The 457,155-nt window shown below is 67.5% G+C and carries 413 protein-coding genes, 1 tRNA gene, 2 other RNA genes, 6 pseudogenes and 1 riboswitch (1 of these 423 only partly in view); of the genes and pseudogenes, 258 read left to right on the top strand and 164 right to left on the bottom strand.

All coding sequences use genetic code 11. The annotated features are described in order from the left end of the window. The 14 genes from groL to rarD all read left to right on the top strand — a co-directional run. Positions 1–1,463 (top strand): chaperonin GroEL (groL, locus tag V7060_RS00005; RefSeq protein ID WP_334177222.1); only part of this gene is annotated, 1,463 nt, incomplete at its 5' end. Between the two features lie 154 nt (positions 1,464–1,617). Further along, positions 1,618–4,632 (top strand): type I restriction endonuclease subunit R, encoded by a 3,015-nt coding sequence (locus V7060_RS00010; protein WP_334177223.1) that lies wholly within the window; start codon positions 1,618–1,620, stop codon positions 4,630–4,632. After that, positions 4,622–5,929, top strand: a complete 1,308-nt coding sequence (locus V7060_RS00015; protein WP_334177224.1) for a restriction endonuclease subunit S — start codon at positions 4,622–4,624, stop codon at positions 5,927–5,929. The genes V7060_RS00010 and V7060_RS00015 overlap by 11 nt, the downstream gene beginning before the upstream one ends. Continuing rightward, complete coding sequence (locus V7060_RS00020) at positions 5,926–7,044, top strand: AAA family ATPase (RefSeq protein WP_334177225.1); 1,119 nt, start codon at positions 5,926–5,928, stop codon at positions 7,042–7,044. Before V7060_RS00015 ends, V7060_RS00020 begins: the two co-directional genes overlap by 4 nt. 1 nt (position 7,045) lies before the next feature. Beyond that, positions 7,046–8,041, top strand: a complete 996-nt coding sequence (locus V7060_RS00025) for a virulence RhuM family protein (protein WP_334177226.1) — start codon at positions 7,046–7,048, stop codon at positions 8,039–8,041. A 5-nt stretch (positions 8,042–8,046) separates the two neighbouring features. Further along, positions 8,047–9,660, top strand: a complete 1,614-nt coding sequence (locus V7060_RS00030) for a type I restriction-modification system subunit M (RefSeq protein ID WP_334177227.1) — start codon at positions 8,047–8,049, stop codon at positions 9,658–9,660. Between the two features lie 4 nt (positions 9,661–9,664). Next, positions 9,665–10,273, top strand: coding sequence for a DUF6445 family protein (locus tag V7060_RS00035; protein ID WP_334177228.1), 609 nt, complete (start codon positions 9,665–9,667; stop codon positions 10,271–10,273). Between the two features lie 222 nt (positions 10,274–10,495). Continuing rightward, the gene (locus V7060_RS00040) at positions 10,496–11,575 is read left to right on the top strand and encodes a 3-deoxy-7-phosphoheptulonate synthase (RefSeq protein WP_334177229.1); all 1,080 of its coding nucleotides are present in this window, start codon (positions 10,496–10,498) and stop codon (positions 11,573–11,575) included. Positions 11,576–11,714: 139 nt separating this feature from the next. Beyond that, positions 11,715–13,853, top strand: coding sequence for a hypothetical protein (locus V7060_RS00045; RefSeq protein WP_334177230.1), 2,139 nt, complete (start codon positions 11,715–11,717; stop codon positions 13,851–13,853). Positions 13,854–14,262: 409 nt separating this feature from the next. Then, positions 14,263–15,288: a lipoyl synthase gene (gene lipA, locus V7060_RS00050; RefSeq protein ID WP_334177231.1), complete on the top strand. Its 1,026-nt coding sequence runs from the start codon at positions 14,263–14,265 to the stop codon at positions 15,286–15,288. Between the two features lie 210 nt (positions 15,289–15,498). Further along, positions 15,499–17,679 (top strand): carboxy terminal-processing peptidase, encoded by a 2,181-nt coding sequence (locus V7060_RS00055; protein ID WP_334177232.1) that lies wholly within the window; start codon positions 15,499–15,501, stop codon positions 17,677–17,679. A gap of 157 nt (positions 17,680–17,836) precedes the next feature. Next, positions 17,837–18,682, top strand: coding sequence for a methylated-DNA--[protein]-cysteine S-methyltransferase (locus tag V7060_RS00060; protein ID WP_334177233.1), 846 nt, complete (start codon positions 17,837–17,839; stop codon positions 18,680–18,682). 295 nt (positions 18,683–18,977) lie between these two features. Next, complete coding sequence (yedA, locus tag V7060_RS00065; protein ID WP_334177234.1) at positions 18,978–19,883, top strand: drug/metabolite exporter YedA; 906 nt, start codon at positions 18,978–18,980, stop codon at positions 19,881–19,883. After that, positions 19,880–20,800, top strand: coding sequence for an EamA family transporter RarD (rarD, locus tag V7060_RS00070; protein WP_334177235.1), 921 nt, complete (start codon positions 19,880–19,882; stop codon positions 20,798–20,800). The genes yedA and rarD overlap by 4 nt, the downstream gene beginning before the upstream one ends. A 1-nt stretch (position 20,801) precedes the next feature. Here the strand turns inward: rarD and V7060_RS00075 are convergent, their stop codons facing one another. The 3 genes from V7060_RS00075 to V7060_RS00085 all read right to left on the bottom strand — a co-directional run bounded on the left by V7060_RS00075 (position 20,802) and on the right by V7060_RS00085 (position 24,110). Continuing rightward, entirely contained in the window at positions 20,802–21,389 is a 588-nt protein-coding gene (locus tag V7060_RS00075; RefSeq protein ID WP_334177236.1) for a hypothetical protein, read from the bottom strand. Positions 21,390–21,397: 8 nt separating this feature from the next. Beyond that, positions 21,398–23,590, bottom strand: a complete 2,193-nt coding sequence (locus V7060_RS00080; RefSeq protein WP_334177237.1) for a xanthine dehydrogenase family protein molybdopterin-binding subunit — start codon at positions 23,588–23,590, stop codon at positions 21,398–21,400. Positions 23,591–23,654: 64 nt separating this feature from the next. After that, entirely contained in the window at positions 23,655–24,110 is a 456-nt protein-coding gene (locus tag V7060_RS00085; RefSeq protein WP_334177238.1) for a (2Fe-2S)-binding protein, read from the bottom strand. Between the two features lie 171 nt (positions 24,111–24,281). On the opposite strand from V7060_RS00085, the gene V7060_RS00090 reads away from it, so the two are divergent. Beyond that, entirely contained in the window at positions 24,282–25,241 is a 960-nt protein-coding gene (locus V7060_RS00090; RefSeq protein ID WP_334177239.1) for an XdhC family protein, read from the top strand. Continuing rightward, positions 25,238–25,846 carry a nucleotidyltransferase family protein gene (locus V7060_RS00095; RefSeq protein WP_334177240.1) on the top strand — a complete coding sequence of 203 codons (609 nt, stop codon included), beginning with the start codon at positions 25,238–25,240 and terminating at the stop codon, positions 25,844–25,846. The genes V7060_RS00090 and V7060_RS00095 overlap by 4 nt, the downstream gene beginning before the upstream one ends. Before the next feature lie 42 nt (positions 25,847–25,888). Here V7060_RS00095 and V7060_RS00100 read toward each other — a convergent pair whose 3' ends face one another. The 4 genes from V7060_RS00100 to V7060_RS00115 form a co-directional block, all read right to left on the bottom strand. Beyond that, entirely contained in the window at positions 25,889–27,199 is a 1,311-nt protein-coding gene (locus V7060_RS00100; RefSeq protein ID WP_334177241.1) for an ABC transporter permease, read from the bottom strand. Positions 27,200–27,212: 13 nt separating this feature from the next. Further along, positions 27,213–28,373, bottom strand: coding sequence for an FtsX-like permease family protein (locus V7060_RS00105; RefSeq protein ID WP_334177242.1), 1,161 nt, complete (start codon positions 28,371–28,373; stop codon positions 27,213–27,215). 12 nt (positions 28,374–28,385) lie between these two features. After that, positions 28,386–29,078, bottom strand: coding sequence for an ABC transporter ATP-binding protein (locus V7060_RS00110; protein WP_334177243.1), 693 nt, complete (start codon positions 29,076–29,078; stop codon positions 28,386–28,388). 195 nt (positions 29,079–29,273) lie between these two features. Further along, positions 29,274–30,518, bottom strand: coding sequence for an efflux RND transporter periplasmic adaptor subunit (locus tag V7060_RS00115; RefSeq protein WP_334177244.1), 1,245 nt, complete (start codon positions 30,516–30,518; stop codon positions 29,274–29,276). A gap of 233 nt (positions 30,519–30,751) precedes the next feature. Here V7060_RS00115 and V7060_RS00120 point away from each other — a divergent pair, with 233 nt between their 5' ends. The 5 genes from V7060_RS00120 to V7060_RS00140 all read left to right on the top strand — a co-directional run bounded on the left by V7060_RS00120 (position 30,752) and on the right by V7060_RS00140 (position 36,278). Further along, positions 30,752–31,672: an ABC transporter ATP-binding protein gene (locus V7060_RS00120; protein WP_334177245.1), complete on the top strand. Its 921-nt coding sequence runs from the start codon at positions 30,752–30,754 to the stop codon at positions 31,670–31,672. Further along, positions 31,672–32,430, top strand: a complete 759-nt coding sequence (locus V7060_RS00125) for an ABC transporter permease (RefSeq protein WP_334177246.1) — start codon at positions 31,672–31,674, stop codon at positions 32,428–32,430. Before V7060_RS00120 ends, V7060_RS00125 begins: the two co-directional genes overlap by 1 nt. Before the next feature lie 24 nt (positions 32,431–32,454). Continuing rightward, on the top strand, positions 32,455–33,654 hold the full coding sequence (locus V7060_RS00130) for a sensor histidine kinase (protein WP_334177247.1): 1,200 nt from the start codon (positions 32,455–32,457) through the stop codon (positions 33,652–33,654). A 206-nt stretch (positions 33,655–33,860) separates the two neighbouring features. Next, complete coding sequence (locus tag V7060_RS00135; RefSeq protein ID WP_334177248.1) at positions 33,861–34,463, top strand: response regulator transcription factor; 603 nt, start codon at positions 33,861–33,863, stop codon at positions 34,461–34,463. A 102-nt stretch (positions 34,464–34,565) separates the two neighbouring features. Further along, positions 34,566–36,278, top strand: a complete 1,713-nt coding sequence (locus V7060_RS00140; RefSeq protein ID WP_334177249.1) for a diguanylate cyclase — start codon at positions 34,566–34,568, stop codon at positions 36,276–36,278. On the opposite strand, the gene V7060_RS00145 is transcribed toward V7060_RS00140, so the two are convergent. The 7 genes from V7060_RS00145 to V7060_RS00175 all read right to left on the bottom strand — a co-directional run bounded on the left by V7060_RS00145 (position 36,263) and on the right by V7060_RS00175 (position 43,419). Next, positions 36,263–37,636, bottom strand: coding sequence for a leucyl aminopeptidase family protein (locus V7060_RS00145; RefSeq protein ID WP_334177250.1), 1,374 nt, complete (start codon positions 37,634–37,636; stop codon positions 36,263–36,265). The genes V7060_RS00140 and V7060_RS00145 overlap by 16 nt on opposite strands. Then, entirely contained in the window at positions 37,633–38,373 is a 741-nt protein-coding gene (locus tag V7060_RS00150) for an HAD-IA family hydrolase (RefSeq protein WP_334177251.1), read from the bottom strand. Before V7060_RS00150 ends, V7060_RS00145 begins: the two co-directional genes overlap by 4 nt. A gap of 840 nt (positions 38,374–39,213) precedes the next feature. Then, complete coding sequence (locus V7060_RS00155; RefSeq protein ID WP_334177252.1) at positions 39,214–40,314, bottom strand: AI-2E family transporter; 1,101 nt, start codon at positions 40,312–40,314, stop codon at positions 39,214–39,216. 189 nt (positions 40,315–40,503) lie between these two features. Then, on the bottom strand, positions 40,504–40,935 hold the full coding sequence (locus V7060_RS00160) for a hypothetical protein (protein WP_334177253.1): 432 nt from the start codon (positions 40,933–40,935) through the stop codon (positions 40,504–40,506). Continuing rightward, complete coding sequence (locus V7060_RS00165; RefSeq protein WP_334177254.1) at positions 40,935–41,408, bottom strand: phage holin family protein; 474 nt, start codon at positions 41,406–41,408, stop codon at positions 40,935–40,937. The genes V7060_RS00160 and V7060_RS00165 overlap by 1 nt, the downstream gene beginning before the upstream one ends. A 9-nt stretch (positions 41,409–41,417) precedes the next feature. Further along, positions 41,418–41,780 (bottom strand): hypothetical protein, encoded by a 363-nt coding sequence (locus V7060_RS00170; RefSeq protein ID WP_334177645.1) that lies wholly within the window; start codon positions 41,778–41,780, stop codon positions 41,418–41,420. Between the two features lie 169 nt (positions 41,781–41,949). Beyond that, positions 41,950–43,419, bottom strand: coding sequence for a Do family serine endopeptidase (locus tag V7060_RS00175; RefSeq protein WP_334177646.1), 1,470 nt, complete (start codon positions 43,417–43,419; stop codon positions 41,950–41,952). Positions 43,420–43,968: 549 nt separating this feature from the next. Between V7060_RS00175 and V7060_RS00180 the strand changes: the two genes are divergently transcribed. The 12 genes from V7060_RS00180 to V7060_RS00235 all read left to right on the top strand — a co-directional run bounded on the left by V7060_RS00180 (position 43,969) and on the right by V7060_RS00235 (position 55,622). Next, positions 43,969–46,119: an adenosylcobalamin-dependent ribonucleoside-diphosphate reductase gene (locus tag V7060_RS00180; protein ID WP_334177255.1), complete on the top strand. Its 2,151-nt coding sequence runs from the start codon at positions 43,969–43,971 to the stop codon at positions 46,117–46,119. Positions 46,120–46,426: 307 nt separating this feature from the next. Further along, on the top strand, positions 46,427–47,020 hold the full coding sequence (locus V7060_RS00185) for a hypothetical protein (RefSeq protein WP_334177256.1): 594 nt from the start codon (positions 46,427–46,429) through the stop codon (positions 47,018–47,020). Between the two features lie 107 nt (positions 47,021–47,127). Continuing rightward, positions 47,128–47,964, top strand: coding sequence for an NrdJb (locus V7060_RS00190; protein WP_334177257.1), 837 nt, complete (start codon positions 47,128–47,130; stop codon positions 47,962–47,964). A gap of 4 nt (positions 47,965–47,968) precedes the next feature. Further along, complete coding sequence (locus tag V7060_RS00195) at positions 47,969–49,000, top strand: hypothetical protein (protein WP_334177258.1); 1,032 nt, start codon at positions 47,969–47,971, stop codon at positions 48,998–49,000. Positions 49,001–49,057: 57 nt separating this feature from the next. Then, the gene (locus tag V7060_RS00200; RefSeq protein WP_334177259.1) at positions 49,058–49,537 is read left to right on the top strand and encodes a hypothetical protein; all 480 of its coding nucleotides are present in this window, start codon (positions 49,058–49,060) and stop codon (positions 49,535–49,537) included. A 115-nt stretch (positions 49,538–49,652) separates the two neighbouring features. Further along, positions 49,653–50,789 (top strand): DUF4062 domain-containing protein, encoded by a 1,137-nt coding sequence (locus V7060_RS00205; protein ID WP_334177260.1) that lies wholly within the window; start codon positions 49,653–49,655, stop codon positions 50,787–50,789. Between the two features lie 120 nt (positions 50,790–50,909). Further along, positions 50,910–51,575, top strand: a complete 666-nt coding sequence (locus V7060_RS00210; RefSeq protein ID WP_334177261.1) for a hypothetical protein — start codon at positions 50,910–50,912, stop codon at positions 51,573–51,575. Further along, positions 51,568–52,014, top strand: a complete 447-nt coding sequence (locus V7060_RS00215) for a hypothetical protein (protein ID WP_334177262.1) — start codon at positions 51,568–51,570, stop codon at positions 52,012–52,014. The genes V7060_RS00210 and V7060_RS00215 overlap by 8 nt, the downstream gene beginning before the upstream one ends. A 206-nt stretch (positions 52,015–52,220) precedes the next feature. Next, positions 52,221–52,748 (top strand): hypothetical protein, encoded by a 528-nt coding sequence (locus V7060_RS00220; protein ID WP_334177263.1) that lies wholly within the window; start codon positions 52,221–52,223, stop codon positions 52,746–52,748. 2 nt (positions 52,749–52,750) lie between these two features. Then, on the top strand, positions 52,751–53,368 hold the full coding sequence (locus V7060_RS00225) for a lysozyme inhibitor LprI family protein (RefSeq protein WP_334177647.1): 618 nt from the start codon (positions 52,751–52,753) through the stop codon (positions 53,366–53,368). Positions 53,369–53,419: 51 nt separating this feature from the next. Continuing rightward, a complete protein-coding gene (locus V7060_RS00230) occupies positions 53,420–54,934 on the top strand; it encodes a hemolysin (RefSeq protein ID WP_334177264.1) in 1,515 nt (504 codons plus the stop codon). Between the two features lie 334 nt (positions 54,935–55,268). Beyond that, complete coding sequence (locus V7060_RS00235; RefSeq protein WP_334177265.1) at positions 55,269–55,622, top strand: FKBP-type peptidyl-prolyl cis-trans isomerase; 354 nt, start codon at positions 55,269–55,271, stop codon at positions 55,620–55,622. A gap of 70 nt (positions 55,623–55,692) precedes the next feature. On the opposite strand, the gene V7060_RS00240 is transcribed toward V7060_RS00235, so the two are convergent. Continuing rightward, the gene (locus tag V7060_RS00240) at positions 55,693–57,123 is read right to left on the bottom strand and encodes a M20/M25/M40 family metallo-hydrolase (protein WP_334177266.1); all 1,431 of its coding nucleotides are present in this window, start codon (positions 57,121–57,123) and stop codon (positions 55,693–55,695) included. Positions 57,124–57,368: 245 nt separating this feature from the next. On the opposite strand from V7060_RS00240, the gene V7060_RS00245 reads away from it, so the two are divergent. Together V7060_RS00245 and V7060_RS00250 are read left to right on the top strand one after the other, a co-directional pair. Next, a complete protein-coding gene (locus V7060_RS00245) occupies positions 57,369–57,842 on the top strand; it encodes a hypothetical protein (protein WP_334177267.1) in 474 nt (157 codons plus the stop codon). Between the two features lie 295 nt (positions 57,843–58,137). Further along, positions 58,138–58,380, top strand: coding sequence for a DUF2789 domain-containing protein (locus tag V7060_RS00250; protein WP_334177268.1), 243 nt, complete (start codon positions 58,138–58,140; stop codon positions 58,378–58,380). Positions 58,381–58,424: 44 nt separating this feature from the next. Here V7060_RS00250 and V7060_RS00255 read toward each other — a convergent pair whose 3' ends face one another. After that, a complete protein-coding gene (locus V7060_RS00255) occupies positions 58,425–58,652 on the bottom strand; it encodes a hypothetical protein (RefSeq protein ID WP_334177269.1) in 228 nt (75 codons plus the stop codon). Positions 58,653–58,857: 205 nt separating this feature from the next. Between V7060_RS00255 and V7060_RS00260 the strand changes: the two genes are divergently transcribed. The 3 genes from V7060_RS00260 (at position 58,858) to V7060_RS00270 (ending at position 62,143) form a co-directional block, all read left to right on the top strand. Beyond that, a complete protein-coding gene (locus V7060_RS00260) occupies positions 58,858–59,634 on the top strand; it encodes a hypothetical protein (protein WP_334177270.1) in 777 nt (258 codons plus the stop codon). A gap of 42 nt (positions 59,635–59,676) precedes the next feature. Further along, on the top strand, positions 59,677–60,954 hold the full coding sequence (locus V7060_RS00265) for a glutamate carboxypeptidase (protein WP_334177271.1): 1,278 nt from the start codon (positions 59,677–59,679) through the stop codon (positions 60,952–60,954). Between the two features lie 133 nt (positions 60,955–61,087). Then, positions 61,088–62,143, top strand: a complete 1,056-nt coding sequence (locus V7060_RS00270) for a DNA/RNA non-specific endonuclease (protein ID WP_334177272.1) — start codon at positions 61,088–61,090, stop codon at positions 62,141–62,143. A 28-nt stretch (positions 62,144–62,171) separates the two neighbouring features. Here V7060_RS00270 and V7060_RS00275 read toward each other — a convergent pair whose 3' ends face one another. Then, a complete protein-coding gene (locus V7060_RS00275) occupies positions 62,172–64,904 on the bottom strand; it encodes a LuxR C-terminal-related transcriptional regulator (protein ID WP_334177273.1) in 2,733 nt (910 codons plus the stop codon). A gap of 260 nt (positions 64,905–65,164) precedes the next feature. On the opposite strand from V7060_RS00275, the gene V7060_RS00280 reads away from it, so the two are divergent. Beyond that, entirely contained in the window at positions 65,165–66,622 is a 1,458-nt protein-coding gene (locus V7060_RS00280; protein ID WP_334177274.1) for a nucleotide sugar dehydrogenase, read from the top strand. Between the two features lie 24 nt (positions 66,623–66,646). Here V7060_RS00280 and V7060_RS00285 read toward each other — a convergent pair whose 3' ends face one another. Both V7060_RS00285 and V7060_RS00290 read right to left on the bottom strand, forming a co-directional pair. Beyond that, complete coding sequence (locus V7060_RS00285) at positions 66,647–67,456, bottom strand: hypothetical protein (RefSeq protein WP_334177275.1); 810 nt, start codon at positions 67,454–67,456, stop codon at positions 66,647–66,649. 106 nt (positions 67,457–67,562) lie between these two features. Continuing rightward, on the bottom strand, positions 67,563–70,382 hold the full coding sequence (locus V7060_RS00290) for a serine/threonine-protein kinase (RefSeq protein WP_334177276.1): 2,820 nt from the start codon (positions 70,380–70,382) through the stop codon (positions 67,563–67,565). 406 nt (positions 70,383–70,788) lie between these two features. Between V7060_RS00290 and V7060_RS00295 the strand changes: the two genes are divergently transcribed. Further along, on the top strand, positions 70,789–70,989 hold the full coding sequence (locus tag V7060_RS00295) for a hypothetical protein (RefSeq protein WP_334177277.1): 201 nt from the start codon (positions 70,789–70,791) through the stop codon (positions 70,987–70,989). A gap of 105 nt (positions 70,990–71,094) precedes the next feature. On the opposite strand, the gene V7060_RS00300 is transcribed toward V7060_RS00295, so the two are convergent. After that, a complete protein-coding gene (locus V7060_RS00300) occupies positions 71,095–71,481 on the bottom strand; it encodes a DUF6165 family protein (RefSeq protein ID WP_334177278.1) in 387 nt (128 codons plus the stop codon). Positions 71,482–71,561: 80 nt separating this feature from the next. On the opposite strand from V7060_RS00300, the gene V7060_RS00305 reads away from it, so the two are divergent. Next, on the top strand, positions 71,562–72,851 hold the full coding sequence (locus tag V7060_RS00305; protein ID WP_334177279.1) for a glycoside hydrolase family 2 TIM barrel-domain containing protein: 1,290 nt from the start codon (positions 71,562–71,564) through the stop codon (positions 72,849–72,851). Positions 72,852–72,912: 61 nt separating this feature from the next. After that, a complete protein-coding gene (locus V7060_RS00310) occupies positions 72,913–74,154 on the top strand; it encodes an MFS transporter (RefSeq protein WP_334177280.1) in 1,242 nt (413 codons plus the stop codon). A 16-nt stretch (positions 74,155–74,170) separates the two neighbouring features. Here V7060_RS00310 and V7060_RS00315 read toward each other — a convergent pair whose 3' ends face one another. The 4 genes from V7060_RS00315 to V7060_RS00330 form a co-directional block, all read right to left on the bottom strand. Continuing rightward, positions 74,171–74,749, bottom strand: a complete 579-nt coding sequence (locus tag V7060_RS00315; RefSeq protein WP_334177281.1) for a mechanosensitive ion channel family protein — start codon at positions 74,747–74,749, stop codon at positions 74,171–74,173. Positions 74,750–75,099: 350 nt separating this feature from the next. After that, positions 75,100–75,522, bottom strand: coding sequence for a hypothetical protein (locus tag V7060_RS00320; protein ID WP_334177282.1), 423 nt, complete (start codon positions 75,520–75,522; stop codon positions 75,100–75,102). A gap of 268 nt (positions 75,523–75,790) precedes the next feature. Further along, complete coding sequence (locus tag V7060_RS00325) at positions 75,791–76,048, bottom strand: hypothetical protein (protein ID WP_334177283.1); 258 nt, start codon at positions 76,046–76,048, stop codon at positions 75,791–75,793. Between the two features lie 170 nt (positions 76,049–76,218). Next, positions 76,219–76,881 carry an ECF-type sigma factor gene (locus V7060_RS00330; protein WP_334177284.1) on the bottom strand — a complete coding sequence of 221 codons (663 nt, stop codon included), beginning with the start codon at positions 76,879–76,881 and terminating at the stop codon, positions 76,219–76,221. 246 nt (positions 76,882–77,127) lie between these two features. Here V7060_RS00330 and V7060_RS00335 point away from each other — a divergent pair, with 246 nt between their 5' ends. Together V7060_RS00335 and V7060_RS00340 are read left to right on the top strand one after the other, a co-directional pair. Further along, a complete protein-coding gene (locus V7060_RS00335) occupies positions 77,128–77,613 on the top strand; it encodes a transposase (protein ID WP_334177285.1) in 486 nt (161 codons plus the stop codon). Between the two features lie 358 nt (positions 77,614–77,971). Beyond that, the gene (locus V7060_RS00340) at positions 77,972–78,178 is read left to right on the top strand and encodes a hypothetical protein (RefSeq protein ID WP_334177286.1); all 207 of its coding nucleotides are present in this window, start codon (positions 77,972–77,974) and stop codon (positions 78,176–78,178) included. 13 nt (positions 78,179–78,191) lie between these two features. Here V7060_RS00340 and V7060_RS00345 read toward each other — a convergent pair whose 3' ends face one another. Continuing rightward, complete coding sequence (locus V7060_RS00345) at positions 78,192–78,710, bottom strand: adenine phosphoribosyltransferase (protein WP_334177287.1); 519 nt, start codon at positions 78,708–78,710, stop codon at positions 78,192–78,194. A gap of 159 nt (positions 78,711–78,869) precedes the next feature. Here V7060_RS00345 and V7060_RS00350 point away from each other — a divergent pair, with 159 nt between their 5' ends. After that, a complete protein-coding gene (locus V7060_RS00350; protein WP_334177288.1) occupies positions 78,870–79,388 on the top strand; it encodes a DUF1993 domain-containing protein in 519 nt (172 codons plus the stop codon). A gap of 16 nt (positions 79,389–79,404) precedes the next feature. Here V7060_RS00350 and V7060_RS00355 read toward each other — a convergent pair whose 3' ends face one another. The 3 genes from V7060_RS00355 to V7060_RS00365 form a co-directional block, all read right to left on the bottom strand. Then, positions 79,405–80,670: an RNA polymerase sigma factor gene (locus V7060_RS00355; RefSeq protein WP_334177289.1), complete on the bottom strand. Its 1,266-nt coding sequence runs from the start codon at positions 80,668–80,670 to the stop codon at positions 79,405–79,407. 91 nt (positions 80,671–80,761) lie between these two features. Beyond that, positions 80,762–81,175 (bottom strand): VOC family protein, encoded by a 414-nt coding sequence (locus tag V7060_RS00360; protein ID WP_334177290.1) that lies wholly within the window; start codon positions 81,173–81,175, stop codon positions 80,762–80,764. A 116-nt stretch (positions 81,176–81,291) separates the two neighbouring features. Then, positions 81,292–81,663 carry an MmcQ/YjbR family DNA-binding protein gene (locus tag V7060_RS00365; protein WP_334177291.1) on the bottom strand — a complete coding sequence of 124 codons (372 nt, stop codon included), beginning with the start codon at positions 81,661–81,663 and terminating at the stop codon, positions 81,292–81,294. A 145-nt stretch (positions 81,664–81,808) separates the two neighbouring features. On the opposite strand from V7060_RS00365, the gene V7060_RS00370 reads away from it, so the two are divergent. After that, complete coding sequence (locus V7060_RS00370) at positions 81,809–82,201, top strand: low affinity iron permease family protein (protein WP_334177292.1); 393 nt, start codon at positions 81,809–81,811, stop codon at positions 82,199–82,201. Positions 82,202–82,236: 35 nt separating this feature from the next. Then, on the top strand, positions 82,237–83,136 hold the full coding sequence (locus V7060_RS00375; RefSeq protein WP_334177293.1) for an alpha/beta hydrolase: 900 nt from the start codon (positions 82,237–82,239) through the stop codon (positions 83,134–83,136). Between the two features lie 37 nt (positions 83,137–83,173). Here V7060_RS00375 and V7060_RS00380 read toward each other — a convergent pair whose 3' ends face one another. After that, positions 83,174–83,641: a GNAT family N-acetyltransferase gene (locus V7060_RS00380; protein ID WP_334177294.1), complete on the bottom strand. Its 468-nt coding sequence runs from the start codon at positions 83,639–83,641 to the stop codon at positions 83,174–83,176. Positions 83,642–83,735: 94 nt separating this feature from the next. Then, positions 83,736–84,626 carry a TIGR01777 family oxidoreductase gene (locus V7060_RS00385; protein ID WP_334177295.1) on the bottom strand — a complete coding sequence of 297 codons (891 nt, stop codon included), beginning with the start codon at positions 84,624–84,626 and terminating at the stop codon, positions 83,736–83,738. A 118-nt stretch (positions 84,627–84,744) separates the two neighbouring features. Here V7060_RS00385 and V7060_RS00390 point away from each other — a divergent pair, with 118 nt between their 5' ends. The 5 genes from V7060_RS00390 to V7060_RS00410 all read left to right on the top strand — a co-directional run bounded on the left by V7060_RS00390 (position 84,745) and on the right by V7060_RS00410 (position 87,733). After that, on the top strand, positions 84,745–85,443 hold the full coding sequence (locus V7060_RS00390; RefSeq protein ID WP_334177296.1) for an alpha/beta hydrolase: 699 nt from the start codon (positions 84,745–84,747) through the stop codon (positions 85,441–85,443). A gap of 100 nt (positions 85,444–85,543) precedes the next feature. Next, complete coding sequence (gene gnd / locus V7060_RS00395) at positions 85,544–86,452, top strand: phosphogluconate dehydrogenase (NAD(+)-dependent, decarboxylating) (protein WP_334177297.1); 909 nt, start codon at positions 85,544–85,546, stop codon at positions 86,450–86,452. A 57-nt stretch (positions 86,453–86,509) separates the two neighbouring features. Next, a complete protein-coding gene (locus tag V7060_RS00400) occupies positions 86,510–87,187 on the top strand; it encodes a type 1 glutamine amidotransferase domain-containing protein (RefSeq protein WP_334177298.1) in 678 nt (225 codons plus the stop codon). A 64-nt stretch (positions 87,188–87,251) separates the two neighbouring features. Further along, a complete protein-coding gene (locus V7060_RS00405; protein WP_334177299.1) occupies positions 87,252–87,539 on the top strand; it encodes a DUF3247 family protein in 288 nt (95 codons plus the stop codon). After that, complete coding sequence (locus V7060_RS00410) at positions 87,539–87,733, top strand: CPXCG motif-containing cysteine-rich protein (RefSeq protein WP_334177300.1); 195 nt, start codon at positions 87,539–87,541, stop codon at positions 87,731–87,733. The genes V7060_RS00405 and V7060_RS00410 overlap by 1 nt, the downstream gene beginning before the upstream one ends. A gap of 362 nt (positions 87,734–88,095) precedes the next feature. Here V7060_RS00410 and V7060_RS00415 read toward each other — a convergent pair whose 3' ends face one another. Both V7060_RS00415 and V7060_RS00420 read right to left on the bottom strand, forming a co-directional pair. Next, positions 88,096–89,943, bottom strand: coding sequence for an ABC transporter ATP-binding protein (locus V7060_RS00415; protein ID WP_334177301.1), 1,848 nt, complete (start codon positions 89,941–89,943; stop codon positions 88,096–88,098). Positions 89,944–89,995: 52 nt separating this feature from the next. After that, positions 89,996–90,568 (bottom strand): NAD(P)H-dependent oxidoreductase, encoded by a 573-nt coding sequence (locus V7060_RS00420; RefSeq protein ID WP_334177302.1) that lies wholly within the window; start codon positions 90,566–90,568, stop codon positions 89,996–89,998. A 66-nt stretch (positions 90,569–90,634) separates the two neighbouring features. Between V7060_RS00420 and soxR the strand changes: the two genes are divergently transcribed. Continuing rightward, positions 90,635–91,096 carry a redox-sensitive transcriptional activator SoxR gene (gene soxR, locus V7060_RS00425; RefSeq protein ID WP_334177303.1) on the top strand — a complete coding sequence of 154 codons (462 nt, stop codon included), beginning with the start codon at positions 90,635–90,637 and terminating at the stop codon, positions 91,094–91,096. Next, positions 91,093–91,689 (top strand): HAD-IB family hydrolase, encoded by a 597-nt coding sequence (locus V7060_RS00430; RefSeq protein WP_334177304.1) that lies wholly within the window; start codon positions 91,093–91,095, stop codon positions 91,687–91,689. Before soxR ends, V7060_RS00430 begins: the two co-directional genes overlap by 4 nt. 150 nt (positions 91,690–91,839) lie before the next feature. Here V7060_RS00430 and V7060_RS00435 read toward each other — a convergent pair whose 3' ends face one another. Continuing rightward, on the bottom strand, positions 91,840–92,880 hold the full coding sequence (locus tag V7060_RS00435; RefSeq protein ID WP_334177305.1) for an oxidoreductase: 1,041 nt from the start codon (positions 92,878–92,880) through the stop codon (positions 91,840–91,842). A 177-nt stretch (positions 92,881–93,057) separates the two neighbouring features. Here V7060_RS00435 and V7060_RS00440 point away from each other — a divergent pair, with 177 nt between their 5' ends. Next, the gene (locus tag V7060_RS00440) at positions 93,058–93,411 is read left to right on the top strand and encodes a BON domain-containing protein (protein WP_334177306.1); all 354 of its coding nucleotides are present in this window, start codon (positions 93,058–93,060) and stop codon (positions 93,409–93,411) included. 127 nt (positions 93,412–93,538) lie between these two features. Continuing rightward, positions 93,539–94,063 (top strand): lipocalin family protein, encoded by a 525-nt coding sequence (locus V7060_RS00445; protein WP_334177648.1) that lies wholly within the window; start codon positions 93,539–93,541, stop codon positions 94,061–94,063. A 153-nt stretch (positions 94,064–94,216) separates the two neighbouring features. Here V7060_RS00445 and V7060_RS00450 read toward each other — a convergent pair whose 3' ends face one another. From V7060_RS00450 to V7060_RS00485, 8 genes are all read right to left on the bottom strand, one after another. Continuing rightward, positions 94,217–94,798 carry an acyloxyacyl hydrolase gene (locus V7060_RS00450; RefSeq protein ID WP_334177307.1) on the bottom strand — a complete coding sequence of 194 codons (582 nt, stop codon included), beginning with the start codon at positions 94,796–94,798 and terminating at the stop codon, positions 94,217–94,219. An 83-nt stretch (positions 94,799–94,881) separates the two neighbouring features. After that, entirely contained in the window at positions 94,882–96,300 is a 1,419-nt protein-coding gene (locus V7060_RS00455) for an efflux transporter outer membrane subunit (protein ID WP_334177308.1), read from the bottom strand. Next, entirely contained in the window at positions 96,294–97,043 is a 750-nt protein-coding gene (locus tag V7060_RS00460; RefSeq protein ID WP_334177309.1) for an SDR family oxidoreductase, read from the bottom strand. The genes V7060_RS00455 and V7060_RS00460 overlap by 7 nt, the downstream gene beginning before the upstream one ends. A gap of 31 nt (positions 97,044–97,074) precedes the next feature. Beyond that, on the bottom strand, positions 97,075–100,245 hold the full coding sequence (locus V7060_RS00465) for a multidrug efflux RND transporter permease subunit (RefSeq protein ID WP_334177310.1): 3,171 nt from the start codon (positions 100,243–100,245) through the stop codon (positions 97,075–97,077). 124 nt (positions 100,246–100,369) lie between these two features. Continuing rightward, positions 100,370–101,575, bottom strand: a complete 1,206-nt coding sequence (locus V7060_RS00470) for an efflux RND transporter periplasmic adaptor subunit (RefSeq protein WP_334177311.1) — start codon at positions 101,573–101,575, stop codon at positions 100,370–100,372. Positions 101,576–101,700: 125 nt separating this feature from the next. Further along, positions 101,701–102,498: an SDR family NAD(P)-dependent oxidoreductase gene (locus V7060_RS00475; protein ID WP_334177649.1), complete on the bottom strand. Its 798-nt coding sequence runs from the start codon at positions 102,496–102,498 to the stop codon at positions 101,701–101,703. Between the two features lie 5 nt (positions 102,499–102,503). Beyond that, positions 102,504–102,935: a hypothetical protein gene (locus V7060_RS00480; protein WP_334177312.1), complete on the bottom strand. Its 432-nt coding sequence runs from the start codon at positions 102,933–102,935 to the stop codon at positions 102,504–102,506. Next, complete coding sequence (locus tag V7060_RS00485; RefSeq protein WP_334177313.1) at positions 102,932–103,159, bottom strand: hypothetical protein; 228 nt, start codon at positions 103,157–103,159, stop codon at positions 102,932–102,934. The genes V7060_RS00480 and V7060_RS00485 overlap by 4 nt, the downstream gene beginning before the upstream one ends. A 129-nt stretch (positions 103,160–103,288) precedes the next feature. On the opposite strand from V7060_RS00485, the gene V7060_RS00490 reads away from it, so the two are divergent. Further along, entirely contained in the window at positions 103,289–104,317 is a 1,029-nt protein-coding gene (locus V7060_RS00490; RefSeq protein WP_334177314.1) for a LysR substrate-binding domain-containing protein, read from the top strand. 469 nt (positions 104,318–104,786) lie between these two features. Next, the gene (locus V7060_RS00495; RefSeq protein WP_334177315.1) at positions 104,787–105,326 is read left to right on the top strand and encodes a hypothetical protein; all 540 of its coding nucleotides are present in this window, start codon (positions 104,787–104,789) and stop codon (positions 105,324–105,326) included. A 262-nt stretch (positions 105,327–105,588) separates the two neighbouring features. On the opposite strand, the gene V7060_RS00500 is transcribed toward V7060_RS00495, so the two are convergent. Both V7060_RS00500 and V7060_RS00505 read right to left on the bottom strand, forming a co-directional pair. After that, positions 105,589–105,924 carry an OmpA family protein gene (locus tag V7060_RS00500; protein WP_334177650.1) on the bottom strand — a complete coding sequence of 112 codons (336 nt, stop codon included), beginning with the start codon at positions 105,922–105,924 and terminating at the stop codon, positions 105,589–105,591. Positions 105,925–105,984: 60 nt separating this feature from the next. Continuing rightward, positions 105,985–108,012, bottom strand: a pseudogene (locus V7060_RS00505) (sodium-translocating pyrophosphatase); the annotation flags it as partial. 305 nt (positions 108,013–108,317) lie between these two features. Between V7060_RS00505 and V7060_RS00510 the strand changes: the two are divergent. Continuing rightward, entirely contained in the window at positions 108,318–108,794 is a 477-nt protein-coding gene (locus V7060_RS00510) for a hypothetical protein (RefSeq protein WP_334177651.1), read from the top strand. Here V7060_RS00510 and V7060_RS00515 read toward each other — a convergent pair. The 4 genes from V7060_RS00515 to V7060_RS00530 all read right to left on the bottom strand — a co-directional run bounded on the left by V7060_RS00515 (position 108,791) and on the right by V7060_RS00530 (position 111,058). Then, on the bottom strand, positions 108,791–109,159 hold the full coding sequence (locus V7060_RS00515) for a DUF4440 domain-containing protein (RefSeq protein ID WP_334177316.1): 369 nt from the start codon (positions 109,157–109,159) through the stop codon (positions 108,791–108,793). The two genes, V7060_RS00510 and V7060_RS00515, sit on opposite strands and share 4 nt — an antisense overlap. Before the next feature lie 38 nt (positions 109,160–109,197). Further along, a complete protein-coding gene (locus tag V7060_RS00520; RefSeq protein ID WP_334177317.1) occupies positions 109,198–109,332 on the bottom strand; it encodes a hypothetical protein in 135 nt (44 codons plus the stop codon). A 69-nt stretch (positions 109,333–109,401) separates the two neighbouring features. Then, positions 109,402–109,794, bottom strand: a complete 393-nt coding sequence (locus tag V7060_RS00525; RefSeq protein WP_334177318.1) for a DUF488 family protein — start codon at positions 109,792–109,794, stop codon at positions 109,402–109,404. Positions 109,795–109,801: 7 nt separating this feature from the next. Further along, positions 109,802–111,058 carry a 6-phosphofructokinase gene (locus tag V7060_RS00530; protein ID WP_334177319.1) on the bottom strand — a complete coding sequence of 419 codons (1,257 nt, stop codon included), beginning with the start codon at positions 111,056–111,058 and terminating at the stop codon, positions 109,802–109,804. A gap of 121 nt (positions 111,059–111,179) precedes the next feature. On the opposite strand from V7060_RS00530, the gene V7060_RS00535 reads away from it, so the two are divergent. From V7060_RS00535 to V7060_RS00550, 4 genes are all read left to right on the top strand, one after another. After that, positions 111,180–111,758: an adenylate kinase gene (locus V7060_RS00535; RefSeq protein WP_334177320.1), complete on the top strand. Its 579-nt coding sequence runs from the start codon at positions 111,180–111,182 to the stop codon at positions 111,756–111,758. Positions 111,759–111,902: 144 nt separating this feature from the next. Continuing rightward, positions 111,903–113,612, top strand: a complete 1,710-nt coding sequence (locus tag V7060_RS00540) for a cellulase family glycosylhydrolase (RefSeq protein WP_334177321.1) — start codon at positions 111,903–111,905, stop codon at positions 113,610–113,612. A gap of 48 nt (positions 113,613–113,660) precedes the next feature. Further along, positions 113,661–115,034, top strand: a complete 1,374-nt coding sequence (gene mpl / locus V7060_RS00545; protein WP_334177322.1) for a UDP-N-acetylmuramate:L-alanyl-gamma-D-glutamyl-meso-diaminopimelate ligase — start codon at positions 113,661–113,663, stop codon at positions 115,032–115,034. 10 nt (positions 115,035–115,044) lie between these two features. Then, positions 115,045–115,620, top strand: coding sequence for an LON peptidase substrate-binding domain-containing protein (locus V7060_RS00550; RefSeq protein WP_334177323.1), 576 nt, complete (start codon positions 115,045–115,047; stop codon positions 115,618–115,620). 19 nt (positions 115,621–115,639) lie between these two features. Here the strand turns inward: V7060_RS00550 and V7060_RS00555 are convergent, their stop codons facing one another. Beyond that, the gene (locus V7060_RS00555; protein WP_334177324.1) at positions 115,640–117,658 is read right to left on the bottom strand and encodes a VTT domain-containing protein; all 2,019 of its coding nucleotides are present in this window, start codon (positions 117,656–117,658) and stop codon (positions 115,640–115,642) included. A gap of 128 nt (positions 117,659–117,786) precedes the next feature. Between V7060_RS00555 and V7060_RS00560 the strand changes: the two genes are divergently transcribed. From V7060_RS00560 to V7060_RS00585, 6 genes are all read left to right on the top strand, one after another. Beyond that, positions 117,787–118,383 carry a serine/threonine protein kinase gene (locus V7060_RS00560; RefSeq protein WP_334177652.1) on the top strand — a complete coding sequence of 199 codons (597 nt, stop codon included), beginning with the start codon at positions 117,787–117,789 and terminating at the stop codon, positions 118,381–118,383. A 40-nt stretch (positions 118,384–118,423) separates the two neighbouring features. After that, positions 118,424–119,245 carry an NAD(P)-dependent oxidoreductase gene (locus V7060_RS00565; RefSeq protein WP_334177325.1) on the top strand — a complete coding sequence of 274 codons (822 nt, stop codon included), beginning with the start codon at positions 118,424–118,426 and terminating at the stop codon, positions 119,243–119,245. Continuing rightward, positions 119,242–119,700: an HIT family protein gene (locus V7060_RS00570; RefSeq protein WP_334177326.1), complete on the top strand. Its 459-nt coding sequence runs from the start codon at positions 119,242–119,244 to the stop codon at positions 119,698–119,700. Before V7060_RS00565 ends, V7060_RS00570 begins: the two co-directional genes overlap by 4 nt. Next, on the top strand, positions 119,697–120,134 hold the full coding sequence (locus V7060_RS00575; protein ID WP_334177327.1) for a VOC family protein: 438 nt from the start codon (positions 119,697–119,699) through the stop codon (positions 120,132–120,134). Before V7060_RS00570 ends, V7060_RS00575 begins: the two co-directional genes overlap by 4 nt. Before the next feature lie 25 nt (positions 120,135–120,159). Continuing rightward, positions 120,160–120,690 (top strand): cysteine hydrolase family protein, encoded by a 531-nt coding sequence (locus V7060_RS00580; RefSeq protein ID WP_334177328.1) that lies wholly within the window; start codon positions 120,160–120,162, stop codon positions 120,688–120,690. Between the two features lie 79 nt (positions 120,691–120,769). Continuing rightward, the gene (locus V7060_RS00585) at positions 120,770–121,993 is read left to right on the top strand and encodes an acetylornithine transaminase (protein ID WP_334177329.1); all 1,224 of its coding nucleotides are present in this window, start codon (positions 120,770–120,772) and stop codon (positions 121,991–121,993) included. Between the two features lie 18 nt (positions 121,994–122,011). On the opposite strand, the gene V7060_RS00590 is transcribed toward V7060_RS00585, so the two are convergent. The 6 genes from V7060_RS00590 to thiE all read right to left on the bottom strand — a co-directional run bounded on the left by V7060_RS00590 (position 122,012) and on the right by thiE (position 127,839). Further along, positions 122,012–123,304, bottom strand: coding sequence for a HAMP domain-containing sensor histidine kinase (locus V7060_RS00590; protein ID WP_334177330.1), 1,293 nt, complete (start codon positions 123,302–123,304; stop codon positions 122,012–122,014). Continuing rightward, positions 123,301–123,990, bottom strand: a complete 690-nt coding sequence (locus V7060_RS00595) for a response regulator transcription factor (RefSeq protein ID WP_334177331.1) — start codon at positions 123,988–123,990, stop codon at positions 123,301–123,303. Before V7060_RS00595 ends, V7060_RS00590 begins: the two co-directional genes overlap by 4 nt. Before the next feature lie 3 nt (positions 123,991–123,993). Beyond that, positions 123,994–125,109: a DJ-1/PfpI family protein gene (locus tag V7060_RS00600; protein ID WP_334177332.1), complete on the bottom strand. Its 1,116-nt coding sequence runs from the start codon at positions 125,107–125,109 to the stop codon at positions 123,994–123,996. A gap of 70 nt (positions 125,110–125,179) precedes the next feature. After that, positions 125,180–125,809, bottom strand: a complete 630-nt coding sequence (locus V7060_RS00605) for an HAD-IA family hydrolase (RefSeq protein WP_334177333.1) — start codon at positions 125,807–125,809, stop codon at positions 125,180–125,182. Further along, positions 125,806–127,098: a glutamate-1-semialdehyde 2,1-aminomutase gene (hemL, locus tag V7060_RS00610; protein WP_334177334.1), complete on the bottom strand. Its 1,293-nt coding sequence runs from the start codon at positions 127,096–127,098 to the stop codon at positions 125,806–125,808. Before hemL ends, V7060_RS00605 begins: the two co-directional genes overlap by 4 nt. Positions 127,099–127,200: 102 nt before the next feature. Further along, on the bottom strand, positions 127,201–127,839 hold the full coding sequence (thiE, locus tag V7060_RS00615; RefSeq protein WP_334177335.1) for a thiamine phosphate synthase: 639 nt from the start codon (positions 127,837–127,839) through the stop codon (positions 127,201–127,203). A 35-nt stretch (positions 127,840–127,874) separates the two neighbouring features. On the opposite strand from thiE, the gene V7060_RS00620 reads away from it, so the two are divergent. After that, positions 127,875–128,096: a rubredoxin gene (locus tag V7060_RS00620; RefSeq protein WP_334177336.1), complete on the top strand. Its 222-nt coding sequence runs from the start codon at positions 127,875–127,877 to the stop codon at positions 128,094–128,096. Positions 128,097–128,295: 199 nt separating this feature from the next. Here the strand turns inward: V7060_RS00620 and V7060_RS00625 are convergent, their stop codons facing one another. From V7060_RS00625 to V7060_RS00640, 4 genes are all read right to left on the bottom strand, one after another. Beyond that, positions 128,296–129,144 carry a SirB1 family protein gene (locus tag V7060_RS00625; protein WP_334177337.1) on the bottom strand — a complete coding sequence of 283 codons (849 nt, stop codon included), beginning with the start codon at positions 129,142–129,144 and terminating at the stop codon, positions 128,296–128,298. Between the two features lie 38 nt (positions 129,145–129,182). Beyond that, complete coding sequence (locus V7060_RS00630) at positions 129,183–129,629, bottom strand: DUF192 domain-containing protein (RefSeq protein ID WP_334177338.1); 447 nt, start codon at positions 129,627–129,629, stop codon at positions 129,183–129,185. A 70-nt stretch (positions 129,630–129,699) separates the two neighbouring features. Further along, on the bottom strand, positions 129,700–132,672 hold the full coding sequence (locus V7060_RS00635; RefSeq protein ID WP_334177339.1) for a DEAD/DEAH box helicase family protein: 2,973 nt from the start codon (positions 132,670–132,672) through the stop codon (positions 129,700–129,702). After that, entirely contained in the window at positions 132,669–134,570 is a 1,902-nt protein-coding gene (locus V7060_RS00640; protein ID WP_334177340.1) for a DNA methyltransferase, read from the bottom strand. The genes V7060_RS00635 and V7060_RS00640 overlap by 4 nt, the downstream gene beginning before the upstream one ends. A 96-nt stretch (positions 134,571–134,666) precedes the next feature. On the opposite strand from V7060_RS00640, the gene V7060_RS00645 reads away from it, so the two are divergent. The 3 genes from V7060_RS00645 to V7060_RS00655 all read left to right on the top strand — a co-directional run bounded on the left by V7060_RS00645 (position 134,667) and on the right by V7060_RS00655 (position 135,720). After that, positions 134,667–135,065 (top strand): hypothetical protein, encoded by a 399-nt coding sequence (locus V7060_RS00645; RefSeq protein WP_334177341.1) that lies wholly within the window; start codon positions 134,667–134,669, stop codon positions 135,063–135,065. A 74-nt stretch (positions 135,066–135,139) separates the two neighbouring features. Continuing rightward, positions 135,140–135,418, top strand: a complete 279-nt coding sequence (locus V7060_RS00650) for a YlcI/YnfO family protein (RefSeq protein WP_334177342.1) — start codon at positions 135,140–135,142, stop codon at positions 135,416–135,418. Further along, a complete protein-coding gene (locus V7060_RS00655) occupies positions 135,415–135,720 on the top strand; it encodes a type II toxin-antitoxin system RelE/ParE family toxin (RefSeq protein ID WP_334177343.1) in 306 nt (101 codons plus the stop codon). Before V7060_RS00650 ends, V7060_RS00655 begins: the two co-directional genes overlap by 4 nt. Positions 135,721–135,763: 43 nt before the next feature. Here the strand turns inward: V7060_RS00655 and V7060_RS00660 are convergent, their stop codons facing one another. Then, positions 135,764–136,192 carry a hypothetical protein gene (locus V7060_RS00660; RefSeq protein WP_334177344.1) on the bottom strand — a complete coding sequence of 143 codons (429 nt, stop codon included), beginning with the start codon at positions 136,190–136,192 and terminating at the stop codon, positions 135,764–135,766. Positions 136,193–136,352: 160 nt separating this feature from the next. On the opposite strand from V7060_RS00660, the gene V7060_RS00665 reads away from it, so the two are divergent. Then, positions 136,353–136,739, top strand: coding sequence for a hypothetical protein (locus tag V7060_RS00665; protein ID WP_334177345.1), 387 nt, complete (start codon positions 136,353–136,355; stop codon positions 136,737–136,739). Between the two features lie 24 nt (positions 136,740–136,763). On the opposite strand, the gene rpiA is transcribed toward V7060_RS00665, so the two are convergent. From rpiA to V7060_RS00700, 7 genes are all read right to left on the bottom strand, one after another. Continuing rightward, positions 136,764–137,414, bottom strand: coding sequence for a ribose-5-phosphate isomerase RpiA (rpiA, locus tag V7060_RS00670; protein WP_334177346.1), 651 nt, complete (start codon positions 137,412–137,414; stop codon positions 136,764–136,766). A 157-nt stretch (positions 137,415–137,571) separates the two neighbouring features. Continuing rightward, complete coding sequence (locus V7060_RS00675) at positions 137,572–138,039, bottom strand: EVE domain-containing protein (protein WP_334177347.1); 468 nt, start codon at positions 138,037–138,039, stop codon at positions 137,572–137,574. Then, complete coding sequence (locus tag V7060_RS00680; RefSeq protein ID WP_334177348.1) at positions 138,036–138,635, bottom strand: 5-formyltetrahydrofolate cyclo-ligase; 600 nt, start codon at positions 138,633–138,635, stop codon at positions 138,036–138,038. The genes V7060_RS00675 and V7060_RS00680 overlap by 4 nt, the downstream gene beginning before the upstream one ends. A 205-nt stretch (positions 138,636–138,840) precedes the next feature. After that, positions 138,841–139,027, bottom strand: a non-coding RNA gene (gene ssrS / locus V7060_RS00685) — 6S RNA. A gap of 84 nt (positions 139,028–139,111) precedes the next feature. Continuing rightward, on the bottom strand, positions 139,112–139,408 hold the full coding sequence (locus tag V7060_RS00690) for a cell division protein ZapA (RefSeq protein WP_334177349.1): 297 nt from the start codon (positions 139,406–139,408) through the stop codon (positions 139,112–139,114). Next, positions 139,405–139,626, bottom strand: coding sequence for a TIGR02449 family protein (locus V7060_RS00695; protein WP_162336742.1), 222 nt, complete (start codon positions 139,624–139,626; stop codon positions 139,405–139,407). The genes V7060_RS00690 and V7060_RS00695 overlap by 4 nt, the downstream gene beginning before the upstream one ends. 114 nt (positions 139,627–139,740) lie before the next feature. Further along, a complete protein-coding gene (locus V7060_RS00700; RefSeq protein WP_334177350.1) occupies positions 139,741–141,999 on the bottom strand; it encodes an EAL domain-containing protein in 2,259 nt (752 codons plus the stop codon). Positions 142,000–142,134: 135 nt separating this feature from the next. Here V7060_RS00700 and V7060_RS00705 point away from each other — a divergent pair, with 135 nt between their 5' ends. After that, positions 142,135–142,677, top strand: coding sequence for a UPF0149 family protein (locus V7060_RS00705; RefSeq protein WP_334177351.1), 543 nt, complete (start codon positions 142,135–142,137; stop codon positions 142,675–142,677). Continuing rightward, the gene (locus V7060_RS00710; protein ID WP_334177352.1) at positions 142,677–144,002 is read left to right on the top strand and encodes an aminopeptidase P N-terminal domain-containing protein; all 1,326 of its coding nucleotides are present in this window, start codon (positions 142,677–142,679) and stop codon (positions 144,000–144,002) included. The genes V7060_RS00705 and V7060_RS00710 overlap by 1 nt, the downstream gene beginning before the upstream one ends. A 16-nt stretch (positions 144,003–144,018) precedes the next feature. Here V7060_RS00710 and V7060_RS00715 read toward each other — a convergent pair whose 3' ends face one another. The 10 genes from V7060_RS00715 to rph form a co-directional block, all read right to left on the bottom strand. After that, positions 144,019–144,390: a GFA family protein gene (locus tag V7060_RS00715; protein WP_334177353.1), complete on the bottom strand. Its 372-nt coding sequence runs from the start codon at positions 144,388–144,390 to the stop codon at positions 144,019–144,021. Positions 144,391–144,463: 73 nt separating this feature from the next. Further along, positions 144,464–144,859, bottom strand: coding sequence for a YciI family protein (locus V7060_RS00720; RefSeq protein ID WP_334177354.1), 396 nt, complete (start codon positions 144,857–144,859; stop codon positions 144,464–144,466). Between the two features lie 26 nt (positions 144,860–144,885). Further along, the gene (locus tag V7060_RS00725; RefSeq protein WP_334177355.1) at positions 144,886–145,308 is read right to left on the bottom strand and encodes an MAPEG family protein; all 423 of its coding nucleotides are present in this window, start codon (positions 145,306–145,308) and stop codon (positions 144,886–144,888) included. Then, positions 145,305–145,637: a hypothetical protein gene (locus V7060_RS00730; RefSeq protein WP_334177356.1), complete on the bottom strand. Its 333-nt coding sequence runs from the start codon at positions 145,635–145,637 to the stop codon at positions 145,305–145,307. The genes V7060_RS00725 and V7060_RS00730 overlap by 4 nt, the downstream gene beginning before the upstream one ends. A gap of 877 nt (positions 145,638–146,514) precedes the next feature. After that, positions 146,515–147,870, bottom strand: a complete 1,356-nt coding sequence (gene pepQ, locus V7060_RS00735) for a Xaa-Pro dipeptidase (protein WP_334177357.1) — start codon at positions 147,868–147,870, stop codon at positions 146,515–146,517. Positions 147,871–147,949: 79 nt separating this feature from the next. Then, the gene (locus V7060_RS00740; protein WP_334177358.1) at positions 147,950–150,811 is read right to left on the bottom strand and encodes a DUF1631 family protein; all 2,862 of its coding nucleotides are present in this window, start codon (positions 150,809–150,811) and stop codon (positions 147,950–147,952) included. Between the two features lie 91 nt (positions 150,812–150,902). Then, positions 150,903–152,057: a radical SAM family heme chaperone HemW gene (gene hemW, locus V7060_RS00745; protein ID WP_334177359.1), complete on the bottom strand. Its 1,155-nt coding sequence runs from the start codon at positions 152,055–152,057 to the stop codon at positions 150,903–150,905. 3 nt (positions 152,058–152,060) lie between these two features. Next, positions 152,061–152,654, bottom strand: coding sequence for an RdgB/HAM1 family non-canonical purine NTP pyrophosphatase (gene rdgB, locus V7060_RS00750; protein WP_334177360.1), 594 nt, complete (start codon positions 152,652–152,654; stop codon positions 152,061–152,063). A gap of 5 nt (positions 152,655–152,659) precedes the next feature. Further along, the gene (locus tag V7060_RS00755) at positions 152,660–153,052 is read right to left on the bottom strand and encodes a VOC family protein (RefSeq protein ID WP_334177361.1); all 393 of its coding nucleotides are present in this window, start codon (positions 153,050–153,052) and stop codon (positions 152,660–152,662) included. A gap of 115 nt (positions 153,053–153,167) precedes the next feature. Continuing rightward, entirely contained in the window at positions 153,168–153,893 is a 726-nt protein-coding gene (gene rph / locus V7060_RS00760) for a ribonuclease PH (RefSeq protein ID WP_334177362.1), read from the bottom strand. A 110-nt stretch (positions 153,894–154,003) separates the two neighbouring features. On the opposite strand from rph, the gene V7060_RS00765 reads away from it, so the two are divergent. The 5 genes from V7060_RS00765 to V7060_RS00785 all read left to right on the top strand — a co-directional run bounded on the left by V7060_RS00765 (position 154,004) and on the right by V7060_RS00785 (position 159,042). Next, the gene (locus V7060_RS00765) at positions 154,004–154,864 is read left to right on the top strand and encodes a YicC/YloC family endoribonuclease (RefSeq protein WP_334177363.1); all 861 of its coding nucleotides are present in this window, start codon (positions 154,004–154,006) and stop codon (positions 154,862–154,864) included. An 89-nt stretch (positions 154,865–154,953) separates the two neighbouring features. Further along, on the top strand, positions 154,954–155,643 hold the full coding sequence (gene gmk, locus V7060_RS00770; RefSeq protein WP_334177364.1) for a guanylate kinase: 690 nt from the start codon (positions 154,954–154,956) through the stop codon (positions 155,641–155,643). Between the two features lie 259 nt (positions 155,644–155,902). Next, positions 155,903–156,202 (top strand): DNA-directed RNA polymerase subunit omega, encoded by a 300-nt coding sequence (gene rpoZ, locus V7060_RS00775; protein WP_296278197.1) that lies wholly within the window; start codon positions 155,903–155,905, stop codon positions 156,200–156,202. Positions 156,203–156,327: 125 nt separating this feature from the next. Then, entirely contained in the window at positions 156,328–158,499 is a 2,172-nt protein-coding gene (locus tag V7060_RS00780) for a bifunctional (p)ppGpp synthetase/guanosine-3',5'-bis(diphosphate) 3'-pyrophosphohydrolase (protein ID WP_334177365.1), read from the top strand. A 159-nt stretch (positions 158,500–158,658) separates the two neighbouring features. Beyond that, positions 158,659–159,042: a RidA family protein gene (locus V7060_RS00785; RefSeq protein ID WP_334177366.1), complete on the top strand. Its 384-nt coding sequence runs from the start codon at positions 158,659–158,661 to the stop codon at positions 159,040–159,042. 93 nt (positions 159,043–159,135) lie between these two features. On the opposite strand, the gene V7060_RS00790 is transcribed toward V7060_RS00785, so the two are convergent. Then, positions 159,136–160,173 carry an AraC family transcriptional regulator gene (locus V7060_RS00790; protein ID WP_334177367.1) on the bottom strand — a complete coding sequence of 346 codons (1,038 nt, stop codon included), beginning with the start codon at positions 160,171–160,173 and terminating at the stop codon, positions 159,136–159,138. Between the two features lie 117 nt (positions 160,174–160,290). Between V7060_RS00790 and V7060_RS00795 the strand changes: the two genes are divergently transcribed. The 7 genes from V7060_RS00795 (at position 160,291) to V7060_RS00825 (ending at position 170,363) form a co-directional block, all read left to right on the top strand. After that, positions 160,291–161,526, top strand: coding sequence for a parallel beta-helix domain-containing protein (locus V7060_RS00795; protein WP_334177368.1), 1,236 nt, complete (start codon positions 160,291–160,293; stop codon positions 161,524–161,526). 11 nt (positions 161,527–161,537) lie between these two features. Next, complete coding sequence (locus V7060_RS00800) at positions 161,538–162,710, top strand: SO2930 family diheme c-type cytochrome (RefSeq protein WP_334177369.1); 1,173 nt, start codon at positions 161,538–161,540, stop codon at positions 162,708–162,710. Positions 162,711–162,745: 35 nt separating this feature from the next. Continuing rightward, positions 162,746–165,205 carry a TonB-dependent receptor gene (locus V7060_RS00805; protein ID WP_334177370.1) on the top strand — a complete coding sequence of 820 codons (2,460 nt, stop codon included), beginning with the start codon at positions 162,746–162,748 and terminating at the stop codon, positions 165,203–165,205. Positions 165,206–165,291: 86 nt separating this feature from the next. After that, complete coding sequence (gene recG, locus V7060_RS00810; protein ID WP_334177371.1) at positions 165,292–167,397, top strand: ATP-dependent DNA helicase RecG; 2,106 nt, start codon at positions 165,292–165,294, stop codon at positions 167,395–167,397. 161 nt (positions 167,398–167,558) lie between these two features. Then, positions 167,559–168,497, top strand: a complete 939-nt coding sequence (locus tag V7060_RS00815) for a nucleoside hydrolase (protein ID WP_334177372.1) — start codon at positions 167,559–167,561, stop codon at positions 168,495–168,497. Positions 168,498–168,571: 74 nt separating this feature from the next. Continuing rightward, positions 168,572–168,814: a type B 50S ribosomal protein L31 gene (locus V7060_RS00820; RefSeq protein ID WP_055940095.1), complete on the top strand. Its 243-nt coding sequence runs from the start codon at positions 168,572–168,574 to the stop codon at positions 168,812–168,814. A 259-nt stretch (positions 168,815–169,073) separates the two neighbouring features. Next, positions 169,074–170,363, top strand: a complete 1,290-nt coding sequence (locus V7060_RS00825; protein ID WP_334177373.1) for a citrate synthase — start codon at positions 169,074–169,076, stop codon at positions 170,361–170,363. Positions 170,364–170,419: 56 nt separating this feature from the next. Here V7060_RS00825 and V7060_RS00830 read toward each other — a convergent pair whose 3' ends face one another. Then, on the bottom strand, positions 170,420–170,920 hold the full coding sequence (locus V7060_RS00830; RefSeq protein WP_334177374.1) for a cysteine hydrolase family protein: 501 nt from the start codon (positions 170,918–170,920) through the stop codon (positions 170,420–170,422). Between the two features lie 104 nt (positions 170,921–171,024). On the opposite strand from V7060_RS00830, the gene V7060_RS00835 reads away from it, so the two are divergent. Further along, positions 171,025–171,429, top strand: a complete 405-nt coding sequence (locus V7060_RS00835) for an Lrp/AsnC family transcriptional regulator (protein WP_334177375.1) — start codon at positions 171,025–171,027, stop codon at positions 171,427–171,429. Between the two features lie 9 nt (positions 171,430–171,438). Here V7060_RS00835 and V7060_RS00840 read toward each other — a convergent pair whose 3' ends face one another. Then, the gene (locus V7060_RS00840) at positions 171,439–172,095 is read right to left on the bottom strand and encodes a hypothetical protein (protein WP_334177376.1); all 657 of its coding nucleotides are present in this window, start codon (positions 172,093–172,095) and stop codon (positions 171,439–171,441) included. Between the two features lie 104 nt (positions 172,096–172,199). Beyond that, complete coding sequence (locus V7060_RS00845; protein ID WP_334177377.1) at positions 172,200–174,623, bottom strand: penicillin-binding protein 1A; 2,424 nt, start codon at positions 174,621–174,623, stop codon at positions 172,200–172,202. 216 nt (positions 174,624–174,839) lie between these two features. Between V7060_RS00845 and V7060_RS00850 the strand changes: the two genes are divergently transcribed. The 13 genes from V7060_RS00850 to tkt all read left to right on the top strand — a co-directional run bounded on the left by V7060_RS00850 (position 174,840) and on the right by tkt (position 190,334). After that, complete coding sequence (locus V7060_RS00850) at positions 174,840–175,898, top strand: pilus assembly protein PilM (RefSeq protein WP_345786314.1); 1,059 nt, start codon at positions 174,840–174,842, stop codon at positions 175,896–175,898. Further along, positions 175,898–176,641 carry a PilN domain-containing protein gene (locus V7060_RS00855; protein ID WP_334177378.1) on the top strand — a complete coding sequence of 248 codons (744 nt, stop codon included), beginning with the start codon at positions 175,898–175,900 and terminating at the stop codon, positions 176,639–176,641. Before V7060_RS00850 ends, V7060_RS00855 begins: the two co-directional genes overlap by 1 nt. Continuing rightward, positions 176,638–177,327, top strand: a complete 690-nt coding sequence (pilO, locus tag V7060_RS00860) for a type 4a pilus biogenesis protein PilO (RefSeq protein ID WP_334177379.1) — start codon at positions 176,638–176,640, stop codon at positions 177,325–177,327. The genes V7060_RS00855 and pilO overlap by 4 nt, the downstream gene beginning before the upstream one ends. After that, positions 177,324–177,848 carry a pilus assembly protein PilP gene (locus V7060_RS00865; protein ID WP_334177380.1) on the top strand — a complete coding sequence of 175 codons (525 nt, stop codon included), beginning with the start codon at positions 177,324–177,326 and terminating at the stop codon, positions 177,846–177,848. Before pilO ends, V7060_RS00865 begins: the two co-directional genes overlap by 4 nt. A 14-nt stretch (positions 177,849–177,862) precedes the next feature. Next, on the top strand, positions 177,863–179,794 hold the full coding sequence (locus V7060_RS00870; RefSeq protein WP_334177381.1) for a type IV pilus secretin PilQ family protein: 1,932 nt from the start codon (positions 177,863–177,865) through the stop codon (positions 179,792–179,794). 168 nt (positions 179,795–179,962) lie between these two features. Beyond that, the gene (locus V7060_RS00875; protein ID WP_334177654.1) at positions 179,963–180,952 is read left to right on the top strand and encodes a MoxR family ATPase; all 990 of its coding nucleotides are present in this window, start codon (positions 179,963–179,965) and stop codon (positions 180,950–180,952) included. Positions 180,953–180,971: 19 nt separating this feature from the next. Further along, positions 180,972–181,868, top strand: coding sequence for a DUF58 domain-containing protein (locus V7060_RS00880; RefSeq protein WP_334177382.1), 897 nt, complete (start codon positions 180,972–180,974; stop codon positions 181,866–181,868). Then, the gene (locus V7060_RS00885) at positions 181,865–182,329 is read left to right on the top strand and encodes a DUF4381 domain-containing protein (protein ID WP_334177383.1); all 465 of its coding nucleotides are present in this window, start codon (positions 181,865–181,867) and stop codon (positions 182,327–182,329) included. Before V7060_RS00880 ends, V7060_RS00885 begins: the two co-directional genes overlap by 4 nt. Continuing rightward, complete coding sequence (locus V7060_RS00890) at positions 182,326–183,348, top strand: VWA domain-containing protein (RefSeq protein ID WP_334177384.1); 1,023 nt, start codon at positions 182,326–182,328, stop codon at positions 183,346–183,348. Before V7060_RS00885 ends, V7060_RS00890 begins: the two co-directional genes overlap by 4 nt. Continuing rightward, positions 183,345–185,096: a tetratricopeptide repeat protein gene (locus tag V7060_RS00895; RefSeq protein WP_334177385.1), complete on the top strand. Its 1,752-nt coding sequence runs from the start codon at positions 183,345–183,347 to the stop codon at positions 185,094–185,096. The genes V7060_RS00890 and V7060_RS00895 overlap by 4 nt, the downstream gene beginning before the upstream one ends. Beyond that, positions 185,093–186,769, top strand: coding sequence for a BatD family protein (locus tag V7060_RS00900; protein ID WP_334177386.1), 1,677 nt, complete (start codon positions 185,093–185,095; stop codon positions 186,767–186,769). The genes V7060_RS00895 and V7060_RS00900 overlap by 4 nt, the downstream gene beginning before the upstream one ends. A gap of 138 nt (positions 186,770–186,907) precedes the next feature. Next, entirely contained in the window at positions 186,908–188,221 is a 1,314-nt protein-coding gene (locus V7060_RS00905; protein ID WP_334177387.1) for a dicarboxylate/amino acid:cation symporter, read from the top strand. Between the two features lie 100 nt (positions 188,222–188,321). Further along, positions 188,322–190,334 carry a transketolase gene (tkt, locus tag V7060_RS00910; RefSeq protein WP_334177388.1) on the top strand — a complete coding sequence of 671 codons (2,013 nt, stop codon included), beginning with the start codon at positions 188,322–188,324 and terminating at the stop codon, positions 190,332–190,334. A gap of 237 nt (positions 190,335–190,571) precedes the next feature. On the opposite strand, the gene V7060_RS00915 is transcribed toward tkt, so the two are convergent. Beyond that, positions 190,572–192,512, bottom strand: a complete 1,941-nt coding sequence (locus tag V7060_RS00915; protein WP_334177389.1) for an acetyl-CoA hydrolase/transferase C-terminal domain-containing protein — start codon at positions 192,510–192,512, stop codon at positions 190,572–190,574. Between the two features lie 72 nt (positions 192,513–192,584). Between V7060_RS00915 and V7060_RS00920 the strand changes: the two genes are divergently transcribed. Further along, positions 192,585–193,121 carry a hypothetical protein gene (locus V7060_RS00920; RefSeq protein ID WP_334177390.1) on the top strand — a complete coding sequence of 179 codons (537 nt, stop codon included), beginning with the start codon at positions 192,585–192,587 and terminating at the stop codon, positions 193,119–193,121. Between the two features lie 3 nt (positions 193,122–193,124). Here V7060_RS00920 and V7060_RS00925 read toward each other — a convergent pair whose 3' ends face one another. The 6 genes from V7060_RS00925 to V7060_RS00950 all read right to left on the bottom strand — a co-directional run bounded on the left by V7060_RS00925 (position 193,125) and on the right by V7060_RS00950 (position 197,280). Next, positions 193,125–193,742: an ATP-binding cassette domain-containing protein gene (locus V7060_RS00925; protein WP_334177391.1), complete on the bottom strand. Its 618-nt coding sequence runs from the start codon at positions 193,740–193,742 to the stop codon at positions 193,125–193,127. Further along, on the bottom strand, positions 193,742–194,440 hold the full coding sequence (gene modB, locus V7060_RS00930; protein ID WP_334177392.1) for a molybdate ABC transporter permease subunit: 699 nt from the start codon (positions 194,438–194,440) through the stop codon (positions 193,742–193,744). The genes V7060_RS00925 and modB overlap by 1 nt, the downstream gene beginning before the upstream one ends. Before the next feature lie 7 nt (positions 194,441–194,447). After that, entirely contained in the window at positions 194,448–195,236 is a 789-nt protein-coding gene (gene modA, locus V7060_RS00935) for a molybdate ABC transporter substrate-binding protein (protein WP_334177393.1), read from the bottom strand. 27 nt (positions 195,237–195,263) lie between these two features. After that, positions 195,264–195,758, bottom strand: coding sequence for a hypothetical protein (locus V7060_RS00940; protein ID WP_334177394.1), 495 nt, complete (start codon positions 195,756–195,758; stop codon positions 195,264–195,266). A 28-nt stretch (positions 195,759–195,786) separates the two neighbouring features. Next, positions 195,787–196,596: a S1/P1 nuclease gene (locus tag V7060_RS00945; protein ID WP_334177395.1), complete on the bottom strand. Its 810-nt coding sequence runs from the start codon at positions 196,594–196,596 to the stop codon at positions 195,787–195,789. 63 nt (positions 196,597–196,659) lie between these two features. After that, positions 196,660–197,280, bottom strand: coding sequence for an OmpW family outer membrane protein (locus tag V7060_RS00950; RefSeq protein WP_334177396.1), 621 nt, complete (start codon positions 197,278–197,280; stop codon positions 196,660–196,662). Positions 197,281–197,445: 165 nt separating this feature from the next. On the opposite strand from V7060_RS00950, the gene gap reads away from it, so the two are divergent. The 8 genes from gap (at position 197,446) to V7060_RS00990 (ending at position 208,873) form a co-directional block, all read left to right on the top strand. After that, a complete protein-coding gene (gene gap / locus V7060_RS00955) occupies positions 197,446–198,450 on the top strand; it encodes a type I glyceraldehyde-3-phosphate dehydrogenase (RefSeq protein WP_334177397.1) in 1,005 nt (334 codons plus the stop codon). A gap of 226 nt (positions 198,451–198,676) precedes the next feature. Next, positions 198,677–201,379, top strand: coding sequence for a DUF2339 domain-containing protein (locus V7060_RS00960; protein WP_334177655.1), 2,703 nt, complete (start codon positions 198,677–198,679; stop codon positions 201,377–201,379). Continuing rightward, positions 201,376–202,728, top strand: coding sequence for a DUF3999 family protein (locus tag V7060_RS00965; RefSeq protein WP_334177398.1), 1,353 nt, complete (start codon positions 201,376–201,378; stop codon positions 202,726–202,728). Before V7060_RS00960 ends, V7060_RS00965 begins: the two co-directional genes overlap by 4 nt. A 75-nt stretch (positions 202,729–202,803) precedes the next feature. Then, the gene (locus tag V7060_RS00970; RefSeq protein ID WP_334177399.1) at positions 202,804–203,979 is read left to right on the top strand and encodes a phosphoglycerate kinase; all 1,176 of its coding nucleotides are present in this window, start codon (positions 202,804–202,806) and stop codon (positions 203,977–203,979) included. Beyond that, the gene (locus V7060_RS00975) at positions 203,976–204,617 is read left to right on the top strand and encodes an HAD hydrolase-like protein (RefSeq protein ID WP_334177400.1); all 642 of its coding nucleotides are present in this window, start codon (positions 203,976–203,978) and stop codon (positions 204,615–204,617) included. The genes V7060_RS00970 and V7060_RS00975 overlap by 4 nt, the downstream gene beginning before the upstream one ends. 276 nt (positions 204,618–204,893) lie before the next feature. After that, entirely contained in the window at positions 204,894–206,363 is a 1,470-nt protein-coding gene (gene pyk / locus V7060_RS00980; RefSeq protein WP_334177401.1) for a pyruvate kinase, read from the top strand. An 80-nt stretch (positions 206,364–206,443) separates the two neighbouring features. Further along, entirely contained in the window at positions 206,444–207,769 is a 1,326-nt protein-coding gene (locus tag V7060_RS00985) for an HD domain-containing phosphohydrolase (RefSeq protein ID WP_334177402.1), read from the top strand. Positions 207,770–207,868: 99 nt separating this feature from the next. Further along, entirely contained in the window at positions 207,869–208,873 is a 1,005-nt protein-coding gene (locus tag V7060_RS00990) for a class I fructose-bisphosphate aldolase (RefSeq protein WP_334177403.1), read from the top strand. Positions 208,874–208,948: 75 nt separating this feature from the next. On the opposite strand, the gene V7060_RS00995 is transcribed toward V7060_RS00990, so the two are convergent. Beyond that, positions 208,949–209,560, bottom strand: a complete 612-nt coding sequence (locus V7060_RS00995; RefSeq protein WP_334177404.1) for a DUF6498-containing protein — start codon at positions 209,558–209,560, stop codon at positions 208,949–208,951. Positions 209,561–209,677: 117 nt separating this feature from the next. On the opposite strand from V7060_RS00995, the gene V7060_RS01000 reads away from it, so the two are divergent. The 4 genes from V7060_RS01000 (at position 209,678) to V7060_RS01015 (ending at position 213,335) form a co-directional block, all read left to right on the top strand. Further along, positions 209,678–210,151 carry a MarR family transcriptional regulator gene (locus tag V7060_RS01000; RefSeq protein ID WP_334177405.1) on the top strand — a complete coding sequence of 158 codons (474 nt, stop codon included), beginning with the start codon at positions 209,678–209,680 and terminating at the stop codon, positions 210,149–210,151. Positions 210,152–210,159: 8 nt separating this feature from the next. Then, positions 210,160–211,251 (top strand): HlyD family secretion protein, encoded by a 1,092-nt coding sequence (locus V7060_RS01005; protein WP_334177406.1) that lies wholly within the window; start codon positions 210,160–210,162, stop codon positions 211,249–211,251. A gap of 139 nt (positions 211,252–211,390) precedes the next feature. Then, positions 211,391–212,947 (top strand): DHA2 family efflux MFS transporter permease subunit, encoded by a 1,557-nt coding sequence (locus tag V7060_RS01010; RefSeq protein ID WP_334177407.1) that lies wholly within the window; start codon positions 211,391–211,393, stop codon positions 212,945–212,947. Position 212,948: 1 nt separating this feature from the next. Next, complete coding sequence (locus tag V7060_RS01015) at positions 212,949–213,335, top strand: VOC family protein (protein WP_334177408.1); 387 nt, start codon at positions 212,949–212,951, stop codon at positions 213,333–213,335. A gap of 40 nt (positions 213,336–213,375) precedes the next feature. On the opposite strand, the gene V7060_RS01020 is transcribed toward V7060_RS01015, so the two are convergent. After that, the gene (locus V7060_RS01020) at positions 213,376–214,161 is read right to left on the bottom strand and encodes an AraC family transcriptional regulator (protein ID WP_334177409.1); all 786 of its coding nucleotides are present in this window, start codon (positions 214,159–214,161) and stop codon (positions 213,376–213,378) included. 114 nt (positions 214,162–214,275) lie between these two features. Here V7060_RS01020 and V7060_RS01025 point away from each other — a divergent pair, with 114 nt between their 5' ends. Further along, positions 214,276–214,755, top strand: coding sequence for a DUF6265 family protein (locus V7060_RS01025; protein ID WP_334177410.1), 480 nt, complete (start codon positions 214,276–214,278; stop codon positions 214,753–214,755). 6 nt (positions 214,756–214,761) lie between these two features. Here the strand turns inward: V7060_RS01025 and cysK are convergent, their stop codons facing one another. Together cysK and cysG are read right to left on the bottom strand one after the other, a co-directional pair. After that, on the bottom strand, positions 214,762–215,736 hold the full coding sequence (gene cysK, locus V7060_RS01030) for a cysteine synthase A (protein ID WP_334177411.1): 975 nt from the start codon (positions 215,734–215,736) through the stop codon (positions 214,762–214,764). Between the two features lie 25 nt (positions 215,737–215,761). Next, entirely contained in the window at positions 215,762–217,213 is a 1,452-nt protein-coding gene (gene cysG, locus V7060_RS01035) for a siroheme synthase CysG (RefSeq protein ID WP_334177412.1), read from the bottom strand. Between the two features lie 175 nt (positions 217,214–217,388). On the opposite strand from cysG, the gene V7060_RS01040 reads away from it, so the two are divergent. The 5 genes from V7060_RS01040 (at position 217,389) to V7060_RS01060 (ending at position 219,854) form a co-directional block, all read left to right on the top strand. Then, entirely contained in the window at positions 217,389–218,372 is a 984-nt protein-coding gene (locus V7060_RS01040) for a LysR family transcriptional regulator (RefSeq protein WP_334177413.1), read from the top strand. A gap of 77 nt (positions 218,373–218,449) precedes the next feature. Next, positions 218,450–218,797: a hypothetical protein gene (locus tag V7060_RS01045; RefSeq protein ID WP_334177414.1), complete on the top strand. Its 348-nt coding sequence runs from the start codon at positions 218,450–218,452 to the stop codon at positions 218,795–218,797. Further along, the gene (locus V7060_RS01050) at positions 218,794–219,177 is read left to right on the top strand and encodes a DUF2809 domain-containing protein (RefSeq protein ID WP_334177415.1); all 384 of its coding nucleotides are present in this window, start codon (positions 218,794–218,796) and stop codon (positions 219,175–219,177) included. Before V7060_RS01045 ends, V7060_RS01050 begins: the two co-directional genes overlap by 4 nt. A 111-nt stretch (positions 219,178–219,288) precedes the next feature. Then, the gene (locus V7060_RS01055; protein WP_162336801.1) at positions 219,289–219,546 is read left to right on the top strand and encodes a type II toxin-antitoxin system Phd/YefM family antitoxin; all 258 of its coding nucleotides are present in this window, start codon (positions 219,289–219,291) and stop codon (positions 219,544–219,546) included. Further along, on the top strand, positions 219,534–219,854 hold the full coding sequence (locus V7060_RS01060; RefSeq protein ID WP_334177416.1) for a type II toxin-antitoxin system RelE/ParE family toxin: 321 nt from the start codon (positions 219,534–219,536) through the stop codon (positions 219,852–219,854). Before V7060_RS01055 ends, V7060_RS01060 begins: the two co-directional genes overlap by 13 nt. Positions 219,855–219,860: 6 nt before the next feature. Here V7060_RS01060 and V7060_RS01065 read toward each other — a convergent pair whose 3' ends face one another. From V7060_RS01065 to V7060_RS01090, 6 genes are all read right to left on the bottom strand, one after another. After that, a complete protein-coding gene (locus tag V7060_RS01065) occupies positions 219,861–220,229 on the bottom strand; it encodes a hypothetical protein (RefSeq protein WP_334177417.1) in 369 nt (122 codons plus the stop codon). A gap of 115 nt (positions 220,230–220,344) precedes the next feature. Beyond that, positions 220,345–221,115: a LytTR family DNA-binding domain-containing protein gene (locus V7060_RS01070; protein ID WP_334177418.1), complete on the bottom strand. Its 771-nt coding sequence runs from the start codon at positions 221,113–221,115 to the stop codon at positions 220,345–220,347. Next, complete coding sequence (locus tag V7060_RS01075; protein WP_334177656.1) at positions 221,112–222,374, bottom strand: histidine kinase; 1,263 nt, start codon at positions 222,372–222,374, stop codon at positions 221,112–221,114. Before V7060_RS01075 ends, V7060_RS01070 begins: the two co-directional genes overlap by 4 nt. Positions 222,375–222,519: 145 nt before the next feature. Then, positions 222,520–223,233, bottom strand: coding sequence for a phosphoadenylyl-sulfate reductase (locus V7060_RS01080; protein WP_334177419.1), 714 nt, complete (start codon positions 223,231–223,233; stop codon positions 222,520–222,522). Continuing rightward, positions 223,230–224,933 carry an assimilatory sulfite reductase (NADPH) hemoprotein subunit gene (gene cysI, locus V7060_RS01085; RefSeq protein WP_334177420.1) on the bottom strand — a complete coding sequence of 568 codons (1,704 nt, stop codon included), beginning with the start codon at positions 224,931–224,933 and terminating at the stop codon, positions 223,230–223,232. Before cysI ends, V7060_RS01080 begins: the two co-directional genes overlap by 4 nt. A 187-nt stretch (positions 224,934–225,120) precedes the next feature. After that, a complete protein-coding gene (locus tag V7060_RS01090) occupies positions 225,121–226,986 on the bottom strand; it encodes an assimilatory sulfite reductase (NADPH) flavoprotein subunit (protein ID WP_334177421.1) in 1,866 nt (621 codons plus the stop codon). 204 nt (positions 226,987–227,190) lie between these two features. Between V7060_RS01090 and cysD the strand changes: the two genes are divergently transcribed. The 7 genes from cysD to V7060_RS01125 all read left to right on the top strand — a co-directional run bounded on the left by cysD (position 227,191) and on the right by V7060_RS01125 (position 237,569). After that, the gene (gene cysD / locus V7060_RS01095; RefSeq protein ID WP_334177422.1) at positions 227,191–228,102 is read left to right on the top strand and encodes a sulfate adenylyltransferase subunit CysD; all 912 of its coding nucleotides are present in this window, start codon (positions 227,191–227,193) and stop codon (positions 228,100–228,102) included. A 172-nt stretch (positions 228,103–228,274) separates the two neighbouring features. Beyond that, positions 228,275–230,149: a sulfate adenylyltransferase subunit CysN gene (gene cysN / locus V7060_RS01100; RefSeq protein WP_334177423.1), complete on the top strand. Its 1,875-nt coding sequence runs from the start codon at positions 228,275–228,277 to the stop codon at positions 230,147–230,149. A 164-nt stretch (positions 230,150–230,313) separates the two neighbouring features. Next, a complete protein-coding gene (locus V7060_RS01105) occupies positions 230,314–231,414 on the top strand; it encodes an efflux RND transporter periplasmic adaptor subunit (RefSeq protein ID WP_334177424.1) in 1,101 nt (366 codons plus the stop codon). Between the two features lie 5 nt (positions 231,415–231,419). Continuing rightward, a complete protein-coding gene (locus V7060_RS01110) occupies positions 231,420–234,554 on the top strand; it encodes an efflux RND transporter permease subunit (RefSeq protein WP_334177425.1) in 3,135 nt (1,044 codons plus the stop codon). Beyond that, positions 234,547–235,098 carry a GNAT family protein gene (locus tag V7060_RS01115; protein ID WP_334177426.1) on the top strand — a complete coding sequence of 184 codons (552 nt, stop codon included), beginning with the start codon at positions 234,547–234,549 and terminating at the stop codon, positions 235,096–235,098. The genes V7060_RS01110 and V7060_RS01115 overlap by 8 nt, the downstream gene beginning before the upstream one ends. A gap of 106 nt (positions 235,099–235,204) precedes the next feature. Next, entirely contained in the window at positions 235,205–236,704 is a 1,500-nt protein-coding gene (locus tag V7060_RS01120) for an alanine/glycine:cation symporter family protein (RefSeq protein ID WP_334177657.1), read from the top strand. 1 nt (position 236,705) lies between these two features. Then, positions 236,706–237,569, top strand: coding sequence for a TrmH family RNA methyltransferase (locus V7060_RS01125; RefSeq protein ID WP_334177427.1), 864 nt, complete (start codon positions 236,706–236,708; stop codon positions 237,567–237,569). 86 nt (positions 237,570–237,655) lie between these two features. Here the strand turns inward: V7060_RS01125 and V7060_RS01130 are convergent, their stop codons facing one another. The 4 genes from V7060_RS01130 to V7060_RS01145 all read right to left on the bottom strand — a co-directional run bounded on the left by V7060_RS01130 (position 237,656) and on the right by V7060_RS01145 (position 240,670). After that, complete coding sequence (locus V7060_RS01130) at positions 237,656–239,044, bottom strand: M28 family peptidase (RefSeq protein ID WP_334177428.1); 1,389 nt, start codon at positions 239,042–239,044, stop codon at positions 237,656–237,658. Between the two features lie 93 nt (positions 239,045–239,137). Further along, positions 239,138–239,539: a large-conductance mechanosensitive channel protein MscL gene (mscL, locus tag V7060_RS01135; RefSeq protein ID WP_334177429.1), complete on the bottom strand. Its 402-nt coding sequence runs from the start codon at positions 239,537–239,539 to the stop codon at positions 239,138–239,140. A gap of 80 nt (positions 239,540–239,619) precedes the next feature. Continuing rightward, complete coding sequence (locus V7060_RS01140; RefSeq protein ID WP_334177430.1) at positions 239,620–240,327, bottom strand: fumarylacetoacetate hydrolase family protein; 708 nt, start codon at positions 240,325–240,327, stop codon at positions 239,620–239,622. Between the two features lie 64 nt (positions 240,328–240,391). Next, positions 240,392–240,670, bottom strand: a complete 279-nt coding sequence (locus V7060_RS01145; RefSeq protein ID WP_334177431.1) for a hypothetical protein — start codon at positions 240,668–240,670, stop codon at positions 240,392–240,394. Between the two features lie 90 nt (positions 240,671–240,760). On the opposite strand from V7060_RS01145, the gene V7060_RS01150 reads away from it, so the two are divergent. Beyond that, a complete protein-coding gene (locus V7060_RS01150; protein ID WP_334177432.1) occupies positions 240,761–241,084 on the top strand; it encodes a Rieske 2Fe-2S domain-containing protein in 324 nt (107 codons plus the stop codon). Between the two features lie 12 nt (positions 241,085–241,096). Here V7060_RS01150 and V7060_RS01155 read toward each other — a convergent pair whose 3' ends face one another. Next, positions 241,097–242,182 carry a cache domain-containing protein gene (locus V7060_RS01155; protein WP_334177433.1) on the bottom strand — a complete coding sequence of 362 codons (1,086 nt, stop codon included), beginning with the start codon at positions 242,180–242,182 and terminating at the stop codon, positions 241,097–241,099. A gap of 219 nt (positions 242,183–242,401) precedes the next feature. Between V7060_RS01155 and pncB the strand changes: the two genes are divergently transcribed. Together pncB and V7060_RS01165 are read left to right on the top strand one after the other, a co-directional pair. Then, entirely contained in the window at positions 242,402–243,571 is a 1,170-nt protein-coding gene (pncB, locus tag V7060_RS01160) for a nicotinate phosphoribosyltransferase (RefSeq protein ID WP_334177434.1), read from the top strand. A gap of 65 nt (positions 243,572–243,636) precedes the next feature. Next, complete coding sequence (locus tag V7060_RS01165; protein ID WP_334177435.1) at positions 243,637–244,476, top strand: DUF3667 domain-containing protein; 840 nt, start codon at positions 243,637–243,639, stop codon at positions 244,474–244,476. A gap of 116 nt (positions 244,477–244,592) precedes the next feature. Here V7060_RS01165 and ettA read toward each other — a convergent pair whose 3' ends face one another. Beyond that, on the bottom strand, positions 244,593–246,260 hold the full coding sequence (ettA, locus tag V7060_RS01170) for an energy-dependent translational throttle protein EttA (RefSeq protein WP_334177436.1): 1,668 nt from the start codon (positions 246,258–246,260) through the stop codon (positions 244,593–244,595). Positions 246,261–246,473: 213 nt separating this feature from the next. On the opposite strand from ettA, the gene V7060_RS01175 reads away from it, so the two are divergent. The 12 genes from V7060_RS01175 to thiL all read left to right on the top strand — a co-directional run bounded on the left by V7060_RS01175 (position 246,474) and on the right by thiL (position 255,918). Beyond that, on the top strand, positions 246,474–246,977 hold the full coding sequence (locus tag V7060_RS01175; RefSeq protein WP_334177437.1) for an RcnB family protein: 504 nt from the start codon (positions 246,474–246,476) through the stop codon (positions 246,975–246,977). 121 nt (positions 246,978–247,098) lie between these two features. Then, entirely contained in the window at positions 247,099–248,367 is a 1,269-nt protein-coding gene (gene glyA / locus V7060_RS01180; protein ID WP_334177438.1) for a serine hydroxymethyltransferase, read from the top strand. Positions 248,368–248,375: 8 nt separating this feature from the next. Further along, the gene (gene nrdR / locus V7060_RS01185) at positions 248,376–248,912 is read left to right on the top strand and encodes a transcriptional regulator NrdR (RefSeq protein WP_192202052.1); all 537 of its coding nucleotides are present in this window, start codon (positions 248,376–248,378) and stop codon (positions 248,910–248,912) included. 274 nt (positions 248,913–249,186) lie between these two features. Then, on the top strand, positions 249,187–249,432 hold the full coding sequence (locus V7060_RS01190) for a hypothetical protein (RefSeq protein WP_334177439.1): 246 nt from the start codon (positions 249,187–249,189) through the stop codon (positions 249,430–249,432). Continuing rightward, complete coding sequence (gene ribD / locus V7060_RS01195; RefSeq protein WP_334177440.1) at positions 249,425–250,522, top strand: bifunctional diaminohydroxyphosphoribosylaminopyrimidine deaminase/5-amino-6-(5-phosphoribosylamino)uracil reductase RibD; 1,098 nt, start codon at positions 249,425–249,427, stop codon at positions 250,520–250,522. Before V7060_RS01190 ends, ribD begins: the two co-directional genes overlap by 8 nt. A gap of 8 nt (positions 250,523–250,530) precedes the next feature. Continuing rightward, positions 250,531–251,292, top strand: a complete 762-nt coding sequence (locus V7060_RS01200; protein WP_334177441.1) for a class I SAM-dependent methyltransferase — start codon at positions 250,531–250,533, stop codon at positions 251,290–251,292. Positions 251,293–251,472: 180 nt separating this feature from the next. Then, positions 251,473–251,682: riboswitch (FMN riboswitch) on the top strand. Positions 251,683–251,821: 139 nt separating this feature from the next. After that, complete coding sequence (locus V7060_RS01205; protein ID WP_334177442.1) at positions 251,822–252,415, top strand: riboflavin synthase; 594 nt, start codon at positions 251,822–251,824, stop codon at positions 252,413–252,415. A gap of 173 nt (positions 252,416–252,588) precedes the next feature. Next, positions 252,589–253,683: a 3,4-dihydroxy-2-butanone-4-phosphate synthase gene (gene ribB / locus V7060_RS01210; RefSeq protein WP_334177443.1), complete on the top strand. Its 1,095-nt coding sequence runs from the start codon at positions 252,589–252,591 to the stop codon at positions 253,681–253,683. Between the two features lie 63 nt (positions 253,684–253,746). Then, on the top strand, positions 253,747–254,214 hold the full coding sequence (gene ribH / locus V7060_RS01215) for a 6,7-dimethyl-8-ribityllumazine synthase (protein ID WP_334177444.1): 468 nt from the start codon (positions 253,747–253,749) through the stop codon (positions 254,212–254,214). A gap of 22 nt (positions 254,215–254,236) precedes the next feature. After that, positions 254,237–254,704, top strand: a complete 468-nt coding sequence (nusB, locus tag V7060_RS01220) for a transcription antitermination factor NusB (RefSeq protein WP_334177445.1) — start codon at positions 254,237–254,239, stop codon at positions 254,702–254,704. A 1-nt stretch (position 254,705) separates the two neighbouring features. Beyond that, positions 254,706–254,957, top strand: coding sequence for a helix-hairpin-helix domain-containing protein (locus V7060_RS01225; protein ID WP_334177446.1), 252 nt, complete (start codon positions 254,706–254,708; stop codon positions 254,955–254,957). Positions 254,958–254,970: 13 nt separating this feature from the next. After that, entirely contained in the window at positions 254,971–255,918 is a 948-nt protein-coding gene (thiL, locus tag V7060_RS01230) for a thiamine-phosphate kinase (RefSeq protein WP_334177658.1), read from the top strand. Between the two features lie 155 nt (positions 255,919–256,073). Here the strand turns inward: thiL and V7060_RS01235 are convergent, their stop codons facing one another. Further along, entirely contained in the window at positions 256,074–257,453 is a 1,380-nt protein-coding gene (locus tag V7060_RS01235; protein ID WP_334177447.1) for an FAD-linked oxidase C-terminal domain-containing protein, read from the bottom strand. A gap of 233 nt (positions 257,454–257,686) precedes the next feature. Here V7060_RS01235 and V7060_RS01240 point away from each other — a divergent pair, with 233 nt between their 5' ends. Next, positions 257,687–259,093, top strand: coding sequence for an FAD/NAD(P)-binding protein (locus tag V7060_RS01240; protein ID WP_334177448.1), 1,407 nt, complete (start codon positions 257,687–257,689; stop codon positions 259,091–259,093). A gap of 3 nt (positions 259,094–259,096) precedes the next feature. Here the strand turns inward: V7060_RS01240 and V7060_RS01245 are convergent, their stop codons facing one another. Both V7060_RS01245 and V7060_RS01250 read right to left on the bottom strand, forming a co-directional pair. Further along, complete coding sequence (locus V7060_RS01245) at positions 259,097–259,486, bottom strand: YraN family protein (RefSeq protein WP_334177449.1); 390 nt, start codon at positions 259,484–259,486, stop codon at positions 259,097–259,099. Continuing rightward, positions 259,476–260,732 (bottom strand): annotated as a pseudogene (locus tag V7060_RS01250) (penicillin-binding protein activator); the annotation flags it as partial. The gene V7060_RS01245 and the pseudogene V7060_RS01250, both read right to left, overlap by 11 nt. A gap of 224 nt (positions 260,733–260,956) precedes the next feature. Here V7060_RS01250 and rsmI point away from each other — a divergent pair. Next, complete coding sequence (gene rsmI, locus V7060_RS01255; protein WP_334177450.1) at positions 260,957–261,787, top strand: 16S rRNA (cytidine(1402)-2'-O)-methyltransferase; 831 nt, start codon at positions 260,957–260,959, stop codon at positions 261,785–261,787. 97 nt (positions 261,788–261,884) lie between these two features. Further along, an RNA gene (rnpB, locus tag V7060_RS01260) (RNase P RNA component class A) lies at positions 261,885–262,234 on the top strand. 208 nt (positions 262,235–262,442) lie between these two features. On the opposite strand, the gene V7060_RS01265 is transcribed toward rnpB, so the two are convergent. After that, positions 262,443–263,213, bottom strand: coding sequence for an NRDE family protein (locus V7060_RS01265; protein ID WP_334177451.1), 771 nt, complete (start codon positions 263,211–263,213; stop codon positions 262,443–262,445). 320 nt (positions 263,214–263,533) lie between these two features. Between V7060_RS01265 and mraZ the strand changes: the two genes are divergently transcribed. The 15 genes and pseudogenes from mraZ (at position 263,534) to lpxC (ending at position 280,374) form a co-directional block, all read left to right on the top strand. Continuing rightward, positions 263,534–263,980, top strand: coding sequence for a division/cell wall cluster transcriptional repressor MraZ (mraZ, locus tag V7060_RS01270; RefSeq protein WP_162336843.1), 447 nt, complete (start codon positions 263,534–263,536; stop codon positions 263,978–263,980). After that, positions 263,977–264,945 carry a 16S rRNA (cytosine(1402)-N(4))-methyltransferase RsmH gene (gene rsmH, locus V7060_RS01275; RefSeq protein WP_334177452.1) on the top strand — a complete coding sequence of 323 codons (969 nt, stop codon included), beginning with the start codon at positions 263,977–263,979 and terminating at the stop codon, positions 264,943–264,945. The genes mraZ and rsmH overlap by 4 nt, the downstream gene beginning before the upstream one ends. Further along, positions 264,942–265,205, top strand: coding sequence for a cell division protein FtsL (gene ftsL / locus V7060_RS01280; protein WP_334177453.1), 264 nt, complete (start codon positions 264,942–264,944; stop codon positions 265,203–265,205). Before rsmH ends, ftsL begins: the two co-directional genes overlap by 4 nt. Next, a pseudogene (locus V7060_RS01285) lies at positions 265,202–266,911 on the top strand (penicillin-binding transpeptidase domain-containing protein); the annotation flags it as partial. The gene ftsL and the pseudogene V7060_RS01285, both read left to right, overlap by 4 nt. A gap of 134 nt (positions 266,912–267,045) precedes the next feature. After that, on the top strand, positions 267,046–268,530 hold the full coding sequence (locus V7060_RS01290) for a UDP-N-acetylmuramoyl-L-alanyl-D-glutamate--2,6-diaminopimelate ligase (RefSeq protein ID WP_334177454.1): 1,485 nt from the start codon (positions 267,046–267,048) through the stop codon (positions 268,528–268,530). Continuing rightward, positions 268,527–269,906 (top strand): UDP-N-acetylmuramoyl-tripeptide--D-alanyl-D-alanine ligase, encoded by a 1,380-nt coding sequence (gene murF / locus V7060_RS01295; protein ID WP_334177455.1) that lies wholly within the window; start codon positions 268,527–268,529, stop codon positions 269,904–269,906. Before V7060_RS01290 ends, murF begins: the two co-directional genes overlap by 4 nt. Further along, the gene (gene mraY / locus V7060_RS01300; RefSeq protein ID WP_334177456.1) at positions 269,896–270,981 is read left to right on the top strand and encodes a phospho-N-acetylmuramoyl-pentapeptide-transferase; all 1,086 of its coding nucleotides are present in this window, start codon (positions 269,896–269,898) and stop codon (positions 270,979–270,981) included. Before murF ends, mraY begins: the two co-directional genes overlap by 11 nt. Beyond that, positions 270,981–272,294, top strand: coding sequence for a putative lipid II flippase FtsW (gene ftsW, locus V7060_RS01305; RefSeq protein ID WP_334177457.1), 1,314 nt, complete (start codon positions 270,981–270,983; stop codon positions 272,292–272,294). The genes mraY and ftsW overlap by 1 nt, the downstream gene beginning before the upstream one ends. 23 nt (positions 272,295–272,317) lie before the next feature. Beyond that, the gene (gene murG / locus V7060_RS01310; protein ID WP_334177659.1) at positions 272,318–273,388 is read left to right on the top strand and encodes an undecaprenyldiphospho-muramoylpentapeptide beta-N-acetylglucosaminyltransferase; all 1,071 of its coding nucleotides are present in this window, start codon (positions 272,318–272,320) and stop codon (positions 273,386–273,388) included. Then, a complete protein-coding gene (gene murC / locus V7060_RS01315) occupies positions 273,388–274,839 on the top strand; it encodes a UDP-N-acetylmuramate--L-alanine ligase (RefSeq protein WP_334177660.1) in 1,452 nt (483 codons plus the stop codon). The genes murG and murC overlap by 1 nt, the downstream gene beginning before the upstream one ends. Beyond that, the gene (locus tag V7060_RS01320) at positions 274,836–275,798 is read left to right on the top strand and encodes a D-alanine--D-alanine ligase (protein ID WP_334177458.1); all 963 of its coding nucleotides are present in this window, start codon (positions 274,836–274,838) and stop codon (positions 275,796–275,798) included. Before murC ends, V7060_RS01320 begins: the two co-directional genes overlap by 4 nt. Beyond that, the gene (locus V7060_RS01325) at positions 275,795–276,577 is read left to right on the top strand and encodes a cell division protein FtsQ/DivIB (RefSeq protein ID WP_334177459.1); all 783 of its coding nucleotides are present in this window, start codon (positions 275,795–275,797) and stop codon (positions 276,575–276,577) included. Before V7060_RS01320 ends, V7060_RS01325 begins: the two co-directional genes overlap by 4 nt. After that, positions 276,574–277,809 carry a cell division protein FtsA gene (gene ftsA / locus V7060_RS01330; protein ID WP_055940270.1) on the top strand — a complete coding sequence of 412 codons (1,236 nt, stop codon included), beginning with the start codon at positions 276,574–276,576 and terminating at the stop codon, positions 277,807–277,809. The genes V7060_RS01325 and ftsA overlap by 4 nt, the downstream gene beginning before the upstream one ends. A gap of 86 nt (positions 277,810–277,895) precedes the next feature. Then, positions 277,896–279,122, top strand: coding sequence for a cell division protein FtsZ (gene ftsZ, locus V7060_RS01335; protein ID WP_334177460.1), 1,227 nt, complete (start codon positions 277,896–277,898; stop codon positions 279,120–279,122). 337 nt (positions 279,123–279,459) lie between these two features. Beyond that, the gene (lpxC, locus tag V7060_RS01340) at positions 279,460–280,374 is read left to right on the top strand and encodes a UDP-3-O-acyl-N-acetylglucosamine deacetylase (protein WP_334177461.1); all 915 of its coding nucleotides are present in this window, start codon (positions 279,460–279,462) and stop codon (positions 280,372–280,374) included. Between the two features lie 201 nt (positions 280,375–280,575). Here the strand turns inward: lpxC and V7060_RS01345 are convergent, their stop codons facing one another. After that, positions 280,576–281,043, bottom strand: a complete 468-nt coding sequence (locus V7060_RS01345; RefSeq protein ID WP_334177462.1) for a DUF721 domain-containing protein — start codon at positions 281,041–281,043, stop codon at positions 280,576–280,578. Positions 281,044–281,051: 8 nt separating this feature from the next. Here V7060_RS01345 and V7060_RS01350 point away from each other — a divergent pair, with 8 nt between their 5' ends. From V7060_RS01350 to V7060_RS01360, 3 genes are all read left to right on the top strand, one after another. Then, positions 281,052–282,002 carry a M23 family metallopeptidase gene (locus V7060_RS01350; protein ID WP_334177463.1) on the top strand — a complete coding sequence of 317 codons (951 nt, stop codon included), beginning with the start codon at positions 281,052–281,054 and terminating at the stop codon, positions 282,000–282,002. Between the two features lie 172 nt (positions 282,003–282,174). Continuing rightward, positions 282,175–284,928 (top strand): preprotein translocase subunit SecA, encoded by a 2,754-nt coding sequence (secA, locus tag V7060_RS01355; protein ID WP_334177464.1) that lies wholly within the window; start codon positions 282,175–282,177, stop codon positions 284,926–284,928. Between the two features lie 117 nt (positions 284,929–285,045). Next, positions 285,046–285,999: a Nudix family hydrolase gene (locus V7060_RS01360; RefSeq protein ID WP_334177465.1), complete on the top strand. Its 954-nt coding sequence runs from the start codon at positions 285,046–285,048 to the stop codon at positions 285,997–285,999. Positions 286,000–286,183: 184 nt separating this feature from the next. On the opposite strand, the gene coaE is transcribed toward V7060_RS01360, so the two are convergent. The 5 genes and pseudogenes from coaE to V7060_RS01385 form a co-directional block, all read right to left on the bottom strand. Then, entirely contained in the window at positions 286,184–286,804 is a 621-nt protein-coding gene (coaE, locus tag V7060_RS01365) for a dephospho-CoA kinase (RefSeq protein WP_334177466.1), read from the bottom strand. Positions 286,805–286,849: 45 nt separating this feature from the next. Further along, on the bottom strand, positions 286,850–287,713 hold the full coding sequence (locus V7060_RS01370) for an A24 family peptidase (protein WP_334177467.1): 864 nt from the start codon (positions 287,711–287,713) through the stop codon (positions 286,850–286,852). A 3-nt stretch (positions 287,714–287,716) separates the two neighbouring features. Next, on the bottom strand, positions 287,717–288,877 hold the full coding sequence (locus tag V7060_RS01375; protein WP_334177661.1) for a type II secretion system F family protein: 1,161 nt from the start codon (positions 288,875–288,877) through the stop codon (positions 287,717–287,719). Positions 288,878–289,155: 278 nt separating this feature from the next. Further along, positions 289,156–290,889, bottom strand: coding sequence for a type IV-A pilus assembly ATPase PilB (pilB, locus tag V7060_RS01380; protein WP_334177468.1), 1,734 nt, complete (start codon positions 290,887–290,889; stop codon positions 289,156–289,158). 309 nt (positions 290,890–291,198) lie between these two features. Next, positions 291,199–291,312: pseudogene (locus tag V7060_RS01385) on the bottom strand (prepilin-type N-terminal cleavage/methylation domain-containing protein); the annotation flags it as partial. Positions 291,313–291,526: 214 nt separating this feature from the next. On the opposite strand from V7060_RS01385, the gene V7060_RS01390 reads away from it, so the two are divergent. The 8 genes from V7060_RS01390 to V7060_RS01425 all read left to right on the top strand — a co-directional run bounded on the left by V7060_RS01390 (position 291,527) and on the right by V7060_RS01425 (position 299,772). After that, a complete protein-coding gene (locus V7060_RS01390) occupies positions 291,527–292,378 on the top strand; it encodes a glycosyltransferase family 2 protein (RefSeq protein WP_334177469.1) in 852 nt (283 codons plus the stop codon). A gap of 121 nt (positions 292,379–292,499) precedes the next feature. After that, positions 292,500–294,389 carry a glycosyltransferase gene (locus V7060_RS01395; RefSeq protein ID WP_334177470.1) on the top strand — a complete coding sequence of 630 codons (1,890 nt, stop codon included), beginning with the start codon at positions 292,500–292,502 and terminating at the stop codon, positions 294,387–294,389. A 17-nt stretch (positions 294,390–294,406) separates the two neighbouring features. Continuing rightward, a complete protein-coding gene (locus V7060_RS01400; RefSeq protein WP_334177471.1) occupies positions 294,407–295,690 on the top strand; it encodes a lipopolysaccharide biosynthesis protein in 1,284 nt (427 codons plus the stop codon). A gap of 167 nt (positions 295,691–295,857) precedes the next feature. Continuing rightward, positions 295,858–296,892: a glycosyltransferase gene (locus V7060_RS01405; RefSeq protein WP_334177472.1), complete on the top strand. Its 1,035-nt coding sequence runs from the start codon at positions 295,858–295,860 to the stop codon at positions 296,890–296,892. Continuing rightward, positions 296,885–297,625: a WbqC family protein gene (locus V7060_RS01410; protein WP_334177473.1), complete on the top strand. Its 741-nt coding sequence runs from the start codon at positions 296,885–296,887 to the stop codon at positions 297,623–297,625. The genes V7060_RS01405 and V7060_RS01410 overlap by 8 nt, the downstream gene beginning before the upstream one ends. Then, complete coding sequence (locus V7060_RS01415) at positions 297,622–298,350, top strand: methyltransferase domain-containing protein (protein ID WP_334177474.1); 729 nt, start codon at positions 297,622–297,624, stop codon at positions 298,348–298,350. The genes V7060_RS01410 and V7060_RS01415 overlap by 4 nt, the downstream gene beginning before the upstream one ends. Before the next feature lie 4 nt (positions 298,351–298,354). After that, the gene (locus V7060_RS01420; RefSeq protein WP_334177475.1) at positions 298,355–298,789 is read left to right on the top strand and encodes a hypothetical protein; all 435 of its coding nucleotides are present in this window, start codon (positions 298,355–298,357) and stop codon (positions 298,787–298,789) included. Continuing rightward, a complete protein-coding gene (locus tag V7060_RS01425) occupies positions 298,786–299,772 on the top strand; it encodes a leucine-rich repeat domain-containing protein (protein ID WP_334177476.1) in 987 nt (328 codons plus the stop codon). Before V7060_RS01420 ends, V7060_RS01425 begins: the two co-directional genes overlap by 4 nt. Positions 299,773–299,786: 14 nt before the next feature. Here the strand turns inward: V7060_RS01425 and V7060_RS01430 are convergent, their stop codons facing one another. The 6 genes from V7060_RS01430 to V7060_RS01455 form a co-directional block, all read right to left on the bottom strand. Next, on the bottom strand, positions 299,787–300,953 hold the full coding sequence (locus V7060_RS01430; protein WP_334177477.1) for a DegT/DnrJ/EryC1/StrS family aminotransferase: 1,167 nt from the start codon (positions 300,951–300,953) through the stop codon (positions 299,787–299,789). Between the two features lie 111 nt (positions 300,954–301,064). After that, positions 301,065–302,981 carry a hypothetical protein gene (locus tag V7060_RS01435; protein ID WP_334177478.1) on the bottom strand — a complete coding sequence of 639 codons (1,917 nt, stop codon included), beginning with the start codon at positions 302,979–302,981 and terminating at the stop codon, positions 301,065–301,067. Next, complete coding sequence (locus V7060_RS01440) at positions 302,982–304,802, bottom strand: hypothetical protein (RefSeq protein WP_334177479.1); 1,821 nt, start codon at positions 304,800–304,802, stop codon at positions 302,982–302,984. Positions 304,803–304,954: 152 nt separating this feature from the next. Continuing rightward, positions 304,955–305,317, bottom strand: a complete 363-nt coding sequence (locus V7060_RS01445) for a prepilin-type N-terminal cleavage/methylation domain-containing protein (protein ID WP_334177480.1) — start codon at positions 305,315–305,317, stop codon at positions 304,955–304,957. Positions 305,318–305,760: 443 nt separating this feature from the next. Further along, entirely contained in the window at positions 305,761–307,164 is a 1,404-nt protein-coding gene (locus V7060_RS01450) for a sigma-54 dependent transcriptional regulator (RefSeq protein WP_334177481.1), read from the bottom strand. 102 nt (positions 307,165–307,266) lie between these two features. After that, positions 307,267–308,889: a HAMP domain-containing sensor histidine kinase gene (locus tag V7060_RS01455; RefSeq protein ID WP_334177482.1), complete on the bottom strand. Its 1,623-nt coding sequence runs from the start codon at positions 308,887–308,889 to the stop codon at positions 307,267–307,269. 200 nt (positions 308,890–309,089) lie between these two features. On the opposite strand from V7060_RS01455, the gene sucC reads away from it, so the two are divergent. The 5 genes from sucC (at position 309,090) to V7060_RS01480 (ending at position 315,202) form a co-directional block, all read left to right on the top strand. Next, positions 309,090–310,259: an ADP-forming succinate--CoA ligase subunit beta gene (sucC, locus tag V7060_RS01460; protein WP_334177483.1), complete on the top strand. Its 1,170-nt coding sequence runs from the start codon at positions 309,090–309,092 to the stop codon at positions 310,257–310,259. Between the two features lie 124 nt (positions 310,260–310,383). Beyond that, positions 310,384–311,262, top strand: a complete 879-nt coding sequence (gene sucD / locus V7060_RS01465; protein ID WP_055940320.1) for a succinate--CoA ligase subunit alpha — start codon at positions 310,384–310,386, stop codon at positions 311,260–311,262. A 977-nt stretch (positions 311,263–312,239) separates the two neighbouring features. Continuing rightward, positions 312,240–312,635, top strand: a complete 396-nt coding sequence (locus tag V7060_RS01470) for an endonuclease domain-containing protein (RefSeq protein WP_334177484.1) — start codon at positions 312,240–312,242, stop codon at positions 312,633–312,635. A gap of 1 nt (position 312,636) precedes the next feature. Then, a complete protein-coding gene (locus V7060_RS01475) occupies positions 312,637–314,274 on the top strand; it encodes an NAD+ synthase (RefSeq protein ID WP_334177485.1) in 1,638 nt (545 codons plus the stop codon). Between the two features lie 40 nt (positions 314,275–314,314). Next, positions 314,315–315,202 (top strand): vitamin K epoxide reductase family protein, encoded by an 888-nt coding sequence (locus V7060_RS01480; RefSeq protein WP_334177486.1) that lies wholly within the window; start codon positions 314,315–314,317, stop codon positions 315,200–315,202. A gap of 69 nt (positions 315,203–315,271) precedes the next feature. On the opposite strand, the gene V7060_RS01485 is transcribed toward V7060_RS01480, so the two are convergent. After that, a complete protein-coding gene (locus V7060_RS01485) occupies positions 315,272–316,159 on the bottom strand; it encodes an outer membrane protein assembly factor BamD (RefSeq protein ID WP_334177487.1) in 888 nt (295 codons plus the stop codon). 118 nt (positions 316,160–316,277) lie between these two features. Between V7060_RS01485 and rluD the strand changes: the two genes are divergently transcribed. The 4 genes from rluD to V7060_RS01505 are packed head-to-tail and all read left to right on the top strand — an operon-like array spanning position 316,278 to position 318,940. Then, positions 316,278–317,252 carry a 23S rRNA pseudouridine(1911/1915/1917) synthase RluD gene (gene rluD, locus V7060_RS01490; protein WP_334177488.1) on the top strand — a complete coding sequence of 325 codons (975 nt, stop codon included), beginning with the start codon at positions 316,278–316,280 and terminating at the stop codon, positions 317,250–317,252. Further along, on the top strand, positions 317,249–318,019 hold the full coding sequence (gene pgeF, locus V7060_RS01495; RefSeq protein WP_334177489.1) for a peptidoglycan editing factor PgeF: 771 nt from the start codon (positions 317,249–317,251) through the stop codon (positions 318,017–318,019). Before rluD ends, pgeF begins: the two co-directional genes overlap by 4 nt. Further along, positions 318,004–318,537: a DUF4166 domain-containing protein gene (locus V7060_RS01500; protein WP_334177490.1), complete on the top strand. Its 534-nt coding sequence runs from the start codon at positions 318,004–318,006 to the stop codon at positions 318,535–318,537. The genes pgeF and V7060_RS01500 overlap by 16 nt, the downstream gene beginning before the upstream one ends. After that, positions 318,527–318,940 carry a thiol-disulfide oxidoreductase DCC family protein gene (locus V7060_RS01505; protein WP_334177491.1) on the top strand — a complete coding sequence of 138 codons (414 nt, stop codon included), beginning with the start codon at positions 318,527–318,529 and terminating at the stop codon, positions 318,938–318,940. Before V7060_RS01500 ends, V7060_RS01505 begins: the two co-directional genes overlap by 11 nt. 944 nt (positions 318,941–319,884) lie before the next feature. Here V7060_RS01505 and V7060_RS01510 read toward each other — a convergent pair. Next, complete coding sequence (locus V7060_RS01510; RefSeq protein ID WP_334177492.1) at positions 319,885–322,314, bottom strand: TonB-dependent receptor; 2,430 nt, start codon at positions 322,312–322,314, stop codon at positions 319,885–319,887. Between the two features lie 183 nt (positions 322,315–322,497). On the opposite strand from V7060_RS01510, the gene V7060_RS01515 reads away from it, so the two are divergent. The 4 genes from V7060_RS01515 (at position 322,498) to V7060_RS01530 (ending at position 329,930) form a co-directional block, all read left to right on the top strand. Further along, positions 322,498–322,971 carry a DUF3574 domain-containing protein gene (locus V7060_RS01515; protein ID WP_334177493.1) on the top strand — a complete coding sequence of 158 codons (474 nt, stop codon included), beginning with the start codon at positions 322,498–322,500 and terminating at the stop codon, positions 322,969–322,971. A gap of 198 nt (positions 322,972–323,169) precedes the next feature. Then, positions 323,170–324,753, top strand: coding sequence for a hypothetical protein (locus tag V7060_RS01520; protein WP_334177494.1), 1,584 nt, complete (start codon positions 323,170–323,172; stop codon positions 324,751–324,753). A gap of 162 nt (positions 324,754–324,915) precedes the next feature. After that, positions 324,916–327,516 carry an ATP-dependent chaperone ClpB gene (gene clpB / locus V7060_RS01525; RefSeq protein ID WP_334177495.1) on the top strand — a complete coding sequence of 867 codons (2,601 nt, stop codon included), beginning with the start codon at positions 324,916–324,918 and terminating at the stop codon, positions 327,514–327,516. 185 nt (positions 327,517–327,701) lie between these two features. Beyond that, complete coding sequence (locus V7060_RS01530) at positions 327,702–329,930, top strand: bifunctional diguanylate cyclase/phosphodiesterase (RefSeq protein WP_334177496.1); 2,229 nt, start codon at positions 327,702–327,704, stop codon at positions 329,928–329,930. A gap of 9 nt (positions 329,931–329,939) precedes the next feature. Here the strand turns inward: V7060_RS01530 and ybaL are convergent, their stop codons facing one another. Next, entirely contained in the window at positions 329,940–331,628 is a 1,689-nt protein-coding gene (ybaL, locus tag V7060_RS01535) for a YbaL family putative K(+) efflux transporter (RefSeq protein WP_334177497.1), read from the bottom strand. 170 nt (positions 331,629–331,798) lie between these two features. Then, on the bottom strand, positions 331,799–334,186 hold the full coding sequence (locus V7060_RS01540; protein WP_334177498.1) for a TonB-dependent receptor: 2,388 nt from the start codon (positions 334,184–334,186) through the stop codon (positions 331,799–331,801). 203 nt (positions 334,187–334,389) lie between these two features. Between V7060_RS01540 and V7060_RS01545 the strand changes: the two genes are divergently transcribed. From V7060_RS01545 to V7060_RS01560, 4 genes are read left to right on the top strand one after another with little or no spacing between them, the layout of a single operon-like run. After that, positions 334,390–336,318 (top strand): ABC-F family ATP-binding cassette domain-containing protein, encoded by a 1,929-nt coding sequence (locus tag V7060_RS01545; protein WP_334177499.1) that lies wholly within the window; start codon positions 334,390–334,392, stop codon positions 336,316–336,318. A gap of 24 nt (positions 336,319–336,342) precedes the next feature. After that, positions 336,343–337,578 (top strand): cation:proton antiporter, encoded by a 1,236-nt coding sequence (locus V7060_RS01550; protein WP_334177500.1) that lies wholly within the window; start codon positions 336,343–336,345, stop codon positions 337,576–337,578. A 4-nt stretch (positions 337,579–337,582) separates the two neighbouring features. Further along, a complete protein-coding gene (locus tag V7060_RS01555; protein ID WP_334177501.1) occupies positions 337,583–337,918 on the top strand; it encodes a zinc ribbon domain-containing protein in 336 nt (111 codons plus the stop codon). Positions 337,919–337,963: 45 nt separating this feature from the next. Continuing rightward, the gene (locus V7060_RS01560) at positions 337,964–338,578 is read left to right on the top strand and encodes a hypothetical protein (protein ID WP_334177502.1); all 615 of its coding nucleotides are present in this window, start codon (positions 337,964–337,966) and stop codon (positions 338,576–338,578) included. A gap of 549 nt (positions 338,579–339,127) precedes the next feature. Here V7060_RS01560 and V7060_RS01565 read toward each other — a convergent pair. Beyond that, on the bottom strand, positions 339,128–340,042 hold the full coding sequence (locus V7060_RS01565; protein ID WP_334177503.1) for a DUF3011 domain-containing protein: 915 nt from the start codon (positions 340,040–340,042) through the stop codon (positions 339,128–339,130). Positions 340,043–340,192: 150 nt separating this feature from the next. Between V7060_RS01565 and aspS the strand changes: the two genes are divergently transcribed. Genes aspS through V7060_RS01580 form a run of 3 tightly spaced genes read left to right on the top strand, consistent with a single transcriptional unit; the run spans position 340,193 to position 342,788 of the window. Further along, on the top strand, positions 340,193–341,944 hold the full coding sequence (gene aspS / locus V7060_RS01570) for an aspartate--tRNA ligase (RefSeq protein ID WP_334177504.1): 1,752 nt from the start codon (positions 340,193–340,195) through the stop codon (positions 341,942–341,944). 14 nt (positions 341,945–341,958) lie between these two features. Then, on the top strand, positions 341,959–342,264 hold the full coding sequence (locus V7060_RS01575; protein ID WP_334177505.1) for a DNA primase: 306 nt from the start codon (positions 341,959–341,961) through the stop codon (positions 342,262–342,264). Between the two features lie 2 nt (positions 342,265–342,266). After that, positions 342,267–342,788, top strand: coding sequence for a GNAT family N-acetyltransferase (locus tag V7060_RS01580; RefSeq protein ID WP_334177506.1), 522 nt, complete (start codon positions 342,267–342,269; stop codon positions 342,786–342,788). Between the two features lie 981 nt (positions 342,789–343,769). Here the strand turns inward: V7060_RS01580 and V7060_RS01585 are convergent. Continuing rightward, on the bottom strand, positions 343,770–344,705 hold the full coding sequence (locus V7060_RS01585) for an alpha/beta hydrolase (protein WP_334177507.1): 936 nt from the start codon (positions 344,703–344,705) through the stop codon (positions 343,770–343,772). A gap of 41 nt (positions 344,706–344,746) precedes the next feature. Then, a complete protein-coding gene (locus V7060_RS01590) occupies positions 344,747–345,175 on the bottom strand; it encodes an organic hydroperoxide resistance protein (RefSeq protein WP_334177508.1) in 429 nt (142 codons plus the stop codon). 122 nt (positions 345,176–345,297) lie between these two features. Between V7060_RS01590 and V7060_RS01595 the strand changes: the two genes are divergently transcribed. After that, positions 345,298–346,125, top strand: a complete 828-nt coding sequence (locus tag V7060_RS01595; protein WP_334177509.1) for an AraC family transcriptional regulator — start codon at positions 345,298–345,300, stop codon at positions 346,123–346,125. A 4-nt stretch (positions 346,126–346,129) separates the two neighbouring features. Here V7060_RS01595 and V7060_RS01600 read toward each other — a convergent pair whose 3' ends face one another. Genes V7060_RS01600 through V7060_RS01610 form a run of 3 tightly spaced genes read right to left on the bottom strand, consistent with a single transcriptional unit; the run spans position 346,130 to position 348,821 of the window. After that, a complete protein-coding gene (locus tag V7060_RS01600; RefSeq protein ID WP_334177510.1) occupies positions 346,130–347,251 on the bottom strand; it encodes a metallophosphoesterase in 1,122 nt (373 codons plus the stop codon). Further along, positions 347,248–348,276 carry a FecR family protein gene (locus V7060_RS01605; protein WP_334177511.1) on the bottom strand — a complete coding sequence of 343 codons (1,029 nt, stop codon included), beginning with the start codon at positions 348,274–348,276 and terminating at the stop codon, positions 347,248–347,250. The genes V7060_RS01600 and V7060_RS01605 overlap by 4 nt, the downstream gene beginning before the upstream one ends. Beyond that, complete coding sequence (locus tag V7060_RS01610; protein ID WP_334177512.1) at positions 348,273–348,821, bottom strand: RNA polymerase sigma factor; 549 nt, start codon at positions 348,819–348,821, stop codon at positions 348,273–348,275. Before V7060_RS01610 ends, V7060_RS01605 begins: the two co-directional genes overlap by 4 nt. Before the next feature lie 167 nt (positions 348,822–348,988). On the opposite strand from V7060_RS01610, the gene V7060_RS01615 reads away from it, so the two are divergent. The 22 genes from V7060_RS01615 to V7060_RS01720 all read left to right on the top strand — a co-directional run bounded on the left by V7060_RS01615 (position 348,989) and on the right by V7060_RS01720 (position 371,877). Then, on the top strand, positions 348,989–352,087 hold the full coding sequence (locus tag V7060_RS01615) for a TonB-dependent receptor (protein WP_334177513.1): 3,099 nt from the start codon (positions 348,989–348,991) through the stop codon (positions 352,085–352,087). Between the two features lie 98 nt (positions 352,088–352,185). Beyond that, a complete protein-coding gene (locus tag V7060_RS01620; protein WP_334177514.1) occupies positions 352,186–352,824 on the top strand; it encodes an alpha/beta hydrolase in 639 nt (212 codons plus the stop codon). Positions 352,825–352,881: 57 nt separating this feature from the next. Further along, positions 352,882–353,613, top strand: coding sequence for a YebC/PmpR family DNA-binding transcriptional regulator (locus V7060_RS01625; protein ID WP_334177515.1), 732 nt, complete (start codon positions 352,882–352,884; stop codon positions 353,611–353,613). Positions 353,614–353,721: 108 nt separating this feature from the next. After that, positions 353,722–354,243 carry a crossover junction endodeoxyribonuclease RuvC gene (gene ruvC, locus V7060_RS01630; RefSeq protein WP_334177516.1) on the top strand — a complete coding sequence of 174 codons (522 nt, stop codon included), beginning with the start codon at positions 353,722–353,724 and terminating at the stop codon, positions 354,241–354,243. After that, positions 354,240–354,827 (top strand): Holliday junction branch migration protein RuvA, encoded by a 588-nt coding sequence (gene ruvA / locus V7060_RS01635; RefSeq protein WP_334177517.1) that lies wholly within the window; start codon positions 354,240–354,242, stop codon positions 354,825–354,827. The genes ruvC and ruvA overlap by 4 nt, the downstream gene beginning before the upstream one ends. A gap of 52 nt (positions 354,828–354,879) precedes the next feature. Then, positions 354,880–356,802 carry a potassium transporter Kup gene (locus V7060_RS01640; protein WP_334177518.1) on the top strand — a complete coding sequence of 641 codons (1,923 nt, stop codon included), beginning with the start codon at positions 354,880–354,882 and terminating at the stop codon, positions 356,800–356,802. A gap of 36 nt (positions 356,803–356,838) precedes the next feature. Then, a complete protein-coding gene (gene ruvB, locus V7060_RS01645) occupies positions 356,839–357,879 on the top strand; it encodes a Holliday junction branch migration DNA helicase RuvB (RefSeq protein WP_334177519.1) in 1,041 nt (346 codons plus the stop codon). Positions 357,880–357,931: 52 nt separating this feature from the next. Then, positions 357,932–358,387, top strand: coding sequence for a tol-pal system-associated acyl-CoA thioesterase (ybgC, locus tag V7060_RS01650; RefSeq protein WP_334177520.1), 456 nt, complete (start codon positions 357,932–357,934; stop codon positions 358,385–358,387). A 39-nt stretch (positions 358,388–358,426) separates the two neighbouring features. Then, positions 358,427–359,200, top strand: a complete 774-nt coding sequence (gene tolQ / locus V7060_RS01655) for a protein TolQ (protein WP_334177521.1) — start codon at positions 358,427–358,429, stop codon at positions 359,198–359,200. Between the two features lie 12 nt (positions 359,201–359,212). Beyond that, on the top strand, positions 359,213–359,656 hold the full coding sequence (locus tag V7060_RS01660; RefSeq protein ID WP_334177522.1) for an ExbD/TolR family protein: 444 nt from the start codon (positions 359,213–359,215) through the stop codon (positions 359,654–359,656). Further along, positions 359,646–360,683, top strand: a complete 1,038-nt coding sequence (gene tolA / locus V7060_RS01665; RefSeq protein ID WP_334177523.1) for a cell envelope integrity protein TolA — start codon at positions 359,646–359,648, stop codon at positions 360,681–360,683. The genes V7060_RS01660 and tolA overlap by 11 nt, the downstream gene beginning before the upstream one ends. A 101-nt stretch (positions 360,684–360,784) precedes the next feature. Beyond that, positions 360,785–362,104 (top strand): Tol-Pal system beta propeller repeat protein TolB, encoded by a 1,320-nt coding sequence (gene tolB, locus V7060_RS01670; RefSeq protein ID WP_334177524.1) that lies wholly within the window; start codon positions 360,785–360,787, stop codon positions 362,102–362,104. A gap of 60 nt (positions 362,105–362,164) precedes the next feature. Then, complete coding sequence (gene pal, locus V7060_RS01675) at positions 362,165–362,683, top strand: peptidoglycan-associated lipoprotein Pal (RefSeq protein WP_334177525.1); 519 nt, start codon at positions 362,165–362,167, stop codon at positions 362,681–362,683. 15 nt (positions 362,684–362,698) lie between these two features. Next, positions 362,699–363,541, top strand: coding sequence for a tol-pal system protein YbgF (gene ybgF / locus V7060_RS01680; protein ID WP_334177526.1), 843 nt, complete (start codon positions 362,699–362,701; stop codon positions 363,539–363,541). 63 nt (positions 363,542–363,604) lie between these two features. Then, a complete protein-coding gene (gene queE, locus V7060_RS01685) occupies positions 363,605–364,288 on the top strand; it encodes a 7-carboxy-7-deazaguanine synthase QueE (RefSeq protein ID WP_334177527.1) in 684 nt (227 codons plus the stop codon). 106 nt (positions 364,289–364,394) lie between these two features. Then, a complete protein-coding gene (queC, locus tag V7060_RS01690) occupies positions 364,395–365,060 on the top strand; it encodes a 7-cyano-7-deazaguanine synthase QueC (protein ID WP_334177528.1) in 666 nt (221 codons plus the stop codon). A 74-nt stretch (positions 365,061–365,134) separates the two neighbouring features. Beyond that, positions 365,135–365,210: transfer RNA gene (locus V7060_RS01695), tRNA-Lys, on the top strand. 39 nt (positions 365,211–365,249) lie between these two features. Beyond that, positions 365,250–366,362, top strand: a complete 1,113-nt coding sequence (locus V7060_RS01700) for a PLP-dependent cysteine synthase family protein (RefSeq protein ID WP_334177529.1) — start codon at positions 365,250–365,252, stop codon at positions 366,360–366,362. 23 nt (positions 366,363–366,385) lie between these two features. Then, complete coding sequence (locus V7060_RS01705) at positions 366,386–368,428, top strand: M3 family metallopeptidase (RefSeq protein WP_334177530.1); 2,043 nt, start codon at positions 366,386–366,388, stop codon at positions 368,426–368,428. Positions 368,429–368,548: 120 nt separating this feature from the next. Beyond that, positions 368,549–370,729: a glycoside hydrolase family 3 N-terminal domain-containing protein gene (locus V7060_RS01710; RefSeq protein ID WP_334177531.1), complete on the top strand. Its 2,181-nt coding sequence runs from the start codon at positions 368,549–368,551 to the stop codon at positions 370,727–370,729. A 6-nt stretch (positions 370,730–370,735) separates the two neighbouring features. Beyond that, positions 370,736–370,990, top strand: a complete 255-nt coding sequence (locus V7060_RS01715) for a hypothetical protein (RefSeq protein ID WP_334177532.1) — start codon at positions 370,736–370,738, stop codon at positions 370,988–370,990. A gap of 11 nt (positions 370,991–371,001) precedes the next feature. After that, on the top strand, positions 371,002–371,877 hold the full coding sequence (locus V7060_RS01720) for an MFS transporter (RefSeq protein WP_334177533.1): 876 nt from the start codon (positions 371,002–371,004) through the stop codon (positions 371,875–371,877). A gap of 4 nt (positions 371,878–371,881) precedes the next feature. Here the strand turns inward: V7060_RS01720 and V7060_RS01725 are convergent, their stop codons facing one another. The 3 genes from V7060_RS01725 to V7060_RS01735 all read right to left on the bottom strand — a co-directional run bounded on the left by V7060_RS01725 (position 371,882) and on the right by V7060_RS01735 (position 375,750). Further along, positions 371,882–372,340, bottom strand: coding sequence for a hypothetical protein (locus tag V7060_RS01725; RefSeq protein ID WP_334177534.1), 459 nt, complete (start codon positions 372,338–372,340; stop codon positions 371,882–371,884). Between the two features lie 101 nt (positions 372,341–372,441). After that, the gene (gene recQ / locus V7060_RS01730) at positions 372,442–374,235 is read right to left on the bottom strand and encodes a DNA helicase RecQ (protein WP_334177535.1); all 1,794 of its coding nucleotides are present in this window, start codon (positions 374,233–374,235) and stop codon (positions 372,442–372,444) included. 957 nt (positions 374,236–375,192) lie between these two features. After that, entirely contained in the window at positions 375,193–375,750 is a 558-nt protein-coding gene (locus tag V7060_RS01735; protein WP_334177536.1) for a Dps family protein, read from the bottom strand. A gap of 89 nt (positions 375,751–375,839) precedes the next feature. On the opposite strand from V7060_RS01735, the gene hrpA reads away from it, so the two are divergent. Further along, the gene (gene hrpA, locus V7060_RS01740) at positions 375,840–379,952 is read left to right on the top strand and encodes an ATP-dependent RNA helicase HrpA (protein WP_334177537.1); all 4,113 of its coding nucleotides are present in this window, start codon (positions 375,840–375,842) and stop codon (positions 379,950–379,952) included. A gap of 13 nt (positions 379,953–379,965) precedes the next feature. On the opposite strand, the gene V7060_RS01745 is transcribed toward hrpA, so the two are convergent. Then, complete coding sequence (locus V7060_RS01745) at positions 379,966–380,451, bottom strand: hypothetical protein (RefSeq protein ID WP_334177538.1); 486 nt, start codon at positions 380,449–380,451, stop codon at positions 379,966–379,968. A gap of 25 nt (positions 380,452–380,476) precedes the next feature. Next, on the bottom strand, positions 380,477–380,986 hold the full coding sequence (locus tag V7060_RS01750; RefSeq protein WP_334177539.1) for a hypothetical protein: 510 nt from the start codon (positions 380,984–380,986) through the stop codon (positions 380,477–380,479). Positions 380,987–381,054: 68 nt separating this feature from the next. Here V7060_RS01750 and V7060_RS01755 point away from each other — a divergent pair, with 68 nt between their 5' ends. Both V7060_RS01755 and V7060_RS01760 read left to right on the top strand, forming a co-directional pair. Further along, positions 381,055–383,214, top strand: a complete 2,160-nt coding sequence (locus V7060_RS01755; RefSeq protein WP_334177540.1) for a bifunctional (p)ppGpp synthetase/guanosine-3',5'-bis(diphosphate) 3'-pyrophosphohydrolase — start codon at positions 381,055–381,057, stop codon at positions 383,212–383,214. A 17-nt stretch (positions 383,215–383,231) separates the two neighbouring features. Next, complete coding sequence (locus tag V7060_RS01760; RefSeq protein ID WP_334177541.1) at positions 383,232–384,824, top strand: hypothetical protein; 1,593 nt, start codon at positions 383,232–383,234, stop codon at positions 384,822–384,824. Here V7060_RS01760 and V7060_RS01765 read toward each other — a convergent pair. After that, positions 384,821–386,911, bottom strand: coding sequence for a glycosyltransferase (locus V7060_RS01765; protein WP_334177542.1), 2,091 nt, complete (start codon positions 386,909–386,911; stop codon positions 384,821–384,823). The two genes, V7060_RS01760 and V7060_RS01765, sit on opposite strands and share 4 nt — an antisense overlap. A 95-nt stretch (positions 386,912–387,006) precedes the next feature. On the opposite strand from V7060_RS01765, the gene mrcB reads away from it, so the two are divergent. The 4 genes and pseudogenes from mrcB (at position 387,007) to tsaB (ending at position 392,913) form a co-directional block, all read left to right on the top strand. Then, entirely contained in the window at positions 387,007–389,415 is a 2,409-nt protein-coding gene (gene mrcB / locus V7060_RS01770) for a penicillin-binding protein 1B (RefSeq protein WP_334177543.1), read from the top strand. A gap of 5 nt (positions 389,416–389,420) precedes the next feature. Continuing rightward, a pseudogene (locus tag V7060_RS01775) lies at positions 389,421–389,846 on the top strand (hypothetical protein); the annotation flags it as partial. A gap of 220 nt (positions 389,847–390,066) precedes the next feature. Beyond that, a complete protein-coding gene (locus tag V7060_RS01780; protein ID WP_334177544.1) occupies positions 390,067–392,115 on the top strand; it encodes an ATP-dependent DNA helicase in 2,049 nt (682 codons plus the stop codon). Between the two features lie 54 nt (positions 392,116–392,169). Next, positions 392,170–392,913 (top strand): tRNA (adenosine(37)-N6)-threonylcarbamoyltransferase complex dimerization subunit type 1 TsaB, encoded by a 744-nt coding sequence (tsaB, locus tag V7060_RS01785; RefSeq protein ID WP_334177545.1) that lies wholly within the window; start codon positions 392,170–392,172, stop codon positions 392,911–392,913. A 12-nt stretch (positions 392,914–392,925) separates the two neighbouring features. On the opposite strand, the gene V7060_RS01790 is transcribed toward tsaB, so the two are convergent. Further along, complete coding sequence (locus V7060_RS01790; protein ID WP_334177546.1) at positions 392,926–393,801, bottom strand: TonB family protein; 876 nt, start codon at positions 393,799–393,801, stop codon at positions 392,926–392,928. Between the two features lie 2 nt (positions 393,802–393,803). Continuing rightward, complete coding sequence (gene gshB, locus V7060_RS01795; RefSeq protein WP_334177547.1) at positions 393,804–394,751, bottom strand: glutathione synthase; 948 nt, start codon at positions 394,749–394,751, stop codon at positions 393,804–393,806. 245 nt (positions 394,752–394,996) lie between these two features. On the opposite strand from gshB, the gene V7060_RS01800 reads away from it, so the two are divergent. The 8 genes from V7060_RS01800 (at position 394,997) to V7060_RS01835 (ending at position 407,179) form a co-directional block, all read left to right on the top strand. After that, a complete protein-coding gene (locus V7060_RS01800) occupies positions 394,997–395,398 on the top strand; it encodes a response regulator (protein ID WP_055940451.1) in 402 nt (133 codons plus the stop codon). Between the two features lie 53 nt (positions 395,399–395,451). Continuing rightward, entirely contained in the window at positions 395,452–395,982 is a 531-nt protein-coding gene (locus V7060_RS01805; RefSeq protein WP_296282780.1) for a chemotaxis protein CheW, read from the top strand. 33 nt (positions 395,983–396,015) lie between these two features. Then, positions 396,016–398,052: a methyl-accepting chemotaxis protein gene (locus tag V7060_RS01810; protein ID WP_334177548.1), complete on the top strand. Its 2,037-nt coding sequence runs from the start codon at positions 396,016–396,018 to the stop codon at positions 398,050–398,052. A gap of 90 nt (positions 398,053–398,142) precedes the next feature. Then, positions 398,143–404,175, top strand: coding sequence for an Hpt domain-containing protein (locus tag V7060_RS01815; RefSeq protein ID WP_334177549.1), 6,033 nt, complete (start codon positions 398,143–398,145; stop codon positions 404,173–404,175). Further along, positions 404,168–405,400, top strand: coding sequence for a chemotaxis protein CheB (locus V7060_RS01820; protein ID WP_334177550.1), 1,233 nt, complete (start codon positions 404,168–404,170; stop codon positions 405,398–405,400). The genes V7060_RS01815 and V7060_RS01820 overlap by 8 nt, the downstream gene beginning before the upstream one ends. Positions 405,401–405,410: 10 nt before the next feature. Next, positions 405,411–405,881: a chemotaxis protein CheW gene (locus V7060_RS01825; RefSeq protein WP_334177551.1), complete on the top strand. Its 471-nt coding sequence runs from the start codon at positions 405,411–405,413 to the stop codon at positions 405,879–405,881. A 108-nt stretch (positions 405,882–405,989) separates the two neighbouring features. Then, complete coding sequence (locus V7060_RS01830; protein ID WP_334177552.1) at positions 405,990–406,730, top strand: AraC family transcriptional regulator; 741 nt, start codon at positions 405,990–405,992, stop codon at positions 406,728–406,730. 68 nt (positions 406,731–406,798) lie between these two features. Then, entirely contained in the window at positions 406,799–407,179 is a 381-nt protein-coding gene (locus V7060_RS01835; protein ID WP_334177553.1) for a VOC family protein, read from the top strand. Between the two features lie 83 nt (positions 407,180–407,262). Here the strand turns inward: V7060_RS01835 and V7060_RS01840 are convergent, their stop codons facing one another. Both V7060_RS01840 and bioA read right to left on the bottom strand, forming a co-directional pair. Beyond that, a complete protein-coding gene (locus V7060_RS01840; protein WP_334177554.1) occupies positions 407,263–407,994 on the bottom strand; it encodes a 16S rRNA (uracil(1498)-N(3))-methyltransferase in 732 nt (243 codons plus the stop codon). Continuing rightward, the gene (bioA, locus tag V7060_RS01845) at positions 407,985–409,385 is read right to left on the bottom strand and encodes an adenosylmethionine--8-amino-7-oxononanoate transaminase (protein ID WP_334177555.1); all 1,401 of its coding nucleotides are present in this window, start codon (positions 409,383–409,385) and stop codon (positions 407,985–407,987) included. Before bioA ends, V7060_RS01840 begins: the two co-directional genes overlap by 10 nt. Positions 409,386–409,459: 74 nt before the next feature. Between bioA and nudE the strand changes: the two genes are divergently transcribed. The 5 genes from nudE to V7060_RS01870 all read left to right on the top strand — a co-directional run bounded on the left by nudE (position 409,460) and on the right by V7060_RS01870 (position 412,451). Then, positions 409,460–410,008 (top strand): ADP compounds hydrolase NudE, encoded by a 549-nt coding sequence (nudE, locus tag V7060_RS01850; RefSeq protein ID WP_298130000.1) that lies wholly within the window; start codon positions 409,460–409,462, stop codon positions 410,006–410,008. Beyond that, positions 410,005–410,841 (top strand): 3'(2'),5'-bisphosphate nucleotidase CysQ, encoded by an 837-nt coding sequence (cysQ, locus tag V7060_RS01855; protein ID WP_334177556.1) that lies wholly within the window; start codon positions 410,005–410,007, stop codon positions 410,839–410,841. Before nudE ends, cysQ begins: the two co-directional genes overlap by 4 nt. Beyond that, entirely contained in the window at positions 410,825–411,646 is an 822-nt protein-coding gene (gene mazG, locus V7060_RS01860; protein ID WP_334177557.1) for a nucleoside triphosphate pyrophosphohydrolase, read from the top strand. The genes cysQ and mazG overlap by 17 nt, the downstream gene beginning before the upstream one ends. Positions 411,647–411,808: 162 nt before the next feature. Then, positions 411,809–412,132, top strand: coding sequence for a YnfA family protein (locus V7060_RS01865; RefSeq protein ID WP_334177558.1), 324 nt, complete (start codon positions 411,809–411,811; stop codon positions 412,130–412,132). A gap of 16 nt (positions 412,133–412,148) precedes the next feature. Then, positions 412,149–412,451: a DUF962 domain-containing protein gene (locus V7060_RS01870; protein WP_334177559.1), complete on the top strand. Its 303-nt coding sequence runs from the start codon at positions 412,149–412,151 to the stop codon at positions 412,449–412,451. Between the two features lie 188 nt (positions 412,452–412,639). Here the strand turns inward: V7060_RS01870 and V7060_RS01875 are convergent, their stop codons facing one another. Then, complete coding sequence (locus V7060_RS01875; RefSeq protein ID WP_334177560.1) at positions 412,640–412,981, bottom strand: DMT family protein; 342 nt, start codon at positions 412,979–412,981, stop codon at positions 412,640–412,642. Between the two features lie 128 nt (positions 412,982–413,109). Between V7060_RS01875 and V7060_RS01880 the strand changes: the two genes are divergently transcribed. The 8 genes from V7060_RS01880 (at position 413,110) to V7060_RS01915 (ending at position 420,966) form a co-directional block, all read left to right on the top strand. Next, positions 413,110–413,811 carry a response regulator transcription factor gene (locus V7060_RS01880; RefSeq protein WP_055940490.1) on the top strand — a complete coding sequence of 234 codons (702 nt, stop codon included), beginning with the start codon at positions 413,110–413,112 and terminating at the stop codon, positions 413,809–413,811. Between the two features lie 44 nt (positions 413,812–413,855). Continuing rightward, complete coding sequence (locus V7060_RS01885; RefSeq protein WP_334177662.1) at positions 413,856–415,136, top strand: HAMP domain-containing sensor histidine kinase; 1,281 nt, start codon at positions 413,856–413,858, stop codon at positions 415,134–415,136. Positions 415,137–415,243: 107 nt separating this feature from the next. Next, complete coding sequence (locus V7060_RS01890) at positions 415,244–416,776, top strand: efflux RND transporter periplasmic adaptor subunit (RefSeq protein WP_334177561.1); 1,533 nt, start codon at positions 415,244–415,246, stop codon at positions 416,774–416,776. Positions 416,777–416,778: 2 nt separating this feature from the next. Continuing rightward, the gene (locus tag V7060_RS01895; protein WP_334177562.1) at positions 416,779–417,498 is read left to right on the top strand and encodes an ABC transporter ATP-binding protein; all 720 of its coding nucleotides are present in this window, start codon (positions 416,779–416,781) and stop codon (positions 417,496–417,498) included. 123 nt (positions 417,499–417,621) lie between these two features. Then, positions 417,622–418,863: an ABC transporter permease gene (locus V7060_RS01900; RefSeq protein ID WP_334177563.1), complete on the top strand. Its 1,242-nt coding sequence runs from the start codon at positions 417,622–417,624 to the stop codon at positions 418,861–418,863. Between the two features lie 73 nt (positions 418,864–418,936). Then, the gene (locus tag V7060_RS01905; protein WP_334177564.1) at positions 418,937–419,893 is read left to right on the top strand and encodes an isoaspartyl peptidase/L-asparaginase; all 957 of its coding nucleotides are present in this window, start codon (positions 418,937–418,939) and stop codon (positions 419,891–419,893) included. Continuing rightward, positions 419,894–420,610, top strand: coding sequence for a hypothetical protein (locus tag V7060_RS01910; RefSeq protein WP_334177565.1), 717 nt, complete (start codon positions 419,894–419,896; stop codon positions 420,608–420,610). Further along, positions 420,589–420,966 carry a VOC family protein gene (locus V7060_RS01915; protein WP_334177566.1) on the top strand — a complete coding sequence of 126 codons (378 nt, stop codon included), beginning with the start codon at positions 420,589–420,591 and terminating at the stop codon, positions 420,964–420,966. The genes V7060_RS01910 and V7060_RS01915 overlap by 22 nt, the downstream gene beginning before the upstream one ends. A gap of 25 nt (positions 420,967–420,991) precedes the next feature. On the opposite strand, the gene V7060_RS01920 is transcribed toward V7060_RS01915, so the two are convergent. Continuing rightward, entirely contained in the window at positions 420,992–421,678 is a 687-nt protein-coding gene (locus V7060_RS01920) for an SGNH/GDSL hydrolase family protein (RefSeq protein WP_334177663.1), read from the bottom strand. A 257-nt stretch (positions 421,679–421,935) separates the two neighbouring features. On the opposite strand from V7060_RS01920, the gene V7060_RS01925 reads away from it, so the two are divergent. From V7060_RS01925 to V7060_RS01960, 8 genes are all read left to right on the top strand, one after another. Then, positions 421,936–422,316: a diacylglycerol kinase gene (locus tag V7060_RS01925; protein ID WP_334177567.1), complete on the top strand. Its 381-nt coding sequence runs from the start codon at positions 421,936–421,938 to the stop codon at positions 422,314–422,316. A 29-nt stretch (positions 422,317–422,345) separates the two neighbouring features. After that, positions 422,346–423,080, top strand: coding sequence for a TerC family protein (locus V7060_RS01930; RefSeq protein ID WP_334177568.1), 735 nt, complete (start codon positions 422,346–422,348; stop codon positions 423,078–423,080). Between the two features lie 162 nt (positions 423,081–423,242). Further along, entirely contained in the window at positions 423,243–423,884 is a 642-nt protein-coding gene (locus tag V7060_RS01935) for a LemA family protein (protein WP_334177569.1), read from the top strand. A gap of 19 nt (positions 423,885–423,903) precedes the next feature. Next, entirely contained in the window at positions 423,904–424,791 is an 888-nt protein-coding gene (locus V7060_RS01940) for a TPM domain-containing protein (protein WP_334177570.1), read from the top strand. Further along, a complete protein-coding gene (locus V7060_RS01945; RefSeq protein ID WP_334177571.1) occupies positions 424,791–425,282 on the top strand; it encodes a TPM domain-containing protein in 492 nt (163 codons plus the stop codon). The genes V7060_RS01940 and V7060_RS01945 overlap by 1 nt, the downstream gene beginning before the upstream one ends. 81 nt (positions 425,283–425,363) lie before the next feature. After that, a complete protein-coding gene (gene lgt / locus V7060_RS01950; protein WP_334177572.1) occupies positions 425,364–426,254 on the top strand; it encodes a prolipoprotein diacylglyceryl transferase in 891 nt (296 codons plus the stop codon). Positions 426,255–426,276: 22 nt separating this feature from the next. Continuing rightward, positions 426,277–427,071 (top strand): thymidylate synthase, encoded by a 795-nt coding sequence (locus tag V7060_RS01955; protein ID WP_334177573.1) that lies wholly within the window; start codon positions 426,277–426,279, stop codon positions 427,069–427,071. 3 nt (positions 427,072–427,074) lie between these two features. Next, on the top strand, positions 427,075–427,569 hold the full coding sequence (locus V7060_RS01960) for a dihydrofolate reductase (RefSeq protein WP_334177574.1): 495 nt from the start codon (positions 427,075–427,077) through the stop codon (positions 427,567–427,569). Positions 427,570–427,649: 80 nt separating this feature from the next. On the opposite strand, the gene V7060_RS01965 is transcribed toward V7060_RS01960, so the two are convergent. From V7060_RS01965 to V7060_RS02010, 10 genes and pseudogenes are all read right to left on the bottom strand, one after another. Further along, positions 427,650–428,294, bottom strand: a complete 645-nt coding sequence (locus tag V7060_RS01965; RefSeq protein ID WP_334177575.1) for a DUF1287 domain-containing protein — start codon at positions 428,292–428,294, stop codon at positions 427,650–427,652. A gap of 1 nt (position 428,295) precedes the next feature. Further along, positions 428,296–429,150, bottom strand: a complete 855-nt coding sequence (locus V7060_RS01970; RefSeq protein ID WP_334177576.1) for a symmetrical bis(5'-nucleosyl)-tetraphosphatase — start codon at positions 429,148–429,150, stop codon at positions 428,296–428,298. A 10-nt stretch (positions 429,151–429,160) separates the two neighbouring features. Beyond that, complete coding sequence (gene apaG, locus V7060_RS01975) at positions 429,161–429,541, bottom strand: Co2+/Mg2+ efflux protein ApaG (RefSeq protein ID WP_334177577.1); 381 nt, start codon at positions 429,539–429,541, stop codon at positions 429,161–429,163. Positions 429,542–429,599: 58 nt separating this feature from the next. After that, a complete protein-coding gene (gene rsmA, locus V7060_RS01980) occupies positions 429,600–430,388 on the bottom strand; it encodes a 16S rRNA (adenine(1518)-N(6)/adenine(1519)-N(6))-dimethyltransferase RsmA (RefSeq protein ID WP_334177578.1) in 789 nt (262 codons plus the stop codon). 47 nt (positions 430,389–430,435) lie between these two features. Next, positions 430,436–431,410: a 4-hydroxythreonine-4-phosphate dehydrogenase PdxA gene (gene pdxA, locus V7060_RS01985; protein ID WP_334177579.1), complete on the bottom strand. Its 975-nt coding sequence runs from the start codon at positions 431,408–431,410 to the stop codon at positions 430,436–430,438. Positions 431,411–431,429: 19 nt separating this feature from the next. Then, positions 431,430–432,740, bottom strand: a pseudogene (locus tag V7060_RS01990) (peptidylprolyl isomerase); the annotation flags it as partial. After that, positions 432,737–435,205, bottom strand: coding sequence for an LPS-assembly protein LptD (gene lptD / locus V7060_RS01995; RefSeq protein WP_334177580.1), 2,469 nt, complete (start codon positions 435,203–435,205; stop codon positions 432,737–432,739). The pseudogene V7060_RS01990 and the gene lptD, both read right to left, overlap by 4 nt. 126 nt (positions 435,206–435,331) lie before the next feature. Next, entirely contained in the window at positions 435,332–436,240 is a 909-nt protein-coding gene (locus V7060_RS02000) for a histone deacetylase family protein (RefSeq protein ID WP_334177664.1), read from the bottom strand. A 114-nt stretch (positions 436,241–436,354) separates the two neighbouring features. Further along, positions 436,355–436,912, bottom strand: a complete 558-nt coding sequence (locus V7060_RS02005; protein ID WP_334177581.1) for a cob(I)yrinic acid a,c-diamide adenosyltransferase — start codon at positions 436,910–436,912, stop codon at positions 436,355–436,357. A gap of 16 nt (positions 436,913–436,928) precedes the next feature. After that, positions 436,929–437,531 (bottom strand): hypothetical protein, encoded by a 603-nt coding sequence (locus V7060_RS02010; protein ID WP_334177582.1) that lies wholly within the window; start codon positions 437,529–437,531, stop codon positions 436,929–436,931. Positions 437,532–437,628: 97 nt separating this feature from the next. Between V7060_RS02010 and ubiH the strand changes: the two genes are divergently transcribed. Both ubiH and V7060_RS02020 read left to right on the top strand, forming a co-directional pair. Next, positions 437,629–438,837: a 2-octaprenyl-6-methoxyphenyl hydroxylase gene (gene ubiH, locus V7060_RS02015; RefSeq protein WP_334177583.1), complete on the top strand. Its 1,209-nt coding sequence runs from the start codon at positions 437,629–437,631 to the stop codon at positions 438,835–438,837. Positions 438,838–438,839: 2 nt separating this feature from the next. Next, positions 438,840–440,027 carry a UbiH/UbiF family hydroxylase gene (locus tag V7060_RS02020; RefSeq protein ID WP_334177665.1) on the top strand — a complete coding sequence of 396 codons (1,188 nt, stop codon included), beginning with the start codon at positions 438,840–438,842 and terminating at the stop codon, positions 440,025–440,027. Positions 440,028–440,042: 15 nt separating this feature from the next. Here V7060_RS02020 and V7060_RS02025 read toward each other — a convergent pair whose 3' ends face one another. Next, the gene (locus V7060_RS02025) at positions 440,043–440,765 is read right to left on the bottom strand and encodes a hypothetical protein (RefSeq protein ID WP_334177584.1); all 723 of its coding nucleotides are present in this window, start codon (positions 440,763–440,765) and stop codon (positions 440,043–440,045) included. A gap of 159 nt (positions 440,766–440,924) precedes the next feature. Here V7060_RS02025 and V7060_RS02030 point away from each other — a divergent pair, with 159 nt between their 5' ends. Then, positions 440,925–441,701 (top strand): SGNH/GDSL hydrolase family protein, encoded by a 777-nt coding sequence (locus V7060_RS02030; RefSeq protein WP_334177585.1) that lies wholly within the window; start codon positions 440,925–440,927, stop codon positions 441,699–441,701. A gap of 6 nt (positions 441,702–441,707) precedes the next feature. Here V7060_RS02030 and V7060_RS02035 read toward each other — a convergent pair whose 3' ends face one another. The 5 genes from V7060_RS02035 to V7060_RS02055 form a co-directional block, all read right to left on the bottom strand. Next, positions 441,708–442,622: an SMP-30/gluconolactonase/LRE family protein gene (locus V7060_RS02035; RefSeq protein WP_334177666.1), complete on the bottom strand. Its 915-nt coding sequence runs from the start codon at positions 442,620–442,622 to the stop codon at positions 441,708–441,710. Positions 442,623–442,679: 57 nt separating this feature from the next. Further along, a complete protein-coding gene (rlmM, locus tag V7060_RS02040) occupies positions 442,680–443,732 on the bottom strand; it encodes a 23S rRNA (cytidine(2498)-2'-O)-methyltransferase RlmM (protein WP_334177586.1) in 1,053 nt (350 codons plus the stop codon). Between the two features lie 91 nt (positions 443,733–443,823). Beyond that, complete coding sequence (locus V7060_RS02045; protein ID WP_334177587.1) at positions 443,824–444,384, bottom strand: nucleoside deaminase; 561 nt, start codon at positions 444,382–444,384, stop codon at positions 443,824–443,826. Then, complete coding sequence (locus tag V7060_RS02050; RefSeq protein ID WP_334177588.1) at positions 444,384–444,791, bottom strand: hypothetical protein; 408 nt, start codon at positions 444,789–444,791, stop codon at positions 444,384–444,386. The genes V7060_RS02045 and V7060_RS02050 overlap by 1 nt, the downstream gene beginning before the upstream one ends. A 76-nt stretch (positions 444,792–444,867) precedes the next feature. Then, a complete protein-coding gene (locus V7060_RS02055) occupies positions 444,868–446,625 on the bottom strand; it encodes a glutamine--tRNA ligase/YqeY domain fusion protein (RefSeq protein WP_334177589.1) in 1,758 nt (585 codons plus the stop codon). A gap of 110 nt (positions 446,626–446,735) precedes the next feature. Between V7060_RS02055 and V7060_RS02060 the strand changes: the two genes are divergently transcribed. Both V7060_RS02060 and msrA read left to right on the top strand, forming a co-directional pair. Then, the gene (locus V7060_RS02060; RefSeq protein WP_334177590.1) at positions 446,736–447,002 is read left to right on the top strand and encodes a DUF2007 domain-containing protein; all 267 of its coding nucleotides are present in this window, start codon (positions 446,736–446,738) and stop codon (positions 447,000–447,002) included. A 29-nt stretch (positions 447,003–447,031) separates the two neighbouring features. Next, entirely contained in the window at positions 447,032–447,682 is a 651-nt protein-coding gene (msrA, locus tag V7060_RS02065) for a peptide-methionine (S)-S-oxide reductase MsrA (protein ID WP_334177591.1), read from the top strand. Positions 447,683–447,700: 18 nt separating this feature from the next. Here the strand turns inward: msrA and V7060_RS02070 are convergent, their stop codons facing one another. From V7060_RS02070 to ahpC, 7 genes are all read right to left on the bottom strand, one after another. Next, positions 447,701–448,090 carry a hypothetical protein gene (locus tag V7060_RS02070; RefSeq protein ID WP_334177592.1) on the bottom strand — a complete coding sequence of 130 codons (390 nt, stop codon included), beginning with the start codon at positions 448,088–448,090 and terminating at the stop codon, positions 447,701–447,703. Between the two features lies 1 nt (position 448,091). Beyond that, complete coding sequence (locus tag V7060_RS02075) at positions 448,092–449,060, bottom strand: CapA family protein (RefSeq protein WP_334177593.1); 969 nt, start codon at positions 449,058–449,060, stop codon at positions 448,092–448,094. 74 nt (positions 449,061–449,134) lie between these two features. Next, a complete protein-coding gene (locus V7060_RS02080) occupies positions 449,135–450,100 on the bottom strand; it encodes a transaldolase (protein ID WP_334177594.1) in 966 nt (321 codons plus the stop codon). Between the two features lie 949 nt (positions 450,101–451,049). Next, positions 451,050–451,490 carry a nucleoside diphosphate kinase regulator gene (gene rnk / locus V7060_RS02085; RefSeq protein ID WP_334177595.1) on the bottom strand — a complete coding sequence of 147 codons (441 nt, stop codon included), beginning with the start codon at positions 451,488–451,490 and terminating at the stop codon, positions 451,050–451,052. 110 nt (positions 451,491–451,600) lie between these two features. Continuing rightward, positions 451,601–452,572: a DNA-binding transcriptional regulator OxyR gene (gene oxyR / locus V7060_RS02090; RefSeq protein WP_334177596.1), complete on the bottom strand. Its 972-nt coding sequence runs from the start codon at positions 452,570–452,572 to the stop codon at positions 451,601–451,603. Between the two features lie 70 nt (positions 452,573–452,642). After that, positions 452,643–454,229: an alkyl hydroperoxide reductase subunit F gene (ahpF, locus tag V7060_RS02095; RefSeq protein WP_334177597.1), complete on the bottom strand. Its 1,587-nt coding sequence runs from the start codon at positions 454,227–454,229 to the stop codon at positions 452,643–452,645. A gap of 250 nt (positions 454,230–454,479) precedes the next feature. After that, positions 454,480–455,043, bottom strand: a complete 564-nt coding sequence (gene ahpC / locus V7060_RS02100; RefSeq protein WP_142125842.1) for an alkyl hydroperoxide reductase subunit C — start codon at positions 455,041–455,043, stop codon at positions 454,480–454,482. Between the two features lie 345 nt (positions 455,044–455,388). Between ahpC and prmC the strand changes: the two genes are divergently transcribed. Together prmC and pip are read left to right on the top strand one after the other, a co-directional pair. After that, the gene (gene prmC, locus V7060_RS02105; RefSeq protein WP_334177598.1) at positions 455,389–456,258 is read left to right on the top strand and encodes a peptide chain release factor N(5)-glutamine methyltransferase; all 870 of its coding nucleotides are present in this window, start codon (positions 455,389–455,391) and stop codon (positions 456,256–456,258) included. Positions 456,259–456,288: 30 nt separating this feature from the next. Beyond that, positions 456,289–457,155, top strand: the 5' portion of a protein-coding gene (gene pip / locus V7060_RS02110; protein ID WP_334177599.1) for a prolyl aminopeptidase. Its footprint extends 75 nt past the window's final position; the window shows 867 of its 942 coding nt (coding positions 1–867); it begins with the start codon at positions 456,289–456,291; its stop codon lies beyond the right edge, outside the window.

Genomic DNA, 457,155 nt, shown 5'->3' on the forward strand with positions numbered 1-457,155 from the left:
TCGAACTGGCCGACAAGTTCGAGAACATGGGCGCGCAGATGGTGAAGGAAGTCGCGTCCAAGACCTCCGACAACGCCGGTGACGGCACCACCACCGCCACCGTGCTGGCGCAGGCGTTCATCCGCGAAGGCTCCAAGGCCGTCGCCGCCGGCATGAACCCGATGGACCTGAAGCGCGGCATCGACCAGGCCGTGAAGGCCGCCGTCGAAGAGCTGAAGAAGCTCTCCAAGCCGACCGCCGACGACAAGGCGATCGCCCAGGTCGGCACCATTTCCGCCAACTCCGACAGCAACATCGGCGACATCATCGCCGAGGCCATGAAGAAGGTCGGCAAGGAAGGCGTGATCACCGTCGAAGAAGGCTCGGGTCTGGAGAACGAACTCGACGTCGTCGAGGGCATGCAGTTCGACCGTGGCTACCTGTCGCCGTACTTCATCAACAACCAGCAGTCGCAGCAGGTCGAATTCGACGACCCCTTCATCCTGATCCACGACAAGAAGGTCTCCAACGTCCGCGAACTGCTGCCGGTGCTGGAAGGCGTCGCCAAGGCCGGCAAGCCGCTGCTGATCGTGGCCGAGGAAGTGGAAGGCGAAGCCCTCGCCACGCTGGTGGTCAACACCATCCGCGGCATCGTCAAGGTCGCCGCCGTCAAGGCGCCGGGCTTCGGTGACCGCCGCAAGGCCATCCTGGAAGACATCGCCACGCTGACCAACGGCACGGTGATCTCCGAGGAAGTCGGCCTGCAGCTCGAGAAGGCCACCATCAACGACCTGGGTCGTGCGAAGAAGGTCGTGATCTCGAAGGAGAACACCACCATCATCGACGGCGCCGGCGATGCCGAGCGCATCCAGTCGCGCATCAAGCAGATCAAGGCGCAGATCGAAGAGACTTCTTCGGACTACGACCGCGAGAAGCTGCAGGAACGCGTGGCCAAGCTGGCCGGCGGCGTGGCCGTGATCAAGGTCGGTGCCTCGACCGAAATCGAAATGAAGGAAAAGAAGGCCCGCGTCGAAGACGCCCTGCACGCCACGCGTGCGGCGGTGGAAGAAGGCGTGGTCCCGGGCGGTGGCGTGGCGCTGATCCGCGCGCTGCAGACCATCGGCAACCTGAAGGGCATCAACGAAGACCAGAACCACGGCATCCAGATCGCCCTGCGCGCGATGGAAGCCCCGCTGCGCGAGATCGTCACCAACGCCGGTGAAGAGCCGTCGGTGATCGTCAACCGCGTCAAGGACGGTTCGGGCAACTTCGGCTACAACGCCGCCAACGGCGAGTTCGGCGACATGATCGAATTCGGCATCCTGGACCCGACCAAGGTCACGCGCTCCGCGCTGCAGAACGCCGCCTCGATCGCGGGCCTGATGATCACCACCGAAGCAATGGTGGCCGAGGCGCCGAAGAAGGACGAACCGGCGATGCCGGCCGGCGGTGGCATGGGCGGCATGGGCGGCATGGACTTCTAAGACCGGCTTCCCGCGTCACCGTTCCACGAAAGCCCCGCAGCGATGCGGGGCTTTTCTTTTCCGAGGTTCGGGGGCAAGCGAGGACTCGCGCGGTCTTGGCCGTAGCTGACATACTTCCCGGTGAGGTGCAGTGGGCGCCTGAAACGGGGTTGGTATGCATATCAAGGAAAGCGCCATCGAGCAGGAGCTCATCGCCAAGCTGGGTGATCTGAACTACACCCTGTGCCCGGATATCCGGGATCGCGTGACGCTTGAGCGCAACTTCCTGGAAAAATTCGAGGCGCTGAACAAGGTCTACCTGACCCAGGGCGAAGCGCAGCGCTTCTTGGATGAAATCGTCACGGCGGATGTCTTCACCGCCGCCCAGCGCCTGCGCGAGACCTCGACGTTCATTCGCGACGACGGCACGCCTCTGCATTACACGCTGGTCAATACACGCGACTGGTGCAAGAACACCTTCGAGGTGGTCAGCCAGCTGCGCATGAATCACGACAGCAGCCACCACCGGTATGACGTGATCCTGTTGGTCAATGGCATGCCGGTGGTGCAGATCGAGCTGAAGACGCTCGGTATCAGTCCGCGCCGGGCCATGCAGCAGATCGTCGACTACAAGGCCGACCCCGGTAATGGTTACACCCGCACATTGTTGTGTTTCATGCAGGTGTTCATCGTCAGCAACAGCACCGATACGTACTATTTCGCCAACAACAATCCGAGGCACTTCAATTTCAGTGCGGACGAGCAGTTCCTGCCCGTCTACCAGTTCGCGGACGAGGCCAACCGCAAGATCGGCCATCTGGACGCTTTCGCCGACGCGTTCCTTGCCAAGTGCACGTTGGGGCAGATGCTTAGCCGTTACATGGTGCTGGTGGCCAACGAACAGAAACTGCTGATGATGCGGCCGTACCAGATCTACGCCGTCAAGGCGATCGTGGACTGCATCGAAAAGAACGGCGGCAACGGCTATGTCTGGCACACCACCGGCAGCGGCAAGACGCTAACCTCGTTCAAGGCGTCTACGCTTCTGAAGGACAATCCGGACATCGAAAAATGTCTGTTCGTGGTGGACCGCAAGGATCTGGATCGCCAGACCCGGGAGGAGTTCAACCGCTTCCAGGAAGGCTGTGTCGAGGAAAACACCAACACCGAAACGCTGGTGCGACGCCTGGTGTCCGACGACCGCGCGGACAAGGTCATCGTGACCACCATCCAGAAGCTCGGCCTGGCGCTGGACGGAGCCAACAAGCGCAACTATGCGCAGCGCCTTGAGGCGCTGCGGGACAAGCGTGTGGTGTTCATCTTCGACGAATGCCATCGCTCGCAGTTCGGCGACAACCATCAGGCCATCAAGGACTTCTTCCCGCGGGCGCAGCTGTTCGGGTTCACCGGTACGCCGATCTTCGACAAGAACGGCGCCAGCATTCAGCGGGAAGGAAAAAGCGCGACATACCGCACCACGGAAGATCTGTTTCAGCGGCAGCTCCACGCCTACACCATCACGCATGCCATCGATGATCGCAACGTGCTGAAGTTCCATGTGGACCACTTCAAGCCAGAAGGTACGAATCCGCCGAAGCCCAGCGAGGCGCCGCCCAAGGCCAAGGTGATCGAAACGATTCTGGACAAGCACAATGCCGCTACCCACCAGCGGCGCTTCAACGCGGTGTTCGCGACAGCCTCGATCAACGACGCCATCGAGTACTACCGCCTGTTCGGAGAGGTTCAGACTCAAATGCAGGCGACCGATCCGGACTTCTGCCCGCTCAGGGTCGCCTGCGTGTTCTCGCCACCGGCACTGGCGGTGGCGGCCGAGGGGGGCGATGCCGCCGCGCGGAACGCGGCTGACGTGCGTCAGCTGCAGGAAGAACTGCCGCAGGAGCAGGCGGACAACAGCCAGGAGCCGGACGTCAAGTACGCCGCGTTGAAGGCGATCATCGCGGACTACAACGCATGCTATGGAGGCAGCTTCCGGATCGGCGAGTTCGATGCGTACTACAAGGACGTGCAGCAGCGCATCAAGCTGCAGCAGATACCGGACGCGGACCTGCCCGGTAAGGGGTCAGAGAAGATCGACATCACCCTGGTGGTGGACATGCTGCTGACCGGCTTCGACTCCAAGTACCTCAACACGCTGTACGTGGACAAGAACCTCAAGTACCACGGCCTGATCCAGGCATTCTCCCGCACCAATCGCGTACTGAACGACACCAAGCCTTACGGCAACATCCTGGATTTCCGCCAGCAGCAGGGTCCAGTGGACGAAGCGATCACGTTGTTCTCGGGCGAGGGCAGCGACGCGCCTGCCCGCATCTGGCTGGTGGATCCGGCACCCAAGGTCATCAAGCAATTGGATGAGGCCATGCAGGCACTGCAGGGTTTCATGCAGTCGCAGGGGCTGGCCGGGCGTCCGGAGGACGTGGCGAATCTGCGCGGTGACCTGGCGCGCGCGCAGTTCGTCGAGCTGTTCAAGCAGGTGCAGCGGTGCAAGACGCAGTTGGACCAGTACACCGACCTCGAGCCGGCGCAGCGGGAGCAAGTGGATGCGCTGATGCCCGCCAATGATCTGCGTGCGTGGCGCGGCACTTATCTGGAAACGGCGCAGCGGCTCAAGTCGCAGCAGCAGGTACGGGGCGAGGGCGCGCCGCCGGAGGTGCAGCAGCTGGACTTCGAGTTCGTGCTGTTCGCGTCCAATCTGATCGACTACGACTACATCATGGCGCTGGTGGCGCGCGACAGTCGCAAGCCGCCGGCGGAACGCAGTATGAGTCGGGAGCAGTTGATCGCGCTGGTGCAGGGCGATGCGAAATTCATGGACGAGCGCGAGGTGATCGCGGACTACATCCGCCGCCTGCCGACGGACCGGGCGCTGGAGGAGGGCGAGATCCGCAAGGGTTACGAGGCCTTCAAGGCGCGTCGGCGTACCGATGAGCTCAATGCCATCGCGCAGGCGCATGGGGTGGAAGCCGAGGCGTTCAAGGCATTCGTGGACGAGATCCTGCGACGGCGGGTGTTCGACGGGGAGGCGTTGAGTGCGTTGATGGAGCCGCTGGGTTTGGGCTGGAAGGACCGGACGCGTCGGGAACTGGCGTTGATGGAGGATCTGACGCCGGTGCTGGAGCGGTTGGCGCAGGGGCGGGAGATTGCGGGGTTGAGTGCGTATGCGCAGTAAAGTCGAGAGCGTGGTGGAGTCAGAAGGCGGCGGAGCTGCGCCGGGCCTGCGATTTCCGGGATTCACGGAAGCGTGGCGCGCAAAAGAACTTGGCAAGGAAGGCTCTTTCCTATCTTCCTTGACAGGAAAGAAGGGAGCTGACTTCGGTGTGGGGAATGCAAAGTTCGTTCCTTATATGAATGTCTTCAGCAATGCATTTGTCGATGACACGGACTTGGGGTTAGTCCATGTCGAGCTTGATGAGTCGCAGACGCAGATTCGAGAAGGCGATGTGCTGTTCACTATTTCATCGGAAACGCCTGACGAAGCAGGTATGTCCAGTGTGGTGCTTTCGGATATTCCGAATTGCTACGTAAACTCTTTCTGTACTGTTTTCAGGTTTGATGAAGGAAAATCGCCGAACCCAATTTTCGTCGGGTATCTGCTTAGGCAGCCTTCAACGCGAGCCTACTTCTCAGCGAAAGCTCAGGGTTCAACTCGCTTTAACCTATCCAAAGATGCATTTCGAGGCTTGTCAATTGGCATTCCTTGTGAAGATGAGCAGCGTAAAGTGGCTGATTGTCTCTTATCCCTGGACTCCAGCATTGCTGCGGAGACCCGCAAGTTCGATGCCCTCAAGGCCCACAAACAGGGCTTAATGCAGCAGCTGTTCCCCGCCGAAGGCGAGCGCCAGCCTGATCTTCGCTTCCCTGAGTTTGACGGCGACTGGGATACTGTGGCCTTGGGTGACGTGTCAGCGGTAGTTCGTGGCGGTTCTCCGCGTCCGATCGACAGCTACATCACTCATGCGGCCGATGGCCTCAATTGGCTTAGGATTGGTGACGTCGACAAGGCGGCAAAGTACATCGAGAGGACGGAACAGAAAGTCATAGAGGTCGCACTTGGAAAGACAAGACAGGTTCGTCCTGGCGACCTCATTCTTTCCAATTCAATGAGCTTCGGTCGGCCCTACATCTCGAATATTACGTGCTGCATCCACGACGGTTGGCTGGCCATCACGCAAATTAGCAAGCAGATCACTTCGGATTTTTTGTACTACGCATTAGGTTCATCTGCCTGCCAAACCTACTTCTTGAACGCGGCGGCAGGCAGCGGAGTGAAGAATCTCAACTCAGACATCATCAAGCAACTTTCCATCGCTGTTCCGGCGCTTGAGGAACAAAAGAAGATTTCGGATTGCCTGTCAGAGATCGATGATGTCATTGCCATTCAGTCCCGCAAGATCGCCTTGTTCCAGCAACACAAGGCGGGATTGATGCAGGGCCTGTTCCCTATGATGGAAGCGCTCGCGCCATGAGTCCGCAGCCGACTTTTGCCGATCTGTCCGCACTCGCAACGTATGTCCGCATAACATTGGACGGTCCGGCAAACGCGCCGGAAAAGGCCAAGCGTTTCGTGCTGCTTTACGGCCACAACGGCGTCGGCAAGACCCAGCTGTCGATGGCGTTCAAGAACCTCGGCCGGCAGGGCGATGCGCGCGACACGTTGTATTTCAACGCCTACACCGAAGACCTGTTCGGCTGGGACAACGATCTGGCAGGCGACAGCGACCGCAAGCTGGTGCTCAACACCAGTTCGCGCTTCTTCGATGGTCTGACCGAGCTGGAGATGGACACCCGCATCCGGCCGCTGCTGCAGCGCTATGCCGGATTCGACTTCCAGATCGATGCGGCGGCGGGCGTCGTGCGCTTCTACGCCAAGGGAGACGCCCAACAGCCCATCAAGATCTCCCGGGGCGAAGAGACCATGTTCATCTGGTGCTTCTTCCTGGCCATCGTGCAACTGGCGATGGACGGTGCCGAGGCCTACCAGTGGGTGAAGTACATCGTCATCGACGACCCCATCTCCTCGTTGGACGAGCATAACGCGATCGTGGTGGCCAACCACCTGGCTTCATTCCTGGCGCGGAAGGATCACACCATCAAGACGGTGATCTCCACCCATCACGCCCTGTTCTTCAACGTGCTCTGGAACGAGATCAAGCAGATAGACCGCAGCAAGTTCCAGCCCTGGCTGCTGTCACGCTCGCGTGCGACAGGCGAGTACACGTTGGCCTGGAGCAACGACACCCCGTTCTTTCATCATCTCTCCTTGCTGGAGGACCTGTGCCGTGCCCGCGAATCCGGGCAGGTTTACACGCACCACTTCAACGCGCTGCGTAGCCTGCTGGAGAAAGCCCAGATCTTCCACGGTCACGAAAAGTTCTCGGTCTGCATCCAGCAGGATGCGCAGAACGACCCGGACGCTACCCTGTACGGCCGCGTCGTGAACATCATGAGCCACGGCAACTACTCGTTCTACGATCCCGTGGAACTCCTGGAAGAGAACCGACAGCACTTCGAGAAGGTGCTCGACGATTTCCTGAATTACTACCCTTTCAACAGGGCCTCGCTGCCCGGCATGGATGCCTGACATGCTGATCCTCTACACCACCGACGACGGCCGCAGCCAGATCCAGCTGCGGGCCGATCAGCAGACCGTCTGGCTCAGTCAGGCCGAGATGGCCGAGCTGTTTGAGACCACCAAGCAGAACATCTCGCTGCACCTGAAAAACATCATTGAAGACAAAGAGTTGCAGGACGGCTCAGTTGTCAAGGAATCCTTGACAACTGCCGCAGACGGCAAGCAGTACCTGACCAAGCTCTACAACCTGGACGCCATCCTGGCGGTCGGCTACCGCGTGCGCTCCCTGCGCGGCGTGCAGTTCCGTCGCTGGGCGACCGGCGTGCTGCGCGAGTATCTGGTCAAGGGCTTCGTCATGGATGACGAGCGTCTGAAGAACCCCGATGGCCGCCCCGACTACTTCGACGAGATGCTCGAACGCATCCGTGACATCCGGGCCTCGGAGAAGCGCTTCTATCAAAAGGTACGCGACCTGTTCGCCCTGAGTGTGGACTACGACAAGACCGACCGCGCCACCGGAGAGTTCTTCGCCACCGTGCAGAACCTGCTGCTGTATGCGGTGACTGGCAAGACCGCAGCGGAAATCGTCATCGCCCGTGCCAATCCCGAACATCCCCATTTCGGTCTCCTCACCTGGAAGGGCGCCAAAGTCCGCAGGCAGGACATCCTGGTCGCAAAGAACTATCTGACCGAAGACGAGATCGATACCCTCAACCGGCTGGTGGTGATCTTCCTGGAAACTGCCGAGTTGCGGACCAAGAGCCGCCAAGCCATTCCGATGGCGTTCTGGAGGCAAAACGTGGGCCAGATCATCGCTTCCAACGGGTTTCCGTTGCTGAGCGGCGCAGGCTCCATCAGCCAAGCGCAGATGGAGCAGACCACGTCTGCCCGCTACACCGAATTCCACCAGCGTCGCCGGCAACAGGAGGCGCTGGAGGCCGACCGCACCGACGACGCCGAGCTCGTTGCGTTGGAAGATCACCTAAAACGCCGACCGAAATCCTGATTCCCATGACCCAAGACGAACGAAACAAGCTCGGCGCCCTGCTCTGGAGCATCGCCGATACCCTGCGCGGCAGCATGGACGCAGATGACTTCCGCGACTACATGTTGGCCTTTCTGTTTCTGCGCTATTTGTCGGACAACTATGAGGCGGCGGCCAAGCGGGAGCTGGGGGCCGACTATCCGACGCCGGACAAGGACGATCGGCGCGCGCCGCTGGCCATCTGGTATGCGGACAACGCACGGGACGTCCCGGCGTTCGAGAAGCAGATGCGTCGCAAGGTGCACTATGTGGTGCGCCCCGAATTCCTGTGGACGGCCATCGCCGAGCTGGCGCGCGTGCAGAGCGACGACCTGCTGCGTACCTTGCAGGATGCTTTCAAGTACATCGAAGAGGAATCTTTCGAGAGCGCCTTCGGAGGCCTGTTCTCCGAGATAAACCTCAGTTCCGAAAAGCTTGGCAAGAGCTACCCTCAGCGGAACAAGCAACTGGTCAAGATCGTCGGAGAGATCGCAAAGGGACTGGCGCAATTCAAGGCCGACAACGACACCCTGGGCGATGCCTACGAGTATCTGATCGGCCAGTTCGCTGCCGGCAGCGGCAAGAAGGCTGGCGAGTTCTACACACCGCAGTTTATCTCGGACATCCTGTCCGCCATCGTCACTCTCGACAGCCAGAATCCGGCCTCTGGTCCGCGTGCCCACCTGGACCAGGTGCTGGATTTTGCCTGCGGCTCGGGCTCGCTGCTGCTCAATGTCCGCCGGCATGCCCAGAAGCGCAGCATCGGCAAGCTGGTGGGCCAGGAAAAGAACATCACTACCTACAACCTAGCGCGCATGAACATGCTGCTGCACGGGGTGAAGGATTCCGAGTTCGAGATCTACCACGGCGATACGCTCGAGAATCAATGGGATTGGCTGCGCGAGTCCAATCCGGCGCGCATGCCCCGTTTCGATGCGGTGGTCGCCAATCCGCCTTTCAGCTACCGCTGGGAGCCGGGTGACGCGCTGCGCGAGGACATGCGGTTCCGCAATTACGACCTGGCCCCCAAGTCGGCGGCGGATTTCGCGTTCCTGCTTCACGGCTTTCACTACCTGAAGGACGATGGCGTGATGGCCATCATCCTGCCGCACGGTGTGCTTTTCCGCGGCGGCGCCGAGGCCCGCATCCGCACCAAGCTGCTCAAGGACGGCCATATCGACACGGTCATCGGCCTTCCGGCCAACCTGTTCTACTCCACCGGCATTCCCGTGTGCATTCTCGTGCTGAAAAAATGCAAGCAGCCGGACGATGTGTTGTTCATCAATGCCAGTGGCGATGAACATTTCCAGAAAGGCAAGCGGCAGAACCGATTGTTGCCGGAGCACATCGACAAGATTGTCGCCACGTATCGCGAGCGTACGGAAGAGCCTCGATACGCGAGGCGTGTAGGGATGGCGGAGATCGAGAAGAACGACTTCAATCTCAATATCTCACGCTATGTCAGCACCGCAGTTGCTGAGGCCCAGGTTGATCTTTTGGCCGTCAACCAGCAATTGGTCGCGATTGAGCAGGACATAGCCGCCGCCAAGAAAAAGCACAATGCCTACCTGAAGGAGTTGGGACTGCCCCCCTTGCCCTGACGCCATGCATACCTCCCTCATTATCGTCGACGACTTCCTCGGCCAGCAGGACGCGCTGTCCCTTCGCGAGGCTGCGCTCAAGCTGACCTATCCCGACCTGCGTGGGCCGTTCCCCGGGCGCAACTCGCTGGAGCGCATCGAGATCGAAGGCTTGTCCGAGATTGCCTCGCACCTCACCGGTGAGCGCCTCAAGCCGATCAATCCGCTCCAGTCGCACGGCAAGTTCCGCATTACCCTGGCGAGCGACATCGGCAGCGCGAAGGTGCATATCGACCAGGCCTACTGGTCGGGCATCCTCTACCTCAGCAAGCCGGAGGATTGCCGCGGCGGCACCGAATTCTTCCGCCATCGCCCGTCGAATCGCGACCGTGCGCCGCTCAACGACGCGGAACTGGCGGAGATGGGATTCGCTTCGCATGCGCAGATGCATCAGGAGATCATCGAGAAGCACAGCAACGACGACAGCGTGTGGGAACCCACCATGCAGGTGCCGATGCGCTTCAACCGGCTGGTGCTGCTGCGTCCCTGGTTGTGGCACACCGCCGGCCCCGCGTTCGGCAGCACGATGGAAGACGGGCGTCTGGTCTATCTGATGTTCTTCACCGCCGCGTGATCCTGCGGCTTCCGTTGCCGATGAAACATTCGACAAGCGCAGGAAGCCATGGCCCAATGCATCGCATGAATCCGCTCCGCGCCCGCTATTGGTTCTGGTACGAAGGCTTTCCGATGCCGACGGCGGAAGCGAGGACGCGTTCATTCTAGGTAAGACCCCAGAAGAATCCCCTTGAAGCCGCCAGCGAAACTGGCGGCTTTTTTGTTGACCCGGAGAAACCCGATGGCCCCCCATACCGACGATCTGCGCATCCGTAAGCTCGATGAGCTGGTCACGCCCGCCGCCGTGATCGGCGAACTGCCCTGCGACGACGTGGTGTCGCAGACCGTATCGGAGTCGCGCGCCGTGCTGCACGACATCCTGCATGGCCGCGACGATCGCCTCGTCGTGGTGATCGGGCCGTGCTCGATCCACGATCCTGCATCGGCGATGGAGTACGCGCGCCGCCTGAAGCCGCTGCGCGATGCGCTGTCCGATGATCTGGAAATCGTGATGCGTGTGTACTTCGAGAAGCCGCGCACCACGGTCGGCTGGAAGGGTCTGATCAACGACCCGGCGCTGGATGGCAGCTTCGACATCAACCGCGGGCTGCGGCTGGCTCGCGGGCTGCTGCGCGACATCAATGCGCTCGGCCTGCCTGCGGGCTGCGAGTACCTCGACACCATCTCGCCGCAGTACGTAAGCGACCTGGTAGCATGGGGCGCGATCGGCGCGCGTACCACGGAAAGCCAGGTGCATCGCGAGATGGCCAGTGGCCTGTCGTGCCCGGTCGGCTTCAAGAACGGCACCGACGGCAACGTCAAGATCGCGGTGGACGCGGTCGGTGCGGCGTCGCATCCGCACCATTTCCTGGCGGTGACAAAGGAAGGCCGTTCGGCCATCGCGGCGACCGCGGGCAATCCCGATTGCCACGTGATCCTGCGTGGCGGCAAGACGCCCAACTACGATGCGGCCAGCATCGACGCCGCGAGCCAGGTGCTGGCGAAGTCGGGACTGCCGGCGCGTTTGATGGTCGATGCCAGCCACGCCAACAGCGGCAAGAATCCGGACAACCAGCCGGCCGTGATCGACGACATCGCTGCGCAGCTGGAAGGCGGCGAGCGGCGCATCGTCGGCGTGATGGTGGAAAGCCATCTGGTCGGTGGACGCCAGGATCTGGTGGACGGCCAGCCGCTGGCCTACGGTCAGAGCATCACCGATGGCTGCCTGGGCTGGGACGCATCGGTGCAGGTGCTCGAACGCCTTGCGGCCGCGGTAAAGGGCCGCCGGCGACGCGCGGAGGCGGCAGCCCGGGCCGCCTGAGCCTGAAGCACGCGCCGGGAAGGTCACGCGAGGCTGGTTCGAGGCGGGCCTCGCCGCACGCTGACCCCTTCGACGACACCGGATGCGGCATCCTGTGCGGATGGAACGGACATCCCTTCGCACGAGAAGCCTGCGATGGTTGCGATGGGGGCTGGCAGCCCTCGTCGCGATCTATGCGCTTTACCTGATCGCCGGCAACGTATTCCTCAATACCGCGCTGGGCGAAAAGACACTCAACCGCAAGCCGGAACGCTTCCAGATGCACTGGGCGTCCGGCCACACGTGGTGGCCGGGTCGCATCAGCCTGCGTGAGGTCGTGCTGCAGGGGCAGTCGCGGCGCATTGCCTGGGAAGCGCGGGCGCAGCACGTGGAAGGGCGCATCGCGCTGTGGCCGTTGCTGTCGCGGCGGCTCCACGTCCCGCAGGTCCGGGCAGACGAGGTGCGCGGTGGCGTCCGTCGTGTGGCGCGGGAACTGGCACCGCCGCCGCCACGCGAGGGCGGCTGGGAACTGCAGTTCGACCGCATCGCCAGCGAATCGATCCAGCGGGCCTCCTTCGATGGATTCGAACTGGCGGGCGCAGGGCGCGGCGAAGTCTCGTTCTACAAGCAGTTGCGTGGAGGGCCGATGGAGCTGATGCCCTCGACCGTCGGCTTTTCATCGGCGCGTCTGGTCCGCGACGGCGACGAAATGCTGCGCGACGCCACATTGGAGGCGCGCTTCGCCATCGACCGGCATCGGCGCGAAGACGCTGCCGGCCTCGACAAGCTGCTGAAGACCCGGCTGGACGTGAAGCTGGGCGGACGGACCGCCGGCTTGAACGTGGCCGTGGGGTCGCGCGGCGATGTGGCGGTGACGCTGGTGCCGGGTGAAGGCCGCGCCGACATCGCCCTGGGATTCGACCGCGGGCTGCTCACGCCCGGCGGACGGGCGCAATGGACGATGGCCGTCGCCGGCAGCGACATCGCCGGTGCGCAGCGCAACGACATCCTCGGCATCGACGTGGCCGTGGACGAGGACATCGTGGTCAAGGCGACCGTGCCGCCGCAGGCCGATGGCAGGCTGGCGCTGGAAGCCGACCTGCGCCTGAGGGGCAGGCAGGTGCCGCTGCGCGATGTCGCTGGCCTCCTGCCGCGCGCGTCCGGCCATGTCGTGGGTGCCTGGCACTTCGATTCGCTGCGTTGGCTGTCGGACCTGTTTCCGCAGGCGCCGTGGTTGAAACTCGATGGGGCCGGGGCCGTCAGCGCGGATGTGCAGGTGGTGGACGGAAGGCTTGCGGCCGGCAGCCGCATCGCCGTGCCCGGGGTGGATGCGGTGGCCGATGTGATGGGCAATCGCATCCGCGGCCGCGCGCGTGCCGATATCCGCCTGGATGCGGGCGCGCAGGGCGAACTGGTACCCCGGCTGCAGGCGGTGATGGAGACGTTCGACGTGGCCGCCATGAGTGCGCCCTCCCGGCCGTATGTGCGTGGTCGCAACCTGCGCCTGTCGGTGAACGCGGCGGGTCCGCTCGCGCAGGCACGGGATACGGCGAAGGCGCGTGTCGTCTTCGATCGCGCCAGCGTGCCCGACCTGCGCGTCTACAACCCGTTCCTGCCGCGACGCCACATGCGTTTCGATGGGGGCGCCGGTGTGCTGAGCGGCGACCTGTCGCTGGATGCCGCCGGCAACGTAGGGCATGGCACCTTGCGCATCGCCGGTCGCGGCACGCGGATGCACCTGGCAGAACTCGAATTGCGTGGCGACATCGATCTCGATCTCAGGCTGCGGCGTGCGGATCTCCGGCACCGGTGGTTCGTCGCCGATGGCAGCACGGTGCAGGTGCGCAACGTGGGGTTCACCGTGCCCGGAGGCGAGTCGCGGCGCGGCTGGTGGGCGCGCGTGAGGCTGGATCGTGCGCGGCTGGACCTGGACAAGCCGGTCAGTGCTGGCGGCGGTGCCGACGTCACCATGAAGGATGTGGGTTTCCTGCTGGCCCTGTTCTCACGCGAGAAAGACTACCCGGCGTGGGTATATCGGTTGGTCGATGCGGGACAGGCGCGGGTGCAGGGGCGCGTGCAGTGGCGCGACGATGTCCTGGTGCTGGATCGCATGCAGGCGCGCAACGACCGCTACGACATGATGGCGCGGCTGCGCCTGCAGGGCGCCCAGCGACAGGGTGATCTGTATGCCCGTTGGCGAGCGTTGAGCGTCGGCATGGAAGTCCAGGGAACGCAACACAAGCTGCATGTGGTGCGCGCCAAGGCCTGGTACGAAGGGCGACCCCATTACCTCGAGTGAGCTGGCGCATGGGTGGAATTTGCGCGCGGCGAACGGGCAAGCCCTGTTCAGGTAAATGCAGTGAAGAACGTAACCCCTGTTCTCGAGCGTGCCGCCGGAATTGGTCTGATATCGGTAACATCGCGCAATGGTGCGGGTTTGGCTGCGATTCATATATGTGACATCACGCCTTCTCGCGGTAAACCGCGCGGTTCTGTTTTGCAGTGCAGCGTGCAAGACCTGTAACCCTCCCTTCACGATGGCCCCGCATCCCGACGTGGGGGAGGGAGCAAGCCCGCAATGGCCCAGCCATTGCGGGCTTTTTTATTGCCCGTCCGTACCCGCGGGCACAGCGGGTGGAATGCAGGATTCCGGAAGAGGTGACGCCGTGCTGGCGGCGGTCCGGAAGGGTGGGGAGTAGAATCGGCACATGACCGATTCCGCCCGCCCGGCCAGCGCCCGGGAAATCCCGCTGCAGATCGTTTCCGCCCCTGCCCCGCTCGAGACGGGCGCCAAGCAGCTGGGCGGCGACAAGATCGCGCGCTCGCCCGTCCAGTTCGCCGACACCCCGGTGCTGCGCAAGCCGTCGTGGATCCGCGTGCGCATCCCGTCCGACGGTTCGGTGGCGAGGCTCAAGGCCAAGCTGCGCGAAAACCGCCTGGTCACGGTGTGTGAAGAAGCCAGCTGCCCGAACATCCATGAGTGCTTCGGCCACGGCACCGCCACCTTCATGATCCTGGGCGAGGTCTGCACACGGCGCTGCTCGTTCTGCGACGTCGCACACGGCCGCCCCAAGCCGCCGGACGCGTCCGAGCCGCTGAGCCTGGCGAACACCGTCGCCGACATGGGCCTGAAGTACGTCGTGGTGACCAGCGTCGACCGCGACGACCTGCGCGACGGTGGCGCCCAGCATTTCGTCGACTGCATCGCCGCCATCCGCGAGCATTCGCCCACCACGCGCATCGAGATCCTCACGCCCGATTTCCGTGGCAAGGGCCGCATGGATCGCGCGCTGGACATCCTCGCGGTGAATCCGCCGGACGTGTTCAACCACAACATCGAGACCGTGCCGGACCTGTACCCCAACGTGCGTCCGGGCGCCGACTACCAGTGGTCGCTGACCCTGCTGCAGCGCTTCAAGCAGCAGCATCCGCACCTGCCCACCAAGTCCGGGATCATGCTGGGCCTGGGCGAAACGATGGAGCAGGTGCAGGGCACGCTGCGCGACCTGCGCGCGCACGATGTCGACATGGTCACCATCGGCCAGTACCTGCAGCCGACCCCGCACCACCACCCGGTGCTGCGCTACTGGACACCGGACGAGTTCAAGGCGCTGGAGGAGTACGGCATGGCACTGGGTTTCAGCCATGTCGCCTCGGGGCCGCTGGTGCGTTCGTCCTACCACGCCGACCAGCAGGCCGCGCAGGCGGCATCCACCGCGCGCCAGGCGGGCTGAACCCACGTCTTCTGCATGGGCGCCGGCGACCGCCAGCGCGGTTGGCTGCGCGCGACTCCGGGCCGTGGCATTGCCAAGGTTCACCTTTTCCTACGCGCCCGCCTTTAGGCTGCCGAAAGGCAGATGACAAGGCGCGCAACTTTGTGCACTGTCATCGTGTCGAACCAGCAATCCGTTCCAGCCTGACGGCCCCAAGGCCATGAGTACGCAATGACACTGAAGAAAGCCCCCCTCCTGTTGCTGGTTCTGGCCCTGTCGGCGCCGTTGGCGCTGCTCGCGCGTGGCGACGGCGACGCGATCACGGTGGCGCCGACCGCCGACCAGGCCAACACGTCGAAGCTGGTGTACGGCCTGCTGTCGGACAGCCGCTATGCGTACCGTCCGCGCGCGCTCGACGACACGTTGTCGCAGGACATCTTCAAGCGCTATTTCGACGCGCTGGATGGCGGCAAGCAGTTCTTCACCGAGGCCGACGTGGCGCGGTTCGCGCCGTACAGGACCCGAATGGACGATGCCATCCGTTCGGGCGACCTCGCGCCGGCCTACGAGATCTTCACCGTCTACAAGCAGCGCGTCGGCCAGCGCGTCGCGTACGCGCGCGCACTGCTGAAGCAGGATTTCGACTTTGCCGGCGACGAGCGCTGGGAATACGACCGCAAGGACGCACCCTGGGCGGCGGATGGCAAGGCGCTGGATGCGATCTGGAAGAAGTCGGTGATGAACGACTGGCTGCGCCTGAAGCTGGCCGGCAAGAAGCCCGACGAGATCCGCAAGACGCTGGACAAGCGTTACGCCAACCTGCAGCGCACCGTCAATGAACTGAAGACCGAGGATGTCTTCCAGACCTTCCTCAATGCCTACACCAGCGCGATCGATCCGCACACGGACTACTTCACGCCGCGCACCGCCGAGAACTTCAACCAGTCGATGTCGCTGTCGCTGGAAGGCATCGGTGCGGTCCTGCAGCGGCAGGACGATCTGGTGGCGATCCGCGAGATCGTGCCCGGCGGCCCGGCCGACCTCAGCGGAAAGCTGAAGATCGGCGACCGCATCGTCGCCGTCGGCCAGGGCAAGTCCGGCCCGTTGACCGACGTGATCGGCTGGCGCATCGATGATGTCGTCGCACAGATCCGCGGCAAGAAGGACACGCAGGTCCGCATCGAATACATCCCGGTCGAGGCCGGCATCGACGGCAAGCACGCGCAGGTCACCATCACCCGGCAGAAGGTGAAGCTGGAAGAGCAGGCCGCCAAGGCCGAGACCATCACGTTGCCGGCCAGTGGCAACGAACCCGCCCGCCGCATCGGTGTGATCAAGCTGCCGGCGTTCTACCAGGATTTCGAAGGCCGTCGCCGCAACCCGAACGACTTCAATTCCGCGACCCGCGACATCGCCAAGCTGCTCGCGCAGTTCAAGACGCAGGGCGTTGATGGCGTGGTGATGGACCTGCGCAACAACGGCGGTGGCTCGCTGGATGAAGCGGTGGAGCTCACCGGCCTGTTCATCGACAAGGGGCCGGTGGTGCAGGTGCGCGAATCCGGTGGCCGGGTGACCGTCAACAGTGACCGCAAGCCTGGCGTGGCCTGGGACGGTCCGCTGGCGGTACTGATCAACCGCGCGTCGGCGTCGGCGTCGGAGATCTTCGCCGGCGCCATCCAGGACTACGGTCGTGGCCTGGTGATCGGCGAGACCAGCTTCGGCAAGGGCACCGTGCAGAACATGGTGGACCTGGACCGCTGGCCGGCCAACGAGGCGCCGCGCTTCGGCTCGGTCAAGCTGACCATCGCGCAGTTCTTCCGCGTGGCGGGCGGCAGCACCCAGCACAAGGGCGTGGTGCCGGACATCGCGTTCCCGGTCAGCGTCGACGCCAGCGAGTATGGCGAGAGCACCTACGACAATGCCTTGCCGTGGACGCGCATCGCCGCCGTTCCGCACATGCAGTACGGCAACTTCGCGCCGCTGCTGCCGAAGCTCGAAGCGCTGCATGCGGCGCGTTCGGCCAAGGACAAGGAATTCCAGTGGTGGTCCGAGGACGTGGCGCAGTTCCGCGCCGAGGCCGCGAAGAAGTACGTGTCGCTCAACGAGGCCGAACGCCGCGCCGAGCGCGATCGCCAGGACACCCAGCGCAAGCAGCGGCAGGCCGAGCGCAAGACGCTGGGACTGGCGCTTGATCCGTTGGCAGAGGATCTGGCCGACGACGGCCTGGGCGCTTCGGAGCGCGACATCGTCAAGGATGCGCAGCGCGAGAAGCTGGCCGACAAGCGTCCCGATCCGCTGTTGCGCGAATCCGCCGCCATCCTTTCCGACGCCATCGGCATCCTGGGACAGGACCGCAAGCTGTCGGCGCAGGTGCTGCCCGATTCGCCCGGTCCGGGCCGCTGGGCGCAGTGATTGCTCCTGTAGAAGGGGCTTCAGTCCCGATGCGCTTCGACCAGCCTCGCATGGTCTTGAAGGTGCGGTCGGGGCTGAAGCCCCTCCTGCAGAATCTGGGCGCAAGATCCGGATAGCCGGACCGCTGCACGCGCCCTAGTCTGGGCGCATGGACACCATGCCGCGCCCCTCGCCTCCCGTTTCTCCCTCCATCGCCAACGATCCCCTGGACGTGGCGCGTCGCCTGCTCGACGACGGCGAACCGTCGCTGTCGGAACTGGCGGCGCAGACCGGCCTCAGTGCCTCGCACCTGCAGCGCCGCTTCCGCGCACGCTTCGGATTGAGTCCCGCCGAGTACCTCGCGCGCAAGAAGCTGGGGACGCTGAAGAGCGCCCTGCGTGAAGGGCGCGATGTCACCACGGCGCTGTACGACGCCGGTTACGGCTCACCATCTCGGCTGTACGAGCAGGGCGCGACGAAGCTCGGGATGACGCCGGCCACGTACCGGACCGGCGGGCGTGGGGTGGAGATCCGCTGGACCCTGGTCGATACCGTGCTCGGCCGCGCACTGGTCGCCGCGACCGAGCGTGGCATCTGCGCCGTCGAACTCGGCGACGACGACGCGGTGCTGGAGCAGCGGCTGCGTGAGGAATTCCCGCTGGCGCAACTCGAGCGCGTCGAGGCGGGCCGCGACGATTTCCTCGCGCCACGCCTGCGTGCCGTCGCCGAACGCTTGGCGGGGCGTGATACGGACGTGCCGGTGGATCTGCTCGGTACCGGCTTCCAGCAGCGCGTCTGGGATGCGCTGATGAAGATCCCCGCAGGCGAGACCGTCAGCTACGCCGGGTTGGCGCAGTCGCTGGGTGCGCCCCGCGCCGCCCGGGCAGTGGCCAGCGCCTGCGCACACAACCGCATTGCGGTGGTCGTGCCTTGCCATCGCGTGATCCGCGGCGACGGGTCGCTCGGCGGCTATCGCTGGGGACTGCCCCGCAAGCAGCAGTTGCTGGCGCGCGAGCGCGGCTGATCCACGCATCCGCCGTGGGAGCGACGTGAGTCGCGACGTGCGCGCAGGATGTCGGCATCGCGTCGGTGGATACGCGTGTGGGAACAACTCCGTGATGTGCCGTCGCGGGCCTGCTGTGCATGGCGCTTCATCGCGACTTACGTCGCTCCCACCTCTGCTACTCGGCGTCCGACGCCGTCTTGAAGGCCATTCAAGCCTGCCCGGAAAGGTTTCAAGCAACCGAGGGCATCGTGGTCATGCCGCGGGTACGCGACTGGCCTAGAATTGCACCACACCGCACTCCCCACGGTTTCCCATGACTTCGTCCGTTTCCGCCGCGCCCGCGCGTGGCGGCCTTGCCGTCGCTGCCGCCCTGGCCATCGTCTACGTGGTCTGGGGCTCGACGTACCTCGGTATCCGCTTCGCACTCGAAGGCGGTTTCCCGCCCTTGCTGATGGTGTCGGGCAGCCGCTTCGTGGTGGCCGGGCTGGTGATGTTCCTGTTCCTGCTGTGGCGTGGGGTCGCGCCGCCGACGCGTGCGCAGTGGAAGAACCTGCTGGTGATGGGTGCGCTGCTGTTGCTGATGGGCAACGGCATGGTGGTGCTGGCGGAGCAGACGGTGTCGTCAGGCCTGGCTGCGGTGGCAGTGGCATCGATGCCGTTGTGGATGGGACTGTTCGGCGCGATGCGCGGCCAGCATCCGACGCGCGGTGAATGGCTCGGCGTCATCGTCGGCTTTGCCGGCGTGGTCTGGCTCAACGCGGGCAGTTCGCTGACCGGCTCGCCGGTGGGTCTGGTCCTGCTGCTGATCGCGCCGATCGCGTGGGCGTACGGTTCGGTGTGGTCGCGCGGACGCGACCTGCCGTCGCCGTTCATGACCGCCGCCGCGCAGATGCTGGCGGCCGGCGTGATGCTGGTGGTCGCCGGCCTGCTGCACGGCGAACGCTTCGATACGGCGGAGTGGACGCTCGACGGCGCGCTGGCCGTGGCGTACCTGGCGGTGTTCGGTTCGATCATCGCATTCACCGCCTACGTCTGGCTGCTGCACCATGCGCGCCCGGTGCTGGTGGGCAGCTATGCCTACGTCAATCCGGTGATCGCGGTCGCGCTCGGTGCCTTCATCGCCGGAGAGACGTTCACCCCGCACGATCTCGGCGCGATGGCGGTGATCCTGGCCGGTGTCGTGGTCATCACGCTGGCGCGCGCGCGGCAATCGAAATGACCACGCCCGCCATCGATCGCAAAGGCCTGGCGATCACCGCCGGCACGTTCCTGATCTGGGGCGTGGTGCCGTTGTACTGGCACCTGCTGAAGGCGGTGCCGTCGTTCCACATCATCGCGCACCGCATCGTCTGGAGTGCGGTGCTGGTGATCGGCTGGCTGCTGCTGAAGAACGGGCGCAGCTGGTGGCGACAGGTACGCGCGCAGCCGCGCGCGGTGCCGCTGCTCGGCGTCAGCAGCCTGCTGATCGCATTCAACTGGGGCCTGTACATCTGGGCGGTGAACGCCGGACACGTGGTGGAAACCAGCCTCGGCTACTTCATCAACCCGCTGATCAACGTCGTGCTCGGCGTGCTGGTGCTGCGCGAGCGCCTGTCGCCTGCGCAGTGGGTCGCGGTAGGTTTCGCACTCGTCGGTGTGGCCTGGCTGACGCTGCAGGCGGGTTCGCCGCCGTGGATCGCGCTGGGGCTGGCGTTCTCGTTCGGCCTGTACGGCCTGGTGCGCAAGCTGGTCGCGGTCGATCCGGTGGCCGGTCTCGGCGTCGAAAGCCTGTACCTGTTCCTGCCCGCGCTGGCTTACGTGGCCTGGGGTGAGTTCGGCCATGGCGGCGGTTTCGTCAGTGGCTACGGTTGGAAGAACGACCTGTTGCTCATCTTCGGCGGCGTGGTCACGGCGGTGCCACTGATCGGTTTCGCCTACGGCGTGCGGCGCATTCCGCTGTCGGTGGTCGGCCTGCTGCAGTACATCGCGCCGAGCATCCAACTGCTGATCGGCGTGCTGGTGTTCCGCGAAGCCTTCGGCATCGAACGCGCGATCGGTTTCGCCGCCATCTGGACCGGCCTGCTGATCTTCGCCAGCGATGGCCTGTGGCGTGCGCGCCGGCGCGATGCGGTCGTCGCGACCGCGCCGGGGCGCTGACTCAGCCGGACGTCTTCGCTGCCGGCGCGGGACAGGGGCCGCCTGCCGCGGTCCACGTCTTGAAGGCGGCGACGAACTGGTCATGCGGTACCGGCACCGGTGCGCGTTCGCCGCCCGGGTTCCAGCCCCACAGCACCAGCTTGTCCTCGGCCACGTGCTTGACCAGCGCGTCGAAGTCGCGGCCGCCGTTGCGTTTCTTGTCCTGGATCATCGCGCACAGCTGGTCGGCGGGCAGGCCGATCCACGCCATCTTGTGGTCGGGTGGCGGCAGCTGCCAGTGCGGTGCGCCGGGCGGCGCGTGCGGGCCATAGCTCGCCGGCGCGTTCTGTTCGGCATGGCAGGTGGAGCAGGGCAGGCCGGGCGCGCCCTTGCCATCGGGACCGCGCGCGACGTTCATCGCGTGCGGCGTCTGCGTATCGAACTGCAGCGGTGCGTCGCCGGGGATGTGGCAGTTGCTGCAACGGGGATGCTGGAACACCTTTTCCACCGTCGCGAACGCGGTCAGTGCCTGCGCCTTCTGTTCCTCGCTGATGCGGGGCTTGCAGGCGACGAGCAGGAGGACGGTCAACGACATCATCAGGATGCGCATGGCAGGCCTCAGGCAGTCGGTGTGGAGGAGGCGGGCGTCGGCAGGCGCAGCGGCAGTTCGCGCAACCGTTGTCCGGTCAGCTTGAACACCGCATTCGCCACGGCCGGGGCGATCGGCGGCGTACCGGGTTCGCCGACGCCGCCCATCTTCTCGGTGCTCGCCACGATATGGACCTCCACCCTGGGCATCTCGTGCAGGCGCAGCACGCGATAGTCGTGGTAGTTCGACTCCTGCACCTGGCCTTCTTTCAGCGTCAGCGCGCCGTGCAGCGCCGCGCCCAGGCCGAACACGATGCCGGACTCCATCTGCGCCTCGACGGCACCCGGGTTCACCGCCACGCCGCAGTCGATCGCGCAGACCACGCGATGCACGCGGATCTGTCCGTCCTCCACCGAGACCTCGGCCACCTGCGCGACGTAGCTGCCGAACGATTCGTGCACGGCGACGCCGCGCGCGCGACCCTGCGGCGCGGGCGTGGTCCAGCCGGACTTTTCTGCTGCGAGGTTCAAGGCCGCGAGGTGGCGCGGATGGTCCTTCAACAGAGTGCGGCGGTACTCCACCGGATCCTTGCCGGCGGCATGCGCCAGTTCGTCCACCAGGCTTTCCATCACGAAGCCATTGACGCTGTGTCCCACCGAGCGCCACCACAGCACCGGGATGCCGGTCTTCGGCGAATGCAGGTCGACGCGATGCGCTGGCGTGCCGAGCACGTAGGGTGAATCGGCGACGCCTTCGGTCGAGGTGGCGTCGATGCCGTTCTTCACCATCATCGCTTCCATGAAGGTACCGGCCATGATCGACTGGCCCACCATCACCTGGTGCCAGGCGACCGGCAGCCCGTCTTCGCCCAGGCCGACTTTCGCCTTTTCGACGAAGGCGGAACGGTAGTAGCCGCCCCGCGTATCGTCCTCGCGCGTCCACACGGTCTTGACCGACGCCTTGGCCGCCCTGGCGACTTCCACGGCTTCGGACACGACATCCGACGTGGGCGTGGCGCGGCGACCGAAGCCGCCGCCGAGGAACGGCGTGTGGATGCGGACCTTTTCCGGTGGAATGCCGAGGATCCCGGCGGTGCTGTTCTGGTCCAACGTGGGGAACTGCGTGCCGCACCAGATGTCGCACTCGCCGTCGCCGATCTTCACCGTGCAGTTCAGCGGTTCCATCGCCGCATGCGCGAGATAGGGGACGGCGTATTCGGCATCGACGGTCTTCGCAGCCTTGCTCAATGCAGCGATGACGTCGCCAGCGCTCGCAGCGGTCGGACCTTCCTCGGTCGCCAGCTGCGAGAACTGCTGCCGCAGCACGACGCTGTCCAGCTTGGCGCCTTCGCCAGCTTCCCAGACGACCTGCAGCGCGTCGCGGCCGAGCTTGGCGGCCCAGAAGTGCTCGGCCACCACGGCGACACCGCTCGGCACCTGCACCACGTCGCGCACGCCGCGCACGGCACGCGCCGCGGTGGCATCGAACGACTTGACCTTGCCGCCGAACACCGGCGAGCGCTGCACGACGGCGGTCAGCAGGCCATCGAACTGCACGTCCATGCCGAACTTCGCCTTGCCGGTGATCTTCTCCGGCGTGTCCAGCCGCTTGGTCGCCTTGCCGATCAGCTTCCAGTCCTTGGGGTCGCGCAGCTTCAACGTATCCAGCGCGGGCGGCGCCTGCTTGCCGGCGTCATCGGCGAGTTCGCCGTAGCGCAGGCGTTGCGTGCCCGACACCACCGCGCCGTTCTCGGTGCGCAACTGGTCCACCGGCACGTTGAGGCGCGCGGCCGCGGCCTGCAGCAGCATGGCGCGGGCGATCGCACCGGCCTGGCGATAGCGGTCGAACTCGGACCACGTGGTGGTCGAGCCGCCGGTGCCCTGCATGCCGAACACAGGGCTGGTATAGGCCTTGTCGGCCGGGCCATGTTCGACGCGGACCTTCGACCAATCGGCGTCGAGTTCTTCGGCGATCAGCATCGGCAGCGTGGTCCAGATACCCTGGCCCATCTCGGCATGCGCAAGCAGCACAGTGATCGAGTCGTCGGCGGCGATGCGCAGGAAGGCGTTCGGCGCGAACGCGGCGGCTGCGGCCGGTTGGGCTTCCTGCGCCCAGGCGAAGCGGCGTGCGCCGGGTACGGCGATCGCGACGACCAGGCCGCCGCCGACCAGGGCGGTGGAGCGCAGGAAGCCGCGGCGCGAGGATTTCAGTTCAAGGTTCACGGACACGACCTCCGTCGAACATCGGATCGGAGCCACGGCAACACGTGCCGCGGCGGCGTGGGATTCAGGCCTTCCCCAGCTCGGCCGCGCGATGCACGGCGGCGCGGATGCGCTGGTAGGTGCCGCACCGGCAGAGGTTGCCGGACAGTGCATGGTCGATGTCGTTGTCGGTCGGCGCAGGCACCACCGCCAACAGCGCGGCGGCCGACATGATCTGGCCGGACTGGCAGTAGCCGCATTGCACGACATCCAGTTCCGCCCATGCCTTCTGCACGGGATGCGAACCGTCGGCGGACAGGCCTTCGATGGTCGTAATCTTCTTGCCGGCGACGGCGGAGGCGGGCGTGACGCAGGCGCGCAACGGTGAACCGTCCACATGCACGGTGCAGGCGCCGCATTGCGCGATGCCGCAGCCGAACTTGGTTCCGGTGAGGCCCATCAGGTCGCGCAGGACCCAGAGCAGCGGCATGTCGTCGGTCGCGTCGACTTCGCGCTCCGACCCATTGACGTTCAACTTCATGGTGTCTCCCTGGCGGCGGCGTGGGACCGGTCGACGATACTCCGTGCTCCCATGGCCCGCCAGTGAAAACGGCGGCTGCCGCTTGCACGATCCTCCGGCATGTTTGCCCGATGTGCCGGACGGTCGGCGGGCCGTTGCCATCAGGCACGCGCTTGCGCCATCGTGATGCGCATGTCGGTCCATCGCCACCCACTGGAAGTCTCCGCGCGCGCCAGCGAGGCTGGCGACGGCAGAGTGCTGGTCGTGGTCGTCGCCACCGAGGGCTCGACGTATGTGCGGCAGGGCGCAATGGCGGTGTTCGCTTCCGACGATGCGCAAACCGGTTGGTTGAGCGGCGGATGCCTGGAGCCGGAGATCGCACGTCGTGCGCGGCACGCGGTGGCCGGCGGAGGCCTGGACGCCATGGACATCGACACGCGCGACGACGAAGACCTGTTGGCCGGCTCGGCAGTCGGTTGCCGCGGACGGCTGCATCTCGCGCTGCTGCCGCTGGACCGCCTGCCGGGCTGGTCGCAGGTGGTGCAGGCGTGGTGGCAGGGCGCGGGTCCGCTGTCGCTGCGGCTGACCGGCGAAGGCACCGTGTCCGCGAGCGCGGGCGACGCCGCACGGACATGGGCGCTGCCCGTCGCGACATCCGCTACGGCCGACATCGCAGGCGAGGTGACGGTGCCGCCACCGCCACGCGTCGCGATCTTCGGTGCCGGTCCCGAGACGCGCATGCTGGTGGCGTGGCTGCGCCAGCTCGGCTGGCACGTCACCGTGGTGGAACGGCGCGCGCGCTGGGTGCCCGCGGATGAGGTCGCGGATGACTGGCGGATGCAGTCGCCCGACGAGGCCCTGCGGACGCTGCATCCTGCGCCGGACGCGGCGCTAGTGATGCACCACCATTTCGAACACGACCGTGAAGCGCTGGTCGCGCTCGCCGATACCGCCATCCCCTTCATCGGCCTGCTCGGCCCGGTGCGCCGACGCGAAGACCTGTTGCGGGTGATCCCGCACGCGCTGCACGCATCGCTGCTGTCGCGACTGCATTCACCCATCGGCCTGAAACTGGGCGGGCAGGGGCCGGAAGCGATCGCGCTGAGCATCGCCGCGCAACTGCAGGCGTGGCATCACGGTGAATCCGCATGAACCTGGTGCATGCCGCCGTCGTGTTGGCCGCCGGTGACAGCACGCGGCTGGGGCGAGCGAAACAACTGCTGACGTGTGACGGTGAAACCCTGGTGCACCGTGCCGCACGACTGGCACTGGAGTCGGGCGCGGCGCGCGTACTGGTTGTCGTCGGCGCGCATGCGGACCAGATGCGAATTGCGCTGGACGATCTGCCGCTCGACTGCGTCGTCAATGTCGCATGGCAAACCGGCATGGCCGGCAGCCTGCGCCTGGCCGCCGACGCACTCGCCACGCACGAAGGCGCGACGCTGCTGCTGACCTGCGATCAGCCGGCATTGGCGTCGCCGCACTTGCTGGCATTGCGGGCTGCCGCGGAACGGTCTTCAACAGGTTCGGCAGGAACACGCTTCGGTGACAAGATCGGCGTGCCGGCATGGGTGTCGGCGAACGTTCTGCGTCGCGCCAGGACACTGCCCGATGGCGACCGTGGCCTACGCGATGTGCTCAATGGCGAAGGTCTGGATGTCGCCGCTTGCGATGCGCCAGAGCTGGCCTACGACATCGATACGCCGGACGACATGGACGCCGCCATCGCGAAGGGATGGCTGGATCTGGTGTCGTGACCCAACGAGGGCGCCGGCCGTGCCGGCACCCTCGCGGATCCGTCAGATCGCGCGCAGCGCCTGCGTGATCGGCAGGCGGGCCGCACGCAGCGCGGGGAACAGGCCGCCGACCAGGCCGATGCCGAGCGCCCACTTCAAGCCACTCCACAGCAGCTCCGGTGTGACCTTGAACTGGAACACCACCTGGCTGAAGTTGCTGCCCAGCGTGGCCACGCTGTAGCCGTTGAACACCACCCAGGCGATCAACCCGCCGAGCAGTCCGCCCAGCAGCGCCAGCAGCATCGTCTCCAGCATCACCGCCATCACCACCGGCAGGCCGCGGAAGCCGATCGCGCGCATCGTGGCGATCTCTCGCGCACGCCCGGCGACGGCCGCATACATGGTGTTGAGCGCACCGAATACCGCGCCGATCGCCATGATGGTGCCGATCACCGTACCGAGCACCTTGATCAGCGTGTTCAGGCCGGTCGATTGCTTGGTGTAGTAGTCGCGCGTGGTCAGCACGTCCAGCTTCAGACGCGGGTCGTTCTCCATCGCCTGCTTGAACTGGTCGAAGCCGGCCTTGCCTTCGGTGCGCACGGTGACCGACTGGTAGGCGCGGCGGTCGTAGGCCGACGACAGCGTGTCGATGTCGGTCCACAGCTCCGAGTCGTGCGCATCGCCGGAGGCGAACACACCGACGACCGTCCACTCCTGGTTGCCCAGCTTCAGCGTCTTGCCGACGTCCAGTCCGCGGTACTGGCCCTTCGCGCCCTGGCCGACGACGATCTCGCGCACGCCGACGTTGAACTTGCGACCCTCGGTCAGCTTCACCTGCGGGCGGATCGCCCACGCGGCATCGCTGACGCCGCGGAACTGCGCGTTGGCGTCCTCGCCGGTACTGGTCGTCGGCAGGTTGACGATCTGCGACAGTTCCGGCGACAGCAGTGCGCGCCCGTCCTTGCCCTTGGCGACGCCCGCCAGTGTCGAGATCAGCGGCACCTGGTCGCGGGTGATGACCGAGTTGGTCTCCGCCTGCGAGCCGCCACGCAGCACGATGGCGGTGTCTTCGCCGCCGGTCTGCTTGAGCGTCGCCGAAAAGCCTTCGCCCATCGCCAGCATCGCCACCAGCACGCCGACCACGCCGGCAATGCCGACCACGATCACCGACGAGGCGCCCCAGCGTTGCGGCAGGCTGGCGACGCCGATCTTCGCGGCCTCCAGCGACAGCCGCCCGCTGCGGGTGAGGAACAGCCACAGTGCCAGCGCCACGGCGATGCCGAGCACCGCGTACCACGGCAACACGATCCACACGCTCAGGCCGACGACCAGCGCCACGATGGAGATGAGGTTGCCCAACCATTGCTTCTTCATGTCATGTCTCCTGTCAGCGGCCGGCCAATGCATCGACGATCTTCAACCGCATCGCACGCGTGGCGGGCAATGCGCCAACGACCAACCCGATCGCGACCATCAATCCCAGGCCCACGCCCCAGGTCTGTGCCGGGATGGACGGCAACGCGATCATGCCGTTGCTGGCGCCGCTCAGCACCGGGATGATGGCCGAGGCGATCGCCATGCCCAGTACACCGCCCAGCACGATCAGCAGCACCGATTCGACCAGGACGAGCACCAGCACGGTGCCGTTGGTGAAGCCCAGCGTCTTCAGCACCGCGAGTTCCGGAACGCGCTCGCGCACCGCCTGCGCCATGGTGTTGCCGGTCAGCAGCAGCAGGGTGAAGAACACCGCCGCCATGATCGCGGTGACGATCAGGCCGATGTCGGCGAACTGCTTGGCGAACGATTGGTTGAAGGCCTGCTCGGTCTGCGTCTTGGTCTCATGCGAGGAGTTGGCCGAGATCGCATCGATGGCGTTGGCCACGCGGGTGGCGTGGTTCACGTTGTCCAGCTTCACCATGTACCAGCCGATCTGGCCGTTGACGTACTGGTTGGCCTCGTCGAAGTACTTCCAGTGGAACAGCAACTGGTTCTCTTCACCCTTGCGCTTGCTGTCGGCCAGCTTGAACGTGCCGCGCAGCGTCAGCGGCCATGCATTGCTGCCGTCCTTCTGCGGGAAGATCGTCGCCTGCAGCGGGATGGTGTCGCCGATCTTCCAGCCGAAGCGCCTGGCCAGGTTCTCGCCGACGATGGCGCCGGTGCGGTCGGCTTCCCAGGCCTTCAGCTGCGCGGGGTCGATGACGTATTCCGGGTACATGTCCATGTAGCCGGGGCCGACAGAGAAGTTCGGGAAGAAATTCTTCGGGTCCTTGTAGATGCCACCGAACCAGGCGGCGTAGGCGCTCTTCTTCACACCCGGCGTTGCGTCGATTCTGGCCGCCAGGCTGTATGGCAGCATCTGCGTGATGGACAACCGCGAGGCAACGACCAGGCGGTCCGCACCGGCCACGCTGCCGCCGGAATTGAACGCCACGCGCACCGAGTCGAGCAGGCCGAACAGCAGGAAGGCCGCGACCACGGACAGCAACGTCAACGACGTCCGCGTCTTGCTGCGGAACAGCGCCGACCATATCAGCGAGAAATATTTCATGTCCGCCTCCGGTCAGTGCGCGCCGACGGGGGCGTCGGCCAGTTCGCCCTTGTCCAGGTGGATGGTGTGGGTGGCGTACTCGGCTGCCTTGGGATCGTGCGTGACCATGATGATGGTCTTGCCGTGTTCCTTGTTGAGCATCTGCAGCAGGTTGAGGATCTCCTCGGCCGAATGACGGTCGAGGTCGCCGGTCGGTTCGTCGCAGATCAGGAACGTCGGGTCGGACACAATGGCGCGCGCGATCGCCACGCGCTGCTGCTGGCCGCCGGACAGTTCGTTGGGGCGGTGCGACTTGCGGTCGGCCAGGCCGACCAGCTGCAACGCGATCTCCGCGTTGCGCTTGCGCTGCGCGCCGCCGAGCTTGGTCAGCAGCAGCGGCAGTTCGACGTTGCGCTGCGCGGTCAGCGTGGGCATCAGGTTGTAGAACTGGAACACGAAGCCGACGTGCGAGCTGCGCCAATGCGCGAGCTGGCCGTCGTTCATGCGGTCGATGCGCTGGCCCTCGATCTCGATCTCGCCGCCGCTGGGCGTGTCGAGGCCGCCGATCAGGTTGAGCAGCGTGGTCTTGCCGGAGCCGGACGGACCCATCAGCGCGACGAAGTCGCCATGCGGGATGTCCAGGTCGATGCCGTGCAGCACCTGCACCTTTTCGGGGCCGCGCTGGTAGGTCTTGGTGAGGTTGCGGATGGAAACCAGGGAAGACATCGGCAAGGTCCTTGTTGGAGGCGGGAAGGCGAACGGCGATGCTGCGGTTCGTACAGGGCGGAACTCGTCCTCGATGGACACGGTCCGCCCGTCAGGACGACGGAGGGCGTCGCCCGGGATCGACACGCGCCGGTGGAGAGGCGCGGATAGTCCGGTGATTCGCCGTGCGAGGGAGATCCTCACGCGATGGACCCTTTACTCGGTGTCTTCGGCCAGCACGACCTTGGCACCGTCCTTCAGTTCGGCGGGTGGGTCCAGCACGACGGTCTCGCCGGCCTGCAGTCCCTCGGTGACGTGGACGTCGTCGCCCAGCTTGCCGGCGACCTTCAGGCCGTGCTGCTGCACGGTATCGTCGTCGCCGACCACGAAAGCCACCTGCGCGCCATTGCGCTCGACCACCGCGGCGCCGGGAACGCGCACGCCCTTGGGCTGATCGGCCTGCTGCGGCTTGGCGGCTTCCAGGAAGCTCACGCGCACGCCCATGTCGGGCACGATGCGCGGGTCCTTGACGTTCAGCGCCACGCGCACCTTGACGGTGGCCTTGCTGCGGTCGGCGGTCGGAATGATGGCGATCACCTCGCCGGGGATCTGCCACTCGGGATAGGCGTTCAGCGTGGCCTGGATCGGCATCTTCGGCTGCACGCGGCCGATGAAGGACTCGTTGACCTCCACTTCCACTTCCAGCGACTCCATGTCGACGATGGTGCCGATGCCGGTGCGGGTGAAGCCGCCGCCGGCCGACAGCGGCGAGACGATTTCGCCCGGTTGCGCGGCCTTGGCGATCACCACGCCGGCGAACGGGGCGCGCACGATGGTGTTGTCCAGGCCGATGTCGGCGATCTTCAGGCGGTCGGCGGCGGTGCGCTCGTTGCGCTGCGCGGTCAGCAACTGCGCGCGCAGCAGGTCGCGCTGGGCGATGGCCTGGTCGTACTGCGCCTTCGACACCAGTTGCTGTGCGACCAGCGACGACAGGCGGCGCGCGTTCGCCTCGGCTTCCACCAACTGCGCCTGCACACCGCCGGTCTGGCTGCGCGCGGCCTGCAGCTGGCTCTGCGACAGCGCGCGGTCGGCATCGGCGTCGATCGGTTCCAGCCGCGCCAGTACCTGGCCGGCCTCGACCCGCATGCCTTCCTCGATCAGCACTTCCTGCACCTTGCCGGTGACCTTGGCCGACACCGTCGCCATGCGGCGCGCGACCACATAGCCGGACGCATCCAGCACCGAGGCGGACGCGCCACCGCCGCCGAGTGCGACGGTCGGCGCGGTCCGCACTTCGATCGGCTTCTCGCGCCCCAGCAGCGCCCAGGCCGCAGCGGCCAGCGCCAGCAGCACGGCCACCACCGCCAGCGTGATCCACAGGCCACGACGCGACGGCGGGGCGGGCGGCGGCGCCTTGCGGTCGATACGGAGTTCCTTCAGCAGGTCGGCAGAGCTGTTCATGCGTATCCAGACGGTGAATGCGGGGAAGTGTGACCAGCAAGGGTAACGGAAGCCTAGTTGCCGGAAGTCACTTCGTGCGGCGATGGCCGGCCACCGCCTGCCACGGGACGCATCCTGGGCCAGCGGGGCGCCGCATCCCAGTGACACCTGTCACCTGATTCGCCTGAGGGCCTGCACTCATCACGCGGCACCTCGATCGGCAACATGGCGGCACCCTCCGACGAGACCGTCGCATGAACGTCGCAAGCCTGACCTCCGCACCGCTGGCCCGCCTGCGCGGCGTGCGCCACCACTATGGCAAGACCCTGGCACTGGATGGCCTGGACCTGGCGCTGCCGGCCGGCCAGGTGCTGGCCCTGCTCGGCCCGAACGGTGCCGGCAAGAGCACCGCGATCGGCCTGCTGCTGGGCCTGCAGCGCGCCGACGCCGGCACCGTCGAGCTGTTCGGCCTGCCGCCGCAGTCGCTGGACGCGCGTCGCCGTGCCGGCGTGATGCTGCAGTCGGCGGCCGTGCCCGACACGTTGAAAGTGCGCGAGCTGATCGACCTGACGCGCGCCTACTACCCGCAGCCGCGCAGCGTGGCGGACCTGGTCGCGCTGGCCGGCCTCGATGGCCTGATGGCGCGCGGCTACGGCCAACTGTCCGGCGGGCAACAGCGGCGCGTGCAGTTCGCGCTCGCCATCTGCGGCCGGCCCGAGCTGCTGTTCCTCGACGAACCCACCACCGGCCTCGACATCGATGCGCGACAGACCCTGTGGAAGGCGATCCGCGAACTGCGCGCACAGGGCTGCGCGGTGCTGCTGACCACTCACTATCTGGAAGAAGCCGAAGCACTCGCCGACCGCGTGGTGGTGGTGAACCATGGACGCGTGGTGGCGGAAGGGACCGTCGCGCAGATCCGCGCGCACGTGGCCCAGCGCCGCATCCGCTGCACCAGCGCGCTGCCGGCCGAACGGATACAGGGCTGGCCGGGCGTGCAACGCGCGCAGCGTGACGGGGCGCGGCTGGAGATCGTCGCCGACGCGGCCGAAACCGTCGTCCGTCGCCTGCTGGCCGAAGACGCCGCCCTGTCCGACCTGGAAGTACAGCGCGCCGGCCTGGCCGACGCCTTCCTTGCCCTCACCCGTGATGCCACCGACCAGGAGGCCGCCTGATGGACACGATCGCCGCTGTTCCGTTTTCCTCCCGCCGCGCCTACCTGCTGGAAGCGCGCTACGAATTCCTGCGCCTGCTGCGCACGCCGTCGTTCTCGCTACCCTGCCTGCTGTTCCCGCCGGTGTTCTACCTGCTGTTCGGCGTGCTGCTGGGCGGCAAGGGTGGACCTGCCGCCGCCACTTACATGCTGGCGGGCTACAGCGTGTTCGGCGTGATGGGTGTGGCACTGTTCGGTTTCGGCGTGACCGTGGCGATGGACCGCGAACAGGGCCTGCTGACCCTGAAGCGCGCGCAACCAATGCCGCCGGGCGCGTATCTCGTCGCCAAGATGGCGATGGCGGTGCTGTTCGCGGCGATCATCCTGCTGCTGCTCGGCACGCTGGCGGTCGGCGTGGCCGGCGTGCGGCTGTCCACGCTGCAGTGGCTGGCGCTGGTGGCGACCTGCCTGGTCGGCGTGCTGCCCTTCAGCGCGCTCGGCCTGTGGCTGGGGACACTGGTGAGCGGGCGCGGTGCGCCGGCGCTGATCAACCTGATCTACCTGCCGATGGCGTTCCTGTCCGGCCTGTGGGTGCCGCTGTCGATGCTGCCCGGCGTCCTGCAGTCCGTCGCACCCGCATGGCCGGCGTATCATCTGGCGCAGATCGCGCAGAAGGTGGTCGGCATGGATGCGGGACGGCCGCTGGCCCTGCATGTCGCCGTGCTGGTCGCGATCACCGTGGTGTTCTTCGTGCTGGCGCGCCGCCGCCTGGCGCGGTGAGCCGGCCGGCACAAGGAGTCGTCGATGAACCTGCTTGCCTCTCCCTTGCTGCGCACGGCCACCCGCGTGCGGGATCGCCTGATTCCCGAGGCGCTCGGCCTGGGCTGGATGCCGATCTTCCTGCTGGGCTACCTCGTATTCCTGTTCGTGCCGCTGCTGGTGCCTTCCAACGCCAACTGGGGCCAGAGCGTGCGCTGGTACCTGTGGCCCACGCTGCTGTCCATCGCCGTGTTCCTGCCGATGTACTTCCTGGCGTACCGCGGCAGCGCGATGACGCGCGTGCTGTGCACGGTGGGGATTGCCGCGCTGGGCTACGGCCTGATGTCGTTCAATGCGTTCTCCAACACGTACGTGATCTATGCGGCGGCCTTCGTGGCCCTGCTTCCCGGCAGGCTGTGGATGCGCGTGGGTGCGCTGCTGGTGCTGCTGGCAGGGTACTGCGGCATGGGGGTCTGGCTCGGTTTTCCCGTCTTCGTGCCGGTGGTGACGGCGATCATCTCGGTGGCGGTGTTCACCGGCAACTACTTCCAGTCGGAAACCGTGCGCAAGCGCGCGGAGCTGAAGCTGTCGCACGAGGAAGTCCGGCGGCTGGCCGCGCTGGCCGAGCGCGAGCGCATCGGCCGCGACCTGCACGACCTGCTCGGCCATACGCTGTCGCTGGTGGCGCTGAAGTCGGATCTCGCCGGTCGGCTGATCGAACGCGATCCGCAGGCGGCGCGCAACGAGATCGTCGAGGTCAGTCGCGTGGCTCGCGATGCGCTGGCGCAGGTGCGACGCGCGGTCACCGGCATCCGTGCCGCCGGCCTGGCGGCCGAACTGGCCTCGGCGAAACTGCTGCTGGAGTCGGACGGCATCACGCTGCGCTACGACGCGCAGGAGGTGGTGGTGCCGCCCGATCTTGAAACCGTGCTTGCACTGGCCCTGCGCGAAGCGGTCACCAACATCCAGCGCCATGCCCGCGCCACGCTCGCCGAGGTATCGCTCGCATCCACGGACGACCAGGTGCAGCTGCGCATCCGCGACAACGGCGTCGGCAGCGCGGCCGTGCCCGGCAACGGCCTGGGCGGCATGCGCGAGCGGGTCGAATCGCGTGGGGGTCGCCTGCGCATCGAGTCGACGCTGCGGCAGGGCACCTGCGTGGAGATCGTGCTGCCGTTGCCGTCGCGGGAGGACGAGCCATCGCGCACCGCGAAGCACAACGAAGGCACTGTAGGAGCGACGTAAGTCGCGACCGCATGGCCTCGGTTCCAATGAAGTCGGGCGAAGCTGTGCGGTCGGGTGTACGCAGACACCCCCCTCTTTTTGGCCGGCATATCAGAGAGTTCATGCGCTGCGATCGCGACTTACGTCGCTCCTACAGTAAAGCGCGCGCCCACTTTGCTAGCGTGATTTGCTAGCGTGTCCTCCGACCCCGTCGCCGTGATGTGCCGATGATCCGCGTACTGCTTGCCGAAGACCAGGCCATGGTGCGGGGTGCGCTCACCGCATTGCTCGGCATGGAAAGCGACATCGAGGTGGTCGGCAGCGCGGCCGACGGCGAGGCAGCGTGGCGCGAGTTGCAGCGGCTGAAGCCGGACCTGCTGGTCACCGACATCGAGATGCCGGGCCTGAGCGGCCTGGAGCTGGCACAGCGCATCCAGCGGCATGACCTGCCCTGCAAGGTCGTCATCGTCACCACGTTCGCGCGCGGCGGCTTCCTGCGGCGCGCGCTCGATGCTGGCGTGTCCGGCTACCTGCTGAAGGATGCGCCCGCCGAGGACCTGGCGGAGGCCTTGCGCAAGGTGCATCGCGGCGGGCGCGCCATCGATCCGCAACTCGCGCTTGAAGCGTGGTCGGAGGCGGATCCGCTCAACGACCGTGAACGCCAGGTGCTTCGGCTGGCCGGTGAAGGCCAGTCGGCCGGCGACATCGCGAAGCAGCTGAACCTCTCGCAGGGCACCGTGCGCAACTACCTGTCCGAGGCGATCGGCAAGCTCGGCGTCGCCAATCGCATCGAGGCGTACCGGCTCGCGCGCCAGCGCGGGTGGCTATAGCGCCGCCAGGATGTGCCGTGGTTGGCACTTCCGGTGTGCGCCGGGTTGTCTCCCGGGGCAGTGCGACCTAGTCTGGCCCGACCATTGCCGCGCCCCCACGGAATGCCACAACGCCGCCGTCTTGCCAATCGCCTCGGCCTGCTCGCCGCCGCGCTGATCTTCGTCGCGGTCGGCGTCGGCGTGGTGCTCGGCGCGCAGCGTTTCATCGTCGACGCCAACCGCGTCTCGCACACCAACGAAGTGATCGCGCTGGTGGTCGCCATCGAAGCGCAGCTGCGCGATGGCGAATCCGCGCAGCGCGGCTACCTGTTGACCGCCGACGTCGACTACCTGGCCGATTACCAGCGCAGTCGTGGCGACCTGCCCGAGATGATGGTGAAGCTGCAGGCTCTGGTGCGCGACAATCCCGACCAGAGCCGGCGGGTGCTGGCGTGGAAACTCGAGATCGAACGCCGGCTCGGGCAGATGGACGCCATCCTCGGCAATTACGCCACCGGTGGCCTCGCCTCGGCGCAACGCTCGATCGGCCAGGAAGCGCGCCGCAGCTCGGCCGCCCTGCGCGCACAGGCACGACAGCTCGTGGCCAGCGAACAGCAGTTGCTGGTGCAGCGCGCCGAGTCCAGCCGCACAAGCGCCAACCTGCTGCGTGCGCTGGCGATCCTCGGTATTCCGCTGGGCCTGGTCATCATCGCCGTGGTGTACGGCTGGCTGGTCGCCGAGATCCGCCACCGCGCCCGTGCCGAGGCCGATGGCGACGACGCGCGCGGCGACCTGGTGCGCAACATCCAGGCGCTGGAACAGCACGGTGCCGACCTCAACGAACTCAGCCGCTATGGCGGCATGCTGCAGAGCTGCGTGCGCGCCGAGGAGGCGATCGGCCTGGCCACCCAGTACTTCTCCCGCCTGCTGCCGGAGACCGGTGGCACGCTCTATCGCGTGCGCGCCTCGCAGGACTATGCCGAGGAAGTCGCGCACTGGGGTGAGCATGCGATCAACGGGCCGGCGATGTTCCCGCTGCCGGATTGCTGGGCGCTGCGCCGTGGCCAACCGCATATCCACCGCGCGCACCACGAACTGCTGCCGTGCAATCACGTGTCCACGCCGTCGCTCGGCGCCACGCCGACCTACGCCTGCGTGCCGCTGATCGCGCAGGGCAGCCAGCTGGGTTTGCTGTACCTGTCCAGCCATGACGACGCCTTCCTCGCGCGCCTGGACCTGGTGAAGACCGCCGCCGAACAGCTGTCGATGGCGCTCTCCAGCCTGGACCTGCAGGCGCGCCTGCGCGTGCAGTCGATCCGCGAGCCGCTGACCGGCCTGTTCAACCGCCGCTACCTGGAAGAATCGCTGGCGCGCGAACTGGCGCGCTGCGAGCGCCGCGGGATGCCGCTCGGCCTGATGATGCTGGACCTGGACCACTTCAAGCGCTTCAACGACCTGCATGGGCATGCCGGCGGCGACGCGCTGCTGTCCGAGTTCGGCCGCCTGCTGCAGGCGCTGTCGCGCGACGAGGACATCGCCTGTCGCTACGGTGGCGAGGAGTTCACCCTGATCCTGCCGGAAGCCGATCCGCTCACCGTGCAGGCGCGCGCGGAAGCGATCCGTGCCGGCGTGGAAGGTATGCGGGTGATGCACCTGGGGCAGGAACTGCCGCCGGTGACGGTGTCGATCGGCGTGGCGATGTTCCCGCAGCACGGCGGGCTGGGCGAAAGCCTGATGCGGCATGCGGACGCCGCGCTCTATCGCGCCAAGCACGCCGGCCGCAACCGCGTCGAAACCGCGACGCTGGACCTGGCCGGCGATCAGTCGGCGGCGTAACGCGCCTTCAGCATCGCGTACGCGCTGCGCAGCGCCAGCGCTTCGCCACCGGCCGGACGCCCGGCGCGGTCGCTGTCGTTCCAGGCGTAGACGTCCAGATGCGCCCACTTCATGCCATCGGGGACGAAGCGTTCGAGATACAGCGCGGCGGTGACCGCACCGGCCATGCGTGAGCCGGCATTGGCCAGGTCGGCGATGCCACTGGTGAGATAACGCAGGTATGGACGCCACAACGGCATGCGCCACACCGGGTCGCGCATGCGCTCGCCTGCCGTTATCCAGTCGTGGGCGAGCGCATCGTCGTTGGCGAACAGCGCCGGCAGGTCCGGCCCCAGCGCGATGCGCGCCGCGCCGGTCAGCGTGGCGAAGTCCAGCAGCAGCTCGGGCGCCTGTTCGCCGGCATAGGCCAGTGCATCGCACAGGATCACGCGGCCTTCGGCATCGGTGTTGTCGATCTCGACGCTGACGCCCTTGCGTGTGGCGATCACTTCGCCGGGGCGGAACGCATTCGGGCCGATGGCGTTCTCGACTGCCGGCACCAGCAGCGTCAGCCGCACCGGCAACGCACGCGCCATCACCAGTCGGGCCAGCGCGATCGCGTGCGCGGCGCCGCCCATGTCCTTCTTCATGTGGCGCATGCCGTCGGCCGGCTTGATGTCCAGGCCGCCGGTGTCGAAGCACACGCCCTTGCCGACCACCGCCACGTGCGGATGCGACGCGTCGCCCCAGCGCAGCGCGATCAGGCGCGGCGCGCGATGCGACGCGCGGCCGACCGCATGGATGGCGGGGAAGTTCTGTTCGAGCAGTGCCTCACCGGCAATGACGTCCACCTCCGCGCCATGCGTGGCGGCAAGCGCGCGCACGGTGGCTTCCAGGTCGTCCGGGCCCATGTGTTCGGTCGGTGTGTTGACCAGGTCACGCACCTGCAGGCTGGCATCAAGCAGGTCGAGCGCTTCGGCATCGGCCTGCGGCAGCACCAGTCGCGCCGGCTTGCGTGCGGGCTGCTTGTAGCGGTCGAACCGGTAGCTGCCGAGGCCCCAGCCCAGTTGCAGTGCGATGCGCGCGTCATCCGCAAGGTCGCCCGCGATCTCCCAGTCGCCGGCCGGCAGGCCGAACGGGGCGTGCGCATAACTGTAGGGATCGAGCGCATCGCCGATGCCGACCACCGCACCCGCAAGACCGTCTTCGCCGGGAAGCAGCAGCAGCGAGCCGGGCGAGGCGGTGAACGCCTGCGCGTCGATCCATGCGTTGATGGCCGGCGACTGCGACGCGCGCCACGTGGCCAGTTGCGTGCGTGCAAGCACGTGCAGCTGACGCGCGTTGGCGGAGGAGTCGATGTAGGCGAGGGCGGCGCTCATGCGGTGGTGTGTTCCGTGGCGAAGTCGGGGTGCGCGTCCAGCCAGTCGGCCAGCGCGGTGAGGGTGGTGAATTCCAGGTCGGGGCGCAGCGCGTCGTGCGGCCATGCACGCGGGTGGCCGCCATGGTCTTCCGGACGGTTGATCCAGCAACTGCGCAGGCCGGCCCGCAGCGCGCCGACCGCATCCATCTCGATGTGGTCGCCGACATGGAGCACTTCGCCTGGCGGTACGCCGAGCAGGTCGCAGGCGGCGTGGAAGATGCTGGCATCGGGTTTCGCCGCGCCGTGCTCACGCGAATGGACCTGGTGCACGAACAGGTGGCCCAGCCCGATCCGCTGCAGGTCGGCGTTGCCGTTGGTCACCGCGGCGACCGGCAGGCGCGCGGCGATGCGCTGCAGCGCTTCCAGCGCGTCCGGGTAGTACTCGACCTGGTTGCGGGCGGCGTAGAAGGTCTCGTACGCCGGTTCCAGCAGCGCCATGTCGGCGCCGCTCTCGCGCAGGGCGTGCTCCAGCGTCAGCCGTCGCAGGCGGCTGAGGTCGTGGAGGTACTGCGGATGGGCGTCGAAGACCTGTTCGCGCACGGCGCGCATGCGCTCGACGGGAAACATGGCGGCGGTGGCGGGGCTGTGTTCGCGCAGCCAGTCGTCGAGGACGCGCTCGATGCGTGCGCCGATGGGGGCGAACGGCCAGAGGGTGTCGTCGAGGTCGAGGGTGATGGCGCGGACGGGGAAGCTCATCGGGGCGATTTTACACCCGGGCGGGCAGGGGTTCTTTCACCGGCGCCATGATGAAGCCCCTCTCCCTGCGGGAGAGGGGTTGGGGTGAGGGGCAACGAAGTCCACCGCCTGTGCGGACATTGGACCTCTCCAGATGTACGCCACCGCTTCGGGTTGCTTGGCCCGGAGGGATGGGTTCTGTTGACCTGCAGGCATGGCGCCGCTCGCCGCGGAGGGCGTCCCTTTCTTTGCTCGTGCAAAGAAAGGAACCAAAGAAACACGCCCCAGGCGGCACGCCCTGCGCTTCGCTCCGGGTCCGCGAGCGGGCCGGGAATTTTCGTAAGGCACATCCATATGCCATACGAAAACGCCGCCATCCCTGGCGGCGCCCTACGGGTTTTACCCGGCCCGCTAGCCGTGCCTCATGGGGCCCGAAAGACGAGAGCAAAACGAAGCTCGCATCGGATGCATCTGGAGTGGCTTCTGGGCCCCCTGAGGTCCGGCAGTCACGGTGGGTAAAACCCGTAGGGCGGCGCACATGGATGTGCGCCGTTTTCGTACGGGGCAGGATGCCCCGCACGAAAATTCCCGCCGGGACTGCGCACCCGCCGCTTGCGGCGGGCGGACCGCCGGGGTGTGCTTTCTTTGCCTACTTTCTTTGCACAAGCAAAGAAAGTAGGGCCTCCGCGGCGAGCGGCGCCATGCATGGAAAACAAAATCTGTCCCGCAAGGCCATCGAACCAATCGGCCCATCGTGCATGTTGTGCCCGTCAAAGCAGATCAAAGGGCCGGACTTCGTTGGCCCTCACCCCAACCCCTCTCCCGGTGGGAGAGGGGCTCAATGCCTCGAAGGTGTCGTGCTCACTCCAGCAGCCGCGCCCACCCTTCCATGCCCTCGATCCGCCCCAGTACCAGCTTCACGCACACCAGCAGCGGCACCGCCAGCAACAAACCGATCATCCCCCACAGCCACCCGAACAGCATCAGCGCCAGGATCAGCACCAGTGGCGACAGCGCCATCCGCCGGCCCAGGATGATCGGCGTGACGATCTGGCCTTCGATCGTGTGCAGCACCAGGTAGGTGATCGCCGGCAGCATCGACTGCAACGGTTGCTCGAAACTGATGAACCCCACCAGCAGCATCGCCACCATCCCGATCAGCGGCCCCACGTAGGGCGCGAAATTCAGCAGCGCCGCCATCGTGCCCCACAGCAGCGCCTCGGCCAGCGGCAGGCCCAGCAGGTACAGCACGCCGGCGAACACGAAGCCCACCACCGTGTTGATGATGCTGATGGTCAGCACGTAGCGCGATACTTCACGTTCGATCGAGTGCAGGATGTCGACGGTGAATTTCTTCTGCTGCCGTCCGGGCAGCAGTGCGATCGCGTTGCGCTGCAGGTTCTCGCCGTACACCATGAAGAAGAACGTCAGCAGCACCACCGCCAGCAGCGACGCCAGCACGCGCGGTGTGGCCAGCAGCTTGCGGTAGGGGTCGTCGGCGGCGGCCTGCACGACCTGCGGCTGCCGGCCGGAGGTCTGGCCGCCGGCGGCGGCGCGGGCGAAGTTCTCGGCCGCCTTGTTGGCGTCCTGCACGGGCTTGGTCAGCTCGCGCAGCTTGGGTGCCAATTGGCGCATCTCGCGCGGCGCCTGCTGCGCCCATTCCATTGCCGACGGCAGCATCTTCTGCGCGAGCAGGCCGGTGAAGGCCATGCCGCCGACCAGCACGATCAGTGCGCCCATGAAGCGCGGCACGTAGATCCGCCGCAGCGCGCGGATGATCGGATTGCCGACCAGCGCGAAGAACATCGCCAGCAGCACCGGCAGCAGCACTTCCTGCGCGGCCCACAGGGTGTAGCCGACGGCCAGCGTCGCCAGGACGAGCAGGGGCGTGGAGGCGCGCGGACGCGATGGAGGAGGGACGATCGGGGCGGGAGCAGGGTCGGGTGGCGCAGGTGTGCTCATGGGCAGGATGCCGCCTGAAAGGATGCGCGATTGTGCAGTGATCCCTGTAGGAGCGACGTGAGTCGCGACCGCGAGCGGTGGCGGCCAGGAAGCTACGGGAAAGCCGCAGTGTTGCCGCACAGGCCGGGTGCAATGGGGCATTCCTTCGTGCGGTCGCGACTCACGTCGCTCCTACAGAAGCCCCGGAGTTCAGCGCTCCGACAGCTCGGTTGCCGCTTCGGCCGGACGCGGCGCGGTGACCACGATGTCGTCCTCATCGAAGGCCTCGTCCACCATCGGCTCTTCGTCGGCCTGCATGCCCTCGGCCTGTTCCTGCATGTCCTGTGCGGTGTCGGCCGCTTCTTCGGCCTGCTCGGCGGCGGCGGCCGCCTGCGCGGTGGCGACGAAACCGGAGACTGCGGTGAACATCTGCATCCAGCGCGCGCCGTTCATCGCGCGCAGCGGTTCTGCGCGGCCCGCCAGGAAGCCACTGACGAGGCCGGCGATGACGATGCGGCCCGGCGTCCAGCCCTCCTTCCAGGACTGCTTGAGGATCGTCCAATGCAGCGAGGCATGCGCGCTGCGCACTTCCACGCGCTTTTCGGCGCGCTCCACGTGCTGCTGCAATTGCTCGAAACGCATCAGGTTCCTCCGTCGGCGGTGGCGGAGGGCGCGGGCGGATCGTCGTCGCCGGTGCCGTCCTCGTCGAACAGGCCGAGTCTGGACAGCTGGCGACGCGTCGCGTGCATGCCGGTGTAATCGAAGTATCGACCGACCTTCCAGATCGCCAGGCCGGTGACCGCCAGGCTGAGCAGGGCGGCGAACGACAGCGACTGCAGCCACGAAAAGCCGAAGCGCTGCATCAAGGCGATCAGGGCGCCGGCGACCAGCAGCCAGGCCGAGGCGCCGAACACGATCGCCACGCCGGCCCACGCCAGCGCGCGGCCGAAGGCGCTGCGGGCCAGCGCGAAGTCTGCCGACACCAGCGCGCGCATTGCGCGGCCGGTGTCCTTGGCCGAGCCGAACGCGGCACGGCCGGCCTCACCGACCTCCTTCAGGCTGTCGATGAGGTCGGGCGGCGGGGGCGTTTCGGTGTCGCGGGGCGCGTCGCTCACGCGGCGGGCTTACTTGTTGCCGCCGCTGCGTGCCAGCTTGGCGATGATCCAGCCGGCGGCGAAGGCGACGCCGAACGAGGCGATCGGGCGTTCGCGGATCAGGTCCGCCGCGCTGTCGATCAGGTCGCGGCCCTTGTCCATCAGCGCATCGACCTGCTCGCGCGCCGCGCCGCCACCGGCTTCGGCGGCGGCCAGGCCCGACAGCGCACCGTCGGCCAGTTCGGATTTGACGTTCGCCTTGCCCAGGCGCAACTCGTCGCCGGCGGCGCTGGCGGCGCCCTTGATCGCTTCGCCCGCAGCCGCCGCGGCCGAGGCCAGGTGCGAGCCGGCTTCGCCGAGGTTGGACTTCAGGGCATCGGTATTGGTGGGCATGCTCATGGGTGTCTCCTGCGGGCGGGGGATGGGGCCACTCTAATGCACGGGAGTGAACGGGCTGTTAGGTAGGGAGGGGCGAGGAGTGAGTGGGGAGGAGTGAGGAGTGAGCGGAGGCAAGGTGCCACTCCTCACTTCTCACTCCTCTCCCCTCACTCCTGCTTCGTCATCACTGCATCAGCAGGCGGCCACTGCCGTTGCCGCGCCGGATGGTGAGGACCAGTTGCTCGGGCTTGCGCTCGAAGCTGGCGCGGAAGCCGGGCAGATCGCCAAACTCGCCGCTGCTGCTGCCCACGATGATGTCGCCGGGACGCAGGCCACTGTTCCAGGCGCGGCTGTCGCGTGCCACGTTGCCGACCTGCACGCCGCCTTGGGCATTGCGGTACATGCTGCGCAGCGCCTGTCGCGCCGATTCGTCCAGTTCCTTCAGCGTCGCACCGGTCAGACGGGGATCGATCGTCGCACCCTCGGCATTGCGCACGCCTTCCTTCAGCGCAGCGGTCAGCTGCAGCGGTTTGCCGTCGCGGCGCACGTCCAGCGCCACGCGCGTGCCGACCGGCTGCAGGCCCTCGAAGTTGTGCAGGGCGGCGCGGTTGTCGATGCGCTGGCCGTTGGCGGCGGTCACCACGTCGCCCGGCTGCAGACCGGCGGTGGCCGCGGCCGAACCCGGATACACGCGCGTGATCAGCGCGCCACGCGCCACGTCCAGCCCCAGTCCGCGCGCGGTGCGCTCGTCCACGTCCTGCGATTCCACGCCGAAGGTGCCGCGCCGGACCACGCCGTTGTTGGCGATCAGCTGGTCCATGATCCCGCGCGCCATGTTGATCGGAATGGCGAAGCCCAGGCCGATGTTGCCGGCCATGCTGCCGCGCGGGTTGAAGCTGGCGGTGTTGATGCCGACCAGCCGGCCCTGCAGGTCGACCAGCGCGCCGCCGGAGTTGCCCGGGTTGATCGACGCATCGGTCTGGATGAAGTTCTGGTAGCCGGCCACCGGAATGCCGCTGCGGCCCACCGCCGACACGATGCCCGACGTCACCGTCTGGCCCAGGCCGTAGGGGTTGCCCATCGCCACCACGAAGTCGCCGACCTGCAGCTGGTCGCTGTTGGCCATCGGCACCGCGGTCAGGCCCTGCGTCGGCAGCCGGATCAGCGCGATGTCGGTGTCGGGATCGGAGCCGATGAACTCGGCTTCCACCTGGCGCCCGTCGCTCAGCGTGACCGACACGCCATCGGCGTTCTCCACCACGTGATGGTTGGTCAGCACGTAACCGCGCGTGGCATCGACGATCACGCCCGAGCCCAGCGCGCGCTCTACCCGCTCGCGCGGCATGTCGGGGATGCCCAGGATGCGGCGGAACACCGGGTCGTCGCCGAACGGCCCCAGCGGGCTGGCCACGCGCACCGTCTGCCGGCTGTACACGCTGACCACCGCCGGGGTGACCCGCTTGAGCATCGGTGCCAGCGATGGCAGCGCCTGTCCGTCCACTGTGGTCGGCAGGGCGGCGGCGGCCGGCACGGCAGCAGCGGCGCTGGGCGCGGCCTGGGCGGGCGTCTGCAGCAGGTCGTTGAGGCCGGTGGCGGCGAATCCGCCGAAGGCGGCAGCGGCGGACAGGGCGAACAAGGTGGGGAGCGGGCGCAGCGCGTTCTTCATGGTCGGTCGGCAGCTCGTGGCGTCAAAGGGAACGGGCGACCAGAAGCGCCCGCGAACCTGAATGAGTCTGCTGACCGACCCCTAAACCTGCAATGAAGTTCACCTCGCGCGGTGGCGCGGACGCGCCTTTCGCGTGATGACGAACGGTGGGGTCCGTGCCATGCAAATGTCATGTCAATCCGGTTGACAGGGGGGACCCCCGGGCGTAGTTTGGCGACTTCGTGCTGACACAAGATGTTGCGGTCCAGCACGGGGCGGACCCAAGCACTGGTGTTTCTGTAGACAAAGCCTGCGGGCATTGCGCTTGGGAAATCGGGCGCCTTTGGGGATTGGCGCATGAGGGCGAGGGAAGCGGTGGGCAGCACGGCAACGGCAAGGCCCATGACCACAATCCGGCAACCGGCGCGGCGCATCCTGTGCGGCCGCTTGCGGTGCCGTCCCCGTCGTCCGCGGCCGCGATGAAACACCGGGGCGGGCCATGGCCCGTCCGCCACCACAGTCATTGAAGTTCCAGTCGTTCAGGAGAACAACACAACCATGAGTACGGTGCGCCTCGAGGCGATCAAGACGGAACAGCCCTCCCTGGTCCCCATGCAGCCCGCGTCCCAGGACATCTGGGACAAGAAGTACCGCCTGAAGACCAAGCAGGGCGAGGCCCTCGACGCCGACATCGACGGCACCTACCAGCGCGTGGCCCGCGCCCTGGCCGACGCGGAAGCGACCCCCGAGAAACGCGCCTACTGGTACGAGCGCTTCGTGTGGGCGCTGCGCCGCGGCGCCATCCCGGCCGGCCGCATCACCTCCAACGCCGGCGCCCAGCAGCACAAGCCGGCCACCAGCACCATCAACTGCACCGTGTCCGGCACCATCGAGGACTCGATGGACGGCATCCTGGACAAGGTCCACGAAGCCGGCCTCACCCTGAAGGCCGGCTGCGGCATCGGCTACGAGTTCAGCACGCTGCGCCCGAAGGGCGCCTTCGTCGCCGGCGCCGGCGCGTACACCTCCGGCCCGATGTCCTTCATGGATATCTACGACAAGATGTGCTTCACCGTGTCCTCCGCCGGCGGCCGCCGCGGCGCGCAGATGGGCACGTTCGAAATCTCCCACCCGGACGTCAAGGACTTCATCCGCGCCAAGCGCGAAGACGGCCGCCTGCGCCAGTTCAACCTGTCGCTGCTGATCACCGACGGCTTCATGGAGGCGGTCGACACCGACGCCGACTGGCCGCTGGTGTTCCCGGTGAACATCAAGGAGAAGGGAGACATCGACGTCGAGGACGCCGCGCAGGTCGTCTGGCGCGAGTGGCCCACCCACAAGAACTACATCGTCCGCGACGACGGCCTGGTGGCCTGCAAGATCTACGGCCACATCCGCGCCCGCCACCTGTGGGACATGATCATGGTCTCGACGTACGACTACGCCGAGCCGGGCTTCATCCTGATCGACCGCGTCAACGAGATGAACAACAACTGGTGGTGCGAGACCATCCGCGCCACCAACCCCTGCGGCGAGCAGCCGCTGCCGCCGTACGGCGCCTGCCTGCTGGGCTCGGTCAACCTGACCACCTTCGTGCGCGACCCCTTCACCGACCAGGCCCGCTTCGACTGGGAGGAATACAAGGAAGTCGTGCGCGTGTTCACCCGCATGCTCGACAACGTGGTCGAAGTGAACGGCCTGCCGCTGGAACAGCAGCGCCAGGAGATCCTGCGCAAGCGCCGCCACGGCATGGGCTTCCTGGGCCTGGGCAGCACGCTGACCATGCTCAAGCACAAGTACGGCAGCGCGGAGTCCTGCGAGTTCACCGAAGCCATCGCCCGCGAGATGGCCGTGGCCGGCTGGGAAATGGGCCTGGCGCTGGCGAAGGAAAAGGGCGCCGCCCCGATCATGGAAGAGCGCTTCGCCGTCACCGCCGCCATGCTGCGCCAGCGCCCCGAGATGGCGACCGACGGCTGGAAGGTCGGCCAGGAGATCCCCGGCAAGGTGCTGCACGCCAAGTACAGCCGCTACATGCAGCGCGTGGCCACCGTGGCGCCGGAACTGGTCGATGAACTGGCGGAAGTCGGCAGCCGCTTCACCCACCACAGCTCCATCGCCCCGACCGGCACCATCAGCCTGTCGCTGGCCAACAACGCCTCCAACGGCATCGAGCCCTCGTTCGCGCACCACTACAGCCGCAACGTGATCCGCGAAGGCAAGAAGTCCAAGGAAAAGGTCGACGTCTATTCCTACGAATTGCTGGCCTACCGCGAACTGGTCAACGCCAAGGCCATGCCGTTCTCCGACGAGCCCGACGCCAGGCTGCCGGAGTACTTCATCGCCGCCGACGACATCTCCCCCAAGGAGCACGTCGACGTCCAGGCCGCCGCGCAGAAGTGGGTGGACAGCTCCATCTCCAAGACCGCCAACGTACCGACGGACTACCCGTACGAGCAGTTCAAGGACATCTACCGCTACGCCCACCAGCAGGGCCTGAAGGGCTGCACCACGTTCCGCTTCAACCCCGCCGCCTTCCAGGGCGTGCTGGTGAAGGAAGCCGACCTGGAAAACACCACCTACCGCTTCGAGCTGGAAGACGGCAACGTCATCGAAGTGAAGGGTAACGAGCAGATCGAGTACGACGGCGAAATGCACACCGCCGCCAACCTGTTCGACGCGTTGAAGGAAGGGTATTACGGCAAGTTCTGAGGAACGGGCTGTGCTCCTCTCCCCGACTGCGGGGAAAGGTAAAGAAGAACGCCTCCCCCGCTTGCGGGGGAGGATGCCCGAAGAGCCTGCCCCGTACTTGATACGGTGGCAGGTGGGGGGAGCGAGCGCAGCGAGTTGCTCTTGCTCTCAGCGCGAACCGCGCCCCCATCCCAACCTTTCCCTGCACGCGTGGGAAGGGGCTGCTCCAGGAAGTTGAACCACCGATTCACCAGCTTCACCGTTCCACCCCGCGCCATCGGGTATAGCATCGGCAGCGTCAACCAACCTCGCCCACAAGGAGGGCAACATGAGCAACGGTAATGGTGTCACCGCGACGCTTTCCGGCGCCGCCGAAAGCGTGAAGGACAAGGCGGTCGAAATCGGCGAGGCCGTCGCGGCCACTGCCAGCGAGACCGTCGCCAAGGCCAAGAAAGCCGCCAAGAAAGCGCGCAAGACCGTGACTGCCGACATCGCCAAGGCGAAGAAGGCCGTGGCCAAGCGCACCGACAAGGCTGCCAAGGCGGTGAAGAAGACCGTCGCCAAGGCCAAGAAGAAGCTGGCCGCCGCCAGCACCGCCGCCAAGGCCGAAGCCGCCAGCCTGCAGAAGAAGGTGACCGGCAAGAAGGCCGCCAAGAAGACGGCGAAGAAGGCAGCGAAGAAGACCACCAAGAAGGCAGCGACCAAGAAGACCGCCGCCAAGAAAGCGGTGAAGAAGGCCGCCCGCAAGGCCGCCGCCAAGAAGGCGCCGGTCAAGAAGGCAGTGAAGAAGGTCGCCCGCAAGGCGCCCGTGAAGAAGGCGGCAAAGAAAGCCGCTCCGAAGAAAGCGGCCAAGAAGGCCGTCCGCAAGGCAGCCCCGAAGAAAGCCGCAAAGAAAGCCACCAAGAAAGCGGCCCGTAAGTAAGTGCTCCGCCCCCTCCCCCGCTCGCGGGGGAGGGTTGGGGTGGGGGCAGGCCATCAGCGCCTGCCCGCCCCGTCACCCATAACAAGACACGAACAGGATCCACCGTCATGGCCGTCAAGATCGACAAGAAAATCAAGGGCTACAGCGTGCTCACCCCCGAGGACAAGGCGCGCGAAGCCGCAGCCGCGATCCCGGTGGCGTCGGTGCCGCGCGAGACGGTGGAAAAGGAAGCCGCGCTGGACAACATCATCCAGATGCACGAGCGCATCGAGCGCCCGGAAGTGCTGATCGGCAGCACCTACAAGATCAAGTCGCCGCTGGTGGAACACGCCATGTACGTGACCCTCAACGACATCGTGTTGAACGCGGGTACGGAGCACGAGCTGCGCCGTCCGTTCGAGATCTTCGTCAACAGCAAGTCCATGGAGCATTTCCAGTGGATCGTGGCGCTGACGCGCATCATGTCGGCGGTGTTCCGCAAGGGCGGCGACGTGACGTTCCTGGTGGACGAGATGAAGGCCGTGTTCGATCCGCGCGGTGGCTACTTCAAGGCCGGCGGCGTGTACATGCCATCGCTGGTGGCCGAGCTGGGCGCCATCGTGGAAGAGCACATGAAGTCGATCGGCCTGATCCACGACCCGGAAATGAGCGCCCACCAGCGCGCCATCCTGGCCGAGAAGCGCAAGCAGTACGAAGACCGCGCAAAAAAAAACTCTGACGTAAGCGTTGTAGCTCCCTCTTCCCCCGCCATCGCGGGGGAAGATGCCCGAAGGGCAGATGGGGGCAGCGCGATGCCAGGCTCCTCCGAAGACATCGCCGTGACCGGCGATGGCGCCAGCTTCCCGCCTTCCGCGACCCTCTGCCACAAGTGCAGCACCAAGGCCCTCGTCATCATGGACGGGTGCGCTACGTGCTTGAACTGTGGGTATTCGAAGTGCGGGTGAGACTGTGAGTTTTTTCTCGTCTCGCGGAGCTCAAATCCAGGACTACGCGGACGTACTTTCTGGGGCATCTTTTGAGAAAGATTTAGACCGCCAGCGCGCTGAGTTGGTAAAAAGAGGCCTGCAGGCAGTTCTGTCCAACTTGGATGAATATGACGAGTTTGCGGTACTTACCGCCTCAAATGTCGGTGAGCGTTTTGACGCAATTGTCAAAGCAAAGAGTGTAACGCCGGAGTCCATAAAGAGGTTGCTTTCGATTATCGCTCGATTTGCGCGCGAGACAACTTTGAAGCGAAAAGGTTGGCTCTCTGAAGAGCGAGATGTTCTGGACTACTTCCTTTCGCCGACGAATGTGCTTGAAGGTGATGAGCTTCTTGAATCGGACTATCTGAAGACCTCTCTCCCCGGCTCACTTCTTGACCTGGCGTTGAATCGGATTGAGTTCGCTGAGAAGAAGGCCAAGACTGCATCAGAGTCGATTGAGCGTCAGGTGGGGGATGTTGAGCAGCGGATATCTGGTCACCGCGCCGAACTTAAGAAGATCGCCGAAAAGTACAATTTTGTTGGGCTGGCAGATGCTTTTCGAGGATTAATAGAATCCAAATCATTGGAGAAATGGGTTAATTTTTCCGGTCTCATTACTCTCGGGCTTCTCGCTCTGGCTCCTCTTTTGCTCTACTTCTTTTCCGCGGATAAGTCCCCTGTGCTGCTGGCCTTTTCTGGGGGGTGGAGTCCCGTAGTTGCGGTGAAGATGGTGGCGGGGCTGGGTTATGAGATTTTGATGCTTTATTTCTTTCGAATTTTTCTGAGGAACTTTGTAGTTACACGCCAGCAACTCACCAATCTCCAGATGAGACTCTCGTTATGCTCATTTATCGAAGGCTATATGGAGTTTGCTAAGAAGATCGGTCAGGTTCGTACATTGGAGTCCTTCGAATCCTTCGTGTTTTCGCCGCTATCGACAGACGCTAGTGGCATGCCGGCCACTATAGAAGGGCTGGAGCAAATCACTGCGCTGGTCAAGGCGGCTCGCGGTTAGCGCGTAGGAAGGGTTGAGCAAAGCGATCCAGAGGGGACGACAAGGCAAGGGGATGCCATGGAGCGTCAGGAGCCCAGGTTCGACAAGGACATGCAGGACGTGGAGTTCCGTCCGCGCACCTATCGTGGCCCATCTTTACCACCGCCCGCTCGTGAAAACGACGGCTTCGCCCGGAAGATCGGCGTGGCCGTCGGCATCGGGGTACTCGCCGCACTGCTGATCTTCAACGCCTACGAGCGCTACCAAGCCCGCCGGGACGCCGAGCAGGTGTTGCAAGCCCTCAAGCAGGAAACCGCCAAGCTGGAGCGCGAGATGCAATCCGCCGTCCGCACGGTGGACGTTTCTCCGCCTCGTCCCGCCGCCGTCATCCATCCTGTTCCGCCAGGTTACCGCTGCGCTGGCGGCGCGCTGCTGTATCGCGACGGCAACAGCTGGATCCAGATCACCGCACGGTCCAACCACATCTACTGTCCGTTGGATGGCAAGTCCGTGGACGACTGCTATCCGGTGACGCCGCGATCAGTTGGCTGTGGATGATTTTATTCACCACTTGGCTTCTAGAGCGTTTTGCAGTCCATGTCAGGATCGATAGAAAAATCGGATCTCCGTGATGCAATGCGCGGATTATTCGTCGAAGCGAGGAAAAGAACTTATGTCTAGGAAAGCCACAATAGTTCAAGTGTTTATAGCCTCTCCGTCAGATGTATGTGACGAGCGCGATCTACTGGCTGCTACGATCCTGGAGTTGAACAGGACGTGGTCAAAAGCACTTGGCATCATCTTTGAGCTAGTGAGATGGGAGGACAATGTACCGCCTGCGCTTGGCGATGATGCGCAGGCTGTCATAAATTCCCAAGTTGGTGACGAATATGACGTTTTTATAGGAATACTTTGGGGGAAATTCGGCACGCCTACGCAGCGGGCGGCTTCAGGAACTATGGAAGAGTTCGAGCGTGCTTACGATAGGTTTCTCGAAAATGGTTCTCTACCTGAGATCATGATCTACTTCAAGGATCAGCCTTTGCCGCCATCGAAGGTTGATCCTGCTCAGTTGGAGAAAGTCCAGCAGTTCAAGAAGAAGATCGAAGGTCTTGGCGTCTACTCTATCTTCGATGACGCAGCGAGCTTCGAGTCCTCTGTGCGTGCACATCTATCTGCCTTGGCCCAGAAATTTTCGATCAGGGCACCCGAAGAGGTGGAAGATGCGGCTAGGTCCGTTGCGCAAGAGGATGGGTTTAGCGAAGACGATCTTGGGTATCTTGATTACGTTGAGATCTATGACTCAAGGATGCACGAAATGTCAGCGATTGTTTCAACTATGACCGCTGCTACAGAGTTGATAGGAGAGCAAATGAATGCAAGATCTCTCGATCTTGAAGGAGTGACGAGTCCTTCCGTAGCGAAGAAGATAATCAAGAAGTCTGCCGATGATATGGAGTCCTACGCGGACATTCTGTCTGCGAATATCCCGCTTATGAGCGCTTCGCGGGAAACAGCGATGTCGGCTCTTAGTGGCGCTTTGGTGGTGCAAGCGGAGTTGGGGGAAAATAGAGATCAACTCATAGAGCTTCGCGATGGAGTCACAGCGTTCCGAGATGCAACGTTCAATACAAGAGGATCGCTTTCTGGCTTTCGAGATGTAATCAACGGAATGCCAAGAATGACGAGTGATCTCAATAGGGCGAAGCGGCGCGTGGTCGCCCAGCTTGATCTGATGGACATGGAGCATGAGAAAACCCTTCAGAACGTCAAGAACATCCTTGAGTCTGTAGACAAATTGCTGGAGTGATAGCGGCCCCTTCAAAGAGCAGCGGTCCAAAGGGCAAGGGGGCAGAGTAAATTTCCGTGCTCTTGAATCTCTGACCAAGTCCGCCGGAAAAGGACGCCAGGCATGACCACCGAGAACACGTTGAGCTTCACCGAACTCGACCGCCGCCTCCGCACAATGCCGGACGGTCCCGCCGCGATCCTCGACACGCCGAAGTCCTACCGGATCGCCAATCTCATCGGTGGCGTGGCCGCCGTCCTGACCTTCGTCCCGTTCGTCCTTATCCAGTTCATGCCGCCCGAACGCTGGATGGTGGTCTGGGCGCAAATAGGCTTCTCCGTGTTCCTGCTGGCGCTGCTGCCCGGCATCGTCCGCTCCTACGGCGTGTTGGGCTGGACGCTGTGGACGTGGCGCGCGGACCAGGTCAGTCAGCTCGACCACGACATGCCGCAGTTCCGGACCATCCTCGCGTGGCTCAGCGCACAACCGCAGCACGCCCTGACGGAGCATCACCGGGTGGCGCGGCTGACGCTGGCGCAGATGAGCGTGAGGATCGGGATGTTCGCCGGCGGGCTGGAACGTCTCGGTGTGTTGCCGGTCCTGGTCTCGGTCTGGCTGTTCATGCGCAACTGGAAAGACCTGTTGGACATGCCCGCATGGCAGCTGCTTCTCGGCTTTGGCCTGATGCTGTTCTATGTCGTCATGACGGTAGGCAACCTCAAACGCATCCGCCTGCAGCTCTATGAGTCGCTGCTAGGCGAAGCCCTTGCGATGAAGTCCGCACCGGCGTCGCGGCGCCATGAGTGAAACGCCGAATCCGTATGACGCGCCAAGCGCGATGCTGGCAGAAACGGATACCCGCCCGATGCGCATGCCATCGATCATGATGGCGACCCTGGCGATCTATCTGATCGTCTACCTGTTGGAGGTCGTCCCGTTGCTCGGCACGCCCATGTCCAGGTTCGAACTGTTCTTACCGACGATGGCGGCGCTCGGCGTCTACACGCTGGTCATGATGTTCGCGTTGTGGCGGCGCTGGCAGTGGGCCAGGGTATGGCTGGTGTTCACCAGCGTCCTCGCTGTCTTCTTCCTGGTGCGGATGCTCTGGCGCGGCATCTCGCCGGAGCAGTGGCATGCCTGCCTGGCCGCCGTACTGCGCATCGCCGTGGGGGTGATGCTGTTGCTGCCCGCCAGCCGTCGCTGGTTCGTGGTGAGGTCCGATAGCGCGCCGAAGTCGCCCGGATAAACGCAGCGCCCCGGGGCGAAGGACACCCATGGATCCGATCCTCGGGTGCGGACTTCGGTCCTGCCCGGGCAACGGGTCGTCCGTTGCCCGAATAGGACAGCGCTCTAGCGTGTAAAGAGTGACACGTAACCAGAATGTGAGACCCACCGTAGCCAGCCTTGATGTCTGGCAGACTGCCGATCGTCAGGAAGAGGTCAGGAGGACCCATGGCAGTCATACGATCCATCCTCGAAGCAGGTGCGATTTTTCTGATCGCTTCCTGCGTGGGATTGGCGGGTTGTGCATCCACCCAGTCAGCGCGAGCCGCTAAGGCCGACTTCACGGGTGGATGGTCGGTGAAGTGGTGCGACAGAACCAATCCGGTGCTCGAATGCGGCGGCTTCAACGTTTATCTCGTGCAGGCCGGCAACCGCATCTGCGGCGACTTCGGCGGTGCACTCGTCAACTTGCGGCAGATCGACGACGGAAGCATCGTCGGCACGGCGGTAGGCAACATCGCGGTCCTGGCGGTGGAAAGCTTCCGGAACGGATCCATTGCGCTGGTGCGCGCTACGCTGAAGGGAAGCGATCTGCATTGGAAGCAGGTGGACGACATTCTGCGTGGGGAAACGGACATCGCGATCATCGCCACGAACGACGTGCTGGTGAAATCCCATTCTGATCCGACGCAGGAGAAGAAGCGCAGGGAAGAAACATATGGGTGTAATGCCGTCTTCGTAGGGAAGGAGGATTGAAGATGGAGTATCGGGCGTCGAACGAGTCAGAGCACGGCCGCAAGCCATGCGCGGAAACTCCGCATGCGATGCCGCTCTTGTCGAGACGCATCGATGTGATGCTGAGGGTGCTGGCGCCGAGGATCCTGAAGGCGAGTGCAGTACTGCTTGGTGTTGCACTGACTGCGTGCCAACAGGCCGTCTCGACCAAGTCCGCGCGCGCTCCGGGGGAGGTGGCGATACAGCCTGCCTCCGCGTCCCGGACCTTCCAGCCTGATCATGCGCGTGTTCTTGAAGAACTTTCCGTCCGTAGCCGAATCCCGACCCCGGATCTGCGGGTTTATCTGGGCGACTGCGCAGCCACGCAGCTCAGCATGAATATCTGTGCATTGCGGAACCTTGTCGCAGCAGATCTCGAGCTGGAGGCCAGGCGGGAAGCGGCGCCAGCGGAATGTCGAGCCGAGCTTGATCGTGCACACGCCGTCTGGGAGGCGGAGCGCGACAAGGCATGCCGTGAAGAGACGGAAGTGGACAGAGGGGGCTCCATGTATCCGATGCTTCTCAGTTCATGCAAGGCAGAGGCCACCAAGGCAAGGATCCTGTCGATGAGAGAGATGGATTCATGTCACGGAGAACGCTAGAGCCGAATTTCTAGCAAGTCGAGAGCTCATATCAAGCCAAGGAGAAGGTGCATGCCGATCGATTACCAGGAGCGCACGGAAGAAGAGTATGGCCGCCGAGCGAGCGTGATGATTCAGAACTTCGAAGGCTATAGGGCCGAACCGTATGACGCGGACGATGGGAAGGCCACGATCGGGTTCGGCTATACATTCAACCGCAACGACAATCTGGAACTGTGGGATAGAGCCGGCGTACAGTTGTCCCAGACAGAGCGTCAGCAGTTGATCGCCATCGATAGGGCGCCGGGCGAACGGAAGACGGCACTCGGACTCGCCTTCGATGTTCATATCACGCGCGAGGAAGCCAGGAGCTTGCTCGAGAACGCCAGTCTTCCGGAATATGAACGCCCCGCTACGAACCTGCGCATGCCGTTCTCTGACGAACGTGCGGTGGTGGTGTCGCTTACCTACAATCGTGGCGATGGGCGCATGAGAACCCGCATGCAAGGCTTCAACGACGCCATCGCGGATGGCGATCGCGCGGAAGCGTGGTATCAACTCCGCTACAACAGCAAAGGAACGAACGACAATCCTGATGCGCAGCTCGGTTTGCGCGCCCGACGAAACATGGAGTCCGAGATCTTCGGCCTCTACAACGATCCGCTGAACGTATCCCCTGACGAGGCACGCAGCGTCTACCGGATGTTCCAGCTCCACCAAGACGACATTCTCAAGAGCGAGCGCGATTGGGGAGTCGATCTGGCGGGCAATCAGGCACGACGAAGCGCCATTGTGCAAGCGAACCACAATTATCCGGAACTGGTACGGGAATACGGGCCAGTTCAGACATTGGCCGCCGCTCTTGAACCCGCCAGGAACAGGCTTCTGGAGGATCTGAGGCACGAGAACCCTGATCTTGCGGATCGCCTGCAGAATGAAGACTTCGCAACGACTGCAATCCATCTCGATCCTGGAAGGGATCTTCGCACCGGCAACAACCTTCGCCAGGAACAGCGCAACAACACCGCTCAGGACGTCGACGACAATCATGCCGCCAGCCTCGACTCCCGCAGGATGCGAGGCAATGCTGAAATCGCAAGCAACGACCTGCTGATCGGCGACGGCGGCAACGACACGCTACGGTCCCATCGTGGCGATGACATCCTGATTGGTGGACGGGGCCGCGACCGGATGGAAGGCGGTGAAGGCCACGACACTTACGTGGTCGATGCCGGCGACACCGTAAGGGACAGCGACGGCTTAGGCGAGGTGCGCTGGGGCGGACAGCCGCTGACGGGCGGGGTCCGCACCGCGTCCGATCCTGCCAATACCTATCGCAGCGATGATGGTCGCTTCAGCTACGCGCTGCTTGTTGGTTGGATCGTACTGGGTCACTACCGTCGCGAGCTTTCCATCGTCAGGGAAGAGCTGCATCGCTACGAGAACGCGATCCCCGTCCTCGAAGCCTATTACGCATCCGATGCGGTCATCTGCGGCAACCGCGTGTGCGCCAACATCGATCCCCAGGGGCAGCGGGCCGGCGACAAGCGCCAGTATCTGCAAGCCAAGGCGCGATCCCCGCAGTAAGGAGCCAGAGGCCCGTGGGGTGCGCGTCAGTCCACCTTCGCGTCGGCAACTCGCGGTCTCGGACGGTGGGCCAAGGCCCACCCTGCGTAAGCGCACGTACAGTCCAAGTAACCGCAACGCACGTGGTGCGTTGCATGGCTTTTCCGATCCGCGGATGCGGCTTTTGCCCTCACCCGGGCTACGTAGCTGCATGGGCTGGGCTCCAGTCCACCAGGCACAGCATCCGTATGCATCGAGCGGTGGGCCGGGGACCGCCCTACGCCGCCTTTTCTCGCGGGCGCCTCGCGGACGATAAACTTCGCACCACGAATCCCCCCCACCCGAGGAACCCCCCATGCCCTTCACCACCACCGCCTCCGGCCTGCAGTTCGAAGACACCGTCGTCGGCAGCGGCATCGAGGCCAAGCCCGGCAGCAACGTCACCGTGCACTACACCGGCTGGCTGTACGAGAACGACGCGCAGGGCGCCAAGTTCGATTCCAGCAAAGACCGTGGCGAGCCCTTCATCTTTCCGCTCGGCGGCGGCATGGTCATCAAGGGCTGGGACGAAGGTGTGCAGGGCATGAAGGTGGGCGGCCAGCGCACCCTCATCATCCCCGCCACCCTCGGCTACGGCGCCCGCGGTGCCGGCGGCGTCATCCCGCCCAACGCCACGCTGAAGTTCGACGTCGAACTGCTGGGTACCTGAGCCTGGCGGTCACGCAGGGCGGGCCTGGGCCCGCCCTGCGTACCCATCGAGTGGCGGGCCAAGGCCCGCCCTACGGCATCACCAACACCTGTGCCGGCCCGCCGGTGACCTTGCCGCGCGTCTTCGCGGTTTCGCCCAGGTACGCCAGCGCGAACTGCGTGAACTTGACGCTGTGCTGCGCGGATTCGCCCATCGTCGCCAGGGTGTCGTAGGGCGTGTGGATGTACGGGAAGCTTCCGTTCGGGCTGCCGGCTTCGAACATCATCGCGGCGGGATAGCCGGCGTTGGTCCATGACGCATGGTCCGAACACGCGTATCCGCACGCCACGCTGCTGCGCGTGAGGCCCGTCGGCGCCAGGTAGGTGTCGAACAGGGTGATGAAGAAGTTCTTCAGGTCGGTGTTAGAGTAGTCGCTGATCAGCTTCATGTCGCTGGTCGCGCCCGCCTTGTAGTTGGTCATGTCCACCTGCAGCACGCTGACCACGTTGACGCCGCCGGCGCGGAACGACTGCGCGATGGCATTGGAGCCGCGCAGGCCGACTTCTTCCGCGGCATAGCCCATGAACTTCACCGTGCGCCGCGGCTGCCAGCCGTCGGCCAGCGCGATGCGCAGCGTCTCGGTGAGCGTGGCGATGCCGGAGGCGTCGTCGTCGGCACCCGGCGCGTGCTGGTTGGGATCGTTGGGCGTGCTGCCGTTGATCGAATCCAGGTGCGCGCCCAGCACCACCACCTCGTCCGGCAGGTCCCAGCCCTGGATGGTCAGGATGACCGAAGGCTGCGTGCTGCAGGTCGCGCACGCGGTGAACAACTCCGTGGTGACATCGCTGCGGCCGGCAGCCAGCGATTGCCAGTGCGCACGGATCCATTCGGCCGAACTCCTGCCGTGGCTGCTGGCGAAGTAGCGGTTGCGATAGCCGGAGAGGTGGTTGATGGTGTCGTAGAGGCGCCGCTCCTGCACCTGCGGCAGCCAGCGATTGACGGTGGCCTGGTTGTCGAGCGTGTAGGCGGCGAGCAGCGTCTTCGTCATCGCCTGCTTCGCCCGGTCCGTCTGCACGAAGGCCTCCGCCTGTGCGCGGCTGGGGAACGCGAAGTACCCGCCACAGCGGCGCTCGCTGACATGCACGTAGTCGCTGATCCCGCCCAGGCGATCGGCCCGCGTTTCAGCGATCACCAACGGCATGCCCGCACTGTCGCGCCGCGCCACCGCCTCGCGCGCCAGGCTGCGGATGCCCTGATACGTATCATGCGACGTCACGATGTACACCGGCGCGAACGGATCGGTCCGTGGTGCGGCAGCGACGGCGGCGGGCATCGCATCCGTCGGCACGCGGCGCGGGGAGGGCGTTGCGGGGGGCGACGCATTCGAGCGGACCACATGGAACGCGGCGGGCGCGCGCATGCCGGACATCTGCACCACCGGTATCGCGTCCGACCGCACCAGCAGCACGCCGGTCAGCACGAAGAACAACAGCGTCATCGAACCCAGCAAGAACCCTTTCATCGTGGCATCCCTCCGGATGACGGACTGCAGCGGTGCGGCGGCCACGCTACCACTTTCACGGCAGGCCGATGGTGGCGATGTACGCAGTCCTGCAGTCCGGGCAAGCGCAGCGCACCCGGGGCGCTTTACGTGGGAATGATCCGATTCCCGGGTGCGGCCGTTGGCCTTGTCCGGGCGACGCAACTGACCCGATGAAGGGGCATGGGTATCCGGTATCGTGGTCGTCCCGTGACACGGTGACGGCCATGAAGCGCATCCTCGCCCTGCTGCTTGTCGTTCTCTCGCCACCGGCAGCCCTTGCGTGTTCCTGCATGCCGCCCGGCACGCCCGCCGAGCAGAAAGCGGAGAGCGCGCGGGTGTTCCTGGGGCGCGTACAGCAAGTCGAGTTGATCGACGTGTCCGAACCTGGCGGTAAGCCGGTGGTCGTGTCGAACGCCGGGGAACGGTTCGGCAGGCTGCCGCCGATGGACGTACCGATCCTTCGCTACAAGCGCGTGCGTCTCCTGGTGCAGGAGACGTTCAAGGGAACGCCGGTGCCGCAGCTGACCGTGGAGACCGGCCTGTGGGACGGTGACTGCGGCGTTCCTTTCCAGCCGGGACAGGCGTACGTGGTCTACGCACGGGATGAAGCAGGTGCGCTGACCACGAACACCTGTTCGTCGACGGGATTGGCGTCGAATCCAGCAAGCGGGTTGGACGCCTTGCGTGCCGACAAGTAGATAACGAGGTGATGCCGTTGCCGCGGCTCGTCTTGAACAAACCCCTGCACCTGCACTCCGGACGGCCTGGTCGATGTCGACAAGGATGGCGGCGGACGGCTGCACGCCGACGAGACCGAGCGCCTGTGGCAGGCACTGACGCAAGCGGTCGAGGGGGTTCCCGTGCAGGCGCCGTAAGCCGCACGCAGGGTCCATGCGCGTCCATGCGCAGGGAACCGGGGAGGGCGGACAGCGGCTACCCGTCGGCTTAACGCATGCGCGGCTACGGTGGCGCTTTCCCCCACGAGGCAGCGCCATGGAATTGTCCGTGCATCCGTTTTCCGAGTTGTTCGCCCAGCTGGGCCTGGCCAACGACGACACCAGCATCCAGCAGTTCATCGCCACGCACTTCCCACTGCCCGATGGCGTGCGGCTGGAAGACGCGCCGTTCTGGTCGACCGCGCAGGCGCAGCTGTTGCGCGAAGAGCGCCGCGACGATGCGGACTGGGCGATGGTGGTGGACCGCTTGAACGTGGCGCTGCACGCCACGCCGGCGTAAGCGGCGGCGTCATCCGCGCGCCACCGTTCGCCGCGGCGGATGCATCAGGGGTCGCTGATCCAGCCGTTTTCCCGCGCCAGTGCGATGGCGGCGCTCTCTGCGGATTCGCGCGTGAGGTGGCGCGTGCGCGTCACCACGTCGGCGCGTGCGCGGCCATCGGCGATGCGGAACATCGCCCGGCCCTGCCAGTAGGTGGTTCCGGACGGGCCTGCCCGCTCCAGCGTCTGGACCGTCAGCTGGCGGCCGCCCTCGGTGATCGTCTTCACGCTCATGCATGGACTCTACCTGCAACCGCCGCGGCCGGCATGCCGGCCGGCGGCACGCGTGGACAGGGCCGCTGGTACGGTGGCGCGGGTCCGGCATTGGTGTTACACAAGGGCCGGCGGGGACGCGGCGCGGTCGCGGTTCCTTCCGCCCGCCGCGTGTCGAACGCCCCGTGCTGCGGAGGCGGGCGCGGTGCCGACAACGAGGGGACTTATGGCGTCGATCATGCGTGGCGTGGTGCTGCTGGGGCTGGCGTGCATGGCGCAGGTGGCGCAGGCACAGGCGCGCGATGCGGATGCCTGGACGTTCCGCCTTACGCCGTATGTCTGGGGTTCGTCGACCGACGGCAGCTTCGCGCACGCGCGGCTGCCGGTGGACCTGCACACCTCGAAGAGCTTCAGCGAATCGCTGGAGGATCTGGATGCCGGTGCCATGGGCGCGTTCGAAGCCCGCAAGGGTCGCCATGGCGTGCTGCTCGACGGCCAGTTCGCCAAGCTCTCCACCACCGTGCAGGTACCGGTCGCCGGTGCATCGCTGCCGGTACGGTTGAAGACGCGCAGCACCAGCGGCCTGCTGGCCTGGCGCTACGGCCTGCTGGAGCGCGAGGCCACCCAGCTGGACCTGGTGGCCGGCGTGCGGGTGTGGTCGGCGCGCGTGCGGCTGGCGTATGCGGTGCCCGTGCCGACGCCGCCACCCATCCCGCAGCAGTACGCCGGCGAGCAGTCGCATCGCTGGGTCGATGCGCAGGTCGGCGTGAAGGGACGGCATGGCTTCGGCAACGGGTTCTTCGTCGGCGGCTGGGTGCTGGCCGGGGCGGGCGAATCCGACCTGTCCACCGACCTGATGCTGCTGGCGGGCTACGACATCGACGAGCGCTTCTCGGTGATCGCCGGCTATCGCCGGCTGTCCACCGACTTCGAAACCTCGGCCGGGTTCCGCTACGACACCACGATGCAAGGCCCCGGCCTTGGCATCGAATACCGGTTCTGACCTTGCAACCGGCCGCCGCTGCGGCCACACAGGAGTGACGCCATGGGTATCGCACGAGCCGCGCTGTACACAGCCGTGGTGGTGATGGGAACCGTCGGTGCAGGCGCGCAGGCGCAGGCGGCCGCGGCCGATGCAGCGCTGCGGCAGGCGGCCACGGCGGAGCAGCCGGCGGTGATCGCCACGCTGCGCGACCTGGTGACGGTGGAATCGGGTTCGACCGACCACGAAGGCGTCGCGACGTTGATGGGCTACCTCGACACGCGGCTGCAGGCGCTCGGCGCCAAGGTGGAACGTGTCGCCTCGGCCACCGGCGGTCCGGACCTGGTGCGCGGCACGTTCACCGGCACCGGCGCGGCGAAGGTCATGCTGATCGCGCACGCCGACACGGTGTACGACCGCGGCATCCTCGCCACCGAGCCGTACAAGCAGGACGGCAACCTGCTGTACGGCCCCGGCATCGCCGACGACAAGGGCGGCATCGCGGTGATCCTGCATGCGCTGGCGCTGCTGAAGGCGCGCGGCTGGAACGACTACGCCACGGTCACCGTGCTGTTCAACCCGGACGAGGAGATCGGTTCGCCCGGCTCCGGCGAGACCATCGCCACGCTGGCCGCGCAGCACGACGTGGTGCTGTCGTTCGAACCGTCGCCGGCCAAGGCGGTGATCGAACACGAGGGCGTGCTGCTGAGTGCGGCGGGCACCTCGCAGGTGACGATGGTGGTCGATGGCGTGTCCTCGCACGCGGGCGCCGCGCCGGAGCAGGGCCGCAACGCGCTGGTGGAACTGGCCCATCGCATCGTCCAGACGAAGGACGTCGCGGCCGGCGTGCCGGGCGCGCAGCTCAACTGGACCACCGCCAGCGCGGGCAGCGTGCGCAACCAGATCCCTGCGCGTGCCGAGGCCGGCGGCGATGTGCGCGTGATGCAGGCCGACGCCAACGACAACCTGCGCGCGGCGCTGGAGGCGAAGGTGCAGGAAGCCGGGCTGGTTCCGGATACCACCACGCGGGTGACGCTGGAGCCGCTGCGCCCGATCTACGTGGCGGGCGAGCGCGGCCAGGCACTCGCCGACCTGGCGCGCGACATCTACGCCGAACTCGATGGCCGCCGGCTGTTGATGCATCCGACCACCAACGGCGGCACCGATGCCGGCTTCGCCGGACGGTCCGGCCATGCCGCGGTGCTGGAAGGGTTGGGCCTGGCCGGCTGGGGCTACCACGCACACCGCGAGTACATCGAAATCGACTCGATTCCGCCGCGTCTCTACCTGGCCTCGCGGATGCTGATCGAACTCGGCAAGCGCGCGCACGCGCCGCGCTGAGTCGTCGCCCGTCGGGGCTGAAGCGCGCGCCGGCGACGGTCGCGGCACGGGGTGAGCGGTGGCCGGCACGCGCGGGCGCCTGCGTGTCAGCAGATGACGGGCCGCATCCCGCGACCACACCCGGAGGTCCCTGATGACGTCCCGACCGTCCCTCGGTGCGCGCGTCGTGCTGCTGGTGCTGAGCGTGGCGGTGGCCGGGTGTGCGACGCGGGGCGCGGTGCGGTCGGTATCCAATGCCGACGCCGAGGTGCGGCAGGTGCAGAACCGGGTATCGCGCGATGCGCCGTCGCGCCCGCACTTCCCCGATGCCACCGCCCCCGGGATGGCCGGCGACGCGTCGGAGACGGCGGCGATGACGGGCGACGCATCGCCACCGCCCCCGCCCCCGGACAGCGCCCGCGTGGCGATGGCCGCGCCGGCCGGCGCGACCGCATCGCAGTGCCCGTTCGGCGAACCGGTGCCGCGTCGCGGCCTGGCGTTCGGCGCCACCGAGCGCGTGGTGCGCGCCGGCTACGCGTTGCTGCACAGCGCCGACCTGAAGACGCCGTACTGGGTGTGCGAGGCCTATACGACGGCATCGCTGCGCAACACCGTCGAGCGCGGGTCGCTGTCGTTCAAGGCCGATCCCGCGCTGCGGCTGGCGCGCGCGGTGCCGGCCGACTACGCCGGCTCATCGCAGCACCGCACGCGCGCTGGCCTGTTCCCCATCGACATCGGCCACATGGCGCCCGCCGAAGCGCATTCCAGCAGCGAGTCGCGCATGGTCGACACGTTCTATCTCTCCAATGCGGTGCCGCAACACCGTGCGATGAACCGTGGCCAGTGGGCGCGGCTGGAAGCATGCGCACGCACCACCGGTCCGGTGCGCGGCACGAAGTGGGTGATCAGCGGGCCGATGATCTATACCGAGCGCGATGTCGCCTACGTGACGGTCGATACCATCGGCAACGGCGTGGTGATCCCGACGCATACATGGAAGATCCTGGTCTACCGCACACCGGCCGACGAACTGCGTGCCTGGGCGGCGGTGATGCCGAACGGGGTGTTGCCGGAGAATGCGCAGCTCGACGATTTCGCCGCCAGCATCGATGCGATCGAGGACGCGACCGGCTTCGACTTCCTGCCGCAGCTGAGTGCGGCGGAACAGCGGCGGCTGGAAGCGCCGGTGCATCCGATCGCCTGCCAGTGAGCGTGCGCCGGATCGCCGCCGGCGCGCCTTACTTCACCAGCCGCAGCGCGCGTGCGGCAGCGGCCGCCTGGGTACGGTTCTCGACCTGCAGCTTGCTGAGGATGTTGGCCACGTGCCAGCGCACGGTGTTGACCGAAATGAAGAGCGTGGCGCCGATCTGCGTGTTGGGCGCGCCCCGCGCGAGCAGGCGCAGCACGTTGAGCTCGCGGTCGGTCAGGCTTTCCGCGATGCCGTTGACGACGATGGGCGTGGCCGCGCTGGCGCTGAAGGGCGTGGCGGCATCGACCGAATGCTGCGCCGCCACGGCGCCGCAGATGCGCGCCAGGTAGTCGGCTTCCAGCGCCGCCAGCGACGCGACGCGCGCGCGGTCGTGCGCGAATGCCACGAACGCTTCGCCGGCGGCGTCGCCCTGGTCGAGGATGCTGCGGAGGAAGCCTTCGTCGGCGCCGAGTTGCAGGATCCGCCGCACGGTGGCGGACACGGCCTCGTGCTGGTGGGTCCGCACGAACGCCACCAGCAGCAGCGAGAGGATCTGGATCTGGCGCGCGCGCCGGTCCGCGGCGTCGGCCAACCCCGCGAGGGCCTGCAGCGGCGCGATCGCCTGGTCGGCGCGGCCCTCCGCGATCAGCAGGCGGCACTGGCTGACCACGCGCAGACCGGCGGGGCGCGACCACGCGGCCGGCAACACGATGTCGTCGTCGATGCCCGTGTGCCGGGCGAACCGCCGCGCACCGGCCACGTCGCCCGCGGCCAGGCGCAGGCGGATGCTCTCGCTGTTCGCCAGCGCGCAGGTGCGCTCGAACGCGGCTTCGACGTTGATCGTGATGGCCTGGTCCAGGTAGGCGAGGGCAGTGCGCGTCTGTCCGCGGGCGCCGAGGATGCCGGCCATCGCCAGGAAGCCACCGGTGCGGATGTCCACGTAAGCGCATTCGTCCACCAGCGGCAGGTCGTCCTCCAGGATGGCGCAGGCCGTTTCCAGCGCATTGCGCTCGTAGTGCAGGACGGCCATCAGCACGCGCGGCATGGCGGCGTTGAAGGAGCGTTCGCCACTGGTGGCGACGGCATCGTCGATGGCGCGCGCCAGGCACTCGCCCGCCGCCGACAGCCTGCCCTGGGCCAGGTGGGTGAGGCCGCTGACGCAGCGGCTGTAGCAGACGCCGTAGGAAGAACCCGCCTTGCCGTGGATCCGCCTCGCCTCGGCGCCGAACGCCAGCGCCTGGGCGAATTCCCCGCGCGCCAGGGCCGCCAGTCCGGCCGCGTTGTTCATGCAGCCGGACATGAAGTGGTACTCCGGGGCATCGGGGAACTGCACCGTCGCCATCGCGTAGGCGCGATCGATGTCGTCGGCGAACAGCACGACGATGGTGCGCAGGGTGTGGATCTCGGCCTGTAGCAGGCGGCGTGCCTCGTGCGAGTCGCCGCACAGCGCCTCGGTGGCGTTCTCCACCTGCTGCAGCAGCAGGTCGGCGTGGTGTACCTGCGTCATGTGCGCCGCGGCCCAGCACTGGTACAGCGGCAGGCGCGGGCTGCGTTCGACCACGCGGGCGGGGAACCGCTGGATCCAGCGCGCGACCTGCGGCACATGGCCCTGCATGATCATGCCGATGGCGAACTGTTCGACCAGCGTGGCGGCGTAGTCGAAGTCGTCGGTATCCAGCGCCATGTTGACGGCCTCTTCCTGCAGGCCGGCCTGGGCGAACCAGGCACTCGCGCGGTGGTACAGGCCCGTGACCGCCCCGGGGTGCTCGTGCTTGAGCCGCATGCGCAGGAAATCGCGGAACAGGTGGTGGTAACGGTACCAGCGGCGCCTGGCGTCCAGCGGAAGCAGGAACAGGCCCAGCGCCTCGATCCGCTCGATCATCGCCTGCGTGTCGTCGCGACCCAGCATCGTGTTGCAGAGCTCCGCATTCAGGCGGTCCAGGATCGAGGAGTGCAGCAGGAACTGCTGGATCTCCGGTGGCTGTCGCCGCACGACTTCCGCGGCCAGGTAGTCCGCGATGCCGCACAGATCGCCGGACAGGCCGTGGATCGCATCCTTCGTGTTGTGGCTGTCCTTGAGGTACAGGCTGGCCAGCTGCAGGCCGGCGCCCCAGCCCTCGGTATGACGGAGCAGCAGGCCCAGTTCGCGCGGCGGGAGTTGCAGGCCATGGGTCTGTTCGAGGAACGTGCCGGCCTCGGTGCGATTGAAGGTCAGGTCGCGCATGCCCAGTTCGCGCAACGCGTTGCCGGCGCGGTAGCGGGCGACGGGCAGGCCGGGCATCACCCGGCTGGTGATCACCACGTGCAGGCGCGTGGACGTGCGTTCGATCAACTGGTGGAACAGGTCGTTGATGCCCGGGGTCTCGGCCAGGTAGTAGTCGTCGAGGAACAGCACGCGGTCGGCGTCCAGCTTGTCCAGGTCGTTGGCGATCCGGATGGTCACCTCGTCCACGTCGAGCGTGGCCACGCGCCCTTCGACGAACGCTTCGGTCGACTGCGAAATCACCGGCCGCTCGCGATTGAAGCCGGCGATCAAGTGGCGGACCAGCATGAACGGGTCCTGGTCGTTGCGATCGAGCGACAGCCACACGGCGTGCGTGTGCAGCCTGGCGTGGCACTGCGCAAGGAGGGTGGTCTTGCCGAAGCCGGCGGCGGCGACCACGAGCGTGACCTTCGGCAGGCGCTTCACCAGCGGAAGGACCAGGCGCGGGCGGTCGATGGCGTCCTCGAGCCGCGTGGGCGGACAGAGCTTGGTGGACAGGATGTGCGATGTGGGCGCCATGGAGTCCTCCCTTCGCAACGTGTGCCGGCGGTGCGCCGCCACGGAGGTCGTGCCGCGTCCCGGGCGGAAGACCGCGACGGCGACTGAGGAACTTTACGCCGGCTGCGTCTGCCGCTCGTCTGGTGTGAGTTCACATTCGCAGGGGGCAGGACGGGCGCGATGGCATGCATCACCGTCCATCCGGACGGTGATCTTTCGCCAACCTCGTCGCAGATTCGCGCTCACGCACCCATACCCGCCCAAGGCGGAAAGAGGACACCATGGAACGCCTCGAGACGACGACATACCGTGCCGGCGCAGAGCGCCCGGCCGTGATGCGGGACGACCACGCGTTCGCGCGCACACCATCCGATGCAAGTGAGGACGCACGCCTGCCGGCGGACGACGCGGTGCACGCGCACGCGGGCATCGATGTGCATCCGCAGCCCGCCGACCTGCTTGCCGACGTGGCCATCGCGGTGGTCGGCCTGGGCCATGTCGGCCTGCGTGTCGCGGTGGCGATGGCCGGCAAGTTCCCCACGGTGGGTTTCGACGTGGATGAAACGCGCGTCTCGACGCTGCGCAACGGCATCGACTGCATGGACGAAGTCGCCGTCCCCGTGCTGGCGAAGAGCCGGCTGGTGCTGCATGCCGATCCGGCCGCGCTGTCCGACAGCAACTTCTTCATCGTCGCGGTACCCACACCGCTGACGCCGGGCGGCAAGCCCGACGTCGGCATGCTGGAAAGCGCATGCGCGACGATCGGCGGGGTGATGTCGCCGGGCGCGACGGTGGTGTTCGAGTCCACCGTGTATCCGGGCGCGACGGAAGAGGTCTGCGGTCCGGCGCTGGAGCGCGCCAGCGGCATGCGCTGCGGCATCGACTTCCACCTGGGCTACAGCCCGGAACGGCTCAACCCCGGCGATGCGGCGCACGGCTTCGAATCCATCGTCAAGCTGGTGTCCGCGCAGGACGAGAGGACGCTGGACCGGATCGCCGCCGTGTACGGAACGGTCGTCCGTGCCGGTGTGTTCCGCGCCCGTTCCATCAAGGTGGCCGAGGCGGCGAAGGCGCTCGAGAACACGCAGCGCGACGTCAACATCGCCCTGGTCAACGAGATGGCGAAGATCTGCGGGCTGCTGGGGATCCGCACGCACGACGTCCTGCATGCAGCGGGCAGCAAGTGGAATTTCCTGCCATTCACGCCGGGCCTGGCCGGCGGGCATTGCATCGGCGTGGACCCGTGCTACCTGGCCGACAAGGCGCAGCACCTGGGTTACAGCCCGCAGCTGATCCTGGCCGCGCGCAGGATCAACGACAGCATGCCGGCCTACATCGCCAGCCAGATCGTGCTGAGGATGGCGGTGCAGGAGAAACGCATCCGCGGCGCGCGCGTCGGCATCCTCGGCATCACGTTCAAGGAGGGCGTGCCGGACGTCCGCGATTCCAGGACGGTCGAACTGGCGCAGGCGCTGGCGATCTACGGCATCACCGCGTGCATCGCCGATCCGCGCGCCGACGTGTACGAGAGCCGCAGCGAATACGGCATCGAACTGGAGGACGAGACCCGCTGGGAGGGCCTGGACGTGCTGGTGCTGGCGGTGCCGCATCCCGAGTTCATGGACCGGCTGCACGAGCAGATCGACGGGTCGCTGCGGCGCCGGGGCCTGCTGGTGGACCTGCGGTCGATGGTGGACCCGGCGACGTTGCGCGAAGACCTGTTCTACATGTCGTTGTAGCGGCGTCGCCGTCGCACGCGATGCTCACGCCTGGGAGAGGAGCGCCGCCAGGGCGGTGCGCAGGTCGCTGGCGCCTTCGGTGCCGTTGTCCGGCTGCGCGTGCACGGCGGCTTGCAGGGCACGCAGGCGGTCTTCATCCAGGTCGTTGCGCAGCACCAGGGCCAGCACGGCGCCGCTGCGGAGGTGGCCGAGCAGGCCGATGATGACGCCGATGCCATGGTGGCCGGCGAGGGCCTGCACGGCACGCCGCTGTAGCCACAGGTCGACCGCGCTGAAGGGCGAGGCGGCGCCGGGCGAGGACAGGGCCAGTGCGGTGATGCGTTCGTCGTCCGGCGCGGCGCGTATCACCAGGTCCAGCGCGGCCGATACGCGCGGCAGCCGTTCGTGCAGCATCGCGTCGTGCCACGCGGGACTGCTCGGCTCGCGCACGCCGAGCCAGCCGGCGAGATAGGCGTCCAGTTCCTCGCAGGCGGCCTGCAGCGGCAGGGGATCGGGCAGCGTGGGGGCGTCGTCGTCGGCGAGCCATGCCCAGGCATCGGGCATGGCCTGTGCCGCGCGCCACGCGTCGCGGTGCGCATCTAGCCCGGGCGGGAACGCATCGTGCCGCGACGCGCCGGGTGCGTCCGTCAGGTGGTCCGTCCACGCGCGGCACATCGCGACCAGGGCGGCGACCGGGTCGTGCCCGGCCGCCGTCAGCCAGTGCGGCTGGCGCCAGTCCGGCGCTTCCTGCAGGTGGATCGGCAGCAGCAGCGGATCGGGGGCGTGCGTCACGCGCGTCTTCAGCGACAGCACGCGGTCGGCAAGCGCGGCGCGCTCGGCGCAATGACCACACATGGAGGCAGGCTCGGAGATCGGATGCCTTCCTTTCGCGCTGGCGCGTGGAAGCCGGACGCTGGCGGCCGTTCATGTGAATTGACCTGCCGCGCTGTCGCCAGGCGGGTCAGTCGTCGGATGCGAGGGTGCCGGTGCGGTCGAGCGTCGCCAGCGTGGCACGCAACGCCCGGGTCTCCGGATGCGTGGGGCCGAGCGCGGCCCGTGCCTGCGCAAGCGCCCGTTCCAGGCCGGCGCGTGCCTGCGGGCGGTCGCCGCGCTGCAGGGTGAGCCGGGCGCGCATCACCGCGACCTGCCGCAGCCATGCCGGCCGCTGGTTCGATGCCGACTGTTGCGGCAACGTGGCTTCGAGGAGGGACAACTGCGCGTCCGCGCGGTCGAGGTCGCCGACGCGCAGGGCCAGGCGGGCATCGAGTATCTGGTTGGCGAACCGCCAGATGAAGTCCGGTGCGTAGGCGTGCAGCAACTGCGCGTTCTCGTCCAGCAGCCGGCGTGCACGCGCGATATCGCCAGGCTGGTCGCGTTCCGCCAGCGCCTCGGCCAGGGTTATCCGGTGCAGCGGCGACAACGGCAGCTGGTTGCGGCGGCTTTGCGAAAGGGTGGTGTCGAGCATGCGGATCGCTTCGTCCACGTGTTGCCGGCGCGTCCCGGGGTCCGGCGCCCGCACAATGAGCAGGCGACGCGCCAGCATCGATTCCACCCGCTGCACGTCGTCGTGGTCCGGTGGGTAGACCGCGCGCAGGATCGCATCGGCCTGGCGCAGCAGCGCCGTGCCATCGACGCGGCTGTCGGGATCGAACAGCGACGCCAGCGCCCGCACGCGCAGCAGGTCGGCGTACTCCGGGTGCCGCTCGCCGTAGTCGCGGCGCACGATGGCCTCGGCGTGGTCCAGGCTCTCCTGGCAGGCCTCCCGCGCACCGAGCGCGCAGTCGGCATGCGCCAGCAGGCGCCACGCGCGTCCGACCAGCGGATGCGCATCGCCCAGTTGGCGGCGGTAGTCGGCCAGCACCTGCGTGATCAGGGCGCGGCCCTCCTGCATGTGGCCGAGCGCCATCCGGTTCTGGGCGACGACGAAGCGCGCGCCGTCGGCCACCAGCGGTGCGCGATCGCGGGACAGCGCGATCGCCGCCTGCAGGTCGGCATCCGCCTCGGCGAAGTGCGCTTGCCGCATGGACCATTGCCCGCGCAGCGTCCGGAGTTCCGCTTGCGCGGTCGCGTCGCCGGCGCGCTCGGCCAGGGCAAGCGCCTGCCCCAGCGTGCGCTGCGCGTCCACGCGCTGCACCTGGTCCCACTCGCTGCGTGCCCGCTCGGTCAGCAGTTGCAGGTGTACGTGGATGGACATGTCATCGTCTGCGGCGGCCAGTGCCGCGCCCGCGACCTGTCCGGCGTCGGCCGGCCGGCCTTGCAGGTTCAGCAGTGCCGCCAGCGTGGCCGCCGTGCGGGCGGGATCGTTGCGTTGCAGCGAAGCGGCTTCGCGCGCCAGCGTCGTGGCCCGGGCGTAGTCGCCGATGGCCATGTAGTTGCGTGCCAGCACGGCCAGCCCGCGTCCGGCGACGTCGGGATGGTCCTTTTCCAGCGCCATCGCCCGCATGCGGCGCTCGGCGTCCTGCAGCAACTGGTGCGACGACGGTGGCATGGCGCCGAGTCCCGACAGCGTGGCGACACCCAGGGTCTGTTCGAACAGGGCCGACAGTGCCTGGGCTTCGTTGGCGTCGTGTGCGATGCGCTGGCCGTGCCAGGCCGCAAGACCGCCGGTTGCGACCAGGACCGCGAGGCAGACCGCCGCCACCACGACCAGCGGACGGTGCCGTGCCGCGGCACGGCGCAGGCGGTAGAGGACGCCGGCGCCGCGCGCCCGTACCGGCTCCGACTGCAGCCAGGCCTGCAGGTCGGCACGCAGGTCGGCCACCGAGGCATAGCGGTCCGCAGGCAGCGTGGCGGTTGCGCGCAATGCGATGGCATCGAGATCGCCGGACAACCGCCGCGCCAGTTGCGCCGGCGTGCGGACACCGCGCGCGCGCGCCGCGTCCATCGGCAGGGTCGAGGCCAGGCCCGACATCGGCATCGCCGGCGCATCGGGATCCGGATTGAAGGCGAGCAGCAGCGACGAAGGCGTCCGCGGCAGCATGCCGGCCAGCAGGCAGTACATCAGACGCCCGAGCGACCAGACATCGGCGGTCGCCTGGGGTCGTTCGCCCGACAGCGCCTCGGGTGCGGTGTAGCCGTGCGACATCGCCAACCGCGGCGCGCCGCCGGGCGAGGTGAGCGAGGCGGTCAGGCCGAAGTCGAGCAGTTTTGCCTGGCCGTCATCGGTGACCATCACGTTCGACGGCTTGATGTCCTGGTGCAGCACGTCATGGTCGTGCGCATACGCCAGCGCGTCGCAGACCTGCACGAGCAGCGCGACGCGCTGCCGCAGGTCCGCGCGGCGCTCGTCGCACCAGGTGTCGATCTGCGCCCCCTGCACGTAGCGCATCGCGAACCAGGGCGTGCCGTCGTTGTCCACGCCACCATCGAGCAGCGCGGCGATGCCGGGATGGTCGAGCGCGGCCAGCGCGTCGCGCTCGCGCAGGAACCCCTCCACCAGCCGCGGCGATGCCATTTCATGGCGGATGCATTTCAGGGCGATGCGCTGCAGATACTGGCCGTCGTCGCGTTGCGCTTCGTGCACGGTGCCCATGCGCCGGCCCAGCAACCGGTCTTCCGTGGCCGCATGGTTGCCGCCGAACAGCCGTGCATCCGGAAAGCGCGGCAGGTCCGGTGGTGCGCCACTCTCGAATGTCGCATCCGAGGCGAGCAGGCGGGACAGGGTGTCGTGCGTCCCCGGATCGTCCCGTGCGAGCACGGCCAATGCCGCCGTGCGCGCATCGGGCGTCAGCGTGACGAACTCGTCGAACAGGTGCAGCGCGCGCGCCGCCGGGGTGCTCATGTCGGCGTCCCGCTGCGCAGGGTCAGCGGAATGCACGTGCTGCCGCTTCCAGCCGAGGGTGGACAGGACGGGCAGGGATGGTTCACGGGGCGGCTCCTGGGACGAACCAGCAGCGCGGTGCTGGAATGTCATATGACGTCGGCCAATCGGGTTCGCGCAGGACACGCGCGCCTGTCGGGTGGGTCCGCCGCCCGTCGCAAGGGACGAGGGGACTCAGGGCAGGGTGCTTGCCGGGTGCCTGCCGGGATCAACGCCACGGGCGTGCCTGCCATTGCCGGTGGCACGGTGGCGGGACGGCAGGCGGCCACGCTCGCGCTGACCTGCGCGGCCATCGCATCCGGCCCACCGTGACGCGGCGATGACGCGCGGCAACCTAGGCTGCAGCTTTCTCATCGGGAGCATCACCATGGCCGACACGACCCGCGACGAGGTCATCCTGCAGCTGAATCGCGTGGACACCGCGATGGAAGCGCCTGAAGCCGACAAGGCGGCGTTGCTGCAGCAGGCACTGGACTGGCTGGCCGACAACCCGCCGAAGGTCGCCGCCGACGCGCTGTACTACCGCGAGCGGCTGCAGGTGATCCGCGAGCGCCACGGCGCCGCGTAAACGCGTTCGAGTCCGCCCCGTTCCGTACCGATCGCCGCGCGTGCGTGTTCGCCCATGTGCGCCGCAGCCCTGCACGGGCTGCCCGGATGACCGGGTGGCGTGGCCTCAGGCCTGGTACTGCTTTTCTTCGATGAAGCGCGAGCCGGCCAGGCGGTTGATGGTGTTCTTCACCGCGATGCGTTCGCCGTTGCGCTGTGCGACCGCGCGGGCGAGGGTGATGAATTCGGCATCGAACGCCTGCGCCGCTTCTTTCGCACGCAGCGCGTCCTGTACGTCCCACATGCGTTCGTTGATCGCACGCAACTCGTGCTTCAGCCTCGCCAGTTCGTCCTGCCCGGTGGCCAGCGGATCCCACAGCGTGCGCAGGCCATCCAGTTCGACCTGCACATGCGCGCGCTTGCCGGCATCGTCGATGCGCTCGGCCTTGATCTCGAGGATGGAGAGCTTGTCGGCCAGTTCGCCGATGGAAACGGGGATCAGGATGGTGTTCATGCGGGCATTCTAGCGCCGGGGCGGCGACCGGCGGTGCGCATGGCATGATGCGCCGTCCTTGATGACCGGAGAACGTCCGCATGCTGCAGCGCCTGTTCGTGCTGTTCCTCGTCTTCGCGATGCCGCTGTCGGCCGCGGCCGCGCCATCGCAGGTCCGCATCGTGCAACAGGATGGGGCGTACGTGATGCTGGTCGACGGCCAGCCCTTCCACGTGAAGGGCGCGGGCATGGGCGGCGATGGGCAGGAGGCACTGGCTGCCCGCGGCGGCAACTCCTTCCGCACGTGGAGCACGGGCACCGACCGCGCGGTGATCCGCACGATGCTGGATCGCGCGCAGCGCAACGGACTGAAGGTCGCGATGGGCATCGAGGTGGGCAACGAGCGCCACGGTTTCGACTACGACGATCGCGCCGCAGTGAAGCGGCAACGGGAGCGCATCCGCCGGGAAGTCGGTCTCTACAAGGATCATCCCGCCGTGCTGATGTGGGTGGTCGGCAACGAACTGAACCTGCACTACAGCAATCCGAAGGTATGGAATGCGGTCGGCGACATCGTCGACATGATCCACGCGGAAGATCCGGCCCACCCGGTGATGACCACGCTCGCCGGTTTCGACAAAAAACTGATCGACCTGTTGAATGCGCGCGCGCCGTCGCTCGACCTGATCGGCATCCAGCTGTACGGCGACATCGGTGCGTTGCCGGAGAAACTGGCGGCCAGCGGCTGGACCGGGCCGTATGTCGTCACCGAATGGGGTCCCACCGGCCACTGGGAAAGCCCGCTGACCTCCTGGAAGGCGCCGATCGAGGATGACGCCTCGCGCAAGGCGGCGTTGCTGCAGCAACGCTACGAACAGGTCATTGCCGCGGACACGAAGCAAGGACTGGGCTCGTACGTGTTCCTGTGGGGCAACAAGCAGGAGCGTACGCCGACCTGGTATGGCCTGTTCCTGCCCGGCGGCGAAAGCACGCCGGCCGTCGATGCGATGCAATACGTGTGGACGGGCGCGTGGCCCGCCAATCGCGCACCGTCGATCCAGCCGTTGCGGCTGGATGGCAGGCTGGCGATCGACAGCATCGCGTTGGCGGCGGGCAAGCCGTACACGGCGAACGTGGAGGCGCGCGATCCCGATGGCGATCCGCTTCGCTATCGCTGGACCGTCCTGCACGAGAGCACCGCCACCAGCATCGGCGGTGATCGCGAAGACGTGCCGCCCGACGTCGCGCTGGTCATGGAGGACGACGGCAAGGGAGGCCTGGCGTTCACCGCGCCGGTCGAGCCGGGCGCGTACCGGTTGTTCGTGGAAGTCCACGACGGCAAGGGCCATGCCGCATACGCGAACCTGCCGTTCCGGGTGGAGGCGCGCTGATCCACCCACTGCGTTCCGCCGGCAGCGTCGACGCTGCTGTTGCGCTGCAGCATAATGGCGCATGGATGTCGTGCCGCCCCCCGTTTCCTTTCCTTCCGTCGCCCGGCAGCTCAGCGGGCGCCAGGCCGGCCTGATCCTGTTCGCCCTGACGCTGGGTGGCTTCGCCATCGGTACCAGCGAATTCGCCAGCATGGGCCTGATGCCGAACATGGTCGCGTCGCTGGGCGTGACCGAGCCGCAGGTCGGGCACCTGATCAGTGCGTATGCGCTGGGCGTGGTGGTCGGCGCGCCGTTGCTGGCGATCCTCGGCGCCGGCTGGAAGCGCAAGACGCTGCTGCTGGCGCTGATGGGGTTCTACGCGCTCGGCAACCTGGCCAGCGCACTCGGCCCGACCTACGAGAGCCTGCTGGTGTTCCGCTTCATCGCCGGGCTGCCGCACGGCGCGTACTTCGGCGTGGCTGCGCTGACGGCGGTGGCGATCAGTCCGCCGAACAAACGTGGGCGCGCGATCAGCCTGGTGATGCTGGGCCTGACGCTGGCGATCCTGATCGGCAATCCGCTGGCGACCTGGCTGGGTCAGATGATCGACTGGCGCTGGGTGTTCGCGGTGGTCGCGCTGGTCGCGTTGAGCACCGCCGTGCTGCTGGCGATCTGGTTGCCCACCGGCATCGATGGTCCCAAGCCGAAGCCGCTGGACGAACTGCGCGCCTTCAACCGCCTGCCGGTGTGGCAGGCGTTGGGTATCGGCGCGATCGGCTTCGCCGGCATGTTCTCGGTCTTCAGCTACCTGGCACCGACCATGCTGGACGTGACGCGCGTGTCGCCGGCCTGGATTCCGCTGGGGCTGGCCGGCTTCGGCGTGGGCGGCGTGATCGGCAACTTCATCGGCGGCTGGCTGTCCGACCGTTTCCAGTTGCGCGGTGCATGGATGGTGCTGGCGTGGGCGACGGTGGCGCTGCTGCTGTTCCCGCTGCTGGCGGACGCCTTGCCGACGATCCTGCTCGCCACCGTGGCGATCGGCCTGATGGGCGCACTCGGCCCGATCCTGCAGTCGCACCTGATGGATGTGGCCGGCGATGCGCAGACGCTCGCCGCCGCCTCCCACCATGCGGCCTTCAATACCGCCAATGCGCTCGGCCCGTGGTTCGGCGGCATGGCGATCACGGCCGGCTACGGCTGGACGTCGACCGGCTATGTCGGTGCCGCGATGGCGGTGGCAGGCCTGCTGATCTACGCGTGGGCGCGACGGACGCTGCACGCCGCGGCGCCATCGGCTGCCGTTGCCTGCGATACCGCGGGCTGACCCGCACGGCTATGCCTCATTCCGGCGCGGATGCCGCCGGCGGCCAACCCGAGCGCCAGCGCCGCGTCGTGCGCTGGAAGAACTGGCTGTTGGGGATCTGCAGCACGGTGTCGCCACGCAGCGCATCGTCTTCCAGCAGCGTGGTGTAAAGCAGGTTGATGTCCACCACGCGACCACGCAGTCCCGGCTTGTCGCCGTTCTCCAGTACCTCGATGTGGTCGTGCACGCGGAACGGGCGCGTGGTCAGGATCAGCACGCTGCAGAAGATGTTGGACAGCACGCTCCATGCGGCGAAGAACGCGACGGCGGCCACCGCGGTGAAGCCCGTCAGCGCAGTCCACAGCACGCTGCCGGACACGCCCAGCCGGCCCAGCGCCAGCATGAAGGCCGACAGGTAGACCAGCACGCCCAGCAACCGGCGCGCGCTGACCGCCACCTGCGCCGGCAACCGGTAGTGATCGCAGATGCGCCGCACCACGATGCGCAGCAGCCGCAACACCAGCCACGCACCCAGCAGGATGGCAAGCGCCTGAGCCACCGGAATGGCCATGTCGGCCCACTCCTGCAGCCAGTGAGGAAGATGCGGCCAGGCCATCAGTGGCCTGGCCGCGCGACGTGGTGCGCGGCAGCGGAGGACAGGTTCATGCGGAAAGGGTGGCGATGTTGGCGCGGATGGTCAACCGCGGCAGCGGCGCATCTGGTGACCGGGCCACTGCCGTCCGCCTCCCTGATGCAGCTTCTGGCGGTCGCGTCGTCGCGACGTACGCATGCGCCGTCCTGCGGCGAGGACACGAGCGCCATGGCGGCGCAGGTGTTCCATGAAGAAGTCCAGCGGCGAACAAGCGCTTCGATGCGCGGCGCTCCTGCCTATTCGATCGCCAGGAATGCACGCAGCGCCTGCGCAACGGCTGACGCTGCGCGGGAATGCGCCGGCGGTCCGCGTTGTCAGCTGTCCCGTCGGCGGAACACGCCCACATTGGTGTAGCTGCGCCCGTCGCTGAGGTGGCCGCGCATGCGGATCACCAACGTATCGGCATCGACCAGTTCGCGCTCCGACCATTGCACTTCGCGCCCGTCTTGCCAGGTGGTCGAGTGCAGCAACGTGGGCGACACCGATTCAAAGCTCAATGCGTCCGCGTGAGGAGTGCTGTGGTACGGGTATGGCGTGCCGTCGGCCCGCCCGGCGAACGCAGCCTGGTGGCGCTTCCCGTTCTTGCCGAACCATTCGGACGCGATCGACAGTGCGCCATCCTCGGCGCAGTCGAGCCGGTAGTGTCCACTCCGCGGCGGACGCCCGAGCTGGTAGTCGCATTGCTCGGGCAGCAGGTGCCAGGTGCCCGCGAAGGCGGCGGCGTCATGGATCGTCATCTGCACTCCTTGTGCGGGGGAGGACCGAGGTTGGCATCGCGCCTCCATGCTAGCGAGCGACCCCCGTGTCGCGGTTGCCAACGCGGTCCCAAATCCGCACCTGCGCATCGCTTTGTGCGCGGGACAGTGACCGCGTGCCGTGATGAATGTGATACGGACTGCGACTGTGGCCACAGCAGCGGCGGCCAGGCGCCGACAGGGTGTTCAGCAGGTCAAGGTTGGGCTGTGGTGGTCGGAACACGGCCGGACCGGTCCCCGGCGCCGCGCTTCAGCGGAGTGCTCCGTCCGTCGGACCCGGGTCTTCACGGCCCAGTTCGTCCATGGACAAGGTCGGCGTTGCCAGCCCGTGCCAGGGCGGCGAATCGAGGACATGGGCGAGGGCATCGGTGACCAGCAACTGGACCAGCGCGTCATGGACGCTCGGGTCGACCGTCTTCAGGGATGCGAGGGCCACGGCCTGGTCCTCGTCCGCCATCTCGGAGTAGATATCGAACAGCGACATCGCGACGGCCCTGGCGTGCTGCATCACCCGACCGCCCTGACGGGAAGGGACCGGGCGAACCCGCCTCCCTGCGTGGCGACGCAGGCAGAGCGTGGGCGCGAGGAAGAGGAGGGGGCGGGGCGGCATTGCACAACAGGAGGATTCGCCAAGGGAAGGCGCATCCGGACGTTCCGCCGGCGTGCGGTGCCGGTAGCTCAGAGCGGATCGGGCAGTTCGCCTTCACCAAGGTGGCTGAACAGGAATGCGCGTGCCTTCCGCCAGTCGCGGCGCACGGTGCGTTCGGTCACCTTCAGCACCCCGGCGATCTCCAGTTCGCTGAGGCCGCCGAAGTAACGCATCTCCACGACCTGTGCCAACCGCGCATCCAGGTTGGCCAGGTCGTTCAGCGCCTGGTCGAGGATCAGCAACTGCTCCAGCCGCGAGCTTTGCCCGGGTTCGTTGGTCTCGTCCAGCGGCAGCAGGTCCATGCCGTCGCCGCGCTTTTCCGCAAGAGCGCGCCGGACCTCGTCCAGCAGCACGAACCGCATCGCCCGCGCGACCAGTGCCACCAGGTGGGCGCGGTTCTCGACACTGAAGTCGGCGCTGGCCAACTTCAGCCAGGTTTCGCTGATCAGCGACGTCGGCGAGCGGACGTGCCCGCGTCGCTGCTGGCGGATCTGCGAGCGGGCGATCTGGTGGAGATCCCGGTACAGCAGCGCGTAGATCCGGTTCCATGCGTCGGTATGCCCCTTCTCCACTTCCCCCAGCAACTGGGTGACGGAGTCCGGGTCCGGCGGCGCAATCGTGTCGATGTCGAGCGAACCCGGCAGGTCGGTCGCCGCGGGTCTCGTCTCATCGCTGTCTCGCTGACTTGTCATGTCCGGAGTGTGCCTTCCATCACGATCTCGTCCCTACATATATGAACCGCCGGGGACCGTTAGGCAAGCCGTAACTCGCGCTTCGCCCATCCGGTGCCCGCGAAAAGGGAGTCGCGGGCGCAGGGAATGCACGACGACGGTGTACCCAGGAAAGTGATCCACAAGAGGAAGTCATGCGTAGTTCGAGGAAAGTCGGTGTGGCGGGGACGTCGCTGCGGAACAACCGGGTGGCAGGAGGGGCAGCGCATGGCGCATGAGGATACGGCAGACGTTTCGCGGAAGGACGGCGAAGAGGCCACCGAAGGCCAGCCGCAGGCGGCCGTCGCTCTGCCGGCGCACTGGACCTTGCCAAAGGGCGTGGGACCGCGCGCGATCAGCCAGTGGCCGATCACGCAACGGCTCAGCGCCGAAGAATGGAAGCTGCTGATGCATGCGCTGCCTGGCCGTGTCGGTGCCCGTGCGCGTCACGGCGGCAACGCGCGACGCTTCATCGAGGCCGTGCTGTGGGTGGCGCAGACCGGTGCCTACTGGTCGGATCTCCCCCGCGATTTCGGTTCATGGCACGGCATCTACGTGCGTTTCATCCGCTGGGCGCAGGACGGCAACTGGAACCAGGTGCTCGCCCGTTTCGATCCGCAGGACCAGCGCGCCCAGGACCTGCATGCGCTGATCGAGCGCTACCTGCATCGCAACAACACCAAGCACCTCAGTCGGGCAATGCGCGCTTCGTGATCCGTGTCCTGTCGCATGCATGCCAGTGCGATAGGGGAGAAGCAGGTTTTCGAAGAACGTGCGACGACGATCCACACCGGCGTGCCACATCGGCCGACGGATATCGTTCGCCTTGTTCTATCCGCGGGCGTACCCCCGTCTGCGGCTAGGTGGGCCGCTCCTATCCCCATGGAGCGAACCCTTTGCCGTCCATGCCCGACACATGGGCGGCATCGCGCTCAGGCGCCCGAGGGGGAGGTGCAATGCCTCCCCCTCTTCTTTTCTCCTTCGATGCTCGCGGTTCTCCAGTGGACCACTGCCGGGGGCTTAACGCGCCCTGGTCTATCTTCGAACCCCGGTTCCTGATGCAGGAGTTCACATGTCCACGCATGTCTTCACTGCCGAGGATGCCTCCGGCCGCCGCTGCCGCATCCAGGTGAACCGCGATGCTGCGGATTCCACGCACGGCGAAGCCACATCCGCAACGGCCTATGTACTGGAAGACGGTAGTCGCGTGCGCCGCATCGACAACGACACGTTCCAGATCGTCGGTACGGGCGCCTACGTCACCCGCGTTGCCGAGTGACGCGGCGCGCGTATCAGTAACGTGCCGAGGCGTGCAGCGGTGCGGCGTGGCGCCACGCCGCACGCGCACCGAGGAAACCGAGTTCCACCAGTACGCCTGTACCGATGACAATGGCGCCCTGGCGTTCGACCAGTTCGATGGCGGCCTTCAAGGTGCCGCCGGTGGCCAGCACGTCGTCCACCACCAGGACGCGCGCGCCGGCCGGCACCGCATCGACATGGATCTCGAGCCGGTCGCGACCGTATTCCAGCCCGTAGTCGAGCGACAGCGTGTGCGCCGGCAGCTTGCCGGGCTTGCGCACCGGCACGAAGCCCACCTCCAGTTCGCGCGCCAGCGCCGCGCCGAGGATGAAGCCGCGCGCTTCCACGCCCACCACGGCGTCGATGGCCTCGTCGCGCCACGGCATCGCCATGGCCTCGACGGCAGCGGCGAACGCGGCAGCGTCGGCGAGCACCGGCGTGATGTCCTTGAACAGGATGCCGGGCTGCGGGAAATCGGGCACGTCGCGGATCAGGTCGGTCCAGGCGGGCATGACCGGCTCGGAAGCGGAAGGGGTGACGATGCTAGCGCATGTGGTCGAAGCCAGGCCGGGGTCGTGCGCGCGGGACGCAGTCTCCCGCGACGGGCAGCTAATCATCCCTGCCGCGCAGGACTATCCTCGCCATTCCATTTTCCCGGTCGAGTCCTGTCCATGTCCGCTGCCCTGTCGATGTACGAAGCATCCGTCCCCGTGTTCCTGCGCGCGCTGCGCAATCTCCGCCATGCGCTGGAGAAGGGCGAAGCGCATGCGCAGGCGCAGGGCTACGAACCCACCGTACTGCTGCAGTCGCGGCTGTACCCGGACATGCTGCCGCTGGTGCGGCAGGTGCAGATCGCCACCGATACCGCCAAGTTCGGCGCCGCGCGCCTGGCCGGCGTGGAGTCGCCGCGTTTCGAGGACGTGGAAACCAGTTTCGCCGAGCTGTACGCGAGGCTGCAGGCGGTGTCGGACTACCTGCGGACGTTCGACGAAGCGGCGCTGCAGGGGAGCGAATCGCGTGCGGTCACCCTGTCCACGCGCACGCGTGGCGACCTGGCGTTCGATGGCCGCGGTTACCTGCTCGGTTTCGCCTTGCCGAACCTCTTCTTCCACGTCACCACGGCGCACGCGATCCTGCGCCACAACGGCGTGCCGCTCGGCAAGCAGGACTATCTAGGCCCTGCGGCGTGAACGGATGCGCGCCGCGTCATTGCGGCGCGCAGTCGCGTGCGCGTGCCAGCAGCAGCGCCTGCTCGCGCGCGTTGCGGGTCAGCGTCGCCGCACGCTCGAACTCCGCGCGGGCTTCGTCGCGGCGGTCCAGCTTGAACAGCAGGTCGCCGCGCACGCTGGGTAGCAGGTGGTAGTGCTTCATCGCCGGCTCGTCGCGTAGGCGGTCCACCAATGGCAGCGCGCTGGCGGGACCGGAGGCCATCGAGACCGCGACGGCACGGTTGAGTTCGACCACCGGTGACGGCGCTACCTGCGCCAGCGCGGCGTACAGCGTCGCGATCCGCGTCCAGTCGGTGGCATCGGCCGTGACCGCGCGCGCATGGCAGGCCGCGATCGCCGCCTGCAGGGCGTAAGGCCCGAATGCGCCGCCCAGTTGTTCCGCACGTTCGAGCGCCGCCAGTCCGCGGCGGATCAGCAGAGGGTCCCAGCGCCCGCGATCCTGTTCCAGCAACAGCACCGGCGCGCCGTCCCGGCCGATGCGGGCCGGCAGTCGCGACGCCTGGATTTCCATCAGCGCGACCAGTCCATGCACCTCCGGTTCGCGCGGTGCCAGTGCCGCCAGCATGCGACCGAGCCGCAGTGCTTCCTCGCACAGGGCCGGACGCGCCCAGTGTTCGCCGCTGGTCGCGGCATAGCCTTCGTTGAAGACCAGGTAGACCACGCCCAGCACGGAGGCCAGGCGCTCCTGCAGTGCGGCGCCGCGCGGCACGTCGAACGCCACGCCCGCTTCGGCCAGCGTGCGCTTGGCGCGCACGATGCGCTGCGCCACCGTCGGCTCGGAGGTCAGGAATGCGCGGGCGATCTCGTCCGTCGTCAGGCCGCACAACAGGCGCAGCGTCAACGCGACGCGCGCGTCCATCGACAGCACCGGATGGCACGACACGAACACCAGCCGCAGCAGGTCGTCGTCGATGTCGTGGTCCAGCGCGTCCTCGTCGCGCGCGCGCCGCTCCTCGTGAGCATCGTCCAGTTCGCGCGCCAGTTCCTCGTGCTTACGGTCCAGCAGCTGCATCCGGCGCAAGCGGTCGATCGCGCGGCGCTTGGCGGTGGTCATCAGCCACGCCCCCGGGTTGTCCGGCACACCGTCACGGGGCCAGGTCTCCAGGGCGGCGACCAGGGCGTCCTGCGCCAGCTCTTCGGCCAGGTCCAGGTCGCGCAGCATCCGTGCCAGGCCGGCGATCACGCGCGCCGATTCGATGCGCCAGACGGCATCGATCGCGCGATGGGTGGAGGACTCCGACATGCCGCGCATCACACCATGGTGCCGCGGCCGGTGAAAGCCGCAGCGCAGCGAGCCCGCGCATCACGAGGCGCACGACACCCCCGTGCGGGCATCACGCATCCTTCTCGCAGTTGATCATCCACGGCACGCCGAACCTGTCGACCAGCATGCCGAAGCGCACCGCCCAGAAGGTCTGCCCCAGCGGCATGGTCACCTGGCCACCGGCCGACAGCGCACCGAAGATGCGCTCCGCTTCGGCGATGCTGTCCACCGACAGCGACACCGAGCAGCCCTTCACGCCTTCATGGGGATACGCCGGATGGTTGTCCGACCCCATCAGCACGGTCTGCCCGAAGCTGATGTTCGTATGCATGATCTTCTGCTTGTGCTCGGGCGGGAAATCCTCGCAGCCCTCGGCGCCGTCGAAGCGCATCATCGGTCCCAGTTCGCCGCCGGTGACCTGGGCATAGAAGGTGAAGGCGGCCTCGCAGTCGCCGTTGAGGATGAGGTAGGGATTGACGTTCATGGTGGACTCTCCTGGGTGATGGGCGGCCTGTCCGGGCCGTGTGCTTTGTTGCGACGAAGCGGCGGTGCCGGAATCGACAGGCAGGTCCGGAGAAATTTCATCGCGTCCGCCGGGCATCAGCAGGCGTCATCGCGGCCGGACAGCGCGGGCCGCCGCCGCTTGGGCGCGCGCTCCCACGCATACCGGTACGACCACGCCACCAGGGCCATCAGGTAGTCCGCCGGCATCGCCGATACGTCCACCACCGTGACCCAGCGTTGGTGTCCCAGCCAGCGCGCCGGCTTGATGCCGGGCTGGTCGGTCAGCTCGAGGAAGCGGTCCGGGGACACCTTGATGCTGAAGCGCCAGCGCTCCGGTTCACTGGTCTTGAAGTGGGCGAAGCGCCTGCCGCCCACGGCATACACCAGGATGTTGGCGGGTGCGGCATGCAACTGCTCCTCCGCGCCGGGCAGCGAACGGAGATGGCGTTTGAGGGCGGCGATATCCATGCGCGGATGCTAGCGCCGCCGCCCGACCGCGGGGGCGCACGGACGCGAGGCCGAGGGCAGCGTCTGTCCGCATGCCGCCCTGTTCACGCGTCCCTCCGCTCGCTGGCTTACCGTGCCTGCCATCGCCACGCACAGGAGCGCCCTTATGCCGTCCCATTCCCGGTTCACGCGCGTGGCGAAAGCCGCGTCCACGTTCACCGGCCGTCCCGCGTGCTTCATGCTCGCGCTTGCGGTCCTGCTGGTCTGGGCGATCAGCGGTCCGCTGTTCGACTTCAGCGATACCTGGCAGCTCATCATCAATACCGGTACCACCATCGTGACGTTCCTGATGGTGTTCCTGATCCAGAACACCCAGAACCGCGACACCGAGGCCATGCAGATCAAGCTGGACGAACTGATCCGTGCCTCGCGCAGCGCCGACGACGCGCTGCTGGACCTGGAGGAACTGGAAGAGAAGGAACTCGACGTCCTGCGTGCGCGTTACGAGGACATGGCGCGGCAGGCGCGGGAGGCAAGGGAAACGCGAAGAATGCGATGATCCGCCGACAGGACTCATGGATGACGGAGGCGGGAATGAGATTGGCTTTGGCATTGTTCGCGACAGTTCTGCTGCCTTGTGTGGCAAAGGCGCAATCAGGTCCGCAGGCAGGCGTGTTTAGTTTCCTGGATGGGGGATTGGCCGGCGTGCACGACGTCGTGGTGGGCGAGGCGGCGATGGTGGATACGCTGGTGTTCACCTACGGCGGTTCCGGCTGCACCGACCTGGGGCGGCATTGGCTCCCCCGACTGGCCGCGGGCATGGGCATCAACGCGCGCTATGTCGCGCTCAACAAGCGCCATGTGGCCGAGGGCACGGTCGGAGATGGGGGTGGCACAGCGTGCTCGCCCGCATTCAATGCGCAAAACACCCCACGGCAATGGATGGCGGACTACATGGAATTCATCTCGCGGACGTTGGAGGAGCATCCCGGGCGCTGGAAAAAGATCGTGCTCGTGGGAGGGTCCGAGGGTGGCGCACTGGCGGCGCGCATTGCGCGTTCACGGTCCGACGTCACGCACCTGGTGGTCGTGGGTGACGGGGGATGGAGCATGCGCGAGAACCTGTCCTCGCTGATGGGTGCCGAGGCTGTGGAAGCGGCGTGGAAGGACATCGCGCGACATCCTGGCAGCACGGACAGGATCTGGCTCGGGCATCCCTACCGCTACTGGTTTGATACTTTCGATCACGCGCCGCTTGCCGACTATCTGGCGCTCGACATCCCGGTATTGATCGGGTTCGGCGAGCGTGACCGAAGTGTCCCTGTCGCTTCTGCGCATGAGGTGCTTCGTGCTGCGCAGGTTGCCGGCAAGAAGAACATCGGCCTGGTCGTGTATCCGGGTGCAGACCACGGCCTGAATGCGGAAGGGCACGATTTTCTTGCCGATTTCCTGCGAGGTGCGGGTCAGGGTGTTGCCAGCGGCCAGTTGGACTGAGCGTTTCCGTCTCAGCCGGTGTGCTGACGCCACGCCGTCAGAGCCTCTTTTCCATCCGGTAGTTGTGGATGGCCACGCCCGCGAGGACGAGGTCGTTGCGGGCGATCAGGGTGAAGCCGCGGCGTTCGAACAGGGGGCGGGCGAGTTCGCTCGCTTCGACATGGAGGCGCGCGATCCCTTGCTGGTGCGCGTGCGCTTCGAGGGCGGCGTACAGCAGTGAGCCGATGCGCAGGCCTTCGGCTTCGGGGGCGACGTACAGGTAGTCGAGGTGGCCGTCGGCTTCCAGATCGCCGAAGCCCAGCACCCGCCCGGCGTCGTCCTGGGCTACCCGTACATGGCGTCCGTCGCTGCAGCGGGCGGCGGTGCGCTCCACACGCGCTGTCGCCGCCCACGCGGCGATCTGCGCCGGGGTATACGCGCGTGGGCCGTAGTGGCGGACCGAACGGGCGTAGAGGTCGCTCAGCGCAGCGGCATCATCGGGGCGATAGGGGCGGAGGGAAACCATGATCGACCGGCAGCGGGACCGGCGCCGAGCATACGCTGGCCGTGCCGTCGAAGGGTGCGCCCGTCACCGCGCGTGGCCCCGCGACATTGCGTCGTCAGCGATGCAGCAGGTCTTGCAGCGCGCTTTCCAGTGTCGGGCATCCGAACGTGAACCCTTCCGCCAGCGCATGCGCCGGCAGCACGCGCTGGCCGGTCAGCAGCACCTGCGCCATTTCGCCCAATCCCGCCTTCAGCGCGAAGGCCGGGGTCGGGAGCACTGCCGGCCGGTGCAGCGCCTTCCCCAGCGTGCGGGCGAAGTCCCGGTTGGTTACGGGCACCGGCGCGGTGCCGTTGTAGGCGCCGCCGGCGTGATCGTGGTCGAGCAGCCACGCGATCATCCGCACCAGGTCGTCGCGATGGATCCAGCTCATCCACTGGCGGCCGTCACCCATCGGGCCGCCCGCACCCAGCCGGAACGGCGGCAGCATCTTCGCGAGCGCACCGCCATCCGCCGCCAGCACGATGCCGGTGCGCAACCGGCAGGTGCGGACGTCCAGGCCTTCGGCCTGCATCGCCTCGGTTTCCCAGTCGCGGCACAACCGGGCGGCGAAGTCGTCGCCGGGCGCGGCGGACTCGTCCAGCGCTTCATCATCGCGCGGGCCGTAGTAGCCGATCGCCGACCCCGAGACCAGCACGCGCGGGCGCACCGACTGCCGCGCCATCCAGGCGATCAACGCCTGCGTGGTATCCAGCCGGGAGCGTCGGAACCCGTCCTTGCGCACCGCGTTCCAGCGCCCGGCCATCAGGGGTTCGCCGGCCAGATTCACCACCGCCTCCACGTCGCGCGCTTCGTCGAGCGACGCCAGCACGCGCACACCAGCGGGCACTTGCGTGCGTGCGCGCGCAGGATCGCGGCTCAGCACGCTCAGCGCGTGCCCGTGGTGCAGCAGGTGGAGGCAGAGGGCACGACCGATGAAGCCGGTGCCGCCGGTGAGCAGGACATGCATGCGCGGGGGTTGGCGGTGGCGGAATCGCAGCTTAGGGGCGCATGCGTGTTGCGGGCGTGGAACGGACCGTCGGAGCAGATCGGCGGTCAGCCGCCGTTGTGGCCACTACACTGGCGCCATGTCGTCGCTTCCCCTCCTGCTGTTGCCCGGCCTGCTGTGCGACGAACGCCTGTGGCGCGATCCCGCCGCCGCGCTCGCCGAGGTAACGGATGTCCACCACGCCGACCTGACCCGCGACGACAGCGTCGCCGGCATGGCCGCGCGCGTGCTGGCTGCGGCGCCACCGGTGTTCGCGCTGGCGGCGCTGTCGATGGGTGGCTACGTGGCGTTCGAAATCCTGCGCCAGGCGCCGCAGCGCGTGGCGAAGCTGGCGTTGCTGGATACCAGTGCGCGGCTCGATCCGCCCAAGCGGCTGGCCGTGCGACGGGCCGGCCTGGCGATGGCGGAGGCCGGCCGTTTCGCCGGTGTCACCCGCAAGCTGTTGCCGCAGTTGGTGCACGAAAGCCGCGTGGACGAAGCGGTCGGCGCGGACGTGATGGCGATGGCGCAACGCGTCGGCCTTGCCGCGTTCCTGCGGCAGCAGCGCGCGATCATCGATCGCCCGGATTCGGAACCGCTGCTGCCGGCCATCACCGTGCCGACCCTGCTCGGCGTGGGCGAAGACGACCGCATGACGCTGCCGGAGGAAACGCAGCTGATGCACGCGCGCATCCCCGGTGCGCGGTTGCACGTATTCGCGCGCTGCGGCCACCTGCCGCCGATGGAAGTGCCGCAGGAAACCGCCGCCGTGCTGCACGACTGGCTGGCGGTGGCATGAAGGGCCGGCCGCGCCCGCACCTGCATGCGGATGCGCGCGCAACCGCGGACAATCGCAGCCACGCATCCTTTTCATTTTCGTTGAACCCACAGGAGTACACATGGAACTGGCGATGATCGGACTCGGGCGCATGGGCGCCAACATGGCCGAACGCCTGGTGCGCGGCGGCCACGCGGTGCGCGGCTACGATCCGGGCGAGGCGGCGCGCCACCAGGCCGAAGCGCGCGGTATCGTGCCGCACGCCAGCCTGCAGAACGCCGTCTCGGCGCTGCCGGTGCCGCGCGTGGTGTGGCTGATGGTGCCGGCCGGGCAGGTGGTCGACGACACGCTGGCGCAGCTGCGTCCGCTGCTCGCCGCCGGCGACATCGTCATCGATGGCGGCAACTCCAACTACAAGGACAGCCAGCGGCGCGCCGGCGAGCTGGCCGACGCCGGCATCCGCTACGTGGACTGCGGCACCAGCGGCGGCGTGTGGGGCCTGGATGAGGGCTACAGCCTGATGATCGGCGGCGATGCGGATGCGGTGGACACGCTGCGGCCGGTGTTCGCCACGCTGGCGCCGTCGATCGACACCGGCTGGGGCCGCGTGGGTCCGAGCGGCGCGGGCCACTTCGCCAAGATGATCCACAACGGCATCGAATACGGAATGATGCAGGCCTACGCCGAAGGCTTCGCGATCCTGCAGAAGAAGACGGCGATGGACTTCGATCTCGGCGCACTGGCGGAGATCTGGCGGCACGGCAGCGTGGTGCGGTCGTGGTTGCTGGACCTGACCGCCGATGCGCTGAAGAAGAACCCGCAGATGGCCGGCATCGCGCCATTCGTATCCGATTCGGGCGAAGGGCGCTGGACCGTGGCCGAGGCGATCGACCTGGACGTATCCGCACCGGTGATCACCATGTCGCTGCTGGAACGCCTGCGCTCGCGCGAGCACGATTCCTACGCCGACAAGCTGCTGTCGGCCATGCGCAATGAATTCGGCGGCCACGCGGTCAAGAAGCAGGACTGATCACCCGGTCTTATCGCCCGCGCCGCTAGAGTGGCGGCTCCCCTGGAGGAGCCGCCGATGAAGATCCTGATGGTGCTGACCTCGCACGACCGCCTCGGCGACACCGGGCACAAGACCGGGTTCTGGCTGGAGGAACTGGCGGCGCCGTACTACGTGTTCAAGGATGCGGGCGCGGACCTCGTGCTGGCCTCGCCGAAAGGCGGGTCGCCGCCGCTGGACCCGAAGAGCGATGCGCCCGATGCGCAGACCGCGGCCACGGTGCGTTTCAACGAGGATGCCGATGCCCTGTCCGCCCTCGCCGCGACGCACCGGCTGAAGGACGTGGTGGAGGGCGACTTCGACGCGGTCTTCTATCCCGGCGGCCATGGCCCGATGTGGGACCTGGCCGAGGATGCCGATTCGATCCGCCTGGTCGAGCAGGCCTTCTCCGCCGGCAAGCCGGTGGCGGCCGTCTGCCACGGACCGGCGGTGTTCCGCCATGCGCGCGGCGCGCTCGGCGAACCGCTGGTGAAGGATAAGCGCGTGACCGGCTTTTCCAACGAGGAGGAAACGGCGGTCGGCCTGGCCGACGTGGTGCCGTTCTCGCTGGAAGACGAGCTGAAGAAGCATGGCGCGCGTTACGAGCGCGGCGTGGCATGGCAGTCGTACGTGGTGGCCGACGGCCGGCTGGTGACGGGACAGAATCCCGCGTCGTCCGCGGCCGCCGCCGAGGACGTGCTGCGGTTGCTGCGCTGATGCATTCACGGGGAATTACCGCCGCGCGGCTAGGGTGGGCCTCGAATCGCGCGGGGAGTGGACCATGACGCAGGCACCTGGGCATCTGTATACGCAGCAGGCCGACATCGCCCGCATGGAGGCACTGGTCCTGCAACTGCCCGACGAGGCGCGCGTGGAGGTGCGTCTTGTCGATGGCGGCAGCATCACCGGGACGGTACCGGTGCGGCCCAGCGTGCAGGTGTTCCGCGATGCGGCGGGCAACGAGGGATTCAATGCCGTGGTGCGGATCGACGACACCACCCGCCCGAACGTCGTGCATTACCTGTGGCTGGACCGCATCGCATCGGTGACGGTGCTGGGTTCGGCCTGATGGCGCACCTGCCGTCCGCGGACATCGCCTGCCCCTACTGCGGTGAAACCATCACGCTGGTCGTGGACGATTCGGCGGGCGACCAGCAGTACGTCGAAGACTGCCATGTCTGCTGCAAGCCGATCGAAGTGCGCGTGCGCGTGGACGATGACGGCACGCTCGACGTGGTCGCGTGGGGCCAGGACGAAGCCTGACATACGCATGCGCAGGCCGCGTCTGGCGTAGTGTCCGTGCCGGCCGTTGGACCGTAACGGTCGTATCGCGGCACACGGCTGGTTGTCCTGGGATTTGTTCGACCAGCAGAAAGCCGCCGGGAAACCGGCGGCTTTTTTGTTCCCTTCTCCCAGCGTGGCGGGGAGAAGGTGGCCGGAGGCCGGATGAGGGGCGAGCGTGATGACGACTTCATCGCGTGGCTTTGCATGGGTGGCGTCGGCGACACTTCGTCGACGTCGTGTGCGCCGGCTTCGTCGCCCCTCGCCCGCCTTCGGCACCCTCTCCCCGTTGCACGGGGAGAGGGGCTGTTGGCTCCTTCCCGTCGCGCGGGAAGAAGGGAACATCACGCCTCGGCGTCCTCCAGGTCCACGCCGATGAAGCCGCCGGACTGCCGACGCCACAGCGCGGCGTACAGGCCATCCTGTTGCAGCAGCTCCTCGTGGCTGCCGCTTTCGATCACCCGGCCGCCATCCATCACGATCAGGCGGTCGAGCACGGCGATGGTGGACAGGCGGTGCGCGATCGCGATGACCGTCTTGCCTTCCATCAGCGTGTACAGCTGTTCCTGGATGGCGGCCTCGACCTCCGAATCCAGCGCCGACGTCGCTTCGTCCAGCACCAGGATCGGCGCGTCCTTCAGCAGCACGCGGGCGATGGCCACGCGCTGCCGCTGCCCGCCGGACAGCTTGACGCCGCGCTCGCCCACCTGGGTGTCGTAGCCGCTGCGGCCCTTGGCGTCGGTCAGGCCCTGGATGAAGTCGTCCGCATGCGCGCGTCGAGAGGCTTCCAGCAGCTCCGCTTCGGTGGCATCGGGCCGACCATAGCGGATGTTGTCGCGGATCGACCGGTGCAGCAGCGAGGTGTCCTGGGTGACCATGCCGATGTTCCGGCGCAGCGATTCCTGGGTGACCTGCGAGACTTCCTGGCCGTCGATCAGGATGCGGCCGCCTTCCACGTCGTAGAAGCGCAGCAGCAGGTTGACCAGCGTCGACTTGCCCGCGCCGGAGCGACCGACGATGCCGACCTTCTCGCCCGGCTTGATGACCAGCGACAGGTCATCGATCACCTTGGCCTCGCGACCGTAGTGGAACATGACGTGGTCGAAGCGGATCTCGCCCCGGGTGACCTCCAGGTCCTTCGCCTCCTTCGCATCGGCGATGGCCAGCGGCTGCGCCAGCGTACCCATGCCGTCCTCGACGGTGCCGATGTTCTCGAACAGGCCGGCCACTTCCCACAGGATCCAGTCCGACATCGAGCGGATGCGCATCACCAGTGCGATCGCGACGGCGATCGCGCCCATCGAGATCGACGATTGCAGCCACGCCCAGATCGCCACGCCGGCCACGCTGGCCAGCAGGAAGGCGTTGAGCGTGTGCAGGGCGACGGTCAGCTGGGTGACCAGCCGCATCTGCGCGTGCACGGTCACCATGAACTCGTCCATGGCGTTGCGCGCGTAATCCTGCTCGCGCATGGTGTGGGCGAACAGCTTGATGGTCTGGATGTTGGTGTAGCTGTCGACGATGCGGCCGGTCATCTGCGCGCGCGCGTCCGACTGCGCCATCGATACCTTCTGCAGGCGCGGCACGAAGTGGAACACCAGCAACAGGTAGCTGACCAGCCAGATCACCAGTGGCAGCACCAGCCAGATGTCGGCCTGCGCCACCAGCACTACGGTGCCGACGAAGTAGACGACGACGTAGACGAACACGTCCATCAGCTTCATCACCGTCTCGCGGATCGACAGCGCGGTCTGCATGACCTTCTGCGAAATGCGGCCGGCGAATTCGTCCTGGAAGAAGCCCACGCTTTGCCGCAGCAGGTAACGGTGCGACAGCCAGCGGGCGATCATCGGGTAGTTGCCGAAGATGGTCTGGTGGATGACCAGCGACTGCACCAGCACCAGCAGCGGATACGCGACCACCACCAGCAGGCCCATCCACAGCAGCTTGTCGCCATGCACCTGCATGAAGCTGTCGCGGCCGGTGCTGCCCATCCAGTCGACCAGCTGGCCCATGTAGTCGAAGAAGGTGATCTCCAGCGCGGAGATCACGCCGGTCAGCACCGACATCACCACCAGCCAGGGCAGCAACGGGCGCGAGTAGTGCAGCAGGAACCGCAGCAGCGTCCGCGGCGGCGTGGTCGGCTCGCCCTTCGGATACGGGTTGATGCGGGTTTCGAAGAATCGGAACATCGGTCGGTCCATCGTGGGCGCGCACCTGGCGCGCCGGGGAAAACGTACCGGCTCAGCCGGCGGGATAGGGCCAGGCCGCGCGCGCCTGGCGGAGCGCATGGCCGTACCAGGCGAGCTGGTCCAGCATGCGGCGTGCGGCCCGTGCACTGGCGTCCGGATCGCGGGGCAGGCCGGTACCGTCGAATCGGTCCCAGGCCTGCGTGAAGTACACCCCGTCGCGCACCGGCGTGGCATGCAGCCCGCTGAAGACCTGCCGCAACTGCTCGACGGCGCGCGCGCCACCACTGAGCCCGCCATACGCGACGAAGCCGACCGGTTTCGCCTGCCAGTGCGAGGCCACCAGGTCGATCATGTGCTTGAGCGCGGCGGGGTAGCCGTGATTGTACTCCGGCACCACCACCACGAATGCGTCGGCGCGCCAGATGCGTTGCTGCAGATTCACCAGGTCCGCGCTCGGTGCGCCGCCGTGGCGATGCGGCAGATCGAGCAGGAGGGGGTCGACGACATCGACGGTGTAGTCGCGCCGTAACGCGAGCTGCGCACGCAGCCAGTCCGCGACGGTGCCGCAGAAGCGGCCTTCGCGCGTGCTGCCGTACAGCAGCGCCAGGTGCAGGGGATCGGACATCGGGAACGGCTTGCAGGAAGGGGGAGGGCAGGGTAGAACCTCAACCATTCTTGAGGTCAATGCGCCATGCCGGGAAAACAGCATCCCCCCATCGAAACGGAACTCACCGTCGGCCAGGTGGCAGCGCGCGCCGGCGTGGCCGTGTCCACGCTGCATTTCTACGAAGCCAAGGGCCTGATCCACAGCTGGCGCAATCATGGCAACCAGCGCCGCTATCCACGCGAGGTGCTGCGGCGCGTGGCGGTGATCAAGGTCGCGCAGCGCACCGGCATTCCGCTGGCGGAGATCCAGGCGGCGCTTTCGTCATTGCCCGAGAACCGGACACCGACGGCGGCCGACTGGAAGAAGCTGTCCGCCCGCTGGCGCGAAGCGCTCGATGCGCGCATCGCCAGCCTCTCCCGCCTGCGCGACCAGCTCGACGGCTGCATCGGCTGCGGTTGCCTGTCGCTGAAAGCCTGCCCGCTGCGCAATCCATGGGACGAGCTGGGCGAAGACGGGCCCGGTGCGAGGCTGCTCGAGGAGGCATGACGGTGGATCTCGCCCTGTTCGACTTCGACGGCACGCTGACCACGCGCGAGACGTTTCCGGATTTCATGCGCTATGCGGTGGCGCGGCCACGGTTGCTGGTGGGCGGAGCGCTGCTGGTGCCGGTGGTGTTCGGTTACCGGCGGGGCTGGATCGCGGGCAACCCGACGCGCGCCTGCATCGTGCAGGTGGGCCTGCGTGACGTGGATGCGGCGCGGTTGCGTTCGCAGGGTGAAGCCTTCGCACGCGACATGCTGCCTGGCGTCCTGCGGCCAGATGCGATGGCGCGGTTGGCCTGGCATCGCGAGCGAGGGGATCGCATCGTCGTCGTATCGGGTGGGCTGGACGTGTACCTGACGCCATGGTGTTCGGCCCAGGGCGTCGAACTTGCATGTTCGGTACTGGCCGAACGCAACGGACGCATCACCGGCTACGCAGGCGCGCAGTGCGTCGGCGAGGAAAAGGTGCGCCGCATCCGCGCGCTGTGCGATCCGCAGGCCTATGCCGCGATCCACGCCTACGGCGATACGCGCGAGGACGACGCCATGCTGGCGATGGCGCATCACCGGACGTATCGTGGACGGGCGGTGGCCTAGTGCAACGAGATAGTCGGTGTGGGAGCGATGTAAGTCGCGATGGAAGACCCGTCGGCCTGGATGCCTGCATGCTTCAGCGTCCTCTGCCAACCAACAAAGAGCATCGCGACTTACATCGCTCCCACATCGGGCGTTCCGGGCGAGCCTGCGTCAGTTCAGCGGAATCTCCCGCCGCTCCTGGCTGCTCTGCACGCCCAGTTCGATCAGGCGCATGACATCGATGGCCTGCTGTGGCGTCACCGGCACCGGGTGCCCGAGCAGGATCGCGTCGCGCATGCCGGCGTAGTAGCGGCGGTAGTCGCCGACCTCGGCGTGTGCGATGTCGGCGACCAGGCGTCCGTCGTATTCCTGTACGAGTTCGCCGGCGCGCGTATCCATTCCCCAGCCCGGCGCACCCGGCGCCACGCCGGCCCGCAGCTGGTCTTCCTGCACGTCCAGGCCATGCTTGAGGTAGCTGCCTCGCGTGCCATGCACGGCGAAGCGCAGACCGTTGCCGGCAACCAGCGTGCCGGCGTGGAGGAGGGCACGATGGTGCGGGTAGTGCAGCGTGGCATCGAAATAATCCGCCGCCCGCGCGCCGTCGCGCAGGTGGGCGATATCGCACGTGATCGCCCGTGGCAGACCGAACAGCTGCACGGCCTGGTCGAGCAGGTGCGGGCCGAGGTCGTACCAGAGGCCGCCGCCCGGTTCATCGCGCTCGCGCCAGCGGTCCTGCACGGTGGGGCGGAAGCGGTCGAAGTGCGAGTGGAACTCCGCCACGCGCCCTAGCGTTCCGTCGGCCATCAATCGCTGCAACGTCAGGAAATCCGCATCCCAGCGACGGTTCTGGAACACGCTGACCAGGCGGTCGGCGTGTCGTGCGGCTTCGACAACGGCACGCGCTTCCCGCAGTGTGACCGTGAAAGGCTTGTCCACCACCACATGCCTGCCTTCCGCCAGCGCGGCGATCGCCAGCGGCGCATGCGAGGCATTCGGCGAGGCGATGACGACGAGATCGAGGGCCGGATCGGCGAAGGCCTGCGACGCGTCCGCCACGACGCGTGCGTCGGGCCAGTCGGCATGGACCTTGCCGGCATCGCGCGAGACCACGGTGTGCAGCACGAGGCCAGGTGTCCCCTGGATCAGCGGTGCATGGAAGACTTTGCCGACGAAGCCGTAGCCGACCAGTGCGACGTTGAGTGGAGCAGGCATGGTGTTCGATTCCCGGTGTCCGCGGCCATCTTACGTGCCCGACGTGCGTTGATCACGCGTGCACATGCGTGAATGCCGCGCAACACCCACCTGAACGATGGCGCGGCCTTTCACGCGTGTTGTACGGCCACGCGCCGACACTCGGCCCCACTACATCGAAACGAAAGGAGAACTGCCATGCATCATGTACGCACCCGTTCGCTGCTGGCCGCCGCCATGACGACGGCCCTGCTCTTTTCCTCCGCCCACGTGATGGCCGCCAACCCGCCGAACGAGCCGGAAGAGAACGCACAGAACGATTCCAGCCAGCCGGTGACCGACACCTGGATCACCACCAAGGTGAAGGCCGACCTGCTGGCCACCGAGAACGTGTCGGGTCTGGACATCAAGGTGGAAACCGTCGATGGCGTGGTGACCCTGTCGGGCGCGGTCGCCAACACGTCGCAGAAGGACAAGGCGATCGCCGTGGCCAAGCAGATCAAGGGCGTGAAGTCCGTCGAGGCCAGTGGCCTGACGCTCGCCTCGAAGTAAACCCGTCCAGGGTGTGGCACGAAGCGGATGCACGCCGATGCAGGGTGCATCCGTTTCTCTGTCCGGGGCGTAAGCGCCCTCCCATTCCATCGCCAGGGAGCGACCGATGAGCCGATGCCTGATCCGGATGACCGTTGCCGCCGTGCTCGCCGTGGCCGCGTGGTCCACGCATGCCGCCACGCCGGTGACGTCGGTACCGCAGCTCGAGATATCCCGCTATGCGGGACAGTGGCACGAGATCGCGCACCTGCCGATGTTCTTCCAGCGCCAGTGCGTGGGCGACATCACGGCGCGCTACTCGCTGGACGCGCCCGGCAAGATCGGCGTGTTGAATGCGTGCCGCACGAAGGACGGCAGCATGGACCAGTCCCAGGGCGTGGCGCGTCCGGTCGAAGGTCATCCCGGCAGGCTGGAGGTGCGGTTCGCACCCGATTGGCTGTCCTGGCTGCCGATGGTGTGGGCCGACTACTGGGTGATCGCGCTGGATCCCGACTACCAGTGGGCGATGGTCGGTGAGCCGGATCGCGACTACCTGTGGATCCTGTCGCGCGAGCCGACCATGGATCGCGCGCTGTTCGACCAGTTGAAGGCGAAGGCCGAGACGATGGGCTACGACCTGAAGCCGCTGGTCATGGCGGCGCCGCTGCGATAGGAATCGAGGTAGCGTCGTTGTAGGAGCGACGTAAGTCGCGACCGCACGGCGTGAGTACCAAGGTGTTGTCGGAAGCCGCGCCCGGACAGGTGCCGGAGTGTTTTTGGTTTCCGGTCGCGACTTACGTCGCTCCTACAAAAGGCACTGCCCCGCTTACAGCCTGCGCGTATACCGAAACTGCAGGAAGTTCTCGCCCGGGTTCGGGTTCTCGATGCGCGCATTGGAGAAGTGCTGGAAGCGCAGCGACCATTCGTGCTGCCGGTCTGCACCGAACCGCTTGCCGATGGCGATGTGGTCGCCGAAGTTGAAGGTGGTGCTGAACTCCTTCACCCGGGTGTCGTACTTGGGGAAGATGACGTTGACGCCGATGCCGCCTTCGACGAACCAGCCTTCGCGCCAGCCGTTCGGGCGCCATCGCAGCGCGGGGGTGAAACCGACCTGCGTGCTGTTCTCGCTGTCGCTGTGCCAGCGGGCGACCTCGCCCTGCCACTGGCCGCTGACATGGCCATAGCGGTACTGCTTTTCCCAGCGCCAGTCGCGGCTCGCGCCGACGGTCAACGACTGCGCGTCTTCGGCTACGCCGCCCTGCACATACCAGGCGGTGCGGGGTTCGGTGGCGAACGCCTGCGTGCAGGCGACGGCCAGCACGGCGCCAAGGGCGAGCCGGGGCGCGATGCGCGGAAACAGGGAGGGAATGGACGGGATGAGCGGGGCAAGAGGATGTGCAGCGGACACGGATGACACTCGATCAGGGGTGGGCTGCGCCCGTGGGCGCAGCATGCGATGCAATAACGAAAAGACGGCGTGACGGCGACGGATCAGGGCAGCGCCGCGAGCGCGGGGGCCACGTCCTGCTCGCCCCAGCCGCCCAGCGACTTGTAGATCGTCACCACGCCGACGTTGACACCGGCCTCGGCCTGCGCCAGCGCATCGTCCGCCGCGAGTTGCGTGCGTTGTGCGTCCAGCAGGGTGAGGAAGTCCGACGAGCCGGCACGATACCGGACTTCGGCCAGTTCTGCTGCGCGGCGGGCGGCAACGGATTGTTCCAGCCTGAGTTTCAGCTGGGCCTGTTGCTTGGCATACGACAGCAGTGCGTTTTCCGTTTCCTCCAGAGCGCCGAGCACGGCTTTTTCATACTGCGCCGCGACGCCATCGGCCTGCGCCTCGCTCGCGCGCAGGCGGGCGCGGACGCTGCCCATGTCGAACGCCGCCCAGCTGATCGAGGGCGTCACCTGCCACGCGCGGTTGTCGCCATTGACCAGGTTGCCCCAACCGCCCGACAGGAAGCCGATGAAGCCGCGCAGGCTGACCCGCGGGAACAGGTCCGCCGTCGCCACGCCGACACGCGCCGTGGCCGCCGCCAGGCGACGCTCGGCGGCGCGCACGTCCGGGCGCTGGCGCAACAGTTCGGTGGTGTCGCCTATCGGCAACGCCTTGGCGAAGGCCGGTGCTTCGCGCGGCGCGAGAAGCAGCGTGTCCAGTTCGCCAGGACGCTGGCCGACCAGCACGGCGAGCCGATGGCGCGACTGGCCTTCGATCGCCTCCAGCATCGGCACCTCGGCTTCGACCGCGCGCACGCGGGCCAGGCTGCTCTGCACTTCCAACTGGCTGCCCGCGCCCAGGTCGAAGCGCGACTCGGTCAGGCGCTGCGTTTCACCCAGCGTCTGCAGGATGCGCCGCGATACGTCCAGCCGCTTCTGCGTGCCGCGCAACTCGAAGTAGTTGCGCGCCACTTCCGCCGCCACGGTGACCTGCATCGCCTGCAGGTCGTTACGCTGCGCCTGCAGGTCCGCATGCGCGGCCTCGGCATTGCGGCGCACGCGCCCGAACAGGTCCAGTTCCCATGCGGCATCGAAGCCGGCCGAGTAGCTGTCCGTTTCCACGCGTCCCCGGCCTTCGACCGGCTGCTTGCTGTGCGTGCCCTCCACGCCCATCGTGACGTGCGGCGCCAGGTCCAGGCGACGTTCGGAGAACACCGCGCGGGCTTCGTTGACGCGCGACACCGCGATGCGCACGTCCAGGTTGGCCAGCAGGGCTTCACGCACCAGTTGGTCGAGCACCGGATCGTCGAACTGGCTCCACCACGTGGCGACCGGATGGTCGGCCACGTAGTCGACGGCACCGGCCTGCTGCAACGTGGCCGGTGCGGTCTGCGGGGCCGCGTAGTCGGGGCCGACGGTCACGCAGCCGGCCAGCAGCGCGGCCGCGACGCCGATGACGAGCGGACGGATCACCATGGCAACACCTGGTCGAAGTAGTAGTAACCGCCGGTGGGGCCGTCGTCGGCGATCAGCGCCAGTTGCACGCTGGTGCGCGCGCCCTCCGGCACGGACAACTCGCCGTTCTGCTGGTCGCCCGACTTGTTCATGTCGGTCTGCACGTAGCCCGGGTGGATGGTGTTGACCTTGATGCCGGTGTCCTGGAGCTCGTGCGCCAGGTGGATGGTCCACGCGTTGACCGCGCTCTTGGACACGTTGTACGCCGGCACGCCCTTGAACCCGTAGATGAAGGACGCGGGATTCTGGTGCTCGGACAGCGAGCCGAGCAGGCTCGACACGTTGACGATGCGGCCGGCGTTCGACTTGCGCAGCAGCGGCAGGAAGGCCTGGGTGGTTTCGATCAGGCCGAACACGTTGGTGTCGAACGTGGTGCGCCAGGTGTCGAGCGACTGGCCGGACACGCCCTTCGTCGCATCGTCGACCATGATGCCGGCGTTGTTGACCAGGATATCGAGCCGGCCGTGGCGCTGTTCGACCTCTTTGACGGCGGCGGCGATGCTGGCGGAATCGGTGACGTCCAGCGCGATGGCTTCGACGGGCAGGCCCTGCGACTGCAGGTCGAGCGCGGCTTCGACCGCCTTGTCGCGGCTTCGGCCGGCCAGCAGGGTGTGCACGCCGGCGTCGGCCAGCTGGCGCACGGTTTCGCGGCCGATGCCGCGGGTGGCGCCGGTGACGAGTGCGATCTTGGAAGAAGTGTTCATGGCATGACCTCGGTTGGGTAAGGGGAGTGGATCAGGCGTGCGTCGTCGCTGTGCCGGCGACGGGGGCGTGGGACACCAGCGGACGGTTGGCCAGCTTGCGCAGGGCCACGTAGAACACCGGCGTCAGGAACAGGCCGAACAGGGTGACGCCCAGCATGCCGGCGAACACCGTGATGCCGGTGACCGAGCGCACCTCGGCGCCGGCACCGCTGGACAGCACCAGCGGCACGGTGCCGGCGATGAATGCCACCGACGTCATGATGATCGGGCGCAGGCGCAGGCGACAGGACTCGAGCGCCGATTCCACGATGCCCTTGCCCTGCAGTTCCAACTCGCGGGCGAACTCGACGATCAGGATGGCGTTCTTGCATGCCAGGCCCATCAGCACCACCAGGCCCACCTGCACGAACACGTTGTTGTCGCCGCCGACCAGCCACACGCCGGCCAGTGCCGACAGCAGCGTCATCGGCACGATCAGGATCACCGCCAGCGGCAGCGTCCAGCTTTCATAGAGCGCAGCCAGCACCAGGAACGCGAGCAGCACCGCCAGCGGGAACACCACCAGCGCCGCCTTGCCCTGGGTGGCCTGCTGGTAGCTCAGGTCGCTCCAGTCGATGCCCATGCCGGTCGGCAGCACCTGCTGCGCCAGCTCGGTGACCTTGGCCATCGCTTCACCCGAGGACAGCACGCGCGGGTCGGCTTCGCCCAGCAGGTCGGCGGCCGGGTAGCCATTGAAGCGGATCACCGGGTCCGGACCATAGGTCTGCTTGACGCTGACCATGCTGCCGATCGGCACCATCTCGCCGTTGGCGTTGCGGGTGCGCAGGTTGGCGATGTCCTCGACGTCGTCGCGGAACTGCCCGTCCGCCTGCGCGATGACCTGCCAGGTACGCCCGAACATATTGAAGTCGTTGACGTAGGCCGAACCCAGGTAGGTCTGCAGCGTGTCGAACAGTTCGGTCAGCGGCACGCCCTGCGCCTTCGCCTTCACGCGATCGACTTCGGCATCCAACTGCGGCACGTTGGCCTGGTAGCTGCTGATCGGGAAGCCCAGGCCCGGCGTCTGCGAGGCCGCCCCCTGGAACGCCTGCACCGCGCTCTGCAACTCGCCGTAGCCCAGGCGCGTGCGGTCCTCGACGAAGAGCGACCAGCCGGAACCGTTGCCCAGGCCCTGGATCGGCGGCGGCATGAAAGCGAAGGTGAAGCCTTCCTCGATGCCGGCGAACTTCTGGTTGAGTTCGGCGGTGATCTGCTCGGCGCTGTTCTTGCGCTCGCCGAACGGCTTGAGGTTGAAGAACACCACGCCGTTGTTGGGCGTGTTGGTGAACTGCAGCGGGTTCAGGCCGGGGAAGGCGATCTCGTCCTGCACGCCTTCCACTTCCATCGCCAGTGCGGTCATCTTCTTCAGCACGGCGTCGGTGCGTTCGATCGATGCGCCTTCCGGCATCTTCACGCCGGCGATCAGGTACAGCTTGTCCTGCACCGGGATGAAGCCGGCCGGCACCGCCTTGAACATGACGCCTGCGCCGATCAACAGCACGATGTAGACCGCGAACACGGCGCCGCGCTTGCCGAGCGCACGCGAGACCGCGCCTTCATAGCGCTGCGAGCTGCGGTTGAAGAAACGGTTGAACGGACGGAACAGCCAGCCGAACAGGCGGTCGATCAGGCGCGACGGGCCGTCCTTCGGCGCGTCGTGCGATTTCAGCAGCTTGGCGGCCAGCGCCGGCGACAGGGTCAGCGAGTTGATCGCCGAGATCACCGTGGAGATGGCGATGGTGACCGCGAACTGCTTGTAGAACTGGCCGGTGACGCCGGTCAGGAACGCCATCGGCACGAACACCGCGCACAGCACCAGCGCGATGGCGATGATCGGTCCGGAGACCTCCTTCATCGCTAGGTGCGCGGCTTCCAGCGGGGTGGCGCCATGTTCGATGTGGCGCTCTACGTTCTCCACCACCACGATGGCATCGTCCACCACGATGCCGATGGCCAGCACCAGGCCGAACAGCGTCAGCGTGTTGATCGAATAGCCCAGCAGGTACAGCACCGCGAAGGTGCCGACCACCGAAACGGGCACGGCCAGCAGCGGGATGATCGAGGCACGCCAGGTCTGCAGGAACAGGATCACCACCAGCACCACCAGCAGCGTGGCTTCCAGCAGCGTGGTCACCACCGAGGTGATCGAATCGCGCACGAACACCGTGGTGTCGTACACCGAGGTGATCTCCACGCCCGGCGGCAGCGTCTTGCGCACGTCGTCCATCTTGGCGACGACGGCGTCGCGGATCTGCAGCGCGTTCGCGCCCGGTGCCTGGAAGATGCCGACGGCCGCGGCGTTCTGGCCGTTGAGGCGCGCCCGCAGCGTGTAGTCGCCGGCGGCCAGCTCGATGCGGGCCACGTCGGCCAGGCGCACGATCTCGCCGTCGTTGCCGGCCTTCAGCACGATGTCGCCGAATTCCTCGACGGTCTCCAGGCGGCCCTTGGCGTTGATCGGCAGCAGGAAGTCGCTGCCGTTCGGCATCGGCTCGGCGCCCAGCTGGCCGGCCGAGACCTGCACGTTCTGCTCGCGCACGGCGCGCAGCACGTCGCTGGCGGTCATGCCGCGCGCGGCGACCTTGTCCGGGTCCAGCCACAGGCGCATGGCGTAGTCGCCGCCGCCGAACAGCTGCGCGTCGCCGACGCCGGCGATCTTCGCCAGTTCGTCCTTGACGTGCAGGCGCATGTAGTTGCGCAGGTACAGCGAGTCGTACTTGCCGTCCTTGGAGATCAGGTGCACCACCATCAGGAAGACCGGCGACTGCTTTTGCGTGGTCACGCCCTGCCGGCGCACGTCCTCGGGCAGGCGCGCCTGCGCCTGGGCCACGCGGTTCTGCACGCGTACCGCAGCCTCGTCGGCATCGGTGCCGGGCTTGAAGGTCACGGTCAGCTGCAGCACGCCGTCGGAGCCGGCGACGGACTTGACGTACATCATGTCCTCGACGCCGTTGATGGCTTCCTCCAGCGGCGTGGCGACGGTTTCCGCGATCACCTTCGGGTTGGCGCCGGGATACACGGTGCGGACGACCACCGACGGCGGCACCACTTCGGGGTATTCGCCGATCGGCAGCAGCGGGATCGAGATCAGGCCGGCGGCGAAGATCACGATCGACAACACGGCGGCGAAGATCGGCCGGTCGATGAAGAAACGGGAGAAGTCCATGGGTGGATTTCCTGGATGGGAGATGCAGAGGGCTGACCACCGTCCGGCTGGACCGTGGTGGGAATCGGGATTCGCGTCGTATGCCACTACCGTCACCCCCGCCTGCGCGGGAATGACGTACCGGTTACTTCATGGCGACTGCCGCGACGGGCGTGTCGGCCGCGCCCATCGCCACGGCCTTCGCCTGCACCGGCATGCCGGGGAAGAACACCTTCTGCACGCCGCTCACGATGACCTTGTCGCCGGCCGCCAGGCCCTGTTCGACGATGCGCAGTCCATCGGACATGCGGCCCACCTGCACGTCGCGGCGCTGCGCCTTGCCTTCGTTGTCGACCACATAGACGTACTTGCGGTCCTGGTCGGTCAATACGGCCTTGTCATCGACCAGCGCGGCCTTGAACTCGCCGCTGCCGAGCAGGCGCACGCGGGCGTACAGGCCGGGCGTGAACACACGGTCCGCGTTGTCCAGCACGGCGCGGGCGCGGATGGTGCCGGTGCTGCGGTCGACCTGGTTGTCGAGGAAATCGACGACGCCCGCATGCGGGAAGCCGCTTTCGTCGGCCAGTGCGATCTGCACCGGGACCTTGCCGCCGCGTTCGCTGGGGCGTTCGCCCTTGCGGGCCATCTGGGCGTAGCGCAGGAAGGCGCGCTCGTCGGCATCGAAGTGCACGTGCACCTTGTCCAGCGACACCACCGTGGTCAGTACGCTGGCGGCATCGCCGGCGCTGACCAGGTTGCCGGCGGTGACCAGCGCGCGACCGGCGCGGCCATCGATGGGCGCGCGTACCTGGGTCCATTCCAGGTTGAGGCGCGCGCTTTCGACGGCGGCCTGCGCGGCGGCGACATTCGCCTGCCCCTGGTCGGCGTTGGCGCGGCGCTGTTCGTACTCTTCGGTCGACAACGCCTGCAGGTCGGCCAGGCGCTTGGCGCGCGCGGCTTCGCTGCGGCCCAGTTCGGATTGGGTGCGCGCACGGGCCAGTTCGGCCTGCGCACGCGCCAGTTCGGCGCGGTAGCTGCGCGCGTCGATGGTGAAGAGCACGTCGCCCTTCCTGACTTCCTGGCCTTCGGTGAAGACGACGCGGTCGATGTAGCCGGACACGCGCGGACGCAGGTCGACGTGTTCGATGGCTTCGATGCGGCCACTGAACTCGTCCCACTGGCTGATCGACTTGACCGGCACCGCGGCGACGCTGACCTGCGGCGGCGGGGGCGCGCCGTGTTCGGCGGCCTGGCCGCTGCAGCCCGCCAGCACGGCGAGGGCGAGGACACTGAAGGCGCCCAGCGCCAGCAGGCGAGGCGCACGCGGGGGGACGAAGGACTGGATGTTCATGGGTGGTGGTCTCTTGGGGGAGAGGAAAAAGCGGGTGGACACGGTGCGGCCTGAAGCGTGGTTGAGGTCAAGCCGGGGTCGGAGCATTCGGGGCAAGGACGGGGCGATGGCCGGCGGCGTGACAGTCAGGCGGAAGCGCGGCCGTCGCGGCGCGCACCGGCAACCGCCCACAGCGCCCCTTCGAAATCGCAGGCCACGGTCTGTTGCGGCGGCTTCGCGTCGCGCGCGGACCAGGGGACGATCGATTGCGACGCGCGGTCGTTGCGCGACAGCAGCGACACCGCGCTGCGCCCGACCGCCAGCGCGTTCGGCCATTCGGCGCAGGCATTGATCGCGTTCTCCGGCGTGCAGACCGGCTTGTCGACCGACAGCAGCTGCACGCGCACGCCGAGTGTCTGCGCTTCTTCGTGCAGCACCTGGGTCAGCATGCGCACCGCCGCGCCGGTGACCGAGGCGTGGCCGTAACCGGACCAGCCGCGCTCGGCATACGGGCCACCGATCAGGACGTAGTTCGCTGCGGTCTGGCTTTCCGACAGCAGCGGCAGCAGGTGCCGCGCCGCGGCGAGGTGCGGGATCAGGTCCGCTTCCAGCTTCTCCAGCAGGAACGAGGCCGGACGGTCCAGCAGGCGACCCGCTTGCAGCGGCGTGCCGATGCTGGCGAACACCGCGCGCAGCGGGCGGCCGCGTTCGCGTACCTCGTCGGCCAGGCGCGCGGCGCCGCGGTCGTCGTGGATGCACGGCGAATACAACAGTTGCAGGCCGGGTTCGTCCTCGAAGTGCTCGGCCAGCGCGCTCATGCGCGGTCCTTCGCGACCGACGGCAAGCACGGGACTGCCGGCTTCAAGCAGCGCGCCGACCACGCCGAAGCCGACGTTGCCACTCGCGCCCAGGACCAGTGCGCCCGGCGTCAGCGTGTCCTTCATCGTGTTCACGGAGCGGTCCGCTCCGGCAGCGATGCGCGGCGCGTGTCGGCATGGGCCACGGAGCGCGGCAGCGTGAACTCGCGGAAGCTGGCGCGCGTGCCGGCGAAGGGCGCGCGCACCGCCGAACGACCCGTCGCGGGGGAGGACGACGACGGGTCGCTCGGCTTGCGGAAGCGTTCGGCCAGCGTGCTGGCAACGGCACGCAGCCAGCGCAGGACGGCAGTCGGAAGGGAAACGGGCATGGACGCCAGTCTGTCGACCGGCACGGTCACCGCGATATCCGGATCCTGTTGCGCGGTTGCCTGATCCTGCGTGCCATCCGGGACCGGGGCCACGAACGCCTGGCAGGTGCCGAGGCGCAGCGGCGGGGCACGATGGGCGTCTGCGGTGGCCGCCGCGCCGTTCGTCGGAAGGCAGCGGGCGAGTGTCCCGCTCATGGGATGAATCCTCCCGTGGTCGGGATAATCCCGAATGCCGGCATCAGCTTACCGAGACGGCGTCCGCCACCTACCACGCCGCCACGCTGCGAGCGCGGTGCGGCGACATGGCTTGAAATGTCATGTGCCAGCAGGCTTTTGCCGCGGCTGAAAGCCCGTGGATACGGGGATCCTGCAGTGTCTTCGGGATGCTCCAGCGACTGGAGGAAGCGGGCGAACAGCATGGTGGCGAGACCCGGTGGAGGACCATGGACGCCACGTTACGCCCCCAATGAGGACTTGATTAGTCCTGATTTAGGGGAATAATCATCCCGTCAGCGGGCCAATGTGTCCGTCGCCTACTGGAGACTCAGATGAGCCACGATCTCAACGACACCCTGATTTTCGTCAAGGTGGTGGAGCAGGGCAGCTTCATCGCCGCCGCCAATGTGCTGCGCCTGCCGAAGACCACGGTAAGCCGCAAGGTGCAGGAACTGGAGACGCGCCTGGGTGCGCAGTTGCTGCACCGGACCACCCGCAAGCTGGGCCTCACCGAAGCCGGCAACATCTATTACGAGCACTGCCAGCGCATCGCGCGCGAATTGAACGAAGCCGCGAGCGCGGTCAGCCAGTTGCATGCCGGTCCGCGCGGCTGGTTGCGCTTCACCGCGCCGTATTCCATCGGCATCGACAAGATCTCGCCGCTGCTGGGCGAATTCCACGCGCAGTACCCGGAGATTCGCGTGGAGATGCTGCTCGCCAACGACACGCTCGACCTGATCTCCGGCGAGATCGATGTCGCGCTGCGCATCGGCAACCTGCCCGATTCCAATCTGGTCGCGCGTCGCCTCAGCACGCTGCGCACGCAGGTGTACGCCAGCCCGAAATACCTGGCGCGCTACGGCGAACCGCTGCACCCGGACGACCTGCAGCACCATCGGGTGCTGGCCATGCCGAAGAACCGCCGCGGCAACGCGTGGGCCATGGAACTGCGCGATGCCAACGGCGAGCACGACTACCCGATCAACCCGATCCTGGTCGCCAACGATCCCGCCGCGCTCAAGGGCGCGCTGCTGTGCGGTGAAGGTTTGATGCTCGGCGCCGACGTGATGGTAAAGCCCTACCTGGAACAGGGGCACCTGCAGCGCGTGCTTGCCGGCTGGACCGGTCCGGAGTACGAGTTCAACGCCGTGTTCCCGCGCGGGCACGTGCAGTCGCCGAAGGTGCGCGCCTTCGTCGACTTCCTGGTCGAGCGGATGAAGTTCGACGTCGACTACATGATGGAACACTGCCCGGTGTACCTGCAGCAGCAGGCCGAGGCGCGTGCGGCGGCGGAAGCCACGCCGGAAGCGGAAGCCGCGGCGGCGGTGGGACGCAAGGTGTTGGCCGATGTGCTGAGTTGAGAGAAGCGCGTGTGGCTGTCCTTCGTCATCCCAGCGAACGCTGGGATCCATTGGCTTTTCGTCGTTCGAACACAGCGGAGCAAGATGGTCCCGGCGTTCGCGGGGACGACTGTGCTGCGATTGAATAGGGCACGCCGAGCGTCGGTGAGTGTTTGGAAATCTGGATCACACAGAGCGGCCTCCGGGATGTCATTCCGGCGCAAGCTGAGCTCCAGGGTCGCTTGCATGTGCTGCGGCTGCTTACGAGCATAGGTAAAGGCGAAATGGGTCCCAGCGTTCGCTGGGACGACGGCGCTGATGCTGCGTAGCGCAAGCCGCGCGGCGAGCGAAGTCCGGAAGCCTCGCGCTAACGATTCCCGAACGCAAGCCGACGCGGGGCTGGCTAGGATGGGTCCGCATCGCCCGGAGTTGGGTTGTCGCCATGGACGGACTGCCGCACCGCGTCTCCACCTGACCAGGAATCCGCACGATGAAGACACCGATGGCCGCCTTCGCGGCACTGTGGCTGGCCGCCTGCACGCCCGCCGATCCCGATCCCGCGTCGACGCCCGCACAGGCGACCATGCCGGTGGCAGAGACGCCGTCCGGCGCTGCAGCGCCGGCGCCGCCCGTGGCCGAGGTCGTCGATGATCCGCTGGCGGTGAACCAGACCATCGACGACGTACTGGGCGACCACGCCCGCTACGAAGCCGTGATCCGCCAGCTGCAGCAGGCTGTCGCAGCGAACGACGCTGCCGCCGTGGCCGCGCTGGTGAACTATCCGTTCGCCACCGTGCGCGATGGGCAGCCACTGAAGATCGCCGACGCGGACGCCTTCGTGCGCGAGTACGACCGGATCATGACGCCGGCCATCGCCGACGCGATCAAGCGGCAGAAGTATTCGCAGCTGATGGTCAACTACAAGGGCGTGATGTTCGGCAACGGCGAGGCATGGGTAAACGGCATCTGCAAGGACGATGCCTGCAAGGATGTGGACGTGCGCGTGGTGGCATTGCAGCCGACGTCCTGATCCGGGGCGTCTGTTGCGGGAGACCACTGTTGTGGGAGCGACGTAAGTCGCGAACGCACGGCCGGCGCGCTCGGAAGGGTTGCGCAGGCGGCGACAGATCGGATCAGGTCATTCGCCTTGCGTATCTGGAAATCCAGCTTGCGTGCACGGATGGCATCCGCTCGCGACTTACGTCGCTCCCACAGCGAACAATTACGTCGCTCCGATAAAGAAAAAAAGGGCGGCCAATGGCCGCCCTTCTTCGTACGTCACGCCGCTACGGCTATTCCACCACCACATCCACACGTCGCGCCTCGTCGGCATTCCCGCTGCCGGTGGTTTGCGCCGGTTTGTCCAGCGTGATGCGCTCGACCGACACGCCGTTCACCACCAGCCACTGCTGGATGGCTTCGGCGCGCTGCTTGGCCAGGGCCTCGTTGGCGGCGGCATCGCCGCTGGCATCGTGGAAGCCGGAGACGCGCACGTGCGTGCCAGGTTCGGCGCCCAGCGTGCCGAGTACGCCGGACATCCGTACGCTGGTGTCCGAGGGAACGACTGCCGAGCCACTGTCGAACAGGATGCGTGCGCTGCGGCCCTCCACGACGTCGCCGGTCGTCATCGGTGCCGTATGAGCGGCCACCTCCGACGACGTGACGCTGCCGAGCCAGCCGTTGACCGGCAGCACGGGTACCAGCAGCAGCGCGACGATGTTGATGATCTTGATCAGCGGGTTGATCGCCGGGCCGGCCGTGTCCTTGTAGGGATCGCCGACGGTGTCGCCGGTGACCGCGGCCTTGTGCGCTTCGCTGCCCTTGCCGCCGTGGTGGCCATCCTCGATGTACTTCTTGGCGTTGTCCCACGCGCCGCCGCCGGTGGTCATCGAGATGGCGACGAACAGACCCGTCACGATCGTGCCGATCAGCAGGCCGCCCAGCGCCTGCGGACCCAGCAGCAGGCCGACGATGATCGGTACGACCACGGGCAGCAGCGAGGGCACGATCATTTCCTTGATCGCCGACCTGGTCAGCATGTCGACCGCGCGGCTGTAGTCCGGCTTGGCGGTGCCCGCCATGATCCCGGGGATCTCGCGGAACTGCCGGCGCACTTCCTCCACCACGCTGCCCGCCGCACGACCCACGGCTTCCATCGCCATCGCGCCGAACAGGTAGGGGATCAGGCCACCGATCAGCAGGCCGACGATCACCAGGTGGTTGGACAGGTCGAAGGTGAACACCGTGCCCGGATGTGCGGTCTGCAGGTTATGCGTGTAGTCGGCGAACAGCACCAGCGCCGCGAGCGCAGCCGAACCGATCGCATAGCCCTTGGTCACCGCCTTGGTGGTGTTGCCGACCGCGTCCAGCGGGTCGGTGATGTTGCGGATCTCCGGCGGCAGTTCCGCCATTTCCGCGATACCGCCGGCGTTGTCGGTGATCGGTCCGTACGCATCCAGCGCCACGATCATGCCGGCCATCGACAGCATGGCCGTGGCGGCGATGGCGATGCCGTACAGGCCGCCCAGCGCGTAGGCGCCGAGGATCGCGATGCACACCGCCACGACGGGCCACGCGGTCGACCGCATCGATACGCCGAGGCCGGCGATGATGTTGGTGCCATGGCCGGTGGTCGATGCCGCGGCGACGTGCTTGACCGGCGCGTACTGCGTGCCGGTGTAGTACTCGGTGATCCACACGATCACGCCCGTCAGCACCAGGCCGACCAGGGCGCAGAAGTACAGGTTCAGCGCGCCGTACGATGAGTCGGCCATCAGTTGCGTGGTGATGGGATAGAACGCGATCGCCGCCAGCACCGCCGAGACGATCACGCCCTTGTACAGCGCGCCCATGATTGAGCCGCCGGCTTTTACTTTCACGAACATCGCACCGATGATCGAGGCGATGATCGATACGCCGCCGAGCACCAGCGGGTACAGCACCGCGTGCTCGCCCGCCTGCGCGATCATCAGGCTGCCGAGCAGCATGGTCGCGATGATGGTGACCGCGTAGGTTTCGAACAGGTCAGCCGCCATGCCGGCGCAGTCGCCGACGTTGTCGCCGACGTTGTCGGCGATCACCGCCGGGTTGCGCGGGTCGTCCTCGGGGATGCCGGCCTCGACCTTGCCCACCAGGTCCGCGCCGACGTCGGCGCCCTTGGTGAAGATGCCGCCGCCCAGCCGCGCGAAGATCGAGATCAGCGAGGAGCCGAAGGCCAGGCCGACCAGCGCGTGCAGCGCGTCCGCTTGGGTGTAGCCCATGTGGAGATGCAGCACCGCGTAGTAGCCGGCCACGCCCAGCAGGCCCAGGCCGACGACCAGCATGCCGGTGATGGCGCCGCCCTTGAAGGCGACGTCCATCGCCGCGCTCATGCCCTTGCTGGCGGCCTCGGCGGTGCGCACGTTGGCGCGGACCGACACGTTCATGCCGATGTAGCCGGCGGCGCCCGACAGCACCGCACCGATCAGGAAGCCGATGGCGCTGGCCCAGGACACGAAGAAGCCGATCAGCACGAGCAGCACGATGCCTGCGATGCCGATGGTGGTGTACTGGCGGTTGAGGTAGGCGCTGGCGCCTTCCTGCACGGCCGCCGCGATTTCCTGCATGCGGGCGTTGCCCGCGGGTTGTTTCAGGATCCAGCGCGCAGCCACCACGCCGTAGATGATCGCCACGCCGGCGCAGATCAGCGCCAGCGTCAAACCGTGTTGTTCCAGCATGACCCCTCCCAAGGTAGATGGATGTCGTCCAGCAGAAAGCATGAACACGCAACCCAATCCTGGTGGAGCCTGTTGAACGATTGAGCGCACTCGACCGCCGCGATGGACTGCAGCACGAAACCCTTGTTCAGACATCCCTGGAGCTGGCCCGAGTATGACCGGATGCGCTGCAGGCCGCCAGCGGTGACGGACCGGTTCAGGCATTTCGTGCCAGCCTTGCGACCCTGCTCGTGTTTCCGTATCCGTTTCAAGGAGTTGCCATGCGTCAGCCCGTCGCACGTTGTTTGTTCGCCGCATGCCTGGTGATGGCGTCGGCGGCCCATGCGGCCGATCCCGCACCGGAAATCCAGCGCCCGGCCGCCACGCCGCAGGCCGTCGGCGCGGTGCACAGCCTGCGGCAGATCCCGGAGGCGTGCGCGCGGCTGGAAGGCGCGTTCACCGGCGACGCCGCACAGCCGTATCGCTATGCACCCGTGCGCACCAGCCCGCAATGCCAGCCGCGCGCGCGCTTCGTCGATTTCGACAAGGCGAAGCCATCGATCGCGGCGGGCTGGAAACTCAACGACGTGATCCGCGTACCGAATGCCGCCTGCCCATCACAACAGGCGGTCGTGCGCGTCTGGCGCAAGCCGGGCAGTGCCGCGCCGCCGCCGCTCGACGGCCAGGGCCAGTCGCGCATCTACCTGCAGGACGCGAAGCAGCAGGCCGGCACCGCCGCGCAGGCGCCGTCGCTGACCCTGTTCGCGGCGAAGCTCGAGGTCGAAGGCAAGGCCTGCCGCTAACCGGCTGCTGGCGTGCCCTGGTGATACGACAGTTGCCAACCCATCGTGGTACGCCGCCACACAGAGACGCGCAGTGCACCGTTGACGGGAACGCCAGCGGGGCCTGTCTCGTGCGAGCGGAAGTGCAGCAGGGCGATATCCGGCGTCAGTGATTCGACGCGGTGGTCGCCAGCGATCACCTCTGGAAGCTGTGTTCGCGCGGCGAGGAAATCGATGACCGTCTGCCGCACGTAGCGATTGCCCGAGCGGCCGACTTCGTGGAAGTCGGGATGCAGCAGGCGTTCCAGCCTTTCACGCGTGCAACGCGCGCCGGGATGGTGGAGTTCGGTTTCCAGGGCCGTGAGTTCGGCGAGCAGGCTGTCCATCGTGCAAGCCTAGCCTGCCCCCGGTGCCGCTTGAAGCGTCAGGTGCTGGCCGGTGCGCGCGCCTGGCCTGCATGGTCCTTCTGGGCCAGGTATTGGCCGAAACGGTAGCCAGCGCCGGCGATGGCGAGGCCGATGGCGACGGCGAGCATGCCGATGAGCACCTTGCGGAACATGGAGGACTCCGGTGGCGGGGCGATGGCGTCACGCTAGCACCGGTGCGGAAGCCGCGACGGTGCCTGAAGTCATCCCGCCCGGATGGCGGCGCCGCGTTCCGCGAGCAACTCGCGCAGCGCCGAGCGATGGCAATGCGCTTCGTCTTCGCAGTAGCAGCCGACCGAGAAGTGGCTGGCATGCGACAGCGCCGCCAGCAGGTCCAGCGTGCGCGCGTTGTCGGGCGTGGCCATCTCGGCGCGGTACTTCTTCATGAAGGCAGTCCACGCCTTGGGCGTATCCGCGTCCTGCGCCTCCTTCACCAGTGCCGCGCTGGGTGCGAGGTTGGGGTACCAGACGTCGTACCAGTCCTGCGAGGCGAACTCGGCCTTCGGCACGCCACGTGGCGGCCTGCGCACCGTCCCGATGCGCAGGCCTTCGTCCTTCGTGCGTGGGCTGCCTAGGCGGACGATGCGGACGGTCACTGCCCGGTCAACCTTCCCAGGCGGGCAGCTTCTTCTTCACCGCCACGTTCTTCAGTGCGACGTACTTCGGCAGGCCGTCGGTGCCGTAGGGCGGATAGGCCTCGCCGCGGATCAGGGGCTGCAGGTAGGTGCGCGCCTTGTCGGTGATGCCGTAGCCGTCCTTGCGGATGAAGTTCGGCGGGAATTTCTTCTCGTGGTTGGCGACCTTCGACAGCGGCGCGGCCTCGATCTTCCAGCGGAACGGGGCGTCTGAGGTGCGCACGATCACCGGCATCACCGCGTTCTGTCCCTTCAGGGCGAACTGCACCGCCGCCTTGCCGACGGCCTGCGCCTGCTCCCAGTCGGTCTTCGAGGCGATGTGGCGCGCCGAGCGCTGCAGGTAATCGGGCAGGGTCCAGTGGACCTTCAGGCCCAGCTGGTCCTTCACGCGGCCGGCGAGATACGAGGCCACGCCACCAAGCTGCGTATGGCCGAACGAATCCTTGCCGCCGCCGGCATCGGCGACGAAGCGGCCGTCCGCGTACTGGATGCCTTCGCTGGCCACCACCACGCACCAGCCCACGCGCTCCGCCGTCTTCTTCACCTGGGCGAGGAAATCGACTTCGTCGTACGGCCGTTCGGGGAACAGGATCAGGTGCGGCGCCTCGTCGCGGGTCTGCCCGGCCAGGCCGGCGGCCGCAGCCAGCCAGCCCGCGTGGCGTCCCATGGCCTCGTAGACGAACACCTTGGTCGAGGTTTCCGCCATCGCGGCCACGTCGAGCGCAGCCTCGCGCAAGGAGACGGCCGTGTACTTGGCGGCCGAACCGAAGCCTGGGCAGGTATCGGTGACGGCCAGGTCGTTGTCGACGGTCTTCGGCACGCCGATGCAGGTGAGCGGGTAATCGAAGGCCTGCGCCAGCTGCGAGACCTTCCACGCCGTGTCGGCCGAATCGTTGCCGCCGTTGTAGAGGAAGTACCGCACGTCGTGCGCCTTCAACACGGCCAGCAGGCGCTCGTACCTGGCGCGGTCGGCCTCCAGCGACTTCAGCTTGACCCGGCAGCTGCCGAAGGCGCCGCCCGGGGTATGGGCCAGGGCGCGGATGGCGGCCGCCGACTCCTTGCTGGTGTCGATCAGTTCCTCGCGCAATGCGCCGAGAATGCCGTTGCGCGCGGCCAAAACCTTGATTTTCCGGGCGCGCGCCTCGGTGATGACCGCCGAAGCGGAGGCATTGATGACGGCGGTGACACCGCCGGACTGCGCATAAAGTAGGGTGCCAGACGCCATGTGGGGTTCGTTCCGGGGTGCGGGGATGCGGTAAGCTTCACATAGATGACGCGGTGCAGCGCGGCGCGAAGCGCATGGCGCGATCCACCGCTCGCAGGATTCCAGTTTCGGGAGTTACAGCATGCGATTGGTTCTACTGGGCCCACCCGGGTCGGGCAAGGGCACTCAGGCAGCGCGCCTGAAGGACTACCTGCAGGTACCGCATATCTCCACCGGCGACCTGCTGCGTGCCGAAGTCGCCGCCGGCAGCCCGCTCGGCCTGCAGGCCAAGGAAGTGATGGCGCGCGGCGAGCTGGTCAGCGACGACATCCTGCTCGGCATGCTGGAAGCCCGCTTCTCCCGTGACGACACGAAGGCGGGCTTCATCCTCGACGGCTACCCGCGCAACCTGGTGCAGGCTGCGGCGCTGGGTCAGTTGCTGGCCAAGCTGGGCCAGAAGTTCGACTTCGCCGTGCAGCTGGAGGTGCCTACCGAACTGCTGGTGGAGCGCATCGCCGGCCGCGCCCAGGCCGAAGGCCGTGCCGACGACAATCCGGAATCGGTACGCAAGCGCCTGCAGGTCTACACCGACCAGACCGCGCCGGTCATCGACTTCTATCGCCAGCAGGGTGAACTGACCGTCGTCGACGGCGTCGGCTCGCTGGACGAGGTATTCACCCGTGTCACCGAGGCGCTGACGCCGGCCAAGGAAGTGGGCTGACGTCCGTTCCGCACCTCGCATGATCCTCAGAAGCCCCGCCCACGCGGGGCTTCTGCTTTTTGCGGGAGCGGTGACCGCATGCATCGCGATGCCCGGGGCGGCGCTGCTATGGTCCGGTTGCCGAGGGACCATCCGGAGTCGTCGATGAAGCGCATCGCCTGCCTGCTGTTCGCCTGCCTGTTGCTGTCGCCGATGGCGCAGGCCAAGGACTTCCTGCGCACGCAGGGCGCGCGGATCGTCGATGCCGGCGGCAAGCCGGTGATCCTGCGCGGCATGGGCCTGGGCGGCTGGATGTTGCAGGAAGGCTACATGCTCGACATCGATGGCATAGGCACGCAGCGCAGCATCCATGCGCGCATCGCCGACCTGATCGGCCCGGAGAAGGCGGACGCGTTCTACCAGGCGTGGCGCGACAACCACACCACCAAGGCCGACATCGACGCCATGGGGCGCTGGGGCTTCAACGCCGTGCGCCTGCCCATGCACTACGCGCTGTACACGCTGCCGGTGGAACAGGAGCCGGTGGCCGGCCGGCAGACGTGGCTGGAGGAAGGTTTCCGCCGCACCGACGACCTGCTGGCCTGGGCCAAGGCCAACGACCTGTACCTGATCCTCGACCTGCACGCCGCGCCGGGCGGGCAGGGCAACGACCACAACATCGCCGACCGCGATCCCGCGACGCCCTCGCTGTGGGAGGACCGACGCCACCAGGACAAGATGGTCGCGCTGTGGAAGCGACTGGCGCAGCGCTACAAGGACGAGCCGTACATCGCCGCCTACGACCTCATCAACGAGCCGAACTGGGGCTTCGCCGACAAGGCCGACACGAACGGGTGCAAGGAGGACGGCAACGCGCCGCTGAAGGACCTGCTGGTGCGCACCACGCGAGCGATCCGCGAAGTCGACAAGCGCCACGTCATCGTCATCGAGGGCAACTGCTGGGGCAACAACTACCGCGGCGTGCTCGACGACGGGCCGTGGGACGACAACCTGGTGATCAGCTTTCACAAGTACTGGAACGTCACCACCCGCGAGAGCATCGCCGACTCGCTGGCGTTGCGCGACAAGCACGACATGCCCCTGTGGCTGGGCGAGACCGGCGAGAACTCCAACGACTGGTTCGCGCGCACCGTCGCGCTGGTGGAAGGCGAGGGCATCGGCTGGGCGTGGTGGCCGCTGAAGAAGATCCGCTACAACAACCCGTTGCAGGTAATGCCGAACGAGGGCTACCGGCAGGTGCTGGCCTACTGGAAGGGCGAGGGGCCGCGGCCGTCAGCGCAGGCCGCCGAAGCCGCGCTGATGCGCTTCGCCACCGAGGATGTGCGCTACGACAACAACGTGCAGCATCCGGACGTGATCGATGCGCTGTTCCGCGCACCGCATTCGGACCAGTCGGTGCCGTTCAAGGCGCACAGGATCGATGTGCAAGGGGGCACGATCGCTGCGGTGGACTTCGACATGGGCCGCAACGGTGTGGCCTACCACGACCTGACGCCGGCCAATCACCACATCTCCGATGGCGGCGAACGGGTGGTGTGGAATCCGGCGATGACGTACCGCAACGATGGCGTCGACCTCGGCAAGGGCGCCGATGGGCAGCTGTACGTCGCTGGCCTGCAGCGCGGTGAATGGTTGAAGTACACCTTCGACGCGGGCGCAGGCGGGTCCTACCGGCTGGCGTTGGACGGGCAGGGCAAGGGGCGCGTGTCGCTGGTGCTCAACGGCACGCTGGTGAACGCCGTGGACAGGGCGCGCGGGTTCCGTGGCCTGGTGCTGGCGCCGGGCCGCAACACGCTGGTGGTGAAGGGTGAGAGCGGCACCGTCGATCTGCGGACGCTGCGCTTCTCGCGCTGACCGGGCGCGCTCGGCTAAAGTCTGCGCAGTTTCCCCGGAAGTCCCGTCTTGAAGATCCACATCCTAGGCATCGCCGGCACCTTCATGGGCGGCGTGGCCGCCCTGGCCCGCGAACTTGGCCACACCGTCGAAGGCAGCGACCAGGCCATCTACCCGCCCATGTCGACCCAGCTGGAAACGCTCGGCATCGCGCTGGCGCAGGGCTATCAGCCACAGAACATCGCGCCCGACTGCGACGAGATCGTCATCGGCAACGCGCTGTCGCGCGGCAACCCGGCGGTGGAAGCGGTGCTGGACCAGGGCCGCCGCTATATCTCGGGCGCGCAGTGGTTGTCCGAACGCGTGCTGCCGGGCCGCGACACGCTGGCCGTCGCCGGTACGCACGGCAAGACCACCACCACCACCATCCTGACCTACCTGCTGGATGCGGCGGGCCGTTCGCCCGGCTTCCTGATCGGCGGCGTGGCCGAGGATTTCGGCGCATCGGCGCGCATCGGCGGCGGACGCGAGTTCGTGGTGGAAGCGGACGAATACGACACCGCGTTCTTCGACAAGCGCAGCAAGTTCGTCCACTACCGCCCGCTGGTCGCCATCCTCAACAACCTGGAGTACGACCACGCCGACATCTTCCCGGACGTGGCCGCGATCCAGCGCCAGTTCCACCACCTGGTCCGCACGGTGCCGCGTCGCGGCCGCCTGATCGTCAACGGCGAGGACGCGCGCCTAGCGGAGGTGCTGGCGATGGGCTGCTGGACGCCCGTGGAGCGCTTCGGGCTCTACGACTGCGCGTCCGATGCCTCCCTGGAATGGAGCGCGCGCCTGATCCGCGACGACGGCAGCGCCTTCGCCGTGCGCCACCACGGCATCGAGATCGGTGAGGTGCACTGGCCGATGCTGGGCCGGCATAACGTGCTCAACGGCCTGGCGGCGCTGGCCGCCTGCCACGCGGTCGGTGTCGACGTCAGTACCGTGCTGCCTGCGCTGGCGTCGTTCCGCAGCGTGAAACGGCGGCTGGAAGTGATCGGCCAGCACGACGGCATCACCATCTACGACGACTTCGCCCACCATCCCACCGCCATCCACACCACGCTGGAAGGCCTGCGTGCGCGTGTCGGTGATGCGCGCATCGTGGTGGCGATGGAACCGCGCAGCAATTCGATGCGCTCGGGTGCGCATGCCGACGCGCTGGCACCGTCGCTCGATATCGCCGATGCGGTCGTCTTCCTGCATCGCAAAGAGTTGGCATGGGATGCGGCGAAAGTCGTCGGCGCCATCCGTGGCGATGCCCGTAGCGTGCCCGATGCCGACGCGCTGATCGCAGCGCTGAAGGCGCAGGCGCGTCCCGGCGACCACGTGGTGTTCATGTCCAACGGTGGATTCGACGACGCACCGCGACGCTTCCTGGCGGCACTGCAGGGTTGATACGGTCGGCATGGCGCACGAATCGTTGCCGCTGTTCCCGTTGCACAAGGTGCTGCTGCCCGGCGCCGCGATGGACCTGCGCATCTTCGAGCGCCGCTACCTGGACCTGGTGCGCGACTGCGGCCGTGCGGAGCGCGGATTCGGCGTCTGCCTGATCCTGGACGGCAGCGAAGCCGGTGCGCCGGCCACGCCGGCCGCCTACGGCGTCGAAGCGCGGATCGAGAATTTCGACATGGGCGACGATGGCCTGCTGTCGTTGCGCGTGCGCGGCCATCGCCGCTTCCATGCGGTGCGCACGCGGGTGCGCGATAACGGCCTGGTGATGGCGGACGTGGAGTGGCTGCGCGCCGACCAGGACGGCGAGATCCGCCCCGAGCACGCCCTGCTCGGCACCCTGCTGCAGACCATGATGGAGAAGGCGGGCACCGACCTGGGCAAGCTGCCGCCGCGGGTCTTCGAGCGCGCGGCCTGGGTAGGGTGGCGGTTGGCCGACGTGCTGCCGATCACCCCCGAGCAGCGCGTGTCGATCCTGCAGGAAGACGACGTGCATGCCCGCCTGCAGCGCCTGCTGGAGTGGATCGACTGACGCCCCTCCTACAACCACGTCATTGACGCGCTTGTGGCAGGGTCGGCTCGCCATCGGTACGCAGGCGCAACACCGGCAATCCCGAATCCGGATGCGGCGCGATCGCGTGATCGAGGTCCGACGTCGCCTGCGTCACCGCATCCAGCGCCGTGCGTGCCTCGCGCAGCGGTCGCCACAGGCGCACCAGGTTGAACGCGCGCTGTTGCTGCAGCACCTGCGCGCTGCCGATCCACAACGGCACCTCGCCGGGTTGCAGGCGCGTATCGGCGGGCCACAGGCGCAGCACGTACACCTCGCCGGGCTGGTCGCCCTTGCGCAGCATCAACAGGCTTTCCGCGCGGGTGTCCAGCGTCGCCGGCAACACGGGCTGTTGGTCGTCGGGCAGATCGCTGTCGAGCAGGTTCAACGTTTCCTGCCAGCCCGCCTGCGGCTGCTCGCGCCAACCGGCGGCCGCCAGCGTCGTCTTGAGCGGCGCCAACGGACCGGCGACCTGCACGTCCAGCGGCCAGCGCTGTTCGTCATCGAACTCGTTGCGGCGCGCGGGCAGCGACTGCCAGCCCTCGCTCCACCAGTCCTGCAGGGCGACGGTGCGCTCGATCACCGGGGCCTGGAACTGCGCCAGCATGCGTTCGACGTTGCGCGGCGCATGCCACAGCCCGGCCAGCACGAAACTGCCGTAGAACAGCCAGGCGATCGGCTTGATCCAGAACGAACGCACCATGCGCCGGCGGTAGGCGATGCCAAGCACCAGCAGCCAGACCAGGCCGAAGAGCATGCCGCCGATGATGTCGCTGAGCCAGTGCGCGCCCAGGTAGATGCGCGCGAAGCCGATCAGCGCCACCACAACGCCCGAGACCAGGTAGGGCCAGACGCGCGTGCGCCCCGGCAACTCGCGCGCGATCAGCACCGCGAAGAAGCCGAAGGTGATCGTCGACATCGTCACCGCGATGGACGGGAAACCGAAGCCGCTGCTGACACTGGGGGGTTTGGGGATGTCGACCGATGCGCCGAGCCACGCCGTCAGCGCGAGACCGAACGCCAGCGCCGCCAGCCAGTGCCCGGCCGCCATCCAGCGCTTGCGCCAGCACAGGTAGCCCAGCACCAGCAGCGAGGCCGGCGCGAGCACCTGTTCGTCGCCGAGCGAGGCGATCGCCGCCAGCGGATAGTCCGCCAGTGGATTGCGCAGGGCGCGCATCAGTTCGTAGACCCACAGGTCCATCGCCAGCGGTTCGCCGTGGCCGATCACGATGATGAGGAACGCGAACCAGACCCAGACGATGCCCAGCAGCAGGATGGCGAGCAGCGCCAGCGGCACCGACTCGCGCCGCGCCGGCTCGAACACGGCCGCCGTGTAGCGGCCCAGCACCGGATGCGCGTGCGACCACGCCAGTGCGCGGGCCAGCAGCGCGTCCGCATGCGCGGCGAACCACCGATACGTGTACAGCACCACCGCCCAGGCCAGCGCGATCACCAGCACCAGCAGCCCCAGCACCAGCGCCAGCCGGCCGGCCACGGCAGCGACCGCGTCGTAGGCATGGCCCAGTACCCAGCCCGGCAGCAGGAAGGCCGCGGCCCACGCAATGCAGGCCGCGCCGCTCGCCACCAGGTAACGGCGCATGGGCATGCGCGAGATGCCGGCGACCGCGGGCACGAAGGGGCGGATGGGACCGACGAAGCGCGCGATGAAGATGCTTTTCCACGCATTGCGGCGGAACAGGATCTCGCCACGGTCCAGCAACTGCGGGTACTTGCGGAACGGCCACACCGTGCGCAGCTGCTGGCCCCAGCGGTGGCCGACCCAGTAACTGGTCGCATCGCCGATCAGCGCGCCCAGCGTGGCGCAGATGACCGCATAGGGGCCGGAAATCTCCCCCAGCCCGATCAGCACGCCCACCGCGAACAGCAGCGGCAGCGCCGGCACGATGGCGCCGAGGATGATCACCGCATCGCAGAACGCGATCGCGAAGATCACCAGCCCCGCGGCCACGGGATGTGCGCTGATCCAGGCCAGCAGGTTGTCGAACCAGGAGGCTTCCATCGCCGGATTATAGGCGGCGGTACATGACCCGCGTCTGCGACCTATGGACGTAGAATGACCGGGTGGACTTGCGCTCGCCTTCCGAAATTGCTGCACTCAAGGCCGACAGCTTCGGCCGTATCTCGTTGATGCAGGGACCGGAGGGTCCGTTCGTGCGGCGCGACCTTGCGCACGTTCCGTTGTGGCTGCGGCTGCCGGCCTGGTGGCTGGCGCGGCGCGAGGCACTGGCCCTGCGCCAGGTCGCCGGCATGGCCGACGTCCCGCAACTGCTCGACTGGACCGGTCGCCGCCTCGACCGCAGCTACATGGAAGGCGCGGCGATGTACCAGCGGCCGCCGCACGGCGACCTGGCCTACTTCCGTGCGGCCCGCCGCTTGCTGCAGCAACTGCATCGCCGCGGCATCGCCCACAACGACCTGGCCAAGGAAGCGAACTGGCTGGTGCTGGCTGATGGCCGCCCGGCCATCATCGATTTCCAGCTCGCCACCCGCGGCGATCCGCGCTCGCGCTGGATGCGGCTGCTGGCGCGGCAGGATCTGCGCCACCTGCTCAAGCACAAGCGCATGTATTGCGCCACGTCGATCACGCCCGTCGAAAGACGCGTGCTGAAACGCACCTCATGGCTGCGCGACCTCTGGTTCCGCACCGGCAAGCCGGTCTATCGCTTCATCACCCGTCGCCTGCTGAAGTGGGAAGACAACGAAGGGCAGGGGCCGAAACCGTGAACCCGTCATTCTCGCGCCAACCCTCCACGTGGAGCACCCCATGACATCGCTCGCCGGCAAGACCCTCTTCATCACCGGTGCCTCGCGCGGCATCGGCCTGGCCATCGCGCTGCGTGCGGCGCGCGACGGCGCCAACGTGGCGATCGCCGCCAAATCCTCGGTGCCGAATCCGAAACTGCCGGGCACCATCCATACCGCTGCGCAGGCGGTCAATGAGGCAGGTGGCCGCGGACTGGCGCTGAAGTGCGACATCCGCGAAGAGGACGAGGTGAAGGCCGCGATGGCGGCGACCGCCGACGCCTTCGGCGGCATCGACATCCTGGTCAACAACGCCAGCGCCATCTGGCTGGCCAGTGCGCTGGACACGCCGATGAAGCGTTTCGACCTGATGCAGCAGGTCAACGCGCGCGGCAGTTTCCTGTGCGCACAGGCCTGCCTGCCGTACCTGAAGCAGGCCGCGAACCCGCACATCCTGACGCTGGCGCCGCCGCCCTCGCTCGATCCGAAGTGGTGGGCGCCGCACACCGGCTATACGCTGGCGAAGATGGGCATGAGCTTCGTGACGCTGGGCCTGGCCGGCGAGTTCGGCCCACAGGGCATCGCCGTCAATGCGCTGTGGCCGCGCACCATCATCGCCACCGACGCGTTGAACATGATTCCCGGCGTGGAGATCCCGCGCTGTCGCACGCCGGAAATCGTCGCCGATGCCGCGCATGCGGTGCTGGTGCGCGATGCCCGCGGCTTCCACGGCCGGTTCCTGATCGACGAGGAGGTGCTGCGCGAGGCCGGTGTCACCGACTTTGCGCCGTATGCCGTCGACGCCTCGCAGACGTTGCTGCCGGATCTCTTCCTCGACCCATGAGCGACGATTGTCCCTTCTGCGCGATTGTCCGAGGCCAGGCATCCGCGAGTTGTGTGGCGGAAGGCACCCACGTGGTCGCCTTCATGGACCTGCGACAGGCGGTGCCCGGCCACGTCCTGGTCGTGCCGCGTGCCCATGTCGAGATGCTCTATGACCTACCGCCCGATACCGCTGCGGAGATGATGCAACTTGCGGTGCGCATCGCGCGGGCGCTGCGCGCAGTGGATGATCCGCCCGGATTGAACCTCTGGCAGTCCAATGGCGACGCTGGCGGGCAGGAGGTGCCGCACGTTCACCTGCATGTGCAGCCACGGCAACACGGGGATGGCCTGCTTGGGCTGTATCCGCACGGTCCGCCTGCACCGTCGCCGCGCGACCTGCTGGACAGGATGGCGGACAATGTGTGCCGTCAACTGGCCGAAGCCACTTCTTCCCTCACGACGAGCCTGCCATGAAATACCTGCACGCCATGATCCGCGTCCACGACCTGGAGGCCACGGGCCGTTTCCTCACCGAAGGCCTGGGCCTGACGGAAACACGGCGCATGGAAAGTCCGCAGGGCCGCTTCACGCTGGTGTATTTCGGTGCGCCGGCCAACCCCGAGGCCGAAGTCGAACTGACGTACAACTGGCCGTCGGAAGACGGCAGGGCCGCCGAGAACTACGGCAGTGCGCGCAACTTCGGGCACCTCGCCTTCGAAGTCGACGACATCTACGCGCTCTGCGCGCACCTGCAGTCGCAGGGCATCGCCATCAACCGTCCGCCACGCGATGGGCGCATGGCGTTCGTGCGCACGCCGGACCTGATTTCGATCGAACTGCTGCAGAAAGGCGCGGCGCTGCCGCCGCAGGAACCTTGGCTTTCGATGCCGAATACGGGAAGCTGGTAGGGCACAGGCACAAGGAGTCCGACAGATGAATCTCGCCTTGATCGTGATCGACGTGCAGCGCGGGCTGTTCGAGCCGCCGCCGGCCGATGCGGACGCGGTGATCGCGCGCATCAACGCCCTGTCGGCGAAGGCGCGCGACGCCGGCATGCCGGTGGTGCTGGTGCAGCACGAGCGCGCGGACGACCTGCAACCGCAGTCGGATGGCTGGGCGCTGCACCCGGCGCTGCAGGTCGCCGAGGGCGACCACCGCATCCGCAAGACCACGCCGGATTCCTTCCTGCGCACCGGACTGGATGAAGTGCTGTCGTTCTGCGGCGTGGAAGGCGTGGTGCTGTGCGGCTACGCCACCGAATTCTGCGTGGACACCACCACGCGCAGTGCCGCGGCGCACGGCTACCACGTGGTGCTTGCCGCCGACGCGCACACCACGCACGACAAGGCGCATGCCGACGCGCAGCAGATCCGCGCCCACCACAACGCCACCCTGCCGGCGATCCGCAGCTTCGGCGTGGGCATCCGCGCATTGCCTGCGGCCGAGATCGCGTTCACCGGCTGACGCATCGGCCGCGCCGCCTGCTGGCGCGGGCGGCGCGATCAGCGACAATGGCGGCCCTTCCCGTCGCCGAGCCGCCGCCATGAGCGCCACGACCACCGACCTGCTGGCCAACGGACAGCGCTATTACCTGCCGGTCTACCGTCCGCGCGAGGTGATCCTGGAGCGCGGCCAGGGCGCGCGCGTCTGGGACAGCGAAGGCCGCGAATACCTGGACCTGTCGGCCGGCATCGCCGTCTGCGGCCTGGGCCACAACGATCCGGACCTGGTCGCCGCGCTCACCGAGCAGGCGGGCAAGCTGTGGCACACCAGCAACGTCTTCTACAGCGAGCCGCCCTTGCGCCTGGCCGAGGAACTGGTCAACGCGTCGCGCTTCGCCGAGCGCGTGTTCCTGTGCAATTCCGGTGCCGAAGCCAACGAGGCGGCGATCAAGCTGGTGCGCAAGTGGGCGAGTTCGCAGGGCCGCACGCCCGACCAGCGCGTGATCGTGACGTTCCGCGGGAGTTTCCACGGACGCACCCTGGCGACCGTTACCGCGACCGCGCAGCCGAAGTACCAGGAAGGCTACGAGCCGCTGCCGGCCGGCTTCCGCTATGTCGATTTCAACGACCTGACCCAGCTGGAAATCGCCATGTCCTGCGGCGATGTGGCTGCGGTGATGGTGGAGCCGGTGCAGGGCGAAGGCGGCGTGATGCCGGCGGCGCCCGGATTCCTGAGTGCGGTGCGCGCGCTGTGCGACCACCACGGCGCCTTGCTGGTGCTGGACGAGATCCAGGCCGGCATGGGCCGTACCGGCACGCTGTTCGCGCACTGGCAGGATGGTGTGGTGCCGGACATCGTGACGCTGGCGAAGGCGCTGGGCGGCGGCTTCCCGATCGGCGCGATGCTGGCCGGCCCCAAGGTGGCCGAGGCGATGCAGTTCGGCGCGCATGGCACCACCTTCGGCGGCAATCCGCTGGCGGCCGCCGTCGCGCGCGTGGCACTGCGCAAGCTGGCGTCGTCGCAGATCGCCAACAATGTGGCGCGCCAGTCGGCCGCGCTGCGCAAGGGACTGGATGCGATCAATGCAGAACTCGGCGTGTTCTCGCAGCTGCGGGGCCGTGGCCTGATGCTGGGTGCGGTGCTCACCCCGAAGTACGCCGGGCGTGCAGGCGAGGTGCTGGATCTCGCGGCGGCGCAGGGCCTGTTGATGCTGCAGGCCGGTCCCGATGTGTTGCGCTTCGTGCCGTCGCTCACCATCACCGATGCCGAAGTGGCCGACGGTCTCGCCCGCCTGCACGCGGCATTGCGCGCGTTCGTCGCCTGAGCATCCCGCGTCCGTCGCTCACGACGGGCGTGGGGTGTTCGGCAGCCGCAGGCGGGCGACCGTCTGGCCAGGCGTGCCGTCGATCCGCAGGTCGATGCCATGCCGCTCGCACAGGCGGCGCACGATCGACAGGCCCAGGCCGGTGCCCTGGCTGGCCTCGCCCTTGGCGAACGCAGCGTAGTCCTCGTCGCGGACGCCGCTGCCCGGATTGGAAATACGCAGCGTGTCGCCGTCCATGCCGATGACAACGCGGCCTTCGCGGGTATGCGCGAACGCGTTGCCGACCAGGTTGGACAGCAGGACATTCAGTACCGCGGGCGGCAACGTGGTGAAAACACCGGGCGCGAGGTCGACCTGCACCTCGACCGACTTGCGGTCCAGCAGCGGCGACTGCTCGACGACGACCCGCTCCAGCATCGGCAGCACGGGCGTGGCCAGTTCCGATTCCAGCGATCCCTGTTCGCGCGCCAGCGACAGCAGCAGGACGACCGTCTGTTCCAGTTGGCGCGCCGACTGCGCGATGTGGTCGAGGCTGCGCCGCGCGGCGTCCGAGAGCCCGGTTTCAGCGCCCAGGCGTTCGGTGGCGGTGCGGATCACCGTCAGCGGCGTGCGCAGTTCGTGGCTGGCATCACGGGTGAATTCGCGCTCGCGCTCGACGAAGGCGCGGACACGGGCGATCAGGTCGTCCAGCCGGCGTGCGAGCAGTCCCACTTCGTCGTCGGGGAAGCTGGCGGCGAACTGCGGTGGCAACTGCTCCGGCGTTGCGCCGCCGACCGCATCCGCGAGCCGCGACAGTGGCGCAGTGGTGCGATGCGCCAGCCAGCCGCCGAGCGCCAGGGCGAGCGCGACCATGACGACGCCCGACCCTGCGAGCAACTGGAAGAGCTGTGTGCGCATCGGCCGCACGACGAGCAGGGTGCTGACTTCCGCCACCAGCCATGCGGCCGGTCTGCCTGCTTCGCCCGGCTGCAGCGCCCGCAGGTGGTAGTGGCGCCCGGCCGCTCCGGAGAATTCCCGTCGTGCGGGTTCTTCGGCAAGCACGTCGGCGATGCCGTCCGGGAGCGCCCGTGTCTGGTCGACGATGGACATGAAGCCGTCGCGCGGCGTGGTCCACGTGCCATGGTCGTGATGGTGGCGCTGCTGCACGGCGACTTCCCGGTCCAGCATCGTTTCGAACAACTGGTCCTCGACCGTGTAGACGAACAGCACGACGTACAGGGCGAACAGGGCGGCGACCAGCAGGGTGAAGGCGGAGAACGCCAGCATCAGGCGATTGCGCAGGCGTCGGTGTGGCACGGCGGTGCGGCTCATGCATCGGCCTCCAGCCGGAAGCCCACGCCGTGCACGGTCTTCAGCATCGGCGTGGCGGATGGTTTGTCCAGCACCTGCCGTAACAGGTACAGGTGGGTGCGCAGCGGATCGGAGTCGGGGGGCGCATCGCCCCATAGCAGCTGGATCAGTTCGCTGCGCGTCAGCGTACGGGGCCAGGCCTCGGCCAGCGCCAGCAGGATCTGGTAACTGGTGGCATGCAGATCCAGGTCGCGGCCGTCCCGCTGCGCGCGGCCATGGCGCCGGTCAATATGCAGCGTGCCGATCCGCAGCACGTGCGCCTGTCCGGCACGGTGTCGTTGCGACAGCGCCAGGCAACGCGCCAGCAGTTCGGCGCCGGCGAAAGGCTTGACCAGGTAGTCGTCCGCACCGGCACGGAAACCCTGCAGCTTGTCTTCCAGCGCATCGCGCGCGGTCAGCATCAGCACCGGGATGTGCCGGTCGGCTTCTGCGCGCAACCGCTCGCACAGGCGCAGTCCATCCAGGCCCGGCAAGCCCAGGTCGAGCACCAGCACGTCCGGCGGCGAGGACAACGCCATCTGCAGTCCGCTCAATCCATCGCCGGCGAAGTCGACCTCGATACCGTCGGCCGACAGCAACCCCTCCAGCTGCGTGCGCAACAGCGGGCTGTCTTCGACCACCAGGACGCGCAGCGGGGAAGCCCTCATCGTTCAGCCATCGATGCGTTGCAGGAGGGCCTTAGCTTCCGCCATGTCGGGCGTGGCGGCCAGCACGCGGTGCACCAGCGCCTTCGCCTCCGCGCGCTGGCCCAGGCGCAGGTGCGCCTCGGCGGCGCCGAGCTTCAGCTGCGGCTGCGCCATGTAGGGCATGGCCAGCTGCATCAGCTGCAGCGCGTGGCGCACGCCGCCCTCCTCGGTGGCTGCCTGTGCCTGGTAGTAGCCGAGCAGGCCAAGCAGGTCGACGTGGTAGCGGGATGCATCGGCCGCCAGCGCACCCGCTGCTCCCGTGAGATCGCCATCCCGCGCCTGCGCGGCCAGCGCCATCGTCAGCTCGTCACGCCACGGCGTGCGCGCGACGGGCGTCCGGCCGGTGGCACGCACGATGGCCTCGGCGACGCCGGCGGTGGAGTAGGGATTCTGCCCGGTGACGAGGCGACCATCGACGACAACCTTCGCCATCATCAGCGGCGCTTCCTGCCACTGCGCGCCTTGCGCGACCAGACGGTCTTCCAGTAGCCATGGGAATTCCTTCGCCCAGCGCTTGCCGAACAGCGCTTCTTCTTCATTGGTGAAGCCGGTGATCGTCTTGCCATGCACCAGCGGCGTACCGTCGCGCAGGCGTACATCGACCAGCGCGGCCGGACCGTGGCAGACCGCACCGACGACCGCGCCACGTTCGTAGGCATCGGCCAGCAATGACGTCAATGCGGTGTCGCGCGGCAGGTCGAACATCGCCCCCTTGCCGCCGACCACGTAGACGGCGGCGTAGTCCGCTGCCTTCACGTCGCGCGTCGTGCGCGTATCCGCCAGCGCGCGCATGGCGTCCGCATCGGCGAGCAGGGCCGCGTTGAACGGTTCCTGCGGGTTGTACTTGTCGGCCTCGACGGCGCCGCCCTGCGGGCTGGCGACATCGATGGCGAAGCCGTTGGCCTTGAAGATCAGCCACGCCTGCGAGAGTTCGTCGAACTCATAGCCGGGACGGGTCTTGCCCTGGTCGCGGCCCTCGCCGCTGACGACGATCAGGATCTTGCCGGCATCGCCGGCATGCAACGGTCCGGCGAACGCGGCGAGCAGCAGGCAGGCCATTGCACGGGAAAGGAAGGACATGGCGAGGGATCTCCGGTGGGTGGCCACCAGTGTCCCGCCAGGGCGTCAATCAAGTTTCAAATGGTGGGACTCACCAGCCGGTCTGCGGCCCGACGGCATAGCGCTTCAGCGCCTTGTTGAAGCTGCGCGCATCGATGACGGTTTCCGCATGCAGGCCGGCCTCGCGTGCGCCCTGCACGTTGGTGAACAGGTCGTCGACGAACAGCGTGGTGGCCGCATCCCAGCCGAGCAGGTCGAGTGCATGCGTGAACGTCGATGGCGCCGGCTTGCGTCGCTGCAGGCCACCACTGGTCAGCACGCGGCCTTCGATGCGTGCCGCCAGCGGCGCGACGATGCGCGGGATGGCCTGCGTCATCAGCGCGCCGTTGTTGGTCAGTACGCCTAGCGCCACGTCGGCATGCAGTGCGACGGCCCGTGCGAGTACGTCGTCGATGGCCGTGCTGCCGGCCATCCGCGACGCGATCCAGGCGGCTTCGTCGATTGTCGCGCCGATCCCTTCGCCGAGCCGGCGCAGATAGGTCGCGGTGTCGATGGCGCCGGTGTCGTACTCGGTTTCCAGCCCGGAGACGAACAGCGTCGTACGCACCTGCTCGTGTTCGCATTGCGCATGCGTCGCGAGATGCGCGATGCGCACCTCGTGCCGGTAGTGCGCCAGGACGCCGTCGAAATCGAACAGCACCTGGTGGATGCGGGGTTTCATCCCGCGGCGACCACCTTGAACGCCTCGCGTGCGGCGGCCAGCGTGGCCTCGATCACATCCGGCGTATGCGCGCTGGACATGAAGCCGGCTTCGAACGCCGACGGCGCCAGGTACACGCCGCGCTCCAGCATGGCGTGGAAGAAGCGGTTGAACGCCGCCGTATCGCAAGCGATCGCCTGTGCATAGGTATCGACCTGCTGGTCGGTGAAGAACAGGCCGAACATCGCGCCGACGCGCGTGGTGGTCAGCGGCACGCCGGCCTCGCGCGCGGCCGCTTCCATGCCGTCGCACAGCGTGGCCGTGGCGGCGACAAGGCCATCGTGGAAGCCGGGTGCCTGGATCAGGTCCAGCATCGCCAGGCCCGCGGCCATCGCCACCGGATTGCCGCTCAGCGTGCCGGCCTGGTAGATCGGGCCGGCCGGTGCGATCTGCTGCATCAGGTCGCGGCGGCCACCGTAGGCGCCCACCGGCATGCCGCCGCCGATGATCTTGCCGAACGTGGTGAGGTCCGGCGTGATGCCGTAGTACGCCTGCGCGCCGCCCAGGGCGACGCGGAAGCCGGTCATCACTTCGTCGAAGATCAGCAGCGCGCCGTGCTGCGTGCACAGTGCGCGCAGGTGCTGCAGGTAGCCTTCGCGCGGCGGCAGGCAGTTGGCGTTGCCGACCACGGGTTCGATGATCAGGCAGGCGATCTCGCCGCCGTACTGCTCGAACAGTTCCGTTGCACCATCGAAATCGTTGTAGCTCAGCGTCAGCGTCAGTTCGCTGAGGCCTGCCGGCACGCCCGGCGAGGTCGGCACGCCCAGCGTCAGCATGCCGCTGCCGGCCTTCACCAGGAACGAATCGCCATGACCGTGGTAGCAGCCCTCGAACTTGACGATGCGGTTGCGGCCGGTCGCACCGCGCGCCAGGCGGATCGCCGACAGCGTGGCTTCCGTGCCGGAGTTGACCATGCGCACCATGTCGCACGACGGCACCAGTCGCGTGATCGTTTCCGCCATCGTCACTTCGGCCGGGCAGGGCGCGCCATACGACAGGCCATCCTGGATGGCCGCCTGTACCGCCTCGCGCACCGCCGGGTGGTTGTGGCCGACGATCATCGGACCCCACGAGCCGACGTAGTCGATGTAGCGGTTCCCATCCACGTCATGCAGGTACGCGCCGTCGGCGCGCTGCACGAAGAACGGTTCGCCACCCACCGACTTGAACGCGCGCACCGGCGAATTGACGCCGCCGGGCAGCAGCTGCTGGGCGCGGGCGAAGAGGGCGTGGGACTGGTCGTGGTTCATGGGAATTCCAAAAAAGGGGGAGATTTGCACTGTGGGAGCGACGTAAGTCGCGATGAACCACCATCGGCCCGTCATCGCGACTTACGTCGCTCCCACAACGCTTCAGGCGCCCGCGAAGGCTTGCCGGTATGCCTTCGCAGCAGCCACCGGGTCAGGTACCTCGAATACGCCGCCGATCACGGCGACCAGGTCGGCGCCGGCGGCCACGAGCGGACCCATATTGTCGGGCGTTATGCCGCCTATCGCCACCCGCGGGACCCCCAATGCCGCTGCTGCGGCCAGCAGCGCCGGCGTCGCGCGTCGCGTGGTGACCTTGCTGGTGGTCGGGAAGAAGGCGCCGAAGGCCACGTAGCTGGCGCCCGCCGCCACCGCGCGTTCGGCCAGCGCGACGTCGTCGTAGCAGGAGGCACCGACAATGGCCTGAGGTCCCAGCAAGGCGCGCGCGACGGCGATGTCGCCATCGTCTTCCCCCAAGTGCACGCCCGCTGCCCCCACGGCGTCCGCCAGCGCGACATCGTCGTTGACGATCAGCGGTACGCCGGCGTCCGCGCAAAGCGCCTTCAGGGCCAGCGCCTGGACATGGCGAAGATCGGCATCCGCGCCCTTCTGCCGGTACTGCAGCCACGTCGCCTGCGGCAGCACGGCGGCCACGCGCGCCAACAGGCGCGCGGTATCCGGCTCTTCCGGGGTGATCAGGTACAGCCCGCGTGCGTGGCGGACGGACGGCGGCAGCGTGGTCATCGGCGAACTTCCGGTGCGTGGGCGGCGATGGGACAATGGCCGCTCCTTCCAGCCGGCATTATCCGATGACCGACGCCACCACCACCATCTACCGCACCTGGATGTGCGTGGTCTGCGGCTTCATCTACGACGAAGCCGAGGGGCTGCCGGAAGAAGGCATCGCCCCGGGCACGCGCTGGGAGGACGTCCCGGACGACTGGACCTGCCCCGATTGCGGCGTGGGCAAGGACGATTTCGAGATGGTGGAGCTGTACTGAGCGGCATCCGGTGGTCCCTGTAGGAGCGACGTGAGTCGCGACCGGGGCAGTCGGAAGTCCACTCCTCAACGCAGGTGCAGGATCGGCGTGTTTCTTCGGACGTCGGCGATGGAATGCGTCTGCGGCCGGATGGAAGGTTGCGACGCCTTGCGGTCGCGACTTACGTCGCTCCTACAACAGCGCCAGTGACTGCCCTGGATCAATGCATCCGCGACGTGCGCACCGCGCTGAGCTCCACCAGCTGCTCGCGCATCGCGGGCGCATCGTTCGCTTCCGGCGACAGGTGCAGGTAGCGCGCCAGGTCGCGTTGCGCGCCGGCCTTGTAGTCCATCTTCAGGTAGGCCAGTCCGCGGTCGCGCAGCGCGTCGGGCTGGTCGGGCGTGAGCTTCAGCACGCGATCGGCGCTGCGCGCTGCGCGGTCCCATTCCTCGCGCTCGGCGTACACGCCATGCAGGTTGCGCAGCGTGCGCACCAGGATGGCGCGCGGCGAGGCAGGGTTGAGGATGTGCAGCAGCGCGTTGTCGTCGGGCACGTCGCCGCCGAGGTGCGGCTTGGCACGTTCGCGCAGTTCGTCCACGCCCAGCGGCCGGCCGCCATTGAACGGATCCATCACCAGCAGGCCGTCGTCGACCGGCAGCCGCACCAGGAAGTGGCCGGGGAAGGACACCCCGTCCAGTGGCACGCCAAGCCGGCGCGCCACTTCGATCTGCACCATGGCCAGCGACACCGGGTTGCCGAGCCGGCGCTCGAAGACCTGGTTGAGGTAGCTGTTGCGCGGGTCGTAGTACTCGTCGTGGTTGCCGGTGTAGCCCAGTTCGTCGAACAGGTGGCGGTTGATCGCGGCCATCTTCAGCGGCCACGGCTCGATGGTGGCGATCTCGTGGCGCAGGTGTTCGGCGTGGCTCTGTGCCAGCGTGTCGTACAGGTCGGCATCGAGGTCGGGATACTCGTCGCGCGCGATCAGCAGCGCGGTTTCCAGCAGCGGCACGGAATCGTCGGCCTGGCCGGCCAACGCATTCCATTCCGGCAATGTCAGTCGATCCCCCATGGCCACAGACTGCGGCCATTCGCCGGCACAATCAAGCCTCAGCGGACAGGCGGAATGCCCTTGCCGAAGCCCATCTCCGCGCCGTCCTGCAGCTTCAGCCGCTCGGCCTCGCCGGCATTCAGTTCCAGCACGTAGCGGGCCGGCTTGTCGCTCGGATAGGACGGGCAACTGTTGCCGCCGGAGCATGGCGGCACGTTGCGCTGCTGCGTCACCAGCTTGCGGGTATTGTCGAAGTACAGGATGTCCAGCGGAATGCGCGTGTTCTTCATCCAGTACGCCTGCGGCTCCTCCGCGTCGTGGATGAAGAGCATGCCCGTGCCGGCCGCCAGCTCGTCGCGGAACATCAGGCCGCGCGCGCGCTCGGCATCGTTGTCGGCGATCTCGACCTTGAACCGCTCGCCGCCCACTTCGACCCAGGGGCCGCCGTTGGCGCAGGCGCTGAGGAGGAGGGCGGCAATCGCGCCGACAGTCTGCAGAGGACGCATGCGATGTTTCCGGAAGAGGGCTGCCGCGAAGTCTACCTGCACGACGGGTCGCCGGCAGCCCTCCGGACCACTACAACGCCAGCGTCCCCTGGGCCGAGGCTGCATTCACTGCTCTGACGCGGCAGAAGTCCAGCAACTCTGACATCCGCGCGTTCTTGCCGCGCCAGTCGTCGAACAGGCTCTCGCCCACCAGCGCGTAATGCCATTCCCGGCCTCCCCGATCGTACGGCGGCAGTTCGTTGATACGCGCGCACCAGGTCGCGGCGGCCTTGCGTTTGCGTTGTACGTTGGGATGGTTCGTCTGCTGCTGGGCCTTGGTTTCCACCAGATAGACTGCGCTGCCGGTACGCACCATGAAATCCGGGAAGTAGAAGGCCGGAAGCCCGTCATCGCGCACATAGCGCAGGCGTGCGAAGTCGTGCCGGTTTTCGCTGAGCTTGCAGAAGGCCTCCACGCCGCTGTCCGCTTGACACCATTCGATGAAGGCGCGTTCCAGCCCGCCGTTGCGCGACGGCCAGCCCTGCCGCGCGTAGATGCATTTGGTCACGTCCATTGACGTGCTTTCGCGCATCGTCAACCTGTCCACTTCGGAAAGCCTGCGGTGACGCACATCCGTCGGGCCACCGGTTTGCCGTTCCTCCGCCTTTACCAGGGCCAGGCCAAAGACCTTGACGACATGGTCGATCACTGGCTGCAGCAGCAACAGGCGCCAGTTCTCGTCCTCGAACGGTTCAAAAGGCTCACGGAACAGCTGGTCGCGGACGTAATCGTCCAGCGCCTGCGCCAGCACCCGGTTGTCGACCTGCATGTAGGGTGTAGCCAAGTGCTCGGCGACGCGATTGCCGCGGGGAAGCGGGCTGCTCAGGGCCTGGCCGATCCGCCGCGTGAGCCGCGATAGGTACTCGTTGTAGCCGCTGACGTTCATCACGCTACCCTCGACGCGGTAGTCGCCGAACAGCGTGCTGCTTTGCAGGTCCTGCGACACGAAGGTGTCGCCCTTGCCGAGAAGGCCGGACAGCGCGGTCCGGGACATCTGGGTGAAAGGCGACAGGGCGGCCACGTCGATGGGCAGGTGTTCGACGGTCTCGTCTTCTTCCCGCAGGATGAACGGAATGGCGAAATCGTAGGCCTCCCAGTCATCGCAAAGCGCCACTGTCACCAGATCGCCTACCGTGGACCCGCCATCGTCATCATCCCCTGTCGTGCCGACCAGTCCATCCCGCATCAGCTCGTCATAGAAGTCCTCGAAGCGCGGGTGCTCGACGATAGACAGGATGTCGATCAGGCTGCCGGGTTCCTCGCCGCGGTTGATGCGTTCGCGGTTCTCCCGCTTGATGTCGTCGAATTCGGTATCGCGCCACATCAGGCGCAGGCCGCGTCCGATGGTCTGCTCCAGCAGGATCTGGGCACCACTCGCACGCAGCGGCACGATCACGCAGATGTTGTTGACGTCGAAGCCTTCGCGCAGCATCAGTACGCTGACGATCACGCGGGGCTGCGCATGGCGATCCACATCGAACAGGCGCTGGCGCAACGGCGCCCAGTCCTTTTCGCCCAGCTCCGCCTTCTTGCCGGAGTCCACGGTCAGCACGTCTTCTTCATGCAGGCCCTCGTCCTGGAGGAGCTGCGCAACGAGCGGACTGACGGCGGTGTCCTCGCAGACCACCAGCATCTTCGGCCTGCGCGACGGGTCGATGGTGGCGAAATCCTGTTCCAGCCGTTTCAGTTTCTGCAGGCCCGCGCGCAGCATCACGCGTTGCCCTTCAGAGAGCCGCAACGTGCCGTCGTCCTCGCGTTCGGCCTTGAAGTCCAAGGCTTCCAGCGGCATCGCCCCGATCTCGCGGCGCTTGTCCAGCACCAGTGACTTGACCAGCCCTGCCCCCATCGCCTGCTTGAGGTCGAAATCCACCACGATATGCGGGAACCAGACCTTGGTGCTGGCCGCATTGCGTCCGCGACCGGCGCGCTCGTTGTACGGCGTGGCCGAGAAGTCGATCTGCACGAAGCGCCGGCCCTTGCCTTCGGCGATGCGGCTGAGGCTCTTCTGCCACTCCACCTCGTCGGCTTCGCCGTCCCGGCGCAGCTCGTGGATGTGGTGGGCTTCATCGTTGAACACGACCAGATCGGGTAACGCCTGCAGGAACGCGATCACGCGGCCGCGCGCCCATCGGTTGTCCAGTACGTCCAGGCTGTTGCCGGTGGCCCGGCCTGGCACTACCGGGAGGACGTGCCGAACGACGTCATGGGCTTCGGGCACGATGCCAGCCGCTTCCAGTTGCTCTTCTTCAGCCTCCGCATCGGTCAGTTCGTCGCCGGTCTCTTGCAGCAGGTGCCAGTTGGTCACTGCCACCATGCCGTTGCCCGTCGCCTTCAGGCCGATGTCCTGCTTGGCGCAGACGTTGCCCTGCACGAACTGGCGCACGCGGTCGCGGTACGCAGGCGGCACGAACAGATCCGCGTAGCGCTCGGTATCGGACGTGGAGAAATCGCGTCCGCCACCGCCTTCGCGCTCTTTTCCGACGAAGGCGTCCAACAGGCGTTCGTACACGATCAGGCCCGGTGCCACGATCAGGAAGCGGCGGCTGAAGCGCGGATCGTCTATGCCTTCGTCCAGTCCAGCGGTCTTGTTGAGCATCTGCCAGACCATCAGCGCTTGCAGCACCCAGGTCTTGCCGGTGCCGGTGGCCATCTTCAAGGCGTACTTCGGGTGCGCGTGCTTGGGTTGCGAGACCTCCGCCAGCCGATCCCCTGCAAGCAGCGCTTCGGCACAGACCTGTGCGTAGAGATTCTGAAGGCCGTGGCTGTCCAGTACCTCATGCGCCACGATTGTGTTGAGGATGGCCTGTCGCTGACCGGGATGGAAATTGAACCTGCGGGTCTGACGCGCTTCACTGCCGAACCACCAGCGCAGGAGTTCGGACGTGGTGGGGGTGACCAGGTCGTACAGGTCGGCCGTGCCGTCGTCGAGGCCAGCGCAGAGTTGCTCCGTGCGCCTGGTCAGCGATTTGGCAAGGATCAGCGGGTCGTCCGGCTTCACGCTCATGGCGAGGGCTCCGCCACCACCTTCACGGTTTCGGCCTCGAAGCCGAACACATCGACCACGCGCACGCAGATGCGGCGCTCTCCCTGCTTGCGGGGGACGGAGAAGCTGGCGCGATCCACGACCCGCAGGGCATCGCCGTCGTTGGCGGTGTTGCCCCGGTAGTCCTGCCAGACGGAACGGAACACCTCGCCGTCGAAGTCGGGGTCGATGGCCCAGTACTCGATCAGTGCCAAGGGTTCGGCATTCATGACCTTGAGCAGCTTCTTGCGGTTGTCTTCGTCCAGGTTGATGGCTTCGGGCGAAAGCAGGACGTAGTTGTCCAGCACCACATCGATGCGCTCGTCGCCATCGGCGATGGCTTGGCGCGCTGCCGATTTCAGCGTCACGTACTGGAGGCTGGCGAAACGCACCTGGCCCCGCAGCTTCTCCACGCCCCCCTTCTTGCGCAGGCGGTCCAGCAGATCAGGTGGAATCACCAGGACCTGCAGTCGGTCATCGTTGAGCGCGGCGATGCTCTGGCCGATGCTGGGTTCGAAATTCCATCCCAGCACCACGACCCGGTCCCAGCCACCCAGCAGGTTGTCGCGCTGGGCGATGGCCTTCTTCAGCGTGGCATCGCCGGTCAGCTTGCTCGGGGAATCCACCAGCACCAGCGTCTTGGTGCCGTTGAAGTGCGTACTGCCGAGATTCCGCAGGGGGTTGTCCTCGGCTTGCAGGGGCAGGGCGCCGTACAACGACAGGACGATGGCCGACAGGTCGCCGACACGGTAGTTGCGTCCAAAGTGCGTCTTGGCGGTCTCGACGTGGTAGTCGCCGATGGCCTGGTACAGGAACGGCTTCGCATTCTGATCGATCAGGCGCTTGCGCATGATCATGCAGGCGGGCTTGCCGATATCGCTGGTGATCCAGCGGCGCCCGAGCTTCTCGGCGACGGTGGCGGTAGTACCGGAGCCGCCGAAGACGTCCAGCACGATTGAGCCTTCGTCAGTGGATGCAGTAATGATTCTTGCCAGAAGATTCTCGTTCTTCTGCGTGTCGTATCCGACTTTCTCGCGGGAAAAGCTCATGATCTGTATGGAATCGAGACGATCCATATCAGAGCAGTTCCAAGTGTCCTCTATCGGATATCCGGCCCCTTCAGGCTTCTTTCCGTCCCGGCGAACATAGTCATCCGCATACGGGATGTACTGCTTGTTAAAAACGAATTTCGGGCTTTTCGAGTAGTAGAAGATGTTGTCGTGGTTTCTGATCCAGTTCGATGCAGCCGATTTGTAGCCGGATATCCAGCCGATTCGCCAAACGATCTCGCGCTCGAAGAATTCCTTTCCGAATATCTCATCGAGCACGATCTTGACGTAGTGTCCGACGGTCGGATCCACATGAACATAGATTGAGCCGGTCTCTGCTAGAAGTTCTCGCATCAGAATCAATCGCGGAACAATCATCCGCAGATACGATGCCGTGCCGTCCGACCAGGTATCCGAGTACGCGAACTGTTCGATGACCGTCGGGCGCTGCTCGATTTCCACGTCTGGCAACGTCACCTTGGTGCGATAGTCGGCCTTGGAATCAAATGGAGGGTCGATGTAGATCAGATCGACCTTGCCGCGCAGGCTGGCGTTATCTTCGTCGCCCGCTAGCAGGGCTGCCATCGCGTGCAGGTTGTCGCCGTAGATCAGGCGGTTGCGCCAGCGCTCGTCGCTGGCCTCACCCATGCGCGCCGCGCGCTCTGCCTGCGCGATCCAGTCGACGGCCGACACGTCCTTCGAGGGCAGCACCCATTCCCGCGTCTGCAGCCGCACTCGATGCCGGCTTTCGAGGCTCTCAAGAATGCGTTCGGCCTGCTGCCGACCCTCCCTTACGATCGCGGGCAGTTCTTCCAGCAGCGACTTGGCCATTGTAGCGCCGATTCCATGACTGATTGAATTGTCAATTCAATAGCAAAGTGAAGTGGACTTCAACAAACGAAACAAGTAGCGCTTCACCGTGGCTGCATGGACGAGAAGCAACTGTTTTCCACAAGGTTGAAGGCCGCTCTGGCTGCGGCCGGGGTGTCCGAGCGTCCCGGAGAGCTTGAGAAGCTTTTCAACCTGAAGTACGCAGGCAGACCCGTCACGTTCCAGGCGGTCCGGTATTGGCTGACCGGAAAGACGATCCCCACGCAGGACAAAGTCGATGTCCTGGCGGACCTCTTGGGTGTCGACCCCTACGAACTCCGGTTCGGCCGCAAGGGCGCTCGTCATCTCGCGGAGCCGAGGCTGGCTTGGTCCGCAAACCCGATAGATGCCCGTGACCGGATCGCCATGGAGCTTTATCAGAAGCTGTCGGACCCGCACCGCAAGGCCGTACGCGACCTCATCCGGGCGCTCGCCGCTGACTCCAGCCAAGCGTGATGGGGCCGCGACGGCTTGCCCGGCGCCACGCGAGCGCGCATGATGCATCGCAATTGCAATGCATCGAGCCGGCGATGAAGACATCCACCTTCCCCTCGCTTCGTGTGGATCCCGCCCTTCGTAAGGCGGCCGAAGATGTGCTGCGCGAGGGCGAATCCCTGTCCGGCTTCGTCGAGCAGTCGATCCGCGCCCAGATCGATCTTCGCCAGCAACAAGAGGCGTTCATTGCGCGCGGGATCGCATCGCGCGACAGCGCACGGCAATCGGGTACCTACCACGCGGCGAATGAGGTCCTGGATGAGCTGCGAGCCGCCTTGCATGAGGCGAAAGCGGACGGCAAAGGGAGGCGTTGATGTTCCATGTCCGCTTCACGGAAGAAGCGCGTTCGGATCTGGTGCGGCTGTACACCTTCGTCCTGCAGCGCGAGCACGATGGGCTTGACGCCGCCGAGGCTTCACTCCGGGCGATCGAACACGGACTCATGCTGCTGGAAACCTCGCCGTTCGCCTGCCGGCCGGCAGCTGGCAACCCTTTTCTGCGCGAGTTGGTGATCGGCTTCGGCGCGACAGGCTACGTGGCGTTGTTCGAAGTGGAAGACGCCGCGACGGTGACCGTACTGGCCGTGCGGCACCAACGTGAGCAGGACTACCGCTGACAGATGGCTTGCGGCCCGTCGTGTCAACCCTGAGGCATCGTGGTCAGTCGTGCAGCAGCCTGGCGGCGATGCGCTCCGCGACCTGCCGGTTGTCGCGATAGAACGCGGCGTTGTCCGCCAGGGACTGCCAGCGATGCTGGTCTTCCACGTGATGGCGCAGTTGGCGGACAACAGTGGGCATCAGCTGGCCTTGGTTGCCGGCGTCCGTGCGCTGGGCGACATGCAGCAGCTCGAGCAGCAGCAGGATGCCTTCATGGTTGCGATCCGCCTGCTGACGTGCGGCGACGGACAGGCGATCAAGCCCCGCGGGCGTCAATCGCGCGAGGCCGGGGTCCGCCAGGCTGTGGCCCGGGTCCGTCTGCAGCAGGTGCAGGGCATCGTCCAGGGGCGTGACGAAGGTCGCGATGGTGCCGTCGGCGACGGCACCGGTGGCAGGCAGCGCATCATGCGCGTGGTTCTCGGCGAGAGGCATCGACATCTCCTTGTGTCGGCGGGAGGGCATCGTGGTTGCTGGATCGCATGACCCGGGACGCGAGGCCCACGATACGGACCGACTTTATGAACTCAAAAAGTGCGCGTCAATTCACTTGGGTAGTGAATATGTGTGACTTCACGCCGCTAACGTGGCCGCCATGGGCAACGAGCGCGAAAAATTCTCGCAACGGCTGGCAAATGCCATGCAGCAGGCGGGGTACGACGTGCGGCCGAAGGTGTTGTTCAACCTGTTCAACAGCCACTATCGCGGGCGCTCGGTCACATTCCAGACGACATCGCGCTGGTTGGCGGGCAAGGCGATCCCCGCACAGGACAAGTTGCAGGTGATCGCGGACGTCCTGGGCGTTGAGCCACAGGTCTTGCGTTTCGGCACGCCGGCGCGATCGCGTGTCGCGGAAACGCGGCAGACATGGCCTGCCGGCGTCGGAAGCCGCGAGCGTCACGTGATCGACGCGTACCTGCAACTGCCTCAGAAGAAGCGCGAGCTGGTCGGCGACCTGGTCAAGGCGCTGGCGGACGGCTGAGGGCCGGACCGACAGCGCCCACGCTCAGCGCAGCACGACAGGCGGTTCACCGCCCACGATGACGATATCGGCAGGCCGCCGCGCGAACAGGCCCACGGCGACCACGCCGGGAATCTGGTTGATCTCACGCTCCATCGCCACCGGATCGGTGATCGACAGGTTGTGGATGTCCAGCACCACGTTGCCGTTGTCGGTGGTCACGCCGTCGCGCCACACCGGCTGGCCGCCGGTCAGCGCGAGGATCTCGCGCGCAACCAGGCTGCGTGCCATGGGGATGACTTCCACCGGCAGCGGGAACTTGCCCAGCACGGGCACCTGCTTGCTTGGATCGACGATGCAGACGAACTGCTTGCTGGCCTCGGCGATGATCTTCTCGCGCGTCAGCGCCGCGCCGCCGCCCTTGATCAGGCGCTTGTGCGGATCGCACTCGTCGGCGCCGTCCACGTACAGCGACAGCGTGCCGGTGTGGTTGAGGTCGAGTACCTCGATGCCATGCTGCTTCAGGCGTGCCGTGCTCTGCTCCGAACTGGAGACCGCGCCCTTGATGCGGTCCTTGATGCCGCCCAGTGCATCGATGAAGTACGCCACGGTGGAGCCGGTCCCGACGCCGACGATCATGCCGTCCTCGACGAACTCGATGGCCTTTTCGCCGGCCAGGCGCTTTGCTTCGCTCATGGGGTCAACACTCGTGTAAGGGAAGGGGGTTGTAGGAGCGACGCACGTCGCGACCGGAAAGGTGAAGCGTCCCGCCCGCCGTCGAGGGAGGTCGTGATGCCCCGGCGCCTGACGGCGCACGGTCGCGACATGCGTCGCTCCTGCAGGAAAAAGAAGCTCATTCGAGCGCCAGCAGGAACTTCCATTGCGCGGCGGTAACCGGCAACACGGACAGGCGGGTGCCGCGCTGGATCAGCGCGAAGCCTTCGCCCAGGTCGTCGGCGTGCTGCTTGATCTCGTCCAGCGTGATGGTGCGTTTCAGCTTGCGCTCGAACTTCACGTCCACCAGCGACCAGCGCGGTTCTTCGCGCGTACTCTTGGGGTCGTGGTAGTCGGACTTCGGGTTGAACTGCGTCTCGTCCGGATAGGGCGCGCTCGCCACGGTGGCGGTGCCGACGATGCCGGGTTCCTTGCAGTTGGAGTGATAGAACAGCACGCCGTCGCCGACCTGCATGTTGCGCATGAAGTTGCGCGCCTGGTAGTTGCGCACGCCGTTCCACGGCTCCGTTCCGACCTTCTTCAGGTCGTCGATCGAGAAGGCATCCGGTTCGGACTTCATCAGCCAGTAGTGCTTGCGGGAGGTCATGGCGTGGCGTTCGATAGGGAAGGGGAAAGCAGCGTGTCGCGCTCGGTACAGACCGCATCCAGCGGTACGTCCCAGGGCTGCGCGCCCAACGCGTCGATGCGCTGCGCTTCAAAGCCGACCCCGACCAGCCACGGCGTAGCGGGGCGCTGCAGGCGCGGCGCCAGCGTGCGGTCGTACCAGCCGCCACCCATGCCGAGCCGATGCCCGGCGGCGTCGAAGCCCACCAACGGCACGATGATCAGCGCCATCTCAATGGCCGACAAACCGGAACTCGGTTCGATATCCGGCTCCGGAATGCCATAGCGGTTGGTCACCAGCGCATCGCCGGGGCGCCAGGGTGCGAAACGCAGCGTGTTGTCGTCCGACAGCAGCGGCAGGCAGTACACCAGGCCGGCCGGCAGCCGCAGCTGCCAGCTGTGCAGGCCGATTTCGCCATCCATCGCCCAATAGCCGGCCACGTAGCCGGTGGCCGGGAAGAACGGCAGCGAGAACAGGCGCGTAGCCAGCGCATCCGCGCCTGCGATGCGCTCGGCAGCGGGCAAGGCTCGTCGACGCGCACGCAGTTCGCGTCGCAGCGCATCACGCTCGGCGGTCATGGCAGACAAGGAGAAGGACAGGGCATGCGCGAATTTTACGGCATGCGCACCGGCGTTGCCGGTGGGACCGCAGGAGCGGCGTCAGTCACGGCCCTGTGCGTCGGATCCCTAGTGCAGTCGGCTTCGTTTCGAAGTCATCCCGCTCAAGGGCGGGTGCAACAGGACCGGCCGGGTCGCGGCTGATGCCGCTGCCGCGGGAAAAAATACGTCCTCCGCCATGCACGATGTTCGCGAAACGACCTTGAACCCGGGGTTCAAGTGGGAAGGTTGGGTAACCATCGGGCTTTCCGCTGCGAGGCAGACCTGCACTCCCGGTAACCGTCACCATCCCGTGGTCGTAATTAAGGGACAAGGCGAATGTTTGCGCTCACTGTCGAGTACAGCAGAGGACGCGGGGCCAGTATAGCGATCGAGGACTTTTTGCCTAGCCCGTTCGTCGGCGGATTCAGTGCGCAGTCGGCGACGTGCGCATGCCGTCACGATGCGCCGAGCGCGCCATCCAGCTTGCGGTGCAGGTCCTGCAGGGTGCGCTCGACCTCGCGGTTGCGCGCGTGCTGCTCATCGCGCAGCTGCTGCAATTCGTGTGCCAGGTTGAGGGCGGCCAGCACGGCGATGCGATCCACCGCGGCCATGCGGTTGCTGCCGCGCACTTCGCGCATGCGGCTGTCGAGCAGCTTGGCGGCGGCCATCAGGCTGGAGCGCTCGTCGGGCGCGACACCGACCGTGTATTCGCGGTCCAGCAGGTGGACGCTGACCGGCTCGTTGGTGCTCACGTGTGCTGCTCCAGGGACTTGAGGCGGCTGATCATCGCTTCCACGCGCGAGCGCGCCTGTTCGTTCTTCGCCAGCAGTTGCGAGCGTTCGCCGACCAGGTGTTCCTGCTGCTGGCGCAGGCTGCGGTTCTCGTCCGTGAGTCGCTGGCAGCGGTCCGCCAGGTCCTGGATGCGCGTGCTGAGTGCGCGGAGCTGGTCGAGGAGGTCGGCGGTGTCCATGGCGGCCACGATAGGCATGCGGTCGGCGGGCGGTCAAGCGCGGGCGGGACCGCGGAGCGGCAGCGGTCGCGATACCGGGACCCTGATCGCGACTGGCGTCGCTCCCGCAGGGCGTCAGGAAGCGACGCGCATGCCGGAGCCGGGATAGTAATCGCGGATGAAGCGCAGGCACTGGTCGGCGCCCAGCGCCTGCGACACCCAGTGGCCCTGGACCTCGTCGCACCCGTGGTTGCGCAGGAATTCGTACTGGTCCCAGGTCTCGACGCCTTCGGCCACCACCTTCAGCGCCAGCGACTGGCCCATGGTGATGATGGTGCTGGTGATCGCTTCATCGTCGGTGTCATGGGTCAGGTCGCTGATGAACTCGCGGTCGATCTTCAGCGTGGTCAGCGGCAGCCGCTTCAGGTAGGCCAGCGACGAATAGCCGGTCCCGAAATCGTCGATCGCCAGCGAGATGCCAAGCCGGCGGCAGGCGCGCAGGGTATCGGCATTCTGTTCGGGGCTGGCCATCACCACGCTTTCGGTCAGCTCCAGTTCCAGCCGGCTGGCCGGTACGCCGGTTTCTTCCAGTGCGCGGGCCACCACGGTCTGCAGGTCGCCGCGTTGCAACTGGGTAGCCGAGACGTTCACTGCCACGCTGAGTTCCTCCAGGCCTGCATCGTGCCATTCGCGCAAGGTCATGCAGGCGTTGCGCAGGGCCCAGGCGCCGAGTTCCAGGATCATTCCCGACTCTTCCGCCAGCGGGATGAACTGCGCCGGCGAGACCATCCCGAATTCCCGGCTGTCCCAGCGCAGCAGCGCTTCGACACCGGTGATCCGCTGGCGCGAGATCGACAGGCGCGGCTGGAACACGAGCGACAGTTCGTTGCGGTCGATCGCCCGGCGCAGCGCGCTGGCGAGGATCGCGCGATGGCGGTTCTTCTCGTCCATCGATTCCGAATACACCTGGTAGGTGTGCCGGCCCATCGCCTTGGCCTGGTACATGGCGGTGTCGGCGTGCTTCAGCAGTTCGGTCGGCACCTGCGCGTGCTCGGGGTACAGGCTGATGCCGATCGAGGGCGACACCGCCAGTTCCAGCCGCTCGCCGAAGTTGAGCGGAACGCGGAAGGCGTCGATGATGCGCTGCGCGACCTCTTCGGCATCGGGCATGCCGTTGATGTCTTCCAGCACGACGGTGAACTCGTCGCCGCTCAGGCGGGCCACGGTGTGCTGGGTACCCACGGTCTGTTGCACGCGCGCGGCGGCCGAGCGCAGGATGCGGTCGCCCGTGGCATGGCCGAGCGAATCGTTGATGTCCTTGAAGCGGTCCAGGTCGATGAACAGCACCGCCACGTGCCCGTGCTCGCGGCGCGCCCGCACGATGGCGCGCGACAGGCGCTCGGACAGCAGCGAGCGGTTCGGCAGGCTGGTCAGGGTGTCGTAGTTGGCCAGGTAGCGCAGTTCCTGCTCGGCGCGCTTCTGCTCGGTGATGTCGGTGAGCACCTGCACGTACAGCGGGCGTTCTCCGCTGGCGTCGGGTACCACGTTGGTCTCGATGCGGCAGAGGATTTCCTCGCCGTCCTTGCGCACCTTCCAGATCTCGCCGGACCAGCGCCCGGTCAGGCGCAGTTCGCGGTTCATCCGCTCGAAGAAGGCGTCTTCGTGCTGGTCGCTGTCCAGCATCGTCATCGGCTGGCCGATGATCTCCTGTTCCGCATAGCCGGTGATGCGGGTGAAGGCCGGGTTGATGGTGATGAACTGGTGCGCCCAGTCCAGCACCGCCACCGCCTCGTTCATGCTGCGCATCACTTCGCCGGCGATGCGATGCTCGTACTCGGCGTTGCGGCTGGCGGTGATGTCGCGCGCGGTGCCGGCGATGCGGATCGGCTGGCCGTCGGCGTCGCGCTCGACCACGCGCCCGCGCGCGCGGACCCACACCCACGTGCCGTTGCCGGCCATGTCCATGCGGTGTTCGGACATGAAGAGCGGCGTCTTGCCCTGCAGGTGCAGGCGCAGGCGTTCCTGCACCAGCGGCAGGTCTTCGTCATGGATGGTCGGCACCTCACCCTGGCGCGTCAGCACGGTGATGTCGGCCGTCTGCACGGCGCTTTCGTCCGCACGCATCCGGTAGAGCCGGCGCTGCACCAGGTCGTAATCCCAGAACTGTTCGCCCGAGGCCCACAGCGCCAGCTTCAGGCGTTCGTCGCGGTTGCGCAGGGATTCGCTGCGCAGCGGTTCCTGCGGCGCCTGCCGGCTGGCCAGCCATGCCTGCCACCAGCGTCGCGTGCCAATCACGATCACGCCCACCAACACCGCGCCGGCAAGCCCCATGGCCAGCCGGGACGACAGCGGGGAAGCCGTTGCCAGGAGTGCAGCGACAGAAGAGGCGTGCATGGAGGGGACGGTCGGCCAGCGTGTAGGCGATGCGCGAGTGTAGGCATGCGTACACACGCACAACAAGGAGGGAGGCGGGTTTTCGTTGGTACACTTGCGCGGTTGTCCGAAACCCCTGACGGATTGCGTTCTTCTATGCCCGACCTTCCCGATATCGCCGACGTGGCGGCCGCCGCCCGCCAACTCGGCCTGGCCATGGACGCCCCGGAACTGCACGGAGTGCTGTGCGGCTGGCTGGCTGGCGGTGGCACGGCCGACGACACCTGGCTGGCCCGTGCGCTGGCCGACGACCAGGTGCCTGCCCCGGTGGCGGGCAGTCCGCTCGACCAGTTGCGCCAGTGCGCGGTCGCCCAGCTGGAAGACCGCAGCTTCGCCTTCGACCTGCTGTTGCCCGCTGCCGACCGGCCGCTGGACGAGCGCGCCGAGGCGCTGTTCTCGTGGTGCCAGGGGTTTCTCGGTTCCTTCGGTCTGGCGGCCGGCGCATCGCCGCCGTTGTCGGAAGAAGGACAGGAAGCGCTGCAGGACCTGGCCCGGCTGGCGCAGGCCTCGGCCGAGAGCAGCGACGACGAGGAAGACGAAGATGCGCTGGCCGAACTGGAAGAGTTCGTCCGCGTCGCCGTCCTGTTGTTGCATGGCGATTGCGTGCTCGGGCCCCGGCACCGCCGGAGCCTGAACTGATGAAGGCCGTCGCCGGCATCGGCGCGGCGGAATTCGCCCGCCGGCGCAAGCAGCTGATGCGGCTGGCCGGCAACGACGCGATCCTGGTGCTGCCCGCCGCCGCCGAGCGCGTTCGCAGCCATGACACGCATTATCCGTACCGGCAGGATTCGGACTTCTGGTACCTCAGCGGCTTTCCCGAGCCTGACGCGGTGCTGGTGCTGGTGCCGGGCCGCAAGCACGGCGAGACCATCCTGTTCTGCCGCGAACGCGATCCGGAGCGCGAGGGCTGGGACGGCCCGCGTGCGGGCCAGGACGGTGCGGTCAACGACTACGGGATGGACGATGCCTACCCGATCGACGATCTGGACGAAATCCTGCCCGGCCTGCTGGAAGGGCGTTCACGCGTCTACTACCACTTCGGCCGCGATGCCGACTTCGACCTCAAGCTGATCGGCTGGGTGCGGCACGTGCGCGCGCACGTGAAGCAGGGCGCGCAGCCGCCGCACGAATTCCTCGAACTCGGCCACCTGCTGCACGACCTGCGGCTGTTCAAGTCGAAGGCCGAGATCACGCTGATGCAGCGTGCCGCCGACATCAGTGTCGAAGCGCACCGTGCGGCGATGCGCGTGGCGCGCCCCGGCATCCGCGAATACGAACTGCAGGCCGACGTCGAGCGCGTGTTCCGCGCCCATGACGCGTGGCCTGCGTACAACAGCATCGTCGGCGCCGGCCGCAATGCCTGCGTGCTGCATTACCGCGCCAATACGGCACAGGCGCGCGACGGCGAGCTGGTGCTGATCGACGCCGGCGCCGAGTACCGCGGCTATGCCGCCGACATCACCCGCACGTTTCCGGTCAACGGCCGCTTCACGCCGGCGCAGCGCGCGCTGCACGACCTGGTCGGCGACGCCCAGCGCGCCGCGCTGGACTGCGCGCGCGTCGGCGTGCCGTACGAAGCCGGCCATGTCGCCGCAGTCGAAACGCTGACCGAAGGCCTGCTCAAACTCGGCCTGCTGAAAGGCACGCTGGAAAAGCACCTGGCCGAAGGCACCTACCGTCGCTTCTACCGCCACAAGACCGGCCACTGGCTGGGCCTGGACGTGCACGACGTCGGCGACTACCGGATCGACGGCGAATCGCGCCTGCTGGAAGCCGGCATGGTGTTCACCATCGAACCCGGTCTCTACGTCGGCCACGACGACGAGAGCGTCGACGCCAAGTGGCGCGGCATCGGCATCCGCACGGAGGACGACGTGCTGGTCACCGACGGCGAGCCGCGCGTGCTGACCGACGCGCTGGCGCGCAGTGCGGACGAAATCGAAGCGGCGATGGCCGCTGGCTGACGACGGCCCAGGCGATCTAGGCAGTCACCACGCGCACGTCGTCAATCCACAGCTGCCGCCATCGGGCGGTCTTTTCGTCGGGTGCCAGCGCCTGCGGTGAGGCCGGCACGGCCGGCGCGAAGGCATCGCGCGCGTCCATGCATCCGGCATTGACGGCCGCATAACGCCGGTCGCCTTCCTCGAACACGACAGCCACCAGCACGCCGCAATTGCCGCACAGCAGGAACTGTGCCGCTTCCGATCCCTGCCGGTAGCGGTGCAGGCGCTCCGGAGGGTGGATCCGGATGACCAGGCGCGCCTTCGCATCGGATATCCATGCGGCCCCGTGCGCGCGGCAGAAGCTGCAGTCGCAGGCGCGGGGCGCCGTTCCCGCGGGGACGAGGGACATTGCGAGCGTCAGGGTGAGCGCACCGCAGTGGCAGCCACCGTGCAGGCGCGATGGAGGCGACGCCATCGCCGGATCACTCGGCGGCGGAACGCCAGGTCGCCGGCGTTTCATTGGTGACGGTGTCCGCGCCCGCCCGTTCGGCTTCCAGTGGCCGGATCTCCAGCGTCAGGCCGAAAGCGAGGCAAGGATTGCCGGCCGCGATCTGCGCGGCGTGCTCCAGCGAGTCGGCGACGATGAACCGGTAGCCGCCGACCAGTTCCTTCGCCTCGGCGAACGGGCCGTCGGTGATGCCGCTGCGCGACACCTGCTTGCCGCGGTGCTCCAGCCGGCTGCCGGGCTTGAGCACGCCGTCGGCGAGGCCCTGCTCGTACCAGGTGTAGAAACGGTCGATGGCGTCCTGCACGTCTTCTTTCGATGCGCTTTCGTCCCACTGCCCGCGGGAGATGAGGAGGTAGTCGGAGGTCGTCATGGAGATTTGCCGGCCGGAGGGTCGGATTATGCGTGCGCCAGCGCCGCCAGCAGCAGCAGGCCCCACAGGCCGAGCACGGCGAGGAAGTTCACGGTGAACACCAGGCCACGCAGGCGCACGTTCGGCGTCATCACCTGCACCGCGCTGTGCAGCACGCGACCGGCAACGAAGATCCACGCCAGCGTGATCGCGGCGTGGCAGGTACCGAGCAGCATCAGCGCGAGGCAGGCGACGTGGAAGAACAGCGGCCACTCGAACTGGTTGGACAGGTTGGCGCTGATGCGGGGTTCGAGCTTCGCCCACGGGTTGCTGCCATCCGCGCGACGGCCGATGCCCCAGATGGCGGGCGCCCGCGCGACGGTCAGCAGGACGTAGAGCAGCGCCGCGAGCGCGACATGCGTCGTTATCGGCAGCAACAGGGCGGTATCCGGGGACACGAGCGATGTCATGGCAGCGGCGGATTCGCCAGATAGGCCGCACCGAGGGCGGCGAACAGGCAAAGCAGGATGAAGAAGCCGTAGCGCACGCGGAACGGGATATCCGGCTTGCCGTAGCGCTGTTCGGCCTGTCGCCTGTCCAGACGCCAGCCGTGGTTGCATTCCGGACAGGCCAGTTGGTAGCGCCGGCCATAGACGAAGCCGAACAGCAGGTCGAACTCGCCGTACTTGTAGGTGAGTTGCGGCTGGAAGTCGCGCTCCTCGTCGCAATGCGGGCAATGCTGCGGTTCCGGCTCACCCACCGGTACGACGCGCTCGCCCTGGCCGATCATGAACATCATGCGTGCCGTCCCCTTGCGTGCATGCCGATTTCCCTCAGAGTCGACGGGATTCTGTGGGGGCGTCGGGATGGCGTCAAATCATGGTGGCGCTGCGTGTACGCCAACATTCGCGGGTGATGAATCCGTCTTCGCCGTTGCCAAGTACGCCGATGTCGTCTCCAGCAAGTTGCATAGTCAGTGCCCGTCGTGATCGAAGGCGGGACTCGAGGGCGTGTCGATGGCAAGCGCCTCAGCGATCGAAGACCAACGCCTGTGCAACTTGAGCGTGACGACGACGGCAGCGATGACGCTCGCAGCAAGCAGAATGGTCGAGACGAAATCCCGTTGACGAGCGCCTCATAACGACGCCCGTGCCGATCGGTAGTGACGAATACCTTGGGCGCTGGTCCACTGATTCTCAGCACCCCTGGGAATCTAGAACTGCCTGCGCTACTTGCCTTGCCCGAGTAGGCAGCCTGGACAAGTAGTCATGATTGACACACCCCCTCTTTATCCACACTCCCGCCAAAGCTTCGCTGCAGTCCTCGACGAGGTCTTCGTCCTCCGCCGCATCGCAGGCGACAACGAGAAGAGCACTCTCTGAATCCTCTTCCACATAGTCACCGAGATATTTAGCGCAATCGAGTCGATCGCCATACTCGGACGATTTGTCGAGCAGGATGCCTATCATCGCAACCCTGTCTCCGGTCCTTCTAAATGCCCTCACAACCATCTCCCCAATTCAACTCAAGCTTCTGAAAAAGCGGCTGACGCGGTTGATGCAATCGGAGCAAGCGTTAGCCTAGGGAAGCGATGCGCATCCGGGGCGCTTAGTACGGAACCAGTCCGATTCCCGGGTGCGGCCTGCGGCCTTACCCAGGCTACGACAGTCGATTCCTCAGTGTTGTTCGGCAAACGCCGGCCGCGTCAGGTTGTCGGCATCACCCTCGGTGCACAGCACCTCATCCTCGATGCGGATGCCGCCGTACGGGCGGAACGCGTCGACGCGCGACCAGTCGACGCTGCTGGCATGGCCGTTCTTCTTCACCTCGTCCAGCAGCAGGTCGATGAAGTACAGGCCGGGTTCTATGGTCACCACCATGCCGGGTTCCAGTACGCGGGTCATGCGCAGGTAGGGATGGCCGGCGGGGCGTTCGATGCGGCCGCCGCGGTCGCTGGCGGCGAAGCCGGCGACGTCGTGCACCTGCAGGCCGATCGGATGGCCCAGGCCATGCGGGAAGAAGGCCGCGCTGACGCCGGTGGCGACTGCCGCTTCCGGCGAGACGGTGATGACGCCGAAGTCCTTCAGGATGCCCATCAGGGTGTGATGCGCATCCACGTGCAGCTGCTTGTAGTCGACGTTCGCGCGCACGCCGGCGCACATGCGCTGCTGCGCGGTGTCGACCGCATCGATCAGCGCCTGGAACTCGCTGCCGGTGTCGTAGGCGTAGGTGCGGGTGATGTCGCTGGCATAGCCGTGGAAGCTGGCGCCGGCATCGATCAGAAAGCTGCGCAGCGTTGCCGGTGCGACGCGCTGCAGTTCCATGTAGTGCAGGATCGATGCGTGCTCGTTGAGGCCGATGATGTTGCCGTAGGGCAGGTCGTTGGCGTCCTGGCCGACGGCGGTGCAATAGGCCATGTGGATGCCGAACTCGCTCTGGCCCGCGCGGAACGCGGCTTCGGCGGCGCGATGGCCGCGCACGGCCAGGCGCTGCGCCTGCCGCATCAGCGCGATCTCGTACGGCGTCTTGTACGAGCGCTGGTATTCCAGGTACTGGATGACCGGCTCGGGATTGTTCGGGGCGTAACGCTGGTCAGGAGCCGCGCCCAGCGAACTCTGCGGCTCGCCGAGGATCGCGCTGCGTGCGGCAGGCGGCAGCAGTGCCGCGGCGTCGTCGGGCTTGCGGATGATATGGACGTCGACGTAGTCCACCCACCAGCCGCTCGGTGCGTCCGGCACCACATGCCAGTAGTCGAACGGCTGGTAGAAGATCACCTTCGGCCGCTGCCCGGGCGTGTACACCAGCCAGCTGTACGGCAACCGCGTGAGCGGCAGCCACGCCTTGAATTGCGGGTTCACCGCGTACGGGTAATCGCGGTCGTCGAATACCTGCCAGTGCTGCGTGCCGCTGGGGACCACCAGGTGGTCGAAGCCGCCACGCGCCAGCGCTTCGTCCGCGCGCCGCTTCATCGTCGCCAAATGGTCGGCGTACAGCGGGACGAGGTCGGTATCGAAGGAAGCGGGTGCGTTCATGGCGGCGGCTCGTGCAAGAGAACCGCCATTTTGCCGCAATCGTCCAGGGCGGGCGTTGCGCGGCCGGTCGCCTGGCGCGTTATTCCGCCTCGGGGCCGGCGTTCACCCAGTTCCGCAGACGTTCCAGCGGTTCGCGGTCGATGGTCAGGAAGCGCAGGCCGGCAAAGGCCTGTCCGGGGGTGTTCGCCGCCGCCGACCAGACCAGGTGTGCGCCGACGTCGATCGGCAGGTCCTGGCCGCGCGCATCCTGCAGGTGGAAGCGCAACTGGTACAGCGCGTCGTCGACCACCGGTTCGGTGGCCACCAGCAACATGCCCGATTCGGACAGATTGCCCAGCCGGCCGATCACCTGTTCGGTCATCAGGTCGAATACAGGCACCGGCTTAGGCACGGCGCGCCGGCGGGCGCGGCGGAACTCGCGCATCATGCGGCGTCTCCTGCGGGTTCGCCGCTGCGGCCGGTCAGGCTGCGCAGCGCGCTGAGGGTGGCGTTCCAGGCGCGGTCGATCAGGCGGCCGCGGTCTTCGGTGACCACCTGGGCCTGGCCCTTGGCCATCAGGTGCGCCAGCGTGTCCAGCGAATGCTCGCCGACGCGCTGGCCGCGCTGGTTGACGAACAGCGCGTTGCCGGTCACCGGGCTGAACCACGACAGGCGCTGGCGTTGCACGTCGCCCTGCTGGTTGCGGGTGAACTCGAACCAGGTGCCGAACGGCAGCGTGCGCAGGTAGTCGAAGCACTCCTGTTCCTGCGGCGTCCGCGGCTGCGTGGGCTTTTTCTTGGCCTCGCCCTGGCCGCCCAGGCGCGCGCGCCTTCAGGCGGGCGGTCAGCTCGGTGCGCGAGGTGGTTTCGTCTTCCTCGGCGCTGGACAGCCGGCGCGAGATCGCGGCGGCTTCGTCCTCGTGGTAACCCACCTGCACCAGCGACTTCTCGATCTTGCCGGCCAGCTCATGGTTGGCCGGCTGCGACGAAGTGGTGGCGGCGACGATTTCCAGCGTGGTCTGCAGCTGGTCGGCCCATTCGGTCGACGACTCGCCGTTGCGCAACTGGGTAAGCGTCAGTACGTCGGCCCAGGCCTGGCTGAGCAGCGCCTGCACGAATTTCTGCGGCTTGGCTTCGGCCATGGCCGATTCGATGGTGTCGACCGCTTTCTGCTTGGCGATTTCCAGCCGGTCCTTGCCGCGCGCGGCTTCGATCTGCCGGCGTTCGGCCAGTTCGGCCTTGCGTGCCGCAGCCTGCAGGTGCTGCTGCACGTCGCGGTTGGCATCCTCGAAGACCGCCTCGTCGCCTTCGTACGTCTCGACGACGGTTTCGACGGCCTTGTGCAGCCGCTGCACCAGGTGCGGATCGACGTCGTCGTCGCCCAGCCAGGTCGCGCCGGATTCGGCGACCGTGTTGAGCAAGTCGCGCGCAGGATGCTGCGCACGCAGGAAGAAGTTGCGGTCGCGCAACGCGGCCTGCACGACGGGCACCTGCAGTCGCACCAGCATGTCGGCGGCCGGTGCATCGTGCTGCACTTCTCGCTCGATCTCGTTGTAGAGCAGGTCGAGCAGTTCGAACGTATCGGAATCGGCACTCGCCAGCGTCGCACCGGGGCCATGCTTGGCGCGGACCTCCGCCAGCATCACCTGCTGCAGGTCGGCCACGGTACGGCGCGGCTGGTCCGGCATGCGTGCCGGCAACGGTGCCGTCTGCAGGGCCTGCAAGGTGTTCAGCACATCGGGTGTCGGCAGCAGGCGACGGGCATGGCCGCCGCCCGTGTGTCCCTGCGCGCCGCCACCGCCGGTACCACCGCCACCGCCACCGCTGGCAGTACCACCACCACCACCGATCTGTCCGCCTGGCCCGTGTGTGTTCCCCGCCAAGCCGTCACCGCCCGGGCCGCCACCGGCATCGCCCGCGATCGAGTCGATCTCGCCCGCCTGCGCGAGCGCATCGGCCTGCAAGCCACCGCGGCGGATGGAAAGCAGTTTCTGCAGGACTTCGAACGAACCCGCCGTGCCCTGTGGCGCTTGCCCGTCTGCAGGTGCGCCTTCCGGAGTGGTGCCGCCCGCCGGGGCCGATGTCGCCGGTCCGGTGAATGTGGTGTTCCCGGTCAGTGCTCCGGCGACCGCATGCAGCTGCTCCGGTGTCAGCGTGGCCCAGTGCGATGCGCTCGCCTGGCTCTGCCAGCTGGTCATGGGGCGTGCGCCGCCGTCCGCTTCGTCGCGCGGGGGGCGCACGATGTCGAGGCTGCGTGCGCGTCGCGGCATGTAGGCCAGCCCCGGCAGGATGCCTTCGCGCGCGAGGAACTGGTTCACCGTGTTCGCCCACTCGGTGTAATTCAGCATCACCTTGTGGTCGAAGCTGCGATACAGCACCAGTTGCGCATCGATGGACAATTCGAGGCAGGCGGCCGCGTCCTTCAGCAGGTGCGACAGGCGATGCGGCCCCAGCGGCAGCGTCTCGGCCTCGTAGGCGGGACGGCAGGCGAGCACGCCGAACCGCTGGCCCAGCATCAGGATCTGCGCGTTGCCGCGCTGCTCGTGCCGGCGCGCGACTTCGCGCAGCACGATCTCCTGGTCCATCGCCGCATCCTCGACCAGGGTCAGCGTCTGGTAGTCCAGCCGCAGCTGCGGCGCTTCGCCGGCGGGTCGCACGCTGCGAAGCGCCGCCAGTTCCGCTTCCAGCGCGAACATGTACTGCGGCACCAGTTCGACGCGGTTCTTCTGCAGCGAACGCAGGTCGACGAAGATCTGCGTCTGCGCGTGGTTGCTGCGGGCCTGCTCGGCCTGCTTGAACAGTTGCTGCTCGAATTCCACCAGCATGCCGTTCAATGCGGCGACGAAATCGGTGGCGATATGGTCGAACAGGTTCTGCAGCACGCGCCGCACGCGCGGCGGCAGCGCCGACGATGCGATCGTGGTCGGCGCGGCAGCGGACGTCGGCGGTCGTGTCGCGGTCATCGGTACGTTCTGCTCCCCTCTTGCAGCATCATTATCACACCCGGCATTGCCTGCGCACCCATCCGTCGCCTCGCCGCAGGGCATCCGGGCATCAGGTGTCCAGGAACAGCTCGATCACATCATTGGTGAACCGGCGGCCCAGTGCCGTGGGGCGCACGTGCGTGTCGGAGATCGCCAGCCATCCCCGTTGCAAGGCCTGTTCCAGTGCGGACGCGATGCTCGACGGCGGCAATCCGGTGGTGGCGGTGAAGTCCGCCAGCGCAAAGCCTTCCTGCAATCGCAGTGCATTGAGCATGAATTCGAACGGTCGCCGCTCTGGCGTGATGTCGTCGTCGCCACCGATCGCCAGCGGGGTGCCGGCGGCAGCGAGATACGCGGTGGGATGCTTCACTTTCCAGCGGCGCAGCACCTGCTGCGTGGCACCGACGGTGATCTTGCCGTGCGCGCCGGCGCCGATGCCGACGTAATCGCCATAACGCCAGTAGTTGAGGTTGTGCGCGCAGCGACGCCCCGGGCGCGCGTAGGCACTGACCTCGTAATGCTGATAGCCCGCATCGGCCAGCAGGGCCTGGCCATGTTCCTGCATGTCCCAGGCGTGATCGTCGTCGGGAATGCCCCGCGGCGGCCGGGCGAAGAAGACGGTGTTCGGTTCCAGTGTCAGCTGGTAGTGCGAGATGTGCGCCGGCTGCAATGCGAACGCGCGTTGCAGGTCGTGTTCGGCCATCGCCAGGGTCTGCCCGGGCAGGGCGTACATCAGGTCGAGGTTGATATTGTCGAAGCCGGCATCCTGCGCAAGTTTCACCGCGTGCTCGGCCTCGCGGCTGTCGTGGATGCGGCCGAGCTTCTGCAGGCTGTCATCGTCGAAGCTCTGGATGCCGAAGCTGATGCGGTTCACTCCGGCGGCACGGTAGCGGTCGAAGCGGCCGTGTTCGGCGGTACCGGGATTGGTCTCCAGCGTGATCTCCAGCCCGGGCGCGAAGCGCAACCGGCTGCTGGCGCCCTGCAGGAAGCGGTCGATCGCCTCTGGCGGGAACAGGCTGGGCGTGCCGCCGCCGAAGAACACGCTGTGCACGGCGCGGCCCCAGACCAGCGGCAGGTCCTGGTCAAGATCGCGCAGCAGAGCGTCGACGTAGTCGTCGAACGGCAGCTCGCCCTTGCCCTGGTGCGAGTTGAAGTCGCAGTACGGGCATTTGCGCACGCACCACGGCATGTGCACGTAGAGCGAGAGGGGTGGCGGGATCAGCATCGGTCAGGCCAGGTCGAGCAGCCGCTGCTTGAGGCCGGCCAGGGCCTTGCCGCGATGGCTGATGCGGTTCTTCCCGGTGAGCGGCATTTCCGCCGCGGTCTGCCCCCGCTGCGGATCGAAGAACACCGGATCGTACCCGTGCCCGCCGTCGCCACGGCGTTCGTGCAGGATGCGGCCGCGCCATTCGCCTTCCACGATCAGCGGCTGCGGGTCGTGCGCGTGGCGCAGCAGCACCAGCACGCAGTAGAAATGCGCGCCGCGCTGTTCGCCGGCGACATCCTTCAGGGCGTCCAGCAGCTTGTCGATGTTGCGGTCCGCGTTGCCGTGATCGCCGGCGTAGCGCGCGGAGTACAGGCCGGGCGCACCGTTGAGCGCATCCACGCAGATGCCGGAGTCGTCGGCCAGCGCGGGCAGGCCGGTCTGCAGGCTGGCATGGCGCGCCTTGATCAGTGCGTTCTCGACGAAGGTGGCGCCGGTCTCGTCGGCATCCTCGACGCCCAGGTCGGACTGCGCGACCAGTTCGATGCCGGTATCCGCGAGCAGGCCGCGGAGTTCTTCCAGCTTGCCCTGGTTGGAGGAGGCGAGGACGAGTTTCATGTGGATCAGCCCTTGGGTTGCAGCAGGTCCCAGCGATTGCCGTAGGCATCGCGGAACACGGCGACGGTGGCGTAGCTTTCCTCGCGCGGTGCTTCCAGGAATTCGATGCCGGCGGCGGTCATGCACGCATGGTCGCGCCAGAAATCGTCGGTCTGCAGGAAGAAGCCGACGCGACCGCCGGTCTGGTCGCCGATGCGCGCGCGCTGTTCGTCGGTACTGGCAACCGCCAGCAGCAGGTCGGTGCCGCCGTCGCCCTTCGGCGCCACGCGCACCCAGCGCTTGCCGCCGCCGAGGTCGGTGTCTTCCCGCAGCTCGAAGCCGAGCGCATCGCGATAGTGCGCGATGGCGCGGTCGTAATCGTCGACGAGCAGGGTAACCAGGCTGAGGGTCTGGGACATGCGGGGAATCCGTCGGATGAGGTAGTGGTCGTGGGAGCGACGTAAGTCGCGATGGTGGGTCGGTAAAGCCTCATCGCGACTTACGTCGCTCCCACGAGTGAAGAGGGTGAAGGAGTTATCCCGCCAGCGCTGCGCGCTGGGCGGCGAACAGTTCGCCGATGCCCTTCTCGCCCAGTGCGAGCAAGGCATCCAGTTCATCGCGACGGAAGGCGTGGCCTTCGGCCGTGCCCTGCAGTTCGATGAAGCCGCCGCCGTCGTTCATGACGAGGTTCATGTCGGTGTCGCAGTCGCTGTCCTCGGGGTAGTCCAGGTCCAGCACCGGCACGCCGCGGTAGATGCCGACCGAGACCGCCGCGACCGCGCCATGCACCACATCGCGCTTGATATCGTTGCGGCCCTTCAGCCAGTTCACCGCATCCACCAGCGCCACGTAGGCGCCGGTGATGGCGGCCGTGCGGGTGCCGCCGTCCGCCTGCAGCACGTCGCAGTCCAGGGTGATGGTGCGTTCGCCCAGGGCGCCGCGATCCACGCAGGCGCGTAGCGTGCGGCCGATCAGGCGCTGGATTTCCAGCGTTCGGCCGCCCTGCTTGCCGCGCGAGGCTTCGCGGTCGCTGCGCGTATGCGTGGAGCGCGGCAGCATGCCGTACTCGGCGGTCACCCAGCCTTCGCCCTTGCCGCGCAGGAAGCCGGGCACCTTGTTCTCCACCGTCGCCGTGCACAGCACGCGGGTGTGGCCGAAGCTGACCAGCACCGAACCTTCCGCGTGGCGGGTGTAATTGCGCAGGATGCTGACGTCGCGCATCTGGTCGGGCTGGCGGCCGCTGGGGCGGGAGAAGGACATGGGGGCATCCACAATGAGGGGGGCGAAGTCTACCAGCCCGCCCCGCCGGACCCGGCTGCCGCCACGCGGGCTGCTAAGATGCGCCGCTCACTGGTCCGATGGGCACCTGCATGATCCGCAGCATGACGGCGTTCGCTACCGCCGAACGCGCCACCGAGGGCGGCACGCTGGCGGCCGAACTGCGTGCGGTCAACCACCGCTTCCTGGAACTGGGCGTACGCCTGCCGGACGAACTGCGCGTGCTGGAGCCGGCGCTGCGCGAGCGCGTCGCTTCGCGGGTATCGCGTGGCAAGCTGGACCTGACCCTGCGCCTGCGGGCTCCCGAAGGCGAAGGCGCACTGCAGCTCAACGCCCGCGTCGTGGCACAGCTGTCCGAACTGGCGCAGGACCTGTCCGCGCGGTTGCCGAACCTGCGCACCGAACTGACCGACCTGCTGCAGTTCCCCGGCGTGTTGCAGAGCAAGGGGGTGGACATGGACGCGCTGCAGGTCGAGGCGCTGGCACTGCTGGATACGGTGCTGGACCAGTTCGTCGCGGCGCGCGAACGCGAGGGCGGCAAGCTGGTGGCGGCGATCCTGGAGCGCGTGGACGGCATCGCCGCGCTGGCGGCCGAGGTGCGCACGCTGATCCCGCAGATCCGCGCAGGCCAACGGCAGAAGCTGGAAGCGCGCCTGGCCGACGTGGCCCAGAACATGGAGCAGGGCCGGCTGGAGCAGGAACTGGTGCTGTGGCTGCAGAAGCTGGACGTGGACGAGGAACTCGACCGCCTGGACAGCCACGTCAAGGAGATCCGCCGCGTCTTCACCCAGAAGGAGCCGCAGGGCCGCCGGCTGGACTTCCTGCTGCAGGAGTTCAACCGCGAAGCCAATACGCTGGGCTCCAAGTCCGTCGACATCCGCACCACCAACATCGCGGTGGAGTTCAAGGTGCTGATCGACCAGATCCGCGAACAGGTCCAGAACATCGAGTGAGTCGGTGATTTGTGATTGGTGATTCGCAGGAGCAGCGGTTGTACGGTTGCAATGAAACGACACGCGGGAAACGCCCTTTGAGCGCAACGATGAACCAGCAGACCTTGAGCGAGCGTGATTCGGCTCCAGCGAATCACCAATCACGAATCACGAATCACGGCTCCAACCGCGGGACGCTCTACATCGTCGCGGCGCCCTCCGGCGCGGGCAAGAGCAGCATCGTCAACGCGGTGCTGGCGTGCGACGCCGACATCGCGCTGTCCATCTCGTTCACCTCGCGCGCGGCGCGCCCGGGCGAACGGCATGCGCAGCACTACCACTTCATCAGCGCGGACGAGTTCAAGGCGATGATCCGTGCCGGCGACTTCTTCGAGTACGCCGAAGTGCACGGCGACTGGAAGGGCACGGCCCGCCAGTCGGTGGAGCCGCAGCTGGACGCCGGCAAGGACGTGCTGCTGGAGATCGACTGGCAGGGCGCGCGCCAGGTGCGCGACAAGGTGCCGGACGCGGTCAGCGTGTTCATCCTGCCGCCGTCGCGCGATGCGCTGGAGCAGCGTATGCGTGCCCGCGGGCAGGACAGCGAAGAGGTCATCCAGCGCCGCCTGGCCGCGGCCCGCGAGGAGATGTCGCACTACGCCGAGTTCGACTACGTCATCGTCAACGACGTGTTCGACGAGGCGGTGGCGCAGATGCACGCCATCTTCACCGCCAGCCGCCTGCGCCGTGAGGCACAGGACGTGCGCCACGCCGACCTGATCGCGGCGTTGCTGGCGGAGTAACGTGTAAGAGGGGCTTCAGCCCGCGCCCCGGTGGTCGTTCCGTGTGCAGCCATGGTGAACGCGCCGCAGCGCGCCCGGCTGGAGAACGACCTGGCGTCGAGTGGACGTCCAGAGGTGGCCTGGCCCTCATGTTTGAGGGTGGGATCCAGGCTAACCACTTGATTTTCAAGGAAAGGCTTGCATTGCGGGCCTTGGCTGCCTACAATCCCGGCCCCTTTCCGTATTCACTGCGCGGCCTGCCTGGCCGCCGGGAGCCCGCATGGCCCGCATTACCGTCGAAGATTGCCTGGAAGTCGTAGATAACCGTTTCGATCTGGTCACGATGGCCGCCAAGCGCGCCCGCCAGCTGGCGAACGGCGTGGAACCGCAGATCGACAACAACGAAGCGCAGGACAAGCCCACCGTGCTGGCATTGCGCGAAATCGCCGCGCGCAAGATCGACAACGAGCTGATCGACCGCGTCGAGAAGGCCGAGCGCGAACGCGCCGAGCGTGAGGCGCTGGAGTGGGCCGCGGCCGAAGTGGTGGCCGACGACGACCTGTCGAAGGGCGACGACTGATCCAGTTCGTCTAACGTTCCGGTCGGAACGGACGATCGCCGGAAGGCCCGCGCAAGCGGGCTTTTCGCGTTTCAGGGCCGCCGATCCGCGTTGCCGTGGCGACGTGACTGGCATAGTCTGGCGACATGAATTCAGGTCGCATCGCCAAGGCACTCCGCAGCCCTGCTTCGTCGCGTGACGATGGCCTGCCGGAGTACGTCGTCCAGTTCGAGAAGACGGCGGCGTACCTGCCAAGGGAGCAGCTGCCGCTGCTGCGTCGGGCCTGGGAAGTCGGCGCCGCCGCTCATGCGGGGCAGACCCGCAAGTCCGGCGAACCCTACATCACCCATCCCGTGGCCGTGGCCGGCGTACTGGCCGAACTGGGCATGGACGCGGAAACGCTGATCGCGGCGATCCTGCACGACACCATCGAAGACACGCCACTGACCGGTGCAGACATCGCAGCCGAGTTCGGCGAATCGGTCGCGGAGCTGGTGGAAGGCGTCACCAAGCTGGACAAACTGAAGTTCCGCGACCGCCAGGAAGCGGCGGCGGAAAGCTTCCGCAAGATGCTGCTGGCCATGTCGCGCGACCTGCGCGTGATCATGATCAAGCTGGCCGACCGCCTGCACAACATGCGCACGCTGGGCGCGCAGGGTGCCGAGGCGCGTGGACGCATCGCCCGCGAGACGCTGGAGATCTATGCGCCCATCGCGCAGCGGCTCGGCATGAACCTGGTCAAGTCGGAGCTGCAGGACCTGGGCTTCCGCGCGCTGCATCCGTGGCGGCATGCGGTGATCGACAAGCACATCCGCAGCCAGCCGGTGATGCGCCGCGAATCGATGGCGCAGATCGAGGCGCACCTGTCGCAGCGGTTGGCGAAGGAAGGCATCGAGCATCGCCTCGTCAGCCGGGTGAAGACGCCCTGGAGCATCTACAACAAGATGCGCGCCGAAGGCAAAAGCTTCGACCGGGTGATGGACGTGTTCGGGTTCCGCGTCGTGGTCGATTCGGTGCCGTCCTGCTACCACGCGCTGGGTGCGGTGCACGCGCAGTACAAGCCGCTGGACGGGCGCTTCCGCGACTTCATCGCCATTCCCAAGGCCAACGGCTACCAGTCGCTGCACACCGTGCTGTTCGGGCCGTACGGGTCGCCCATCGAAGTGCAGATCCGCACCATCGAGATGGACCTGGTGGCCGAACGCGGCATCGCCGCGCACTGGACCTACAAGTACGGCACCGATTCGCCGAACAGCGCGCAGAACCGCGCGCATGCCTGGATCGTGGAGCTGATCGACAACCAGCGTGCGGCCGGCTCGTCGCTGGAGTTCCTCGACAACGTCAAGGTCGACCTGTTCCCCGACGAGGTCTACCTGTTCACGCCGAAGGGCAAGATCCTGTCGCTGCCGCGCAACGCCACCGCGCTGGACTTCGCGTACGCGGTCCACACCGACGTCGGCAACCAGGCGGTGGCCTCGCGCGTGGACAAGAAGCTGGTGCCGTTGCGCACCAAGCTGGCCAGTGGCCAGAGCGTGGAGATCATCACCGCCAAATCGGCCGCGCCGAAGCCGCAGTGGCTGGAGTTCGTCGTCACCAGCAAGGCGCGCACCGCCATCCGCCACCAGCTGAAGCAACTGGAGCACGAGGACGCCGTGCAGCTCGGCCACCGCATGCTGGACCGCGCGCTGGAAGACCTGGACAGCTCGCTCGAGCGCCTGCCGCAACAGCGCCTCGAAGCCTTCCTCACCGAACACAAGTATCCGCGCCTGGAGGCCTTCCTTGCCGACGTCGCGCTCGGCAACTGGATGCCGGCGCAGGCGGCGCAGGCGTTGACCGCCTTCGCCGAGTTGCGCGGTGGCGGGCATTCCAAGCATTCGCAGGAAAAGATCCTGATCACCGGCGGCGAACGCGGCGTGGTCAGCTTCGCCCAGTGCTGCCAGCCGATCCCCGGCGACGAGATCATGGGCTACCACACCGCCGGCAAGGGCATCGTGGTGCACCGGCTGGATTGCCCCAACGTCACCGAGTTCCGCAAGTCGCCGGAGCGCTGGGTACCGATCGCATGGGACGCCAAGGTCACCGGCGACTACGACGCCGCGCTGCTGATCGACGTGGAGAACCGCCCTGGCGTGCTGGCGCAGGTCGCTGCCGCCGTCGCGAAGAGCCAGTCGAACATCGAACGCGTCGAATACCTGGAGCGTGACATCAACGTCGCCGTGCTGCGCTTCTCGATCCAGGTGCGCGACCGCAACCACCTGGCGGAAGTGATGCGCCGGTTGCGACGCCTCAACGTCGTGCACGGCGTGCGCCGGCAGTGACGTAGGGCGGGTCCAGGCCCGCCGTGTTGATGCTTGTTCTTGCGGCGATGTGGTTCGGCTGCGTCGTCTTTTCGCTCAATACCATCGCGATCCGACCGGCCGCGATGGCGGGCCGGGGCCCGCCCTACGTAGAATCACGGGTTCTTACAGGAGTCGCCCATGACCAAGCAGATCATCCACACCGAGCAGGCTCCCGCCGCCATCGGCCCCTATTCGCAGGCCGTGCGTGTTGGCAACACGGTCTACTTCTCCGGGCAGATTCCGCTGGATCCGGCCACCGGCCACCTGGTCGACGGCGACATCACCGCCCAGGCACGCCGCGCCTTCGACAATCTGAAGGCGGTGGCGGAAGCGGCAGGCGGCTCGCTCGACCGCATCGTGCGGCTCGGCCTGTACCTGACCGACCTGTCGCAGTTCGCGGCCGTCAATGCGGTGATGCAGGACTATTTCGCTGCGCCGTATCCCGCGCGTTCGACCATCGAAGTCTCTGGCCTGCCGAAGGGCGCCGCGTTCGAAGTCGACGCGGTGATGGTGCTGGAGTAAGGGCGGAGGGTGCCGTGGCGCCGGGCTTGCCCGGCGCCCGGTGGTGTCCGACAGCCAGGCGCGTGGGCGACCGGCAGCGGAGCAAGCTCTGCGCTACGCGGGGCTACGCCTGGTGTCGCTGGGCGTATGCCCGGTCCAGCGCTTGAACGCCCGACGGAATTCGCGCACGTCGTTGAAGCCGATCTGGCTGCCGACGCTGGCGATGGTCATTTCCGCGTCCTGCAGCAGTTCCAGCGCACGCTCGGTGCGCACGCGGTCGTGCACGGCGCTGAAGGTGGTGCCTTCCTCGGCGAGTTGGCGCCGCAACGTGCGCTCGCTCAGGTGCAGTGCCGTGGCCACGTCCGTCATCTGCGGGTTCTCGCGCAGGCGCGGGCGCAGCTGGCGTTCGACCGCCGCGGTGCTTTCGCCGCGCAGCGACATCGCCGTGAGCTGCGCACGGCACAGCGCCAGCGCCTGCCGGGAGGTCACCGGGTTGTAGCTGGCGAACGGCAGTTCAAGCCAGCGCCGGTCCACCACCATCGCGTGCCGCGATTGGCCAAAGCGCACCTCGCAGCCGAACAGGTCGTCGTAGCGCGCGGCATAGCGCGGCGCCGGGTAGCCCAGGTCGAGCCGCAGCGGGCGGAACTCGGCACCCGCCAGCTCCCGGGCCAGCATCAGGGTGCTGGCGAACATTTCCTCGCACAGGAAAGGCAGCAGGTCGGAGGCTTCCTCGGGCGCGGTCGCGACCACGGCCAGCGCGCCGTTGTCGCCGTCCTGCATGTCCAGGTCCATCAGCGGCCCGAGGTTGCGCTGGTACTCCAGGCCGATCTGGACGGCATCGCCGAACGTGGGCGCGGTCTTCATCGCCAGGCCCAGCAGGCCGAAATTGCCGCCGTTCTGCTTCTCGCCCATCGCCAGGCCCACGCCGTCGATCGGCAGGGTCGGCAGGGCGCGGCGGATGATCTCGCTGGCCTGGCGGTAGGACACGCGCGCCTGCGGGTCGTGGATCTCCTGCACGTTCAGCCGCATGCCGGCGAACCAGCCCTCGGCGTTCACGCCGAATTCGCCGGCCAGCAGCACCAGGCCGCACAGCATGTTGGTGGGCAGGTTGGCGATCGACAGGCGATTGCCCAGTCCGGTTTTCCAGCGCATCGAAGCCCCTCCAGCTTGTCCGCTTCGCCCCCCGTAGTATGCCGCTCCCGCCCTCCGTGTCGCACCTGTCGCCGCACCAGACTGCGGGGCACTACGCAGGCGTATGGGAGGGGACTCATGCAGCGCATCATTTCCGTGGCACTGGCAGGCGCTCTGGCGCTCATGATGGGCGCGTGCCAGCCCAAGGCGCCTGAAACCGCCAGCGCCCCGGCGGCCGAGGCAGGGTTTGCCGCCACCCTGCAGGAGCGCCTGCTGGACGCCAAGCCGGGCGACGTCATCGAGATCCCCGCCGGCCGCCACAGCTTCGACCGCAGCCTGACCCTGCGCGCGGATGGCGTGACCATCCGCGGTGCCGGCATGGACAAGAGCGTGCTGAGCTTCAAGGGACAGAAGGCCGGCGCCGAGGGCCTGCTGGTCAATGGCGACGACTTCGCCATCGAGAACCTCACCATCGAGGATTCCAGGGGCGACGGCCTGAAGATCAGCGAGTCGTCGAACATCACCATCCGTGGCGTCAAGGTGCAATGGACCGGTGGGCCAAGCACGAAGAACGGCGCCTACGGCATCTACCCCGTGCTGACCAAGAACGTGCTGATCGAGGACACCGTCTCCATCGGCGCGTCCGATGCCGGCATCTACGTGGGCCAGTCCGATGGCGTCATCGTCCGCCGCAGCCGCGCCGAGCAGAACGTGGCCGGCATCGAGATCGAGAACACCCTCAATGCCGACGTCTATGAGAACGTCGCCACCGGCAACACCGGCGGCATCCTGATCTTCAACATGCCGGGCCTGTCGCAGCAGGGCGGCAACATCCGCGTGTACGCCAACCAGGTGATCGCCAACAACCACGAGAATTTCGGTGCCAAGGGCACGCCCGTGGCCAGCGTGCCGGCGGGGTCGGGCATCGTGATCAACTCCAACGACGACATCGAAGTGTTCGGCAACGAGATCCGCGACAACGCGACCGCCAACATCATCGTGTCCAGCGTGTACTCCACCGGGTACAAGGACAGCAGCGCGTCGCCGAACTTCGATCCGTACCCGGAGCGCATCCACATCCACGGCAACACCCTGTCGGGCGGCGGCGACTCGCCGGACGGCTTCGACCTGAAGGCATTGAAGGTGGCCACCTACGGGCTGCGCGGCAACTTCCCCGACGTGCTGTGGGACGGATACTTCAACAAGGATCGCGTGGTGGACGGCAAGAAGATCGGTCCGCAGATCTGCCTGCGCGACGTCAACGGCGTGATCAACGCGGACGGCCCGGGTGGCTACAAGCATCCGAACAAGGACGCGAAGGTCCATGACTGCGAGCTGCCGCGCCTGCCGGCGGTCGACCTGAAACGCGGTTGAGGCCCCCACGCATGCCGTACCGCGCGGTACTGGGTCTGGCCATGCTTGTCGCCTGCGCAGCGCTGCCCGCCTGCCGGCCAGCGCCGCAGGTGCATTTCTTCGCCGACGGCCAGCCGGCGACGCTGGACGAGTGGGGGGTACTGCGGATCGAAGGCGGGCATCTGCATCTCAACGATGGCGTGGTGCCGTACGATCTCAACACGCCGTTGTTCAGCGACTACGCACACAAGCTGCGCACGGTGTGGATGCCGGCAGGGACATCGGCGACATACCAGGCGGAACAGAGTTTCGACTTTCCCGTCGGCACCATCCTCAGCAAGACGTTCTACTACCCGCTGCCGGAAGGGCAGGCCCGGGATGGAAAGACCGTCGCGCGCACGCCACCTTCGCAGTCGTCGCTGGAAGGCGAGGCGCTGGACCTGGCCAAGGTGCGCCTGATCGAGACGCGCCTGCTCGTGCATCGGGTCGAGGGGTGGGTGGCGCTGCCTTATGTGTGGAACGACGCGCAGACGGCGGCGACGCTGAAGCGCACCGGTGAACTGATCCCGCTCGAACTCGTCGATGCGCAGGGCAAGCGCGAGCCGGCCGACTACCAGGTGCCGGACCAGAACCAGTGCGGCGGCTGCCACATCACCGACAACAAGTCGCGCAAGCTGCTGCCGATCGGCCCTAAGGCGCGGCATCTGAATCGCGACTTCGACTACACCGGTGGCAAGGAGAACCAGCTCGCGCACCTGGTGCGCGTCGGTTATCTGTCCGGCGTGCCCGCAACGCCGCCGCAGTTGGCGGATGCGATGGATGCCAGAGCACCGCTCGACGCGCGCGCGCGCGCCTACCTGGACGTCAACTGTGGCCACTGCCACAGCGCCACCGGCCCGGCGATCACGTCCGGGCTGTGGCTGGATGCGCACACGCAGGACCGGCTGAAGCTGGGTTTCTGCAAGCAGCCGATCGCCGCGGGCAAGGGCACGGGCAACCGGCGCTACGACATCGTGCCGGGCCATGCGGCCGATTCCATCTTCGACTACCGGTTGGACAGCGACGACCCCGCGATCATGATGCCGGAGCTGGGGCGCTCGGTCGTCCATCGGGAAGGGGTCGCGCTGATCCGCGCGTGGATCGATGCGCAGTCAGGCAGTTGCGATACCGCAGGCACAGGCAGTGAACCACCGCCGGCCACCTGAGGCCGGTTTCCGCACAACGCTTCCGGGAGGGCGTGATGAGAGTGATGCAACGGGATCTGGTCGTGGGGCTTCGGCGGGCGTTGTTCGGCGGTTGCGTGGTGTTGGGTGCGAGCGGCACGGCCTGGGCGCAGGCGACGCCTGAAGGCGAGCAGCAGGCCACCAACCTCGACACCATCACCGTCACTGCACAGAGCCGCCAGCAGGAATTGCAGGACGTGCCGATCGCGCTGCAGGTCGTCGACCAGCAACTGCTCGACGACGTCGCGGCGGAGAACCTGGGCGACATCGACGCTTTCGTGCCGGGCCTGGTGGTGGATGCCGCGCAGCCGACGCAGCCTTCGTTCCGCCTGCGCGGCGTGGAGACCAACGATTTCGGCATCGGTACCGATCCGGCCGTCGGCATCTTCGTCGACGGCGTGTACGGCGGCCGCGGCGGCGGCGTGCTGCTGCCGTTTCTCGACGTGGAGCGCATCGAGGTGCTGAAGGGGCCGCAGGGCACGCTATTCGGTCGCAACACCGCCGCCGGCGCGATCTCGCTGGTGACGCGGCGGCCGCAGGACGAGACCGAAGCACGCCTGCGCCTGCGGCTGGGCAACTACGGCAAGCAGTACGTCGATGCGATGTGGAACATCCCGGTCAGCGACGTCTCGGCGTTCCGGATCAACGCGCTGTTCAACCACAGCGACGGCTGGTTCCAGGACGGCGCCACCGGCAAGGACCTCGGTGGCGAGAACGTCTGGGCCGCGCGCGCGGCGTGGCAGTTGCGCATCGGCGACAACACCACCGCGCTGCTGAGCTGGGACCATGAAAGCCTGGACCAGAACGGCCGCGTCACCACCGGCATCGTGCCCTTGCCGGCCTATCCGCAACGACCGCCGGTGCCGGCGGATCCGGACGACTACCTGGATCCGCGCAAGGTACCGACCTACAGCGACGCGGAGAACGCCGAGTGGCGCACCTTCGATGGGGTCACCCTGATCCTCGAGCACGCCTTCACCTGGGGCAACCTGACCTCGACGTCGTCGTGGCGCGAGTACGACTCGAAGAACCAGACCGAGGAAGACGGCACCAACCGCGCCGACCTCTACATCGACTCGGTCAACACCGAGAGCAACGAGACCTTCTACCAGGAGTTCAAGTTCGCCGGCAGCAATGCACGGCTGGACTGGGTGGCCGGCGCGAGTTTCTTCAAGGAGGACGCACGCCAGACCAGCGAGGTGAACACCAATACCGAAGCGGTCGACAACATCGTGCGCAACCTCGGTATCGCGTACGAAATGGGTGTGCCGGACGGCAGCCTCTTCAACTTCACGTCGTTGCTGGCACAGATGAACGGCATCCCGGTGTCGCTGGTGGGCGACCGCTGGAACGAGCGTTTCAACAACACGCTGTCGACCACCGCCTACGCGGCGTTCGGCGACGTGATCTGGCGCGCGACCGACAAGCTCAACCTGACCTTCGGCCTGCGCTATACCCGCGACGAGAAGGACTTCACCTGGCTCAACACGCCGCGCAACGCGCCGGAGCTGGAAGCCAAGCTGGCGTTGCTGGAATCGCTGGGCTTCTTCGCCGCGCTGGGACAGATGGGCATCCCGATCACCCGCGAACTGCTGACCTTCGACATGGCCTTCATCGATCCGCCGGCGATGGTCAACAAGGGCGTGCTGGTGCGCGACAAGCGCAGCTGGAGCGATGTCAGTCCGCGCTTCGTGGTCGACTACCACCTGGACGACCGGACCATGGTGTTCGGCTCGCTGGCCAAGGGCTACAAGGCCGGCGGCTTCAACGCGCTGCAGATCGGTCCGGCGTTCGAGAACGAGGACGTCTGGAACCTGGAGGCCGGCATCAAGCAGTCGTTCGGCCGCTTCGCCTGGAACGCCTCGCTGTTCCACTACCGCTACGACAACCGGCAATCGGTGCGCCTGATCGACCCCGATCCGAACAACCCGGTCGACATCCCGCGTTTCGTGTTCGACACCGGCGACCTGGAAGCGACCGGCATCGACGTCGACCTGCGCTGGAAGGTGACCGACGGCTTCACGCTGGACGCGCAGGCCGAGTGGATCGATTCCAGGTACAAGGACTACGTGACGCCGGAAGGCGTGGACCTGGATGGCGAGCCGACCGGTGAGCCGCGCTTCAGTGCATCGGTCGGTGCCGCCTACCAGGTCGACCTGGCGGACCACGGCGCGTTGCGCTTCTCGGCGCGGCACGCCTACCGCGGCCGCAGCCGTTGCAACGAAGGCTCGGACCTGCAGGGCGATTGCGGTGTCAACGCACTGCTCGACATCGGCGAAGCGCGCGATCGCACCGACGTCCGCATCGGCTGGACCGCGCCGCGGGGGCACTGGAGCTGGGCGGTGTACGGCAACAACGTGTTCGACAACCAGTACGTGAAAGGCCTGAATACCTACGGCCGTAGCCCGCTGGGCGTGGTGGGCGCCACCATCACCGAGCCGCGCACGTACGGCATGGAAGTGGCCGTGAAGTTCTGATCCATGCGGTGATGCATCTGGCGCAGGCCCCGGCATCGTGAGGTGCCGGGGTTTTTGTTTCGCGCGGTTCCCGGCATCCTTGTGCGATGCCTGCACGTCGCGACTCGCCGTCCATCGATCTTTCCGCCGAACCCCTGAGCCGCCTGCCCGGCGTGGGGCCGCGCGCGGCGGAGAAGCTCGCGGCGCGAGGCCTGGTGACGATGCAGGACCTGTGGCTGCACCTGCCGCTGCGTTACGAGGACCGCACGGCGATCACCCCCATCCGCCTGCTACAACCGGGTGTGCCGGCGCAGGTGGAAGGGCGCGTGGAGGCGGTGGAGCGCGGCTTCCGCTATCGCCCGGTGCTGCGGGTCGCGGTGGGCGACGATTCCCGCGGGTCGCTGGTGCTGCGCTTTTTCCATTTCCGCGCCGCGCAGGTCGCGCAGTTCTCGGTCGGCGCGCGAATCCGCTGCTACGGCACGCCCAAGCCCGGCCAGCACGGCCTGGAGATCGTGCATCCCAGTTATCGCGTGCTGGGGGACGACGATGACGCGGCGCTGGGCGATGCGCTGGATCCCGTCTACCCGGCCGTGGAGGGCCTCGGACCGGCGAGCATCCGCAAGCTGATCGGCCAGGCGCTTGAGCGGCTGCCCGACGACGATCGCCTGGAACTGCTGCCGCCCGCATTGCTGGACGGACTGCAGCTGCCGTCGCTGCGGCAGGCGCTGCTGACCATGCATCGACCGCCGCGCGACGCGGATGTCGCGGCACTCGCCCTCGGCGCGCATCCCGCGCAGCGAAGGCTGGCGATCGAGGAATTGCTGGCCCACCACCTGAGCCTGCGTCGCCAGCGGCTTGCGCTGCAACGCCATGGCGCACCGGTGCTGAAGGGCCGGGGCGCACTGGTGAAAGCGCTGGTGAAGGCGCTGCCGTTCACGCTGACGGGCGCGCAGCAGCGCGTGTTCGCACAGATCCGCGAGGACATCGCCAGGCCGTCGCCGATGCTGCGGCTGGTGCAGGGCGACGTCGGCAGCGGCAAGACCGTCGTGGCCGCATTGGCGGGCATGCTGGCGGTGGAAGCCGGCAAGCAAGTGGCATTGGCCGCACCGACCGAACTGCTGGCGGAGCAGCACCTGGCCAACCTGCGCGCCTGGCTGGAACCGCTCGGCGTGCGCGTCGCCTGGCTGGCCGGCAAGGTCACCGGAAAAGCACGCGCCAGCGTGCTGGCGCAGGTGGCCTCGGGTGAAGCGCAGGTGGTGGTGGGTACCCATGCGCTGATGCAGGAGGCGGTGACCTTCCACGATCTCGGCCTGGCCATCGTCGATGAGCAGCACCGGTTCGGCGTGCACCAGCGGCTGGCGTTGCGCGACAAGGGGGCGGGCACGGATCGCGTGCCCCACCAGCTGGTGATGACGGCAACGCCGATCCCGCGCACGCTGGCGATGGCCGCCTATGCCGACCTGGATGTGTCCGCCATCGACGAGCTGCCGCCCGGACGCACCCCGGTGCAGACCGTCGCGTTGAGCGCGGAGCGGCGGCCGGAACTGGTCGAGCGCATCCGCACCGCCTGCGCGGAAGGGCGGCAGGCATACTGGGTCTGCACCCTGATCGACGACAGCGATGAAGTCGTCGCCCAGGCGGCGCAGACCACGTTCGAAACGTTGTCCGCGTCGTTGCCGGAGGCGCGCATCGCGCTGGTGCATGGCCGCATGAAGGCCGCCGACAAGCAGGCCACGATGCGCCGCTTCAAGGAGGGGGACGTCGACCTGCTGGTGGCGACGACGGTGATCGAAGTCGGCGTCGACGTGCCCAATGCCTCGCTGATGATCATCGAGAACGCGGAACGGCTGGGCCTCGCGCAGTTGCACCAGTTGCGTGGCCGCGTGGGACGCGGCGCGACGGCGTCGACCTGCGTGCTGATGTACCAGCCGCCGCTGTCGATGATGGCCAAGCATCGGCTGGCGACGATGCGGGAAACCAACGACGGCTTCGTCATCGCCGAGAAGGATCTGGAACTGCGCGGCCCGGGCGAACTGCTCGGCACGCGGCAGACCGGACTGGCCGCGTTCCGCGTCGCCGACCTGGCGCGCGACGCGGGCCTGCTGCCGCAGGTGCACGCGTTGGCAGAGCGCCTGCTCGCCGACGATCCTGCCTCGGCGGACCGTGTGATCCAGCGCTGGGTGGGCGGTGCGGCGAGATACGCATCGGCCTGATCTGTCTGTATGAGGGGCTTAAGCCCCGACGCTCTTCGGTCAGCCATCTGCGACCCGATCGAAAGGCATCGGGGCTGAAGCCCCTCCTACAGCGCCCTTACGCTTCCATGGTGCCGCCAGCGGTGCGAGACTCGGCGGCCAGAAAAGACGAAGAGAGAAAGATGACTGACAGGATTCCCCTGTTGATCGACACCGATCCCGGTGTCGACGACGCGCTGGCCTTGTTGATGGCGTTCAACGATACGCGCCACGACATCGTCGGCCTGACCATCGCGGCCGGTAACGTGGGCCTGCAGCACACCGTGCGCAACGCCCTGAAGCTGTGTGAGGTCGCGGGTCGCGACGACATCCCCGTGTTCGCTGGCGCGCCCGCGCCGCTGCTGCACCCGTCCCCGGATGCGGGCTACGTCCACGGTCAGGACGGTTTCGGCGATGTCGGTTTCCCGCCTGCCGCTCGCCCGGTGGAGGCCGAGCATGCCGCGCTGGCGATCCTGCGCCTGTCGCACGAGTACGCGGGCCGGCTGGTGCTGGTCGCGCTCGGACCGCTGACCAACGTGGCGCTGGCGCTCAAACTGGACCCGACGCTGCCGCAGCGCATCGCGCGCCTGGTCGTGATGGGCGGGGCGGCGACCTGCCACGGCAACATCACGCCCGCGGCGGAATTCAATTTCTACTTCGACCCCGAAGCCGCCCACCTGGTGCTGGAGGCGTTCGAGCGCTACGACCTGGCCGACTGGGAAGCCACCATCGCCCACGGCCTGCACCATGAGCGCGTGGCGGACTGGCTGCGGGCGGATTCCGACCGCGCCAGGTTTTACGACCGCATCTCCGAAAAGACCCGGTCATGGTCCGCCGACCGTCGTGGCGACCACTGGTTCGCCGCCGATGCGTTGGCCATGGCCTTCGTGCTGGCGCCGGAAGGCGCGCTGGAACTGGCCGAACGGCCGCTGGCGGTCGAATTGCAGGGCATCCACGCCCGCGGCGCCTCGATCGTGGACTGGCGCAGGGAAGGGGGGCTGCCGGACAAGGCCAATATCCTGCTGCGCTACGACCAGGCGCGGTTCGAGGCCCTGATCGAGGCGGCGCTGGCGGCCGGCTGACGCCGGGTTGCACGGGACGGGCAGGGCGGTCTACAATGCCGCTCTTCCATTCCCTGCTACACGGTGTTCCCGCCATGAAGGCCGACATCCATCCGAATTACCGCGAAGTCGTCTTCCACGACGTGACCTCCGATTTCAAGTTCCTGACGCGCTCCACGCTGGGCAGCAAGGAAACGACGAAGTGGGAAGACGGCAACGACTACCCGCTGATCAAGGTCGAAATCTCTTCGGCTTCGCACCCGTTCTACACGGGCAAGCACAAGGTCATCGACACCAGCGGCCGTATCGACAAGTTCCAGAAGCGCTACGCGCGCTGATCGAACCGTCGTTCGCCTGATCTGCCAGCGGCCGCGCCTTGTGCGCGGCCGTTCGCGTTTGCGCGTGCGCCTCGTGCGCCATGCCGGAACGCAGGGTTGCGGTGGCGACCTTATTCTTTGGTCTGACGTTGGTACGGTATCGAGCGACGGCTCCAAACCCGCTATGCGATAATTCGGCTCATCCAAGGTTCACTCCCTGGACTCCCGTCACACGTCGGCAGGGCCTCTGTCGGCGTTACCCCACGAAGGAGCGCACACTGTGTCCGAACTTGACCAGGTCACGCTGAATGCCGGCGACAAATCGGTCGTCCTGCCAGTCCTGAAGCCCACGCTTGGCAACGACTGCGTCGATATTTCCAAGCTGACCAAGGAAACGGGTCTTTTCACCTACGACTCCGGTTTCACCGCCACCGCCAGCTGCAAGTCGGCCATCACCTACATCGACGGCGACAATGGCGTGCTGCTGTACCGCGGCTACCCGATCGAGCAGTTGGCGAAGCACTCCAACTTCCTCGAAGTCTCGTACCTGTTGATGAATGGCGAACTGCCGACGCCGGCGGATTTCGCCGCGTTCGAGCACGAAGTCACGCATCACACGATGATGCACGAGTCGCTGAAGAACTTCCTGCACGGTTTCCACTACGACGCGCACCCGATGGCCATGCTGGCCGGCACCGTCGCGTCGCTGTCGGCGTTCTACCACGACACGCTGGACCTGGAAGATCCCGAGCAGCGCCGCTTGGCCGCCATCCGGCTGCTGGCGAAGATGCCGACCCTGGCCGCCGCCGCGTACCGCTATTCGATCGGCTGGCCGATCCGCTATCCGCGCAACAACCTCGATTACGTCGACCGGTTCCTGCACATGATGTTCGAAGTGCCGAGCGAGCCGCTGGAGATGAATCCGGTGGTCGCCAAGGCGCTCGACCTGCTGTTCATCCTGCACGCGGACCACGAGCAGAACGCATCGACCTCGACGGTCCGCCTGGTCGGTTCGACGGGTGCCAATCCGTACGCGTCGGTCGCCGCCGGCATCACCGCCCTGTGGGGTCCCGCGCATGGCGGCGCCAACGAGGCCGTGCTGAAGATGCTGGAAGAGATCGGCACGCCGGACAAGGTCGAGACCGCCATCGCCAAGGCCAAGGACAAGGAATCGGGCTTCCGCCTGATGGGCTTCGGCCACCGCGTCTACAAGAACTTCGATCCGCGCGCCAAGATCATCCGCGAGATGACCCACAAGGTACTGGGCGAACTGGGTGTCGACGATCCGCTGCTGGAAGTGGCCCTGAAGCTGGAAGAGGCGGCGCTGAAGGACGAATACTTCATCCAGCGCAAGCTTTACCCGAACGTCGATTTCTACAGCGGCATCATCTACAAGGCGCTGAAGATCCCGACCGAGATGTTCACCGTCATGTTCGCCATCGGCCGTACCGCCGGCTGGGTGTCGCACTGGCTGGAGCAGCAGGTCGATCCGGAAGCGAAGATCGGCCGTCCGCGCCAGATCTACACCGGCTATGCGCCGCGCGACTACGTGCCGACCGACAAGCGCTGATATCGCCTGCAGTAAGACGAGAAAGGCCCCGCGAGGGGCCTTTTTCCGTTGCAGCGTCAGGCATCGGGCCGCACGTCGACGCGTGTCGCCATGGCATGCAGGGCGAAGCCGTGGATCGCGCTGTCGGTGGTGGTCGTGCAGTTCGACAGTACGCTCACCTGGTAGCGGTCCGCGGCCGGCGAGAGCGCGGTGAAGACCACACAGTTCTGCGTCATCATGCCGGCGACCCGCAGGCGGGTGACGCCGAGACCGGCCAGCGCATCGGCGAGTCCGGTCTGGTGGAAGCTGTCGGCGTACTGCTTCACGATGACGGGCGCGTCGGGTGCGGCCGCACGCAGGCGGTCATGGAGGTCGATACCGCGCGTGCCCGATCGGAACAGAGGGCTGTCCTCGCTGGCGGCGACGTGCTGGACCAGCACGACGGGTTCGCCGCGCGATCGGGCGCGGTCGATCGCGGTGACGATGGCATCGAGCGTGGCGTCCGCATTCCAGAGCGGGAATGCGCCACCCGGGAAGTAGTCGTTCTGTACGTCGATGACGAGCAGGGCGGTGGTCATGCGTTACCTTGTCGAGGAGGGAGCCGCCATCGTAGGCAGGCGTCCTGCCTGCGGACATTGCAGCCTGCAAGAAGCCGTGCCTGTTTCCTTGAGGATTGAAAGACATGTCCCTGGACAAGATGGACCGGACCATCCTGGCTGCGTTGGCGCGCGATGCGCGCATGACATGGCAGTCGGTGGGGCGGCAGGTGCATCTGACGGGGCAGGCGGTCGCCACGCGCGTGCAGCAGATGGTCGAAGGCGGCACGATCCGCGGCTTCACGGTGGTGCGCGGCGACCTGCGGCGTTACTTCATCACGGTGTTCATGGATACGCCGCAGTTCGACGCCTTCGAGGCGTTCCTGCAGTCGCACGTGGACGTCGAGAGCGCCAGCAAGGTCGCGGGCGAAGGCTGCTACCAGGTGGTGCTGGCCTGCGAGGGCGATGCCGGACTGGACGCCTTCACGCAGGCGCTGCTGCGTTATGGCCGCTACAAGGTCGCCAGCGAGTTGCGGCGCGTGAAGCCGTAAGCTGCCGCCTCAGCGGAGCGCGACATCCTGCTCGTAACCGGCGATGTCTTCTTCTGCGAGCAGCTGGCGCAGCTGCGCGGCTGAGGCCCGCTTCATCGGCTTTTCGTCCACGCTCGAGAGTGGTGCCTGGCGCAACGCGTCGTGCGGCAACACGGTCAGGTCGAAGCTCAGTTCCTCGGCACTGAACACCCACACGGGCAGGTCGGCCACGCGTTCGCGGTCCATGCGCAACCGGCGCTCGCGGGATTCGGCGGGGACGCGATGGTCTTCCAGGAGGCGGGTCACCGCATCCGGGTCGTCGCTGTGGACGTGCAGATGGACGGGCGTGTTGGCGTCGGCCGTTCCCTCGAGCACGGGACCCACCAGGCGCGGCGAGAAGCCGGACAGGAATTCCATGGCGCGTAGCGCGGCCTCGCGCCGCTGCCTCAGGCCGGCTGTGTGCGCCTCGCCGGCGAACAGGCGCTGGTATTCGCGCAGTGCGTCCTCGATCTCGCGGTTGCGGGGCAGGGAAGCATCGTCGTGGATGCCGAGGCGGCTGGCCGCCTTCAGCTTGGCCTGGTGGAAGTCGCGGATGCCGCCTTCGGCCATCAACCGTGCGGCTTCATGCGCCAGCCGCTGGCGGCGCTCGCGCGTGCGGGTTTCGGCGTGCTGACGGGCATGGTGCATGACAGGCCTCCGCGTCGAAACTGACCGCGAATGTACACCATCCCCTCGACGTGTCGATGACGGCGCGATGCGCCGTCATGCCTGCTTCATTGGATCCCTCGCCATCAGAAGATGTCGAAGGCTTCCTCGTCGGGCACCGCATCCTCGGGGCCATACAGGTCGTAGTCCTGGATGCGGTCCATGTCTTCGACCTTGACCCATTCGGTGACGCCATTGAGCGTGGCCTGCACCATGCCTTCGGGCGGATCGTTGGCCGCGACCGGCGTGTCCTTGAGCGCCACGCGCATGTAGTCGATCCAGATCGGCAGGGCCGCCTTGCCGCCGTATTCGCGATAGCCCAGCGACTGGAAGTTGTCGCGCCCGACCCAGACCACGGTGGCGTAGGTGCCGCCGAAGCCGCCGAACCAGGCATCGCGGTGGTCGTTGGTCGAGCCGGTCTTGCCGCCGACGTCTGCACGGCCGAGCACCTTCGCGGCGGTGCCGGTGCCGCGCTGGACCACGTCCCGCATCATCGACACCAACTGGTACGCGGTGCGCTCGTCGATCGCGCGGGGCGCGGTCAAGGCATTGGGATCGGCCGGCTTCTCTTCCGGCTTGGGCGCCGGCGCGGCGGCAGTCGCCGGCTTGGGCGCGCTGGCAGGACCGAAGTTGAAGCCGTCCACGACCTGTGACGCCGGCGTGCCCATGCCATGCTGGCCGCTGCCACAGCCGCGGCAGGCGACCGCCGGATTCTCCTTGAACACCACGTTGCCTTCGCGATCCTTCACTTCGTCGATGAACCATGGCGTCACGCGCGAGCCGCCATTGGCGAACACGGCATAGGCGCGCGCCACCGACAGCGGCGTCAGCGAGGCCGTGCCAAGCGACATCGACAGGTTCGGCGGCAACTCGGCTTCGTCGAAGCCGAACTGGCTGATGTAGGTGCGCGCGAACGGCACGCCGATGCCATCGAGCAGGCGTACCGATACCAGGTTGCGCGACTGCACCAGCGCCTCGCGCAGGCGCATCGGGCCGCGGAAGCCGCCACCATCGTTCTGCGGACGCCACATGTGGCCGCGGCGGTCGCGGAACACGACGGGCGCATCGAGCACGATGGAGGCGGGGTTGAAGCCCTTCTCGAACGAAGCCGCGTACAGGAACGGCTTGAAGCTCGAGCCGGGCTGGCGGCGCGCCTGGGTGGCGCGGTTGAACTTGTTGCCGGCGAAGCTGTAGCCGCCCACGAGCGCGCGTACCGCACCAGTGTTCGCGTCGAGCGATACCAGTGCGGCCTGCGCGCGCGGAATCTGGTCGATGACGAAACTGCCTTCGTCCTTGCCTGCCTTGATGCGGGTCAGGTCGCCGCGCTTGAGCAGTTTGGCCGGCGTGCGTCCGGTCCACTTGCTGGCGGACACGGGCAAGGTGAGCTCCTGGCCGTCGGCCCGGACCACCGTGGCGCTGCCGTCCTCGCCGACCCGCGCCACCACCACGGGGACGAGCCCGTTCTGTGCGGGGATCCCGCGCAGGTGGACGGCCAGTGCCCTGGCGTCCGCATCGGCAGCCACGTCGAAGTGCTGCTCGACGCCGTTCCAGCCATGACGGTGGTCGTACAGGCCCAGGCCGTCGCGGACCGCCTCGTTGGCGGCGGCCTGCGCGGTGGCATCGAGCGTGGTCGTGACGTGGTAACCCTTGGTCAGCGCTTCCGGTCCGAAACGCGCGATCATCTCCTGGCGCACCATTTCCGCCACGTACGGGGCATGGACCTCGATCGGACGCTCGTGCGGCTTGGCATGCATCGGCTCGGCCTTGGCCTGCGCGGCGTCGGCGGCGGTGATGTAGCCGTCTTCGCGCATCCGCTCCACCACGTACGCACTGCGCTGCTGGTTGCGGCCCGGGTTGCTGATCGGATTGCCGCTGGACGGGAATTTCAGCGCACTGACCAGGGTGGCGGTCTCCGCCAGCGTCAGCTGGTCCAGCGTCTTGCCGTAGTAATACTCGGCCGCGGCAGCCACGCCATAGGAGCGGTTACCGAAGAAGCTCTTGTTGAGGTACAGCTCCAGGATCTCGTCCTTGGTCAGCATCTTCTCGATGCGGACTGCCAGCATCATTTCCACCAGCTTGCGGGTGTAGCTGTATTCCGAGCTGAGGAACCACTGACGGGCGACCTGCTGGGTGATGGTGCTGCCACCGGCCACGCGGCCTTCCTTGCGGCTGGCGATCTGCCAGACGGCGCGGGCGATACCCGTGGGGTCGATGCCGTTGTGCTCGTAGAACTTGCTGTCCTCGGCCGCCACGAACGCCTGCTTGACCCGGGCGGGGACCTGACCGATCTGCACCGGATAGCGGCGGATCTCGCCGTACAGTCCCATCAGTCGGCCATCGCTGGCATAGATGTAGAGGGGTTCCTGCAGCTCGACGTTCCGCAGGGCCTGGACGTCCGGGACCTTGGACGAGACCGTGTAATAGAGAACCCCCAGCCCGACTGCGCCGGCCAGGGCAAATATCAGGAACGTGATGAGGGTCCAACGGAGAAGACGACGGAAACGGGACATCCAGTGCTTTCCGATTGCAGAATTCGTAGCGGCAGAGTATAGATGACCGCCGGGATCGCCATGGGCGATTCCAAGGGGAACAGGGACTTGGGGCACAACCCTCGTGAAACGTGACAAGCCGCACAGCCACGTCACCGGCGGTTGCCAAGCGTAAAAAGTTGGTTATTAATGTCGGCGCACGTCGTGCGCCCAGTGCCCGTCGGAAGGGGAAAGACCGTGGGGCTAATCCCAAAAAGCCAGTCGCCGCTGATCGGCGTCGACATCAGTTCGACTGCGGTAAAGCTGCTGCAGCTGTCGCGCGTGGGCAACCGTTACCGGGTTGAACACTACGCCGTCGAGCCGTTGCCGCCGAATGCCGTGGTCGAGAAGAACATCGTCGAGGTCGAGGCGGTCGGCGAAGCCATCCGTCGCGCCGTCAACCGTGCGGGCAGCAAGGCGAAATACGCCGCGGCCGCCGTGGCCGGGTCGGCGGTGATCACCAAGATCATCCCGATGCCTGCCGACCTCGACGAAAGCGATCTGGAAGCCCAGGTCGAACTCGAGGCCGTCAACTACATCCCGTATCCGATCGAGGAAGTGAACATTGACTACGAGGTGTTGGGTCCGATGCCCAACAACCCGGAGATGGTGCAGGTGCTCCTCGCTGCGTCGCGTTCGGAGAACGTCGAGCTGCGGCAGTCCGCGCTCGAACTCGGCGGGCTGACCGCCAAGGTCATGGACGTCGAGGCCTTCGCGGTCGAGAACGCCTTCGCCCTGATGGCCACCGACCTGCCGATTCCGCAGGATGGCGTGGTGGCGCTGGTGGACATCGGTGCCACGATGACCACGCTCAACGTGCTGCGTCGCGGCCGCAGCCTCTACAGCCGCGAGCAGGTGTTCGGCGGCAAGCAGCTCACCGACGAAGTGATGCGCCGTTACGGCCTGACGTATGAAGAGGCAGGCCTGGCCAAGCGCCAGGGCGGCCTGCCGGAAAGCTACGAAGTCGAAGTGCTGGAACCCTTCAAGGAAGCCACCGTCCAGCAGATCAGTCGCCTGCTGCAGTTCTTCTATGCCGGCAGCGAATTCAACCGCGTCGACCAGATCGTGCTGGCTGGCGGCTGCGCCGCGCTGCCGGGCCTGCCGGAGATGGTCGAAGAACAGCTTGGCGTGCCGACCGTGGTCGCCAACCCGCTGGCGCAGATGACCCTCGGACCGCGCGTGCAGGCGCATGCGCTGGCGCAGGACGCTCCCGCGCTGATGATCGCCACCGGCCTGGCTTTGAGGAGCTTCGACTGATGGCAAGAATCAACCTACTCCCATGGCGCGCCGAACGCCGTGTGCAGCGCCAGCGCGAGTTCTACGTCATGCTGGGTGCCGCCGCGATCGCCGGCCTGCTGCTGTCCTTCCTGCTGTGGTTCCATTACGACCGCCAGGTGTCCGGCCAGACCGCGCGCAATGATTTCCTGAAGGACGAGATCGCCAAGGTCCAGGCGCAGAACAAGGAAATCGAGAAGCTCGACGAGCAGAAGCGTCGCCTGCTGGCCCGCAAGGATGTCATCGAGAAGCTGCAGGCCAACCGCTCGCAGATGGTCCACCTGTTCGACTCGCTGGTCCGCACCATCCCCGATGGCGTGATGCTGGCGAACATCAAGCAGGAGGGTGAAGTGCTGACGTTGCAGGGTCGCGCGCAGTCCAACGCACGCGTCAGTGCCTACATGCGCAACCTCGAGACCTCCGGCTGGATGACCAAGCCAGAGTTGTCGATCATCGAAGCCAAGCCGGAAGAGGTCAAAACGCTGACCAACACCGGCGCCGGCAGCGCGCTGCCCTACGTGTTCACGCTGCAGGTCAGGTTGGCAAATCCGACCGCCGAACAGGAGGCCGAATCCGCAGCCGCCGCCGGTGCAGCACCTTCGGATCCCGGTCCGCCCGCAGCCACGCCTGCGCCAGCGCCACTCGAGGGCCAGCCGGCCGCTCCGGCGCCCGCACCGGCGACACCGCCCAGTAGTGACGCACCGGCGCCCGGGAGCAACTCATGAGCCAGAAGACATCGCTCAAGAACCTGGATATCAACAACATCGGCGCCTGGCCGAAGAACGCCAAGGCGGGCTTCTGCGTGGTGCTGGCGATCTTCATCCTCGCCATGTCCTACTTCCTCTTCGTGAGGGGCAAGACGCAGACGCTGGAGTCGCTGGAACAGGAAGAAGTGCGCCTGCGCCAGGATTTCGAGAAGGAACAGGCCAAGGCCGCCAACCTGGAGCCGCTGAAGCAGCAGCTGGCGCAGATGGAACAGGTGCTGCAGCAGATGCTGCGCCAGCTGCCCAGCAAGACGGAGATGCCGGACCTGATCATCGACATCTCGCAGACGGCGCTGTCCAGCGGCCTGACCAACGAGCTGTTCCAGCCGCAACCCGAGACGCTGAAGGAGTTCTACGCCGAGAAGCCGATCCAGCTGCGCATGGTGGGCAACTACCACCAGTTCGGCGCCTTCGTCAGCGGTGTCGCGTCGTTGCCGCGTGTGGTCATCCTGACCATGCACGACATCTCGCTGCAGCCCAAGGAAGGCAAGGGTGGCGTCAACCGTGGCGCGCTCGAACTCTCGGGAACGGTCAAGACCTACCGCTACCTGGATGAAACCGAGGTGGCGGAGCAGGAGGCCGCTGCGGCCGAGGCGTCCAAGGCGGCCCGCAAGAAGAGTGCCCCCGCATCGGGAGGAGCCCCATGATGCGCCGCAAGTGGCATTGGATGGTGCTCGCCGTCGTCGTGACGTCGGGCTGTGCACGCGGTATCACCAGCACGCCAGGTGACGCGCCCAATCTGGAGAAGTGGGTGGAGGACGTGCGCGCGCGTCCTGCGCCGCCGCTTGAGCCGCTGCCGGTGATGCAGCAGTTCGAGACCTTCGAGTACGCCGCGCAGACGTTGCGCGACCCGTTCAGCAACGCGTGGAGCAATGCCGATGCGGGCGGCCTGCGGCCCGACCCGAACCGGCGCAAGGAAACACTGGAGCAGTACCCGCTGGACAGCCTGGACATGGTCGGTACGATCGGCAAGGGGGCAGGTCTGGTGGCACTGGTGATGGGACCCGACAAGGTCACCTACCGGGTACGTCCGGGGAACTACCTGGGCCAGAGCGACGGCCGGGTGACCTCGGTCCGCGAAGATGGCGTCGAACTTGTCGAACTAGTGCCGGATGGCGCGGGCGGCTGGCTGGAACGGCCGGCATCGCTTGCGCTTGAAGATCAATGATTGGGGGATACACGATGACCGCTACGAATGCCTACCGCCTGCGGCCGTCCCGGCGCCTGGCTACCTTCCGGCTCTGCTCGCTGGGGCTGGCCATCGGCCTGCTTGCCATGGCAAGCGCCGCTGGCGCTGCTTCACCGACGTCTAAATCGACGTCCCCCGCCGCCATCGTCCAGCCGGCGTCGGCCGTCTCGGTATCGAACATCGACTTCCGCCGCGGGGAAGACGGCGCCGGTCGCCTGGTCATCAAGTTCGATGGCCAGGGTGCGACGCCCGACCTGCGCAACCAGGGTGACAGCGTGGTGGTAAGCGTCGGCAACGCCACCCTGCCGGCTTCGCTGCAGCGGCCGCTGAACGTGGTCGATTTTGCGACGCCGGTGCAGCGCGTCGATGCACAGAGCAAGGGCGGGGGCACGCAGCTCGTGCTCAGCACGCGTGGCGACTTCGAATCGCTGGCCTACCAGTCCGGCAACGAATATGTCGTCGAGATCGTGCCGCGCGCCGGCCAGAAGGCCATGGGCGATGCGACGGCTGCGTCGGGCACCAGTGCCTCGGCCGTTGTTGCGGCAGCCCAGCGGGTCGCCGCCGAGGCGCGCCGTTACAGCGGCCGTCCGGTGACGTTCAACTTCCAGGACGTGCCGGTGCGCACGGTCCTGCAGCTGATCGCGGAAGAGTCCAACCTCAATATCGTCGCCTCCGACACCGTGCAGGGAAATGTCACCTTGCGCCTGGTCAACGTGCCCTGGGACCAGGCGCTGGACATCGTCCTGCGTGCCAAGGGTTTGGACAAGCGCCGTGACGGCGCGGTCGTCTGGGTCGCGCCGCAGCCCGAACTGGCCAAGTTCGAGCAGGACAAGGAAGACGCACGCATCGCGATCGAGAATCGCGAGGACATGGTCACCGATTACGTCCAGATCAACTACCACAGTGCCGCTGCGATCTTCAAGGCGCTGACCGAAGCCAAGGGGATCGGCAACCAGGGTGGCGGAGGCGGAGGCGGAGGCGGTGGTGGCGGTGGCCGCGACCAGGAGAACGGCTTCCTGTCGCCGCGTGGCCGCATCGTTGCGGACGAACGCACCAACATGCTGATGATCAGCGACATCCCGAAGAAGGTCGCGCAGATGCGCGAACTGATTTCGAAGATCGATCGTCCCGTCGACCAGGTGCTGATCGAAGGTCGCATCGTGATCGCGACGGACACGTTCGCGCGTGATCTAGGCGCACGTTTCGGTATCCAGGGTCGCCGCTCCGGTGACCGCGACCAAGCTATTGGAGGCTCGCTCGGCGGAAATGCCGGCAATATCGCCAACCCCAGTGCACCGATCGTTCCGGGTCGTCTTAACGTGAATCTGCCGGCAGGCAACTTCACCGAAGCGGCGGCGGGAGCGCTGGCTTATACCTTGCTTGGCAACAACTTCGCGCTCGACCTCGAGCTGTCGGCCATGCAGGAAGAGGGGCGTGGTGAAGTGATCTCCAACCCGCGCATCGTGACCGCGAACCAGCGCGAGGGCGTGATCCGCCAGGGTCGGGAAGTCGGTTACGTCACCATCACCGCCGGCCAGGGTGGTGTGGCAACACCGAACGTGCAGTTCAAGGAAGCGTTGCTCGAGCTGAAGGTGATGCCGACCATTACCAACGACAATCGCGTCTTCCTGAATCTCAACGTCAAGAAGGATGAGGTGCGCCGTTTCATCACGCTGGAAGGCTATGGCAGCGTGCCGGAACTGGACAAGCGCGAGATCAACACGGCGGTGCTGGTGGAGGATGGCCAGACGGTGGTGATCGGTGGCGTGTACGAGTTCAGCGACCGCTCCAGCGTGGCCAAGGTGCCGTTCCTGGGCGACATTCCGTTCCTGGGCAACCTGTTCAAGAAGAAGGGTCGCAGCAAGACGAAGGCCGAGTTGCTGATCTTCATCACCCCGAAGGTGATGTCGGTCAACAAGCGCTGATCCCGGCTGCTTGAGCAGACTGAAGACGGGCCGCTTCTGCGGCCCGTCTTCATTTGCGGGAATGCCGCGCGAAACTTTCGCTGAACCCCTGCCATTGCGCACGGGGTGGCCGGGAACCTGCGTGGCACACTGGCGGTCCCACGCGCACCCCGCATGCCCCGGACGCCCATGGATCCCATGCCGACAGATGCCCGCCTGTTCGACCGCTTCGCTTCCCTGCGCGACGACCTGTCGCAGACCATCGTTGGCCAGGCGGCGCTGGTCGAGCGGCTGCTGATCGCACTGCTGGCCGATGGCCACCTGCTCGTCGAGGGCGCTCCGGGCCTGGCGAAGACCATGGCCATCCGCACCCTGGCGTCGCGGCTGCAGGCCGACTTCGCACGGGTGCAGTTCACTCCGGACCTGCTGCCGGCGGATCTGACCGGTACCGAGGTATGGCGGCCGCAGGAAGGCAGGTTCGAATTTCAGGCCGGACCGATCTTCCACCCCTTGCTGCTGGCCGACGAGATCAACCGGGCGCCGGCCAAGGTGCAGTCGGCCCTGCTGGAAGCGATGGGCGAGCGGCAGGTGACCGTGGGCAGGCATACCTATCCGTTACCGGCGCTGTTCCTGGTGATGGCGACGCAGAACCCGATCGAGCAGGAAGGCACCTTCCCGTTGCCGGAAGCGCAGCTCGACCGGTTCCTGATGCACGTCAAGATCGGTTATCCCGAGGCCGCAGCGGAGGCCGACATCCTGCGGCTGGCGCGCGAGCGTGCGCGCGAACAGATGCAGTCCGCTCCCGCTGTCCTCGCGCGCATGCCGCTGGAGGATGTCTTCGACGCACGGACGCAGGTCCTGGACCTGCATCTGGCGCCGGCGCTGGAGCGCTACCTGATCGAACTGGTGCTCGCCTCGCGCGAGGCGTCCCGCTACGACGCATCGCTGGCACGCCGCATCGCGTGGGGCGCCAGCCCGCGCGGCTCCATCGCGCTCGAGCGGTGTGCGCGTGCACGCGCCTGGCTGGCGGGACGCGACTACGTCACCCCCGACGACGTCCGAGCCATCGCGCCCGATGTGCTGCGCCACCGTGTCCTGCCGAGTTACGAGGCGACGGCCGAAGGCTGGGATGGCGATCGCCTGGTCAAGGCATTGCTCGACGTGGTCCCGCTGCCCTGATCCCGGGTGGGGCTGGTCCATGAGCGAAGGCATCTCACCCACCCTGGCCGAACTGATCGCGCTGCGCGCCAGTGCGATGCGACGGCCCCCCGCACGCCGTGGCCGGCATTCGATCACCGGTCCCGCTGCGTCGCCGCTGCGTGGGCGCGGGATGGAATATGCGGAATCGCGCGAGTACGTGGCGGGCGACGACGTCCGCCACATCGACTGGCGATTGACGGCACGCAGCGGTCGCACGCATACCAAGCTGTTCCAGGCCGAACGCGAACGGCTGACGCTGATCGTCGCAGATACCTCGCCCTTGCTCTATTTCGGCACGCGAACGCGCTTCAAGTCGGTGCAGGCCGCGCGTGCCGGTGCCGTCGCCGCCTGGCAGGCGGTGCGTGAAGGCGATCGCCTCGCCATTCTGCGCGGCAGCACGACAGAGGCGCCGGTTCCGCCCGCGTCGGGCACGCGCGGCGCATTGCGGGTGCTGGATGCGCTGGTGCGCTGGTATGCGAAGCCGCCAGCGGACGACGTCGGCCTGGCGTTCGCACTCGACCACGCGGCGCGTCTGCTGCGCCCTGGGTCGCGGCTGCTGGTGCTGGCGGATCCGCACAGCCTGGCGTCGATTCCAGAGTCGCGCTGGCCTGCGCTCGCCGCACACCATGATGTCGTCGTGCTGCTGCTGACCGATCCGCTGGAGACCACGCCGCCGGCGCAGCGGCTGCCGTTCGTCGTGGGTGGCCAGCGCGTCGAACTCGACCTGGACAGCGATGCGCAACGCGAGGCCTGGCGCGCCGAGTTCCAGCAGCCACTGGATCGTGCGCTCGATCGGCTGCCCGCGCGCGGCGTGCAGGTCCGCACGCTGTCCACCGATGCGCCCAGCGACGGGTGGCTCGTCGCGCTGGGTCGCGCGCAGCCCCAGGTGGCATGACCATGCGCATCATCGCCGCGCTGGTATTGCGCGATGTCCATGTGCCGGCATCGCCCTCCTGGTGGCCCCCCGCACCGGGCTGGTGGCTGGTGCTTGCGGCCGTCCTGTTGCTGGTCGTGGGCGTGGCGGCATGGCGTCTTGTCGTGCGCCGGAGGCGACGCGTGTGGCAGCGCTGGTTCGATGAGGCGAGTGGAGCGCACGGTGCGTCCGAACACGTGGCCGCGATGTCCGAACGGCTGCGTCGGGCGGCACGCCGACTGGATCCCTCCGCCGACCGGCTGGAGGGCGACGCGTGGCTGCGTTTCCTCGACGGCACGCGCGGCGGCCATGCGTTCTCGCAGGGGCCTGGGCGCCTGCTGCTGGATGGCGGCTATCGCCGTGAGGTGTCCCCGGCGGATCTCGCCGCAGCCACCGCCGTTGCGCGTGCACGCTTCCTGGAATTGATGGCGGGCGTGCGATGAGCGTGTCGCTTCCTGCATTGCAATGGCTGCAGGACGGCTACGCCGGGTTTGCGTGGCCCTGGTTCTGGCTGGCGTTCCCGTTGCCGTGGCTGGTGCGCTGGTTGCTGCCTGCGCGGCGCTCCCGGGCCGATGCGCTCAAGGTGCCTTACGGGCACGCCGTGCAGGCCATCGCGCAGCGGGGTGGACGCGCGCTGCCGCGCCGCGCCGCCGCACTTGCGTGGCTGGCGTGGTTCCTGCTGTGCGCCGCGGCGGCGCGGCCGCAACAGTTCGGCGACGCCGTGACGCCGCCGGTGAGCGGCCGGGACCTGATGCTGGCCATCGACCTGTCCGGCAGCATGACCGAGCCGGACATGGAACTGGGCGGCGCCGTCGTCGACCGGCTGACCGCGGCCAAGGCGGTGCTGGCGGACTTCCTCGATCGCCGCGACGGCGATCGCGTCGGGTTGCTCGTGTTCGGCCAGCGCGCGTATGCGATGACGCCGTTGACGCGCGACCTGCGGACCGTGCGCGAACAGTTGCGCGATGCGGTGGCCGGGCTGGCCGGACGCGAAACCGCCATCGGCGATGCCATCGCGCTGGCCGTTCGCCGCCTGCGCATGCAGCAGGACGGCCAGCGTGTCCTGATCCTGTTGACCGACGGCGTCAATTCCGCAGGCGTGCTGACGCCGCAGAAAGCGGCGGAACTGGCGAAGGAGGAGCGCGTGCGCATCCACACCATCGCCTTCGGAGGCGATGGCGGGATCAGCGTGTTCGGCATCCCGTTGCCGATGCCGTCCAGTTCGCCCGAGGCCATCGACGAAGCCACCCTGCGCGATGTCGCCGCACAGACGGGAGGGCGCTTCTACCGTGCGCGCGACACGCGTGAACTGGCGGGCATCTATGCGGAGCTCGACCGGCTGGAGCCGGTGGAGCAGCCGGGCAAGGCGGTGCGTCCGCGCATCGAACGGTATGCATGGCCGCTCGGCGCTGCGCTGGCGGTGTCGCTGCTCGCCTTCGTGCTGCCGCGGAGGCGCGCATGAGCTTCGACTGGACTGCATTGCACTTCCTTCGCCCGCACTGGTTGTGGGCGCTGGCCGCATTGCCCGTGCTGGCGTGGCTGTGGCGCATCCAGCGGCAACGCCGCAGCGCCTGGCAGGGGCATGTCGACGCGCACCTGCTGCCGCATCTGCTGGTCCGCGGAGGTGCCCGTGCGCGGACCGGCATGATCGCGGCCATCGTGGCGTATACGTTCGCCGTCCTGGCATTGGCTGGACCCAGCTGGCGCCAGGCCGAGCAACCGCTCTGGCAGGTGAAACGGCCCCTCGTGGTCGTGCTCGACCTGTCCAGTCGCATCACCGCCAGCGATCTGCCGCCGTCGCGGTTGTTGCAGACGCGGGCGAAGCTGGCCCAGGTGCTGGAAGCGCGCGCCGGCACGCCGGTCGCGCTGGTCGCCTATGCCGACGATGCCTTCACCGTCACGCCGCTCACCGACGACACCGCCAACATCCGCCTGTTCCTGGATGAGTTGGCACCGGACATCATGCCGATGGATGGGCAGCGTGCGGATCGCGGCGTCGCGTGGGCGTCGCGGCTGCTTGCGCAGGCGGAAGCAGGCCGCGGCGACATCCTGCTGCTCACCGATCACGCGGACAGCGCGGCGGTGGCGGCCGCCTCGGCCGCACGCGCGCAGGGCCATGTCGTATCGGTGCTGGGCCTGGGTACGGCAGCGGGTGCCGCGTATCGCGGCAGCGACGGCGTGATCGGGCATGCATCGCTGGATGCTTCGTCGTTGCGCGGACTGGCATCGGCCGGTGGCGGTCACTACCACGCATTGACCGCCGATGACGCCGACCTCGCCGCGCTGGGCGTGCGGTCGCCTGCGCTGATGGGCGAAAGCGTCAGCACGGCGGGCGGCGGCAAGGTGTGGCGCGACGAAGGCTACTGGCTGCTGATCCCGGTGATGGCGCTTGCGCTGTTGTGGTTCCGACGGGGCGCGGCGCTCATGCTGGTCGGTGCGCTCTGGCTGCCGATCGCACGGCCCGCAACGGCGGGCGGCATCGACTGGTGGCAACGCGCGGACCAGGCCGCGCATGCGCGCGTCGTGCAGGGGGCCGATGCCTACCGCCAAGGCGACTTCGCCGCGGCCGAGCAGGCCTTCACCGGCATCGACACCGCAGAGGGCTGGTACAACCTGGGCAACGCACTGGCGAAACAGCAACGCTACGACGATGCGATCGCCGCCTACGACCGAGCGCTGCGCGCAGCACCTGGCATGCCCGATGCCGTAGCGAACCGCGCCGCGGTCGATGCCGCGCGCAAGCGACCGCCGTCGTCGGGCGAGGGGCAGGGCAAGTCCGGCCAGCAGGGCGACGGCCAGCAGGATTCGAAGGGATCGCAGGGCGACGCGAAGCCCGGGGCGGACAGCAGGAAGAACGCGTCGCCTTCGCCGGCGGGCGATGCGTCCGCGTCGCGGGATTCCGCGAAGACACCGCCGGCGACGAATGCTCCATCCCGCACGCCGCCCTCCTCGCCGCTGGATGCCGCCTCCCAGTCCGCCGCCGATGCGGCGCAGCGCGAGCGCATGCGCGCGGCCATGGCGCGCGATGCAGCGCAGCGCGCCGACCAGGCCAGGCAGGGCATGCCGGCCGCGCAGGCGGAAACCGCCGAACAGCGCGAGCGCCGCCAGGCGGTCGACGCATGGTTGAAACGCGTGCCCGACGAGCCGGGCTCGCTGCTGAAGGCCAAGTTCCGGCTCGAACAGGAACGCCGGCAGAGGGAAGGGCGATGAAGCACCGGGTGTGGCTGTTGGCGTGTCTGCTGGTGGCGTGGCCGCTGTCGTCGATGGCGGCCACACGTGCATGGCTGGAACAGACGCAGGTGACGCTCGGCCAAGGCGTGACGCTGAACGTCGAGACCGACGCGGTGTCCGCTGCGCCGGATCTGACGCCGTTGATGCGCGATTTCGAAGTGGAAGGCCAGTCCGACAACCGCAGCGTGCAGCTGGTGAACGGACGCATGAGCAGCCGCATGACGTTCTCGCTGACACTGCGCCCGCGACGTGCCGGCACGCTCGCGATTCCCGCCCTGCAGGTCGGTGGCGAGCGCACGGCGCCCCTGGTGCTGGAGGTCGCCGCGACCGCGACGGCGCGCGCGGCCTCCAACGGTCTGGTGTTCGTGGAAACCGAGGTCGACGATGCCAGCCCCTATGTGCAGCAATCGGTGGGCGTCACCGTGCGGTTGTTCTACGCCACGCCGCTGGTCTCCGGCCAACTGGACCTGGATCCGCCCGACGGCGCCCTGCTGCAGCGGGTCGGCGAGATCGTGCAATCGAGCCGCGAGATCGACGGACGCCGCTACAACACGGCCGAGCGCCGTTTCCTGCTGGTGCCCGAGCGCAGTGGCGCGCTGATCCTGCCGGGTGCGCGCTTCAGCGGGCGCGGCGCGGGCGGCTGGATGGACGACCTGCTCGGGGGCAACAGCCGCGAGGTCGACATCACCGGCACGCCACGGACGTTGCAGGTCCGCCCGCAACCGGCGAACGCACCGCAACCCTGGCTGCCCGCGCGCGACCTGCGCCTGCGCTACACGGCCGTGCCCGAGCAACTGCGTGCGGGCGAAGCGGCCACGTTCGCGATCGAAACCACCGTCGTCGGCGCGACGCAGGCGCAATTGCCGGAACTCCCGGCGCCGACCGTGCCGGGCGCACAGGTGTTCGCGGAACCTCCGCAGTACGACGAGACGTTCGTCGGCGGCACGCCGCAGGTGAAGCTCACGCGTCGCTACTCCATCGTGCCGTCCCAGCCGGGCACGCTCGCCGTGCCCGGCATGGCGATGGCCTGGTGGGACGTACGCAGCGGCACGGCGAAGCGCGCGACGCTGCCTGACCTGACGATCCCGGTCGTCGCGGGCAGCGGGCAGGCGGCGCGTCCGCCATCGCCGGACGGCACGGCGACGCCATCGCAGGACGCGACCGGCGACGGCGTCATCGCCCTGACCGGCGAGCGGCGCGTCCCCGCGCAGGTGTGGCCGTGGCTGGCCGGCGGATTCGCCCTGCTCTGGCTGGCCACGCTGCTATGGGGATTGTCGCGGCGCCAGGCCGGCGCAAGCGCGGTCCGTCCGCGCGGACATGCCGCAGGCAGCCCTCCCGGAAGGGAGGCGGCCGCGACGCATTCGGCGGCCGACCTCAAGCGGGTCCTCGATGCAGGCGATCTCGACGACATCGAACTCGTGCTCTGTGGCATGGCGCGCCCGGTCGCGGTCGATCTCGACGATCTGCAGCGCCGGCTCGCCGTGCCGGCGCAGCGTGCGGCGGTCGATCTCCTGCGCCGTGCGCGCTGGGCCGGTGGCGATCCCGCGCAGGCCCGTCTTGCCCTGCGCGAAGCCTTCCGCGGCGGTCCGCAATGGCAGGCGACCGGCGTGGGTGGGGCGGACGAACCACTGCCGCCGCTGTACCCCCGATAGGGGAAATCCGGCCGATGTTCGTCCTTTCCCTGCAGCAGGCCATGCCGTGCAGGTGGAACCGATGCGCGTCGCCATGCGTGGACAGGCCGCCGTGCCGGGTTTGCTAAGCTCCCGAACTTGTCTCCGCAGGACCCGCCGATGACCGACGCCACGCCCGCCACCCGCACCAAACTGCCGCTGCACTGGAAGATGGCCATCGGCTTCGGCATCGGCCTGCTCGTCGGCCTGGTGGTGCATGCCACGGGGCAGGGCGATGCGGCATGGGTGGGCCAGGTGACGAAGTACGTCACTACACCCTTCAGCAAGATCTTCCTCAACCTGATCTTCATGCTGATCGTGCCGCTGCTCTTCTCGGCCCTGATCTGCGGCATCGCCGAGATGGGCGACATCCGCGCGCTGGGCCGGATCGGCTGGAAGACGCTGGCCTACACCGTCGTGCTGTCGGCCGTCGCCGTGCTGATCGGCCTGGTGCTGGTGAACCTGCTGAAGCCGGGCGTCGGTGTCGATCCGGCGATGGCGCAGCAGCTGATCGCGGAAAACGCGGAGCGCACCAAGGAGATCGTCGCCAGCGTCGGCACGCAGCCGACCGGCATGGACATGCTGCTGTCGATCGTGCCGGACAACGTCATCGGCGCGGCGTCCAGCAACGCGGCCATCCTGTCGCTGATGTTCTTCGCGGTGATGTTCGGCATCGGCCTGGTGCTGACGCCGTCGGAGAACACCGGCATCCTCAAGCGCGGCATCGAAGGCGTGTTCGAGATCTCGATGACGCTGATCGGCCTGGTCATCCGCCTGGCGCCGTACGCGGTGGCCTGCTTCATGTTCAACCTCGCGGCGATCTTCGGCTTCGATCTGCTGCTGCGGCTGGGCGCGTACGTCGGCGTGGTCGTGCTGGCGCTGGCGCTGCACCAGTTCGTCAGTTACTCGGTGGCGCTGAAGCTGGCCGGCTACTCGCCGCTGGCGTTCTTCCGCGGCGCGCAGGAAGCGATGGTGATGGCATTCTCCACCGCCTCCAGCAACGCCACCCTGCCGACCGCGCTGCGCGTGGCCGACGAGAAGCTGGGCCTGCCGCGCACCGTGTCGCGCTTCGTACTGACCGTGGGCGCCACCGCCAACCAGAACGGCACCGCGCTGTTCGAGGGCGTCACCGTGATCTTCCTCGCCCAGTTCTTCGGCGTGGACCTGTCGCTTGGCCAGCAGTTCATGGTGATGCTGGTGTGCATCCTGGGCGGTATCGGCACGGCCGGCGTGCCGTCCGGCTCGCTGCCGGTGGTGGCGCTGATCTGCGCGATGGTGGGGGTGAACCCCATCGGCATCGGCCTGATCCTGGGCGTGAATCATTTCCTCGACATGTGCCGCACCACGCTCAACGTCACTGGCGACCTGACGCTGGCCTCGCTGGTGGCCAAGGGCGAAACCGGCGACGTGAAGCTGCCGGGCCGGCCGGGGTAACACCCCGGCGAGGGCCTCGCAACCGCGACAGGGCGGGCGGGGGGTGGGACAATGGGTGGCCCGCAGCCCGCCGGGCGCCGCCCCCTACGCTTTGACTCCCATGACGACGCCTGCCTCCAACAAGCCTGGCCGCCGCCAGCTCGCCAACGCCATCCGCTTCCTCGCCGCCGACGCGGTGCAGGCCGCCAACTCCGGCCATCCCGGCATGCCCATGGGCATGGCCGACATCGCCGAAGTGCTGTGGAACGACTACTACCGCCACAGCCCGTCGAACCCGCACTGGTTCAACCGCGACCGCTTCATCCTGTCCAACGGCCACGGCTCGATGCTGCAGTACGCGCTGCTGCACCTGGCCGGCTACGACCTGCCGCTGCAGGAGCTGAAGAACTTCCGCCAGCTGCACAGCAAGACCGCTGGCCATCCGGAGCGCCACGAGACGCCAGGTGTCGAGACCACCACCGGTCCGCTCGGCCAGGGCTTCGCCAACGCCGTCGGCTTCGCGCTGGCCGAGAAGCTGCTGGCGCAGCGCTTCAACCGCGAAGGCCACGACATCGTCGATCACCGCACCTTCGTCTTCATGGGCGACGGCTGCCTGATGGAAGGCGTCTCGCACGAGGCCGCGTCGCTGGCCGGTACATGGGGCCTGGGCAAGCTGGTGTGCTTCTGGGACGACAACAAGATCTCCATCGACGGCAATACCGACGGCTGGTTCACCGACGACACGCCGGCCCGCTTCGAGGCCTACGGCTGGCAGGTGGTGCGCAACGTCAACGGCCACGACCCGATCGAGATCAAGACCGCCATCGATACCGCGCTGAAGACCGCCGACAAGCCCACGCTGATCTGCTGCCGCACCACGATCGGCTTCGGTTCGCCGAACAAGGCCGGCAAGGAATCCAGCCACGGCGCACCGCTGGGCAAGGACGAGCTGGAGGCCACGCGCGCTGCGCTGGAATGGCCGTACGGTCCGTTCGAAGTGCCCGCCGACATCTACGCCGGCTGGAACAAGGTCGACGCCGGCAAGGCGCTGGAATCCGAGTGGAACGCGCTGTTCGACGCCTACGCCGCGCAGTTCCCCGAACAGGCCGCCGAACTGAAGCGTCGTTCTTCCGGCGAATTGCCGGCCGACTTCGTCGCGCAGGCCGATGCGTACATCGCCAAGGTGCAGGCCGAAGGCCCGGTCATCGCCTCGCGCAAGGCCTCGCAGAACGCCATCGAAGCCTTCGCGCCGCTGCTGCCGGAACTGGTCGGCGGCTCGGCCGACCTGGCGCATTCCAACCTCACGCTGTGGAAGGCCAGCAAGTCGGTCTCGACCACCGATCCGAACGCCAACTACGTGTACTACGGCGTGCGCGAGTTCGGCATGACCGCGATCGCGAACGGGCTGGCGCTGCACGGTGGCTTCGTGCCGTTCGATGCGACGTTCCTGGTGTTCAGCGACTACGCGCGCAACGCCGTGCGCATGAGCGCGCTGATCCCGGCGCACGCCATCCACGTGTACACGCACGACTCCATCGGCCTGGGCGAAGACGGTCCGACCCACCAGCCGGTCGAGCACCTCGCCTCGCTGCGCTACATCCCGAACAACGACGTGTGGCGCCCGTGCGATGCGGTCGAATCGGCGGTGGCGTGGAAGCAGGCCATCGTGCGCCAGGACGGCCCCAGCTGCCTGGTGTTCTCGCGCCAGAACCTGGCGCACCAGCCGCGTACCGATGCGCAGGTCGGCGAGATCGCGCGCGGCGGCTACGTGCTGGCCGACGCCGACGGCACGCCGGACGTGATCCTGATCGCCACCGGGTCCGAAGTCGGCCTGGCCACGCAGGCGAAGGCCACGCTGGACGCGCAGGGCATCAAGACGCGCGTCGTGTCGATGCCGTCGACCGACGTGTTCGATCGCCAGGACGCCGCCTACCGCGAAGCCGTGCTGCCGAAGGCCGTGCGCAAGCGCGTCGCCGTGGAAGCCGCCATCGCCGATTTCTGGGGCAAGTACGTGGGCCTGGATGGTGCGGTGATCGGCATGACCACGTTCGGCGCATCCGCGCCGGCCGACGCGCTGTACAAGCACTTCGGCATCACCGCCGACGCGGTGGTCGAGGCGGCGAAGTCGCTCTGAGGCGACGATTGGCCGGATGACGACGGGCGCGCTACGGCGCGCCCGTTTGTTTTTGGTCCGGTACCCCCGCAATCGTCATCCCGGCGAAAGCCGGGACCCAGTGTCTTTTTCAGATTCCATGAACGTCATCCCGGCGAAAGCCGGGACCCATTTGCTTTTAGTTCCGTAGCGAAGTCGCTGGGTCCCGGCTTTCGCCGGGATGACGGCTTTGTGGATCGCTCGCGGTGACCTGGATGGTTACCGCGTCTCCCGCAATCCCAGCGCCAGCAACTTCGCTTCGATGCGCTCGCCCAAGCTCCCGGGCGCAGCAAGACCCATGCGCGCCATCGCCTCGGCATCGTCCGGTTTCGCCCCGAGCGCACGCAGCACGGTGCCGATCTTCTGCCACGGCGTGGCCGTGTTCGCCTTCAGCCAGCCCAGTGCCTTGATGATGCGTTGTTCAACGTGGGTGAAGTCGCTGCCCAGCGGATAGTCGGGCAACGTGCCGTCGCGCCGGAAGGCGCGCAGGCGCGCCGAGAGATGCACGGGCGTGTTGTCTATCCAGTGGCCGGGCGCGTGGAAGCCGGTACGCAGCTTGCTGAACTGCTGCGCGTGATCGATCAGCGCCTGCTGGAAGCGTACGTCGGTGATGCCGCCCATGGCAATGATGCAGTCCTCGTCGTTCTTCCCGCGCAGGTCGGCGATGCCGTACTCGTTGACGTACAGGTCGCGCAGGTGGCGGGGGATGGTCGTGTGGCCGTAGTTCCAGCGGACGTTCGATTCCGCGGCGCCGGCATCCTCGCGCACTGCGCGGAACATCAGCACGCTGCGCGCGCCGTCCAGTGCATTCGACATGTCCACGAAGTTGTACTGCCCGCCCACGCCGGACACCACGCGGCCGTCCTCCAGTCCGTCGGAGACGGCGGCGCCCAGCGCGGTCGCCATCATGCAGGAGTTGAAGAAGCGGGCGTCGGGCCGCTGCAGGCGGGCCAGCGATTCGCGCCCGCGCTCCAGTTCGTTGATCAGGCTGATGCGTCGCATGCCGATCGCGCGGCGCTGGTCGTCCGGCAGCATGCGCAGCCAGTCGTAGAACGCGGGGGAGCCGAGGTAGAAGGCGCCGTGCAGGTATTCGCCGTCGCGCTCCAGCCGCGCCTGGTCGCCCAGGTTGGCGGTGCCGTCGGCGAGGCGTTGCATCAGCGCTTCGTCGTCCACCACCTTGCGGCGGATCACGCCCGTTTCGACCAGCCGTTTGAAGCCTTCGTTGATCATCTCGCTGCAGCCGTACAGGCCGACGGCGAACGGATCGAGGCCGCCGCTGGCGAGTACGGCAGGATGCCGCTCCAGTTCCGGATCCAGTGCGGCCAGCACGTGCCGGTAGGTCGCATTGTCGGTGTGCCGCAACACCAGCGCGTGGCACAGCGCATCGGCCAGCGCGCCAATGCCGATCTGCAGCGTGCCGCCGTCGCGCACCAGCGCGCTGGCGTACAGGCCGATGGCGTAGTCGACGTCCGACACCGGCTGGCGCGGCAGGCCGAACAGCGCCGGATAGGGGCCGGGCGGCAAGACGACCAGGTCGAAGTAGTCCTCGTCCACTGCGGCGGTACCGCCGATCCATGGCAGTGCGGGATCGATCTCGGCCACCAGCATCGGTCGGGGAAGCCCACGCGCGACGATGGCATCCACCGTGTCCTGGGTCAGGTCGTTGTTGCACGAAAACGACAGCCGCGTGCCATCCGGCTCACGCGCGACTTTCTGCACGATGACATCGAGCTCGCGGTCCGCCAGTGCCCGCGCGACGTGCGTGTAGTTGAGGCTGGCGTAGTGGCGTTGCGCGGTGGTCGAGCGCAGCAACGCGCCGCCCTGCATGTAGAACTCTTCCACCTCGATGTTCGGTGGCAGGGCGTCGCGCTTGATCGCCTGCACGTACGCCAGTCGCGGGAAATCCCCGCCGAAGTGGCGCGCCGCGAACGGCTTCACGAAGCGCGCTTCCAGGCCCTTGCCGCCGCCGGGCGGATCCAGCGACAGTGCCGTGTACAGCCTCCACGTGCGCGACGGATCCGACGCAAGGCGCGCGTACAGCGCATTCAACAGCCGGTGCGGCTTGCCGATGCCGAGCGGCGCGCCCATGCGGATCGGCCCGCTGGTGTGGGACAGGATCAGGTCGACGGCGTCGTCGAGATGGGTGAGGTGGGTGGTCATCGGCAAAGCGTACCTGCGCAGCCAGGCTCAGGCCATGAAGGCTGTGTTAACGTCCGGGGCACAGGCGATGCAATGGAGCTGGACATGAAAGGACGCCCGGAGTGGATCCTGTTGCTGATCGTGCTTGGGGGTTGCGCTACCCGGACAGGGGATGTCAGTCAGCGCATGCTGCTTCCGGAAGGTGTCGCACGGTACGACATGGAACCGCACCAGGCATTCGTGTTCCCGGTGCCCCTCGGCAATGTGGCGCCTGCCGTGCCCGCGCAATTCGAAGCACGGGAATTGCGGCCGACCACCGTATGCGTCGCGTTCGTCGTGGACGAGCACGGCGATACCTCCGGAGTGGCGCCGTTGGAGCAGCCAGGATGCGAGATGCATGCCGCAATCGCCCCCTTGCTCGCGGAAGCGGTCGCCGCGGTGCAAACCTGGCATTTCTCTCCCGCGACGTTCTGCAAGTATCCGGATGCTGGCGCACGTGATCGCGACTGGAATGGCCAGGGCTGTGCAGGCCAGCATGTGGAGGCGCGGATCGTTCCCGTCTCGCTGGCCTATTCCTTTACGTTCGAAGTGCGCAACGGTAAAGGTCGTGTCGTCTCGCGGAAACGCTGACGCTCACTCCAATGCGTGTATGGAATCGGCGACGCGGCGCACTTCGTCGGGATGATGGCTGACGTAGACGATGGGCAGGCGGATCTCGTCGCGCACGCGCTGCAGGTAGGGGATCAGTTCTTCGCGGCGGGCCTGGTCCAGCGCCGACAGCGGTTCGTCGAACAGCAGCAGCGAGGGCTGCGACAGCAGCGCACGTCCGATCGCCACGCGCTGCGCTTCGCCGCCCGACAGATTGCGCGTGCGGCGCGCCAGCAGCGGCGCGACGCCCAGCAGGTCGACGATCGCATCGAAGCCGAACTGCGGTGTCCCGCGACCACCATGGCGCCCATAGGTCAGGTTGCGCCGTACGTCGAGGTGCGGGAACAGGCGCGCGTCCTGGAACACGTAGCCCACGCGGCGGCGGTGAACGGGTTCGTCGATGCGCCGGGTGCTGTCGAACAGGCAGCGGCCATCCACTTCGATGCGGCCCGCCACCGGCGTCACCAGGCCGGCGATGGCATTGAGCACGGAGGTCTTGCCCGCTCCCGAGGGACCCACCAGGGCGATGACGCGGGCGTCGTCGTCGATGCGCACGCGCCGATGGAAATGCCCGCGCCGGAGTTCGATGTCCACGCGCAGCATCAGCCTTCGTCCTCGCGTGCATGGTGCCGGCGCACCAGCCATTCCGACAGCAACAGGGCGGCCAACGAAATGGCCATCGCCACCGCTGCCAGCCGCCAGATGCCGGCTTCGCCGCCGGGCACCTGCATCAGCCCGTAGATCGCGGAGGACAGCGTCTGCGTTTCGCCGGGGATGTTGGAGACGAAGGCGATGGTGGCGCCGAACTCGCCCAGCGCCTTCGCGAATGCCAGCACGCTGCCGGCGACGAGGCCGGGCCACGCGAGCGGCAGGGTCACGGTGAAGAACACGCGCCATGGACCGGCACCGAGGGTGGAGGCGGCCTGTTCCAGCCGACGATCCGTGGCTTCGAGCGACAGGCGGATCGCGCGCACCATCAGCGGGAAGCCCATCACCGCACACGCGAGCGCGGCGCCGGTCCAGCGGAACGCGAACACGATGCCCAGGTGGTCTTTCAGGAACGCGCCCACCGTGCCCTGCGTGCCCAGCGTCACCAGCAGCGCGTAGCCCATGACCACCGGCGGCAAGACGAGCGGCAGGTGCACGACGGCGTCCAGCAGTGCTTTCCCGGGGAAGCGCGCCCGGGCCAGCAGCCAGCCGACCAGCACGCCCAGCGGCAGGCTGGCCAGCGCCGCCACCAGCGCCACCTTCAGGCTGAGCTGGATGGCGGTGAGTTCTTCCGGTGAGAAGGCGTCGAGCACGCCGCGATCAATCCTTCACGGCGAAACCACGACGCAGGAAGATCGCGTCCGCCGCCGGCGACGCCAGCCATTGCACGAACTGCGTCGCCTGGGCGGAGTGCGCGCCGCGCAGCACGGCGACCGGATAGACGATCGGCGGATGCGAATCCTCGGGGAAGGTCGCGAGCACGCGCACGGCGGGCTCGGCCTTCGCGTCGGAGGCGTACACGATGCCGAGCGGCGTTTCGCCGCGCGCCACCAGCATCAGCGCCGCACGCACGCTTTCGGATTCGGCCAGTCGCGCCTTGACGCCGTTCCACAGCGACAGCGACTCCAGCGACGCCCTGGCGTACTTGCCGGCCGGCACGGTCTGCGTCTGCCCCAAGGCCAGGCGATCGTTGCCGAGGGCGGCGAGGAAGGTGGCAGGCCGCTTCAGATCTACGCGTGCCTTGCTGGCCTTCGGTGCCACCAGTACCAGCTGGTTGCCCAGCAGGCTGCGGCGCGTGGCGGGCTCGAGTTTGTCGCGTTGCTGCAGGTAGTCCATCCATTCGAGGTCGGCGGAAAAGAACACGTCGGCCGGTGCGCCCTGTTCGATCTGCCGTGCGAGCGCGGAACTGGCGGCGTACGAGACACGCACCGGCACGCCGGTCTGCTTCCGGTAAGTGGCGGCGGCCTCGTCCAGCGACTCCTTGAGGCTGGCGGCAGCGAAGACGGTGAGACCCGCATCGTCCTGCGCGCGCACGCCGCAAGGCGCGAGCGAGGTGGCGAGCAGGAGCGCGGCAGTGAAGACGGGGCGGAGCAACGCGGACAGGTTCATGCGAACGACTCCAGTGGGGAGGGGGAACTACTCGATGATGAAGGTCTGGATCTGCCGTGTGCTGCGTGCCGGACGCGAATCGGCGGGAATCAGCAGGCGCGCGGGTCCGGCATCGGCGGGCAGCGGCTTCCCATCGCACTGGTCGGTCACGTAGACGCGCTGCTTGCCGAGGGTCGGGTCCAGTTCGCCCAGCGAGAACACCACCGCATACCCATCGCGCGCGCGCACTTCCACGTGCCGGGCAAGGTGGGCGCCACGCAACGGTTCGGCCGGCATCGCACCGGCGCGCCGAAGCACGTCGACCAGGTCCACGCCACTGCATCGCAGCGGTGTGCCATGCACGTCCATGCTGACCGCGTGCCGCGACAGGCCTTGCAGCAGGTCCGCATGCCAGGGCAGCTCCATGCGGCCGGGCGGTGGCGCGGACGGCGCGTGTGCGGCATGCGATTGGGCGCTGGCGGATAGCGCCGGCGAAGCGAAGCAGATCGCGATCAGGAACGGGAGACAGGAGCGAAGCGTCATGTGCGATCTCGCGATGTCCAGGGGAAGGTCAGTGCCGGTCCAGCGCCTTGTTCAACACGGCGGCCAACGCCACGCCGCCGGCGCGCAGCTGGCGTTCGGCGATGGGAAGGTGCTTGTCGACATACGCCTGTTCGAGTTTCGCGCGGCGCGGGTAGAAGTCCGGCTGCTTCACGGCGCGGCACGACTGCTCGGCCCAGTCGGCGGCGGGCGGCGGCAGCGTCATCGTGCCGATGACCGGACGGGGCAACGTGCGCAGATGATCCAGGTACGCCTGCTCGCTGCGACCGGTGGAAACCAGCATGCGGCTGTCCCACAGCGTGTGCATGTTGGTGCCACGCCCGTTCCAGTTCACCTGGAAATCGTTGCCGCCCTTGTCGTGGCCGTAACCGGCATGGAGCGGCTGGTGGGCGTCGCCGACGAAATGCACGACGAACTTCAGCGCCTGCAGCCGCTCGGCGTTCGGGCGCCGCGTATCGGCCAGGATCGCAGTCTGTTTCCGGATCGCCTCCACCACGCAGTTGCCGCCCGGACAGTCGCGGCGCTGCAGGTAGGCGCAGTCGTGTTCACCGATGTTGACGAAGTGCCAGTTCGCGGTCTCGCGTCCGAGCGCGGCATCGTGCTTGCGCAGGTCGTCGGCCCAGCCGGCGATGCCGGCCAGCGTGGGATCAGGCTCGCCCTCCAGCAATACGTCGATCTGGTGGCGCGTATCGGGCGTCAGGTCGTCCCATGCCAGCAGGGCGACCAGGCGATGGCCGAGCAAGCCCCACGCCTGCGCGGGGACTGGCAGCAGCGCGAGGGCGACGACGAACGCAAGGGAAAGCAGAAGGGGACGGACCATGCCGGTACTTTAACCGACACGGGCCGTCCCCAAATTGCCGCGAGCGGCGAATCCGTCGCCTGCTCAGAACTTCAGGACATATGCCACGCCGTACACCAGCGGGTCGATGTTGGCGGTGCCCAGCTTCACGCCTTCCACCTGGACCTTGGTGTCGATGTCGGCCCAGCGTACGTCCACGCGCACCGCGCTGCGTTCGCTGACCTTGAAGTCCAGGCCGGCGTGCGCCGCCAGGCCCCACGAGTCATCCAGTTTCAGCTTGGCGCCTTCAAGCGCGCCGGTGGTGTCCTCGCTGAAGAACGTCGTGTAGTTCAGGCCCACGCCGAGCAGCGGCGACACCTTGCCCTTGCTGTTGAAGTGGTACTGCAGCGAGACGGTCGGCGGCAGGTGCTTGGTTTCGCCCACCTTGCCGACGCCCTTCACCGAGATGTCGTGCTTGAACGGCAGCGCGGCCAGCACTTCCAGGCCCAGGTTGTCGCGCAGGAAGTATTCGAAGGTCACGGTCGGCTTGACGTCGCTGTCGATTTCCAGTGGCAGGGTGCCGGCGGCGATGGTGCCATTGTCGGATTTCGGATTGACCTGGTGCACGCCCACGCCCAGCGTCCAGTCGCCTTTGGACTGGGCGAAAGCGGGCGCGGCGGCGCCCAGGGCAAGGGCGATGGCAATCGGGATCAGGGTCTTCTTCATGGTGGTGACGCTCGTTGGAATGTGGCGCCAGTCTCCGCCCCCGTTCCCACCCATGCCTTGATCCTGATCAATGTCCGCAGGGCATCGTCGCCCGACCCGCCTGTTAGAATGACGGCCCCCGTCAACCCCGCCGCGCCGCGCGCGTGGCCGCAGGAGTCCTGAGCAATGTCGATCAAGGTGGGTATCAACGGCTTCGGCCGCATCGGACGCAACGTGCTGCGTTCCGCCGTGCAGAACTTCGGCAACGACATCGAGATCGTCGCCATCAACGATCTGCTGGAGCCGGACTACCTGGCGTACATGCTGCAGTACGACTCCGTGCATGGTCGCTTCGATGGCGACGTGAAGGTCGAAGGCGGCGCGCTGTTCGTCAACGGCAAGAAGATCCGCCTGACCCAGGAGCGCGACCCCGCCAACCTGAAGTGGGATGAAGTCGGCGCCGACGTCGTCATCGAATCCACCGGCCTGTTCCTCGACAAGGCCACCGCGCAGAAGCATCTCGATGCAGGCGCGAAGAAGGTCGTCCTGTCGGCGCCGTCGAAGGACGACACGCCGATGTTCGTCTACGGCGTCAACCACGAGACCTACAACGGCGAAGCGATCATCTCCAACGCCTCGTGCACGACCAACTGCCTGGCGCCGATCGCCAAGGTGCTGCACGACAAGTGGGGCATCAAGCGCGGCCTGATGACCACCGTGCACGCCGCTACCGCCACGCAGAAGACCGTCGACGGCCCGAGCAACAAGGACTGGCGCGGTGGCCGCGGCATCCTGGAGAACATCATTCCGTCCAGCACCGGTGCCGCGAAGGCCGTGGGCGTGGTGATCCCGTCGCTCAACAAGAAGCTGACCGGCATGTCGTTCCGCGTGCCGACCAGCGACGTGTCGGTGGTCGACCTGACCGCCGAGCTCGAGAATCCGGCGACGTACGACGAGATCAAGGCCGAGATGAAGGCGCAGAGCCAGGGCGCGCTGAAGGGCATCCTCGGCTACACCGAGGACAAGGTGGTGGCCACCGACTTCCGCGGCGACACCCGCACCTCGATTTTCGACGCCGAAGCCGGCATCGCGCTGGACCCGACGTTCGTCAAGATCGTCAGCTGGTACGACAACGAGTGGGGCTACTCCAACAAGTGCCTGGAAATGGTCCGCGTGGTCGCCGGCAAGTAAGCCGCGCCTCTTCCGCCTTGCCGAACGCACGGGCGCCCCATGGGCGCCCGTGTCGTTTGCGGGTATCGCGATGTGATACGGCGCGGACGGAATCGCGCCACCGGCGCATTGGATTCTTGCAAATCCGGCCGGCTTGCCCGAGGCTGCCGCGAGGCTGAACGGCCTTGGGGGGCGGGCCGACCGTCCTTGCACCGAACACGCAACGGCGGGGTAGGCGATGGATGATCTGGCGGGAATTCTGGTGTTGCTCGGGCTGGCCGTGCTGGCGGTGCCGGTACTGCTGATCGCGGCACTGGTGGCGATCAGCGGATTGAAGCGCCGCGTCGCGGTGCTGGAGCAGCAAGTCGCCCAGTTGCGCACGTCGCCCGCCGCGCCTGCGCCGCGCGCCGGAACCGTGACCGCTCCGCCGGTGGCCGCAGAACCCGCCCCGGAGCCTGTTCGGCCGGCAACGCCGCCGCCTGTGCAGGCCGCCGCGCCGCCGCCGATTCCTCCACAACGTCCCGTGCCGGCGTCGGTGCCGCCGCCTGCCGAGCGGGTGGAGCCGGTTCCTCCCGCGCCGCGCGCATCACGTGCAGAAGCGCCCCCGGTCCCGGCCAGGCCCGATGTGTTCACCCTCGCGCTCCGCGCAGTGCAACGCTGGTTCACCGTCGGCAACGTGCCGGTGAAGATCGGCGTGCTGGTACTGTTCGCCGGCGTGGCGGCGCTGCTGAAGTACGGCGCCGACCAGGGCTGGTTCACGGTGCCGCCGGAACTGCGCCTGGCAGGTATCGCGGCGGCCGCGCTGGGTGCGCTGGTGTTCGCGTGGCGCAAGCGCGACAGCAAGCGTACGTTCGCGCTGAGCCTGCAGGGCGGTGCCATCGGCGTACTGCTGCTGGTGGTGTTCGCGGCGTTCAAGCTCTTCGGCCTGATGCCGGCCGGCGCCGCGTTCGCGCTGAGCATCGTGCTGGTAGCCGGCGCCGGCATGCTGGCCGTGCTGCAGGACGCGAAGGCGCTCGCGGTGTTCGCGCTGCTCGCGGGCTTCCTCGCGCCGATCTGGCTGTCGACCGGCAGCGGCAACCATGTCGCGCTGTTCTCGTACTACGCCGTGTTGAACGCGGCCATCGTCGGCATCGCCTGGTACAAGTCCTGGCGTGTGCTCAACCTGCTCGGCTTCGTCTTCACCTTCGGCATCGGCACGGCATGGGGCCTGTTCGACTACGCGCCGGCGAAGTACGCCAGCACGCAGCCGTTCCTGGCCCTGTTCTTCGTGTTCTACCTGCTCATCCCGCTGCTGTTCGCGCGCCGGCAGCCTGCCGGTCGTCGCGATTTCATCGACGGCTGCCTGGTGTTCGGCATGCCCCTGGTGGCGTTCTCGCTGCAGGCGGGACTGATGCAGGGCGCGTTCGAAGACGTACGCCTGCCCCTGGCGCTCTGCGCGCTGGGCCTGGGCGTGCTGTACGCCGCGCTGTCATGGTGGTTGCGCCGTCGTGAAGGCTACGACGTGCTGGTGCAGTCGTATGCATTGCTGGCGGTCGGCTTCGCCACGCTGTCCGTGCCGCTGGCGCTGTCGGCACAGGCCACGGCGTGCGTGTTCGCGCTGGAGGGCGCGGCGCTGGCGTGGCTGGGCCTGCGGCAATCGCGTCTGTTGCCGCAGTTGACTGGCGCGGGCCTGCAGATCGCGGCGGCCGTGGCGTTCTTCATCGCACAGGCCGATGTGGTGTCGTGGCATGCGACGGCGATGGATGTGCCGATGTTCGCCAACGCCTCGTTCATGAGCGCGCTGCTGATCGCGGTCGCCGGTTTCGCCGGCGCATGGGCCTATCGCGGTCGCGCCGCCGGCGTGGCGCTGCTGTACTACCTGTGGGCGCTCGCGTGGTGGCTGGGCAACGGCATGGTCGAGGTCAATACCCACCTCGGCTATCGCGATGAACCCGATGCGCTGCTGGCGTTCGCCGCCCTGACCGGTTGGCTGGCGGCCGAAGTGCATCGTCGTCGCCCATCCGCCGCATTGGCGTGGACCACCTTGGTCGCGCTGGCGTCGGCGGTGCCGTTCGCCCTGTGGCAATCCGGCGTGCACCAGCAGCCGTTCGCCGGCCACGGCGCATGGGCGTGGCTGGCCTACGCCGTGCTGGGCGTGCGCAGCCTGATGTGCCTGCGCGACAGCACCCATCGCCTCGCCGGTGCCGCGCAGTTCGTGTGGTGGCTCGTGTGGCCGCTGGTGGCCAGCCTGCTGCTGGCCTGGTTGCCCGGCCATGTGCAGGGCATGGGGGGCGGTTGGCAGGCGGGCCTCATCGCGCTGCCCTGGCTGGTGGTCGTCGCGCTGGCGCTGTTCCGCTGGGATTGGCTGGCCGCGCCGCTGGGCGAGCGTTTCGACGTGTGGCGTACGCCGTTGTTCGGCGTGCTGTTCGTCGCGCTGGGGCTGTGGTGGCTGGTGTCGCTGTTCCTGTCGGGCGGTGCGCGGCCGTTGCCGTGGCTGCCCGTGCTCAATCCGATGGAACTGGCGCAGCTTGCGACGCTGGTCCTGCTGTTGCGCTGGTGGATGCCGGAATCGCGCGTGCTGCCGCCGGCGCGCATCGTGCTGCTGTCGTCGCTGGCCTTCGTCTGGATCACCTCGGTCGTGCTGCATGCCGTCCACCACTGGGGTGGCATGCCGTGGAACGAAAGCCTGCTGTCCGGCAGCCTGGCGCAGACCAGCCTCACCGTGACGTGGAGTGTGCTGGGGGTGCTGGGCTGGGTGATCGGTTCGCGCCGGGGGCAGCGCATGCTGTGGCTGGGGGGTGCGGTACTGATGGGCGTGGTGCTGGCGAAGCTGGTGTTCGTGGATCGTCAGCACCTGGGCAACCTGCTGGGCATCGGCTCCTTCATCGCCTATGGCCTGCTGTGCACGGTGGTGGGTTACCTGGCGCCGGCACCGCCGCGTCGCGTGGAGAACGAGGAGGCTGCGGCATGAAGCGATTCCTGATGGGCCTGTTGCTGGTGCCGGTGCTCGCATCGGCGCAGGCGCCCGCGCCGTATGCGAAGCGCTGGCCGCTGGTGCTGTCCGGCGAGCAGGCGGGCGCCTACCGCGTCGTGCTGGATGCCGAGGTCTATGCCACCACTGCTTGGCCGGACCTGCGCGACGTGGACGTGCTGGACGCGCACGGCAAACCGGTGGCCGCGGCGCTGTTCGGACCCGAACAGCCCTCGGCGTTGCCGGCGCGGCGCATCGTGGTGCCGTGGTTTCCGCTGCCCGCGTCAGCCGGGGAGGGAAGTGTCCCGTCGCGCGTGTCCGCGCAGTTCGGCGAAAACGGACGCATCGTCCGCATCGAGGCGGATGGAGGTACTGCGAGCGCAGCCGCTCCGCCGCGTACGTTCCTCGTCGACCTCAGCGGCATTCGCGACAATGTGGAAGCGCTGGAATTCACGTGGGACGCGGGTACGCCGCGTGAAGCCCGCTATCGCGTCGAAGGCAGCCGCGACCTGCAGGACTGGGACGTGGTGCAGGATCGCGTGACGCTGGTCGAACTGCAGCGTGGTTCGCAGCGGCTGTTGCGCGACGAGGTACCGATCCGTAGTGGATTTCGCTATGTACGCTTCGTGCCGCTCGATGCGTCGCCCGCGCTGCCGATCCGCGAAGTCCGCGTGCGTCTTGATGCCGTGCACCTGCAGCAGGCCGTGCAGTGGTCGGAACTGCGTGGACGCCGCGTCTCCGAACAGGGCGTGGACGGCTTCATCTACGAGAACACCGGACGCTATCCGATCGCACTCGCCGACCTCGCGATGGACGACTACGCGGTCGGCGAGTGGACGCTGGAAAGCCGCGACGCCGCCGATGCGCCATGGCGGCTTCGTGCCGGTCCGTGGGTGGCGTACCGCGTCGGTGGCGACCGGCCCAGCGCGTCGCCCGCGCAGCCGCTGGCAAGCGATCCGGCGCGCGATCGCTACTGGCGCCTGCGCAACCGCAGCGCATTGCCCGACCAGGTACCCACGCTGCGCCTGGGCTATCGCCCCGAAGTGATGGTCTTTCTCGCGCAGGGCACGCCGCCCTATGCGCTGGTGGCGGGCAGCGCCTCCGCCCGCCGAGCCGCCGTCCCGATGCCCGCGCTCATCGACGCCTTGCGTCGCGAGCGTGGCGAGGACTGGCAGCCTGCGCCTGCCTATCTGTCGCCGTCCGCGACGTTGGCCGGCGATGCCGCGCTGGTGGCGCCACCGACGCCGCGCGACTGGAAGGCGTGGTTGCTGTGGGGGCTGCTGGTGCTGGGTGCGGCGCTGGTCGCGGCGTTCGCCTTCAGCTTGCTGCGCAGCCGCCCCCCGGCCTAGCAGGCCTCGCGCTCGTTTGCGGCAGGGAGGGGCAGGCGGGACAATGGCGGTCTTTCCCGCTGCCCAGGACCTCCCATGCCCATCGTCCGCATGACCGACCTCGACCTCGCCGGCAAGCGCGTGCTGATCCGCCAGGATCTGAACGTGCCGATCGACGATGGCCGCATCACCTCCGAGCAGCGCATCACGGCGTCGTTGCCGACGTTGAAGCTGGCGCTGCAGAAGGGCGCGGCGGTCATGGTGACCTCGCACCTGGGACGTCCGAAGGAAGGCGTGTGGAGCGAGGCCGATTCGCTGGCCCCCGTCGCTGCGCGGCTGTCCGAACTGCTCGGCGTGGACGTGCCGCTGGTGAAGGACTGGGTGGATGGCGTCGACGTGCAGCCGGGCCAGATCGTGCTGCTCGAGAATTGCCGCATGAACGTCGGCGAGGGCAAGGACGACGAAGCGCTCTCGAAGAAATACGCCGCGTTGTGCGACGTGTTCGTCATGGACGCCTTCGGTACCGCGCACCGCGCACAGGCCTCCACGCATGGCGTGATCCGCTTCGCGCCGGTCGCCGCGGGCGGCCCGCTGCTGATGGCCGAGCTGGATGCGCTGGACAAGGCGCTGGCCAATCCCGCACGCCCGCTGCTCGCCATCGTCGCCGGAAGCAAGGTGTCCACCAAGCTGGAACTGCTGACCAGCCTGGTCGGCAAGGTCGACCAGTTGATCGTCGGTGGCGGCATCGCCAACACCTTCATCGCGGCGGAAGGCCATGCCGTTGGCAAGTCGCTGTACGAGGCCGATCTGATCGAGACCGCGAAGAAGATCGACGCCGATGCCAAGGCGCGCGGTGCCGAAATCCCGCTGCCGACCGACGTGGTGGTCGCCACCGCGTTCGCGGCCGATGCGCCGGCCACAGTGAAGGCCGTCGACGCCGTGGCTGTGGATGAGCTGGTCCTCGACATCGGTCCGCAGACCGCGCAGCGCTACGCCGACCTGATCTCGTCGGCCGGCACGGTCGTCTGGAACGGGCCGGTGGGCGTGTTCGAGTTCGATGCGTTCGGCAAGGGCACCGAAACGCTGGCGCGTGCGATCGCGCACTCGAAGGCGTTCTCCATCGCCGGCGGCGGCGACACGCTGGCCGCGGTGGACAAGTACGGCATCGCAGGCGACGTCAGCTACATCTCCACCGGTGGCGGCGCGTTCCTGGAGTTCCTGGAGGGCAAGACATTGCCGGCCGTCGCTGCGCTGGAAGCACGCGCGAAGTGAACCGCGACACGCTGTTCTTCGACCTCGACGGCACGCTGATCGATTCGGCCGTCGGCATCACCCGCTGTATCGCGCATGCGCTGACGCAGCTCGAGCACCCGGTCCCGTCGGAGGCCGAGCTGCGCGGCTGGATCGGTCCGTCGCTGCGGACCAGCTTCCTGCCGCTGCTGGGCGATCCGGCGAAGGTCGAAGCCGCAGTCGAACACTATCTCGAACGCTTCGAGTCGCACGGCTGGCTCGAGCACCAGGTCTACGCGGGCATCGGCGACGCCGTGGAAGCGCTGCACGCGGATGGCCATCGGCTCGCCGTGGTCACCGCGAAGAACGAACCGCATGCGCGCAGGATCCTCGCGCATCTGCCGTTCGGGCACCGTTTCGAGGACATCATCGGCGCTACCGCCGATGGGCGCCTCAGCCACAAGAAGGACCTGGTCGGCGAAGCACTGCGGCGTTTGTCATTGACGCCGGAGGCTTGCTGGATGATCGGCGACCGCCACATGGACATCGACGGCGCGCGCCACCACGGCATGCGCAGCATCGGCGTGCTGTGGGGATTCGGCGGTGAGGAAGAACTGCGCGATGCCGGCGCAACCAGGCTCGCGGGCGAACCCGACCAATTGCGGCCACTGCTCGCCTGAGCGGAAACGCGCGCGATCAAACGCGCGTTCCATCGCCGCATTTTTCGCGCAGTCGGGTGTGCGCGCGCAGCATCCAGCATGCGCGCAGAGACCAAAAAAATACCAGTCGGCCCGCAGCGTACGTTGCCATGAAAGCACTTGAAAACAGCGCTTTCGGGGCAGTGCGGCAGGTACGCGCAGTGCTGTCCCGGGACAGCGCCATCGCATGAAGAATGTCGGTCGTAACGGCTCCGGTGCGCTGTGGTAGCGTTTGCGCGATCACAGGGAACCCGCACCATGACCGAACGCCAGCGCCGCACCAAGATCCTCGCCACCCTCGGACCGGCGACGGACCCGCCGGGTGTGCTGGAAGAGTTGTTCCGCGCCGGCGTCAACGTGGTGCGCCTGAACTTCTCGCATGGCGATCCTTCGGGCCAGGCCAAGCGTGCGGCGGCGGTGCGCCTCGCCGCGCAGCGCGTCGGCGCCGAGGTCGGCATCCTCGCCGACCTGCCGGGGCCGAAGATCCGCGTCGAGCGGTTCGCCGAGGGCAAGGTGGTGCTGAAGATGGGCGACCGTTTCGATCTGGTGGCCAGCGTCGATGCGCCCCCGGGCGACGTTTCGCAGGTCGGCGTCAGTTACCTCGGCCTGCCCGGTGACGTGGAAGCCGGCGACGTGCTGCTGCTGGACGATGGCCTGATGCAGTTGCAGGTCATGAAGGTCGATGGCGAGCGCATCATCTGCACCGTGCTCAACGACGGCGTGCTGTCCGACCGCAAGGGCCTGAACAAGCAGGGCGGCGGCCTGTCGCTGGGCGCGCTGACCGAGCGCGACCGCGAACTGATCGCCTATGTGGCGGAGAACATCGGCGTGGACTTCATCGCCGTGTCGTTCTGCCGCAACGCCGACGACATGAACGAAGCGCGCCGCATTGCCCGCGAACACGGCTGCGACGCCGCGCTGGTGTCGAAGATCGAGCGTACCGAAGCGATCGAGAACCTGGCCGAGATCGTCGATGCCAGCGACGTGGTGATGGTGGCGCGCGGCGACCTGGGCGTGGAGATCGGCGACGCCGAACTGCCTGGCCTGCAGAAGAAGATCATTCGCGAGTCGCTGGCACGCAACAAGGTGGTCATCACCGCCACCCAGATGCTGCAGTCGATGGTCGACAGCCCCATTCCGACGCGCGCGGAAGTGCTGGACGTGGCCAATGCCGTCATCGACGGCACCGATGCCGTCATGCTGTCGGCGGAAACCGCAGCCGGCAGTTATCCGGTGCGTGCGGTCGAGGCGATGGCGCGCATCTGCCTGGGCGCCGAGAAGCAGTTCGAGATGGACACCGATTTCGAGAAGGCGCCGCGCAACCTGGAGTTCGTCGACCAGGCCATCGCGATGGCCACCATGTTCCTGTCCGAGCACATCGGCGTGCGCGCGATCGTCGCGATGACCGAGTCCGGCGGTACCGCGCGCTTCCTGTCGCGCTTCCGTTCCAATGCGCCCATCTACGCGTTCTCGCGCCACGACGGGGCACGCCGCAAGATGGCGATGATCCGCGACGTGTTTCCCATCGCGTTCGACAGCCGCGGCCTGGCACCGCGCGAGGCCGCGCGCGACGCGATGCGCGTGCTGCACGACCGCGAGCTGCTGGCCGAGGGCGACCGCGTGATCTTCACCAGCGGTGACCACATGGAGAAGCACGGCGCCACCAACACGCTGCGCCTGCTGCAGATGGGCGAGCGCGGCAAGGCCGAGGGACTGGGCGAACTCTAGGTCCGGTCGTATGGGGGGTAAAGTTCCCCCGTCGATGGTCGATACCTCCATGAAGGGGAGCCTGGACAGGCGGTGTCGGCATGGATTGGGAACTCGATGAGGGATCGATCGACGTCGTCGCCGGCGTAGGTCTGCCCACGCGTCCCAACGTGCATTGCGTGGACCACCTGCTGCAGGCCGCCGGTCCCGGCGACCTGGTGGCCAGCCGTGACATCCGCGACCGCAACGGCCTGTTGTTGTGGGCGAAGAACCGCCCCATCACACCGGACATCCGCGAGCGCCTGCTCGCCAAGCGGTTGCTGGAGCCGCTGGAAGTGTCGCTGACCTACCGTCACTCGCTCGCGCCGGCCGATCTGGGTCGCGTCGCCCGCGAACTGATGGACGACGAACGTGCGCTGGCCACGCTGCTGGGTGAAGACAGCGGGCGGGTCCTGGCCGCGCTCCAGCATCTGCGCCTGCATGGAGGGCCTGGCGTGCTGATGACCGCCACGGCGCGCAACCGCCCAGCGTCGTTGAGGCACTCGGTCGGGGTGGCAATGATCGCGGTATGGCTTGCGTTGCGGCTGGGTTGCAGCGACAGCATCGTCGCCGATGCGGCGGAAGCGGGTCTGATGCACGACATCGGCGAGAACTATCTGGACCCGGTCCTGCTGTCGCAGCCGCACCAGTTGGATTCCACCCAATGGCGGGCCATCTGCGTGCATCCGATCATCGGCAGCGCGCTGCTGCGGGAGGCCGGCACCTATCCCGAGCGCGTGGCCAGGGCCGTGCAGGAGCACCACGAACGCATCGACGGTTCTGGTTATCCCGCGGCCACGCGGGACATCTCCCCGCTGGGCCGAATCCTGCTATCGGCGGAAGTGGTGGCCGCGCTGCTTTCTTCGGCAGAGAACCCGTTGGCAAGGGTGGCGATCGCGCTGCGGATGATTCCGGGCCAGTTTCCCAAGGAGGTGATCGACGCCGTCAGTACGGGTGTTCGTGACCGCATGGTGGCGCCGTTGCTGCTGCCGGATGCCGCCCCACTGCAGGATCAGATTACGCAGGTCCTGACGGCACTGGGGCAGGCACGGCAGGCGCTGACGGCACTGCGCGAGCGTGAGGCCGCCACCGCCGGGGAACGGGACCTCGCGACCCACCTCTCGGGGCTGGTCGCCCGGTTCACGATGGCGATGAGTGCGTCAGGCGCGCCGGAATCGGTGGACTCCCGACTCCTGCTGGAGGACCCTGCCATCGCGCTCGAACTGTGCCAAGTGATGCGGGAGATGTCGTGGCAGCTGCCCGGGCTGCATCGCCACGCCGAACTGCTGGTGCACCAGCGTGCCGGGGACGTGGCCGCCTGGGAGCCGCTGCTGCATGCATTGGATCTGCGCATCTCGGTCAACTGCACGGCCTGCCTGGCGGCCTGAACGTGCCGCGCCATGGCCGGCGCGGGCGCAGGCCTGATCGGCCGGGCCGGCGAGGTGGGATATGATTGGTATCTTTCCCGCCGCTTCCCCAGGAACCCCATGAGCATCGAACAGCTTGCCGAAACCGCCCAGGCCATGGTGGCCGCAGGCAAGGGCATCATCGCGATCGACGAGTCCACCACCACCATCGCCAAGCGGTTCCAGGGCGTGGGCATCGAGAACACGGAAGAGAACCGTCGCGCCTACCGCGAGTTGCTGCTCACCACGCCGAAGCTGTCCGATTACATCTCCGGCGCCATCCTGTTCGACGAAACCCTGCGCCAGTCCACCAGGGACGGCGTGCCGTTCGCCAAGTACATGGCCGACCACGGCATCATCCCCGGCATCAAGGTCGACAAGGGCACGCATGCACTGGCCGGCTGCCCGGGCGAGGTGGTCACCGAGGGCCTCGATGGCCTGCGCGACCGCCTGAAGGAGTACTACAAGCTGGGTGCGCGCTTCGCCAAGTGGCGTGCGGTCATCACCATCGGCGAGGACATCCCCTCCGGTACCTGCATCGAGGCGAATGCGCACGCGCTGGCCCGCTATGCCGCGCTGTGCCAGGAATGCGGCCTGGTGCCGATGGTCGAGCCGGAAGTGCTGATGGATGGCGACCACAACATCGAGGTCTGCTACGAAGTCACCGAAGCCGTGCTGCGCTCGCTGTTCGGTGCGCTGTACGAGCAGAACGTGCTGCTGGAAGGCACCATCCTGAAGGCCTCGATGGTCATCGCCGGCAAGGACTGCGACGAGCAGGCCGACGTCGACGAAGTGGCCGAGTCCACCGTGATGTGCCTGAAGAGCACGGTGCCGGCGATCCTGCCGGGCGTGGTGTTCCTGTCCGGCGGCCAGACCGACGAGCAGTCCACCGCGCACCTCAATGCGATGAACCAGCTCGGCAGCCTGCCGTGGCCGCTGAGCTTCTCCTACGGCCGCGCCATGCAGTCCGCCGCGCTGAAGCTGTGGTCGCAGGACCTGACGGGCAACTTCGCCAAGGCGCAGGCCGTGGTGTACGAGCGCGCCAAGGAAAACGGCCTGGCCGCGCAGGGCAAGTGGGAAGGCTGAGCATCCGCCCGATGGCGGCCTGATCGGCCGCCGTCTCCGTCAGGAGAACGCCGGCGCATGCCGGCGTTTTCTGTTTCAGGCACTGCCGCGCACCCGTGCGGCGGCATCCTCCGCCATGCGCCGGTCGGCGTAGTCCATCGTCAGGTCGGACGCGGTCTTCAGTGCGGTGAAGCACAGCGTCATCAGCATGCCGCTGCCCAGTGCCGCGCTGGCCAGGATGATCAGGTGCATGGGAATGACGCGCAGGTAGGGCAGGAACATCAGCGCGCCCAGGCTGGGCTTGCCGGCCAGGTCGGCGGCGTGCTGCACGGCGTAGGTCTGTCGCTGCGAGTAGACGAAGGACAGCCCGCAGAACGTCAGCAGGGCGATGTCGCGCGGGTTCGCCACCGTGTGGTGCACGCACAGGACCATGAAGTAGATGGCGTGGAAGAAGCCGTAGTGGAGCGAGAAGAAGGTCGCCGTCGAACGCTTGCCGGCTTCGTCCTCGCTCACCCGCTTGCCGCCGGACGTGAACCCTTCGGTGGTGAAGTCGCGCAGCGCCAGCATCCGTTTGCGGGCGTACCAGCCGATCACCACGCTCTGGATCCAGTAGGGCCAGACCAGCCAGCCCGTCTCCCAGTCGAAGACCAGCGCCAGCAGCAGCGTAAGTGCATTCGAGGCCAGCAGGGCGAGGACGGCGGGGCGCATCGGTTCAGGATACGGCAGCCGCTTTCCTTCCAGAACAGCAGGTTGCCCGGACTGGAAGCTGAACAGAAATTTCAATCCTTGAATATTACTGCCTAGGCATCTATATCATAGGCATCCATGAAGACACCTGCCGGCCAAAGCACCATCGGTTACCTGATCGCCGACCTCAGCCGGTTGTTCGGCCGTGTGTTCGACCGTCGCGCCGCGCACCTGGGCCTGACTCGCGTGCAGTGGCGCGCGCTGAAGCGCATCCATCAGAGCGAGGGCATCACCCAGTCCGAACTGGCCGATCTGCTCGACATGGAGCCGATCGCCGTCGGGCGCGTGATCGACCGCCTGCAGAAGGCGGGCTTCGTCGAACGCCGCAGCGACCCGGACGACCGCCGCGTGTGGCGCCTGCACCTGCTGCCGCAATCCGATGCGGTGATGCACGACATCGAGGCGGTGGCCACGTCGGTCCGCGAGGACTGCCTGGCCGGCATCGATGCGGAGGACCTGGCGACGGCGCTGAAGGTGCTTGGCCAGATCCGCGAAAACCTCTCCCTGCTCGACCGCGCCAGCCGCGGCGAGTCCTCTCTCCGCAAGAGCTGACTCCCACCATGACCAGCAAGATCAACGAGGCCGGCGAGAACGCGGCCAAGCCCTCCGCTCCCAAGCGTCGCCGTGTGCCCGTGTGGCTGTGGATCGCCGGCCCGCTCGCCGTCGCCGGCTTCTTCGGCTGGGAGTACGTCACCTCCAGCCGCGAAGTCAGCACCGACAATGCGTACATCAAGGCCGAGCGCATCCTGATCGCGCCGCAGGTCGGCGGGCGCGTGGTCGAGGTCGCCGTGCAGCAGAACCAGCCGGTGAAGCAGGGCGACCTGCTGTTCCGCATCGACGCGGATCCGCTGACGATCGCGGTGACGCAGAACGAAGCGCTGGTCGCGCGCATGGCGAACTCCGCCAGCGCCAGCCGCGCCAAGGTGATCGGCACCGGTACCTCGATCCAGGCCGCGCGCGAAACGCTGGCGTGGGCGCAGCGCGATTTCCAGCGCATGCAGCAGCTCGCCGGCCAGCAGCTGGTCTCGCGCAAGATGCTGGACGACGCGCGCCATGCCGTCGCCGAGGCGCGCACCGACCTGGCCGACGCCATCGCCACGCAGTCCGAAGCCACCGCCTCGCTGAGCGGCAGCCCGGGTACGCCGACCCAGGACCTGCCGGAGTACCGCGCTGCGATGGCGATGCTGGCCAAGGCGAAGCTGGACCTGGCGCATGCCGAAGTGCGTGCGCCGGTCGACGGCATCGTCGGCCTGCACGACCTGCAGGTGGGCGAATACATCAACGTCGGCCAGACCGCGATGCCGCTGGTCGCCACGTCGCCGATCTGGGTGGAAGCGAACTTCAAGGAAACCGAGCTGACGAAGATGCAGGTCGGCCAGGCCGCGACGATCGAGGTCGACTCGTATCCCGGCGTGAAGTGGAAGGCGCACGTCGCCTCCATCGCGCCGGCTTCGGGCGCCGAGTTCAGCGTGCTGCCGCCGCAGAACGCCACCGGCAACTGGGTGAAGATCGTGCAGCGCATCCCCGTGCGTCTCGAAATCGACGACGTTGCCGCGGACGCGCCGCAACTGCGCGCCGGCATGAGCGCCGACGTGCATGTCGACCTGCGCGACGGCGGCACCGCCTCCAGCCGCGCCACCGCCGCGCGCTGAGGTCCCTTTCCATGTCATCCCGGGCGTGCGCGGAAGCGGGCGAGGGCACTGTGGTGGGGCCCGGCCCCGCTGACGCCGCGCCCCGGGTGACCTCTGGATCGCCGCACGCCACGTGCGCCGGTCCATTCCGGAATTTCCCATGAGCACACCCGCCGTATCCGCCGCTCCCGCACAGGAAGACACCGGCAAGCGCACGCTGCTGGTCGGCTCGGTGATGCTGGCCACGCTGATGCAGGCGCTGGACACCACCATCGCCAACGTCGCGCTGCCCGACATGCAGGGCTCGCTGTCGGCCACCCAGGACCAGGTGTCGTGGGTGCTCACCAGCTACATCGTCGCCGCCGCGATCCTGACGCCGGTCACCGGCTGGCTGGCCGGACGCCTCGGGCGCCGCCGCCTGCTCATCATCGCGGTCAGCGGCTTCACCGTGGCCTCGCTGCTGTGCGGCATCGCCACCGGCATCGGCGAGATGGTGATGTTCCGCATCCTGCAGGGCGTATTCGGTGCCTCGCTGGTGCCGATCTCGCAGTCGCTGCTGCTCGATGCGTTCCCGAAAGAGAAGCATGGCGCGGCGATGGCGATGTGGGGCATGGGCATCATGGTCGGCCCCATCCTCGGCCCGCCGCTCGGCGGCTTCCTTACCCAGAACTACAGCTGGCACTGGGTGTTCCTGATCAACCTGCCGATCGGCATCCTGGCGCTGCTCGGCATCATGGCGAGCGTCAAGAAGGACGTGCCGCACCAGCGCCCGCTCGACGGCGTCGGCCTCGCGCTGCTGGCGCTCGGCATCGGCGCGCTGCAGCTGTTCCTCGACCGCGGGCAGAGCGAGGACTGGTTCGGCAGCGTCGAGATCCAGATCGAAGCCGCGCTCGCCTTCCTCGCGCTGTACATGTACGGCCTGTGGTGGTGGCGCCGGCGCGACCACGCGCTGCTCGACCTGGGACTGCTGAAGAACGCGAACTTCGCCGTCGGTTGCGCGCTGATCTTCGTCGTCGGCATCGTGCTGTTCGCCACGCTGGCGCTGCTGCCGCCGTACCTCAGCACGCTGATGAACTACCCGGTGCTGACCATCGGCCTGGTGCTCGCGCCGCGCGGCGTCGGCACGATGTTCAGCATGATGATCGTCGGCCGCCTGCTGGGCCGCATCGACGCGCGCTGGCCGATCCTGGTCGGCATGGGGCTGATGGTGTTCTCGCTGCATGGCATGACCCAGTTCGGCCCGAATGCGTCGATGGAATCCATCGTCTGGCTGGGCGTCGTGCAGGGCATGGGCCTGGGTCTGGTGTTCGTGCCCATTTCCACCGTCGCCTACGCCACGCTGGAACCGCATCAGCGCACCGAAGCTGCAGGCCTCTTCAGCCTGGTGCGCAACATCGGTTCGTCGGTCGGCATCTCGGTGGTGATGACGATGCTGTCGCGCGCGCTGCAGGTGAACCACGCCGAGATCGGTGCGCGCATCCCGGCCTTCGGTGCGGAAACGACACTGCTGCCCGCCGCGATGGATCCGTCCACCGCCACCGGACTGGCCCTGCTCAACGCTGAGGTCAACCGGCAGGCGGCGGCCATCGGCTACCTCAACGACTTCAAGCTGATGATGCTGCTCACCCTGGCCTCGATGCCGCTGGTGCTGCTGATGCGCGGCGGCAAGGCGCCTTCCGGTGGCAACGCCGGTGCGGACGCGGCGGCGGCGCACTGACATGCGCATCGCCGGCCTGCATCACGTCGCGATCATCGCGTCGGACCATGCGCGATCGAAGCGCTTCTACACCGAGGTGCTGGGTCTGCGCGTGGTCGCCGAGCATTACCGCGCCGAACGCGACTCCTGGAAGCTCGATCTCGCGCTGCCGGACGGCACGCAGGTCGAGTTGTTCTCGTTCCCGTCTCCGCCTCCACGCGTGTCGCGGCCCGAGGCGTGCGGCCTGCGCCACCTGGCGCTGCGTGTCGCGGATCTCGACGAGGCCGTGGCCCATCTGGACGCCCACGGCGTCCCCACCCAGCCGGTCCGCGTGGACGAGTACACCGGTCGCCGCTTCACCTTCTTCGCCGACCCGGACGATCTGCCACTCGAACTCTACGAAGGGTAGGGCGGTCCCGTGCTGACGCGGCCTGGCGTGGAGGTCGACGTCACGGCATGACGGCACTTCCGTGCCGGGCGTCTTCGATCACGTCGCGCGGTCGAACGCCCGCCAGGGCAACCAGTTCGCGCGTCAGGTGGGCCTGGTCTGCATAGCCCAGGGCGTGCGCGACATCGGCGGCGGATGCATGCTGTCGCGATAGCTGCTGCAGACTCTGCTGCATGCGACGTATCCGCAGGTAGGCCTTCACCCCCAGGCCGGTGCCGTGGAGAAAGCGGCGTTCCAGCGTGCGTGGGGAGACGAGAAGCTGTCGCGATAGTCCGGACACGCGTTGGCTGGGCGCGGACTCGACACAGTGCATCGCCTCCTGCACCAGAGGATCGACGCTACGGGCATTGCGGGCCAGCCTGCGCAGCAACGCGAGCATGGCGGCACAGGCGGCATCCACCGACTCGTGCGCATCGCCTGCCGTGAAGCGACGCAGGCGATGGTCGAGCTGCGCGAGTTCCAGTGGCTGCGCCAGCAACGCCGAGCCGCCCACGCGCAGCAGGGGCGCGACGGCGTGCGGATGGAAGCGCACGGCCAGCAGCGCCATCCCCCGGTCTGCATGAAGCTGCAATGGCGCGCTCAACTGGCCGAACAGGAATTCCCGGGGCTGCCGGACCCAGTCTTCGCCAGCGGCCATCGAAGGTGGCTGGCCGACGTGCACGATCCATTCGCAGCAGCCATCCGGGGCGATGGGTGGGCCGGGCTGTGCGTCCGCGTCGCCGTGCAGGGTCCAGATGCAGCGCACCCAGGGTCGCAGGTCGGCCGGCGTTTCGAGCAAGGCGAACATGGCGCGGAACTCTGCGCCGGTTGTCGCAAATCTTCAAGACGTCGCCCTCGTGCCGCGCCATCCTGTACAAGACGGTCGACCGGCCGTCGAATCCACACGTCGAGGATGCATCACATGGCACGAGGATGGAAAACGGGCGGTATCGCACTGGCGGTGCTGTGCCTGGCGGCACCGGTGCAGGCAGCGGAGCTCGACTGGCTGGCCGGCCATTGGTGCGGCCAGAGCGGCAAGACCTTCAGTGAGGAAACCTGGATGGCGCCGCGCGGCGGACTGCTGGTCGGCATGCATCGCGACACGCGCGACGGCAAGGCGGCGGGGTTCGAGTTCATGCGCATCGCGCACCAGGACGGGCGCTGGGTGCTGTCGGCACAGCCCGGTGGCGGCGCGGCCACCGCGTTTGCGGCCGATCTCGTGGAAGACGGGCGCGTCGTGTTCGCGAACCCCGCGCATGACTTCCCCAGGCGCGTGATCTATTCGCGCGCCGACGCCGACACGCTGAAGGCGCGCATCGACGACGGCCGCGACGACGGCCGCGACGACGGCCAGGCGATGGAATGGACGTGGCGGCGCGATTGCGTCGCGCCGCCGTCCTGAGTCCCGTTACGGCAGCGCGGCGTCGCCCAGCGACGACAGCCACTCGTCGTCCGAACCTTCGTTGACGCCTTCGAACAACGGCGTCGAGAAGTAACGCTCGCCGGTATCCGGCAGCATGGCCAGCAGGACGTCGCCGGGCTTGGCCTTCTGCGCGACCTGCAATGCGGCCGCGACGGTGGCGCCGGCGGAGATGCCGACGAAGATGCCTTCCTCTGCCGCGAGCCGGCGTGCCGTGGCGATGGCATCGACGTCGGTCACCGGCAGGATCTCGTCGGCCACGTCGCGGTTCAGCACGTCCGGCACGAAGTCCGGCGTCCAGCCCTGGATCTTGTGCGGTTGCCAATCCTTGCCCTGCAGCAGCGATGCGCCGGCGGGTTCGGAGGCGGTGATGCGTACTTCCGGGCGCGCGACCTTCAGCACTTCGCCCACGCCGGTGAGCGTGCCGCCGGTGCCCCAGCCGGTGACGAAATGGTCGAGGCGGTGGCCGGCGAAGTCGCGCAGGATTTCCGCCGCCGTCGTCTGCCGGTGGTAGGCCGGATTGGCGGGATTGGCGAACTGGCGGGCAAGGAACCAGCCGTGTTGCTTGGCCAGTTCCTCGGCCCTGCGCACCATGCCGCTGCCGCGTTCGGCGGCGGGCGTCAGGATGACCTTGGCGCCGTACGCGCGCATCAGCTTGCGGCGTTCGATCGAGAAGGTTTCTACCATCGTGGCGACGAACTTGTAGCCGCGTGCGGCGGCGACCATCGCCAGCGCCACGCCGGTGTTGCCGGAGGTCGCTTCGACGATGGTATCGCCCGGCTTCAGCAGGCCCTTCGCTTCAGCGTCGAGGATGATCGCCAGCGCCAGGCGATCCTTCACCGAACCGCCCGGGTTGAACGATTCGACCTTGGCGTAGAGCGTGACGTGTTCGGGTGCGATGCGGTGCAGTTTCACCACCGGGGTACGGCCGATGGTGTCGAGGATGCTGTCGTAGAGGGCCATGGGGTGTCCTTGTGGCGTCGGAAGGTCAGGCAGCCTGCAGTGTGGGCGCGGGCAGGTTGCGGGAATGTGTGTGGGCGGGTGCGCCAACCGGCGGTGCGCCGAACCAGTGCAGCGTGTCCGCGAGTGCGGCGACCTCGCCCAGGATCAGCAGGGCGGGCGAGCGTACCTGGTGGAAACGCGCGGTTTCGGGGAGATCGGCCAGGGTGCCGTTCACCACCCGCTGGTCGCGACGCGAGCCGTTTTCGATCAACGCGAAGGGCGTGGACGGCGCACGGCCATGGGCGACCAGTCGGTCGCGCAGGCCCTCCAGTCCGGCCACGCCCATGTACATGGCGAGCGTCTGCCGTTCCTGCGCCAGCGATGGCCAGTCGAGCGTGTCGAACGAATCCTTGCAGTGCGCCGTCACCAGTTTCACCGACTGCGCATGGTCGCGATGCGTCAGCGGAATGCCCGCATACGCGGCGCAGGCGACCGCAGCGGTGATGCCGGGCACCACCTCATAGGAAATGCCGTGGGCGCGCAGGATTTCCAGTTCTTCGCCGCCGCGGCCGAACACGAACGGATCGCCGCCCTTCAACCGCACCACGCGCTTGCCGGCACGCGCGTGCTCCAGCATCAGCGCATGGATGTCGTCCTGGCGCGTGCTGTGGCCCGTGGCCGACTTGCCGACTTCGATATAGGTCGCGTCGCGCCGGCCGAGGCGCAGCACGTCCTCGCTGACCAGGCGGTCGTGCAGGATCACGTCGGCCTCGTTCATCGCGCGCAACGCGTTGAGCGTCAGCAGGCCGGCGTCGCCCGGGCCGGCACCGACGATGGCGACCGAGCCATGCGCGGACGGTGCATGTCCATCCAGCATCGCCTGGAAATGCTGTTCGGCCTGCGTGTGCTGCTGTTGGCGGAACAGGCGCGGCAACGGACCCGACAGCAGTCTCTCGAAGAAGCGGCGTCGCTCGGCCGGCTGCGGAAACCGCTGGCGGATGTGCTGGCGCTTGCGGGTGAACAGTTCGGCCAGCGAGGCCCATGCATCGTCCAGCAGCGTTTCCAGCTGGCGGCGCAGGTGGCGCGCCAGCATCGGTGCGCCGCCGCCACTTGAAATCGCGATCTGCAGCGGGCCGCGTTCGACGATCGCGGGCACCTGGAACGTGGACAGCTCGGCGTCGTCAACGACATTGGCCAGCACATGGCGTGCTTCGGCAGCAGCGGCGACCGCGCGGTTGACCGCAGTATCGTCGGTGGCGGCGACCACCAGCCACGCGCCCGACAGCCACTGCGCATCGAAACGGCCGGGAATCCAGTCGATGCGGCCTTCTTCCCGCCAGCCTTGCAGGCGCGGGGTCAGCTCGGGGGCGCCGACCCGCGGCCGGGCGCCGGCACGCAGCAGGGCGTCGGTCTTGCGCTCCGCCACCGCGCCGCCGCCCACGATCAGTACCCGGCGGTCCCGCAGGTCGGCGAACAAGGGAAACAGCGGAGCGCTCACGGGCGTTGGCACAGGTCGGCTGGGCTGTTGACCGTACCGGCCGCTCATGGTGGTCGGAAATGACATCCCACGAAAACCATATGCCTTGCGGTTATAAGCGGGGCGGGCTACGGTCCGGGCAAATCCTCTACAGTCCAAGGCCCCCTCCCGGTGGGCCGCTGCGCCCTCCCCGCCGATGACGCTGACCCAACTCCGCTATCTGGTGGCGATCGCCGACGCCGACCTCAACATCACGCTGGCGGCGGCGCGGGTGCATGCCACCCAGCCCGGCCTGTCCAAGCAGCTGAAGCAACTGGAAGACGAACTGGGCTTCCTGCTGTTCGTGCGCAAGGGACGCAGCCTGGAGCAGGTGACGCCGGCCGGGCAGGAAGTGATCGACCGCGCCCGGCTGGTGCTGGCCGAAGCCAACAACATCCGCACCTACGCCGCCAACCAGCGCCGCGAGAGCCAGGGCCAACTGGTGCTGGTCACCACCCACACGCAGGCGCGCTTCGTGCTGCCACCGGCCATCGCGCAGATCAAGCGGGACTTCCCCCAGGTCAGCGTCCACCTGCAGCAGGCGCCGGAAAGCCAGGCGCTGGACCTGCTGACGCAGGGCGACGCCGACATGGCGGTGGTCAGCACGGCGGGCGACCAGCCGCAGGCGGGCATCGCCGTGCCGCTGTACCGCTGGCGGCGGCTGGTGCTGGTGCCGCGCGGCCACGCGCTGGAGCAGCTCGGGCGCGTGCCCGGCATGGCCGATCTGGCCGACCAGCCGCTGATCAGTTACGAATCCTCGACGCGCCCCGGTTCATCCCTGCAACGCGCCTTCGCCAAGGTCGGGCTGGAACCGAACATCGCGCTGACCGCGCTCGATGCCGACCTCATCAAGACCTATGTGCGTGCGGGACTCGGCGTGGGCCTGCTGGCGGAAATGGCGGTGAACGCATCCGACACCGACCTGCGTGGGTGGCCGGCGCCGGCGGAAGTGAAGGAATGCATCACCTGGGCCGTATTGCCGCGCGAGCGCGTGCTGCGGGACTACGCACTGGACCTGGTGCGTGCGCTGGCACCGCAGATCGACCGCCGCGACCTGCGCCGGGTGATCGACGGCAACCAGGATCCGGACTGGCCGGAACCGCCGACGTGGCAGTCGCTGACCCAGACGATCACCAGCTGAGGGCTTGCACGGCCGTGTGATTGACGCCGCATGCCTGTGCGGGCGAGTCTGCAGCCATCGCCTCCGCACGACGCCCGATGAACCGCATTTCCCGCATGGTCGCCCGCATGTATGCCCCGGCCGTCGTGCTCGCGGTGGGCGGTTTCGCCACGGCGGAAGTGGTGACCCGCACCGAGCGCGCGTTCGGCGACCTCACGCCGCAGCGGCTGGCCTCGCTGTCGTTCCTGCTGGCGATCCTGCTCGGCATGGCGTGGGCGCTGCATTCCAGTTGGCGGCTTTACCGCTGGGCGCGTGGGCGCGAACTGCGCTGTGCCTGCGGCGGCATGATGTCGCGCGTGCGCTACAACCGGCAGCGGCAGAAGTACCGCAAATGCCTGGCCTGCGGCAGCAAGCGCCTGGAGGGCGCGCATTGCGGCAGCGCATGAGGTGGCGGTTCGACCCCGCGGCGGCGGGGTGGGTGCTGGGCCTGTTCGCATCGCTCGTGCTGTTGGCGACGGTCGGCGCGGGTCTCGGCTGGATACGCAGTTTTGTCGGTGACGTGCTCGCCGTCGTCTGGGTGCATTGCCTGCTGGCCAGCGTCGTGTGGCTGCGTCCACCGATGCGGCCGCTGCTGGCGCTGCTCGTCGGACTGGTCGTCGAGGCGGCGCAGTACGTCAGCCAGCAGACGGGCTGGCAAGTGGCGTCGCCGGTGCTGCGCATCGTGCTGGGCAGCACGCCGGACTGGCTAGACGTGGTCGCCTACCTGATCGGCTTCGGGCTGGCCTGCGTGGTGGAACGTCGTTCCTTGGTCAACGCCGCACGTTGATGGGGGGAATGTAGTGGCGGTACCGCTCTTCAACTGCACTACGAAAGACGTCGAGTCCGCATCCGATGTTACTGCTTGCCGAACCCGCGAGTGATACTGTAGTGTCACTTCATGCGCACCGAACTCGTCACCACCCTCAAGCGGCAGGCCACTGATCTGTTGGCCGATATCGAGCGCGATCGGCAGCCCATCCTGATCACCCAGCATGGGTTGCCCAGCGCGTATCTCGTCGATGTGGAAACCTATGAGACGCTGCTGTCGCGCATGGCGATGCTGGAAGGCATTGCGCGTGGCGAGCAGGCTGTTGCCGAAGGCCGCACGGTCACCCACGATCAAGCCAAGGATCGGCTTGCCAGATGGTTGAGATAGTCTGGTCCGAGCCGGCGCTGGCCGATCTGGATGCTATTGCCGACTACATTGCGCTGGACAATCCGAATGCGGCCGCAGAGTTGGTGCGCCGTGTATTCGCGCATGTAGAGCATCTCGCTGCGCATCCGGACAGTGGCAGCCGGCCCGCCGAACTCAGGCGCGGGCGCTACCGGCAGGTGGTCGAGCCGCCGTGCCGCGTGCTTTACCGACACGAGCCGGGGCGGGTGCTGATCCTCCACGTCATGCGCAGCGAGCGCCTGCTGCGCCCTGGCATGTTGCAGCCACGCAAGCCTGCGAAGGGACGCTGAGCGGCGTCAGCCTCCACACGCCTGATCCGTATTGGCGTCCTTCGACACGCATTGCTGGAAGTCCCTCGGCAGGCCATGAATCTCGTGCGCCTTGCCTGGGGCCAGCACGAAGTCTTCCAGTGTCGTGCGTGCGCATGCGGCGGGATTCTCGCCCGGCGCGGGCGTCGGGCACTGTTCCGTGTAGACGCGGTAGTGGCACTGGCCGCTCTCGCTCGCGTAGCACTCGAACCGCGCCACGCCCTCCTTCAGCGTGCTCTTGCTGAAGAGCGTGTCCACGCCGTTCGCGCTGCTGTGGTGGATGGTGGTGACGCTGGGCTTTTCATCGCATCCTGCCAGGGCCAGCAGGCAGGACACCAGGGACGTGATGATGCGCATGGCGTTTCCTTGTCGGTGTTTTTCGAAGGGCAATGGCACGCCTGTCGCGGCGCGCTGGCGCCACGTCGGAGATGCCGGATTGGATGCCGCGCGGGGCGGCCTGGTTTAAGCGGGGCTACATGTTGCGGAACAACGTCATGAAGGGCTGGCTGACCGTCAGCACTTCCGGCCGCGTCTTCAGCTTCAGCCGGCCGCGGCCTGCGTCGTCGCGACTGACCGACGCGACCTGCTTCATGTTGACGATGGTGGAGCGGTGGATCTGCTTGAACGTGTTGGTGTCCAGCGCATCGAGCAGTTCGCGCAGCGGCGTGCGCAGCAGCGATTCGCCATCCGCCGTCATCACGGTGGTGTACTTGTTGTCGGCCTGGAAGTAGGCCACGTCGTCCACCATGATCAGTTTCGTGTCCTTGCCGGCGCTGGCGGTGATCCATGCCAGCGGCGGCTTGTCCGGCGCGCCCTGGCGCGCCGACAGGTGGCGCAACAGCGCATCGAGCGTGGCGCCGTCCGGGTGTCCGGCGGCGACGCGCGCCTGGATGCGCTGCACCGTGGCCAGCAACCGTTCGCGCGTGATCGGCTTCAGCAGGTAGTCGATCGCGCCGTGTTCGAAGGCGTCGATGGCGTACTGGTCGTAGGCGGTGACGAACACCACCTGCGTGCGCGGGCTGGCCTCGGCCAGGCCGCGCGCGACTTCGATGCCGGTCAGGCCGGGCATGCGGATGTCGAGGAAGGCCACGTCCGGCTGCAGTTCGGCGATGGATTCCAGCGCACTGGCGCCGTCCTCGCATTCGGCCACGATCTCCATCTGCGGCCAGGTCTCTTTCAGCAACGAAGAGAGCGCGGTACGCAGCAGCTCCTCGTCTTCGGCGATCACGCCACGGAAGTTCATGGGCGGACTCCCTGGACAGTCAGCGGAAGCGTCAGCGTGGCCGCCACGCCGCTGGGGAAGTTGGAGACGATGGCGAACGAGGCGTCGCCGCCGAAGGTCAGGCGCAGGCGTTCGCGCAGGTTCTTCAGGCCGATGCCGGTGCCGCTGCTCTGGCCGCCGAAGCCCTGACCATCGTCGGCGACGGTCAGTGTCGCGTGGTCGTCATGCCGGCGCGCCAGGATCCAGATGGTGCCGCCGCCGGTCTTCGGCTCAAGACCGTGCTTGATCGCGTTCTCGACCAGGGTCTGCAGCATCATCGACGGCATCGGTACCGACTTCAGCGTGTCGGGCACTTCGATCTGCAGCGACAGCCGGCTGCCCATGCGGATCTTCAGGATTTCCAGGTAGGCCAGCGTGCGGTCGAGTTCCTCGCCCAGCGTGGACAGGGCGTCGTCCGTGCGCGGCAGCGAGCTGCGCAGGTATTGGATCAGGTGGCCCAGCATCACGTCGGCGCGCGGCGGATCGGTGCGCGTCAGCACCTGCGCGCTGGCCAGCGTGTTGTAGAGGAAGTGCGGTTCGACCTGCGCGTTGAGCAGGTTCAGGCGCGCCACCGTCAGTTCCTTCTCGTTGACGGTCTGCACGACGTCGGCCTGTTCCTGCCGGCGCTGGTCGGCGACACGGCGGGTGATGGCGCGGGTCACCGCCTCGGCGTTCTCGACGTTGACGCCGTCGTCCAGTACGAACAGGTCCAGCCACGCGCTCGCATCCGGACCGACCATCAGGGTGATGCTGCTGGTGCCGTTGCCGGGCGTGACGGTGGCCTGCACCAGGTCACGCTTCACCGCGAAGCGCGCCATGATATTGAAGCGCGAGGGCTGGCTGGGGCCGTCGAAGCTGTCGACGCGGCGCACCTTGACGCGCACCTGCAGGCTGTCGGGCGCGCTTTCCGCCTCCTCGGCGCGAGGCAGTTCGCGCAGCGCGCCTTCGATCAGGGCGAAGGCGGCGGCGGTGTCCAGCGGCACTTCGATCTGCCGGCGCTGCCGGCTCGACAGCGCGGCGCTGTCCAGGCGCCCGGTGATCAGCCAGATGCGGCGCAGGTGGCTGATGGTGCCGATCAGCACCGAGGCCATCACCAGTGTCATCGCCAGGTTGAACAGCCAACTGGCGCCGCCGGCAACGATGGTCCGCTCGAAGAGGCCGTTCCACACCAGGCCCGCGATGAGCACCGCGCCGAACCAGGCGGCGAGGATGCGGATGATCAGGAGCAGGCTGGGGAACACGTCGGACACCACGGCTTGGGAGTGCCGTGGAGGATAGCCCGCTGGTCCGGAGAGGGAAGGGGGAGGGCGACGGAGCCAGCGATGCCGCGACGAAACCGGGGTGCGCGGGTGCGAACGGATCAGCCGGGCGCTCGCACCCGGTGGCTCAGACGTCGATGTGGATGCCGCACTCGCGCTTGAGGCCGTTGAAGCGCGTGTCTTCCTCGCGCATGCCGGGTTCCCAGCGGCGGGTGGTGTGGAAATCGCCGATCGACACGTAGCCCTGCTCCCACAGCGGGTGGTAGGGCAGGTCGTGCTGCTTCATGTACTGCCAGACGTCGCGGTCGGTCCAGTCGACGATCGGGTTGATCTTCCAGCGCTCCTCACGCTGCTGCAGCACCGGCGCATGGGCGCGGCTGGTGGCCTGCACGCGGCGCAGGCCGGTGAACCAGGTGCCGACGCCCAGTTCCCTGAGCGCGCGCTTCATCGGTTCCACCTTGCGCAGGCTGTTGTACTGCTCGATGCCGACCAGGCCCTGCTCCCACAGGCGGCCGTGGCGCGCTTCCATCCAGGCGCGACTGACCAGCGGGCGGAACACCTGCAGGTTGAGGCTCAGACGCTCGGTCAGCTCATCGGCGAAGCGGTAGGTTTCGGGAAACAGGTAGCCCGTGTCGATCAGCACCACCGGCACGTCCGGCTTCTGCTGCGTGACCATGTGCAGCAGCACCGCCGCCTGCGCGCCGAAGCTGGACGACATCGCCGCTTCGGCCGGGCCGTGCTTGAGCGCCCATGCGACGCGTTGTTCGGCCGTCTGTCGTTCCAGCGCCGTGTTGTGCTCCACGATCTGGTCCGTGTCGAGGGAGAGGGCGAGGGCGCTCATGCGTGCAGTTCCAGTGCGATCTGGCGATGGGTGGGGTAGGCAGGCAGGGCGACCACGCCGCTGCGGTGCAGGAAGTCGCCGAAGCCTTCGTCGTCGCTGCGTTCGGTGGCGTAGCGTGCGAACAGGCCGTCGAGCGCGGCGAGGATGGCGGCCTCGTCGATGTTCTCGCGGTACAGCGTGTTGAGCCGCTGGCCGCGGGCATCGCCGCCGAGCATCAGGTTGTAGCGGCCGGGCGCCTTGCCGACGAGCGCGATTTCGGCGAGGTACGGCCGCGAGCAGCCGTTCGGGCAGCCGGAGATGCGCAGCAGGATCGGCGCGTCGCGCAGGCCGTGCTTTTCCAGCAGCGGTTGCAGCCTGTCGGTGAAGTCGGGCAGGTAGCGTTCCGCTTCCGCCATCGCCAGGCCGCAGGTCGGCAGCGATACGCAGGCCACCGCCGCGCGCTGCAGGGCCGTACCCAGGCGCTGGCCATCGTCCAGTCCGTGTGCTTTCGCCAGTGCGTCGATGCGCTCGCGCTCGCCGGCCGGGACGCCGGCGATGACCAGGTTCTGGTTCGCCGTCATCCGGAACTCGCCCCGGTGCACGTTGGCGATCTCGCGAAGTCCCGTCAAATGCGTGGCCTGCGCGGTGTCGGCGATGCGGCCGGCGAACAGGTGCAGCGTCAGGTGCCAGCGGCCGTCCTCGCCCTCCACCCAGCCGTAGCGGTCGCCATTGTGCTCGAAGCGGAACGGGCGCACCGGCTGCAGCGTCACACCGCTGCGCTGCTGGATCTCCGCGACGACGGTGTCCAGGCCGTGGTCGTCGATCGTGTACTTGAAGCGCGCACGCTTGCGCTGCACGCGGTTGCCCAGGTCGCGCTGGGTGGTGACGACCGCCGTGGCCACGTCCAGCAACTGCCCGGGCGTGATGAAGCCGACCACGTTGCCGACGCGCGGATAGGTTTCCGCATCGCCATGGGTCGCGCCCATGCCACCGCCGATGACCAGGTTGAAGCCGGCCAGCGCGCCGTCTTCGAGCACGGCGATGAAGCCCAGGTCGTTGGCGAACACGTCCACGTCGTTCACCGGCGGCACGGCGAAGCCGATCTTGAACTTGCGCGGCAGGTAGGTGGCGCCGTAGATCGGCTCCACTTCCTCGCCGCTGCCGGCGACGCGCTCCTCGTCCAGCCAGATCTCGTAGTAGGCGCGCGTGTTCGGCAGCAGGTGTTCGGACAACTTCGCCGCCCACGCCTGCACCTCGGCATGCGCGCGCGATTCCAGCGGGTTGGCCGCGACCAGCACGTTGCGGTTGACGTCGCCGCAGGCGGCCAGCGTGTCGATCAGCGCGGCATTGATTGCCTGCATCGTCGCCTTCAGCTCGCGCTTGATGACGCCGTGGAACTGGAACGCCTGCCGCGTGGTGATGCGCAGCGAATGGTTGGCGTACTGCGTGGCGATGGCGTCCAGCTTCAGCCACTGTTCCGGCGTGACCACGCCGCCCGGCGTGCGCGTGCGGATCATGAACTGATAGGCCGGCTCCAGCTTCTGCCGGCGGCGCTCGTCGCGCAGGTCGCGGTCGTCCTGCTGGTAGCTGCCGTGGTACTTGATCAGCGTCTGGTCCGACTCGCGCAGCGCGCCGGTGACCGGATCGGCCAGGCTGTCGAGCAGGCCGCCGCGCAGGCGGTTGCTCTCGGATTTGATGTCTTCGACGGAATGGTTGGACATGGTGATGTGATGGCTTCGGGGTGTGCTCCCTCCTCCGCTTGCGGGGGAGGGTTGGGGTGGGGGCCAGGCCGAGGGGCTGTGTCTTCGTTCGGCTTCTGCGCTGCCCCCATCCGCCCTTCGGGCGCCCCGTATCGAGTACGGGGCAGGCTCTTCCCCCGCAGGCGGGGGAAGGGAGGAGGACGGGTCGTCAGTACACGTCGCGGCCGTAGCGCCCCTCCGTCTGCAGGTGCACCAGGTAGTCGCGCGCCGCCTCCTCATCCAGACCGCCGTGCTCGACGACGATGGCCTGGAGCGCCGCATGCACGTCCTTGCCCATCGCGATGGCGCCGCAGACGTACAGGTGCGCGCCGTTCTGCAGCCAGTCGTAGACGTCGCGGCCGCGCTCGCGCAGGCGGTCCTGCACGTAGATCTTGCGGGCCTGGTCGCGAGAGAACGCCAGGTCCAGGCGGTGCAGTTCGCCGTTGCGCAGCGCGTCCTGCCACTCGCTCTGGTAGAAGAAGCCGTGATTGAAGTGCGGCGCGCCGAAGAACAGCCAGTTGCGGCCGCGCGCGCCGGTTTCCGCGCGTTCCTGCACGAAGCCGCGGAACGGCGCAACGCCGGTGCCGGGACCGATCATCAGGATGTCGCGGCTGCCGTCGGCCGGCACGCGGAAGCGCTCGTTGGCCTCGATGTACACCGGCACCTGGTCGCCTTCCTCGCGTGCGGCGAGGAAGCCGCTGGCCGCGCCGCCATGCGCATGGCCGAAGGCGTCGTAGCCGAGGACGTCGACGGTCAGGTGGGCTTCCTCGCCCACGCGCTTGCGGCTGGAGGCGATCGAGTACAGGCGCGGCGCCAGCGGACGCAGCGCGGCGACCAGTTCCTGCGCATTCCAGCCCGCCGGCCAGCGACGCAGTACGTCGACCAGCTGGTGCGTGTTGAACAGCTGGGCCAGTGCGGTGTTCTGCGCGGGAGCGAGCAGTGCATTGAGATCGTCGGCCTGCGCATGCGCGGCATGCGTGGCCAGGAACGGGCGCGACAGCCGGGTCAGTTCACGGCGTGCAGCCAGCCATTCGCGCAAGGGCAGGGTGTCGCCACCCTCATTGACGGCGGCCTCGCCGTCCAGGCGCGCGGCCTCGAGCACGGCGTCGACCAGGGCGGCCGGATTGCGGTGGCGGATACCCAGCGCGTCACCGGGTTCGTAGTGCAGGCCGCTGCCCTCCAGCGACAGTTCGATGTGGCGCACGTCCTTGTCGGCGCTGCCGTGCTGGCCGAAGCGCGGACCCTTGAAGTCGCGGCCGCTGATGCGCTGGTTGAGCAGCAGCTCGGCGGGGAAGGGGTGTTCGTGCGACCACACGGCTGCCTGTCCGGGACGCAGCGGCGTGACGGTCGCCAGTGCCGTGGCGGTGGCTGGCGCCTTCAGCAGCTCGCGGGCCTGTGTCAGGGCCTGCTCGCGCCAGGGAGCGGCGACGGTGTCGATATCGAGGTCCGCCGCACCGGGCGGGATCAGGCGGGTCGCTCCCAGGTCGGTCAGGCGGGCATCCAGACGCTGGGAGATGCCGCAGAAATCCGCGTAGCTGGAATCGCCCAGCCCAAGCACCGCGTACTTCAGTTCCGGCAGCTTCGGCGCGCGCTTGCCGCTGATGAACTCGACCAGGCCGATGCTGTCGTCCGGCGGATCGCCTTCGCCCTGCGTGCTGATCACGACATAGAGCAGGCGCTCGCTGGCCAGTTCGCGCTGCGGGTAGGCATCGGCGCGCAGCAGGCGGACCGACAGGCCCGCCGCTTCGGCCTGCTGTGCCAGCGCCTCGGCGGCGCGGCGGGCGTTGCCGGTCTGGCTGCCGTAGACGATGGTCAGGCGTTGCGTGGCCTGGGCGCCGGTAGCAGGGGCGATCGCCTTCGGCGGTGCGGCGGCGGATGCCAGCTGCGGGGCGGACTGGGCCTGCGCCAGGCCGGCCGCATAACCCGACACCCACCACAGGCTGGCGCCGTCCAGGCCGGTCACTGCCTGGGCCAGCAGCGCCCGCCGTTCCTCCGCGAGGGGGATGGGGGCGAGGACAGGCTGGGTGGCGGACATTGGCGTGGCCCGTGGGCGCGATTGGGACGGCCGATGTTAGGAACCCGTTGCGCCGGGCTGAAAGGACGCATGGTTATGGGCTTATGTCGCCCGCTTATTTCGCCGGCATGAGCCGCCGGCCGAATACTGCGCGGCCTTCCGGACGCTCCGGCCACGCCTGCTAGGCTAGCCCGTCCCGAGCCACCGCCTCCCTTGCCTGCCCTGATGACTGCCGTGCCCCGCCTGTCCCACCTCGACCGCCTGGAAGCGGAAAGCATCCACATCCTGCGCGAGGTCGCGGCCGAGTTCCGCAATCCGGTGCTGCTGTACTCGGTGGGCAAGGACAGCTCGGTGCTGCTGCACCTGCTGCTGAAGGCGTTTGCGCCGGCGCGCCCGCCCATCCCGCTGCTGCACGTGGACACGCGCTGGAAGTTCCGCGAGATGATCGCCTTCCGCGACCAGCGTGCCGCCGAGACCGGCGTGGACCTGCGCGTACACATCAACCCGGACGGCATCGCCCGCGACATCGGCCCCATCACGCACGGCGCCACCGTCCATACCGACGTGATGAAGACCCAGGGCCTGAAGCAGGCGCTGGACCACTACACGTTCGACGCCGCCATCGGTGGCGCCCGCCGCGACGAGGAGAAGTCGCGTGCCAAGGAGCGCGTGTTCTCCTTCCGCAACGACAAGCACCGCTGGGACCCGAAGAACCAGCGGCCCGAACTGTGGAATCTCTACAACGCGCGCATCCACACCGGCGAGAGTGTGCGCGTGTTCCCGCTGTCGAACTGGACCGAGCTGGACATCTGGCTTTACATCTACCGCGAGCACATCCCGGTCGTGCCGTTGTACTTCGCCGCCGAGCGTCCGGTGGTCGAGCGCGATGGCGCGCTGCTGATGGTCGACGACGACCGCCTGCCGCTGCGCGAGGGCGAAGTGCCGCAGCAGCGCCGCGTGCGCTTCCGCACGCTGGGCTGCTATCCGCTCACCGGCGCCATCGAGTCCGAAGCGGATTCGCTGGAGAAGATCATCGCCGAGATGCTGGTGACCACCAGTTCCGAACGCCAGGGCCGCGTGATCGACCACGACCCCGGCGCGTCGATGGAGAAGAAGAAGCTGGAGGGGTACTTCTGATGGGTACTCCTACGCCGTCGTCCCAGCGAACGCTGGGACCCATGTGGACGTTCGCGCGATCAATGGCGATTGCCGGGGTTCCCTGCAAGATCAAGATGGATCCCAGCGTTCGCTGGGATGACGAACCAAGATCCCATGCATTTCTTGTAGCGAAGCTCCAGGTGGCGGCAGCATGAGCACGACCAGCGATATCGCCAGCTACCTCAAGCAGCACGAATCCAAGCCGCTGCTGCGCTTCATCACCTGCGGCAGCGTGGACGACGGCAAGAGCACGCTGATCGGCCGCCTGCTGCACGACAGCAAGCGCCTGTTCGACGACCAGCTGGCCGCGCTGGAGAAGGACAGCCGCAAGCACGGCACGCAGGGCGAACGCATCGACTACGCGCTGCTGCTCGACGGTCTGGCTGCGGAACGCGAGCAGGGCATCACCATCGACGTGGCCTACCGCTACTTCGATACCGACCAGCGCAAGTTCATCGTCGCCGATTGCCCCGGGCACGAGCAGTACACGCGCAACATGGCCACCGGCGCATCCACCGCGGACCTGGCCGTGGTGCTGGTGGATGCGCGCAAGGGCCTGCTGACGCAGACGCACCGGCACAGCTACATCGTCTCGCTGCTCGGCATCCGCCACGTGGTGTTGGCGGTCAACAAGATGGATCTGGTCGACTTCGATGCCGCGGTGTTCGAGCGCATCGCCGCCGACTACCGCGCGTTGGCGCAGCGCCTCGGGATCGCCGAGGTCACCTGCATCCCGCTGTCGGCGCTGGACGGCGACAACCTGTCGTCGCGTTCCGCGCGCACGCCGTGGTACGCCGGTCCTGCGTTGCTGGAGCATCTGGAACAGGTGCAAATCGAAGCGCACGACAGCAGCAGCGGCCTGCGCCTGCCGGTGCAATGGGTGAACCGCCCGCACCAGAATTTCCGCGGCTATGCCGGCACGATCGCGGCCGGCGAGGTGAAACCCGGCGACGAGATCGTCGTATTGCCGTCCGCGCGCCGTTCGCGCGTGGCGCAGGTGCTCGGCGCCGATGGCGAGGTGGCGTCGGCGTCCGCCGGCCAGGCGGTGACGCTGACGCTCACCGACGAGATCGACATCAGTCGTGGCGACGTGATCGCCGCCGGTGGCGATCCGCCGGAAGTGGCCGATCAGTTCGCCGCGCACGTGCTGTGGATGTCGGACGCGCCGCTGCTGCCGGGCAGGCCGTACTGGCTGAAGATCGGTGCGCGTACCGTGGCCGCCACGGTCACCGACATCAAGCACCGCATCGACGTGAACACGCAGGAGCACCTGGCCGCCAAGCGGCTGGAGCTCAACGAAGTGGGTTACTGCAATCTCAGCCTCGATGAGCCCATCGCGTTCGAATCCTATGCGCGCAACCGCGCGCTGGGCGGTTTCGTCCTGATCGACCGCTACGACAACACCACGGCGGGCGCCGGCACGCTGGACTTCGCCCTGCGGCGTGCGGGCAACGTGCACTGGCAGCACGTCGATGTCGATCGCGCGGCACGTGCGCGGCAGAAAGGCCAGGCGCCGAAGGTGCTGTGGTTCACCGGCCTGTCCGGCGCGGGCAAGTCGACGATCGCCAACCTGGTGGACAAGCGGCTGCACGCGCTGGGGTACCACAGCTTCCTGCTGGACGGTGACAACGTGCGCCATGGGTTGAACCGCGACCTCGGCTTCACCGATGAGGACCGCGTGGAGAACATCCGTCGCGTGTCGGAAGTCGCGAAGCTGATGACCGACGCGGGCCTGATCGTGCTGGTCAGCTTCATCTCGCCGTTCCGTGCCGAGCGCCGGATGGCGCGCGAACGGTTCGCCGACGGCGAATTCGTCGAGGTCTTCGTCGACGTGCCGCTGGCGCTGGCCGAGGCGCGCGACGTGAAAGGCCTGTACAGGAAGGCGCGTGCCGGCCTGATCCCCAATTTCACCGGCATCGATTCGCCGTACGAAGTCCCCGAGCACCCGGACGTGCACCTGCATGCGGGCGAGCAGAACCCCGAAGCCCTCGCGCTGCAGGTGCTGGCGACGCTCGGCCTGGAGTAGGCGCGCCGCCGGCCTGCGTGGGCAGGCAAGGGTCATAGGTCATGGTCGGGCGTGTGCACCACATGCCCTTTGGCGCGTTTCGGACACGAACCGCCGCATCCACTGCAGCCTGCGTCACGCGCGGCCGGTAAACTGGCTGAATAACGACGATTACGGGATGTTCCATGCTGAACCGATTCGCCCCCCGCGCGCTGCTGGTCGCGCTGCCTCTCGTTCTGCTCGCCGCCTGCGGCGATGGCAAGGGAGCGCAGGCGAAACCCAACGGCAACGCGGCCGAGCGCCCGATCCCGGTGACCACCCGGGTCGTCCAGCCGAGCGCCTGGAACGACACCCTGCAGGCGCTGGGTACCGCGAAGGCCCGCGAATCCGTCACCCTGACCGCGAAGGTCAGCGAGATCGTGCAGGACGTGCATTTCGAAAGCGGCCAGCAGGTCGGTGCAGGCCAGAAGCTCATCACGCTGAAGGGCGACGCCGCGCAGGCGTCGCTGGTGCAGGCCGAAGCGACGTATGCCGAGGCCGAGCGCCTCTACCGCCGGCAGAAGGAACTGGCCGACCAGCAACTGATCGCACGCTCGCAGCTCGATACGCAACTCGCGTTGCGCGATGCCGCCGCCGCCCGCGTGCGCCAGGCGCGTGCCGACATCGGCGACCGCAGCGTGCGTGCGCCGTTCGCCGGTGTGCTCGGCATCCGCCAGGTCAGCCCTGGCGCGCTGATCACCGCCAACAGCACCATCGCCACGCTCGACGACATCTCGCGCATGTACGTGGATTTCCAGGTGGCGGAAGCGGCGCTCGCTTCCGTCGAGTCCGGCCACACGGTGACCGCGACCGCGGCCGCATACCCCGGCGTGTCGTTCGAAGGCCGGGTGGAAACGGTCGATGCGCGCATCGATCCCGCCACGCGCGCGGTGACGGTGCGGGCGGTGTTCCCGAACCCCGACCGCAAGCTGCGCCCCGGCATGCTGCTGGACGTGCGCCTGTTCCGCCCCGAGCGGCAGGCGCTGGTGATCCCCGAGATCGCGGTGGTGCAGGTGGGCCGCGATTCCTTCGTCTACCGCGTGAAGGGCGATGGCAGCGTCGAGCAGGCGCCGGTCACCGCCGGCGTACGCCGCGACGGCAAGGTCGAGATCGTCAAGGGCATCGCGGCCGGTGAGCGCATCGTCATCGATGGCACCGGCAAGCTGCGTCCCGGCGTGAAGGTCGCCGACGCGGCGCCGGCCGCCCCGGTGAAGCAGGACGCGCCCGCCGCCGACGGCCAGGGCTGAGCGCCATGAAGCTCTCCGATCTGTCGATCAAGCGCCCCGTGTTCGCGGTGGTGGTCAGCCTGCTGCTGGTCGTGCTGGGCGTGATGTCGTTCCTGCGCCTGACCCTGCGCGAACTGCCGAACATCGACCCGCCCATCGTCTCCGTGGAAGTGAACTATCCGGGCGCGTCGGCGGCGGTGGTGGAAACACGCATCACCCAGATCCTCGAGGACGGCCTGTCCGGCATCGAGGGCATCAAGACCATCCAGTCGAGCAGTCGCAACGGGCGTGCCGACGTCACCATCGAATTCAATCTCAGCCGCGACATCGAGGCCGCGGCCAACGACGTGCGCGACCGTGTCAGCCGCGTGATGAACCGGCTGCCGGACGAAGCCGATCCGCCGCAGATCTCCAAGGTCGAGGCCGACGCCGACGTCATCATCTGGTTGAACATGCGCTCCACCGTGATGGACACGATGGAGCTGACCGACTACGCCGACCGCTACGTGCTGGACCGCCTGTCCGCGCTGGACGGCGTCGCGCGCGTGCAACTGGGCGGCGGCCAGCGCTACGCGATGCGCATCTGGCTGGACCGCGAAGCGATGGCGGCGCGCGGCGTCACCACCGGCGACGTCGAGACCGCGCTGCGGGCGCAGAACATCGAACTGCCGGCGGGCCGCATCGAATCGCAGACGCGCGACTTTACCCTGCGCGTCGAGCGCGGCTACCAGCGGCCCGAGCAGTTCGCACAGCTGCCGCTGCGCAAGGGCGCCGACGGCTACGTGGTGAGGCTGGGCGACGTGGCGCAGGTGGAGCTGGGTGCGGAGGAGCGCCGCTCCTACCTGCGCAGCAATGCCGTGCCGAACGTCGGCCTGGGGATCGTGCGCACCTCGACGGCCAATGCGCTGGACGTGGCCCGCGCCGCGCGCGCCGAGGCCGCGGTGATCCAGCAGACCCTGCCCGAAGGCACGGAAATCTTCATCGCCTTCGACAGCACCACCTTCATCGAAGCCTCGATCGAGCGCGTGTACTGGACGCTGGCCGAAGCGATGGTGCTGGTGTTCCTGGTGATCTGGCTGTTCCTCGGCAGCCTGCGTGCCGCGCTGATCCCGGCGGTGACGGTGCCGGTCTGCCTGATCTCCGCGTTCATCGCGCTGTATGCGTTCGGCTTCTCGATCAACCTGCTGACCCTGCTCGCCCTGGTGCTCTGCATCGGCCTGGTGGTGGACGACGCCATCGTGGTGCTGGAGAACGTGCAGCGCCGCGCCGACCTGGGCGAACCGGCGTTGGTCGCCGCGCGTCGCGGGACGGCGCAGGTGGCGTTCGCGGTCATCGCAACCACCGCGGTGCTGGTCGCGGTGTTCCTGCCGGTGGGGTTCATGGAGGGCAACACCGGTCGCCTGTTCCGTGAATTGTCCGTCGCGCTGGCGGCGGCGGTGGCGATCTCCGCGTTCGTCGCCCTGTCGCTGACGCCGATGATGTCGTCCAAGCTGGTGCGCCCGCATTCGGCGCCGCGCGGGCTCAACGCCTGGACGCAACGCGCGCTCACGCGCATCAGCGGCGGCTATGGCCGCCACGTGGAGCGGCTGGTCGGCATGACCGGCAAGCGCATCCTCGGCCTGGTGCTGGCGGCGATGGCGCTGTGCGGCATCGCGATCGTCGTGCTCGGGCTGCGCGTGCCCAGCGAACTGGCGCCGGCGGAGGACCGCGGCCGCTTCTTCGTGATGGTCGACGGTCCGGAAGGCGCCGGCTTCGACTACATGGTCGGGCAGATGCAGCAGGTCGAGCGCATCGTCATGGGCCAGGTCGGCGGCGACAAGCCGATCCAGCGCGCCAACTCGCGCGTGCCGCGCGGCTTCGGCGGCAGCGAGGACATGCACACCGGCCAGGTGATCGTGTTCCTGCAGGACTGGCACGAGCGCGGCGTCAGTACCGACGAGGTCGTCAACGGCCTGCGCGGCGAACTGTCGAAACTGCCCGGCGTGCAGGCGCGCGCCAACGTGCCAGGCGGCCTGGTCGGCAGTCGCGGCCAGCGCTACCAGCTGGTGCTGGGCGGACCCGACTACGCCGAGTTGGCGCAGTGGCGCGACCGCATCCTGCAGCGCATGGAAGGCAATCCCGGCATCCAGGATCCGGATTCGGACTACAAGGAAACGCGCCCGCAGATGCGCGTGAACATCGACCGCGACCGCGCCGCCGACCTCGGCGTGTCGGTGCAGGAGATCGGCCGCACGCTGGAAACGATGATGGGCTCGCGCCAGGTGACCACGTACGTGGACAACGGCGAGGAATACGACGTCATGCTGCAGGCCGGCCGCGACAAGCGCGCCAACACCGAAGACCTGGCGCAGACCTACGTGCGCGGCAGGGATGGCGCATTGATCCCGCTGTCCAACCTGGTGACGCTGAGCGAGATCGCCGAACCCGGTACCTTCAACCGCTTCAACCGCCTGCGCGCGATCACCATCAGCGCGGGCCTCGCGCCCGGCTACACGATGGGCGAAGCGCTGGAATGGACGCGGCAGACGGTGGCGGAGGAGTTGCCGGACTACGCGCAGATCGACTGGAAAGGCGAGTCGCGCGAGTACCAGGAAGCCGGCGGCGCCATCCTGCTGACGTTCACGCTGGCGCTGCTGATCGTCTATCTCGTGCTCGCCGCGCAGTTCGAGAGCTTCATCCATCCGCTGATCATCATGCTGACGGTGCCGCTGGCGGTGCTGGGCGCGTTGATCGGCCTGTGGGTCACCGGCGGCACGCTGAACCTCTTCAGCCAGATCGGCATCGTGATGCTGATCGGCCTGGCGGCGAAGAACGGCATCCTCATCGTCGAATTCGCCAACCAGCTGCGCGACGACGGCGCCAGCGTGGCGCAGGCCATCGCCGAATCCGCACGCGTGCGCCTGCGCCCGATCCTGATGACGTCGGTGGCCACCGTGGTCGGTGCGGTGCCGCTGGTGCTCGCCGGCGGACCGGGTTCGGCCAGCCGCGCGACCATCGGCATCGTGGTGATCTTCGGCGTGACGTTCTCCACGCTGCTGTCGTTGTACGTGGTGCCGGCGTTCTACGCGCTGCTCGCACCGTTCACGCGTTCGCCGGAAGCAGTGGCGCACGAGCTGAGCAAGCTGGAGGCGGAAACGCCTTCCGTCGGCGGCCATGGCTGATCCGGATGCGCGCCCGCATGCCGGCGTGCGCATCGGCGGCGACGGATTCCTGCTGCGCGCGTGGCGGCAGGACGACCTCGAATCCCTGCTGCACCATGCGGACGATCCGCGGGTGCCGCGTGGCCTGAGCGACCGCTTTCCGCATCCCTATACGCGTGCGGATGGCGAAGCCTTCCTGTCCGGTCGGGTGGTGGATCTCGCCCATCCCGCATTCGCCATCGAGATCGGCGGTGAAGCCTGCGGCGGCATCGCGGCGCGTCCGCACGCGGGCGAGAAGGCGCACGGCGCCGAACTGGGCTACTGGCTCGGCAGTGCGCACTGGGGGCAAGGCCACATGAGCCGCGTGGTCGCGGCCTACCTCGCCTGGGTGGTGCCTGCATACGGGCTGCGGCGTGTCGAAGCGAACGTGCTGGACCTCAATCCCGCCTCCGCGCGCGTGCTGGAGAAGAATGGATTCACCGAGGAAGGCTGCCGGCGCGCGGCCATCCGCAAGCCGGATGGCCTGCACGACCTGAGGCTGTTCGGACGGCTCTGGCCGGGCTGATCCGGTCGACGGGACTGCGCAGCGATGCGCGTTGCGGTTATCTTGCACGGGTCCCGTGGCGCCCATGCGCCGCCCTGCCTGCTTCACTCAATTGGAGACCCGTACCTTGGAAGCCTTCTTTTCCTGGTTGAACGGCATCATCTGGAGCAACGCGCTGATCGCGCTGTGCCTGGGCGCCGGCCTGTGGTTCACCCTGCGTACCCGCGTCATGCAGGTCCGCGGTTTCGCCGAGATGTGCCGCCTGACTGTGACCGGACAGAAGTCGGAGGCGGGCGTGTCGTCGTTCCAGGCGCTGGCAATCTCGATGGCGGGCCGCATGGGTATCGGCAACATCGCGGGCGTCGCGACCGCGATCGCCTATGGTGGCCCGGGCGCGGTGTTCTGGATGTGGGTGATGGGCTTCCTCGGCGCGTCGACCTCGTACATCGAGTGCACGCTGGCGCAGATCTACAAGGAAAAGGACGCCGAAGGCCGTTACCGCGGCGGTCCGGCCTACTACATCGAGAAGGCGATGGGACTGAAGTGGTACGCGGTGACGTTCGCCGTGGCCACCGTCATCGCCACCGGCCTGCTGCTGCCGGGCGTGCAGGCCAATGCCATCGCCGACAGCGCCAGCAACGTGCTGTGCGGTGCCGGCGCCTGCGAGGCCGTGGGCGGTGCAGGCGCGCTGAAGCTGTGGCTGGGCCTGGGCGTGGCCGCGCTGCTCGCGGTGATCATCTTCGGTGGCATCAAGCGCATCGCCACCTTTGCCGAAGTCGTGGTGCCCTTCATGGCGCTGGCCTTCATCCTGATGGCGGTGATCGTGATGATCGCCAACGTCGGCAAGGTGCCGGCGATGTTCGCCGACATTTTCTCCAGCGCGTTCGGCGCGCATGCGGCGTTCGGCGCGATCATCGGCCAGGCGATCGCCTGGGGCGTGAAGCGCGGCATCTACGCCAACGAGGCCGGCCAGGGCACCGGGCCGCACGCCGCCGCCGCCGCCGAAGTCTCGCACCCGGCCAAGCAGGGCTACGTGCAGGCGTTCGCCATCTACTTCGACACCATGCTGGTGTGCACGTCGACGGCGTTCCTGCTGCTGTCCACCGGCATGTACAACACGTTCAAGACGGTCACCGAGAACGGCAAGGACACGCTGGTCGAGATCTTCTCCGGCGTGCCGGGCGTGCAGCCGTCGGAAGGCGCACAGTTCACCCAGGCCGCGGTGGAATCGGTGCTGCCCGGCTGGGGTGCGGGCTTCGTGGCGCTGGCGCTGTTCTTCTTCGCCTTCACCACCATTATGGCCTACTACTACATGGCCGAAACCAACCTGACCTACCTGGCCGGCACCAAGAAGACCCACCCGCTGGCCACGCTGCTGCTGCGGCTTGGCATCGTCGGCATGGTGGTGTTCGGCGCATACCACAACGCCGCGATGGCGTGGACGCTGGGCGACATCGGCGTGGGCCTGATGGCCTGGCTCAACGTGGTGGCCATCCTGATCCTGCAGAAGCCGGCGCTGATCGCGTTGCGCGACTACGAGCGGCAGAAGAAGTTGGGCCTGGACCCGACCTTCGATCCGGTCGCGCTGGGTATCCGCAACGCCGATTTCTGGAAGAAGCAGGCCTGACGTGAGCAATCCCTGGAACAACCGCCCGCCGCGTCCCCCTGGGACGCCGACGGGTCGGCGGCATCCGCCACGCGCGCAGGATGAGCGTCCGGCGCGGGACCCGGCGCCACGCGACGAGCGACCGGGGGGCGCATCGCGCAGCGAGCTGCGGCTGTACGGACTCAACGCGCTGCACGCGGTGTTCGCGCGCCGGCCCGAGGCCATCCGCAAGGTCTACCTGACCGAGTCGCGCATCCCCGCGCTGAAGCCCTTGCTGGCGTGGTGCGTGAAGCAGCGCGTCGGCTATCGCGTGGTGGAGGAGGGCGACCTCGACCGCCTGGCGGCCAGCACGCATCACGAAGGCGTCGTCGCCGACGTGCTGAAAGTGGAGCCGATGCCGATGGGCGACTGGTTGCGCGCGCTGCCCGACGGCAAGCCGGTGTCCGCGCTGTGGCTGGACGGCGTCGGCAATCCCCACAACTTCGGTGCCATCCTGCGTTCGGCCGCGCATTTCGGCGTGGCCGGCATCCTGCTGCCGCGCGACTCCACGCTGGCGCTGTCCGGCGCGGCCGCGCGCGTGGCCGAAGGCGGCGCGGAACAGGTCCCGCTGGTGCGCATGGGCAATCCCGAAAATGCGATCGGCCAACTGCGCGGTGCCGGCTTCTCGCTGGCCGCGACGGTGGTGCGTGGTGGCGATGATCTGTTCGCCGCGACGCTGCCAAAGCGGCTGGTCTACGTGATGGGCGCCGAGGGCGAGGGCATGGATGCGCGCCTCGCCGATGCCTGCGACGTGCGGCTGTCGATTCCCGGCAGCGGTGCCGTCGAAAGCCTCAACGTCGCCGCCGCAACCGCGGTGTTTCTTGCGCAGTGGCGGCAGCGCGCCTGATCGGATGTAGGAGGGGCTTCAGCCCCGACGTTCCTTGATCCGGTTTCGGCCAAGCGAGGGTCGGGGCTGAAGCCCCTCCTACAGGCTCAATCCTTCAACTGACTGCCAAAATCGCCCTCGGCCTCTGCCGCCAGATACGCGAACACGGTGTACGCCGCGACGTTCTGCGCCAGGGCGGCGGGATCGATCTTGTCCAGCGTGTCGTCGGCATTGTGGTGCAGGTGGAAGTAGTCGTTGCCGTCCTGCGCCAGCCATCCCCACGCCATGCCCTTGGCGGCGAACGGGCTGATGTCCGGCCCCGCGCTGCCCTTGCCTGGCGCGTACTCGATGCCGAGCGGCGCCAGCGCCTGCGCGATCTGCTCGGTCGCCTTGCGCGCATGCTCGGGAGCACCGGTGTTGAAGGCGTAGATGCGGCCGGCGCCGAAGTCGCTCTCGGCGGCAAGCTGGTGGCGGGTGATGTCGGCCAGGTGCTTCTCGGCATACGCCTTGCCGCCGTAGAGGCCTTGTTCCTCGTTGGCGAAGGCGATCACGCGGATCGTGCGCTTGGGCGCCTGCTTCAGTTGGCCGATCAGATGGCCGGCGGCCATCGTGATGCCGATGCCGGCACCGTCGTCGATCGCGCCGGTGCCCAGGTCCCAGGAATCCAGGTGGCCGCCGATCACCACGACCTCCTTCGGCAGGCTGCGCCCGGTGATCTCGCCGATGACGTTGTGCGAGGTGTATTCGCCGTCCCAGCCGCAGTCCAGCGCCAGCGACACGCGCACCGGTCCGCGTTGCAGCAGGCGCGCCAGCTGGTCGGCATCGGGAATGGTCAGCGACGCCGCCGGCACCGGCGTCAGGCCATCGTCGAAACGGGTGATGCCGGTGTGCGCGACGCGGTGGTTGTCCGTGCCGGCCGAGCGCATCAGGAAGGCGACCGCGCCCTTGCGGACCGCGGCCGAAGGGCCTTTCGAGCGGATCGCGCCGCCGTTGCGGTAGTCGCTGCCGTCACGCGCGGCCTTCATCTGGTAATCGATGAAGGCGATCTTGCCGGCCAGCGAGCCTTCCGGCGCCGCTTCCAGCGCGGCCAGGTCGGCGAAGCGGACGATCTCCGCATCCACCTTGCCGGCCGGACTGCCGCCCAGTGCGGTGACGGTGAGCGGCTGCGCGTGTTCGCCCAGCACGACGGCGTGTTCGCTGCGGCGCACCCACTTCGGGAACGTCACCGGTTCGAGCCACACCTTGTCGAAACCGAGTGCCTTGAACTTCGCTTCCGCCCACGCCACCGCCTTCGCATCGGCCTCGCTGCCGGCCAGGCGCGGGCCGATCTCCGTCGTCAGTGATTCGACGACCTTCCAGCCGGTGCCGTCCGCAAGGGCCTGCTCGCGCAGCGTCGCGGCCGTGGCGAGTGCGGCATCGGGAATGCGGGTCTCGCGCTGCGCGGCGAGGGCGGGAACGGCGAGGGTCAGGGCGAGCAGCAGCGGAGCAAGGCGCATGGCATATCCCGGAAAAACGAAGGCCACGAGCTTAGCAGCCCGTGGCCTCGCGGTTCCTTTGCCGGTGTTGCCGGTTCGGAATGCAGCGTCCGCCTACTTCTTCAGCGAATCACGGATCTCGCGCAGCAACAGGATGTCCTCGGGCGTGGCGGCGACGGGTGCGGGCGCGCGGACGCGGTTGTAGGCCTTGAGGAACACGAAAATGGCGAACGCGATGATCAGGAAATCGATCAGGGTCTGCAGGAACGCACCGTAGTTCAGCAGCAGGGCCGGCGTGATTTCCGCTCCGGCGGCGTCGACCTGCGCCTCGCGCAGGGTCACTGCCAGGTCGCCGAACTTGACGCCCCCGGTCGCCAGGCCCACCAGCGGCATGACGATGCCGTCCACCAGGCTGCTGACGATCTTGCCGAAGGCCGCGCCGATGACCACACCGACGGCCAGGTCGACCACGTTGCCGCGCGAAATGAATTCCTTGAACTCGCTGATCATGCCCATGCTGTTTTTCCTCGCTGTCGTCAGCGCCGTCGCGCCATCGGCGGGGACTATAGCGCGCATGGCGAAGGTTGTTGCAGGACTCAGCCCGTGATGCGGCCGCTCAGTTCCACCACGCCATCCAGCGAGGCAGTGAAGCTGTCGCCCGGTACCAGGGCCGCCACGCCGGCCGGGGTACCCATGAAGACCAGATCGCCCGCCTTCAGCGCATAGAGCAGCGACAGTTCATGCAGGATGTCCGGCACGTCCCAGATCAGGTCGTGCAGCGCCCCATGCTGCCGGACCTGACCGTTCACGCGCAGGGTCAGCGTGCGGTCTTCCAGCGTGCCGATACCGGAGGCCGGAACGAGTTCGCTGATCGGCGCCGAATGGTCGAAGCCCTTGCCGGTATCCCACGGCAGGCCCTTGGCCTTCGCCGCCGCCTGGAGGTCGCGACGCGTGAGGTCCAGGCCGACGCCGTACGCAATCACGAGTGCCTGCGCATCCTCGCGTGCGAGCGGGCCGGCGGGCGCGTCGGTGCCAAGCGCGGCGACCAGTTCCACTTCATGGTGCAGGTCCTGCGTGCCCGGCGGGTAGGGGACATCCGCATTGCCGGTGACGAGGGCATCGGCAGGCTTGTGGAAGAACACCGGCGTGCCGCGATCCGCCTTGGAGGCCGGCGCCGTGGCGCCCATCTCGCGCGCATGGTCGGCGAAGTTGCGGCCCACGCAGAAGATGCGACGCACAGGGAACGTGCTGCCGTCGCGCACGGGCACGCGCGGGACGGGCGGGGCGGGAATGAGATCGGTCATGGGCGGCCGTGCAGAAGGAGAACGGCCGCAGAGTGTAGGCGGGAACCGGGTCCCGGACGCAGGCTCAGCGTGGCAGCGGCAGCACCGGTTTGTCGCGGACCACGCGGTACTCCGCATCCACCACGCGTGCGTCGCGGGCCTGCGGCTTGCCGCGCTGGCGCACCAGCTTGTAGATCAGGCCGCCGGCGATCATCGCGGCGCCCACGAACACACTGAAGAACACCAGCACGCCCAGCAACGCGACGCCCAGCAGGCCCAGGCCGACCCGCAGCAGCGGATGGCGCGGCTTGCGCGGAGCGAAGGCATGGCGGAAAGCATTGAACTGGAAGTGGCGTGCGTACATGGCAGTGCGTCGTGACAGAATGCGGCCGAAGCCGGTACGCGCAGTATCGGATGACCGTTATGTGACCGTGTGAGGACTTCGTTAAGCGCCATGCGACTGACCGCACTGAATGACATCCTCGATGGTGGTTTCGCTGAAGTTGAAGCCGTGATCAACGACGATGCCGAATCGTTGATCCTCTTCCGCGACGGCGACGACGTGCGCGCGTGGCTGAATGTCTGCCCGCATGCGGGCCGTCGCCTCGACTGGGCGCCGCGCCAGTTCCTCAAGAGCAAGGAAGGGCATCTCGTCTGCGCCGCGCACGGCGCGTCGTTCGAACTGGTCGGTGGCGACTGCGTCGCAGGCCCGTGCCGCGGCGACTCGCTGCGTGCCGTTGCCGTGCAGGTACGCGACGGCGAGGTATGGCTGGACTGACGCGGAAGGGCATCAGTCGATGCTCTGGACGATCACGCAATGCCAGCCGGTGCGATAGGTCTCGTAACCCGGCGATGCGGCCTGCGCGACGCAGTGTGCACGGCCATCCATGACGAGGTCGGCCGCCGCGCGCGGCTGCGCGAACAGGGCGGCACGTCCGGGAAAGTCCAATCGCGATGACGCCGCATCGCCGCCTGCGGTGTCGGCCAGCACCTGCCCGTGACCATCGACGATGCAGACCCGGCTGCGACGCCACTCGGCTTCCGACAACGGCGTGCGCTCGACGATGGTCTGCGCCAGGGCGTCCCAGCGGAACACGATGCCGAGCACGCCGAGCGGCCGTCCCGTCACGCGACCGCCCTCGCGCACCGTGCAGGCGTAGACCAGCACGCGCTCGCCCCCGGCCAGCGGGCTGGCGTGCATCGACTGGAAGCCGAACGCCTCGCCGCTGGTGGTCGCCATGGCCGACTGGAACCAGGCCTGCTGCGCCACCGACTGCCCGGCCGAGCGGTACTGGCGCGGCCGCCCATTGGCGATGACGTTGCCCTGCAGGTCGGCGAGCACCAGGTCGAAGTAGACGGTGTACGAATCCAGGATCTGGCCGAGCCGCTGGCCGGCATGGGCCAGGGCCGCCGCATGCGGCTCCTGCACGGCCGCCACCATCGCGGCATCGGTGGCCCACCAGCGCACATCGCAGCTGCGTTCGTACAGATTGCGGTCGATCAGGTCGATGTTGGCGAGCGCCAGATCGGTCAAGCGGGTGCGGCGCACATTGGTCTGCAATTCGTCCAGCCGTCCGCGCAGGTCGGTGCTGGTGCGGCCGGCCATCTGGTCGATCTCGCGCGCGGTATCGCTGACCCGCCGCGACAGCGTATCCATCTCTTCCGCGATCACCCCGAAGCTGCGGCCGGCCGTGCCGATGCGGACGGCCTCGATGCGGGCGTTCATCGAGATGATGCGGGTGACGCGGTTGATCTCGTCGATCTTCTGCAACGACTGGCGCAGCTGTTTCAGCAGCGAATCCGACAGCCCAGACACGGACTGGATATGGTCGTCGATGCCGGCGTCGGATACGGAGGCGGCAGTGCGTGCGTTCATGGAGCTCCTGGCAAGAAGAGGCAGGGCGGCAGCACGCCTGGTTCCGATGACGGCCTGTCGATCCCGTTGTCGAAGCGCTATCGGCGTGCGGACAGGGCGCTTTAATCGGCACCGTCGCGGTGCGGGGTTTCCCCGCGATGGGGCGTTGTCGGGCAACCGATGCGATGTCGTCCGCCGAGCGTGCGACCATGGCGTCCCTGCTCTGCCTGCGTGACCGGCATGATGATTCCCTCGCTGCTCGACACCGACCTCTACAAGCTCACGATGATGCAGGCGGTGCTGCATCAGCATCCCGCTGCGCAGGTCCTGTACCGGTTCAAGTGCCGCACGCCGGGCGTGGACCTGGTGCAGCACCTTGACGCGATCTCGGCCGGGATCGACCAGCTTTGCACGCTGCGTTTCAGTGGCGACGAACTGCGTTTCCTGTCCACGTTGCGCTACATCAAGCCCGACTTCGTCGATTTCCTGGAACAGTTCCAGCTGCGCCGGCGCCACGTGCACATCGCGCCGTCCACGCAGGTGCCCGGCGAACTGGACCTGACCATCGACGGCCCGTGGCTGCAGACGATCCTGTTCGAAGTGCCGGTACTGGCCATCATCAGCGAGACCTGGATGCGGGCGCAGCCCGATGGCGACGTGCAGGAAGGCGAGCGCCGCCTGCGCGCCAAGCTGGGGCGGCTCCGCGACGCAGCGCCGGACTGCACCATCACCGATTTCGGCACGCGGCGCCGTTACTCGCACGACTGGCATGCACGATTGCTGCCGATCTGCCAGCAGGTGCTGGGCGGGCAGTTCGTCGGCACCAGCAATGTCCACTTCGCGCGCCAGTACGGCATGACGCCGCACGGCACGATGGCGCACGAGTGGCTGCAGGCCTTCCAGCAGCTCGGGCCGCGCCTGCGCGATTCGCAGCGCGCCGCCTTCGAGGCGTGGGCGCAGGAGTACCGGGGCGACCTGGGCATTGCGCTGTCGGACGTAGTGGGGCTGGACGCCTTCCTGCGCGACTTCGACCTGTACTTCAGCAAGCTGTTCGACGGCATGCGCCACGACTCGGGCGATCCGCTGGCGTGGGGCGATCGCGTCATCGCGCACCTGGAGGCGCAGCGGATCGATCCGCAGGGCAAGACGCTGGTCTTCAGCGACGGGCTGGATATCGACGCGGTACTGCGCATCCATGCGCACTTCCGTGGACGCTGCAAGGTGGGCTTCGGCATCGGCACCAACCTGACCAACGATGTCGGCCCCAAGCCGTTGCAACTGGTGCTCAAGATGGTGCGCTGCCAGGGCCAGCCGGTCGCCAAGGTCAGCGACACGCCGGGAAAGGGCATGAGCGACGATCCGGATTTCGTGGCCTATCTGCGCAAGGTGTTCGGACTGCCGATGGAGTGAGTGGTTTCGCATGGGCCGGTTCCACAACAGGCGGACCGCCCTCTAGAATGCGACGCTTTCATGCCATGGGGATGGCGATGTCGGATATGGGGAAGTGCGCCAATTGCGCGCGCGTGACGGATGGTCCCGAACAGAAGTTTTGCCCCGCCTGCGGCCAGCCGACGCCGGTGCACCGCATCGACTGGCATTTCCTCGGTCATGAGCTGGAGCACAGCGTGCTGCACATGGACCGCGGTGTCCTCTATACCTTGAAGCAGCTGATGCTGCGCCCGGGGCATCTCATCCGCGACTACATCGAGGGACGGCGGGTGGGCGTCGTCAAGCCGTTGTTGCTCGTCATGCTGACAGGCGCTGCTGCGACGCTGATGGCGCACTACGCATTGGATGGTGATGCGTTGGGTTCATCTTTTACCCAAGGTGTCGAAGCTGGAATGCATCAAGGAAACGCCAATGCCAAGCAGGCCCAAGCCGCGGCCACAATGATGAAGGTGTTCGGTTTCGTGAAGGATTGGATGAATAGTCACCTGACCTTGATCACCTTGCTGGTGCTCCCGGTGCAGGCGGCGGCCTTCAAGCTGACGTTCCGACGGTTCAAGCAGATCAATTATCCGGAGTGGCTGGTGATCACGTCCTTTCTGACGGCGCAGTTGTTCGTCGTGTGGGCGGTCTTCATGCCGGTGCAGCGCTGGTGGTCGGACGCGCAGATGGCCATGATATTGCTCGCGGTCATCTTGAACCTCCTCTCGCTGACGCAGGTTTTCCAGGGGTATCCGCGTTGGAAAGCTTTCCTGCGCGGAGCGGCAGGCTTCGCCATGGTCCAAGTGATAACCGCGATCGCGGCATTCGTCGGTGCGATGATTCTTGGCGTTCTTGTTGGCAGCGGCCGGATTCAGTTGCCGGCCTGAGCGTGCCAGGGCGTGGCTGGATGGTTCAAGGGAATGATCCGGCCGATGGTTCTGCATGACGAAAGAAAAAAGTCCGCCGTTCGGCGGGCTTTTTTCTTGGATATCAGCGTGCAGGCTTACTTCAGCGCCTTGAACCGCAGGCGGTGAGGCCGCGCGCCTTCCTCGCCCAGGCGACGCTTCTTGTCTTCCTCGTACTCGCGGTAGTTGCCCTGGAAGAACTCCACGTGCGAGTCGCCCTCGAAGGCGAGGATGTGGGTGGCGATGCGGTCCAGGAACCAGCGGTCATGCGAAATGACGAACGTGTTGCCGGGGAACTCCAGCAGTGCGTCTTCCAGCGCACGCAGCGTTTCGATGTCCAGGTCGTTCGACGGTTCGTCGAGCAGCAGTACGTTGCCGCCCTGCAGCAGCGTCTTGGCCATGTGCAGGCGGCCGCGCTCACCGCCGGACAGCGAGCCGACCATCTTCTGCTGGTCCTGGCCCTTGAAGTTGAAGCGGCCGATGTACGCGCGCGACTGGATCTCGATGCCGTTGATATTGAGGATGTCCAGGCCGCCGGAGATTTCCTGGAACACGTTGTGGTTGCCTTCCAGCTTGTCGCGGCTCTGGTCCACGTAGGCCAGCTGCACGGTCGAGCCGGTGGTGATGGAGCCGGAGTCCGGCTTCTCCTGGCCCGTGATCATCTTGAACAGCGTCGACTTGCCGGCGCCGTTCGGACCGATGATGCCGACGATGGCGCCGCCGGGGACGAGGAAGCTCAGGTTGTCGATCAGCAGTCGGTCGCCGAAGGTCTTGGAGACGTTCTTGAATTCGATGACGTTGTTGCCCAGGCGCTCGCCCGGTGGGATGAAGATCTCGTTGGTCTCGTTGCGGCGCTGGTAATCCACCGACTGCAGTTCTTCCAGGCGGGCCAGACGTGCCTTGCCCTTGGAGCGGCCACCCTTGGCGTTCTGGCGTGACCACTCCAGTTCCTTCTGGATGGCCTTCTGGCGCGACTTCTCCTGGTTCTCTTCCTGCTTCAGGCGTTCGTCCTTCTGCATCAGCCAGTCGGTGTAGTTGCCCTTCCACGGAATGCCGCGGCCGCGGTCGAGTTCGAGGATCCACTCGGCGGCGTTGTCGAGGAAGTAGCGATCGTGGGTGACCGCGACCACGGTGCCCGGGAAGCGGGCGAGGAACTGCTCCAGCCACTCCACCGACTCGGCGTCGAGGTGGTTGGTCGGTTCGTCGAGCAGCAGCATGTCCGGCTTCTGCAGCAGCAGGCGGCACAGCGCCACGCGGCGCTTCTCGCCGCCGGACAGCTTGCCGACGATGGCGTCCCACGGTGGCAGTCGCAGCGCGTCGGCGGCCACGTCTAGCTGGTTTTCCAAGGTGTGCGCGTCACCGGCGGCGAGGATGGCTTCCAGGCGTTCCTGTTCCTTGGCCAGCGCGTCGAAGTCGGCGCCTTCTTCGGCGTAGGCCGCATACACCGCTTCCAGTGCGGCCTGTGCCTGCAGCACGTCGCCCACGCCTTCCTCGACGGCCTGGCGGACGGTGTGTTCGGGATTCAGTTCCGGCTCCTGCGCCAGGTAGCCGACCTTGATGCCGGGCTGCGGACGGGCCTCGCCTTCGAAATCGGTGTCCACGCCGGCCATGATCTTCAGCACCGTGGACTTGCCCGCGCCGTTCAGGCCCAGCAGGCCGATCTTCGCGCCGGGATAGAAGGACAGCGAGATGTCCTTGATGATCTGCCGCTTGGGCGGGACCACCTTGCTGACCCGGTTCATGGTGTAGATGTATTGCGAGGACATGCTGGCTCCGGTACGCAGGCCCCGGCGCCCGGCCGGGACGGCAGGCGGGGAGGCACATGGGAAGGCGGCGATTATAGCCGCTCCGGCCGGGCCGACCGCCGGCTGAATACGTTTCGACGGCATGCCTTTGACGCGGCCGTAACCGTTTTCCAGCGGGAATCGGTTCAGATGTGATCGGCATGATGGTCCCACGTGCCACACAGAGGGGTTTCCATGAATACCAAGCGTCTTTTCCAGAGCATGGCTTGCGCTGTCCTGGCCTTCGCCGTCACCGCCCCCGTGCTGGCGCGCGACGACCGCGGGCATGATCGCAGCCGTTCCCACCACCATGACCGCCGCGATGATCGTCGCGACTGGCGTGAAGATCGCCGCGACGATCGCCGTGACCACCGCGACCAGCGCCAGGCGTACCGCCATGGCTACCACGACGGACGCCGGGACGACCGCCGCTACGATGATCGTCGTTACGATGACCGCCGCTATTACGCCCCGCCGCGGGTCGCGTATCGCCCGGCCCCGCCGAGCTACCACCGCTGGGCCAAGGGCCAGCGCTACCGCGACTACTACCGCGGCCCGGTGTACGTGGTGAACGATTACAACCGTTACCACGTGCGTCATCCCCCCCGCGGTTATCACTGGGTGCGCGACGATCGCGGCAACCTGCTGATGGTCGCCATCGCCACCGGCATCATCGCCGACCTGCTGCTGCACCACTGAGCCGGCGGTCCCGATGCACCGAAAAGCGCGCTCCGGCGCGCTTTTCCTTTTTTCGGCGGGGTCGGCGGGGGCAGGGCGGGCTACAATCGGCATCCCCGCCCTGCCATGCCCCGGAGACCCGATGTTCCCGCGCGACGCCCGCATCGAAACCTACGATCCCGAACTGGCCCAGGCCATCGCCCACGAGGCGCGCCGGCAGGAGGATCACGTCGAGCTGATCGCCAGCGAGAACTACGCCAGTCCGCGCGTGCTGGAAGCCCAGGGCAGCGTGCTGACCAACAAGTACGCCGAAGGCTATCCGCACAAGCGCTATTACGGCGGCTGCGAGTACGTCGACGTGGCCGAGCAGCTGGCCATCGACCGCGTGAAGCAGCTGTTCGGCGCCGACTATGCCAACGTGCAGCCGCATTCCGGCTCGCAGGCCAACCAGGCCGTCTACTTCGCGCTGCTGCAGCCGGGCGACACCATCCTCGGCATGTCGCTGGCCCATGGCGGCCACCTGACCCACGGCGCCAAGGTCAACGCCTCGGGCAAGCTCTTCAACGCCGTCCAGTACGGGGTGAACGACCAGGGCCTGATCGACTACGACGACGTCGAGAAGCTGGCGCTGGAGCACAAGCCGAAGATGGTCGTGGCCGGCTTCTCCGCCTATTCGCAGGTCGTCGACTGGGCGCGCTTCCGTGCCATCGCCGACAAGATCGGCGCCTACCTGTTCGTCGACATGGCGCATGTGGCCGGCCTGGTCGCGGCTGGCGTCTACCTGAACCCGCTGCCGCATGCGCACGTGGTCACCTCGACCACGCACAAGACGCTGCGTGGCCCGCGCGGGGGCATCATCCTCGCCAGTCGTGCTGGTTTGGGGCCGGCCGGCGAGGACATCGAGAAGAAGCTGCAGAGCATCGTCTTCCCTGGCATCCAGGGCGGTCCGCTGATGCACGTCATCGCCGCCAAGGCCGTGGCGTTCAAGGAGGCGCTGGAGCCGGAGTTCAAGACCTACCAGGCGCAGGTGGTGAAGAACGCGCAGGCGATGGCGAAGACGATCATCGCGCGCGGCTACAAGATCGTGTCCGGCGGTACCGAGAACCACCTGATGCTGGTCGACATGATCGGCAAGGACGTCAGCGGAAAGGATGCGGAAGAAGCGCTGGGCAAGGCGCACATCACCGTCAACAAGAATTCCGTGCCGAACGATCCGCGCAAACCCTTCGTGACCTCCGGCCTGCGCATCGGTACGCCCGCCGTCACCACGCGCGGCTACGGCGAGCAGGACTGTGTTGATCTGGCCAACTGGATCTGCGACGTGCTGGATGCGCCGACCGACGAGGCCGTGCTGGCCAAGGTGCGCGATGCGGTCACCGCGCAGTGCCGCAAGTATCCGGTCTACGGCTGACCTGCGACGTGCACTGCCCCTTCTGCCAGCACACCGACACCCGCGTGATCGATTCGCGCGTGTCCGAAGACGGCGCGACGATCCGTCGTCGCCGTGAGTGCGAGGCGTGCGGGGAGCGGTTCTCCACGCTGGAGAACATCGAGATCAAGCTGCCGGCGGTCATCAAGGGCGATGGCCGCCGCGACACCTTCGATGCGCGCAAGCTGCGCGCCGGATTCGACCGGGCGCTGCAGAAGCGGCCGGTGTCGGAAGAACAGATCGAGGCCGCCGTGCGTGCGGTGATCCATGCCATTCGCATGAGCGGCGAGCGCGAGATCGCATCGCGCAAGATCGGCGAGTTCGTGATGAACGAACTGCGCAAGCTCGACCACGTGGGTTACGTGCGCTTCGCATCGGTCTACCGCAGCTTCGAGGACGTGGCCGATTTCCGCGAGGAGATCGAGAAGCTGGAGCGGGACCTGCCCGCCGGCGCCGGCCAGCTGTCCCTGCTGGGCGGCGACGTGGTCCCGTTCGACAAGCACGCGGACAAGAACAAGAAGCGCTGAACCGTGCGCATCGACGGGATCGGTCGATACCTGCAGCATGTGCCGACGCTGGCGGCGCTGCACCACGCAGAGTGGGGTGCCCTCTACGACGGCTGGACCTTGCAGGCGGCGGCCGATGAACTGCATGACCACGCGACGCGTACCTCGTTGCCGACCACCCTGCTGTTGCTGGATGGTGAAACGTTGCTGGGTTCGGTCAGCCTGCTGCTGGAGGACGCGCCCGCGCTGCAGGATCGTGGCTCCCCGTGGCTGGGAAGCCTGTTCGTGCTGCCCGATGCGCGTGGTCGCGGTGGCGCGCGCGCTGGTCGAGGCGGCCGTGGCGCATGCCGCACATCACGGGGTGTCCTTGCTGCGGCTGTTCACGCTGTGGCACGAGGATTTCTATGCGTCGCTCGGCTGGCATGTCGAAGAGCGCACCTCGCTGCACGGGACGCCCGTGGTGATCATGTCGATCCGGCCCGCGCAGCGCGTGGCGCATACTGGCGCTCCTCCCGAGACCGCGTGGACGACGCATGACTGATACCGCCTTTTCCGCGTTCGACCACCAGCGCATGGCACGCGCGCTGCGGTTGGCCGAGCGCGGCGCCTACACGACGCGTCCGAACCCGATGGTCGGCTGCGTGATCGCGCATGGCGAGCAGATCGTCGGTGAAGGCTGGCACCAGCAGGCCGGTGGCCCGCATGCGGAGGTGTTCGCACTGCAGGTGGCCGGCGAGCACGCGAAAGGCGCGACCGCCTACGTCACGCTGGAGCCGTGTGCGCATATGGGCCGCACCGGGCCGTGCGCGGACGCGCTGGTGGCCGCCGGCGTCGCCCGCGTGGTCGCGGCGATGCGCGATCCGTTCCCGCAGGTCGATGGCGCCGGTTTCGACCGGCTGCGCGCGGCGGGTATCGCCGTGCAGTCCGGGTTGATGGAAGTACAGGCGCGCCGGTTGAATCGTGGATTCCTGTCGCGCATCGAACGCGGGCGACCATGGATGCGGGTGAAGCTGGCGACCAGCCTGGACGGCCGCACGGCGATGGCGAACGGCGACTCCAAGTGGATCAGCGGTGAAGCGTCGCGCCGCGACGTGATGCGCTGGCGTGCCCGCGCCGGCGCCATCCTCACGGGTGCCGGCACGGTGCTGGCCGACGATCCGTCGCTGACCGTGCGCTTTGGCGACGACACGGCGTTCGAACCGCCGCTGCGCGTGGTCCTGGATCCCGGCCTGGCCACGGTGGCGCGCGGCAACGTGCGGCAGGGCGAAGCGCCGACCCTCTATATCCACGCCGCCGATGCGAAGCCGCCGCGCGACGTCGACGTGCAGCGTGCGGTCGCGCCCGCGACGGGCAGCAACTTCGACCTGAAGGCGGTGCTGGAACTGCTGGGTACGCGCGGCATCAACGAGGTGCACGCCGAAGCCGGCGCGACGCTGGCAGGTGCGTTCCTGGCGGCAGGGCTGGCCGACGAGGTGCTGCTCTACGTCGCGCCGGTGCTGCTGGGCGACCAGGCGCGGCCATTGTTCGGCGGACTGGGCATCCAGGCGATGGCCGACCGCCTGAAACTGGCGATTGTAGACAGCCGCATGATTGGCGAAGATCACCGCCTCCTGCTGCAACCTGCCCGTTGACGCTCGCCATGGTGGCCTTCAAGGATCATTTTTCCGGCGTCGCCGACGTCTACCTCGCATCGCGCCCGACCTATCCGGATGCGCTCTACTACGTGATCGCGTCGGCGGTGCCGGCCAGTGCGCAGGTCTGGGAGCCCGGCTGCGGCAGTGGCCAGGCCACGCACGGACTGGCCGCGCGTTTCGCCCATGTGTACGCCACCGATCCCAGCGCCGCGCAGATCGAGCGGCACTGGGCGAACGGGCAACCGGACGTCAACGTCAGCCTGGCCGTCGAACCCGCCGAGACGACCGCGCTGGCGGACCGCAGCGTGGACCTCATCGCCGTCGCGCAGGCGTTGCACTGGTTCGACCGTCACCGCTTCTTCGATACCTGCGAACGCGTGTTGCGCCCCGGCGGCGTGCTGGCGGCCTGGACCTACCAGGACATCATCTTCGAGGACGATCTGGCCGAGGTCGCCGAGAAGGTGCGCGACGATATCGATCCGTACTGGCCGCCGGAGCGTGCCGACGTCGACATGGGTTACGGCGACTACGTGTGGCCGTTCGAGACCGTTGCCACGCCGCGGCTGTGGCTGACCGCCGACTGGAACCTGCCGACGCTGCTGGGGTATTTCGGCAGCCTGTCGGCGACCGGCAGCTATCGTGCCGCGACCGGGGAGGACCCGGTCTACGCCCACACGCCGGCACTGGGCGAGGTCTGGGGCGATCCGCAGCGGGTGCGCACGCTGCGCTGGCCGCTGATCCTGCACCTGCGCCGGAAACCGCTGTAGGAGGGGCTGGCCAGCCAGTCGGCTGTTGAAGGCCAGCCGCGACGCTCCTGGCGCGACGCCGACGAAGCACCGAGGGTCGGGGCGGAAGCCCCTCCGGCAGTGGCGCGGAACGCTGCGTTCAGAGCCGCCGCCGCAACCGGCGTGTAGAATGCGCCGGCCGGTCCGCCGGCACACCACCAACGACGTCTTCAGGGCGGGGTGCGATTCCCCACCGGCGGTAGGTGGCGCGTTCTTCTGAACGCCCACGAGCCCGCGAGCGCCTGGGTGACATGCGAGTCCCTCGCAAGAGTTCGCACATCCTTGTGCGGACTGTGCAATGTCACCCAAGGGTCAGCAGATCCGGTCCGATGCCGGAGCCGACGGTCATAGTCCGGATGAAAGAAGACGGCATCGCCGAACCGCGCGACAGCGCGGCGTCGTGCGCCTGCCTTCGCGCCCCGGAGGCGTCTCCGCTTTGCTTTCGCGAGAGACGCCGCATGCCTTCCACCAGTCCCTGTGCTGTCCCCGTCCTCCATCCGGAGGCCTGCTGATGTTCACCGGCATCATCGAAGGCGTCGGCCGCATCGTGGCGCTTGAACCTGTAGGCGGCGACGTCCGCCTGACCGTCGCCGTGGGCACGCTGCCGTTCGACGCCGTGCAGTTGGGCGAGAGCATCGCGGTCAATGGCGTGTGCCTGACCGTGATCGCGTTCGATGCCGCCAGTTTCCAGGCCGATGCGTCCACCGAGACGCTGTCGCTGACCACGCTGGGCGGGTTCACCCAGGGCGCGATCGTGAACCTGGAGCGCGCGATGCGTCCGACCGATCGCCTGGGTGGTCATCTGGTCAGCGGCCACGTCGATGGCGTGGGCCGCGTGCTGTCCGTGCACGACGACGCGCGTGCGCAGCGCTGGCGCTTCGCCGCACCCGCGCCGCTGCTGAAGTACATCGCGAAGAAGGGTTCGATCTGCGTGGACGGCGTCAGCCTGACGGTCAACGAGGTGGACGGCGAAGGCTTCGAGGTCGCGCTGATCCCGCATACCGTCTCGCACACCGCGTTCGTCGCCACCGCCGTCGGCGACGCGGTGAACCTGGAGATCGATCTGGTCGCGCGCTACGTCGAGCGCCTGCTGGGCGCGCGCTGAGTGGCGTCAGACCCGTCAATCGACACCGTCTCCCCCGCCGTCATCCCAGCGAACGCTGGGATCCACTTTGACGTTGTTGCTTCGCTGCCAAGACAGACAAAGCATAAAGATCAAGATGGATCCCAGCGTTCGCTGGGATGACGACTCCTCTTCCGTTATCCGAGCACTGAAAGATGGCTTTTTCCCCGATCCCCGAACTGCTGGAAGAGATCCGCCAGGGCCGCATGGTCGTCATCGTCGACGACGAGGACCGCGAGAACGAAGGCGACCTGATCATGGCGGCCGAGCTGGTCAAGCCGTCGGACATCAACTTCATGGTCACCCATGCGCGTGGCCTGGTGTGCCTGTCGCTGACCCGCGAACGCTGCACGCAACTGGGCCTGGCGCCGATGGTGCAGAACAACACCGCGCAGTTCCACACCAACTTCACCGTCAGCATCGAGGCGGCCGAAGGCGTCACCACCGGTATTTCCGCCTACGACCGCGCGCATACCGTGCGCACGGCGGTGCGGCCGGATGCGAAGCCCAGCGACCTCAGCCAGCCGGGCCACATCTTTCCTCTGATCGCCCAGCCCGGCGGCGTGCTGACGCGCGCCGGCCATACCGAGGCGGCGGGCGACCTGCCGCTGCTGGCGGGCCTTGAGCCGGCCGGCGTGCTGGTGGAGGTGTTGAACCCGGACGGCAGCATGGCGCGGCGTCCGCAGCTGGAAGTGTTCGCGCGCGAGCACGGACTGAAGATGGGATCCATCGCCGACCTGATCGCCCATCGGCTGGCCACCGAGCACACCGTCGAGCGCATCGACGCGCGCGACATCGAGACCGAGTTCGGTCCCTTCCAACTGGTCACCTACCGCGACCGCATCGCTCACGACCTGCACTTCGCGCTGGTCCGCGGCACGCCTGGCAAGGCCACGCCGACGCTGGTGCGCGTGCAGGTGGAGAACCCGTTGAGCGACCTGCTGCACTGGCGGCGCGACGATTTCGGCGTACACGCGACCGACGCACTGCGCGCGATCGCGGCCGAAGGGCAGGGCGTGATGGTCGTACTGTCGGAACCGCGCAGTGCCGACGCATTGCTGGCGAAGCTGCGCAAGCAGCCGGAGGTGAAAGGCAATGCGAAGGATGTCGGGCAGTGGCGCCGGAACGGCGCGGGCGCGCAGATCCTCGCCGACCTCGGCCTGGGCCAGCTGCGCGTGCTGGGTACGCCACGGCGGCAGGTCGGCCTGGCCGGCTTTGGCCTGGACGTGGTCGAGTACGTCCAGCCCTGACCCTCGCAGGCAGACCGGCCGGTCGCCCCGGCTGGTAGACTTCCCCACCCCAAGGAACCCGCCATGTCCCACTACGAAGGCGACCTGCGCGCGCCCGCTGGCGCCCGCTTCGCGATCATCGCCAGCCGCTGGAACCCGCGCATCACCGATGTGCTGGTGGCCGGTGCGCGCCAGAGCCTGGCCGGCAACGGCGTGGGCGAGGATGCGATCGACGTGGTGCGCGTGCCGGGTGCCTGGGAAATCCCGCTGGTCGCCGCGCGCCTGGCGGCGGCAGGCGATCACGCGGCGCTGATCACCCTGGGCTGCGTGATCCGTGGCGATACCCGCCACTACGAACACGTCGCCGACCGCTGCGCCGAAGGCCTGATGCGCGTGCAGCTCGATACCGGCGTGCCGGTACTGAACGGCGTGCTGGCGGTGGAACGCATCGAGGATGCCGAGGCCCGCGCCGGCGGCAGCCATGGCAACAAGGGCGAGGAAGCCGCGCTGGCCGCCATCGAGATGGCGCAGCTGCTGGAACAGTTGCCGTAACCCAAGAATCGCAGGAGCCGACGTGAGCCGACAACATCATCCCCACCGCAAGGACGGCATCGATCCGGTCACGCGCGCGCGCGCGCGGCGCCGCGCGCTGCAGGCTGTCTACGCGTGGCAGATGTCGGGCGGCGAAGTGGGCCAGGTGATCGCGCAGTTCGCGCACGAGCAGGCGCACGAGATCGCCGACCTGGAATATTTCGAGGACCTGGTGCGCGGCGTCGTCAGGCATCGCGCTTCGCTGGACGAGGCGTTGCTGCCGTTCCTCGACCGCACGGTGGAGGAGGTCGATCCCATCGAGCGCGCGGTGCTGCGCATCGCGGCATACGAACTGATCCATCGCCTCGACGTGCCGTACCGCGTGGTGCTGAACGAGGCCATCGAAACCGCCAAGCGTTTCGGCTCCGAACACGGCCACACCTACATCAACGGTGTGCTCGACCACGCCGCCGTGGAATGGCGGCCCGCCGAGGCCCAGGCGCGGCGCTGACGTGTCCGGCGACGACGCACGGTTTTCGGCGGGCGAACGCGACGCTCTGCTCGCAGTGAAGGGCGTCGGCCCGACCGTCGTGCAGCGGCTGGAGCAGATGGGCATCGCTTCCTTGCGGCAACTGGCCGTGGCCGAGCCGTCCGAGATCGTCGCCAGCGCGGCCGGCCTGACCGGTTCCACGTGCTGGAAGAACAGTCCGCAGGCACGCGCGGCCATCCAGTCGGCCGTGGATTTCGCGCGCTCGCGGTCCTGACGCCATCGTGGGCATCGGCGAATTCGACCTGATCGCCCGCATCCGCGCCCGCGCGGGCAGCCGCGACGACATCGTGCTCGGCATCGGCGATGACGCAGCGCTGCTGGCGCCACCGCCCGGCCGGCAGCTCGTCGTCACCGCCGACACGTTGAACGAGGGCGTCCATTTCCCGCACGGAACGTCGCCGGCCGATATCGGCTGGAAGGCGCTGGCGGTGAACCTGTCCGATCTCGCTGCGATGGGCGCCGAGCCGGCGTGGTGCACGCTGTCGCTGTCGTTGCCGCAGTCCGGGACGGCGTGGATCGATGGCTTCCTCGACGGGTTCCTCACGCTGGCCGGCGAGCACGGCATCGCGCTGGTGGGCGGTGATACGACGCGCGGCCCGTTGTCGGTGTCGGTGACCGCGATGGGATTCGTGGATGCCGGTCGTGCACTGCGTCGTGATGGCGCGCGGATCGGTGACGACGTCTGGGTGACCGGCACGCTGGGCGATGCGGCCGGCGCGCTGGCGTTGCTGGAAACTGATCCGGCGCATGCGCTGCGTGCGCGCCTGGACCGGCCCACGCCGCGTGTACGCGCAGGGCTGGAACTGGGCGGCCTGGCGAACGCCTGCGTCGATGTGTCCGACGGCCTGCTGGCCGATCTGGGCCACATCGCATCGCGGAGTGGCGTGGCGGCGCAGGTCGATGTCGGCGCCCTGCCAATGTCGGATGCGCTGCGCGGGGCACTCGATGACACGACGCGCACCGCGTTGCAGGCCGGCGGCGGCGACGACTACGAACTCTGCTTTACCGCGCCTGCCGACGCGCATGCCCGCATCGATGCCGTGTCGTCGCAGCTCGGCCTGCGGATCACGCGTATCGGCTGGATCACGGCAGGCGAGGGTGTGCATCCCGTGGATGCCGATGGCCAGCCTTGGTCGCCACCGCGCCGTGGCTACGATCACTTCGCGACGTCCTGAGCTTGATGATTGGTGTGGGAGCGACGTAAGTCGCGACCGCATGTCGTCAGCGCACATCGACCGTCAGTAGTCCGGCGAGGGAAAGACCGAATGGTGTCGACAGCATCCCGTTTGCGCATGGGGCACGGTCGCGACTTACGTCGCTCCTACAGGGATCAGGGTGGCGGCAGCACCTTGCCCGGATTGAGGATGCCGTCGGGATCGAGGGCTGCCTTGACCGCGCGCATTGCCGACAGCGTAGCCGGCGAGAACGCATCGGCCATGTAGTCGCGCTTGCTCAGGCCGATGCCGTGTTCGCCGGACAGCGTGCCGCCGAGTGCGAGCACCTGTGCGAACACCTTCGGCAGTGCGGCGTACGCACGCGCGGTTTCGTCAGCGTCGCCATCGTCGTACATGAGGTTCACGTGCAGGTTGCCGTTGCCGGCGTGGCCGAACACCACGATCGGCAGCGCGGATTCAACGGACAGCGCTTCCATCGCGGCGACGAGGTCCGGGATGCGCGAAACCGGCACCACCACGTCTTCGTTGATCTTGCCGGGCCTGATCGTGCGCAGTGCCGGCGACAGCGCGCGCCGTGCCGCCCACAACCGGTCGCGCGCGGCGCCGTCCTGGGCGACGTCCAGCGCAAGCATGCCGTCGCCTTCCGCGGCGTCGGCCAGCGCCTGCAGCGCGTAGGGCAGGGTGTCGTCCTCGCCGTCGGCTTCCACCAGCAGCATGGCGCCCGCCTCGGGCACGTCGCTGCCGTTGTGGCGGATCAGCGCGATCGCGCTGCCATCCATGAATTCCAGCATCGCCGGCGTCGCCGGCCGCGCCATGATGCGCGACACCGCTGCCGCCGCAGTCGCCGCATCGCGGTACAGCACGCGCAGGCCGGCCTGCGCTCCCGGACGCGGCGCGAGTTTCAGCGTCGCTTCCACGATCAGCGCCAGCGTGCCTTCGCTGCCGACGATCAGGTGCGTCAGGTCGTAGCCGGTCGCGTCCTTGGTGTACGCGCCGCCGCAGCGGATCAGCTCGCCCGCACCGGTCACCGCGACCAGGCCGAGCACGTTGTCGCGCGCGGTGCCGTACTTCACTGCACGCGGGCCACCGGCGTTGGTGGCGAGATTGCCGCCAACGCTGCAGGCATCGGCACTCGACGGGTCCGGGGGCCAGAACAGGCAGTGCGGCGCGAGTGCCTGCTGCAGTTCGCCGTTCAGCACGCCCGGTTGCACGACCACGCAACGGTCCGCGGTGCGGATGTCGACAATCCGGTCCATGCGCGCGAACGACACCACCACGCCGCCCTGCGTCGGCACAGCCGCGCCGGTGGTGCCGGTGCCTGCGCCGCGCGCGACGATCGGCATCTTGTGCTCGCGGCATGCGCGCACCAGCGCGACGACGTCGTCCTGCGTGCGCGGCAACGCGACCGCCGCCGGCATCGCCCACCGCCGCGAATCGTCGCCACCGAACGGACGACAGGCCTCGCCGGTCAGCCAGCCACCGCCGAGACGGATCGACATCGCATCGTGCAGCGCAGGGGGCAGCGTTCCATCCATGCGGGCATTGTACGGATCGGGCGCGCGCTGTCCCGTGCTGATACTGCGCCGGCATGTGCACATGCCGGATCGCCATGTCCGTCGGCGATGTCGTGTCAGCGCCGGTAAATCAACGTCTTGGCGTGCAGCGTGATCGCTCGATGGCGAATGCACGCATCGCGCTAACCGATTCCTTACATCCGCGCGAACCGTGGCTGCTAGAAATCGCCCGGCCCAATCGACCGGAGACATACATGCGCATCACCATCGTGGGAGCGGGTTTCAGCGGCAGTGCGCTGGCGACGCAGTTGGCCTCGACAGAGGAAGGCGCGCCGGAGGTGTGCCTGGTCGGCGTGGGCGATACCTTCGCGCGCGGCGTGGCGTACGGACAAGCGCGTCCGGAACACCTGCTCAACGTGCGTGCCGGCCTGCTGGGGACACATCCAGACAGGCCGGACGATTTCGCGACATGGCTGAGTCTGGGATTGCGCGGTCGCGACGAGTTCCTGCCGCGCGTCGCGTACGGCGACTATCTCGCCGAACGCCTGCGTGAGGCGCACGAAGCTGCCGGCAATCTGTCGCTGGTGCGGCAGGAAGCCATCGCGATCAGCCGCGTCGGCGAGGGTTATCGCGTGCACCTGGACGATGGCGGCTACTTCGCCAGCGATCGCGTGGTGTTGGCGCTGGGCGCGTTGCCGCCACAGCGGCTGGCGGGCATCGGGCCGCGGCTGGCGCAGAGTCCGCGCTATATCGGTTGGCCGTGGCAGGACAATGCGCTGGAGCGCATCGAAGCCGATGCGCGCGTGCTGATCGTTGGTACCGGGCTGACCATGGCCGACGTGGTGGCGACGCTGGCCGCGCGCGGACATCGTGGCGGACTGACGGCGATCTCGCGCCACGGACTGCCGCCGCGCGCGCATGCCGCCGTGCCCGGGCCAGCGATCGAATTGCCGCCGAGCATTCGCCACGCACTCGGCGGGCGCGACCTGCGCGCGTTGCTTGCCGCAGTGCGCTCGCTGGTCCACGTCGCGCCGGACTGGCGCAGCGTGGTGGACGGCCTGCGACCGCATACGCAGGCGTTCTGGCGCAGCCTGCCCGACGCGCAGCGCGCGCGCTTCCTGCGCCATCTGCGGTCGCACTGGGAGGCGGCGCGGCATCGCATCGCACCGCGCGTCGCCGAGGTGTTGGCGAGCCTGCAGGCGAGCGGGCAGCTGCAGGTGCGTGCCGCCCGGCTGCTGCGCGCCGGCCTGCGTGCGCGGGCCGCAGAGGTGCTGCTGCGGGGACGCGGCCAGGTGCAGGCCGACGTGGTGCAATACGACTACGTGATCCGTGCCACCGGTCTGGATACCGACATCGTGCGCACCACCCATCCGCTGGTGTCGCACCTGCTCGACGCGGGCCTGGTCGTGGCCGATCCACATGGCCTGGGCGTGGAGGTTGGCGACGACCTGCAGGTACGGGACCGCCACGGCGCACCGGTGCGAGGACTCTACTGCCTGGGTCCGCTGTTGCGTGGGCGGTTATGGGAAATCACCGCAGTGCCGGAGCTGCGTGTCGCGGCCGCCGCGCTGGCGGCCACGTTGCGTGCGGACACGAGGTCGTCGGTCAGAAGGACGGGCGACGGCCTGGCGCGCGAGCTGCTGCTCTCGGCCGGGCTGTAACGGTCAAACCTCGTCTGCGCGGAAGGCGTCGCGGATCCATTCCAGTTGCGGCGCGTCGGGATCGCCCCGTGCGTCGACCACATCGAAACGGCACGGGGCATCGGCGAGCGAAGGATGGTCCTGCAGGAAGCGTTGCGCCGCATGCACCAGCCGGCGGCGCTTGCCGATGTCGACGGACGCCGTGCCGCCGCCGAACGCCTGCGACTGGCGATAGCGCACTTCGACGAACACCACCACCGGAGCACCCGGGCGGGTGGCATCGCGCATCACCAGATCGAGTTCGCCGCCACGGTAGTTCGCATTGGCGGCGAGTTCGGTCAGTCCTGCGCGTCGCAGCAGTTCGCGCGCGGCGACTTCGACGGCATGCCCGCGGGCGCGCCGGTCAACCGCCATCCGCGATCGGCACCGCACGGCCACCGGCGAAGGTGGACCACGATGGCGTGCGCACGACGTTGCCGAAGCCATCCAGCTGCAGGCGGCCGGTGGCGCCACGCAGTTCGGCGTTCGCACCCGTTGCCAGCTTTTCCAGGTAGGCCGTCAGCAGCCAGGCGTCGTAGCCGAAGGCGAACAGGCGCGCAGCCGGACCGCGTGCAGTCGGCACGCGCTCGCCGGTGACGCTGGCGGCAGGGAGGGCGGGCACACCACGCGAGGTCCAGGCCTCGGTCGGGAACGCGATGCCGTCCAGTGCCATGTCTTCTTCCGGCTTGCCGGTACCCGAACTCAGCTGGGAGGTGCCGACGCGCGTCTTGCCGCCCAGGCCGGCCAGCGCCAGTTGCGGCGTCAGCGCGCGCGCCGTGCCGCCGCGTACCGCCAGGAACACCGCATCGGCGCCTTCCTGTGCGGCGGCGGCGAGCGCGGCCGACAGTTCGCCCGGCGCATCCTGCACGCGGATCACGCGCGTGATCTTGCCGCCGCGCTCGGCGAAGCGTTCGGCGAACGCCTTCGACGCGCGCCGGCCGTTGTCGTCGTTGCCTTCGATGACCAGCGCCGCGCGACGCTCGCGCGCGAACAGGTATTCCGCCGCCGCCAGGCCATCGTCTTCCGGCGCCAGTGAAAAGCCTGCGTTGCCTTCCGGCACCGCCACCGCGCCCCGGTTCAACACCAGCAACGGCGTGGCGAGCTGCGGCTGCTGGAACAGTGCGCTGACTTCGTCGCGGCCCAGCGGGCCGACCACGAAATCGGCGCCCTCGGCGGCGGCGCGCGCGTAGGCCGCCGTCGCGCCGGCGGCGGTGCCGGCGGTGTCGTAGAACTGGAGGTCGGGACGGCGTCGGCGTTCGCCGTAGTAGCCCGCCAGCAGACCGTCGCGTACCGGCGCGGCGGCGGTGGCCAGGTTGCCCGACAGCGGCAGCAGCACGGCCAGCTTCATCGGCGGCCGGTAGCCGTCGGAGTCGGCGGGCGGGCGGTTGCCGGCGTCGAAGCGCCATTGCGTGCCGCGGTCGAACGGGCGCGGCAGCGGCAGGCCGCGGCGCTGCAGCGCGCGACCGGCGAAGTTGTACAGCGGATCGCCCGACGGCAGGGCGGCGGCGTCGCGGGCGAGGGTGGCGTCGTCGAGCGTCGCCAGCAGGCGGTCGATCTCGCGCGCGTTGTCGCTGCGCGCCTGGCCGCTGAGCGCACCGTCCTGGCGGGCCAGGGTGGCGGCATTGGCGAAGGCCGGCGCGAAGCGCGCCGTGGACGTGGCGGGGCCACCGCCCGGCGTGGTCGCGCAGCTGGCCAGCAGGGCCACCAGCAGCAGGGCCACCAGGGTCCGCGCGGGACGGATGCGTGCAGAAAGCGTGCGGGCGACAGGCAGGTCCAAGAGCATCGTCGGTGTTCAGGCAGGGGAACCGGCTACGATTCTACCCCCAGCCACCGAGCCCCACCGGAATGCCCGCAGGAACCCTGTTCATCGTCGCCACCCCGATCGGCAACCTGGGCGACCTGACGCCGCGTGCGCTGGAGACCCTGCGTGGCGTGGCGGCTATCTGCGCCGAGGACACGCGCCGCAGCGGGCAGTTGATGTCGCACTTCGGCATTTCCACGCCGTTGGTGGCTTTGCACGAGCACAACGAGGACGCCCTGGCGCAGCGCGTGGTCGAACGCCTGCTGGCCGGCGACTCGCTGGCCCTGGTCAGCGACGCGGGCACGCCGCTGGTCAGCGACCCCGGCTTCCGCCTGGTCCGCGCCGCGCGCGCGGCCGGCATCCAGGTCAGTCCGCTGCCGGGCGCCTGCGCGGCCATCGCGGCGCTCAGCGTGGCCGGTCTGCCGAGCGACCGCTTCACCTTCGAGGGTTTCCTGCCGGCCAAGGCCGCCGCGCGGCGCGAGCAGCTGCGCGGCCTGGCTGGCGAGACGCGCACGCTGGTGTTCTACGAATCCTCGCACCGCATCGCCGAATCGCTGGCCGACATGCGTATGGCGTTCGGCGACGACCGTCCGGCAGTGCTGGCGCGTGAATTGACCAAACTGTTCGAAACCGTCTTGGACGGCACGCTGGCGGACCTGCATGCGCAGGTCGAAGCCGACGACAACCAGCGCAAGGGCGAGTTCGTGGTGATGGTGCAGGGCGCCGGCGACGACCTGGACGCAAGGCTGGTCGAAGGCCGCCGCGTCTACGCGCTGCTCAACGAACACCTGCCGCCCTCGGCCGCCGCCAAGCTGGCCGCCGAGATCACCGGCGCGCCGCGCAAGGCGTTGTATGGAAGCGGGTCGGCCCCCTGAGTCAGGGGGCGATTCGCGCCGCAGGCGCGAATGGGGGTATGGAAGTGCGCAGCGGACGTTGGGGTATTCGACGGCGAAGCCGTAGAATGCGCACGGCGGAGTCGGCCAGACAGTCGCGTCATTGGAAACAATGCCGAGGAAAGTCCGGGCTCCACAGGGCACGGTGCCAGGTAACGCCTGGGCGGCGCGAGCCGACGGAAAGTGCAACAGAAAGATACCGCCTAAGACTGCTTCGGCAGGACGGCAAGGGTGAAATGGTGCGGTAAGAGCGCACCGCGAGTCCGGCAACGGACCGGCACGGCAAACCCCACCGGGAGCAAGACCAAATAGGGAGACTATGCTGCGGCCCGCAGTGTCTCCGGGTAGGTTGCTTGAGCGTAACGGTGACGTTGCGCCTAGAGGAATGACTGTCCACGACAGAACCCGGCTTACCGGCCGGCTCCGCCGCTTTCCAAAGCGCCACCGGCGCTTTGGAAAGCCCCAAGGTTTGCGTTGCAAACCTCGGGCCCCAGGCCCTTGGCCTCCATACCCCCGCTCGCGCTTCGCGCTCGCCGCCCCCTGACTCAGGGGGGGCGGGTAAAGCGCTCCCGGGGATGCTTTGCTTGTGGGAGCGACGTGAGTCGCGATCGCGGATTTCCAGTCGCCGAGAAGCCGGCTACGCACCGGACCCGATCCGCACCGTCGTCTCCCCCTCGAACACCCCCCGTGGCCCGAACCGCCGCTCGCTGATCCAGCCATGCCCGGCATGGTCGATCGCGATCAGCGTGCTCGCGCGGGTGCCGTAGCGATCGCCGCGTATGAAGGCCGGAGACAGCATCCGCTCCAGTTCGATGCCCACGCCGGTGTCGGGGAGGCGATCGTCGGGCGCCTGTGCCTCGTCGGCCAGCGCCTGCCAGAGGGGCGAGACATCGTTTTCCTCCGAGGCCAGCCACGCGGCCAGTCGTTCCTTCAGCGCCATCGTCTTCGGCCACGGCTCGTCCAGGTCGCCGTTGGACAGGCCGTGCAGCCCGGGGGTGAGCGTGATCCGACGGGGTGTGGGGTAGTTGCTGACGTACTCGCAGTCTTTCCCGTCCGCCAGCAGCAGGTTGAAGGGGGCGAAGACCTCCGCCGCCACCAGCAGGCCGGCGGCTCGGTGGTCGGCGCTGTCCGGCGACTGCAGGAAGCCGGCCGCCAGCTGGCCGCGGGACGGGGCGCCCGGCACCTGGATGGCCGGGTCGCGCACGTTGGTGACCACGGCCACCCGGCCGCTGGTGTCCGCCCCGGCCCACGTACCGCCGGACTGAAGGTCCTGGCCCGCCATCAGGTCGGGTGAAGCCGCCCAATGGGCCAGGGGTGCGGTGGGGCGATCGTGGAATTCGTCGCGGTTGCCGGCCAGCAGCAGCCGCCAGCGCGGGTGGATCTTCCAGGCGAGGGCAACCAGGCACATGGGCCGATTGTGGGCCGTGCGTTTGCGCAGTTCCACTCGTTCGCCATGCCTTGCCCCGGGCTTGATGTGAAGCGACGGTCACCTCACTGAATCGTTGCTCAATCTCAAAATTTGAGACGAAACAGCAACTTGTGGATAAGGCTTGAACAAGTCTCTGAAGTTCGTCGCAAGCCATTGATCCGCCAAGTGATTTCCGGCCTGTTTTCCTGTTGACAACCTTGTGCGCAGTGCTAAGGTGGGTAGCAGAGGGAAAACCGGGTTTTACGTGGTTTTTCGTGGTTCAATTGATCGCTCATTCGCGCATCGGGAAGGCAGGGGCTGTGTTTCAGGGTGAGACCGCCATCACAGTGGACGACAAGGGACGGCTCGCGGTGCCCACCGCGTACCGTGACCTGGTCGCGCGCGAGTGCGGCAACCGCCTGGTGATCACCTACAACCCCTTCGAGGGCGGCAGTCTGTACCTGTACCCCGAGAAGGTCTGGCAGCGCGTCCGCGACGATGTCAGCAAGCTCCCCAGCACCCAGAAGGCGCACCGCAGCCTGCAGCTGAAGCTGATCGGCGCCGCATCGCCGGTCGAACTGGATGGCAATGGCCGCATCAGCATCCCGGCCAGCCACCGCAGCGCGGTCGGCATCGAAAAGAAGGCCGTGCTGCTCGGCATGGGCGAGAAGTTCGAACTCTGGAGCGAACAGGCACACCACGCGCAGATCCGTCAGACCCTCACGGACGACGATCTGAGCGCCCACATGCTCGAGCTGCGCTTGTGAGCAAGGGTGACGGCACGCGGCAGTCCGCGCCGGCCGGTCACCTCCCAGCGCTGCACTTGCCGGTGTTGTACGCGCAGGTCATGGAAGGGCTGCAGGTGAAAGAGGACGGTGCCTATCTGGACGGCACCTTCGGGCGCGGAGGCCACGCGCGCGGCGTGCTGGAACAACTCGGCCCGGGAGGCCGGCTGCTGGTGATGGACAAGGATCCCGAAGCGATCGCGCATGCCGAACAGACGTTCGCGGGCGATGCGCGCGTGTCGATCTTCCGCGGCAGCTTCGCGTCGATGGCGCAATGGGACGAAACCGCCGCCGGACTGGATGGCGTGCTGCTGGACCTGGGCGTGTCGTCGCCGCAGCTGGACGTGGCCGAGCGCGGTTTCAGCTTCGGCAAGGACGGTCCGCTCGACATGCGCATGGATCCGGAATCTGGCGAGAGTGCCGCGCAGTGGATCGCCCGTGCGGACGAGCGCGAGATCGCCGACGTGCTGTGGACGTACGGCGAGGAGAAGCAGAGCCGCCGCATCGCGCGCGCCATCGTCGCCCGTCGCGCCACCCAGCCGTTCAGCCGCACCGCCGATCTGGCGGCGGCGATCGCGTCGGTGATGCCGCGCGGCGAGAAGATCCATCCGGCCACGCGCAGCTTCCAGGCCATCCGCATCCATATCAACCGCGAACTGGCCGACCTGGAAGCCGGACTCGATGCTGCACTGGCGCGCCTGAAGGTCGGTGGCCGGCTGGCGGTGATCAGCTTCCACTCGCTGGAAGACCGCATCGTCAAGCAGTTCATCAACCGGCACGCCAAGGCGCCGCCGGCCAACCGCCGCCTGCCGGTGGCGACGGTCTTCACGCCTACGCTGCGCGCCATCGGCAGCGGGCAGAAAGGCGAGGCCGGGGAAGTGTCCTCCAACCCGCGGGCGCGCAGCGCCGTGTTGCGTGTCGCGGAAAAGCTGGAGGTGGCCGCATGACCCGCTTCCTGATGGCCGTGCTGGTGCTGGCCAACATCGCTTCCGCGATCGGCGTGGTCTACGCGCGCCACCGCCATCGCGTGCTGTTCGACGAGGTGACGCGGCTGGAGCGCGCGCGCGACGAACTGAACGTCGAGTTCGGCCGCCTGCAGCTCGAGCAGGCCACGGTCGCCGAAGCCACCCGCATCGACCAGGTCGCACGCGTGCGCCTGGGCATGAAGTTTCCGGAAGCGACCGACATCGTGGTGATCCGGCCATGACCACCACGCCCACCAAGAACCGCAACCGCGCCCGCTTCAACCTGCGTGGTCGCCTGGCGCTGGTGCTCGGCGCGATGGGCCTGTGCTCGGTCAGCCTGGTCGGGCGCGCGGCCTACGTGCAGCTGATCAACCACGATTTCTACCAGCGTCAGGGCGATGCGCGCTTCCTGCGCGAGATCCCCATTCCCACCTCGCGCGGCATGATCACCGACCGCAACGGCGAACCGGTGGCGGTGTCGTCGCCGGTGGAATCGGTGTGGGGCAATCCGCAGGAGCTGCTGAAGACGCCAGACCGCCTGCCCGAGCTGGCGCAGGTGCTGGGCGTGCCGCTGGACCACCTGACCAACCGCCTGTCGCAGAAGGCTGACAAGGAATTCCTGTACCTCAAGCGCCGGATCAATCCGGACGAGGCGCAGAGGATCCTCGCGCACAAGATTCCCGGCGTGTTCTCGCAGCGCGAGTTCCGTCGTTTCTATCCGCAGGGGCCGGCGATGGCCCATGTGCTGGGTTTCACCAATATCGATGACCGCGGCCAGGAAGGGCTGGAGCTGGCGTTCGACGAATGGCTCAGCGGTACGCCGGGTTCGCAGAAGGTGATCCGCGACAACCGCGGCCGCATCGTCGAGAACGTCGACCTGATCCGCTCCGCGCAGCCGGGCAAGGACCTGACGCTCAGCATCGACCGCCGCATCCAGTACCTCGCGCACCGTGAGCTGCGCAATGCGCTGATCGAGCACCAGGCCAGCAGCGGTTCGATCGTGATCATGGACGTGACCACCGGCGAAGTGCTGGCGATGGTCAACCTGCCGACCTACAACCCCAACGCGATCGACCGGGTGAAGCCGGATGCGCGCCGCAACCGCGCGCTGACCGACATGATCGAGCCGGGTTCGACCATGAAGCCCCTGACCGTATCGACCGCGCTGAAGGCGGGCGTGGTCACGCCGTCGACGCTGATCAACACCAACCCGGGCTACCTGGCGTTGAACAGCCGTTACACCATCAAGGACGTTCCGCGGAACAACGGCGTGCTGACCGTCACGGGCGTCATCACCAAGAGTTCCAACATCGGCTCGATCAAGATCGCCGAGAAGCTGCCGAACGCCTACTTCTACGAGAGCATCCACAGTTTCGGTTACGGCCAGAAGCCGGGCAGCGGCTTCCCGGGCGAATCCGCCGGCATGCTGGCGCCGCCGGATCGCTGGAACGGGCTGCAGAAGGCGACGATGTCGTACGGCTACGGCCTGGCGGTGACGCCGTTGCAGATCGCGCGCGCCTACGCCGCGCTCGGCAATGGCGGCAAGCTGGTGACGCCCACGTTCGTGAAGGGCCAGCGGGGAGAAGCGCCGCAGGTGCTCGATCCGGCCATCGCGCATGAAGTCGTCGGCATGATGGAAACCGTGGTGACGCAAGGCGGTGCCAAGCGTGCCGGCGTGCTGGGCTACCGCGTGGCGGGCAAGACCGGTACGGCGCGTATCGCCTCGGGCGGCGGCTACGCGAAAGGCCGGTACGCCTCGTTCTTCGCCGGCCTGGTGCCGGCCAGCAATCCGCGGTTCGCCGCCGTCGTGGTGATCAACGACTCGCAGGAAGGCGGCTACTACGGTGGCCTGGTCGCGGCGCCCGTGTTCCATGACGTGATGGACGGAACGCTGCGGCTGATGGACGTGCCGCCAGACGACATCGAAGCGTGGCTCGCCGCGCAGGCCAAGAACACGCACAAGCCCGGCAGCAGCGCGGCGGCTCCCGCCCCGGCGCCGATCGCCGACGACGCGGTCGACACCACCGATCCATCCGCATTCGACGTGCCGCAGGCCGCGTTGCCGGCGACGGGAGCGACGCGATGAGGCGGATGATGGCCCTTGCCGAACTGCTGCCCGACGTGGAGGTGCCGCGCGACATCGTCGTGCGCGGCCTCACCCTGGACAGCCGCAGCGTGCAGTCCGGCGACGCCTTCGTTGCCATCGCCGGCTTCGGCGCGCACGGGCTGAATTTCGCCGCGCAAGCGAAGGAAAACGGTGCCAGCGCGATCCTGTTCGAGCCGCCGGTGCCCGAGGGCCTGGAAGCGCCGCGCGATGCGATCGCCGTGCCGGGCCTGCGCGCGCGAATGGGCGCGATGGCGGACCGCTTCCATGCCGCGCCGTCGCACGACATGAAGATGGTCGGTGTCACCGGCACCAACGGCAAGACGTCGACCGTGCAACTGCTGGCGCAGGCCTGGCACCTGCGCGGCGTGCGTTGCGCGACGGTGGGTACGTTGGGCGCGGGCATGTACGGCGAGGTCGTGCCGACCGGCTTCACCACGCCGCTGGTGCTGCAGATGCATGCGCTGCTGGCGCAGTTCCGCGATGCCGGCGCCAAGGCGGTGGCGATGGAAGTCAGCTCGCACGCGCTGGACCAGGGGCGCGTCGACGCCGTGCACTTCGATGTCGGCGTGTTCACCAACCTCACCCGCGACCACCTGGATTACCACGGCGACATGGAGCGCTACGGCGCCGCCAAGTCGCTGCTGTTCGCGCGCGAAGGCCTGAAGGCGGGCGTCGTCAATGTCGATGATGCCTACGGGCGCGACCTGTTCGCGCGGCTGCCGCATGGCGTACAGCGCATCGGCGTGAGTTCGCGCGGACAGGCCGAGGTCGTCGTCCGTGCCGACGGACTGCGGCTCGATGGCGGTGGCATCGCCTTCGACCTGGTCATCGGCGACGAGGCGCAGCCGGTGCAGTCGCGCCTGCTGGGCCGCTTCAATGTCGACAATCTGCTGGCCGTCGCCGGGGTGCTGCACGCACTCGGCGACACGACGGCCGAGATCGCGCGCACGCTGTCGCGGCTGGCGCCGATCCATGGCCGCATGAACCGGCTCGGCGGCGACAGCGATGCCGCCGGCAGCCGGCGGCCGCTGGTCGTGATCGACTACGCGCACACGCCGGATGCGCTGGAACAGGCACTGGCCAGCCTGCGCGACCACGTGCAGGGGCGGCTGTTCTGCGTGTTCGGCTGCGGCGGCGACCGCGATACCGGCAAGCGGCCCTTGATGGCGGCCATTGCCGAACGCCTGGCGGACGTGGTGCTGGTCACCGACGACAACCCGCGCACCGAAGATGGCGACCGCATCGTGGCCGACATCATGGCCGGCTTCGCGAAACCCGATGCGGTCGCCGTGCAGCGCGACCGCGCGCAGGCGATCGCCCAGGCGGTCGCGCAGGCCGGGCCGGACGACATCGTGCTGGTGGCGGGCAAGGGCCACGAGCCGTACCAGGAAATCCACGGCGTGAAGCATCCGTTCGACGACACGGCCGTCGCCCGGCAGGCACTGGAGGACCGTCGATGAAACGGCTTCCCCTGTCACTGTTGGCGCACTGGGCGGGCGGCGAACTGATCGGCGACGATCTGGTGATCGGCTCGCTGACCCACGATACGCGCGCGCTGGTGCCGGGCAGCCTGTACGTGGCGCTGCGCGGCGAGCGTTTTGATGGCCATGATTTCGCCTACGACGCCTCCATGCGTGGCGCCGCCGCGGTGCTGGTCGACCACGAAGTGAAGGTCGACGTGCCGCAGGTGGTGGTGCCGGACACGCTGCTGGCGCTGGCGCGGATCGCCGCCGGCCTGCAGCGCGACCGCGTGGAGAAGGCGGTCGCCATCACCGGCAGCAACGGCAAGACCACGGTGAAGACGCTGGTGGTGTCCATTCTGCAGCGTGCCGGCGTCACCTATTTCAATCCGGGCAACCGCAACAACGAGATCGGCTTGCCGATGGCCGTCATCGACGGGCCGGACGATGCCGATTTCTCGGTCTACGAGATGGGTGCGGGCAAGCCCGGCGACATCGCCTACCTGACCGATATCGTCACGCCGGAAGTGGCGCTGGTGAACAACATCGCGGCCGCGCACCTGGAGCGCATGGGTTCGCTGATGGGCGTGGCCGAGACCAAGGGCGCGATCTACGACGCGCTGCCGGCCGACGGCACGGCGGTGATCAACGCCGATGATGCCTTTGCCGAATACTTCGCCGGCCGCGTGCCCGACCGCCGCATCCTGCGCTTCGGCCTGGAGGCGACGGCCGACCTGACCGCGCGCGACATCCGCGCGACGGCGGACGGCTCGGACTTCGTGCTGGTCGCGCCGCATGGCGAGGTCGAAGTTCAGTTGCACCTGCCGGGCCGCCACAACGTGCTCAACGCACTGGCTGCCGCCGGCATCACGATGGCCTGCGGCGTATCGCTGGCGGTCATCGCCGATGGCCTGTCGGCAGCGCAGCCGGTCGCCGGCCGCCAGGTCGCGCACACGCTGCCGAACGGCGCGGTGGTGATCGACGACAGCTACAACGCCAATCCTGGTTCGCTGGTCGCCGCGATCGACACGCTAGCGGCAGCAAGCGCGCAGGCGGGCAGCGAAGGCTGGCTGGTACTGGGCGACATGCGCGAACTGGGCGACGACGCCGAAGCGCTGCATGCCGACGCCGGCCGCCGCGCCAAGGCTGCGGAACTGCGCCGCCTGTACACGCTGGGTCCGCTCAGTGCCGCCGCCGCTGCCACGTTCGGCGAAGGCGCGCATTCATTCCAAGACCACGCCTCGCTGACCGCCGCACTGCGCGCCGAGTTGCGGGCCGGCGTGCGCTGTCTGGTCAAGGGATCGCGTGGCAGCGCGATGGACCGGATCGTCGCCGCCCTGATGTCCACCGGGGAGGACGCATCGCATGTTGCTTGAACTGGCTCGCTGGCTGCAGAGCCTGGAAAACTTCTTCGGCCTGTTCGGCTACCTGACGTTCCGCGGCATCCTCGCCGCGCTGACGTCGTTGGCGCTGTCGCTGTGGCTGGGTCCGGCGGTGATCCGCAAGCTCGGCCAGCTGAAGGGCGGCCAGCCGATCCGCAAGGACGGTCCGCAATCCCACTTCTCCAAGGCGGGCACGCCGACGATGGGCGGCGCGCTGATCCTGATGACCGTGCTGCTGTCGGTACTGCTGTGGGGCGACCTGCGCAACAAGTATGTGTGGGTGGTACTGCTGGTGATGCTGACGTTCGGCGCCATCGGCTGGTACGACGACTGGATCAAGATCGTCAAGCGCGACCCCAACGGCCTGAAGTCGCGCTGGAAGTACCTGCTGCAGTCGATCTTCGGCCTGGCCGCCGGCCTCTATCTGTATCTGTACGCCGACGTGCCGGCCGCGACGACCTTCTACGTGCCGTTCTTCAAGTCGATCGCGCTGCCGCTGGCGGGCATCGGCTTCGTCGCCATCGCCTACTTCTGGATCGTCGGTTTCTCCAACGCGGTCAACCTGACCGACGGCCTGGATGGTCTGGCGATCATGCCGACCGTGCTGGTGGCCTGCGCGCTGGGCGTGTTCGCCTACGCCTCGGGTAACGCAGTGTTCTCGAACTACCTGCAGATCCCGCCGGTGCCGGGCGCGGGCGAACTGACCATCATCTGCGCGGCCATCGCCGGCGCGGGACTCGGGTTCCTGTGGTTCAACACCTATCCGGCGATGGTGTTCATGGGCGACATCGGTGCGCTGGCGCTGGGCGCCGTGCTCGGCACCATCGCGGTGATCGTGCGCCAGGAACTGGTGCTGGTGATCATGGGCGGCATCTTCGTCATCGAAACCCTGTCGGTGATGATCCAGGTGGCGTCGTTCAAGCTGACCGGCAAGCGCGTGTTCCGGATGGCACCGATCCATCACCACTTCGAACTGAAGGGCTGGCCGGAGCCGCGCGTGATCGTGCGCTTCTGGATCATCTCCGTCGTGCTGGTCCTCGTCGGCCTGGCCACGTTGAAGGTGCGCTGATGAACGACACGCCGCGCCAGGCCACGCGACTGGATGCCATCGGGGGCCGCTTCGACCCCTGGTTGCTCGGCGCCATGCTGGCGCTGGCCTCGCTCGGCGTGGTGATGGTGGCGTCGGCGTCGATCTACCAGCACGGCAATCCGTTCTATTACCTGATCCGCCACGGCATGTTCCTGGTGGCCGGCGCCGGCCTCGCGTGGTGGGTGACGCGCACCGAGCTGAAGAGCATCGAGGCGCGCAATCACCTGTTGCTGCTTGGTTGCGTGGTGTTGCTGCTGATGGTGTTCGTCCCCGGCCTGGGCGTGAGCGTCAAGGGCGCGCACCGCTGGATCAACCTGGGCGTGTCGAACTTCCAGGTGGTCGAGGCGGTGAAGGTGTTCTTCATCGTCTGGCTGGCCAGCTACCTGGTGCGCTTCCGCGACGAGGTCAACGCCACCTGGATGGCGATGCTGAAGCCGCTGGGCGTGGTGGTGCTGCTGGTGGCGTTGCTGCTGATGCAGCCCGACTTCGGTTCGTCCTCGCTGCTGCTGGCGATCACCGCCGGCATGCTGGTGCTGGGTGGCGTGAACATGCCGCGCATGTTCGGCCCGGTGCTGGTCGGCCTGCCGATCATGGCGGTGATCGCCATCGCCGAGCCGTACCGCTGGCGTCGCATCACCTCGTTCTCGGATCCGTGGGCCGATCCGTTCGGCAGCGGCTACCAGCTGACCAATGCGTTGATGGCGATCGGCCGCGGCGAGTGGGGCGGCATCGGCCTGGGCGGCTCCGTGCTGAAGCTCAACTACCTGCCGGAAGTGCACACCGACTTCATCTTTTCGGTGATCGGCGAGGAACTCGGCTTCGCCGGCATCTGCCTGGTGGTCGCGCTGTACGCGCTGCTGGTCGGCCGCGCCTTCGTCGTCGGCCTGCGTTGCGTGGAGATGCGTCGCCACTTCGCCGGCTATGTCGCCTTCGGCGTGGCGCTGTGGATCGGCATGCAGAGCTTCGTGTCGATGGGCGTGAACCTGGGCCTGCTGCCGACCAAGGGCCTGACCCTGCCACTGATCTCTTCCGGCGGCTCCAGCATCCTGATGACCTGCGTGGCGATGGGGCTGCTGCTGCGCGTGTCGTACGAACTCGAGCGCACGCAGCGCCAGGTCGCGCTGCGCGGCGAAGCGGCACAGGGCAGTGGCGAACCGCCGCGTGCGCCGGTCGAGCCGCGTCCGGGGTCGACCGCGCCTGCGGCCACCACCTTGCCGACGCTCTCTCAGACGCTGCGCGGCACCAGCCGGCTGCAGCAGCGCGTCGAGCCGACGTTCGAGAGGATCGCGTGATGGCGACCTCTGCGTCCCCCGTGATGATCATGGCCGGCGGCACCGGTGGCCACATCTTCCCTGCGCTCGCCGTGGCCAAGGTGTTGCGCGCGCGCGGCGTGCCGGTGGTGTGGCTGGGTGCCGACGGCGCGATGGAAACGCGCCTGGTGCCGCAGCACGGCATCCCGCTGGACACGCTGGCCATCACCGGCCTGCGCGGCAAGGGCACGCTGGCGCTGCTCGGTGCGCCCGTACGCGTGCTGCGCGCGATCCGTGCCGCCGGCTTCGCGCTGCGTCGCCGTGCGCCGCGGGCGGTGGTCAGCTTCGGCGGCTTCGCATCGGGCCCGGGCGGTGTGGCGGCGAAGCTGATGGGCCTGCCGCTGCTGGTGCACGAACAGAACCGCGCGGCCGGCTTCACCAACCGCGTGCTGGTGAAGGTCGCGCGTCGCGTGATGAGCGGGTTTCCCGGCGCATTCCCGTCGCGGGAAGAGGTCGTCGGCAATCCGGTGCGCGACGAGATCGCCGCGCTGCCGCCACCAGCCGAACGCTTCGCCGGTCGCAGCGGTCCACTGCGCGTCCTCGTGCTCGGCGGCAGCCAGGGCGCGCGTGCGCTGAACCTGGCGGTGCCGAAGGCCATCGCGACCTTGCCCGCGGGCAGCATCAACCTGCGCCACCAGTGCGGCGAGAAGCTGCGCGACGAAGCCGCCAAGGCCTATGCCGATGCCGGCGTCTCCGCCAGCGTCGAGGCCTTCATCACCGACATGGCCGCCGCCTATGCCTGGGCGGACCTGGTGGTCTGCCGTTCCGGCGCCTCGACGCTGGCGGAACTGTGCGCGGTCGGCGTGGGCAGCGTGCTGGTGCCGTTCGCGCAGGCGGTGGATGACCATCAGACCCGCAATGCCGAATACCTGGTCGAGCGCAATGCCGCCGTGCTGTTGAAGCAGGACGATGCGCTCGCCGACCGTCTCGCCGCCACGCTGCGCCGCCTGATCGACGACGCCGGTGCGCGCCTGTCGATGGCGAACGCGGCGCGCGCGCTGGCGAAACCCGATGCGGCCGACCGCATCGCCGACACGATTCTCGAGGAAGCAATCAAGATGAGGACGCAGGCATGATGATCGCCGCCGCCCGCGAGCGCCGCCTGCAACACACCGGCAACCTGGCCCAGGCATTCCGCCGGGTGCACTTCGTCGGCATCGGCGGCTCCGGCATGAGCGGCATCGCCGAGGTGCTGTGCACGCTGGGTTATGAAGTCTCCGGGTCGGACAATGCCGACAATGCGGCGACCCGCCGCCTGGCGTCGCTGGGCGCGCGCGTGATGCGCGGCCACAACGCGTCCAACGTGCTCGGCACCGACTGCGTGGTGGTGTCCAGTGCGATCAAGCATGACAACCCCGAGCTGATGGAAGCACGCAGCCAGCGCATCCCGATCGTGCCGCGCGCCGCGATGCTGGCCGAACTGATGCGCTTCCGCCGCGGCATCGCCGTGGCCGGCACGCACGGCAAGACCACCACCACCAGCCTCGCCGCCGCCGTGCTGAGCGAAGGCGGGCTGGACCCGACCTTCGTCATCGGCGGCCAGCTGCTTGCCGCCGGCGCCAACGCCAAGCTCGGCGATGGCCAGTGGCTGGTGGCCGAGGCCGACGAGAGCGACGGCAGCTTCCTGCGCCTGAACCCGCTGATCTCCATCGTCACCAACATCGATGCCGATCACCTGGAGAACTACGGCAACGACTTCGAGCGGGTGAAGGCCGCGTTCGCCGAGTTCCTGCAGCGCCTGCCGTTCTACGGCCTGGCGGTGCTGTGCATCGACGATCCGGAGGTCGCCGCCATCGCCGCCGACACGCCGCGCCACGTGATGAGCTACGGCTTCGCTGAGAATGCCGACGTGCGTGCCGAAGACGTCGAGCAGGAGGGCGGTCGCATGCACTTCACGCTGCGCCTGCCGGAAGACGCCAGCATCCGCGTCAGCCTGGCGTTGCCGGGTCGCCACAACGTGCAGAACGCGCTGGCCGCCGCCGCGATCGGCTGGCAGCTCGGCGTGTCGCCGGAGAACATCGCCGCCGCGCTGGAGAAGTTCGCCGGCATCGGTCGCCGTTTCAACGACCTCGGTGAGATCGCCACGCCGCAGGGCGCGCGCGTGCAACTGGTCGACGACTACGGTCACCATCCGAAGGAGCTGGCCGCCGTGTTCGCGGCGGCGCGTGGCGGCTGGCCACACAAGCGGCTCGTCGTCGCGTTCCAGCCGCACCGCTACAGCCGCACACGCGACCAGTTCGATGCGTTCGCCGCCGTGCTGTCCGAGGTCGATGCGCTGGTGCTGAGCGAGGTGTACCCGGCCGGCGAACAGCCGATCGCGGGTGCGGATGCGAAATCGCTGGCGCGCGCGATCCGTGCGCGCGGCCGCAACGAGCCGGTGGTGGTCAGCCAGGTCACCGACCTGGTCGACGTGCTGCCCGATGTCCTGCAGGACGGTGACCTGTTGCTGTTGATGGGCGCCGGCGACATCGGCCACCTGTCGCAGCACCTGGCGGCGCACGGCTTCACCGCCAAGGACCCCGCATGAGCGCCATCGCCGTGCCGCCGCTGCGCATCACCGACGCCTCGCGCTTCGGTCGCGTCGCCGTGCTGCTGGGCGGCGTTTCCAGCGAGCGCGAGGTGTCGCTGAACTCCGGGCAGAACGTGCTGGATGCGCTGCTTGCGCGCGGCGTGCAGGCGTTCGCCGTGGATGGCGTGCCGGCGCTGGTCGAGGCGATCCGCGCGGGCAAGGTCGATCGCGTGTTCAACATCCTGCATGGCGGCGATGGCGAGAACGGCGTGCTGCAGGGCCTGCTGCAGTCGCTCGGTGTGCCGTACACCGGCCCCGGCGTGCTGGGTTCCGCGCTGACGATGGACAAGATCCGCACCAAGCAGGTGTGGCAGGCCGCGGGTCTTCCTACCGCGAGCTTCGTGCGCATTCCCGCCGGCGGCGACTTGGCGGCGGCGGTGCGCACGCTGGGTTTCCCGGTGTTCGTGAAGCCGTCGGCCGAAGGTTCCAGCGTCGGCGTGTTCCAGATCCAGGATGAAAGCGGCCTGGCGCCGGCAGTCGCGTTCGCCTCGTCCTATCCGGGTGAACTGCTGGCCGAGCAGATGCTGACCGGTGGCGAATTCACCGTCGCCATCCTCGGCGACCTGGCCCTGCCGTCGGTGCGCATCGTGCCGGCGCAGGGCTGGTACGACTACCACGCCAAATACATCGCCGACGACACGCAGTACCTGTGCCCGGGCCTGGACGATGTTGGCGATGAAGCGCAGATCCGCGCGTTGGCGCTGGACGGGTTTTGCGCGGCCGGTTGCAGCGGCTGGGGCCGCGTTGACGTGATGCGTCACGCCGACGGCCGTTTCCTGCTGATGGAAGTCAACACCGCGCCCGGCATGACCAGCCATTCGCTGGTGCCGAAGGCAGCGGCGCAGGTCGGCATCGGCTTCGAAGACCTGTGCTGGCGCATCCTCGAGCAGACGGTACCGGAGGTGGCGGGCCGATGAACGCCGCCCTGCGCATCCTGACCTGGCTGATCGCGCTGGCGCTGGTGGCGCTGCCGGTCGTGGCCGTGGTCAACGGCTGGATCGGTGCCGACCGCTGGCCGCTGAGCAAGCTGCGCGTGCAGGGCGAACTGGCGCGCGTGGAGCCGGCGCAGTTGCAGGCAGCCGTGCTGCCCTATGCGCGTCGCGGCTTCTTCGCGGTGCGGCTGGACGATGCCAAGCATGCAGTCGAGCAGCTGCCGTGGGTGGAGCGTGCGGACGTGCGCAAGCGCTGGCCCGACGTGCTGGAAGTGCGCATCACCGAGCACAAGCCGTTCGCGCGCTGGGGCAAGGACAAGTTGCTGTCGGAGCACGGCCGCCTGTTCCCGATGCCGAAGGAACTCGCCGGCCTGGACCTGCCGCAGCTCGGCGGACCGGATTCGCAGGTGCAGGAAGTGACCGCGCTCTACAACGAATCCCGCCAGCTGTTCGCGCCCCTCGGCCTGGATGTCACCACGCTGGTGATGGATGCCCGTGGCAGCTGGTCGCTGCTGCTCGGCAACGGCACGCAGGTGGTGGTCGGCCGCACCGATGCGCGTCCGCGGCTTGGCCGCTTCGCGCGGATGCTGCCGCAATTGCTGGCCGCGCAGACCCAGCCGCTGGTGCGCGCGGACCTACGCTACACCAACGGGTTCGCGCTCAGCTGGGGCGAGGCGCCCAAGTCGCCGCCGCCGGCTTCCACACCGACTCCATTGCCTGCGCCGATTGCGGTCGCGGGTCGTCTTCTGCAGGGCATTACATGAATCGCAAGGGTGACAAATCGCTGATCGTCGGGCTGGACATCGGCACCTCCAAGGTGACGGCGCTGGTCGGCGAGTACGCGCCGGGCAATCCGATCGAAGTGATCGGCATCGGCTCGCACGAATCGCGCGGCCTCAAGCGCGGCGTCGTCGTGGACATCGAATCCACGGTGCAGTCGATCCAGCGCGCGATCGAGGAAGCCGAGCTGATGGCGGGCTGCGAGATCCGCTCAGTCTACGCCTCGATCTCCGGCAACCACGTGCAGTGCCGCAACTCGCCCGGCATCGTGCCGATCCGCGACGGCGAAGTGACCTGGGGCGACCTGGACCGCGTACTGGAAGCGGCGAAGGCGGTCGCGATCCCGGCCGACCAGAAGATCCTCCACGCCATCCCGCGCGAGTACAAGCTGGACAACTCGCAGGAAGGCATCCGCAATCCCGTCGGCATGACCGGCGTGCGCCTGGAAGTGGACGCCCACCTGGTGTTCTGCGCACAGTCGGCCGCCGCCAACATCAGCAAGTGCGTGCAGCGCTGCGGCCTGCAGATCGACGACCTGATCTTCTCCTCGCTGGCGTCCAGCGTGGCCGTGCTGACCAGCGACGAGCGCGAACTCGGCGTGGTGCTGGTCGACATGGGCGCGGGCACCACCGACCTGGCGGTGTTCGTGCAGGGCGCGATCTGCCACACGGCATCGCTGCCGATCGCTGGCGACCAGGTGACCAACGACATCGCGCACATGCTGCGCACGCCCACGCCGGAAGCCGAACAGATCAAGGTGCGCTACGCGTGCGCGCTGGCGCAGTTGGCTACGGCGGAAGAAAGCATCCAGGTGCCGAGCGTCGGCGACCGTCCGCCGCGCCGCCTGCCGCGCCATGCGCTGGCGCAGGCCGTGCAGCAGCGCTACGAGGAGATCTTCGAGATGGTGCAGGCCGAACTGCGCCGCTCCGGTTTCGAGGAGCGCGTGCGCGCCGGCATGGTGCTGACCGGCGGCGCCGCGAAGATGGAAGGCGTGGTCGAGCTGGCGGAAGAGATGTTGCAGATGCCCGTGCGCGTCGGCATCCCGCAGCACGTCACCGGCCTGGGCGAAGTGGTCGGCAATCCGGTGCATGCCACCGGCGTCGGCCTGCTGCTGATGGGCAGCCAGATCGAACACCCCCGGCGTCCGTCGTTGCCCACGGGCAAGGCGGGCAGCTGGTTCAAGAAACTGCAGAACTGGTATCGCGGCGAGTTCTGAGTGAGGCGACACCTACCGCGAAGTTGAAGGCATCACGACGTTCGTTCCACACAGCACTACATAACTAAATAAACGAGGACAAGGACATGGCACATTTCGAACTGGTTGAAAAGATGGCCCCGAATGCGGTGATCAAGGTCGTGGGCGTGGGCGGCGGCGGCGGCAACGCCGTGGCGCACATGGTCAACGGCAGCGTGGACGGCGTGGAATTCATCACCGCCAACACCGATTCGCAGGCGATCAAGAACTGCGGCGCCAAGTTGCAGCTGCAGCTCGGCAGCAACGTCACCAAGGGCCTGGGTGCGGGCGCGAATCCGGAGGTTGGCCGTCAAGCAGCCCTGGAAGACCGCGAGCGCATCATCGACGCGCTGGACGGCGCCGACATGGTGTTCATCACCGCCGGCATGGGTGGCGGCACCGGCACCGGCGCCGCACCGGTCGTGGCGCAGCTGGCCAAGGAGATGGGCATCCTCACCGTCGCCGTGGTCACCAAGCCGTTCCCGTTCGAAGGCCGTCGCCGCATGCAGGTCGCGCTGAAGGGCATCGAGGAACTGAGCCAGCACTGCGATTCGCTGATCACCATCCCGAATGAAAAGCTGATCACCGTGCTGGGCCGCAACGCCACCATGATCCAGGCCTTCCGCGCCGCCAACGACGTGCTGCTCGGCGCCGTGCAGGGCATCGCCGACCTGATCGTGCGTCCGGGCCTGATCAACGTCGACTTCGCCGACGTGCGCACCGTGATGAGCGAAATGGGCCTGGCCATGATGGGTACCGGTTCGGCCCGCGGCGACGACCGCGCGCAGGCCGCTGCCGAGGCCGCCATCCAGAACCCGCTGCTGGACGACGTCAACCTCAACGGCGCCAACGGCATCCTGGTCAACATCACCGCCGGCCCGGACTTCACCATGGCCGAGTTCGACGAAGTGGGCCGCACCATCGAAGGCTTCGCTTCGGAGGACGCGACCGTCGTGGTCGGCACCGTGCTGGACCCGGACATGCAGGACGAGGTGCGCGTGACCGTGGTCGCCACCGGTTTGAACCGCAATGCCGGCCGTCAGCCGGTCGGTCGCGGCAACGACCTGCGCGAGCCGATGCGTGCGCCGATCAAGCTGGTCCGCGACGCCACCACCGGCATGCCGATCGACGACGGTTTCTCGATGGATCCGATCAGCGCTGCCACCAGCGGCCTGGGCCTGCGCCGCGGTTCGGCCTCGCCCGCGCCGTCGGCCCCTGCCTCCGCGCCGGTCTCGGCGGAACTGCCGTCGGACTACCTGGACATCCCGGCGTTCCTGCGCCGCCAGGCGGACTGATGTGATGTGCCCCTTCCCCCGCTTGCGGGGGAAGGCTGGGATGGGGGCGAGCGGAGCCGACGATCTTCGGCAACGCATCGAAGGGCCGGAAGCAAGGTCTTCGGCCTGCCCCCACCCCAACCCTCCCCCGTAAACGGGGGAGGGAGCAGATGATGTGCCGTTTCATCGCCATGTCCCTTCGCTGCCGGACCTTCGCCGGTCCGGCAGCCCTTTCACGACGGCCTTGGCAGACCGTTGTTGCAGGGGTGGGACAGACCGGTGCTTCCGTTAAGATTCAGTGGTCTGCGTGATATTCTCGCTGCCCGCTCAGGTTCCCCCCACCTGCGATCCCCATCCGATGGCCCAGCAACGCACCCTCAAGAACGTGATCCGCGCGACGGGCGTGGGGCTGCACAGTGGCGAAAAGGTCTACATGACCCTGCGCCCGGCCCCCGTGGATACCGGCATCGTGTTCCGGCGCGTCGACCTGACCCCGGTGGTGGAGATTCCCGCCAGTGCGGAACTGGTCACCGAGACCACGCTGTGTACCGGCCTGACCTGCGAAGGCGCCAAGGTGCAGACCGTCGAACACCTGATGTCGGCGATGGCCGGCCTCGGCGTCGACAATGCCTACGTCGAACTGTCCTCGGCCGAGCTGCCGATCATGGACGGCTCTGCGGGTCCGTTCGTGTTCCTGATCCAGTCCGCCGGCATCGCCGAGCAGGGCGCGCCCAAGCGTTTCATCCGCATCACCCGCACGGTCGAAGTGACCGAGGGCGACAAGGTGGCGCGCTTCGAGCCGTACGACGGTTTCAAGCTGGGCTTCACCGTCAAGTTCGACCATCCGATGATCCCGGCCTCGCAGTCGCGGGCGGAAGTGGATTTCTCCACCGGCGCCTACGTCAAGGAAGTCGCGCGTGCGCGCACGTTCGGCTTCATGCGCGACCTGGAATACATGCGTGAGCGCAACCTCGGCCTCGGCGGCTCCATGGACAATGCCATCGTGCTGGACGAGTTCCGTGTGTTGAACGAGGACGGCCTGCGCTACACGGACGAATTCGTCCGCCACAAGATCCTGGACGCCATCGGCGACCTCTATCTCGCCGGCCGCCCCATCCTGGGCGCCTACGAGGGCTTCAAGTCGGGCCACGCGTTGAATAACAAACTGGTCCGCGCGCTGCTGGCCGAGACTTCGGCCTGGGAAGAAGTGACCTTCGAGGACCGTGCCACGCCGTCCCCGGTCACCTACGCAACCCCGGCCCTGGCCATCTGAGACATCCGTTCCGCCGGAACGGTGAACCCGCTGTCGCCCGGTTTCCCACCTTCGTCACGCGAGGGCGTGGGATTGGTTACGCCTTGACGAAAGTGTGAACCGCGTCAGGAAATGGGCCGGGAAATAACGCGGTCTTAACTTTCGGCTAACGCCCCGACCGACGGTGGCCGGTACCATGCCCCGTCCCTCGTGATGGCCGAGTCAAATTTTCCGGCGTCCACGATGACGGCCCTGCGGGGCAGGTGCGCTGGCGGAGTCCGGCGCGGACAGGAGGTCGAGGGCCGCTTGCAGCCCTTTGCGGGACGCTTCCGACACGGGTACGACCGGGTTCTGCGCGGGCTTCACGAGCGGCGCGAGGTTCGTCTTGGCGGTGACTTCGGTGACCGCCAGTCCGATGGATTGGGCCACGTCGATCAATTCGGGTGCCGCCAGGCGAAGCCGGGCGTTCCACACGGGGGAGTCGACGATAAAAACGAGCCGTTTGCCCGCCACGTTCGCCAATCGGCAATGCGGCGCCAGGGCGGGCGGAAGGCAGGGGCGAAGCTGCTGTTCCAAGGCGTCGAGCCACATGGCACGACGTACCGGGTCGGTGGCGGCATCGGTCAGGGCGGCCTGCAGGGCAGGTTGCGCGATGCCGGTACGGCGCGGCTTGGACTTCGAATCAGACATCGGAATTTATGAGCTTTAAGACCATCGTAAACAATTCGCGCACCTGGTGGGCCCATGCGTCCGCCCACGGTGCCTACCGTATCCGCCTCGCATTCCACGCGCGTCCGCTGGCCAGTGCCGCAGTGCTGGTCGCCGCCGGCCTGCTGGTTGGCGTGGGTGGCCGCAGTGCCGCCGGCATGGCGCAGGTGTCGCTGCTGCAGGCCAAGGCCGAGCAGCGTGATGCCGAACTGGACCAGGTCCGTCGTGGCGCCCAGCAGGAAATCAACGCCATGGCCGCGCGCCTGGGCGAACTGCAGGCGCAGGCGAATCGCCTGAACGCCCTGGGCGAGCGCCTGACCCGCGTGGGCCAGCTGCAGGATGGCGAGTTCGACTTCAACGAACCGGTCGGCGTCGGCGGCAACGACGCGTCCTTCGACATGAAGCCTGCCGACCTCAAGGACGGCGTGGACAACCTGGAACGGCAGTTCGCCGCCTCGGGTCGCCAGCTGTCGGTGCTGGAAGCCCTGCTGTTCAATCGCGAACTGGACAAGAATGCGACCCCGGGCCGCATGCCGATCGCCAACAGCTACATCACCTCCGGTTTCGGCGGTCGCGCCGACCCGTTCGGCGGCGGTGGCCAAAATCACAAGGGCATCGACTTCAAGGCCCGCGTCGGTGATCCGGTGCTGGCCGTCGCCGACGGCGTGGTGAGCTTCGCCGGCGTGAAGGGCGGCTACGGCAACGTCATCGATGTCGACCACGGCAACGGCTACGTGACCCGTTATGCGCACAACTCGCGCCTCAGCGTGCGGGCCGGCGATCTGGTCCGCGTGGGCCAGGAAGTCGCCAAGGCCGGTTCGACCGGTCGTTCGACGGGCGCGCACGTGCATTTCGAAGTGTGGGAGAACGAGCGCGTGGTCAATCCGCGCAAGTTCCTGGGCGAAGGCCCGACGCCGGTGGGCCAGGTCAAGCGCGGCTGAGGCCTGCGGAACCAAACGGGAAGGTGGCGGTCCTACCGCGAGCCTTGATTCCCCGGGCAGCGCCCCAAGCTACAATACGGTGTTGCCAGACAGGGCGCCTTGCGCCCTGTTTCGTTTTGGGGCCGCGCACGCTGCGCCGCCCCGGCGTCCTTTATCCCTTCCGGTTCCCTACATGATCAACAACCTGCTTACCCGTGTCTTCGGCAGCCGCAACGAGCGCCTGCTCAAGCAGCTGCACCGCTCCGTCGACAAGATCAACGCGCTGGAAGCGGAGCTGCAGAAGCTCACCGACGAGCAGTTGAAGGCCAAGACACCGGAGTTCCAGCAGCGCATCGCCGGCGGGGAAGCACTGGACAAGATCCTGCCGGAGGCCTTCGCGGTCTGCCGCGAGGCCAGCCGCCGCGTACTCGGCATGCGCCACTACGACGTGCAGCTGATCGGTGGCATGGTGCTGCACCTGGGCAAGATCGCCGAAATGCGCACCGGCGAGGGCAAGACCCTGGTCGCCACGTTGCCGACCTACCTCAATGCGCTGGAAGGCAAGGGCGTGCACGTCGTCACCGTGAACGACTACCTGGCCCGTCGCGACTCGGCCTGGATGGGCCGCCTGTACAACTGGCTGGGCCTGTCGGTGGGCGTCGTGTACCCGGGCATGCCGCACGGCGACAAGAGCGCCGCCTACGCCGCCGACATCACCTACGGCACCAACAACGAATTCGGCTTCGACTACCTGCGTGACAACATGGCGATGTCGCGCGCCGACCGCTTCCAGCGCGGCCTGCACTACGCCATCGTCGACGAAGTCGACTCGATCCTGATCGACGAAGCGCGTACCCCGCTGATCATCTCCGGCCCGGCCGACGAATCGCCGGAGCTGTACATCCGCGTCAACCGCATCGTGCCGCAGCTGATCAAGCAGGAGAGCGAGGAAGGCGAAGGCGACTACTGGGTCGACGAGAAGGGCAAGCAGGTGCACCTGTCCGAAGCGGGCATGGAGCACGCCGAGGAACTGCTGCTGCAGGCCGGCATCATCAGCGAGGAAGAGCCGCTGTACGGCGCCAACAACCTGTCGGTCGTGCACCACCTCAATGCCGCGCTGCGCGCGCATGCCATCTACCAGCGCGACGTGGACTACATCGTGCGCGATGGCGAAGTGGTCATCGTCGACGAGTTCACCGGCCGCACGCTGGCGGGCCGCCGCTGGTCCGACGGCCTGCACCAGGCGGTCGAGGCGAAGGAAGGCGTGCCGGTCCAGCGCGAGAACCAGACGCTGGCCAGCGTGACGTTCCAGAACCTGTTCCGCATGTACAACAAGCTGTCCGGCATGACCGGCACGGCCGATACGGAAGCGTTCGAGTTCCAGAGCATCTACGGCCTGGAAGTCATCGTCATCCCGACCAACCGCCCGACCGTGCGCAAGGATTCGCCGGACCAGGTGTTCCTCAACCGCCAGGGCAAGTTCAAGGCGGTGCTGGCCGACATCCAGGACTGCTACCAGCGCGGCCAACCGGTGCTGGTCGGCACCACGTCGATCGAGACGTCGGAAATGCTGTCCGACTTCCTCAACAAGGCCGGCGTGCCGCACGAAGTGCTCAACGCCAAGCAGCACGAACGCGAAGCGCACATCGTCGCGCAGGCGGGCCGTCCGGGTGCGATCACCATCGCCACCAACATGGCCGGCCGCGGTACCGACATCGTGCTGGGCGGCTCGCTGGAAGCCGAATACGAAGCACTGGCGGAAGACGCCAGCGACGCCGACCGCGCGGCGGTGAAGGCCGAATGGCAGAAGCGCCATGACGAAGTGAAGGCCGCCGGTGGCCTGCACATCGTCGGCACCGAGCGCCACGAATCGCGCCGCATCGACAACCAGCTGCGTGGCCGCTCCGGTCGCCAGGGCGATCCTGGTTCGTCCCGCTTCTACCTGTCGCTGGAAGACAACCTGATGCGCATCTTCGCCTCGGACTGGGTCCAGAAGGCGATGAAGCTGATCGGCATGAAGGAAGACGACGTCATCGAGGACAAGCTGGTCAGTCGGCAGATCGAGAAGGCGCAGCGCAAGGTCGAGGCGCACAACTTCGACATCCGCAAGAACCTGCTGGACTTCGACGACGTCAACAACGACCAGCGCAAGGTCATCTACGCCCAGCGCGACGAACTGCTCGACGCCGAGTCGGTGAAGGACAACATCGACGGCATCCGCGGCGACGTGGTCGCCGAGACGGTCGCCCGCTTCGTGCCGCTGAACTCGGTGGACGAGCAGTGGGACCTGCAGGGACTGGAACGCGAACTGGGCGAGGAAATGGGCGCGGAAGTGCCGGTGACCCGCTGGCGCGAGGAAACCGACGACCTCGATGCCGAGGCCATCGAGCGCCGCGTGCAGGAGGCGATGGACAAGCACTTCGCCGACAAGGAAGCCGTGGTCGGCGACGAGACCATGCGGGCGCTGGAAAAGCACATCATGCTGACCGTGCTCGACAAGAACTGGAAGGAGCACCTGGCGCGCATGGACTACCTGCGCCAGGGCATCCACCTGCGCGGCTACGCGCAGAAGCAGCCCAAGCAGGAGTACAAGAAGGAAGCCTTCGAACTGTTCTCCAGCATGCTGGAGCGGGTGAAGAGCGAAGTCGTCACCCTGCTGTCGCGGGTGCGCATCCGCAGCGAGGAAGAGGTCGCGGCGCTGGAAGCGCAGGAACGCGCCATGGCCGAGGCGCAGGCCCGGCAGATGCAGTTCCAGCACCAGGATGCGGGCGGCTACGGTGCCGACGAGGAAGCCGAGGAGGTGCAGCGCCTTGCTGCGGCCCAAGGCGGCTACGTGCAGTCCGGCCCGATGCCGGCGCACCGCGATGCCCCCAAGGTCGGCCGCAACGATCCGTGTCCCTGCGGCAGCGGCAAGAAGTTCAAGCACTGCCACGGCCAGCTGGCCTGAGGCATCGCTGCACGCTCGACGGAAAAAGCCGCGCACTGCGCGGCTTTTTCTTTGCGGCCGGGTGACCGCCGCCGGGACTATTTGCGTCTACCGGGCGGTTACCGGCAAGCTTCCTCCATGCTGACCCCGTTGCGCTCGATCCACGTCATGGCCGCCGTCATCACGGATGCGCGAGGCCGCATCCTGCTCGCCCGCCGTACCGAGGGGCGCGACCTGGCCGGGCGCTGGGAGTTTCCCGGCGGCAAGCAGGAGCCTGGCGAACGTCCCGAGGATGCGCTGGTGCGCGAGTTGCGCGAGGAACTCGGCATCGAGGCCCGCGTGGGCGACCACGTCATCAGCGTCCCCCAGCAGTACCCCGACAAGCGGCTGTGCCTGGAGGTGCGGCATCTCACCGGCTGGCAGGGCACGCCGCGCGGGCACGAAGGCCAGGCGTTGGCCTGGGTCGCGCCCGACAAGTTGATGCGCTACGACATGCCACCCGCGGACCGCCCCGTGGTGGCGGCCCTGCTGCAGCCCGACCGCTACCTGGTCACGCCGGAACCCGATGACTCGGCTGCCTGGCTGATGGGTTTGGAGCGGGCGCTCTCACGCGGCGTGCATCGCGTACAGGTGCGTGCGCGCCACCTGGCCGGCGACGCGTGGCGGCTACTGGCAAGGCAGGCCGTTGCGCGCTGCCGGGAAGCTGGCGCCGAGGTACTGCTGAACGGCGACATCGACCTGGCCTGCGAACTGCAGGTCGGCGTGCACCTGCGCGCCGCGCAGCTTGCCGAATGCGCGGCACGGCCCCTGCCGGACGGCCTGGCCGTCGCAGCGTCCTGCCACACAGCGACCGACCTGCGGCAGGCGGAGGCGTTGGGTTGCGATTTCGCGGTGGTCGGCAGCGTCCATCCGACCCTCAGTCATCCCGTCGGCGAGCCACTGGGGTGGCCCGGCTTCGCCAGGCTGCGCGAGGGCGTGTCGCTGCCTATCTATGCCATCGGCGGCATGCTGCCCGAGCACATCGTGCAGGCGCGCCGTCACGGTGCGCAGGGCATCGCCGCGATCCGCGGGCTGTGGCCCGCTTCCCCGTGATGGCGACCTCTTGCGCTCTCCGCCGCGGCGATCACGTGGCGGACGGGCAGCGGAGCGAGCTCCGCTCCACGAAAGCTTGCGAGTCCTCTCTCGGCACGGTGGCCGGCGTAGCGCGCCATTCGTAGCGCCGGACCTGCGGCGTCAGGCGACGCGGCGGGCGGCGGGTACCGCAACGCGCGTTGCTCTAGGGCGTGCGGGAGTTGGCCAGAGCGAGATAACGGGCGTGCAACTGGTCGGCCGCCCGCTGCAGATGCGCGATGTCGCCATCGTTGACGATGATGTCGTCGGCCAGCGCAAGCCGGTCCGCACGCGACGCCTGTGCAGCCATCATCTTCTCGGCCAGCGCCTCGTCGATGCCGTCGCGCTGCATCAGCCGTGCCTTCTGCACGGCGGCGGGCGTATCGACCACCAGGATCCGGTGCAGCCACGGATAGCTGGCCCGTCCGCCGCCTTCGGCAAGGAGCGGGATCATGGCGATCGCGTACGGACTGGCCGCCTGCCGGCAGATCGCGTGCAGACGCACGCGGATGGCCGGATGCAGGATCGCCTCCAGCGCTCGCCGTTCCGCATCGTTGCCGAACACGCGCACGCGCAGCGCCGCGCGGTCGAGCTGACCGTCCGCTTGCAATACGTCTTCCCCGAAGTGAGCCACCACGGCGGCAAGCGCGGGTGCGCCCGGCTGCACCACTTCGCGCGCCAGCAGGTCGGCGTCGGCCACCACGATGCCCTGCGCGGCAAACGCCTTTTCCAGTGCGCTCTTGCCCGAGGCGATGCCGCCGGTCAGTCCGATGAAGTACTCGCTCATGGACGGATTATGGAGCAGGGCTCGCAGGCCCGGCCCGCAGCCGGCTCACTTCAGTCCGGCGAAGCGCAGGTAGGCGTCGACGATCTGTTCGCCCCAGAAGAAGACGATCCAGCCGGCGATGGCCAGGTAGGGGCCGAACGGAATAGGGGTCGCGCGGTCGCGTCCCTTGACGGCCAGCCAGATCGAGCCGGCCACCGCCCCCACCAGCGACGAGAACAGGATGATCGGCAGCACGCCGCTCAGGCCGACCCAGGCGCCCAGCGCCGCCAGCAACTTGAAGTCGCCGCGGCCCATGCCTTCCTTGCCGGTGATCTGCTTGAACAGCCACCACACCAGCCACAGCGACACGTAGCCGGCGATCGCGCCCAGCAACGCCGGCTTGGCCGGCATGTAGAGGTTGTCGAGGCTGCCGATCAGGCCCAGCCACATCAATGGCAGCGTCAGCTGGTCGGGCAGGAGCCGCGTGCGCAGGTCGATGCCGCTCAGCGCCACCAGGTAGCAGCTCAGCAGCGCCGCGCCGAACCCCTGCCAGCCGAAACCGAACCGCCACACCGACGCTACCGCCAGCACGGCCGTCAGCAGTTCGACGAGGGGATACTGCGGCGAGATCGGGGCCTTGCAGTGGCGGCACTTGCCACGCAGCACCAGCCAGCTGAACAGCGGGATGTTCTCGTACCACGACAACGCGGTCTTGCAGTGCGGGCAGTGCGAGCGCTCCACCACGATGCCAGGCGGGGGCGGATCGTACAGCTCCGGCTCCTCCAGCACCTCGCGCGCGTCGCGCTTCCACTCCCACTCCAGCCGCCGCGGCAGCCGCAGGATGACCACGTTGAGGAAGCTGCCCACCAGCAGGCCGAGGCCTGCGACTACCGGATACCCCAGCTCGGGGTGTTGATCGAGGAATGCCACGTATCAGCCGGCGACCGTGGCCGCGACCTTGAAGATCGGCAGGTAGAGCGCGACCACCAGGCCGCCGACCAGTACGCCGATGATGACCATGATGAAGGGTTCGATGAGGCTGGACAGCGCATCCACGGCGTTGTTGACCTCCTGCTCGAAGTACTCCGCCACCTTGAACAGCATGTTGTCCAGCGCGCCGGCTTCCTCACCGATGGCCGTCATCTGGACGACCATGTGCGGGAACTGCTGCGTCTGCTTCATCGCCATGTTGAGTGGATAACCGACCGATACGTCGTCGCGCATGCGAAGCACGGCCTTCTCGTAGACCGAGTTGCCGGTCGCGCCCGCCACGGTATCCAGCGCTTCCACCAACGGCACGCCGGCCTTGAAGGTCACGGCGGTCGTACGGGCGAAACGCGCGATCGACGAGTTGTGCATGATCTGGCCGATGACGGGCACGCGGAGTATCAGCCTGTCTACCGCGTGCTGGAATCGCGGTGACCGCTTGAACATATAGACGCCGAGGAAGCCCGCACCTACCACCACGGCGAGTAGCAGCCACCACCAGCTGACCATGAAGCGCGACATCCCGATGACCATCTGCGTGAAGTAGGGCAGCTCAGTACCGAAGCTCGCGAATGTCTCTTCGAAGGTGGGGACCACGAAGATCAGGATCACCGCGCAAACCAGGATCGCCACCGCGATCACGGCGGTCGGGTAGAAAAGCGCCTTCTTGATCTTGCCCTTCAGCGCTTCCAGGTTTTCCTTGTAGCTGGCGATGGTCTCCAGCACTGTTTCCAGTACACCGGCGGATTCGCCTGCGCGCACCAGGTTGCGGTACAGCTCGTCGAACTGCACCGGATGCTTGCTGATCGCCTCGTACAGCGACGAGCCGCCTTCGATGTCGAAGCGAATCTGCTGCACCATCTTGCCCATGCGGGGGTTCTTCTGGCCGCCTTCGATGATCTCCAGCGACGACACCATCGGCACGCCGGACTTCATCATCGTCGCCAGCTGGCGGCTGAAGAAGGCGATTTCCTTCGCGGAGATGGTCTTGCCCGCCGCGCCGAACAGCGGCTTGGGCTTCACCTTCACCACGCTGGGCGTGATGCCCTGCTTGCGCAGTTCGGCCCGCAGGAAATTAGCATTCTTGGACGACTGCTCGCCCTTCATCTTGACGCCGCGCTTGTCGGTGCCTTCCCAGACGAACAGGTTCAGTGGATTCTCGCGCGCGGGCGAGGCAGCAGTCTTCGCAGCGGAACGGGTCACGGCCATCGGTAGTCCCCTGTCCGGATTACCCCACCCGGACTGTCAATGCCGCATGGTAGCCGGTTATCGGCCCAATGGAAGCGTCCCGCCTGTGACGGTGGCCGGGTTTCGGTGACAAGGGTGGCCGCCTTTGCGTTGCCCTGCGCCATCGGGCGCAGGCCTCCCGCAAGTGCGCGTCCGCTTCAGTCCTTGGTGACGCGGTTGATCTCGGCCAGGCTGGTGATGCCGTTGCGCACCTTCAGCAGGGCTGACTGGCGCAGGTCCGGGATGCCGGCCTTCTGCGCCACCTCGGCGATCTGCAGTGCATTGCCGCCCTCCAGCACGATCCCCTGGATGGCCTCGCTCATCGGCATCACCTGGTAGATGCCGGTACGGCCCTTGTAGCCGCTGGTGCACTCGTCGCAGCCGACCGCCTCGTAGATGGTGAAGCCGGTCTGCACCTCGGCTTCGCTGTAGCCCTCGGCCACCAGGGCGTTGGGGGGCAGATCGACGGCCCGCTTGCATTTGCTGCACAGCCTGCGTGCCAGGCGCTGTGCGATCACCAGCGTAACCGAGCTGGTGATGTTGTAGGGCGCGATACCCATGTTCATGAGGCGGGCGATGGTCTGCGGCGCGTCGTTCGTATGCAGTGTGGACAGCACCATGTGGCCGGTCTGCGCCGCCTTGATGGCGATCTCGGCGGTTTCCAGGTCGCGGATTTCGCCGACCATGATGATGTCGGGATCCTGGCGCAGGAAGCTGCGCAGCGCGGCGGCGAAAGTCATGCCGCGGCGGTTGTTCTGTTGCACCTGGTTGACGCCCGGCAGGCGGATTTCCACCGGATCCTCCGCCGTGGAGATGTTGCGGGTTTCGTCATTCAGTATGCCCAGGGCGGTATACAGCGACACCGTCTTGCCCGATCCGGTGGGACCGGTCACCAGCACCATGCCGTAGGGCTTGTGGATGGCCTCCTCGAACAGCTTCTGCTGGTCGGGTTCATAGCCCAGCTTGTCGATGCCCAGCTTGGCCGCGCTGCCGTCCAGGATGCGCAGCACGATCTTCTCGCCGAACAGCGTGGGCAGCGTGCTGACGCGGAAGTCGATCTGCTTGGTCTTCGACAGGTTCAGCTTGATGCGGCCGTCCTGCGGCACGCGCCTCTCGGCGATGTCCAGTTGCGCCATCACCTTGATGCGCGCGGCAATGCGGTCCTTCAGCTTGGTCGGTGCCTTGGCTACCTGCTTGAGGATGCCGTCGATGCGCAGGCGCACGCGGTAGTCGGTTTCGTACGGTTCGAAGTGGATGTCCGAGGCGCCGCGCTTGATCGCATCCACCAGCACCTTGTTGACGAACTTGACCACCGGCGTGTCGTCGCCCTTGCTGTCGACGGCTCCGTCATTGCCGGCATCCTCGTCACCGGCTTCAACGTCCAGGTTGTCGAGCGCATCGTCATCGTCGCCGAAGTTGCTGCCGAGGCTGGACGCGGTGTTCTGCCACTGCTCCAGCGTGCGCCTCAACTGGTCTTCATCCACCAGGATCGGTTCGACGATCAGGTTGGTATGGAACTTGATCTCGTCCAGCGCCGAATGGCTGCGGGTGGGATCGGACACGCCGACGAACAGCTTGCCTCCACGCTTGAACAGCGGCAGCACCTGGTGCTTCTGCACCAGTTCCTCGCTGACCAGCTTCAGTGCGCCCTGGGCCGGGTCGAAGGCCGTGGCGTCCAGCAGCGACATGCCGAATTCCATGGCGTTGGCGGCCGCCATTTGCGGCGCCGTGACCAGTCGCTTCTCGGAAATCCACTGCGGCAGCGGCACCTTGGCGTCGGTGGCGTTGGCCATGGCCGTGCGGGCGGCGGCCTCGTCCAGTGCGCCGTCCTGTACCAGTCGACGGGCGAGGCCGGTGATGCCGACGAGGTTGGCGGAGGCGACTGCGTTCATGGAGATATCCGGAAAAGCGATGCAGCGTACATTAAAGCAAGATCCGGGCCTGCCCGTCGGGCCCGGCGATCGACCGGGATGCCAAACTGCGAACTAGAGACTGCACGAGCCGCCATTCACTAGGTCGCAGGTTACGGTGCGGGCGCCCGGTGTGACGGGTACGGCGGTGAAGGTGGTAGCCGTGGCGGCTGGCGTTGCGATGGCCTGGCAGCGTCCCGGCTCGTGATTCGGGATCGTGTAATCGCCCGTCATTGCCGACACGACGGTCTGCGCATAGGCTTTGGCTTCGCCCAGGCAGGCCGTATCGGCGGAACGTGCGATGAAAGAGCGATACGCGGGAAGGGCAATCGCCGAGAGGATGGCGATGATGGCTACCACGATCATCAGTTCGATCAACGTAAATCCACGCATGTCGCGGTGCATAGCGCCTACCAGGCAGACCTCATCACCTCAAAGGCAAGCAAGGAACGCGCCATATCGTGGAGCGGAGACGCTCGACGTCGGTCGGAAGCGTCAAATTGTGACCAATGGCGTCATTCGCGCGGCGATGGGCCGATGACTCCGGGGTGTGCCCGCGAGCCAGCGGCCTTTCTCGATGCGAGCCTTCGGGCTAACCTAGTCCGAAAGGGGACCAAACATGACCATTTCCGTCATCCTGCCCGCCAAGAATGAGGCGGGTGGCCTGGACAGGACGTTGCCTGCGCTGACCGCCTGCATGCCCGGTGCCGAAATCATCGTGGTCGATGACGGATCGACGGACGACACCGCTGCCATTGCCGCGGCGCATGGTGCGAAGGTCCTGTCTTCTCCGTATTCGATGGGGAATGGCGCGGTCATCAAACGCGGCGCGCGTGCGGCCAAAGGCGACATCCTGGTCTTCATGGATGCGGACGGCCAGCACGATCCCGCCTGCATCGAGGCGCTGCTGGCGAAGCTGGACGAGGGCTACGACATGGTGGTCGGCGCACGCGACTGGGCGGGGCAGGCCGGCGTGCACCGCGGCGCGGCGAATGCCTTCTACAACTGGCTGGCCAGCCGCATGACCGGCTTCGACGTCAAGGACCTGACGTCGGGTTTCCGCGTGGTGCGGGCCGACAAGTTCCGCGAGTTCATCCACCTGCTGCCCAATGGCTTCAGCTATCCGACCACCAGCACCATGGCGTTCTTCCGCAGCGCCTATCCGGTCGCCTATCTGCCGATCCCCGTGGCGAAGCGTCTCGGCAAGAGTCATATCCGGCCGATCAGGGATGGCATCCGCTTCCTGCTGATCATCTTCAAGATCGCCACGCTGTACTCGCCGCTCAAGCTGTTCGCGCCGACGGCGGGCATATTCTTCCTGACGGCTCTGGGCTACTACGGCTTCACATTCGCCACGCAGGGGCGCTTCACCAATATGAGCGCGCTGCTTTTCAGTGCCTCGGTCATCGTGTTCCTGATCGGCCTTGTGTCCGAGCAGATCACGGCACTGACCTACAGACGAGACGATTGACGGCGATGCCGGCCATGCATCTTCTTTCCGGTCGCGGTCGGTGGGGGCGGGATGGGGTTGTGTCTTGTCACTCCTGGCTCGCACGCAGGGTCCATCGGCTTACGTGCCGCGCATCTCTGCCATGACAGGCATGAAGAGCCCTCGGCAGAAGGTAATGCTGGTATCGCGCAACTTGCCGCCCCTGGTGGGTGGGATGGAGCGCTTGAACTGGCATATCGCGGCCGAGCTGGCCCGTGAGCACGACGTGCTGGTGGTGGGCCCCAAGGGATCTGCCGCGCTCGCGCCAGCGGATGTCGAGATCACGGAGGTCCCGTTGCGGCCTCTGTGGAAGTTCCTGCTGGCAGGTCTGCGCACCGCACGCCGCGAGGCCGTACGTTGGAGGCCAGACATTGTGCTGGCGGGTAGCGGTCTGACTGCGCCCATTGCCTACGTCGCCGCGCGTGCGTGCGGCGCGCGCACGGCCGTCTATGTGCATGGCCTGGACATCATCGTCGATCATCGCGTGTACCGATGGTTGTGGCTTCCCGTATTGCGAAGATTCGACAGCGCGATCGCCAACAGCGCAAATACGGCGGACATGGCGCGGCGTGCTGGTGTGGCAGGGGGGCGCATCAGCGTCGTCCATCCGGGCACAAGCCTGGCGCCGATGCATGCGGTGCCCGATAGGCAGCCAGCCGCAGCGCTTGATCCTGCGGAGGGGCACATCCTCTTGAGCGTCGGCCGCCTTACCGAACGTAAGGGCTTGGCGCAGTTCATCACCCATGCGATGCCCACGATCATCGCGGAGCATCCGTCCGCGCGTCTGGTGGTCGTGGGCGACGATGCACCCAATGCCTTGCGCAAGGGCGCATCCGATCAAGTCGGTGTCCTGCTTGCGGCGATCGAGTCCGCAGGCATGCAACGCCATGTGCTACGACGGGGCCCCTGCAGCGACGATGAACTGACCCGAGCGTACGAGCGTGCCAATGTGCATGTGTTTCCGGTACGGCACGTGCCCGGGGATGTGGAAGGCTTCGGCATGGTGGCGATCGAGGCTGCCGCGCACGGAGTGCCCACGGTCGCGTTCGCGGTGGGCGGCGTGCCCGATGCAGTGTCCGATGGTGTCAGTGGCTATCTTGTCAGTCCGGGCGACTACGCGGCCTTCGCTAGTCGCGTCAATCACATCCTCGCCGGGAGCGATGAGGCGTTGAAGGCGGGCAGCCGCCAGTTCGCTCGCGAATTCGCATGGGAGAAGTTCGGAGAGCGGATCCGCGCCGCACTTGCGGCTCCTCCGGTCAGCGATCCGGGTGATAGCGTGCGCCAAGGCCACGCCGTGCTGGACCTGGGAAGTCGGGTAGCGAAAGCGAAGAAGATCGAAGTTCTGCTGGGGCTCGCACCCGGAAGTCCGCTACGCCTGCTGGAAGTAGGCACTGGCTCTGGCGGCATAGCGCATTACTTCGGCACCCATCCCGTGCTGGATATAGAGGTGGAGGCGGTCGATGTCCAGGATGCCCGGCAGATCTTCGAGGGTTACCGCTTTACCCGGGTGGAGGGGGTTGAGCTGCCTTTCCCGGATGGACATTTCGACGTTGTCGTCAGCAATCACGTGATCGAACATGTCGGCGATGCCACAGCACAGGCCGCACATCTGGATGAATTGCGGAGAGTGATGCGACCGGGCGGTGTTTGTTACTTGGCTGTTCCGAATCGTTGGATGATCGTCGAGCCCCACTATCGGTTGGCATTCCTGAGCTGGTGGCCTGAACGTTGGCGTTCGGGCTGGCTCCGCTTTTGGAGGAGGGGGGAGCATTACGACTGCCTGCCGCTATCGCGTGGGGGATTGGAAGAAATGCTTGCACTAGCGGATCTTCAATTCGAACAGCTTCACGGCGAAGCATTGCAGGTGCTCTTCGAAATCGAAAAGCCGGAGTCGCGAATTCTAAGGTTCTTCCTCAGGCGTGTTCCACGCGGGTTATACGATGCGATCGGCGCGATGTTCCCAACCCTGATCTATCGAGTTTGGCGACATTGAGAGACAAGAGCGCACGCATGAGTAAGCGCAAGCGTGAATTCCCGACGAAGGCCATGGGCAGTTGGCTCGGCACGCTGATGGGATACCGGCCAGGAAGGTTGGGCCGAGGCGCATTGCTCGGCACGGGAGGGCTGATCGCGCGAGCCGTCATTCAAGCCGCATACCTATTGATCCTGTCCCGTTGGTTGGGCGCCTCGGGTTACGGTCTGTTTGCGGGTTGCGTGGCGCTGGCGGTGCTCGGTGCGCCGTTGGCGAACTGGGGAAGCTCTCTCCTCCTTACGCGCTACATCGCGCAGGATCGCGGCAAGTCACGAGCCATGTTGGCAACCGCCATCACGCAGACCTTGGTCGTAGGTGGCCTGCTCACATTGGTGGTGCTGGGATTATCGACGTCGGTGCTGCAGGAAACCCTTCCGCTGGCCCCCATGCTGCTGCTGGCGCTTTCCGAGTTGGTACTCCTGCCGATCGCCTGGGCTGCGGCAAGTCAGTGTTATGCACTTGAACGCGGAGGCGCCGCGGCCGTTGTTGTATGTCTTATGCCGCTTGGACGGGTCATTGTTGTTCTGGCTTGTCTTGCCTTCGATCTTCCCGGGACGGCAGACGTGGTGGCGATAGCGCACTTCGCCGGCTCGGCGGTTGGTTGTGTCGCAGTTCTCTTTCTGATGATCAGGATCGATGGCTGGCCGAAATGGAGCGAGCGTTTGCCTCTTATCGCGGCGACCCGCCAAGGAACTGCATACGCACTCAGTAGTGTCGCCAGCACCAGTTATCAGGAAGTAGACAAAGTCCTGATGTTGCAATTGCTGGGAGCAGCCGCGGTGGGACCTTATACAGTCGCATTCCGGGTCGTCAGCATCTTTCTGGTGCCGCTGTCCGCCCTTGTCAGTGCGACGCTCCCTCGACTGATCGCGCAGCATGGTGACATTCGTGTACCCCGCACCTTCCGCGTACTAGTGTTTGTCGCGACGACCTACGGCTTGCTCGCTGGTATGTTCATTCTGTTATCCAGGTCGTTCATCCCTCATATTTTTGGCGCGGACTACGGCCAGGTTGCCGGTCTTCTTCTGCTGCTGGCGCCATGGCCAGTGTTCTTCGCCCTTCGCCAGTGCTGGGCTGCAAAGCTGACGGCCATGAATCGTCAAGCCACACGTTCTGTGCTTGAGATGCTCGGTCTCCTTCTTGTTCTGTTGCTTAATTTGATGTTATTGCCACATGTCGGCGCCAAAGCATCGGTGATCTCGTTGCTGATCACCGAGGTGCTCGTACTGATCGGCTTCCTCTTCTTTGTCGAGCGGAAATAGAGGATGAATGGCCTTAATTGTTCGCAATCGATGGCTGAAGCAAACATCGATCGGTGGAGCCATGGTTTTTGGTCACTGCTCACGACCAGAAGACGTGTGGCTCCGAGTGTTAGCGTTGTGGCATTTCCTCTCGTGCAGCGAGCAGGTGGCACAGGACGGGGCAGGGCATGACCGGAGAATCGATAGCGACATGGCGCGAGACAGGTAGTGACCAAATAGTCCACGTAACGCCGTTGATCAGCGTTCTGATGATCGTCTACAACCACGCCGAGTATCTCTCCGAAGCGATTGAGGGCATCGTCAGGCAGAAGTGCGGCCTTCCGTTCGAACTAATAATCGGAGAAGACGGTTCGTCGGATGGATCGTTATCCATAGCATTGGAGTACCAGAAGACGTTCCCACAGCTGATACGTGTCTTGCATGGTGGTCCGAACCTGGGGATGAATAGGAACTCGAGACGTGTTCGGGCAGCTGCACGAGGCAAGTTCTTGGCGTGGTGCGAGGGAGACGACTACTGGTGTGACCTCGGAAAGCTGGAGGAGCAGGCCAGAATTCTGCTCGCCCGGCCCGAAGTTGGTGCTGTGCATACGGACTGGGTCAGGAGCCGGCTGCGGGAGGATGGTTGGAAGGTCAACTGGAGCGCTACTGTGCATCGACGCGTTCCTTTGGCGCTGTTACAAGGGATGCTCTTGGAGAATTTCCATAATCCCGTGATTCTCAGGACGTGCACGCTCATGTTCCGGAAGGAAATCGCCGATCAAATCGACGCCTCCTTCTTCGGTCGACGGAACTACGATTTCGGGGATTCGGTGACCGCGCTGTTCATCACCTCTTCCTGGGAAGTGGCTTACCTGCCCAGAACGACGGCGGTATATCGCCTTTCGCCCGGATCAGCCCTGCGCTCAGGTGTGACGGCGAGAATTCGCTTTCTCAGAAGCTCGCTAGCATTCGACACGGATGCTCGGACACATGGACCGGCAGGCGGGAATTACCCGCACGCATACCGATGGGAAATCCTGGTCGGTCTGGCGCTGTGGTCGATACGCGGTCTCGATCGGGACACGCTGTTGTTCTCGCTGCGGTCATTGGCGCGCGATTTCACGCTTCTCGGCTTCGTTAAGGCGGCCCTACACACCATCTGGATGCGTCGCCGCACACTCTTCGCGCGTGATGCAACGATCGAGCGGCCATCGCATGGGTGAATTCGACGACATCAGACGGGATCGCACCCTCGGCCGACGCCTTGCCATCATGCAGCCCTATTTCTTTCCGTATGTCGGCTACTTCCAGTTGGTGGCGGCAGTGGACACCTTTGTCTTCTACGATGACGTCGCTTTCATGAAGCAAGGGTGGATAAACCGCAATCGATTGTCGCTGTCAGGTCGGACAAGCTGGTTCACGCTTCCGGTAGTCGGAGGCAGTAGCAATCTAAAGATCAATGAATTGGAGGTCCAAGCCGGTGATGCCTGGCGACGTAAAATGCTCGCGTCTGTCAAGCAGTCGTATGGAAAAGCGCCGTTCTTTGAGCCGGCGTATGCACTTCTCGCGGACCTTCTCCTGTCGGGAGAGAGCTCGCTATCTGAGATCGCGCAACGGAGTGTCGTCAATGTGGCCAGGTACATGGGGCTGACTACGGAATTCCTGGTGTCAAGCGGTCGGTACGGGAATGAGGAGATGTGCGGCGCAGAGCGGGTGCTAGATATCTGTAAGCGAGAGCGCGCCGTTGAGTACCACAATCTGCCGGGTGGCAGGGCGCTGTACTCTGCCGAGGAGTTCTCCGCTGCGGGGGTAGAATTGCGTTTCGTGGAGCCCAACCTGACGGGGTACAGGCAGATGGCAGGAGCATTCGAACCTGGCCTTTCGATGCTGGATGTTCTGATGTTCAACGACCGCCCGGCCCTGCTTCGACTTCTGGAAACGGAGAGCGCTCGATGAACAATCGCTGGCAATCATTCTGGGATGGCTACAGGAATGAGGAGGCCCGATCCGAAGGTGATCTCTTCGTTCAAGTTGGCAAGACGATTGCGCGTCAGCCCATACCGAGGCATGTGTTTGAAAGCATGGTGGAAAGGATCATCGACCGGCTTGAGCTAGGGCGCGAGGACCACCTTCTCGACATGTGCTGTGGTAACGGACTGGTGAGCTATGAGTTAGGCGCGATCGTTGAGCGCGTCACCGCAGTTGATTTCGCGGCGCACTTGATCGCAGCAGCCAAAGCCTTCAAGTCGCTTCCAAACATGAAGTATCTGGTTGGTGACGTGAGTTCACCGATTGGCGAGATGCTAGGCGCGTCTGGTACGGGGGCGCATACACCAGGCAAGTTTTTGATGAATGACGCTCTTGCATACTTTGAGCCTGAGTCGCTCGATAGGATCGTACGGAACATAGCTGCCGTGCGCGGGGGGAAGCCCTTCCGCTTACTTTTGACGGGAATTCCGAATGCTGCGCGCAAGTGGAATTTCTACGATACCGAAGAGCGTAAGGCCCGTCATCTGGAGAATATTCGAAACGGTGATGTAGAGAACGAGGGGATGGGTCGATGGTGGGAGTCTTCTGAGATCGAGTACATTGCCGCTCTCCATGGTTTGTACGTCGACGTTGAAGATCAGCCGGTCGCCATATCGGAATATCGAATGGATGCGCTGCTTTGGCGAGCGTGAGCGAATGGTGATTTTTTCTACCATTGGCGGGACTACTCGGAAGGTTGCACAGCGAGTGGCAGGCCGCATCGGCGATGACGTACTGCTGGATGCGGGTGAAGCCTTGTCGTCTCCTGTCTTGCGAGGTGTGGCGCATGTCCTTCTCTTCAGTCCGACCTACGGAGATGAAGAACTCGAAGAGAGCTTTGAGCGTCTCTTGCTTCATTACGACTGGGAGTCGCTGAAAGGTGCGGGTTTCGCCTTCTGCGAGCTAGGGATATATACCGGATATGAAAACTTTGGGCATGGGCTGGATCAGATGGTTTGCCGGACATTGGTTGATCACGGTCTTCATCAGCTAGCACCATCGCTTTCAATCGACGCGGTTCCGATCACGGATTGGATGATGGTGGATGCCTGGTCTGATCTCATCCTTTCACATCCGGTGATACGGTCATGAATGACCGCGATGTAGTTGATCTGTTGCGCCGAAAAGTGGGTTCCGATTTCGAGACTGTCTTTCGCGGAGATGACTGCATATCGGTGAGCTTTCACGATGAGAAAAGTCTCTTTCGTGGGCTCATCCGGAACCACTCGAATGCCGAGAAGCAGGATATTTTGAAGCTGGTTGCACGCTTGACTCGATTGGAGCACCTGAACCTTCGTAAGAACTCGCTTGGCGAGCTACCAGACGAATTTCAGGGATTGGAGTCTCTGCGCAGCCTGAATCTCGGCAGTTGCCTGCTACGTGCCGTCCCTGAGTTCGTGTTCAGGAATTCGGCGCTCGAATCATTGTTTCTCGGCAGCAATCCGATCGAAGTGATAGGCCCGCGCTTGATGTCGCTGGGGGGGCTCAGAAGCCTGCATCTGCATAAGCTCCTTCTGAAGGTTTTTCCGGATGGCTTGAGTCGACTTAAGAACCTCGAGACCCTCCATTTCTATCTGTCAGGACTGAGGGATTTTCCTCACGAGACTTTCGAATGCGAGAAGCTTTCCAGCCTAAGTTTTGGCTTCTGCCCGCTAAGGGTGCTGCCGGATGAGATCGGAAAGCTGCGCCAGCTCAGGTACTTCACGTTGGTCGTTACCAAGGTGCAGGCGCTCCCGGATAGCTTCTGCGAACTGCGGTCATTGGTGGCTACGCGACTCTACAAGAACAGGATCGACCGGCTTCCCGACGCAATGGGTTCGTTGTCAAACCTGGAACAGATCACTCTTTACCAGAATCACTTGGCGAGATTGCCGCACTCGTTTCATGATCTCTCGAGACTGCGGAAGCTGAACCTGGCAAAGAACAGGTTCACGGAGCTTCCACCCGTTGTCGGCAGCCTGCCAGCACTGGAATGGCTCGCTTTTTTTGACAATCCGGTGGCTTGCGCTCCCCCGCCTTTCACGGGTGTCGACTTGGTGCTTGAGCGCCCTTACGGCGCCTCTTTCATTGTGTAACCCTTGTGGGGTCGCTACTGCGCGCGCGCGCCGGCGAGCGCACGTAGGAGCTGGCCTGTGGTCTGAGCGGCGCTTGCGTTGTTGGGAAGGATCACTACCTTGGGCGCCAACGTAACGGTGTGCGGCAACATCAGACCTGCGTGGGGGAAAAGGTCCCGGTAGGGTTGCATCATGTGGCATCCAGGCCAGAAGTACTTGCGTGCCAGAATTCCTTCTGCATGTAGCGCTGAGATGATGTCGTCGCGACTGGCAGCAAAGTCTCTCTCGACTTCGATCACCACATAGTGGTGGCTGTTTCGGTCAGCGGTTCCATAGTCGAGCAAAGTGATGCCAGCAAGTCCTGCTAGCTCCTGTTTGTAGGCTGCATGATTTCTTTGGCCGGCCGCGAAAATCTCATCGATTGCTTCCAGATTGGCCAAACCCATCGCAGCACATACTTCGATCATCTTTCCATTGGTGCCCGGATGGATGACGTTGTCGTAGCCCTTGAAACCGAAATTCCGCATCAAGCGCATGGCGTCAGCCAGTTCGTCGTCATTCGTGGTGACTGCTCCGCCTTCCATGGTGTTGAATGATTTGGTTGCATGGAAGCTGAAGACCTCGCATGCACCAAAGCGGCCGATGCTCCGGCCTTTGTAGCTCGATCCGAAAGCATGAGCCGCATCGAACATCAGCTTCAGTCCGCGCTCCTCGGCCAGCGCCTGCAACTCGTCGATGGGTGCTGCACGGCCCCACAGGTGCACGCCGATGATGCCCGTCGTCCGGGGCGTGATCATCCGGCGTACGGCATCGGGATCCAGGTTGTGGGTGGCGGGGTCGATGTCGGCGAACACCGGCGTAATGCCTTGCCAGTGGAGCGCGTGTGAGGTCGCCACGAAGGTCCACGATGGAACGATCACCTCGCCGCTCAGTCCCAACGCTCGAATGGCGATCTCCAACGCGATCGTGCCATTGCACATCGCTACGCAATGTTTCACACCAAGATAGTCAGCTATACGCCGTTCCAGCTCGCATACCAGTGGCCCGTTGTTGGTCAGCCATTGGTTGTCGAGAACCTTACCTACGTGTGTAAGAAACGCATCGCGACTGACGATGTTGGGTCGCCCCACGTGCAGGGGCTCGCGGAAGGCTGGAGGTGCGCCGTTGATAGCGAGGTCATCGGCAGTACGGATTTCTTTCATGGCCTGCTACCTGTCTTGCGGAAAGCATCATTGGTGGGGATGTTCGCCGCTCTCCGGACACCGCCGTTGGCAGCCATCTTGTTCTGAAGGTCGACGGACATGCGTACCTGTTCAAGGGGATGGCCCGCTTTCAGATGTGTCACTGCTCCCCGTTGATCGCCCCCTCTTGCCGGCGAGCTCCACCGTGGTGGCCAGATCCGGCCTGCCTTTCAGCCTGAGCTCGGCGCCGAGCTCACGCGCGAACGGATCGCCGGGCGGGGCCTTCTCGATGGCCTTGGTGAAATAGGGGATCGCAAGGTCAGGTTCGTCCAGCCTGTTCATTACAGTGTCGCCTATCGACGCGAGCGTCGACGGCGAAAGTGCGGCGCGGCGGTCAAGCGTGGCCATGGCCTTGAGCAGTTGCGGCTTGTCTACGGCCACGCCGAGGTCGGTGTAGTACACGAGAATCAGTGGAGCACGGGTGTTGTCCCAGCTCATGCGTACGCTGCCCAGCCGTTGCTGGAACAAGGCCCAGTCCTCGGGCGTGACGTCCCCACGCAGGGTCTTAAGTGCCACTAGAAGTGCAGGACTGTTGAGCGAATCGGGCACATTGACCGTGCCGTTCGTGCAAGCCTCGATGGCACTATCCAGATTGGGATTGTCCGCAGTGACACCGCCTCCGGCCACGAAGAGTGCGTCGCACAGGTCCACCCAGGCGCGGGCAGATGATGGTGCCGCCTTGGCAGTGGCCGCGAGCAGCGTTATGCCGTTGCTCCACGTGTGCGACCGCAGAAGGGTCGCACACGCCAGCACCGCCAGGGCCGCTACGCATAATGCGGCTTGCGGAGCGGGCGTCAGGCGCAGGTGCTGGCCGGCGAGCGCGAGCAGACTGCCGACCGCCAACACAGCACCCACGAGCGCGAAATGGTTGCGATGCTCGAAGGCCAGTTCCAGTGCCACGACATTGCTGGCGATGGCGTGTGCACCGAAGAAGAGGAATATACCTAGGGCGAACAGCGGCAGACGTCGGCGCGTGGCCCAAGCCAGGCCAAGCAGGCCCAGCACCACCAGGATGGCGGGCAGCGTGGTCCAAGGCTGCAGCAGGCCGCGCGACGGCTGCTGCCAGTCGTAGTAGAACGGCATGTGCTGCGGCAACGGAAGCAGGATCTGGCCCAGGTACATGCACAGCACCCGGGGTTGCGTCAGCAGGCGTTCCGGCGTGGAGAAGTCGCGTCCGGCATGCGCTTCCCATTGCCAGTAGTGGGGGACCACCCAGAACAGGTACAACAGCATGCCCGCCACAGCCGCGACCAGGTAGACCCGGCGTAGCAGAAGTGCTGTACGTGGATCGATGGCGGCGAAGCGCAGTATGGTCAGCTCGAGTGCCAACGTGTAGATGGGCAGCAGGACGGAATCTTCCTTGCAGCCCATGGCGAGGGCCCACGCGAGGGCCGCCATGAGCATGCCGCTCTTGCTCGGAGCTCCCTGCATCTGCGCCCGCCTTGCGTGCAGGTAGGCCACCAGCGCCAGTACCAGGAACAACGTACCCATGGTCTGCAGGCGTTGTACTGCATAGAGCACTGCAGACACCTGCAATGGATGCAGCGCCCAAGCCGATGCCAGCGCGAGGGCGAACCAGCCCGCCCGTCTCGGGGGAACATTCGTGAATGACAGCAGGCTTCGGAAGAGCCAAGCCAGGGCGCCCGTGGTGACTGCATGGATGAGGATATTCGTGCTCTTGAATGTCGCCGGATCGGCCACGCCGCCAGCGCGCCAGTAGTCCAGCGCAAAGGTCAGGGTCGGGATGCCACGCATGGCGCCGGACACCTGCTTGGTAGAAAGGATCTCAAGCAGTGCGCCCAGACTCATTTGGGACAGATGAATGCTGCTGTTGTTGACGATGTTGGGGATGTCGTCGAAGACGAACGCACCCGGCAAGCCGGGCAGGAAGGCGGTGGCGGCCAGCACGGCAGCCATGATGCTCAGCAACAGGAAGCCTCGCTCCGACATGGGAAAGCCAGGTATCGCTCTAGAGAGTGTCTGCTTCACTCAACCTTCCTTGCGCATCATGGTCCTGAGCCGCTGCACCCAATCCCCATGACCGGCCGATTCAAGCTGGGACAGGGTCTTGGCTACCAAAGGATCGCCAGGTTCCGCGTGCTCAACCGCACGTTCGAGATAGGGGAGGGCTTCGTCCGGAGAATGCGTGTCGCTGAAGGCGTATGAAGCCAGTTGCAGGTTTTCCTGGGTAGAGAATGCAGTTCTGCTGGAAACAATCTCCAGCGTGTCGAGCACGCCTCGCTCGTCCATGGGAATTCCGCGCTGGGCGTTGCGGATCAGCCCCCAAACGACATTGCGGTTCTGCAGCGTCATGGGGGCCGTCCTCAAGCGCTGGTGGAAGCGGCGCCAATCGGCGGGCGTCACGCTCCCCTGGATGCTCTTGTAGGTCACGATGTTGGACAACAGCAGCGGAGAGTCGATGTGCTTCATGCCGGCTTGGCACGCATCAATTGCTTTCTGCATGTACGGACTTTCCGCCCGCTGTCCGCCCAGACTGGCGTACGTCTCACCGAGCGCCAGCCAGGCGCGTTCCGAGTCAGGCGCAATCTCTACGCTGTAGAGGGCGAAGCGCAAGGGGTCGCCCCAGGCGTGGGCTCTCGTCAGCGTCACAACGCTCGTGGCCAACAGCGCCAGCGTCGCGATCCCGGCCACCCAGGCGGAACGCACTTGCCATCGCTGGGTCAGCGCGGCAAACAGATCGCCGATGGCCAGTACCGCGCCGATCATTGGCAGATGATTCCGGTGCTCGAATGCCAACTCCAGATTGATCACGTTGCTGGTGAGGGCATGGCCGGCAAAGAACAGCAGCACGCCACAGGCGAAGACGGGCCGTTGCTCGCGCCATCGCCAGGCCAGCACCAGCAAGCCAGCGATCATCGCGAGGGCCGGTAGCGTGGAAGGGGGATCCAGCAGGCCGCGGGAGACCTGAAGGTCGTCATAGAAGAAGGTCATGCTCTCTGGCCGAGGCAACAGGATCTGGCCGATGTGCATCACCAGTACACGCCCTTGTGTAAGCAGCCGCTCGGCGGACGAGAACGTCCGCCCCGGGTAGTCGCCCCAACTCCAGTAGTGCGGAAATACGACGAAGATATAGAGCGCAATGCCGGCCGCCGTGGCCAGCAGATAACCCTGGCGCCAAGTCCGAGACAGGGCAGGCTGTGCGGCGCGGAAGCGCAGTACCGTCAGCTCCAGCACGAGGGCGTACGCAGGAAGCAGGACAGCATCCTCCTTCGCGGCGAACGCCAGGAGGCCGAATAGAGCGGTCAGGGCGAGATATCGCCTGCCTTGGCGGCCGTTGATCTGGGCCTCCCGCGCGTTGAGATACGCCCACAACGCGAGGACGACGAAGAAGGTGCCCAAGGTCTGCATGCGCTGCACGACGTACAGCACGGAAGAGACCTGGAGCGGGTGTATCGCCCAGAGTACCGACAATGCCAAGGCAGTCCACATCACGCGACGGGCCGGCCATTGCGCAAGCATCAGCAATCGCCGGAATAGCAACGCCAGTGCGAACGTGGTGAGTGCGTGAATGACAAGGTTGGTTGTCTTGAACACTTTCGGATCAAGTCCGCCACGCCGGTGGTCGAGCGCGAAGCTGAGCATGGATAGTGCGCGCGTGCCCTTACCGGGCTGGTAGCTGTAGGCGGCCGTGAGCAGGTTGTCAGTGTTCAGTTCGTCGACATGGAGGGCAGTGTTCTCCTGGATGTTGGGCCGGTCATCGAAGGTGAAGCCACCATCCAGCCCGGGCAGGAACAGGCAAGCGGCGAGCAGCGCGCAAAGCATCGCCAAGGCAGGGAAGTGAAACCGCATGAAGGCCACTCGGACTCCCTGATGAAGGACGGAAAGAATTGGATGTTACGTGCAAAGGGAGAGTCAGAAAGACGAAAAGCGCCTTGCGGCGCTTTTCGTTGAATGTCAGGCGGCAGTCCAGGTATCAGACCGCCACGCTGGATTCGATGGGATTACGGGGCGCCCTGCAGGCTGCAGGTGCCGCTGCCCATGCTGCACTGGGTGTCGCGCTTGATCGAGGCATTGCCACGGGTCTTCGCAACGAACGAGATGTTGCCATTGCTGTTGTACAGGGCGGTCGTGCCGTTGTTGCCGCTGGCACAGGCGCTGGCAACGAACGGGTTCGGCGCACGGTTGTCGGAAGCATCGGCCACGGCCGTGTTGACGTAGGCCTTGGCTTCAGCCAGGCAGCCGCCGTTGGCGGAGCGCTGGGTGTAGTCGCGGTAGGCCGGCAGCGCGATGGCGGCCAGGATGGCGATGATGGCGACGACGATCATCAGTTCGATCAGGGTGAAGCCCTGGGCGTTCTTCTTCATGGTATTTCCCCTTTCAGGATTGGCTTGATGGTTAGGGACACAAGCCCCGTGTCCCTGCATGGACCGTGGGCGCCGCGTACAACTGCATACGACGCGTGCAGGGAGATAGAGCAGGATGCGTGCCAACTTCTGATACCCCCAGTGATTCCCCCACACTTCCCCGGGAGGAAACCCTGACACCGAAGTCGGGCGGGACTATCGCATCATTTTTTGGTGTTGTGTATCGGGGTGTGCGGGCAATCCCGGTTCGTGTCACAGATTGAGCGGTGGCTCGCTGCGGGCAGTGGCGCGTCAAACCACTGACGCTGCATTGGCGAGATGACGGTTCGCGTCAGAAAGTGACGTGCCGTGTCACCCCTGGGTCACTGTGCGATGCAGCGCACGCTCGCACCGAGACCTATATATATATGCTGGGCTGTCTGGGAGGGGGGGGCTTGCGCGGCCTACTCCATCCCCAGCTTCTTCAGCTTGTAGCGCAGCGCCCGGAAGGTGATGCCGAGCTGGGCGGCCGCCTTGGTCTTGTTCCAGCGGTTCTCTTCCAGCGCCTTCTGGATGGCGGCCCGCTCCAGTTGCTCGATGTAGTCCGGCAGCGCGCCGCCCGCGGCAGGATCCACGTCGACCGCGCCGGGGGCGTCGCGGATGACCTCGCCGGGGCTGAAGTCGCCGCTGAACTTCCTGCCGGCCGGTGCCTGCGGCAGGTAGAGGTCGTCGATCTCGATGCTGTGCCCCTCGGACATGGCCAGGGCACGCTCCAGGATGTTCTCCAGTTCGCGCACGTTGCCCGGGAAGGAATAGCGTCCCAGCGCCTCCATCGCCTCGGGCGAGACCGAGGGCGCCATCCGGCCATGCTGGGCGGCCAGCCGCTCCAGGATCGCCGTGGTGAGCTGGGCCAGATCGCCGGTGCGCTCGCGCAGCGGCGGCACCCGCAGTTCGATCACGTTGATGCGGTAGTACAGGTCGTGGCGGAAGCGCCCGTCCGCGGCCAGTTCGCCCAGGTCCTTGTGCGTGGCCGACAGGATGCGCACGTCCACCAGCACTTCGCTGGAGGCGCCGACCGGGCGCACCGCCTTTTCCTGGATGGCGCGCAGCAGCTTCACCTGCATCGGCAGCGGCAACTCGGCCACTTCATCGAGGAACAGCGTGCCGCCATTGGCGGCCTGGAACAGGCCCTGCTTGTCGGCATGTGCGCCGGTGAAGCTGCCCTTCTTGTGGCCGAAGAACTCGCTTTCCATCAGCTCGGCGGGGATCGCGCCACAGTTGACCGGGATGAACGGGCCGGACGCCCGGGCACCCTGCTCGTGGATGGTGCGGGCGACCAGCTCCTTGCCGGTGCCGGACTCGCCCATGATGTAGACGGGCGCCTGGCTGCGGGCGACCTTGCCGATGGTCTCGCGCAGGCCGTCCATCGCGGCCGACGCGCCGAGCAGGCGGCTGGCCTGTTCCGGCGGTGGTGGCGGCGGTGGGGCGCGCTCGCTGTTGTTCAATTCCAGCGCGTGCTTCACCAGCCCGCGAAGGACGGTCAGGTCGACCGGTTTGCTGACGAAATCGAAGGCGCCGGCCTTCAGCGCTTCCACCGCCAGTTCGATGTTGCCGAACGCGGTGATCATGGCCACCGGTGTATCCGGGTAGTTGCGCGAGATCTCGCCGACCAGGTCGATGCCGTTGCCGTCCGGCAGGCGCATGTCGGTGAAGCACAGGTCGTAGGCGTTGCGGCCCAGCAGTTCGCGGGCCTCGCCGAGGTTGGCGGCGGTGTCGATGCGCAGGCCCATGCGGCCCAGCGTCAGCGTCAGCAGTTCACGGATGTCGCGTTCGTCGTCGACGATCAGGGCGCTACGGTTTTGATTCATGCATCTCCCCTCGTACCCCTGTGCAGCCAGTGTAACGGCTGAATGTGAATCATGGTACGTGAGGCCCGGCAGGGCGGAAAACGGTCCGGTACCTGCGCCAGGTCATGCCGGCAACAGCGCGTGCGGTCCGGGCAGGGTGACGCGGAAGCAACTGCCGCCGCCGGGGACGGGCACGTATTCCAGCGTCGCCTGGTTCGCCCGGCACAGTTCGCGGGCGATATACAGGCCCAGCCCGGTGCCATGCTCCGAGGTGGTGAAGAACGGGCGGAACAGCTGCGCCGCCACGGCTTCGGGAATGCCCGGGCCGCGGTCCATCACGTCGAGGGTCGGGCGGCCTTCGGCGTTGAAGACGCGGACCCGGATGCGGGCGGATTCGCCGGGCAGGCGGCCGTAGTTCAGCGCGTTCTGCACCAGCACCGTCACCACCTGCTGCAGGTGGCGGGGGTCGACCAGCGCCGGCACCGGCTTGGCACCGATGATCGTTTCCAGCGTATCGGTCTCGATCGACATCGTCTGCTGGTAATCGTCGACGAAGCGCCGGACGAAGGTGTTGAGGTCGACGTGCTCGGGCGTGGCGCGTTCGCGCCGGGCCAGGCCTAGCACGCTTTCCACGATGCCATTGGTGCGCTGGCATTGCTGGTGGATGATCTGCAGCAGCCGGCGGTCGCCGTCGTTGACCTGCTGGGATTCCTCCAGCAACTGCACGGCATAGTTGATCGCGGCCAGCGGGTTGCGGATTTCGTGCGCCAGGCTGGCCGAGAAGCGGCCGAGCGCGGCCAGGGTCAGCGATTCGGCCCGGCGCGACACCACGGTGGCGTCGTCCAGGAAGATCAGGGACGTCTCGCTGTCGGCCAGCAGGCGGGCGAAGCGCGGCTGGACTTCCGGCTGGTCGGGCGTGAACTGCATCGGGGTTTCGTCAGTCTGCCAGCCGTTGCGCCAGCGCTGCAGGCGACGGGCGAGTTCCGGCGCGGCGTGCAGCAGCGAGACGCCCTTGCCGTCGGCCCCCTGGCCGTCGCCGCCGTCGCCGAGCAGCAGGCTCGCGGCCTCGTTGGCCAGCTTGATGTGGTTGTCGGCGTCCACCACCAGCACGCCGGTGCGCATGCGGCGGATGATCAGCTCGTTGACTTCGAACAGGTTGGCGACCTCTTCGCCGCGCTTGTCCGCCAGCGCCTGGCTGCTGCGCGCCTTCTGTCCGGCCTGGTGCGCCAGGTAGGCCAGGGCGAGGTAGCTCACCGCGAACATGATGACTTCGGCCAGCGAACGGCTCGCGTTCTGGTCGTGGGCCAGGGTGAAGACGTATTCGCCGAACAGCGCTGCGATCGCCATCATCGCCACGACCAGCGCCATCCGCGTCCGCGGCAGCAGCAAGGCCGCGGCCGACACGTTGAACAGCAGCATCATCGCCACGCCGGCGGTGGCATTGGGGAGGGCGTGGGTGATCAGCGCGGCGACGACGATGTCGACGCAGACGCTGGCGAACACGATCCAGACCAGCCATTGCACGCTGCGGCCGACGAAGAACAGCACCAGCGCCATGACCAGGTAGCCGATGGCCACGACGGTGCCGAGGTCCGGGTGGCGGGGTTCGCCCAGCACGCCGCCCAGCGGGCTGAACACCAGCGCGGCCAGGATGCCGGCTTCCAGCACGCGGTACAGGGCGAAGAAATACAGTTCGCGGCGCGGAACCGATTCGATGCGGGACAGGAGCGACTGGGCCTGGCGCAAACGCGTACTTCCCCTGTAGCGAGGGGCACAGTATAGGCATGCGGGCCGCCGGATCGCGCAGCGGTCCCTTTGCCACCAAAGGCTTAGAGTCCGGGTTTTGCGCGGCCCCGCCACGTCGGCGACAATAGGGGGCTCGCCCAGCCGCTGCCCCCGTGGCCCCGGCCCGGGCGGTGTCTTCTGTTCCCTACCCACGGTGACGCATGAATTTCCACGAATATCAGGCCAAGCAGCTGCTGGCCGAGTACGGCATCCCGGTCCCGGCCGGCAAAGTCGCCTCCACGGCGGACGAAACGGTCGCGGTCGCGCAATCCCTCGGCAACGGCCCCTGGATGGTCAAGGCCCAGATCCACGCGGGCGGCCGCGGCAAGGCCGGCGGCGTCAAGTTCTGCAAGACCGTCGATGACGTCAAGGCCGCTGCCGGCAAGATGCTCGGCACCAAGATGGCCACCTACCAGACCGCCGGTGTCGAGCTGCCGGTCAACCTGGTGCTGGTGACCACCGCCGGCGAAATCGTCAAGGAGCTGTACCTGTCGGTCCTGGTGGACCGTAGCACCCGCACCATCACCTACATCGCCTCGTCCGAGGGTGGCATGGAGATCGAGCAGGTCGCGGCCGAGACGCCGGACAAGATCCACACGCTCAACGTCGATTTCGTCGAAGGCGTGCAGCCGTACCAGGGCCGCGAGTTCGGCTTCAAGATGGGCCTGACTGCCAAGCAGGCCGGCCAGTTCGCCACCATCATGGTCAACCTGTACCGCATCTTCAACGAGAAGGACCTGGCGCTGGTCGAGATCAACCCGCTGGCGATCCTGGACGACGGCAACCTGTACGCGCTGGACGGCAAGTTCAACAGCGACGACAACGCCGCCTTCCGCCACAAGGACCTGGTGGCGATGCGCGACACCAGCCAGGAAGACGAGACCGAAGTGCTGGCCTCGGAGATGGACATCAACTACGTGACCATGGACGGCAACATCGGCTGCATGGTCAACGGCGCGGGCCTGGCGATGGCCACCATGGACGTCATCAAGCTCAACGGCGGCGAGCCGGCGAACTTCCTCGACGTGGGCGGCGGCGCCAACAAGCAGCGCGTGATCGAGGCGTTCAAGCTGATCCTGTCGTCGGACAAGGTCGAAGGCATCTTCGTCAACATCTTCGGCGGCATCGTCCGCTGCGACATGATCGCCGAGGGCATCATCGCCGCGGTGAAGGAAGTGGGCGTCAAGGTGCCCGTGGTCGTGCGCCTGGAAGGCACCAACGTGGAAGAAGGCAAGCAGCTGCTGCGCGACAGCGGCATGGCCATCATCCCGGCCGACAACATCAACGACGGCGCCAAGAAGGTCGTTGAAGCGGTCAAGGCCGCCGCCTGATCATTTCGGTCCCCTCCTCCGCTTGCGGGGGAGGGCTAGGGTGGGGGCGCTTTTCACGCGCTGCCCCCATCCCAACCCTTCCCCACCAGCGGGGGAAGGGCACAAACCAGACTAGGATTATTCCATGAGCGTTTTGATCAACAAGAACACGAAGGTGATCGTGCAGGGCTTCACCGGCCAGCAGGGCACCTTCCACGCCACCCAGATGATCGAGTACGGCACCCAGGTCGTCGGCGGCGTCACCCCGGGCAAGGGCGGCACCACCCACATCGACCTGCCGGTGTTCGACACCGTGGCCGATGCGGTCAAGAGCACCGGCGCCGACGCGTCCGTCATCTACGTGCCGCCGCCGTTCGCGGCCGACGCGATCCTCGAAGCGGCTGCGGCCGGCATCAAGGTCATCGTCTGCATCACCGAGGGCATCCCGGTGCTGGACATGCTGCGCGTCAAGAACGTGCTGACCCGCGCCCATCCCGACACCGTGCTGGTCGGCCCGAACTGCCCCGGCGTGATCACCCCGGGTGAGTGCAAGATCGGCATCATGCCGGGCCACATCCACATGCCGGGCAAGATCGGCATCGTGTCGCGCTCGGGCACGCTGACCTATGAAGCGGTCAAGCAGACCACCGAAGTGGGCCTGGGCCAGTCGACCTGCATCGGCATCGGCGGCGACCCGATCAACGGCCTGAACTTCGTCGATTGCCTCAAGCTGTTCAACGAAGACCCGCAGACCGAAGGCATCATCATGGTCGGCGAGATCGGCGGCGACGCCGAGGAAGCCGGCGCCGAGTACATCAAGGCGCACGTGAAGAAGCCCGTCGTCGGCTTCATCGCCGGCGCCTCGGCCCCGGCCGGCAAGCGCATGGGCCATGCGGGCGCGATCGCCAGCGGTGGCAAGGGCACGGCGGAAGGCAAGTTCGCGGCGATGGAAGCTGCGGGTGTCACCACGGTGCGTTCGCCGGGCGACCTGGGTGCGGCCATCGCGGCGCGCCTGAAGAAGTAAGTCGCGCGCAGGCGTGATGCAGGAAGCCGCCTTCGGGCGGCTTTTTGTTTTTGGTGGGGCGGTTCTGAAACGGGGCATTCGATCTGTCCCGCAGTTGGCGGGAAGATCGGCTCCGTCTCCCCCCACCCCAACCCTCCCCCGCAAGCGGAGGAGGGGGCCTTGCCCGGAGCGCTGCCGGCTCGCCTTGCTCCAGACGTAGCCACAGCTACAGCTACAGATCCCGATCCTGATCCTGATCCTGATCCTGATCCTGATCCTGATCCGCGCGCGATCTGCCCCTTCCCCCGCTTGCGGGGGAAGGTTGGGATGGGGGCAGAATGCATCCGCAGCCACCGCACAGGACGTGCCCATGCGACAAGGACAGAAACGCGACCGCGCCCGCGAGTTGCGCGGGGACATGACGCTTCCTGATCCTGATCCGCGCGCGATCTGCCCCTTCCCCCGCTTGCGGGGGAAGGTTGGGATGGGGGCAGAATGCATCCGCAGCCACCGCACAGGACGTGCCCATGCGACAAGGACAGAAACGCGACCGCGCCCGCGAGTTGCGCGGGGACATGACGCTTCCTGATCCTGATCCGCGCGCGATCTGCCCCTTCCCCCGCTTGCGGGGGAAGGTTGGGATGGGGGCAGAATGCATCCGCAGCCACCGCACAGGACGTGCCCATGCGACAAGGACAGAAACGCGACCGCGCCCGCGAGTTGCGCGGGGACATGACGCTTCCTGATCCTGATCCGCGCGCGATCTGCCCCTTCCCCCGCTTGCGGGGGAAGGTTGGGATGGGGGCAGAATGCATCCGCAGCCACCGCACAGGACGTGCCCATGCGACAAGGACAGAAACGCGACCGCGCCCGCGAGTTGCGCGGGGACATGACGCTTCCTGATCCTGATCCGCGCGCGATCTGCCCCTTCCCCCGCTTGCGGGGGAAGGTTGGGATGGGGGCAGAATGCATCCGCAGCCACCGCACAGGACGTGCCCATGCGACAAGGACAGAAACGCGACCGCGCCCGCGAGTTGCGCCGGGACATGACGCTGGCGGAGCGGAAACTCTGGCACGTCCTCAAGGATCGCCAGTTGGACGGCTTCCGCTTCCGTCGCCAGCATCCCGTCGGCCCGTACATCGCCGACTTCGCCTGCCTGGAAGCGCACCTGATCGTCGAAGTGGATGGTGGCCAGCACATGGACGCTGCATCCGACCGCACTCGTGACGCATTCCTGCAGGGTGAAGGGTTCCACGTACTGCGCTTCTGGAATAATGAGGTCTTGGCGAACCTTGAAGGTGTCCAGGCGCTGATCCTCCGCCGACTTTCGGACACTCGCCCCCATCCCAGCCCTCCCCCGCGCGCGGGGGGAATGGCAGACACCGAAGGCTGACATGACCCAGACCCTCCGCATCGCCATGGCGCAGTTCGACTTCCCGGTCGGCGGCGTCGCGCAGAACCGCGACAGCATCAGCCGCATGATCGCCGAGGCGCGCGACGAGTACGGGGCGGACGTGGTGCTGTTCCCCGAGCTGGCGGTCAGCGGCTATCCGCCGGAAGACCTGCTGCTGCGGCCGCGCTTCCTGGCCGACTGCGAGACGGCGTTGACGGAGATCGCCGCCAGTACGCACGGCATCGTCGCCGTGGTCGGCTGGCCGCAGAGCGCCGGCAGCGTGGTCTACAACGCCGCCAGCGTGCTGCGCGACGGCGTGGTCGAAACGACGTACCGCAAGCGGGAGCTTCCGAACTACGCGGTGTTCGACGAGCGCCGCTACTTCGACGTGGACCCGGACGGTGGCGCCTGTACCTTCGAGGTCAACGGCGTGCCGCTGGGCCTGGTGATCTGCGAAGACCTCTGGTTCCCCGAGCCACTGGCGGATACCGCAGCGATGGACGCGGTGCTGACGCTGGTGCCGAATGCCTCGCCGTTCGACCGCGACAAGCACGCGCAGCGCGACGCACTGATCGCCGAGCGCACGCGCGAGACCGGCATGGCGCTGGCCTACCTCAACGTGGTGGGCGGGCAGGATGCGGTGGTGTTCGATGGCGCGTCGGTGGTCGCCGATGGCGACGGCACCGTGCATCCGGCGGCCGCCGCGTTCACCGACCAGTGGCTGGTCGTGGACTTCGACGTAGCGTCGCGGAAATTCAGTCCGGTGGTCTGGATGGACGACGGCGACGAGAGTCGCGACGCACTGGCGTGGCGAGCGATTGTCCGCGGCATCCGCGACTATTGCGGCAAGAACGGTTTTTCCAACGTGTGGCTGGGCCTGTCCGGCGGCATCGATTCGGCACTCGTGCTGGCGTTGGCGGTGGATGCGCTGGGTCCCGACAACGTCACTGCCGTGCGATTGCCGTCGCGCTACACCGCCGGCCTGTCGAACGACCTGGCCGCCGAGCAGTGCGCGGCGATGGGCGTGAAGCTGGAAGCGGTGTCGATCGAGGCGCCGTTCAAGGGTTTCCTGGGAGCGCTGGCTCCGCTGTTCGGCGACAAGGCGGCCGACACCACCGAAGAGAACCTGCAGTCGCGCAGTCGGGGCGTGATCCTGATGGCGCTGAGCAACAAGTTCGGCGGCCTGCTGCTGACCACCGGCAACAAGAGCGAGTACGCGGTCGGTTACGCCACCATCTATGGCGACATGTGCGGCGGCTATGCGCCGATCAAGGACCTGTACAAGACGGAGGTGTTCGCGCTGGCACGCTGGCGCAATACCGTGGGTGGTGCGCCGGTGATCCCGCCCGCGGTCATCGACCGTCCGCCGTCGGCGGAACTGCGCGACAACCAGAAGGACCAGGACTCGCTGCCGCCGTACGACGTGCTGGACGCCATCCTGTTCCGCTACGTGGACCTGGAGCAGTCGCGCGACGAGATCGTGGCCGCCGGGTTCGATGCCGCCACCGTCGACCGCATGTTGCGGCTGGTGCGCATCAACGAGTGGAAGCGCCACCAGTCCGCGCCCGGCCCGAAGGTCTCGCGTCGCGCTTTCGGCCGCGAGCGCCGCTACCCGATCACCAACAAGTACGCGCTGTGAGCCTGCTCGCGCGCGGGGCACGAACGAGACGGAGACCCGCATGACCCGAAAGAAGAAGCGCACGACGCACCGCGACCGTCCGGTATCGCCCACGCCACGTCCGGCGACGCCGCCGGACCGGGTGATGCTGGCGCTGGCCGCGCTTGGTCTGCTGGTCACCGGCTATCTGGCGTGGTCGGCGGGCAGTGGATCGGCGTCCGCGTTCTGCACCGGCGGTGGCGGCTGCGATGCGATCCAGCGCAGCGGCTGGTCCACGCTGCTCGGCCTGCCGATGGCGCTGTGGGGCTTCGGCCTGTACGTCGTGGTGGCGCTGGTATCGCTGTCGCGCAAGGCGTCGCCGCTGCTGCGCTGGCAGCGGCAATGGCGGCTGGTGCTGCTGGGGCTGGCGATCAGCCTCTACCTGACCGCCATCGGGGCGTGGGTGCTGGACGCGTTCTGCATCGGCTGCCTCGCCTCGCTGGCGGTGCTGGCGGCGATGTTCGCGTGGCTGCAGCTGCGCCGTCCTGCGGCCGCGCCGGGACAGCCCTGGGGGCGATGGTGGGGCGTGCAGGCTGTGCCGGTGCTGCTGGTCGTGGCCCTGTTGCACGTGCACCAGAGCGGACTGCTGCACCAGCGGCCGGAAAGCCGCCGCGCGGCCGCATTGGCGCAGCACCTGGCCGACTACGGTGCGAAGTTCTACGGCGCCTCGTGGTGCGTGGAGTGCGGTCGCCAGAAGCGCCAGTTCGGCCATGCGGCGGATCGCTTGCCGTATGTGGAATGCGCCCCCGGTGGGCGCAACACCGCGATGACCTCCGCCTGCGCCGCGGCGGGCGTCACCGTGTTCCCCACGTGGGTGATTGATGGCATCGAACACCACGGCGTGATGGCGCCGCAGCAACTGGCGGTGCTGACGCGCTTCGACTGGGACAAGGCGGGCGCGGCCGACTGATCGCGGCGGCACCGCCGCAAAGAAAAAGGGCCTCGCGGCCCTTTTTCGTTCCGGCAAGGCGGGACTGCGTCAGTCGTCCTTGCGCTGTTCGACCGTATTGCTGGATTTTTCGCCGGCGAACGGATTCAGGCGGCGCACCATCCACGGGTATTTCGGGAACTTGCCGGTCAGCCACGGATGCTGCGGATCGTTGAGCTCCAGCACGCGCTTGGCGTCGGCGGCCAGCGTCTGGTTGCCCAGGTGGGTATAGGCCTCGGCGAGCACGGCGACGGCGTCGTACTGGTAGCTGCTCTGCGGGTAGGTTTCCAGCAGGTAGCGGGCGCGGCTGGCGGCCGACACCCACGCATCGCGGCGCAGGTAGTAGATGGCGGTGTCCAGCTCGTGCAGCGCGAACTGGTCGCGCAGGGCGATCATGCGCTGGCGCGCGTCGGCGGCGTAGCGGCTGTTGGGGTAGTTCTCGGCGACGCGGGCGAAGTCGTTGTAGCCCTGCATCGGCGTGGCCAGGTCGCGGCGGCTGGCGTCCAGGCGCCATACCTTCTGCAGGAACACCGTGTCGCGGTTGGAGTTGGCCAACCCGCGCAGGTAGTACATGTAGGGGATGTTGCGGTGGGTCGGGTAGGTGCGGATGAAGCGGTCGATGGTGGTGACGGCTTCGTCCAGCTTGCCGGCCTTGTACTGGGCGTAGGCCGTTTCCATCAGCGCCTGCTCGGTGTACGGGCCGTACGGGTACTGGGCGATCAGGCGGCGGAAGTTCTGCAGGCCGCGATCCCAGTTGTTGTTGGCCATCGCCTTGTGGCCTTCCTCGTACATGACCTCGACGGGCTGGTTTTCGGCCGGACCCTTCTTCTTGAAGATCTTGCCGCAGCCGGTGCCGGCGAAGGCGACGACCAGGGCCAGCAGGACGAGACGGGTGGTCGCGGAGGATCGGGAGAAGCGGGGGAAGGCACGCTGGGTCATGGGCTGGCGGCAGGCCGCGGCAGGGAAACAGGCCGTCGATGATAGCCTAGGCGCCGCCTTCGCCATGAACAATCGGCCAATACGGACCGGATCATGGCCTTCCTGGACGTCTTCCCGCATGACCGAATCCGAATCCCCCGATACCCCCCGCACGGCGATCGTGCCCGCCAGCGCCGCCGGCCGCCGTTTCGATGCCGCCCTGGCGGAGCTGTTCCCCGAGTTCTCCCGCTCGCGCCTGACCGAGTGGATCAAGTCCGGCAACGCGCTGCTGGATGGCCAGACAGTGCGTCCGCGCGACCCCGTCCGCGGCGGCGAAACCGCCAGCCTGGACGTGGTGCTGGATACCCAGACCCACGCCGAGCCGGAAGACATCCCGCTCGACATCCTGTACGAGGACGAGCACGTCTTCGTGCTGGACAAGCCGGCTGGTCTGGTCGTGCACCCGGGCGCGGGCAATCCGACCGGCACGCTGGTCAATGCGCTGCTGTTCCGCGATCCCTCGCTGTCGGCGCTGCCGCGCGCGGGCATCGTGCACCGGCTCGACAAGGACACCTCCGGCGTCATGGTGGTGGCGCGGACGCTGCCTGCGCACACCTCGCTGGTCGCCCAGCTGGCCTCGCGCGACGTACACCGCCAGTACCTGGCCGTGGTGGTCGGGGCGATGGTCTCCGGCGGCACCGCCAACGCGCCGATCGACCGGCATCCGCGCGACCGCCTGAAGATGGCGGTGCGCGAAGACGGCCGCGACGCCGTCACCCATTACCGCCTGCGCGAACGCTTCCGCGCGCACACCGCGCTGGAATGCCGCCTGGAAACCGGCCGCACGCACCAGATCCGCGTGCACATGGCGCACATCAAGTACCCGATCGTCGGCGACCCGCTGTACGGCGGCCCGCTGCGGCTGCCGAAGGGTGCCAGCGACGAACTGATCGCGGTGCTGCGCAGCTTCCGCCGGCAGGCGCTGCATGCGGAGACGCTGGAATTCGCCCATCCCGTCAGCGGCGAGCCGGTCCGCGTCACCGCGCCGGTCCCGGCCGACATGGTGGCCCTGCTGGCGGCGCTGCGCGCCGACAGCCAGGCCAAGCGCGGGTGAACCGTGCGCCGGCGGTGCCTGCCGACTGGCCGGCGCCTGCCGGCGTGCACGCATTCGCCACGCTGCGGCGCGGCGCGGGGTTCTCAGCCGCGCCGTTCGACACGTTCAACCTGGGTAACCGGTACGCCGCCGACGGCGACGATCCGGCGACGGTGGCGCGCAACCGCGCACAGCTGGTCGAACTCGCCGGGCTGCCATCGACGCCGCACTGGCTCAAGCAGGTGCATGGCACCGACGTGCTGCGCGTGAGTACACCGGCCGATCCCGGTGCCGCCGAACCTGTCGCCGATGCATTGGTGACCTCGACGTCCGGCGTGGTGCTCGCCATCCTGACCGCCGACTGCCTGCCGGTGGTGCTCGCCGCGAAGGACGGTCGTGAGGTCGCCGCCGCGCATGCCGGTTGGCCGGGGCTGTCGAAGGGCATGCTCGAAGCCACGCTGGCCGCGATGACGACGCCTGCGGCCGACCTGGTGGCATGGATCGGTCCGGCGGCCGGCCCGGCGCGCTATGAAGTGGGCAGGGACGTGTTCGATGTCTTCGTCGCCCATGACGCTGGCGCGGCCGCGTGCTTCGTCCCGACGCGCGAGGACCACTGGCTTGCGGATCTACCCGCACTGGCGCGCCGACGCCTGGTCGCGCGCGGCATGTCGCTGGCCGATATCCACGGCGGCGATCTCTGCACGATCAGCGAACCCGCGCGCTTCTTCTCGCATCGCCGCGACGGCCGCAGCGGCCGCATCGCCACGCTGGCATGGATGCAGCCGTAAGGCCGCTGTTCGCGCAGGTACTGGGACCGGCGTTCGAGGCGCTGCCAGTACTGCTGCGCGCAGTGCATGTGGCGCAGGGAAAGCGTCGCTATCGTGGCGATGTGGACGTGGAACGTGGCCGCGGGCTGCTGTCGCGGATCGTGGCGGTCGCCACGCATCTGCCGCCTGCCGGCACGGGCCGGTTGTGCGTGGAGATCGACGCTGCGCCGGACGGCGAGCGCTGGACCCGTTTCATCGGCGGCCGTGCCATGCCCTCGCGCCTGTGGCATGACGGCGGTGTGCTATGCGAACGCCTTGGGCTGGCGACGTTCGGTTTCCGGTTGCACATCGAGGAGCAGGCCATCGTGTGGCGTGTCATCCGCGTGCATGTCTTCGGCCTGTCGCTGCCGGCGCGCTGGTTCGCCGGCGTCGGTGCACGCGAATCCGCGGACGGCGATCGCTATCGCTTCGACGTCTGGGCCTCGCTGCCGCTGGTCGGCCTGCTGGTGCATTACCGGGGATGGCTGGATGTCGGCTGAGTCCACGCAGACCGGTGGCCCGGTCATCGTCTTCGACGGCATCTGCGTGCTGTGCAATGGCTGGGTGCGTTTCCTGCTGAAGCACGATCGGACAGGACGCTATCGCTTCGCCGCGATGCAGACCGATGCCGGACGTGCGCTGCTGGAAGGGCATGGACTGGATCCGGACGATCCTGCGTCCTTCCTGCTCGTCGATGGCGACAATGCATGGACCGACAGCGACGCCATCCGGCGCGTGCTGACCGGGCTTGGCGGCGCGTGGCGGCTGGCCGGCGTGATCGCATGGGTGCCGCGCTTCTTGCGCGATCCGCTCTACCGCTGGATCGCACGAAACCGCTACCCCCTGTTCGGCACCACGGCATGCCGCGTGCCGACCGAAGAGGAACGGGCGAGGTTCCTGTAGCGTGCGCCATGCGCACGATGCTGCGCATCCCAAACCTTGAGGTCGTGCGCATGGCGCACGCTACGCGACGTCATCCCGGCGGAGGCCGGGATCCAGCGGCTTTCGTCTGCAGCCGGCGTATCGCGCGCCGAGAAAAAGCGGGGGTGCACCGCTTTCGTAGCGTGCGCCGCGCGCACGATGCCATGCGTCCGAAATCCTGCGGTCGTGCGCATGGCGCACGCTACGCGACGTCATCCCGGCGGAGGCCGGGACGCAGCGGCTTTCGTCTGCAGCCGGCGTATCGCGCGCCGAAAAAAGCGGGGTGCACCGCTTTCGTAGCGTGCGCCGCGCGCACGATGCCATGCGTCCGAAATCCTGCGGTCGTGCGCATGGCGCACGCTACGCGACGTCATCCCGGCGGAGGCCGGGATCCAGCGGCTTTCGTCTGCAGCCGGCGTATCGCGCGCCGAGAAAAAGCGGGGGTGCACCGCTTTCGTAGCGTGCGCCGCGCGCACGATGCCATGCGTCCGAAATCCTGCGGTCGTGCGCATGGCGCACGCTACGCGACGTCATCCCGGCGGAGGCCGGGACGCAGCGGCTTTCGTCTGCAGCCGGCGTATCGCGCGCCGAAAAAAGCGGGGTGCACCGCTTTCGTAGCGTGCGCCGCGCGCACGACGCCGTGCATCCGAAATCCTGCGGTCGTGCGCCATGCGCACGACGCTGCGCATCCCAAACCTTGAGGTCGTGCGCATGGCGCACGCTACGTGACGTCATCCCGGCGGAGGCCGGGACCCAGGGACTTTTGCCTGCGACCGGCGTGTCGCGCGCCGAAAAAAGGGGGGTGCACCGCTTTCGTAGCGTGCGCCGCGCGCACGATGCCATGCATCCGAAATCCTGCGGTCGTGCGCATGGCGCACGCTACGTGACGTCATCCCGGCGTTCGCCGGGATGACGGTGTTTTCGACTCAGAACGTGTAGCGCACCCGCGTGTAGTAGTACGCGCCATTGCTGCCGATCGGGGACAGCACGTCGTAGGGCAGGTTGCCGAAGTAGTAGATGTCCTCGTTCGACAGGTCCGGATATTCGTCGGTCAGGTTGAGGCCACCCAGCGCCACGCTCCACTTGGAGGTGAGCTTGTATTCCACTTCCGCGTCGAGCTGCCATTCGGCGCCGTAGCGCTGTTCGGGCTCGAAACCGCCGCCGAAATTGAACACGCGCTTGGCGCTGCCGTGGCGGCTGACGCGGCCCAGCAGGTTCCAGGCGTCGTTGTTCCAGTTGGCGGTGAACTGCGCCCGCGTGCGCGGTGCGGCTTCGGTCAGCGTGTTGCGCTCTTCCACGCCGAACAACTGGTAGGACGGGTCCAGCGCCAGCAGCTGCGCCGGCGTGGCGACGATGTTCTTCAATTCCGTCTTGGCGTAGCTGTAGGTGCCGGTGAGCAGCAGGTTGCCGCCGGCCAGCGCCTGGCGCCAGTTCGTCACCAGTTCCACGCCCTGCGTGCGGGTATCCGCCGCGTTGGTGAAGAAGCTGACGCTCTGCACGCCGCGTACGCCGAATTCGTCCTCGATGAAGTCGGTCAGCGCATCGCCGGTGATGCTCTCCGACAGCGCGACGCGGTCGTCGATCTCGATGTGGAACACGTCCAGCGACAGATCGAAGTGCTCGCCGATCTTGCTGGTGAAGCCGAGGCTGGCGTTGATCGACTTCTCCGGATCCAGCGATTGCGCACCGAGGGCGCGGGCGATCGGGTTGTTGACCGACAGCAGGCGGCCCTGGGTCAGCTGGCCGGCGGCGCTGTAGCCGGTCGACGTGGATTCGTAGCCGATCTGCGCCAGCGACGGCGCGCGGAAGTTGTTCGACAGCGCACCGCGCAGGGCGAACGCCGGGGCGAACTCGTAGCGCGCCGCCAGCTTGCCGGTCAGCTCGCCGCCGAAATCGCTGTAATGCTCGTAGCGAACGGCGACGTCGGTGGTCAGCTTCTCGCCGAAGCGGCTGGACAGGGCGGCGTAGACGCTGGCGACATCGCGGTCGAGGTTGGCCACGTCCTGCGGGGTCAGGCCGCCACCGGCCTGCGAACCGGTCGGTCGGTCGATGTACGGACCGGCGGCGTAACTGGCGGGATCGCCGGCGCCGGTTTCGTAGTCCTCGAAGCGGAATTCGGCGCCGAAGGCGACGTCATGCGTGGTGCCGCCGTCGCCGAAACCGCGGCTCAGGTCCAGGTTGGCCAGCGTCTGCGTGGACTCGTAGTCACCGGTCTTGAAGCGGGTGGGGCTGGTCGGGCCGAGCGAGGCGTTGAGCGAGTCGCGCAGGCGGTACGTGAAGCTGTTGCCGCCGTGGTTGACGCTGGCGTCGTAGTTCCAGTCGCCCCATTGCCCGCGCACGCCGCCGACGACGGCGACGTCCTGGTTCTCGCCCAGCGACACCGGACGGTAGCCGTTGGGATAGACCTCGGGCCAGTTGGACACGCCGTCCGGGTAGCGGAAGTAGTTGGCGCCGACGGTGTCGCGCTTGTTGTACGTGCCGAACAGGTAGAACTCGGACGCTTCACCGAGCGGCAGGCCGGCGTTGATCCAGGCGTTGATGTCCTTCGAGGCGCCATCGCCCAGGTGGTAGTTGCGCTGGCCCTGCACGGCCAGGTTGGCCGGCGACTGGTCCCACGGCGGCACCTGGTCGAAGCCGGCGCGGTTGGTGGCTTCGCGGTTCTTCAGTTCGAAACCGACGCGGAGGAAGCCGCCGTCGCCGACTGCGGTGCCGACCTTGCCCGCCAGGAGGCTGGTCTGGCCGTCGGTGAGCGTCTGGCCGATCGGCTCGACGTCGGTGTGGTGCAGGCCGAAGCTGGCTTCCCATGCGCCACCCTCGGGCGCGTCCTCCAGGATGATGTTGACCACGCCCGCGACCGCATCGGAGCCGTACTGCGCGCCGGCGCCGTCACGCAGCACCTCGATGCGCTTGATGGCGGTGACCGGAATCGCATTGAAGTCCACTGGCGTGGTGCCGCGACCGATCTTCGAACCCGTCGTCACCAGCGCGGTGGTGTGGCGGCGCTTGCCATTGATCAGTACCAGCACCTGGTCCGGCGCCAGGCCGCGCAACTGCGCGGCACGCACGTGGTCGGCGCCGCCGGAGTTGGACTGGCGCGGGAAATTGAACGACGGCAGCAGCGCCTGCAGCGCGCTGCCCAGCTCGCCGTTGAGCACGCCGGCCCTGCGGATGTCCTCGGCCGTCAGCACGTCGATCGGCGAGGTGGATTCCAGCGCCGTGCGGTCGCTGGCGCGGGTGCCGGTGACGATGACCGCATCGAGGTCGGTGGCGCCGGCAGGCGTGGTCTGGGCAGAAGCGGGCAGGGCAAGCGCCAGGATGACGGCGGCAGCCAGGGGGGCAAGGACGGCGTGGGGCATGGAGGACTCGTGGGGCAGGGGGGAGAACGGAATGAAGTCTATCGCTTTATAGCGATGAAGCGATATATTAACCGCCCCGACAGGGCGCATGTCATCGCGGCTTCCCATCTCCTTATGCCTTCCGGTCATAAGGCTCCGAAGGCCCGATACCGCATCCTGCCCGTCCCCCCGTGAGGTGTCCCCATGTCGCATCGTGCCGTCTGGCTGCTGGTCCTTCTCGCCCTCGCCGGGTGTGCGTCCACCCCACCGCAGGCAACGCCTTTGGCGCCCACCGCCACGCTGGAAGGCGACGCCCTGCGTCCGGCCAGCGCCACTGGCTGGGTCCGCAGCGAGCTCTATTTCGGCGTGGGCGAGGAGACCGGGCCGGCGGACCGCCCGCAGGCGTCGCCGATCACCGAGGCGGCCTGGCGCGCGTTCCTGGACAAGGAAGTGACCGCGCGTTTCCCGGACGGCCTGACGGTGTTCGACGCCTACGGCCAATGGCTGTTTCGCGGCGCCAAGGAGCCGAACCGGCTGAAGACCAAGGTGCTGGTGGTGCTGCATGAGGACACCCCGCAGCGCCGCGCCGACATCGAGGCCATCCGTCTGGCATGGAAGCAGGCTACCGGCCACCAGTCGGTGCTGTGGTCGCGGCATGCCGTGGACGTGTCGTTCTGACGCGAGCTGCTCCTTCCCCCGCTGGCGGGGGAAGGCCGGGATGGGGGCAGGCGGGGTCTGGAACGCATTCGATGTCCGTTCGATCGATCCAGTGACCGGCGCCGCCGCCCCCACCCCAGCCCTCCCCCGTGGACGGGGGAGGGGGCTTATCCTGCGTTCTCCAGTTCCCTCCTTTCCCTTCTCCTTCCCCGGCCCCCCATGACCGCATCGGCTTCCCCCGTGCGCCGCTGGCTCGTCCCCGGCGACCTCAACGGTTTCTTCGGCCTGGTGGTGGACAACCTGTCCATCCTCGGCTTCATCGCCGCCGCGCTGATCGGCATCTTCCAGTTCCCGGCCGAGGTGGTGTTCACCCGCATGTTCCCCGGCACCGCGCTGGGCGTGCTGGTCGGCAACCTGATCTACACGTGGATGGCGCATCGCCTGTCGGCGAGGACCGGCCGCGACGACGTCACCGCGATGCCGCTGGGTCTCGACGCGCCCACCAGCATCGGCATGGCGTTGCTGGTGCTGGGTCCGGCGTTCGTCGGCTTCAAGCAGGCGGGCATGGACGAACAGGCGGCGGCCACGGCGACCTGGCAGCTCGGCATGGCCTCGCTGGTCGTGATGGGCGTGCTGAAGCTGGTGCTGTCGTTCTTCGGCGATGCGGTCACGCGCGCCGTGCCGCGTGCCGGCCTGCTCGGTTCCATCGGCGGCGCCGCGCTGACCCTGCTCGGCTTCCTGCCGCTGATCGAAACGCTGCGCCAGCCCATCGTCGGCTTCGTCACCTTCGGCCTGCTGCTGTACGTGCTGGTGGCGAAGGGCAAGCTGCCGGTGAAGATCCCCGGTGTGCTGCTGGCCTTCATCGTCGGCACCGCGCTGTACTACGCGCTGGGCCTGTCGGGTTTCGGCGCGCCGGGCTTCAAGGTGCCGGATGCCGTGCCGCTGGCGGTGACGCTGCCGCTGCCCACGCTGGGCTGGCTGGACGGCCTGGCCTACACCGTGCCCTACCTGCCGCTGCTGCTGCCGTTCGGCCTGCTGATGGTGGTGGGCGGCATCAACGTCAGCGAGAGCGCACGCGCGGCCGGCGACGACTACCGCACGCGCGATGTGCTGCTGGCCGAAGCCGTGTCCACGCTGGTTGCGGGTTTCTGCGGCGGCGTCGCACAGACCACGCCGTACATCGGCCAGCCCGCGTACAAGCACATGGGCGCGCGTAAGGGCTACACGCTGCTGACTGGCGTCTTCATCGGCCTGGGCGGCGTGCTCGGCTACGTGTCGGGACTGGTGCAGTGGCTGCCGGTCGCGGTGCTCGCGCCGATCATCGTCTACGTGGGCCTCGACATCACCGTGCAGGCCTTCACCGAAACGCCGCGCAAGCACGCCATCGCGGTGGCGCTGGGCTTCCTGCCGTCGGTCGCCTACCTGCTGACGATCAAGTTCGGCAATCCGGCGTGGATCGCGCCCGACCGGTTCGCCGGCCTGTACGAAGGTGTCGACGGTCACGGCCTGCCGGACCTCGCCACCATCGTCACGCTCGGCAACGGCTTCATCATCACCGCGATGATCTGGACCACCGCACTGGTGGCGATGATCGACGGGCGCAACGGCCGCGCGGTCGTCGCGCTGCTGGTCGGCGCGGTGCTGACGCTGTTCGGCATCATCCATTCGGTCGATCCGCGCGGTGGCATCTACCTGCCATGGGACGTCGAAGGCCTGCGCGCGACCATCCTGTGGCAGTTCGCGGGGGCCTATGCCGCGTTGGCGGTGTTGCTGGGTCTGTTGTCGCTGCAGAAAAAAGCGTAGGGCGGGCCTCGGCCCGCCGTTCCGGTACGTGCGCGGACGGTGGGCCAAGGCCCACCCTACGGTGAATTCCGGTCTTTGCCGGTCTTGAAACACCGGCGCTTAACCGCATCTGAGTAGCATCGGCCGGGTTCGCCGGCCCCTACTTCCCGAGAGGTTCTTCCGATGCGGATGGACAAACTGACCTCGCGTTTCCAGCAGGCGCTGGCCGACGCGCAATCGCTGGCCGTGGGCCGCGACAACACCATGATCGAACCGGTTCACGTGCTGACCGCGCTGCTGGAACAGCAGGGCGGCAGCTCGCGGCCGTTGCTGGCGCAGGCCGGCGTCAACGTGCCCGTGCTGCGCGAGCGGTTGGTCGAAGCGCTGGACAAGCTGCCGAAGGTCACCGGGCAAGCCGGCAACCTGTCGATCGGCAACGACCTGTCGCGCCTGCTCAACGTCACCGACAAGCTGGCGCAGGACGCGGGCGACACCTACATCGCCAGCGAGTGGTTCCTGCTGGCCGTGCTGGACGACAGCGGTGCCGCCGGCCAGGAGCTGAAGGCCAGCGGCGCCGACAAGCAGAAGCTGCGCACGGCCATCGAGCGCCTGCGCGGCGGTGAGAAGGTGCAGTCGGAGAACGCCGAGGACCAGCGCCAGGCGCTGGAGAAGTACACCATCGACCTGACCGAGCGTGCCGAGATCGGCAAGCTGGACCCGGTGATCGGCCGCGACGAGGAAATCCGCCGCACCATCCAGGTCCTGCAGCGCCGCACCAAGAACAATCCGGTGCTGATCGGCGAACCAGGCGTCGGCAAGACCGCCATCGTCGAAGGCCTCGCGCAGCGCATCGTCAACGGCGAAGTACCGGAAGGCCTGAAGGGCAAGCGCGTGCTGTCGCTGGACATGGGCGCACTGATCGCCGGCGCCAAGTTCCGGGGCGAGTTCGAGGAGCGCCTGAAGGGCGTGTTGAACGACCTGGCCAAGAACGAAGGCCAGATCATCCTCTTCATCGACGAGCTGCACACGATGGTCGGCGCGGGCAAGGCCGAAGGCTCGATGGATGCCGGCAACATGCTGAAGCCGGCATTGGCGCGCGGCGAGCTGCATTGCATCGGCGCGACCACGCTGGACGAGTACCGCAAGTACGTCGAGAAGGATGCCGCGCTGGAGCGCCGCTTCCAGAAAGTGTTCGTGGGCGAACCCAGCGTCGAGGACACCATCGCCATCCTGCGCGGGCTGAAGGAAAAGTACGCCGTGCACCATGGCGTGGAGATCACCGATCCCGCCATCGTCGCCGCCGCGCAACTGAGCCACCGCTATATCGCTGACCGCCAGCTGCCGGACAAGGCCATCGACCTGATGGACGAAGCCGCCAGCCGCATCCGCATGGAGATCGATTCCAAGCCGGAAGAGATGGACCGCATGGAGCGCCGGCTGATCCAGCTGAAGATCCAGCGCGAGGCGCTGAAGAAGGAGAAGGACGCGCAGTCGAAGCAGCGCCTGACCGATCTCGAGACCGAGATGGAAGCGCTGCAGCGGGAGTTCAATGACCTGGAAGAGATCTGGAAGGCCGAGAAGGCCACGTTGACCGGTGCGACCAAGGTCAAGGAGCAGATCGAACGCGTGAAGCTGGAGTTGGAGGCTGCGCAACGCCGGCAGGACTACGCACGCATGAGCGAACTGCAGTACGGCCAGCTGCCGGAACTGGAGAAGCAACTGTCGGCCGCCCAGGAAGCCGAGCAGAAGGGCTTCAAGCTGCTGCAGGACAAGGTGACCGACGAGGAGATCGCCGAGGTCGTCAGCCGCTGGACCGGCATCCCGGTCAGCAAGATGCTCGAAGGCGAGCGCGAGAAGCTGCTGCAGATGGAACAGTCGCTGCGCAGCCGCGTGATCGGCCAGGAGGAGGCGATCAAGGTCGTGTCCGACGCCGTGCGCCGTTCGCGCGCCGGCATTTCCGATCCCGACCGCCCCAGTGGTTCGTTCCTGTTCCTCGGCCCCACGGGCGTCGGCAAGACCGAACTGTGCAAGGCGCTGGCGGAGTTCCTGTTCGACAGCAGCGACGCGATGATCCGCATCGACATGAGCGAGTTCATGGAGAAGCACGCGGTCAGCCGGCTGGTCGGCGCGCCCCCTGGTTACGTGGGCTACGAGGAAGGCGGTTACCTGACCGAGGCCGTGCGTCGCCGTCCGTACAGCGTGATCCTGCTGGACGAGGTGGAGAAGGCGCATCCGGACGTGTTCAACATCCTGCTGCAGGTGCTGGACGACGGCCGCCTCACCGACGGCCAGGGCCGCACCGTGGATTTCCGCAACACCGTCATCGTGATGACGTCCAACCTCGGCTCCAGCCTGATCCAGGACATGTCCGAGAACGATGGATCGGCGGACAGTCCGGAGCGCTACACGCAGATGAAGGCCGCGGTGATGGGCGTGGTGCAGGCGCACTTCCGCCCCGAATTCATCAACCGGCTGGACGACATCGTCGTGTTCCATCCACTGGACAAGGCGCAGATCCGCGAGATCGCACGCATCCAGACGCGCTATCTGGCCAAGCGGCTGGCCGAACGGCAGATCACGCTGGAACTGGACGATTCGGCGCTGATGCTGCTCGGCAACGTGGGCTTCGATCCGGTCTACGGCGCGCGTCCGCTGAAGCGGGCGATCCAGGCGCAACTGGAGAATCCGCTGGCGCAGAAGATCCTGTCGGGTGCATTCGGTGCAGGCGATACCGTGCGCGTGCGCGCCGAGGGCGGCCAACTGGCGTTCGACGTCGTGCGCTGACGGACGGTCGGCGCAGGCATGTCCTGCTTCCGTCCGTTATCGCGTGGTAGTACGTTATGGGGCGTGCCTGCCGATGGGGCAGGCATGCGCCGTTCCGCCTCCGCGCTTGGCGGAACATGCACAGGGGCAAGGACGGACCGATGGCCGATCATGCAGGGCGACGGAGGCGTGGCCTGGGCGGGAGCATGCAGGTGCTCCTGCTCGGCGGCGCGTGCCTGCTGCTGCAGCAGATTCCCGTCCGTTACCGCATCGATTTCTTCGGCGAACAGGCCGATGCCTCGCTGATCCACCTTCACACCGGCCTGTTGCTGGCCGTCGCCATGCTGGTGCGCGACCGCCGCGTGGTGGCGGGCTGCTTCGCCTTGACGTTCGCCGGCTGGCTGCTGCGCCAGTTGTACCTGTTCGACGACGGGCAGCCCACGTGGATGCTGGCGTGGGGTGCAATGTCCTACCTGATCCAGTTCGCCTGGACCCTGGTCTGCGTGCGCTGGATGGGCTGGCCACGCGCGCCCGGCGCGCGCATGCAGCGGGGCGACCTGGCACGGTTCGCGGCGATCGGCCTGCTGGTGTATCCGCTGGCGACAGCGCTGCTGGGTTTCAGCATCGCGCTGGTGTCCACGCCCATCGATGCGCTGAGCGCGGCATTCCAGATGTTCTTCGCCAAGCAGTTCGGCATCGTGGTCGTCACCCTGCCGCTGGTCATCGGATGGCAGGAACGCGCGTCGCCGACACCGCGCGCCGACCTGGGCACGCACTGGCTGTGGCCGGTGGCGCTGGGCCTGGGCCTGGCGGTCAGCCTGTGGGCCGGCGTGCAGGTACGGCATGCCTTCACCGGCTTCTCCACGCTGTCGTCGGGGCCGGTGTTGATGGACTACCGGTTCGCGGTGCTGGTGGTGCTGGCCTGGTGCATGTTGCGGCTGCCGCCGCGCTGGGCGATGGCGTCACTGGCCACGACGCTGCTGCTGCTGATCGGCATGGTGGCCGGCACCGCCGAGTATGCGAACACGTCGGTAGGTTTCTTCAACCTGCTGCACATCGCGGTGGAGATGAACATCCTGCTGCTGGCGATGCTGTACCTGTGGCTGACCAACCGCGACCGTTCCGCGCTGGCCGAACGGCTGTCCGAAGAAACGCTGCGCGACCAGGTGACGGGACTGCCGAACCTCAAGGCGTTGCGCGAACGCATGGAGCGGCCGTTGTCGCGCGCGGAGCTGGGTTACCTGTTGCTCGACCAGACCGACACGCTGGTCGCCGGCTTCGGCCTGGACACGCAGGCGCAGGCGATGAACGCCGCGGCGCGACGACTGGATGACCTGGTCGAAACCTACTACGTGGGAACCGGCCAGTTCGCGCTGCTGCCGCGGCCCGGACGCGATGCGGACCTGTGGGAACGCGTGATGGCGCGCGTGGAACACGCGGAGATCGACGTGGGTGGGGAGCCGATGCGGTTGCTGCCCTACCTGGGCGTCGCTGCGTTCAACGGCGCCCATGCCAGCGTGATCGACGGTGCCGTCCTGGCCGCGTCGCACCTGGCGTTCGAGGCGCGCCAGCACGGCGAGCTGCGGCCGCGCTACAGCGACATCGGCGACACCCAGCTGCGGCGCACGCACCGCCGGCAGCTGCACGACGCCACCGAGGCGCTGGCCAGCCTGCGCAGCGAGCGCGTGGCGCTGTACTTCCAGCCCATCCGCGACCTGGTGCCGGACATGCACGCCGAACAGCGCACGCTGTCGGGCGAAGTGCTGTGCCGGCTGCTGGACGAGAAGGGCGAGATCATGTCGCCGGCGCGCTTCATGGCGCCGCTCGAAGCCGCCGGCCGCGGCGCCGAGCTCGACCTGGCCGTCGTGCGCGCGCTGTTCCGGCTGCTGCGGAAGTCGCCCGCCGCGCTGCCGTACTGCCAGGAGATCGCGATCAACCTCACGGGCCAGAGCCTGGCGTCGATGAGTTTCCAGGTCGAACTGCGCACGCTGCTGGCGGGGTCGCCCCTGCCGATGAGCGCGCTGTGCTTCGAGGTGACCGAAACCGCCGCCATCTCCAACACCGCCGCCGCCAGCCACCTGCTGGCCGACCTGCGCGCCCTGGGCTGCCACATCGCCATCGATGATTTCGGCACCGGCATGCAGAGCTTCGCCCGGTTGCGCGAGCTGCCGGTCGACGTGATCAAGATCGACGGTTCCTTCGTGCGCAATGTCGCGCAGTTCGGCAAGGACTACGCCGTGGTGCAGGCGTCGGTCGCGGTGGCCAAGGCGTTCGGTGCGACCACCGTGGCCGAGTTCGTCGAGGACGAGGATACGGAATTCTGCCTGCGCCGCCTGGGCGTGCACCGCGTGCAGGGCTACCTCTACGGCGCGCCACGCCCGCTCGCCGAGGTGCTGGCGGAAACGGCCGCCGAAGCGGCCGCCGCACGCGACTGAGACGCGGCCTCAGGCGGTCACGCGCTGCGGGCGGTACGGCGGCGTGGACATCACCATTTCGGCCAGCGAGAACGCCAGTTCGCGTTCGGCCAGCACCGCGCCGTCGGCGCCGTGTTCCAGCAGGTGCTTCACTTCGCCCTCGCTGTGCGCGCGCGCCAGCAGCGTCAGCGAAGGATTGAGGGCACGCAGTTTTGCCAGCGTCTCGCCGGCTTCGAGCGGCTGCGGGATGGCCAGCACGGCGATCTTGGCGCGTTCGGGATGTGCCTCGGCCAGCACGCGGTCGGCGGCCGCGCTGCCGCGGATGGCCGGGATGCCGGCGTCGTGCGCGCGGGCGACATGGTCGCCGTTGTCGTCGATGACGATCAGCGGCACGCCGCGGTCGCGCAGCACGCGGGCCAGTTCGCTGCCCACGCGGCCGTAGCCGATGATGATGGCGTGGTCGGTGACGTCCAGCGACGGACCGGGCGGCGCCTCGGGTTCGACCGGCACCGGTGCCAGCGCCTCCTGCTTCTTCTGCCAGCGGTCCAGCCAGGTGAAGAGGAACGGATTGGCGATGATCGACAGCAGCGAGCCGGCGAGGATCAGGTCGCGGCCTTCCGGCGGCAGGATCTTCAGCGCCACGCCGAGCGCGGCGAGGATGAAGGAGAACTCGCCGATCTGCGCCAGGCTTACCGAGATCGTCAGCGCCGTGCCGGTGGGGTGCTTGAACGCCTTGACGATGTAGTACGCCGCCACCGACTTGCCCAGCACGATGATGCCGAACGTGGCCAGCACCTGCCATGGGTGCGCGACCAGGATGGCGGGATTGAACAGCATGCCCACCGAGACGAAGAACAGCACCGCGAACGCATCGCGCAGCGGCAGTGAATCGTTGGCCGCCTTGTGGCTCAGTTCGGATTCGTTGAGCAGCATGCCGGCGAAGAACGCGCCCAGCGCGAACGACACGCCGAACATCATCGCCGAGCCGAATGCCACGCCCAGTGCGATCGCCAGCACGGAGAGGGTGAACAGCTCGCGCGAACCGGTCGCGGCAATCTTCTCCAGCGTCCACGGGATCACCCGGCGGCCGACCACCAGCATGAAGGCGACGAATGCGCCCAGCTTGATGAAGGTCCAGGCGATCTCCACCGCGAAGCGGCCGAACGTCGCCTTCTCGCCGCCGGTATCGGGGCCGAACGTGGACGCCAGCACCGGCAGCATCACCAGCGCCAGCACCATCACCAGGTCCTCGACGATCAGCCAGCCCACCGCGATGCGCCCGCGCGTGGTTTCCAGCAGGCGGCGTTCCTCCATCGCGCGCAGCAGCACCACCGTGCTGGCCACCGACAGCGCCAGGCCGAACACGAAGCCGTTGAGCGGCGTCCAGCCCATACCCCAGGCCAGCGCCCAGCCCAGGCCGGTGGCGACCACGATCTGCACGATGGCGCCGGGGATGGCGATCGCCTTCACTTCCAGCAGGTCTTCCAGCGAGAAATGCAGGCCCACGCCGAACATCAGCAGCATCACGCCGAGTTCGGACAACTGGGTGGCCAGTTCCTGGTCGGCGACGAAGCCCGGCGTGAATGGACCGACGAAGATGCCTGCAATCAGGTAGCCGACCAGTGGCGAGAAGCGCAGCTTGTGGGCGATCGCCCCCAGCACGAAGGCCAGGGCCAGGCCCACCGCGATGATGTTGATCAGGTCGGTGTCATGGTGCATCGACGGGCGTTCTTCCTCTGCATGGGGGACGAGTGTCGCCGATGCGGACGTCCTGCGGCAAACGCATGCGGCGCAACCGCGTCGCCGCGAGCCGCTGTTCCCCGTATCACCCCAACGGAAACGCCCCGCACGGGGCGGGGCGTTCCGATGCCGTCAATCGTGGAGGTGTCTTACCACTTGTAGGCGATGCGGCCGTACACGTAGGCGCCGTTGAAGCCGCCCGGCGACTGGCTGCTGTAGGGGAACTGGCCGCTGTTGGAGTTCGGGAAGATGGTGCGGTCCGGATACTCGTCCAGCAGGTTGTCCGCACCCAGCGTCAGCGTCCAGTTCTCGCTCGGGCGATAGCTGGTCGATGCGTCCAGGATCCACGTCGCGCCGTAGGTCTGGTCGTTGGCGGGATTGCCGGTCTCGCTGACGCGCGTGGTGAACTCGCCATAGCGGGTGGCGCCGAGGGTGAAGTCCCAGCGCGCCAGGTTCCATGCGGCCGTCAGCGTGGTCTTGTCGCGCGGATAGCCCTCCTCGATGCGGCCCTGTTCGTCGCGGCCGATGCGCCACAGATTCGCGCCCAGGGCGGTGAGCTCCGGCGGATTCGGCGCGATGCGCTGGATCTCGGTCTTGTTGTAGTTGTAGCCGGCGGTCAGGGCGAGGCTGCTGTTCTCGAACGGCACCGTGTACTGCGCGATCACGTCGACGCCGCGCGTGCGGGTGTCGGCGGCGTTGGTGAAGTAGCGCGCGCTGGTGACGCCGTTGACGCCCAGGCTGGCCAGCAGCGCCTGCGCCGCCGCATTGCCGCCCAGCAGCAGGTTGGAGGACAGCACGATGCGGTCGTCGATGTCGATCTGGTACGCATCGATGGTCACGTACAGGCGGTCCACCGGCTGCAGCACCAGGCCCAATCCGTACGACAGCGAGGTTTCCGCGGTCAGCGCTTCCGCGCCCAGCGCCTGCGCGACGGGGCCGGTGGCGGGGAACGTGCCCGACTCGAAGAAGCGGTCGAGCGTGGCGTTGTACTGCGACGTCACCACCTGGTAGTACTGCTGCGCCAACGCCGGCGCACGGAAGCCACTGGCCACCGTCGCACGCAGCGCCACCGTATCGGTGAAGGCATAGCGCGCGGACAGCTTGCCCGACACTTCGCTGCCGAAGTCGGAATAGTCCTCGTAGCGGCCGGCGATGCCGGCGGAGAACTTGTCGGTCAGGTCGGCTTCCAGTCCCACGTAGGCCGCGTAGCTGTCGCGGTCGGAATGCACGGCATTCGCCGGCGTGAAGCCGCCGAAGCCCTGCGCGCCGCTGCCGGTGTACGAGTTCAGCTCGCCCGGCGACTGGTTCCACTTCTCTTCGCGGTACTCGGCGCCGAACGACAGCGTGGCCGGATAGGCCAGGCCGATCTCCAGCGGCTTGCTGATGTCGGCGTTCAACACGTTCTGGGTGTACTCCAGCGCACCGTCGTAGAAGCGGCGCGGGCTGGTCGCGCCCAGGCTGTAGTTGACGCTGTTCTGGGTGTGGAACTGCAGGTGGTTGTAGCCGTAGTTGTAGCTGATGTCCCACTTCCAGCCGCTTTCCGTGTCGCCCTTCACGCCCGCGACCAGCGAGCGGTCCTGCGACAGCTGGTTGATCTCCGGCACGTAGCCATCCGGATACACCTGCGGGACCAGCGCGTTGTGGCCGATCGAGCGGAAGAAGGCGAACGAGACGATGTCGCGGTTGCTGGCGATCGCAGTGGCGTAGGCGCTGACGTTGTCGCTGAAGTCGAAGCCGGCATTCGCCGACACCGCACCCGCATCCACCTTCGGATCGCCATAGATGAAGGCGACGCGGCCGATGGCCGGACTGTTGCCGGTGTTGGGGGTCGTGCCCTGGTACGGACCGGCGCGGTTGGTTTCGTCCTGCTGGGTCAGTTGCCCCGCCACGTGCAAAAAACCACGGCCATCGCCGAAGCCCACGCCGGTATCGCCGGACAGCTGCGTGCTGCGGCCGTCACCGGCGGAATAGCCGCCGACGTCCACCACCAGGCTGCCGCCCTTGCCGGAGCCCTTCAGCACGATGTTGACCACGCCGGCGATGGCGTCGGATCCGTACTGCGCCGACGCGCCGTCGCGCAGCACTTCCACGCGTTCGATCGCCGACACCGGGATCGCATTGAGGTCCACCGCCGACGAACCACGGCCGATGCTGCCGTTGACGTTGACCAGTGCGGAGATGTGGCGGCGCTTGCCGTTGACCAGGATCAGCACCTGGTCCGGCGACAGGCCGCGCAGCTGCGCCGGGCGCACGCCGCTGGTGCCGTCGGTGACGGCCGGGCGCGGGAAGTTCAGCGAGGGCAGCGCGCGGGCGAGGGCGGTCGCCAGTTCGGTGGTGCCGGTGGCCTGCAGGGCCTCGGGCGTGATGATGTCGATCGGCGACTGCGACTCGGCGACCGTGCGGTCGGCGACGCGGGTACCGGTGACGATCAGGGTGTCCAGCGTGCGGGCTTCGGCGCGGGCCGACTCCTGGGCGAAAGCGGGGGCGACCAGGGCCAGGCTGATGGCGAGGGTCAGGGGTGACAGCGTGCGGGTCATGGGGGAACTCCGGGAAGGACTGCAAAGTGGGGCTTCGGTGGATCAGGGCTTGCAAAGTTGCCTTTGAAACCATGGACTTAGGCGTTGCCTGTTCTGGTTACAGGGGTGTGGCGAGCATGTCAATGTTTTCTTAACAAGTGTGAGCGGGTGCGCTATCGATAAACTACGCGGCCGCTTCCCCCCAAATCCCCTTAGGTTGTTTCTTGATCTCCCTTCGTAATTTCGCGCTCCGCCGCGGTGAGCGCCTGCTGCTGTCCAACGTCGACCTGACCCTGCACGCGGGCTACCGCGTGGGCGTGGTCGGCCGCAATGGCGCGGGCAAGTCCAGCCTGTTCGCCGCCGTGCAGGGCGAACTGGAGGCCGACAAGGGCGACCTCGACCTGCCCGGCAAGGTGCGCATCGCCAGCGTGGCGCAGGAAACCCCGTCGCTGCCGGATCCGGCGCTGTCGTTCGTGCTCGGTGGCGATACCGAAGTCGCGGCGGTGCTGCAGTCCGAAGCCGATGCCAGCGCCCGCGAGGACTGGGAAGCGGTCGCCAACGCGCACCAGAAGATGGCCGAACTCGGCGCGTACGACGCCGAGGCGCGCGCCGGCAAGCTGCTGCACGGTCTCGGCTTCCCGGCCGACACGCACCACCGCCCGGTCTCGTCGTTTTCCGGCGGCTGGCGCGTGCGCCTGAACCTGGCGCGCGCGCTGATGATGCCCAGCGACCTGCTGCTGCTCGACGAACCCACCAACCACCTCGACATGGACGCGGTGCTCTGGCTGGAACAGTGGCTGCTGAAGTATCCGGGCACGTTGCTGCTGATCTCGCACGACCGCGAGTTCCTCGACAATGTCGCCACCCACACGCTGCACCTGCATGGCGGCGGCGCCAAGCTGTACACCGGCGGCTACACCGACTTCGAGCGCCAGCGCGCCGAACAGCTGCGCCAGCAGCAGATCGCGCACGAGAAGGAGCAGGCCGAGCGCGCGCACCTGCAGAGCTTCATCGACCGCTTCAAGGCCAAGGCGTCGAAGGCGGCGCAGGCGCAGAGCCGCATGAAGCGCCTGGCCAAGCTCGCTGGTACCGAGGCGGTGCGCGCAGAGCGCGAGTTCCGCATTGAATTCGCCGAACCGGCCAAGCTGCCGTTCTCGCTGATCCGGTTGAACCATGTCGATTGTGGCTACGGGGCCGATGGTTCCAATGACGGTCCACCATCCGGCCCCGCGCAGCACGCGGGGCATTCGGGCGGGCGCGAGCCAGTGGCTCGCAAGCAGCCCACCCTCATCCTGCACGACGTCGGCTTCGGCCTGGAAGCCGGGCAGCGCATCGGCCTGCTCGGCCCCAACGGCGCCGGCAAGACCACGCTGGTGAAGACGCTGGTCGGCGAGCTGCCGGTGCTGGCCGGCGACCGCATGGCGCACCCGGACCTGCGCATCGGCTACTTCGCGCAGCACACCGTGGAGTCGCTGCACGAAGGCCAGTCGCCGATGGACCACTTCCGCGATCTCTCGCCGGATGCCAGCAACCAGTCGTTCCGCGACTTCCTCGGCAAGTGGAATTTCCCCGGCGATCGCGCGTTCGAACCGGTCGACGGGTTTTCCGGCGGCGAGCGCGCACGCCTGGCGCTGGCACTGATCGCCTGGCAGCAGCCGAACGTGCTGCTGCTCGACGAACCCACCAACCACCTCGACCTGGAAATGCGCGAAGCCCTGGCCGAAGCGCTCAGCGATTTCGACGGCGCCATCGTCATGGTGTCGCACGACCGCCACCTGATCGGCCTGGTCTGCGACACGTTCTGGCGCGTGGCCGACGGCGTGGTCGAACCGTTCGACGGCGACCTCGACGAATACGCCGCCTGGCTGCGCACCCGCGCCTCCGCGCAGGGCAGCAAACCGCTGCGCAGCGAACCGGCGCCTGCACCGAAGACCGCGCCGGCCCCTGCGCGCAAGGTCAACCCGGTGAAGCTGGCCGCCGCCGAGGCCAAGGTCGCCGAACTGGAAGGCAGGCTGGCCGACGTCGACGCGCAACTCGCGGACCCGGACAGCTATGCCGATGCCGACCTCGCCGCACGGCTGGGCCGCGACCGCGAAGCCCTGCAGCAGCAACTCGCCGAGGCAGAAGCCGCCTGGTCGGCGTTGTACGAATGACCTGCACCACTCCCTGAGATCGCCATGAGCCAGGAACTCGTCTACCTGCTGCTGATTTTCGGCCTGCTGGTGGTGCCGCGCGCACTGCAGCGCTTCAAGGTGCCTGCGCCGCTGACTTGCCTGGTCTTCGGTATCGCGGCCATGCTCTGGCTGGGCGACCGCACGCACGATCCGGTGATCGCGCTGCTGGCCACGCTGGGCATCTCCTCGCTGTTCCTGTTCGCCGGCCTGGAAGTGGACCTGCATGCGTTGCGTCGTGGGCTGTGGCCGTTGTTGGCGCACCTGCTGATCCGCAGCGCCACGCTGGCCGGGGTGGGCTGGTTGGCGTGGCGGTACGCCGGACTCTCCTGGCAGGCGGCCGCGTTGCTGGCGCTGGCACTGCTGACGCCGTCGACGGGCTTCATCATCGATACGCTGGGTCGGCTGGGGCTGGACGATGCCGAGCGCTTCTGGGTCACCAACAAGGCCATCGCGGGGGAACTGCTCGCGCTGGCGGCGCTGTTCCTGATCCTGCAGGCCGGCGATCCGGCGCACATGGCGCTCTCGTCGTTGGCGCTGCTCGCGTTGCTGGTGGGCCTGCCGCTGCTGTTCGTCGCCCTGGGCCGCTGGGTCGCACCGCAGGCGCCGGGCTCGGAGTTTTCGCTGCTGGTGATGGTGGGCCTGATCGCCGCCTTCGCGACCTACAAGCTGGGCGTGTACTACCTGGTCGGCGCGTTCATCGCCGGCCTGATCGCGCGGCTGCTGCGCCAGCGCATGCCGGCGCTCGCCTCGGACGAGAACCTGCACGCCGTGCGCCTGTTCGCCACGTTCTTCGTGCCGTTCTATTTCTTCTACGCCGGGACCAAGGTGCCGGCCAGTGCGCTGAGCTGGACCGCGCTGGGTCTCGGACTGCTGATCACCGCCGTGGTGCTGCCGTTGCGCATCGCCGTGGTCTGGGTGCAGCGCCGCGTCCTGTTCGGCGAGGACATGCGCAGCAGCCTGCGCGTGGCGCTGGCACTGTCGCCCACGCTGATCTTCACCCTGGTGCTGGCCGCGATCCTGCGCGATCGCTTCCAGATCGATGACGCCCTGTTCGGTGGGCTGCTGCTCTACGCCAGCCTCAGCACCCTGCTGCCGTCGCTGGTATTCCGCACCCCGTTCGATGTCGACCCGATGGGCGACGCCCTCCCACCGATCGAGCAGGATGGCGCGCCGTCACCGGCTCTTGAACCCGCCGCCGCCGACCCCCAACTGATTGTCCCGGAACAGCCCCGAGCCTGACGCCATGCCCATCTACGCCTTCGAATGCACCCAGTGCGGCCACAGTTTCGACCGCCTGCAGAAGCTGTCCGATCCGGATCCCGACACCTGCCCGGCGTGCAGTGCGCACGCGGTGAAGCGGCAGTTGACCGCGCCGTCGTTCCGGTTGGCCGGCAGCGGCTGGTACGAGACCGACTTCAAGAAGGACGGCGACAAGAAGCGCAACCTTGCCGATGGCGGTGAAGGCGCGAAGCCATCCAGCGAGTCGAAGCCTGCTGAATCGTCGGCGGCGAAGACGGAAAGCGCGCCTGCGAAGACGGAGTCCAAGCCGGCGACGCCGCCCTCCACGTCCTCGTCCTGAGGCCGGCGGTGTAAGGTGCATCCTTTCCTGCAACGAAGGGATGCCATGAAAAAGACCCTCCTCGCGCTTGCGGCGTTCGTTGCCGCCAGCGCGGCCACCGCGTCTGCGGTTGCATCGGCGCCAACGCCGGCCGATACGTTCCTCGCTTCAATGGCCCAGCATTGCGGCAAGGCGTATGCCGGCCGCATCACCGCCAACCAGCCCGCATCGACCACGCCCGATCCCTTCGAGGGCAAGGCGCTGGTGATGCATGTGCGCGGCTGCGACGACACCGCGCGCGAACTTCGCGTGCCGTTCCATGTCGGTGACGACCATTCACGCACCTGGGTGATCACGCGCACCGAGGGTGGGCTGCGGCTCAAGCACGATCATCGCCATGAGGACGGCAGTCCGGACCCGGTGACGATGTACGGAGGCGATACCGCCGACGCAGGCACGGCGCAGCGGCAGGCATTCCCGGTGGATGCGGAATCCGTGGTGATGTTCGAGCGCGAAGGCCTGTCGGCCTCGGTGACCAACACCTGGGCGATGGAACTGGTGCCAGCGAAGACCTTCGTCTACGAGTTGAGCCGACCGAACGGAAGGCTGTTCCGGGTGGAGTTCGACCTGAGCGTGCCCGTTGCGCTGCCGCCGGCACCTTGGGGTAGCAGCGAGGGCTGAGTGAGGGCCACGCTTCGCCGCCTGGTGCGTTGAAGCACGGCACTGGGTCCCGGCCGTCGCCGGGATGACGGATGCGGACAGGAACGCGCGTCACCGTAGCGTGCGCCATGCGCATGGCGTCCTGCTCTGATATTCCGTTGAACCAAAAGCGCTGGGTCCCGGCCGTCGCCGGGATGACGGATGCGGACGGGAACGCGCGTTACCGTAACGTGCGCCATGCGCACGACGCCCCGCGCATGGCGCCCTGCTCTGATATTCCGTTGAACCAAAAGCGCTGGGTCCCGGCCGTCGCCGGGATGACGGATGCGGACGGGAACGCGCGTTACCGTAGCGTGCGCCATGCGCACGACGCCCCGCTCTGGGATTCCGTTGAACCAGAGGCACTGGGTCCCGGCTTTCGCCGGGATGACGGATACGGACGGAAACGCGCGTTACCGTAGCGTGCGCCGTGCGCACGATGCGCTGTCGTGAAACTCCGTTGAAGCAAGGCGCTGGGTCCCGGCGTTCGCCGGGATGACAGGTCGAAGTCGGGATCCAGCCCTACAGAATTCAGCGCGGTCCGAAACGGCCGCGGCAGCCGCGGTCCACCCACACCTGGTTACCCGCGTAGCCCCAGCTGTAGCCCTCCCGGCAGCTGGTGTTGGACAGCTGCTGCAACAGGATGGGACGGCCCTGGCGGGCGTCATAGGCGCAGGTCTTGCGGCGGTTGTCGTCGCTGTTGCAGGTCACGCTGTAGTCGCCGTTGCCGCCGCCCCAGCCCGTGCCTGAATCGCGGAACTCCGCGCGGCAGCCGCCGCGTACCCAGACCAGGCCCTGGCGCTGGCCCCAGTTCTGGTTCTCGGTGCAGCGCGTGGAGGACAGCGTGCGCTGCACGGTGGCGCGGCCGCGGAAGTTGGTGCGGCATTCGCGGTAGGCGCCGTTCGCACTCTCGCACTTGACCACGCCGCCGCCCCAGTCGCCACCTGACGTGCCTTCCGCGAAACGGCCGCGGCAGCCACGGTCCACCCACACGGTGCCATTGCCGCTGCCCCAGTTCTGGCCTTCCACGCAGCGTGTGCCGGACAGGTTCTGCACCAGCATGGCACCGCGACGGAAGCCGGTCTGGCATTCGCGGCGGCGGTTGTCCTTGCTTTCGCAGGTGACCTGGCCGCCGGACGGCGGCGGGTTGGGATTCCAGCCGCCGTTGTTGCCGCCCAGCGACTGGGCGATGTCCTGCTTGATGCGGCTGAAGGTCCAGTTGGAACGATTGACCTGGTCCAGGTAGAACCGCAGCTGGTCGTCCGGAATTCGGCGGCCACGAGACTGCTCGGAGTATTCCAGGCTGATCACCCGGGTCTGGTCCTGCACCGACAGCGTGCGCAGGTTCTCGGGCGCATAGGCCTTCGGCGCGATCTGGGCCAGCGCACTGCCGGCCATCAAGGCCAGCAACAGTACGAAAACGGACTGCAACAGCGGCTTCTTCATGGCGATGCCCTCCTGGAGAGGCGCCAGCATACGCCGCAGATGTTAAGCCGGAGCAGAGGCCGGCCGGGGACCGGGTAAACTAGCCGGCTAGGACGGCCAATGGCCGTCGCACCCCTTCCGGCCCTGGCCGGACGACCCTCTGGAGTTCCCATGCGTACCCATTTCTGCGGCCTCGTCGACGAGGCCATGATCGGCCAGACCGTGACCCTCTGCGGCTGGACCGACGTCGCCCGCAACCTCGGCGGCGTCTGCTTCATCGACCTGCGCGACCACGAGGGCATCGTGCAGGTGACGGTGGATCCGTCCAGTGCTGAGGTGTTCAAGGTCGCCGCGTCGCTGGGTTACGAGGACGTGCTGCAGGTCGAGGGTGTCGTGCGTGCGCGCGAAGCCGTCAACACCAAGATCCGCACCGGCAAGGTCGAAGTGATCGCCACGAAGATCACCGTGCTCAACAAGGCCGAGCCGTTGCCGTTCCACCACCACGAGAACCCGGGCGAAGACATCCGCCTGAAGTACCGCTACCTGGACCTGCGCAGCGCCGACATGCAGCGCAAGCAGCGCACGCGCATCCGCCTGGTGCAGGCGCTGCGCCGCTGGCTGGACGCGCGCGGCTTCCAGGACATCGAGACGCCGATCCTGACCAAGGCCACGCCGGAAGGCGCGCGCGACTTCCTGGTGCCGGCACGCATGCATCCGGGCGAGTTCTATGCGTTGCCGCAGTCGCCGCAGCTGTTCAAGCAGATCCTAATGGTGGCCGGCTTCGACCGCTACTACCAGATCGCGCGCTGCTTCCGCGACGAAGCGCTGCGTGCCGACCGCCAGCTGGAATTCACCCAGCTCGACATGGAGTTCGCGTTCGTGCGCGAGCGCGACGTGCAGGACGCCGTCGAAGGCATGATCCGCGACATCTTCAAGGAAGTGATGGAGGTGGAGCTGGCCAACCCGTTCCCGCGCATGACGTGGGCCGAGGCGATGCGCCGCTACGGGTCGGACAAGCCGGACCTGCGCATCGCGCTGGAACTGGTCGACGTGGCCGAGCTGGTGAAGTCCAGCGAGTTCGCCGTGTTCACCGGCCCCGCCAACGATCCGGACGGCCGCGTCGCCGCGCTGCGTATTCCAGGCGGTGCGTCGTTGAGCCGCAAGCAGATCGACGAGTACGCCGCGCATGCCGCCAAGTACGGCGCCAAGGGCCTGGCCTACATCAAGATCGACGAGGCCGGTACGGTCAGCTCCCCGATCCAGAAGTTCTTCGCCGAGGACGCGTTCGCCGCGCTGCTGAAGCACGTCGGCGCCGGCAACGGCGACATCGTGTTCTTCGGCGCCGGTGGCTACAACAAGGTGTCCGACTTCATGGGCGCACTGCGCCTGAAGGCCGGCAAGGACTTCGGCCTGGTGCAGGACGGCTGGACGCCGCTGTGGGTCACCGATTTCCCGATGTTCGAGTACGACGACGAAGCGCAGCGCTACGTCGCCCTGCATCATCCCTTCACCGCACCCGCGGTCGACGACATCGGCGATCTGCGCGCCAATGCGAAGACGGCCGTGTCGCGCGGCTACGACATGGTGCTCAACGGCAACGAGATCGGCGGCGGTTCGATCCGTATCCACCGCCCCGACATGCAGAGCGCGGTGTTCGAGCTGCTCGGCATCGGCGCGGAAGAAGCGGAGGCCAAGTTCGGCTTCCTGCTGGACGCGCTGCGCTTCGGCGCGCCGCCGCATGGCGGCATCGCGTTCGGCATCGATCGCATCGCCGCGCTGATGGCGGGCACGGAGTCGATCCGTGACGTCATCGCGTTCCCGAAGACCACCAGCGCGCAGTGCCTGATGACCGGCGCACCGTCGCCGATCCCGGACGAGCAGCTGGCGGAAGTACACATCCAGGTTCGTCCGAAGAAAGACTGAGAGAGAAACGCGCAATGACGGAATACGCTTTTTCGCTGGAGTGGGAGCGCCTGGGCAATGAAGGCGCCGATGCGGGCCTGGTGACGGAACGCGCGCGCGTGTTCGGCGGCTGGCTGGTGCGCGTGGGTACGTCGCCGGCGGCGATGGCGGTGACCTTCGTGCCGGACGGCCAGGGCCGCTGGGACGGCGAGGACTTCGGCGAAGACGATTACGAAGAAGACGAAGAAGACGAAGAAGAGTACGAAGAGGAAGAAGACGAGGACGCCGACGAGGAAGAAGAGTCGGACGAAGAGGGCGAGGACGAAGAAGAGGACGCGTAGGCGTGCGGATCCGTCGCGCCACCGTGGATGATGCGCAGTTCGTCTCCGACCTGGCATCGCGCAGCTTTACCGAGACCTTCGGCCATCTGTATCCGGCCGAAGATCTGGCGGCGTTCCTCGCCTATGCGTACGACGTCGAGAAGCAGCGCGTCATCCTGTCTCACCCGGACTACGCGGTGTGGCTGCTGGAGGAAGACGGCGTTGCGGTGGGTCATGCGGCCGCCGGTCCGTGCGGCTTGCCGCATCCGGACGTGCAGGCGGGAGATGGCGAACTGAAACGGCTGTACGTGCTGGCATCGCACCAGAATGGCGGCTGGGGCGGGAAGCTGTTCGCCGAGGTGGAGCGCTGGCTGTTGAGGGACGGGCCGCGGACGCTGTGGATCGGCGTGTGGTCGGAGAATTTCGGCGCGCAGCGGTTCTATGAGCGGCAGGGGTTCGTGCGGGTCGGTGGGTACAAGTTCGCGGTGGGGAAGACGCTGGATGATGAGTTCATCCTGAGGCGTGCGGCTTGTACCGATGTCTGACCGATAAAAAGCGTTCCGCTAGCCCTTCGGTCTAGCGGGTAACTTTTCTTTGTCTGGCCGCGCCCCGCGTTGCGAAGGCGCCCTGATGTCTCGCGCGCCGCAGCGCGTTCGGATGTTTCCGGTGAGGTGCTTCCGCTAGCCCTTCGGTCTAGCGGGTAACTTTTCTTTGTCTGGCCGCGCCCCGCGTTGCGAAGGCGCCCTGATGTCTCGCGCGCCGCAGCGCGTCCGGATGTTCCCGGTAAGGTGTTTCCGCTGGCCCTGCGGGCCAGCGGGTAACTTTTCTTTGTCTGGCCGCGCCCCGCGTTGCGAAGGCGCCCTGACGTCTCGCGCGCCGCAGCGCGTCCGGATGTTCCCGGTGAGGTGCTTCCGCTGGCCCTTCGGGCCAACGGGTAACTTTTCTTTGTCTGGCCAAAGAAAAGTCACCAAAAGAAAGGCCATTCCTCGACGAAGCAATCCCACATGGCGTTGCTATCGGGATTTTCCGACTCGCCATCCTGGCGAGGCGGAAAACGGCGGACATCCTTGTCCGCCGCCCTTCGGGTCTGGTGGGATTGCTGGCACATCGGTGTGGCCAAGGACGGTCTAGGCAACTGCCGTCGTCCCCGCGAAGGCGGGGATCCAGCGACTTGCGGCCATGGAAAGCAAAGACACTGGGTTCCCGCCTTCGCGGGAATGACGAAAGAAAGCTGAGTTGTTCAAAGGATCCCTGGCGATCAGCGGAAAACGGCGGACATCCTTGTCCGCCGCCCTTCGGGTCTGGTGGGATTGCTGGCGCATCGGTATGGCCAGGGAAGTTCTGAATAACCGCCGTCATCCCCGCGAAGGCGGGGATCCAGCGACTTCGGGCCATGGAAAGCAAAGGCACTGGGTTCCCGCTTTCGCGGGTATGACGGACAAACGCTGCGTTGTTCAGAGAATCACTGAAGATCAAAAAGCAAACGGCCGCGTGTGCGGCCGTTGCTGTTTGCGGAGGCTTCTTCTTTACTTCTGCAGGAAGTCGAGCAGGTCCTGGTTGACGCGATCCTTGTGCGTATCGGTCAGGCCGTGCGGGGCGCCTGCATAGACGATCAGCTTCGCGTTCTTGATCAATGCGGCGGAGGCCTTGCCGGCGGCATCGATGGGGACGATCTGGTCGTCGTCGCCGTGGATGACCAGGGTGGGGATGTCGAACTTCTTCAGGTCGGCGCGGAAGTCGGTGGCGGAGAACGCGGCGATCGAGTCGTACGTGTTCTTGTGGCCGGCCTGCATGCCTTGCGCCCACCAACTGTCGATCAGGCCCTGCGAGACCTTCGCACCCGGGCGGTTGAAACCGTAGAACGGGCCCGAGGCGATGTCCTTGTAGAGCTGCGCGCGGTTGTCCAGCGAGCCCTTGCGGAGGCCGTCGAACACCTCGATCGGCAGGCCGCCCGGGTTGTCGGCGGTCTTCAGCATCAGCGGCGGCACGGCGCTGATCAGCACGGCCTTCTTCACGCGACTGGTGCCGTGGCGGCCGATGTAGCGCGCCACTTCGCCGCCGCCGGTGGAGAAGCCCACCAGGGTCACGTTCTTCAGGTCCAGTGTGTTGATCACGGTCGCCAGGTCGTCGGCGTAGTGGTCCATGTCGTTGCCGTCCCAGGGCTGGCTGGAGCGGCCGTGGCCGCGGCGGTCGTGGGCGACCACGCGGTAGCCCTTGGAAGCCAGGAAGATCATCTGCGATTCCCAGCTGTCCGACGACAGCGGCCAGCCGTGGCTGAAGGTGACGACCGGGCCGTTCCTCGGTCCCCAGTCCTTGTAGTAGAGCTGCACGCCGTCGGCGGTGGTGAGGGTGCTGGCGGTGCGTTCGACGGCGAACGGTGCTGGGTTGGATTGCGCGGCGAAGCTGGCCTGGGTGGCGACCGCCAGCAGCGTGGCGGCGAGGGTGCGGCTGAGGACGTTCATGGTGTCGTTTCCTGCAAAAGGTGGTGGGTCAGGAAGGAGGATCAGTCGGCGAGCACCAGCGTCACGTCGATATTGCCGCGCGTGGCGTTGGAGTACGGGCAGACGATGTGGGCGGCGTCGACCAGGGCTTGCAGCTGTTCGCGCTCGACGCCCGGGGCGGCGATGGTCAGCTCGGCCTGGATGCCGAAGCCGGTGGGGATCTGGCCGATGCCGACCTTGCCCGTGACGGTGGTGGAGGCGGGCAGGGCGATCTTCTGCTTGCCGGCGACGAACTTCAGCGCGCCGAGGAAGCAGGCCGAATAACCGGCTGCGAACAGCTGTTCCGGGTTGGTGCCGTCGCCGCCGGCGCCGCCCAGCTCGCGCGGGGTGGTCAGCTTGACGTCCAGCACGCCGTCGGACGAGGTGGCCTGGCCTTCGCGGCCGCCCGAGGCGGTGGCGGTGGCGGTGTAGAGGATGTTTTCGATGGACATGGCGGTTTCCTTGGTTGGGTTGGGGTGGTCCGGCGGGCTGCCGTCCGGTGAGGTGTACTTTGCGCCGTCACGGCGTACGTCGGGTGATATAGAATCCTGAAAACTTGATCAGGAGTTCCGACATGGTCGACCGGCTTGCCGTCCTGCTGGACCGTTTCTCGGTCAGCGCCCAGGTGTTCAATGCCGGCGCGTTGTGCGGCATCAATACGCTCGAGGCCGAAGCGGGGGCGGGCCAGCTGCACCTGATCCGTCAGGGACCGCTGGAGGTTGTCCACGGCTCCACCACGCTGCGGATCGACGAACCCAGCCTGCTGCTCTTCCCGCGCGCGATGACGCACCGCTTCATCAGCGACACGGTGCGCGGCGTCGACATGACCTGCGCGACGTTGCGGTTCGAAGGCGGCGACCAGAACCCGATCTGCGCGGCGCTGCCGGACGTGGTCTGCCTGCCCCTGTCGCGCATCCACGGCGCGGAAGACGTGCTGGCGCTGCTGTTCGAGGAAGCCTTCACCCAGCGCTGCGGGCGCACGGCGCTGGTCAACCGGCTGTTCGAAGTGGTGATGATCCAGGTGCTGCGCCAGCTGATGGAAAGCGGCGACGTGAAGGGCGGCATGCTCGCCGGGCTGGGGCATCCGCGCCTGCGCAACGCGATCGTGGCCATGCACGAGTCGCCGGCGAAGGACTGGTCGCTGGAGGATCTGGCGCGCGTGGCCGGCATGTCGCGCACGGTGTTCGCGTCGACCTTCCGCGAAGCGCTCGGCGTCACGCCCGGCCAGTACCTGCAGGGCTGGCGCGTGGGCCTGGCGCAGCAGGCGCTGCGGCACGGCCGTCCGTTGAAGGTGGTCGCCTCGGACGTCGGTTACGGCAGCGAGGCGGCGCTATCGCGCGCCTTCAAGGCGCATAGCGGCGTGTCGCCGCGGGAGTGGAAGCGGCGACAGGTCGCCGCCTGAGGGTTCAGTCCTTGTCGGGCGGCGCGGCCTGGCGCTCGGGCAGCGCCTCGCGTGTGCCGTCGAGCAGGCCGCGCGTGAGCGTGCCGTGTTCGATGAAGAGCAGCTGCCCCGATTCGCCGCGCTTGATGCCGCTGTCGATGGCGATGACACGTCCGTCGTGGAAGCTGACCACTTCGTCCATCGTGGTATGGCCCACGACGATGCGCGCGAGGCCGAGCTGGTCCACCAGCGCGTGCACCTGCGGCGTCGCCAGTTCGCCGTTGAAGTAGCCGCGGTACCAGATCGGGCTGCGCTTGCCGTCGTAGAGGCGGGACGTCGCCGGATCGGATTTCACGGTGTCCTTGGCGATGCCGAGCGAGCCGCGATACGCAGTGTTGGTGGCACCGATGCCCGCGACCAGATCGAGGTTCTCCGGTGCAATGCCGCCATGCAGGAACAACGTGTCGCCCAGCTTCAGCATCACCGGCCGCGTGCGCAGCCAGCCGCCGATCACGGTATCGGCGCCGTACAGGGCGGCGTAAGGGCGGCCGAGCAGGCGCGCGACCTCGACGTACTTTGGATTGACATAGCGCAGGTCGTCGTACAGCACCATGGTTTCGTGGTTGCCGAGCAGGAAATGCACGGCACCGCCGGCGGCCTGCGCCTGCTGCTGCAGCTGGAACAGCAGCCAGAACACCTCGTTGACCTTGTCGCCGCGGTCGAACACGTCGCCGGTGATGACCAGATGGTCGCGGCCCAGCGCCCAGTCGTCGTTGCCGTCGATCACGCGATGTGCGCGCAGCAACTTGACCATCAGGTCGTACTGACCGTGGATGTCGGACAGTGCCACGATGCGGCGGCCGTCGTAGGGCACCGCTTCAGGGTCGGCCAGGCGCGGCGGAATAACGGCGGGCCGCCCAAGGCCGCAGCGCGGTGCGATCGTGGTATCCCCGCGACGCTTGCGGTACGCCTCGCGTTCGGCCTTGCCGTCGCACACCCACAATGCTTCGTAGCGGCCCGCGCTCCGCTGGACGACATACGGACCGTCGTCGATCGCGGCGGTCGGGCCGGCGCCGGCTTCCTGCGCCAAGGCGGGCGACAGGCACGCGAGCACCAGCCAGGCGGCGGCGAAGACCTTTCCGATCATGGTGACTTCCCCAGTACGTGCGTGCCGTTGGCGGTGTGGTGTTCGGGGATGCCGTACACCTCGCCCAGTGCACCGATGAAGGCATCGACGTCGTCGCCGCGGAACACGCCGCTGACACGCTGCGCACCCAGCGACGGATCGGCCAGCACCACGCGCGTGTCGCTGTAGCGGTTGAACTCGGCGACGGCTTCGGCCAACGGCGTGTCGCTGAAGACCAGGCGACCCGACAGCCATGCGGGCCGCGCGCCGGCGACCACCATCGTCGCGCGCATCTGCATGTGCCCCGCGGACAGGCGTGCCTGCTGGCCTGGCACCAGCACGCCCAGGCGGCGTGGCGGTGCCCGGTCGCCGGTCCGCGCGCGAAGCTCCACGCTGCCTTCGTACAGGGCCACATCGGCGGCGCCAGCGACCTGCGAGACCTCGAATTGCGTGCCGAGCGCGCGCACGCCCCCGGCGTCGGTCACCACATCGAACGGACGTGCCGTGTCCTTGGCCACCTGGAAGAACGCGCGTCCCTGCTCGAGGACCACATGGCGGCTGTCGCCGTCGTAGCGAACGCGGAGTTGGGTGCCGGCGTCGAGGTCGACACGGGTGCCATCGTCCAGTTGCACGGAACGGCGCTCGCCGATGGTGGTCCGGTAGGCCACGTCGGCCGGCGCGGCGAGTCGCTGCGTGAAGAACGTACCCGCGGCCACCAGGGCCATGGCCGAGGCGATCGCCGCAGGCCAGCGGCGACGCGGCGTGATGCGCGCGCGTGGCGAGGCCATGTGCACGGGAACGGTTCGCGTCGCCTCGGCGATGCGGTCGCCGATCCCGGGAGCCGCAGCGAAATCGCCGAACGAGGACCACATGACCTCCACGCGCGTGTAGGCGGCGCGATGTGCGGGGTTGGCCTGCATCCAATGCCGCCACGCGTGGCGGTCGCCCTCGCTGGCATCGTCGGCGCGCAGGCGCACGAACCAGCGCGTGGCCTGCTGGTCGATGCTGTCGCCGCCGTCGATGAGGGTAAGGTCCGGTCTGCTCATGGCTCCGCCAGGCGCGCCTGCAGGTGGAGCAGGGCGCGCATCATGTGTTTCTCCACCGCACTGACGCTGACCTGCAGCTGCCGGGCGATGGCGGTGTAGGTCATGCCTTCGTAGCGTTGCAGCAGGAACACGTGCCGGCAGCGCGGCGACAGTTCGTCGAGCGCCGACAGCAACCGTTCCAGCCGCTCCCTGCTTGCGTAGACGTCATCGGTGCCGGGTTCCTCACTTGGCAACTCGTGCAGGGCGCCATCGATGGAGTCGTGCTGGCCGGCGCAGTGGCTGCGGTCGCGGCGGAAGCGGTCGCGCAGCAGGTTGGATGCGATCCGCAGTACATAGGCTTCGGCGTGCTCCACCTGCGCCGGCGACCGCACCAGACGCACGAGCGCTTCCTGCGCCAGGTCCTCGGCATCCGCCTCGTGCTGCAGGTGGCGGCGGAAGTAGCGCAGCAGCATGGGCCGGAAGCGCTGCGCATCCGATGACGTCAGGCGATCGCCCGTCGACGCGGCGTCGCCGCCCCCGGCATGGCGTTCTGGAATGTCGTTCACGTGGCGGATGTCCGGAGGCAATGGTGCGCGGAGAAATTAAGCGGTGGAATCGCTGGGCGCAACCGTGCGGAACGCAGTGAGGGATCGCCAACCGGTTGCGTCTGCCTTGGAAGGGGAGCGCTTTCCGATACCTCACATTTCCCAGCACGTCCAAGGGGGACGACTTGATGAACACTGCTCGTTACACGCCGCCTCATGGCCGCCGGACCGTCATCTCGCTTGCATTGGCCACGGCATTGGGGGCTTCGCTGATGGCGACTTCGCCGGTATCTGCGGCGCAGGCGGCATCCACGCACCAGTTCGTGGTCGGCAGCCAGCCGTTGGGGGATGCGCTGAACCGCGTGGCGCAGACCGCGGGCGTACAGATCATGGTGCCGCCGGAACTGGTGCGCGGCCGCACCGCCACCACGCTCTCGGGGCAGTACACCGTCAACCAGGCGCTCGACCGCTTGCTGACCGGTAGCGGACTGACCCATCGCAGCACGCGTGGCGGGGTGATCACGGTCGCCCGCGCGCAGGAAACGACCGCGCCGCCGAAGCCCGCGCCGCCGCCGCCGAAGCCCGCCCCGGCAGCGGTCGAGGAGCCGAAGGAAACCCGCGATCTCGCCGCCGTGCAGGTCACCGGCTCGCGCATCAAGCGCGCCGAGATCGAAGGGCCGTCGCCGGTCACCGTGATCACGGCACAGCAGATGGAGAACGAAGGCCATGCCACCGTGTTCGAAGCGCTGGAAACGCTGGTGATGGCGGGCGGTGCGGTGGAAACCGAACTCTCGGGCGGCTTCTCGGCCAACGCACACCCGCTGAACCTGCGTGGCCTCGGTCCCGGCCGCTCGCTGCTGCTGATCGATGGTCGTCGCGCGGCGGACTATCCGTTTCCGTACGAGGGACGCAGCAACTTCCAGAATTTCGGCAACATCCCGTCCGGCGCGGTGGAGCGCATCGAGATCCTCGCCGGCGGCGCCTCGGCGATCTATGGCGCAGACGCCGTGTCGGGTGTCGTCAACGTGGTGATGAAGCGCGGCTACGAAGGCGATGTCTTCAAGCTGCGTGGTGGCACCAGCACGATGGGTGGCCGCGATCGCGTGGACGCACAGTGGACCGGCGGCCGTGCAGGCGAGAACTGGAGCGTCACCTACGCCTTCCAGTACTACTACCAGGAGATGCTGTACGGCTTCCAGCGCGACGACTGGGACCTGCGCAAGAATCCGGCGGCCAATCCGCGCATCGGTTCCGAGCCGACTGCCGCGCTGCGCATCCGCCGCGGCGGGACCAGCAGCAGCAATCCGTTGATCGCATTGCCGGCCGGCACCTGCCAGCGCTGGGGCGACGAACTGGTCGACTGGACCTACCGCCGCATCAGCAGCGGCAACGTGCAGACGCTCGGCGACGCCTGCGGCAGCTGGAACGACGAGCGCTACGTGCACCTGAGCAAGGGCAAGAACGAAGCGGCGGCCTACGTGTTCGGCACCTACCATTTCAACGAACGGCTGGAAGGCTGGGCGTCCGCGCAAGTATGGGATTCCAAGGCCGAATCGCTGGGCGGCTTCGAAAGCATCACCGGCCCGCACACGGACGGCGTGGGCCGACGGGGCGACTTCTACGACCCGCAGTTCGCAGCGGTGATCGGTCCGACCCGCCTGTTGACGCCGGTGGACCTGGGCGGCGTGGAGAGCATGAACCAGCACTACAAGGAGCGCTCGTTCGACCTGGCCGTAGGCTTGCGCGGCAAGCTGGGCGATCGGTTCGACTGGGATGCCACGCTGAGCCGCGCCGAATACGATTTCCAGCGGACGCGCCGCCGCATGGTCGGCAATCTGGTCAACGACTTCTTCTTCGGTCCACAGCAGGGCACGCGCCCCAACGGCGTGCCGATCTATACGATGAACCTGGGGCGCTGGCTGCGTCCGCTGACGCCGGACGAATACGCATCGATCTCCACGCTGGCCAAATACGAGGCCGAATCGTGGGTGACGACGGGCAGCTTCGTGGTGACCGGCGACCTGTTCGAATTGCCCGCCGGTCCGGTCGGCATGGCCGTGGTACTGGAAGCCAGCCAGCAGGGTTATGAATTGAACAGCGATCCACGCGTGCAGCCCGGCGTGGTGCAGCTGTACAACCTCACCGGCACCAATGGTGGCGGCGAGCGCGATCGTTATGCGGCCGGCATCGAATTCAGCATCCCGATCACCGAGACGCTGAAGGCCAGCCTGGCCGGGCGCTTCGACAAGTACGACGACATCACCGCGGTGGACGACGCGAAGACATGGAATGCCGGCCTGGAGTGGCGGCCGATCGATTCGCTGCTGATCCGCGGCGCGTATGCGACCAGCTTCAAGGCGCCGGACCTGCATTGGGTCTTCAGCGAAGGCAGCGGCAGCTTCGGCAACGCCACCGACGCGTGGCGCTGCATCGCCGCCGGCGCCAATCCCGGCTGTTCGGGCTACAGCTACTCCGTGTTCTCGGTGACGCGCGGCGATCCGAACCTGGAAGAGGAGACGGGCAAGTCGTGGAGCGCCGGTTTTGTCTGGGACATCATGGATGGCCTGTCGATCAACGCCGACTACTGGAACATCGAGCTGAACGGCGCGCTCGAACGCCTGGCGACCGCCAACATCCTGGCCGACGAAGCCGGGTGCCGCACGGGCCGCAGCCTCAACGGGCAGCCGTTCGGCTTCGCCGGCGACTCCGCCTATTGCCAGCTGGTCACCGGCCTGGTCACGCGACGCGCGGAGGACGGGCAGGCGATCGACCGGGTGGCGGAAGTGCGCTCGTTGCCGATCAACCAGGCGTACCGCCGGGTCGCCGGTGTCGACGCCGGCCTGAACTGGCGCGTGAACACGGAGCGTTTCGGTCGCTACACCATGCGGCTCAACTGGTCGCACACGCTGACGTCCGAACGGCAGATCGTGGCCACCGACGCGATCGAAACCAACTGGCGCGACGATCCGGAAAACCTTGATTTCCGCAGCCGTGCGACGGCGGGCCTCGACTGGAAGGGTGGCGACTGGACCGCCAGCCTGTTCACCACGCGCTACGGCAGCCTGCCCAAGTATGGTGGCGAGGGACGGACCGGCGTGCACTACCTGTGGAACGCCAACGTCGGCAAGCAGATCACCGACAGGGCGCAGGTGAAGTTCTACGTCAACAACCTGTTCAACAACCTGCATCCGCAGGACGAGACCAACAGCAGCTTTCCGTACTTCTACGACGTCTACAACCCGGTCGGCCGCGAAGTTGCGGTGCAGTTCGAGTACGCATTCCGCTAGCGAGCACCCGCAGGATGCGGGGCTGGTGGGTGGCGCCCGGGCAACCGGGCGCTTTTTTTTCGATTGGCGCCGCCGCCCGCTTGGCCGACACTGGTGGCATGGATGAATCGACGAACACCACCCCGCGCATCGTGCTGGTGCACGGCATCTGGAATGCGCGCTCGTGGCTGATGCCGCTGGCGCGGCGGTTGCGGGGTGAAGGCTTCGAGGTCGATGTCTTCGGCTATCCGAGCATCGTCGGCGGCCCCGAACCGGCCATCGACCTGCTCATCGAGCGCCTGCGCGGTGGCCCGCCGGTGCACCTGGCGGGGCACAGCCTGGGTGGCATGATCGTGCTGGAGGCCTTGCGTCGCGCACCCGACCTGCCGGTGCAGCGCGCCGTCTGCCTGGGTTCGCCGCTGTGTGGCAGCCATGCGGCCCGCAGCCTGGGGCAGCGTCCATGGACGGTTCCCGTGCTGGGGCGCAGCGGCGCGCTGTTGCAGGCGGGCTGTCCGCCGTGGGAGGGCGCGGTGCCCGTCGGCATGGTGGCGGGCAACGTGGCCCGCGGCATCGGTCGGCTGATCGCGCGTTTCGACGGCGAATCCGACGGCACGGTGGGTCTGGAGGAAACCCGGCTGCCCGGACTGGCCGCGCATTGCGTCGTGCCGGCCAGCCATACGGGCCTGGTGTTTTCGGCGGACGCCGCACGCCAGGCCGCCTGTTTCCTGCGCGAGGGCCGATTCGACGGCCAGGACTGACGGCCGCGCGGGGGCGCGTATAATCCGCGCCCTTGTCAGTGCACGCCGGACGTCACCATGGGCAGAGGCCCTTCCATCGAAGCCCGCAAGAACGCCACCGACGCCAAGCGCGGCAAGATCTTCACCAAGATCATCCGCGAGATCGGCGTGGCGGCGCGCGCCGGCGGCGGCGATCCCGCCAACAACCCGCGCCTGCGCGCGGCGGTGGACAAGGGCCTGTCCGCCAACATGTCGAAGGACGTCATCGAGCGTGCCATCAAGAAGGCGACCGGTGAGCTGGAAGGCGTGGTGTTCGAAGAGATCCGCTACGAGGGCTACGCGCCGGGTGGTGTCGCCGTGATCGTCGACTGCCTGACCGACAACCGCGTGCGCACCGTGGCCGAAGTGCGCCATGCCTTCGGCAAGCACGGCGGCAACATGGGCACCGAGGGCTCGGTGGCCTTCATGTTCAAGCGCCTGGGCGTGCTGAGCTATGCGCCGGGCGCCGACGAAGAGAAAATCACCGAAGCCGCCATCGAGTCGGGTGCCGACGACATCGTCGTCTACCCGGACGACGGCTCCATCGACGTGGTTACTTCCCCCGACGCGTTCCAGGCCGTGAAGGACGCCATGACCGCCGCGGGCCTGGTGCCCGACCACGCCGAGATCACCTACCGTGCCGACAACGACATCGCCGTGCAGGGCGACACCGCCCTGCAGGTGAAGAAGCTGCTGGACATGCTGGAAGACCTGGACGACGTGCAGGACGTCTATTCCAACGCCGACCTCGGCGCGGATGCGTATGCGTAGGAGCGGTGATGCGGGACTGGTGATTCGGGATTCGCAAGCGCGCGCTCCCCTGGTCGCTTCCCTTGCCGCTTCTTCCAGCCACGAATCGCCCATCACGAATCACGTTCCGTGACCCGCATCCTCGGCATCGACCCCGGCTCGCAGCGCACCGGCATCGGCATCATCGATGTCGATGCCGCGGGCAAGGTCACGCATGTCCACCACGCACCCCTGGTGCTGCTGGGCGCGGACGATTTCCCGCAACGCCTGCGCCGCCTGCTGGACGGCCTCACCGAGGCCATCGTGACCTGGCAGCCGGACGAAGTGGCCATCGAAAAAGTCTTCATGGCGCGCAATCCCGATTCGGCATTGAAACTTGGGCAGGCGCGCGGCGCCGCCATCAGTGCCGTCGTGCTGCGCGACCTGCCGGTGCACGAGTACGCCGCCAAGGAAGTGAAACTGGCCGTGGTCGGTCGCGGCAGCGCCGAGAAGACGCAGATCCAGCACATGGTCGGCATTATGCTCAACCTGCACGGCAAGCTGCAGGCCGATGCCGCCGACGCGCTGGCCGTCGCCATCACCCACGCGCACGTACGCGCCACCGCCAAGCGGCTGGGCGTGAGTTCGCAACTGGCCTGGAGCAGGAAATGATCGGACGTCTGCGCGGCATCCTGGCGTACAAGTCGCCGCCCTGGCTGGTGATCGACGTTGGTGGCGTGGGCTACGAACTGGAGGCGCCCATGAGCACCTTCTACGACCTGCCGGACGTGGGCCGCGAGGTGCTGCTGTTCACCCATTACGCACAGAAGGAAGACAGCGTGTCGCTGTACGGCTTCCTGCGCGAGGGCGAACGCAGGCTGTTCCGCGACGTGCAGAAAGTCACCGGCATCGGCGCGAAGATCGCGCTGGCCGTGCTGTCCGGGGCCAGCGTGGACGAGTTCGCGCGCATGGTGCAGGCCGGCGACATCACCGCGCTGACGCGCATCCCCGGCATCGGCAAGAAGACCGCCGAGCGCATGGTGGTCGAGTTGCGCGACCGCGCCGCTGACCTGATGGGCACGGGCGTGGGCGGCATCACCGCGCTGCCGGCCGATCCGCAATCGGAGGCCACCATCGCCCTGCAGCAACTGGGCTACAAACCGGCCGAAGCCACGCGGATGGCGCGCGATGCCACCGCGCCGGGCGACGATGCCGCGATGATCATCCGCAAGGCGCTGCAGGCCGCGCTGCGCTGACCGTCGTCCTAGAGCATCCCTTCACTTCCACAGCGCTACCCTTCCGGCCGCCATGTCCACCCCATCGCATTCCACGTCGTCCGCCCCCCATGGCGATCACCACGGGCACGGCAACGCCAGTCTCGGCACCCTGGTCATCGGCGCCATCGGCGTGGTGTTCGGCGACATCGGCACCAGCCCGCTCTACACCCTGAAGGAGGCGTTCTCCGGCCATTACGGCCTGGTGCCCGACCACGACACCGTGCTCGGCGTGCTGTCGCTGGTGTTCTGGGCGCTGACGATGGTGGTCACGGTGAAGTACGTGACCATCATCATGCGCGCCGACAACGAGGGCGAGGGCGGCATCATGGCGCTGATGGCGCTGGCCCAGCGCAGCCTGGTCAAGGGATCGCGTTCGGCTTACCTCGTCGGCATCCTCGGCATCTTCGGGGCGTCACTGTTCTTCGGCGACGGCGTCATCACGCCCGCCATCTCGGTGCTGTCGGCGGTGGAGGGCCTGGAGGTGGTCGCGCCGCAGATGCACAGCTGGATCGTGCCGATCACGCTGGTGGTGCTGGTCAGCCTGTTCGCCACCCAGCGCTTCGGCACCGCCAAGGTAGGCAAGGTGTTCGGTCCGGTCACCGTCACCTGGTTCCTGGTGCTGGCGGTGCTGGGGGTGATCAACATCACCCATGAGACCGAAGTGCTGCACGCGATCAACCCGGCCTGGGCGGTCAACTTCTTCCTCACCCACCATTGGCACGGCATTTTCATCCTGGGCGCCGTGGTGCTGGCGGTGACCGGTGGCGAAGCGATCTATACGGACATGGGCCACTTCGGCGCGCGCCCCATCCGGCTGGCGTGGTACTGGTTCGTGCTGCCGGCGCTGATGCTCAACTACCTGGGCCAGGGCGCGCTGATCCTCGAGAATCCGGCCGCGGTCAAGAACCCGTTCTACATCGGCGTGCCGGAATGGGGGCGCATCCCGATGATCGTGCTGGCGACCGCCGCCACCGTCATCGCGTCGCAGGCGGTCATCACCGGCGGCTTCTCCATCGCGCGGCAGGCCATGCAGCTGGGTTACATCCCGCGCATGCACATCAAGCACACCTCGCACGACACCATCGGCCAGATCTACATCCCCGGCATCAACTGGATGATGATGATCATCGTCATCGGACTGGTGCTGGCGTTCCGCAGCTCGTCGGCGCTGGCCACGGCGTACGGCATCTCGGTATCGGCCACCATGCTGATCGACACGTTGCTGCTGGCCATCGTGGCGCGCGCGCTGTGGCCGAAGTGGCGTCGCTGGGTATTGCCGCTGTGCGCGGTATTCCTGGTCGCCGACGTCGCGTTCGTGATCGCCAACGGCGCGAAGATCCTGCAGGGCGGCTGGTTCCCGGTCGTGCTGGGTACGATGCTGTTCACCCTGCTGCGTACCTGGCGTCGTGGCCGCGAGCTGCTGACCGCCGAGATCCGCAAGGACGGCATCCAGCTGGACACCTTCCTGCCGGGCCTGATGCTCGCGCCGCCGGTGCGCGTGCCGGGCACGGCCGTGTTCCTCACCGCGCAGACCGGCATGGTGCCGCATGCGCTGCTGCACAACCTCAAGCACAACAAGGTGCTGCACGAGCGCAACGTGTTCCTGACCGTGGAAACGTTGACCGTGCCGTACGCGCCGCAGGCGAAGAAGCTGAAGATCGAGTCGATCGGCGACGACTTCTACCGCGTGATCGTGCGCTACGGCTTCATGGAGACGCCGGACGTGCCGGCGGCACTGATGCGCTCCTGCGACAAGGGCGGCATCTATTTCGATCCGATGGACACCACCTACTTCGCCAGCCGCGAAAGCGTGGTCGCCAGCCGCCGCCGCGGCATGCCGATCTGGCGCGACAAGCTGTTCGCGGTCATGCACCGCAACGCCGCGCCTGCGACCGGTTTCTTCCGCATTCCCGGCAACCGGCTGGTGGAACTGGGCGCGCAGGTGGAGATCTGACGGAGAACCGGTTGGCATTTCGGCCATAATCGCGCCATGACCGCCGACCGCATCATCGCCTCGTCCGCCACCCGCGAAGACGACGCCATCGAAGACAGCATCCGCCCCAAGCGGCTGGACGAATACCTGGGCCAGAAGCCGGTCCGCGAGCAGTTGGACATCTACATCCGGGCAGCGAAAGGCCGAGGCGAAGCGCTGGACCACGTGCTGATCTTCGGGCCGCCCGGACTCGGCAAGACCACGCTGAGCCATGTCATCGCCAACGAACTCGGCGTGAACCTGCGCGTGACCTCCGGCCCGGTGATCGAGAAGGCTGGCGACCTGGCCGCGCTGTTGACCAACCTGCAGCCGCACGACGTGCTGTTCGTCGACGAGATCCATCGCCTGTCGCCGGTCGTGGAGGAAGTGCTGTACCCGGCGATGGAAGATTTCCAGATCGACATCATGATCGGCGAAGGCCCGGCGGCGCGTTCGATCAAGCTGGACCTGCCGCCGTTCACGCTGATCGGCGCCACCACGCGCGCCGGCCTGCTGACCGCACCGCTGCGCGACCGTTTCGGCATCGTGCAGCGCCTGGAGTTCTATTCGCCCGAGGAACTCACCCGCATCGTGCAGCGCTCGGCCCGCATCCTGGGCATGGACTGCGTGCCGGAAGGTGCCGCCGAGATCGCCCGCCGGGCGCGCGGCACGCCCCGCATCGCCAATCGCCTGTTGCGGCGCGTGCGCGACTACGCGCAGGTCAAGGCGGACGGGCACATCGACGTGGGCGTGGCGCAGGCGGCCATGCAGATGCTGAAGGTGGACCCGGAGGGCTTCGACGAACTCGACCGCCGCATGCTGCGCACGATCGTCGACAGCTTCGATGGCGGCCCGGTGGGCGTGGAGTCGCTGGCCGCGGCGCTCAGCGAAGAGCGTGGCACGCTGGAGGACGTCATCGAGCCGTACCTGATCCAGCAGGGCTTCCTGATCCGCACTGCGCGCGGCCGCATGGCGACCCGCAAGGCCTACCTGCATCTCGGGTTGACGCCGAAGGGGCGGGCGCCCGAACCCGGCGATGCCGGCGGCGATCTCTTCTGACCCTCCACTGGTCATACGTTGGTATGCACCACACCGTGCGGGAGCGCATGCTTTGACGACTGATTCCACGACGATCGCCGCGGATGCCGCTCCGTTCATCTTTCCGACACGCGTCTATTGGGAAGATACCGACGCCGGTGGCGTGGTGTACCACGCGCAGTACGTGGCATTTCTGGAGCGGGCCCGAACCGAGTGGTTGAGGGCCCGCGGCTACGCCCAGGAGCGACTGCGCCAGACCCATGACCTGGTGTTCGCCGTCCGATCGATGCGCCTGGATTTCCTGCGCCCCGCCCGGCTGGACGATCTGCTGCAGGTCAGCGCGCACATCCACCAGTGCAAGCGGGCCAGCGTGGTCTTCGCGCAGTCCATCGAACGGGACGGCGAAATCCTGCTGACCGCCGAGGTGAAGGTCGCCGCGCTCACCGCATCGGGATTCAGACCCGTTGGGCTGCCCGAGGCGTTGTACCAGGAGTTCCGTCGGCTCGAGACCCCGGGCCGGCCGCTGTAACCCGACACGCAACACGAACCGAGAATCGAGGAACGACGGATGATCGCAACGCTGCTGGCCTTCCAGGACACCGTGGTCGAGGCATTGCCGCCCGAAGCCGCCGCTGCCGCCGCCGAGGCCACCGCCGCCACCGTGCACAGCGGGATCAACTACATCGACCTGATGCTCAAGGCGAGCCTGCCGGTCAAACTGATCGTGCTGCTGCTGTTGCTCGGGTCGGTGATCAGCTGGGTGATCATTTTCCGCAAGGCGCGCGTGTTCAAGCTCGCCAATCGCGACGCCGACGAATTCGAGGGCCGTTTCTGGTCGGGCGCCGAACTGCACAAGTTGTATGCGGGCGCTGCCGACCGCAACCGTGTGGTCACGGGCCTGGAGGCGATCTTCGAAGCCGGCTTCCGCGAATTCACCCGCCTGCGCGACAAGCGCGGCCTCGACGGGCGGGCGCAACTGGAAGGGGCGCAGCGCGCGATGCGCGTGACCTACACCCGCGAAGTCGACCAGTTGGAACGCAACCTGGAGCTGCTGGCCAACATCGGCTCGACGGCACCGTACGTGGGCCTGGTCGGCACCGTGTTCGGCATCATGGTCACCATGCACGACATGCTCAACAGTGGCGAGCAGGCCGGCATCGCGGCGGTCGCGCCCGGCATTTCCGAGGCGCTGTTCGCCACGGCGATCGGTCTGTTCGTGGCCATTCCCGCAGTGTGGGCGTACAACCGATTCACCACCCGCGTCGAGCGGCTGTCGGTGCGCTACGAGAACTTCGCCGAGGAGTTCAGCTCCATCCTCCAGCGCCAGAACTCGGCCGAGTAAGCGGGGCACGCCATGGCCGGAAGCATCTTCCATCGCAAGCGGCGCAAGCTGAAGTCCGAGATCAACGTCGTTCCCTACATCGACGTGATGCTGGTGCTGCTGATCATCTTCATGGTGACCGCGCCGCTGCTCACGCTGAGCGTGGACGTGAAGCTGCCCTCGTCCAACGCGAAGGCGGTGGAAACGCGCAACGAGCCGGTCATCGTCATTGCCTACCCCGACGGTCGCTACGGCCTGAAGCTGCCGGAAGCCAAGCATCCGGACGTGCTGGATGCCGCAACGCTCGAGGCCCGCATCGCCGCGATCCGCGCAGAGCAGGGCAGCGAGCTCCGCATCATGGTGGCCGCCGAAGGCGCGGCGCCGTACCAGAAGGTGCTCGATGCGATGGATGTGCTGCGTCGCGCGAAGGTCGGCAACGTCAGCCTGATGACCAACGCAGGTGGCAATGCACGCTGAGGTCCTCCAGCGACAACGCCCGGTGCGGGAAGAGGGGCTTGGCCAGGCGGTGGCATGGGCCGTCGGCCTGCACCTGCTGCTGCTCGTGCTGTTGCTGGTGTCGCCATACTTCACCTGGGACCGCGAGCGCCTGAACGCCGCAGGGTCGCAATCGATGGAGGCCACGCTCGACGTCTCGGCCGCCGACGCCCGCGCTGTCGAACGGGCGCTCGATTTCCAGCCGGAACCCATGCCCGAGCCGGTGCAGGAGCCGGCCCCTGAGGACACCATCCCGCCGCCGCAGCCGATCCCCGATCCCGCGCCGCAGGATGCGCCGGTCGAGCGGCAGGCGCAGGCGCAGGAACGCGTGCCGGTGCCGGATCAGGTGGACCAGGACGAAGCCCGCCGCGATGCGCTTTCGCAGGAAAAGGCGCGTCAGGAGCAGGAAGCCAAGCGTCGCCAGGAACAGATCGACCTGACCGAACGCAAGCGGCAGGAGCAGGCCGAGCAACAGCGGCGGCTCGCCGCCCAGCAGGAAGAAGACCGCCAGAAGCGCATCGCCGCCGAGGCGGCGCAGAAGGCCGAGGCCGACAAGAAGCGCCTGGAGGAAATCCGTCGCCAGCGTGCCCAGGCCGCCCGCGAAGCCCAGCTGGCCGAGCAGAAACTGCGGCAACTGGCGGATGCGCGTGCACGGCAGGCGGCCAGCGCGGCAACGCCCGCGTCGGCGCCGGCGACCGGTCCCGCAGGCACGGGTGGCACAGACGAAGATCTCCGTGGTCGCTACGCCGCCGCCATCCAGGAAGCGGTATTGCGCCAGTGGACGCGCCCCGAGTCCGTACCGGTTGGTACCCGGTGCCGCGTGGTGATCCGCCAACTGCCCGGCGGTGACGTGGTCAGTGCGGAAGTGCAGCCGGGCTGCGCGATGGACACCGCAGGCCAGGATTCCATCGAGCGCGCGGTACTGAAGGCGCGGCCGTTGCCGTACCGTGGCTTCGAGTCCGTCTTCGCCCGGACCCTGACCCTCAACTTCGAAGCCCGGGACCGCTGACTTCACGCAGCGTTTCGCTGCCTTCCGTTCACAATTGTTAAAACGTTCACGCGCGGGCTGGTATCCCTTGGCGGCCCCGCCTAACCGCAGAGTCGTTGCCCATGAAGAAACCGCTGCGCTGGTTCGCCTTGCTCCTGTTCACCCTCGCTCCGATGCTGGCATCCGCCCAGCAGCAGGGTCTGGAGATCGACATCATTGGCGGCAACGCCTCGGCCCTGCCGATCACCGTGGTGCCCATGCCTTACCAGGGCAGCTCGGCTGCTCCGCCGACCGACGTGTCCGCCGTGGTGCGGGCCGACCTGGAGCGGTCCGGTGCCTTCCGCACGCTGCCGGAGGCGCGCATCACCGAGCGCCCGACACGTGGCAGCGAAATCCAGTACCCGACGTGGCGCACGCTGCGCCAGGACTACCTCGTCGTCGGGCGGGTCGTGGACGCGGGCGACGGTGGCTACCGCGTGGAATACGAACTGTTCGACGTGGCCAAGCAGGAGCGCATGCTCGGCCTAGCGATGACGGCCCGCTCGAATGCCCTGCGCGACGTCGCCCACCAGATGGCCGACGCGATCTACGAAAAGATCCTCGGCGTCCGCGGCGCGTTCTGGACCCGCATCGCCTACATCACCGCCGCCGGCACCGGCAAGGCGACGCGCTACGCGCTGATGGTGGCCGATTCCGATGGCTTCAACCCGCAGACCGTCGTGCGCTCGGCCGAACCGCTGCTGTCGCCGTCGTGGAGTCCGGATGGCCGCAAGCTGGCCTACGTCAGCTTCGAGAGCGGCAACTCGGCGATCTACATCCAGGACATCTCGACCGGTGCGCGCGAGAAGATCGCCAGCTTCCGCGGCATCAACGGCGCGCCCTCGTTCTCGCCGGACGGCCGCCAGCTCGCACTGACCCTGTCCCGCAGCGGCAACCCCGAGATCTACGTGATGGACCTCGGCAGCCGCTCGCTGCGCCAGTTGACCAATACCTCCGCGATCGACACCGAGCCGGTGTGGAGTCCGGATGGCGGCAGCATCTATTTCACCTCCGACCGCGGTGGCCGTCCGCAGATCTACCGCGTGCCGGCTGCAGGCGGCAGCGCCAGCCGGGTGACCTTCGAAGGCAACTACAACGCCACCGCCAGTATCGGCTACGACGGCAAGAAGATCGCCGTGGTGCAGGGGAGCGGCAACAACTACCGCATCGCGCTGATGGACAGCAGCCTGGGTGGCGCGCGCTGGTCGTCGCTGTCCCCCGGCTCGCTGGACGAGTCGCCCAGTTTCGCCCCCAACGCCAGCATGGTGCTGTATGCCGCGCGCGAAGGCGGGCGGGGCGTGCTGTACGCCGTCTCGGCCGATGCGCGCGTACGCCAGCGTCTGGTGGTGGCCAACGCCGACGTCCGCGAGCCGGCCTGGTCGCCCTATCGCACAGCGCGTTAATTTTGTGTCTAAAATACTGAATCCCTGATCCCCCCGTTCCAACGACGCTAAGGAATGACCATGAACAACACCACCCGTGTCCTGATGCTCTCCCTGATGTCCGTCGCCGTGCTGGCTGGCTGCAAGAAGAACGTCAAGCCGACCGAGCCGACCGACACCACGACCACCACCACCCCGACCGGCCCCACCGGCCCCACCACGGCCGGCGCCTACGGCCCGAACGACCTCGATACCGACGCCTGCCTGCGCCAGCGGGTGGTCTACTTTGATCTCGACCAGGACGCCCTGAAGCCGGAGTTCCAGGCCATCATGGGTTGCCACGCCAAGTACCTGCGTGACCGTCCGTCCTCGCGCATCACGCTGGAAGGCCATGCCGACGAGCGCGGCAGCCGCGAGTACAACCTGGGACTGGGCGAGCGTCGCGGCAATGCCGTGAATTCGGCCCTGCAGGCGAACGGCGGCTCGGCCAGCCAGCTGACCGTGGTCAGCTACGGCGAAGAGCGTCCGGTCTGCACCGATTCCAGTGAGTCCTGCTGGTCGCAGAACCGCCGCGTCGAGATCGTCTACACGGCGAAGTAAGCCGTCATCATCACGATGATCGCGAAAAAGACCTACATGCTGGTCCTGGCGGCGGCCCTGGTGGCCGCCGCTCCTGCGCATGCGCAGCGTGTCAGCCTGGCTGACCGCGTGACGGCATTGGAGGCGAAAGCCAACAATCCCCAGCAGAACCTGGACCTGCTCAACCGGGTCAACCAGCAGGAAGCGGAATTGCGCGAGTTGCGTGCGCAACTGGAGCAGCTGCAGAACGAGAACGAGCAGCTCAAGCAGCGCGGTCGAGACCAGTACCTGGATCTGGACGGTCGCCTGAATCGTCTCGAAGGCGGCGGCGCACCGGCTCCGGTCGGCGCGGTGCCTGTCAGTCCGCCGCCGGGCAATGCGGCCCCTGTCACTGCGCCGGCCACCGCGTCGGCGCCTGCCGCAGCCACCGCCACCGCGGATGAGCGTCCCCCCAGCGTCCATGGCGATCTGGGCGCGATATCCGCCGCCGGCGACGAACGCACGGCCTACAACGTCGCTTTCGACCGCCTGAAGGGTGGTGAATACGCGGATGCGGCGCAGTTGTTCACCAGCTTCCTCCAGCTTTATCCCAGCGGCGTGTATGCGCCCAATGCGCTCTACTGGCTGGGCGAGAGCTATTACGTCACCCAGAACTACGCGCTGGCCGCCGAGCAGTTCCGCGCGTTGCTGGCGCAGTATCCAACGCACGACAAGGCATCCGGCGCGCTGCTGAAAATCGGCCTGTGCGACTACGGCCTGGGCAAGCTGCCCGAAGCCGAGCGCATCCTGGGCGAAGTCATCGCCAAGTACCCGGGCACCGACGTCGCCCGCACCGCCGACGACCGCCTGCGCGCCATCCAGCTCGGCCGCCTGCGCTGAGCCGCCTTCGTCCGGCCCTCGGGAGCCGGATGACGGGCCGCCAGGGCGTATCATGCGCACCCCATGAATGACGCCGCCCGCCCCAGCGAGATCGTCCAGTCTCCGCTGGAACGCCTCAAGATCACCGAGATCTTCCTCTCCCTGCAGGGCGAGGCGAACGCGGTCGGCTGGCCGACGGTCTTCGTCCGCTTGACCGGCTGCCCGCTGCGCTGCCAGTACTGCGACACCGCCTACGCCTTTCATGGCGGCCAATGGTGGGAGATCGACGACATCCTCGCCGAGGTCGCGCGCCAGGGCGTGCGCCACGTCTGTGTCACCGGTGGCGAGCCGTTGTCGCAGAAGCGCTGCCTGTTGCTGCTGCGCCGGCTGTGCGACGCGGGATATGACGTCTCGCTGGAAACCTCGGGGGCCATCGACATCGCCGACGTCGACCCGCGCGTGTCGCGCGTGGTCGACCTGAAGACACCGGGTTCTGGCGAAGTGGCTCGCAACCGGCTGGAGAACCTCCCGCTGCTCACCGCGCGCGACCAGGTGAAGTTCGTGCTGTGCGGGCGCGCCGACTACGAATGGGCGCGCGGCATGGTTGCCGAGCATCGGCTGGCCGAGCGCTGCGATGTGCTGTTCTCGCCCAGCAAGTCCGAACTGTCGCCGCGCGAGCTGGCGGACTGGATCGTCGAGGACCGCCTGCCGGTGCGCTTCCAGATGCAGCTGCACAAGCTGCTGTGGAATGACGAACCCGGGCGGTGAGAGGATGAGGCCGTGATTGGTCATTGGTGATTCGTGATTCGGAAGATCAGTGCCAGTGGCCTGAGGCCGAATCACGAATCACGAATCACGAATCACGACTACCTGAATGAAAAACGCCGTCGTCCTTCTCTCCGGTGGCATGGACTCCGCCGTTGTCGTCGCCATCGCCCGCGAGCAGGGCTTCGCCGTGCATGCGCTCAGCGTGCGCTACGGCCAGCGGCACACCTCGGAACTGTATGCCGCCGCGCGCGTCGCCGCCACGCTCGGCGCCGCCGCGCACAAGACCGTGCACGTGGACCTGCGCAGCATCGGCGGCTCCGCGCTGACCGATGACATCGACGTGCCGGAAGCAGGTGGCCCGGGCATTCCGGTGACCTACGTGCCCGCGCGCAACACCATCATGCTGTCGGTGGCGCTGGGCTGGGCCGAAGTCCTCGGCGCCAGCGACATTTTCTGCGGCGTCAATGCCGTGGACTATTCGGGCTATCCGGATTGCCGCCCCGAGTTCATCGACGCGTTCGAGAAACTCGCCAACCTGGCGACCAGGGCGGGCGTGGAAGGCGCCGGCCTGCGCATCCAGGCGCCGCTACTGCACCTGAGCAAGGCCGACATCGTGCGCGAAGGCATTCGCCTGGGTGTCGATTTCGCCCAGACCGTGTCCTGTTACCAGGCCGACGATCAGGGCCGCGCCTGCGGACACTGCGATGCCTGCCGCCTGCGCGCCGCCGGCTTCGTCGACGCCGGCATGCCGGACCCCACGCGTTACGCGTGAGCCGGGCGGATTTCGCCCCGTCGCGGGCGATGCGCTAGAATGCGCGTCCCGGTGCAAGGCCGGGATGCGTTTCCGGGCCGTTAGCTCAGTCGGTAGAGCAGAAGACTTTTAATCTTTTGGTCGAAGGTTCGAATCCTTCACGGCCCACCACGCACATCCCGCCGCCGCACCCTGCAGGATATCTTCCGCGTGACCACGGCAGCGCGTGACTGGACGGCGCAGGCGATCCAGCGCATCGAAGCGGACTTCAACCGGTCCGCCGACACCCACTTGATCCCGCTGCCGCTGCCCGGTTTCCCCGGCATAGAGGTGTATCTCAAGGACGAATCCAGCCATCCCACCGGCAGCCTGAAGCACCGCCTGGCGCGTTCGCTGTTCCTGTACTCGCTGGCGAACGGCTGGCTGCGCGCGGGCGCACCGGTGATCGAGGCGTCCAGCGGGTCGACGGCGGTTTCCGAAGCCTACTTCGCGCGCCTGCTCGGACTGCCTTTCATCGCGGTGATGCCGTCCTCGACGTCGCCGGACAAGATCGCGGCGATCCAGTTCCAGGGTGGCCGTTGCCATCTGGTCGAAGAGGCCGGTGCGATCAATGCCGTCTCGCGGCAGCTCGCGCACGAGACGGGCGGACACTTCATGGACCAGTTCACCTACGCCGAGCGGGCCACGGACTGGCGTGCGAACAACAACATCGCCGAGGCCATCTTCAAGCAGATGGAGGCCGAACCGCATCCGGTGCCGGCGTGGATCGTCTGCAGTCCGGGGACCGGCGGCACCAGCGCCACGCTGGGGCGCTACGTTCGCTATCGCCGCCACCCCACGCGCGTGTTGTGCGCGGACCCGGAGCATTCGGTGTTCTACGACCAGTACCGGGGCGCCTGCGATGGCTGCGACGATACGGCGCTGACCTGCGGGCGCGGCTCCGGCATCGAAGGCATCGGCCGCCCCCACTGCGAGCCCAGCTTCATCCCGTCCTGCATCGACGCGATGGTGAAGGTGCCGGACGCGCTCAGCCTGGCCGCGATGCGGCATGTCAGCGCGATCCTGGGGCGCAGAGTCGGTGGTTCGACCGGCACCAACTTCGTCGGCATCCTGGTGGCGGCGACCCGCATGCGCGAAGAAGGCCGGGCCGGTTCCATTGTCAGCATCCTGTGCGACAGCGGTGAACGGTACGCGCACAGCTACTACAACCGCGACTGGTATCTGGAGCGCGGCATCCCCATCGTGGAAAGCGACGATGCCATCGCGGCGGCCATCGCCGGGCGCGGGTTGCCCGTGCTGGCGCAGGCCGACTGGCCGACCTGACCCCCATTGCAGAAGGTGTTCCCATGACCCATCCGTTGCTCGACTTCTCGGGCCTGCCGCACTTCGACGCGATCCGTCCCGAGCACATCGCACCGGCGATCGAGCAATTGCTGGCCGAGGCCGATACCGCGGTGAGGGCGGCGGAGGCCGTCGTGCCGATCACGTGGGACGCGTTCGTCGTGCCTCTGGACGATGCCACCGAGCGCCTGGCGCGCGCCTGGAACCAGGTCACGCACCTGGAGGCCGTGGTGAACACGCCCGCGCTGCGCGCTGCCTACAACGCGCAGCTGCCGAAGGTGACGCGCTTCTGGAGCGCGCTCGGGCAGAACCTCGCGCTGTATGGCCAGTACCGCGCACTGTCCGAGTCGCAGGAGGCGCAGACGTACGATGAAGCGCGCCGCAAGGTGCTGGACAACGCGCTGCGCGATTTCCGGCTCGGCGGCGCCGAGCTGCCGGACGAGCAGAAGGCGCGCTTCGCTGCGGTGAAGGAGGAACTCGCCGGGTTGTCGGCCAAGTTCTCGCAGAACGTGCTGGATGCGACCGACGAGTACGAGTTCTGGATCAAGGACAAGCAGCATCTCGGTGGGCTGCCGGCGGACGTGGTGTCGGCGGCGCGCGCGGCGGCCAAGGCCGATGACGAGCCCGGCTGGAAGTTCACCCTGCAGATGCCGTGCTACCTGCCGGTGCAGGCGTATGCGGACGACCGCGCGCTGCGCGAAACGCTGTACCACGCCAACGCGGTGCGCGCGTCGGAACGGGCCGACAACGAGGCGCTGGACAACTCCGCGCTGATCGAGCGCATCCTCGCGCTGCGTGCCGAACTGGCGGCGCTGCTCGGTTTCGCCAGCTATGCGGAGTATTCGCTGGCGACCAAGATGGCCGACACGCCGGACGAGGTGCTGGCGTTCCTGCGCGATCTCGCTGCACGCGCCAGGCCGCATGCGCAACGCGACCGCGAGGAACTGGAAGCCTTCGCCCGCGACCAGCTCGGCCTGGAAACGCTCGAAGCCTGGGACCTGGCCTACGCCAGCGAGAAGCTCAAGCAGGCGCGCTACAGCTTCTCCGCGCAGGAAGTGAAGCAGTACTTCACCGAACCCGCGGTGCTGGCCGGGCTGTTCGGCGTGATAGGCGACCTGTATGGCCTGCGCGTCGAGCAGGACGCGGCGCCGACCTGGCATCCCGACGTGCGCTTCTATCGCCTGGTGGATGGCGACGGCGCGCTGGTCGGCCAGTTCTACCTCGACCTGTATGCCCGCGAAGGCAAGCGCGGCGGTGCGTGGATGGACGATTGCCGCAACCGCCGCGACACCGCGCGCGGCACGCAGACGCATGCTGTACAAACACCTGTCGTGTATCTGGTCTGCAACTTCGGCAAGGGCGTGGACGGCACGCCGGCCACCTTCAGCCACAGCGACGTGACCACGCTCTTCCACGAAATGGGCCACGGCCTGCACCAGTTGCTGACGCAGGTCGGCGAACTGGGCGTGGCCGGCATCAACGGCGTCGAGTGGGATGCGGTGGAGCTGCCCAGCCAGTTCATGGAGAACTTCTGCTGGGAATGGGAGCGGGTGCAGGCGATGACCGCGCACGTGGACACCGGCGAGTCGCTGCCGCGCGCGCTGTTCGACCGGATGGTCGCGGCGAAGAACTACCAGAGCGGCATGGCCACGGTGCGGCAGCTGGAGTTCGGCCTGTTCGACATGCAACTGCACAGCGGGTTCGATGCGGCCGACGACAGCGTGCTGGCGTTGCTGGACCGCGTACGTGCCGAGGTGGCGGTGAACATCCCGCCGGACTGGAACCGCTTCCCGCATCAGTTCAGCCACATCTTCGCCGGCGGCTACGGGGCGGGGTACTACAGCTACAAGTGGGCCGAAGTGCTCAGCGCCGACGCGTATGCCGCCTTCGAGGAGGCACCGGCCGACGTCGCCGCGACGGGGGCGCGCTTCCGCCGCGAGGTGCTGGCACGCGGCGGGAGCCGGGCGGCTTCGGAGAACTTCCGTGCCTTCCGCGGCCGCGCGCCGCGGATCGACGCGCTGCTTCGCCATTCCGGCATGGCGGGGTAAACCGCGTCGCGGCGCCTGGAACACCCGGCGGACGCCGTTTGAAGAGGGTTTGACCCTGCTTGTAAACGTTTTCATAATGGCTGCCCCCGTAACACCGGCGTTCCCGGGAGGACCGCGTACATGCCGCATCAGCGAAGGATCGAAGGCCTGATCGCCGAGATGACGCTGGAGGAGAAGATCGGCCAGCTCGGCGCCTTCGCCGACGCGCTGCGGCCGTTCGCCTTCGAGGTCAATCCGGAGACCTTCGCGCGCGATGCCGAGCAGGTACGCGAGCAGATCCGCAGCGGCCGCGTTGGCGCGCTGTTCAACGGCGTAGGCGCGGCGGAAGGCCGCGAGGCGCAGCGCATCGCGGTGGAGGAAAGCCGCCTGGGCATCCCGCTGCTGCTGGGCGCCGACGTCATCCACGGCATGCGCACGGTGTTCCCGATCCCGCTGGGCGAAGCCGCCAGCTTCGAACCCGATCTCGCCGAACGCACCGCACGCGCGACCGCGAAGGAAGCCACTGCCGCGGGCATCCACTGGACGTTCGCGCCGATGGTCGATATCGCGCGCGACCAGCGCTGGGGCCGCGTGGCGGAAACCTCCGGCGAAGATGTGTACCTGTCCTGCGAACTCGCCGCCGCCCGCGTGCGCGGTTTCCAGGGCAAGGACCTGACCGCCGCCGACTCGCTGCTGACCACGCCCAAGCACTTCGCCGCCTACGGCGCGATCTCCGCCGGCCTGGATTACAACTTCGTGGACATGGCGCCGCAGACGTTGCGCGACGTGCACCTGCCGCCGTTCAAGGCGGCAATCGATGCGGGCGCATTGACGCTGATGAGTTCGTTCAACGACATCAACGGCGTGCCGGCGTCGGCCAACCGCGAGCTGCTGACCGACATCCTGCGCGGCGAGTGGAAGTTCGAAGGCTTCGTCGTTTCCGACTACACCTCCGACCTCGAACTGATCGCGCACGGCTACGCCAGCGACGAAGCCGATGCTGCGCAGAAGGCGCTGTCGGCCGGTTTGGACATGAGCCTGCAGAGCGGCATCTATGCCGGCCATGTCGCGACGCTGGTCGAGCGGGGCCGGCTGACGATGGGCGAGGTCGACGAAGCCGTGCGCCGCGTGCTGCACGTGAAGGCGGCCGTCGGCCTGTTCGACAACCCTTACCGCTGCCTCGATGCCGAACGCGAAACGGATCAATCGCATATCGCCGCGCACGACGCGCTGGCACGCGACTGCGCGCGCCGCTCCATCGTGCTGCTGAAGAACGAAGGCGACGTGCTGCCGCTGAAGAAGGCGGGGCAGCGCATCGCGCTGATCGGGCCGTTCGCGCAGGACACCGCCAACCTCGGCGGCTGCTGGAACATCTTCGGCGATGCCGCGCGCATGGTGGATGTGGAAACCGGCGTGCGCGCCGCGCTGGACGATCCGACCGCGCTGGTCGTCGAGCCGGGCTGCGGCGTCGAAGAAGCGATCGAGGGCGGCATCGACGCCGCGGTCGCCGCCGCGCGCGCGGCCGATGTCGTGCTGCTCGCCGTGGGCGAACCGCACGAGTTTTCCGGCGAGGCGCAATCGCGTACGCATATCGTGCTGCCAGCCGCGCAGCAGGCACTGGCCGAAGCGGTCGCCGCCACCGGTACACCGGTCGTCGTCGTGCTGCGCAACGGCCGTGCGCTGGCGCTCGAGGGCGCGGTGCGCGAGGCGCAGGCGGTCCTGGTGGGCTGGTTCCTCGGCACGCAGACGGGTCCTGCCATCGCCGACGTCGTATTCGGCGACTACAACCCCTCAGCGCGCCTGCCGGTGAGCTTCCCGCAGGATGCGGGCCAGCAGCCGTACTTCTACAACCATCCCGCCACCGGTCGTCCCAACGTGCCGGGCACGCCGCGCTTCTTCCAGACGCGCTGGCGCGAGGTGTCGCACGCGGCGCTGTATCCGTTCGGCCACGGCCTGTCGTATACCCGCTTCGACTACGGCGTACCGCAACTGGATACGCAGACGCTGAGCTGGCACGACACCCTGACCATCCGCACGCGCATCACCAACGCCGGCACGCGCAAGGGTGAAGAGGTCGTGCAGCTGTACCTGCGCGACCGCACCGCCAGCCGCGTGCGTCCGGTGCGCGAGCTGAAACGCTTTCGCAAGATCACCCTGGCCGCTGGCGAATCGCAGGACGTCGAGTTCACCCTGGCGCGCGCCGACCTCGAATTCCACGGGGTCGACAACCGTCCCATCGCCGAGCCCGGCCTGTTCGACCTGTGGGTCGCACCGTCCAGCGCCGCCGGCGAGGCGGTCCCGTTCGAACTGCAGGCGCCCTGACGCCGCATGCCGGTGCATGAGGACGCGCCGGGTGCGCGCGAGCGTATCGCCACCCGCATCGCCTTCTTCATCGGCGGCCTGGCCGTGTCGGCGTGGGCGCCGCTGATTCCGTTCGCCAAGCGGAAACTCGCGCTGGACGATGGCCAGCTCGGCCTGATGCTGCTGTGCCTCGGCGTGGGATCGGTGCTGATGATGCCGCTGGCGGGCGGACTGGCCGCGCGCTTCGCTGCCGTCGCTCGATCATTGCTGCGGGCGCGATGATCTGCCTGTGCATGCCCGCGCTGATGCTGGCGCCCAGCATTCCCGTCCTCGCGCTGGCGCTGGCCGTGTTCGGCGCGAGCCTGGGCGTGCTCGACGTGGTGATGAACGTGCAGGCGGTGATCGTCGAACGCGCCAGCGCGCGCGCGATGATGTCCGGCTTCCACGGCATGTACAGCGTCGGCGGCATCGCCGGCGCGGGCGGCGTGGCCGGCGCGCTGGCCCTCGGTGCGTCGCCGCTGCTGGCGATCGGCGGCATGGCGGTGATCGCCGCCGTGTTGCTGGCCGGTGCTCGTCGCGGACTGCTGGTCGATGGCGGCGACGGCGACCATCCTGCGTTCGTGCTGCCGCGCGGGCGCGTGCTGCTGGTCGGCGCGGTGTGCTTCGCGATGTTCCTGTCCGAGGGCGCGGTGCTGGACTGGAGTGCGGTCTTCCTGACGTCCGTGCGGAATGCCGATCCGGCCACCGCCGGCTTCGGTTACGTCGCCTTTGCGGTGACGATGACGATCGGCCGCCTGGCCGGCGACTGCATCGTGCAGGCGCTGGGCGCGTTCCGCGTAGTGGTGTGCGGTGCGCTGGTCGCGGCGGCCGGCTTCATGCTGGCGATCCTGGTGCCGTCGCCGCTGGCCGGGATGGCGGGGTTCGCGCTGGTCGGTGCGGGCGCGGCGAACGTGGTGCCGGTGATGTTCTCCGCAGCGGGACGCCAGCGCCGCATGCCCACGCACCTGGCGGTCGCTGCGGTCACCACGATGGGCTATGCGGGGGTACTGCTCGGGCCGGCCGCGCTGGGGTTCATCGCCAAGCTCACCTCGCTGGCGGCGGCGCTGGGCCTGCTGGTCGTGCTGCTGGTGGCGGTGGCCCTGGTCGCGCGCGTCGCCACCCGCGACTGAAGGCTTACGGGCGCGGTGCGCCGCGCATCATCGGGCCGCCGGGATAACCGCCATACGGGCCGCCGTAATACCCGCCGGGGCCGTCGTAGCGGTCGACGTTGAGGTTGAAGTTGAACGTACGCGGCTTGCCTTCATCGTCGTACGTGGTCTTGCAGAGATTGAGGTTGGCCGCGTTGTAGGTGCTGTGGCCATGGCCCTTGCTGTAGCCGATGCCGGTGGTGACGCTGCCCGATACGCCATCGCCGTCATCGTCGCCGTAGTACACGCAGGGATCGATTGGCGTGGCGGCCACGGCGCCCTTCTTCGGCCGTGCCGGTTGCGTGTCGCCGTACCAGGTGCCGGGGGGATCCTTGGCGTAGGTGGCCGACCGGGGCAGGCTGAGGTCCAGCGCTTCCGCATTCGACTGCGCGAACGCAGGCACGGCGGTCATCAGGGCCAGCAACGCAACAGGCAGGGTCTTCATGGGGAGTCCCGGAACGGCGGCCCATCGAGTGGCGGGCCTGCGAAGCAAGCTAACAGTCCGGGATTGAACGTCGGCTGAGATCGACGCCCGAGGCGGGGAACTCATCCCACCGCGCCCAGTACGTCCAGGACGCGCTGGCCATAGCGCTCCAGCTTGGCGCCGCCGATGCCGCCGACCCGCCCCAGTTCATCCAGCGTGCCGGGCTGCTGTTCGGCGATGTTGCGCAGCGTGCTGTCGTGGAAGATGACGTAGGCGGGCACGTTCTGCTCGCGGGCCAGTTGCGCGCGCAGGTCGCGCAGTACCTGGAAGCGCGGCAGGTCGGCAGCCTGCACCGGTACGCCGCTGCGCGAGCCGCGATCGCGTTCGCGCTTTTCGCGCCGCTCCTTGCGCAGCTGAAGGCGACGTTCGCCGCGCAGCACGGCACGGCTGCCTTCGGTCAGGCGCAGGCTGCCGAATTCCGCCTCGACTTCCAGCAACCCGCAGGCCACCAGCTGGCGGAATACGCTGCGCCACGCGGTGGCATCCAGATCCTTGCCGATGCCGTAGGTGGTCAGGTGGTCATGTCCGCACTGGCGGATGCGCTCGTTCTCGCTGCCGCGCAACACGTCGATCACATGGTTCACGCCGAAGCGCTGGCCGCTGCGGTACACGCAGCTCAGTGCCTTCTGCGCGGCCTCGGTGGCGTCCCAGGTCTCGGCCGGGCTCAGGCAGTTGTCGCAGTTGCCGCACTCGTGCGGATAGGTTTCGCCGAAGCCCGCCAGCAGCACCTGACGCCGGCACTGGGTGGATTCGCAGTAGCCCAGCAGCTGGTCCAGCTTGCGGCGTTCGAGGCGCTTGCGCTCTTCTCCGGCCTCGCCCTGTTCGATCATCTGCTTCAGCAGCACCACGTCGCCCAGTCCGTAGCACAGCCAGGCTTCGGCGGCCTCGCCGTCGCGGCCGGCGCGGCCGGTCTCCTGGTAATAGCCTTCCATCGACTTGGGCAGGTCCATGTGCGCCACGAAGCGCACGTCGGGCTTGTCGATGCCCATGCCGAAGGCGATCGTCGCGACCATGACGATGCCGTCCTCGCGCAGGAAGCGGCGCTGGTTGTGCGCACGCACGCTGGCGTCGAGACCGGCGTGGTAGGGCAGTGCGTTGAAGCCCTGCTCGGCCAGGTAATCGGCGAACTGTTCCACGCGCTTGCGCGACAGGCAGTAGACGATGCCGGCCTCGCCGCGGCGATTGCGCAGGAAGTCGCGCAGCTGGTGCCGCGCATTGTCCTTCTGCACCACGGTGTAGCGGATGTTGGGGCGGTCGAACGAGCTGACGAACTTCTCGGCCTCCACCAGGTTCAACCGCTCGGCGATCTCGCGTTGCGTCGGCGGGTCGGCAGTGGCGGTCAACGCGATGCGCGGCACGTCGGGCCAGCGTTCGTGCAGCAGGGCCAGTTCCAGGTACTCGCGCCGGAAGTCGTGGCCCCACGCCGACACGCAGTGCGCTTCGTCGATGGCGAACAGCGCGATGCGGCTGCGGTCCAGCAGCGACAGGAAGCGCCCGGTCAGCAGCCGCTCCGGTGCCACGTACAGCAGGTCCAGCTCGCCGCGCAGCAGGGCCTGTTCGACCTGCTGGGCTTCGTCCGCGGCCAGCGAGGAGTTCAGGAAGGCCGCGCGCACGCCCAGCTGGCGCAGTGCGTCCACCTGGTCCTGCATCAGCGCGATCAGCGGCGAGACGACGATGCCGGTGCCCTCGCGCAGCAGCGCGGGCACCTGGTAGCACAGCGACTTGCCGGCGCCGGTCGGCATGAGGACCAGGGCATCGTGGCCGGCGGCAATGTGTTCGACGATGGCCTGTTGGTGGCCGCGGAAGGCGCTGTAACCGAAGACGCGCTGCAGTGTTTCGAGGGCGGGGGACGACATGGGGACAAGGATAACGCGATGACGGGTGTCGGCCCGGTCAGTGGGTGCCGGGGGGGATCGGAAATCCGTGTGGCGTGGGGTGGGAGTTCATCCTGACTCGAGCGGGTCACTGAAAGGCCATTTCCCTGCGTCTGAGCCCCTCTCCCGGCGGGAGAGGGGTTGGGGTGAGGGGCAACGGAGTCCGTGTCTTTGAGCTTCCTTTGTTGTCACCACATCCACGATGGCGCTTTGGTTCGATGGCCTTGCAGAACGGTTGTTCTATCCTTTTTAGATGGCGCCGCCTGCCGCGGGGGCCTTACTTTTCTTTGCTTGTGCAAAGAAAAGTAAGCAAAAGAAAGCACACCCCGGCGGTCCGCCCGCCGCACGCGGCGGGTGCGCAGTCCCGGCGGGAATTTTCGTACGGGGCATCCTGCCCCGGCCGAAAACGGCGCACATCCTTGTGCGCCGCCCTTCGGGTTTTACCCGCCGTGACTGCCGGACCTCAGGGGACCCAGGAGCCACCCCAGATACAAACGACGCCGGCTTTGCTCACGCTTCAGGGGTCCCCGTGAGGCACGGCGAGTGGGCCGGGTAAAACCAGAAGGGCGCCGTCATGGATGACGGCGTTTTCGTATGGCACATGGATGTGCCTTACGAAAATTCCCGGCCCGCTCGCGGACCCGGAGCGAAGCGCAGGGCGTGCCGCCTGGGGCGTGTTTCTTTGGTTCCTTTCTTTGCACGAGCAAAGAAAGGGACGCCCCCGTGGCGAGCGGCACCATGTGTCCGAGATAAAAACGTCTCCCGCCAGGCCATCAAAAGTAGATCCCATCGCGAATGTGGCAACCGCCAACGCGGTGCGAAGACATGGACTTCGTTGGCCCTCACCCCAACCCCTCCCCCACAGGGAGAGGGACTTCGAGGGTCAGACAGCAGAACGCCCGGACCAGCCGGGCGTTCTGTGTGTCTCTCGTGTGCCAGTTATTGCAACAGCGACCGCAGCATCCATGCGTACTTCTCGTGCGTCTGCAGACGCTGCGTCAGCAGGTCCTCGGTCGGCGCGTCGTCGGCATCGTCGGCGATGTCCAGCACCTTGCGTGCCGTGCGGCAGACCGCCTCGTTGCCGATGACCAGCTGGCGGACCATCTCGCGCCAGTCGGCGCTGTCGCTCAGGCCCGGCTCTTCCGCGATCGAGGTCAGGCTGACGAACTCGCGGTACGAACCCGGCGCATTGAAGCCCAGCGCGCGGATGCGCTCGGCGATCTCGTCCAGCGCCGTCCATTGCTCGGTGTACTGCGTCTCGAACATCGTATGCAGCGAGTTGAACATCGCGCCGGTGATGTTCCAGTGGAAATTGTGGGTCTTCAGGTAGAGCGTGTAGCTGTCGGCGAGGAAGCGCGACAGGCCATCAGCGATCTTCTTGCGTTCGCCGCTGCTGATCCCGATATCGATGTTCGGTGCCGACGGGGCGGCCGCGAGCGGGGCGGCCACGGAGGGGGCCTTGGTTTTCTTGGCGGGCTTGGACTTGGTCTTGGCCATGCGGATGCTCCTGTAGGTGGGTTGAGACGGCACAATGGACACACTAGAACATGTGGCGTGAGCGAAAAGTTTCAACGGCCTGCTGAAGAATGAGTACTCCCCGTAACCCGTCCCCCGCCGGTCCCGACCGTGCCGCCCTCGACCACGGCCGGCGTGCGCTCGACCGTGCATTGAGCCGCGACCGTGGCCGCCTGCACGGGCTGTGGTCGCGCTGGCAGGGCAAGCCGGCCGATGCCGGTGCGCGCCAGGCGTTCGAGCAAGCATTGACGGCGTCGATCGCCACCCGCGAGCGGCGACTATCGACCGTGCCGGCGGTGACGCTGGACGACGCCCTGCCGATCGCGCGCGAGGGCGAGCGCATCGTCGAGCTGATCCGGAACCACCAGGTCGTGGTGATCGCGGGCGAGACCGGCTCCGGCAAGACCACCCAGCTGCCCAAGCTGTGCCTGGCCGCCGGTCGTGGCGTGGCCGGCATGATCGGCTGCACCCAGCCGCGCCGCATCGCCGCGCGTGCGGTCGCGCGCCGCGTCGCCGAGGAGTTGAAGACGGAGGTCGGCCGCGCGGTCGGCTTCCAGGTGCGCTTCAACGACCAGGTCGGCGAAGACACCCACATCAAGTTCATGACCGACGGCATCCTGCTGGCGGAGATCGCCAGCGACCGCTGGCTGTCGGCGTACGACACGATCATCGTCGACGAGGCGCACGAACGCAGCCTCAACATCGACTTCCTGCTCGGCTACCTGAAGCAGTTGCTGCGCAAGCGTCGCGACCTGAAGGTCATCGTCACCTCGGCGACCATCGATACCGGACGCTTCGCCACACACTTCGACGACGCGCCGGTGATCAGCGTGGAAGGCCGCACCTATCCGGTGGAGGTGCGCTATCGCGCGCTGGAAGGCGAGGGCGAGCAGGAAGGCGACCGCACCGTCAACGACGGCATCGTGGCGGCGGTGGACGAGATCACCCGGCTGGATGCGCGCGGCGACGTGCTGATATTCCTGCCCGGCGAGCGCGAGATCCGCGACGCGCACCAGGCGCTGGAGCGCCGCAAGTACCGCCAGACCGAGGTGCTGCCGCTGTATGCGCGCCTGTCCAACCAGGACCAGGACCGCGTGTTCAATCCCGGTCCGAACCGGCGCATCGTGCTGGCCACCAACGTCGCCGAAACCTCGCTGACGGTGCCGCGCATCCGCTACGTGGTCGACCCCGGTTTCGCGCGCGTCAAGCGCTACAGCCCGCGCAACAAGCTGGACCGCCTGCATATCGAACCCATTTCCCAGGCCAGTGCCAACCAGCGCAAGGGCCGCTGCGGGCGCGTCGCCGAGGGCATCTGTTACCGGCTGTATGCCGAGGCGGATTTCCAGGCGCGGTCGGAATTCACTGATCCGGAAATCCGCCGTTCCAGTTTGGGCGGCGTGATCCTGCGCATGCTGCAGCTCGGCCTGGGCCGGATCGAGGACTTCCCGTTCCTGGAATCCCCGGACGAGCGCGCCGTCGCCGATGGCTGGCAGCAGCTGACGGAGTTGGGCGCCATCGACGCCGAGCGCCGCATGACCGCGATCGGCAAACAGATGGCACGCCTGCCGGTGGACGTGAAGCTGGCGCGGATGCTGGTGGCGGCCCAGGCGGCCGGCTGCCTGCGGCCGATGCTGGTGATCGCCTCGTTCCTCGGCATCCAGGACCCGCGCGAACGTCCGGCCGAGGCGCGCGGCGCCGCAGACAGCGCGCATGCGCAGTTCGCGGATGGCCGTTCCGAGTTCGTCGGCGTGCTGCGGCTGTGGGACGCCTACCGCCAGGCGCACGAGGACCTGACCCAGTCGAAGCTGCGCGATTGGTGCGGCCGCCATTTCCTGGGCTTCCTGCGCATGCGCGAATGGCGCGAGCTGCATCGCCAGCTGCGCCTGCTGTGCGAGGAGCTGGGCTGGAGGGAAGAAGACAACGAGGCGTCGCTGGCGCCGCTGCTCGCCGGCAGCAGCGCACCGGCTGCCGCACGCGATGACAGCGCCGCGGCGGTGAAGGCCACGCGCGGCCAATTGCATCGCGCCGCGCGCCTGGTGCGCGAAGGCAAGGCCGAGCCCGCGCCGGCGCCGGTCGCGGTGCGTGCGCAGCAGGACCAGGCGCCTGCCGGCGGCGGCTTCAGTGAGCGCGTGCGCGCCAGCGCCTACCAGACGCTGCACCGCGCGCTGGTGGCCGGCCTGCCGACGCAGATCGGCCATCGCATCGACAAGGGCGATTTCCAGGCGCCACGCCAGCGCCGCTTCCTGCCGTTCCCCGGGTCGCCGCTGTCCAGGCGTCCACCGCCGTGGCTGCTGGCAGCCAACCTGCTGGACACGCAGAAGGTATGGGGCATGACCCTGGCGGCGATCGAGCCGGACTGGGTGATCGCCGAACTGCCGCACCTGCTGCTGCGCAAGCACTTCGACCCGCACTGGTCGCGTGCGCAGGGCCAGGTGCTGGCGTCGGAGCAGATCAGCCTGTTCGGCCTGGTGCTGGCGCCGAAGAAGCCGGTGCACTACGGCCGCATTGCGCCGGGGGAAGCGCACGACCTGTTCGTACGCCAGGGCCTGGTGACCGGCGAGATCAACACGCGTGCCGGCTTCGTTGCGGACAATCTGAAGACGCTGGAGCAGGCACGAGAAGAGGAAGCCAAGCTGCGCCGCGCCGGCCTGGTCGCCGACGAGGACTGGCAGGCGCGCTGGTACCTGGACCGGATTCCGTCCGAACTCCATTCCGCCGCCGGCCTGGATACGTGGTGGAAGGCGCTGCCGGCCGACAAGCGCCGCGCGCTGCACTGGTCGCTGGTCGACCTGTTGCCGGGCGAAGGCAGTGAGGAAGACCGCTATCCGAAGTACTTCGCCTTGGGCGATGCGCGGCTGCCGCTGCACTACCGGTTCGAACCGGGTGCGGTCGACGACGGCGTGACGCTGGAGGTGCCGCTGCACCTGCTCAACGCGCTGGATCCCGCGCGTCTGTCGTGGCTGGCGCCGGGCTTCGTCGCCGACAAGGCGGCCGGGCTGATCCGCAGCCTGCCCAAGGCGATGCGGCGCAACTACGTGCCTGCGCCGGATTTCGGTCGCGCGTTCCACGAAGCCTTTTCCAGACCCACCGCCGATGACCTCCGTGGCGAGCTGGCGCGCTTCCTGTCGCGTGCGACCGGCGTGGCGGTGAGTGCGCTCGACTTCGACGAGGCGGCGCTGGAGCCGCACCTGCGCATGAACCTGCGGTTGCGCGAAGACCCGCGTGGCGGCGGCGAAGGCAAGGTGCTGGCCGAGTCGCGCGACCTTGATGACCTGCGTGCACGCTTCGGTGCCAAGGCGGGCCAGGCCTTCGCCGCGCGCGCCGGTCGCGAGATGGCGGCGAGTGGCCTGCGCGATTTCCCGCCGCAGGCGATCCCCCGCGAGGTGCCGGGCGAGGCGGGTGTGCCGGCCTATCCGGCCCTGCGCGACGACGGCGAGACGGTGGCGCTGCAGGTGTTCGCCGACCGTGCGGAAGCGGCTGCGGCGCATCCCGGTGGCGTGCGCCGCCTGTTGGAGATCGCGCTGGCCGACAAGGTGAAGCAGGCGCGCAAGCAGCTGCCGGTCTCGCCGAAGACGGGGCTGTTGTACGCGGCCATCGAATCGCAGGAACGGTTGCGCGGCGACATCGTCGATGCAGCCATGAATGCCGTCCTCGCGGAAGGGCTGGAGGCGATCCGCGACCGCGCCGCGTTCGGGCAGCGGCGCGACGATGCCGGCAAGCGCCTGTTCGGCGAGGCGATGGAGCGGCTGAAACTGGCCGAGGCGATCCTGTCCGCGGTGGCGGAACTGAAACCGCAGCTGGACGCGCCGCTGATGGGCTGGGCGCGCGGCAACCTCGACGACCTGCGCGCACAGCTGGCGGGCCTGGTGCATGCCGGCTTCCTGCGCGACACGCCGGCCGATGCGCTGGCGCAACTGCCGCGCTACCTGAAGGCGATGACGCTGCGCGCCGAGCGCGCGAAGCGCGATCCTGCGAAGGACCAGGCGCGCATGCTGGAACTCAAGCCGTTCGCCGACGCACTGGCGCAGGCGAACGACGATGGCATCGTGCGGTCGCCGGATTGGCAGGCGCTGCGTTGGGACCTGGAGGAACTGCGGGTATCGGTATTCGCGCAGGAACTGGGCGCGAAGAGCGGCATCTCGCCGAAGAAGCTCGCGCAGCGCCTGCAGGCGCTGCGCGGGTGAGGCATCGCGCGCGTCAGTCGGCGCGCTGTACCTTGGGTCGCGGGTTGTGTCCTTCGACCTGCAGGTACCAGCCGCTGATCTTGCCGGGCGATACCACGACCTTGGCGTTGCCGAGCGGCTTGCCCGCGTAGTACTCGCCATCGATGACGCGCCAACGCTGGCCGTTCTCCAGGGTGAATACCGTGCCGCGCGACCAGCCGCGCAGGTCGCCCGTCAAGGTGCTGGTCACCGGGTCCAGTCCGTTGCCGCCGAACAGCGTGCCGGTCACGCGTGGGCCGTCGTCCCGGTGCTCCTTGCGGACCTCGTCGACGACGGCCTTCCTGTCTTCATCGAGCAGGGTGTTGAGCAGCGCGAGCTGTTCGCCGCTCAGTTGATCCAACCCGGTGGCTTTCATCTGCCCGGCGGTGAGGCGTTTTTCGATGGCGACGTATTCGCGTGCCTGAAGCGGCAGGGCGGCCGCGAGCAGGGCGGCGAGCAGGAGGGTTCGGATCGGGCGCATGGATGTCGTTTCCTCGGGAATGGCGTCACTTGATGCGGCGGACGGGAGCGGCGGTGTTGTAACCGTCGATCTTCATGAACCAGGTGTTTCCGAAGCGGGACGGCGTGATCTTCACGACAGGATCCGTGCGGCGCACGCCGGCGAGCGAGGCGGACTCGACCTGTTCCCACACCTGGCCGTTGGCCAGCGTGTACTGGCGCCCCTTCGCAAAGCCGTTGAACGCGCCGACGATGGTGCTCGCGATGGGTTCGGCCGTACCGAAGTCGAAGAAGCCGCGGGTTTCCTGCTCGACTTCCTTGCGGCCTTCCTGCTTGGCCTGCGCCACCGCTTGCGCCGTCTGCTGGCCCACCCGGTTTCGCAGCCAGGCATCCAGCGCGGCGAGCTCGGCAGGACTCAGCTTGTCCAGGCCGGCGGCCTTGAACTCGCTTTCGCTCATCGCGTCGCGCAGCGGCTCGAGGGGCGGATTCTCCTGCCCGATGGCGCACGTGGACACGGCCACCAACGCGATGGATAGAAACAAGCGGCTCATCTTCATGGTTGTTCCCGCAGTCGACTGGCCGGTAGTGTAGTCATTCCGGCGGCGCTTGGCCGTCCCTGGTTTCCATGATGGTTCCCCCGGTCCACGACATCGCGACCCTGCTGCAACGGCCGTCGCTCGACGCGCTGCCGGCGGCGTGGCGTCGTGCGCTGTCGGACGCGGCGTCGGCCAACGCGGCCGGAGACGGCATGCCCGATCCGATCGATGTGCTGGCGGACACGCTCGATACGCTCGCCACCCTCGGCGCGGACGGGGAAGTGGTGCTGGCGGCGATCCTGCATGGACTGCCGGGCGTGCAGTCCGCGATCGCCGGCCAGGTCGGCAGACAGGTGCCCGGACTCGTCGATCTGCTGGAAGGCCAGGTCGCGGCGGCGCAGGTCTGGGCGCTGCATGCGGAGCAGACCCGCAGCGTCAACACCGAGGGCCTGAGGCGCCTGTTGCTGGCGATCGTGCGCGACCTGCGCGTGGTGACCATCCTGCTGGCCCGGCAGCTGGCCCGGATGCGCGCCGCCGGTGCGCTGGCGGAGGGCGAACGCCAGGCGCTGGCCAGGCTGACGCGCGACATCCACGCACCGCTGGCGAACCGGCTGGGCATCTGGCAACTGAAGTGGGAACTGGAAGACCTCGCCTTCCGTTATCTGCAACCGCAGACGTACAAGCAGATCGCCACGCAGCTGGACGAGAAGCGGGTCGGCCGCGAGCGCTACATCGGTGCAGTCATTGGCGCGTTGCGCGATGGCCTGGCCGCGCATGGCATCGCCGCGGATGTCAGCGGGCGGCCGAAACACATCTACAGCATCTGGCGGAAGATGCAGCGCAAGCAGGTCGGTTTCGACGAACTGTACGACCTGCGCGCGGTCCGCATCGCGGTCGACGACGTCGCCGCATGCTATGCCGCGCTCGGCATCGTGCACGCGCTGTGGGTGCCCATTCCCAGCGAGTTCGACGATTACATCGCACGCCCGAAGGCCAACGACTACCGTTCGCTGCATACCGCCGTGGTCGGTCCGGAAGGCCGCACGCTGGAAGTGCAGATCCGCACGCACGAGATGCATGCGCAGGCCGAGCTGGGCGTGGCCGCGCACTGGAAGTACAAGGAAGGCAAGAGCGGCGGCGACGCGTTCGACCGCAAGATCGCCTGGATGCGCCGGCTGCTGGACGGCGCGGCCGACGGCGCCGGCGGCGAGGGTGCGCTCGCGGGCGAACTGGATGCGGAACTGGTGGAGGACCGGGTCTATGCGCTGACGCCGAAAGGCGAGGTGGTCGACCTGCCGCAGGGCGGTACCGTGCTCGATTTCGCTTACCACGTGCACACGATGGTGGGCCACCGCACGCGTGGCGCGAAGGTCAATGGCCGCATCGTGCCGCTCAATCATGTGCTGCGGAGCGGCGACCGTGTCGAGATCCTGACCTCGAAGGAACCCGAGCCGCGCCGAGACTGGCTGCTGCAGGCCAATGGTTTCCTGGCGAGTGGACGTTCGCGCGACAAGGTGCGCGCGTGGTTCCACAAGCTGGATCGTGCGCGCAACCTGCAGGCCGGCCGCGAACTGCTGGAAAAGGAGCTGAAGCGGCTCGGGTTGCACCACGCCGACCTGACGGGTGCGGCGAAGAAGTTCCATGCCGACAACATCGAGGAGCTCTATATCCAGGTCGCGCTGGGCGACGTGGGTCCGCACCAGGTCGGGCGCGCGCTGCATGAAGAGCAGCGTGCGGCCGCGGAACCGGAGGCCGCGACGCTGCCGGTACGGCGGCCGCCGCGCAAAGTCGCGGCGCCCGGCAAATCCAAGTTCACGGTGCAGGGCGTGGGCAACCTGCTGGTGCAGCTCGCGCGCTGCTGCCAGCCGGTGCCGGGCGAACCGATCGCCGGCTACCTGACGCGCGTGCGTGGCGTTACGGTGCATCGCGCCGACTGCACGGCCTTCGCGCGGCTGGCCGCTACCAGTCCGCAGCGCGTGCTGCCGGTGGAATGGGGGCAGGCGGGTGGTGGCTATGAGGTCGACGTGCAGGTCACGGCGCTCGATCGCAAGTGGCTGCTCAAGGACATCACCACGCTGATCGCACAGGAAGAAGCCAACGTGCTGGACATCAACAGCCAGGGCAACCGCGCCAGTGGCCGCGTCCACCTGCGGTTGCGCCTGAAGGTGGCGGACTTCGGCCAGCTGTCCACGCTGCTGGGAAAACTCGATGCATTGCCGGGTGTGGAAGACGCGCGACGTTCAGGCTGACTGGGTATGCTGCGGACGTGACCGGCGAAGACCACCACGACGACGGACGGGGCCGCCGCATCGAACCGCGCATCGACTGGACGCGCGCCGGCGCGTCCGGCGACACGGCGCCTCGTGCATCGGTCCCGGCGTGGCGCGACCGCAGGCATGTGCGCTGGGTGGCGGTGGTCGCCGTCGTTTTCATCCTCCTCGTCGTGGTGCTGCGGCAGCCGCTGGCCGACAGGTTGTGGCCGCAGACGCGCATCCAGGCGCTGCTGGACCAGGCCGACACAGCGCTCCGCAATGGACGGCTGGATGCCGCCGATGGCAGTGGCGCACGCCAGCTGTACGAAGCGGCGCAGGCGCTGGACACGGACCGGACCGAAGCTGCGGACGGATTGCGTCGCGTGGCGCTGGCGGCGCTGCGATCTTCCGGGGACGCGCTGCAGGCGAACCGGTTCGAGGAAGCGCGCACGCATCTCGCGCTGGCGCGTGACCTGCAGGTACCCCGGGCGCAGGCGGACGCGCTGGCCGCGCGGCTGAGGGCGCGCGAGGCCGAGCATGCCGGCATCGACGACGTCCTCCAGGCAGCGACGCAGGCACATGCGGCGGCGCGCCTGTGGGGTAGCGAGGACGCGGCGCTGCCGCTGTACCAGCGCGTGCTGGCCTTGCAGCCGACGCGCATCGAAGCGCTGGAGGGCAGGGAGGATGCCCTGTCCGACCTGCTGCAGGAGGCGGATGCGCAACTGCGGAGCGGCGAACTGGGTGAAGCGGCCACGCGGATCACGGCGGCGCGCATGTTCGATCCGGGGCATGTCGATCTGCCGCAGGCCGAGGCCGCGTTGACCGAGGCCCTGGCTGCACGGCGGCGCATGGCGGCGCGGGATCTGGCGCGCGGCCGATTGGCCACGGCGCGCACCGCCTACGAGGCGGTGCTGGCGGCGGCGCCCGACGATGCGTCGGCACGCCAGGGGCTGGAACAGGTCGGCATTGCGCATGCCAGCCAGGCGGAACGCATGGCAGGTGATTTCGATTTCGAACGGGCGCAGCGCGAACTGGACATCGCGCGTGCGCTGGCACCGCGGTCGGTGCGCGTGGCGCAGGCCGAACAGGCCGTGGCGCGCGCACGCGAGGCGCGGCAGCGGCGAGATGCGACACCGCTCGTCACCCCGCGTGAGCGAGACCGGCGTGTCGGTGCGCTGCTCGCCCGGATGGCGCAGGCCGAGGCACAGGGCAACTGGCTGACCCCACCGGGCGAAAGCGCCTACGACACGCTCCGCGCAGCGCAGGCGCTTTCGCCTGACGCCGCGGCCGTGAAGCAGGCCGCGATGCGCCTGCTGCCCGCCGTCCGCCGCTGCTACGAAGACGAACTGCGCGCCAATCGCATCCGTCGCGCGCAAGCCTGCCAGCAAGCCTGGCAGACCGTGCAGCCACGCGATCCCGCACTGCCGGATGCCCGCCGCCGGCTGGCGGAAAAATGGATCGCGGTGGGAACGGAGCGCCTGGGTGCGGGCGACCTGGCGTTCGCGGCACAGGCCCTGCAGGAGGCGCGTCGGCTGGATGCGGCGGTGCCGTCCCTGGTCGATTTCGAAGGCCGCGTGCGCACGGCGCAGGCCGCGCCCACGCCCTAGCCGAAGACCTTGCGGACGGTGTCGCGCGCGGCATCCATCGAGAAGTGGCGTGCGATGTTCTCGCGGCCGTTCGCCGACAGTCGCGCCCACAGGCCGGCATCCTCGTACAGCCGCAGCACGGCATCCGCGAACGCGCCGGCATCGTCGGCCATCATGACGTCGTGACCATCGGCGAGGTGCATGCCTTCGCTCGCGCACGACGTCGCCACGACCGGCTGGCCGTGCGCCATGCTGAGGTTGACCTTGCCCTTGACGCCGGCGCCGAAGCGCAGCGGCGCGATCGCCACGCGCACACCGTCCATGTACGGGTCCAGATCGACCACGTGTCCGTGCACCACGATGCCGGGCTGCGCCTGCAGGGCCAGCACCTCGCTCGGCGGCGCCATGCCGATGCAGTGGAAGCGGATATCGGGTAGCCGTGCGCGGATCAGCGGAAAGATCTCCCGGCCGAACCACAGCACGGCATCCACGTTGGGGGGATGGCGGAAGCCGCCGACGAACACGAGGTCGCGGCGTTGTTCGAACGGAAGTCCCCCATCCGCCAGCACGTGCAGGTTCGCCAGCACCTCCACCTGCATGTCCGGCAGCAGCGTTGCCAGCATGTCGCGCTCGGTGGGGCTGACGACCAGCGTGATGTCCGCCTGCTTCATCAATGCCAGCTCGCGCGCGCGCGTCCGCTCGGCCGCACGACGCAGGCCTGCGTCGTTTGCGAGTTCGGCACCGCGCATCTCGCGCAGGAAATGCAGGTCGACCGTATCGAACATCATGCGTGCCTGCGGCGCGAAACGCCGGACCAGTGGCAGGAACTCCGTGGCGACATAGTGGCGCGACACCATCACCACGTCGAACCGGTGGCCATGTTCGCGCAACCACGCGGAAGGGCGTCCCGCGAACGGGGCCTGCCACACTTCGATGCCCCGCTGGCGCAGCCGCACGGTGTCGCCTCCCGCATGGCGCAGGTCGGCGGGCAGGAACACCACATGGGCGCCATCGTCGACCAGCATCGTCATCAGGTGGGTCAGGCGCAGCGACGCCGAATCGTGCTGCGGCCGCGGCGTTTCAGCATCGATGACCAGCACTTGCCTGCTGCGCACCACCGACCCTGCGGTCGGCACGTCGCCTGCCCGCAGCAGGCCTGCGAGCGCATCTTTCCATTTGGCGGCGAACACGCCGCGGTTTCGCAGCTGGTATGCCTTGGCACCACTGCCGGTGTCGGTGCCGGAGGTGATGCCCTCGAGATGCACCACGCGCGACGCCGGCTGGTACAGGACCCGATAGCCACGGGCGCGGATCGCGAAGGCGAGGTCCGTGTCTTCGTAGTAGGCCGGTGCGTACCGGGTATCGAAGCCGCCCACGTCGCGGAACAGGGATGCGGGAACGGCGATCGCCGCGCCGGAACAGTAGTCCGCATCGCGCACGCTGGCATAGCGTGGATCGTCGGGCGAGTCGAAGCGGCCGTAGTTCCATGCAGTGCCGTCATCGAAGACCACGCCGCCGGCTTCCTGCAGGCGCCCGTCGGGATAGACCAGTTGCGCACCCACCAACCCGACCTGCGTGTGCGCATCGAACGTGTCCAGCAACGCATCCAGCCAGCCGGGCTGGGGCACGGTGTCGTTGTTGAGGAGGACGAGGAAGTCGCCCTTCGCCATCGCCGCGCCATCGTTGCAGGCGGCGATGAAGCCGCCGTTCGCGGCGCGTCGGTGGTAGCGAAGCCCGGCGATCTGCGCCATCCATTCGCCGGTCTCGTCGGTCGAGCCGTCATCGACGACGATGACTTCGCACATCGCGGCCGGCGGATGTTCCGCGATGGCGCGCAGGCAGGCGAGCGTGTAGGCCGCCTGGTCGTAGACCGGGATCACGATGCTGGCGCGTGGCGTGGCACTGGCCGGTACCGAGAACGGCGCGAACGGTCCGCCAGCGGGAAAATACAGTGGCTCGGAGATCGGCGGCGCGCGGCGCGCCAATTGCCGTCGCACGCGTGCCCAGGTGGGGCCGAGGCCGCGCGTGCGCAGGCTGGCCAGGCCGCGCCGGACCAGGCCGCGCATGCGTTCCAGCATGAAGCGCACGTCGGCCCACGACATCGACATTCCGTTGCAACTCCAGCTGAGCAAGGGGGAAATGGGCCGGGCGCACCCTCGGTGGCTGCGCTAGACTCGCCCGAATTCCCATTGTCGCATCCCCTGTGGCCCGCAACGACTACGACGACGAAGCACTGGACGAAGACGACATCGACGACGGCGACGGTCCCGGCTGGCGGCAGCGCCTGCTGACGTGGGGCTTGGCCGCGGTGGGCCTGGGCCTGGGATTCCTGATTCCGTACACGCTGTACCTGAACCACCAGGTCACCGAGCGCTTCGGTGAACTGCGCTGGCAGATCCCCACGCGCGTGTATGCACGCCCGTTGCAGGTCGCGCCGGGACTGGCGATGGATGCGCAGACGCTGAAGACCGAACTCGATGCGGCCTCGTACCGCGACGACGGCACCGGGACGGGTCCCGGTACCTATGCGCGCGAGGGCGGTCGCTTCACCATTTCCAGTCGTGGGTTCGTCGATGTCGATGGCAAGGTGGCGCCGCGCCGGATCGAGGTGAGCGTGTCCGGCGGGCGCATCGCCGTCGTCCGCGATCTGGGACGCAAGCAGAACCTGAAAGCGGCACGGCTGGATCCGGCCCGCATCGCCACGCTGTACGGACAGAAGCAGGAAGAACGCCGGCTGGTGCGGCTGGAGGAAGTGCCGGAACTGCTGGTGACCGGCCTGCAGGCCGTGGAGGACCGCGACTTCAAGGACCACCACGGCATCGACCTGTCGGGCATGGTGCGCGCGGCATGGCTGCTGCTGAAGTCCGGCGGCGATACGCGCCAGGGCGCCAGCACGCTGACCCAGCAGCTGGCGCGCAGTGGCCTGCTCGGCATCGGCAAGGAACAGACGCCGACGCGCAAGTTCAACGAGATCCTCTACGCGCTGATCCTGGAAGCGCGCTACGACAAGCGCACGATCCTGGAGGCGTACTTCAACCAGGTGTACCTGGGACAGCGCGGCAGCCAGGCGATCCATGGCGTGGCGGCGGGGTCGGAGTTCTGGTTCGGGCGCGACCTCGACAGCCTGACCACCGAGCAGATCGCGCTGCTGATCGGCGTGGTGAAGGGCCCCTCGTACTACGACCCGCGCCGCAATCCGGAGCGCGCGAAGCAGCGTCGCGATTACGCATTGCTGAAGCTGCACGAAACCGGCCTGATCGATGATGCCGAGTACGCGCGCGCGCGCGCTGCGCCGCTGGGCGTGACCAAGACGCCGGGCATGGCGGCCGCCAACCGTTTCCCTGCCTACGTGGATCTGGTCCGCCGCCAGTTGGCGCGCGACTATCCCGAAAGCGCGCTGCAGGGTGCGGGCCTCAGCGTGCTGACCGGCATGTCGCCGTCGGCGCAGGCCTATGCGGAAGCCTCGGTCACGCGCACGATCAAGGCACTGGAGAACAAGCGCAGGCCGCCGCTGCAGGCCGGCATGGTGGTGACCGACGTGCACGACGGCGATGTGCTGGCCGTGGTCGGCAGCCGTAACGTGTCCGAGGTCGGCTTCAACCGCGCGGTTGAAGCGCAGCGGCCGGTCGGCTCGCTGCTCAAGCCCTTCGTCTACCTGCTCGCGCTGGCGCAGCCCGACCAGTATTCGCTGGCCTCGTGGGTCGACGATTCGCCGGTGACCGTGCAACTGGGGAAAAACCGACGCTGGACGCCGGAGAACGCCGATCGCCGCAGCCATGGCACCGTGCGGCTGGTCGATGCGCTGGCGCGTTCGTACAACCAGGCCACCGTGCGCGTGGGGATGAAGGTCGAGCCGGACCGCCTGGCGCAACTCATCCGGGTGCTGGCCGGCATCCAGGCGGAGCCGAATCCGGCGTTGATCCTGGGTTCCACCGACCAGAGTCCGTACGCGATGGCGCAGCTGTACCAGTTCCTCGCGTCCGGTGGCGAGATCCAGCCGCTGCACGCGGTGCGTGGCGTGCTCGATCCCGACGGCAAGCTGCTCAAGCGCTACGACAAGACGCCGGCGCCGGCCCAGGAAGGCGATTCCATCGCCGCCAACCTCATCACGGTGGCCTTGCAGCAGGTGGTGTCGAACGGCACCGGGCGGCAGCTGGTCGGCGACGGCCTGGGTCGCCTGCAGTCCGCCGGCAAGACCGGCACCAGCAACGATGGCCGCGACAGCTGGTACGCCGGCTATACCGGTGACCATCTGGCCGTGGTGTGGATGGGCAATGACCAGAACGAACAGACCGGCCTCTATGGCGGCACCGGCGCGATGCGCGTCTGGTCGGGCCTGTTCTCGCGCCTGCCGAGCGCGCCGCTGAAGGTATCCGGCAAGGGCCTCGACTGGCAGTGGGTGGTCGCGTCCAATACGACGGACGCCAGTTGTCCCGAAGCCCGCCAGCTGCCGTTCGTGACCGGTTTCGCGCCTGCGTACGCGCCCTGCGTGGTCGAACAACCGCCTGCCGAAGGCGGCGAACAGGAAGGAGGGGGCTGGCGCAGCTGGTTCGGCCTGGACCGCAAGGAAGAACCCGCCCCGCCGCCGGAACCCGCGCCACAGCAAAGATGACCATCATGAAGTACGCCTCTCCCGTTCTCCTGATCCTGTTGGCCGGCTGCGTGTCCGCCCCGGCCCCCGAAACGCCCGTCGCGCGCGATCCGGTGACGCCGGAGCAGCGCGTCGCTGCCATCCATGCCGCTGCCGGTGCCGACGATCGCGAACTCGCCGTGCAACCGCTGCGCGATCCGCAGGTCGAGGACCTGCGCGAGACGGCGCAGCAGGCGCGGACGTCGCGCGATTTCGCCAAGGCGGCGGACGCGTTGAACCAAGCCCTGCTGCTGGTCCCGGAGGATCCTGCCGTCCTGCAGGAGCGGGCCGAAGTCGCCATGCTGCAAGGCGACTACGCGCGTGCCGACACGCTGGCGCAGCGCGCGTTCCAGTTGGGTTCGCAGGTGGGTCCTCTGTGTCGCCAGCACTGGGAAACCGTGCGCCAGGTGCGCCAGCATGACTTCGCCATGCAGCAACCCCTGCCCGCACGCCATGCGCCGGAGGACGCCGCGCAGCATGCCGTACGCGCCGCGGCCCTGCAGACGGCGATTGCCGATGCGGAGGGCAAGCGCGATGCCTGCACCGTGCCGGTGATCGAGCGCATGTGACGCGGATGCCGCGTCCGTTGCGACGCGGTACCCTTGTCGCTGCACGCCGCCTTCCGTTTTCCCGATGTCACAACTAGCCCAGGCCAGCCGCGATGCCCTCAGCGAGGGCGGTGCGCTGGCGGACCGCCTCGATGCCTTCGCCCCGCGTGACGCCCAGCAACGCCTGACGGCGGCGATCGCCGATGCCTTCGACGCGCGCGACGTGCTGCTCGCCGAGGCCGGCACGGGCACCGGCAAGACCTTCGCCTATCTGGTGCCCGCACTGCTGTCCGGGCTGAAGACCATCGTCTCCACCGGCACGCGCGCGCTGCAGGACCAGCTCTACCATCGCGACCTGCCGCGCGTGCGCGATGCGCTGGGCGTGGCCGGGCTGAAGTCCGCGCTGCTGAAGGGGCGGAGCAACTACCTGTGCCGCTACCGCCTCAACCAGGCCAAGGGCGATCCGCAGGCACTGCGCACCACGTTCACCAGCCGAGAGCAGGTGGACCAGTTCCAGCGCATCGTCGCGTGGGGCGGGCGCACCCAGTTCGGCGACATGGCCGAACTGGCCGCGCTGCCGGACGATTCGCCGATGCTGCCGCTGGTCACGTCCACCATCGACAACTGCCTGGGCAGCGAATGCCCGTTCTGGGACGACTGCTTCGTCGTGCAGGCACGCCAGCGCGCGCAGTCGGCGGACATCGTGGTGGTCAACCATCACCTGCTGCTCGCCGACCTGGCGTTGAAGCAGGAGGGCTTCGGCGAAATCCTGCCGGGCGCGCAGGCGTTCGTCATCGACGAAGCGCACCAGTTGCCCGAACTGGCCGCCAACTTCTTCGGCGAAGGCTTCGGCATGCGGCCGTTGCAGGAACTGGCGCGCGACAGCCTGGCCGAGTGCAAGGACGTGGCCGGTGCGCTGTCGTCGCTGCAGCCACCGGTGCGTGCGCTCGAACAGGCCTTGCGCGAACTGCGCGCCGCGATGGAAGGCGTGCCGCCACGCGGCACGCGCGAACGCTTGCTGGCGAAGCCGGACGTGGCGGCCGGCTTCGAGGTGCTTGCCGGTGCGCTGGCCGATCTCGGCGCCGCGCTCACTCCCTTGGCGGAGACGTCGCTGGGACTCGAAGCCTGCACGGCCCGGGCGAAGGAGTTCGGCACGCGACTGTCGCGCTGGTACGAACCGCCTGCGGTCGCGGGCGCGTTCGATGACGGCGCCGTTCCGGCCGACGGGTCCAGTGATGTGCTGTGGTACGAACTGACGCCGCGCGCGTTCCGCTGCCAGCGCACGCCACTGGATGTGTCGGGTCCACTGCGGCAGCACCGCGAGCAGTCGCGCGCGGCATGGGTATTCACCTCCGCCACGCTCGCGGTGGGTGGGCGCTTCGACCATCTCGCCGTGCGGCTGGGCCTGGACGATCCACCGACGCTGCTGCAGCCCAGCCCGTTCGACTGGCCGCAGCAGGCGCTGTGCTACCTGCCTGCCGGCCTGCCCGATCCGAATGCGCCTGGCTACGGCCAGGGGCTGATCGCGGCCTTGCGGCCGGTGCTGGAAGCATCGCAGGGACGTGCGTTCCTGTTGTTCGCATCGCACCGCGCATTGCGCGAAGCCGCCGATGCGCTGCGCGGTGGACCATGGCCGTTGTTCGTGCAGGGCGAAGCGCCGCGCGGCACGCTGCTGCAGCGCTTCCGCGAATCCGGCAACGGCGTGCTGCTGGGCGCGGCGAGTTTCCGCGAAGGCGTCGACGTGGTCGGCGATGCGCTGAGCGTGGTGGTGGTGGACAAGCTGCCGTTCGCGGCGCCGGACGATCCGGTGTTCGAAGCGCGACTCGAAGCCGTGCGCCGTGCCGGCGGCAATCCGTTCCGCGACGAACAGCTGCCGCAGGCGGTGATCGCACTGAAGCAGGCGGTGGGCCGGCTGATCCGCAGTGAGACCGACCGCGGCGTGCTGGTGTTGTGCGATCCGCGCCTGACCGGCAAGCCCTACGGCCGCGTGTTCCTTGACTCGCTGCCGCCGTTCCGGCGCACGCAGCGCGTGCAGGACGTGCAGCGCTTCTTCGGCGCCGAGGTGGACGACGAAGCCCTGGCGCCGGCGCGCGCCAGGGACTCGGACGACTGGTTCGCCGATGCGCGCTTCTGATCGCCGCCGCGTCGCAACGTTTAAGCTAGCGACCTCGTTCTGCCTGTCCTGCCCATGAAGCTGCTTGCGTTCGAAACCGCCACCGAAGCCTGTTCCGTCGCCGTTTACGTCGATGGCGAGGTGCGCGAGCGCTTCGAGATCGCGCCGCGCCGCCACGCCGAACTTGCGCTGCCGTGGGCGGAACAGCTGCTGGCCGATGCCGGCGTCGCGCGCACGCAGCTCGACGCCATCGCGCTGAGCCGCGGCCCCGGCGCGTTCACCGGCGTGCGGTTGGCGATCGCCGTCGCGCAGGGCATCGCGCTGGCGCTGGACCGGCCGCTGGTGCCGGTGTCCACGCTGGCCGTGCTGGCGGCGCAGGTGCCGCCGCCGCGCGTGACGGCGGGCGAGGGCGGCTGCGATGTCGGCAGCGCGCATCCCATCCTCGCCGCGATCGACGCGCGCATGGGCGAGGTCTACACCGGGACGTTCGCGCATCGTGGCGACCGCCTGGAGGCCACGTCAGGCGAAACCGTGATCGCGCCGGCCGACTACGTGCTGGCGGGCATCGACGGTGGCTGGATCGGCGTCGGCACCGGGTTCGCTGCCGCGGAGGGTGTGCTGGCAGCACGCCTGCAGGACCGCTTCGCCCGCATCGATGCGAAGGCACTGCCGCATGCGGCCGACCTCACGCGTTTGGCCGCGGATGCGTTCGCGCGGGGCGAGACGGTCGCCCCCGAGCACGTCGAACCGGCCTACCTGCGGAACCATGTCGCGCTGACCCTGGAAGAACAGAAAGCCCTGCGCGCCGCGCGCGCCTGACCGGCGTCCCGGCTACTCGTCGCGCACTTCACCGCCCGGCAGGAAGCGCCAGGTGCGGGTGACGTGCAGGATGTCGACGTTCTCGGCCGTTTCCGGCAGCGGTGGGAATGGCGAGGACAACTGCACGATGCGCTGCGCGGTGGAATCCAGCAGCGGGATGCCGCTGGACTGGATGATGCGCGTCTGCTCGACGCTGCCGTCGCGGCGCACGGCCACGCTGATCACCAGCGTGCCGGACAGGCGCCGGCGACGCGCTTCATCCGGGTAGTTGAGGTTGCCGACGCGTTCCGCGCGATCCACCCACGCGCGCAGGTAATTCGCGTAGACGTATTCCTTGGTGCTGGCCGAGACGAACTTGCGCTTCGGACGCTTGGCGTACAGCTCCGAGCGCAGGTGGTATTCCGCCGCCAGCCTTGCCATCTCGGCGTCGCGCTGCACCTTCTGTTCGCCCTGCGGCAGCTCGGGCTGGTCCGGCTGGGGCCGCGCTTCCGCCACCGGCGCACGCGTGTCGCTGTCGTGCGTGGTCACCACACGGCTCTCGGGCGGCGGCACCGGCGCGGTGGTCTGCGCACGCAGCGGCTGCGGCGCCAGGCCGGTATCCGGCTGCGGGATCCAGCCGGCCTGGCTGTCGCGCGGACGCTTGGCCTGGTCGCTTTCGCCGCCGCCTTCCTGGCTGGCCGCCGCGAGGAAGTCGGCTTCCTTGGGCGTCAGCGGCGTACTGGTCTGGCTGAGGATCACGTCGAGGGTCGGCATCACCGGTGCGGCATCGTCGAGCGCGAAGCCGACGCCCAGCACCAGCAGCCCATGCACGATCAGCGACAGCGCCAGCGTGGCGCCAAGGCGTTCGTTCGCGCCGATCTGCGGCGGAGTGATCGGGACCGCCGACATCGTCAGGCTGCCAGCTTCTTCTCGATCACATCGAAGAGCTGGCCGGCGATGTTCAGGCCGTACTGCGCATCCAGCTCCCGCACGCAGGTGGGGCTGGTGACGTTGACCTCGGTCAGGTAGTCGCCGATCACGTCCAGGCCGACGAACAGCATGCCGCGGCGCTTCATTTCCGGTCCGACCTGCGCGGCGATCCAGCGGTCGCGCTCGCTGAGCGGGCGGCCTTCGCCGCGGCCGCCGGCGGCCAGGTTGCCGCGGAACTCGTCGCCCTGGGGGATCCGCGCCAGGGCGTAGTCGACCGCTTCGCCATCGACCAGCAGCACGCGCTTGTCGCCGTCCTTGATGCCGGGGATGAAGCGCTGCGCCAGGGTCAGGCTGCCATCGCCGATCAGCGTTTCCAGGATGACGTTGGTGTTGGGGTCGCCGGCCTTCACGCGGAAGATCGAGCGGCCGCCCATGCCGTCGAGCGGCTTCAGTACCGCTTCGCCATGCTCGACGACGAAGGCTTTCAGTGCGGCCGGATCGCGGCTCACCAGGGTCGGCGGGCAGCACTGCGGGAAGAGCAGGGCCGCCAGCTTCTCGTTGAAATCGCGCAGGCCCTGCGGGTCGTTGACGATCAGCGCGCCGGCCTGCTGGGCGATGCCCAGTACGTGGGTGTCGTAGAGATACTGGTCGTCGACCGGCGGGTCCTTGCGCATCAGCACGACCTGCCCGGGGCCGAAGGCCAGCTCACGCGCCTCGCCGAGGGTGAACCAGTCCGCCTTGTCGTCCCGCACCGTCAGCGGCGCCACCCGCGCATGCGCCACGCCGTCGCGCAGCGACAGTCGGCCGGGCGCGACATACAGCAGGCGATGGCCGCGCCGCTGGGCTTCCAGCAGCATGGCGAAGGTGGTGTCCTTGGCGATCTTGATGGACCCGATCGGGTCCATGACGACGACGACGTCCAGCGGCATTGGCGGCGGTTCTGTGGGAGGCGCGGGCATGGTATCAGGGCGCGCTCGACCACCGTCCCCGGCGCGGGTGGAACAGCGCGTTTGCAGCGCCGCGGGAAAATTGAGACGTGGTTCGCATGATGCCGTTCAGCGGAGGGGGCCTGAAGCACGCTGCTTGACAGTGCGCGCCGGGATGGGGGATATAAGCAGCAACGCAGCGTGGCCGGTTCGTCAATGAAGCCACGCGCGCATGGGGAAATCAGGTAATGACGCAGAACGAAGGCCAGGCCGGTGGACTCCACGGCCTACGGGTCATGGTGATCGATGACTCGAAAACCATCCGCCGCACCGCGGAAACCCTGCTGAAGCGCGAGGGGTGCGAAGTCGTGACCGCGACGGACGGATTCGAGGCCCTGGCCAAGATCGCCGACCAGCAGCCGCAGATCATCTTCGTGGACATCATGATGCCGCGACTGGATGGCTACCAGACCTGCGCGCTGATCAAGAACAACCAGGTGTTCAAGTCCACGCCGGTCATCATGCTGTCGTCCAAGGACAGCCTGTTCGACAAGGCGCGCGGGCGCATCGTCGGCTCGGAGCAGTACCTGACCAAGCCGTTCACGCGCGAGGAACTCCTCGACGCCATCCGCGCCCACGTCAGCACCTGAGGGGCTGGCGCCATGAAGATCATTCGCACTGAAGGCACAGGGGGCGGGCGATGATCCGCACACCGTTCGATACGCTGGCCGAATACGAGCGCCGCAGCCTGGCGCACGCCGTGCTGCAGCCGGCGCGCGAGATCGCGCAGGACCAGTACCGTGGCGTCGGTTACCGCGTGGGCAAGCGCCGGTTGATTTCCAACTTCGGGGAAGTGGTGGAAATCGTGCAGATGCCGCCGGTCACGCCGGTGCCGGGGGCGCACCCGTGGCTGCTGGGGATCGGCAACCTGCGCGGCAATCTGTTCCCGGTCGTGGACCTGAAGCAGTTCCTCGAAGGCGAGCGCACCGTCCTGCACGAGGGCCAGCGCGTGCTGGTCATGCGCCAGGCCGGCGGCGACGTCGCGCTGACCATCGACGAGCTGTACGGGCAGCGCAGCTTCCACGAATCGCAGCAGGTCGAGCCGGGGGATCTGGCGGACGGCCGCTACGGGCATTTCATCGATCGCGCCTTCGCCAGCGACGATCAGCGGTGGGGCGTCTTTGCGCTGGGGTTGCTCGCGCGCACGCCCGAATTCCGCCAGACCGCGCTCTGAGCGCGGACGACAAGAACAATCAGGGGTTGAACGATGAGCACTGCGACGGATTCACCTAGCGCCGGCAAGGTCGGCAGTTTCGGCAACAATTTCTGGCTGTTGCTGCTGGCGCTGTCGGTGCTGGTCTTCGGTGCCAACACCGGCGTGGCCACCTACCAGGGCAGTCGCCTGTCGGGCGCGAGCACCGGCGCATCGGACATGCGCGTGCTGTCGCAGCAGCTGGCCAACCAGGGCCGTGAAGCGGTGGCCGGCAACGCAGAGGCCTTCAAGGCGTTCAAGGAGACCAAGCAGTCGGTCGAATCGACGGTCACCGACCTGCAGAACCGCTTCGGCAGCGAAGGCGCCATCTCCGGCCCGCTGGCCAAGCTGAGCGCCACCTGGGCGCCGCTGGGCAAGAACGCCGACCAGATCGTCGCTTCCGAAGCCGCCGTGCTGGCGCTGGCCGGCAACGCCGACCGCTTCGCCACCCAGGTGCCGAGCCTGCAGGCGCAGCTCAATGAAGTGGTGCGCGCCATGTCCGCCGGCGGCGCGCCCTCGTCGCAGATCTACAGCGCGCTGCAGCAGGTGGTGCTGGCCGGCACCATGGCCCGCCGCGTGACCGAAATCCGTGCCGGTGGCGCCGGTGCCGCCACCGCCGGCGACGCGCTCGGCCGCGACGCCGTGCTGTTCGGCCAGGTGCTGGAAGGTCTGCGCGACGGCAACCCCGACCTGGGCATCGCGCCGGTCCGCAACGCCGCGGCGCTGTCGGCGCTGCAGAACTCGCAGACCTTGTGGGCCACGATGAAGAAGGACCTGGACGCGATCCTGGCCAGCTCGCGCAACCTGTTCGCCGCGCAGTCGGCCGCCGCCGCACTGACCAACGGCTCCGGCCAGATGCTCCAGGACAGCACCAACCTGTTCCAGGCGTTCTCGGCGTTCGGTTCGGTGCGCGACACGCGCCTGTTCCCCAATTTCTGGCTCGGCATCGCCTCGGGCATCGCGGCGCTGGTCTCCATCATCGGCCTGTTGTGGTCGCTGTACCGCACCCGCCAGCGCGAGCAGGAAATGCGTTACCAGACGCAGGTGGAATACAACAGCCGCAACCAGCAGGCGATCATGCGGCTCCTGGACGAAATTTCTTCGCTGGGTGAAGGCGACCTGACGGTGAAGGCCTCGGTGACCGAGGACATGACCGGCGCCATCGCCGACGCCATCAACTACGCCGTGGACGAACTGCGCAACCTGGTGACCACGATCAACGACACCTCGGTGCAGGTGGCGGCGTCGACCCAGGAAACCCAGGCCACCGCGCTGCAGCTGGCGGAAGCCGCCGGCCACCAGGCCGACCAGATCACCACTGCGTCCGACCGCATCAGCGAGATCGCGACCAGCATCGACCAGGTGTCGAAGAACTCCACCGAGTCGGCCGAAGTGGCGCAGCGCTCGGTGCAGATCGCCACCGAGGGCGCCGGCGTGGTGCGCGAGACGATCCGCGGCATGGACCAGATCCGCGACCAGATCCAGGAAACCTCCAAGCGCATCAAGCGCCTGGGCGAGTCCTCGCAGGAGATCGGCTCGGTGGTGGAACTGATCAACGACATTTCCGAACAGACCAACATCCTGGCGCTCAACGCGGCCGTGCAGGCGGCCTCGGCCGGCGAAGCGGGCCGCGGTTTCGCGGTCGTGGCCGACGAAGTGCAGCGCCTCGCCGAACGCACCTCGGGCGCGACGCGCCGCATCGAATCGCTGGTGCAGACGATCCAGGCCGACACCAACGAGGCCGTCAGCTCGATGGAGCAGACGACCGCCGAAGTGGTGTCGGGCGCACGACTGGCCGAGGACGCCGGTACCGCGCTGGGCGAGATCGAGCGCGTGTCGAACGACCTGAACAATCTCATCAAGGGCATCTCCGGCGCCGCGCAGCAGCAGTCCGCGGCGGCACTGGACATCACCCAGACGATGGGCGTGATCCGCCAGATCACCTCGCAGACCTCGCTGGGCGCCGGCCAGACCGCCGAGTCCATCGGCCACCTGGCGCAGTTGGCCGCGGACCTGCGCCGCTCGGTCGCCGACTTCAAGCTGCCGGGCTGAGGACGGGACGCACTGCATGAACTTCCTACGCCATCCCGCCCGCCTGCAGCACGGGGCTGACGGTCCCGCCGTCGCCGCGGGAGCACGCCCATGAGTGCGCTGCGCGAAGCCATGAGCCACGCCGTGCTCGGCTGGGTGAAGCCCGAACTCGACGAGACCCTGCGCCTGGTCCGCCAGGAGATCGAGGCCTTCGTCGAAGCCCCCGCGGACACCAGCCGCATGCGCTTCTGCGCCGGTTACCTGCACCAGGTGCAGGGCACGCTGCGCATGGTGGAACTGTACGCGCCGGCGATGGTGGCCGAGGAACTGGAACTGCTGGCCAAGGCATTGCAGGACGGCAGCGCGGGCGACCGCGACGAAGCCTGCGCCACGCTGATGCGCGGCGCCGTACTGCTGCCGGACTACCTGGAACGCCTGCAGGAAGGCCATCGCGACATTCCGATCGTGCTGTTGCCGCTGCTCAACGAAATCCGCGCCTCGCGCGGTGCGCCTGGCCTCAACGAGAGCATGCTGTTCCCGCCGGGCGGCCGCGATGACGCGGCACCGAGCGAAGCCGAGATCGACCACGCGCGCAGCAGCCTGAGCGGCCGCAACCGCGAACTGCTCGACACCGTCGGCAACGCGGTGAAGGAAGAACTGCTGCGGGTGAAGGACGCGCTGGACCTGCACCTCCGCACGGGCAGCGACTCGCAGGAACTCGAATCGCAGGTCACCGAACTGGGCAACGTCGCCGATACCCTCGGCATGATGGGCCTGGGCGTGGCGCGCGACGTGGTGATGCAGCAGCGCGACACGCTGCGCGAGGTAGTGGCCGGTACGCGGCCCGCCGACGAAGGCACGCTGTTGGACGTGGCGGGCGCCCTGCTGTACGTCGACGCGTCGCTGGACGACCAGGTCGCACGGCTGGGCAGCGGTGGCGATGCCGCGCCCGATCCGAGCGCGGCCGAATCGCAGCGCACGGTCGAAGTGCTGGCACAGGAAGCCATCATCAATTTCGCCGGGGCGCGCGAGCGCTTCGTCGCCTTCATCGAAACCAACTGGGACCACGCCGAACTGGCGGATGTCCCGCGCCTGCTGGACGAGGTGGCGGGCGCGCTGCGCATGCTCGAACTCGGCCAGGCCGGCGACTACGTCGTCGGCGTGCAGCGCTACGTCAGCGGTGAGCTGATCGGCAAGAAGCGCGTGCCCGGCGGCCAGCAGCTGGACACCCTGGCCGATGCGATGGCCAGCCTCGAGTACTACCTGGAAGCGCTGCGCGAGCGGCGCCCCAACCGCGAGGATATCCTCGAGATCACCCGTGGCAGCCTGGAAGCCCTGCGTTACTGGCCATTGCCACAGGAAGCCGCTGCGCCGGTCGAAGCGTCCGTCGCCGAAACGCCGGTCGGCGAGCCTGCGCCGGTCGCCGAAACCCCGGCCGCGCGAGCACCGGACACCATGGCCGACGCGCCCGCGCCGGTCTCGTTCGGCGCGCTCTCGCTCGAGCCGGTGGACGCCGCGCCCCCACCACCGTCGAACACCGGTGCGAATCCGTTCGACCCGGTGGGCTTCGAAGAAGACAGCGCCGACGCACCGGCAACGTTCGACGCGACGATGCCTGCATTCGACCTGCCGGTCGACGCCGGCGACAGCGCGGCGATCGAAGCGCCCGGCGAAGCCGCCGACGCGTCCGCGCCCGTCGTGGAGGCCGAGGTGCTGCCTGACCTGCGCCACGAGATCGCGGCCGCCGCCGCGGCCATGCCGTCCGCCATCGTGGGTGGTTTCGACGGCGAGAGCACGGATATCGACGACGACATCCGCGAGGTGTTCCTCGAGGAGTTCGACGAAGAGATCGTCAATCTGCGCCAGTTGCTGCCGGCCTGGCGCAGCAATACCGAAGAGCTGGAACGCCTGCGGCCGATCCGCCGCGTCTTCCACACGCTGAAGGGCAGCGGCCGCCTGGTCGGCGCCAGGACCCTGGGCGAGTTCAGCTGGCGGGTCGAGAACATGCTCAACCGCGTGCTCGACCGCACGCATGCACCGAGCCATGCCGTCGAAGTGCTGCTCGAACAGGCCTGCGACACGCTGCCGCAACTCAATGCCGCCCTGCGCGGCCAGGGCAGCGTCACCGCCGACCTGGCCGGCCTGCAGGACGTGGCCGACCGCCTGGCGGCGGGCGAGGACGCGTACTACAGCGTGGAGCCGGTGGTGCTGGACGAAGACGCCGAGTTCATCGAGCCGCTGTCCACGGCGACCGTGCCGGTTGTCGACGATGCACCGGCCGTGTTCGAGCCGGAAACCGAAGGCACGCCCGCGTCCGTCGACGCGGTGCTGCGCGAGATCCTGGAAGCCGAGGTCGACAACCATCTCGACACCGTGGACCACTGGCTGCAGAAGGCGCAGGTCGAACCCACGCCAGTCGGCGAGGACCTGCTGCGCGCCATCCATACGATGAACGGCGCGCTGGCGATGGCCGACGTGCCGGAAATCACCCACGTCACCTCGCCGGCGGAACAGTACGTCAAGCGCCTGCTGGCGGCGGGCGAGACGCCGACGCCGGAAGGCGTCGCCGCGCTGGCGGACACCGCGCAGGCGATCCGTCGCAGCGTTGCCGCGCTGCAGGCGCCTTCGCCGCGTATTCCGGTGTTCGCCGCACTGGCCGGCCAGTTGCGTGCGCTGGGCGACAGCCTGCCCGATCTGCGCCATGGCGCGCAGATCGTGGACGACACCCAGCAGGGCACCTACGTCGGCCAGACGCCGACGAGTGCGGGGCCGCTGGTTCCGTCCGACATCGAACTATTGGCGATGGACCTGTCGGCCTACCTCGACAGCGAAGCCGCCAACGGCGCGGGCGATATCGCCTCGACCGGTACCGCCGGCGCCGCCCGCCCTGAAGAAACCCCGGTGTCCCCGGCGGAGGACAGCGCGACGACCGTATCGTCGGCCGATGAAGCCACCGCCGAGCAGGACGCCGCGGCGACGGCCGACCAGAGCGTGACGTTCTACGACATCGATTACCGCATCCTGCCGCGCACGCAGGCGCCGGGCGCGGACGCGGACGCCGCGGCGCCGTCGAGCGAAGAAGCGCTCGAGGCCGGGACGCACGTCGAACTGGAAGATGCCGTCGTCACCGGGGCCGAGGTCAACGCGGATGTGGCCGAGGCCGCTTTGCCGGCGAACGAAGCGGACGTCCTTTCCGGGGCGGACGCCAGCGACCAGGTTTCCGAAGCAGCGAGCTTCAGTGCCGAGGACGATGCGCTGGTGGTCGACAGCGACCTGCCTGCATTCCTCGCCGAGACGGATGCCGCATCGCCGGTGGACGCTGTCGATGGCGGAGCGGTGGCCGAAGAAGACCTGTCCGTGGTGGCTGATGACGTCGCCGCGCAGGCGGAGCCGGTGTCCGGCGACTCGCCGGGCGTCGATGCGGTCGAGCCGGAAATCGCCGGAACCGTCGACCTTGCCGAACATGCCGAAGAGATCGAAGCGTCCGCCGCGACGACCGAAGAAGACATCGTCGTCGAGGAAGAACCCTCCCTCGCTGTGGATCACGCGTCCGACGTCGAGACGGCGTCCATCGACGAGGCCGATATCCCGTTGCCGCTCGACACCGTCGCGATCGAGGACGCAGCGCCGGAACCGTCCATGGCCGACGACATCGTCGATGCTGCGGAGGTTGTGGAAACCGTGGATGTCGTGGAGGCACCCGATGCGGAGCAACCCGCATCGCTGGACATCGAAGCCGTTGCCTCCGTCGCAGTCGAGGAGTCTGCCGTGACCAGTGCATCCGCCGACACGCCGGAGCCGGAAGAAGCCCTCGACCTGACCGGGCTTGACCTGGACCTGGTCGAGATCTTCATCGAGGAAGGCAACGACCTGCTCGACCACTCCGACGACCTGATCGCGCGCCTGCGCGATACGCCCGAAGACCGGACGCTGGTCACCGGCCTGCAGCGCGACCTGCATACGCTGAAGGGTGGCGCGCGCATGGCGGGCATCCACGCCGTCGGCGATCTCGGCCACGCGATCGAATCGATGCTGGAGTCGATCGCCGGCCAGCGCACCGAGCTGGACCGTCGCGCCATCCAGTTGCTGGAGCGCGGCTTCGACACGCTGCACGCGCAGCTCGCCCGCGTCACCGCGCGTCGTGCCGTCTCGATCCCGGACGGCATGGTCGCCGAGTTCAACGCCCGCGCCCGCGGCATCGAATTGCCCGACGCGCCGGTCGTCACCGATGCGCCTGCCGCACCGGTCGAACTCGCGCCGCTGTCGGCGCCGATCGAGACCGACGCGGCGGCTGCGGCTGCACCGGTCGAGGAAGAGTTCTTCCCCGTCGGCCAGCAGGAGCAGGTGCGCGTCCGCGCCGACCTGCTCGACCGTCTGGTCAACAACGCCGGCGAAGTCGCGATCTACCGCGCCCGCCTGGAACAGCAGCTGGGCGCGTTCCGCGGTGCGATGGCGGAACTGGACCGCACCAACATCCGCATGCACGACCAGCTGCGCCGCCTGGACCTGGAAACGGAGGCGCAGATCGTCGCCCGCTACCAGCGCGAGCACGACAAGCAGGATCCGACCTTCGATCCGCTGGAACTGGACCGCTTCTCCACGCTGCAGCAGCTCAGCCGCGCGCTGGCCGAATCGGCCGCCGACATCAGCGGCCTGCAGGGCGTGCTGGACGACCTCGCGCGCCAGTACGACAGCCTGCTGCAGCAGCAGTCGCGCGTCAGTTCGGAACTCCAGGACGGCTTGATGCGCGCGCGCATGCTGCCGTTCGAGGGCATCGTGCCACGCCTGCGCCGGGTGCTGCGCCAGGCCGCCACCGAGACGCACAAGCAGGTCAGCCTGCAGTTCTCCGGGACGCACGGCGAAATGGACCGCAACGTGCTGGACCGCATGACCGCGCCGCTGGAGCACCTGCTGCGCAACTCCATCGCGCATGGCCTGGAAACGCCGAAGGAACGCCGCAAGGCCGGCAAGCCGGAAGAGGGCACCGTGCACGTCGCGCTGCGTCGCGAAGGCTCGGAAATGGTGCTGGAGGTGTCCGACGATGGTGCCGGCCTGAACCGCGACGCCATCCGCAAGCGCGCCGAACAGCGCGGCTTGCTGCAGCCGGGCGCCGTGCTGCCCGACGGTGCGCTCGACCGCCTGATCCTGGAACCCGGCTTCAGCACCGCCGACAAGGTCAGCCAGCTGGCGGGCCGCGGCGTGGGCATGGACGTGGTGTACAACGAAGTGCGCCAGCTCGGCGGTTCGCTGGAAATCAGCTCGGTGCCGGGCAAGGGCGCCACGTTCACCCTGCGCCTGCCGCAGACGCTGGCGGTCAGCCAGGCGGTGTTCGTGCAGATCGGCGAAACGCAGTTCGCGGTGCCGGTGGCGGCGGTCAGCGGCATCGGCCGCATCAGCCACGCCCGCTTCAGCACCGGCGCCGGCAGCTACCACTACGCCGGCGAAGACTATCCGCTGTACAACCTCGGCCACCTGGTCGGCCAGGGCGCCGCCAAGGCCGAAGGCCAGCCGCAGGTGCCGTTGCTGCTCATCCGCTCGGGCGACCTGCGCGCCGCCGTGGCGGTGGATCAGGTGCTCGGCAACCGCGAAATCGTGGTCAAGCCGGTGGGTCCGCAGATCGCCTCGATCCCCGGCATCTACGGCGCCACGATCACCGGCGACGGCAGCGTCGTGGTGATCCTGGACGCCGCGCCGCTGGTGCGACGCCACCTGGCGCAGCCGCAGGAACCCGCGCAGCAGGCGCCGGCGGTGGAACAGCGTCGCGTGCCGCTGGTCATGGTGGTCGACGACTCGCTGACCATGCGCAAGGTGACCAGCCGCGTGCTGGAGCGCCACAACTTCGAGGTCACCGCCGCACGCGATGGCGTCGAGGCGCTGGAAAAGCTGGACGAGCGCGTGCCCGACCTGATGCTGCTCGACATCGAGATGCCGCGCATGGACGGTTACGAGCTGGCGACTGCGATGAAGGCCGATCCGCGCTTCAAGGACGTGCCCATCGTGATGATCACTTCGCGTACCGGCGACAAGCATCGCCAGCGCGCCTTCGACATCGGCGTGCAGCGCTACCTGGGCAAGCCGTACCAGGAGCTCGACCTGATGCGCAACGTGTACGACCTGCTGGGAATCGCCCGTGTCCGTGAGTGAAACCAAACGCGTCGCCCTGCTGGCGCGCCCGGGCGAGGCGCGCGAGCGCCTGCGCGTGGCGCTGCACGAAGCCGGCGCCGACATCGTGCTGGAAGACGACCCCAATGCGCTCGATGCCGATGCGCTCGGCAACAGTGCGCCGCAGGTGGTGCTGGTGGCGCTGGAGCCGGCCATCGAGGACAGCCTGGAGCGCTTCGACCGCGTGCTGCACGATCCCGCCGTCGCGGTGATCTTCGACGAGGCGGAACTGGCCGCGCGTCGCCAAGGCTGGGAAGCGCAACGCTGGGCCCGGCATCTGGCCGCCAAGCTGCATGGCCACCGCGACGTGCTGCCGCCCGGCCGCGAAGAGGATGTCGGGCTGCAACTGGAGCCGGGACTGCCGGTGACGCCCGCACAGCTGCACGAGGGCGCCGAGATTTCGCTGCACCTCGAAGAAGCCGCCGACATGGCGTTCGAACTGCCGAGCGACGACTTCGCGTACACCGGCGGCCTGCCGGCGCGCCATGTGGACGCGCACGTCGTCGATGCGGACGACTGGCTGAGGTCGGCCACCGTGCAGGACGGATCGCCGGCTGCGCCCGTCGTGCCGCCACCGCTGCCCGAACCACCGCCGCTGCCGGCCACGACGTCCGCGTCGACGTTCGATCTGTCGAACCTGGAACTGGAACCGCTCGATGGCGGCGGTGTCGCGGCGTCGGCGCGCGCGCAGGGCGCGGTGCTGGTGTTCGCCGGCATCGGCGGCCCCGACGCGGTGCGCAAGCTGCTGGCCGATCTGCCGACCGGCTTTCCGAAACCCGTGATGGTGCACCTGCGCCTTGATGGCGGCCGTTACGACAACCTGGTCCGGCAGATGGAGCGCGTGGCGCACATGCCGGTCCTGCTGGCCGAAGCCGGCAAGGCGGCTGAAGCGGGGCACATCTACGTACTGCCCGGCGACGTGGTGCCGTTCGTCGATGCCGGCGCCGTGAGTTTCCAGCCCGGCGAGTCGATCCACACGATGATCACGCAGCTGCCGCCCGCCGACAGTGCGGTGCTGTTGCTCAGCGGCAGCGACACCGCGCTGGTGGATGCCGCCGCCGCGCTGGGCAACGCAGGCGCACTGGTCATGGGCCAGTCGCAGGAAGGGTGCTACGACCCGGCGGCGCCGAAGGCACTCGCGGCGCGTGGCGCCGACCTGGGTTCGCCTGCGCAGATCGCGCAGCGTTTGACCGACCGCTGGTTCTGAGGAACACACGATGGCCCATTCCAACGACGAAATCCGCGGCGTGTTGATCCAGGCGGGCGCGTACCGCCTGCTGCTGCCCAATGCCACCGTGGCCGAAGTGCTGACGCGCGCACCGGTCGAACCGGTGGCCGACATGCCCGACTGGCTGCCGGGCCGGATCGACTGGCACGGCTGGCCGGTACCGCTGGTTTCGTTCGGCCGCCTGACCGGCAACGCCAGCGATCCGATCGCGCTGAACAGCAAGATCGTCGTGCTGAAGGCGCTGAGCGGCGACAAGGATCGCCCCTACTTCGCATTGCTGACGCCGTCGTTCCCGCGACTGGTGTCGGTGCCGCGCGACGGCCTGCTGGCCGACGCAACCGAGGAAGACCTGCCGGTCGGAGTGAAGGTCCGGGTACTGCTCGGCGACGAAGCCGCCGTGCTGCCCGACCTGGAAGTCGTCGAAACCATGATCGGCGACGCGCTGGCCAACGCGGCCTGACGTTGGCATCACCATCCCTCGTCTGCACGCCAGGCGCGCACGGGCTACCGCTCCATACCGGTAGGCTCGATTGCAGCCATAATTAAAATTCCGTGCAGTAGGCTGCCCATGTACTCGCCAGCTCCCGATGGCTTCTCAATTCGTGGATCGGCCGTGCGCTATACAGAGATCCCACCCGACGACGACTTGTCTCACGTTGTCCATTGTTTCTGGGAGCTGCGAACGCTGGCAGTGTTGCCGCAGAACTTCCACTACCATGCGCTGCCCGACGCGTGTGTGAACCTCCTGTTTAATTTGGCCGATACAGAAGTTGCCGGCGTCACTGCGCTACACACTGCGGCCACGACACTCGACTTGGGTACATCGTTTCACTATGCAGGCGTGCAGTTCTATCCCGGGGTGTGGCAAGGGGACCGGAACGAGATTTCAAACCGGTACGTAGGCACGCCGTACAGGGGTTCGTTGCCGCTGGTGCCTACAGGTCGGCGACTCGTCGGCCTCGAACCCGAGGACATGGTGGGTGTGCTAGCGGGCCTTGTGCGCTGGTGCATGGCGCGCGGGCATGTCCGCGCGAATGCCCTCACCGCGCGCATTCTTTCTCGTCTCAATGCGATCCGGTCGGTGGCAGATATGGCGGCGCTGGCAGGGCTGTCTTCTAGGCAGCTGCAGCGCACTCTTAAGCAGAGCACTGGCTTCGCGCCGCACGATCTGCTCAAGGTGCTTCGTCTGCAGCAATCCTTCCGAAAGCACTATCTCGACCTTTATGCCGACCAGGCTCACTTCACCCATGCTTTCAGGCAGGCCATCGGCTACACCCCTGCGCGATACCGCAAGCGTTTCGCTGTCTGATCCATACAAGACCACGCAACGTGAGGGCGCTAGTCTTACCGCCAGACTTGCAACCAAGGAGCTTTGCGATGGGTGGGACAAATGCAATTGGCTGGTTCGATGTGTACGTTGACGACATGGAGCGCGCGGCGGCCTTTTACGAGGCTGTATTCCAGCGGCAACTTGAGTCGATTGACGATCCCGCTGACGAGACGATCATGCGGTGCTTTCCAGCCGACATGGGCGCCTACGGCGCCGGCGGTGCGCTTGTGAAATCTTCGCGCGCACAACCAGGGCCGGGCGGTACCCTGGTCTACTTCAGTGTGGACGACTGCGCGGAGGAGCAGTCGAGGGCGGTGGCGGCTGGAGGCAAGGTGGTACGTCCCAAGTTCTCGATCGGTCAGTTCGGCTGGGTAGCGATGTGCATGGATACCGAAGGGAACCTGTTCGGGCTGAGTTCGATGCGGTAAGGCGCTCGCTCCCAGAAGCTGGATATGCAACAAGGTAGCAATCTAGCGGTATTCGAGGCGGACGACGATGGGGTCAGCCCGCCCTACAGATCGCCGAATCTCGATTGCAACGCGGCGATGGCAGCGAGACCGGCGGTTTCGGTGCGCAGGATGCGCGGACCCAGCCGAAGACCGATGAAGCCGGCGGCAGACAATGCATCGCGGTCGCGCGGCGACCAGCCGCCTTCGGGGCCGATCGCCACCACCACCGCACTCGCGGCGACCTGCACCGTGGCCAGCGACACCGCACCGACCGGATCGAGCGTGAGCTTCGTCGCGTCGGCATCGATCGTGCGCGCCGCATCGGCCACCGCGGCGGGCGCGGCCAGGGTCGGCAGGCTCGCGCGCCCGCTCTGTTCGCAGGCCGAGGCGATCACGCTGCGCCAGTGCGCCACGCGCTTCTCCATGCGCTCGGCGTCCAGCTTCACTTCGGTACGCTCCGCCATCACCGGAACGATCGCGACGACGCCGAGTTCGGTCGCCTTCTGCAGGATCAGGTCCATCTTTTCGCCGCGTGCGATGCCCTGCAGCAGGATGATGCGCAGTGGCGACTCGTTGTCGATCGCGCGCGCGCCGACGATGTCGGCCAGCACGCCGCGCTTGCTGATGGCGGTGAGGCGGGCGTCGTAGTCGTGGCCGTCGCCGTTGAACAGCACGCAGTCGTCGCCCTCGCGCAACCGCAGCACGCGGGTGAGGTGATTGGCGGCGGCGTCGGGCAGGGTCAGGGACGTACCGACGCGCAGGCCGGCGTCGACATGGCAGCGGGTCAGGCGCATGACGTGGCCTCGTCGATGGCGTGGCGGGTGACGTCGGCGAGCAGTTGCAGCGCCTCGTCGTCCACGCAGTAGGGGGGCATCCAGTACAGCACGTCGCCGAGCGGACGCAGCACCACGCCGCGCGCCAGCGCCGCGCGGTAGGCCTTCAGGCCGATACGCGCCGCTGCCGGGAACGGCATTGCCTTGTCGCCGTCCTGCGTCAGTTCGAGCGCCAGCATCATCCCGGCCTGGCGCATGTCGGCCACGTGACGGTGCGCGGCCAGCGGTTCGGCGAGCGTCGCCATCGTGCGTGCGGTTGCGCGGTTGCGCGCCAGCACGTCGTCGGCGCGGAAGATGTCCAGCGATGCCAGCGCCGCCGCGCAGGCCAGCGGATTGCCGGTGTAGCTGTGCGAATGCAGGAACGCGCGCTCGCGCGAGTCGTCGAGGAAACCGTCGTAGATCGCCTGCGTCGCGAGCACCGCCGCCAGCGGCAGGAAGCCGCCGGTCAGGCCCTTCGAGAGGCACAGCAGGTCGGGCATCACGCCACTCTGCTCGCTGGCGAACAGCGTGCCGGTGCGGCCGAAACCCACCGCGATCTCGTCGGCGATCAGGAACGCGCCGCTGGCGTCGCACAGCTCGCGCACGCGCGCCAAGTAGTCGGGATGGTGCATGCGCATCCCGCCGGCGCACTGCACGCGCGGCTCGACGATGACCGCGCAGACCTCGCCCGCATGCTGGTCCAGCAGCATGGCCAGCGTGTCGGCCGCGCGCCGCGCGCAGTCGGCCGGCGACTCGCCGGGCTGTGCCTGGTAGGCGTCGGGCGAGGGCGCGAACAGGGCTTCGGTCAGCAGCGGCGCATACACACGCCGGTACAGCGGGATATCGCCGACCGCCAGCGCGCCGAGCGTCTCGCCGTGGTAGCCGTTCTCCAGCGCGATGAACTTCGTCCGCTTGTGCTCGCCACGGTTGTGGAACCAGTGGAACGCCATCTTCAGCGCCACTTCCACGCCGGCCGAACCGTTGTCGGCGTAGAACACCTTCGCCAGCGGCGCGCGACCCGCCTGCCGCGGCGCCACCGCCAGCAGCCGTTCGGCCAGTTCCACCGCCGGCGCGTGGGTGAAGCCGGCCAGCATCACCTGTTCCAGCGATTGCGCCTGCGCGGCGATGGCGGCGCCGATGCGCGGTTCGGCATGGCCGAACAGGTTCGTCCACCAGCTGCTTACCGCATCCAGGTAGCGCGTTCCGTCGTGGCCGATCAGCCACGCGCCCTCGCCGCGGGCGATCGGCACCAGTGGCAAGGTGTGCGGGTGTTCACGCATCTGCGTGCAGGGATGCCACAGCACGGACAGGTCACGGGCACGCCATGCGTCCGCCTCTGCTAGCATTCCCGTCTGATGATCCTGTTGTCGCATCCCCTCATGATATCGGGCGCCGCCCCTTGCCGTCGCCACGCCCTGCGTGGTGCGCGCGGAACCCGCGCCGTCGCATGAGCCGCCTGCCGACCATCCACGGAATCACCCAGCGCGCCGATGGGCCGGACCGCCACGTCGAAGAGCTCGACCTGGAGTTCAGCAACGGCGAGCGCCGCCGCTACCATCGCCTGCGCTCGCAGGGCCATGGCGCGGTGGTCGTGGTGCCGATGCAGGACGACGAGACCGTGCTGCTGGTACGCGAGTACGCCGCCGGCATGCACCGCTACGAACTGGGCCTGGTGAAGGGCCGCATCGATGCCGGCGAAACGCCGGAACAGGCGGCCGACCGCGAACTGAAGGAAGAAGCCGGTTTCGGCGCGCGCCGTCTCGACGTGCTGCGCGCCCTGACCCTGGCGCCCACCTACATGAGCCACCAGTCCTGGCTGGTGGTGGCAAGAGACCTGTACCCCGAGCGCCTGCCGGGGGATGAACCCGAGGAGTTGGAAGTAGTGCCCTGGAAGTTGCAAGACCTCGACCAGCTGATGCTGCGCGAGGATTTTTCGGAAGGTCGTTCGCTGGCGGCACTGTTCATCGCCCGCGAATGGTTGAACGCGCGGACATGACCAAGATGACCGCAGACCTGCACGAAGCCGTCATCGTCATCGCCCGCGAAGCGGGCCAGGCCATCATGGCCGTGTACGAAGGCGCCTTCGACGTGCAGCGCAAGAACGACGACAGCCCGTTGACAGCCGCCGACATGGCCGCCCACCAGGTGATCACCGACGGCCTGCGCCGGCTGACCCCGCAATGGCCGGTGTTGTCGGAGGAAGCCGCCGACATCCCGTGGTCCGAGCGCAGCGAGTGGCCGACCTACTGGCTGGTGGATCCGCTGGACGGCACGCGCGAATTCATCAAGCGCAATGGCGAGTTCACCGTCAACATCGCGCTGATCGAACAGAACGAACCCATCTTCGGCGTCGTCCACGCGCCGGTGAGCGGCGAGACCTGGCATGCGCGCCAGGGCCGCAATGCGTACCGCCGTGTCGGCGACGTGGATGCGCAGATCCGCACGCGCGCACCGGCCACCGGCACGCTGAAGGTCGCCGCCAGCCGCTCGCACCGCGACGCGCGCACGCAGGCCTTCCTCGACGGCATGGGCGGGATCGAAGAAGTCTCGCTCGGTTCGTCGCTGAAGTTCTGCCGCATCGCCGAAGGCACGCTGGACGTCTACCCGCGCTTCGGCCCCACCAGCGAGTGGGACACCGCCGCGGCGCAATGCGTGCTGGAAGCGGCCGGCGGCGCGCTGCTGGCGCCGGACGGCCGCGCGTTCCGCTACAACCGCCGCGAGACGCTGCTCAACGGCGACTTCGTGGCGCTGGGCGACATGACGCTGCCGTGGCGCACCTGGCTGGCGCGCGCGCAGGACGACGACCATGGACATGCCCGCATCGCCTGACGGTGGCATCGCGCGGCTGCTGGCCATCATGGCCCGTCTGCGCGATCCCGACGGCGGCTGCCCATGGGACCTGGAGCAGGATTTCTCCACCATCGCGCCGTACACGGTGGAAGAAGCCTACGAAGTCGCCGACGCGATCGACCGCGGCGACCTGCCCGCGTTGAAGGACGAACTGGGCGACCTGCTGCTGCAGGTCGTTTTCCACGCGCAGATGGCGCGGGAGCAGGGTGCGTTCGCCTTCGGCGACGTCGTCGATGCCATCTGCGACAAGATGGTGCGGCGCCACCCGCATGTGTTCGGCGACGCCTCGTTCGCCGATGCGGAAGCGCAGACCGTCAATTGGGAAGCGATCAAGGCGGCTGAGCGCAAGGCCGCCGGTGAAGCGGACACGTCCGCGCTCGCCGGCGTTTCGCGCGGACTGCCCGAATGGCAGCGCGCGATCAAGTTGCAGTCGCGCGCGGCGCGCGTGGGCTTCGACTGGCCGGACACCGCGCCGGTGATCGACAAGCTGCACGAGGAGATCGACGAGGTGCGCGTCGAACTCGCCGCCGCGCCGTCGCCCGAACGAGATGCACGGCTGGAAGACGAGATCGGCGACCTGCTGTTCGTCGCCGCCAACCTGGCGCGCCATGCGAAGGTAGACGTGGGCGGTGCGCTGCGCCGGGCCAACCTGAAGTTCGAGCGTCGCTTCCGCGCAATGGAAACGATCGCCGCCGAAGACGGCACCACGATGTCCGCGTTGAGCCTGGAAGAACAGGAAGCGCTGTGGGCGAGGGTGAAGCGAGACGAGCGCGGCTCGGCATAACGGCGTGTCAGCGGCAGTCCCGATTCCGCGTCCGCCATCCGACAGCGTCATTCCCGCGAAGGCGGGAACCCAGCGCCTTCGGTACATCACACCGCGCCATCCCAGGATGCCGCAGTGGTCGTCGGGCTGGCGGCGGGCCGAGGCCCGCCCTACGCTGTCGGCATGAAGACCCTGCTGCTGTTCCTCGTCACCGCGCTGGCCGAGATCGTCGGCTGCTATCTGCCGTACCTCTGGTTGCGCAAGGGCGGAAGCGCCTGGCTGCTGCTGCCCGCTGCCGCCAGCCTCGCCCTGTTTGCCTGGCTGCTTACGCTGCATCCCACCGCGTCCGGGCGCGTGTATGCCGCCTATGGCGGTGTCTACGTCACGGTCGCGATCGGCTGGCTGTGGGCGGTGGATGCGGTGAAGCCGACGCGCTGGGACCTGCTGGGCGCCGGCTTGTGCCTGGCCGGCATGGCGGTGATCATGTTCGCACCACGCGCCGCCTGACCCTGTGGGAGGGGACATGAGCCGCTTCGCCAGCTTCCGCGAGTTCTATCCGTTCTACCTCGCCGAGCACGGCAACCGCACCTCGCGCCGCCTGCATTTCATCGGCAGCTGCGGCGTACTCGCCCTGCTGGTGCTGGCCATCGTCGAGCGCAACGCCTGGTGGCTGCTCGCCGCCCTGTTCTGCGGCTACGGGTTCGCGTGGGTGGGCCACTTCTTCTTCGAGAAGAACCGCCCGGCGACCTTCAAGCACCCGTTCTATTCCTTCGCCGGCGACTGGGTGATGTTCAAGGACATCCTGACCGGCAAGATCCGGTTCTAGGTAGCGTGCGCTGCGCGCACGACTTCGAGATCCTGCCAGTCTCTACGTGCGCATGGCGCACGCTACGGCACGTAGAACGTCAGGAACGCCTTGCCGCGATCATGGCCAAGGCCGCGCAATGAGTCCGCGTAGCGTGCGCCATGCGCACGACCACGATATGCCGGAACCCGCCGTGCGCACGGCGCACGCTACGGCTCGTAGAACATCAGGAACGCCGCGCCCACGATCAGGGCGAAGGCGGCGTAGTGGTTCCACTTCAGCGGCTGGCCCAGGTACCAGGTGCTGAAGCCGGCGAAGACCAGCAGGGTCAGGATTTCCTGGATCGTCTTCAGCTGGACCACCGAGTAGACCGCGCTGCCCATGCGGTTGGCCGGCACCATCAGCGTGTACTCGAAGAACGCGATGCCCCAACTGGCCAGGATCACCACGAACAGCGGCGCGGACTTGTACTTCAGGTGGCCGTACCAGGCGAAGGTCATGAAGACGTTCGACGCCAGCAGCAGGAAAAGGGGGAGGACGCGGTCGATCATGGCGGGGCCGTCGGGGAAGGAGGGCGAAGCGTAATCCCAACTGGCGGCTGAATGCAGGGGGGATCTTCACGCGGTGTCTACCGGTGGCCCGGTAGCTTCACAAACCTGAAGCCTCTCAAGGAGTTGTCATGCGACACAGTCAGGAAACCGCGGGTCTGGTGCTGGTGGTGGAAGACAACCGCAACATTTCCGAGATGATCGGGGAGTATCTCGAAGGTCGCGGGTTCGAAGTCGACTACGCCACCGATGGCCTGGATGGCTACCGGCTGGCAGTGGAGAACAGCTACGACGTGCTGGTGCTGGACCTGATGCTGCCCCGCCTGGACGGCATGGAAGTCTGCAAACGCCTGCGCACCGAAGCGCGCAAGTCCACGCCCGTGCTGATGCTGACCGCGCGCGACACGCTGGACGACAAACTGACGGGCCTGAGTTCCGGTGCCGATGACTACCTGACCAAGCCTTTCGCCATCCAGGAGCTGGAAGCCCGCCTGCGTGCGCTGATCCGCCGCGAACGCCGGCAGGTCGGTGCCGAGGTACTGAAGGTCGCCGACCTGGTGCTGGATCCGGTCAGCATGCGCGCCACCCGCGGCGGGACCGAGCTGATGCTGTCGCCGATCGGCCTGCGCCTGCTGACCATCCTGATGCGCGAATCGCCGCGCGTGGTGACCCGGCAGGAGATCGAGCGCGAAATCTGGGGCAACGGCCTGCCCGATTCCGACACGCTGCGCAGCCACCTGTACAACCTGCGCAAGGTGATCGACAAACCGTTCGACAAGCCGCTGCTGCACACCGTGCAGAGCGCGGGCTATCGCATCGCCGACATCGGCTGACCCGAACGTCGGCGCGCGGCATCATGGTGTCCTCGCCCGACGATATGCCGATGCGCCACCACGGCCTGCCCCGCAAGCTCCGGATCGCCTTCATCCTGCAGGCCGTCATGGTCAGCCTGGCCATCGTGCTGGGCGTTTACCTGATTTCCGCCGTCATCAAGCACAGCCTGATGAACACGGCGCTGCAGGAAGAGGCGGCGCACTTCTGGGAGCTGTACAGCGCCAGCACCGCGCAACCGCCGCCCAACACGTACAACCTGCGCGGCTATCTGGTGGTCAAGGGGCACTCCAACCTGGTGCTGCCGGAGAACCTGCGCGACCTCACGCCGGGCTTCCATGAACTGAAGGACGACGACCTGCTGGTCCTCGTCGACGAACAGGCGCAGGGTCGGCTCTACCTCGTGTTCCTGCGGTCGCAGGCGGAACGGCTTGCGTTCTATTTCGGCACCGTGCCGATCATCATGACGCTGGTCGCGATCTACCTGGTCTCGTGGCTGACATACCGCGCATCGAAGCGGCTGGTGTCGCCGGTCAGCTGGCTCGCGCGGCAAGTGGCGGAGTGGGATCCGCGCCGTCCCGACGTCAGCGGCCTGGCGCCCGACCGCCTGCCGAACGACGTGCAGGGCGAGGCTCGCCAGTTGGCCTCCGCGTTGCACGGGCTGGCGCAGCGCGTGACGGCGCACGTCGCCCGCGAGCGCGATTTCACCCGCGACGCCAGCCACGAACTGCGGACACCGTTGACGGTGATCCGCGTGGCCACCGACATGGGCATGGCGGAGGATTCGCCGCCGCGCGTGGCACGCGCGTTGCAGCGCATCCAGCGGGCCGGGCGCGACATGGAGGCGGTGATCGACGCCTTCCTGATCCTGGCCCGCGAGGCCGAGGTCGAACCGCAGAGCGAGGATTTCGACGTCGCCGACATCGTCATGGACGAGGCCGAGAACGCGCGCACGCTGCTGCTCAACAAGCCGGTGGACCTCGAAGTCACCCTGCATGCGCGTCCCCGCCTGCATGCGCCGCCGCGGGTGTTCCAGGTGGTCGTCAGCAACCTGCTGCGCAACGCCTGCGCCTATACCGACCGTGGCCGCATCGACGTGGTGCTCGAACCGGACCGGGTGATCGTGCGGGATAGCGGCATCGGCATGTCGGCCGAGTCGATGGCCCGCGTGTTCGAACCCTTCTATCGCGCCGATCCCACGCGCCCGCATGGCAGTGGCCTGGGCCTGTCGATCGTCAGCCGGCTGTGCGACCGCTTCGGCTGGAAGATCGAGCTCGACAGCGAACTCGGGCGCGGCACCACCGCGACGATCCGCTTCGTCCCGTAATCCATCCGTAATCTGTACGGGAACCGAGCGGTGCCGCAGGGTGTCAACCTTGCCGCCTCCGGCGCGTTCCAGTTGCCGACCTCTCCCCTATCGAGCCGACTCGCCGCATGAGCCAGCCAGCACGCATCGCCCCCCGCAAGAAATCCCCGCTCCCGAAGATCCTGCTCGGCGTCGCCGTGGCCGCCCTCCTCGCGGGCGGAGGCTGGTACTGGAACGCGCATCGCGGCGGCGCGGCGGAAAGCGCCTACCGGACGGCCACGGTCGAGCGCGGCGACATCCGCGTGGCGATCTCCGCCACCGGCACGCTCAGCGCCATTTCCACGGTCACCGTGGGCAGCCAGATTTCCGGCCAGGTCACCGATGTCCTCGTCGATTACAACAGCGAGGTCAAGAAGGGCGAAGTGCTGGCGCGCATCGATCCCAGCACCTACGAGGCGCAGATCGAACAAGGCAACGCGCAGATCGCCAACGCGCAGGCCAGCCTGAAGCAAGCGCAGGCGACGCTGGCCAATGCCGAACTCGACTACACCCGCAAGGCCGGGCTGGGCATGCAGAAGCTGGTGGCGCAGAGCGATGTCGACCTGGCGCGCGCATCGCGCGACCAGGCGCGCGCGCAGGTCAACGCCGCGCAGGCGTCGATCCGCCAGCAGACCGCATCCACCCAGACCACCCGCGTCAACCTGGACCGCACCGTCATCCGCTCGCCGGTGGACGGCGTGGTGCTGACCCGCAGCATCGAGCCGGGCCAGACGGTGGCCGCCAGCCTGCAGGCGCCCGAGCTGTTCACCATCGCCGAAGACCTGTCGAAGATGAAGATCGAACTGGCCGTCGACGAGGCCGACATCGGCCAGGTCAAGGTCGGGCAGGCGGTCTCGTTCACCGTCGACGCGTTCGCCGACCGCCAGTTCCGTGGCGAGGTGCAGCAGGTCCGCCTGTCGGCCACCACCACCAGCAACGTGGTGACCTACCCGGTGGTGGTCAGCGTGGACAACAGCGACGGCACGCTGCTGCCGGGCCTGACCGTCAATGCCGAGATCGAGGTCAGCAAGCGCGAGGACATCCTCAAGATCTCCAACGCGGCGCTGCGTTACAAGCCGACCGGCGAACAGGCCGGTGGCACGGCCGCAAGACAGGCCTCGCCGCAGGCGGGCGGCCAGCGCGGCAGCGGCGTCAGCGATGACCTGGTCCGCGTGGCCGGCGCGCTGCAGCTGAAGCCGGAGCAGCAGGCGGCATTCGACGCCGCATTGTCGGCACTGCGCGAGCGGCAGGCAGCGCGCATGGCGCAGGCCCAGCAGGGCGGTGGCGCCAGCCTGTTCGGCGGACCGGGAGGCGGTCCACGCCAGGGCGGCGGCAACAGCGGCGGCGCGATGCAGTCGCAGATGCGCCAGCGCATGGCCGAGCGCATGCAGCAGGACTTCGCGCCTTTCCGCGCCACGCTGGACGATGCGCAGAAGCAGCGCTGGGATGGCGAGTTGCGGACGCTGCTCGGTGCCAAGCGCGCGCCGCTGTACAAACTGGTCAACGGCACGCCCGAGCAGGTGCAGGTGCGCGTGGGTGCCAGCGATGGCACCAGCACCGAGGTATCCGGCGCCGTGAAGGAAGGCGACGTGATGATCGTGGGCGAGCGCGCGAAGGAATGAACATGCCGTCCGCGACTGCCGGCGACCGCGTGCCGGTCATCCAGACGCATGCGCTGGGCAAGATCTACTCCGCCGGCACCGAGGCGGAAGTGGTCGCGCTGCGCGGCGTCGACATGCGCGTGGACCGCGGCGATTTCGTCGCGATCATGGGGCCGTCCGGGTCGGGCAAATCCACGCTGATGAACCTGATCGGCTGCCTGGACACGCCCACCGATGGTCGTTACCTGTGCGACGGCATCGACGTCGCCACGCTGGATGCCGAGCAACTGGCCATCCTGCGCCGGGAGAAGATCGGCTTCGTGTTCCAGGGCTTCCACCTGCTGCCGCGCATGACCGCGCTGGAGAACGTGGCGATGCCGCTGGGCTATGCGCAGGTGCCGCCCGGCGAGCGCGCGGAACGCGCGCGCCAGGCGCTGGCCGCGGTCGGGCTGGCGGAGCGTGCCGGCCATCGCCCCAACGAACTGTCCGGCGGCCAGCAGCAGCGCGTGGCCATCGCACGTGCGCTGATCAACCAGCCGCCGATCCTGCTGGCGGACGAACCGACGGGCGCACTCGACAGCAAGACCGGCGAAGAGATCCTGGCGCTGTTCAAGCGCCTGCGCGACGACGGCCACACCGTCATCCTGATCACCCACGACGCCGAAGTCGCCGCGCACGCCGACCGCGTCCTGGTGATGCGCGATGGCGAACTGCACGAGGAAGCGGTGATCCGTGATTCGTGACTGGAAGGGATGCGCCATGAGACCGATTCCCCAACGAGCTTTCGATGTATCGGTGCAGCGTGGCTACGGTCGCTTTGCTCTTGCGAATCATCCATCACCCATCACCCATCACGGCTTCCAACCATGAAATTCTCCGACATCCTGCGCACTGCGCTGCACGCGCTGCGCGGCAACTGGATGCGCAGCGCGCTGACCTCGCTGGGCGTGATCATCGGCATCGCCGCCGTCATCGTCATGGTGTCGGTGGGGCAGGGCACGCAGGCCGAGATCGACAAGCTGGTGTCCGGCCTCGGCTCGCAGCGCCTGGACGTCAATCCGGGAGCGGGCCGCGGTCCCGGCGGCGGTGGCGTGCGGATGAGTTCCAGCAGCTTCTATACGCTCAAGGAAGGCGATGTCGACGCGATCCGCAACGAGATCCCGGAAGTGCAGTACGTGGCCGGTGCGCTGCGCGGCAACACCCAGATCGTGTTCGCCGAGAACAACGCCGCCACCAGTTGGCAGGGCGTGCAGGCCGATTTCTTCGACATCAACAGCTGGGTCATCGCCAATGGCGAAGGCTTCGATGCGCAGGACTACTCCAGTGCCGCCAAGGTGGTGATCCTGGGAGACACCGTGCGGCGCACGCTGTTCGGCGAGGACAGCGGCGTTGGCCAGACGGTGCGCCTGGGCCGCGTGCCGTTCACGGTGGTGGGGACGCTGGCGCCGAAGGGGCAGGGCGGCTTCGGCCAGGACCAGGACGACGTGATGATGGTGCCGCTGGAAACCGCGCGCCGCCGCCTGCTCGGTTCGATGGGCCTGCCGCCGGGTGCGGTGATGCAGGTGGCGCTGACCGTGGCCGATGCGAAGGACCTCAGCTACGTGCAAGGCGAAGTCGAAGCGCTGCTGCGGCAGCGGCACAGGATCAATCCGGGTGAGGAGGACGATTTCAACGTCCGCAACATTTCGGAGATCGTCGCCACCCGCACCGCCACGACCAAGCTGATGTCGCTGTTGCTGGGTGCGGTGGCGACCATTTCGCTGATCGTCGGCGGCATCGGCATCATGAACATCATGCTGGTGTCGGTGACCGAGCGCATCCGCGAGATCGGCCTGCGCATGGCGGTGGGCGCGGGGCCGGGCGACGTGCGACGGCAGTTCCTTGCCGAAGCCATGCTGCTGTCGCTGGGTGGCGGCGTGCTGGGCATCGTCATCGGCGTGGCCGGCGCGCTGCTGGTCGGCCGGTTCAGCGAGCTGCCGGTGGCCTTGAACGGGCAGGTCATCGGCCTGGCGGCCGGCTTCTCGATCGCCACCGGCCTGTTCTTCGGTTACTACCCCGCCCGCAAGGCGTCGCAGCTGGATCCCATCGAAGCGTTGCGCTCGCAATAAGCCAGCGGCGGGGCTGGTGCGGGTCGGCGGCGGGAGTATGCTGAACGCCCGTCGCGCCCACCGGTCCCGCGCCATGAGCCTGCATTCGTCCCGCCGGCCGCTCGCACTGGCCATCCATGGAGGTGCCGGCGTGATCGAGCCGGGCAGCCTGGGGGCCGACCTGGAAAACACGATCCACGCCGAACTCGCGCGTGCCCTCGATGTCGGCCATGCCATCCTCGCCACCGGCGGCACCGCACTGGATGCGGTGGAAGCCACCGTGACGGTGCTGGAGGATTCACCGCACTTCAATGCCGGGCGTGGATCGGTGTTCACCGCCGAAGGCCGGCACGAACTCGATGCATCGATCATGGAGGGACGCCACCGACGCGCCGGCTCGGTCGCGGGTGTCATGACGGTGCGGCATCCGGTGCGCCTGGCGCGGCGCGTGCTGGAGGATTCCCCGCACGTGTTCCTGATCGGCGACGGCGCGGAGCAGTTCGCCGATACGCAGCCGGGCATCGAGCGCGTGCCGAACGGCTGGTTCTCCACCGAGGCGCGACGCGCGCAGCTGCGCGATGCGCAGCAACGCGAGCAGCAGGCCTGGCAAGGCGGCGACGACCTGCGCGGCAAGTATTTCGGCACGGTCGGCGCGGTGGCGCTGGACAGTCGCGGGCACCTGGCGGCCGCGACGTCCACCGGCGGCATGACCAACAAGCGCTGGGGGCGTGTCGGCGATTCGCCGGTGATCGGCGCGGGGACCTGGGCCGACGCGCGCTGCGCGGTGTCGTGCAGCGGTTGGGGCGAGTTCTACATCCGCAATGCGGCAGCCCACGATATCGCCGCGCGCGTTGCGTATCGCGGCGATCGCCTGCGCGATGCGGTGGAAGACGTCATCCTCGGCGAGGTGCCGCAGCACGGTGGCGACGGCGGTGCGATCGCCGTGGACCGCGATGGCAACCTGGCGCTGGTGCTCAATACGCGCGGCATGTACCGGGGCTGGGTGCGGCCCGACGGCACGCGCGGTACCGCCATCTACCAGGACGCCTGAATGACGGCATCGTCGGGGAGCGGCGGAGACGCGCTGACGCTGGCCGTCCACCGCACGCTCCGTGCGCAGGCCCTGCGGCTGTGCCGGCGCGCGGACGAAGCGGATGATCTGGTGCAGGAGACGCTGCTCGCGGGGCTGCTCGCCGGCCGCCATGACCTGCCTTGGCTGTCCGGCGTTCTGCGCCGCCAGGCGGCGATGGCCGCACGCGCCGCGGTACGGCGGCGCCGGCGCGAAGCGCAGGCCGAACTCCACGCAGGCGATGCCGCCGCGACCGCATCGCCGCAGGAAACCGGACCGCCCGCGACGCATCTCCCCTGGCTGGCGACGCTGCCGCCATCGGCGCGTCGGCTGGCGGTACTCGCGCTGCATGGCCTGTCGGCGGACGAGATCCGCTGGATCCTGCGCATCGAACCGACCGCGTTCCGTCAGCGGCTGACCCGCATCCGCCAGGCACTCGCCGCGCAGTCCCCGACGGCGCGCGCGGAAAGCATCGCACTGGCGCACCTGCGCGACCCCGCACGCAGTGCCGATCTCGCCTTCGGCCTGGCCCGGCGCGCGCTGAAGGCCGCCATGCAGGCGGGCGAGGGGCTGGGGACGCACGATCCGGACGGGCACCTGATCCTGATCGATGCCGGTGCTCACACATCGCCTTCGCGCGGCAACGGACAGAAGGGAATCACACAGGAGGACATCCCATGCTCACGCACTGCAAGGTAGGCGCCATCGTGTTCTTCGTCTCCGACCTGGCCCGGTCGGTGGCGTTCTACCGCGACACCCTGGGGCTTCCCGTCGCCGCGATGGACGGGCACGACGGCCCGTTCGCCATGGGTGAGGTCGGCGAACTCGCGCTGGTCTTCATTCCACGGCCGGCACGCGCCGGCGAATCGCCGGTGGTCGTCTTCAGCCTCGACGGCGGCATCGACGACCACGCGGAAGCGCTGGCCGCGAAAGGCGTGGAGATCGTGGTGCCGGTCAGCGAATCGCCCGACGGCGGGCTGTCGCTGGATTTCCTTGATCCGGACGGCAACGTGCTGAGCCTGCACCAGAACGAAGGGGCGCCGCGCCGGCGCTGAGGCACACCGGCGCGGGGTCGCGGGATCACTTCACGTACGGCGCGATCGCCCGCTTCCAGATGGCATAGCCGGCGGCGTTCATGTGCAGGCGGTCGTCGATGAAGAGCGCCTCGTTCGGCTGGCCGGCGGCATCCAGCATGGGCGTGAAGATGTCGATGTAGTCCACGCCCAGGCGCCTGGCTTCTGCCTGTACCAGCGCGTTCGCCTCGCGCTGGGCGGGCAGCAGCTGCGCACGCGACGGACTGGGCTTGGTGCTGATGTAGGCGATCTTCGCCTTCGGCAGGTCGCGACGCACGCGCTGGACGAAGGCGATGAAGTCCGCGCGCAGTTGCTGTGGCGTGCGGCCCGAATTCAGATCGTTGTCGCCGGCGTAGATCAGGATCTGCCGCGGCGCATACGGCACGAGGGTGCGGTCCGCGTACCAGGTGCTGTCGCGCAGTTCGGAACCGCCGAAGCCGCGGTTGATCACCGGCACGCCGGGGAAGTCCTGCGCCAGCGTCTCCCACAGGCGGATCGACGAACTGCCGGTGAACACCACGCCGCCGCGCGGCGGCGGCGACTGCGCGTCCTCGGCCGCGAAGCGCTGCATGTCGGTCTCCCACTCCGCGTTGGAGACCTGCTCCGGAACGCGGGGCGCGGCTTTCGCTGCCGGGGCTGCGGCAGCGGGTGCGTCGGAGGACGCAGGCGGGCCGCCCGCACAGGCGCCCAGCAGGACGACCAGGGCAAGGGCGGACAGGGGCAGGCGAAGGTGGTTCGGGACAGTCACGGGGCAGGGCTCCTCGGGGGCGGTCGGGACCCAGTGGACCAGCCGCACGCGGGTGATGCAAACCGGCCCGGCGGCGCCTTGTGGCAAAATCGCCCCCTTGGCGCGCTGCCCGCGCCGGTTCCACCCGATCCGACCTCCTGCTGGCCCAGGCTCCGCCTGACCAGCCGGAGACGATGCGGGGCCTCCTTCGCATCGACCTGCCCATGGCTGACGAAACCGGACATCTTCCCCGCGGCCCCGGCCGCATCCTCAAAGCCGCGGTGTGGTCCTTCCAGGGCCTGCGCGCGGCGTGGGTGCACGAATCCTCGTTCCGCCTGGAGGTCTACCTGCTGGTCGTGATGGCGCCCCTGGCGCTGTGGTTGGGTGGCAGCGGGCTGGAGCGCGCGCTGCTGATCGGCAGCTGCCTGCTGGTGCTGGCCGCCGAACTGCTGAACTCCGCGGTGGAAGCGGTCATCGAGCGCTACGGTCCCGAGCACCACGAACTTGCCGGCCGTGCGAAGGACATGGGTTCCGCCGCTGTCTTCGTGCTGATGATGAACGTGCTGCTGTGCTGGGGCCTGGTCCTCGTGCCCCGCTATCTCTGACTTTCCGATCTGAACCAAGGTACTCCCCGATGATGGAACTGCTTACCGATCCGCAGGTGTGGATCACGCTGGTCACGTTGAGCGCGATCGAGATCGTGCTGGGCATCGACAACCTGGTCTTCATCTCCATCGCGGTCAGCAAGCTGCCGCCGCACCAGCGCGAAGTCGCGCGCAAGTTCGGCATCGCGGTGGCGTGCATCACCCGCATCATGCTGCTGCTGACGCTGGCCTGGCTGGCCGGCCTGACCGCTGACCTGTTCACCCTGTTCGGCCAGGGCATCTCGGTGCGCGACCTGGTGCTGATCATCGGTGGCCTGTTCCTGCTGGTGAAGGGCACCAAGGAAATCCTGGAACTGGTGAAGGGCGAACCCGATTCGGAAGACGTGCACACGCGTCCGGCCGTGTCGTTCGCCGGCGTGATCGCGCAGATCGCGGTGATCGACATCGTGTTCTCGCTGGACTCGGTGATCGCGGCGGTCGGCATGGCCAACCACACGCCGGTGATGGTCGCGGCCATCCTGCTGGCGGTCGCGGTGATGCTGCTGGCGGCCAAGCCGCTGGGCCAGTTCATCGACAACAATCCGACCATCAAGATGCTGGCGCTGGCCTTCATCGTCGCCGTCGGTGCGTACCTGCTGCTGGACGGCTTCGAGATGCATATCCCGAAGGGTTACCTGTACGGTGCGATGGGCTTCTCGGCCGTGGTCGAATGCCTCAACCTGTGGGCGAAGAAGCGCGCCAGCCAGCGCATGCTGCGCGAGTAGGCGCATCCCCATGTCCGATCGCGAAAGGCTCCCGTCGGGAGCCTTTCGTCTTTCACGGCCCGATAACAACCACGCGAAAATGCAGGCACTGCCTCGCGCGCCGCTTGCGCGGCCGGGGGTGAGGTGCTGCAATCGGCGCGTCCTTCAACGGAGTGCCGTGCCATGCGCCAGGTGTCGCGTCTGTGGTTGCTCGTCGTGCTCGTCGCATTGCTGTCGGGTTGCGGCTACAACGCGATCCAGCAGAAGGACGAAGCGGTGAAGGCGGGCTGGTCCGAAGTGCTGAACCAGTACAAGCGCCGTGCCGACCTGATCCCGAACCTGGTGAAGACCGTGCAGGGCTACGCCCAGCAGGAACGCCAGGTGCTGACCGACGTGACCAATGCGCGCGCACGCGTCGGGCAGATCCAGGTCAACGCCGACGATGCCGCCTCGCTGCAGCAGTTCCAGCAGGCGCAGGGCGAACTCTCCGGTGCGCTGTCGCGCCTGCTGGTGGTCACCGAGAACTACCCGAACCTGAAGTCCGACCAGTCCTTCCGCGACCTGCAGGCGCAGCTGGAAGGCACCGAGAACCGCATCACCGTGGCGCGCGGCCGGTACATCCAGACCGTGCAGGACTACAACACCTATATCCGCCAGTTCCCGCAGGTGATCACCGCCAAGGTCACCGGCGCGAAGGAGAAGCCCAACTTCACCGTCGAAAACGAAGCCGCGATCTCGGAAGCACCGGCGGTCGACTTCGGCACGCCGGCCCCGGCGGCACCGCAGGCCCCGACGCCGCCACCTCCGCCGTCGCCCGGCAACTGAGCGGCGTCGCGTCGCCCCCATGCTGCGCGCGCTGGCGCTCTGCCTGCTGCTGATCGCCGCGCCCGCCTGGGCGCAGTCGCTGGCGGCGATTCCTGCGCTCGACTCGCCGGTGGTGGATACCACCGGCACGCTCGATGCCGCGCAGCGGCAGTCGCTGGAAGCCCAGGCGCTGGCCCTGCAGCAGCGCAAGGGCAGCCAGTTGCAGGTGCTGATCGTCGGCAGCACGCAGCCGGAAACCATCGAGCAGTACGCGCAGCGCGTGTTCGACCAATGGAAGCTGGGGCGAAAGGGCGTGGATGATGGCGTCCTGCTGCTGGTCGCCAAGGACGACCGGCGCGTGCGCATCCAGCCTGGTTATGGACTGGAAGGCGCGGTTCCGGACGCCATCGCCAACCGCGTCATCCAGGAATATCTGGCGCCGAAGTTCCGCGCCGGCGATTTCGGCGGCGGCATCGCCGATGCCACGGCGACGCTGGTCAGGCTCATCGACGGCGAAGCCCTGCCCGAACCGGTGAGCACGCATCGCGAGTCCGGTGGCGGTCGCGGCGGCGACTGGCTCTTCGCGCTGTTCGCGGCCTTCATCGTGGCGACGGTCGTGCGTGGCGTGTTCGGACGCGCGCCAGCCGGGCTGCGCGGTCTGTTCACCGGCGGTGCGGCAGCAGGGGTCGCGCTACTGCTCGCGTCGCTGATCCCGGCAGGCATCGCCGGCGTGTTCGGGTTGCTCTACGGACTCGCGTCGGTCTCCACGCGCGGTGGTTACGCGCGCCACCGCGACTGGGGTGGTTGGGGCGGCGGCGGCGGCGGCTGGGGTGGTGGCGGGTTCGGAGGCGGTGGAGGCGGCTTCGGAGGCGGCTGGGGCGGTGGAGGCGGCATGTCCGGGGGCGGTGGCGCCTCGGGGAGCTGGTGATGCGCCTGCTGCGCCATCTGTTCGCACCTTCGTCGCGCCGGTTGTTCCCCGAGGACAGCCTGCATCGCATCACCGAGGCGATCGCGGAAGGCGAACGCCGGCATCGCGGCGAGGTGATGTTCGCGGTGGAGTCCGACCTGCCGGTGGGCGCGTTGCTGGCTGGCATGCAGGCGCGCGAGCGCGCGCATGACGCCTTCGTGCGGCTGCGTACCTGGGATACCGAGGCCAACAATGGCGTGCTGATCTACCTGCTGCTCGCCGACCAGCGCATCGAGATCGTGGCCGATCGCGGCCTGAAGGGCCGGGTGGCGGAGGCCGAGTGGAGCCGGGTCTGCCGGCTGATCGAGCAGGAAATGCGCGCCGGGCATCCCGAACAGGCCGTCGTCGACGGCATCCGAGCGGTGTCGGACCTGCTGGCGACGCACTGGCCGCAATCCGATGCCTGTCCGGACGAAGACGAGCTGCCGAATCGCCCGCAGCTGCTCGACTGAGCGGCCAGCTACCGTCCCGGTCATCCACGCGCGTACCGGCTGGGGCAAAATAGCCCATCCCCACCGGCCACGCCGAGGCGCATGATCTACCTCCACCAGATCGATCCGATCATCTTCTCGCTGGGTCCGGTCAAGCTGCACTGGTACGGCCTGATGTACCTGCTGGCCTTCGTCGTGGCCTGGTGGCTGGGGCGCATGCGCGCCCAGCAGGGACGGCTGCCGGGAGTGAACGCGGACGCGTTCTCCGACCTGATGTTCTACGGCATGCTTGGCGTCGTGCTGGGCGGGCGTTTCGGCTACGTGCTGTTCTACGGCTTCGACACCTTCATCGACCATCCGCTGTCGATCTTCAAGGTGTGGGAAGGCGGCATGAGTTTCCACGGCGGCCTGCTGGGCGTCATGGCCGCGGCGTTGTGGTGGTCGCGCAAGCATCGCCTGCGCTTCTTCGACACGATGGATTTCGTCGCACCGCTGGTGGCTCCCGGGCTGGGATTCGGCCGTCTCGGCAACTTCATCGGTGCGGAACTCTGGGGCAAGCCGACGGAGGCGGGATGGGGCGTGATTTTCCCCACCGATCCCGCGCTGCGCTCGCTGGATGCCGCGCAACTGCAGGCGCAGTACGCCGCCGGCGCACTCGACCAGTTCGCGCGCCATCCCTCGCAGCTCTACCAGGCGTTCCTCGAAGGGCTGGTGATGTTCGTCGTGCTGTGGCTGGTGTCGCGCAAGCCGCGGCCGCGCTATCTGGTCTCCGGCCTGTTCGCGCTGATGTACGGCGTGTTCCGTTTCCTGGTGGAATTCGTGCGTGTGCCGGACGAGGGCCACTACGTGGCGTGGGACTGGCTGACCAAGGGCCAGATCCTCAGCGTGCCGCTGGTGCTGCTTGGCCTGTACCTGCTGTGGCTGTCGCGTCGCGCGCCGACCCTGCAGCCGGAAGTGCCCACATCGGACGCCGGCACGGAGAAGACCGCATGACGCCGTTCGACGGAGGCAACGCATGAAGCAATACCTCGATCTGCTGCAGCACGTACTCGAGCACGGTTCCGAAAAGTCGGACCGCACCGGTACCGGCACGCGCAGCGTGTTCGGCTGGCAGATGCGTTTCGACCTCAACGAAGGCTTCCCGCTCGTCACCACCAAGAAGCTGCACCTGCGCTCGATCATCCATGAACTGCTGTGGTTCCTGAAGGGCGAGACCAACATCGCCTACCTGAAGGACAACAAGGTCGGCATCTGGGACGAGTGGGCCGACGAGAATGGCGATCTGGGCCCGGTGTACGGCAAGCAGTGGCGCAGCTGGGAAGGCGCCGACGGCAGGGCCATCGACCAGATGCAGTGGCTGGTGGACGAGATCAAGCGCAATCCCGATTCGCGTCGCCTGGTGATCAGCGCCTGGAACGTCGCCGAGCTGCCGAAGATGGCGCTGATGCCGTGCCATTCGCTGTTCCAGTTCTACGTCGTCGACGGCAAGCTCAGCTGCCAGCTCTACCAGCGCAGCGGCGACATCTTCCTCGGCGTGCCGTTCAACATCGCCAGCTATGCGCTGCTGACGCACATGGTGGCGCAGGCGACGGGCCTGGGCGTGGGCGACTTCGTGCATACGCTGGGCGATGCGCACCTGTATTCGAACCATTACGAGCAGGCGCGCGAGCAGCTGTCGCGCGAACCGCGCGCGCTGCCGAAGCTGCACCTCAATCCCGAAGTCATCGACCTGTTCGGCTTCACCTTCGAGGACATCGAGATCCACGGCTACGACCCGCATCCGGCGATCAAGGCGCCGGTGGCGGTCTAGTCGATGCGCGTGTCGCTGATCGCTGCGCTGGACCGTCGTCGCGCCATCGGCCGCGACAACGACCTGCCGTGGCGGTTGCCGGACGACCTGAAGCGCTTCAAGGCGCTGACGCTGGGCAAGCCGGTGCTGATGGGGCGCAAGACCGCCGAGTCGCTCGGTCGTGCGTTGCCCGGACGCCTGAACCTGGTGCTGACGCGGAGCGGTCGCGTACCGTTCGAGGGCATGCGGGCCGTCGCCTCGGTCGATGAGGCGATCCGCATCGCAGCGGAGCAGGCGAGCGACGAGCTTTGCGTGATCGGTGGCGGCGAGATCTACGCGTTGACGCTGGACCGGGCCGACGTGCTGCACCTGACCGAGGTCGACGCCGTGGTCGATGACGCGCATGCGTTCTTCCCGGCGTTCGACGGCGGCCAGTGGCGGCAGGTCGCACGCGAACCGCATCCGGCCGATGCCCGACACGCGTCCGGGTTCGATTTCGTCGAATATCGGCGTGCCTGACCAAACGTAGCGTGCGCCGTGCGCACGAGTGCGCGGTATCGAGTCCGTGCGGTCGTGCGCGTAGCGCACGCTACGATGGATCACGGGGCTGCCGGCATCCGGTAATGGCCGATGATGGCGTGACGGAACAGGAGGTCGTCTTCCTGCGTGCCGGCATTGATGTTGTGCAGGATCAATGGCGTCCCGTCGTGGTTGCGGCGGTCCGACACGATGCCGATGTGCAGCAGGCCGCTGCCGGTGAGTGTCCACGCCACGATGTCGCCGGGCGCGAAATCATCCGCCGTGCGACCGGCGTTCCGGCTCCATCCATGCCGCTCGAACCAGCGCATCTGGTTGGGGACGCGGCGGTGGTCGATGCTGCGGTCTGGTTGGCTCAGGCCCCATCGGTCTGGATAGAGGTCGAAGTGCGTGAGCATGTCCTCGTGGATGGCCTGCTGCAGGTCCAGTCCCTGCGTACGCAACGCACGGATCACCACATCGGTGCAGACGCCGCGATCGGGCGGCACGTCGCCGCCCGGGTACGACAACCCGAAATAGGCGGGGTCGTAGACGCGGACCACACCGATCTGCGCGCGTGCGGCGGCCACCAGCGGCGGCGAAACAGGGCGTGTTTCGTCGGCCGTGGCTAATGCATCGCTGGATGCCGGTGCTGCAGGCGGGTCGCCGCCGCACGATGCAAGGACGGCCGAGGCAAGGAACAACAGCACGAGACCCTGACGCCGCACGTCAGTCCTTCGGCAACTCGCCCTTCGGTGGCGGCGGCACGTCGCGGCCGGGCACCTGCATCAGCCGCAGTTCGTCGGTATCGAGTTGCAACGCGGTGAGCTTGCCGCCCCAGACCGCGCCGGTGTCGATGGCATGCACGCCGTGGCCGATCATCAGGCCCAGCGTGGACCAGTGCCCGCAGACGATCTTCAGGTCGCGCTCGGCGCGGCCGGGCACCTCGTACCACGGGTAGAGGCCTTGCGCCTGACGACCCGGCGCTTCCTTCTCTTCGATCGCCATGCGCCCGCGCGGCGTGCAATAGCGCATGCGGGTCAGCACGTTGATGATGGCCCGGGAGCGGTCGTGGCCCGACAGGTGCGGCGCCCAGTTTGGCTTGTCGCCGTACATGTTGCGGAACAGCTTGCGGTAGGCGTTGCCGTGCAGCTGCTGCTCCACTTCGCGCGCATGCTTCTCGGCCAGCGCGGTGGTCCATTTCGGCGCGAGGCCGGCGTGCACCATCATCCAGCCGAGCTCGCGGTCGACGTGCACCAGCTTCTGCATGCGCAGCCAGTCCAGCAGCACGCGCGCGTCGTCGGCCAGCACCACGCGTTGCAGGTCGGGATTGACCTTGCGCTGTTCGTCCGGCGATCGCTCGCCGATGGCCAGCAGCGACAGGTCGTGGTTGCCCAGCACGGTGGTGCTGTGGTCGCGCAGCGAATGCACCAGCCGCAACGTCTCCAGCGACTGGCCGCCGCGGTTGACCAGGTCGCCGCAGAACCACAGGCGGTCCTGCGCGGGGTCGAAGCGGATTTTCTCCAGCAGCCGTTGCGTGGCGTCGTAGCAGCCCTGCAGGTCGCCGATGGCCCAGACCGTCATCGCGGCGGGCTCAGTGCAGCGTCCGCGGGACGGACAGGGTGAAGGTGGCGATGGGTGCGTCGAAACGGGTGCCGTCGTCGGCGAGCATGTCGTAGCGTCCCTGCATCGTGCCCAGCGAGGTTTCCAGGATGGCGCCGGAGGTGTAGCGGAAATCCTCCCCCGGCCTCAGCCAGGGCTGTTCGCCGACGACGCCTTCGCCATCCACTTCCTCCACCTTGCCGTTGGCGTCGGTGATGACCCAGTGGCGGCGCAGGAGCTGCGCGGGCACGTTGCCGCGGTTGTGGATGCGGATCGTGTAGGCGAACACATAGCGCCCGTCCTCGGGCGTGGACTGGTCGTCCAGGAAGCGCGTGGCGACGTCGACGTCGATGGCGTAGTCGGGGGAGTCCATGCGGGAAGTGTATGCAAAGGCGTGTAAAAGCGGAAACAACGCCTTGCGGGTCGTGCGGTCAGCCTTCCACGGGCAGGTTGGCCAGGCGGATGAAGCCATCCACTTCGATCTGCTCGGCGCGCGCATCGGGGCGCAGGCCGGCGGCTTCGATCTGCTCGGTGCTGCAGGTGCCGCCCAGCGCATTGCGCAGCGTCTTGCGGCGCTGGCCGAACGCGGCGCGCACGACGTCGCCGAAACGACGGTGGTCCGTGATGCCGACGGCGGCCGCATCGCGCGGCACCAGTCGCGCGACCGCCGAATCCACCTTCGGGGGAGGACGGAACGCGCCCGGTGGCACCACGAACAGCGAATCCACGCGGCAGTAGGCCTGCAGCATCACGCTAAGCCGGCCATAGACCTTGCTGCCCGGTTCGGCGGCCATGCGGTCGACGACTTCCTTCTGCAGCATGAAGACCATGTCGTGGATCGACGCCGCGTGTTCGATGGCATGGAACAGGATGGGCGAGGACAGGTTGTACGGCAGGTTGCCCACCAGGCGCAGCTTCTCCTCGCCGGCGAGCTTGCCGAAATCCACGTCCAGCACGTTCTTGTGGATGATGGTCAGCCGGCCGACGCCTTCGGAGGCTTCCATCAGCGGCGTGATCAGGTCGCGATCGAATTCGATCGCGGTGAGTTCCCCATGTTTCCGCAGCAGCGGGAAGGTGATCGCCCCCTGGCCCGGACCGATCTCCACCAGACGGTCGTGCGGCTGCGGATTCACCGCCATCACGATCTTGTCGATGTAGCTGCGATCGGTCAGGAAGTGCTGGCCGAGGGACTTCTTGGGCGGAGCCTTGAAATGCGACATGCGGGAATTATGCGGGAAGGGCGCATCGCCCGCCCGCCGGCGTGCCGTCAGCGCGCGCGGGCGGCCGCCATCCGTGCGCAGGTGGCGACGGCGGCGAACAGGCTGGACGGGTCCGCGATGCCCTTGCCCGCCAGGTCGAGCGCGGTGCCGTGGTCGACCGCCACGCGCGGATAGGGCAGTCCGAGGGTCAGGTTCACGGCCTGCTCGAAGCCGCTGTACTTGAGCACCGGCAGGCCCTGGTCGTGGTACATCGCGATGACGGCGTCGAAACCGCGCAGCTTCTGCGGCAGGAACGCCGTGTCGGCGGGCAGGGGACCTTCCAGGCGGAGTCCCTCGGCACGCAAGGCGTGAAGCAGCGGTTCGATCACCTCGATCTCTTCCCGCCCCAGGTGCCCGGCTTCGCCTGCATGCGGGTTGAGGCCCAGCACGGCGATGACGGGGTCGGGAATGCCGAAGTCGGTACGCAGCGCGGCATGCGTGATGCGCACGACCTGCGCCAGCGCAGCGGACGTGATGGCATCCGGCACGTCGCGCAGGGGCAGGTGCGTGGTCGCGAGCGCGACGCGCACGATGTCGTTGGCGAGCATCATCACCACGGGGCGGCGTGCGTGTTCGGCCAACAGCTCGGTCGTGCCGCTGTAGGCGATGCCGCCGGCGTTGATGGCTGCCTTGTGCACGGGGCCGGTGACCAGGCCATCGAGCTCGCCGCGCAGGCAGGCATCCGCCGCCATCGTCAGCGCATCGATGACCGCGCGTGCGTTGCGCGCGTCCGTGCTGCCGAAGGTGCTGGGCGCCGCGTTGGGTACGGGCCGAAGAGGCAGGTCGCCTGGCTGCGAGGCGACCTCGTGTTCAACGAGCAAGCGGAGCGGAAGGCCGAGGGCATCGGCGGCGGCGCCAAGCGTGGCGGCGTCGCCAAAGGCGAGCAGGGAGCAGTCCTGGCGGAGTTGCTGCGCCAACCGCACGCAGAGTTCCGGTCCAATGCCGCCAGGCTCGCCCGGGACCAGCGCAAGCCGGGGCGTCATGTCAGCCGCCCGGCGTGGTCTCGGCGCGGTCGCCGCTACGGAAGTTCACGTAGGCTTCGCCGCGCAGTTCCTGCAGGTAGCGGTTGTACTCGTCTTCGGCCTTGCGGCGACCGATGGTGTCGCGGATCTGGGCGCGGCGGTTCTGGTCCGTCACGTCGGTCTGGCGGCTACCCACGCGCTGGACGATATGCCAGCCGGCGTCGGTGCGGAACGGCGCGCTGACCTGGCCATCCTGCAGGCCGGTGACTTCCTTGCCGAACGCCGGGCCGAATGCGTCGGCCGGGAACCAGCCCAGGTCGCCGCCATCGTCGCGGCTGTTCGCGTCTTCGGTGGATTCCTTCGCCACGGCGACGAAGTCGGCGCCGCCGGCGATGCGGGCGCGCAGGGTATCGATCTTGGCCTTGGCGGCTGCCGCGTCCTGGGTCGGGGTGATGCGGACCAGGATATGGCGCGCGCTGTATTCCTCGACGGAACGCTTTTCGGCCTGCGCCGCATCGCGCGCTTCCACCAGCTTGAGCAACTGGAAGCCGCTGGGGCCACGGAGCGGACCGACCACCTGGCCGGGACTCATGCCCTTCAGCATCTCGACGAACGCCGTCGGGATCTCGTCGACGCTGCGCCAGCCCAGGTCGCCGCCTTCCAGCGCGTTGGGGCTGTCGGAATACCGCACGGCCGCCGCGGAGAAATCCAGTTCGCCCTTGTCGACGAGTGCCTTGACGCCATCGATCTTGCTCTGGCCGGTGCTGATCTGCTCGGCATTGGCACCATCGGGCAGGGCGACCAGGATGTGTGCGAGGCGGTACTGCATGCCGCCGGCCGCCTGCGCCGCCAGGGCCGCGTCCACTTCACCCTCGCTGACGTTCACTCGGGTCTGCGCAAAGCCCTGCTTGAGGCGCTGGATGGTGATTTCGTCGCGCAGCGAATTGCGGAACTCCGGGAACGACATGCCGTCGGCTTCCAGCCGTTGGCGCAGGCCGTCCGGCGTCGTGCCGTTCTGCTGGGCCACCGCGTTGACCGCATTGTTGAGGTCGGCGTCGTTGACGCGAACGCCGGTCTCCGCGGCACGCGCGACCTGCAGCTTGACCAGCACCAGACGCTCGAGCACTTGGCGCTCGAGCACGGCGCGCGGCGGCAACTGGCCGGGCTGGTTGGCGTACTGGGAGAGCACGTTCTGCACGGCGCGGTCCAGCTCGCTCTGCAGCACGACGTCTTCGTTGACGACGGCCGCGATGCGGTCCAGCGGCTGCAGCGTCTGCGCCACGACGGGCGCGACGGCCGTCGACAGGGTCAGCAGGCCGGCGATCAGGAGGCGGGAAAACGGCTTGGTCATGGCATCGGATCCGGAGCGTAAGAGGTGTCGTCCGGACGCGGCGCGATATTGCTCGGTGGGACGAGATAGAGGTCGTCTCGGTAGTAACCGAGAATAGCACGGCGGAGGGTGCGGTCCGTGTCCTGGCCGGCGGAGCCCAGGCCCTTCAGCACGAACTCGAGCTGGAAGCCCGTGTTCATTTCACCCTCGCGATTGCGGACATAGCGGCGCACCAGCGCGCGGACCGCCAGGCAGCAGCTGTCCCATTGGACGCCGGCGACGCCTTCCAGCAGGCCGGGCTCCTGGTTGGTGGCCGCATCGCGGTAGAACGAGTGGTAGTAGCGACCGACCACGCTCCATGCCGGTGTCACCGGATACAGGAACGAGAAGTCGGCCTGTTCCAGCAGGTCCCGACGACGGCGGTAGGTGATGTTGACCACGCCGTCGTCCGGCAGCAGGTAGCGCGCACGCACGCTGGCCAGGTCTTCGCGGCGGAACTTGGGGTCCCACTGGTAGGACGCACCGATGGTCCAGCGGTCGGTCGGCGCGTAGTTGGCATCCACCACCCACGCCGACTTGCCCTGCTCCAGCGGCACTTCGCCCGGCAGCACGACACGGCTGTCGTCGAAGTAGCGGATCTGGCCGATGCTGGCCGACAGCCGTTCGAAGCCGTCCTTCTGCCGCAGCAGGCGCGTGGTCAGCGCCAGCGTCAGCTGGTTGGCGTCGGTCTGCCGGTCCGGGCCGGTGTAGCGGTTGTCCCGGAACAGCTGGCCGTAGCTGAAATTGAATGGGCGGGTGTCGAAGATCGGCAGCCCATCCTGTTCGCGGTACGGGGCGTTGAGGTAGAACAGCCGCGGTTCGAGCGTATGCAGGAAGTGGTCGCCCTTGACCTCGGTCTCGCGGTCGAAATACATGCCGGCGTCCAGCGAGCCGATCGGCAGGCTGCGGCTGGGCGAGCGGTCGTAGAACTCGGCGATCTGCGCCGGCGTGACTGTTTGGGGCGCGGGAATGCCATACGCGCGGCGCGCGCGGGCGATCGCGGTCGTCTCCGCCAGTTCGGCGTCCAGTCGATACTCGGTGTGGCGATACGCCAGGGTCGGCGTGATGTACCAGGACGCCCCCTGGATCGGGAACGACACCGTCGGCTTGATGTCGAGGCGGCTTCCGCCCCCCTTCCCGTCGTGCTGGAACCGCACCGCTTCGGTATGGCCGCCGACGCTGATCCAGCGGCTCAACGGCTGGTTCCAGTTGAGGTAGATGCGCGGCAGGCGGTTGTAGGGCAGCGAACCTTCTGTACTGAGGTAGTCCGACAACTGCCAATGGTCGGCCATCAGGCCGGCGGTCCAGTACTCGCCAGCGCCATAGACGCCTGCGGTGCTCGTCACGGACGAGAACGACTGTCCGTAGAGCGAGTTGCCGAAGTCCTCCTGGTAGCGCGCGTCGCTCAGCCAGATCAGGCTTGCGCGCGCCTGCCAGTTCCGGTTGAAGCGGTGGGAGCCTTCGTACGAAAGGAAACCGCGCCCGTCGTCCGGATCCGGATTGTTTGGATTGAACCGGTCGTAGTCCGTCTCGTTCATGCGATCGCGGACCAGGTCGTCCTTGGACATCCAGGTGCCCTGGATTTCGCCGCGGCCCTTCTCGTAGAGATAACGGAACTCGGCTCCCAGCTGGAAGCCGCGCTTGCTCATGTAGCGCGGTTCTAGCGTGGCGTCGTAGTTCGGCGCCAGATTCAGGTAGATCGGCTGCTTCCAGTCGAAGCCGTTGCGGCCCGACAGGCCGATCGCCGGATACAGCAGGCCGGTGTGGCGCTGATCGTCGATCGGAAACTTCAGGTAGGGCACGTACAGCACCGGCACCTTGCCCAGGCGGATCGTCGCGCCGCGCGCCACGCCCCAGCCGTCGTCGGTGTTGATGTCGATGCGGCGGGCACGCAGGTCCCAGCGGCGGTCCTCGGGGTCGCAGGTGGAATAGGTCGAGTGGAGCAGGCTGCCTTCCGGCCCCTTCATGTCGATGCGGTCCGCGCCGCCATTGCCCCGGCGGGACACCAACTGGTAACGCACGTTGTCGATCTGGTGCGTGTCGGCATCCTGGTTGCCCCGGGCGCTGTCGGCGACGAGGCGGATGCCGGTGTCCTGGTAGCGGATATGGCCGTCGGCGACGTAGGTGTCTTTTTCCTGGTCGTACTTCAGGCTGTCGGCACCCAGGAACTGGTCGCCCTTGATGAGCGACACGTTGCCTTGGTAGTCGAGATTGGTTTCCGTGCCCCCCAGGCTGTCGCCCTCGATGGAGGTCGGCTGCTCGGCGCGCTGCTCGCGCGCGGCCTGGGCGCTGCCGGCAGCGGACGGCTGCGGCGCGCCACCGAACGCCGGAATGACGTCCTGGATCGGGCACAGCGCCCAGCTTTCGGGCTTCTCATCGTCGGCCAGCGCTGGCAGGCACAGGGCGATGCTGAAGGGCAACGGGAGCAGGCGAAGGGCGGTGCGCACGCGGTGCTGGGCTCGCTGTCGGACGAAAAACGGTCGTTAGCTTGCCCCATCCCATGCATGCGGGCAATGAAGGCCTCCGGGCGATGTCGGGCGGGGTTCAGCGATTGGCCCGTGGGCCTTCGGGGGTCAGCGGAGTTCGTCCACGTGGACCTTCGTGCAGTCGCGCAGGGCATCGAGGTCGTACCCGCCTTCGAGCATCGAGACGACCCGGCCGCCGGCGTGGCGTCGCGCCACGTCGCGCAGTTGCCGGGTCAGCCAGCCGAAGTCCTCGGTCTCCAACATCAGGTCGGCCAGGGGGTCGCGCATGTGCGCGTCGAAGCCGGCCGAGATCAGCAGCAGTTGCGGCTTGAAGTCCTCCAGCGCCGGCAGCAGTTCGTCGGCCCAGGTGTTCTGGAAGCGGAAGCCGCCGCTGCCCGGCGGCAGCAGGGCGTTGAACACGTTGCCGACGCCACGCTCGTAGGGCGCGCCGCTATGGGGATAGATGCCGGATTCGTGGGTGCTGAAGTAGGCCACGCGCGGGTCGTTGTAGAAGATGGCCTGGGTGCCGTTGCCGTGGTGGACGTCGAAGTCGATCACCGCCACGCGCTCCAGCCCGTGCTTGTCGCAGGCATATGCCGCTGCGACGGCGATATTGTTGAACAGGCAGAAGCCCATCGCGGCCGTGCCGGTCGCGTGGTGGCCCGGCGGGCGCACGGCGCAGAACGCCGTCCGGTCCTCGCCATTCATGATCGCGTCCACGGCCGCCACGCCGGCACCGGCCGCGCGCAATGCCGCCGCACGCGAGGCGGGGCACATCACCGTGTCGGGGTCGAGCATGCGGTAGCCGGACACGTCGGCCTCCAGCACCTCGCGCACCAGGGCCTCGTCGTGCACGCGGCGCAGGTCGCCCAGCTTGACGATCGGCGCCTCCCGCCAGTCGGCGTCGGCGTGGTGCGTCCGCAGGGCCTCGAGCACGACTTCCAGGCGCGCGGGCCGCTCGGGATGCTCGGGACCCGGGTCGTGCAGCAGGCAGGCGGGGTGGGTGTAGATGATCACGATGCCGGCGTTGCCCCGTACGGGCGGGAAGCGCCTCTCCCGGTGGATGTCCGGGTCCATTCTATGCGCGGTACCGCCGCGCCGGCACTCGACCTTGGGGGGAGGCGCGCGGCCTTACGAATGCCGCCGCTCGTGCTTCCACAGCACCTCGCCCTGGCCGTCGGCGCGGGCGAGCACGCGGGCCAGCACGAACAGCAGGTCGGAGAGGCGGTTGAGGTAGCGGATCGCTTCCGGACGCACCGCATCGTGGCGGGCCAGGGTGACGGTCTCGCGCTCGGCCCGGCGCACGATGGTGCGCGCCAGGTGGCAGCGCGAGGCCGCTTCGCCGCCGGCCGGCAGGATGAAATCCTTCAGCGGCGGCAGGTCGTCGTTGTAATGGTCCAGCTGCCGTTCCAGCGCATCGACATCGTCGCCGGTGATCGCCGCGTGGCCGGGAATGCACAGCTCGCCGCCCAGGTCGAACAGCTGGTGCTGCACGGTCGTCAGCAGGGTGCGGATGTCCTGCGGCACGCTGGCCACGGCGAGCAGCACGCCGATGGACGAATTCGCTTCGTCCACCGTGCCGTACGCGGTGACGCGCGCCGAATCCTTGCCCACGCGCGTGCCGTCGCCCAACCCCGTGCTGCCATCGTCGCCGGTACGGGTATAGATTTTCGAGAGGCGGTTGCCCATCGTCCTGGCCGCGCGATCAGTCGGCGGTGCGGCCGTGCGGCTTGGCCAGGCGCACGACCTGTTCGACGACCACATGGACGATGACAGCCACGCCCACGTAGATCGCGGCCACGCGCAGGTACGGCAGGTACCAGTCGCTGAAATTCTTCCACCAGCCGGCCAGCGTCGGCTCGCTGACCACCGGGCTTAGCCAGTAGAAGCTGCCCTGGCTCAGCAGGTGGCAGACGGTGGCCGACAGCACCAGGCTGCCCACCAGCAGCGCCAGCGTGCGGCCATGGTTCGCGGTCCGGTAGCGGCGCACCAGCGCGCCGCCGGCCCACATCGCGCCGTAGGCCGGCAGCAGGAACCAGTAGGCGGGCGAGACGCAGTAGTGCGTCCAGAAGTTGATGCCCTGGCCACTGATCACCAGGTAGTCCACCGCCACGGCCGCGGCCATGAACAGCGGGAAGGCCCAGCGCGACCAGCTGCGCAGGTAGAAACCACCGATGAAGAAGGCGGCCCAGCTGGCATCGGGCAACGGGCCGATGTGGCCGAACGTGGTGGGCAGGTGCAGGCGCGTCAGCACCAGCAGGGCGGCGACCAGCATCAGCACGAGGGCGCGTTGGGTAGTGGTGTTCATCGGCACGGTTCCGGAGACTCAGCCCCGCATTCTACCGGAGCTTGCACGCGGCATGCCCAGGACCGGAGCGCCGGAGGCGGGACGCTATCATGGCCGCATGAAAGAACGGCATGACGTGGTGATCGTGGGCGGGGGACTGGTGGGTGCCAGCCTGGCCATCGCCCTGGACCGTCAGGGCCTGGACGTCGGACTGGTGGAAGCGAGTCCGGCCGGCCAGATGCCCGCGGTGTTCGACCAGCGCAACCTCAGCTTCGCCGCGGCGACGGTCAACGCGCTGCAGGCGCTGGGCGTGATGCAGCAACTGCGCGCGGCCACCGGGCCGATCCGGCGCATCCACATCAGCCGCCAGGGCGATTTCGGGCGGGTGAAGCTGGATGCCGGCGACTACGGCCGCGATGCGTTTGGACAGGTCGTGGTGGCGCGCGACTTCGGCGAGGCGCTGGAAGCGCGGCTGGACGACCTGTCGCGGCTGACGCGTTACCGGCCAGCGCGCTTCATCGGCTTCGCACCGGACGAGCCGGGACATCGCGTGCTGCGCATCGCCGCTGCCGACGGCGAGCGCATGCTGCGCGCCCGACTGGTGGTGGCCGCCGACGGCACCCGCAGCGCCGTGCGCGACGCACTCGGCGTCGGCGTGGACGAACACGATTACGACCAGACCCTGTTCGTTGCCCGCGTGCGTGCCACGCAAACACCGGACGGCACGGCGTACGAGCGTTTCGGCGACACGGGGCCGACCGCGCTGTTGCCGCGCGGAGATCGTCATTGGGGCGTCGTGCATGGCGTGGCCCGCGACGAGGCCGATGCCGTCGCCGCGCTGGATGACGCTGCCTGGCTGGCGCGGCTGCAGCAGGCGGTCGGCTGGCGCATCGGACGCCTCACAGGCAGCGGCGAACGCAGCGCGTATCCGGTCATCCGCGTCGTCGCGCAGCGATTGGTCGCCGAGCGAGCGGTCGTACTCGGCAATGCCGCGCAGACGATCCACCCGGTCGGCGCGCAGGGCTTCAACCTGGGGCTGCGCGATGCGCTGACGCTGGCCGAAGAGATCGCGCGGCGCGACGATCCCGGCGATGCCGACAGCCTTGCCGCCTACGCCGCGCGGCGCCAGGAAGATCGCGAGCGCACGCTGGCCTTCTCCGACGGTCTGGCACGGTTGACGGCCAATCCGTCGCCGCTGCTGAAGCCGCTGCGCAGCCTGGGCCTGGTGGCGGTCGACGCGCAGCCCTCGCTGCAGTCGTTCCTGGTGGGCGGCGCGATGGGTTTCCGTGGCGATGTACCGGCGCTCTGCCGCGGGGAGGCCGCATGAACATGAAGCGGCGTGGACAGATCGATGTCGCCGTCGTTGGCGGCAGCGTGGTGGGTGCCGCGTGTGCGCTGGTGCTGGCGCGGGAAGGCCTGGAGGTCGTGCTGGTCGAAGGTCGCGAGCCGCCCCGCTGGTCGCAGGCGCAACCTGACCTGCGGGTGTACGCCTTCGCGCCCGACAATGCGGCCCTGCTGGAGGAGGCGGGCGTGTGGAACGCGGTACGCCAGGCGCGCGCGCAGCCCTATCGCGGCATGCGCGTCTGGGATGCCGCGGGCGGCGACGAGTTGCGCTTCGATGCCGACGCGCTGGGCCGCACGCAACTCGGATGGATCGTCGAAAACGCGCTGCTGGTCGACCGGGTGTGGGCCGCGCTGCCGGCGGCCGGCGTGCAAGTGCGTTGCCCGGCACGCGTCGAGGCAATGGAGCAGGACGATACGGGCGTGACGCTGCGGCTGGACGACGGCATGCGCATCGATGCGCGGCTGGCGGTCGCCGCCGATGGTGCCGATTCCACCCTGCGCCGCCTGGCCGGCCTGGAGGTAGCGGCGCACGATTATGCGCAGCGGGGCGTGGTCGCCTTCGTGCGCACCGGAACGCCGCACGAAGACACCGCCTGGCAGCGGTTCCTGCCGACCGGCCCGCTGGCCTTCCTGCCGTTTGCGGACGGACTCAGCTCCATCGTGTGGACGTTGCCCGACGACGAGGCGCAGCGCGTGCTGGCGCTGGACGATGCTGCCTTCGGCCGCGAACTGACGCTGGCGATGGGCGGGCAGCTCGGCAAGGTGGAAACGGCTTCGCCGCGCGTGGCGTTTCCGCTCCGTCGACAACTCGCGAAGGACTATGTCGCCGGCCGCGTCATCGTCGCCGGCGACGCGGCGCATGTGGTCCATCCGCTGGCGGGGCAGGGCGTCAACCTGGGCCTGCGCGACGTGGCCGCGCTGCGTGATGGCATCCGTGCCGCACGGGGCCGTGGCGTCGACTGGGCCGCCCCGCATCGGCTCGAACGCTGGGCGCGCCAGCGTCGCAGCGAGAATACGACCGCCGCCTACGCGTTCGACGGCATCAACCGGCTGTTCTCCAACGACGGGATGCATCTGACCCTGCTGCGCGGTCCGCTGCTGGGCCTTGCCGGCAAGTTGCCGCCACTGGTGGATTTCTTCTGGCGGCACGCGGCGGGGCAACGCGCGCGCTGACGGCGTCGCCGGTGGTCAGCCGGGAATGAAGGGGAACACGATCTTCAGCAGCCCCTTCAAACCACCCTCGGCGGTGCTCGCCACGGCCTTGGCGCCGAGGCTGTTGAGTGCGTTGCGCGCGTCCTGCCAGCGCAGCTTGGTGACGTCCTTCTTCAGCAGGTCGGCGACTTCCTCGGCCGTGGGGGTCAGCTTCCTCAACGCTTCGGCGACGGCGGCGGGATCGGGCTGCAGGTAGCCCCAGCGTTCGGCGATGGCGAGTAAGGTGTCGAAACGCACGGCCACGACCTCGCGGTTGCGTTCGTAGACCGGCAGCGCGCCGACATCGAGGATGGCCTGTTCGAATTGCTGGTGGTCGTCCGGATGCTCGACGCGGACGGCGAGGAAGCCTTCCTTGCGGCTGCGTTCGCTGACGTGCTTGGCGCCCGACTTCAGGTTCGCTTCGGTCAGCGCACTGGCGACGATGCGTTGCAGGGCGGCGTCGCGCTCCTCCGGCACCAGCGCGCGCCAGCGCGCATAGCCGTCGCGGCGCAACGCCTTGATCTTCGCGGGGGTGACGCGCAGCTTGCCGGCGACGTTGAAGTTGGATTCGTCGCGGCCGATCACGCCATCGCGCTCCAGCAGTACGAAGATCAGCAACTCCAGGTCGCGCTTGGTCAGCGACTGGAAGCCCTGCAGCAGGGTCAGGCGCATGAACTCGGTGCCGAAGCCGGCGGGGTCCTTGAGAGACAGGGGATTCATGACGCTCCTTTGCTGTCGGACCAGTATGTCCGGGCCGGATTGCAGGGGCTGAGACTAACCGATCCGGCCTTCGCACCCGTCGCCAGCCCGGGATGCACCGCATGCCGGCCGGGACCGGATCGCGTAGGGTAGGCACCGTCTCCGGCATAAAGAAGCACCATGAGCCAGGCCATCCTGTTGTCCTTCCTGCTGTTCGCGCTGGCGATTCCCGCTGCCTCCGGCAGGGAGGCGCAGGTGCCGGCGGTCGAACCCGACTATGTGGCGCCCGCGGCATCGCTGACGCCGTCGCGCGTCCAGAATCTCCAGCACCGGTTGCTGGACTGGCCGGGCGTGGCCCGCTACCAGCAGGAGAACGTGGCACTGTCCGTGCGCGAACCCGGGCGCGTCGTGTTCTATGGCGACTCCATCACCGATGGCTGGGGCCGCGTGGAGGGAACGACGTTCTTTCCGGGCAAGCCCTATGTCAATCGTGGCATCTCGGGGCAGACCACCGCGCAGATGCTGGTGCGCTTCCGGCAGGACGTGATCGCGCTGAAGCCGGATGTCGTGGTGATCCTGGCGGGCACCAACGACATCGCCGGCAATACCGGGCCGGCAACGCAGGCCATGATCGAGGACAACCTGCGTTCGATGGTGCAACTGGCGCAGGCCAACGGCATCCGCGTGGTGCTCGCCTCGGTGCTGCCGGCCAGTGCCTATCCATGGCGGCCAGGCTACCGCCCGGCGGCGCCGATCCGCGCGCTGAACCAGTGGATCGAAGCGGAAGCGAAGCACGCCGGCGCGGTGTACCTCGACTACTACGGCGCGATGGCCAACGCCGACGGCGGGCTGGATGCGCGACTGGCGGCGGATGGCGTCCATCCCACGCCGGCGGGTTACGCCGTCATGGCGCCGTTGGCCGAGCGCGCCATCGAGCGAGCGCTCGCAAGCAGGTGAGCGGCGTCATCGCCCGGTTTCACGCCCCGGCGTTTCCACGCGGAACGCCTCGATCGCACCCCGATCCTGCAGGGTGACGTAGACGGTGCGGCCGTCGGGACCACCGAACGCGACGTTGGTGGGCTTCCGCCCCTGGAGCTTCACCTCGCGCAGCGGTGTGCCGTCGGGCGAGACCACCGCAACCACGCCGGTGTCGTAGCGCGCGATGTACAGGTTGCCCTCCACGTCCGTGCGCATGCCGTCCAGGCCATGGTCGTCGAAGGCGATCAGCAACCGCTTGTTCGCCACGCTGCCGTCGGCGCGGATGTCGTAGACCCAGACGTTGCGCTGCGCGCTCTCGTTGACGTAGAGGCGCTTGCCATTCGGGCTGACTTCCACGCCATTGGTGGTACCCATGCCGGTTTCGAGCAGATGCGGCGTGCCGTCGCGGTCGATGCGCCACAACTGGCCGGTGTTGTCGGCCCACTTGGGATCGCTGGCATACAGCGTACCGTTCGGCGCGAGCGCGATGTCGTTGGGCTGGTTGGCCTGCGGCATGCGTGCGAACACGGTCGCTTCGCGGGCGCCCGGCGCGATGCGCAGGATGTGGTGGCCGCTGTAGTCGGCGATGTACATGGTGCCGTCGGCGCCGAAGCGGATGCCGTTGCCGGTGCTGCCCTCGGGCAGCGTGGCGAACAGGGCGGCCTGTCCGCCGCCATCCGCATCGAACGTCACCCGTCCGATGGTGCCGTCGCGACCGAAACTCACCGCATACAGTGCGCCGTCGGGTCCGAACGCCGGTCCCTCGATGCCGGCACTGAAGACACCGTCGCCGATGACGTCGCGAGCGACATACAGCGTTTCCGTCTCCGTGCGTGCGGCCAGCGTCGCATGCGTACAACCCGTCACGCAGTTGGCAAGGACAAGCAAGGTGGCGTGCATGAAGCGGTGGGACGTCATCCGTTTCCCCTCGGTTGGCGTGCGGGTGGCCTGCCCGGATCAGCCGGGCGTGGCGAACACGGTGATCTCTTCGCGGTCGTGGTAGAGCTGGCGCGCACGCACGTCCAGCGACTTGCCGGCCTGGTCCGCGAACAGGTCCAGGCACAGCCGGGTTTCGTCCCAGCGCTTCTTCATCGGCAGCTTGAGATTGAACACGGCGTGCCGGCACCAGCCTTCGCGGAACCACTGCGCCATGCGTTCGGCCACGCGCCGCGGTTGCTCCACCATGTCGCAGACCATCCAGTCCAGCGGCTGCGTGGGCTTCCAGTGGAAGCCGTCGGCACGCAGGTGCTCGACCAGACCGGTGGCCAGCACGTGCTCGCGCAGCGGGCCGTTGTCGACGCTGGTGACGCGCAGGTGGTGGCGTGTCAGCACCCACGTCCACCCGCCCGGCGCGGCGCCCAGGTCGGCGGCGGTCATGCCGGGTTTCAGCAGCGCCTCGCGCTGGCGCCCGTCCAGCAGCGACAGGAACGCTTCCTCCAGCTTCAATGCGGACCGCGACGGTGCATCGGGCAGCAGCTTCAAGCGTGGAATGCCGAGGGGCCACGGTGCGCTGTCGCGCGCATCGGCGACGCACAGGAACAGGTGGTCGCCCTGCACGAACACCACATGCAGGCGCGGCAGGCGTGCGTCGTCCTTCTCGCTGAGGAGTCCCGCCTTGCGCAGCGCGGGCCGCAGCGCATTGCCGAAGCTGCGCGCCAGTCCGGCCAGCGGTTTGGCGCTGTCCGAATCCGGATGTTCCACCCACAGGTCGCCGTAGCGTCCGCTGCCCGCGAGCGCGGCGAGGATCGGCGTGATGCGGTCCTTGGGATCGATGCCGCGCAGTTCGGCCAGCAATTGCAGCTTCTGCCGCGCGAAGATCAGGTCGCGCCATGGCAGTGCGCGGTCCAGCGCCCTGGCGTCCTCGCAGACGAAGACGACGTGGCCGTCGTTGCGTTGCGCGCGCGCATAGCCGGCGAACCCGGCACGCGCGGCGCGCTCGGTCAGCTCGGCAGCAAGTTCGGGCTCGAATCCCTGGCGGCAATAGGCCAGCAGGCCGGTCGTCGATGACATGGCGCGGTCGCGTGAAGCGGATGGCTGCGGCTCCTGCCGCCAGGACAGGGTACAGGAGAAGCGCAGGGCGATGGCTTCTCCCGCGCGCGGCTCAGTATCTGTCGCCGCCCAGTTCGCCGTAGCGCTTCAGCACGGCGCGTGCGTCGTCGCGGCACAGGTCGCGGACCACGTCGATGCCGCGCTTCTCGAGTTCGCCGATCCAGTCCGCAGGCAGCGGGCCTTCGTCGAATTCCGTCAGTTCCATCACGTCCTCGGCGCGCGCGCCGATCAGCAGGCGGTCGATGCCGGCCCAGATGGTGGCGCCGTAGCACTGGCAACAGGGCTGCGACGAGGTGGCCAGCACCACCGGCGCCAGCACGTCGTTGAGGCGCGGCGTCTGCAGGCGCTGCTGCGCCAGCATGTAGGCCATGGTCTCCGCATGCGCCAGCGAACAGGTATGCGGCATCACGCGGTTCACGCCAAGGGCGATCACGCGATGGTCGGGGCCGAACACGACGGCGCCGAATGGCCCGCCGCTGTTGGCGTCCACGTTGCGGCGCGACAGGTCGATGGCCAGCGCGACCTTGTCGTCGTCGCTGGCGTAGGTCGCCGCCGGATCGAGCAGGTCGTGGGTCCAGGCGGGCAGGGTCAGGTGGATTTGCTGATAGAGCATTACTGGGCAGGCAATCTGGCGACGGAGGAATCGGATTCGCAGCGGCCACTGACGCACTGGCAGGCGGTCACGTCGGCGAAGCCGCAGACGCTCATGCGACCGCTGGCGGCGCATTGCGCCTGCACGCCCTGCGGGTCGGTGGGACTGTTCTTGTTGACGCAGGCCGGCATCGCGCCACAGCAGTTGCCCACGTTCTTCACCGCGCAGTCGGCGCTGGTCTTGCAGGCGTAGTCGACAGTGACTGCGCCAGCCTCGCGTGGCGGCAGGTTCCCACCGGTCGGCTTGGGTGCCGGTGCCGGCTCGCTGGCGATGCCATCCGAGGCCGCTGGCGCCGCGCAACCCGCCAGTGCGAACAGGAACAGGCAGGACAGCAGGGCAGGCAGCAGGCGCAGCGCGATGCGGGACATGGCGGACTCCTTCCTCGGTGGTGGTGCTCGCCAGCCTGCCTTCCCATCCCTCAAGACGCGGTGAAAGGCGCTGGCATCAGGCCCTGGTCGCCCAGGTATCGCGCAGGGTGACGCTGCGGTTGAAGACCGGCCGCTCCGGTGTGTGGTCGTAGCGGTCGGCGACGAAATAGCCGGTACGTTCGAACTGGAACGACTGCTCGGGTGCCGCGCTGGCCGCCGCAGGCTCCACGTAACCGGTGACCGTGCGGCGCGATTCCGGATTCAGGTAGTCGCGGTAGGTCTTGCCTTCCGACTCATCGTCCGGGTTCGGTACGGTGAACAGGCGGTCGTACAGGCGGATCTCCGCGGCCACCGCATGCTGTGCGCTGACCCAGTGGATGGTGCCCTTGATCTTGCGCTCGGCACCGGCCATGCCGGGGCGCGATTCCGGGTCCAGCCAGCCACGCAGCTCGACGATCTCGCTGGCGTCGTTCCTGATCACTTCATCGCAACGCACGATGCCGGCGCCGCGCAGGCGCACTTCGCCCCCCGTCGTCAGGCGCTTGAAGCCCTTCGGCGGCACTTCCTCGAAGTCCTCGCGCTCGATCCACAGCTCGCGCGAGAACGGCACGCTGCGCTGGCCGAAGGTTTCGTCTTTCGGGTGGTTGGAAAACGTCAGCGTTTCCTCGTGGCCTTCGGGCAGGTTGGCCAGCACCAGCTTCACCGGGTCGATCACGCCCATGCGGCGCGGCGCGGCGGCGTCCAGGTCCTCGCGCAGTGCGCCTTCCAGGATCGAGATGTCCAGCAGCGAGTTCTGCTTGCTGATGCCCACGCGGTCCACCATCAGGCGCAGCGCGGCCGGCGTGTAACCGCGGCGGCGGATGCCCTGCAGCGTCGGCATGCGCGGGTCGTCCCAGCCGTCGACCAGGTTGTCGTTGACCATCGCCAGCAACTTGCGCTTGCTCATCACCAGGTAGTTGAAGTTCAGGCGCGAGAATTCGATCTGGCGCGGCTTGCTGGCTTCCTTCGGCAGGCCCTTGGCGAGCAGCGGCGCGATCAGTTCCGGCGAACCGGCCAGGTCCACCTTGTCCACGCACCAGTCGTACAGCGGGCGATGGTCTTCGAATTCCAGCGTGCAGAGCGAATGGGTGATGCCTTCCACCGCGTCGCTCAGCGAATGCGCGTAGTCGTACATCGGGTAGATCGGCCAGGCGTTGCCGGTGTTCTGGTGCTCGACGTGCTTGATGCGGTACAGCGCGGGATCGCGCAGGTTGATGTTGCCGCTTGCCATGTCGATCTTGGCGCGCAGCGTGCGTGCGCCGTCCGGGAACTCGCCCGCGCGCATGCGCCGGAACAGGTCCAGGTTCTCTTCCGCGCTGCGGTCGCGATAGGGCGAGTTGCGGCCCGGCTCGGTCAGCGTGCCGCGGTATTCGCGCACTTCCTCGGCGCTCAGGTCGCAGACGAAGGCGTCGCCCTGGCGGATCAGTTTCTCGCCGGCCAGGTACAGCACCTCGAAGTAGTCCGAGGCATGGCGCAGGTCGTGCCAGTCGAAGCCCAGCCAGCGTACGTCGTCCTGGATGGCGCGCACGTACTCGGGGTCTTCCCTGGCCGGGTTGGTGTCGTCCAGGCGCAGGTTGCAGACGCCGCCGAACTCGCCGGCGATGCCGAAATCCAGGCAGATCGCCTTGGCGTGGCCGATGTGCAGGTAGCCGTTCGGCTCGGGCGGAAAGCGCGTCTTCACCGACGCGTGCCGGCCCGCAGCCAGGTCCTCGCGGACGATCTGGCGGATGAAGTCGCGCTTTTCGGAGGCGGTGCCTTCGGGAAGGGCGTCGGGGGCGGAGGCAGCGTCGGACATCGGAAGGGCGCGGGAACGTGGGAAACCGCAAGTTTAGCCGGTCCGGCGGCCAGGCTGGTTCATCCGGACAACCGCGCCGGCGGTGTAGGCTGGGCGCGGAGGACGAATCCATGCGCGTGGTCTACCTGGCCGACAACCTGTTCGACGCCCATCTGGTCAAGCACGCACTGGAGGAGGCCGAGATCCCGGCCTTCGTGTTCGGCGAGTCGCTGCTGGGCGGCATGGGCGAACTGCCGCTGTTCGGCGTGCTGCGCGTCTGCGTGCCGGACACGGCGTTCCCCGAGGCGGAACGGGTGGTGCAGGCGCTGGGACTGGAATCGCGCGACGACGGCCCCATCTCGGAAGGCGACGAAGGCGTCGGCATCCTGCCCGCCTGATCGGTCGCCCCACGACAACGAGGTTCGCCATGCTGGGTATCGGAGCCTACAAGCAGCGCATGCCGCGCGCCGACGACATGCTGCCCGGCCGCAGCACGCCGCTGCCGCTGCACAACGTGCATTTCGTCAATGGACATCCGCTGCGCGATGCATTCGATGGACTGCAGCAGGTCGAGTTCGGCCTGGGCTGCTTCTGGGGCGCGGAGCGCAAGTTCTGGAACGTGCCTGGCGTGTACAGCACGTCGGTCGGCTATGCCGGCGGCGGCACGCCGAACGCGACCTACGAGGAGGTCTGTTCCGGCCAGACCGGCCACAACGAAGTCGTTCGCGTGGTCTATGACCCGGCGCAGGTCTCGTTCGAACGCTTGCTGCAGGTGTTCTGGGAAAGCCACGATCCCACCCAGGGCATGCGCCAGGGCAACGACGTCGGCACCCAGTACCGCTCCGGCATCCACTGCCATACGCCGGAGCAGCAGGCGGCGGCAGAGGCCAGCTTGCAGGCGTACCAGCAGCAGCTGAAGGCCGCCGGCTACGGTGCCATCACCACCGAAGTCGTCTATCCGGCGCCGCCGTTCTATTACGCCGAGGACTACCACCAGCAATACCTGGCGAAGAATCCGAACGGCTACTGCGGCCTGGGCGGCACCGGCGTGAGCTGCCCGATCGGGCTGGACGCCTGAGCGATGCCTGCGCCTGCCTTACGGCAGGTGTTCGCACCAGTACTGCAGTTCGCTGCTCTTGGTGGGCTCGTAGACCGCGTGGAAACCGGTGAAGCCCGGGCGTTCGCGGCGGTTGGAGAATGGCGGCGCATGCGTCGCCGCGTGGATCAGGACCGGTTGGCCGGTGGTCATGCCGTACACGTACACCTTGACCGACTGGCCGGTCGCCGCGCGGTCCACGTAGACCGGCTTGAATTCGAAGTAGCGCCCGACCTTGGTGCCGGTCGCGCGGTACGGATCGGCCGTCGGCGCCGCATCGACGGTGAAGTCCTCGCCACCGTAGATGATGTGGCAGCGCACGCTGGCGGCGTGGGCCTGTCCGGCGAGCGCGAGGGCGGCGAACGCCGCGGGCAGGTGCCATGCCTTCATGTCATTCCCCCGTGCACTGGCGGACGGACTGCCGGTCCGGACTGGCGCAGGGACTGGCGGCGGCCGGGTCCGGGCGCGGCACGCCGTCGGCATCGAGCCGGGCCACGTGCGTGCGCCAGTCGATCACGCCGTCGCGGCCGACGGTCGCCGACAGCACCCAGCCGGTCGTTGTGGCCGGCGTGTCGAAGCCGTTGAACAGGAAATTGCCCAGGCTGTAGACGATCGGCTTGCCGCGGTAGTACTCGGCGCCCTGGGTGACGTGCGGATGGCCGCCGACCACCATGTCGGCCCCGGCATCGATCATGCGACGCGCGAACGCGCGCAGCCGCGGGCTGGGGTCGGGTTCGTCCTCCCAGCCCCAGTGCATGTAGGGAATCACGATGTCGGCATGGTGCACGCGACGGGCGGCCAGGATGTCCTCGATCACATCGTCGTCCTCGCCACTCCAGGCGACGCCGGGGCGGGTGGCATCGGCCTCGAACGAGCGCGGCTTGAACTCCACGTAGCCCAGCAGCGCGATGCGCAGGCCGTTGCGTTCGACGATCCACGGCGCATGCGCGCGGGTAGCATCGCGCCCGCCGCCGAAATAGGGCAGGCCCGCCTTCTCCAGCAGGTCGAGCTGTTCGGCGAAGGCCGCCTTGCCGAAATCGCCGGAATGGTTGTTGGCGAGCGACACGGCGTCGAAATGCCGCTTCAGCACCGGCAGGGTGCGCGGGCCGGCGCGGAAGGTGTAGGGCTTCTCTTCCGCGGTGCCGGTGGTCGCGACCACGCACTCCAGGTTGCCGATGCGCACGTCGTGCGCGGCCAGCAGCGGCGCGAACGGCTGGAACGGATCCTCGCCGCGGGCGATCAGTTCGCCCGGCGTCTCGGCGACCATGATGTCGCCGACGAAGACCAGCCGGACCTGGTCCGGGGCGGCGAAGGCCGTCGAGCTGGACAGCAACAGGGAAGACAGCAGGAGGGCGCGCATGCCGACGATCATCCCGCGTCCGCCAGACGAGCACCAGTCCCGCCGTCGTCGGCGACGGCGGAGCCGATGGACATTCAGGCCGACAACTTTTCGCGGATGCTCGTGCGCAGCGCGGCCAGATCCTTGGCGAAGGCATCGATGCCGGTCGCCAGTTTTTCCTTCGCCATCGGATCGGCTTCGATCGCGGCGGCGAAACTCTCGGCCGTCACCGGGGCCGCGGTCACGGCTTCGGCCGCGCCGGGCGACAGCTTGCGCGGCAGGTCGCCGGTTTCCTGCGCCAGCTTCTCCAGCAGGTCGGGCGAGATGGTCAGGCGATCGCATCCGGCCAGCGCTTCGATCTGCGCCGTGGAACGGAACGACGCGCCCATCACCACCGTCGGCGAGCCGCGGCGCTTGAACTCGGCATAGACGCCACGCACGAACACCACGCCCGGGTCCTCGTCGATGGTCGCCGGCGCCTGGCCGTTGGCGACGTACCAGTCGAGGATGCGGCCCACGAACGGCGAGATCAGGAACGCACCGGCTTCGGCGCAGGCGATGGCCTGCATGGGGTTGAAGATCAGCGTCAGGTTGCAGTCGATGCCTTCGGCCTGCAGTTGGCGCGCAGCTTCCACGCCTTCCCAGGTGGAGGCGACCTTGATCAGGATGCGGTCGCGGCCGATGCCCTGGTCGGCGTACATCTGCACGAACTTGCGTGCCTTGGCGATGGTGGCGGCGGTGTCGTAGGCCTGGTCGGCGTCGACTTCGGTGGAGACGCGGCCGGGGATCAGTCCGGCGAGCTTCGCGCCGACGCCGACGGTCAGGCGGTCCACGACCTCATCGACCAACGATGCGCCGCCGCCCTGCGCGCGCGCGCGCGCCAGTTGTTCTTCGATCAGGTCGGCATAGACCGGCAGATCCAGCGCCTTCTTCACCAGCGTCGGGTTGGTGGTGCAGTCCACCGGCTTGAGGCGCTTGATGGCGTCGTAGTCGCCGGTGTCGGCGACTACGACGGAGAGTTCGCGGAGTTGCTGGAGTTTGCTGAGGACGGGGGAGTTCATGCGGTGGCTCGGCGGGCACGGGATGGGGAGGGGAAGTATGCCCTCTCACCCGGTGCGAGGGTTTATGGCCGGCGGCGGAAATTGGCTTTGCTTTGGCATGGTGCCGCTCGTCGCAGGGAGAGCCTTGATGGCCATGGTCGCTCGGTTCAAGCCCCTTTCCCTGCGGGAGAGGGGTTGGGGTGAGGGGCAACGAAGCCCGTGTCTTCGTTCTGCGTCGGCGATTACCACGTCCGCGATGGATTCTGCTTTTGGCGGCCTTGCGGGATGGATCGTCTTTTCGGGTGAATGGTGCCGCTGGCCGCGGAGGCCTTACTTGACCAGCCATTCGGCTGTTTAGGAGCACTTCTTTGCTTGTGCAAAGAAAGTAAGCAAAGAAAGCACACCCCGGCGGTCCGCCCGCCGCTGCGCGGCGGGTACGCAGTCCCGGCGGGAATTTTCGTGCGGGGCATCCTGCCCCGTACGAAAACGGCGCACATCCATGTGCGCCGCCCTACGGGTTTTACCCACCGTGACTGCCCGACCTCAGGGGGCCCAGGAGCCAAAGCAGACGCGTCAGCGCGCGTGATCTGCATGTGCTGTCGCTCTGGCTTTTCAGGGTCCCCATGAGGCACGGCGAGTGGGCCGGGTAAAACCCGCAGGGCGCCGTCACGGATGACGGCGTTTTCGTATGGCACATGAATGTGCCTTACGAAAATTCCCGGCCCGCTCGCGGACCCGGAGCGCGCAGCGTGGAGGGCGTGCCGCCTGGGGCGTGTTTCTTTGGTTCCTTTCTTTGCACGAGCAAAGAAAGGAATGCCCCCGCGGCGAGCGGTGCCATCTTCAACCACGCATAAAAATCGCCGCGAGCCGCCTGCGTTCGAGCACCGACAACGTTCGTCGCAGGCAAACTGTCCGGGGCGAGGCGGAACAACACCTTGACGATCCGTGCCGCATTTCGACCCAGGAAAAATCAGCGATGCAGATCGCCACTCGCTTCCGGCTGGTAGCTGATCGCAGTGACCCGCAGCCGCAAGGGCCGGTTGCCTGCGGCCTGCCAGTCGATCGTCTGTCCCACCGACAGTCCGAGCAGCGCCGTGCCGACCGGCGCGAGCACGGAGACCAGGCCGGTCTCGACGTTCGCCTCGTGCGGGTACACCAGGGTCAGGCGATGGTGTTCGCCGGTGAGCTCGTCCTCGCACTCGACGCGCGAATGCATCGTCACCACGTTGTCCGGCATGTCGTCCGGCGTGCGCACGTCGGCGCGGTTCAATTCGTCCATCAACGCCAGCGCGGCGGGGTGGCGGCGCAATACGGGCGTGTCGAGCAGGGCTTCCAGCCGGGACAAGTCGCGGCTGGAGACGACGAGCGGGGGGAGCGAAGGCGGCAGGCCGCTGGTGCGGGTGTTGTTCATGGGTTTCTCTGTGGTTTTAGGGTCGCGTAAAAGGAAACGGGCGACGCATTGCGGCGTCGCCCATCGGATTCCTGTTTGCGTGCCTACCGTAGCCCGGAAGCGCCGTGTCTTCAAGCCGTGCGCGGTCGCGGCGGTTCAGGTGCGCGTGCTGCCGTTGTGCGCGTGCCGTGAGTCGGCGCATCGGGTTCGAACAGGCCCGGCGGCAGCTCGCGGAACACCTGTGCCAGTTGCTGCAGGAATTCGCTCATCGCCGAGCTCTTGCGCCACACCATCGCGATCTGCCGGCTCGGGTGCGAATCGCTGAAACCGAGCAGGTGGATGTTGTCCGAACGCGCGACCGGCGGCTTCACCGCCAGCGTCGGCAGCAGGGTGATGCCGACGTCGGCCGCCACCATCTGCCGCAGCGTCTCCAGGCTGGTGGCGCGGAACTCCGACTTCTCGTTGGCACCGGCCAGGCGGCATACATCCAGTGCCTGCTCGCGCAGGCAATGGCCGTCTTCCAGCAACAGCAGTTGCTGCTGCGACAACTCGGCGAGCGTCAACGATTCGCGCTGCGCCAGGGGATGCGACTCCGGCACCGCGAGCACGAAGGGTTCCTCGAACAGGAACTCGGTGTGCAACTGGTCGTCCGTGACGGGCAGCGCCAGCAGGCCGGCGTCCAGCCTGCCTTCGCGCAGGCGCGACAGCAGCACGTCGCTTTTCTCTTCGACCAGCAGCAGTTCAAGGTGCGGGAAGCGCGCACGAAGGCGCGGCACCACATGCGGCAGCAGGTAAGGGCCGAGTGTCGGAAAGATGCCGAGGCGCACCGTGCCGGCTTCCGGGTCCTGGCTGCGGCGTGCGGCTTCCTTCATCTGCTCGACTTCCGCCACGATGCGGCGCGCGCGGTCCGCGGCGTCGCGGCCGGCCGGCGTCAGCATGACCTTGCGCGGCGCGCGCTCGACCAGCGACACGCCCAGCTCGTCTTCCAGCTTCCTGATCTGCGTCGACAGCGTGGGCTGGCTGACGTAGCACGCTGCGGCGGCGCGGCCGAAATGCTTGTGGTCGGCCAGGGCCACCAGGTACTTCAGGTCGCGGAGATTCATCGGACTCCTCCCTCGGGGAACCGCCTGGGTGCGACGGGGCGCGGACAGCGGTGCGGTCCGCGCCCCGGCATCATGCCGCCACCGCGTCCGGCGTTTCCACCGGTGCCGACGTGCGGATCAGGTGGTCGAACGCGCTGAGCGCGGCCTTCGAGCCTTCGCCCATCGCGATGACGATCTGCTTGTACGGCACCGTGGTGGCGTCGCCGGCGGCGAACACGCCGGGCACGCTGGTCTGTCCGCGGTCGTCGACGATGATCTCGCCGCGCGGGCTCAGGGCCACCACGCCCTTCAACCACTCCGTGTTCGGCAGCAGGCCGATCTGCACGAAGATGCCTTCCAGTTCCACGCGGTGCGTATCACCGCCCACGCGGTCCTTGTAGACCAGCCCGTTGACCTTGCTGCCGTCGCCCAGCACTTCGGTGGTCTGCGCGCTGGTAACGACGCGCACGTTCGGCAGGCTGCGCAGTTTGCGCTGCAGCACGTCGTCGGCGCGCAACTGGCTGTCGAACTCGATCAGCGTCACGTGCGCCACGATGCCGGCCAGGTCGATCGCGGCCTCGACGCCGGAGTTGCCGCCGCCGATCACCGCCACGCGCTTGCCCTTGAAAAGCGGACCATCGCAGTGCGGGCAGTAGGCCACGCCCTTGTTGCGGTATTCGTTCTCGCCGGGCACGTTCATCTGCCGCCAGCGCGCGCCGGTGGACAGGATGACCGTCTTCGATTTCAGCGAGGCGCCGTTGGCGAGTTGCACTTCGACCAGTCCGTCGCTGCCTGCGGGCACCAGAGCCTCCGCGCGCTGCAGGTTCATCACGTCGACCTGGTAGTCCCTGACGTGCTGTTCCAGTGCGGCGGCCAGCTTGGGGCCTTCGGTGTACGGCACGGAGATGAAGTTCTCGATGGCCATCGTGTCCAGCACCTGGCCACCGAAACGCTCGGCCGCCACGCCGGTGCGGATGCCCTTGCGCGCGGCATAGATCGCCGCTGCGGCACCGGCCGGACCACCGCCGACGACGAGCACGTCGTACGGCGCCTTGGCCCGGATCTTCTCGGCATCGCGCCTGCCGGCATTGGTGTCCAGTTTGGCGACGATCTCTTCCACGCCCATGCGGCCGGCGCCGAACACCTCGCCATTGAGGAAGATCGTCGGCACCGACATCACTTCGCGCTGCTCGACTTCCTGCTGGAACAGCGCGCCATCGATGGCGACATGCTGGATCTTCGGGTTCAGCACCGCCATCAGGTTCAGCGCCTGCACCACGTCCGGGCAGTTCTGGCACGACAGCGAGAAATAGGTTTCGAAGCGGTAGTCGCCATCGAGCGAACGGATCTGCTCGATCACGTCCTGCGCCAGCTTCGACGGATGCCCGCCGACCTGCAGCAGCGCCAGCACCAGCGAGGTGAACTCGTGGCCCATCGGCAGGCCGGCGAACGCCAGGTGGATATCGTGACCGGGCGAGGTCAGCGAGAACGACGGCGTGCGTTCGCCGCCGCGCTGTTCGGTGACGCTGATCTTGTCCGACACGTCCTGCAGGTCGCGCAAGAGCGCCTGCAATTCCGCCGAGCCGGCGCTGTCGTCCAGGTGTGCGGTGATATGGATGGGGCGCACGGCCTTTTCGAGATAGGCCTTCAGCTGCGTCTTCAGATTGGCGTCCAGCATGGCGAACGTCTCCGTGGAGGGGATTCTGGGAAGAGAACCGGGGGGAAGGGAGGTCAGGCGTTTGCAGGAGCGGCATGTGCCGAGGGAGAGAAGTGCCGGCCAGGGAGGGGGAACCGGCGAGCGGCGCATGCCGCTGCTGCAAACGTCCGGTGTCGGCCTCCGGGCCAGCGGCCCGGAGGTGACGTGATGCGGATGGAGCGTGTGGAACGGGCGCATCCGCGGGACGGATGCGCCGGTGTTGCGATGCGGCTTAGATCTTGCCGACCAGGTCCAGCGACGGGGCGATCGTCTGCGCGCCTTCCTTCCACTTGGCCGGGCAGACCTGGCCCGGGTTGGCGGCGGTGAACTGCGCGGCCTTCAGCTTGCGCAGGGTTTCCGACACGTCACGGGCGATCTCGTTGCTGTGGATCTCGGCGGTCTTGATGACGCCTTCCGGGTTGATGACGAAGGTGCCGCGCAGGGCCAGGCCTTCTTCCTCGATGTGCACGCCGAAGGCGCGGGTCAGCTGGTGGGTCGGGTCGCCGACCAGCGGGAACTGGGCCTTGCCCACCGCCGGGGAGGTCTCGTGCCACACCTTGTGCGAGAAGTGCGTGTCGGTGGTGACGATGTAGACCTCGGCGCCGGCCTTCTGGAACTCGGCGTAGTTGGCGGCGGCGTCTTCCACTTCGGTCGGGCAATTGAAGGTGAAGGCGGCCGGCATGAAGATCAGGACCGACCACTTGCCCTTCAGGGTGCCATCGGTGACTTCGACGAATTCGCCGTTGTGGAAGGCGGTGGTCTTGAACGGCTGGACCGCGGTGTTGATCAGGGACATGGAAGATCCTCGTGAGTGGAGTGGGTGTGGTGAAGGAATGGCGCCATGGTAGGCAGGGGCTATTGATATCTCAAATCGATTGATGGAATTGAATAGATAGTTTTTAACTATCAATAGGTGGGGTCGCCAAGGGCTGCGTACAAGGCGGGCAGAAAACATCAAGGTTTTCAGTGGCTTGTCCGCGTGGCGGATCATCCGGGACAGGGCATAACGGGGCGGGTTCGCTACTCCAGGCCAGCACGAGCCTCCTGCCAGCGTTCGGATGCAGCATTCGCGCCCCATACGCCATTGAGCACCATGATGGTGCGTCGCGGCGATCCGCCGGCGCCCGGTACCATGCGCGCCATGTCCGCCCCGTCCCCACTCCGCCTCGACCAGGCGCTGCGTACTGCCGCCATCCGACTGGCCAGTCCCGACGCGCGGCATGAAGCCGAGCAGTTGCTGTTGCACGTGATCGGCCGCGACCGCGCCTGGCTGTTCGCGCACGGAGACGCCTCGCTGGCAGATGAGGAGGCGTCGGCGTTCGAGGCGCTGCTGGCGCGGCGGGCCGCCGGCGAGCCGGTGGCGTACCTGGTCGGGCATCGCGGCTTCTGGACGCTCGACCTGCAGGTGTCGCCGGCCACGTTGATTCCGCGTCCGGAGACCGAGCGGCTCGTCGAACTGGCGTTGGAGCGACTGCCCGACGATCGCCTGCTGCGCATCGCCGACCTCGGCACCGGCACCGGCGCGATCGCGCTGTCGCTCGCGAACGAGCGGCCGCAGGTGCAAGTGGTGGCGACCGACGTCAGCGAGGACGCGTTACGGGTAGCCCAGGCGAACGCGAAGGCCAATGACATTGGCAGCGTCGTGTTCCGTTGCGGCAGCTGGCTGGCACCGCTGGCCGGCGAGCGCTTCGACCTGATTGCCAGCAATCCGCCCTACATCGCCGACGGCGATCCGCATCTGGCCCAGGGCGATCTGCGTTTCGAGCCGCCGACGGCGCTATCGTCCGGCGCCGATGGCCTGGATGCCATCCGCGAGATCGTCGCCGGCGCACCGTCGCATCTTCTGCCCGGCGGCTGGCTGCTGCTGGAGCACGGCTGGGACCAGGGCGAGGCGATCCGCGGGCTGCTCATCAATACAGGCTTCGTCGATGTCGCCACGGAAACCGATCTCGAACAGCGCGACCGCGTGACCCTCGGGCGCGTCACGGAAGGGCAGGACTGCAGCCGCTAGACTGTCCGCTTTCATCCAGGACTGCCGCCCATGCGCACGCTGTACCCCGACATCGAACCCTTCGACACCGGCACGCTGAAGGTCGACGACCGGCACACGCTGTACTACGAACAATGCGGCAACCCGCAGGGCAAGCCGGTCGTGGTGCTCCACGGTGGTCCAGGCGCAGGCTGCAGCCCGAAAATGCGCCGCTTCCACGATCCGGCCAAGTACCGCATCGTGCTGTTCGACCAGCGCGGTTCCGGCCGCTCCACGCCGCACGCGGACCTGGTGGACAACACCACGTGGGATCTGGTCGCCGACATCGAGAAACTGCGCGAGATGCTCGGCATCGAGCGCTGGCAGGTATTCGGTGGCAGCTGGGGCTCGACGCTGGCGCTGGCCTATGCCGAAACCCATCCGCAGCGCGTCACCGAACTGGTGCTGCGTGGCATCTTCATGCTGCGCCGCTGGGAACTGGAATGGTTCTACCAGGAGGGCGCAAGCCGCCTGTTCCCCGACGCGTGGGAGCACTACGTCACCGCGATCCCACCGGCCGAACGCCACGACCTGATTTCGGCCTTCCATCGACGCCTGACTTCCGACGACAAGGTCACGCGCCTTGCCGCTGCGAAGGCATGGAGTGTGTGGGAAGGCGCCACCAGCTTCCTGCACGTCGACGCGGACTTCGTCAGCGGGCACGAGGAGCCGGAGTTCGCACTGGCGTTCGCGCGCATCGAGAACCACTACTTCGTCAACGGCGGTTTCTTCGAGGTCGAAGACCAGTTGCTGCGCGACGCGACGCGCGTCGCCGACATCCCGGGCGTCATCGTGCACGGCCGCTACGACGTGGTGTGCCCGGTCGCCAATGCCTGGGAACTACACAAGGCCTGGCCGAAGGCGAAGCTCGAGATCACG

It is taken from the genome of Pseudoxanthomonas sp. (assembly GCF_036845285.1).
In the GTDB taxonomy this organism is placed as follows: domain Bacteria; phylum Pseudomonadota; class Gammaproteobacteria; order Xanthomonadales; family Xanthomonadaceae; genus Pseudoxanthomonas_A.

Bases quoted from the DNA above. Each gene is read 5' to 3' on its own strand.
- V7060_RS00010 (WP_334177223.1), top strand. From the start codon at position 1,618: ATGCATATCAAGGAAAGCGCCATCGAGCAGGAGCTCATCGCCAAGCTG.
- V7060_RS00015 (WP_334177224.1), top strand. From the start codon at position 4,622: ATGCGCAGTAAAGTCGAGAGCGTGGTGGAGTCAGAAGGCGGCGGAGCT.
- V7060_RS00020 (WP_334177225.1), top strand. From the start codon at position 5,926: ATGAGTCCGCAGCCGACTTTTGCCGATCTGTCCGCACTCGCAACGTAT.
- V7060_RS00025 (WP_334177226.1), top strand. From the start codon at position 7,046: ATGCTGATCCTCTACACCACCGACGACGGCCGCAGCCAGATCCAGCTG.
- V7060_RS00030 (WP_334177227.1), top strand. From the start codon at position 8,047: ATGACCCAAGACGAACGAAACAAGCTCGGCGCCCTGCTCTGGAGCATC.
- V7060_RS00035 (WP_334177228.1), top strand. From the start codon at position 9,665: ATGCATACCTCCCTCATTATCGTCGACGACTTCCTCGGCCAGCAGGAC.
- V7060_RS00040 (WP_334177229.1), top strand. From the start codon at position 10,496: ATGGCCCCCCATACCGACGATCTGCGCATCCGTAAGCTCGATGAGCTG.
- lipA (WP_334177231.1), top strand. From the start codon at position 14,263: ATGACCGATTCCGCCCGCCCGGCCAGCGCCCGGGAAATCCCGCTGCAG.
- V7060_RS00055 (WP_334177232.1), top strand. From the start codon at position 15,499: ATGACACTGAAGAAAGCCCCCCTCCTGTTGCTGGTTCTGGCCCTGTCG.
- V7060_RS00060 (WP_334177233.1), top strand. From the start codon at position 17,837: ATGCCGCGCCCCTCGCCTCCCGTTTCTCCCTCCATCGCCAACGATCCC.
- yedA (WP_334177234.1), top strand. From the start codon at position 18,978: ATGACTTCGTCCGTTTCCGCCGCGCCCGCGCGTGGCGGCCTTGCCGTC.
- rarD (WP_334177235.1), top strand. From the start codon at position 19,880: ATGACCACGCCCGCCATCGATCGCAAAGGCCTGGCGATCACCGCCGGC.
- V7060_RS00075 (WP_334177236.1), bottom strand. From the start codon at position 21,389: ATGCGCATCCTGATGATGTCGTTGACCGTCCTCCTGCTCGTCGCCTGC.
- V7060_RS00085 (WP_334177238.1), bottom strand. From the start codon at position 24,110: ATGAAGTTGAACGTCAATGGGTCGGAGCGCGAAGTCGACGCGACCGAC.
- V7060_RS00090 (WP_334177239.1), top strand. From the start codon at position 24,282: ATGTCGGTCCATCGCCACCCACTGGAAGTCTCCGCGCGCGCCAGCGAG.
- V7060_RS00095 (WP_334177240.1), top strand. From the start codon at position 25,238: ATGAACCTGGTGCATGCCGCCGTCGTGTTGGCCGCCGGTGACAGCACG.
- V7060_RS00100 (WP_334177241.1), bottom strand. From the start codon at position 27,199: ATGAAGAAGCAATGGTTGGGCAACCTCATCTCCATCGTGGCGCTGGTC.
- V7060_RS00105 (WP_334177242.1), bottom strand. From the start codon at position 28,373: ATGAAATATTTCTCGCTGATATGGTCGGCGCTGTTCCGCAGCAAGACG.
- V7060_RS00110 (WP_334177243.1), bottom strand. From the start codon at position 29,078: ATGTCTTCCCTGGTTTCCATCCGCAACCTCACCAAGACCTACCAGCGC.
- V7060_RS00115 (WP_334177244.1), bottom strand. From the start codon at position 30,518: ATGAACAGCTCTGCCGACCTGCTGAAGGAACTCCGTATCGACCGCAAG.
- V7060_RS00120 (WP_334177245.1), top strand. From the start codon at position 30,752: ATGAACGTCGCAAGCCTGACCTCCGCACCGCTGGCCCGCCTGCGCGGC.
- V7060_RS00125 (WP_334177246.1), top strand. From the start codon at position 31,672: ATGGACACGATCGCCGCTGTTCCGTTTTCCTCCCGCCGCGCCTACCTG.
- V7060_RS00130 (WP_334177247.1), top strand. From the start codon at position 32,455: ATGAACCTGCTTGCCTCTCCCTTGCTGCGCACGGCCACCCGCGTGCGG.
- V7060_RS00135 (WP_334177248.1), top strand. From the start codon at position 33,861: ATGATCCGCGTACTGCTTGCCGAAGACCAGGCCATGGTGCGGGGTGCG.
- V7060_RS00140 (WP_334177249.1), top strand. From the start codon at position 34,566: ATGCCACAACGCCGCCGTCTTGCCAATCGCCTCGGCCTGCTCGCCGCC.
- V7060_RS00145 (WP_334177250.1), bottom strand. From the start codon at position 37,636: ATGAGCGCCGCCCTCGCCTACATCGACTCCTCCGCCAACGCGCGTCAG.
- V7060_RS00150 (WP_334177251.1), bottom strand. From the start codon at position 38,373: ATGAGCTTCCCCGTCCGCGCCATCACCCTCGACCTCGACGACACCCTC.
- V7060_RS00155 (WP_334177252.1), bottom strand. From the start codon at position 40,314: ATGAGCACACCTGCGCCACCCGACCCTGCTCCCGCCCCGATCGTCCCT.
- V7060_RS00160 (WP_334177253.1), bottom strand. From the start codon at position 40,935: ATGCGTTTCGAGCAATTGCAGCAGCACGTGGAGCGCGCCGAAAAGCGC.
- V7060_RS00170 (WP_334177645.1), bottom strand. From the start codon at position 41,780: ATGCCCACCAATACCGATGCCCTGAAGTCCAACCTCGGCGAAGCCGGC.
- V7060_RS00180 (WP_334177255.1), top strand. From the start codon at position 43,969: ATGAGTACGGTGCGCCTCGAGGCGATCAAGACGGAACAGCCCTCCCTG.
- V7060_RS00185 (WP_334177256.1), top strand. From the start codon at position 46,427: ATGAGCAACGGTAATGGTGTCACCGCGACGCTTTCCGGCGCCGCCGAA.
- V7060_RS00190 (WP_334177257.1), top strand. From the start codon at position 47,128: ATGGCCGTCAAGATCGACAAGAAAATCAAGGGCTACAGCGTGCTCACC.
- V7060_RS00200 (WP_334177259.1), top strand. From the start codon at position 49,058: ATGGAGCGTCAGGAGCCCAGGTTCGACAAGGACATGCAGGACGTGGAG.
- V7060_RS00205 (WP_334177260.1), top strand. From the start codon at position 49,653: ATGTCTAGGAAAGCCACAATAGTTCAAGTGTTTATAGCCTCTCCGTCA.
- V7060_RS00215 (WP_334177262.1), top strand. From the start codon at position 51,568: ATGAGTGAAACGCCGAATCCGTATGACGCGCCAAGCGCGATGCTGGCA.
- V7060_RS00220 (WP_334177263.1), top strand. From the start codon at position 52,221: ATGGCAGTCATACGATCCATCCTCGAAGCAGGTGCGATTTTTCTGATC.
- V7060_RS00225 (WP_334177647.1), top strand. From the start codon at position 52,751: ATGGAGTATCGGGCGTCGAACGAGTCAGAGCACGGCCGCAAGCCATGC.
- V7060_RS00230 (WP_334177264.1), top strand. From the start codon at position 53,420: ATGCCGATCGATTACCAGGAGCGCACGGAAGAAGAGTATGGCCGCCGA.
- V7060_RS00235 (WP_334177265.1), top strand. From the start codon at position 55,269: ATGCCCTTCACCACCACCGCCTCCGGCCTGCAGTTCGAAGACACCGTC.
- V7060_RS00240 (WP_334177266.1), bottom strand. From the start codon at position 57,123: ATGAAAGGGTTCTTGCTGGGTTCGATGACGCTGTTGTTCTTCGTGCTG.
- V7060_RS00245 (WP_334177267.1), top strand. From the start codon at position 57,369: ATGAAGCGCATCCTCGCCCTGCTGCTTGTCGTTCTCTCGCCACCGGCA.
- V7060_RS00250 (WP_334177268.1), top strand. From the start codon at position 58,138: ATGGAATTGTCCGTGCATCCGTTTTCCGAGTTGTTCGCCCAGCTGGGC.
- V7060_RS00255 (WP_334177269.1), bottom strand. From the start codon at position 58,652: ATGAGCGTGAAGACGATCACCGAGGGCGGCCGCCAGCTGACGGTCCAG.
- V7060_RS00260 (WP_334177270.1), top strand. From the start codon at position 58,858: ATGGCGTCGATCATGCGTGGCGTGGTGCTGCTGGGGCTGGCGTGCATG.
- V7060_RS00265 (WP_334177271.1), top strand. From the start codon at position 59,677: ATGGGTATCGCACGAGCCGCGCTGTACACAGCCGTGGTGGTGATGGGA.
- V7060_RS00270 (WP_334177272.1), top strand. From the start codon at position 61,088: ATGACGTCCCGACCGTCCCTCGGTGCGCGCGTCGTGCTGCTGGTGCTG.
- V7060_RS00275 (WP_334177273.1), bottom strand. From the start codon at position 64,904: ATGGCGCCCACATCGCACATCCTGTCCACCAAGCTCTGTCCGCCCACG.
- V7060_RS00280 (WP_334177274.1), top strand. From the start codon at position 65,165: ATGGAACGCCTCGAGACGACGACATACCGTGCCGGCGCAGAGCGCCCG.
- V7060_RS00285 (WP_334177275.1), bottom strand. From the start codon at position 67,456: ATGTGTGGTCATTGCGCCGAGCGCGCCGCGCTTGCCGACCGCGTGCTG.
- V7060_RS00290 (WP_334177276.1), bottom strand. From the start codon at position 70,382: ATGAGCACCCCGGCGGCGCGCGCGCTGCACCTGTTCGACGAGTTCGTC.
- V7060_RS00295 (WP_334177277.1), top strand. From the start codon at position 70,789: ATGGCCGACACGACCCGCGACGAGGTCATCCTGCAGCTGAATCGCGTG.
- V7060_RS00300 (WP_334177278.1), bottom strand. From the start codon at position 71,481: ATGAACACCATCCTGATCCCCGTTTCCATCGGCGAACTGGCCGACAAG.
- V7060_RS00305 (WP_334177279.1), top strand. From the start codon at position 71,562: ATGCTGCAGCGCCTGTTCGTGCTGTTCCTCGTCTTCGCGATGCCGCTG.
- V7060_RS00310 (WP_334177280.1), top strand. From the start codon at position 72,913: ATGGATGTCGTGCCGCCCCCCGTTTCCTTTCCTTCCGTCGCCCGGCAG.
- V7060_RS00315 (WP_334177281.1), bottom strand. From the start codon at position 74,749: ATGGCCTGGCCGCATCTTCCTCACTGGCTGCAGGAGTGGGCCGACATG.
- V7060_RS00320 (WP_334177282.1), bottom strand. From the start codon at position 75,522: ATGACGATCCATGACGCCGCCGCCTTCGCGGGCACCTGGCACCTGCTG.
- V7060_RS00325 (WP_334177283.1), bottom strand. From the start codon at position 76,048: ATGCAGCACGCCAGGGCCGTCGCGATGTCGCTGTTCGATATCTACTCC.
- V7060_RS00330 (WP_334177284.1), bottom strand. From the start codon at position 76,881: ATGACAAGTCAGCGAGACAGCGATGAGACGAGACCCGCGGCGACCGAC.
- V7060_RS00335 (WP_334177285.1), top strand. From the start codon at position 77,128: ATGGCGCATGAGGATACGGCAGACGTTTCGCGGAAGGACGGCGAAGAG.
- V7060_RS00340 (WP_334177286.1), top strand. From the start codon at position 77,972: ATGTCCACGCATGTCTTCACTGCCGAGGATGCCTCCGGCCGCCGCTGC.
- V7060_RS00345 (WP_334177287.1), bottom strand. From the start codon at position 78,710: ATGCCCGCCTGGACCGACCTGATCCGCGACGTGCCCGATTTCCCGCAG.
- V7060_RS00350 (WP_334177288.1), top strand. From the start codon at position 78,870: ATGTCCGCTGCCCTGTCGATGTACGAAGCATCCGTCCCCGTGTTCCTG.
- V7060_RS00355 (WP_334177289.1), bottom strand. From the start codon at position 80,670: ATGTCGGAGTCCTCCACCCATCGCGCGATCGATGCCGTCTGGCGCATC.
- V7060_RS00360 (WP_334177290.1), bottom strand. From the start codon at position 81,175: ATGAACGTCAATCCCTACCTCATCCTCAACGGCGACTGCGAGGCCGCC.
- V7060_RS00365 (WP_334177291.1), bottom strand. From the start codon at position 81,663: ATGGATATCGCCGCCCTCAAACGCCATCTCCGTTCGCTGCCCGGCGCG.
- V7060_RS00370 (WP_334177292.1), top strand. From the start codon at position 81,809: ATGCCGTCCCATTCCCGGTTCACGCGCGTGGCGAAAGCCGCGTCCACG.
- V7060_RS00375 (WP_334177293.1), top strand. From the start codon at position 82,237: ATGAGATTGGCTTTGGCATTGTTCGCGACAGTTCTGCTGCCTTGTGTG.
- V7060_RS00380 (WP_334177294.1), bottom strand. From the start codon at position 83,641: ATGGTTTCCCTCCGCCCCTATCGCCCCGATGATGCCGCTGCGCTGAGC.
- V7060_RS00385 (WP_334177295.1), bottom strand. From the start codon at position 84,626: ATGCATGTCCTGCTCACCGGCGGCACCGGCTTCATCGGTCGTGCCCTC.
- V7060_RS00390 (WP_334177296.1), top strand. From the start codon at position 84,745: ATGTCGTCGCTTCCCCTCCTGCTGTTGCCCGGCCTGCTGTGCGACGAA.
- gnd (WP_334177297.1), top strand. From the start codon at position 85,544: ATGGAACTGGCGATGATCGGACTCGGGCGCATGGGCGCCAACATGGCC.
- V7060_RS00400 (WP_334177298.1), top strand. From the start codon at position 86,510: ATGAAGATCCTGATGGTGCTGACCTCGCACGACCGCCTCGGCGACACC.
- V7060_RS00405 (WP_334177299.1), top strand. From the start codon at position 87,252: ATGACGCAGGCACCTGGGCATCTGTATACGCAGCAGGCCGACATCGCC.
- V7060_RS00410 (WP_334177300.1), top strand. From the start codon at position 87,539: ATGGCGCACCTGCCGTCCGCGGACATCGCCTGCCCCTACTGCGGTGAA.
- V7060_RS00415 (WP_334177301.1), bottom strand. From the start codon at position 89,943: ATGTTCCGATTCTTCGAAACCCGCATCAACCCGTATCCGAAGGGCGAG.
- V7060_RS00420 (WP_334177302.1), bottom strand. From the start codon at position 90,568: ATGTCCGATCCCCTGCACCTGGCGCTGCTGTACGGCAGCACGCGCGAA.
- soxR (WP_334177303.1), top strand. From the start codon at position 90,635: ATGCCGGGAAAACAGCATCCCCCCATCGAAACGGAACTCACCGTCGGC.
- V7060_RS00430 (WP_334177304.1), top strand. From the start codon at position 91,093: ATGACGGTGGATCTCGCCCTGTTCGACTTCGACGGCACGCTGACCACG.
- V7060_RS00435 (WP_334177305.1), bottom strand. From the start codon at position 92,880: ATGCCTGCTCCACTCAACGTCGCACTGGTCGGCTACGGCTTCGTCGGC.
- V7060_RS00440 (WP_334177306.1), top strand. From the start codon at position 93,058: ATGCATCATGTACGCACCCGTTCGCTGCTGGCCGCCGCCATGACGACG.
- V7060_RS00445 (WP_334177648.1), top strand. From the start codon at position 93,539: ATGACCGTTGCCGCCGTGCTCGCCGTGGCCGCGTGGTCCACGCATGCC.
- V7060_RS00455 (WP_334177308.1), bottom strand. From the start codon at position 96,300: ATGGTGATCCGTCCGCTCGTCATCGGCGTCGCGGCCGCGCTGCTGGCC.
- V7060_RS00460 (WP_334177309.1), bottom strand. From the start codon at position 97,043: ATGAACACTTCTTCCAAGATCGCACTCGTCACCGGCGCCACCCGCGGC.
- V7060_RS00465 (WP_334177310.1), bottom strand. From the start codon at position 100,245: ATGGACTTCTCCCGTTTCTTCATCGACCGGCCGATCTTCGCCGCCGTG.
- V7060_RS00470 (WP_334177311.1), bottom strand. From the start codon at position 101,575: ATGAACATCCAGTCCTTCGTCCCCCCGCGTGCGCCTCGCCTGCTGGCG.
- V7060_RS00475 (WP_334177649.1), bottom strand. From the start codon at position 102,498: ATGAAGGACACGCTGACGCCGGGCGCACTGGTCCTGGGCGCGAGTGGC.
- V7060_RS00480 (WP_334177312.1), bottom strand. From the start codon at position 102,935: ATGAGCGGGACACTCGCCCGCTGCCTTCCGACGAACGGCGCGGCGGCC.
- V7060_RS00485 (WP_334177313.1), bottom strand. From the start codon at position 103,159: ATGCTGTTCGCCCGCTTCCTCCAGTCGCTGGAGCATCCCGAAGACACT.
- V7060_RS00490 (WP_334177314.1), top strand. From the start codon at position 103,289: ATGAGCCACGATCTCAACGACACCCTGATTTTCGTCAAGGTGGTGGAG.
- V7060_RS00495 (WP_334177315.1), top strand. From the start codon at position 104,787: ATGAAGACACCGATGGCCGCCTTCGCGGCACTGTGGCTGGCCGCCTGC.
- V7060_RS00500 (WP_334177650.1), bottom strand. From the start codon at position 105,924: ATGACGACCGGCGACGTCGTGGAGGGCCGCAGCGCACGCATCCTGTTC.
- V7060_RS00510 (WP_334177651.1), top strand. From the start codon at position 108,318: ATGGCGTCGGCGGCCCATGCGGCCGATCCCGCACCGGAAATCCAGCGC.
- V7060_RS00515 (WP_334177316.1), bottom strand. From the start codon at position 109,159: ATGGACAGCCTGCTCGCCGAACTCACGGCCCTGGAAACCGAACTCCAC.
- V7060_RS00520 (WP_334177317.1), bottom strand. From the start codon at position 109,332: ATGTTCCGCAAGGTGCTCATCGGCATGCTCGCCGTCGCCATCGGCCTC.
- V7060_RS00530 (WP_334177319.1), bottom strand. From the start codon at position 111,058: ATGGCGTCTGGCACCCTACTTTATGCGCAGTCCGGCGGTGTCACCGCC.
- V7060_RS00535 (WP_334177320.1), top strand. From the start codon at position 111,180: ATGCGATTGGTTCTACTGGGCCCACCCGGGTCGGGCAAGGGCACTCAG.
- V7060_RS00540 (WP_334177321.1), top strand. From the start codon at position 111,903: ATGAAGCGCATCGCCTGCCTGCTGTTCGCCTGCCTGTTGCTGTCGCCG.
- V7060_RS00550 (WP_334177323.1), top strand. From the start codon at position 115,045: ATGGCGCACGAATCGTTGCCGCTGTTCCCGTTGCACAAGGTGCTGCTG.
- V7060_RS00555 (WP_334177324.1), bottom strand. From the start codon at position 117,658: ATGGAAGCCTCCTGGTTCGACAACCTGCTGGCCTGGATCAGCGCACAT.
- V7060_RS00560 (WP_334177652.1), top strand. From the start codon at position 117,787: ATGCAGGGACCGGAGGGTCCGTTCGTGCGGCGCGACCTTGCGCACGTT.
- V7060_RS00565 (WP_334177325.1), top strand. From the start codon at position 118,424: ATGACATCGCTCGCCGGCAAGACCCTCTTCATCACCGGTGCCTCGCGC.
- V7060_RS00570 (WP_334177326.1), top strand. From the start codon at position 119,242: ATGAGCGACGATTGTCCCTTCTGCGCGATTGTCCGAGGCCAGGCATCC.
- V7060_RS00575 (WP_334177327.1), top strand. From the start codon at position 119,697: ATGAAATACCTGCACGCCATGATCCGCGTCCACGACCTGGAGGCCACG.
- V7060_RS00580 (WP_334177328.1), top strand. From the start codon at position 120,160: ATGAATCTCGCCTTGATCGTGATCGACGTGCAGCGCGGGCTGTTCGAG.
- V7060_RS00585 (WP_334177329.1), top strand. From the start codon at position 120,770: ATGAGCGCCACGACCACCGACCTGCTGGCCAACGGACAGCGCTATTAC.
- V7060_RS00590 (WP_334177330.1), bottom strand. From the start codon at position 123,304: ATGAGCCGCACCGCCGTGCCACACCGACGCCTGCGCAATCGCCTGATG.
- V7060_RS00595 (WP_334177331.1), bottom strand. From the start codon at position 123,990: ATGAGGGCTTCCCCGCTGCGCGTCCTGGTGGTCGAAGACAGCCCGCTG.
- V7060_RS00600 (WP_334177332.1), bottom strand. From the start codon at position 125,109: ATGTCCTTCCTTTCCCGTGCAATGGCCTGCCTGCTGCTCGCCGCGTTC.
- V7060_RS00605 (WP_334177333.1), bottom strand. From the start codon at position 125,809: ATGAAACCCCGCATCCACCAGGTGCTGTTCGATTTCGACGGCGTCCTG.
- hemL (WP_334177334.1), bottom strand. From the start codon at position 127,098: ATGAACCACGACCAGTCCCACGCCCTCTTCGCCCGCGCCCAGCAGCTG.
- thiE (WP_334177335.1), bottom strand. From the start codon at position 127,839: ATGACCACGCTGCCGCCGTCCGTCCGCCACGCACGCGGGCTGTACCTG.
- V7060_RS00620 (WP_334177336.1), top strand. From the start codon at position 127,875: ATGGCCGCTCCTTCCAGCCGGCATTATCCGATGACCGACGCCACCACC.
- V7060_RS00625 (WP_334177337.1), bottom strand. From the start codon at position 129,144: ATGGGGGATCGACTGACATTGCCGGAATGGAATGCGTTGGCCGGCCAG.
- V7060_RS00630 (WP_334177338.1), bottom strand. From the start codon at position 129,629: ATGCGTCCTCTGCAGACTGTCGGCGCGATTGCCGCCCTCCTCCTCAGC.
- V7060_RS00635 (WP_334177339.1), bottom strand. From the start codon at position 132,672: ATGAGCGTGAAGCCGGACGACCCGCTGATCCTTGCCAAATCGCTGACC.
- V7060_RS00640 (WP_334177340.1), bottom strand. From the start codon at position 134,570: ATGGCCAAGTCGCTGCTGGAAGAACTGCCCGCGATCGTAAGGGAGGGT.
- V7060_RS00645 (WP_334177341.1), top strand. From the start codon at position 134,667: ATGGACGAGAAGCAACTGTTTTCCACAAGGTTGAAGGCCGCTCTGGCT.
- V7060_RS00650 (WP_334177342.1), top strand. From the start codon at position 135,140: ATGAAGACATCCACCTTCCCCTCGCTTCGTGTGGATCCCGCCCTTCGT.
- V7060_RS00660 (WP_334177344.1), bottom strand. From the start codon at position 136,192: ATGCCTCTCGCCGAGAACCACGCGCATGATGCGCTGCCTGCCACCGGT.
- V7060_RS00665 (WP_334177345.1), top strand. From the start codon at position 136,353: ATGGGCAACGAGCGCGAAAAATTCTCGCAACGGCTGGCAAATGCCATG.
- rpiA (WP_334177346.1), bottom strand. From the start codon at position 137,414: ATGAGCGAAGCAAAGCGCCTGGCCGGCGAAAAGGCCATCGAGTTCGTC.
- V7060_RS00675 (WP_334177347.1), bottom strand. From the start codon at position 138,039: ATGACCTCCCGCAAGCACTACTGGCTGATGAAGTCCGAACCGGATGCC.
- V7060_RS00680 (WP_334177348.1), bottom strand. From the start codon at position 138,635: ATGACCGCCGAGCGTGATGCGCTGCGACGCGAACTGCGTGCGCGTCGA.
- V7060_RS00695 (WP_162336742.1), bottom strand. From the start codon at position 139,626: ATGGACACCGCCGACCTCCTCGACCAGCTCCGCGCACTCAGCACGCGC.
- V7060_RS00700 (WP_334177350.1), bottom strand. From the start codon at position 141,999: ATGCACGCCTCTTCTGTCGCTGCACTCCTGGCAACGGCTTCCCCGCTG.
- V7060_RS00705 (WP_334177351.1), top strand. From the start codon at position 142,135: ATGCCCGACCTTCCCGATATCGCCGACGTGGCGGCCGCCGCCCGCCAA.
- V7060_RS00710 (WP_334177352.1), top strand. From the start codon at position 142,677: ATGAAGGCCGTCGCCGGCATCGGCGCGGCGGAATTCGCCCGCCGGCGC.
- V7060_RS00715 (WP_334177353.1), bottom strand. From the start codon at position 144,390: ATGTCCCTCGTCCCCGCGGGAACGGCGCCCCGCGCCTGCGACTGCAGC.
- V7060_RS00720 (WP_334177354.1), bottom strand. From the start codon at position 144,859: ATGACGACCTCCGACTACCTCCTCATCTCCCGCGGGCAGTGGGACGAA.
- V7060_RS00725 (WP_334177355.1), bottom strand. From the start codon at position 145,308: ATGACATCGCTCGTGTCCCCGGATACCGCCCTGTTGCTGCCGATAACG.
- V7060_RS00730 (WP_334177356.1), bottom strand. From the start codon at position 145,637: ATGATGTTCATGATCGGCCAGGGCGAGCGCGTCGTACCGGTGGGTGAG.
- pepQ (WP_334177357.1), bottom strand. From the start codon at position 147,870: ATGAACGCACCCGCTTCCTTCGATACCGACCTCGTCCCGCTGTACGCC.
- V7060_RS00740 (WP_334177358.1), bottom strand. From the start codon at position 150,811: ATGACCGCGACACGACCGCCGACGTCCGCTGCCGCGCCGACCACGATC.
- hemW (WP_334177359.1), bottom strand. From the start codon at position 152,057: ATGCTGATCCCGCCACCCCTCTCGCTCTACGTGCACATGCCGTGGTGC.
- rdgB (WP_334177360.1), bottom strand. From the start codon at position 152,654: ATGAAACTCGTCCTCGCCTCCTCCAACCAGGGCAAGCTGGAAGAACTC.
- V7060_RS00755 (WP_334177361.1), bottom strand. From the start codon at position 153,052: ATGTCCCAGACCCTCAGCCTGGTTACCCTGCTCGTCGACGATTACGAC.
- rph (WP_334177362.1), bottom strand. From the start codon at position 153,893: ATGTCCTTCTCCCGCCCCAGCGGCCGCCAGCCCGACCAGATGCGCGAC.
- V7060_RS00765 (WP_334177363.1), top strand. From the start codon at position 154,004: ATGATCCGCAGCATGACGGCGTTCGCTACCGCCGAACGCGCCACCGAG.
- gmk (WP_334177364.1), top strand. From the start codon at position 154,954: ATGAACCAGCAGACCTTGAGCGAGCGTGATTCGGCTCCAGCGAATCAC.
- rpoZ (WP_296278197.1), top strand. From the start codon at position 155,903: ATGGCCCGCATTACCGTCGAAGATTGCCTGGAAGTCGTAGATAACCGT.
- V7060_RS00780 (WP_334177365.1), top strand. From the start codon at position 156,328: ATGAATTCAGGTCGCATCGCCAAGGCACTCCGCAGCCCTGCTTCGTCG.
- V7060_RS00785 (WP_334177366.1), top strand. From the start codon at position 158,659: ATGACCAAGCAGATCATCCACACCGAGCAGGCTCCCGCCGCCATCGGC.
- V7060_RS00790 (WP_334177367.1), bottom strand. From the start codon at position 160,173: ATGCGCTGGAAAACCGGACTGGGCAATCGCCTGTCGATCGCCAACCTG.
- V7060_RS00795 (WP_334177368.1), top strand. From the start codon at position 160,291: ATGCAGCGCATCATTTCCGTGGCACTGGCAGGCGCTCTGGCGCTCATG.
- V7060_RS00800 (WP_334177369.1), top strand. From the start codon at position 161,538: ATGCCGTACCGCGCGGTACTGGGTCTGGCCATGCTTGTCGCCTGCGCA.
- V7060_RS00805 (WP_334177370.1), top strand. From the start codon at position 162,746: ATGAGAGTGATGCAACGGGATCTGGTCGTGGGGCTTCGGCGGGCGTTG.
- recG (WP_334177371.1), top strand. From the start codon at position 165,292: ATGCCTGCACGTCGCGACTCGCCGTCCATCGATCTTTCCGCCGAACCC.
- V7060_RS00815 (WP_334177372.1), top strand. From the start codon at position 167,559: ATGACTGACAGGATTCCCCTGTTGATCGACACCGATCCCGGTGTCGAC.
- V7060_RS00820 (WP_055940095.1), top strand. From the start codon at position 168,572: ATGAAGGCCGACATCCATCCGAATTACCGCGAAGTCGTCTTCCACGAC.
- V7060_RS00830 (WP_334177374.1), bottom strand. From the start codon at position 170,920: ATGACCACCGCCCTGCTCGTCATCGACGTACAGAACGACTACTTCCCG.
- V7060_RS00835 (WP_334177375.1), top strand. From the start codon at position 171,025: ATGTCCCTGGACAAGATGGACCGGACCATCCTGGCTGCGTTGGCGCGC.
- V7060_RS00840 (WP_334177376.1), bottom strand. From the start codon at position 172,095: ATGCACCATGCCCGTCAGCACGCCGAAACCCGCACGCGCGAGCGCCGC.
- V7060_RS00845 (WP_334177377.1), bottom strand. From the start codon at position 174,623: ATGTCCCGTTTCCGTCGTCTTCTCCGTTGGACCCTCATCACGTTCCTG.
- V7060_RS00855 (WP_334177378.1), top strand. From the start codon at position 175,898: ATGGCAAGAATCAACCTACTCCCATGGCGCGCCGAACGCCGTGTGCAG.
- pilO (WP_334177379.1), top strand. From the start codon at position 176,638: ATGAGCCAGAAGACATCGCTCAAGAACCTGGATATCAACAACATCGGC.
- V7060_RS00865 (WP_334177380.1), top strand. From the start codon at position 177,324: ATGATGCGCCGCAAGTGGCATTGGATGGTGCTCGCCGTCGTCGTGACG.
- V7060_RS00870 (WP_334177381.1), top strand. From the start codon at position 177,863: ATGACCGCTACGAATGCCTACCGCCTGCGGCCGTCCCGGCGCCTGGCT.
- V7060_RS00875 (WP_334177654.1), top strand. From the start codon at position 179,963: ATGGATCCCATGCCGACAGATGCCCGCCTGTTCGACCGCTTCGCTTCC.
- V7060_RS00880 (WP_334177382.1), top strand. From the start codon at position 180,972: ATGAGCGAAGGCATCTCACCCACCCTGGCCGAACTGATCGCGCTGCGC.
- V7060_RS00885 (WP_334177383.1), top strand. From the start codon at position 181,865: ATGACCATGCGCATCATCGCCGCGCTGGTATTGCGCGATGTCCATGTG.
- V7060_RS00890 (WP_334177384.1), top strand. From the start codon at position 182,326: ATGAGCGTGTCGCTTCCTGCATTGCAATGGCTGCAGGACGGCTACGCC.
- V7060_RS00895 (WP_334177385.1), top strand. From the start codon at position 183,345: ATGAGCTTCGACTGGACTGCATTGCACTTCCTTCGCCCGCACTGGTTG.
- V7060_RS00900 (WP_334177386.1), top strand. From the start codon at position 185,093: ATGAAGCACCGGGTGTGGCTGTTGGCGTGTCTGCTGGTGGCGTGGCCG.
- V7060_RS00905 (WP_334177387.1), top strand. From the start codon at position 186,908: ATGACCGACGCCACGCCCGCCACCCGCACCAAACTGCCGCTGCACTGG.
- tkt (WP_334177388.1), top strand. From the start codon at position 188,322: ATGACGACGCCTGCCTCCAACAAGCCTGGCCGCCGCCAGCTCGCCAAC.
- V7060_RS00915 (WP_334177389.1), bottom strand. From the start codon at position 192,512: ATGACCACCCACCTCACCCATCTCGACGACGCCGTCGACCTGATCCTG.
- V7060_RS00920 (WP_334177390.1), top strand. From the start codon at position 192,585: ATGGAGCTGGACATGAAAGGACGCCCGGAGTGGATCCTGTTGCTGATC.
- V7060_RS00925 (WP_334177391.1), bottom strand. From the start codon at position 193,742: ATGCTGCGCGTGGACATCGAACTCCGGCGCGGGCATTTCCATCGGCGC.
- modA (WP_334177393.1), bottom strand. From the start codon at position 195,236: ATGAACCTGTCCGCGTTGCTCCGCCCCGTCTTCACTGCCGCGCTCCTG.
- V7060_RS00940 (WP_334177394.1), bottom strand. From the start codon at position 195,758: ATGACGCTTCGCTCCTGTCTCCCGTTCCTGATCGCGATCTGCTTCGCT.
- V7060_RS00945 (WP_334177395.1), bottom strand. From the start codon at position 196,596: ATGGTCCGTCCCCTTCTGCTTTCCCTTGCGTTCGTCGTCGCCCTCGCG.
- V7060_RS00950 (WP_334177396.1), bottom strand. From the start codon at position 197,280: ATGAAGAAGACCCTGATCCCGATTGCCATCGCCCTTGCCCTGGGCGCC.
- gap (WP_334177397.1), top strand. From the start codon at position 197,446: ATGTCGATCAAGGTGGGTATCAACGGCTTCGGCCGCATCGGACGCAAC.
- V7060_RS00965 (WP_334177398.1), top strand. From the start codon at position 201,376: ATGAAGCGATTCCTGATGGGCCTGTTGCTGGTGCCGGTGCTCGCATCG.
- V7060_RS00970 (WP_334177399.1), top strand. From the start codon at position 202,804: ATGCCCATCGTCCGCATGACCGACCTCGACCTCGCCGGCAAGCGCGTG.
- pyk (WP_334177401.1), top strand. From the start codon at position 204,894: ATGACCGAACGCCAGCGCCGCACCAAGATCCTCGCCACCCTCGGACCG.
- V7060_RS00985 (WP_334177402.1), top strand. From the start codon at position 206,444: ATGGATTGGGAACTCGATGAGGGATCGATCGACGTCGTCGCCGGCGTA.
- V7060_RS00990 (WP_334177403.1), top strand. From the start codon at position 207,869: ATGAGCATCGAACAGCTTGCCGAAACCGCCCAGGCCATGGTGGCCGCA.
- V7060_RS00995 (WP_334177404.1), bottom strand. From the start codon at position 209,560: ATGCGCCCCGCCGTCCTCGCCCTGCTGGCCTCGAATGCACTTACGCTG.
- V7060_RS01000 (WP_334177405.1), top strand. From the start codon at position 209,678: ATGAAGACACCTGCCGGCCAAAGCACCATCGGTTACCTGATCGCCGAC.
- V7060_RS01005 (WP_334177406.1), top strand. From the start codon at position 210,160: ATGACCAGCAAGATCAACGAGGCCGGCGAGAACGCGGCCAAGCCCTCC.
- V7060_RS01010 (WP_334177407.1), top strand. From the start codon at position 211,391: ATGAGCACACCCGCCGTATCCGCCGCTCCCGCACAGGAAGACACCGGC.
- V7060_RS01015 (WP_334177408.1), top strand. From the start codon at position 212,949: ATGCGCATCGCCGGCCTGCATCACGTCGCGATCATCGCGTCGGACCAT.
- V7060_RS01020 (WP_334177409.1), bottom strand. From the start codon at position 214,161: ATGTTCGCCTTGCTCGAAACGCCGGCCGACCTGCGACCCTGGGTGCGC.
- V7060_RS01025 (WP_334177410.1), top strand. From the start codon at position 214,276: ATGGCACGAGGATGGAAAACGGGCGGTATCGCACTGGCGGTGCTGTGC.
- cysK (WP_334177411.1), bottom strand. From the start codon at position 215,736: ATGGCCCTCTACGACAGCATCCTCGACACCATCGGCCGTACCCCGGTG.
- V7060_RS01040 (WP_334177413.1), top strand. From the start codon at position 217,389: ATGACGCTGACCCAACTCCGCTATCTGGTGGCGATCGCCGACGCCGAC.
- V7060_RS01045 (WP_334177414.1), top strand. From the start codon at position 218,450: ATGAACCGCATTTCCCGCATGGTCGCCCGCATGTATGCCCCGGCCGTC.
- V7060_RS01050 (WP_334177415.1), top strand. From the start codon at position 218,794: ATGAGGTGGCGGTTCGACCCCGCGGCGGCGGGGTGGGTGCTGGGCCTG.
- V7060_RS01055 (WP_162336801.1), top strand. From the start codon at position 219,289: ATGCGCACCGAACTCGTCACCACCCTCAAGCGGCAGGCCACTGATCTG.
- V7060_RS01060 (WP_334177416.1), top strand. From the start codon at position 219,534: ATGGTTGAGATAGTCTGGTCCGAGCCGGCGCTGGCCGATCTGGATGCT.
- V7060_RS01065 (WP_334177417.1), bottom strand. From the start codon at position 220,229: ATGCGCATCATCACGTCCCTGGTGTCCTGCCTGCTGGCCCTGGCAGGA.
- V7060_RS01070 (WP_334177418.1), bottom strand. From the start codon at position 221,115: ATGAACTTCCGTGGCGTGATCGCCGAAGACGAGGAGCTGCTGCGTACC.
- V7060_RS01080 (WP_334177419.1), bottom strand. From the start codon at position 223,233: ATGAGCGCCCTCGCCCTCTCCCTCGACACGGACCAGATCGTGGAGCAC.
- cysI (WP_334177420.1), bottom strand. From the start codon at position 224,933: ATGTCCAACCATTCCGTCGAAGACATCAAATCCGAGAGCAACCGCCTG.
- V7060_RS01090 (WP_334177421.1), bottom strand. From the start codon at position 226,986: ATGTCCGCCACCCAGCCTGTCCTCGCCCCCATCCCCCTCGCGGAGGAA.
- cysD (WP_334177422.1), top strand. From the start codon at position 227,191: ATGACTGCCGTGCCCCGCCTGTCCCACCTCGACCGCCTGGAAGCGGAA.
- cysN (WP_334177423.1), top strand. From the start codon at position 228,275: ATGAGCACGACCAGCGATATCGCCAGCTACCTCAAGCAGCACGAATCC.
- V7060_RS01105 (WP_334177424.1), top strand. From the start codon at position 230,314: ATGCTGAACCGATTCGCCCCCCGCGCGCTGCTGGTCGCGCTGCCTCTC.
- V7060_RS01110 (WP_334177425.1), top strand. From the start codon at position 231,420: ATGAAGCTCTCCGATCTGTCGATCAAGCGCCCCGTGTTCGCGGTGGTG.
- V7060_RS01115 (WP_334177426.1), top strand. From the start codon at position 234,547: ATGGCTGATCCGGATGCGCGCCCGCATGCCGGCGTGCGCATCGGCGGC.
- V7060_RS01130 (WP_334177428.1), bottom strand. From the start codon at position 239,044: ATGCGCCTTGCTCCGCTGCTGCTCGCCCTGACCCTCGCCGTTCCCGCC.
- mscL (WP_334177429.1), bottom strand. From the start codon at position 239,539: ATGGGCATGATCAGCGAGTTCAAGGAATTCATTTCGCGCGGCAACGTG.
- V7060_RS01140 (WP_334177430.1), bottom strand. From the start codon at position 240,327: ATGACCGATCTCATTCCCGCCCCGCCCGTCCCGCGCGTGCCCGTGCGC.
- V7060_RS01145 (WP_334177431.1), bottom strand. From the start codon at position 240,670: ATGTACGCACGCCACTTCCAGTTCAATGCTTTCCGCCATGCCTTCGCT.
- V7060_RS01150 (WP_334177432.1), top strand. From the start codon at position 240,761: ATGCGACTGACCGCACTGAATGACATCCTCGATGGTGGTTTCGCTGAA.
- V7060_RS01155 (WP_334177433.1), bottom strand. From the start codon at position 242,182: ATGAACGCACGCACTGCCGCCTCCGTATCCGACGCCGGCATCGACGAC.
- pncB (WP_334177434.1), top strand. From the start codon at position 242,402: ATGATGATTCCCTCGCTGCTCGACACCGACCTCTACAAGCTCACGATG.
- V7060_RS01165 (WP_334177435.1), top strand. From the start codon at position 243,637: ATGGGGATGGCGATGTCGGATATGGGGAAGTGCGCCAATTGCGCGCGC.
- ettA (WP_334177436.1), bottom strand. From the start codon at position 246,260: ATGTCCTCGCAATACATCTACACCATGAACCGGGTCAGCAAGGTGGTC.
- V7060_RS01175 (WP_334177437.1), top strand. From the start codon at position 246,474: ATGAATACCAAGCGTCTTTTCCAGAGCATGGCTTGCGCTGTCCTGGCC.
- glyA (WP_334177438.1), top strand. From the start codon at position 247,099: ATGTTCCCGCGCGACGCCCGCATCGAAACCTACGATCCCGAACTGGCC.
- V7060_RS01190 (WP_334177439.1), top strand. From the start codon at position 249,187: ATGCGCGTGGTCGCGGTGGCGCGCGCGCTGGTCGAGGCGGCCGTGGCG.
- ribD (WP_334177440.1), top strand. From the start codon at position 249,425: ATGACTGATACCGCCTTTTCCGCGTTCGACCACCAGCGCATGGCACGC.
- V7060_RS01200 (WP_334177441.1), top strand. From the start codon at position 250,531: ATGGTGGCCTTCAAGGATCATTTTTCCGGCGTCGCCGACGTCTACCTC.
- V7060_RS01205 (WP_334177442.1), top strand. From the start codon at position 251,822: ATGTTCACCGGCATCATCGAAGGCGTCGGCCGCATCGTGGCGCTTGAA.
- ribB (WP_334177443.1), top strand. From the start codon at position 252,589: ATGGCTTTTTCCCCGATCCCCGAACTGCTGGAAGAGATCCGCCAGGGC.
- ribH (WP_334177444.1), top strand. From the start codon at position 253,747: ATGTCCCACTACGAAGGCGACCTGCGCGCGCCCGCTGGCGCCCGCTTC.
- V7060_RS01235 (WP_334177447.1), bottom strand. From the start codon at position 257,453: ATGGATGGAACGCTGCCCCCTGCGCTGCACGATGCGATGTCGATCCGT.
- V7060_RS01240 (WP_334177448.1), top strand. From the start codon at position 257,687: ATGCGCATCACCATCGTGGGAGCGGGTTTCAGCGGCAGTGCGCTGGCG.
- V7060_RS01245 (WP_334177449.1), bottom strand. From the start codon at position 259,486: ATGGCGGTTGACCGGCGCGCCCGCGGGCATGCCGTCGAAGTCGCCGCG.
- rsmI (WP_334177450.1), top strand. From the start codon at position 260,957: ATGCCCGCAGGAACCCTGTTCATCGTCGCCACCCCGATCGGCAACCTG.
- V7060_RS01265 (WP_334177451.1), bottom strand. From the start codon at position 263,213: ATGTGCCTGGTTGCCCTCGCCTGGAAGATCCACCCGCGCTGGCGGCTG.
- ftsL (WP_334177453.1), top strand. From the start codon at position 264,942: ATGACCCGCTTCCTGATGGCCGTGCTGGTGCTGGCCAACATCGCTTCC.
- V7060_RS01290 (WP_334177454.1), top strand. From the start codon at position 267,046: ATGAGGCGGATGATGGCCCTTGCCGAACTGCTGCCCGACGTGGAGGTG.
- murF (WP_334177455.1), top strand. From the start codon at position 268,527: ATGAAACGGCTTCCCCTGTCACTGTTGGCGCACTGGGCGGGCGGCGAA.
- mraY (WP_334177456.1), top strand. From the start codon at position 269,896: ATGTTGCTTGAACTGGCTCGCTGGCTGCAGAGCCTGGAAAACTTCTTC.
- ftsW (WP_334177457.1), top strand. From the start codon at position 270,981: ATGAACGACACGCCGCGCCAGGCCACGCGACTGGATGCCATCGGGGGC.
- murG (WP_334177659.1), top strand. From the start codon at position 272,318: ATGATCATGGCCGGCGGCACCGGTGGCCACATCTTCCCTGCGCTCGCC.
- murC (WP_334177660.1), top strand. From the start codon at position 273,388: ATGATCGCCGCCGCCCGCGAGCGCCGCCTGCAACACACCGGCAACCTG.
- V7060_RS01320 (WP_334177458.1), top strand. From the start codon at position 274,836: ATGAGCGCCATCGCCGTGCCGCCGCTGCGCATCACCGACGCCTCGCGC.
- V7060_RS01325 (WP_334177459.1), top strand. From the start codon at position 275,795: ATGAACGCCGCCCTGCGCATCCTGACCTGGCTGATCGCGCTGGCGCTG.
- ftsA (WP_055940270.1), top strand. From the start codon at position 276,574: ATGAATCGCAAGGGTGACAAATCGCTGATCGTCGGGCTGGACATCGGC.
- ftsZ (WP_334177460.1), top strand. From the start codon at position 277,896: ATGGCACATTTCGAACTGGTTGAAAAGATGGCCCCGAATGCGGTGATC.
- lpxC (WP_334177461.1), top strand. From the start codon at position 279,460: ATGGCCCAGCAACGCACCCTCAAGAACGTGATCCGCGCGACGGGCGTG.
- V7060_RS01345 (WP_334177462.1), bottom strand. From the start codon at position 281,043: ATGTCTGATTCGAAGTCCAAGCCGCGCCGTACCGGCATCGCGCAACCT.
- V7060_RS01350 (WP_334177463.1), top strand. From the start codon at position 281,052: ATGAGCTTTAAGACCATCGTAAACAATTCGCGCACCTGGTGGGCCCAT.
- secA (WP_334177464.1), top strand. From the start codon at position 282,175: ATGATCAACAACCTGCTTACCCGTGTCTTCGGCAGCCGCAACGAGCGC.
- V7060_RS01360 (WP_334177465.1), top strand. From the start codon at position 285,046: ATGCTGACCCCGTTGCGCTCGATCCACGTCATGGCCGCCGTCATCACG.
- coaE (WP_334177466.1), bottom strand. From the start codon at position 286,804: ATGAGCGAGTACTTCATCGGACTGACCGGCGGCATCGCCTCGGGCAAG.
- V7060_RS01375 (WP_334177661.1), bottom strand. From the start codon at position 288,877: ATGAAGGGCGAGCAGTCGTCCAAGAATGCTAATTTCCTGCGGGCCGAA.
- pilB (WP_334177468.1), bottom strand. From the start codon at position 290,889: ATGAACGCAGTCGCCTCCGCCAACCTCGTCGGCATCACCGGCCTCGCC.
- V7060_RS01390 (WP_334177469.1), top strand. From the start codon at position 291,527: ATGACCATTTCCGTCATCCTGCCCGCCAAGAATGAGGCGGGTGGCCTG.
- V7060_RS01395 (WP_334177470.1), top strand. From the start codon at position 292,500: ATGACAGGCATGAAGAGCCCTCGGCAGAAGGTAATGCTGGTATCGCGC.
- V7060_RS01400 (WP_334177471.1), top strand. From the start codon at position 294,407: ATGAGTAAGCGCAAGCGTGAATTCCCGACGAAGGCCATGGGCAGTTGG.
- V7060_RS01405 (WP_334177472.1), top strand. From the start codon at position 295,858: ATGACCGGAGAATCGATAGCGACATGGCGCGAGACAGGTAGTGACCAA.
- V7060_RS01410 (WP_334177473.1), top strand. From the start codon at position 296,885: ATGGGTGAATTCGACGACATCAGACGGGATCGCACCCTCGGCCGACGC.
- V7060_RS01415 (WP_334177474.1), top strand. From the start codon at position 297,622: ATGAACAATCGCTGGCAATCATTCTGGGATGGCTACAGGAATGAGGAG.
- V7060_RS01420 (WP_334177475.1), top strand. From the start codon at position 298,355: ATGGTGATTTTTTCTACCATTGGCGGGACTACTCGGAAGGTTGCACAG.
- V7060_RS01425 (WP_334177476.1), top strand. From the start codon at position 298,786: ATGAATGACCGCGATGTAGTTGATCTGTTGCGCCGAAAAGTGGGTTCC.
- V7060_RS01430 (WP_334177477.1), bottom strand. From the start codon at position 300,953: ATGAAAGAAATCCGTACTGCCGATGACCTCGCTATCAACGGCGCACCT.
- V7060_RS01440 (WP_334177479.1), bottom strand. From the start codon at position 304,802: ATGCGGTTTCACTTCCCTGCCTTGGCGATGCTTTGCGCGCTGCTCGCC.
- V7060_RS01445 (WP_334177480.1), bottom strand. From the start codon at position 305,317: ATGAAGAAGAACGCCCAGGGCTTCACCCTGATCGAACTGATGATCGTC.
- V7060_RS01450 (WP_334177481.1), bottom strand. From the start codon at position 307,164: ATGAATCAAAACCGTAGCGCCCTGATCGTCGACGACGAACGCGACATC.
- sucC (WP_334177483.1), top strand. From the start codon at position 309,090: ATGAATTTCCACGAATATCAGGCCAAGCAGCTGCTGGCCGAGTACGGC.
- sucD (WP_055940320.1), top strand. From the start codon at position 310,384: ATGAGCGTTTTGATCAACAAGAACACGAAGGTGATCGTGCAGGGCTTC.
- V7060_RS01470 (WP_334177484.1), top strand. From the start codon at position 312,240: ATGCGACAAGGACAGAAACGCGACCGCGCCCGCGAGTTGCGCCGGGAC.
- V7060_RS01475 (WP_334177485.1), top strand. From the start codon at position 312,637: ATGACCCAGACCCTCCGCATCGCCATGGCGCAGTTCGACTTCCCGGTC.
- V7060_RS01480 (WP_334177486.1), top strand. From the start codon at position 314,315: ATGACCCGAAAGAAGAAGCGCACGACGCACCGCGACCGTCCGGTATCG.
- V7060_RS01485 (WP_334177487.1), bottom strand. From the start codon at position 316,159: ATGACCCAGCGTGCCTTCCCCCGCTTCTCCCGATCCTCCGCGACCACC.
- rluD (WP_334177488.1), top strand. From the start codon at position 316,278: ATGACCGAATCCGAATCCCCCGATACCCCCCGCACGGCGATCGTGCCC.
- V7060_RS01500 (WP_334177490.1), top strand. From the start codon at position 318,004: ATGGATGCAGCCGTAAGGCCGCTGTTCGCGCAGGTACTGGGACCGGCG.
- V7060_RS01505 (WP_334177491.1), top strand. From the start codon at position 318,527: ATGTCGGCTGAGTCCACGCAGACCGGTGGCCCGGTCATCGTCTTCGAC.
- V7060_RS01510 (WP_334177492.1), bottom strand. From the start codon at position 322,314: ATGCCCCACGCCGTCCTTGCCCCCCTGGCTGCCGCCGTCATCCTGGCG.
- V7060_RS01515 (WP_334177493.1), top strand. From the start codon at position 322,498: ATGTCGCATCGTGCCGTCTGGCTGCTGGTCCTTCTCGCCCTCGCCGGG.
- V7060_RS01520 (WP_334177494.1), top strand. From the start codon at position 323,170: ATGACCGCATCGGCTTCCCCCGTGCGCCGCTGGCTCGTCCCCGGCGAC.
- clpB (WP_334177495.1), top strand. From the start codon at position 324,916: ATGCGGATGGACAAACTGACCTCGCGTTTCCAGCAGGCGCTGGCCGAC.
- V7060_RS01530 (WP_334177496.1), top strand. From the start codon at position 327,702: ATGCAGGTGCTCCTGCTCGGCGGCGCGTGCCTGCTGCTGCAGCAGATT.
- ybaL (WP_334177497.1), bottom strand. From the start codon at position 331,628: ATGCACCATGACACCGACCTGATCAACATCATCGCGGTGGGCCTGGCC.
- V7060_RS01540 (WP_334177498.1), bottom strand. From the start codon at position 334,186: ATGACCCGCACGCTGTCACCCCTGACCCTCGCCATCAGCCTGGCCCTG.
- V7060_RS01550 (WP_334177500.1), top strand. From the start codon at position 336,343: ATGAGCCAGGAACTCGTCTACCTGCTGCTGATTTTCGGCCTGCTGGTG.
- V7060_RS01555 (WP_334177501.1), top strand. From the start codon at position 337,583: ATGCCCATCTACGCCTTCGAATGCACCCAGTGCGGCCACAGTTTCGAC.
- V7060_RS01560 (WP_334177502.1), top strand. From the start codon at position 337,964: ATGAAAAAGACCCTCCTCGCGCTTGCGGCGTTCGTTGCCGCCAGCGCG.
- V7060_RS01565 (WP_334177503.1), bottom strand. From the start codon at position 340,042: ATGAAGAAGCCGCTGTTGCAGTCCGTTTTCGTACTGTTGCTGGCCTTG.
- aspS (WP_334177504.1), top strand. From the start codon at position 340,193: ATGCGTACCCATTTCTGCGGCCTCGTCGACGAGGCCATGATCGGCCAG.
- V7060_RS01575 (WP_334177505.1), top strand. From the start codon at position 341,959: ATGACGGAATACGCTTTTTCGCTGGAGTGGGAGCGCCTGGGCAATGAA.
- V7060_RS01585 (WP_334177507.1), bottom strand. From the start codon at position 344,705: ATGAACGTCCTCAGCCGCACCCTCGCCGCCACGCTGCTGGCGGTCGCC.
- V7060_RS01590 (WP_334177508.1), bottom strand. From the start codon at position 345,175: ATGTCCATCGAAAACATCCTCTACACCGCCACCGCCACCGCCTCGGGC.
- V7060_RS01595 (WP_334177509.1), top strand. From the start codon at position 345,298: ATGGTCGACCGGCTTGCCGTCCTGCTGGACCGTTTCTCGGTCAGCGCC.
- V7060_RS01600 (WP_334177510.1), bottom strand. From the start codon at position 347,251: ATGATCGGAAAGGTCTTCGCCGCCGCCTGGCTGGTGCTCGCGTGCCTG.
- V7060_RS01605 (WP_334177511.1), bottom strand. From the start codon at position 348,276: ATGAGCAGACCGGACCTTACCCTCATCGACGGCGGCGACAGCATCGAC.
- V7060_RS01615 (WP_334177513.1), top strand. From the start codon at position 348,989: ATGAACACTGCTCGTTACACGCCGCCTCATGGCCGCCGGACCGTCATC.
- V7060_RS01620 (WP_334177514.1), top strand. From the start codon at position 352,186: ATGGATGAATCGACGAACACCACCCCGCGCATCGTGCTGGTGCACGGC.
- V7060_RS01625 (WP_334177515.1), top strand. From the start codon at position 352,882: ATGGGCAGAGGCCCTTCCATCGAAGCCCGCAAGAACGCCACCGACGCC.
- ruvA (WP_334177517.1), top strand. From the start codon at position 354,240: ATGATCGGACGTCTGCGCGGCATCCTGGCGTACAAGTCGCCGCCCTGG.
- V7060_RS01640 (WP_334177518.1), top strand. From the start codon at position 354,880: ATGTCCACCCCATCGCATTCCACGTCGTCCGCCCCCCATGGCGATCAC.
- ruvB (WP_334177519.1), top strand. From the start codon at position 356,839: ATGACCGCCGACCGCATCATCGCCTCGTCCGCCACCCGCGAAGACGAC.
- tolQ (WP_334177521.1), top strand. From the start codon at position 358,427: ATGATCGCAACGCTGCTGGCCTTCCAGGACACCGTGGTCGAGGCATTG.
- V7060_RS01660 (WP_334177522.1), top strand. From the start codon at position 359,213: ATGGCCGGAAGCATCTTCCATCGCAAGCGGCGCAAGCTGAAGTCCGAG.
- tolA (WP_334177523.1), top strand. From the start codon at position 359,646: ATGCACGCTGAGGTCCTCCAGCGACAACGCCCGGTGCGGGAAGAGGGG.
- tolB (WP_334177524.1), top strand. From the start codon at position 360,785: ATGAAGAAACCGCTGCGCTGGTTCGCCTTGCTCCTGTTCACCCTCGCT.
- pal (WP_334177525.1), top strand. From the start codon at position 362,165: ATGAACAACACCACCCGTGTCCTGATGCTCTCCCTGATGTCCGTCGCC.
- ybgF (WP_334177526.1), top strand. From the start codon at position 362,699: ATGATCGCGAAAAAGACCTACATGCTGGTCCTGGCGGCGGCCCTGGTG.
- queE (WP_334177527.1), top strand. From the start codon at position 363,605: ATGAATGACGCCGCCCGCCCCAGCGAGATCGTCCAGTCTCCGCTGGAA.
- queC (WP_334177528.1), top strand. From the start codon at position 364,395: ATGAAAAACGCCGTCGTCCTTCTCTCCGGTGGCATGGACTCCGCCGTT.
- V7060_RS01705 (WP_334177530.1), top strand. From the start codon at position 366,386: ATGACCCATCCGTTGCTCGACTTCTCGGGCCTGCCGCACTTCGACGCG.
- V7060_RS01710 (WP_334177531.1), top strand. From the start codon at position 368,549: ATGCCGCATCAGCGAAGGATCGAAGGCCTGATCGCCGAGATGACGCTG.
- V7060_RS01715 (WP_334177532.1), top strand. From the start codon at position 370,736: ATGCCGGTGCATGAGGACGCGCCGGGTGCGCGCGAGCGTATCGCCACC.
- V7060_RS01720 (WP_334177533.1), top strand. From the start codon at position 371,002: ATGCCCGCGCTGATGCTGGCGCCCAGCATTCCCGTCCTCGCGCTGGCG.
- V7060_RS01725 (WP_334177534.1), bottom strand. From the start codon at position 372,340: ATGAAGACCCTGCCTGTTGCGTTGCTGGCCCTGATGACCGCCGTGCCT.
- recQ (WP_334177535.1), bottom strand. From the start codon at position 374,235: ATGTCGTCCCCCGCCCTCGAAACACTGCAGCGCGTCTTCGGTTACAGC.
- V7060_RS01735 (WP_334177536.1), bottom strand. From the start codon at position 375,750: ATGGCCAAGACCAAGTCCAAGCCCGCCAAGAAAACCAAGGCCCCCTCC.
- hrpA (WP_334177537.1), top strand. From the start codon at position 375,840: ATGAGTACTCCCCGTAACCCGTCCCCCGCCGGTCCCGACCGTGCCGCC.
- V7060_RS01745 (WP_334177538.1), bottom strand. From the start codon at position 380,451: ATGCGCCCGATCCGAACCCTCCTGCTCGCCGCCCTGCTCGCGGCCGCC.
- V7060_RS01750 (WP_334177539.1), bottom strand. From the start codon at position 380,986: ATGAAGATGAGCCGCTTGTTTCTATCCATCGCGTTGGTGGCCGTGTCC.
- V7060_RS01755 (WP_334177540.1), top strand. From the start codon at position 381,055: ATGATGGTTCCCCCGGTCCACGACATCGCGACCCTGCTGCAACGGCCG.
- V7060_RS01765 (WP_334177542.1), bottom strand. From the start codon at position 386,911: ATGTCGATGTCGTGGGCCGACGTGCGCTTCATGCTGGAACGCATGCGC.
- V7060_RS01780 (WP_334177544.1), top strand. From the start codon at position 390,067: ATGTCACAACTAGCCCAGGCCAGCCGCGATGCCCTCAGCGAGGGCGGT.
- tsaB (WP_334177545.1), top strand. From the start codon at position 392,170: ATGAAGCTGCTTGCGTTCGAAACCGCCACCGAAGCCTGTTCCGTCGCC.
- V7060_RS01790 (WP_334177546.1), bottom strand. From the start codon at position 393,801: ATGTCGGCGGTCCCGATCACTCCGCCGCAGATCGGCGCGAACGAACGC.
- gshB (WP_334177547.1), bottom strand. From the start codon at position 394,751: ATGCCGCTGGACGTCGTCGTCGTCATGGACCCGATCGGGTCCATCAAG.
- V7060_RS01800 (WP_055940451.1), top strand. From the start codon at position 394,997: ATGACGCAGAACGAAGGCCAGGCCGGTGGACTCCACGGCCTACGGGTC.
- V7060_RS01810 (WP_334177548.1), top strand. From the start codon at position 396,016: ATGAGCACTGCGACGGATTCACCTAGCGCCGGCAAGGTCGGCAGTTTC.
- V7060_RS01815 (WP_334177549.1), top strand. From the start codon at position 398,143: ATGAGTGCGCTGCGCGAAGCCATGAGCCACGCCGTGCTCGGCTGGGTG.
- V7060_RS01825 (WP_334177551.1), top strand. From the start codon at position 405,411: ATGGCCCATTCCAACGACGAAATCCGCGGCGTGTTGATCCAGGCGGGC.
- V7060_RS01830 (WP_334177552.1), top strand. From the start codon at position 405,990: ATGTACTCGCCAGCTCCCGATGGCTTCTCAATTCGTGGATCGGCCGTG.
- V7060_RS01835 (WP_334177553.1), top strand. From the start codon at position 406,799: ATGGGTGGGACAAATGCAATTGGCTGGTTCGATGTGTACGTTGACGAC.
- V7060_RS01840 (WP_334177554.1), bottom strand. From the start codon at position 407,994: ATGCGCCTGACCCGCTGCCATGTCGACGCCGGCCTGCGCGTCGGTACG.
- bioA (WP_334177555.1), bottom strand. From the start codon at position 409,385: ATGCGACAACAGGATCATCAGACGGGAATGCTAGCAGAGGCGGACGCA.
- nudE (WP_298130000.1), top strand. From the start codon at position 409,460: ATGAGCCGCCTGCCGACCATCCACGGAATCACCCAGCGCGCCGATGGG.
- cysQ (WP_334177556.1), top strand. From the start codon at position 410,005: ATGACCAAGATGACCGCAGACCTGCACGAAGCCGTCATCGTCATCGCC.
- mazG (WP_334177557.1), top strand. From the start codon at position 410,825: ATGCCCGCATCGCCTGACGGTGGCATCGCGCGGCTGCTGGCCATCATG.
- V7060_RS01865 (WP_334177558.1), top strand. From the start codon at position 411,809: ATGAAGACCCTGCTGCTGTTCCTCGTCACCGCGCTGGCCGAGATCGTC.
- V7060_RS01870 (WP_334177559.1), top strand. From the start codon at position 412,149: ATGAGCCGCTTCGCCAGCTTCCGCGAGTTCTATCCGTTCTACCTCGCC.
- V7060_RS01875 (WP_334177560.1), bottom strand. From the start codon at position 412,981: ATGATCGACCGCGTCCTCCCCCTTTTCCTGCTGCTGGCGTCGAACGTC.
- V7060_RS01880 (WP_055940490.1), top strand. From the start codon at position 413,110: ATGCGACACAGTCAGGAAACCGCGGGTCTGGTGCTGGTGGTGGAAGAC.
- V7060_RS01885 (WP_334177662.1), top strand. From the start codon at position 413,856: ATGCCGATGCGCCACCACGGCCTGCCCCGCAAGCTCCGGATCGCCTTC.
- V7060_RS01890 (WP_334177561.1), top strand. From the start codon at position 415,244: ATGAGCCAGCCAGCACGCATCGCCCCCCGCAAGAAATCCCCGCTCCCG.
- V7060_RS01895 (WP_334177562.1), top strand. From the start codon at position 416,779: ATGCCGTCCGCGACTGCCGGCGACCGCGTGCCGGTCATCCAGACGCAT.
- V7060_RS01900 (WP_334177563.1), top strand. From the start codon at position 417,622: ATGAAATTCTCCGACATCCTGCGCACTGCGCTGCACGCGCTGCGCGGC.
- V7060_RS01905 (WP_334177564.1), top strand. From the start codon at position 418,937: ATGAGCCTGCATTCGTCCCGCCGGCCGCTCGCACTGGCCATCCATGGA.
- V7060_RS01910 (WP_334177565.1), top strand. From the start codon at position 419,894: ATGACGGCATCGTCGGGGAGCGGCGGAGACGCGCTGACGCTGGCCGTC.
- V7060_RS01915 (WP_334177566.1), top strand. From the start codon at position 420,589: ATGCTCACGCACTGCAAGGTAGGCGCCATCGTGTTCTTCGTCTCCGAC.
- V7060_RS01925 (WP_334177567.1), top strand. From the start codon at position 421,936: ATGGCTGACGAAACCGGACATCTTCCCCGCGGCCCCGGCCGCATCCTC.
- V7060_RS01930 (WP_334177568.1), top strand. From the start codon at position 422,346: ATGATGGAACTGCTTACCGATCCGCAGGTGTGGATCACGCTGGTCACG.
- V7060_RS01935 (WP_334177569.1), top strand. From the start codon at position 423,243: ATGCGCCAGGTGTCGCGTCTGTGGTTGCTCGTCGTGCTCGTCGCATTG.
- V7060_RS01940 (WP_334177570.1), top strand. From the start codon at position 423,904: ATGCTGCGCGCGCTGGCGCTCTGCCTGCTGCTGATCGCCGCGCCCGCC.
- V7060_RS01945 (WP_334177571.1), top strand. From the start codon at position 424,791: ATGCGCCTGCTGCGCCATCTGTTCGCACCTTCGTCGCGCCGGTTGTTC.
- lgt (WP_334177572.1), top strand. From the start codon at position 425,364: ATGATCTACCTCCACCAGATCGATCCGATCATCTTCTCGCTGGGTCCG.
- V7060_RS01955 (WP_334177573.1), top strand. From the start codon at position 426,277: ATGAAGCAATACCTCGATCTGCTGCAGCACGTACTCGAGCACGGTTCC.
- V7060_RS01960 (WP_334177574.1), top strand. From the start codon at position 427,075: ATGCGCGTGTCGCTGATCGCTGCGCTGGACCGTCGTCGCGCCATCGGC.
- V7060_RS01970 (WP_334177576.1), bottom strand. From the start codon at position 429,150: ATGACGGTCTGGGCCATCGGCGACCTGCAGGGCTGCTACGACGCCACG.
- apaG (WP_334177577.1), bottom strand. From the start codon at position 429,541: ATGGACTCCCCCGACTACGCCATCGACGTCGACGTCGCCACGCGCTTC.
- rsmA (WP_334177578.1), bottom strand. From the start codon at position 430,388: ATGTCGCATTTCAAGGCTCCGCCCAAGAAGTCCCTCGGCCAGCACTTC.
- pdxA (WP_334177579.1), bottom strand. From the start codon at position 431,410: ATGACGCCCCGGCTTGCGCTGGTCCCGGGCGAGCCTGGCGGCATTGGA.
- V7060_RS02005 (WP_334177581.1), bottom strand. From the start codon at position 436,912: ATGGGCAACCGCCTCTCGAAAATCTATACCCGTACCGGCGACGATGGC.
- V7060_RS02010 (WP_334177582.1), bottom strand. From the start codon at position 437,531: ATGAACACCACTACCCAACGCGCCCTCGTGCTGATGCTGGTCGCCGCC.
- ubiH (WP_334177583.1), top strand. From the start codon at position 437,629: ATGAAAGAACGGCATGACGTGGTGATCGTGGGCGGGGGACTGGTGGGT.
- V7060_RS02020 (WP_334177665.1), top strand. From the start codon at position 438,840: ATGAAGCGGCGTGGACAGATCGATGTCGCCGTCGTTGGCGGCAGCGTG.
- V7060_RS02025 (WP_334177584.1), bottom strand. From the start codon at position 440,765: ATGAATCCCCTGTCTCTCAAGGACCCCGCCGGCTTCGGCACCGAGTTC.
- V7060_RS02030 (WP_334177585.1), top strand. From the start codon at position 440,925: ATGAGCCAGGCCATCCTGTTGTCCTTCCTGCTGTTCGCGCTGGCGATT.
- V7060_RS02035 (WP_334177666.1), bottom strand. From the start codon at position 442,622: ATGCACGCCACCTTGCTTGTCCTTGCCAACTGCGTGACGGGTTGTACG.
- rlmM (WP_334177586.1), bottom strand. From the start codon at position 443,732: ATGTCATCGACGACCGGCCTGCTGGCCTATTGCCGCCAGGGATTCGAG.
- V7060_RS02045 (WP_334177587.1), bottom strand. From the start codon at position 444,384: ATGCTCTATCAGCAAATCCACCTGACCCTGCCCGCCTGGACCCACGAC.
- V7060_RS02050 (WP_334177588.1), bottom strand. From the start codon at position 444,791: ATGTCCCGCATCGCGCTGCGCCTGCTGCCTGCCCTGCTGTCCTGCCTG.
- V7060_RS02055 (WP_334177589.1), bottom strand. From the start codon at position 446,625: ATGTCCGACGCTGCCTCCGCCCCCGACGCCCTTCCCGAAGGCACCGCC.
- V7060_RS02060 (WP_334177590.1), top strand. From the start codon at position 446,736: ATGCGCGTGGTCTACCTGGCCGACAACCTGTTCGACGCCCATCTGGTC.
- msrA (WP_334177591.1), top strand. From the start codon at position 447,032: ATGCTGGGTATCGGAGCCTACAAGCAGCGCATGCCGCGCGCCGACGAC.
- V7060_RS02070 (WP_334177592.1), bottom strand. From the start codon at position 448,090: ATGAAGGCATGGCACCTGCCCGCGGCGTTCGCCGCCCTCGCGCTCGCC.
- V7060_RS02075 (WP_334177593.1), bottom strand. From the start codon at position 449,060: ATGCGCGCCCTCCTGCTGTCTTCCCTGTTGCTGTCCAGCTCGACGGCC.
- V7060_RS02080 (WP_334177594.1), bottom strand. From the start codon at position 450,100: ATGAACTCCCCCGTCCTCAGCAAACTCCAGCAACTCCGCGAACTCTCC.
- rnk (WP_334177595.1), bottom strand. From the start codon at position 451,490: ATGAACAACACCCGCACCAGCGGCCTGCCGCCTTCGCTCCCCCCGCTC.
- oxyR (WP_334177596.1), bottom strand. From the start codon at position 452,572: ATGAATCTCCGCGACCTGAAGTACCTGGTGGCCCTGGCCGACCACAAG.
- ahpF (WP_334177597.1), bottom strand. From the start codon at position 454,229: ATGCTGGACGCCAATCTGAAGACGCAGCTGAAGGCCTATCTCGAAAAG.
- ahpC (WP_142125842.1), bottom strand. From the start codon at position 455,043: ATGTCCCTGATCAACACCGCGGTCCAGCCGTTCAAGACCACCGCCTTC.
- prmC (WP_334177598.1), top strand. From the start codon at position 455,389: ATGTCCGCCCCGTCCCCACTCCGCCTCGACCAGGCGCTGCGTACTGCC.